Source organism: Pseudomonas sp. G7(2022) (assembly GCF_052660475.1).
This window is the reverse complement of sequence record NZ_CP109659.1, coordinates 2,008,872-2,470,244: the sequence shown is the minus strand read 5'-3', so window position 1 is coordinate 2,470,244 and position 461,373 is coordinate 2,008,872. Positions and strand designations below refer to the sequence as shown.

Annotated in this window: 392 protein-coding genes, 10 tRNA genes, 1 other RNA gene and 8 pseudogenes (2 of these 411 running past the window's edge); 189 read left to right on the top strand and 222 right to left on the bottom strand. The window is 61.0% G+C overall.

The genetic code is table 11. The features are described from left to right. Together NE357_RS11195 and fabI are read left to right on the top strand one after the other, a co-directional pair. Positions 1-357, top strand: the final stretch of a protein-coding gene (locus tag NE357_RS11195) for an ABC transporter ATP-binding protein (RefSeq protein WP_169429898.1). It extends 1,254 nt beyond the left edge of the window; only the last 357 of its 1,611 coding nucleotides appear in the window; its start codon lies beyond the left edge, outside the window; its stop codon occupies positions 355-357. A 19-nt stretch (positions 358-376) separates the two neighbouring features. Beyond that, the gene (gene fabI, locus NE357_RS11190; protein ID WP_003202751.1) at positions 377-1,171 is read left to right on the top strand and encodes an enoyl-ACP reductase FabI; all 795 of its coding nucleotides are present in this window, start codon (positions 377-379) and stop codon (positions 1,169-1,171) included. Between the two features lie 43 nt (positions 1,172-1,214). Here the strand turns inward: fabI and NE357_RS11185 are convergent, their stop codons facing one another. Beyond that, positions 1,215-2,078: a LysR family transcriptional regulator gene (locus NE357_RS11185; RefSeq protein ID WP_169429897.1), complete on the bottom strand. Its 864-nt coding sequence runs from the start codon at positions 2,076-2,078 to the stop codon at positions 1,215-1,217. A gap of 113 nt (positions 2,079-2,191) precedes the next feature. Here NE357_RS11185 and NE357_RS11180 point away from each other — a divergent pair, with 113 nt between their 5' ends. Continuing rightward, on the top strand, positions 2,192-2,617 hold the full coding sequence (locus tag NE357_RS11180; RefSeq protein WP_169429896.1) for a VOC family protein: 426 nt from the start codon (positions 2,192-2,194) through the stop codon (positions 2,615-2,617). Between the two features lie 6 nt (positions 2,618-2,623). On the opposite strand, the pseudogene NE357_RS11175 reads toward NE357_RS11180, so the two are convergent. The 4 genes and pseudogenes from NE357_RS11175 to NE357_RS11160 form a co-directional block, all read right to left on the bottom strand. After that, positions 2,624-2,806: pseudogene (locus NE357_RS11175) on the bottom strand (GGDEF domain-containing protein); the annotation flags it as partial. A 59-nt stretch (positions 2,807-2,865) separates the two neighbouring features. Next, positions 2,866-3,444, bottom strand: coding sequence for a hypothetical protein (locus tag NE357_RS11170; protein WP_169429895.1), 579 nt, complete (start codon positions 3,442-3,444; stop codon positions 2,866-2,868). A 1-nt stretch (position 3,445) separates the two neighbouring features. Continuing rightward, a complete protein-coding gene (locus tag NE357_RS11165) occupies positions 3,446-5,608 on the bottom strand; it encodes a xanthine dehydrogenase family protein molybdopterin-binding subunit (RefSeq protein WP_169429894.1) in 2,163 nt (720 codons plus the stop codon). Between the two features lie 18 nt (positions 5,609-5,626). Beyond that, positions 5,627-6,082: a (2Fe-2S)-binding protein gene (locus NE357_RS11160; RefSeq protein WP_007956954.1), complete on the bottom strand. Its 456-nt coding sequence runs from the start codon at positions 6,080-6,082 to the stop codon at positions 5,627-5,629. A 240-nt stretch (positions 6,083-6,322) separates the two neighbouring features. On the opposite strand from NE357_RS11160, the gene NE357_RS11155 reads away from it, so the two are divergent. The 3 genes from NE357_RS11155 (at position 6,323) to NE357_RS11145 (ending at position 9,267) form a co-directional block, all read left to right on the top strand. Further along, a complete protein-coding gene (locus NE357_RS11155; protein WP_085708611.1) occupies positions 6,323-7,153 on the top strand; it encodes an alpha/beta fold hydrolase in 831 nt (276 codons plus the stop codon). A 256-nt stretch (positions 7,154-7,409) separates the two neighbouring features. Then, the gene (locus tag NE357_RS11150; protein WP_169429893.1) at positions 7,410-8,558 is read left to right on the top strand and encodes a GGDEF domain-containing protein; all 1,149 of its coding nucleotides are present in this window, start codon (positions 7,410-7,412) and stop codon (positions 8,556-8,558) included. Positions 8,559-8,595: 37 nt separating this feature from the next. Next, on the top strand, positions 8,596-9,267 hold the full coding sequence (locus NE357_RS11145) for a class I SAM-dependent methyltransferase (protein WP_169429892.1): 672 nt from the start codon (positions 8,596-8,598) through the stop codon (positions 9,265-9,267). 4 nt (positions 9,268-9,271) lie between these two features. Here NE357_RS11145 and NE357_RS11140 read toward each other — a convergent pair whose 3' ends face one another. Beyond that, positions 9,272-10,426: an NnrS family protein gene (locus NE357_RS11140; RefSeq protein WP_169429891.1), complete on the bottom strand. Its 1,155-nt coding sequence runs from the start codon at positions 10,424-10,426 to the stop codon at positions 9,272-9,274. 1 nt (position 10,427) lies between these two features. Beyond that, the gene (locus tag NE357_RS11135; RefSeq protein ID WP_169429890.1) at positions 10,428-10,676 is read right to left on the bottom strand and encodes a transmembrane sensor/regulator PpyR; all 249 of its coding nucleotides are present in this window, start codon (positions 10,674-10,676) and stop codon (positions 10,428-10,430) included. 263 nt (positions 10,677-10,939) lie between these two features. On the opposite strand from NE357_RS11135, the gene NE357_RS11130 reads away from it, so the two are divergent. The 4 genes from NE357_RS11130 to NE357_RS11115 all read left to right on the top strand — a co-directional run bounded on the left by NE357_RS11130 (position 10,940) and on the right by NE357_RS11115 (position 17,103). Further along, a complete protein-coding gene (locus NE357_RS11130; RefSeq protein WP_169429889.1) occupies positions 10,940-11,443 on the top strand; it encodes a VOC family protein in 504 nt (167 codons plus the stop codon). Positions 11,444-11,560: 117 nt separating this feature from the next. Further along, positions 11,561-11,983: a hypothetical protein gene (locus NE357_RS11125; RefSeq protein WP_169429888.1), complete on the top strand. Its 423-nt coding sequence runs from the start codon at positions 11,561-11,563 to the stop codon at positions 11,981-11,983. A gap of 64 nt (positions 11,984-12,047) precedes the next feature. Next, a complete protein-coding gene (locus NE357_RS11120) occupies positions 12,048-12,881 on the top strand; it encodes an AraC family transcriptional regulator (protein WP_169429887.1) in 834 nt (277 codons plus the stop codon). Positions 12,882-13,437: 556 nt separating this feature from the next. Next, positions 13,438-17,103: a hypothetical protein gene (locus tag NE357_RS11115; RefSeq protein ID WP_169429886.1), complete on the top strand. Its 3,666-nt coding sequence runs from the start codon at positions 13,438-13,440 to the stop codon at positions 17,101-17,103. Positions 17,104-17,159: 56 nt separating this feature from the next. On the opposite strand, the gene NE357_RS11110 is transcribed toward NE357_RS11115, so the two are convergent. Next, positions 17,160-17,747, bottom strand: coding sequence for a LysE family translocator (locus NE357_RS11110; RefSeq protein ID WP_169429885.1), 588 nt, complete (start codon positions 17,745-17,747; stop codon positions 17,160-17,162). Between the two features lie 144 nt (positions 17,748-17,891). On the opposite strand from NE357_RS11110, the gene NE357_RS11105 reads away from it, so the two are divergent. Next, positions 17,892-18,677: a type 1 glutamine amidotransferase domain-containing protein gene (locus tag NE357_RS11105; RefSeq protein ID WP_169429884.1), complete on the top strand. Its 786-nt coding sequence runs from the start codon at positions 17,892-17,894 to the stop codon at positions 18,675-18,677. Here NE357_RS11105 and NE357_RS11100 read toward each other — a convergent pair. After that, the gene (locus NE357_RS11100) at positions 18,655-20,892 is read right to left on the bottom strand and encodes an ATP-binding protein (RefSeq protein ID WP_169429883.1); all 2,238 of its coding nucleotides are present in this window, start codon (positions 20,890-20,892) and stop codon (positions 18,655-18,657) included. The two genes, NE357_RS11105 and NE357_RS11100, sit on opposite strands and share 23 nt — an antisense overlap. Next, positions 20,889-21,494, bottom strand: coding sequence for a biliverdin-producing heme oxygenase (locus NE357_RS11095; RefSeq protein ID WP_169429882.1), 606 nt, complete (start codon positions 21,492-21,494; stop codon positions 20,889-20,891). Before NE357_RS11095 ends, NE357_RS11100 begins: the two co-directional genes overlap by 4 nt. A 272-nt stretch (positions 21,495-21,766) precedes the next feature. Here NE357_RS11095 and NE357_RS11090 point away from each other — a divergent pair, with 272 nt between their 5' ends. Further along, positions 21,767-22,387 (top strand): LysE family translocator, encoded by a 621-nt coding sequence (locus NE357_RS11090; RefSeq protein WP_169429881.1) that lies wholly within the window; start codon positions 21,767-21,769, stop codon positions 22,385-22,387. Here the strand turns inward: NE357_RS11090 and NE357_RS11085 are convergent. After that, a complete protein-coding gene (locus NE357_RS11085; protein ID WP_169429880.1) occupies positions 22,384-22,797 on the bottom strand; it encodes a VOC family protein in 414 nt (137 codons plus the stop codon). The genes NE357_RS11090 and NE357_RS11085 overlap by 4 nt on opposite strands. A gap of 109 nt (positions 22,798-22,906) precedes the next feature. Here NE357_RS11085 and NE357_RS11080 point away from each other — a divergent pair, with 109 nt between their 5' ends. Then, a complete protein-coding gene (locus tag NE357_RS11080) occupies positions 22,907-23,989 on the top strand; it encodes a bifunctional transcriptional activator/DNA repair enzyme AdaA (RefSeq protein ID WP_169429879.1) in 1,083 nt (360 codons plus the stop codon). 60 nt (positions 23,990-24,049) lie between these two features. Beyond that, positions 24,050-24,682 carry a DNA-3-methyladenine glycosylase family protein gene (locus tag NE357_RS11075; RefSeq protein ID WP_169429878.1) on the top strand — a complete coding sequence of 211 codons (633 nt, stop codon included), beginning with the start codon at positions 24,050-24,052 and terminating at the stop codon, positions 24,680-24,682. 219 nt (positions 24,683-24,901) lie between these two features. On the opposite strand, the gene NE357_RS11070 is transcribed toward NE357_RS11075, so the two are convergent. From NE357_RS11070 to NE357_RS11060, 3 genes are all read right to left on the bottom strand, one after another. Continuing rightward, positions 24,902-25,999 (bottom strand): extracellular solute-binding protein, encoded by a 1,098-nt coding sequence (locus NE357_RS11070; RefSeq protein ID WP_169429877.1) that lies wholly within the window; start codon positions 25,997-25,999, stop codon positions 24,902-24,904. A gap of 2 nt (positions 26,000-26,001) precedes the next feature. Continuing rightward, positions 26,002-27,117, bottom strand: a complete 1,116-nt coding sequence (aguA, locus tag NE357_RS11065; protein WP_169429876.1) for an agmatine deiminase — start codon at positions 27,115-27,117, stop codon at positions 26,002-26,004. A 99-nt stretch (positions 27,118-27,216) separates the two neighbouring features. Beyond that, positions 27,217-28,101, bottom strand: coding sequence for a LysR substrate-binding domain-containing protein (locus NE357_RS11060; protein WP_169429875.1), 885 nt, complete (start codon positions 28,099-28,101; stop codon positions 27,217-27,219). Positions 28,102-28,308: 207 nt separating this feature from the next. Here NE357_RS11060 and NE357_RS11055 point away from each other — a divergent pair, with 207 nt between their 5' ends. Further along, positions 28,309-28,797, top strand: coding sequence for a GFA family protein (locus NE357_RS11055; RefSeq protein WP_169429874.1), 489 nt, complete (start codon positions 28,309-28,311; stop codon positions 28,795-28,797). A gap of 57 nt (positions 28,798-28,854) precedes the next feature. Here the strand turns inward: NE357_RS11055 and NE357_RS11050 are convergent, their stop codons facing one another. Both NE357_RS11050 and moaB read right to left on the bottom strand, forming a co-directional pair. Then, positions 28,855-30,060, bottom strand: a complete 1,206-nt coding sequence (locus NE357_RS11050; protein WP_169429873.1) for a molybdopterin molybdotransferase MoeA — start codon at positions 30,058-30,060, stop codon at positions 28,855-28,857. Continuing rightward, a complete protein-coding gene (moaB, locus tag NE357_RS11045) occupies positions 30,057-30,596 on the bottom strand; it encodes a molybdenum cofactor biosynthesis protein B (protein ID WP_169429872.1) in 540 nt (179 codons plus the stop codon). The genes NE357_RS11050 and moaB overlap by 4 nt, the downstream gene beginning before the upstream one ends. Before the next feature lie 298 nt (positions 30,597-30,894). On the opposite strand from moaB, the gene NE357_RS11040 reads away from it, so the two are divergent. The 8 genes from NE357_RS11040 to NE357_RS11005 all read left to right on the top strand — a co-directional run bounded on the left by NE357_RS11040 (position 30,895) and on the right by NE357_RS11005 (position 38,628). Further along, complete coding sequence (locus tag NE357_RS11040) at positions 30,895-31,794, top strand: LysR family transcriptional regulator (RefSeq protein WP_169429871.1); 900 nt, start codon at positions 30,895-30,897, stop codon at positions 31,792-31,794. 161 nt (positions 31,795-31,955) lie between these two features. Then, positions 31,956-32,798 carry a formate dehydrogenase accessory sulfurtransferase FdhD gene (gene fdhD, locus NE357_RS11035; protein WP_169429870.1) on the top strand — a complete coding sequence of 281 codons (843 nt, stop codon included), beginning with the start codon at positions 31,956-31,958 and terminating at the stop codon, positions 32,796-32,798. Continuing rightward, entirely contained in the window at positions 32,795-33,280 is a 486-nt protein-coding gene (gene moaC, locus NE357_RS11030; RefSeq protein ID WP_169429869.1) for a cyclic pyranopterin monophosphate synthase MoaC, read from the top strand. Before fdhD ends, moaC begins: the two co-directional genes overlap by 4 nt. Next, complete coding sequence (locus tag NE357_RS11025; protein WP_169429868.1) at positions 33,277-33,528, top strand: MoaD/ThiS family protein; 252 nt, start codon at positions 33,277-33,279, stop codon at positions 33,526-33,528. Before moaC ends, NE357_RS11025 begins: the two co-directional genes overlap by 4 nt. A 3-nt stretch (positions 33,529-33,531) precedes the next feature. After that, positions 33,532-33,993 (top strand): molybdopterin synthase catalytic subunit MoaE, encoded by a 462-nt coding sequence (moaE, locus tag NE357_RS11020; RefSeq protein WP_169429867.1) that lies wholly within the window; start codon positions 33,532-33,534, stop codon positions 33,991-33,993. A gap of 70 nt (positions 33,994-34,063) precedes the next feature. After that, positions 34,064-35,410, top strand: a complete 1,347-nt coding sequence (chrA, locus tag NE357_RS11015) for a chromate efflux transporter (RefSeq protein ID WP_169429866.1) — start codon at positions 34,064-34,066, stop codon at positions 35,408-35,410. Positions 35,411-35,832: 422 nt separating this feature from the next. Further along, positions 35,833-37,197: a glutamine synthetase family protein gene (locus NE357_RS11010; RefSeq protein ID WP_169429865.1), complete on the top strand. Its 1,365-nt coding sequence runs from the start codon at positions 35,833-35,835 to the stop codon at positions 37,195-37,197. 147 nt (positions 37,198-37,344) lie between these two features. Continuing rightward, entirely contained in the window at positions 37,345-38,628 is a 1,284-nt protein-coding gene (locus NE357_RS11005) for an NAD(P)/FAD-dependent oxidoreductase (RefSeq protein WP_169429864.1), read from the top strand. Between the two features lie 162 nt (positions 38,629-38,790). Here the strand turns inward: NE357_RS11005 and NE357_RS11000 are convergent, their stop codons facing one another. Genes NE357_RS11000 through NE357_RS10990 form a run of 3 tightly spaced genes read right to left on the bottom strand, consistent with a single transcriptional unit; the run spans position 38,791 to position 40,714 of the window. Beyond that, positions 38,791-39,576, bottom strand: a complete 786-nt coding sequence (locus NE357_RS11000; RefSeq protein ID WP_169429863.1) for a DeoR/GlpR family DNA-binding transcription regulator — start codon at positions 39,574-39,576, stop codon at positions 38,791-38,793. Positions 39,577-39,618: 42 nt separating this feature from the next. Next, positions 39,619-39,801 (bottom strand): hypothetical protein, encoded by a 183-nt coding sequence (locus NE357_RS10995; RefSeq protein ID WP_169429862.1) that lies wholly within the window; start codon positions 39,799-39,801, stop codon positions 39,619-39,621. A gap of 19 nt (positions 39,802-39,820) precedes the next feature. Further along, positions 39,821-40,714: a LysR family transcriptional regulator gene (locus tag NE357_RS10990; protein ID WP_169429861.1), complete on the bottom strand. Its 894-nt coding sequence runs from the start codon at positions 40,712-40,714 to the stop codon at positions 39,821-39,823. An 84-nt stretch (positions 40,715-40,798) separates the two neighbouring features. On the opposite strand from NE357_RS10990, the gene NE357_RS10985 reads away from it, so the two are divergent. Continuing rightward, the gene (locus NE357_RS10985; protein WP_169429860.1) at positions 40,799-41,575 is read left to right on the top strand and encodes an NAD(P)H-dependent oxidoreductase; all 777 of its coding nucleotides are present in this window, start codon (positions 40,799-40,801) and stop codon (positions 41,573-41,575) included. A gap of 40 nt (positions 41,576-41,615) precedes the next feature. Here NE357_RS10985 and NE357_RS10980 read toward each other — a convergent pair whose 3' ends face one another. Further along, complete coding sequence (locus NE357_RS10980) at positions 41,616-42,131, bottom strand: transporter suffix domain-containing protein (protein ID WP_169429859.1); 516 nt, start codon at positions 42,129-42,131, stop codon at positions 41,616-41,618. A 131-nt stretch (positions 42,132-42,262) separates the two neighbouring features. Here NE357_RS10980 and NE357_RS10975 point away from each other — a divergent pair, with 131 nt between their 5' ends. The 3 genes from NE357_RS10975 to NE357_RS10965 are packed head-to-tail and all read left to right on the top strand — an operon-like array spanning position 42,263 to position 45,924. Then, positions 42,263-43,816 carry an efflux transporter outer membrane subunit gene (locus tag NE357_RS10975; RefSeq protein ID WP_169429858.1) on the top strand — a complete coding sequence of 518 codons (1,554 nt, stop codon included), beginning with the start codon at positions 42,263-42,265 and terminating at the stop codon, positions 43,814-43,816. After that, on the top strand, positions 43,809-44,906 hold the full coding sequence (locus NE357_RS10970; RefSeq protein ID WP_169429857.1) for an HlyD family secretion protein: 1,098 nt from the start codon (positions 43,809-43,811) through the stop codon (positions 44,904-44,906). Before NE357_RS10975 ends, NE357_RS10970 begins: the two co-directional genes overlap by 8 nt. Further along, positions 44,896-45,924: a DUF2955 domain-containing protein gene (locus tag NE357_RS10965; RefSeq protein WP_169429856.1), complete on the top strand. Its 1,029-nt coding sequence runs from the start codon at positions 44,896-44,898 to the stop codon at positions 45,922-45,924. The genes NE357_RS10970 and NE357_RS10965 overlap by 11 nt, the downstream gene beginning before the upstream one ends. Positions 45,925-46,420: 496 nt before the next feature. On the opposite strand, the gene NE357_RS10960 is transcribed toward NE357_RS10965, so the two are convergent. The 5 genes from NE357_RS10960 to NE357_RS10940 form a co-directional block, all read right to left on the bottom strand. Then, complete coding sequence (locus tag NE357_RS10960; protein WP_169429855.1) at positions 46,421-47,440, bottom strand: AbrB family transcriptional regulator; 1,020 nt, start codon at positions 47,438-47,440, stop codon at positions 46,421-46,423. Positions 47,441-47,479: 39 nt separating this feature from the next. Continuing rightward, positions 47,480-47,902 carry an HD domain-containing protein gene (locus tag NE357_RS10955; RefSeq protein ID WP_169429854.1) on the bottom strand — a complete coding sequence of 141 codons (423 nt, stop codon included), beginning with the start codon at positions 47,900-47,902 and terminating at the stop codon, positions 47,480-47,482. A 15-nt stretch (positions 47,903-47,917) separates the two neighbouring features. Further along, entirely contained in the window at positions 47,918-48,307 is a 390-nt protein-coding gene (locus NE357_RS10950; RefSeq protein WP_169429853.1) for a hypothetical protein, read from the bottom strand. Between the two features lie 201 nt (positions 48,308-48,508). Continuing rightward, complete coding sequence (locus NE357_RS10945) at positions 48,509-48,922, bottom strand: hypothetical protein (RefSeq protein ID WP_169429852.1); 414 nt, start codon at positions 48,920-48,922, stop codon at positions 48,509-48,511. 63 nt (positions 48,923-48,985) lie between these two features. Further along, positions 48,986-49,405 carry a hypothetical protein gene (locus tag NE357_RS10940; protein WP_169429851.1) on the bottom strand — a complete coding sequence of 140 codons (420 nt, stop codon included), beginning with the start codon at positions 49,403-49,405 and terminating at the stop codon, positions 48,986-48,988. 581 nt (positions 49,406-49,986) lie between these two features. On the opposite strand from NE357_RS10940, the gene NE357_RS10935 reads away from it, so the two are divergent. The 3 genes from NE357_RS10935 (at position 49,987) to NE357_RS10925 (ending at position 51,575) form a co-directional block, all read left to right on the top strand. Further along, the gene (locus tag NE357_RS10935; RefSeq protein WP_169429850.1) at positions 49,987-50,268 is read left to right on the top strand and encodes a fructose-bisphosphate aldolase; all 282 of its coding nucleotides are present in this window, start codon (positions 49,987-49,989) and stop codon (positions 50,266-50,268) included. Between the two features lie 256 nt (positions 50,269-50,524). After that, positions 50,525-50,887, top strand: a complete 363-nt coding sequence (locus NE357_RS10930) for a hypothetical protein (protein ID WP_169429849.1) — start codon at positions 50,525-50,527, stop codon at positions 50,885-50,887. Between the two features lie 154 nt (positions 50,888-51,041). Continuing rightward, the gene (locus NE357_RS10925) at positions 51,042-51,575 is read left to right on the top strand and encodes a hypothetical protein (RefSeq protein WP_169429848.1); all 534 of its coding nucleotides are present in this window, start codon (positions 51,042-51,044) and stop codon (positions 51,573-51,575) included. A 234-nt stretch (positions 51,576-51,809) separates the two neighbouring features. Here NE357_RS10925 and NE357_RS10920 read toward each other — a convergent pair whose 3' ends face one another. The 5 genes from NE357_RS10920 to NE357_RS10900 all read right to left on the bottom strand — a co-directional run bounded on the left by NE357_RS10920 (position 51,810) and on the right by NE357_RS10900 (position 58,437). Then, positions 51,810-52,829: a DUF4062 domain-containing protein gene (locus NE357_RS10920; RefSeq protein WP_169429847.1), complete on the bottom strand. Its 1,020-nt coding sequence runs from the start codon at positions 52,827-52,829 to the stop codon at positions 51,810-51,812. A gap of 324 nt (positions 52,830-53,153) precedes the next feature. Further along, positions 53,154-53,702 (bottom strand): cupin domain-containing protein, encoded by a 549-nt coding sequence (locus NE357_RS10915; RefSeq protein ID WP_011333561.1) that lies wholly within the window; start codon positions 53,700-53,702, stop codon positions 53,154-53,156. 346 nt (positions 53,703-54,048) lie between these two features. After that, complete coding sequence (locus NE357_RS10910) at positions 54,049-55,332, bottom strand: NAD(P)/FAD-dependent oxidoreductase (protein ID WP_064382334.1); 1,284 nt, start codon at positions 55,330-55,332, stop codon at positions 54,049-54,051. A 53-nt stretch (positions 55,333-55,385) separates the two neighbouring features. Further along, positions 55,386-56,876 (bottom strand): aldehyde dehydrogenase, encoded by a 1,491-nt coding sequence (locus NE357_RS10905; protein WP_169429846.1) that lies wholly within the window; start codon positions 56,874-56,876, stop codon positions 55,386-55,388. A 184-nt stretch (positions 56,877-57,060) separates the two neighbouring features. Beyond that, entirely contained in the window at positions 57,061-58,437 is a 1,377-nt protein-coding gene (locus NE357_RS10900) for a glutamine synthetase family protein (protein ID WP_169429845.1), read from the bottom strand. 282 nt (positions 58,438-58,719) lie between these two features. Between NE357_RS10900 and NE357_RS10895 the strand changes: the two genes are divergently transcribed. From NE357_RS10895 to NE357_RS10875, 5 genes are all read left to right on the top strand, one after another. Continuing rightward, complete coding sequence (locus NE357_RS10895; RefSeq protein WP_169429844.1) at positions 58,720-59,481, top strand: gamma-glutamyl-gamma-aminobutyrate hydrolase family protein; 762 nt, start codon at positions 58,720-58,722, stop codon at positions 59,479-59,481. A 371-nt stretch (positions 59,482-59,852) separates the two neighbouring features. Next, the gene (gene potA, locus NE357_RS10890) at positions 59,853-60,995 is read left to right on the top strand and encodes a polyamine ABC transporter ATP-binding protein (protein WP_169429843.1); all 1,143 of its coding nucleotides are present in this window, start codon (positions 59,853-59,855) and stop codon (positions 60,993-60,995) included. Between the two features lie 29 nt (positions 60,996-61,024). Then, positions 61,025-61,906 carry an ABC transporter permease subunit gene (locus tag NE357_RS10885; RefSeq protein WP_371807411.1) on the top strand — a complete coding sequence of 294 codons (882 nt, stop codon included), beginning with the start codon at positions 61,025-61,027 and terminating at the stop codon, positions 61,904-61,906. Continuing rightward, complete coding sequence (locus NE357_RS10880; RefSeq protein WP_169429842.1) at positions 61,903-62,781, top strand: ABC transporter permease subunit; 879 nt, start codon at positions 61,903-61,905, stop codon at positions 62,779-62,781. The genes NE357_RS10885 and NE357_RS10880 overlap by 4 nt, the downstream gene beginning before the upstream one ends. Before the next feature lie 69 nt (positions 62,782-62,850). Then, entirely contained in the window at positions 62,851-63,948 is a 1,098-nt protein-coding gene (locus tag NE357_RS10875) for a polyamine ABC transporter substrate-binding protein (protein ID WP_169429841.1), read from the top strand. Between the two features lie 243 nt (positions 63,949-64,191). Here the strand turns inward: NE357_RS10875 and thpR are convergent, their stop codons facing one another. Next, complete coding sequence (thpR, locus tag NE357_RS10870) at positions 64,192-64,731, bottom strand: RNA 2',3'-cyclic phosphodiesterase (RefSeq protein ID WP_169429840.1); 540 nt, start codon at positions 64,729-64,731, stop codon at positions 64,192-64,194. Between the two features lie 107 nt (positions 64,732-64,838). Between thpR and NE357_RS10865 the strand changes: the two genes are divergently transcribed. Beyond that, complete coding sequence (locus tag NE357_RS10865) at positions 64,839-65,033, top strand: hypothetical protein (protein ID WP_007957125.1); 195 nt, start codon at positions 64,839-64,841, stop codon at positions 65,031-65,033. 15 nt (positions 65,034-65,048) lie between these two features. Here NE357_RS10865 and NE357_RS10860 read toward each other — a convergent pair whose 3' ends face one another. Both NE357_RS10860 and NE357_RS10855 read right to left on the bottom strand, forming a co-directional pair. Continuing rightward, positions 65,049-65,402 (bottom strand): DUF1428 domain-containing protein, encoded by a 354-nt coding sequence (locus NE357_RS10860; protein ID WP_169429839.1) that lies wholly within the window; start codon positions 65,400-65,402, stop codon positions 65,049-65,051. A gap of 2 nt (positions 65,403-65,404) precedes the next feature. Further along, positions 65,405-66,484 carry a hypothetical protein gene (locus NE357_RS10855; protein WP_169429838.1) on the bottom strand — a complete coding sequence of 360 codons (1,080 nt, stop codon included), beginning with the start codon at positions 66,482-66,484 and terminating at the stop codon, positions 65,405-65,407. Positions 66,485-66,714: 230 nt separating this feature from the next. Between NE357_RS10855 and NE357_RS10850 the strand changes: the two genes are divergently transcribed. Further along, complete coding sequence (locus NE357_RS10850; RefSeq protein ID WP_169429837.1) at positions 66,715-66,987, top strand: hypothetical protein; 273 nt, start codon at positions 66,715-66,717, stop codon at positions 66,985-66,987. Positions 66,988-67,029: 42 nt separating this feature from the next. On the opposite strand, the gene NE357_RS10845 is transcribed toward NE357_RS10850, so the two are convergent. Beyond that, on the bottom strand, positions 67,030-67,239 hold the full coding sequence (locus NE357_RS10845; protein WP_169429836.1) for a hypothetical protein: 210 nt from the start codon (positions 67,237-67,239) through the stop codon (positions 67,030-67,032). Positions 67,240-67,541: 302 nt separating this feature from the next. On the opposite strand from NE357_RS10845, the gene paoA reads away from it, so the two are divergent. From paoA to paoC, 3 genes are read left to right on the top strand one after another with little or no spacing between them, the layout of a single operon-like run. Beyond that, a complete protein-coding gene (paoA, locus tag NE357_RS10840; RefSeq protein WP_169429835.1) occupies positions 67,542-68,183 on the top strand; it encodes an aldehyde dehydrogenase iron-sulfur subunit PaoA in 642 nt (213 codons plus the stop codon). Continuing rightward, positions 68,180-69,136, top strand: a complete 957-nt coding sequence (locus NE357_RS10835) for an FAD binding domain-containing protein (RefSeq protein ID WP_169429834.1) — start codon at positions 68,180-68,182, stop codon at positions 69,134-69,136. The genes paoA and NE357_RS10835 overlap by 4 nt, the downstream gene beginning before the upstream one ends. Beyond that, a complete protein-coding gene (gene paoC, locus NE357_RS10830) occupies positions 69,133-71,331 on the top strand; it encodes an aldehyde oxidoreductase molybdenum-binding subunit PaoC (protein WP_169429833.1) in 2,199 nt (732 codons plus the stop codon). The genes NE357_RS10835 and paoC overlap by 4 nt, the downstream gene beginning before the upstream one ends. A gap of 56 nt (positions 71,332-71,387) precedes the next feature. Here paoC and NE357_RS10825 read toward each other — a convergent pair whose 3' ends face one another. After that, on the bottom strand, positions 71,388-72,332 hold the full coding sequence (locus tag NE357_RS10825) for an aldo/keto reductase (RefSeq protein WP_169429832.1): 945 nt from the start codon (positions 72,330-72,332) through the stop codon (positions 71,388-71,390). 112 nt (positions 72,333-72,444) lie between these two features. On the opposite strand from NE357_RS10825, the gene NE357_RS10820 reads away from it, so the two are divergent. From NE357_RS10820 to NE357_RS10810, 3 genes are all read left to right on the top strand, one after another. After that, positions 72,445-73,215 carry an alpha/beta hydrolase gene (locus NE357_RS10820; protein ID WP_169429831.1) on the top strand — a complete coding sequence of 257 codons (771 nt, stop codon included), beginning with the start codon at positions 72,445-72,447 and terminating at the stop codon, positions 73,213-73,215. A 139-nt stretch (positions 73,216-73,354) separates the two neighbouring features. Then, complete coding sequence (locus NE357_RS10815) at positions 73,355-74,221, top strand: CAP domain-containing protein (protein WP_169429830.1); 867 nt, start codon at positions 73,355-73,357, stop codon at positions 74,219-74,221. A gap of 522 nt (positions 74,222-74,743) precedes the next feature. Then, positions 74,744-75,172 (top strand): nuclear transport factor 2 family protein, encoded by a 429-nt coding sequence (locus NE357_RS10810; protein WP_169429829.1) that lies wholly within the window; start codon positions 74,744-74,746, stop codon positions 75,170-75,172. Between the two features lie 66 nt (positions 75,173-75,238). Here the strand turns inward: NE357_RS10810 and mqo are convergent, their stop codons facing one another. From mqo to NE357_RS10795, 3 genes and pseudogenes are all read right to left on the bottom strand, one after another. Continuing rightward, a complete protein-coding gene (gene mqo / locus NE357_RS10805) occupies positions 75,239-76,888 on the bottom strand; it encodes a malate dehydrogenase (quinone) (RefSeq protein ID WP_169429828.1) in 1,650 nt (549 codons plus the stop codon). Between the two features lie 471 nt (positions 76,889-77,359). Then, a pseudogene (locus NE357_RS10800) lies at positions 77,360-77,953 on the bottom strand (methyl-accepting chemotaxis protein); the annotation flags it as partial. A 309-nt stretch (positions 77,954-78,262) separates the two neighbouring features. Further along, a pseudogene (locus NE357_RS10795) lies at positions 78,263-79,030 on the bottom strand (MCP four helix bundle domain-containing protein); the annotation flags it as partial. A 190-nt stretch (positions 79,031-79,220) separates the two neighbouring features. On the opposite strand from NE357_RS10795, the gene NE357_RS10790 reads away from it, so the two are divergent. After that, a complete protein-coding gene (locus NE357_RS10790; protein WP_169429826.1) occupies positions 79,221-79,535 on the top strand; it encodes a DUF2388 domain-containing protein in 315 nt (104 codons plus the stop codon). A gap of 114 nt (positions 79,536-79,649) precedes the next feature. Continuing rightward, positions 79,650-80,051, top strand: a complete 402-nt coding sequence (locus NE357_RS10785) for a hypothetical protein (RefSeq protein ID WP_169429825.1) — start codon at positions 79,650-79,652, stop codon at positions 80,049-80,051. On the opposite strand, the gene ligD is transcribed toward NE357_RS10785, so the two are convergent. From ligD to NE357_RS10765, 4 genes are all read right to left on the bottom strand, one after another. Next, entirely contained in the window at positions 80,052-82,616 is a 2,565-nt protein-coding gene (gene ligD, locus NE357_RS10780) for a DNA ligase D (RefSeq protein WP_169429824.1), read from the bottom strand. Between the two features lie 17 nt (positions 82,617-82,633). Continuing rightward, the gene (locus NE357_RS10775; RefSeq protein ID WP_169429823.1) at positions 82,634-83,587 is read right to left on the bottom strand and encodes a methyltransferase; all 954 of its coding nucleotides are present in this window, start codon (positions 83,585-83,587) and stop codon (positions 82,634-82,636) included. 11 nt (positions 83,588-83,598) lie between these two features. Beyond that, positions 83,599-84,975 (bottom strand): iron-containing redox enzyme family protein, encoded by a 1,377-nt coding sequence (locus NE357_RS10770; protein ID WP_169429822.1) that lies wholly within the window; start codon positions 84,973-84,975, stop codon positions 83,599-83,601. Between the two features lie 168 nt (positions 84,976-85,143). Further along, a complete protein-coding gene (locus NE357_RS10765; protein ID WP_169429821.1) occupies positions 85,144-85,866 on the bottom strand; it encodes a tellurite resistance TerB family protein in 723 nt (240 codons plus the stop codon). A 257-nt stretch (positions 85,867-86,123) separates the two neighbouring features. On the opposite strand from NE357_RS10765, the gene pcsA reads away from it, so the two are divergent. Then, complete coding sequence (gene pcsA / locus NE357_RS10760; RefSeq protein ID WP_169429820.1) at positions 86,124-86,846, top strand: phosphatidylcholine synthase; 723 nt, start codon at positions 86,124-86,126, stop codon at positions 86,844-86,846. 52 nt (positions 86,847-86,898) lie between these two features. Here the strand turns inward: pcsA and NE357_RS10755 are convergent, their stop codons facing one another. Together NE357_RS10755 and NE357_RS10750 are read right to left on the bottom strand one after the other, a co-directional pair. Further along, entirely contained in the window at positions 86,899-87,711 is an 813-nt protein-coding gene (locus NE357_RS10755) for a class I SAM-dependent methyltransferase (RefSeq protein ID WP_169429819.1), read from the bottom strand. Between the two features lie 33 nt (positions 87,712-87,744). Next, on the bottom strand, positions 87,745-88,017 hold the full coding sequence (locus tag NE357_RS10750; RefSeq protein ID WP_169429818.1) for a DUF4242 domain-containing protein: 273 nt from the start codon (positions 88,015-88,017) through the stop codon (positions 87,745-87,747). 230 nt (positions 88,018-88,247) lie between these two features. Here NE357_RS10750 and NE357_RS10745 point away from each other — a divergent pair, with 230 nt between their 5' ends. Beyond that, complete coding sequence (locus NE357_RS10745; protein ID WP_169429817.1) at positions 88,248-88,709, top strand: GNAT family N-acetyltransferase; 462 nt, start codon at positions 88,248-88,250, stop codon at positions 88,707-88,709. Positions 88,710-88,727: 18 nt separating this feature from the next. Here NE357_RS10745 and NE357_RS10740 read toward each other — a convergent pair whose 3' ends face one another. From NE357_RS10740 to NE357_RS10730, 3 genes are all read right to left on the bottom strand, one after another. Then, positions 88,728-89,942, bottom strand: coding sequence for a cytochrome c biogenesis protein DipZ (locus tag NE357_RS10740; RefSeq protein WP_169429816.1), 1,215 nt, complete (start codon positions 89,940-89,942; stop codon positions 88,728-88,730). 77 nt (positions 89,943-90,019) lie between these two features. After that, a complete protein-coding gene (locus NE357_RS10735; RefSeq protein ID WP_169429815.1) occupies positions 90,020-90,316 on the bottom strand; it encodes a hypothetical protein in 297 nt (98 codons plus the stop codon). A 28-nt stretch (positions 90,317-90,344) separates the two neighbouring features. Next, positions 90,345-90,605, bottom strand: a complete 261-nt coding sequence (locus NE357_RS10730; protein WP_169429814.1) for a DUF2790 domain-containing protein — start codon at positions 90,603-90,605, stop codon at positions 90,345-90,347. A gap of 307 nt (positions 90,606-90,912) precedes the next feature. Here NE357_RS10730 and NE357_RS10725 point away from each other — a divergent pair, with 307 nt between their 5' ends. Continuing rightward, a complete protein-coding gene (locus NE357_RS10725) occupies positions 90,913-91,653 on the top strand; it encodes a response regulator (RefSeq protein WP_085708690.1) in 741 nt (246 codons plus the stop codon). Further along, positions 91,650-92,957 (top strand): ATP-binding protein, encoded by a 1,308-nt coding sequence (locus NE357_RS10720; RefSeq protein ID WP_169429813.1) that lies wholly within the window; start codon positions 91,650-91,652, stop codon positions 92,955-92,957. Before NE357_RS10725 ends, NE357_RS10720 begins: the two co-directional genes overlap by 4 nt. 65 nt (positions 92,958-93,022) lie before the next feature. Here the strand turns inward: NE357_RS10720 and NE357_RS10715 are convergent, their stop codons facing one another. Continuing rightward, positions 93,023-93,772, bottom strand: coding sequence for an HvfC family RiPP maturation protein (locus tag NE357_RS10715; RefSeq protein ID WP_169429812.1), 750 nt, complete (start codon positions 93,770-93,772; stop codon positions 93,023-93,025). Then, positions 93,765-94,604 (bottom strand): HvfB family MNIO-type RiPP peptide maturase, encoded by an 840-nt coding sequence (locus NE357_RS10710; RefSeq protein WP_169429811.1) that lies wholly within the window; start codon positions 94,602-94,604, stop codon positions 93,765-93,767. Before NE357_RS10710 ends, NE357_RS10715 begins: the two co-directional genes overlap by 8 nt. A 1,239-nt stretch (positions 94,605-95,843) precedes the next feature. On the opposite strand from NE357_RS10710, the gene NE357_RS10705 reads away from it, so the two are divergent. Continuing rightward, positions 95,844-96,890 carry a class I SAM-dependent methyltransferase gene (locus NE357_RS10705; RefSeq protein ID WP_169429810.1) on the top strand — a complete coding sequence of 349 codons (1,047 nt, stop codon included), beginning with the start codon at positions 95,844-95,846 and terminating at the stop codon, positions 96,888-96,890. 81 nt (positions 96,891-96,971) lie between these two features. Continuing rightward, positions 96,972-97,811: an NAD-dependent protein deacetylase gene (locus tag NE357_RS10700; RefSeq protein WP_169429809.1), complete on the top strand. Its 840-nt coding sequence runs from the start codon at positions 96,972-96,974 to the stop codon at positions 97,809-97,811. Positions 97,812-97,824: 13 nt separating this feature from the next. Here NE357_RS10700 and NE357_RS10695 read toward each other — a convergent pair whose 3' ends face one another. Next, positions 97,825-98,703 carry a LysR family transcriptional regulator gene (locus NE357_RS10695; RefSeq protein WP_169429808.1) on the bottom strand — a complete coding sequence of 293 codons (879 nt, stop codon included), beginning with the start codon at positions 98,701-98,703 and terminating at the stop codon, positions 97,825-97,827. A 169-nt stretch (positions 98,704-98,872) separates the two neighbouring features. On the opposite strand from NE357_RS10695, the gene NE357_RS10690 reads away from it, so the two are divergent. From NE357_RS10690 to NE357_RS10680, 3 genes are read left to right on the top strand one after another with little or no spacing between them, the layout of a single operon-like run. After that, positions 98,873-99,571: a CoA transferase subunit A gene (locus NE357_RS10690; RefSeq protein WP_169429807.1), complete on the top strand. Its 699-nt coding sequence runs from the start codon at positions 98,873-98,875 to the stop codon at positions 99,569-99,571. A 24-nt stretch (positions 99,572-99,595) separates the two neighbouring features. Then, complete coding sequence (locus NE357_RS10685) at positions 99,596-100,261, top strand: CoA transferase subunit B (protein WP_169429806.1); 666 nt, start codon at positions 99,596-99,598, stop codon at positions 100,259-100,261. Positions 100,262-100,272: 11 nt separating this feature from the next. Next, positions 100,273-101,454, top strand: a complete 1,182-nt coding sequence (locus tag NE357_RS10680) for an acetyl-CoA C-acetyltransferase (RefSeq protein ID WP_169429805.1) — start codon at positions 100,273-100,275, stop codon at positions 101,452-101,454. A gap of 105 nt (positions 101,455-101,559) precedes the next feature. On the opposite strand, the gene NE357_RS10675 is transcribed toward NE357_RS10680, so the two are convergent. Further along, a complete protein-coding gene (locus NE357_RS10675) occupies positions 101,560-102,162 on the bottom strand; it encodes an NADPH-dependent F420 reductase (RefSeq protein ID WP_169429804.1) in 603 nt (200 codons plus the stop codon). A 114-nt stretch (positions 102,163-102,276) separates the two neighbouring features. Here NE357_RS10675 and NE357_RS10670 point away from each other — a divergent pair, with 114 nt between their 5' ends. Continuing rightward, positions 102,277-103,170 carry a LysR family transcriptional regulator gene (locus NE357_RS10670; RefSeq protein ID WP_169432620.1) on the top strand — a complete coding sequence of 298 codons (894 nt, stop codon included), beginning with the start codon at positions 102,277-102,279 and terminating at the stop codon, positions 103,168-103,170. Here NE357_RS10670 and NE357_RS10665 read toward each other — a convergent pair. Both NE357_RS10665 and NE357_RS10660 read right to left on the bottom strand, forming a co-directional pair. Further along, a complete protein-coding gene (locus NE357_RS10665; protein WP_432760326.1) occupies positions 103,167-104,435 on the bottom strand; it encodes an Nramp family divalent metal transporter in 1,269 nt (422 codons plus the stop codon). The genes NE357_RS10670 and NE357_RS10665 overlap by 4 nt on opposite strands. 127 nt (positions 104,436-104,562) lie before the next feature. Further along, the gene (locus NE357_RS10660) at positions 104,563-105,102 is read right to left on the bottom strand and encodes a chalcone isomerase family protein (protein WP_169429802.1); all 540 of its coding nucleotides are present in this window, start codon (positions 105,100-105,102) and stop codon (positions 104,563-104,565) included. Between the two features lie 147 nt (positions 105,103-105,249). On the opposite strand from NE357_RS10660, the gene NE357_RS10655 reads away from it, so the two are divergent. After that, on the top strand, positions 105,250-106,023 hold the full coding sequence (locus tag NE357_RS10655) for a hypothetical protein (RefSeq protein ID WP_169429801.1): 774 nt from the start codon (positions 105,250-105,252) through the stop codon (positions 106,021-106,023). Positions 106,024-106,109: 86 nt separating this feature from the next. Then, positions 106,110-106,676 carry a hypothetical protein gene (locus NE357_RS10650; RefSeq protein ID WP_169429800.1) on the top strand — a complete coding sequence of 189 codons (567 nt, stop codon included), beginning with the start codon at positions 106,110-106,112 and terminating at the stop codon, positions 106,674-106,676. Positions 106,677-106,679: 3 nt separating this feature from the next. Here the strand turns inward: NE357_RS10650 and NE357_RS10645 are convergent, their stop codons facing one another. The 4 genes from NE357_RS10645 to NE357_RS10630 form a co-directional block, all read right to left on the bottom strand. Beyond that, positions 106,680-107,396 (bottom strand): alpha/beta hydrolase, encoded by a 717-nt coding sequence (locus NE357_RS10645; protein ID WP_169429799.1) that lies wholly within the window; start codon positions 107,394-107,396, stop codon positions 106,680-106,682. A gap of 66 nt (positions 107,397-107,462) precedes the next feature. Further along, positions 107,463-108,575, bottom strand: coding sequence for a succinylglutamate desuccinylase/aspartoacylase family protein (locus NE357_RS10640; RefSeq protein ID WP_169429798.1), 1,113 nt, complete (start codon positions 108,573-108,575; stop codon positions 107,463-107,465). 127 nt (positions 108,576-108,702) lie between these two features. After that, positions 108,703-109,482, bottom strand: a complete 780-nt coding sequence (locus tag NE357_RS10635; RefSeq protein ID WP_039767817.1) for an ABC transporter substrate-binding protein — start codon at positions 109,480-109,482, stop codon at positions 108,703-108,705. A gap of 253 nt (positions 109,483-109,735) precedes the next feature. Further along, complete coding sequence (locus tag NE357_RS10630; RefSeq protein ID WP_169429797.1) at positions 109,736-110,170, bottom strand: rhodanese-like domain-containing protein; 435 nt, start codon at positions 110,168-110,170, stop codon at positions 109,736-109,738. Between the two features lie 102 nt (positions 110,171-110,272). On the opposite strand from NE357_RS10630, the gene ftrA reads away from it, so the two are divergent. Further along, on the top strand, positions 110,273-111,262 hold the full coding sequence (ftrA, locus tag NE357_RS10625) for a transcriptional regulator FtrA (RefSeq protein WP_169429796.1): 990 nt from the start codon (positions 110,273-110,275) through the stop codon (positions 111,260-111,262). On the opposite strand, the gene cobF is transcribed toward ftrA, so the two are convergent. Together cobF and NE357_RS10615 are read right to left on the bottom strand one after the other, a co-directional pair. Next, positions 111,231-111,986, bottom strand: coding sequence for a precorrin-6A synthase (deacetylating) (cobF, locus tag NE357_RS10620; RefSeq protein WP_169429795.1), 756 nt, complete (start codon positions 111,984-111,986; stop codon positions 111,231-111,233). The two genes, ftrA and cobF, sit on opposite strands and share 32 nt — an antisense overlap. After that, positions 111,983-112,555 carry a histidine phosphatase family protein gene (locus tag NE357_RS10615; RefSeq protein ID WP_169429794.1) on the bottom strand — a complete coding sequence of 191 codons (573 nt, stop codon included), beginning with the start codon at positions 112,553-112,555 and terminating at the stop codon, positions 111,983-111,985. The genes cobF and NE357_RS10615 overlap by 4 nt, the downstream gene beginning before the upstream one ends. A 317-nt stretch (positions 112,556-112,872) precedes the next feature. On the opposite strand from NE357_RS10615, the gene NE357_RS10610 reads away from it, so the two are divergent. From NE357_RS10610 to NE357_RS10575, 8 genes are all read left to right on the top strand, one after another. Next, positions 112,873-113,727, top strand: coding sequence for a MurR/RpiR family transcriptional regulator (locus NE357_RS10610; protein ID WP_169429793.1), 855 nt, complete (start codon positions 112,873-112,875; stop codon positions 113,725-113,727). Between the two features lie 2 nt (positions 113,728-113,729). Then, positions 113,730-114,374 carry an isochorismatase family cysteine hydrolase gene (locus NE357_RS10605; protein ID WP_169429792.1) on the top strand — a complete coding sequence of 215 codons (645 nt, stop codon included), beginning with the start codon at positions 113,730-113,732 and terminating at the stop codon, positions 114,372-114,374. Next, positions 114,371-115,702, top strand: a complete 1,332-nt coding sequence (locus NE357_RS10600; RefSeq protein WP_169429791.1) for a glutamine synthetase — start codon at positions 114,371-114,373, stop codon at positions 115,700-115,702. Before NE357_RS10605 ends, NE357_RS10600 begins: the two co-directional genes overlap by 4 nt. Further along, the gene (locus tag NE357_RS10595; RefSeq protein ID WP_169429790.1) at positions 115,686-116,438 is read left to right on the top strand and encodes an N-formylglutamate amidohydrolase; all 753 of its coding nucleotides are present in this window, start codon (positions 115,686-115,688) and stop codon (positions 116,436-116,438) included. The genes NE357_RS10600 and NE357_RS10595 overlap by 17 nt, the downstream gene beginning before the upstream one ends. A gap of 87 nt (positions 116,439-116,525) precedes the next feature. Continuing rightward, positions 116,526-117,875: an APC family permease gene (locus NE357_RS10590; protein ID WP_169429789.1), complete on the top strand. Its 1,350-nt coding sequence runs from the start codon at positions 116,526-116,528 to the stop codon at positions 117,873-117,875. Between the two features lie 118 nt (positions 117,876-117,993). After that, positions 117,994-119,010, top strand: coding sequence for an arginine N-succinyltransferase (locus NE357_RS10585; protein ID WP_169429788.1), 1,017 nt, complete (start codon positions 117,994-117,996; stop codon positions 119,008-119,010). A 55-nt stretch (positions 119,011-119,065) separates the two neighbouring features. Then, entirely contained in the window at positions 119,066-120,100 is a 1,035-nt protein-coding gene (gene astA, locus NE357_RS10580; protein WP_169429787.1) for an arginine N-succinyltransferase, read from the top strand. A 160-nt stretch (positions 120,101-120,260) separates the two neighbouring features. Next, positions 120,261-121,130, top strand: a complete 870-nt coding sequence (locus tag NE357_RS10575; protein ID WP_085733177.1) for an isocitrate lyase/PEP mutase family protein — start codon at positions 120,261-120,263, stop codon at positions 121,128-121,130. A gap of 88 nt (positions 121,131-121,218) precedes the next feature. Here NE357_RS10575 and NE357_RS10570 read toward each other — a convergent pair whose 3' ends face one another. Then, on the bottom strand, positions 121,219-122,454 hold the full coding sequence (locus NE357_RS10570; RefSeq protein WP_169429786.1) for a M20/M25/M40 family metallo-hydrolase: 1,236 nt from the start codon (positions 122,452-122,454) through the stop codon (positions 121,219-121,221). Between the two features lie 84 nt (positions 122,455-122,538). Next, positions 122,539-123,612, bottom strand: a complete 1,074-nt coding sequence (locus NE357_RS10565; RefSeq protein WP_169429785.1) for a diguanylate cyclase — start codon at positions 123,610-123,612, stop codon at positions 122,539-122,541. A 190-nt stretch (positions 123,613-123,802) separates the two neighbouring features. On the opposite strand from NE357_RS10565, the gene NE357_RS10560 reads away from it, so the two are divergent. The 13 genes and pseudogenes from NE357_RS10560 to NE357_RS10500 all read left to right on the top strand — a co-directional run bounded on the left by NE357_RS10560 (position 123,803) and on the right by NE357_RS10500 (position 138,531). Further along, entirely contained in the window at positions 123,803-125,257 is a 1,455-nt protein-coding gene (locus tag NE357_RS10560) for a flavin-containing monooxygenase (protein ID WP_169429784.1), read from the top strand. Positions 125,258-125,273: 16 nt separating this feature from the next. Further along, positions 125,274-126,212 (top strand): alpha/beta fold hydrolase, encoded by a 939-nt coding sequence (locus NE357_RS10555; RefSeq protein ID WP_169429783.1) that lies wholly within the window; start codon positions 125,274-125,276, stop codon positions 126,210-126,212. 111 nt (positions 126,213-126,323) lie between these two features. Further along, positions 126,324-127,694: a 2-oxoadipate dioxygenase/decarboxylase HglS gene (hglS, locus tag NE357_RS10550; RefSeq protein ID WP_169429782.1), complete on the top strand. Its 1,371-nt coding sequence runs from the start codon at positions 126,324-126,326 to the stop codon at positions 127,692-127,694. A gap of 320 nt (positions 127,695-128,014) precedes the next feature. Continuing rightward, on the top strand, positions 128,015-128,530 hold the full coding sequence (locus NE357_RS10545) for an Hcp family type VI secretion system effector (protein ID WP_003226246.1): 516 nt from the start codon (positions 128,015-128,017) through the stop codon (positions 128,528-128,530). 130 nt (positions 128,531-128,660) lie between these two features. After that, positions 128,661-130,703, top strand: a complete 2,043-nt coding sequence (tssI, locus tag NE357_RS10540) for a type VI secretion system Vgr family protein (protein WP_169429781.1) — start codon at positions 128,661-128,663, stop codon at positions 130,701-130,703. Then, positions 130,693-131,436, top strand: a complete 744-nt coding sequence (locus NE357_RS10535) for a DUF4123 domain-containing protein (protein ID WP_169432619.1) — start codon at positions 130,693-130,695, stop codon at positions 131,434-131,436. The genes tssI and NE357_RS10535 overlap by 11 nt, the downstream gene beginning before the upstream one ends. Further along, positions 131,433-136,253 carry an RHS repeat-associated core domain-containing protein gene (locus NE357_RS10530; RefSeq protein WP_249314390.1) on the top strand — a complete coding sequence of 1,607 codons (4,821 nt, stop codon included), beginning with the start codon at positions 131,433-131,435 and terminating at the stop codon, positions 136,251-136,253. The genes NE357_RS10535 and NE357_RS10530 overlap by 4 nt, the downstream gene beginning before the upstream one ends. Continuing rightward, positions 136,250-136,870 (top strand): hypothetical protein, encoded by a 621-nt coding sequence (locus NE357_RS10525; RefSeq protein WP_169429780.1) that lies wholly within the window; start codon positions 136,250-136,252, stop codon positions 136,868-136,870. Before NE357_RS10530 ends, NE357_RS10525 begins: the two co-directional genes overlap by 4 nt. 68 nt (positions 136,871-136,938) lie before the next feature. Then, a pseudogene (locus NE357_RS10520) lies at positions 136,939-137,004 on the top strand (RHS repeat-associated core domain-containing protein); the annotation flags it as partial. Further along, on the top strand, positions 137,003-137,212 hold the full coding sequence (locus NE357_RS10515; RefSeq protein WP_207866210.1) for a polymorphic toxin type 47 domain-containing protein: 210 nt from the start codon (positions 137,003-137,005) through the stop codon (positions 137,210-137,212). The pseudogene NE357_RS10520 and the gene NE357_RS10515, both read left to right, overlap by 2 nt. Then, on the top strand, positions 137,209-137,613 hold the full coding sequence (locus NE357_RS10510; protein ID WP_169429779.1) for a hypothetical protein: 405 nt from the start codon (positions 137,209-137,211) through the stop codon (positions 137,611-137,613). The genes NE357_RS10515 and NE357_RS10510 overlap by 4 nt, the downstream gene beginning before the upstream one ends. Further along, on the top strand, positions 137,570-138,142 hold the full coding sequence (locus tag NE357_RS10505) for an HNH/endonuclease VII fold putative polymorphic toxin (RefSeq protein WP_169429778.1): 573 nt from the start codon (positions 137,570-137,572) through the stop codon (positions 138,140-138,142). Before NE357_RS10510 ends, NE357_RS10505 begins: the two co-directional genes overlap by 44 nt. Further along, positions 138,139-138,531: an Imm50 family immunity protein gene (locus NE357_RS10500; RefSeq protein WP_102686526.1), complete on the top strand. Its 393-nt coding sequence runs from the start codon at positions 138,139-138,141 to the stop codon at positions 138,529-138,531. Before NE357_RS10505 ends, NE357_RS10500 begins: the two co-directional genes overlap by 4 nt. A gap of 1,198 nt (positions 138,532-139,729) precedes the next feature. Here the strand turns inward: NE357_RS10500 and NE357_RS10495 are convergent. Beyond that, complete coding sequence (locus NE357_RS10495) at positions 139,730-140,548, bottom strand: VanW family protein (protein WP_169432618.1); 819 nt, start codon at positions 140,546-140,548, stop codon at positions 139,730-139,732. Positions 140,549-140,792: 244 nt separating this feature from the next. Here NE357_RS10495 and NE357_RS10490 point away from each other — a divergent pair, with 244 nt between their 5' ends. Continuing rightward, positions 140,793-141,614, top strand: a complete 822-nt coding sequence (locus NE357_RS10490) for a glycosyltransferase family 2 protein (RefSeq protein ID WP_169429777.1) — start codon at positions 140,793-140,795, stop codon at positions 141,612-141,614. A gap of 326 nt (positions 141,615-141,940) precedes the next feature. Here NE357_RS10490 and NE357_RS10485 read toward each other — a convergent pair whose 3' ends face one another. The 5 genes from NE357_RS10485 to NE357_RS10465 form a co-directional block, all read right to left on the bottom strand. Beyond that, positions 141,941-142,525 (bottom strand): hypothetical protein, encoded by a 585-nt coding sequence (locus NE357_RS10485; RefSeq protein WP_169432617.1) that lies wholly within the window; start codon positions 142,523-142,525, stop codon positions 141,941-141,943. A 113-nt stretch (positions 142,526-142,638) separates the two neighbouring features. Continuing rightward, positions 142,639-143,706 (bottom strand): lipocalin-like domain-containing protein, encoded by a 1,068-nt coding sequence (locus NE357_RS10480; RefSeq protein WP_169429776.1) that lies wholly within the window; start codon positions 143,704-143,706, stop codon positions 142,639-142,641. Further along, on the bottom strand, positions 143,696-146,167 hold the full coding sequence (locus tag NE357_RS10475) for an ABC transporter permease (protein WP_169429775.1): 2,472 nt from the start codon (positions 146,165-146,167) through the stop codon (positions 143,696-143,698). The genes NE357_RS10480 and NE357_RS10475 overlap by 11 nt, the downstream gene beginning before the upstream one ends. Next, positions 146,164-146,817 (bottom strand): ABC transporter ATP-binding protein, encoded by a 654-nt coding sequence (locus tag NE357_RS10470; RefSeq protein ID WP_169429774.1) that lies wholly within the window; start codon positions 146,815-146,817, stop codon positions 146,164-146,166. Before NE357_RS10470 ends, NE357_RS10475 begins: the two co-directional genes overlap by 4 nt. Positions 146,818-146,874: 57 nt before the next feature. Further along, complete coding sequence (locus NE357_RS10465) at positions 146,875-148,572, bottom strand: sulfatase-like hydrolase/transferase (RefSeq protein WP_169429773.1); 1,698 nt, start codon at positions 148,570-148,572, stop codon at positions 146,875-146,877. 392 nt (positions 148,573-148,964) lie between these two features. Here NE357_RS10465 and NE357_RS10460 point away from each other — a divergent pair, with 392 nt between their 5' ends. The 17 genes from NE357_RS10460 (at position 148,965) to NE357_RS10380 (ending at position 167,730) form a co-directional block, all read left to right on the top strand. Next, a complete protein-coding gene (locus NE357_RS10460) occupies positions 148,965-150,317 on the top strand; it encodes a UDP-glucose dehydrogenase family protein (RefSeq protein WP_169429772.1) in 1,353 nt (450 codons plus the stop codon). Then, on the top strand, positions 150,314-151,351 hold the full coding sequence (locus NE357_RS10455; RefSeq protein WP_169429771.1) for an NAD-dependent epimerase/dehydratase family protein: 1,038 nt from the start codon (positions 150,314-150,316) through the stop codon (positions 151,349-151,351). The genes NE357_RS10460 and NE357_RS10455 overlap by 4 nt, the downstream gene beginning before the upstream one ends. 18 nt (positions 151,352-151,369) lie before the next feature. Further along, positions 151,370-152,116 carry a sugar transferase gene (locus tag NE357_RS10450; RefSeq protein WP_169429770.1) on the top strand — a complete coding sequence of 249 codons (747 nt, stop codon included), beginning with the start codon at positions 151,370-151,372 and terminating at the stop codon, positions 152,114-152,116. Then, positions 152,116-152,763, top strand: coding sequence for a CpsD/CapB family tyrosine-protein kinase (locus NE357_RS10445; RefSeq protein ID WP_169429769.1), 648 nt, complete (start codon positions 152,116-152,118; stop codon positions 152,761-152,763). Before NE357_RS10450 ends, NE357_RS10445 begins: the two co-directional genes overlap by 1 nt. A 20-nt stretch (positions 152,764-152,783) precedes the next feature. Next, the gene (locus tag NE357_RS10440) at positions 152,784-153,809 is read left to right on the top strand and encodes a polysaccharide biosynthesis/export family protein (RefSeq protein WP_169429768.1); all 1,026 of its coding nucleotides are present in this window, start codon (positions 152,784-152,786) and stop codon (positions 153,807-153,809) included. A gap of 17 nt (positions 153,810-153,826) precedes the next feature. Further along, a complete protein-coding gene (locus NE357_RS10435; protein WP_169429767.1) occupies positions 153,827-155,419 on the top strand; it encodes a GumC family protein in 1,593 nt (530 codons plus the stop codon). Beyond that, positions 155,404-156,510, top strand: a complete 1,107-nt coding sequence (locus tag NE357_RS10430; protein ID WP_432760325.1) for a glycosyltransferase family 4 protein — start codon at positions 155,404-155,406, stop codon at positions 156,508-156,510. Before NE357_RS10435 ends, NE357_RS10430 begins: the two co-directional genes overlap by 16 nt. Further along, positions 156,507-157,877 (top strand): O-antigen ligase family protein, encoded by a 1,371-nt coding sequence (locus NE357_RS10425; RefSeq protein ID WP_169429765.1) that lies wholly within the window; start codon positions 156,507-156,509, stop codon positions 157,875-157,877. Before NE357_RS10430 ends, NE357_RS10425 begins: the two co-directional genes overlap by 4 nt. Then, a complete protein-coding gene (locus NE357_RS10420; protein WP_169429764.1) occupies positions 157,874-158,842 on the top strand; it encodes a glycosyltransferase in 969 nt (322 codons plus the stop codon). The genes NE357_RS10425 and NE357_RS10420 overlap by 4 nt, the downstream gene beginning before the upstream one ends. Beyond that, entirely contained in the window at positions 158,835-159,971 is a 1,137-nt protein-coding gene (locus NE357_RS10415; protein ID WP_169429763.1) for a glycosyltransferase, read from the top strand. Before NE357_RS10420 ends, NE357_RS10415 begins: the two co-directional genes overlap by 8 nt. Before the next feature lie 13 nt (positions 159,972-159,984). Further along, positions 159,985-160,986, top strand: coding sequence for a polysaccharide deacetylase family protein (locus NE357_RS10410; protein WP_169429762.1), 1,002 nt, complete (start codon positions 159,985-159,987; stop codon positions 160,984-160,986). Continuing rightward, positions 160,983-162,290, top strand: a complete 1,308-nt coding sequence (locus tag NE357_RS10405) for a lipopolysaccharide biosynthesis protein (protein ID WP_169429761.1) — start codon at positions 160,983-160,985, stop codon at positions 162,288-162,290. The genes NE357_RS10410 and NE357_RS10405 overlap by 4 nt, the downstream gene beginning before the upstream one ends. Then, the gene (locus NE357_RS10400; protein ID WP_169429760.1) at positions 162,287-164,206 is read left to right on the top strand and encodes a hypothetical protein; all 1,920 of its coding nucleotides are present in this window, start codon (positions 162,287-162,289) and stop codon (positions 164,204-164,206) included. Before NE357_RS10405 ends, NE357_RS10400 begins: the two co-directional genes overlap by 4 nt. A 71-nt stretch (positions 164,207-164,277) precedes the next feature. After that, on the top strand, positions 164,278-164,967 hold the full coding sequence (locus NE357_RS10395; RefSeq protein ID WP_169429759.1) for an N-acetyltransferase: 690 nt from the start codon (positions 164,278-164,280) through the stop codon (positions 164,965-164,967). Between the two features lie 4 nt (positions 164,968-164,971). After that, positions 164,972-166,159 (top strand): GNAT family N-acetyltransferase, encoded by a 1,188-nt coding sequence (locus tag NE357_RS10390; RefSeq protein WP_169429758.1) that lies wholly within the window; start codon positions 164,972-164,974, stop codon positions 166,157-166,159. After that, complete coding sequence (locus NE357_RS10385; RefSeq protein ID WP_169429757.1) at positions 166,131-166,922, top strand: ChbG/HpnK family deacetylase; 792 nt, start codon at positions 166,131-166,133, stop codon at positions 166,920-166,922. The genes NE357_RS10390 and NE357_RS10385 overlap by 29 nt, the downstream gene beginning before the upstream one ends. Positions 166,923-167,037: 115 nt before the next feature. Beyond that, complete coding sequence (locus NE357_RS10380; RefSeq protein ID WP_169429756.1) at positions 167,038-167,730, top strand: GNAT family N-acetyltransferase; 693 nt, start codon at positions 167,038-167,040, stop codon at positions 167,728-167,730. A 49-nt stretch (positions 167,731-167,779) separates the two neighbouring features. On the opposite strand, the gene NE357_RS10375 is transcribed toward NE357_RS10380, so the two are convergent. Beyond that, positions 167,780-168,586: a class I SAM-dependent methyltransferase gene (locus NE357_RS10375; RefSeq protein WP_169429755.1), complete on the bottom strand. Its 807-nt coding sequence runs from the start codon at positions 168,584-168,586 to the stop codon at positions 167,780-167,782. A gap of 134 nt (positions 168,587-168,720) precedes the next feature. Between NE357_RS10375 and NE357_RS10370 the strand changes: the two genes are divergently transcribed. Continuing rightward, positions 168,721-169,089 carry a hypothetical protein gene (locus tag NE357_RS10370; protein WP_169429754.1) on the top strand — a complete coding sequence of 123 codons (369 nt, stop codon included), beginning with the start codon at positions 168,721-168,723 and terminating at the stop codon, positions 169,087-169,089. Here NE357_RS10370 and NE357_RS10365 read toward each other — a convergent pair. The 5 genes from NE357_RS10365 to NE357_RS10345 all read right to left on the bottom strand — a co-directional run bounded on the left by NE357_RS10365 (position 169,080) and on the right by NE357_RS10345 (position 177,576). Beyond that, entirely contained in the window at positions 169,080-170,510 is a 1,431-nt protein-coding gene (locus NE357_RS10365; RefSeq protein WP_169429753.1) for a sigma-54-dependent transcriptional regulator, read from the bottom strand. The genes NE357_RS10370 and NE357_RS10365 overlap by 10 nt on opposite strands. Continuing rightward, positions 170,479-171,972 (bottom strand): sensor histidine kinase, encoded by a 1,494-nt coding sequence (locus tag NE357_RS10360; RefSeq protein ID WP_169429752.1) that lies wholly within the window; start codon positions 171,970-171,972, stop codon positions 170,479-170,481. Before NE357_RS10360 ends, NE357_RS10365 begins: the two co-directional genes overlap by 32 nt. Before the next feature lie 102 nt (positions 171,973-172,074). Beyond that, a complete protein-coding gene (locus NE357_RS10355; RefSeq protein ID WP_169429751.1) occupies positions 172,075-173,145 on the bottom strand; it encodes an SCO family protein in 1,071 nt (356 codons plus the stop codon). A gap of 17 nt (positions 173,146-173,162) precedes the next feature. Then, positions 173,163-175,970, bottom strand: a complete 2,808-nt coding sequence (locus NE357_RS10350) for a multicopper oxidase domain-containing protein (protein WP_169429750.1) — start codon at positions 175,968-175,970, stop codon at positions 173,163-173,165. Between the two features lie 157 nt (positions 175,971-176,127). Further along, positions 176,128-177,576, bottom strand: a complete 1,449-nt coding sequence (locus tag NE357_RS10345; protein WP_169429749.1) for a sensor histidine kinase — start codon at positions 177,574-177,576, stop codon at positions 176,128-176,130. A 309-nt stretch (positions 177,577-177,885) separates the two neighbouring features. Here NE357_RS10345 and NE357_RS10340 point away from each other — a divergent pair, with 309 nt between their 5' ends. The 6 genes from NE357_RS10340 (at position 177,886) to NE357_RS10315 (ending at position 184,261) form a co-directional block, all read left to right on the top strand. Next, entirely contained in the window at positions 177,886-179,232 is a 1,347-nt protein-coding gene (locus NE357_RS10340; protein WP_169429748.1) for a hypothetical protein, read from the top strand. A gap of 35 nt (positions 179,233-179,267) precedes the next feature. Beyond that, positions 179,268-181,502, top strand: coding sequence for an Ig-like domain-containing protein (locus NE357_RS10335; RefSeq protein WP_169429747.1), 2,235 nt, complete (start codon positions 179,268-179,270; stop codon positions 181,500-181,502). A 69-nt stretch (positions 181,503-181,571) separates the two neighbouring features. Then, complete coding sequence (locus NE357_RS10330) at positions 181,572-182,036, top strand: curlin (RefSeq protein WP_169429746.1); 465 nt, start codon at positions 181,572-181,574, stop codon at positions 182,034-182,036. Between the two features lie 26 nt (positions 182,037-182,062). Then, on the top strand, positions 182,063-183,514 hold the full coding sequence (locus NE357_RS10325; protein WP_169429745.1) for a curlin: 1,452 nt from the start codon (positions 182,063-182,065) through the stop codon (positions 183,512-183,514). 266 nt (positions 183,515-183,780) lie between these two features. Then, positions 183,781-183,987 (top strand): type II toxin-antitoxin system RelB family antitoxin, encoded by a 207-nt coding sequence (gene relB, locus NE357_RS10320; protein ID WP_085712084.1) that lies wholly within the window; start codon positions 183,781-183,783, stop codon positions 183,985-183,987. Further along, positions 183,944-184,261 (top strand): type II toxin-antitoxin system RelE/ParE family toxin, encoded by a 318-nt coding sequence (locus NE357_RS10315; RefSeq protein WP_372239284.1) that lies wholly within the window; start codon positions 183,944-183,946, stop codon positions 184,259-184,261. The genes relB (NE357_RS10320) and NE357_RS10315 overlap by 44 nt, the downstream gene beginning before the upstream one ends. Before the next feature lie 80 nt (positions 184,262-184,341). On the opposite strand, the gene relB (NE357_RS10310) is transcribed toward NE357_RS10315, so the two are convergent. From relB (NE357_RS10310) to NE357_RS10205, 22 genes are all read right to left on the bottom strand, one after another. After that, entirely contained in the window at positions 184,342-184,533 is a 192-nt protein-coding gene (relB, locus tag NE357_RS10310; protein WP_169429744.1) for a type II toxin-antitoxin system RelB family antitoxin, read from the bottom strand. 72 nt (positions 184,534-184,605) lie between these two features. Further along, entirely contained in the window at positions 184,606-184,986 is a 381-nt protein-coding gene (locus tag NE357_RS10305) for a DUF6124 family protein (protein WP_169429743.1), read from the bottom strand. Between the two features lie 909 nt (positions 184,987-185,895). Further along, positions 185,896-186,756, bottom strand: a complete 861-nt coding sequence (locus NE357_RS10300) for a CsgG/HfaB family protein (protein ID WP_115077264.1) — start codon at positions 186,754-186,756, stop codon at positions 185,896-185,898. Between the two features lie 29 nt (positions 186,757-186,785). Then, positions 186,786-187,217, bottom strand: a complete 432-nt coding sequence (locus NE357_RS10295; RefSeq protein ID WP_007956141.1) for a curli assembly protein CsgF — start codon at positions 187,215-187,217, stop codon at positions 186,786-186,788. After that, positions 187,214-187,606 (bottom strand): curli production assembly/transport protein CsgE, encoded by a 393-nt coding sequence (csgE, locus tag NE357_RS10290; protein ID WP_169429742.1) that lies wholly within the window; start codon positions 187,604-187,606, stop codon positions 187,214-187,216. The genes NE357_RS10295 and csgE overlap by 4 nt, the downstream gene beginning before the upstream one ends. Further along, positions 187,603-188,142, bottom strand: coding sequence for a type II secretion system protein (locus NE357_RS10285; RefSeq protein ID WP_169429741.1), 540 nt, complete (start codon positions 188,140-188,142; stop codon positions 187,603-187,605). The genes csgE and NE357_RS10285 overlap by 4 nt, the downstream gene beginning before the upstream one ends. Further along, positions 188,117-188,491: a type II secretion system protein gene (locus NE357_RS10280; protein WP_169429740.1), complete on the bottom strand. Its 375-nt coding sequence runs from the start codon at positions 188,489-188,491 to the stop codon at positions 188,117-188,119. Before NE357_RS10280 ends, NE357_RS10285 begins: the two co-directional genes overlap by 26 nt. Before the next feature lie 5 nt (positions 188,492-188,496). Further along, a complete protein-coding gene (locus tag NE357_RS10275; RefSeq protein ID WP_169429739.1) occupies positions 188,497-188,970 on the bottom strand; it encodes a type II secretion system protein in 474 nt (157 codons plus the stop codon). Positions 188,971-188,972: 2 nt separating this feature from the next. Then, a complete protein-coding gene (locus NE357_RS10270; RefSeq protein ID WP_169429738.1) occupies positions 188,973-190,820 on the bottom strand; it encodes a secretin N-terminal domain-containing protein in 1,848 nt (615 codons plus the stop codon). Further along, complete coding sequence (locus NE357_RS10265; RefSeq protein ID WP_169429737.1) at positions 190,817-191,335, bottom strand: hypothetical protein; 519 nt, start codon at positions 191,333-191,335, stop codon at positions 190,817-190,819. The genes NE357_RS10270 and NE357_RS10265 overlap by 4 nt, the downstream gene beginning before the upstream one ends. Beyond that, a complete protein-coding gene (locus NE357_RS10260; protein ID WP_169429736.1) occupies positions 191,335-191,883 on the bottom strand; it encodes a GspMb/PilO family protein in 549 nt (182 codons plus the stop codon). The genes NE357_RS10265 and NE357_RS10260 overlap by 1 nt, the downstream gene beginning before the upstream one ends. Next, positions 191,870-192,415, bottom strand: a complete 546-nt coding sequence (locus tag NE357_RS10255; RefSeq protein WP_169429735.1) for a PilN domain-containing protein — start codon at positions 192,413-192,415, stop codon at positions 191,870-191,872. Before NE357_RS10255 ends, NE357_RS10260 begins: the two co-directional genes overlap by 14 nt. A 1-nt stretch (position 192,416) precedes the next feature. Continuing rightward, entirely contained in the window at positions 192,417-193,220 is an 804-nt protein-coding gene (locus NE357_RS10250) for a hypothetical protein (protein ID WP_169429734.1), read from the bottom strand. Continuing rightward, positions 193,201-194,907: a GspE/PulE family protein gene (locus NE357_RS10245; protein WP_169429733.1), complete on the bottom strand. Its 1,707-nt coding sequence runs from the start codon at positions 194,905-194,907 to the stop codon at positions 193,201-193,203. The genes NE357_RS10250 and NE357_RS10245 overlap by 20 nt, the downstream gene beginning before the upstream one ends. 80 nt (positions 194,908-194,987) lie before the next feature. Then, on the bottom strand, positions 194,988-195,521 hold the full coding sequence (locus tag NE357_RS10240) for a response regulator (protein ID WP_169429732.1): 534 nt from the start codon (positions 195,519-195,521) through the stop codon (positions 194,988-194,990). 235 nt (positions 195,522-195,756) lie between these two features. Next, positions 195,757-196,518 carry a SurA N-terminal domain-containing protein gene (locus NE357_RS10235; RefSeq protein WP_169429731.1) on the bottom strand — a complete coding sequence of 254 codons (762 nt, stop codon included), beginning with the start codon at positions 196,516-196,518 and terminating at the stop codon, positions 195,757-195,759. Between the two features lie 15 nt (positions 196,519-196,533). Then, the gene (locus tag NE357_RS10230; RefSeq protein WP_169429730.1) at positions 196,534-198,084 is read right to left on the bottom strand and encodes an ABC transporter substrate-binding protein; all 1,551 of its coding nucleotides are present in this window, start codon (positions 198,082-198,084) and stop codon (positions 196,534-196,536) included. Positions 198,085-198,093: 9 nt separating this feature from the next. After that, the gene (locus NE357_RS10225) at positions 198,094-198,714 is read right to left on the bottom strand and encodes an SCO family protein (RefSeq protein WP_169429729.1); all 621 of its coding nucleotides are present in this window, start codon (positions 198,712-198,714) and stop codon (positions 198,094-198,096) included. Beyond that, positions 198,711-199,361: an SCO family protein gene (locus tag NE357_RS10220; RefSeq protein WP_169429728.1), complete on the bottom strand. Its 651-nt coding sequence runs from the start codon at positions 199,359-199,361 to the stop codon at positions 198,711-198,713. The genes NE357_RS10225 and NE357_RS10220 overlap by 4 nt, the downstream gene beginning before the upstream one ends. 13 nt (positions 199,362-199,374) lie before the next feature. Continuing rightward, positions 199,375-201,297 (bottom strand): YVTN family beta-propeller repeat protein, encoded by a 1,923-nt coding sequence (locus NE357_RS10215; protein ID WP_169429727.1) that lies wholly within the window; start codon positions 201,295-201,297, stop codon positions 199,375-199,377. 146 nt (positions 201,298-201,443) lie between these two features. Further along, positions 201,444-207,269, bottom strand: a complete 5,826-nt coding sequence (gene mnxG / locus NE357_RS10210) for a manganese-oxidizing multicopper oxidase MnxG (protein WP_169429726.1) — start codon at positions 207,267-207,269, stop codon at positions 201,444-201,446. Positions 207,270-207,471: 202 nt separating this feature from the next. Continuing rightward, the gene (locus NE357_RS10205; RefSeq protein ID WP_169429725.1) at positions 207,472-208,083 is read right to left on the bottom strand and encodes a lytic transglycosylase domain-containing protein; all 612 of its coding nucleotides are present in this window, start codon (positions 208,081-208,083) and stop codon (positions 207,472-207,474) included. Positions 208,084-208,285: 202 nt separating this feature from the next. Here NE357_RS10205 and gspG point away from each other — a divergent pair, with 202 nt between their 5' ends. The 3 genes from gspG to NE357_RS10190 all read left to right on the top strand — a co-directional run bounded on the left by gspG (position 208,286) and on the right by NE357_RS10190 (position 210,515). Beyond that, entirely contained in the window at positions 208,286-208,714 is a 429-nt protein-coding gene (gspG, locus tag NE357_RS10200; protein ID WP_169429724.1) for a type II secretion system major pseudopilin GspG, read from the top strand. Between the two features lie 14 nt (positions 208,715-208,728). Further along, positions 208,729-209,916 carry a type II secretion system F family protein gene (locus NE357_RS10195; protein ID WP_169429723.1) on the top strand — a complete coding sequence of 396 codons (1,188 nt, stop codon included), beginning with the start codon at positions 208,729-208,731 and terminating at the stop codon, positions 209,914-209,916. Between the two features lie 95 nt (positions 209,917-210,011). Next, complete coding sequence (locus NE357_RS10190; protein ID WP_169429722.1) at positions 210,012-210,515, top strand: hypothetical protein; 504 nt, start codon at positions 210,012-210,014, stop codon at positions 210,513-210,515. Positions 210,516-210,641: 126 nt separating this feature from the next. Here the strand turns inward: NE357_RS10190 and NE357_RS10185 are convergent, their stop codons facing one another. Next, complete coding sequence (locus NE357_RS10185) at positions 210,642-211,541, bottom strand: LysR family transcriptional regulator (RefSeq protein WP_169429721.1); 900 nt, start codon at positions 211,539-211,541, stop codon at positions 210,642-210,644. A gap of 162 nt (positions 211,542-211,703) precedes the next feature. Between NE357_RS10185 and NE357_RS10180 the strand changes: the two genes are divergently transcribed. After that, on the top strand, positions 211,704-212,720 hold the full coding sequence (locus tag NE357_RS10180) for an alpha/beta hydrolase (protein ID WP_169429720.1): 1,017 nt from the start codon (positions 211,704-211,706) through the stop codon (positions 212,718-212,720). Between the two features lie 63 nt (positions 212,721-212,783). Next, complete coding sequence (locus NE357_RS10175) at positions 212,784-214,211, top strand: mechanosensitive ion channel family protein (protein WP_169429719.1); 1,428 nt, start codon at positions 212,784-212,786, stop codon at positions 214,209-214,211. A 283-nt stretch (positions 214,212-214,494) separates the two neighbouring features. On the opposite strand, the gene ycaC is transcribed toward NE357_RS10175, so the two are convergent. The 5 genes from ycaC to NE357_RS10150 form a co-directional block, all read right to left on the bottom strand. After that, positions 214,495-215,121: an isochorismate family cysteine hydrolase YcaC gene (gene ycaC, locus NE357_RS10170; protein ID WP_011333417.1), complete on the bottom strand. Its 627-nt coding sequence runs from the start codon at positions 215,119-215,121 to the stop codon at positions 214,495-214,497. A 69-nt stretch (positions 215,122-215,190) separates the two neighbouring features. Continuing rightward, the gene (locus NE357_RS10165; RefSeq protein ID WP_169429718.1) at positions 215,191-217,029 is read right to left on the bottom strand and encodes an amidohydrolase; all 1,839 of its coding nucleotides are present in this window, start codon (positions 217,027-217,029) and stop codon (positions 215,191-215,193) included. 45 nt (positions 217,030-217,074) lie between these two features. Then, positions 217,075-217,701 (bottom strand): antibiotic biosynthesis monooxygenase, encoded by a 627-nt coding sequence (locus NE357_RS10160; RefSeq protein ID WP_169429717.1) that lies wholly within the window; start codon positions 217,699-217,701, stop codon positions 217,075-217,077. Beyond that, a complete protein-coding gene (locus NE357_RS10155; RefSeq protein WP_169429716.1) occupies positions 217,694-218,110 on the bottom strand; it encodes a DoxX family protein in 417 nt (138 codons plus the stop codon). The genes NE357_RS10160 and NE357_RS10155 overlap by 8 nt, the downstream gene beginning before the upstream one ends. 184 nt (positions 218,111-218,294) lie before the next feature. Further along, a complete protein-coding gene (locus NE357_RS10150) occupies positions 218,295-219,215 on the bottom strand; it encodes a LysR family transcriptional regulator (protein ID WP_169429715.1) in 921 nt (306 codons plus the stop codon). Between the two features lie 210 nt (positions 219,216-219,425). Here NE357_RS10150 and NE357_RS10145 point away from each other — a divergent pair, with 210 nt between their 5' ends. Then, positions 219,426-219,827 (top strand): helix-turn-helix domain-containing protein, encoded by a 402-nt coding sequence (locus NE357_RS10145; RefSeq protein WP_169429714.1) that lies wholly within the window; start codon positions 219,426-219,428, stop codon positions 219,825-219,827. Positions 219,828-219,834: 7 nt separating this feature from the next. Here the strand turns inward: NE357_RS10145 and NE357_RS10140 are convergent, their stop codons facing one another. Beyond that, positions 219,835-220,404 carry a flavodoxin family protein gene (locus NE357_RS10140; protein WP_169429713.1) on the bottom strand — a complete coding sequence of 190 codons (570 nt, stop codon included), beginning with the start codon at positions 220,402-220,404 and terminating at the stop codon, positions 219,835-219,837. A 333-nt stretch (positions 220,405-220,737) separates the two neighbouring features. On the opposite strand from NE357_RS10140, the gene NE357_RS10135 reads away from it, so the two are divergent. Further along, positions 220,738-223,524 carry an ATP-binding protein gene (locus NE357_RS10135; RefSeq protein WP_169429712.1) on the top strand — a complete coding sequence of 929 codons (2,787 nt, stop codon included), beginning with the start codon at positions 220,738-220,740 and terminating at the stop codon, positions 223,522-223,524. On the opposite strand, the gene NE357_RS10130 is transcribed toward NE357_RS10135, so the two are convergent. Further along, positions 223,486-224,958, bottom strand: a complete 1,473-nt coding sequence (locus NE357_RS10130) for an ATP-binding protein (RefSeq protein WP_169429711.1) — start codon at positions 224,956-224,958, stop codon at positions 223,486-223,488. The two genes, NE357_RS10135 and NE357_RS10130, sit on opposite strands and share 39 nt — an antisense overlap. A gap of 90 nt (positions 224,959-225,048) precedes the next feature. Beyond that, positions 225,049-225,999, bottom strand: coding sequence for a GlxA family transcriptional regulator (locus NE357_RS10125; protein WP_169429710.1), 951 nt, complete (start codon positions 225,997-225,999; stop codon positions 225,049-225,051). 213 nt (positions 226,000-226,212) lie between these two features. Between NE357_RS10125 and NE357_RS10120 the strand changes: the two genes are divergently transcribed. Then, positions 226,213-226,935 carry a pirin family protein gene (locus tag NE357_RS10120; RefSeq protein ID WP_169429709.1) on the top strand — a complete coding sequence of 241 codons (723 nt, stop codon included), beginning with the start codon at positions 226,213-226,215 and terminating at the stop codon, positions 226,933-226,935. A gap of 67 nt (positions 226,936-227,002) precedes the next feature. On the opposite strand, the gene NE357_RS10115 is transcribed toward NE357_RS10120, so the two are convergent. After that, positions 227,003-227,878 carry a LysR family transcriptional regulator gene (locus tag NE357_RS10115; protein WP_169429708.1) on the bottom strand — a complete coding sequence of 292 codons (876 nt, stop codon included), beginning with the start codon at positions 227,876-227,878 and terminating at the stop codon, positions 227,003-227,005. 112 nt (positions 227,879-227,990) lie between these two features. Between NE357_RS10115 and NE357_RS10110 the strand changes: the two genes are divergently transcribed. The 4 genes from NE357_RS10110 (at position 227,991) to NE357_RS10095 (ending at position 231,903) form a co-directional block, all read left to right on the top strand. After that, entirely contained in the window at positions 227,991-229,211 is a 1,221-nt protein-coding gene (locus NE357_RS10110; RefSeq protein ID WP_169429707.1) for a YbfB/YjiJ family MFS transporter, read from the top strand. 63 nt (positions 229,212-229,274) lie between these two features. Beyond that, positions 229,275-230,273 carry an NAD(P)H-quinone oxidoreductase gene (locus tag NE357_RS10105; RefSeq protein WP_169429706.1) on the top strand — a complete coding sequence of 333 codons (999 nt, stop codon included), beginning with the start codon at positions 229,275-229,277 and terminating at the stop codon, positions 230,271-230,273. Positions 230,274-230,385: 112 nt separating this feature from the next. Beyond that, a complete protein-coding gene (locus tag NE357_RS10100; protein WP_169429705.1) occupies positions 230,386-231,330 on the top strand; it encodes an alpha/beta hydrolase in 945 nt (314 codons plus the stop codon). 159 nt (positions 231,331-231,489) lie between these two features. Next, the gene (locus NE357_RS10095) at positions 231,490-231,903 is read left to right on the top strand and encodes a VOC family protein (RefSeq protein ID WP_169429704.1); all 414 of its coding nucleotides are present in this window, start codon (positions 231,490-231,492) and stop codon (positions 231,901-231,903) included. A gap of 56 nt (positions 231,904-231,959) precedes the next feature. Here NE357_RS10095 and NE357_RS10090 read toward each other — a convergent pair whose 3' ends face one another. Next, positions 231,960-232,289 (bottom strand): hypothetical protein, encoded by a 330-nt coding sequence (locus NE357_RS10090; RefSeq protein WP_169429703.1) that lies wholly within the window; start codon positions 232,287-232,289, stop codon positions 231,960-231,962. Positions 232,290-232,514: 225 nt separating this feature from the next. Between NE357_RS10090 and NE357_RS10085 the strand changes: the two genes are divergently transcribed. Continuing rightward, on the top strand, positions 232,515-232,772 hold the full coding sequence (locus tag NE357_RS10085; protein ID WP_169429702.1) for a hypothetical protein: 258 nt from the start codon (positions 232,515-232,517) through the stop codon (positions 232,770-232,772). Positions 232,773-232,881: 109 nt separating this feature from the next. Here NE357_RS10085 and NE357_RS10080 read toward each other — a convergent pair whose 3' ends face one another. The 11 genes from NE357_RS10080 to NE357_RS10030 form a co-directional block, all read right to left on the bottom strand. Further along, the gene (locus NE357_RS10080) at positions 232,882-233,904 is read right to left on the bottom strand and encodes an ABC transporter permease (RefSeq protein ID WP_007956055.1); all 1,023 of its coding nucleotides are present in this window, start codon (positions 233,902-233,904) and stop codon (positions 232,882-232,884) included. A 57-nt stretch (positions 233,905-233,961) separates the two neighbouring features. Further along, entirely contained in the window at positions 233,962-235,527 is a 1,566-nt protein-coding gene (locus NE357_RS10075; protein WP_169429701.1) for a sugar ABC transporter ATP-binding protein, read from the bottom strand. A gap of 70 nt (positions 235,528-235,597) precedes the next feature. Next, on the bottom strand, positions 235,598-236,524 hold the full coding sequence (locus NE357_RS10070) for a sugar ABC transporter substrate-binding protein (protein ID WP_169429700.1): 927 nt from the start codon (positions 236,522-236,524) through the stop codon (positions 235,598-235,600). Positions 236,525-236,681: 157 nt separating this feature from the next. Then, a complete protein-coding gene (locus tag NE357_RS10065; protein ID WP_169429699.1) occupies positions 236,682-237,734 on the bottom strand; it encodes a Gfo/Idh/MocA family protein in 1,053 nt (350 codons plus the stop codon). A 131-nt stretch (positions 237,735-237,865) separates the two neighbouring features. Next, positions 237,866-238,891 (bottom strand): Gfo/Idh/MocA family protein, encoded by a 1,026-nt coding sequence (locus NE357_RS10060; RefSeq protein WP_169429698.1) that lies wholly within the window; start codon positions 238,889-238,891, stop codon positions 237,866-237,868. A gap of 35 nt (positions 238,892-238,926) precedes the next feature. Next, complete coding sequence (gene iolD, locus NE357_RS10055) at positions 238,927-240,858, bottom strand: 3D-(3,5/4)-trihydroxycyclohexane-1,2-dione acylhydrolase (decyclizing) (RefSeq protein WP_169429697.1); 1,932 nt, start codon at positions 240,856-240,858, stop codon at positions 238,927-238,929. A 45-nt stretch (positions 240,859-240,903) separates the two neighbouring features. Continuing rightward, entirely contained in the window at positions 240,904-241,725 is an 822-nt protein-coding gene (locus NE357_RS10050) for a TIM barrel protein (protein ID WP_169429696.1), read from the bottom strand. 25 nt (positions 241,726-241,750) lie between these two features. Beyond that, the gene (locus NE357_RS10045; protein WP_169429695.1) at positions 241,751-243,253 is read right to left on the bottom strand and encodes a CoA-acylating methylmalonate-semialdehyde dehydrogenase; all 1,503 of its coding nucleotides are present in this window, start codon (positions 243,251-243,253) and stop codon (positions 241,751-241,753) included. 30 nt (positions 243,254-243,283) lie between these two features. Beyond that, positions 243,284-244,093 (bottom strand): 5-deoxy-glucuronate isomerase, encoded by an 810-nt coding sequence (gene iolB, locus NE357_RS10040; protein ID WP_169429694.1) that lies wholly within the window; start codon positions 244,091-244,093, stop codon positions 243,284-243,286. Next, positions 244,090-244,983 carry a myo-inosose-2 dehydratase gene (gene iolE, locus NE357_RS10035; RefSeq protein ID WP_007956043.1) on the bottom strand — a complete coding sequence of 298 codons (894 nt, stop codon included), beginning with the start codon at positions 244,981-244,983 and terminating at the stop codon, positions 244,090-244,092. Before iolE ends, iolB begins: the two co-directional genes overlap by 4 nt. Positions 244,984-245,026: 43 nt before the next feature. After that, positions 245,027-246,964, bottom strand: a complete 1,938-nt coding sequence (locus NE357_RS10030; RefSeq protein ID WP_169429693.1) for a bifunctional 5-dehydro-2-deoxygluconokinase/5-dehydro-2-deoxyphosphogluconate aldolase — start codon at positions 246,962-246,964, stop codon at positions 245,027-245,029. Between the two features lie 310 nt (positions 246,965-247,274). Between NE357_RS10030 and NE357_RS10025 the strand changes: the two genes are divergently transcribed. From NE357_RS10025 to NE357_RS09995, 7 genes and pseudogenes are all read left to right on the top strand, one after another. Then, a complete protein-coding gene (locus NE357_RS10025; protein ID WP_102621554.1) occupies positions 247,275-248,195 on the top strand; it encodes a MurR/RpiR family transcriptional regulator in 921 nt (306 codons plus the stop codon). A gap of 120 nt (positions 248,196-248,315) precedes the next feature. Continuing rightward, positions 248,316-249,437: a Gfo/Idh/MocA family protein gene (locus NE357_RS10020; protein WP_169429692.1), complete on the top strand. Its 1,122-nt coding sequence runs from the start codon at positions 248,316-248,318 to the stop codon at positions 249,435-249,437. 146 nt (positions 249,438-249,583) lie between these two features. Further along, positions 249,584-249,691: pseudogene (locus NE357_RS10015) on the top strand (transcriptional regulator); the annotation flags it as partial. After that, on the top strand, positions 249,688-250,122 hold the full coding sequence (locus tag NE357_RS10010) for a YeeE/YedE family protein (RefSeq protein ID WP_169429691.1): 435 nt from the start codon (positions 249,688-249,690) through the stop codon (positions 250,120-250,122). The pseudogene NE357_RS10015 and the gene NE357_RS10010, both read left to right, overlap by 4 nt. Before the next feature lie 2 nt (positions 250,123-250,124). Beyond that, positions 250,125-250,544 (top strand): DUF6691 family protein, encoded by a 420-nt coding sequence (locus tag NE357_RS10005; protein ID WP_169429690.1) that lies wholly within the window; start codon positions 250,125-250,127, stop codon positions 250,542-250,544. A 14-nt stretch (positions 250,545-250,558) separates the two neighbouring features. Next, positions 250,559-250,686: pseudogene (locus NE357_RS10000) on the top strand (DUF2892 domain-containing protein); the annotation flags it as partial. 125 nt (positions 250,687-250,811) lie between these two features. Next, positions 250,812-251,891: an ArsO family NAD(P)H-dependent flavin-containing monooxygenase gene (locus tag NE357_RS09995; RefSeq protein WP_169429689.1), complete on the top strand. Its 1,080-nt coding sequence runs from the start codon at positions 250,812-250,814 to the stop codon at positions 251,889-251,891. A gap of 125 nt (positions 251,892-252,016) precedes the next feature. Here the strand turns inward: NE357_RS09995 and NE357_RS09990 are convergent, their stop codons facing one another. Beyond that, positions 252,017-253,345: a sensor histidine kinase gene (locus tag NE357_RS09990; protein WP_169429688.1), complete on the bottom strand. Its 1,329-nt coding sequence runs from the start codon at positions 253,343-253,345 to the stop codon at positions 252,017-252,019. Continuing rightward, entirely contained in the window at positions 253,342-254,001 is a 660-nt protein-coding gene (locus tag NE357_RS09985) for a response regulator transcription factor (protein ID WP_169429687.1), read from the bottom strand. Before NE357_RS09985 ends, NE357_RS09990 begins: the two co-directional genes overlap by 4 nt. A 132-nt stretch (positions 254,002-254,133) precedes the next feature. Here NE357_RS09985 and NE357_RS09980 point away from each other — a divergent pair, with 132 nt between their 5' ends. The 5 genes from NE357_RS09980 (at position 254,134) to NE357_RS09960 (ending at position 258,952) form a co-directional block, all read left to right on the top strand. Further along, a complete protein-coding gene (locus tag NE357_RS09980; RefSeq protein ID WP_169429686.1) occupies positions 254,134-254,457 on the top strand; it encodes a PepSY domain-containing protein in 324 nt (107 codons plus the stop codon). Between the two features lie 92 nt (positions 254,458-254,549). Further along, positions 254,550-255,020, top strand: a complete 471-nt coding sequence (locus NE357_RS09975; protein WP_169429685.1) for a DUF2271 domain-containing protein — start codon at positions 254,550-254,552, stop codon at positions 255,018-255,020. Between the two features lie 25 nt (positions 255,021-255,045). After that, positions 255,046-257,226: a PepSY domain-containing protein gene (locus NE357_RS09970; RefSeq protein WP_169429684.1), complete on the top strand. Its 2,181-nt coding sequence runs from the start codon at positions 255,046-255,048 to the stop codon at positions 257,224-257,226. After that, entirely contained in the window at positions 257,210-258,181 is a 972-nt protein-coding gene (locus tag NE357_RS09965; RefSeq protein WP_249314388.1) for an FAD:protein FMN transferase, read from the top strand. The genes NE357_RS09970 and NE357_RS09965 overlap by 17 nt, the downstream gene beginning before the upstream one ends. Before the next feature lie 69 nt (positions 258,182-258,250). Beyond that, on the top strand, positions 258,251-258,952 hold the full coding sequence (locus tag NE357_RS09960; RefSeq protein WP_084317898.1) for a VIT1/CCC1 transporter family protein: 702 nt from the start codon (positions 258,251-258,253) through the stop codon (positions 258,950-258,952). A gap of 197 nt (positions 258,953-259,149) precedes the next feature. Here the strand turns inward: NE357_RS09960 and NE357_RS09955 are convergent. From NE357_RS09955 to thrS, 9 genes are all read right to left on the bottom strand, one after another. After that, positions 259,150-259,226: transfer RNA gene (locus tag NE357_RS09955), tRNA-Pro, on the bottom strand. A gap of 89 nt (positions 259,227-259,315) precedes the next feature. After that, a complete protein-coding gene (locus NE357_RS09950; RefSeq protein ID WP_003179985.1) occupies positions 259,316-259,672 on the bottom strand; it encodes a MerR family transcriptional regulator in 357 nt (118 codons plus the stop codon). Further along, complete coding sequence (gene ihfA, locus NE357_RS09945; RefSeq protein WP_002553164.1) at positions 259,653-259,955, bottom strand: integration host factor subunit alpha; 303 nt, start codon at positions 259,953-259,955, stop codon at positions 259,653-259,655. The genes NE357_RS09950 and ihfA overlap by 20 nt, the downstream gene beginning before the upstream one ends. Positions 259,956-259,958: 3 nt before the next feature. Further along, positions 259,959-262,337 (bottom strand): phenylalanine--tRNA ligase subunit beta, encoded by a 2,379-nt coding sequence (gene pheT / locus NE357_RS09940; protein ID WP_169429683.1) that lies wholly within the window; start codon positions 262,335-262,337, stop codon positions 259,959-259,961. 26 nt (positions 262,338-262,363) lie between these two features. After that, positions 262,364-263,380, bottom strand: a complete 1,017-nt coding sequence (gene pheS / locus NE357_RS09935; RefSeq protein WP_065261418.1) for a phenylalanine--tRNA ligase subunit alpha — start codon at positions 263,378-263,380, stop codon at positions 262,364-262,366. Positions 263,381-263,489: 109 nt separating this feature from the next. Beyond that, positions 263,490-263,846, bottom strand: a complete 357-nt coding sequence (rplT, locus tag NE357_RS09930) for a 50S ribosomal protein L20 (protein WP_002553161.1) — start codon at positions 263,844-263,846, stop codon at positions 263,490-263,492. 30 nt (positions 263,847-263,876) lie between these two features. Further along, a complete protein-coding gene (gene rpmI, locus NE357_RS09925) occupies positions 263,877-264,071 on the bottom strand; it encodes a 50S ribosomal protein L35 (protein WP_002553160.1) in 195 nt (64 codons plus the stop codon). 60 nt (positions 264,072-264,131) lie between these two features. Next, entirely contained in the window at positions 264,132-264,683 is a 552-nt protein-coding gene (gene infC / locus NE357_RS09920) for a translation initiation factor IF-3 (RefSeq protein ID WP_169432615.1), read from the bottom strand. Then, positions 264,683-266,605: a threonine--tRNA ligase gene (gene thrS / locus NE357_RS09915; protein WP_039771550.1), complete on the bottom strand. Its 1,923-nt coding sequence runs from the start codon at positions 266,603-266,605 to the stop codon at positions 264,683-264,685. Before thrS ends, infC begins: the two co-directional genes overlap by 1 nt. 372 nt (positions 266,606-266,977) lie before the next feature. Between thrS and NE357_RS09910 the strand changes: the two genes are divergently transcribed. Together NE357_RS09910 and NE357_RS09905 are read left to right on the top strand one after the other, a co-directional pair. Next, positions 266,978-267,277 (top strand): hypothetical protein, encoded by a 300-nt coding sequence (locus NE357_RS09910; protein WP_169429682.1) that lies wholly within the window; start codon positions 266,978-266,980, stop codon positions 267,275-267,277. 291 nt (positions 267,278-267,568) lie between these two features. After that, positions 267,569-267,781, top strand: a complete 213-nt coding sequence (locus NE357_RS09905; RefSeq protein WP_003179963.1) for a cold-shock protein — start codon at positions 267,569-267,571, stop codon at positions 267,779-267,781. 72 nt (positions 267,782-267,853) lie between these two features. Here NE357_RS09905 and NE357_RS09900 read toward each other — a convergent pair whose 3' ends face one another. Together NE357_RS09900 and NE357_RS09895 are read right to left on the bottom strand one after the other, a co-directional pair. Then, entirely contained in the window at positions 267,854-268,171 is a 318-nt protein-coding gene (locus NE357_RS09900) for an I78 family peptidase inhibitor (protein ID WP_169429681.1), read from the bottom strand. Between the two features lie 168 nt (positions 268,172-268,339). Next, positions 268,340-268,645, bottom strand: a complete 306-nt coding sequence (locus NE357_RS09895) for a hypothetical protein (protein WP_169429680.1) — start codon at positions 268,643-268,645, stop codon at positions 268,340-268,342. 131 nt (positions 268,646-268,776) lie between these two features. Between NE357_RS09895 and NE357_RS09890 the strand changes: the two genes are divergently transcribed. Continuing rightward, positions 268,777-268,989 (top strand): hypothetical protein, encoded by a 213-nt coding sequence (locus NE357_RS09890; RefSeq protein WP_169429679.1) that lies wholly within the window; start codon positions 268,777-268,779, stop codon positions 268,987-268,989. Between the two features lie 32 nt (positions 268,990-269,021). On the opposite strand, the gene NE357_RS09885 is transcribed toward NE357_RS09890, so the two are convergent. The 8 genes from NE357_RS09885 to NE357_RS09850 all read right to left on the bottom strand — a co-directional run bounded on the left by NE357_RS09885 (position 269,022) and on the right by NE357_RS09850 (position 276,647). Next, positions 269,022-270,050 carry a nucleoside hydrolase gene (locus tag NE357_RS09885; protein WP_169429678.1) on the bottom strand — a complete coding sequence of 343 codons (1,029 nt, stop codon included), beginning with the start codon at positions 270,048-270,050 and terminating at the stop codon, positions 269,022-269,024. A 44-nt stretch (positions 270,051-270,094) separates the two neighbouring features. Then, positions 270,095-270,499: a D-ribose pyranase gene (gene rbsD, locus NE357_RS09880; RefSeq protein ID WP_169429677.1), complete on the bottom strand. Its 405-nt coding sequence runs from the start codon at positions 270,497-270,499 to the stop codon at positions 270,095-270,097. Continuing rightward, positions 270,496-271,413 (bottom strand): ribokinase, encoded by a 918-nt coding sequence (rbsK, locus tag NE357_RS09875; RefSeq protein WP_169429676.1) that lies wholly within the window; start codon positions 271,411-271,413, stop codon positions 270,496-270,498. The genes rbsD and rbsK overlap by 4 nt, the downstream gene beginning before the upstream one ends. Before the next feature lie 24 nt (positions 271,414-271,437). Next, on the bottom strand, positions 271,438-272,457 hold the full coding sequence (locus NE357_RS09870) for a LacI family DNA-binding transcriptional regulator (protein ID WP_169429675.1): 1,020 nt from the start codon (positions 272,455-272,457) through the stop codon (positions 271,438-271,440). 3 nt (positions 272,458-272,460) lie between these two features. Beyond that, positions 272,461-273,438 (bottom strand): ABC transporter permease, encoded by a 978-nt coding sequence (locus NE357_RS09865; protein WP_169429674.1) that lies wholly within the window; start codon positions 273,436-273,438, stop codon positions 272,461-272,463. After that, positions 273,435-274,988, bottom strand: coding sequence for a sugar ABC transporter ATP-binding protein (locus NE357_RS09860; protein ID WP_169429673.1), 1,554 nt, complete (start codon positions 274,986-274,988; stop codon positions 273,435-273,437). Before NE357_RS09860 ends, NE357_RS09865 begins: the two co-directional genes overlap by 4 nt. 55 nt (positions 274,989-275,043) lie before the next feature. Next, complete coding sequence (locus NE357_RS09855) at positions 275,044-276,000, bottom strand: sugar ABC transporter substrate-binding protein (protein ID WP_169429672.1); 957 nt, start codon at positions 275,998-276,000, stop codon at positions 275,044-275,046. Between the two features lie 200 nt (positions 276,001-276,200). After that, positions 276,201-276,647, bottom strand: a complete 447-nt coding sequence (locus tag NE357_RS09850) for a hypothetical protein (RefSeq protein WP_169429671.1) — start codon at positions 276,645-276,647, stop codon at positions 276,201-276,203. Between the two features lie 339 nt (positions 276,648-276,986). On the opposite strand from NE357_RS09850, the gene NE357_RS09845 reads away from it, so the two are divergent. The 3 genes from NE357_RS09845 (at position 276,987) to NE357_RS09835 (ending at position 279,239) form a co-directional block, all read left to right on the top strand. Beyond that, positions 276,987-278,075: an asparaginase gene (locus tag NE357_RS09845; protein WP_085712019.1), complete on the top strand. Its 1,089-nt coding sequence runs from the start codon at positions 276,987-276,989 to the stop codon at positions 278,073-278,075. A gap of 179 nt (positions 278,076-278,254) precedes the next feature. Continuing rightward, on the top strand, positions 278,255-278,545 hold the full coding sequence (locus tag NE357_RS09840) for a DUF1654 domain-containing protein (RefSeq protein WP_169429670.1): 291 nt from the start codon (positions 278,255-278,257) through the stop codon (positions 278,543-278,545). Positions 278,546-278,549: 4 nt separating this feature from the next. Next, positions 278,550-279,239, top strand: a complete 690-nt coding sequence (locus NE357_RS09835; RefSeq protein WP_169429669.1) for an endonuclease — start codon at positions 278,550-278,552, stop codon at positions 279,237-279,239. 55 nt (positions 279,240-279,294) lie between these two features. On the opposite strand, the gene NE357_RS09830 is transcribed toward NE357_RS09835, so the two are convergent. Together NE357_RS09830 and NE357_RS09825 are read right to left on the bottom strand one after the other, a co-directional pair. After that, positions 279,295-280,206: a siderophore-interacting protein gene (locus tag NE357_RS09830; RefSeq protein ID WP_169429668.1), complete on the bottom strand. Its 912-nt coding sequence runs from the start codon at positions 280,204-280,206 to the stop codon at positions 279,295-279,297. An 87-nt stretch (positions 280,207-280,293) separates the two neighbouring features. Further along, a complete protein-coding gene (locus tag NE357_RS09825) occupies positions 280,294-280,662 on the bottom strand; it encodes an SPOR domain-containing protein (RefSeq protein WP_169429667.1) in 369 nt (122 codons plus the stop codon). 250 nt (positions 280,663-280,912) lie between these two features. Between NE357_RS09825 and csrA the strand changes: the two genes are divergently transcribed. After that, on the top strand, positions 280,913-281,107 hold the full coding sequence (csrA, locus tag NE357_RS09820) for a carbon storage regulator CsrA (protein WP_003179932.1): 195 nt from the start codon (positions 280,913-280,915) through the stop codon (positions 281,105-281,107). A gap of 212 nt (positions 281,108-281,319) precedes the next feature. On the opposite strand, the gene NE357_RS09815 is transcribed toward csrA, so the two are convergent. After that, the gene (locus tag NE357_RS09815) at positions 281,320-281,775 is read right to left on the bottom strand and encodes a DUF2214 family protein (RefSeq protein WP_169432614.1); all 456 of its coding nucleotides are present in this window, start codon (positions 281,773-281,775) and stop codon (positions 281,320-281,322) included. A gap of 441 nt (positions 281,776-282,216) precedes the next feature. Here NE357_RS09815 and NE357_RS09810 point away from each other — a divergent pair, with 441 nt between their 5' ends. Then, complete coding sequence (locus NE357_RS09810) at positions 282,217-282,510, top strand: hypothetical protein (RefSeq protein ID WP_169429666.1); 294 nt, start codon at positions 282,217-282,219, stop codon at positions 282,508-282,510. Between the two features lie 303 nt (positions 282,511-282,813). Here the strand turns inward: NE357_RS09810 and NE357_RS09805 are convergent. Next, a tRNA-Val gene (locus NE357_RS09805) sits at positions 282,814-282,890 on the bottom strand. Between the two features lie 184 nt (positions 282,891-283,074). On the opposite strand from NE357_RS09805, the gene NE357_RS09800 reads away from it, so the two are divergent. Continuing rightward, a complete protein-coding gene (locus tag NE357_RS09800; RefSeq protein ID WP_169429665.1) occupies positions 283,075-284,358 on the top strand; it encodes an NAD(P)/FAD-dependent oxidoreductase in 1,284 nt (427 codons plus the stop codon). 51 nt (positions 284,359-284,409) lie between these two features. Here the strand turns inward: NE357_RS09800 and NE357_RS09795 are convergent, their stop codons facing one another. The 23 genes from NE357_RS09795 to leuC form a co-directional block, all read right to left on the bottom strand. Further along, entirely contained in the window at positions 284,410-285,381 is a 972-nt protein-coding gene (locus NE357_RS09795) for an XdhC family protein (protein WP_169429664.1), read from the bottom strand. A 2-nt stretch (positions 285,382-285,383) separates the two neighbouring features. Next, positions 285,384-286,619 (bottom strand): cytochrome c, encoded by a 1,236-nt coding sequence (locus NE357_RS09790; RefSeq protein WP_169429663.1) that lies wholly within the window; start codon positions 286,617-286,619, stop codon positions 285,384-285,386. A 2-nt stretch (positions 286,620-286,621) separates the two neighbouring features. Then, on the bottom strand, positions 286,622-287,161 hold the full coding sequence (locus tag NE357_RS09785) for a (2Fe-2S)-binding protein (RefSeq protein WP_039771584.1): 540 nt from the start codon (positions 287,159-287,161) through the stop codon (positions 286,622-286,624). Next, the gene (locus NE357_RS09780; protein ID WP_169429662.1) at positions 287,154-289,985 is read right to left on the bottom strand and encodes a xanthine dehydrogenase family protein molybdopterin-binding subunit; all 2,832 of its coding nucleotides are present in this window, start codon (positions 289,983-289,985) and stop codon (positions 287,154-287,156) included. Before NE357_RS09780 ends, NE357_RS09785 begins: the two co-directional genes overlap by 8 nt. A gap of 422 nt (positions 289,986-290,407) precedes the next feature. Further along, positions 290,408-290,484 (bottom strand) — tRNA-Asp (locus NE357_RS09775). 93 nt (positions 290,485-290,577) lie between these two features. Beyond that, positions 290,578-290,654 (bottom strand) — tRNA-Asp (locus NE357_RS09770). 55 nt (positions 290,655-290,709) lie between these two features. Further along, positions 290,710-290,785 (bottom strand) — tRNA-Val (locus NE357_RS09765). Positions 290,786-290,875: 90 nt separating this feature from the next. Then, positions 290,876-291,652, bottom strand: a complete 777-nt coding sequence (locus tag NE357_RS09760; protein ID WP_169429661.1) for an SDR family oxidoreductase — start codon at positions 291,650-291,652, stop codon at positions 290,876-290,878. Then, positions 291,649-292,860 (bottom strand): O-succinylhomoserine sulfhydrylase, encoded by a 1,212-nt coding sequence (locus NE357_RS09755; RefSeq protein WP_169429660.1) that lies wholly within the window; start codon positions 292,858-292,860, stop codon positions 291,649-291,651. Before NE357_RS09755 ends, NE357_RS09760 begins: the two co-directional genes overlap by 4 nt. Positions 292,861-292,940: 80 nt before the next feature. After that, positions 292,941-294,446 carry an amidophosphoribosyltransferase gene (gene purF, locus NE357_RS09750; RefSeq protein WP_007956466.1) on the bottom strand — a complete coding sequence of 502 codons (1,506 nt, stop codon included), beginning with the start codon at positions 294,444-294,446 and terminating at the stop codon, positions 292,941-292,943. A 41-nt stretch (positions 294,447-294,487) separates the two neighbouring features. After that, positions 294,488-295,048 (bottom strand): CvpA family protein, encoded by a 561-nt coding sequence (locus tag NE357_RS09745; RefSeq protein WP_169429659.1) that lies wholly within the window; start codon positions 295,046-295,048, stop codon positions 294,488-294,490. A gap of 98 nt (positions 295,049-295,146) precedes the next feature. Further along, a complete protein-coding gene (locus NE357_RS09740) occupies positions 295,147-295,827 on the bottom strand; it encodes an SPOR domain-containing protein (RefSeq protein WP_169429658.1) in 681 nt (226 codons plus the stop codon). Then, a complete protein-coding gene (gene folC, locus NE357_RS09735; RefSeq protein WP_169429657.1) occupies positions 295,811-297,118 on the bottom strand; it encodes a bifunctional tetrahydrofolate synthase/dihydrofolate synthase in 1,308 nt (435 codons plus the stop codon). Before folC ends, NE357_RS09740 begins: the two co-directional genes overlap by 17 nt. Continuing rightward, positions 297,115-298,035 (bottom strand): acetyl-CoA carboxylase, carboxyltransferase subunit beta, encoded by a 921-nt coding sequence (gene accD / locus NE357_RS09730; protein WP_169429656.1) that lies wholly within the window; start codon positions 298,033-298,035, stop codon positions 297,115-297,117. The genes folC and accD overlap by 4 nt, the downstream gene beginning before the upstream one ends. 191 nt (positions 298,036-298,226) lie before the next feature. Then, positions 298,227-298,841, bottom strand: a complete 615-nt coding sequence (locus NE357_RS09725) for a phosphoribosylanthranilate isomerase (RefSeq protein ID WP_169429655.1) — start codon at positions 298,839-298,841, stop codon at positions 298,227-298,229. A gap of 64 nt (positions 298,842-298,905) precedes the next feature. Continuing rightward, complete coding sequence (gene truA, locus NE357_RS09720) at positions 298,906-299,730, bottom strand: tRNA pseudouridine(38-40) synthase TruA (RefSeq protein ID WP_169432613.1); 825 nt, start codon at positions 299,728-299,730, stop codon at positions 298,906-298,908. Positions 299,731-299,880: 150 nt separating this feature from the next. Beyond that, a complete protein-coding gene (locus NE357_RS09715) occupies positions 299,881-302,520 on the bottom strand; it encodes a FimV family protein (protein WP_169429654.1) in 2,640 nt (879 codons plus the stop codon). Between the two features lie 209 nt (positions 302,521-302,729). Continuing rightward, positions 302,730-303,740 carry an aspartate-semialdehyde dehydrogenase gene (locus NE357_RS09710; protein WP_169429653.1) on the bottom strand — a complete coding sequence of 337 codons (1,011 nt, stop codon included), beginning with the start codon at positions 303,738-303,740 and terminating at the stop codon, positions 302,730-302,732. A gap of 113 nt (positions 303,741-303,853) precedes the next feature. Beyond that, the gene (gene asd / locus NE357_RS09705; RefSeq protein WP_007956451.1) at positions 303,854-304,966 is read right to left on the bottom strand and encodes an aspartate-semialdehyde dehydrogenase; all 1,113 of its coding nucleotides are present in this window, start codon (positions 304,964-304,966) and stop codon (positions 303,854-303,856) included. 66 nt (positions 304,967-305,032) lie between these two features. Next, positions 305,033-306,115 (bottom strand): 3-isopropylmalate dehydrogenase, encoded by a 1,083-nt coding sequence (leuB, locus tag NE357_RS09700; RefSeq protein ID WP_039770158.1) that lies wholly within the window; start codon positions 306,113-306,115, stop codon positions 305,033-305,035. A gap of 69 nt (positions 306,116-306,184) precedes the next feature. Continuing rightward, positions 306,185-306,949 (bottom strand): class I SAM-dependent methyltransferase, encoded by a 765-nt coding sequence (locus NE357_RS09695; RefSeq protein ID WP_169429652.1) that lies wholly within the window; start codon positions 306,947-306,949, stop codon positions 306,185-306,187. 138 nt (positions 306,950-307,087) lie between these two features. Further along, complete coding sequence (gene leuD / locus NE357_RS09690; RefSeq protein ID WP_169429651.1) at positions 307,088-307,732, bottom strand: 3-isopropylmalate dehydratase small subunit; 645 nt, start codon at positions 307,730-307,732, stop codon at positions 307,088-307,090. An 11-nt stretch (positions 307,733-307,743) separates the two neighbouring features. Next, positions 307,744-309,162 carry a 3-isopropylmalate dehydratase large subunit gene (leuC, locus tag NE357_RS09685; RefSeq protein ID WP_169429650.1) on the bottom strand — a complete coding sequence of 473 codons (1,419 nt, stop codon included), beginning with the start codon at positions 309,160-309,162 and terminating at the stop codon, positions 307,744-307,746. Between the two features lie 140 nt (positions 309,163-309,302). Between leuC and NE357_RS09680 the strand changes: the two genes are divergently transcribed. From NE357_RS09680 to NE357_RS09670, 3 genes are all read left to right on the top strand, one after another. Then, positions 309,303-310,193: a LysR family transcriptional regulator gene (locus tag NE357_RS09680; RefSeq protein WP_169429649.1), complete on the top strand. Its 891-nt coding sequence runs from the start codon at positions 309,303-309,305 to the stop codon at positions 310,191-310,193. 69 nt (positions 310,194-310,262) lie between these two features. After that, positions 310,263-313,541, top strand: a complete 3,279-nt coding sequence (locus tag NE357_RS09675) for a PAS domain S-box protein (RefSeq protein ID WP_169429648.1) — start codon at positions 310,263-310,265, stop codon at positions 313,539-313,541. 108 nt (positions 313,542-313,649) lie between these two features. Then, complete coding sequence (locus NE357_RS09670; RefSeq protein WP_169429647.1) at positions 313,650-315,341, top strand: molecular chaperone HscC; 1,692 nt, start codon at positions 313,650-313,652, stop codon at positions 315,339-315,341. On the opposite strand, the gene NE357_RS09665 is transcribed toward NE357_RS09670, so the two are convergent. The 12 genes from NE357_RS09665 to gltX all read right to left on the bottom strand — a co-directional run bounded on the left by NE357_RS09665 (position 315,338) and on the right by gltX (position 324,746). After that, a complete protein-coding gene (locus NE357_RS09665; protein WP_169429646.1) occupies positions 315,338-318,016 on the bottom strand; it encodes a DUF805 domain-containing protein in 2,679 nt (892 codons plus the stop codon). The genes NE357_RS09670 and NE357_RS09665 overlap by 4 nt on opposite strands. After that, entirely contained in the window at positions 318,013-318,708 is a 696-nt protein-coding gene (locus NE357_RS09660; RefSeq protein WP_169429645.1) for a DUF1266 domain-containing protein, read from the bottom strand. The genes NE357_RS09665 and NE357_RS09660 overlap by 4 nt, the downstream gene beginning before the upstream one ends. Before the next feature lie 186 nt (positions 318,709-318,894). Continuing rightward, the gene (locus tag NE357_RS09655; protein WP_169429644.1) at positions 318,895-319,341 is read right to left on the bottom strand and encodes an Hsp20 family protein; all 447 of its coding nucleotides are present in this window, start codon (positions 319,339-319,341) and stop codon (positions 318,895-318,897) included. A 120-nt stretch (positions 319,342-319,461) separates the two neighbouring features. Then, on the bottom strand, positions 319,462-320,421 hold the full coding sequence (locus NE357_RS09650; RefSeq protein WP_169429643.1) for a tRNA dihydrouridine synthase: 960 nt from the start codon (positions 320,419-320,421) through the stop codon (positions 319,462-319,464). A gap of 34 nt (positions 320,422-320,455) precedes the next feature. Further along, a complete protein-coding gene (locus NE357_RS09645; protein ID WP_169429642.1) occupies positions 320,456-320,917 on the bottom strand; it encodes an acyl-CoA thioesterase in 462 nt (153 codons plus the stop codon). Between the two features lie 47 nt (positions 320,918-320,964). After that, positions 320,965-321,798, bottom strand: coding sequence for an alpha/beta fold hydrolase (locus NE357_RS09640; RefSeq protein WP_169429641.1), 834 nt, complete (start codon positions 321,796-321,798; stop codon positions 320,965-320,967). A 30-nt stretch (positions 321,799-321,828) separates the two neighbouring features. After that, entirely contained in the window at positions 321,829-322,368 is a 540-nt protein-coding gene (locus tag NE357_RS09635) for a TetR/AcrR family transcriptional regulator (protein WP_169429640.1), read from the bottom strand. A gap of 181 nt (positions 322,369-322,549) precedes the next feature. Beyond that, a tRNA-Glu gene (locus NE357_RS09630) sits at positions 322,550-322,625 on the bottom strand. Positions 322,626-322,703: 78 nt separating this feature from the next. Then, a tRNA-Ala gene (locus NE357_RS09625) sits at positions 322,704-322,779 on the bottom strand. 53 nt (positions 322,780-322,832) lie between these two features. Beyond that, a tRNA-Glu gene (locus NE357_RS09620) sits at positions 322,833-322,908 on the bottom strand. A 79-nt stretch (positions 322,909-322,987) separates the two neighbouring features. After that, positions 322,988-323,063: transfer RNA gene (locus NE357_RS09615), tRNA-Ala, on the bottom strand. Positions 323,064-323,264: 201 nt separating this feature from the next. Then, positions 323,265-324,746: a glutamate--tRNA ligase gene (gene gltX / locus NE357_RS09610; RefSeq protein WP_085711989.1), complete on the bottom strand. Its 1,482-nt coding sequence runs from the start codon at positions 324,744-324,746 to the stop codon at positions 323,265-323,267. Positions 324,747-324,976: 230 nt separating this feature from the next. Here gltX and NE357_RS09605 point away from each other — a divergent pair, with 230 nt between their 5' ends. Together NE357_RS09605 and NE357_RS09600 are read left to right on the top strand one after the other, a co-directional pair. Continuing rightward, complete coding sequence (locus NE357_RS09605; RefSeq protein WP_169429639.1) at positions 324,977-326,026, top strand: HlyD family secretion protein; 1,050 nt, start codon at positions 324,977-324,979, stop codon at positions 326,024-326,026. After that, complete coding sequence (locus tag NE357_RS09600) at positions 326,016-327,566, top strand: MDR family MFS transporter (protein WP_169429638.1); 1,551 nt, start codon at positions 326,016-326,018, stop codon at positions 327,564-327,566. Before NE357_RS09605 ends, NE357_RS09600 begins: the two co-directional genes overlap by 11 nt. 60 nt (positions 327,567-327,626) lie before the next feature. Here NE357_RS09600 and uvrB read toward each other — a convergent pair whose 3' ends face one another. After that, entirely contained in the window at positions 327,627-329,642 is a 2,016-nt protein-coding gene (gene uvrB / locus NE357_RS09595) for an excinuclease ABC subunit UvrB (RefSeq protein WP_169429637.1), read from the bottom strand. A gap of 336 nt (positions 329,643-329,978) precedes the next feature. Between uvrB and NE357_RS09590 the strand changes: the two genes are divergently transcribed. Then, on the top strand, positions 329,979-331,175 hold the full coding sequence (locus tag NE357_RS09590; RefSeq protein ID WP_169429636.1) for an amino acid aminotransferase: 1,197 nt from the start codon (positions 329,979-329,981) through the stop codon (positions 331,173-331,175). Between the two features lie 111 nt (positions 331,176-331,286). Next, on the top strand, positions 331,287-331,487 hold the full coding sequence (locus tag NE357_RS09585) for a hypothetical protein (RefSeq protein WP_169429635.1): 201 nt from the start codon (positions 331,287-331,289) through the stop codon (positions 331,485-331,487). Here NE357_RS09585 and NE357_RS09580 read toward each other — a convergent pair. Continuing rightward, positions 331,484-331,714, bottom strand: coding sequence for a hypothetical protein (locus tag NE357_RS09580; protein ID WP_169429634.1), 231 nt, complete (start codon positions 331,712-331,714; stop codon positions 331,484-331,486). The two genes, NE357_RS09585 and NE357_RS09580, sit on opposite strands and share 4 nt — an antisense overlap. A gap of 228 nt (positions 331,715-331,942) precedes the next feature. On the opposite strand from NE357_RS09580, the gene NE357_RS09575 reads away from it, so the two are divergent. Further along, positions 331,943-332,018, top strand: a tRNA-Asn gene (locus tag NE357_RS09575). Between the two features lie 121 nt (positions 332,019-332,139). Here the strand turns inward: NE357_RS09575 and NE357_RS09570 are convergent. Beyond that, positions 332,140-333,660: a nucleobase:cation symporter-2 family protein gene (locus tag NE357_RS09570; RefSeq protein ID WP_169429633.1), complete on the bottom strand. Its 1,521-nt coding sequence runs from the start codon at positions 333,658-333,660 to the stop codon at positions 332,140-332,142. Between the two features lie 256 nt (positions 333,661-333,916). Between NE357_RS09570 and NE357_RS09565 the strand changes: the two genes are divergently transcribed. After that, positions 333,917-334,207, top strand: a complete 291-nt coding sequence (locus tag NE357_RS09565) for a BrnT family toxin (RefSeq protein ID WP_169429632.1) — start codon at positions 333,917-333,919, stop codon at positions 334,205-334,207. Beyond that, entirely contained in the window at positions 334,204-334,533 is a 330-nt protein-coding gene (locus NE357_RS09560; RefSeq protein ID WP_169429631.1) for a BrnA antitoxin family protein, read from the top strand. The genes NE357_RS09565 and NE357_RS09560 overlap by 4 nt, the downstream gene beginning before the upstream one ends. 3 nt (positions 334,534-334,536) lie before the next feature. Here the strand turns inward: NE357_RS09560 and NE357_RS09555 are convergent, their stop codons facing one another. The 4 genes from NE357_RS09555 to NE357_RS09540 form a co-directional block, all read right to left on the bottom strand. Continuing rightward, the gene (locus NE357_RS09555; protein ID WP_169429630.1) at positions 334,537-335,364 is read right to left on the bottom strand and encodes an arylamine N-acetyltransferase family protein; all 828 of its coding nucleotides are present in this window, start codon (positions 335,362-335,364) and stop codon (positions 334,537-334,539) included. Between the two features lie 101 nt (positions 335,365-335,465). Beyond that, on the bottom strand, positions 335,466-336,260 hold the full coding sequence (locus NE357_RS09550; protein ID WP_169429629.1) for an exodeoxyribonuclease III: 795 nt from the start codon (positions 336,258-336,260) through the stop codon (positions 335,466-335,468). Between the two features lie 114 nt (positions 336,261-336,374). Next, on the bottom strand, positions 336,375-337,817 hold the full coding sequence (locus NE357_RS09545; RefSeq protein WP_169429628.1) for a mechanosensitive ion channel family protein: 1,443 nt from the start codon (positions 337,815-337,817) through the stop codon (positions 336,375-336,377). A 151-nt stretch (positions 337,818-337,968) separates the two neighbouring features. Continuing rightward, positions 337,969-338,835: a pirin family protein gene (locus tag NE357_RS09540; protein ID WP_169432612.1), complete on the bottom strand. Its 867-nt coding sequence runs from the start codon at positions 338,833-338,835 to the stop codon at positions 337,969-337,971. A 221-nt stretch (positions 338,836-339,056) separates the two neighbouring features. On the opposite strand from NE357_RS09540, the gene dkgB reads away from it, so the two are divergent. Beyond that, a complete protein-coding gene (dkgB, locus tag NE357_RS09535; protein WP_169429627.1) occupies positions 339,057-339,860 on the top strand; it encodes a 2,5-didehydrogluconate reductase DkgB in 804 nt (267 codons plus the stop codon). Between the two features lie 4 nt (positions 339,861-339,864). Here dkgB and NE357_RS09530 read toward each other — a convergent pair whose 3' ends face one another. The 7 genes from NE357_RS09530 to NE357_RS09500 form a co-directional block, all read right to left on the bottom strand. After that, positions 339,865-343,086, bottom strand: coding sequence for an ATP-binding protein (locus tag NE357_RS09530; RefSeq protein ID WP_169429626.1), 3,222 nt, complete (start codon positions 343,084-343,086; stop codon positions 339,865-339,867). Between the two features lie 11 nt (positions 343,087-343,097). Then, positions 343,098-343,724 carry a response regulator transcription factor gene (locus NE357_RS09525; protein ID WP_169429625.1) on the bottom strand — a complete coding sequence of 209 codons (627 nt, stop codon included), beginning with the start codon at positions 343,722-343,724 and terminating at the stop codon, positions 343,098-343,100. Positions 343,725-343,867: 143 nt separating this feature from the next. After that, a complete protein-coding gene (locus tag NE357_RS09520; protein ID WP_169429624.1) occupies positions 343,868-344,299 on the bottom strand; it encodes a chemotaxis protein CheY in 432 nt (143 codons plus the stop codon). A 144-nt stretch (positions 344,300-344,443) separates the two neighbouring features. Beyond that, positions 344,444-345,160, bottom strand: coding sequence for an MgtC/SapB family protein (locus NE357_RS09515; RefSeq protein WP_085711975.1), 717 nt, complete (start codon positions 345,158-345,160; stop codon positions 344,444-344,446). 54 nt (positions 345,161-345,214) lie between these two features. Next, a complete protein-coding gene (gene mgtA, locus NE357_RS09510; protein WP_169429623.1) occupies positions 345,215-347,914 on the bottom strand; it encodes a magnesium-translocating P-type ATPase in 2,700 nt (899 codons plus the stop codon). Positions 347,915-348,410: 496 nt separating this feature from the next. Further along, positions 348,411-349,748, bottom strand: coding sequence for a lysine N(6)-hydroxylase/L-ornithine N(5)-oxygenase family protein (locus NE357_RS09505; protein WP_169429622.1), 1,338 nt, complete (start codon positions 349,746-349,748; stop codon positions 348,411-348,413). 134 nt (positions 349,749-349,882) lie between these two features. Next, entirely contained in the window at positions 349,883-350,365 is a 483-nt protein-coding gene (locus NE357_RS09500) for a sigma-70 family RNA polymerase sigma factor (protein ID WP_169429621.1), read from the bottom strand. A gap of 334 nt (positions 350,366-350,699) precedes the next feature. Here NE357_RS09500 and NE357_RS09495 point away from each other — a divergent pair, with 334 nt between their 5' ends. Genes NE357_RS09495 through NE357_RS09485 form a run of 3 tightly spaced genes read left to right on the top strand, consistent with a single transcriptional unit; the run spans position 350,700 to position 355,248 of the window. Beyond that, the gene (locus tag NE357_RS09495; RefSeq protein WP_169429620.1) at positions 350,700-351,872 is read left to right on the top strand and encodes an efflux RND transporter periplasmic adaptor subunit; all 1,173 of its coding nucleotides are present in this window, start codon (positions 350,700-350,702) and stop codon (positions 351,870-351,872) included. Beyond that, positions 351,873-353,846 carry a MacB family efflux pump subunit gene (locus tag NE357_RS09490; RefSeq protein ID WP_169429619.1) on the top strand — a complete coding sequence of 658 codons (1,974 nt, stop codon included), beginning with the start codon at positions 351,873-351,875 and terminating at the stop codon, positions 353,844-353,846. It begins immediately after the preceding gene. A gap of 7 nt (positions 353,847-353,853) precedes the next feature. Next, positions 353,854-355,248, top strand: coding sequence for an efflux transporter outer membrane subunit (locus NE357_RS09485; protein WP_169429618.1), 1,395 nt, complete (start codon positions 353,854-353,856; stop codon positions 355,246-355,248). 59 nt (positions 355,249-355,307) lie between these two features. Here NE357_RS09485 and pvdP read toward each other — a convergent pair whose 3' ends face one another. Continuing rightward, a complete protein-coding gene (gene pvdP / locus NE357_RS09480) occupies positions 355,308-356,927 on the bottom strand; it encodes a pyoverdine maturation tyrosinase PvdP (RefSeq protein ID WP_169429617.1) in 1,620 nt (539 codons plus the stop codon). A 174-nt stretch (positions 356,928-357,101) separates the two neighbouring features. On the opposite strand from pvdP, the gene pvdM reads away from it, so the two are divergent. The 5 genes from pvdM to NE357_RS09455 all read left to right on the top strand — a co-directional run bounded on the left by pvdM (position 357,102) and on the right by NE357_RS09455 (position 365,063). Then, positions 357,102-358,472, top strand: coding sequence for a pyoverdine-tailoring dipeptidase-like protein PvdM (pvdM, locus tag NE357_RS09475; RefSeq protein WP_169429616.1), 1,371 nt, complete (start codon positions 357,102-357,104; stop codon positions 358,470-358,472). Next, positions 358,469-359,749: a pyoverdine-tailoring periplasmic protein PvdN gene (gene pvdN / locus NE357_RS09470; RefSeq protein ID WP_169429615.1), complete on the top strand. Its 1,281-nt coding sequence runs from the start codon at positions 358,469-358,471 to the stop codon at positions 359,747-359,749. The genes pvdM and pvdN overlap by 4 nt, the downstream gene beginning before the upstream one ends. A 32-nt stretch (positions 359,750-359,781) precedes the next feature. Continuing rightward, complete coding sequence (gene pvdO / locus NE357_RS09465) at positions 359,782-360,690, top strand: dihydropyoverdine dehydrogenase (protein WP_169429614.1); 909 nt, start codon at positions 359,782-359,784, stop codon at positions 360,688-360,690. A gap of 147 nt (positions 360,691-360,837) precedes the next feature. Then, positions 360,838-362,487, top strand: a complete 1,650-nt coding sequence (locus NE357_RS09460) for a cyclic peptide export ABC transporter (protein WP_169429613.1) — start codon at positions 360,838-360,840, stop codon at positions 362,485-362,487. A gap of 116 nt (positions 362,488-362,603) precedes the next feature. After that, positions 362,604-365,063 carry a TonB-dependent siderophore receptor gene (locus NE357_RS09455; protein WP_169429612.1) on the top strand — a complete coding sequence of 820 codons (2,460 nt, stop codon included), beginning with the start codon at positions 362,604-362,606 and terminating at the stop codon, positions 365,061-365,063. 119 nt (positions 365,064-365,182) lie between these two features. Here the strand turns inward: NE357_RS09455 and NE357_RS09450 are convergent, their stop codons facing one another. The 5 genes and pseudogenes from NE357_RS09450 to NE357_RS09430 form a co-directional block, all read right to left on the bottom strand. Further along, positions 365,183-366,142, bottom strand: a complete 960-nt coding sequence (locus NE357_RS09450; RefSeq protein WP_169429611.1) for an alpha/beta hydrolase — start codon at positions 366,140-366,142, stop codon at positions 365,183-365,185. A gap of 65 nt (positions 366,143-366,207) precedes the next feature. Then, positions 366,208-381,267, bottom strand: a complete 15,060-nt coding sequence (locus NE357_RS09445) for a non-ribosomal peptide synthase/polyketide synthase (RefSeq protein ID WP_169429610.1) — start codon at positions 381,265-381,267, stop codon at positions 366,208-366,210. Continuing rightward, positions 381,267-383,000, bottom strand: a pseudogene (locus NE357_RS09440) (amino acid adenylation domain-containing protein); the annotation flags it as partial. The pseudogene NE357_RS09440 and the gene NE357_RS09445, both read right to left, overlap by 1 nt. Positions 383,001-383,123: 123 nt before the next feature. Continuing rightward, positions 383,124-393,503 (bottom strand): annotated as a pseudogene (locus NE357_RS09435) (amino acid adenylation domain-containing protein); the annotation flags it as partial. A gap of 418 nt (positions 393,504-393,921) precedes the next feature. After that, positions 393,922-394,659: a thioesterase II family protein gene (locus NE357_RS09430; RefSeq protein ID WP_169429608.1), complete on the bottom strand. Its 738-nt coding sequence runs from the start codon at positions 394,657-394,659 to the stop codon at positions 393,922-393,924. Positions 394,660-394,787: 128 nt separating this feature from the next. Here NE357_RS09430 and NE357_RS09425 point away from each other — a divergent pair, with 128 nt between their 5' ends. Next, positions 394,788-395,921: a cupin-like domain-containing protein gene (locus NE357_RS09425; protein ID WP_169429607.1), complete on the top strand. Its 1,134-nt coding sequence runs from the start codon at positions 394,788-394,790 to the stop codon at positions 395,919-395,921. A gap of 6 nt (positions 395,922-395,927) precedes the next feature. On the opposite strand, the gene NE357_RS09420 is transcribed toward NE357_RS09425, so the two are convergent. Continuing rightward, positions 395,928-397,100 (bottom strand): MFS transporter, encoded by a 1,173-nt coding sequence (locus tag NE357_RS09420; protein ID WP_169429606.1) that lies wholly within the window; start codon positions 397,098-397,100, stop codon positions 395,928-395,930. 208 nt (positions 397,101-397,308) lie between these two features. Between NE357_RS09420 and NE357_RS09415 the strand changes: the two genes are divergently transcribed. From NE357_RS09415 to NE357_RS09400, 4 genes are all read left to right on the top strand, one after another. Further along, positions 397,309-398,109, top strand: a complete 801-nt coding sequence (locus NE357_RS09415) for a glucose 1-dehydrogenase (RefSeq protein ID WP_169429605.1) — start codon at positions 397,309-397,311, stop codon at positions 398,107-398,109. Next, complete coding sequence (locus NE357_RS09410; protein ID WP_169429604.1) at positions 398,102-399,928, top strand: glycoside hydrolase family 15 protein; 1,827 nt, start codon at positions 398,102-398,104, stop codon at positions 399,926-399,928. Before NE357_RS09415 ends, NE357_RS09410 begins: the two co-directional genes overlap by 8 nt. 308 nt (positions 399,929-400,236) lie before the next feature. Next, the gene (locus NE357_RS09405; protein WP_169429603.1) at positions 400,237-400,626 is read left to right on the top strand and encodes a hypothetical protein; all 390 of its coding nucleotides are present in this window, start codon (positions 400,237-400,239) and stop codon (positions 400,624-400,626) included. 10 nt (positions 400,627-400,636) lie between these two features. Continuing rightward, positions 400,637-401,536, top strand: a complete 900-nt coding sequence (locus NE357_RS09400) for an alpha/beta fold hydrolase (RefSeq protein WP_169429602.1) — start codon at positions 400,637-400,639, stop codon at positions 401,534-401,536. Here the strand turns inward: NE357_RS09400 and NE357_RS09395 are convergent. After that, positions 401,505-402,488 (bottom strand): GlxA family transcriptional regulator, encoded by a 984-nt coding sequence (locus tag NE357_RS09395; RefSeq protein WP_169429601.1) that lies wholly within the window; start codon positions 402,486-402,488, stop codon positions 401,505-401,507. The two genes, NE357_RS09400 and NE357_RS09395, sit on opposite strands and share 32 nt — an antisense overlap. Before the next feature lie 89 nt (positions 402,489-402,577). Here NE357_RS09395 and inhA point away from each other — a divergent pair, with 89 nt between their 5' ends. The 3 genes from inhA (at position 402,578) to NE357_RS09380 (ending at position 405,966) form a co-directional block, all read left to right on the top strand. Then, positions 402,578-403,264, top strand: a complete 687-nt coding sequence (gene inhA, locus NE357_RS09390; protein WP_169429600.1) for an isonitrile hydratase — start codon at positions 402,578-402,580, stop codon at positions 403,262-403,264. Positions 403,265-403,506: 242 nt separating this feature from the next. Then, a complete protein-coding gene (locus NE357_RS09385) occupies positions 403,507-404,298 on the top strand; it encodes a CPBP family intramembrane glutamic endopeptidase (RefSeq protein WP_169429599.1) in 792 nt (263 codons plus the stop codon). A 102-nt stretch (positions 404,299-404,400) separates the two neighbouring features. Next, positions 404,401-405,966, top strand: a complete 1,566-nt coding sequence (locus NE357_RS09380; RefSeq protein WP_169429598.1) for a methyl-accepting chemotaxis protein — start codon at positions 404,401-404,403, stop codon at positions 405,964-405,966. A gap of 62 nt (positions 405,967-406,028) precedes the next feature. Here NE357_RS09380 and NE357_RS09375 read toward each other — a convergent pair whose 3' ends face one another. The 3 genes from NE357_RS09375 to NE357_RS09365 all read right to left on the bottom strand — a co-directional run bounded on the left by NE357_RS09375 (position 406,029) and on the right by NE357_RS09365 (position 408,403). Further along, positions 406,029-406,388 carry a DUF6124 family protein gene (locus tag NE357_RS09375; RefSeq protein ID WP_169429597.1) on the bottom strand — a complete coding sequence of 120 codons (360 nt, stop codon included), beginning with the start codon at positions 406,386-406,388 and terminating at the stop codon, positions 406,029-406,031. An 87-nt stretch (positions 406,389-406,475) separates the two neighbouring features. Then, positions 406,476-406,841: a DUF6124 family protein gene (locus NE357_RS09370; RefSeq protein ID WP_169429596.1), complete on the bottom strand. Its 366-nt coding sequence runs from the start codon at positions 406,839-406,841 to the stop codon at positions 406,476-406,478. Between the two features lie 884 nt (positions 406,842-407,725). Continuing rightward, complete coding sequence (locus NE357_RS09365; protein ID WP_445576629.1) at positions 407,726-408,403, bottom strand: alpha/beta family hydrolase; 678 nt, start codon at positions 408,401-408,403, stop codon at positions 407,726-407,728. An 86-nt stretch (positions 408,404-408,489) separates the two neighbouring features. On the opposite strand from NE357_RS09365, the gene ccoN (NE357_RS09360) reads away from it, so the two are divergent. The 8 genes from ccoN (NE357_RS09360) to ccoP (NE357_RS09325) all read left to right on the top strand — a co-directional run bounded on the left by ccoN (NE357_RS09360) (position 408,490) and on the right by ccoP (NE357_RS09325) (position 415,388). Continuing rightward, positions 408,490-409,914 (top strand): cytochrome-c oxidase, cbb3-type subunit I, encoded by a 1,425-nt coding sequence (gene ccoN, locus NE357_RS09360; protein ID WP_011333291.1) that lies wholly within the window; start codon positions 408,490-408,492, stop codon positions 409,912-409,914. A gap of 10 nt (positions 409,915-409,924) precedes the next feature. Further along, entirely contained in the window at positions 409,925-410,533 is a 609-nt protein-coding gene (gene ccoO, locus NE357_RS09355; protein ID WP_169429595.1) for a cytochrome-c oxidase, cbb3-type subunit II, read from the top strand. Positions 410,534-410,536: 3 nt separating this feature from the next. Then, complete coding sequence (locus NE357_RS09350) at positions 410,537-410,734, top strand: cbb3-type cytochrome oxidase subunit 3 (RefSeq protein WP_085609010.1); 198 nt, start codon at positions 410,537-410,539, stop codon at positions 410,732-410,734. Continuing rightward, a complete protein-coding gene (gene ccoP, locus NE357_RS09345; protein ID WP_169429594.1) occupies positions 410,731-411,684 on the top strand; it encodes a cytochrome-c oxidase, cbb3-type subunit III in 954 nt (317 codons plus the stop codon). Before NE357_RS09350 ends, ccoP (NE357_RS09345) begins: the two co-directional genes overlap by 4 nt. A gap of 481 nt (positions 411,685-412,165) precedes the next feature. Continuing rightward, positions 412,166-413,608 (top strand): cytochrome-c oxidase, cbb3-type subunit I, encoded by a 1,443-nt coding sequence (ccoN, locus tag NE357_RS09340; protein WP_085690137.1) that lies wholly within the window; start codon positions 412,166-412,168, stop codon positions 413,606-413,608. Then, a complete protein-coding gene (ccoO, locus tag NE357_RS09335; protein ID WP_011333287.1) occupies positions 413,608-414,216 on the top strand; it encodes a cytochrome-c oxidase, cbb3-type subunit II in 609 nt (202 codons plus the stop codon). The genes ccoN (NE357_RS09340) and ccoO (NE357_RS09335) overlap by 1 nt, the downstream gene beginning before the upstream one ends. Positions 414,217-414,222: 6 nt before the next feature. Further along, entirely contained in the window at positions 414,223-414,408 is a 186-nt protein-coding gene (locus NE357_RS09330) for a CcoQ/FixQ family Cbb3-type cytochrome c oxidase assembly chaperone (RefSeq protein WP_003175465.1), read from the top strand. Beyond that, positions 414,405-415,388 carry a cytochrome-c oxidase, cbb3-type subunit III gene (gene ccoP, locus NE357_RS09325; protein ID WP_169429593.1) on the top strand — a complete coding sequence of 328 codons (984 nt, stop codon included), beginning with the start codon at positions 414,405-414,407 and terminating at the stop codon, positions 415,386-415,388. Before NE357_RS09330 ends, ccoP (NE357_RS09325) begins: the two co-directional genes overlap by 4 nt. Before the next feature lie 73 nt (positions 415,389-415,461). On the opposite strand, the gene NE357_RS09320 is transcribed toward ccoP (NE357_RS09325), so the two are convergent. Both NE357_RS09320 and NE357_RS09315 read right to left on the bottom strand, forming a co-directional pair. Further along, positions 415,462-415,686 carry a hypothetical protein gene (locus NE357_RS09320; protein WP_169429592.1) on the bottom strand — a complete coding sequence of 75 codons (225 nt, stop codon included), beginning with the start codon at positions 415,684-415,686 and terminating at the stop codon, positions 415,462-415,464. 65 nt (positions 415,687-415,751) lie between these two features. Further along, positions 415,752-416,759, bottom strand: coding sequence for a metallophosphoesterase family protein (locus NE357_RS09315; protein WP_169429591.1), 1,008 nt, complete (start codon positions 416,757-416,759; stop codon positions 415,752-415,754). Between the two features lie 463 nt (positions 416,760-417,222). Here NE357_RS09315 and ccoG point away from each other — a divergent pair, with 463 nt between their 5' ends. The 6 genes from ccoG (at position 417,223) to hemN (ending at position 424,333) form a co-directional block, all read left to right on the top strand. Further along, complete coding sequence (gene ccoG / locus NE357_RS09310) at positions 417,223-418,638, top strand: cytochrome c oxidase accessory protein CcoG (RefSeq protein ID WP_169429590.1); 1,416 nt, start codon at positions 417,223-417,225, stop codon at positions 418,636-418,638. Positions 418,639-418,649: 11 nt separating this feature from the next. Further along, positions 418,650-419,189 carry a FixH family protein gene (locus tag NE357_RS09305; RefSeq protein ID WP_169429589.1) on the top strand — a complete coding sequence of 180 codons (540 nt, stop codon included), beginning with the start codon at positions 418,650-418,652 and terminating at the stop codon, positions 419,187-419,189. A 201-nt stretch (positions 419,190-419,390) separates the two neighbouring features. Next, positions 419,391-421,841, top strand: coding sequence for a heavy metal translocating P-type ATPase (locus NE357_RS09300; RefSeq protein WP_169429588.1), 2,451 nt, complete (start codon positions 419,391-419,393; stop codon positions 421,839-421,841). A gap of 22 nt (positions 421,842-421,863) precedes the next feature. Beyond that, positions 421,864-422,076, top strand: coding sequence for a cbb3-type cytochrome oxidase assembly protein CcoS (gene ccoS / locus NE357_RS09295; RefSeq protein WP_007951659.1), 213 nt, complete (start codon positions 421,864-421,866; stop codon positions 422,074-422,076). Further along, complete coding sequence (locus NE357_RS09290) at positions 422,069-422,752, top strand: sulfite exporter TauE/SafE family protein (protein WP_169429587.1); 684 nt, start codon at positions 422,069-422,071, stop codon at positions 422,750-422,752. The genes ccoS and NE357_RS09290 overlap by 8 nt, the downstream gene beginning before the upstream one ends. 198 nt (positions 422,753-422,950) lie before the next feature. Continuing rightward, complete coding sequence (gene hemN / locus NE357_RS09285; RefSeq protein WP_011333280.1) at positions 422,951-424,333, top strand: oxygen-independent coproporphyrinogen III oxidase; 1,383 nt, start codon at positions 422,951-422,953, stop codon at positions 424,331-424,333. On the opposite strand, the gene NE357_RS09280 is transcribed toward hemN, so the two are convergent. Then, the gene (locus NE357_RS09280) at positions 424,330-424,812 is read right to left on the bottom strand and encodes a hypothetical protein (protein WP_169429586.1); all 483 of its coding nucleotides are present in this window, start codon (positions 424,810-424,812) and stop codon (positions 424,330-424,332) included. The genes hemN and NE357_RS09280 overlap by 4 nt on opposite strands. A gap of 146 nt (positions 424,813-424,958) precedes the next feature. Here NE357_RS09280 and fnr point away from each other — a divergent pair, with 146 nt between their 5' ends. After that, on the top strand, positions 424,959-425,693 hold the full coding sequence (gene fnr, locus NE357_RS09275; protein ID WP_007951654.1) for a fumarate/nitrate reduction transcriptional regulator Fnr: 735 nt from the start codon (positions 424,959-424,961) through the stop codon (positions 425,691-425,693). A 78-nt stretch (positions 425,694-425,771) separates the two neighbouring features. Continuing rightward, positions 425,772-426,320: an adenine phosphoribosyltransferase gene (locus NE357_RS09270; RefSeq protein WP_169429585.1), complete on the top strand. Its 549-nt coding sequence runs from the start codon at positions 425,772-425,774 to the stop codon at positions 426,318-426,320. Between the two features lie 108 nt (positions 426,321-426,428). Here the strand turns inward: NE357_RS09270 and NE357_RS09265 are convergent, their stop codons facing one another. From NE357_RS09265 to dnaX, 5 genes are all read right to left on the bottom strand, one after another. Then, positions 426,429-427,577 carry an acyl-CoA dehydrogenase family protein gene (locus NE357_RS09265; RefSeq protein ID WP_169429584.1) on the bottom strand — a complete coding sequence of 383 codons (1,149 nt, stop codon included), beginning with the start codon at positions 427,575-427,577 and terminating at the stop codon, positions 426,429-426,431. Positions 427,578-427,648: 71 nt separating this feature from the next. Next, positions 427,649-428,251 carry a recombination mediator RecR gene (gene recR, locus NE357_RS09260; RefSeq protein WP_085711931.1) on the bottom strand — a complete coding sequence of 201 codons (603 nt, stop codon included), beginning with the start codon at positions 428,249-428,251 and terminating at the stop codon, positions 427,649-427,651. A 66-nt stretch (positions 428,252-428,317) separates the two neighbouring features. After that, the gene (locus NE357_RS09255; RefSeq protein ID WP_169429583.1) at positions 428,318-429,352 is read right to left on the bottom strand and encodes an NADP-dependent oxidoreductase; all 1,035 of its coding nucleotides are present in this window, start codon (positions 429,350-429,352) and stop codon (positions 428,318-428,320) included. Positions 429,353-429,613: 261 nt separating this feature from the next. After that, positions 429,614-429,952, bottom strand: coding sequence for a YbaB/EbfC family nucleoid-associated protein (locus tag NE357_RS09250; protein ID WP_007951650.1), 339 nt, complete (start codon positions 429,950-429,952; stop codon positions 429,614-429,616). Between the two features lie 67 nt (positions 429,953-430,019). Continuing rightward, on the bottom strand, positions 430,020-432,104 hold the full coding sequence (gene dnaX, locus NE357_RS09245) for a DNA polymerase III subunit gamma/tau (protein ID WP_169429582.1): 2,085 nt from the start codon (positions 432,102-432,104) through the stop codon (positions 430,020-430,022). Positions 432,105-432,249: 145 nt separating this feature from the next. Here dnaX and NE357_RS09240 point away from each other — a divergent pair, with 145 nt between their 5' ends. Further along, positions 432,250-432,999 carry a substrate-binding periplasmic protein gene (locus tag NE357_RS09240; protein WP_169429581.1) on the top strand — a complete coding sequence of 250 codons (750 nt, stop codon included), beginning with the start codon at positions 432,250-432,252 and terminating at the stop codon, positions 432,997-432,999. A 9-nt stretch (positions 433,000-433,008) separates the two neighbouring features. Here the strand turns inward: NE357_RS09240 and NE357_RS09235 are convergent, their stop codons facing one another. The 7 genes from NE357_RS09235 to NE357_RS09205 all read right to left on the bottom strand — a co-directional run bounded on the left by NE357_RS09235 (position 433,009) and on the right by NE357_RS09205 (position 444,362). After that, complete coding sequence (locus NE357_RS09235; protein WP_169429580.1) at positions 433,009-434,967, bottom strand: hypothetical protein; 1,959 nt, start codon at positions 434,965-434,967, stop codon at positions 433,009-433,011. Between the two features lie 231 nt (positions 434,968-435,198). Next, positions 435,199-435,295: signal recognition particle sRNA small type (ffs, locus tag NE357_RS09230), an RNA gene on the bottom strand. 111 nt (positions 435,296-435,406) lie between these two features. Continuing rightward, entirely contained in the window at positions 435,407-436,573 is a 1,167-nt protein-coding gene (locus NE357_RS09225) for a zinc-binding metallopeptidase family protein (RefSeq protein WP_169429579.1), read from the bottom strand. A gap of 68 nt (positions 436,574-436,641) precedes the next feature. Next, entirely contained in the window at positions 436,642-438,999 is a 2,358-nt protein-coding gene (gene ligA, locus NE357_RS09220) for an NAD-dependent DNA ligase LigA (RefSeq protein ID WP_169429578.1), read from the bottom strand. Positions 439,000-439,086: 87 nt separating this feature from the next. After that, positions 439,087-439,953 (bottom strand): cell division protein ZipA, encoded by an 867-nt coding sequence (zipA, locus tag NE357_RS09215; protein ID WP_169429577.1) that lies wholly within the window; start codon positions 439,951-439,953, stop codon positions 439,087-439,089. Between the two features lie 258 nt (positions 439,954-440,211). Beyond that, positions 440,212-443,700, bottom strand: a complete 3,489-nt coding sequence (gene smc / locus NE357_RS09210; protein WP_169429576.1) for a chromosome segregation protein SMC — start codon at positions 443,698-443,700, stop codon at positions 440,212-440,214. Between the two features lie 2 nt (positions 443,701-443,702). Next, complete coding sequence (locus NE357_RS09205) at positions 443,703-444,362, bottom strand: GntR family transcriptional regulator (protein WP_065259722.1); 660 nt, start codon at positions 444,360-444,362, stop codon at positions 443,703-443,705. Between the two features lie 266 nt (positions 444,363-444,628). Between NE357_RS09205 and xdhA the strand changes: the two genes are divergently transcribed. The 4 genes from xdhA (at position 444,629) to guaD (ending at position 450,788) form a co-directional block, all read left to right on the top strand. Next, entirely contained in the window at positions 444,629-446,083 is a 1,455-nt protein-coding gene (gene xdhA / locus NE357_RS09200) for a xanthine dehydrogenase small subunit (RefSeq protein ID WP_169429575.1), read from the top strand. Further along, positions 446,076-448,475: a xanthine dehydrogenase molybdopterin binding subunit gene (xdhB, locus tag NE357_RS09195; RefSeq protein ID WP_169429574.1), complete on the top strand. Its 2,400-nt coding sequence runs from the start codon at positions 446,076-446,078 to the stop codon at positions 448,473-448,475. Before xdhA ends, xdhB begins: the two co-directional genes overlap by 8 nt. Before the next feature lie 137 nt (positions 448,476-448,612). After that, on the top strand, positions 448,613-449,470 hold the full coding sequence (gene xdhC / locus NE357_RS09190; protein ID WP_169429573.1) for a xanthine dehydrogenase accessory protein XdhC: 858 nt from the start codon (positions 448,613-448,615) through the stop codon (positions 449,468-449,470). Between the two features lie 13 nt (positions 449,471-449,483). Next, on the top strand, positions 449,484-450,788 hold the full coding sequence (guaD, locus tag NE357_RS09185) for a guanine deaminase (RefSeq protein ID WP_169429572.1): 1,305 nt from the start codon (positions 449,484-449,486) through the stop codon (positions 450,786-450,788). 89 nt (positions 450,789-450,877) lie between these two features. On the opposite strand, the gene NE357_RS09180 is transcribed toward guaD, so the two are convergent. Then, the gene (locus NE357_RS09180; RefSeq protein ID WP_065259727.1) at positions 450,878-451,642 is read right to left on the bottom strand and encodes a GntR family transcriptional regulator; all 765 of its coding nucleotides are present in this window, start codon (positions 451,640-451,642) and stop codon (positions 450,878-450,880) included. Positions 451,643-451,866: 224 nt separating this feature from the next. On the opposite strand from NE357_RS09180, the gene NE357_RS09175 reads away from it, so the two are divergent. Continuing rightward, positions 451,867-453,057, top strand: a complete 1,191-nt coding sequence (locus NE357_RS09175) for a benzoate/H(+) symporter BenE family transporter (RefSeq protein WP_169429571.1) — start codon at positions 451,867-451,869, stop codon at positions 453,055-453,057. A 59-nt stretch (positions 453,058-453,116) separates the two neighbouring features. Here the strand turns inward: NE357_RS09175 and NE357_RS09170 are convergent, their stop codons facing one another. Beyond that, on the bottom strand, positions 453,117-453,461 hold the full coding sequence (locus tag NE357_RS09170) for a YggL family protein (RefSeq protein ID WP_085711916.1): 345 nt from the start codon (positions 453,459-453,461) through the stop codon (positions 453,117-453,119). 233 nt (positions 453,462-453,694) lie between these two features. Between NE357_RS09170 and dacB the strand changes: the two genes are divergently transcribed. Further along, a complete protein-coding gene (gene dacB / locus NE357_RS09165; RefSeq protein WP_169429570.1) occupies positions 453,695-455,155 on the top strand; it encodes a D-alanyl-D-alanine carboxypeptidase/D-alanyl-D-alanine endopeptidase in 1,461 nt (486 codons plus the stop codon). Between the two features lie 115 nt (positions 455,156-455,270). Here dacB and NE357_RS09160 read toward each other — a convergent pair whose 3' ends face one another. After that, entirely contained in the window at positions 455,271-457,655 is a 2,385-nt protein-coding gene (locus tag NE357_RS09160; protein ID WP_169429569.1) for a sensor domain-containing diguanylate cyclase, read from the bottom strand. Between the two features lie 144 nt (positions 457,656-457,799). Next, positions 457,800-460,070 (bottom strand): bifunctional 23S rRNA (guanine(2069)-N(7))-methyltransferase RlmK/23S rRNA (guanine(2445)-N(2))-methyltransferase RlmL, encoded by a 2,271-nt coding sequence (gene rlmKL / locus NE357_RS09155; RefSeq protein WP_169429568.1) that lies wholly within the window; start codon positions 460,068-460,070, stop codon positions 457,800-457,802. Positions 460,071-460,600: 530 nt separating this feature from the next. Between rlmKL and rmf the strand changes: the two genes are divergently transcribed. Then, entirely contained in the window at positions 460,601-460,816 is a 216-nt protein-coding gene (rmf, locus tag NE357_RS09150) for a ribosome modulation factor (protein ID WP_003223300.1), read from the top strand. A 138-nt stretch (positions 460,817-460,954) separates the two neighbouring features. On the opposite strand, the gene NE357_RS09145 is transcribed toward rmf, so the two are convergent. Beyond that, positions 460,955-461,373, bottom strand: partial view of a quinone-dependent dihydroorotate dehydrogenase gene (locus tag NE357_RS09145; RefSeq protein WP_169429567.1) — the end only. 601 nt of this gene lie beyond the right edge of the window; only the last 419 of its 1,020 coding nucleotides appear in the window; the start codon falls outside the window, past its right edge — the gene reads right to left on this strand; it ends in the stop codon at positions 460,955-460,957.

The following is a 461,373-nucleotide window of genomic DNA, read 5'->3' as shown; positions in this document are numbered from 1 at the left end:
CACCGCTACCCCCACGAATTTTCCGGTGGGCAGCGGCAGCGTATCGCCATTGCCCGGGCCTTGGTGCTCAAACCGGCGCTGATCCTGCTGGACGAGCCGACTTCGGCCCTCGACCGGACGGTGCAGCGGCAAGTGGTGGAGCTGTTGCGTTCACTGCAAGCCAAGTACAACCTGACGTATTTGTTCATCAGCCATGACCTGGCTGTTGTGAAAGCGCTGAGCCACCAGTTGATGGTGGTCAAGCATGGCCAAGTGGTCGAACAGGGAGACGCGCAAAGTATCTTTGCCGCCCCCCAACATCCGTATACACAGCAGTTGCTGGAGGCCGCTTTCCTGGCACCAGCCACTGCGCAATAACCTGAAAGAGGAGCAACACATGGGTTTTCTCGCCGGTAAGCGCGTACTGATCGTCGGTGTCGCCAGCAAGCTGTCCATCGCATCCGGCATCGCTGCCGCCATGCATCGCGAGGGCGCTGAGCTTGCCTTCACTTATCAGAACGACAAACTGAAAGGTCGCGTTGAAGAGTTCGCACAGGGCTGGGGTTCGAGCCCTGAGCTGTGCTTCCCGTGCGACGTGGCCAGCGATGAAGAAATCGCCAAGGTCTTCGAAGAACTGAGCAAGAAGTGGGACGGCCTGGACTGCATCGTGCACTCCGTCGGCTTCGCCCCGGGCGACCAACTGGACGGCGACTTCACCGAAGCCACCACCCGTGAAGGCTTCCGCATCGCTCACGACATCAGCGCCTACAGCTTCGTGGCTCTGGCCAAGGCCGGTCGCGAAATGATGAAAGGCCGCAACGGCAGCCTGCTGACCCTGTCCTACCTGGGCGCCGAGCGCACCATGCCGAACTACAACGTCATGGGCATGGCCAAGGCTTCGCTGGAAGCCGGCGTACGTTACCTGGCCGGTTCCCTGGGCCCGGACGGCACCCGCGTCAACTGCGTATCGGCTGGCCCGATCCGCACCCTGGCCGCTTCCGGCATCAAGAACTTCCGCAAGATGCTGGCCGCCAACGAAGCGCAAACTCCGCTGCGCCGCAACGTCACCATCGAAGAAGTCGGCAACGCCGGCGCCTTCCTGTGTTCCGACCTGGCGTCGGGCATCAGCGGTGAAATCATGTACGTGGACGGCGGCTTCAACACCACCGCCATGGGCAACATCGAAGAGTAATCTTCGCGCTGCCGATAAAAAGCCCGCCTAATGGCGGGCTTTTTCATGCCTGCGATTCCAGGCAACGGGCGAACAACCGTTGAATCGGCTGACTGCGCTGGCTGTAGCGCTGCAAAACCACCATCTCCCGATAGAACGTCAGTTCTCCCAGTTCGATCACCCTCACCCTCAGCGGATGCTCCAGCCACAGCCCGGCCCTGGGCAGCAATGAAACCCCGAGCCCGCACTCGACCATCTTCACGATCGCTTCCAGCTCATCCAGCTCAAGCGCTACGTGGGCGTCAATCCGCTGCTCGCGCAGAAACTGCGTCACCAGCCGTCCACCAAACGAGTTGCGGTCATAACGCACGTGAGGATGCTCGGCCAGCAGTGGCAGCGGATCATCGCCCCCGACCGTTGTCGGCACGATCAGCACGAACGGTTCGCGGCGGATCACCTGTGCCGACAGCTCCTTGGGCAATTCGAATGGTGGTTTGATCATGATCGCCAGATCAACTTCCCCGGCATCCACTTGGCTCAGCAGGTTCAGCGACACACCGGGCACCAGTTTCGGCTCCACGCCCGGCGCCAATTGCCGCAAACGCAATAACGCCTGAGGCAACAGCCCGGTTTGCGCGGTGGCGACGGCGCCGATTCTCAGCTCGCCGCGAAACTCTCCGACATCCTCGCTGATCGCCATGCGGTTGAAAATCGCGAGCATTTCCTGCGCCATCGGCACTGCGCGCTGCCCGGCCGGATTAAGGATCGCCTGTCGCCCGGTGCGATCGAACAGACGCACGCCCAAGGCCTGCTCCAGATTACGGATCTGCGCGCTGACCGCCGATTGCGTGAGGCCGATGTGCAGACCGGCGGCGGCAAACGTGCCATGCCGAGCCACTGCCAGTAAGGTTTTCAGTTCACGCAGCATAGGCGCCTCGATTGATCGAAATAATTTGAGCTCGGCGCAAAAACTATCGTCTTTCAATCGAAAAGCACAGCGCTAGACTCAGTCCACCCCAACCGTTGATAGAGATCGCGCCTATGTCACTCAGCCCTTTCCACCTGGCCATTCCCGTGTACGACCTCGCCGCCGCCCGGCATTTCTATCGTGAAGTGTTCGGACTCGAGGAAGGTCGCTCCAGCGATCACTGGGTCGACTTCAATTTCTTCGGCCACCAACTGGTGATTCACCTTGCGCCGAAGAATGCCTCGCAGGAAGCGGCACACACCAACGCCGTGGACGGGCACGACGTACCGGTGCCGCATTTCGGCGTGGTGCTGGGGATGGAGGAATGGCAGGCCCTGGCCGAGCGTTTGAAGTCACTGGGCACTCGATTCGTGATCGAGCCGGGGATCCGTTTTCAGGGGCTGGTGGGCGAACAGGCGACGATGTTTCTGTTTGACCCGTGCGGCAATGCGCTGGAGTTCAAGGCATTCAAGGATATCGGGCAGTTGTTTGCCAAATAGCAGCGGGGACTTGAACCACTGCCGATCCTTGTCCACCAGCGTGACCCGTGCGATCGGCACGTTGAACAGGCGCTTGGCCAGTCGCGTCAGCCGGTCGAAGCGCTCTTGCGGTGCGGTGTCGAGCAGCTTCAGGTCATGCAGCGCTTGAATGCAAACAGCTTCATTGGCGAGTTTGCCGGGTACCAGCATCACACACGCCTTTGCCGTCGATGCCGTTGAACGTAGCCCGAATCAGCGATGACACAACCTCATCCGCCGACCACCGGACACGGCCCGCCTGCATCGGCCCAAAGCTTGAACTGGGTTACGAAGATGTCGTGCGGCACCGGCACCGGTTGCCGCCCTGCCCCGGGATTCCAGCCCCAGAGCACCAGCTTGTCCTCGCTGACGTGCTTGATCAGCGCGGCGAAGTCGCGGTCGCCGTTGCTGGCGCGGTCCTTGATCATGGCGCACAAACGATCCGGCGGCAGGCCGATCCAGGCCATTTTGTGGGCGGCCGGCGGCAGGCTCCAGTGCGGCGCGCCGGGTGGCGCGTGGGGGCCGTAACTGGCCGGTGGATTGCTTTCGGCGTGGCAGGTGGCGCAAGGCAAACCGGCGGCGCCCTTGCCGTCCATGCCGCGCACCACGTTCATTGCGTGGGGCGTGCCAGCGTCGAACTGCAACGGCGAATCGCCGGGAATGTGGCAGTTCTGGCAGCGCGGGCTCTGGAACACTTTCTGCACCGTGCCGAAGGCCTTCAAGGCTTCCTGATCGTCGGCAAACAGATCCGACGCATAGCCGCCCAGCCCGATCAGCATCACCGTGCCCAACAACAGATGTCGTTTCATCTCACACCCCCGACAGTTGCAGCGGCAGTTCCCGCAGGCGCTGCCCGGTCAGGGCGAACAGCGCGTTGGCCACCGCCGGCGCCGTGGGCGGCACACCGGCCTCGCCGATGCCGCCTGGTTTGTCGGTGCTCGGCACGATGTGCACCTCGACCACCGGCATTTCGTTGAGCCGCAACACTTGATAGTCGTGATAGTTGGACTGCACGACCTGACCGTCCTTGAGCGTCAGCTTGCTGTGCAGCGCCATGCTCAGGCCGAAGGTGATGCATGACTCCATCTGCGCCGCGATGCTCTGCGGGTTGACCGCAATCCCGCAATCCACCGCGCAGACCACGCGGTGCACGCGGATCTTCAGATTGTCCTGGGATACCTCGGCGACTTGCGCCACGTAGCTGCCGAACGATTCGTGCACCGCCACACCCAATGCGTGTCCGTCCGGCAGCGGGGCTTTCCAGTTGGCCTTCTCCACCGCCAGGTTCAGCACGCCGAGATGCCGGGCATGCTCCTTGAGCAGCGTTCGTCGGTACTCCACCGGATCCTTGCCCGCCGCTGTGGCCATTTCATCGATCAGCGATTCCATGACAAACGCGGTGTGGCTATGACCCACCGAGCGCAGCCACAGCACGTTGATCCCGGTGGCCGGCGAATGCAGATCGACCTGATGGTCCGCCAGCCCCTGGATGTATGGACTGTCCGCCACGCCCTCGACCGAGGTTTGATCGACGCCGTTCTTGACCATGGTTTTTTCCAGCATGGTGCCGGCCATGATCGACTGGCCCACGAGCGCATGCTGCCAGGCCAGCGGCAAACCATCGGCACCGAGACCGATCCGCGCCTGATGCAGAAACATCGAACGGTAATACCCGCCGCGAATGTCATCCTCCCGCGACCACACGGTTTTCACCGGCATCGCGGCAGCCTTCGCGACTTGCACCGCTTCGGCCACAAAGTCGGAAGTCGGGTTGGCCCGCCGGCCGAAACCACCGCCGAGGAATTCGGTGTGGATTTCCACCTGCTCCGGTTTCAGCCCGGTGATCTTGCCGGCGATCATTTGGTCCAGCGTCTGAAACTGGGTGCCGGTCCAGATCTCGCATTTTTCGGCGCTGATTTTCACCGTGCAGTTCAGCGGCTCCATCGGCGCATGAGCCAGGTACGGCACGCTGTACTCGACATCGATTTTCTTCGCCGCTTTACCAAAGCTGCCTTTGGCATCCCCGGCCTTACTGGCGGAAATGCCCGGTGTGGCCGCGAGTTTGCGAAAACTCTCCAGCAGCTTTTCGCTGCTCAGATCGGCGTGCGGCCCCAGATCCCAATCGACTTTCAATGCATCACGACCGAGCTTCGCCGCCCAGTAATGATCGGCAATCACCGCCACGCCAGTGGGCACCTGCACCACTTTGTGCACACCGGGAACGGCCAGCGCCTGGGCGCCTTCGAAGGATTTGACGCTGGCGCCGAACACCGGCGCCCGGGCGACCATGGCGGTCATCAATCCGTCGAACTGCACGTCCATGCCGAACTTGGCGCGGCCGGTGATTTTCTCCGGGGTGTCGAGGCGCTTGGTGGGTTTGCCGATGACTTTCCAGTCCTTCGCTTCTTTAAAGGTGATCGACTTCGGATCCGGCACCGGCAGCTGTCCGGCGGCGTCCGCCAGTTCGCCATAAGTGGCGCGATTGTCGCCGGCAATCACCACGCCGGACTCAGTGCGGATCGTCGAGGGTGCCACGTTGAAACGCTTGGCAGCCGCTTCGATCAACATCTGCCGTGCCATAGCGCCCGCAAGCCGGTAACGGTCGAACTCCATCCAGGTCGAGGTCGAACCCCCGGTGATCTGCATCCCGCCAAACGCCGGCATGCCGTAGTCGGCAGCCGAGGCCGGCGAGTGCTCGACGCGGATCTTCGACCAGTCGGCGTCCAGTTCCTCGGCAATCAGCATGGTCAGCCCGGTCCAGATGCCCTGGCCCATTTCCGAATGGCCGAGCAGCACGGTGACGCTGTTGTCCGGCGCAATGCGCAGGAACGCGTTCGGCGCAAACACTTTGCCTTCATTTTCCGCCGCCGTGGCAAAGCGGTTGCCGCCGGGCACCACGAACGCCACGACGAGACCACCGCCAAGTACAGCGCTGCCCTTGAGAAATCCGCGACGGGATACAGGACTGTTCATCACTCACCTCCCCCTCGCTTAACCGATGTCGGCAGCACGTTTGACCGCCGCACGGATTCTTGGATAGGTGCCGCAGCGGCAGATGTTGCCGGAGAGCGCCTGATCGATGTCGCTGTCGGTGGGTTTGGGGATTTTCGCCAGCAATGCGGCGGCGGACATGATCTGCCCGGACTGGCAGTAGCCGCACTGCACCACGTCCAACTCCGCCCAGGCCTGTTGCACCGGGTGCGAACCGTCGCTCGACAGGCCTTCGATGGTCAGGATTTTCTGCCCATGGGCGACAGCCGTGGCCGGTGTGATGCAGGATCGCAGCGGCGCGCCATCGACATGCACGGTGCAGGCACCGCACTGGGCCATGCCGCAGCCGAATTTGGTACCGGTCAGGTGCGCGACATCGCGCAGGACCCAGAGCAACGGCATGTCCGCGGGGACATCGAGCTCCTGATCCTTGCCATTGATGTTCAAGGTCAGCATCGGGGATTTCCTCAGACTCACGGTGTTCTGAAGGGGCGTTGCGACAGCATTCGATGCCGTGCACGCCTCGGCTTATCCCTTTCAGCTAAGCGCATTTTGCCCCGACGACCAGCCGCCGCGACCACCGGTCATGCCGCTCCGTTCGGGAATTCATCGACCAAAGTGCCGACTTTGCTCCTACAGTTGATTCCGGCTATCACCGCAAGACGTGCCTTTTCACATTTTCCAGGAGTCGCGAACATGGGCTATGTCACAACCAAAGACGGCGTCGAAATCTTCTACAAGGACTGGGGCCCGAAAGACGCCCCGGTGATCCACTTCCATCACGGCTGGCCACTGAGCTCGGACGACTGGGATGCGCAGATGCTGTTCTTCCTTGCACAAGGCTTTCGCGTGGTGGCCCACGACCGACGGGGTCACGGGCGTTCGAGCCAGGTCTGGGACGGCCACGACATGGATCACTACGCCGACGATGTGGCGGCAGTGGTCAATCATCTGGGGACCCAGAAAGCCGTGCATGTCGGCCACTCCACCGGTGGCGGCGAAGTGATTCATTACATCGCCCGGCATGGCGAGGATCGGGTGTCGAAAGCCGCAATCATCAGCGCCGTGCCGCCGCTGATGGTAAAAACCGAGAGCAATCCGGGTGGTCTGCCAAAGTCGGTGTTCGACGATCTTCAGGCGCAATTGGCAGCCAATCGTGCGCAGTTCTATCACGATGTGCCGGCCGGTCCGTTCTATGGCTACAACCGGCCGGGCGCCAAGCCTTCGGAACCCGTCGTGCTCAACTGGTGGCGTCAGGGCATGATGGGCGGCGCCAAGGCTCACTATGACGGCATCGTCGCGTTCTCGCAGACCGACTTCACCGAAGACCTGAAAGGCATTTCGATTCCGGTGCTGGTGATGCACGGCGATGACGACCAGATCGTGCCGTATGAAGACTCCGGTGTGCTCTCGGCCAAACTGCTGAAAAACAGCACGCTGAAGATTTATCCGGGCTTCCCCCACGGCATGCCGACCACCGAGGCGCCAACGATCAACGCGGATCTGCTGGCCTTCATTCGCGGCTGACCCTATTGGCCGGGCTCAGGCACCAGGCCTGACCCCGGCTATTCTTCGGTTCGTGACGTTCCCTCGCGTTCACGCACGTAATGTCTGGCCAATGGAAAGGCCGGCAGCCACGACGCGCCGCACAAGCAACCGCCAGTCAGTCGATCCATGGCACACCTCCCGCAAAATGGAATATCCGGTGAGTGAAATAGCAGCGCCATGGGGGAACGCTTACAATCGTGGCCCATTACCACCATTCAGACAGACCACTCCCTTCATGGCGCTCGACCCCCTTACGATGTTGACCATTTCCACCGCACTGGCAGCGGCGGCCGCCCTTTACCTGGCGGTCGAATGGCGCAGCATCCGCGAATCCTCGTTGCTGTTCTGGAGCGCCGGTTTCGCCACCATCACCGTCGGTTCGAGCCTGGCCCTGCTGCGCGCCAACGGTTATCCATTGATTGGCATCTGGTTCGCCAACGGCTTGCTGGTCGTTGCGCACTGGCTGTTCCTGCTGGGCGTCGCGCGGTTTACCCAGCGGTCGCTATCGCGAGCCTGGTACTTGATGTTCCTCGCGTGGCTGGCGTTGCTGCTGTTACCGGAAGATCCCTCGTGGTCGAAGATCATGCTGGTGGCCAACTCGCTGCTGGTAGCCGCGTTGATGCTGCGAGCCAGTCTGTTGCTGCGCCCGCACGGCAAGTCGCTGAGCATCGGTGCCGTGCAACTGCGTTATGTGCTGTTGATCCACGGCGTGTTCTATTTCACCAAGGCGATCATCGCGGTGATTCCGGGCACGCTGATCGATCTGGCGTCGCTGCGCGGCGAGATCATTCAGATCTCTCTGGTCGAAGGCGCGATGGCAATCATGCTGATTGCGCTGTCGATGACCGGCACCGAGCGCTACCGCCGGGAGAAACAGATCGCCGAACTGGCCGCCCGGGATCCGCTGACCGCACTGTACAACCGCCGCGCCCTCGAAGTCAGCGCGCCGCGCCTGCTCAGGGAAGTCTCCAGCGCCCGCCCCGGCGCCCTGCTGCTGATCGACATCGACAACTTCAAACTGATCAACGACTTGTATGGCCACACCGCCGGTGACCGCCTGCTGATCTCGCTCAGCGAAATGATCCGCTCGCAACTGCCTCAGGGTGCGCTGGCGGCAAGGCTGGGCGGTGATGAATTCGTCATGTTGCTGGGCGATGCTTCCCACGAACAGATCATGGTGCTGGGCAGTGAGCTGCGTGAGCAGTTTCAGGCGCTGACTTCGCAGGCCTACATCACCCCTGAAGCCGTTACCTTGAGCATTGGCGCCAAGGTGTTCGACCAGCCACCGACCAGCCTCGCGGCATTGATCGAACAGGGCGACAGCGCGCTCTACGAATCCAAGCGCGGCGGACGCAACCGGATTCGTCTGGTCGACTGCACCTGACCTATCCTTGCCTGCACCCGCATCCTCGGAGTTCGCCATGTCCTCGCCTGAATCCACCCTCCTCCAGAGCTGGCACCACAATGCCCGGGCCTGGACCGAAGCCATCCGCAGCGGCGCCATCGAGAGCCGCCGGCAAGTCACCGATCAGGCGATTCTGCTGGCGTTGATGGGGCGCCAACCTGAACGTGTGCTCGATCTGGGGTGCGGCGAAGGCTGGCTGTTGCGGGCGCTGGCAGAGCGCGGGATCGAAGTGGTCGGAGTGGACGGCGATGCCACGCTGGTCGAGGCGGCACAAGCGGCGGGATCGTCTCCCGTGCACGTCGCCAGCTATGAAGATCTGGCGGAAACGAAAGTCGACATCGGCCACGGCTACGACATTATCTGCGCCAATTTTTCCCTGCTGCATCAGGACATCATCCCGCTGCTCGCCGCCCTGAATGCCCTGCTCGTGCCCGGCGGTGCGCTGGTCATCCAGACGCTGCACCCGTGGTCGGTGGCCGCAGGTGATTATCAGGATGGCTGGCGCGAGGAAACCTTCGACGGCTTCAAGGGGCAGTGGCAGCCGATGCCATGGTATTTCCGCACCTTGTCCAGCTGGCTGAATGCGCTGGACATGGCCGGGTTTCAGTTGACCAGCCTGCGGGAGCCGCAACATCCGCAAAGTCCCGTGCCGCAGTCGTTGTTGATGATTGCAGAGCGTCGCGGATAAAAAACTACAGCCTCGGTTTGAGCAGGATCCCGGTGTAATGCCGCAAAAACAGCGCGAACCCCGCGCACCAGAGCACCACGGACAACCCCAGCCCAAGACTGGAAAACGGCACCAGCAACACCCGGCAACCCGCCGCGATCAACACCGATGCAAACCCCAGCACCACGGCCTTCGGTGGCTGCAACAGCCGCCCGGTGTGACCGAGGCTGACCCGAGCAATCATCGCCAGAATCAACCCGCCCACGCCGCCAACCGCCAGCGCATGGGTTGCCAGGCTTTGCTGGCCGAGCAGTCCCAGATGCCACGCCGCCATGGCCCAGATCGCCAGCGCCATCCAGCTGTAAGCCAGGTACAGCGACCAGAGCAGCGGCACCCGCCACATCCCGCGATCATGCCAGCGGATCAGCCGCAGTATCTGCAAACTGCCGGTGAGCACGAACAGCGCTGCCAGCCACGGCCGGGGCGAATCGTCAAGACCCGCCGCAAACGTGATCGCCGTCAGCAGACTGCCGATCAACAGCAGCCGTGTGGGTAACGGATGGGCGCTCGGTGCCGGTGGACGGTTCAAGCCACGCTGGATGAAGAACGGAATCACCCGCCCGCCGATCACGGTCATCAGCGCCGCCATCAGCCACAAAGCACCCAGTACGCCTTGACGCTGCAAACCAGCGTCGTCCCTGAAGATGCCGATCAGAGTCAGCGCCTGACAACCCGCCATCAACCCGAGTACCAGCACAATCGGGTAATTGTCGCGCTTGCCCGCAGCGATCAGATCCCGTGCCAGCGCCACCGCCAGCAGGGGCAGAAATGCCCATTGCAGCGCGAGGATCAATGCAACGGGCAACGGCAACCACCACGCCATACGTCCGAGCAGCCAGACCGAAACCAACGCAATCAGCGCCCCGCCGCGCACGCCTGGAATCCCGGTCCAGTTGGGCACCGCCGTCAGCAGAAACCCGGCAACGATCGCCACCGCGAAACCGAACGGCATTTCATGCCGATGCCAAGCGAGCATGCCGCCCGCCGGTTGCAGGTCGAACCAGTGGCCGTAAAGCCACAAGCCCCAAATCAGAATCGCCAGAGCCGCAAATCCGGCGCCGGCCAGAAACAGCGGCCGAAAGCCCAGGCTGAACACCGGTGCGGTTGCGAGTCTGCGCATCTCAGGCCACCGCCCCTGCCGGGGACTGGCCCAACCGGTAATGTGAAAGCAGGCGCATCACATAGCCGATCTTGATCAGCGTCGGACCGACAATGGTCATGGCGTGCATCGCTACCAGCAACGCAATGGGCATGTGGCCCTGATACAAATAAGCGCCGTAAATCCCGGCCAGCAACATGACCAGGCCGGCGACGAGCACTTTGCTCGACAGATACAGAACGTTCAGCGGACTCTCGAAGAGAGTGAACATGTTTCGTACTCCTGAGCGGATCAGTTTGTACGGAAGGTGTATCAACACTCGTGCCAGACTTTTAGCCCAGCAATATCAGGCAGTTGCGAAAATACGAGTCAATTTGACATAAATATAAAAGAGTCTTTTTGACACCCATCAAAGTCAATACGACTACACTCGATCCTCACAACAGCCAACCACTCGATCCACGGCACCGCCTGCTGATCACAGACTGACTACGCTATTAATCCAGCGTATCCAACCTGCCGAGGATGACTGCCATGCAACGCTTTCAAAAGCTGACTCCGTGCCTGTGGTTCGACGATCAGGCCGAAGCGGCGGCGAAGTTTTACTGCTCGATCTTCGATCACTCGAAAATCACCGCCCTCACCCATTACAGCAAGGTTGGCCAGGAATTCCACGGTCGCCCGGAAGGCTCGGTAATGACCGTCAGCTTCGAACTCGACGGCCAGACCTTCACCGGGCTCAATGGCGGGCCAATGTTCAAGTTCAATGAGGCGATTTCGTTTCAGGTCAATTGCCAGAACCAGGAAGAGATCGACCATTTCTGGGGCAACCTGTCGGCCGGCGGGCCGGTGGAAGCGCAGCAATGCGGCTGGCTCAAGGACAAGTTCGGCGTGTCGTGGCAGATCGTGCCGGTGGCGTTCATGCACATGATGACCGACCCCGACCAGACCAAGGCCCAACGGGCGATGCAGGCCATGTTCGGGATGAAAAAACTCGACATCGCCGAACTGGAGCGAGCTTTCGCCGGCCAGAGTTGAGCCTGCGGATTCAGTCAACCGTGCATCGGGAATCGTTGTCACCTGTCAGATCTGACAGGTGTCATTGTTCTGTCGTTGTTTGACACTGGTTATTCCTCCATTTGAAGGTATACCGTCATGAACAACCTCATTACAGTGGATTTCGAAGATCAGACCTCACAGGATTTTGCTCCCGGACAGACTTTCACCAGCAACGGGGTACGCTTTCACCTTCTGCCGGCATCTACAGTCCCGATGTCCATTAAGAAAGCAGGCGGTACGCATGTTAACGGACAAGTCTTGATCATTCGCACAGGTATCGTGGACATTGACCTGGACGAGCTGCGAATCAGCTTGAGCTTTTGGTTGTCAAACGCCGCAAAAGGAATGACTGTGCGTTTTTTTGCGCAGGATGGTTCAAAGATTGTCGAGTTCAATGAACCTGCGCATGGTGCTGGCGAGAAGTCATTCGGATACACCATCCAACGTGCGTTTACAAAGGCTCAGATCGAAGTCCCCGGTGATAGTGTGATCATCGATGAGCTGCGATTTACGAAATAGCGATGACTGGCTAACGGCAGTCAGCACTCGCTAAACTCAAGCCCGACTGCCGGGAACCTCAACAATGAAACACACTGCCGCCAAAAACCCTGAACAAGCCCCGCGCTTCTGGCGCCACGACGCCCTGCCCTTCATCGAGGCCCGGGCCATCGCCGATGGGCGCGAGGTCTGTTATTCCCGACATTCACACGCGCATTTTTCCATCGGCGCAATCACCGCCGGGCGTAGCACCTATGTGCATGAGCAATCAACGTTCGAAGTGGCAGCCGGCACCGTGGTGCTGATGAATCCGGGGGACGTACACGCGTGCAACCCGATCGATGATCAGCCGTGGTCGTATCTTATGCTGTATGTGGAAACGCCGTGGCTGACGGACTTGCAGCATCAGTTGGGTTTCAGTGTAGAACTTGAGTTTCGGCGGTTTTCCGATACCCATTTGAATGACGCTCGCCTGTTTCGCGACTTGAATGCGTTGTACGCGGTATTGGTCGACGATCAGCAAGACGTGCTGCGCAAACATAGCGCAGCGGTGGAATTCTTCAGCGATCTGCAACTGCGCCTGAACCCCATCGAACAACCGTTGCGCGAACCAAACTTCAAACTCGAACGCGCCGCCGACTTCATCCGCCAACACTGCACCGACCTGCTCAGCCTCGACGACATCTGCGCCGCTGCCGAGCTGTCACCGTCCTACCTGATCCGCGCCTTCAAACAACACTTCGGCATGACGCCCCATGCGTTTTTGGTCAACCAGCGCATTCAGTTTGCCCGCGAGCGACTGAGGCGCGGGCAGTTGATTGCGGATGTTGCGCTGGAGGCGGGGTTTGCCGATCAGGCCCATTTTCAGCGGGCGTTCAAGCAGCATCTGGCGGTGACGCCGGGGCAGTATCGGGGTTGAATCTGAAGGTATCGGGTATCAAACTTGCGGCCACATCACCTGACTTGATCAGTTCGACTTCAGCCTTGTGACATCTCGCCCCGAAAAGAACAAATCATGGGGACCTGCAGGGGACTCATCGAACAGCCGCACCTCAAGAAGCTCCTCCTTAGAGTCGTACGTCCGAAAGATAAATTTAGCGGTAATTAACGAAACGCCCGAGTGTGCTCCAACACGAAATGAAGAGCAGGCTGACTTGAAGTCTAAACGCGTTGTGCCTGTACGATTCATCACGGCATAGAGCATCTTGCCGCTAACAACCGGTGAGCGATCTCCTCTCGAATACCGTTGCGTAACATCAATCATGTTTCAAACAATATGAAACAAGAGAATCCAGCCCCCACCCAAACATCACCAACCATCAGCATATTTACGACATCCAGAATAGATTTACTTCAACCCTCACACCCCCCTCATTCAAAAAAACACTTCCATACACAACTTCAACAACACTTTTTTGATCATTCGCTTAATCTCGGCACCTGCCCATCAACACTTACAAAGCCGAACTTATTCAATGCAAACAGACATTTCAAAACTTGACGCCGATTTAGATGAACAACAAAAGCAGAGCATTATCGACACTCTCACTCACTTTATTGAAAGTCCATACGCTGTAGAGCAACTTGCCTGGGATTGGGATCGTATCCAGGCCCCCATGGTGGAAGGTTCTCTGTTTTCCAGGGCCCATCGAAGCGCCAGTGTTTCCTTGTCGATTCTGCTTCGGCGCGCCGGTTTTTCCGAGATTCGCGAACGGCGCTCGATTCCCGCACACGCCATCTTTCTGGTAGACGAAACAGGCCGTCTTTACTATTCCTTTCCAAATCTCGTCGGCAACGCAAACGAGCCTGCCACACCCTATGTGTCGCCTCGGGACATTACCGCGGACGTCACCGGCCTGGCGGGTTTCAGCGAAGATCTGGCCGCGCTGGCCCGTATCGCCAGCCTGTGTGGAGGCTGGATAACGACGGGGGGAACCCTGCTCATTGGCCAATGGTTGCGCTTCCAGCAGCTGCACATTCCCGCCGGCGAAGAAGAAACTCGTTTACTGCTCGATCTGTTGCGTTTCTCCCGACTGCCTGACGCCCCTCGACATGCAAATTACTGGCAAGTGCTGGACGCTCCTGCCGACTCCCCTTACAGGCTCGATGAAAATAGCCGTGCCATCATCGGGCAAGTCACCGAACGCTACACGGGCGGGGAAATGTCCCTGGTCGCGGACTTCGGCAACCACCTGTTGCTGGAAAACACGTCGTCGGACAACCTGAAAACCAGCCAGAACTACCGTTTGCAGCGACTGACGGACATTGCCGTCTGGGCTTCTGCCGAGGCTCGAGAGTACATCAATGCACTGGGCTGGTTTCCCGACTCGGGAACACCTCCACCGACGGCGCTCATCGAGCAATTGCTGATTGCCGCCATGCTGCTGGACCTGGATCCGGAACTGGATATCGCATCCACCCACTTCGCCGGCTTCGATCTTTATGCCAAGGAGTTTCTGCACCTGCATCCAGCCCAGGTGCGAACGCGACTGGAAAAGCACCTGATCGAAGCGCTGCAATTGAATGGGCAGCTTGCCCCACTGGTCGCACAATGGGTTCTGGGCGGCATGGCTCCCGAATATCAGTTTGCGCACTGGCCGAGCGAGATGCGCCTGGGAACACCGGCCTGGGTGGTTGGCTGTCAGACGCTCCATCTGGTCGAGTCGCTGATTCCGGGCTGCACCCGCGACATGACCTATCAACATTTGATGGGGTTTGGCCAGTCCGTCAAGGCGATGCCGCAACTGGCAGCGATGCAGGCTCCCTTCTCGGTCGATCCGGTGGTGACCTGGGCACTGATGAACGGGGTCATCGCCCGCGACAGCGACAATACCGTAAACGAAGCGGCCATCACGCATGCCTGCGATGAATATGCCCGCTACACGGACAAGATGCTGAGTGCCATCAAGGCCCTGAGCAGCCCTCTCCCTGACCGCAAACAACTGGCGCTGAACGAATTGAAAGCCCGGTTTCCCGACTGCGATCCGGATGAGCAGTTGGTCAAGCACCGGGGCAGTGGCGGCGGTGGCGGACGCAGGGTTTCCGTACTTGATCTGTATATGGGCGATGAACTCCACACACGTGACTGGGATCGTGTCAGAGGTCAGAGTATCTATGAGTCATTTCCCGATCTGGAATATCTGTTCCCTGTTTCCGAACTTTACGACCCTGCCGTCCAGACCTACTTCGACAACATCACCGGCGCACTGGCGAGCAATATCGAGTTTGCACTTTCGCAACTTTCTTCCCGACTTGTACCCGAGATCGAATATGGAGCCATCGGTATATACAGCGTGCAGAAAATAGACTATCGACCAGAGTCTCCGTCCGCTCGTCCGGGGGTCACCATTCCCGCAGCAGAGTTGCCCGGAGAAACCGGGCGTTACGGCGTCATTCTCTGTGCCCAGTACCTGCAAAACAAAATTGCGTGCTTTGAGTTGTTTCCCATGCGGATGGAGTGTCGTGAAAATCCTGAACTCGAGGCGTTCCTGGCACCTCTCGTATCAGGCGACTACTTCAATCTCGACACACAATTCGCCAATAAGAAGAAACTGGAAAAAGCTCCCGTTGACCTCCAGGCCTATCTGCAGAATGTGGCACCGAGAAATGGCATCCAATCCCGGCTGTACCTGCGCAAGATCGGTCAGTTGCGCACGCCCACCGGAGATGCGGATGCGGACGCTCCGACGACACTCCTGCGTTCGCCACGCAAAGAGGCCCTGGGCAGGCTCGTGGCCGAAAAAAACCCACATTTAACACAAAGCGAAATACATCGGCTGGGCCTGCATCAAAGTGACCGGGAACGAGCGATTGAAAAGACCGATGCCATTTTCCAAGTCATTCTCAACATGATCATTCCATTCAAGAGTTGTGTTGAGGGACTCTCCTCGGGGGACCCCAAAAAGCAAGGCCCGGCCATTCTCGACTGCATCGTGGACGCCGCAGTACTGCTGATGACCTTTGCAGCCTTGCCCGCGGGGGTCGCACTGAGCGCCAGCAAAGCCTCGTCCCTGACCACCCGACTGCTTGCCGGATCTCGAGTGCTTGCGAGCACGACATTGAGTCTGTTCAACCCTTTGAGCGGGCTCCCCGATTTGATCAAGGGCGGCGGAAAACTGATCGGCCGCGGCATTTCGAAACTCGGCGGTCACACCGCCACTGCCCTGCGCAAGACCCATCAGCATCTGCGCTATCTGACGGGTGCCAACACCTACGACCTGATCAAGGCCATCGATCACACAGGCTCGGCTGCCCAAGTGCGGATGTCCTTGGACACACTGTCCCACGGGCGAGCACTGCTGAAAAACGACACTCTGGAGACCGTCCAACAGGTTGTCTCGCACTTGAGCGACAAACACTTCAAATTACCCGGAAATGTGGCCGAAACAGAATGGCGGCATCTGGTGAATAACGCGGTCAAGGAAACAGCGTTTCAATCAAAACAGGCAGGCAATCTGGAGTCTCTGATCGGGCGACAGGCACTGGATGAACTGACACAAGCATTCATAAAGGGCCATCCGGTCCCGCTCAACAACGTACACGGCACGGCACAAAGTTACACCGAAACACTGGCTGTCCTTTATGAGCTTGAAAGCAAAAAAGCCCGGTACATGCAGGGCTATCAGCAGGACATACTGAAACTGGATCTGGGCAGGGCGCCCTACAGCGACGTGATGCCGGAAGCCCTCTTCAATCGCCTGGGCTATACCGATCCATCACAAAGAGCGACCGCGTGGATGTTGAACGGCTCGACCTCCAGCGGCAATGACTTCGACAATATTCTTGGCGTGCTGCGCGAATACACCAGCAACAAGGCCTCCTTGACCGATCCGAATGTGATCAGGGAAATCCATCGCAAACTTGTACCGGATGCCGTTGGCCGAGTGCGCGATGCGGGGGCCCCGACCAAATATGGAAGCAGCCCGACCGGCTTCGCCTTGCTGGAGCAGCATTTGAAGCATCTGGACGTAAACCATCAGCACTTTGACAAACACCTGCTCGCGGCAGTCGTCGGTTTCCAGGGCTTTGGGGATGGCAACGGTCGCACCGCCAGTGCGTTGTACTCGATCAGCCAACTGCGCAATAACAGATTCACGCCGATGCCGCCCCATGTATTCCGGGAGCTTAACGGCATATTCTGATGACGCTCGATTGAATGGATTCCAACGCGCCCGTACCCCGTTCGCCGGGGTACGGGTCAGGGCAGCAACAGATACACAGCACTCATCACCAGCAATGCCGCCATTACCCGGTTGAACAACCGCATCCCTGTCGGGTTGCCCAGGTACCCACGCAAGAACGTCCCGACATACACCCAGCACCCCACCGACAGATAACAGATCACCAGATACACCGCCGCAAACTGCCAGACCAGCCGCGCCTCGCCATCGGCGACAAACGCGCCCATGCCCGCCACACAGGCCAGCCAGGCCTTGGGGTTGAGCCACTGCATCACTGCGCCGTAGAGCATCGACGGCGCCCTGCCCGACTCTCCCGTATTCAGCTGACCGTTATCGGTGGCCAGTTTCCAGGCCATGAACAGCAGAAACGCCACCCCGGCCAGTTGCACCACACGGGTCAGCGACGGCCACAGCGTCAGCACTTCGTGCAGCCCCAGCCCCATCAACACCAGCAACAGCACAAACCCCAGCGTCGCTCCGGCCACATGCCGCTGACTGGCGCGAAAGCCGAACTGCGCGCCGGAGCTCAACGCCACGATATTCACCGGCCCCGGGGTAATGGACGCTGCCAGGGCAAACGCCGCCATCGACACAATCAGACTCATCGCACACCTGCTTCAAATCGAGAGGAACAAGGCGCTCACGGTAACCAGCGCCCTGCCCTTGGGTATTGAACGAAATTACCCTCGCGCCTGCAGACCCACTACGCTCTACCTCAGTGACCACTCTCGACCAGGAAGTCGCCCTCCATGATTCTGATTCTGCTGCCCTGCGCCGATTACGACCCTACCGAAAGCAGCGTGCCGTGGCAGGCAATGCGCGACGCGGGCATCGACGTACGTTTTGCCACACCGCAAGGCTTGCCCGCCCACGCCGATCCACGGTTGGTGAACATCGGTTTCGGCCTGCTGAATTCGATGCTGATGACACGCAAGGCCGATCTGGACAGCTACAAGCAGATGATCGAGTCCGATGCGTTCAAGCAGCCGCTGGCGTATGCCGATGTCGACACGAACCGATTTGACGGTTTGCTGATTCCCGGCGGTCATGCCGAAGGCATGCGCACATTGCTGGAATCCAAGCAGGCCCAACAGATCGCCCTGCAATTTTTCAAAGCCGAAAAACCCGTGGCGGCGGTGTGTCATGGCGTGCTGTTGCTGGCCCGCACGCTTGATCCCGACACCGGGCGTTCGGTGTTGTTCGGGCGCAAGGTCACAGCATTGCTGGCGGCAACCATGGAGCTGCCGGCGTGGCTGATGACCGCCGCGTGGCTGGGGCGCTACTACCGCACCTACAGACAGACAGTCGAGGCAGAAGTGAAAACCGCACTGGCCAGCAAGGCCGATTTCATACGCGGGCCATTCATGGCCAAACGCGACAAGGCAGAGAACTCGCAAATCGGTTTTGTGGTGCGCGACGGCAACCTGCTCACGGCCCGCTGGCCCGGCGACTGCCATCGATTCGCCGGCGAATGGGTGACCCTGCTGCAGGCCACCCGACGTGAACCGGTACTCAGTCCAGACGTGGCACGGTGAAGCGGAACTCGCTGCCCTGCCCCGGCTCGCTCTCGGCCACGATCTGCCCGCCATGGGCCTCGACGATGCCCTGCGTGATGTACAGCCCCAGCCCGGTGCCGGTCGGATTTCCCTCCTTCACCGTCCAGTAACGGTCGAACACGTGCGGCAAGTGATCCTTGGGAATGCCTTCGCCGCTGTCGCGTACCGTGAAGACGATCTCATCACCTACCGACTTGGCATACACGTCGACCGTGCCCAGACGAGGAGTGAATTTGATCGCATTGCCCACCAGATTCGACAGCACCTGGAACAGCCGTTCGGGGTCGGCATGAATACTCAGATCCGGATCGGCCTCGAACGAGATGCTGATGTCCTTGTCCAGCGCCAGCGGCGCGAGCAGTGACTGCGCCTCTTCGAACATCTGCGCGACATCGAGTTTCTGCGGCGCGATGGTGTAGCGCCCGGCGTCGATTTTCGAGGTATCGAGCAAATCCTCCAGCAGCGTGTTCATGCGTCCTGCGGCTTGCTGCATGGTGTCGATGGCAGTGGAGATGCGCCGCGAAGTGTGCGGGCCGTCGGAGCTGAAAGCCTTTTGCATCATGCCGCACAGCATCGAAATAACGGTCATCGGGTTGCGCAGGTCGTGGGACACCACGGCCACCAGCTCATCGCGGGCACGCACTGCTTCCTGCTCGCGGCGCACCTGACGGGCCAGGTCGTTTTCCAGGGCCGAACGACGCAAGTCGTTGGCGGCGAACAGGTCGCCGTGGCTCCACTTGGTGGAGATTCCGGCCATTTCGACCTTCCAGATTTCGAACGAAGTACGGGGCCGCAGGCGCAGGCCGGCGTCGGAGTTCTCCAGATCCAGCGGCTTGCGCGGGTCGCCACTCCAGTTGATGTTCTCTTTGACTTCGGGGCGGAACCACAGCACGCCGTTGTCCACGGGTTTTGGCAGGCTCATGGCGAGCACGCCGCTGGCAACTTGCTGATAGTGCGCGGCCGGCGGATAGACGCTGGCCAGATGATGACTGGCAAATACCGGCTCGCCGCGCTCCTGCAACCATTTGTGCAAAGCGCGAATCTCTTCCGGCTCCGGGCAATTGCCGTAACGGTGCAATTGCTTGTCTTCGATGATCGCGATGCCGCCGGCATTGGCCAGCGCCATCAGGACCTGCGGCTGATTGGCCAGGCCATCGAAGACGTTCTGTGGCGAATCGATCATTGCCTGATTGAGCAACGCCAGCGCCTCGACCTTTTCCTCGCGTTGGCGGCTGACTTCCAGCGCTTCCATCGCGCTGATCTGCAGCGACAGCACCTGGCCGATGGTCTGGCATGCGGTGCGCAACTCGTGCGGCACGTGCAGCGGCTGACGGTTGCCGCAACTGATCAGACCCCAGAGCCGGTCGCCCTTGAGCAGGGAAATGCTCATCGAGGACAGCACGCCCATGTTCTTCATGTACTGGCAGTGGATCGGCGACACGCTGCGCAACGTCGCGAAGCTCAGGTCCAGCGGGGTCTGGGTGTCCGGGCGCAGCTTGGGCACCAGTGGCACCGGCTGGTAATCGGCATTCGGGATGATCCGCAGCCAGTTGGTGCGGTACAGCTCGCGGGCCTGCTCGGGAATGTCGGAAGCCGGGAAAAACAAACCGTTGAAGACTTCCATCGACGGATCGGACGCTTCGGCGATGACCTGACCGTGGCCCTCCTCTTCGAAGCGATAGATCAGCACCCGGTCGTAACCGGTCATGGCCTGAATTTCCTTGACGCTGATGTCGTACAGCGCCTGCAGGCTCTTGGCCTTCTGCAGGCGCGCGAGCATCCGCCCCAAGTGGGTTTCGGTGCCGGCGACGTTGCGGGGCTGGAAGTTCTCGACGTGGATTTCCAGCTCCAGGATCAGCACATCCTGATGTCGGTGCAGCAAGCCTTCGAACGCGGTGCCGTTGAGACGAAAGTGCAGCGGTGGCGCGTCGGACAAGGCCGGTTGTTGCAGGGCCTCGCGAACCTGTGCAGCGTGGGCATCGCCGATCAGGCTTTGCAGTGGCTGGCCGATCAGCTCTTGCGCCGGACGGGCGAGCAACGTTTCGACGTTGGCACTGATCTGGATGATCGAAAGGTCCGGCTCGCTCAGGGTCAGCAGCAAACCGTGGGGCTGGATCGCGCCGGGAAAGCGGATCGGCTCGTCGGCGCAGTTGGCCAGCAACTCTTCAAAGGCTTCTTTGTCTTGCGGGGTCATACCAGAACCTCCTGGCTTTCGAGCCAGCGCTCGAAACAGCTGAATGTGGTGTGGGCGGCCGTCACGACGATTTCGCGCTCGTCGGCGTGCATCGGGCGGCTGCCAAGGTATTCGATGAAATCGCGCCAGCGCCGGCCGGTGGCAGCGCCGTAAATGTCCAGAAACGCTGCTCCGTTGTCCGCGCCCAGGCCCAGTCGCGCGGCGATTTCCCGGCGCAGGATCTGCCCGCCGAGGGTCGCGCCTTCCAGAACGTATAAAACGCCTAGACACGCAGCAGCGGAGTCGATGGCGGGCAACTGGCAGCAGAGCGAAAAGTCCCCGCCATTTGCGCCCAGCGCTTGCAGATCGCGTTGCAGGGTCGGGGTCTTGAGGCGCGAAACCAGATCGAAATCGGCGGGGATCGCGCCGCTGTCCTGCAATGCGTTTTCCAGTGGCTGATAGAAGCCGTAATAGGCGCGCATCAGTCGCTCGAAAGCCTGCAGATCAAGGGTGTCGGAGAAGAAAGGAAGGCGTTTTTCCAGTGCAATGTGCAGTTCGGCGGTGCCGGCGCGCAGATCCTGCAACACAGGTGGTACATGAACCTCGCGGGCCTTTGCTTGCATGTAGGTCGCTCGTACTGTGGGCCGCCTGGGGCCATGGGTGATGGAAAAGCTTGGCGCGAAATCTTACACGGCAATTGTCCTTTCTGACCCGGCAGATGGTTTTTTCTGGCGGATTCATCACCCTGTGACGGTTTCAGAGTTGACAGGGCGGCGGAAAGTTCGAACGGATTACGCCCGAAAATCGCTGTACCGTGACTCCGCAGCCTGACTGTACGGTTCCGGCCTGCCGCCAGCATGATAAAAATAGCCGTCCCGCCACCGGAGCCCGCGCAATGGATCTCGCCACCCTTTCCCTGTTTCTGCCCGCCTGTTTTGCCTTGAACATGGCGCCCGGCCCGAACAACCTGCTGTCGGTCAGCAACGCCACCCGTTACGGCTATCGTCGCGCCTGCGTGGCCGGGATCGGTCGGTTGCTGGCGTTCGCCGGGATGATCGCCCTCGCAGCGGCGGGGCTGGCGGTGGTGCTGCAAACGTCCGAGTTGCTGTTTTATGGAATCAAGATTGTCGGCGCGGGGTATCTGTTGTATCTGGCGTGGCAGCTGTGGCGGGCCAACCCTGCCGCCGAAGATGCCGTTGCAGCGCCGGCGAACGGGCTTCTGGCCCTGGCGCGTCAGGAGTTTTTAGTGGCTGCGGGGAATCCCAAGGCAATCCTGATCTTCACCGCATTCCTGCCGCAATTCGTCGACCCGAACCGCGCCATCACCCCGCAGTTCATGCTGCTGGGGGGGCTTTTCCTGTTGCTGGAATGGATCGCCATCAGCGCCTACGCCTACATGGGCCTGCACATGCGCCGCTGGTTCGCCGAGCCCCGCGGCAAACGGATTTTCAACCGTTGCTGCGCGGGGCTGCTGTCGGCGGCGGCTTCGGTGTTGCTGATGGCCAAACGGGCCTAGGCTTCGGACGGGCCTTTGAGTTCGACCTGATTGCCGTCCGGGTCCAAGCAATACAACGACGGGCCGTTGCCCTCGGCGCCAAAACGAGTGGCGGCCTTGTCGACGGTCAGGCCGCAGGATTGCAAATGACTGATCAAAGCCTCTTCATCGAACGGCTCGATGCGCAGGCAGAAATGATCGACATTGCGCCGCTCGCTGCCGGCCGCGGCGCCGCCCTTGCGGCCGATTTCCCCTTCGAGGTCGACCAGATCGATCATCGACGTACCGGCGCGCAGGTGCACCAGACCGAACTTTTCGTTGCACTTGACCACTTCGGCGCCGAAGACCCGGTCGTAGAAATCAATGCTGCGTTGCAGATCGGCGACGCGCAGCACGATGTGATCGATGTGGTGAATCGTGAACGGTGGCATACCTTTATTTCCCAAGTTGTAGCGACCCGATCACTGTAGTGCAGCGGCCCGAAAATTCACTGTCGATTTTTCGGTGGAGCCATCGAATAACTGGTTTTATCCTCGGCCCATGAACATACAGACCGCTGTCCTGCCGCCCCACGCCGAAATGGTTCGCGCCATGCTCGAACGCGACACTGCCTACGAAGGCGTGTTCTTCACGGCCGTGAAAACCACCGGGATCTTCTGCCGCCCAAGCTGCACGGCGCGCAAGCCGAAACCGCAGAACGTCGAGTTCTTTGCCCACGCTGACGAATGCCTGTCCGCCGGTTATCGCGCCTGTTTGCGCTGCAAACCGCTGGACGCCGCAGCCATCGCCCCGGACTGGGTGCAACGACTGCTCAAGGCCGTGGACGCCGAGCCGGAGCTGCGCTGGAGCGATGCGCAATTGCTCGCCGAAGGCATCGAACCACTGAAGTTGCGGCGCTGGTTCAAGCAGCATTTCGGCATGACTTTTCATGCATGGCTGCGCACCCGTCGGCTCGGCGTGGCGCTGGGCGGGATCAAACAAGGCACGTCCATCGACCACGCGGCGTTCGATTCCGGCTATGAATCTCTCAGCGGTTTTCGCGATGCATTCCAGAAGTCATTCCACATCACACCAGGACGCGCAGTGACCAGCGAACCGCTGCTGTTCACCCGGCTGACAACGCCGCTGGGGCCGATGATCGCCATGGCCGAGCAACGCGGACTGGTGTTGCTGGAGTTTCTCGACCGCCCGGCGCTGACCCGGGAAGTCGAAGAACTGCAGAACCGCTACGGCTATGCAGTCGCACCGGGGCACAACGCGCATTTGCAGCAGATCGAAAACGAACTGGCGCTGTATTTCGCCGGCAAGCTGAGCGAGTTCAGCGTGCCGCTGCACCTGCCCGGCAGCGAGTTTGCCCGGCAAGTCTGGGCCGAACTGCGGCAAATCCCCTACGGCCACACCAGCACTTACGGCAGCATCGCCGCACGTGTGGGCAGACCCGGCGCCAGTCGCGCCGTGGGGCTGGCCAACGGGCACAATCGCTTGTCGATCGTGGTGCCGTGCCATCGGGTGATCGGTGCGGACGGCTCGCTGACCGGCTATGGTGGAGGACAACCGCGCAAGGCGTTTTTGCTCAGGCTGGAAAGCGCTGCCGTGCAACTGACGCAACCGCTGGTTTTCTGAGAAATCAACACTCGCGCCCTCAAGGCTTTCAACCATGGCGAAATCAACGGATCACTGAAGTTGCCGAAACCCGACCCCTATCAACCGGCCAGCGAATTTCTGGCCAGCCTCGACGCCGACTGGCAGCGCCACATTGCGGCCATCGGCCCCTGCCTGCATCAGCCGCATCCGACGCGTGATCCCTATGAATCGCTGGTGCGGGCGATTGCCTATCAACAACTGCATGCCAAGGCGGGCGATGCGATCGTCGGGCGGTTGGTGGGGTTGTTTCCCGGGCAGACGTTTCCGCGTCCCGAACAGATCCTTGCCACGGATTTTGATCGACTGCGCGGTTGCGGGTTTTCGGCGGGCAAGATTGCGACGATTCAGGGGATTGCCCAAGCGACTCTGGACGGCGTTGTGCCGGATTACTCGACTGCGCTGGCGATGGAGGATGAGGCGCTGATCGAGCGGTTGGTCAGCCTGCGCGGGGTTGGGCGCTGGACTGTGGAGATGTTGCTGATCTACAGCCTGGAGCGGCCGGATATCTTGCCGGCCGATGACTTTGGGGTTCGCGAGGGATATCGGCGCTTGAAGGGGTTTGAGGTGCAGCCGACGCGCAAGCGGATGATTGAGATCGGGTTGGATTGGAAGCCGTTTCGGACGGTGGCGGCCTGGTATTTGTGGCGGGTGCCAAAAGCGCCCTCACCCTAGCCCTCTCCCGGGGGAGAGGGAACCGATTCGGAGATGCTTTAGAAGTACGCCGACCTGAAATAGCAACTGTGAATCCATAGGCGCCAAGACGTTTGCGAACCCATAGTTGCCAAAACTTTGGCGAATCCATAGTCGACTCGGTGTTTCAGGTCGATGTATAGCGTAAGACACCTCGGTCGGCTCCCTCTCCCTCCGGGAGAGGGCTGGGGTGAGGGGGAGCTACAGACCCGATTTCAATTTGCTGAACGCCCGAATCAAAGCCCGGTTGAACGCCTTGCCATTGTCATTCTTGCTGTACAGCGAAGCCCTCACCGCCTCAGGCGGATAAGTCCCCGGATCATTGCGAATCGCCGGATCAATCAACCCGTCCGCCGCCGTGATCGCATTGGCGTAGTGAATGGTGTCGGTGATCGGCGCGATCACTTCAGGTGTCATCAGGTAATCCATCAATGCCAATCCGGCCTCGGGATGCGGTGCATCCTTGGGGATGACCATGGCGTCGAACCAGATCAGCGTGCCCTCCTTCGGAATCCGGTAATTCAACCTGAACGGTTTTTTCGCCGCTTCGGCCTGACCGGCCGCAATGGCGACGTTGCCGTTCCACGACATCGCCACGCAAGTGTTGCCATTGGCCAGGTCGCTGATGTTCAGGTCGTTATCGAAGTAGCGGATGTACGGGCGGATCTTCGCCAGTTGCTGCTCGGCGAGTTTCAGGTCATCCAGGCTCTGGCGGTTGATGTCCAGGCCCATGTACTTCATGACCGCCGCGAACACTTCGTTCGGATCGTTGAGCAGGCTCACCCCGCAATCGGCGAATTTCGACACCACTTGCGGATCGAACAGCATCGCCCAACTGTCCCGTGGCGCCTCCGGCAGGCGCTGCTTCACGGCCTCTTCCTGATAGCCGACACCGGTGGTGCCCCAGGCGTAGATCCCGGCGTAGCGGTTGCCCGGATCGAACACCGCCATATGCTGACGGAATTCGTCTCCGACCCCGGCAAAGTGCGGGAGCTGTTGTTTGTTCAGCGTCTGGATCGCGCCGCTCTCGATAGCCCGCGACAGGTGCTGGCCGGCGGTCAGCACCAGGTCGTAGCCGCTGCGGCCGGTGAGCAGTTTGGTCTCGACGGTCTCCAGCGAGTCGAAGTGATCGGCGACCACCTGAATCCCGGTTTTCGCCTCGAAATTCTTCAGGGTATCCGGGGCCAGGTACTCGCCCCAGATGTACAGATTGACCACCGGTTTCGCCGTTTCGGCAGCCTGCACACACAAGGGTGCAAGCACCAGCAATAACGCTTTACTCAGTTTGTGCAGGCCCATGGTCAGGCTCCTTTTTTCTGGCCGGCGTATTGCGGCATGGTGATGCATGCGACGTTGCCGCCACCGAGCAGGATTTCCCGGGAGTTTTCGATGCCGACGATCCTGTGCTGCGGGAACAGTTCGGCGAGGGTCGCCAGCGCCACCTGATCGTTGCGATCACCGAACAGCGGCACCACGATCGAACTGTTGCCGGCGTAGTAGTTGATGTACGAGGCACAGATTTTGGTGCCGGCCTGGCGTGTGTGGGTGCTGTCCTGCTGATCGAGGCCTTCGGCTTCTTCGGCGGTCCACTCCAGCACATCCGGTTGCGGCAGTTTGTGCACGATCAGCTCGCGGCCACGGCTGTCGCGGGTGCTGCGCAGGATGTCGTAAGCCTCCTGATAGATTTCCCACTGTGGATCGTCGCGGTTGTCGGTCCATTGCAGCACCACTTCGCCGGGCCGGACGAAGCACGCGAGGTCGTCGACATGGCCATCGGTTTCGTCGAACTTGCAACCGCGTGGCAGCCAGATTACTTGCTCGGCGCCAAGGTAATCGGTCAATCGCCGGGTCACTTCGTCCTTGCCCAGGTGCTGGTTGCGATTGCGGTTGAGCAGGCATTGCTCGGTGGTGAGGATGCTGCCCTGGCCGTCGCTCTGGATGCCGCCGAGTTCGGCAATCAACGGCGCGCGATAACGGTCGAAGCGTTCGATTTCGAGGATCTTGCTGGCGATCTGGTCGTCCTTGTCCCATGGGTAGTAGAGCCCGCCATCGAGGCCGCCGTAGGCGTTGAACTCAAAGTCGACACCACGCACTTCACCGCTCTGATCGTTGACCACAAAGCACGGGCCGCTGTCGCGGAACCAGGTGTCGTTGCAGCTCATCTCGACCACGCGCACTTGCGGCGGTAACTGGCGGCGGGCGGTGGCGAACTGGGCAGCGGAGGCGCAGACCGTCACCGGTTCGCTGCGGGAGATCGCGGTGACGATCCGCACCCAGACTTTCTGCGCAGGCTTGGCGCCGTTGCGCCAGACATCGGTACGCTCAGGCCAGCCGAGCCAGCAACCGGACTTCGCTTCGAATTCGCCGGGCAGACGGAAGCCGTCCTGTTTCGGGGTGGTGTCGAGCAAACGTGCCATGGTCAAACCTCGTCATCGGGATGGGAATGACCTCAGGCTACGGTCGCGGGCGGTCGACCCGCCAACGATGATTATTTCGGAACAGTTGAATTCAACTCATCAATCCGCCAGTTGATCGTTGAACCACTCCAGCATCTGCGCCACCGCCGGACGCTCCAGACGCACACGCTCGCAGACCAGCGCGTATTGGCCCAACGCGGTCATGCTGGAGGTGAACGGCCGCACCAGTCGCCCGTTCTGCAAGTCTTCCTGCGCCGTGAGGTTGTCGCCCATCGCCACGCCCTGCCCTTGTGCCGCCGCTTCCAACGCCAGTCCGGCGTGGGCGAAATACAACTGACGCTCCGGGCGCAGGTCGCCAGCATGGCCGGTCAGCCAGGCGGTCCAGGTCTTGCCGTCCTGATCATCGTGCAGCAGACAATGCCGGGCCAGGTCCTTGGGATTTTTCAGAGTGCCCTGATTGAACAGGCCGGGGCTGCACACCGGGAAGAACTGCAACGCCGGCAATGGGCGAACGAAATACGCGCTGCTGTCCACCGGGCCGGTGCCGTAGGTGATCGCCAGGTCGATGTCTTCGCCGGGCGCCGTGGCGTCGATCGGTTGTTCGTAGAGATGCAAGGTGATGTGCGGATAACGCGCATAGAAATCGGTGAGACGGTTCATCAACCACTTCTGCGCCAGCTCCGCCGTGACCGCCAGCCGCAACACGGCGAGCGAGGATGGATCGCGCAACTCGTCGCAGGCATCACCGATCAGCTCGAAGGCCTGTTGCAGGCTTTGCATCAAGCGCCCGGCGGCGATGGTCGGGCGAATCTGCCGGCCTTCGCGGATGAACAGCGACACGCCCAGTTGCTCTTCGAGCTGGCGGATCTGATGGCTGACGGCGCTGTCGGTGACGCACAGCTCGGCGGCGGCCCGACCGAAATGCGCGTGACGGGCAGCGCATTCAAAGGTTCGCAGGGCGGCCAGGGAAGGTAGTCGGCGCATGGGTTGGGGTCCCTTTTTTTGCGGACATGCTGACCGGGCTTTTCGTAGGCGTCCAGTTGCACCGCGTTATCGTTCTTCGCGAGCAAGCCCGCTCCCACACTTGAAATGAGTTCCAACTGTGGGAGCGAGCTTGCTCGCGATAGCGGCGGCACAGCCGCGACATCTCTTCTAGGCTGAACCGCATCGACAAAAACATCGGAGGCCACCATGCACCTCGAAGGTTCCTGCCACTGCGGCGCGGTTTCATTCACTCTCCACAGCGCCCACCCCTACCCTTATCAACGCTGCTATTGCTCGATCTGCCGCAAGACCCAGGGCGGAGGCGGCTATGCGATCAATCTCGGCGGCGACGCGGCCAGCCTCAAGGTGCGCGGTCGCAAGAACATCACGATCTACCACGCGAAGATGAAAGACGAAGGCGATACCCGCGCCCACCGCAGCACCGCCGAGCGGCACTTCTGCTCGCAGTGCGGCAGCGGCCTGTGGCTGTTCAGCCCGGAATGGCCGGAGCTGATCCACCCGTTCGCCTCGGCCATCGACACGCCGTTACCGGTGCCGCCGGAACACACCCATCTGATGCTCGGTTCGAAAGCGCCGTGGGTCGAAGTGCAGGCGAGCGCGAAGGATCAGCAATTCGAGGTCTACCCCGAAGAATCCATCGCCCAATGGCACGAGCGGCTGGGATTGACCCGATAGCCGTCTTCACAGTCTTCGACAGTTTCCCGGCAAGCGGTCTGCACCTTTTAATCGCGCTCAGAACAACTCGCTGAACGGAATGAAACGCAGCGGATCACCCATCTGCAAGGTGCTGTTCTCGGGGATTTCCACCAGCCCGTCGGCCCAGGTCGCGCCGAGCAGAACCCCGGAACTCTGGTTCGGATAGAGCGCCGCCTGCCCGCCCTCCAGGCGCACCCGCAGGTATTCGCGACGGCTGCCGGGTTTCGGCCAGTCGAACCCGGCGTTGACCGTGAACCTCAACGGCATTACCTCTTCCACGCCTTGAATGCGCAGCAGGTACGGGCGTGCCAGCAGGCCGAACGTCACCAGCGCCGAGGTCGGATTGCCCGGCAGACCGATCACCGGCACTGTACCGAAATGGCCGACCGTCAGCGGTTTGCCGGGTTTGATCGCGAGTTTCCACAGCAGCGGTTTGCCGTTGTCGCGCAGTACCTGGCCGAGGCAATCGGCGTCACCGGCAGACACGCCGCCGGTGGTCAGAATCAGATCGGCCGCCACTTGCAGTTGCTCGAGTTTGAGCCGGGTCTGCGCCGGGCGATCGGGAAGAATCCCGGCGTCGATCACCTCGCAACCCAGTTCGCGCAACCAGTGGTCGAGCAAAGTGCGGTTGCTGTTGTAGATGCTGCCGGGACGCAGCGGCTGCCCCGGTTCCACCAGCTCATCACCGGTCGACAGCAACGCCACCCGCGGACGACGCACCACCGGCAAATGGGTCATACCCTGCCCCGCAGCCACCGCCAGTTCGAACGGGCCGAGGCGTTTGCCGGCGCGCAGCAGGGTGTCGCCGACACGGTTCTCCTGCCCTTGGGCGCGGATGTTCTGGCCGGCTTTCAGCGGTTGCAGAAACCGTACGCGACCGTCCTCCAGCACCTCGACGTTTTCCTGCATCTCCACGCAATTGGCGCCGTGGGGCAACGGCGCACCAGTGAAAATCCGGGCGCAGGTGCCGGGCAGCAAGGCGTCCGGCGCCAGCCCGGCGTAGACCCGCTGCGACACCCTCAACGGCTGGCGATGCAGGTCCGAAAGATTGAGTGCGTAGCCGTCCATGGCACTGTTTGGCCATGGCGGCAGGTCGAGGGTGGCGACCAGATCGCTGGCCAGCACACGACCGCGCGCCTCATTGAGCGGCACCCGTTCGCTGTCCGGCAGACGTTGTTCGTTGGCCATCGTCAACAGTTGGTCGAGCGCTTCCTCGACCGGCATCAGTCCGAGCGTACTCATCCCCGTGGCCCGCAGGCTTGCACCGGTTTGAGGTGCGGGACGAAGTTGCACGGGCGGTGACGGTTATCCAGTTGCTCGGCAAGGATGCCTTCCCACGCCGTGCGGCACGCGCCGGTGGAACCCGGCAGGCAGCACACCAGCGTGCCGTTGGACAGGCCCGCCAGCGCGCGGCTTTGTACGGTGGAGGTGCCGATGTCGAGAATCGAGATGGCGCGGAACAGCTCGCCAAAGCCGTCGATCTGCTTGTCCAGCAGGCAAGCCACCGCTTCCGGGGTGCTGTCACGTCCGGTGAAGCCGGTACCGCCAGTGATCAGCACCACTTGAATGCCGTCGTCGGCGATCCACTGCGCGACCTGGGCACGGATCCTGTACAGGTCGTCCTTGAGCAGGTTGCGTTCACTCAAGGTGTGGCCCGCCTCCAGCAAGCGGCTGACCAGCAACTGGCCGGAGGTATCGCTGGCGTAATCGCGGGTATCGCTGACCGTCAGCACGGCAATATTCAAGGGAACAAACAAGGCATCCGCTTTAACACTCATGGCACTCTCCGGCATTCGCCAATTCAATTGGACCAGAGCCTAAGTGCCACTTATCAAGACTGTCTAATCACTCTAACCAACCGCACTATCGACCCGCTCTATCGGTCGTTTTTCCAAGAACTTCGACTACCGTCGGCGCCAATGGAACCGGCCGTCATCGAAACCCTCGATAGCCTCTTAAACGCTTCCGATTGGACGTAAAACGCGATCAGTGGGATCGTCACCCCCTGCGCTTTCCGTGCGCCGTACGCATCTGCGTCAATACTCAATCAAAATTCTCAATCGAGCAGGTGCCATCGTGGACATCAAACAACTCAAGTTCCTGATCGCGCTGGACGAAACCCGTCACTTTGGCCAGGCCGCCGCGCGCTGCCACATCACCCAGCCGACCCTGTCGATGCGCCTGCGCAATCTGGAAGACGAGCTGGATCTGGTGCTGGTCAATCGCGGCCAGCGCTTCGAAGGTTTCACCCAGGCTGGCGAGCGCGTACTGGCCTGGGCCCGCACGCTGCTGGCGGCCCACGACGGGTTGTTCGCCGAAGCGGCTGCCTGCCGGGGGCAACTGGTCGGCAGCCTGCGCCTGGGGCTGGTGCCGCTGAGCAACTTCAATCCGGTCAATTACATTCAGGGTTTGTCCGCGATCTATCCGGAGCTGAAATACAGCCTGTCGTCACTGAGTTCGGACGAAATCATCGAAGGTCTGGGCAACAATCAGCTCGACCTGGGCGTGTGTTATCTGGACCACGTCAACCCGAATTATTTCGATTTCTTCGAGATCGGCGAAACCCGCGTCGGCCTGCTCTACGACACCCGCCACTTCCATTTCGAAGGCCCGGAAATGAGCTGGGAAGACGCCGCCGAACTGCCGCTGGGGATGATCACTACCGGCATGCACTACCGAAAATCCATCGACCTGAGTTTCCGCAGTCGCGGCCTCAATCCGCAGCCGATCATGGAAAGCGATTCGACCTATCAGCTGCTGCAGGCGATTCACCAGGGCTTCTGCTGCTCGATCATGCCGCTGGACAGCGGCCTGGAAGAACCGATCGAACATCTGGCCTTCATCAACCTGCCGGATGCCAGCGTGCTCGCGCCGCTGGGGCTGGTGATGCGCAAGACCGAACCGCGCTCGGCGATTGCCGAGAAGTGTTTTGCCGAGGCGCGCAAGATGTTCGGGATCGAGATGCCTGCCGTTTAACACCCCCTCAAGCAACCCTGAAAAGTTGCACTTCGGTGCAACGTCTTCAGGTTCACCCGCAGTGATCGACCAATCCAATCACTGCATCGGAACAAGCGATTGGACGCACTTTTCCCTGCCCCGTAGCCTGAACCCACTTCAGCGCTTCGGGGACTTTCAAGATGCTGTGCCAAGTTGAACAACTCATCGAGCCGGGCGACGCCAACGCCCCCGCGCCACAACCGGCGCAAGTGGCCTACCGCGAATACCTCGACGACGCGCCGGTGTCCCACGCAGCCCTCGCGGCGGAAATTGCCTTGGCCATCAGCTACAACGGTTTGAATCAAGCCGTGATGATGGTCTCGCCGGGCAACATCGAAGACTTCATTCGCGGCTTCAGCCTGAGCAACGCCATTGTCGACAGCCTCGACGATATCCATGACATCCGCCTGACCCATTTCGACCAGGCCTGCCAGGCCGACGTGCAGATTTCCAGTCGTGCATTCTGGGCTCTGAAAGATCATCGGCGGCAGATGGCGGGCACCAGCGGTTGCGGCCTCTGCGGCGTGGAAGCCCTTGAGCAGGCGTTGCCGCAACTGGAAATCCTGACCCCGACACCGCTGCCACCGGCCGCGCACTTCGACGGTATCCGCCAGCGCATCGAACAGGCCCAGCAACTGGCCCGCAGCAGCGGCGCCCTGCACGCGGCGTTGTACTTCGACGCAGACGGCGAAGCGCTGCTGTGCCGCGAAGACATCGGCCGCCACAACGCCCTCGACAAGCTGATTGGCGCCCTTCAGTTCGAAGGCCTCGATGCGCGTCAGGGCTTCGTCGTGGTCACCAGCCGTTGCAGCCTCGAACTGATCCACAAAGCCGTGCGCGCCCGCTTCGGCACCCTGGTCAGCCTGTCCGCCCCCACCGCGTTGACCGTGCGCTGGGCGCTCAAGCACCGCTTGAACCTGATCCACGTCCCGCACCGCAACGCCCCGCGAATCTACAGCCCGATCCAGGAGCCCAGCGCATGATCGACACCCTCACCCACCTCGACGATCAGGGTCGCGCCAACATGGTCGACGTCAGCGACAAAGCCGCGACCCGCCGCGAAGCCACCGCGCAAGCCTGGGTGCAGATGCGCCCGGAAACCCTGCAAATGATCCAGTCCAACGGCCACCCCAAGGGCGATGTGTTCGCCGTGGCGCGGATCGCCGGGATTCAAGCGGCCAAGCGCACCCACGAGTTGATTCCGCTGTGTCATGCGCTGTTGCTCAGTTCGATCCACGTCGAGCTCAAGGCCTGCGAGCCGGACCGCGTGCAGATCACCAGCACCTGCCGCCTCACCGGCCAGACCGGCGTCGAACTCGAAGCCCTGACCGCCGCCAGCGTCGCCGCGCTAACCATCTACGACATGTGCAAAGCGGTGGACCGGGCAATGGTCATCGGCGACATCCGTGTGCTGAGCAAACAGGGCGGCCGCTCTGGCCACTTTCAATGGGAGAACCCGCAATGATTCTGATCAACTACTTTGCCAGCTACCGTGACCGGCTCAATCTGGGCGGTGAAAAGATTCCGGCCAGCGACACCCTCGCCTGTGTCGAGGACGTGCGGCAGATGCTGATGCAGCGCGGCGATATCTGGCGTGAAGTGCTCGGCGCCGGCAACCTGATGTGTGCGGTGAATCAGGAGCTGTGCCAGCCGGATCAGGCGATCGAGGATTTCGACGAGATTGCGTTTTTTCCGCCGGTCACGGGGGGTTGAGGCGTGAGTGTTCGAGTCCAGCGTAAAGGCTTCGATGCCGGTCAGTTGATTGCCGACCTGCATGCGCGCAATCCACGGGTAGGCGCGGTGGTGAATTTCATTGGCTACGTGCGGGATCTGAACGTCGGGCAGTCGGTGACCGAGCTGTTTCTGGAGCACTATCCGGGCATGACCGAGAAGGCTCTGGAACAGATCGCCGAACAGGCCCGCGAACGCTGGCCGCTGCTGGCGGTGGAGATCGTGCATCGGGTCGGCGCGCTGTCGGTGAGCGAGCCCATCGTATTTGTTGGCGTCAGCAGCAAGCATCGGCATGCGGCGTTCGAGGCCTGTGCGTTCATCATGGATGTGCTCAAGACCCGTGCGCCGTTCTGGAAGCGTGAGACCACGCCCGAGGGTTCGCATTGGGTCGAGGCGCGGAAGAGTGATCAGAATGCGGCGTTTCGCTGGAGTCTGGCGCATGCCTGACCGGGTACTGTCGAATGCAACAAAAACCTGATTTGATAGCGGCTCGCACCAATCGAACGTGGAGTCGCACTTGAGCACAACGCCCCCTGAGGATTTGCCCCGGCCCGAGCCTGTCAGCCTGCGCCAGGCCTGGCCCTTCTGGCTGAAACTAGGCTGCATCGGCTTCGGCGGCCCCGCCGGGCAGATCGCGATCATGCATCAGGAACTGGTGGAGCGCCGGCGCTGGATTTCCGAGCGGCGCTTCCTGCACGCGCTCAATTACTGCATGTTGCTGCCCGGCCCCGAGGCCCAGCAACTGGCGACCTACATCGGCTGGCTGCTGCACCGCACCCGTGGCGGCGTGCTGGCCGGGGCGCTGTTTGTGCTGCCGTCGCTGTTGGTCCTGATTGCCCTGTCGTGGGTGTACATCGCGTTTGGCGACGTGCCGGCGGTGGCCGGGGTGTTTTACGGGATCAAACCGGCGGTGACCGCGATTGTGCTGCACGCAGCCCATCGCATCGGCTCCCGGGCCTTGAAAAATGGCTGGCTGTGGGCGATTGCCGGGGCGGCGTTCGTGGCGATCTTCGCCTTCAACGTGCCGTTTCCGCTGATCGTGCTCGGCGCGGCACTGATCGGCTATTTCGGCGGACGCTGGGCGCCTCATCGGTTCAACAATGGCGGCCATCGCGGCAGCGAAAAGTCCTTCGGCCCGGCACTGATCGATGACGACACTCCGCCAGCTGAACATGCACGGTTCAGCCTGCCGAGGCTGCTGCGTCTGGTGCTGGGCGGTGGGTTGTTGTGGTGTCTGCCAATGGCGTTGCTGACGGCGCTGTTCGGCTGGGGCGGCACCTTCACCCAGATGGGCTGGTTCTTCACCAAAGCAGCGTTGCTCACGTTCGGTGGCGCTTATGCCGTGCTGCCCTACGTGTACCAAGGCGCGGTCGGGCATTACGGCTGGCTGACGCCGACGCAGATGATCGATGGACTGGCTCTGGGCGAAACCACGCCGGGGCCGCTGATCATGGTCGTGGCATTCGTCGGATTCGTCGGGGCTTATGTCCAACCGACGTTCGGCCCGGAGCACGCGTTTGCCGCTGGTGCGCTGGCGGCGACACTGGTGACCTGGTTCACCTTTCTGCCCTCGTTTCTGTTCATCCTCGCCGGCGGGCCGCTGGTGGAGTCGACGCACAACGAACTGAAGTTCACCGCACCGCTAACGGCGATTACCGCAGCCGTGGTCGGGGTGATCCTGAATCTGGCGTGCTTCTTCGCCTGGCATGTGTTCTGGCCCAACGGTTTTGCCGGACAGCCTGACTTTTTTGCGCTGTTGCTCGCCCTCGCCGCCACCCTCGGGCTGTTTATCTTCAAGCGCGGGGTGATCGAGGTGTTGATCGTTTGCGCCCTCGTCGGGCTGGGGTTTCATCTGTTGCGCTGAACCGGTGGCTTGCCGCGCGCATCGGAATCAGGCGTTTACTTATCCCGGACTTCCCCCTTACTATCCCGCCACACCGGCATGGCGGGACGCTCCCGCCGCCGACGTTTTCCGCCAACGGAAACACGCGTCATGAGCACGTCACTCCAACAATCAGAATCGTTGAACGTCTCTGCACTGTGCGCCCACCTTCACGGGGGCCGCGCATGAATCGCATCGTCAATCTCCCCATGGCCCTGAGCCGTTCCAAGCTGCGTCACTCCGCACGCCCGCCGGATATCTGCCTGCCCGTCTGATCGCGCCGGTAAAAATCGCGACAGCTCCTTCTCTTTTTCGATATCCCTGCCAGGACGCCCGCGCCTTTTGCCGAGCTGCGTCCAGGCCGAATCTGCGCGCCTGTGCGGCGCCATCGTGAGTGATTGATTATGAAATTCGCAGCCATTGAAGACGCCCGTAGCTTTCTCGAGCAGAACCCCGACATCGACATGATCGAGCTGTTCATCCTCGATGCCAACGGCGTTCCCCGCGGCAAGCTGTTGCACCGCGAAGAACTGCTCGCCGTGTACGAAAGCGGTCGCCCGCTGCCGAGCACCATCCTCGGCCTGACCGTGCAGGGCGAAGACGTGGAAAACTCTGGGCTGGTGTGGGACGTCGGCGACATCGACTGCCGCGCCTATCCGCTGGATGGCAGTCTGGTGCGCCTGCCGTGGCGGCAGATTCCGACCGCTGCGGTGCAGGTCAGCATGCACCCGGAACAAGGCATGCCGGCAAGCATTGCCGACCCGCGTCACCTGTTGATCAAGGTCATCGACCGTTTGAAAGCCGAGGGTTACCACCCGGTGATGGCCTGCGAGCTGGAGTTCTATCTGCTCGACGCCAAACGCGATCACAACGGCCGCCCGCAACCGGCGCTGGATGCCGACGGCGGTCGACCGCGACACACCCAGGTCTACGGTTTGCGTGAGCTGGAACAGATCGAACCGTTCCTCGCCGACCTCTACAGCGCCTGCAAACTGCACGGCATTCCGGCGCGCACGGCGATCTCGGAATACGCGCCGGGCCAGGTGGAAATCACCCTCGAACACGGCGATGCGCTGGAGGCGATGGACCAGGCCGTGCGCTACAAACGGCTGGTCAAAGCCGTAGCACACAAGCACGGGATGCAGGCGACGTTCATGGCCAAGCCGTTCGATCACCTGGCCGGCACCGGCATGCACATGCACGTCAGCCTCGCGGATGCCGAGGGGCGCAATCTGTTTGCCTCCGAGGACCCGGCGGGCACCCCGCTGCTGCGCACGGCGATTGGCGGGATGCTCGCCTCCCTGCTCGATTCGCTGCTGCTGTTCTGCCCGAACGCCAACTCCTACCGCCGTTTCCAGGCCAACAGTTATGCACCACTGGCGCCGACCTGGGGTGTCGATAACCGTACCGTCAGCCTGCGCGTACCCGGCGGCCCGGCCAACACCCGGCACATCGAACACCGCATCTGCGGCGCCGATGCCAACCCGTATCTGGCAGCGGCGGCGATCCTGGCGGGCATTCATCGCGGCATAAAAGAACACATCGATCCGGGTGAACCGGTGGAAGGCAACGGTTACGCGCAGGCGAAAGAATTGCTGCCGACCGATTGGCTGACTTCGCTCACGGCACTGGAAAACTCGGTGTGGGCGCGGGATGCGCTGGGGCAGGAATTCCTCGGGGTGTATCTGGCAGTGAAACGTGCGGAATACCGGCAGTTCATGGCCGAAGTGGGCGAGCAAGACTGGCGCTGGTACCTGACCGAAGCCTGACGCCTCCCACTGAACCCTGTGGGAGCCAGCCTGCTGGCGATAGCGGTGCGTCCTTCACCATCCATGTGTCTGACAGGCCCTCATCGCCAGCAGGCTGGCTCCCACAAGGACTGCACTTTGCCTCCCGAATTTTGTGTGGAACTTAAAATGACCGAACGCAGCAATTCCTACTACACCGCAACCCTCAACCGCGACACCGACTACCCGACCCTGCAAGGCCGGCACCAGGTCGATGTGGTGATCATCGGCGGCGGTTTCACCGGCGTCGCCACCGCCGTGGAACTGGCCGAAAAAGGCCTGAAAGTCGCCATCGTCGAAAGCCACAAGATCGGCTGGGGCGCCACCGGGCGCAATGGCGGCCAAGTCACAGGCAGCCTGTCCGGCGACGGCGCGATGCGCAAACAGATGCGCAACACCCTGGGCGATGAGGTCGATGATTTCATCTGGCACCTGCGCTGGCGCGGCCACGAAATCATCCAGCAACGGGTCGAGAAATACGCGATCGATTGCGACCTCAAGCACGGCCATTTGCACGCGGCGTACAAGCCGAGCCACATGGCCGGTTTGCGCAGCGACTATGACGAAGCCGTGCGTCGCGGCATGGGTGATGACGTCAGCCTGCTCGACCGCAGCCAGGTGCGCGACCTGCTGCAAAGCGACCTCTATCACGGCGCGATCAAGAACACTCGCAACATGCACCTGCACCCGCTCAACCTGTGTATCGGCGAGGCGCGGGCGGCGGAAAGCCTCGGCGCGCTGATCTTCGAAAACAGCGAAGTGCTGGAGATCATTCATGGCGACAGCCCGGGCGTGCGCACCGCCCACGGACAGGTCGACGCCAATCAGGTGCTGCTGGCCGGCGACGTCTACCACAAGCTCGAACCGGGCCAGCTCAAGGGCAAGATCTTCCCGGCCATGGGCGGCATTGTCACCACCGAACCGCTGGGCGATCTGGCCAAGCAGATCAACCCTGAAGACCTTGCCGTTTACGACTGCCGCTTCGTCCTCGACTACTACCGGCTCACGGCTGACGGCCGCCTGCTGTTCGGTGGCGGCGCCAACTACAGCGGCAAGGATTCACGGGACATCGCCGGCGAACTGCGGCCGTGCATCGAACAGACCTTCCCGGCGCTCAAAGGGGTGAAGATCGATTACCAGTGGAGCTGCGCGATGGGCATCGTCATCAACCGCATCCCGCAACTGGGCAAGCTCTCGGACAACGTCTGGTATTGCCAGGGCTATTCCGGCCACGGCATCGCCACGACCCACATCATGGGCGAGATCATGAGCCAGGCGATCACCGGGCAGATGCAGCAGTTCGACACGTTTGCCGCGTGCTCGCACATTCGCGTGCCAATGGGCGATCTGCTGGGGAATCCGATGCTGGCGGCCGGCATGTGGTACTACCAGATGCTGGAAAAACTGCGCTGATTGATTCCTCGACCGCGTGCCAGTTTATGCATTGGATCGACTGGCCTCTTCGCGGGCAAGCCCGCTCCCACAAAGTTTGGGGCATACCTGAGTTTTGAGTACGCCTCGGACACTGTGGGAGCGAGCTTGCTCGCGATGGGGCCTTTAAATTCACCACAAAACTCAATCCTGCAGTTGCTCAACCTCAATCCCCAACCGCCGATAGTCCTCAATATTCCCCGACGCCACATGCCGTTCGGTGATCAGCGTGTGCAAGCGCTCGCACGGCGCCACCACAAACGGTTCCACCGCCCCGAGCTTGTCCGCCGTGGTCACGGCAATTACCCGCGTCGCACAGTCGAGCAGCGCCTGCTTGACCGGCACTTCATCGAAGTGCAACGAGGTGATGCCCACCTCCGGATGAATCGCGCAGACCCCGGTGATCGCCAGATCCGCCTTGATCCCCGACAACAGCCGCAGCGCCTCATGACCGCCAGCCGACATGGTTTTCGGATTCAATTGCCCGCCCGCCAGAATCACCTTGATGCCCGGATATTCGGACAACGCAATCGCCGTCATCGGCGACGCTGTCACCGCCGTGAGGCTGATGTCCCTGGGCAAGGAGCGCGCCACCTGCAACGAGGTGGAACCGGAGTCGAACATCACCGTCTGCCCGTTCCGCACCTGCTGCGCCGCCAATTGCGCCAGACGAATCTTCACCTCGTCGATCTCGTCCAGCCGGGTGAAGTAGTCCTTGCCGGTGTCCTTGGGCCTCGGCAGCGCCCCGCCATGCACCCGCTGCACCAGCCCGGCGTTGTCCAGCTCGGCGAGATCGCGGCGGATGGTGTCTTCGGACACCGCAAAATGCTGGCTCAACTCGGAAGCCATGACCTTGCCGTCACGTTCGAGGATCAGAAGGATTTTCTGCCGACGCAGGGAAGGAAGCTCGGAAGCGGAATGATCGTGCATGGTTTTGCCTGTTTGTGCTTTTAATTGCAGGTTTGTGCGAGCTTAGCCAGGCAAACCGGCAAACACAACGCTGGTATCAATGGCTTCGATCATTGGAATCACGAAGCCGAATTTTTTCTTTTGACCCGAGCCCGGCAGAATGGCCCCACTTTCAAAAGGACCAGGATGAATACCGATGAACCTCAATTTCGCTTTTGCCTGCATGGTCGTCGTGTCGTTTGCCATTGCGCTTGGGCACGCCTGATCAGACCGACGCCGCCAGATGCTCGCGAAACCATTTGTGCGCCGGGTCGCGATGCGAACGCTCGGCCCAGAGCATGGCCATTTCGTAGCCCGGCACTTCCAGCGGTGGCTCGACCACTTGCAGCGCGGCATTGCCGCGCGCCAGCCGTGACGGCAGCATTGCCACCAGATCGGTGCTGGCCAGCACCGACATCAGCAACAGAAAGTGCGGCACCGACAGCACCACGTTTCGCGTAAGCCCCACCTCCGCCAGCGCCTTGTCCGTCACCCCGAAAAAACCTCCGCCTTCCGGCGACACCAGCACATGCTCCAGCTCGCAGAACTGCGCGCGGGTCGGCTTGCGTTGCAGTTTCGGGTGCCCGGCGCGACCGGCCAGTACATAACGTTCGGTGAACAGCGCACGCCGGTGCAGCTCCAGCGGCGCATCCTCGCTGGTGTGCAGCGCCAGGTCGATCACGCCCTGCTCCGCCTGCTTGACCAGTTGCCGGGGCGACAGGTCCAGCACCGCCAGTCGCGTGCCCGGCGCCTGGGTGCGCAGCCCGCCGAGGGCCGGCAGCAGAATGGTCGATTCGCCATAGTCAGAGGCCGCGACTTTCCAGGTGTGGGTCGCCTGCGCCGGGTCGAACGGACTGGCCGGCGCCACCGCCCGCTCCAACGCTTCCAGCGCCTCGCGCAACGGTTCGCGCAATTCATCGGCCCGCGCCGTCGGGCGCATGCCACGGGGTCCTGGCAGCAACAGTGGATCGCCAAAAATCTCCCGTAACCGGGCCAGATGCACGCTCACCGAAGGCTGCGACAGGTGCAGCCTCTTCGCGGCGCGGGTGACGTTGTGCTCGGACAACAGCACATCAAGGGTCAGCAGCAGGTTGACATCCAGCCGTCTCAAATTATTCATGGCTATACCAGACATATCAGACATTCATTTCCAATATACCTGCCGGGCGCCGATCCTGCTGTCACTCAGCAACGGAGCCTCACCATGAATGTGCTACTGGTCTACGCCCACCCCGAACCGCAATCGCTCAACGGCGCGCTCAAGGACTTCACCGTCCAGCGCCTGGAAGCCGCCGGCCATACCGTGCAGGTTTCCGATCTCTACGCCATGAACTGGAAAGCCAGCCTCGACGCCGATGACAGCCCGGGTCGCGACAGCACTCGCCCGTTCGACGCGTCCCTCGATTCGAAACTCGCCTTCGAACAAGGACGGCAAGCCACCGACATCACCGCCGAGCAGGCCAAACTGCTGTGGGCCGACACCCTGATCCTGCAGTTTCCGCTGTGGTGGTTTTCCATGCCGGCGATTCTCAAGGGCTGGGTCGAGCGCGTGTACGCCTACGGATTTGCTTACGGTGTCGGCGAGCATTCGGATTCTCGTTGGGGCGACCGCTACGGCGAAGGCACCTTGAAAGGCAAACGGGCGATGCTGATGGTGACCGCCGGTGGTTGGGAATCGCACTACAGCCCGCGCGGAATCAACGGCCCGATCGATGATCTGCTGTTCCCGATTCATCACGGGATTCTGTATTACCCGGGCTTCGAGGTGCTGCCGCCGTTCGTGGTCTATCGCACCGGAAAAATGGATGAGGCGCGGTTTACCCAAACGTGCAAGGAGCTGGGTGCGCGGCTGGATGAGTTGTGGAGTACGCGGCCGATCGGATTTCGGCGGCAGAATGCCGGCGATTACGAGATTCCGGCGTTGACCTTGAAGGATGATATTGCGCCGGGCAGCGAAGGCTTCGCCGCCCACCTCAAATAACCTCCCACCTCAAAAAACAGGGGCTTGGCCCCTGTTTTTTTTACTCCACCACCACCCGCGCCTTGCGCACGAACAGCGCATGCACCTTGTCCCAGAAATTGCCGCCCAGCACGAAAAAGCTGCCGACGAACATCAAGTCGCCCAGCGCCTGCATCTGCCAGAGGTTGGGCCGCACACCCGGGAAGAAATTGTCGAAATACGGTTCCAGGAAGGACGACAGCAGCGGCAGGCAGAACATCACCACGCCGATCTTGTGGCGCATCGGGTTGACTTCGGCCACCGGGGTCGGAATCACGCCGGAAATATAGTGGCCGATCGTGCGCTTGAGTTCGGCGAACCCGGCCTTGCCCATCACCGCGATCACCAGCAGCAACAGCACTTTATTGCTGATGAACAACACCCCGGTCAGCGCCGCGACTTTCGAGCCCGGCACATCGAGGGCGGCGGCAATCGGCACCATCAGCCACGAACCGAGCATCAGGCAGATGATTGCCACGCCGACCTTGAAACGCCAGTTGGCGCTGGTGGGGGCAAGCGGTTCTTGAGCAGTGTCCATGGCTTCCTACCTTTTTATCCGGGGCGGGGTTCGGTGGTGTTCGCCTGAAAAAGCGTAGCAGTTGATTGCTTCGATCAACCGGCAATCTGCGGTCTATGCTCCAGTGACATTTCCCGCTGGGGCCTCCCGGTATGCCTGCAACGCCAGCCCTGCTGATCCGTCCCGGCCACCTGCTGCTGCTCGGTGCCCTGAGCCTTGGCGGCTGCCTGCGGCTGGGCCCGGATTTCCAGCCGCCGGCCGAGGTCTGGAGCAAGCAGTGGCAAAGCCCGGCGCTGGAACAGGCCAGCGAACGCGGCACGTTGCCGGATCTGCGCCAGTGGTGGCAGGTGTTTGCCGATCCGGTACTCGACCGTTTGATCAGCGACGCCGAAGCCCGCAACAGCAGCCTGAAAATCGCCGGCCTGCGGGTGCTCGAAGCCCGGGCGCAACTGGGCATCGCCGACAGCGGTCGCTACCCGCAACTGCAACAGGCCAGCGCCGACAGCCTGTACATCGACCGCCACCAGTCCGGCGGCAGCAATCCGCAGGACTTGCACTTCTGGCAGCACAGCGCCGCGTTCGATGTCGGCTGGGAACTGGATTTCTGGGGCCGCTTCAGCCGCGCCATCGAATCCGCCGACGCCAGCTACTTCGCCGCCCAGGCCAACTATGAAGACGCCCTCGTGCTGCTGCGCGCTCAAGTGGCCGACACCTACTTTGCCCTGCGCACCACAGAAGCCCGGCTGCGAGTCGCTCGGGAAAACGCCGCCCAGCAAAAGCGTAACTTCGAGATCACCGAAAAACTCTTTCGCAGCGGCCAGACCGCCGAACTCGACCTGCAACAGGCCAGGACTCAATACCTGGGCACCCTGAGCAGCATTCCGGCGTTCGAAGATCAATTGCTGCGTACCCGCAATGCGCTGGCGGTGCTGGTCGGCCAGCCGCCCGGTGGCGCGGCGTTTCTGGCGGAACAACCGGGGCTGATTCCGCTGGTGGATCGCGCCGTGTTGCAGGACGTTCCGGCGAACCTGCTGCTGCGCCGCCCCGATGTGCGCGCAGCGGAACTGAACGTTGCCGCGCAATCGGCGCTGGTTGGCGTGGCCGAGACCGATCTGTATCCGTCGCTGACCTTGCTCGGCAGCATCGTCTGGTCCAGCGACACCCTCGGCGCCACGCCGCGCAGTCTCGACCTGATCGGCGGCCCGAGCCTGCGCTGGAACCTGTTCGACTACGGCCGCATCCACAACAACATCCGCGTGCAGGATGCGCGCTTGCAGCAACTGATCGAAGCCTATCGCGACAAAGTCCGTCAGGCCGCCCGCGAGGCCGACGATGCCGCGAGCGGCCTGACCAAAGCGCTGGAACGCGAGCGCATTCTCGGCGAGGCCGAAGGTGCGGCGCGGCGTTCGCTGGTGCTGGCCAACACTCAATATCGTGAAGGCTATTCGGACTTTCAGCGGGTGCTCGATGCCCAGCGGGCGTTGCTGGAGCTACAGGACAACTATCTGGTCAGCCGCAGCAACGCCGTGAGCAACCTGATCGCCCTGTACCGCGCCGTCGGTGGCGGCTGGCAAAGCGCCGGGCCGCAGATTGATTCAGCGACCCGGCAGCAAATGCAGCAACGCACCGACTGGGGCGATCTGCTGAGCGCCCCGCCGCCCCAACCGACCTATCCGATTCCCTCGCAGGTAGACCGCCATGAGTGATGAAGCGCCGCCGGATCCGGCGAAAAAAGGCATCCGCTGGGTGCTGCTGGTGATTGTGCTGAGCCTGGTCTGGTATCTGCTGGCCGACCGTTTTACGCCCTACACCCAGCAGGCGCGGGTCGGTGCGTTTGTGATCCCGGTGGCGGCGGAAGTCGCGGGGCGGGTGATCAAGGTCAACGTGCGCAACAATCAGGACGTGCAGGCTGGCGACATCCTCTTCGAGCTTGATCCGCAACCACTGCAAATCGCCGTCGACCGGGCCCGCGCCGACCTGGAAAACACCCGGCGCACGGTCGGCGCCAGCACCGCCGGCATCGCTTCGGCCCAGGCATCGTTGCGAGCGGCGCAGGCCAATGAACTTAAAACGCGCCAGGACAATCGGCGGCTGGAGGGTTTGTACAAGGAGGATCCGGGTACGGTTTCGGTTCGGCTTTTGGAAGTGTCACGGGCCAACCACGAAGCGGCGGTCAGCCAGGTTGCCGCCGCCCGGGCCGAAGTGCTGCGCGCCCAGGAGCAGGAAGGCGGCAACACCGACACCAACGCCAAACTGCTCAGCGCCGCCGCCACGCTGGCCAAGGCTGAACTGGATCTGGCCAACACCCGCATCGGCGCGCGCTCGGCGGGACTGATCACCGACCTGCGCACCGACGTCGGCCAGTTCGCCGCTGCCGGCAGTCCGGTGATGACGCTGATCACGATCCAGGACGTGTGGGTCAGCGCCGACCTCACCGAGAACAACCTCGGCCGGATCAAGCCCGGCACGCCAGTATCGATCATCCTCGACGCCCTGCCCGGCGAAGTGCTCGACGGCCGGGTGCGCAGCGTCGGTTATGGCGTCAGCGTCGGCCAGACGCCGCCGCCCGGCACCCTGCCGACGATCCAGAACAGCCGCGACTGGCTGCGCCCGGCGCAGCGCTTTCCGGTGATCATCGAGTTCAGCGAAGAGGCGAAAAAGCGTCTGTTCGAAAGCCGTTCGATTCGCGCTGGCGGCCAGGCGGAAGTCATGGCATTTCCCAGCGAGGGCAATCTGCTCAATCCACTCGGGCGGATGTTTGTCTGGTCGATGAGCTGGCTATCGTATGCCTACTGAGCGCAGCGTTCCGGCGCAACGGGCCCTGCGTCTGGCTTGCGGCACGGCGTTGTGCACCGCTGCGAGTTACGGCCTCGCCTTGCCGCTGTCGTTTTTGTCGCCGGTGCTCGCGGTGTTGCTGCTGGCGAGCATGCCCCGGCCATTGCCCGCCAAAACCGCGCTGGTGCTGACGTTCGTTGCCGCGCTCACCACCAGTCTCGGCCTGTTGCTGGTGCCGTTGCTGCGTTATTACCCGGTGTGCGGCGTGCTGCTGATCGGTGTCGGTCTGTTTCGAGTATTCACCTACGGTTTGCGCGGCGGCAACGTGCTGATCATGACATTCCTGGTGATCGGCATGACCATGATCTCCGCCGCCGGCTTCGCCTCATTCGAGCTGGCCATGGCGGTGATCGGCGCGCTGGTCAAAGGCCTGTTGCTGGCCGTCGTCATCGTTGGGCTGAGCCACGTCCTGTTCCCGGAACCGGCCAACAGCCCCGCGCCACCACCCACGCCCGCCCTGCCCGCCGAAGACGTGCCCCGCGTAGCGATGCGCGCAACATTGATCGTGCTGCCGACCTTCCTGCTGGTGCTGATCGACCCCGCCAGCTACCTGCCGATCATCCTCAAAGCCGTCAGCCTCGGCCAGCAGAGCACCACCACCCGCACCCACCACGCCGGGCGCGAACTGCTCGGCTCAACCTTGCTCGGCGGACTGCTGGCGGTGCTGTTCTGGTGTGCATTGAGCCTGTTCGTGCACCTGTGGATGTTCTTTCTGTGGATGCTGCTGTTCGGGCTGTTTCTGGCGCGCAAACTCTATCGACTGCACCCGACGCAGCTCACGCCGGGGTTCTGGCTCAACACCCTGATCACCATGATCATCCTGCTCGGCCAGTCCGTTGAGGACAGCGCGGCGGGCAAGGACGTCTACACCGCGTTCGCGGTGCGCATGGGGTTGTTCATTCTGGTGACGCTTTACAGTGGTGTGATGATGCATTTGCTTGTCGCGCACCGGGACAACCGTCAGGGCGTGACGTTGTAACCAGATTGGAGTTGTCACCCAACCCTGGCGCATTGATTTTTTCGCCTTGGATCCAAACCTTTAAAAAGATATGGAATGATATCAAAGTGATGGCTTATAGTTTCCATGACACACATTGAGTAGGGGTAAACACATGGAAATTGGTGACAAAACAGTAGCAGGCTCCGCCATTGCAACTGGTGCAGCAGCAGGTATAGCTAACGCTTCGATGGTGTATGGCGGAGCAGTCGCGGTCGCTAACGCGGCTGGCTTAAGTGGCGCCGCTGCAACGACTTCCGCCTTAGCCACTCTCGGAGGTGGCGCAGTTGCTGCAGGAGGAGGCGGAATGGCTGCAGGTGTGATGGCAGTCGCCACCGCAGCAGCTTGGCCAGCGGCTGCAATCGCGGTGGCAGGCTATGGCGGCTATCGCTTGTACAAGTGGTTGAAGTAACCATTGATGCTATTTAACCAATGCCCATTTGAAAAATGGGCATTTTGCTAAACGCCAAAAAGCTGTTCAGGTTTCCTCTCTAACCCGCCGAACCTGCACCAGCAACGCCGGCGCAAAGTGCAGCACCACCATCCGCGCCAGATGGTGAGTCAGGATAAACACCACATTTAACCCGCCGGCGAACGCCACAATCGCGATGGTTTCAATCGCCCCCGGCATGTACGCCAGCCACAGTGACAACGCATCGCTGCCCAGCAACCGTGCCGCCGCCAATGCAAAAACCGCCGCGACCAGAATCATCAAACCGACCGACACCAGCGCCGTGCGGCCATGACGTCCCAGTTCCGCGAGGCCCAATCCCTGAAAACGGGAGCCGATCCGCACACCGAGAATCAGCGCCGCCAGATTCAAACTCCAGTCCGGCATGTGAAAGCGCTGCAGCCACCCTGATTTCACAAACACGGCGGTGACGATGATTGCCGTCAACATGAACGGCGCCGGCACGCCAACGGCGAGCAGCAAACGCCCGACCACCACGCTCAAGCCGATCACTGCCAGCACGGTCAACGCCATGCCCGTGGACAGGGGATCAACTTCGGCCGCCGGAGCCGGTGCAGTTCCGGGAATCAGCAAACTCACCAGCACCGTGATCAGCAGCAGCCGCATCAAGTGCACGATGATCACCTTGCTCGACGCCTGATGCGATTCCAGCAAATCGAACACCGCCGCCAGCGCCCCGGGATACACTGCCAGCAACGCATCCGTGCGATTCCACCCCGCACCGCGCGACAGCCACCAGGCGGCCAGCGCCACTTGCACTGCCAGGCACAGCAGCAACACGCCGAGGCTCGGCAACATCGTCGAGACGGTCGCGCTGTCCCACGCTTCGAACATCAGCCCGGTAGCGATACCCAGCGTGACCTGGATGTAGCCCAGACCATAAGGCGTCGCCGGTGCGATGCCAAATTTAGTCACGACAAGTGCGGTGACAAGAATCGAGCCCAGCAGTAAACCGTGGGGCACGCCTTCGAACTGCAACAGTGCGCCGAACCCGGCAGCAATCAACAAACACAGAATGGATTTCATGGTCGCCTTCCTGGCTATTCAAGGTGCTTTTCAGTTAAGTCAGGCGCGCAGCCGTCCAATCGCCCGCCGGTATTTTTCGATCCGCTCGAGATCCTCCCAACTCGGCAAGGCAATCCGCGACAGGTCGCTGTTTTCCTCCAGATCCGCCAGTTTCACCACCCGCCCGATCGGGTTCTGCGCCGCCCGCTCGACGAAGTCCTCATAGGATTCGCCGGGCACTTTGGTCACCGATTCGATGGCGGACAAAACGGCTTCGCTGAAACCTTCCTTGCGCAAATCCTCCAGGCTGATGCCGCAGTCCTCGACCACATCATGCAGCACCGCGACGATGCGTTCTTCCAGGCTGCTCATGCGCAACATGACCTTCAGCGGATGCAAAATGTACGGCGCACCACCCTTGTCCACCTGCCCCGCGTGGGCTGTGGCGGCAATCGCGATGGCGCGTTCTAGAGTCTGAGTCATGGGTATTTCCTCGGGTCAGACGCCGTACCGGCCGCCAATATAGAAGTGGCGCTTGAACCAGCGCCCAATCGCCTGCAAACGCCCGGTTGGCTGTGCCGGCTCGGCATAGCGCTGGAGGATCAGCGAGACCAGATCAGCCTGACTCTCCCCCGAATGCGCGTCCATCAATTCGGCCACCCAGGCACAACCGGACTTCTTCAAATGCTCCCGCGATTCGCCGGGCCAGCCATCCAGCTCATCCAACGCCAACCACCGTGCACCGCCCTGCTCGACATGTCCGCCGCCAATCGATTGCTCGAAGCAGAACGGCGTCGCCGGTCGGGACAGGTCGATACTGAAGATGTAAATGTCTTGGGTTTTGTGCTGCGCGGTGGGGGCGTTGTTGCGGCTGCCGATTTGAATCATGCGCGGTTCCGTCCGTGGGAGAGGCGTTACAACTTGTTTCGCAGTCTACGACGTGGGGTGGATGGGGGGAACCTTTGGCGATGAGCCGGTGCGTGGCAAGTGAAAAGTTTGACTGGGTAGTCCGGGAATTGCGTTTCAGTCGCCCGTAAAAAAGGGACACCGTTGAGTGTCCCTTTTTGCGTTTGGAATGAGGCCGATGGATCAGCGTTTCATGGCTTCGCACTGATTGCGCAGGTCCGAATCATGGATGCTCGAACAAGTGCTGCCCTTCTTCGCCTCACAAAATGCACGCTGATCGCTGTCATGGATGCTGGAGCAGGTACTGCCTTTCTCAGCCTCACATGTTGCGCGTAAATCCGAATCATGAATGCTCGAACAAGTGCTGCCTTTTTTCGCCTCGCAGTAAGCGCGCTGGTCGCTGTCGCGAATGCTCGAACAAGTACTGCCCTTCTCCGCTTCGCAAGACGCACGCAAATCACTATCCCGAATCGAGGAGCAAGTACTGCCTTCCTGCGTGGCCTGGCAATAGCTGCGTTGATCGCTGTCGTTGATGCTAGAACAACCGGCAAATGCGTAACCGCTGAACATCAACAACATCGCAAGAATCAGTTTCATCTCACACTTCCTTGGGTTTGCCGGGAAACAGCCTGGCACTGGGTGATCCAGGTCACACACAAATCATCGCTTCATGGCTTCGCACTGGTTGCGCAGATCCATGTTGTTGATACTTCCGCAGCTACCACCCTTCCTAGCCTCGCACAGTGCGCGTTGGTCCATGTCATTGATAGTTCCGCAGGTGCCGCCGTGCGTCTCCGCATCGCATGCCGCACGCATATCCATGTTGTTGATCGTCCCGCAACTGCCACCCCGGGCTCTGGCTTCGCAATAAGCGCGCATGTCCATATCGTTAATGGTGCCGCAGCTGCCACCGCTCCTCTGCGATTCGCAGGACGCACGCAGATCCATATTGCTGATCCGCCCACAAGTACCGCCGTTCGTACCCTCGCAATAGGCCCGCTGATCAGGGTCACTGATGCTGCCGCAACCGGCGAACGCATAACCGCTGAACATCAACAACATCGCAAGAATCAGTTTCATCTCACACTTCCTTGGCTTGCCAGGAAACAGGTTTATCCGTTTCAAATGAGCGTCGCGACACGCCATCAAATTGACATCGGTTTTGGGGAAAGTTCCGGGGCAGGAATATGTGATGAATTTCGGGATCTGAAAACAGCGTAGGAAATGACTGCTCGTGGTGAGGGAGCTTGTTCTTACGGGGCTGCGAAGCGGTTCCAAACTCGGCGAGTCATTTTCCCCTGACACTCCGTAGCCCTTGATTTACGCCGGTTGCGTCGCTTACCGGGAGCTAAAGCGCTGGCCACTCGTGGTGATTTCACGTCCTACAGGCTGATTGCGACGGTGGGGATCGATGCCTAGAGTGGGTCTGTCGCTGAACGAATTTGGCGATAGGGTTTCGCAGCCCTTAAGATTGACACCCTGTTCCGCCTGGCACGGCCGACTCTCGGCTGCGCAATCTTTATGGCGGTTGTGCGTGGGAGACCTTCGGGTCTGCCGGGTCTTGGTGTTAATCCTCCGGTCTGCGAACCCGCGCATAGCTGCCACCCATTTTGTTTCGCAGCAGGACGGTGGCAATTCTTCTCATTAAAAGGATTAGCACCATGACGAACAAAAAACCGCTCTACCACTGCGTTGACATGTCCTATCCGGCTTCGGATCACCCTGTCCTGCTGATTAATGCCGAAGCCCCCTTAAGTGACCTACATGCCTGCGCATCCGAACGCCTCGAGGCAGTCCTCAAGTATTTAGATCTCATGGCGTGCACCAGCCTCCCCGACCATTCCGAACACGACATCAGCACCATCACCACGATCGCGAGAATCCTGGTGCAGGACGTGAGGGATGTATTTCGGGTAATTGGGCAACGAGCAATTGAATCCTGACCCAAGCGTTCTCCCCTCCCTTTGAAACCATAAAAAACCGCGATATCGCGGTTTTTTAGTCCTTTGGATGGGGCGGAGTAGAAACTCAGTCGCAAAATCGGCTGCGGCTCCGCCGGCTAGCGACTTTGGTCTGAACGTCTTCCACTGACAAAAACTTAGTGGCACTCTGACATCCGGCAATTGATCGGTGTACTGAGGATCTTCGATCCTGATCAGCGACGATCACGGCAACAGTAGACGAGGAAAGGATATCTCCATGAAAAAATTGCTCTGCATTCTCACATTCTTCAGCTCATTTTCTTGTTCCGCCGCGACCATTCTCAATCCGATGGATTTCGACGGGTCAGAAGCACAGAAACAACAGGTCATTGATTCCATCACCGCAACGGTGAGGAAGGACTACTGCGAAAAAATCGACATGTGTCAGGAAAGTACTCTTCGCATGATGGAAAAGAAGAATCTTGACTCCTTCAAAGAAGCGACTAAAGCCACTGATCGGAAAATAATGAACGCAGTGATTCATGACTACTGCGAGAAAATTGACATGTGTAATTACAGCACTATATGGATGATGTATAAGAAAAATTTTGAAGCTAAGAACAAAAGCCTTACATGGTAGTTAAAGTACGAAACTTAAAGGTGACAGATCTATAAAACACCACACAAATAAATCTTTCACCTTTTGGTCTTTTTTGATCATATAGTGGCCAGCTGAGCGACATTATGGTCATAAAGTACCCGTCCAGACAAAAAAACAACTGAGGAGAACTGCTATGCAAGCACGCCACACAATAATCAAAAGCTACGCAGAATGGACTGTACTTTCAGCACTTCGAAGCGGCTCTCCCATAAAAAGCCGAGTTGATGTATATGGCATTCTCAAGAGAATTGACTTCTCCGACATCCTCGACAAATCCCGCGGCCCAATAACGCGTGAAGAATTCGAAAACTGGCACGAAGAAACATTACTCACTCTGACAACGACTTGCGAAAAACTCAAACATCAATTTGGGTGGGCGGCAAAAATAATAAACATTTACTTGAAAACCTATTGCTACATTGGAGACGGAGGACGCATTAATGTTCGCGAGTGCTTACACCCACCAATCGACTCAGGATTGTGGAAAGGTATAAAGAAAAAATATAAAAACACCCACCACATATTCGAAGACACTCACTCAAAAGAAACGATAAAAGAAATAACCACACACGAATCGTATCTGAGAATAATTACTGGCCTACGAAAAATATCGCTCGATCGCAAGTGCAGCCTTATTGAGGTCGAAGAACTATGGGAAAACAATTAACCCCACTCTCCCCCATAAAACCAACTCCTGAAATCACGCCCAGCAAAAAATAAATCTACCACCTGTTCTTGTCGTCACCTTTTCATGCCATGTTTTTGGCTAGCAGTAAAATAGATCTGTCACCTTTTAGACTTAAGGTGACATATTAAAAAATAAATCTGTCACCTTTTTTATTTAGTTACCTTTTTATTTTTTTAAAAACAGGAATGAATTTTGCCAATCCATTACCGTGAGTCAAACATCATCAGCCACAGCAAGCTCCAACTGCGCCCGCCTTATTGCACCAAGTATACTTTTACCCTGCTCAGCCAACGTCCAGTACTCATTGGTATTCTTTATAGGCTTCTTCTTTTCGGAGGGCTTAACCAGCCCCAAAGTTGCAAAATCAGCCATCCACTCCTTGACTGCGTTCGTCGGTACCGGAAACTCATCTCGCAAGTCCTTCTCCGGAATGCCACAAAGAACAACAGCAGCGTGCTCTGCAATTTCCGAGGTAGATATTTCGACAAGCATTTCTGGAGCCAAACACAGAAACAAACTTAACAAATCTGCCTCTGTTGCCAGTTCCCAATCAGCGCCACCTTTTTTGAATACGAAAATCTCTCTTTTATTCGACTTTAGAATCTGAATATTCTTTTTTTCCTCCCTGGCTCGGCTTTCATCCTTACTACCGGAAACTTTTTCCAGTTGCTCGCGAAGTTTTGCATTCTCAGAACTCAGCCGGGTTAATTCGTTCGTCAGTAGAGTATCTGTATGCTGCGAAGCTCTTATCCACCCTTCGCGCGGATATGCCGTAAATGCCTTCATCAGTGCGATTGAACACTTACCATACAAGTCATCGTTATTTTTCCAAAAAGAAACAGGTCTAGACTTAACCTTGTTTCGGAATTGGCCTAAAGATAAAACCTGCGCTGCTTCAGTTTCGGTGTGCTTGGCTGGCCACATTGCACCAGAATCCAAGACAAAACCTAATATTGGTATACCTTTAGAAACCGCATAATCATATTCCTTTTCTGTATAACTTATGCCTTCCCCTGTAACAGACCCGTATCTATGAGCAAGAATGACAACATAATAATCACTCTGATCTATTTGCCGCTTAATGATACTCCACTGCTGCTCATCCGCCGCACTAAACATCTCCATCCCGACGGGGATATGCCCCATCTCAAGAACAGCTTTTATTACTAAGTCTCTTGGACTTTTCAAATCAACATAGGTGGAGCTGATAAATATTTGATATTTACTACTCACTTAGCCTCCTCAGACTTTAAAACTCCATCAGAAAAAATATCGCATACAAAAAACAGCTTTAAACTCAACAACATTAGCCAGAATCAAAACCCATCCGAACCCGCAAGCGTAAATATCGAGATCTGACACTTCAAAATTCTAGTTTTTTGATCATTCACACTCGAAGCACGTACAACTTTTGAATCAAAATAATAATATATAAATATCACATAAAATCACAAACAAAAAGTCCAAACCCTGAAGAAATTTACCGCATAAAAAACCGCATTTCTGCGGTTCTTTAGCTATCGAAGTCGAACAAACTGAGGAGCTTCAGAATCCGTCTCAAAAATTCGCCGGCGTATTCGCACTGATAATCTCCGCCTCATCCGCCCCGATATTCCGGAACTTGTGCGGCAGCGTCGTCGGAAAATAATACCCATCCCCCGCACTCAACACGCTCACCTGCCCATCCACCGTCAACTCCACGGTGCCGCGCGTCACCAACCCACACTCCTCGCCTTCCGCGTGAACAATCGGCTCTTCCCCCGAACTCGCGCCCGGTGCGTATTGCTCGCGCAGCAAGCGCATCTGGCGGCTTGGGACAGAGGCGCCGATCAGCAGCAGGCGCAGGCCGTGGCGGCCGAGGTCGGGTTGTTCGTTGGCGCGGAAGACATATTGGTGTTCGCGAGGGGGCTGGTCGAAGGTAAAGAAGTCGGCCAGGGACATCGGGATGCCTTCGAGCAGCTTTTTCAGTGAGCTGACGGAAGGACTGACACGATTCTGTTCGATCAGGGAGATGGTGGCATTGGTCACGCCGCTACGCCGGGCCAGCTCGCGCTGGGAGAGTTTGTAGCTTTCGCGTACTAGTTTGAGTCGAGAACCCGTATCCATGACAGCCTTATGTGAGAACGACTTAAGGGCAATGGGGGTGGGTGGCGGGTGCCGCGCAGGTCGCGCGGATCACGTTGCTCCCGTGTCCCGGAACCGTGAAAGGCGGCTATTAAATCACGTTTGTCGGTGTTGCTCAGCAGGTTCGATGGACGGTGGGTGAAAAGTCCTTCTTGCCTTGGTAATACGGCAACTGTGGGAGCGGGCTTGCTCGCGAAAGCGGTGTGTCAGCCGACATGAGTGTTGGCTGACACACCGCTTTCGCGAGCAAGCCCGCTCCCACAGTTTGAGCTTGGGGTGTCAGAAAAAACCGGCGGCGCCTGTGCGGGGCCACCGCCGGGGAGGTAAATCAGATGCCGAAACGGTCGCGCAGCGAGTAGTACACGGCGCCGAGGGCGGTCAGTGGCGCGGAGAAGGTACGGCCGCCAATCATCGGCATGTGCGGCAGGGAGGCGAAAGCGTCGAAGCGTTCGGCGTCGCCGCGGATCATTTCCGAGATCAGTTTGCCGGCCAGGTGCGAGCAGGTGACGCCGTGGCCGCTGTAGCCCTGCATGTAGTAGGCGTTTTTCTCGATGCGGCCGAATTGCGGCATGCGTGACATGGTCAGCAGGAAGTTGCCGGTCCAGCGGTAGTCGATTTTCACGTCCTTGAGCTGCGGGAAGGTCTTGAGGATCTTCGGGCGGATCAGGGTTTCGATGTCGTCCGGTTCACGGGCGCCGTAGACCACGCCGCCGCCGTAGAGCAGACGGTTGTCGGCGGTGAGGCGGTAGTAGTCGAGCAGGTAGTTGCAGTCTTCGACGCAATAGTTGTTGGTGATCAGGCTGCGGGCCTGTTTTTCGGTCAACGGTTCGGTGACGCAGATCTGCGAGCCGCACGGCATGCTCTTGGCCGTCACGCGGTTGTCGAGGCCTTGCGGCAGGTAGGCGTTGCCGGCGATCAGCAGGTACTTGGCGCGGACTTGACCTTTGGCGGTGCGCACGACGTTGGGCTCGCCGTATTTGATTTCCACGGCAGCGGATTGCTCGTAGATCTTGCCGCCCAGACGCACGATGGCCGCGGCTTCACCGAGGGCCAGGTTCAGCGGGTGGATGTGGCCGCCCTGCATGTCCAGCAAACCGCCAACGTAGGCGTCGGAGCCGACTTCGCGGCGGATGTCCGCAGCGTCGAGCATCTTCAGGTTTTTATTGCCGTAACGCTCCCAACTGCGCTTCTGTTCGGCGAGCCCCTTGAGCTGTTTGTTGTTCATCGCTGCGAAAATGCCGCCCGGGCGGTAGTCGCATTTGATGTCGTATTCCTTGATGCGCGAACGGATGATGTCGGCGCCTTCGAAGATCATGCTGCCGAGGATTTCGGCGGTCTTGTCGCCGTAGCGCTCTTCGATCACGTCGACGTCGCGGCTGTAGGAGTTGACCAGTTGACCGCCGTTGCGACCGCTGGCGCCGTAGCCGACTTTCGCCGCTTCCAGCACCGTCACCTTGTAGCCGGCTTCGGTCAGGAACAACGCCGAGGACAGGCCGGTGTAGCCGGCGCCGATGATGCAGACATCGCACTCCACCGACTCTTCAAGCGTCGGGAAGTCGATGACTTCGTTGCGGGTGGCGGCGTAATAACTGTTGACGTGTTGTTGTTTCATTATTGTTCTCCGAGGGACGCCGGAAAAACCGGCGCCCACCGTTGTAAATAGAATTAGAGCTTGATCCAGGTCGCTTTCAGCTCGGTGTACTTGTCGAACGCGTGCAGCGATTTGTCGCGACCGTTGCCCGACTGTTTGAAGCCACCGAACGGTGCGGTCATGTCGCCGCCGTCGTACTGGTTGACCCACACGCTGCCGGCGCGCAGGCCACGGGCGAAGGTGTGGGCCTTGCTCAGGTTGCTGGTCCAGACCCCGGCGGCGAGGCCGAAGATGCTGTCGTTGGCGATGTGCAGCGCTTCCTCGACGGTGTCGAAGGTGATCAGCGACAGCACCGGGCCGAAGATTTCTTCCTTGGCGATGGTCATCGCGTTGGTCACACCGTCGAAAATCGTCGGCTCGATGTAGGTGCCGCCGGTTTCCTCGAGGGTGCGTCGGCCGCCGGCGATCACTTCGGCGCCCTGCTCGCGGCCGATGCTGATGTAGCGCAGCACGTTGTCCAGTTGACGCTGATCGACCACGGCGCCGACAGTGGTGGCAGGATCCAGGGCGTGCCCCGGTTTCCACGCTTGCAGCGCTTCCACCAGCAGCGGGATGAATTGCTCGCGGATCGAACGCTCCACCAGCAGGCGCGAGCCGGCGGTGCAGACTTCGCCCTGGTTGAACGCAATGGCGCCGGCCGCCGCTTGTGCTGCCGCGCGCAAGTCCGGTGCGTCGGCAAACACCACGTTCGGGCTCTTGCCCCCTGCTTCGAGCCAGACGCGTTTCATGTTGCTTTGGCCGGCATAAATCATCAGTTGCTTGGCAATTGCGGTGGAGCCGGTGAAGGCCAGCACGTCGACGTCCATGTGCAACGCCAACGCCTTGCCGACGGTGTGGCCGAAGCCTGGAAGGACGTTGAACACGCCTTTCGGAATGCCGGCGTCCAGCGCCAGTTGCGCGATGCGGATCGCGGTCAGCGGCGATTTTTCCGAAGGCTTGAGGATGAACGAGTTACCCGCCGCCAGCGCCGGGGCGAATTTCCAGCTGGCCATGATCAGCGGGAAGTTCCACGGCACGATGGCCGCGACCACGCCGGACGGCTCGCGAGTCACCAGACCGAGTTGGTCGTGCGGGGTGGCGGCGACTTCGTCGTAGATCTTGTCGATCGCTTCGGCGCTCCAACGGATCGCGTTGGCGGTCGCCGGGATGTCGATGCTCATCGAGTCGCTGATCGGTTTGCCCATGTCGAGGGTTTCGAGCAGCGCCAGTTCTTCCTGGTGTTGCAGGATCAGATCGGCGAAGCGAATCAGGATGCGCTTGCGCTCGGCCGGGGCCTTGTTGGCCCACACGCCGTCGTTGAAGGATTGGCGCGCGGCTTCAACGGCCAGGTTGGCGTCGGCTTCATCGGTGCTGGCGACGGAGGCCAGGAAACGGCCGTCGACGGGGCTCAGGCATTCGAAGGTTTCGCCGCTGATGGCCGGGCGATATTCGCCATTGATGAAGGCACGGGATTCGAGGGTCAGGGACTGGAAGCGTTGTTCCCAGTCGTTGCGGGTCATGGTCATGGGGGTGACTCACACAGAATAATTGGTGAAAGGCGAGCAGATGCCCGCCCATCAAAACTTTGGTAATACGACCCCCCTGTGGGAGCGAGCCTGCTCGCGATAGCGGTGCGTCAGATAACAACGATGTCGGCTGACACTCCGTAATCGCGAGCAGGCTCGCTCCCACAAGGTTTTCAATTAGCCCTTAGACGGTATGCAGATACCAGTTGTACTCAAGGTCAGAGATCGAGTTTTCGAACTCGGCCAGCTCGCTTTCCTTGCACGCGACGAACACGTCGATGTACATCGGGTCGATGTAGCGGGCCATGACTTCGCTGTCGTCCAGCTCACGCAGGGCGTCGCGCAGGTTGTTCGGCAGGCTCTGTTCGTTCTGCTCGTAGCTGTTGCCTTCGACCGGGGCGCCCGGTTCGATCTGGTTGGTCAGGCCGTGGTGAATACCGGCCAGAACGGAAGCCATCAGCAGGTACGGGTTGGCGTCGGCACCGGCAACACGGTGCTCGATGCGCACGGCGTCTGCCGAACCGGTCGGTACGCGTACCGCCACGGTGCGGTTGTCGATGCCCCAGCTAGGCGAGTTCGGCACGTAGAACTGTGCACCGAAGCGGCGGTACGAGTTGACGTTCGGGCACAGGAAAGCCATTTGCGCAGGCAGGGTCTCCAGCACACCGCCGATCGCGTGGCGTAGCGCGGCGTTCTGCTCGGGATCCTCGCTGGCGAAGATGTTGTTTCCTTCTTTATCCAGAATCGAAATGTGCACATGCAGACCGTTGCCCGCCTGGCCCGGATACGGCTTGGCCATGAAGGTGGTGTCCATCTCGTGGTCGTAGGCGATGTTCTTCACCAGACGCTTGAGCAGGACGGCGTAGTCGCACGCCTTGATCGGGTCGGACACGTGGTGCAGGTTGACTTCGAACTGCGCCGGGGCGCTTTCCTTGACGATGGCGTCGGCCGGAATGCCCTGCTCTTTCGCGCCTTCGAGGATGTCCTGCAGGCAGTCGACGTACTCGTCGAGGTCGTCGATCAGATAAACCTGAGTCGACACCGGACGCTTGCCCGAAACCGGCGAGCGTGGCGATTGCGGACGGCCGTTCACGTTGTCCTGGTCGATCAGGTAGAACTCGAGTTCGAACGCGGCGCAGATGGTCAGGCCCAGGTCGTCGAATTTGCGCACCACGTTGGCCAGCACTTCACGCGGGTCGGCGAAGAACGGCTCGCCTTCCAGTTCGTGCATGGTCATCAGCAGTTGCGCGGTCGGGCGCTTCTGCCAGGGCTCGATGCTCAGGGTGCCGGGGATTGGGTAGCAGATGCGGTCGGCGTCGCCGATGTCCAGGCCAAGGCCAGTGCTTTCCACTGTGGAGCCATTGATGTCGAGGGCGAAGAGCGAGGCCGGCAAGTTGATGCCTTTTTCGTACACCTTATGAAGACTGGTGCGCTCGATGCGCTTGCCGCGCACCACACCGTTCATGTCTGCAATCAGAAGGTCGACGTACAAAACCTCAGGATGTTTCTTAAGGAATGCGTTTGCTTCGTTGAGTTGAACGGCACGCAGAGGGACCGACATGATGCACCTATTTAGCTGTTAATTATTATGTTCACTGCTGTTTCGCCGAGCCAGTCAACCCGAACGGCAAAGTGAAGTCAATAGCGAACACAGGGCCGCTCAGCGTTTATTTTTCGGGCTTTTTTTAACACTCTTGTGCCAATGCAGGCGCCAGAGGCCCGCGAATCATGAAGATTTGATGAACGGCGTTTAGAATTTTTTACATGGGAGTTGTTAATTAAAATCAACGAGGCTAAGCTCCGGAAAAGCTCGTTCAAGTGTCAAACTTCGAGGTGAATAAAAATGGCATTCAAGCCATTGATCGGCGTTACTGCGTGCGTCAAACAGATTGGCCTGCACCCCTATCACATCAGCGGCGACAAGTACGTTCGCGCTGTCAGCGTTGCGGCGCTGGGGTTGCCCGTCGTCATTCCTTCCCTTGGCCAACTGACTGAAATCGAAGACCTGCTGGGTCAGCTCGACGGTCTGTTGCTGACTGGCTCGCCGTCCAACGTGGAACCCTTCCACTATCAGGGCCCGGACAGCGCTCCCGGCACGGATCACGATCCGGCGCGGGATGCCACCACCCTTCCTCTATTGCGTGCGGCCATTGCGGCGGGCGTTCCGGTACTCGGCATCTGCCGCGGTTTCCAGGAAATGAACGTGGCGTTCGGCGGCAGCCTGCACCAGAAGGTGCACGAGCTGCCGGGCATGCTCGATCACCGCGAAGCCGACAGCCCGGATGTCGCCGTGCAGTACGCCCCGGCCCATGCCGTGACGGTGCTGGCCGGTGGCGTGTTCGAAGCGCTGGTGCTGCCGGGTGAATTCCAGGTCAACTCGATTCACAGTCAGGGCATCGACCGCCTCGCTCCCGGCCTGCGCGCCGAAGCCGTGGCACCGGACGGCCTGATCGAGGCGGTCTCGGTGGAGCACAGCCCGACCTTCGCCCTCGGCGTGCAATGGCACCCGGAATGGCAGGTGCTGGACAACCCGAACTACCTGCGGATTTTCCAGGCATTCGGCGAGGCTTGCCGCCAGCGTGCGGCGCGACGCAACCAGCGCTGACACAACCCAGAATTTCATCACTGTTTACTGCCCCCACGGGGTCGGCGGCTGCGCGTGTGCGCACCCGTCATCCGTGAAAACAACAAACCGTAATAACAACAAGTACTACCCAGGCAGCCAGGACGGCGGCGCCGACCAAGCCGGATCGGCAAGCGCAGTGCCCATCAGGACAACGCAAAACTCTGTGGGAGCGGGCTTGCTCGCGAAAGCGGAGTGTCAGGCAATAACCATGTCGACTGACACGACGTATTCGCGAGCAAGCCCGCTCCCACAGGGGATGCGATCCGACAGGAAATGCTCTTGCAAGTCTGCAATCCACTCTTAAGCCAGGCCGCGTTGGCCCGGCGACTGAAACCTGTTGGGAGTTTCACATGGCAAACGCCTCCAGCACTTACAGGAAGGCTCTTGAAGGTCATCAGCAACCGAAAAAGGTTCTGGTGAAGGTCGATCGAGTCACCAAGAAGTTCGACGAAACCACGGCGGTGGACGACGTGTCCCTGGAGATCCATCAGGGCGAAATCTTTGCCCTGCTCGGCGGCTCCGGTTCGGGCAAATCGACCCTGCTGCGCATGCTCGCCGGTTTCGAACGGCCGACTGAAGGACGCATTCTGCTCGACGGTGTCGACATCACCGACATGCCGCCGTACGAGCGGCCGATCAACATGATGTTCCAGTCCTACGCGCTGTTCCCGCACATGACTGTTGCGCAGAACATCGCCTTCGGCCTCAAGCAGGACCGTTTGCCGGCCAGCGAAATCGACGCCCGCGTCGAAGAAATGCTGCGCCTCGTCCACATGACCCAATACGCCAAGCGCCGCCCGCATCAACTGTCCGGCGGTCAGCGTCAGCGCGTGGCCCTCGCCCGCTCACTGGCCAAACGTCCGAAGCTGTTGCTGCTCGACGAACCTATGGGTGCGCTGGATAAAAAGCTGCGTTCGCAAATGCAGCTGGAACTGGTGGAAATCATCGAACGCGTCGGCGTGACCTGCGTGATGGTGACCCACGACCAGGAAGAGGCCATGACCATGGCCGAGCGCATCGCGATCATGCACCTGGGCTGGATCGCCCAGATCGGTAGCCCGGTCGACATCTATGAAGCACCGGTCAGCCGCATGGTCTGCGAATTCATCGGCAACGTGAACGCCTTCGACGGCACCGTGGTCGAGGACCTTGAAGGTCACGCGATCATTCACAGCCCGCACTTGCAGCAAAAGATCTACGTCGGTCATGGCGTCAGCACGTCGGTGCAGGACAAGTCGATCACCTACGCAATCCGCCCGGAAAAAATGCTCGTCAGCACCCTCAAGCCGGAGACCCGCTACAACTGGTCCGAAGGCAAGGTGCATGACATCGCCTACCTCGGCGGCCACTCGGTGTTCTACGTCGAATTGCCGAGCGGCAAAATCGTCCAGTCGTTCATGGCCAACGCCGAACGCCGTGGCGCGCGTCCGACCTGGGATGACAAGGTCTACGTCTGGTGGGAAGACGACAGCGGCGTGGTACTGCGCTCATGAGAACCTTCAATCAGCAATTCCTGCGCCTGGTGCCCAGCGGGCGAAAGTTCGTCATCGGCATTCCGTTCATCTGGCTGTTCCTGTTCTTCATGCTGCCGTTCTTCCTGGTGATGAAAATCAGCTTCTCGGAAGCCGCGCTGTCGATCCCGCCGTACTCGGAGATCTACACCTACGCCGAACAGAAATTCCAGCTGCTGCTGAACATCGGCAACTACACCATGCTCGGCGAAGACGAGCTGTACCTGTCGGCCTACCTCGGCTCGCTGAAGGTCGCGGCACTGAGCACGATGATGTGCCTGGTGATCGGTTTCCCGATGGCTTACGCGATCACCAAGGCCAGCAAGGAAGCGCAAAACGTCCTGCTGCTGTTGATCATGATGCCGACCTGGACCGCGATCCTGATCCGTGTTTACGCGTGGATGGGCATCCTCAGCAACAACGGTCTGCTTAACGCATTCCTGATGTGGACCGGGCTCACCGATCACCCGATCGAGATCCTCAACACCAACACGGCCGTGTATATCGGCGTGGTCTACGCCTACCTGCCGTTCATGGTGCTGCCGCTCTACGCCAACCTGGTGAAGCACGACGGCAGCCTGCTGGAAGCCGCGCAGGATCTGGGTTCGAGCAACTTCAACAACTTCTGGAAAATCACCGTGCCGCTGGCCAAGAACGGGATCATCGCCGGCTGCATGCTGGTGTTCATTCCGGTGGTGGGCGAGTTCGTGATTCCGGAACTGCTGGGCGGCCCGGAGACCCTGATGATCGGTCGCGTGCTGTGGCAAGAGTTCTTCAATAACCGCGACTGGCCGGTGGCGTCCGCGCTGGCGGTGGTGATGCTGTTGATCCTGATTGTGCCGATTCTGCTGTTCAACCGCAGCCAGGCCAAAGAGATGGAGGCACGGGGATGAAACGCTTCGGTTTTGCAAAGTTCATGCTGATCTTCGGCCTGATGTTCATCTATCTGCCGATGCTGATCCTGGTGATCTACTCGTTCAACGCCTCGAAACTGGTGACGGTCTGGGGCGGCTGGTCGGTGAAGTGGTACGTCGGCCTGCTCGACAACACCCAACTGATGGGCTCCGTGGTGCGCTCGCTGGAAATCGCCTGCTACACCGCGATCGCCGCCGTGGCGCTGGGCACCCTCGCCGCGTTCGTGCTGACCCGCGTGACCCGCTTCAAGGGTCGTACGCTGTTCGGTGGTCTGGTGACCGCGCCGCTGGTCATGCCTGAGGTGATCACCGGTCTGTCGCTGTTGCTGCTGTTCGTGGCGATGGCGCAACTGATCGGCTGGCCGCAGGAGCGAGGCATCGTCACCATCTGGATTGCCCACACCACGTTTTGTGCCGCTTATGTGGCGGTGGTAGTCTCCGCCCGCTTGCGTGAGCTGGACCTGTCGATCGAAGAAGCGGCGATGGATCTGGGCGCGAAACCTTTCAAGGTGTTTTTCCTGATCACCATTCCGATGATCGCGCCGTCGCTGGCGGCGGGCGGCATGATGTCGTTCGCCCTGTCGCTGGACGATCTGGTGTTGGCGAGCTTCGTCTCCGGTCCGGGTTCCACCACTCTGCCGATGGAAGTCTTCTCGGCGGTGCGTCTGGGTGTGAAGCCCGAGATCAACGCTGTGGCCAGCCTGATTCTGTTGGCGGTGTCGCTGGTGACCTTCCTGGTCTGGTACTTCGGTCGCAAGGCAGAAGCCAACCGCAAGCGTGCGATTCAGGAAGCGATGGATCAGACCGCCAACGAATCATGGCAGCAACCTCAACGAGTGACAGCGACGGCCTGAGGCCGTCGCGTTTTACGGCTTTGCGCTTTGGCTTAAAAGCTTTTGAATAAAAAGAATGGAGTTTCACCGATGAAAATGTTTGGCAGGACTCTGCTGACACTGTCCTTATTGGGCGCAATCGCCACGGGCGCCCAGGCCAACGACAAGGTGCTGCGCGTTTACAACTGGTCGGACTACATCGCCCCGGACACGGTCAAGAAGTTCGAAGACGAGACCGGCATCCGCGTGACCTACGACGTGTTCGACAGCAATGAAACCCTCGAAGCGCGTTTGCTCGCGGGTAAATCCGGCTACGACATCGTGGTGCCGTCCAACAGTTTCCTGGCCAAGCAGATCAAGGCCGGGGTCTACCAGACCCTGGACAAGTCGAAGCTGCCAAACTGGAAAAACCTCAACCCGGTGCTGCTGAAAAACGCCTCCGCCAGTGATCCGGACAACGCCCACGCGTTCCCGTACATGTGGGGCTCGATCGGCATCGGTTTCAACCCGGCCAAGGTCAAGGAAGTACTCGGCAAGAACGCGCCGACCAATTCCTGGGACCTGTTGTTCAAACCGGAGAACGCCGAGAAGCTCAAGGCTTGCGGCATCAGTTTTCTCGACTCGCCGACCGAAATGATCCCCGCTGCCCTGCACTATCTGGGCTATCCGGTGAACGACAAGGACACCGCGCACATCAAGGAAGCCGAGGCGCTGTTCATGAAGATTCGCCCGAACGTGGCGTACTTCCACTCTTCGAAATACATTTCGGACCTGGCCAACGGCAACATCTGCGTGGCCGTCGGTTATTCCGGTGACGTGTTGCAGGCCAAGGCCCGCGCGGTGGAATCGGGCAACAACGTAGTGATCGACTACAGCATTCCCAAGGAAGGTGCCGGCAGCTTCTACGACATGGTCGCCATCCCGCGCGATGCAGCGAACGTCGAGAACGCCTACCTGTTCATGGACTTCCTGATGCGTCCGGACATCATTGCCGAGATCACCAACAGCAACGGCTACAGCAACGCCAACGCGGCGGCGACGCCCCTGGTGGACGAAGCGATCCGCAACGACCCGGGCTCGTACCCGTCGCAGGAAGTGATGGCCACGCTGTATGCGGTGCCGGATCAACCGATTGCCACGCAACGGATCATGACCCGGGGCTGGACCCGCGTAAAACTCGGCAAATAATTGAAATCCTGTGGGAGCGAGCCTGCTCGCGATAGCGGAGTTTCAGGCGACATTGATATTGAATGTGCCAACGTCATCGCGAGCAGGCTCGCTCCCACAGGGGTTGTGTTTCTAACTCAAGACTCAATCGATTTCCGTTCACGCAGCGCCCTACCACCGCTGCACCCTCGCTCTGAACGGCCTCACCTGGCTTTCCTCGGTTCAGGTGAATTCAGGCGCCCTCGGGCGCCTTTTTTTGTGGGCTCAGATCAGTGGCCAGTCGGCCAGCGAGCGGTAGCGGCCCTTGTGGGATTCGAACAATGCAAAACGCTCGGCCCGCAGGAAGAACTCCGGCGACGTAGCGGATTCCGGTTCCGGCGCCCGATAGTCCCGGGCCAGCGTCAGATGCGGGCGATACTCACGGGTCGCCTCTTCAAACCCGAACGGCAACATCGCCTGCTCCAGCGCATACACCAATCGCAGCAATGCCTGCGGTGCCTGCTCCGGCGCCAGCGACAAGACCCCGGCACGCCGCCAGACCTGCAACCGATCCAGCGAAATCTTCAGCGCCTCCCCCGGCGTACGCACTTTCGCCGCGGCTTCGCAGACTTCGCCGATCTGCGCCAATGGCACCGCGCCGAGAAACAGCAGTGTCAGGTGAAAGTTGTCCGCCGGTACCGGTTTGCCGGTACGCAAACCCAGTTCGCTGCGCCACTGGGCAATCGCCTTGCGTTGTGCCGGTGGGCAGTCGAGGGCGAAGAACAGCCGCTTGAACGGTTGATCCCCGCGTGTTTCGTCCGTCATGGCCACGCTCCTTCGTTCGTCGAGATCCCTGGATTCTACACGCCCGTTTCTGGCGACTCTCGGCAAGGGGTTTATAGTTCAACGATTGCCATCAACCGGAGGACGTCATGCGCGAGATCCTCAGCAAAGAACCCTGGTGGGCCCGTCCGCCGAATCCCGGGCAGGATGAGAGCGAACTGGAATGGGGCTGGCTGGTGCATTACAGCGAGGGAGAACCACGTTTCGAATTCGTCCGCGAGCGGCCGACAGACGAGCAGATTCGCAACCGCAAAGGCTGCCGGATCACCCCGTCAGCGGAGTGATCCGGCGGCGCGGCATCAAGGCTCGAGAATGTCTTTGAAGCCACCAAAGATCATCCGCTGCCCATCGAACGGCATCGGATTGACGTCCGGCTGCATGCGCGGGTCTTCCATCATTTTCGCCATGCCGGTGTCGCGGGTGGCCTTGTCCGGCCAGACCAGCCAGCCCGCCGATACGGTTTCGCCTTCCTTGAGTTTTACCGCCATCGGGAATGAGGTGACCTTGCCGTCCGGCACGTCATCGCCCCAGCCCTGAATCACCTCGAGAGCGCCGTATTCCTTGAACAGCTTGGCGGCGATTTCACAGTGTTTTTTGTACTGCTCGCGGTTGGCATTCGGCACGGGCGCCACGAACACATCGATGTAAGCCATGATCATTCTCCTTGCAGGGTGGGTTCGGTCTGCTGAGTAGTCGACTCAGGTGGCCGCCATTCGACACGGTCGACGCCCAACCCGACCGACGGTTCATCCCGCCCGCCCAGACTGCCCTCGACCTGCGCCGCCATGTGCAGCGTGCCGGCCATCACACCGGTGGTCGGGTTCTGCACCAATTTCAGCCAGGCCTTGTCGAAGGTGTTGCCCAGGCTGCTGCGGATCAGCGCTTCGCTGTCGGGTCGGTCGTTGGCCTGGAGGATGGCGCGGATGCCTGCCACCCCCGCCGAGATCAGTCCGCCAACGAGTTTGCCGGCCGCCGCTGCCACCGCACTGGCAGCGCCCCGGGGCGCCATCTCTGCCTCCATGCGCTGGCTGGCACGCTTGGCCACCGGGGCCATGCCGGCATCGGTCGAGGCGATGCCCTTGGCCCCGCCTTCGGTGTGGATCTTGTCGATCAGCGCGGCATAGGCCGGCAAGGTATTCAACGGTTCAGTGCTGACAACCTGATACAGCGAGGCATCGCGGGTCGGCGGCGGGCCGAGGGCGATGGCGGGGATTTTCTGCAAGTGCCCGTTGAGCTGCGCGAGGGGTACGCCGTAACGCTGGGCGATGACCGGCATCTGCTGCGCCATCAGTTGCGCGTAGAACGCGGTGGCTTGGCCGAGGATCGCGTCCGGATCGATCTCCAGAGCCACCGGCGCCAGCACCCGCTCCTGATATTGCTCCAGCAAATACGCTGCCAAGCGTTTGGACGAAGCATCCTGCTCGCCACCGGCGCTGATGGTGTACCAACTGACCTTCATCGACAGCCATTCCTGGGTCCAGTAGCTGCTGAACCACGGGATGAATTTTTCTTCAGTTTGCTCGTAGACCCGAATGCGCCAATGTTCCATCGAACCGCGGGCGAACGCCTTGACCTGTTCGGTGGACTGCCGGGAAGCCACAACGATATCCCGGTCGATCTGCTGCCAGGTGGCCGGTGAAACCACCACCGGCGGCGCGCTCGCCGGGCCCCGCGCCGAAGTCGCGCAACCGGCCAGCAACATCAGTGCCGCGACGATCAGCGCACGCAGGTTCACGGTGGCGGTGTCCTTTGATGGGTCAGATCTGGAGGTAACGACTTGAGTATAGGTGCGGGTTTCAGCCGTTTGTCCGGTTGTATCGATCCTCGATCCGGGCGCGGGATTTCAGCTTTTGTTCCAACCATCACTGACGTCGATGATCACCATTACGACGATTGCCTTCCGCAGCAGACGCGTCCGGCGCAGGATTCACCCATCCGAGACACACACCACGAGGAGTTCACATCATGAGTCATACCGTCACCCTCGCCGTGAGCTTCCCGGTCTTCGGCAACAACTATTACGACCAGCACCCGGTGTCATTGAAGACACAAGCGCTGGTGTTCAACGAAGATTTCGAAGATCTGCTGATGCCCGCCGCAACCAATCACTTCAGCAATGAAGTGGTGGGCCTCAACGATCAGTTCCGTTTTCTGAGCGACATACTCGCCACCCATTTGCTGGACATCGAGGCTAACGTGCCTGCGCGATCCAGCGTCCGGGCGAACGCTCATTTTTAATGCCAAGGGGCGTTCCGGTCAGGAACGCCCCTTTTTTGCTCATTACTGGTCGTCGTTGTCGTCGCGATGATGGCGACGCCCGTCGCGCCGGTCATAGTCGCGATCATCCCAGCGTCGATCGTGGTCGTAATAACGGCCATGATCGCGATCGTAATGCCGGCCATGGCGGTAGTCATCATCAAAGTCCGCCACGCAGCCGCCCAGCAAAACGGCGGCAGAAACAGTCAGCAGCAGGGTTGTTGCACGCATCATTCAGGATTTCCCTAAAACCAAGGTCTTGACGACGGAACGGTCAGCGCTGCCCTCACCTTCAGGGTGCGGTGCGCGCAGCCGCAGCTTCGACCGGGTAAAACACCGATGATTCACTGACAGCCCATGACCGTTGATCGCCCCGTCTGCCTCTGTGAGGGAGGTCTGGTGCCAGGGTAAAAATCCGACAAAACCTTTTCCTCTCCCCTGCGGTCACTCCTAGAACAGACCAAGACTGGCGACCACGCCGGCGTGCATGTGCGGGTTATTTGCAATCCGCCGACCTGATCAGAGGAAGCCCAGCCATGAACGACCATCCGCCATCGGAGATGTCCCGACGCCGGTTCCTGATTCTCGGCGCCGTGACCGCAACCGCGTTTGCGCTACCGCCCTTCATCAGCCTCAAGGCCTACGCGGCCAATCTGGAGCAACCGGCCATGACCAAAGTGACGCTTGAGGTCAACGGCAAGCCGCAGACCCTTGATATCGATACCCGCACCACGCTGCTCGACGCCTTGCGCGAACACCTGCACCTGACCGGCAGCAAAAAAGGCTGCGACCACGGCCAGTGCGGTGCCTGCACGGTGATTGTCGATGGCCGGCGGATCAACTCGTGCCTGACCCTGGCCGTTATGCAGGACGGCGCCAAGGTCACCACCATCGAAGGCCTCGGCATGCCGGACCGGTTGCATCCGATGCAAGCCGCGTTCATCAAGCATGACGGTTATCAGTGCGGTTATTGCACACCGGGGCAGATCTGCTCGGCGGTGGCGGTGCTCAAGGAAATCCGCGACGGCATTCCCAGCCACGCCAGCCCCAGCCTGACCGAGCCGCCGCAACTGATCGCCAGCGAGTTGCAGGAACGCATGAGCGGCAACCTCTGCCGTTGCGGCGCCTACTCCAACATCATCGAAGCCATCAGCGAAGTCGCGGAGGTATCGGCATGAGAGCGTTCAATTACAGTCGCGCCGACTCCCCCGCCGCAGCCGCAGCACAAGCGGCGCAAACGCAAGGCGCGCGGTTCATCGCCGGCGGCACCAACCTGCTGGACTTGATGAAACTCGACATCGAAACGCCGCAGCACCTGATCGACGTCAACCACCTGGGACTCGACGGGATCGAAGCCACCCCCGAGGGCGGTTTGCGCATCGGCGCACTCGTGCGCAACACCGATCTGGCCGCCGACTCGCGCGTGCGCAAAGACTACGCCCTGCTCTCCCGGGCCTTGCTGGCCGGGGCCTCGGGGCAGTTGCGCAACATGGCAACCACCGCTGGCAACCTGCTGCAACGCACGCGCTGCCCGTATTTCTACGACACCAACCAGGCCTGCAACAAACGCAATCCCGGCAGTGGCTGCGCGGCGATTGGCGGGGTCACCCGGCAACTGGGGATCATCGGCGTCAGCGACGCCTGCATCGCCACGCACCCGAGCGACATGGCAGTTGCCCTGCGTGCGCTGGATGCGCAGATCGAAACCCTCAAACCCGACGGCAGCACCCGACGCATCGCCATGGCCGATTTCCACGCTTTGCCCGGCGATACCCCGCATATCGAAACCGCACTCACGGCCGGCGAATTGATCACCGGCGTTACCCTGCCCGCCCCGGTTGGCGGCACCCATGTCTATCACAAGGTGCGGGACCGTTCGTCCTATGCCTTCGCGCTGGTCTCTGTCGGGTTGATTCTGCAAAAGGACGGCAGCGGCCGCATCGCCGTCGGCGGCATCGCCCCGAAACCCTGGCGTGTCGAGGCCGCAGAAGCGCTGCTGCCCCAAGGCGCGAAAGCCGTCAGTGCGCGCCTGCTCGACGGCGCCACACCCACCCATGACAACCGGTTCAAGCTGACGCTGGTGGAGCGCACGCTCGCCTCGGTGCTGGCCCAAGCGAGGGACGAAGCATGAAATTCGACACGCCCGCCGCCACCAATCCGATTGACCAATTGAAAGTCATCGGCAAACCCACCGACCGCATCGAAGGCCCGCTGAAAACCAGCGGTCAGGCGCCCTACGCTTACGAACAACACGAAGCGGCAAAAAATCAGGCTTACGGCGTCATGGTCGGTGCAGCCATCGCCAAGGGTCGTATCACGCGCATGGATCTGGACAAGGCCCAGGCTGCCCCCGGGGTTCTGGCCATCGTGACCTCTGCCAATGCCGGCAAACTCGGCAAGGGCAAATACAACGCCGCGCACCTGCTGGCCGGCCCCGAGGTGCAGCACTATCACCAGGCGGTGGCACTGGTGATCGCCGAAACCTTCGAACAGGCCCGCGCTGCCGCGCAGCTTGTGCATGTCGAGTACGCGACAGACAAAGGCCAGTTCGATCTGGCCACTGTGCGGGATCAGGGTGTGGAGCCGAAGGAAGAATTGCCGGACGTCAGACACGGCGATTTCGCCACCGCTTTTGCCGCCGCCCCGGTGCAGTTCGACCAGACCTACAGCACCCCGGACCAGTCCCACGCGATGATGGAACCCCACTCGACCCTCGCTGCATGGCAAGGCGATCAACTGACCCTGTGGACCTCGAACCAGATGATCGCCTGGAGCGTCGGTGACATCGCCACCACCCTCGGCCTGCCCAAGGACAAGGTGCGATTGATCTCGCCCTACATTGGCGGTGGATTCGGCGGCAAGCTGTTCATCCGCGCCGACACGATCCTCGCCGCACTCGGCGCACGCCTGGCCAACCGACCCGTGAAGGTCGCCCTCGCCCGCCCGCAGATCGCCAACAACACCACTCACCGCCCCGCCACCATCCAGCGCATCCGCCTGGGCGCCACGGCGGACGGCAAACTCACCGCCATCGCCCACGAAGGCTGGTCGGGCAACCTGGCCGAGGGCAAGGTCGAAGTCGCCGCGCAGCCGAGTCAGTTGCTCTACGCCGGGGAAAATCGTCTGGTGAGCATGCGCCTGGCGCCGTTGGATCTGCCGGAAGGCAACGCCATGCGTGCCCCCGGAGAAACTCCGGGGCTGATGGTGCTGGAGATCGCCATGGACGAGATGGCGGAAAAACTCAAACTCGATCCGATCCAGTTCCGCATCCTCAACGACACCCAGGTCGATCCGGTAAAAACCGAGCGACCGTTCTCCCAACGACGCCTGATCGAATGCCTGCAGACCGGCGCCGAACACTTCGGCTGGGACAAACGCAATGCAACGCCCGGCACACGTCGCGAAGGTCGCTGGCTGATCGGCATGGGCGTGGCCGCGGCGATTCGCAATAACCTGCTGGTGAAATCCGGCGCAAGAGTTCGGCTGGAGCGTGACGGCAAGATCACCGTGGAAACCGACATGACCGATATCGGCACGGGCAGCTACACCATCATCGCCCAGACCGCCGCCGAGATGATGGGTGTGGGCCTGGATGATGTGGTGGTGCATCTGGGGGATTCGAGTTTTCCGGTGTCGTCCGGCTCCGGCGGCCAGTTCGGCGCCAATTGCTCGACCGCCGGGGTCTACGCCGCGTGCATGAAGCTGCGCGAAGCGGTGACGACGAAACTGGGCATGACCGAGGCGGACGCGGTGTTCGCCGATGGCCAGGTGCAGCTCGGCAACAAACACGTGCCGTTACGCGATGCCGCGCAAAACGGTGCGATCGAAGCCGAGGACAGCATCGAATTCGCCGACCTCGCCAAGCAGTATCAGCAATCGACGTTCGGTGCGCATTTCGTCGAAGTCGCGGTCGATGCCGCTACCGGCGAAGTGCGTGTACGGCGGATGCTCGCGGTCTGTGCTGCCGGGCGGATTCTCAACCCGAAATCCGCCCGCAGCCAGGTGATCGGCGCGATGACCATGGGCGTCGGGGCGGCGCTGATGGAGGAGCTGTCGGTGGACAAGCGCCTGGGCTTTTTCGTCAATCACGACCTGGCCGGCTACGAAGTGCCGGTGCATGCGGACATCCCGCATCAGGAGGTGATCTTCCTCGATGAAACCGACCCGATCTCTTCGCCGATGAAGGCCAAAGGCGTGGGCGAACTGGGCATCTGCGGGGTCAGCGCGGCGGTGGCGAATGCAATCTACAACTCCACCGGGGCGCGGGTGCGGGAGTATCCGATTACCCTGGACAAGATTCTCGATTCGCTGCCGCCGATGATCTGAATTCGCTAGCGCGCTAGCATGGGGTGCTGGTGCGCTATTCACTCCTGCGATGGAAATTACCCCACCAGAGCAATCAACTGCTGCCGCTGCGCATCAGTCAGCATCGACCCGAACCCGGCGCCGGCATTGTCGGCCATGTAACGCGGGTTGCCGGTGCCCGGGATGACACAAGTCACCGCCGTGTTCGAGAGCAAAAACTTCAGCGCCAGTTGCGGCCAACTACTCACCTGCACGTCCGACACCCAGCCCGGCAGGGGCTTGCCCTTGAGCCGGGCCAGCAGCCCGCCGCCGCCAAACGGCCGGTTGCAGATCACTGCCACCCCGCGTTCGCGGCACAACGGCAGGATGCGTTTTTCCACGCCACGGTCATCGAGGGCGTAGTTGATCTGCAGGAAGTCGAGCGGCTCGGCCTTCAACACCGCTTCCACTTCCTCGTAGGCCGAGGGCGTGTAATGGGTGATGCCGATGTAACGGATGCGGCCCTGTTCCTTCCATTCGCGCAGCGTCGGCAGATGAGTTTGCCAGTCCAGCAGGTTATGGATCTGCATCAGGTCGATGCGATCGGTGCGCAGCAGGCGGAAGGAGTTCTCCATCTGCGCGATGCCCTCCTCGCGTCCCCGGGTCCACACCTTGGTTGCCAGAAACGCCGGTGAACGGGGTTCGTGAATCGACAACAGCTCGCCGGTGGTTTCTTCGGCGCGGCCATACATCGGTGAGCTGTCAATCAGCGTGCCGCCCTTTCTGAACAACTCGTCGAGCACCGCCGGTAATTGTTTATAGGCCGGTTCGCCGGGCGCGACGTCGAAGCCGCGATAAGTGCCCAGCCCTACCAGGGGCAGTAGCTCGGAGCTGGAAGGAATGGCGCGGGTCTGCATGGTCTGGCCTCCAGGGGCACTCGACGACGTGGCGGCAGCCAACGCCCGGTCAACAGTGAATAGCGCGGTGACCCCGGCTGCCAGTTTGAGCAGGCGGCGACGGGAACAACCCTCAGTGTGGCTCATGCTCGCACCTCTGTTGCGCGGATCTGTTGCACCTTGTGTGCGGCGGCGGTCACCGGGGAAGGCTCAACTACACTGCATGGGCGACCCCTCACGTCCCGTTAAAGTTAGTCGAATGTCCAGAATCCTGATGTCACTCGTCGCTTTGCTGCTGGCCCTGTACCTGATCCTGTGTGCAGCACTGTTCGTGTTCCAGCGCTCGCTGATCTATTTTCCGCCGTCAGGTTCAATGGATTCGGCGGAATCGCGGATGACCCTGACAATGCCCGACGCGAACATTCGCGTCAGTGTCCGCGAGCATTCCGGAGCACGGGCGTTGATCTATTTCGGTGGCAATGCCGAGGACGTCTCGCGCAATCTGCCGGCATTTTCCGAGGCGTTTCCCGACCACGCGATCTACCTGCTGCACTATCGCGGTTTTGGTGGCAGTGACGGTTCGCCGTCCGAAGAAGCGATTGCCCGGGATGCTGTGGGGCTTTTCGATCAGGTGTTTGCCAGGCATCCGCAGATTGCGCTGATCGGGCGCAGCCTCGGTTCCGGCGTCGCGGTGCGGCTGGCCAGTCAGCGGCCGGTAACGCGGCTGATTCTGGTCACGCCCTTCAACAGCCTCCAGGAACTCGCCGTCCGGCATTACCCGTGGGTGCCGGTGAAATGGCTGCTCAAGGAGCGTTACGAATCGGGCAAGTACGCCGAGCATATCCGTGCGCCAACCCTGCTGCTGGCAGCGAGCGATGATGAGGTGGTGCCACGGGGCAGTAGCGAACGCCTGCTGCGCAATTTCCCGGATGGTGTGGCGACCCTGAAAGTGGTGACGGAGGCGACGCACAATTCAATTTCCGAGCGCCCGCAATACCTGCAATGGATGAAGGATGTGCTGAACCGCTGAGTGCCCCTTGCGCAGTTCGTCGGCGTCCTGACAAAGCCCTGGGCGTCCCGTGAACCAAGTGCAGAAAGGCCAGTCCTACGCGCGCCGCATTCGCGGTTAACTCCCTGTCAGCGCTGTATTTTTCAGAGTCTTGCGTCCCATGCGCCACGCCGCTCGTTCGTCTCGCTTCGTATCGCTGTGCCTGTTGCTCCTCTCCCCTCTGCTAGCCCCCACCGCCCATGCCGGCGCGGAACGACAACTGGCGGCCGCCATCAATGACCTGCGCGCCCATCCGCAACGCTGTGACCGACGCCCGGCACAACGCCTGGCGCCGCTGGCGCTCAAGCAGAACATTGCGTTGCCCATCGGCTATGGCTACGGCGGCGGGTTGCGCGAGCAGTTGAAGTCTTCCGGTTATGCGGCAGTGGCCGTGCGCAGCATCCGCATTGTCGGGGCCGAGGATGCCGAAGAGGCGTTCGATCAGTTGCAGGACGAACATTGCAGCGCGCTGCTGGATGCGCAGTATGCCGACATCGGTATCAGCCACGCCCGCAGCGAATGGCAAGTGGTGCTGGCCCGTCCGCTGATCGACAGTCGCATGGGTGACAACCGCAGCGTCGGCAAGGCCCTGCTGGCGCAAGTCAACGCTGCCCGCGCCCGGCCGCGCCTGTGCGGACGCCAGCGTTTCGCCGCTGCCCGGCCTCTGAGCTGGAACCCGTCCCTCGGCGCCGCGGCTCAGGGCCACAGCAAGGCCATGGCCTACGGCAACTACTTCGCTCACCAGGACCCGGACGGCGACATGCCGGCGGATCGTGCCCGATCCGCCGGTTACCGTGGGCGGCAGATCGGCGAGAACATCGCCGCCGGGCAAAGCTCACCGGGCAGTGCGATGGCCGGCTGGCTCGCCAGCCCCGGACACTGCGCCAACCTGATGAACCCGATGTTCACCCAGGTCGGCGCCGGTTTTGCCAGTGATGCCCGCAGTGACAACGGTGTGTACTGGACGATGTTGTTCGGCGCGCCTTGACACCTCACTTCGGTCGACGCATCGCCCGCTCGCCGCCATCGGCACCCACCCTGATCGTGCGCAGAGTCCATGACTTGGGCGCCACGATGGGTACCCCAGTGAAGGGATACCCCGGTTTAGTCCGGATCCTGTGCCGACACCCGTCCGGGCCTGCGGAAACCGACTGGCGAGGGACGGCTCAGACCGGTGAAATCGTGGCCAGGACGCCGATCATGATGGTCAACACGAGAAAGCCGCCGAGGAAAAACGCCATCTTAGCCATGAAGGCCTCCTGAATACTGAATGTCCGGCGCACCGGGCGCTTCGGAATGAAGCGCGTGCCATGTGGCCGAACCGCAGGGCTATTCTGGGCGCTTGGCTGAGACGGTTACAGATGCAGATTCAACAGGAAAAAGCGGATCAGATGGATTTGGCGCACTCATGTGTCGACATTCAGATCGATACAGAGGGTTTCCATTGCGCCGCTTTGATCTAGAGTCATGGGCGCCACGCAAAGAACAACAAAAATACAGGAGTGAAACCATGTCCAAGCTGAACCTGCACCCCAACGCCGCCGAATCCCTGAACCGCTGGCATGACATGATCCGTACCGGCAACCTGAAAGCCCTGCCCGACCTGCTCGATCCACAAGCCGTGTTTCGCTCGCCGATGGCCCACACGCCTTACCCCGGCGCACCGGTGGTCTCGATGATCCTCAACACTGTGTTCAACGTATTCGAAGACTTCAAATACCACCGTGAACTGGCGACGGCGGATGGCTTGAACGTAGTGCTGGAGTTCAGCGCAAAGGTTGGGTCGAAGGAGCTCAAGGGTATCGACATGATCCGCTTCGATGAACAGGGGAAGATCGTCGAGTTCGAAGTGATGGTGCGGCCGTTGAGCGGGTTGCAGGCGCTGGGGGAGGAAATGGGCCGGCGCCTGGGGGCTTATCTGGCAAACGCCAAAGCCTGAAGTCCGGGCACAAAAAAGCCCACTGACCGTCACCGGTTCAGTGGGCTTTGTGTGTCAGGCGTCTAATTACAGAGCCATGTCACGTGCAGCACTTTCTTTCGGAGCCTGTGGCTTTTCAGCCGAAGCAGGTGCCGCCGCAGGTGCAGCCTGGCCAATCGCCGGTGGCGTTGGCAGTTGCAGGATCTTGGCGGTGTAAGCCCACTCTTCGGCCACTTTGGCCGGATCGTTGTTCAGCTGGGTTCCGTAGCTTGGAACGATCTGGTGCAGCTTGGCCTGCCACTCAGGGGTAGCGACCTTGTCCTTGAAGACTTTCTGCAGCACGCTCAGCATGATCGGTGCAGCGGTCGATGCGCCTGGCGATGCGCCCAGCAGACCGGCGATGGAGCCGTCTTTCGAAGCAACGATCTCGGTGCCCAGTTTCAGCACGCCGCCAGCGGCTTCATCACGCTTGATGATCTGCACGCGCTGGCCGGCTTGCCACAGGCGCCAGTCTTCGGCTTTCGCGTTCGGGAAGTATTCCTTCAGCGCGTTCAGACGGTCTTCATCCGACAGCATCAGTTGACCGGCCAGGTACTCGACCAGCGGGTATTCCTTGATGCCGACCCTGGTCATAGGCCAGATGTTGTGGGTGGTGGTGCTGGTCAGCAGGTCCAGGTACGAACCTTCCTTCAGGAACTTGGTGCTGAAGGTTGCGAACGGGCCAAACAGGATGACGCGCTTGCCGTCCAGGACGCGGGTGTCCAGGTGCGGAACGGACATCGGAGGCGCACCAACCGAAGCCTTACCGTAAGCCTTGGCCAGGTGCTGTTCGGCGATGGCCGGGTTATCGGTCACCAGGAACGAGCCGCCTACCGGGAAGCCAGCGTATTCCTTGGCTTCTTCGATACCGGACTTCTGCAGCAGGTGCAGGGCACCGCCACCGGCGCCGATGAACACGAACTTGGCGTCGGTTTCAGTCTTGGTGCCGTCTTTCAGGTTCTTGTAGCTGACGCGCCAGGTACCATCGGCATTCTTGGTGATGTCCTGTACTTCGCTCGACAGTTTCAGATCGAAGTTAGGCTTGGTCTGCAGGTAACTGGCGAACTGGCGGGTGATTTCGCCAAAGTTCATGTCGGTGCCCAGCGGGCTCCAGGTGGCCGCGATTTTCTGGTTCGGGTCACGCCCTTCCATCATCAGCGGAACCCACTTCTTGATCACGGCCGGGTCTTCGGAGTACTGCATGCCGGCGAACAGCGGGCTCGCCTGCAGGGCTTCGTAGCGCTTTTTCAGGAACTTGATGTTGTCATCGCCCCACACGAAGCTCATGTGCGGAGTGGTGTTGATGAACGAGCGAGGGTTCTTCAGAACGCCTTGCTGAACCTGCCAGGCCCAGAACTGACGGGAGACCTGGAACGCTTCGTTGATCTCGACGGCTTTCGGGATCGTTACGTTGCCCTTATCGTCTTCCGGGGTGTAGTTCAGCTCGGCCAGCGCCGAGTGACCGGTACCGGCGTTGTTCCAGCCGTTGGAGCTTTCCAGGGCGACGCCGTCGAGGCGCTCGACCATTTCCATCGACCAGCTTGGCTCCAGCTCATTGATCCACACACCAAGGGTGGTGCTCATGATGCCGCCGCCGATCAGCAGGACGTCGACTTTTTTTGCTTCGTCAGCATTGGCGGATGTCATCCCCATCGCCAAAGCCAGACCCAGCAGGGCTGTGTTCACTTTTTTAAACATCCGTTGCACCTATGATAAAACGCCTTCCGCCCGCCGCTGTTGTACGTATGCATTCCCCCTCTTTTCGCGACACTCAGGCCAGCGTCGCGGGTTCCGGCACACTTCAATTTTGACGGGTGGGCACACAAGGCCGACAGGCTGCGTCGACCTCAGTTATATGTCCCTTCTGAACTGACTTCTTATCATTATTGGCTTCAGCTACTTGAGCGACAGGGGTTCGGTCGGCCCGCCGAAAAGCGCGCCAGACTGAATTAGGTCAAACCAAGTGGCGCGAAGAATATCACGTCAGGGCAAACCCGCGCGTCTGTTCCCGACTTGATGGTCTTTATCCGCCTGATGACTTATCGGCTGATGCCCACCGAACATGACCCCGACAATGCCTCTGGCTGAAGCCATTCAGCCATTTGACCGTCCTTTCCCCACCCGCCTGCGGCCTTGCACTGGTTACAAATGAGGTTGACGGCGCCCGGGTCACAACCGGAATCGATCCACCGACTGCGCCAGCCGCCCCGCCAGATTCGACAACTCGTCCGTCGTATTCGCTGTCTCGCCGATCACCTTGCTGTTGCCTTCCGACATGCCGGCGATCATCTCCACCTGATGGGCGATTTCGTTGCTGGCCTGGCTCTGTTCGCCGATGGTGCGGGTAATGTCGTTGACCAGTTGCGTGGTGTTGAGGGTGGCGTCGAGGATTTCGCGGATGGCCCGTTCGACGTCGGCGGTGACGGCCATCCCCTTGTCGACTTGAGCCACACCCGCCTCCATGCTGCTGACCGCCTCACGGGTACTGTTCTGGATGCGGGCGACCATCGCAGCGATTTCCTGGGTCGAGGCGCTGGTGCGGGCAGCCAGGCTGCGCACTTCATCGGCGACCACGGCAAAACCTCTGCCCTGCTCACCCGCCCGGGCCGCTTCAATGGCCGCATTGAGCGCCAGCAGGTTGGTCTGGTCGGCGATGCTCTTGATCACCTGAATGATGTTGAAGATGCCTTCGGACTCATGATCCAGGGTGCGGATCACCTGCGCCGACTGCTGGGCGGAGCGGGCGATGTCGTCCATGTCGCTGACCACTTGATGGATCACCTGCCCGCCGTTCTTGGCCAGTGATTCGGCCTGACTGGCCATGCTCAGGGCCCGTTCGGCGTGGCGGGTGATTTCTTCGATGCTGGCGGTCATCTGGCTCGCGGCAGCGGCCATGGTGCCGGCGGCGGTGCTTTGTTGCTGGCTGCTGTCCGCCACCCGATGGCAGCCGTGGCTCAGTTGCTCGCTCATGCCACTGACGCCGTGGGCATTGCGCCGCACCACATCGATCATTTCCCGCAGATCCCGCTGCATGGTGGCCAGCGTGCGGATCAGCGCGCTGGCTTCGTCCTTGCCGGACGGCTCGGCGATCGGCTCGCTGAGGTTGCCATGAGCAATGCTCTCGGCAATGCGGCTGGCGGTTTTCAGCGGGCCGGTGATGCTCAGGATCACCCAGCGTCCCTGAACCAACAGCAGCAACAGGCTGGCGATCAGCACAATGCCGAGGGCGATGTTGGCGTTGCGGATCGCCGCCTCGGTGCCCTGGCTGGTCTGCCGGGTACTGGTTTCGATCAGTTCGCTCAAGGACGCCATCTGTTCTTCAAGCTGGCTGAACGCGGCGCTGAACGTACCGAGTTCGTGCTGCGCCGTGTCGGGGTTGGCCAGCGCCAGCCCGACAATCCGCTCGCCCGCGTCGATATAAGTGTCGAGGCTTGGCTTGATCTGCTCCAGCGCAGCCCGGATCGTGGCGTCCAGGGGCAGTTTGAGGTTCTCGCCGAGGACATCGCGAAAATGCGCGGCATGCTCCTCTACGGATCGGCGCACCTCGTCCGCCGTGCCGTTGCTCTTGCCCAGCCCCACCAGCATGGCCGAATAGACGTCGGCGCGCAGGGCGTCATGCATCATGTCGGCTTCCATGTGATTGCGCAGCGCACTCATGCTGACGGCGTTGTCACTGACTGCCGACGCCATCCGCTGGTTGCCGACATAACTGACCAGACTCACGATCAGCGCTGTCAGCAGGCTGGTCGCAATCAGCAGCACCAAACGCAGTTTGATCGACACGGTGGATCCTCCGGGAGCGCCCTGAAATGAGCCTTTCAGCGTTTCAGTTAAGCTCATTTCCACCCGCCTGCCGCGCCAGAGCGTCGCAATGTGTGTCAGCACCCGCCCCGCGCCCTCGAAGACTGTGCACCAGGTCTCACTTTGTGCGGCGACCACCCGCCATCTTGCACGGAACTACCGGTCACGCCGCACCTCTCACATTATGTGGTACTTCCTTTTCGCTTTACGCTGCTGGAGGAACACCGTCATGCGTCGTTTATTACTTGTTTCGTCTCTCATGCTCTGCCTGCCTTTTGGCTCAGCCTTCGCCCGTGTGGATGCAGGGGATGTCGCCACCTCGGCCGGTGTTTCCGCGTCGCTGTATTCCACCTTCAAGGATCACAAAATGGTGATTCCGGCCCGTGACGACCTGTCCGCATTCGTCGCCAGCGGCGGTGCCATCCGTGGCGTGTATCTGGAATCGGTGCTGCAACAGGTTCGTCAGGAAAACCCGGGCTTGAACGCCAGCGATGAAGAGCTGGCCAATGCGATCCTGGTCCACTACGAAGGTCTGTCGCAGTAACAGCCACGCGCTCGACGACGGTGGCTGACGGATTTGCCACCTCTGCGTTCTGCCGATGGACGGCAGCCGGGCGACCATGGGCAAAACCGTCGAACGGCCTCTATGATGGAGGCCATGACGATTGCCGCCCCGATCCGCTCCCCCTGCCCGCCCGGCGCCTGCATTTGCGGGCGCGATCCGTTGCTGGAAATGCCCGGCGCGGATCTGCGCATACTTTTGCTCACGCGGCAGGAAGAAAAGCGCCTGCTCGAACGCCTGGAAAACCTGCAAAGCCTGGCTGACCTCGAACGCCTGCGACAGCGGATGTTCGATCAGTTGGGCATTCGCATGGACATCGCTCCGGGTTCCAACGAAGTGCGGACCATGCGCGGTATCGCCATCGAAATCGCTGAACTGCCGGGCCTGTGTCGCAAGACTCGCCAGGCGATCCCGGCCGCCATTCGCCGGGGGCTGGAAAGACACCCGGAAATCGCCTTCGAACTGCTCAACGCCCATGACTTGCTGCGCGACGCCTGATCACTTTTTCAGGCCGACCCGTTTGCGCATCTCGGCGGTAATGCTCTGTCGGGTTTTCTTCATGTTCGCCCAGGGCTCATCGCCGACGTCCGCCAGGCGCTCATGAACGTTGTGCACATTCCACCGGTCAGCGCCTTTGATCTCGCCGACTTCCTCACGGAACAGCGGCACCGATACCGGCAGCCCTTCCCGGGTGCGGGCGGCGTAGGCACAAATGGTCGTGGCGCCCAGGCCGTTGCGCAGGTAATCGATGAAAATCCGCCCCACACGGTTCTTCGGCCCCGACACCGCTGAAAACCGCTCCGGCAACAGCCGAGCCATATGATTGACGATGGCATGGCTGAAATCCTTCACCTCGTCCCAGCCATGCTTGCGCGTCAGCGGCACCACCAGGTGAATACCCTTGCCTCCACTGGTCTTCAGGAAAGCCTTGAGGCCCAGTTCATCCAGCACGGTCAGAGTCAGGGCGGTGGCTTCAACCATGCTTTTCCACGGCAGTGCCGGATCCGGGTCCAGATCGAGAACAAAGCGGTCAGGCTTTTCCAGATCCACCGTGGTGGCGTTCCAGGTGTGCAGTTCGACGGTGCTCATCTGCACCGCACCGATCAGCGCTTCGACGTTGTTGATCAGCATCACCGGTTGTCCGGTGACGTGCTTGTCCAGCAAGCGGATGCCGGGAATCGCCAGGTTTTCGGCGTTTTTCTGGAAGAACAGTTCGCCGGCAATGCCTTCCGGTGCCCGCACCAGCGCCACGGGCCGATCCTTGAGTTGAGGCAGGATCCACTCGGCGACGCTGGCATAGTACTCGGCCAGTTGCATCTTGGTGGTGCCGCTGCTGGCGTCGATCACGCGGTCCGAGTGAGTGATTCTGACCTTGCCGCTGACCATCCCTGTCTGAGAGGGTGCCTTGGCGGCAGGTGCCTGCTTTTTCACAGGGGGGGTCGCGGCTGAAGTTTTCATCGGTTTCGCTTGCTCCTGCGTAATCTCCAGCGCCGGTTTGTCATCGCGCAGACCATGGAACACGGCATGGCGAACCGAACCCTCCCGGGTCATTTCCGCAAACGCCACCTCCGCCAGCAGGTGCGGCTTGAGCCAGTGCACCCCCTTGGCCTCGAATCCACTGGGCGGGTTGGCCAGCGCAGTCTTTTTCGTGCGCAACGGCTTGAGCCGGGCAAGCACGGTTTTCAAGGTGGCCTCGTTAAAGCCAGTGCCGACCTTGCCGGCATAACGTAACTCGCCGCTGTCGCGATCATGCAGACCGAGCAGCAGTGCACCAAAGGCACTGCGCGATCCCTTTGGATCGGTGTAGCCGACAATCACGAATTCCTGGCGATGTTTGCACTTGAGCTTGATCCAGTCGCTGCTGCGCCGCGACACGTAGGGCGAGCCGCGACGTTTGCCGATCAAGCCTTCCATCTGCATCTGGCAGGCGCTGTTGAGCAACGCCTGCGGCGTTTCGTCGAACGCTTCGGAAAAACGCAGCAACGGATGTTCGTGAGCCTTCAATACCGTGGCCAGCGCTGCCCGCCGTTCTTCCAGCGGAACTTCGCGCAGGTCGACACCATTGAGGTAAGGCACATCGAACAGGTAATAAAGGATGTCGCTGCTGCGGCGGGTGTCGAAGGCGTTCTGCAGCGCTTGAAAATCCGGAATGCCGTTTTCGTTGGCGACCACTACTTCACCGTCAAGCCACGCCGACTCCAGCCCCAGCGCCGCCAGTGCCTGAGCCTGCTCCGGCAGTTTGTGCGTCCAGTCATGGCCGTTACGGGTGAACAGCTGCACCGTTTGATGATCGATGCGCGCCATGACCCGGTAGCCGTCGAATTTGATTTCGTAACTCCAGTCCCCTGCCGGAGCGCTGTCCACCAGCGTGGCCAGCTGCGGTTTCAACCGGGCGGGGATTCGCGCCTTGTGCGCGCCGACAAGCTTGGCCGAGTCAGGTTTGCGCGCTGGCTGTTTCAGCGGTTTGACTTGCCTGGCGTCGAGCCTCGGTTTATCGACAAGGGTGCGCTCGCTGAGCACGCTATCCGGCTCGGCGACCAGCACGTCGTAATCGCTTTGCGGCCGGGCGGCGCTGTCCTGATGCTTGATCAGGAACCACTGCTCCTTTTTGCCCGGCATGTGGGTGCGCACCAGATTCCACACGCCGCCAAGCTTCTCGCCCTGCAGCTCGAACTTGAGTTTGCCCTTGGCATAGGCCTCCTGCGGATCCTCCAGCGGGATCCACACGCCACGATCCCAGACGATCACGTCCCCGGCACCGTAATGCCCCTGCGGAATGGTGCCTTCGAATGTCGCGTAATCCAGAGGGTGGTCCTCGACATGCACCGCCAGGCGCTTGACCTTGGGATCCAGTGACGGGCCTTTGGGCACTGCCCAGCTTTTGAGCGCACCGTCCAACTCCAGGCGAAAGTCGTAATGCAGGTGCGAAGCGTCGTGCTTCTGGATGCAGAACTGCAACGCGTGACCGGCGCCAGCCTTTTTGCCCCGACGCTTGACCGCTGCCGGTTCCGAGGTCGCCGAGAAGTCGCGCATGCGGTTGTAGTCGTCGAGGTTCCTGTTCATGGCGCACCTGCCTTGTTTCATCCAGTTCGGGTCACGGTCAGCGCCACCACGGCGATCCGCTCGACCCGTTGATAGCCGACATTCAGCAACTCCTCGCCGAAGACATCGGGATCGAGTTCACGATAAGTCCAGTCGAACCTCGTTGCATCCAGCCGCGACACCACGGTGTCAATAAACGGATCACGGCCATCGACCATCGCCACACCGGTGTAGAGCAACAGCGAGCCTCCGGGCGTCAGGCGATTGAGCGCCTGCTCGACAATGCGCAACGACAACCCGGCTCCCAGCGTTCCCCCTCCGTGGCGGTAAGCGCGCCCCGCCGGATCCGCCATGTAGGGCGGATTGGCAACAATCAGGTCGAACTCGCCCTCCACGCCTTGCAACACGTCACTGGCCAGCACTTCGACGTTGGCCACTTCTGCCAGCGCCGCGTTGATCGTGGTCAGGCGCAACGCCGCGGGATTGATGTCAAGTGCCAGCACCTGTGCCTGGCGACGGGCGCGGGCGATCAGAATCGCACCGACACCAGCGCCGCAACCGATGTCCACGGCGCGCTGGATCGGGGCAAAGCTCTGTTGCAAATGGCTGTGAATCAATTGGGCGAAGCGGTAGGTATCCGGGCCGAAGAACACCGAATCGGCCGCCTCGGTGGGAAACCCCGAATGTACGAACAGCAAATCGTCCAGACTCGACCAGCGCACCCGACTCTTCAGACGCCCATCGCAGGCCTCCAGAATTTGCGCATCCTGCCATTGCCGCTCCTCATCGGCCGAAAGCAATCCGGGTTCGAAGGAACGCGACCAGCCGAAAATATCGCGCAGACAGTCGACCGCCTGCCCTTCGTCGCGCTGATTGACCCGCTGATGGGTCAGCGGCGTCGGTGTGACGAATCGATAGCCGTCCGCCTGCAAGCGCCGGCCCAGTTGCAACAGCGCAAGATCGTCGGCGGACAGCAACGCTTCCTGACTCATGGGCGACTCCCTCAGTCCAGACCGGATTTAAGCTCGATGAAGCGGCGGGTCGCGAGCAAACCGGCCGGAAGAGCATGACGGGCCGGCGCCAGCCAAGGGATCAGCGCCGCCATCTGTCCGTGACCATCCAGCCCGTGCAGTGCCGCGTTCAATTGCCGGACATCGGGATCCTGCGCGGACACCGTGACTGCCGGTGCCGCTCGACTCCGACGTCGCGCCGGAACCGGTCCGGTCGCAGGCGCCCGGTCACCGGCAATCCAGTCATGCAGCAGCTGTTTTTCGTAGTCATTGAACACGCCGAACATCGACGCGCCATCGCCCTCGATCAATTGCCAGAAGCGGCTGGCCTGAGGGTCTTGATGACGCTTTATCCAGCCTTTGTCTTGCAGCGCCTGGAGAAATCCTGACAGTTGCTCTGGCGCGGCCAGCCATTGATTGACGGTCTTGCCTTCGAACCGGCAATAGTCCGAATGCATGTCCTGGCCGAAGACGCGCTTGCGTTCGACCATGGCCAGCAACTCACGCGTCAAGTCGAAACCCTCGATGATGGCGCGACTGCCCTGCCCCAAATCGTTGAGCCGGTAGCCCCGCGAAACCCGGCGCAGGAAATCGGCGCGATCAGCCTCCCGCGGCATCAGATCCAGTGCAGCCTGCACAGCTTTCTGCGCATGGCCGGTGCTGGCGTTATCGATGGTCACATGCAGGGTGAAGTAATACGGATCGATGCCCAGCTCGCTCAACTCATAACTGCTGATCAACAGGTGCAAGGGCAGTTGTTCATAGCCAAGATTGTAGCCAATGACTTCCGGCAGAAAGTCATCGCCGCAGGCACCCAGTGCGAGCTGCAACGCACCTTGCAGATAACGCTCGTCGGGCAAGGCATCTGCGTGTTCCAGACCATGCTCGGCCAGTAGTTTGCGGTAGATCACCACGTGGTTTTGCGCAGGGTTGCCTTCACCAAGCTCTTCCAGATAGGTGCAGATCAGGCCGCAGAAGCGTGGATCGCGCCACTGCTGCAACAAGCCGTAAAGCCAGGCGCCGTCCACCCGTTTGGTCGGGGCTACCGCTTGCAGGAAATACAGCGCATGGGCCTTGCCGCTGAAAAACTGCCGTGAACCACCGTCCTTGCGATGTTGCAGATAATCGGCGTATTGCCGGCCGACTTCGGCGCAATGCTCGGCCACCCAGTCGTGCCATACCGAAGGATCCGGCGGCAACACCTCTGGCAATTGCGCAGCCTGCAGCAGTTGCTCTTCGAGAAACGGACGCGCCAGGGCACGGGGATTTTCCCCCGAGAGCAATGCTTCATACAGGCTGCGCAAGCCTCCAGGGGGATGGATCGATTGCGCGTGGGCAGGTGTTGAAAGCAGACGTGTCAGGACAGTCATGGCAGATTCCCGGTCAATTGGCAGGACGCTGGTTCACGCGCCTCTAAAGCAGCAGAGAGGCAGCGCGCTGCAAAAATTCAATCGACGTGAAATTTGCCCGGACGGACGGAGCCCCCCGGCAACTTTATTTCCTGAACAGAAGTTGCCGAAGGCTGTGAGCGGTGGGTTTCAGGCCGTCCCTTTGGCCTGCTGCTCCAGATGCACCTGCAACTCTGGATCGATCTGCAAGGCCGCCGCCAGCTCATCCAGGTAATTGCGTTCGGCATCCTGCTGGTCGTCCACCAGCATCACACTGGCGATATACATTTCGGCGGCCACGGCCGGATCGCTGTTCGCCGCCTGCGCGACTTCGCGGGCATCGAGGGGTTTGGCGACTTCAGCGTCCAGCCATTGCTGCAGGTCCGGGTCATCGGTGTGGCGGCCGATTTCGCTGCTGATCAGCTGTTTCTCCGACTCGTCGATCCGCCCGTCGGCCTTGGCCGCCGCGATCAATGCGCGCAATACCGCGTGGCTGTGCTCCTCGACCTGCGGGCCGGCCAGCAGGTCCGCCGTCTGCGGTGTCTGTTGCGGCGCGGCTGACGCCTGACTGCGTTGCCAGGCTTGATACGCCTGGAACGCCATCATGCCCAGCGAGGCCAGGGCCGCGTAGTTAGTGCCGCCGGAACGACGTTGCGTCCCACCGCCAAGTGCTCCACCCCCCAATCCTGTGCCCCCAAGCAAACCGCCCAACAGCCCGCCCAGTCCGCCGGCAGTCGCACCGCCGCCACCGAGCAGACCACCCAGCAAGCCGCCGAGTCCGCCCAGGCCATCACCGGACGCAGCGCCGCTTTGTTGTTGTCCCGCCGAGGCCTGGCCTCGCAGCAATTGTTCGAGCAAATCACTGGTGTTCATGACGTCGTCCTCAGGCAAAGGCGTAACCGCGTCAGGCAACGATAGACCTGCGCACCGGTTGTGCCAGCACCGTTTGGCTGACACTGGGAGGGCGAATGATTTCTGCGTCGAAAAAATTCCGTTGCCAGCTAACATTCATGAATGGGTGAACCTTATCCCGGCCCGGCCGGTCGATAGCTGCAACCCCGACCCGGTTGGCCGCACGCTTGTTGCTCAAGACGTTTCCCGGCCTGCTTCACTTTCTGGAGACCGCCTCCGTGATATCGACCGTTCACATCGCCAGGCTCAAGGCCTGGGGCGCCCATGGTTTCACCGCGACCGGCGTGGTCACAGCCTTCCTCGCCACCCTCGCCCTGCTGGAAAACCAGCCAATCCACTGCCTGATGTGGCTGGGCGTGGCGCTGATCGTCGACGGCCTCGACGGGGCGCTGGCGCGCAAGGTCAACGTGCAGTCAGTGTTGCCGAGTTTCGACGGCTCGATCCTCGATCTGGTGATCGATTACCTGACCTACGTGTTCATTCCGGCACTGTTCATCTATCGCTACATTCCCCTGCCCGACTACACCCTGCTGCTGACCGTGTCGCTGATTCTGGTGTCGTCGCTGTTCTGCTTCTGCAACGTCAACATGAAGAGCAAGGACAACTACTTCGTCGGTTTCCCCGCTGCGTGGAACGTGGTTGCGCTGTGCCTGTACATCATCGCCCCGGGGCCGTGGATCACCTTCCTGACCGTGATCGCTCTGGCGCTGCTGACCGTGACCCGAATGAAATTCCTCCATCCGTTCCGTGTGCGCCGGTTCATGCCGATCAATATTGCGGTGACGGCGATCTGGCTGCTGTGCAGCCTGTCGCTGGTGCTCAACCACCCGGTCATCAACCCGCTGGTGATGGGTTTGTGGTTACTGGCGTCGGCGTATTTTCTGGGCATCTGCATCTGGCGTACGGCGCTGGAGTGGTTTGATGCTTCGCACCTGAAATAGAAGAATTTGTGGGAGCGAGCCTGCTCGCTCCCACACTTGTTTTGCATGACGCTTAGCGTTTGGTAATCACCACCTCCAGATACTCGCTCGGCACTACCATCGAATCCGGCCCCGCCCGGTTCAGCCCGTCGATCAGCTGTGTCAGATCTCCTTCCAGTGCCTGCCCGCTTTCCGGTGGCAATGCCGCGAACGCCTTGTGCACCGGCCCGTACCAGTGGCGGAAGATGTCGATGAAGTGTGCCGCCGAGCGATAACGGAAATTGAAGTGGCGGCGAGTCACTTGCATCAGGAACTGGCGCTCATCGAAGTGCGAATGCAGCCAGGCTTCCGAACCCCAGTTCGACGGTGGTTGCGCGCCCGCCGGGGGTGACAGGTGGCGACCGAGGGTCTTGAACATCTGGCCGACGAAGCCTTCCGGCGTCCAGTTGGCCAGGCCGATCCGCCCGCCACGGCGACAGACCCGCGCCAGTTCCTGCGCAGCCTTGGCCTGATCCGGGGCGAACATCACACCGAAAGTCGACAGCACCGCATCGAAACTGGAATCGGCGAACGGCAGCGCTTCGGCGTCAGCGACCTGGAAGGTCACGTCCAGATGCTCGGCACGCGCCCGGTCCTGGCCGCGCTCCAGCAACGCCGCGACATAATCGGTGGACAGCACCCGACAGCCCCGGCGCGCCGCCGCCAGCGTGGCATTGCCATTGCCGGCGGCGACGTCCAGCACCTCTTCATCGCAGCGTAAATCGCAGGCTTCGGCGAGGTCTTCCCCGACGATCTGCAAGGTGGTGCCGATCACGGCATAGTCGCCGCTGGCCCAGGCGACTTTCTGGCGTTCCTTCAGGGCAGTGAGATCAATGGGGGTGCTCATCGATGGGTGCTCCACGACAGGTTGAATCAGGCGTTACTCGGCGGTCGTCGGGTCAATGATGTTCATCACCCGGGACACACTGTTGGCGGGAAACCCGCCCAGCCTGGCATGCTCGCGCACCAGCTCTTCGTTGGGGGCGATGTACACGCAATACACCTTGTCGGCGGTGACATAACTCTGCAGCCACTGCACCTGCGGTCCGAGTTCACGCAACGCCTGGCAGGACGTTTGCGACACGGCTTTGAGTTCTTGCTCCGACAGCTTTCCGGCCCCTGGAATCTCGCGTTCAATCACGAATTTCGGCATGGCAACCTCGCTTTCTTTTTATCAGTGACAGGGCGGGTACAGCCCTGCTCTTCCACTATCGCCCCGAGGCCGTACGGCGTCCCCTCCAATCGTCTAAAGAGCCTTTAAAACCGGGCTTTCGCCGATGAATGGCGGGATTTTGTAAAGGCCCCGAAACACTCTCATGGGGGTTGCCAAGGTGTCGTCGGATCGGCTCTGATGCAGACCCGAACCGCGAACGGAATCCGACCATGTCCTTGCGCCTCGAATGGCTCGCCGACCACATGCAGCACAGCGACACTTACGCCGAGTGGATCCACCGCCAGTTTCACTACGAATATGCCCATCAACCGTTGGCCGAGTGGCAGCGGGAATTTGCCGAAGGGCAAACCAATGGTGACTGGCGCTGCCTGATCGCGCTGGACGGCGAACGTTTGCTCGGTGGCGCGGCACTGGCTCGTGCAGATCTTGCGCAACGACCGGATCTGGAGCCTTGGCTGGCCTGCGTGCTGGTCAGTCCCGAATCTCGCGGTCAGGGGCTGGCAGAAAAATTGATCGAAGGAATTGCCGAGCAAGCAAAGAAACAAGGCCTACCGCGTTTCTACCTGCATACGCAAAACAAACAGGACTACTACGCCAAACGCGGCTGGACAGTGCTGGAGCGTTTTCAGGCCTGGGACAACGAACAATGGCTCATGGTGCGCGACCTGTGAGCCATTGACGTTCGCGGTTCAGGCTGCAGGTGCCTTGGCCTCTTTGAGCAGTTGCTGAATCATCTGCTCCTGAGCTTCATAGCGACCCTCGCCAAAGTGGGTGTAACGCACCTGCCCCTTGGCATCGATCAGGTAGTGCGCCGGCCAGTACTGGTTGTCGAAGTTGCGCCAGATCGCGTAGTTGTTGTCGATGGCCACCGGGTAGGTGATACCGAGTTTCTTCACCTGATCCTTGACGTTGTCGATGATTCGCTCGTAGGCGTATTCCGGGGTATGCACGCCGATCACCACCAGGCCGTCCTTGCCGTACTTCTTCTCCCACTCTTTCACGTACGGCAGCGTGTGCTGGCAGTTGATGCAGTCGTAGGTCCAGAAGTCCACCAGCACCACTTTGCCGCGCAGGGATTCGGCGTTCAGCTCCGGGGAGTTCAGCCATTGCACTGCGCCGGCCAGTGACGGCATCGCGCCTTTGCCCTGCTCGTCCGACGTCGAATCCGCCCGCACTTTGCTGATGAAGTAATCGATCACTTTCGGCGCGTTTTCCAACACGTTTTTCTCGACGCTGGCGACGCCTTCGGACGACGTGCCGGCCAGCAGGGTTTTATCAGCGCCGGTGGAGATCACGGCGGCTGCCGCCAACACCGCAACGCCCGCCCCGCGCCGCAACCAGCCGGTGAACGGGATCGACGGTTTCAACCGGTTGACCAAGCCGCGACCGGCGAAGATCAGCGTCCCCAGCGACAGCGCACTGCCCGCGCCGTAAGCCAGCAGCAACAGGCTGGTCTGGGCATTGGCACCTTGCAACATGGCGCCAGTGAGGATCACGCCGAGGATTGGACCGGCACACGGTGCCCACAGCAGACCGGTGGCCACGCCGATCATGATCGAGCCCATGGGGCCGGCCTTCTTGCGGGTGTCCGGATCCAGGCGATTACCCAGCAACACGAATGGCCGCGCCAGCCAGTCACCGATGCGTGCGGAAATCAGCGACAGCGCAAACAGCACCATCACGATCAGCGCGATGTGTCGGCCGGTGTTGTTGGCCTGGATCACCCACTCGCTGCTGACTACCGCGAGGCTGGAGATCAGGGCGAAGGTCAGGGCCATGCCGCCGAGGGTCAGCAGGATCGAGGAACGGCTGCGGTCGACTCCGGCAAACAGGAACGGCACCACCGGCAGAATGCAGGGGCTGAGGACAGTCAACAGACCGCCCAGGAAAGCGATGAGGAACATAGGGTTCACCTTTTGAAATGTGGGCGGTCTGCCGATCAAACAGGTGCCTGCCGTTCACCGACAGGCACCCGGGTAGCTCAAGCGGTCTGGCTGTCCAGCCATTGGCTTTGCGGTGTGCGGCTGGCGCCGTTTTCCGCCACCATCTGTCCTTGCGGCGTGCGGCTGGAGCCGTCGGCCGCCACCATCTGCCCTTGCGGCGTGCGGCTGGCGCCGTCGGCGGCGATCAAGGCATCGCTGCCCTGTTTGGCCACCGGGCTCAGTTGAAAGCAGGTGCTGCCGGCGCAGCTATTCTGTTCGACGGCGCTGTTGGCATGCGCCGCGACACCGGCAAACGAGAAGGCAATGGCGGTCAAGAAACGCGAAACGTTGTTCATGGCAATCTTCCTTTAAATGGGTGGCGGATCAGTTCTGGTTGTCACAGCCGTCAGCGAATTTGCTGTAGTCGAGAACGCGGGTCTGACCGGCCGAATCGAGGTAGGTCATGCGGGCGTCGACGATGCCGCAGGTCATCGATTGGTCTTCTTTCATCGAGAGCACTTTCTGGATGTCCAGATGGGTGCCGTAGGTGTAGGTTTGCGGGGCAACCGCTTCGGCGCGGGCCGACAGGGTGCAGATGTTCAGGGCGGCAAACAGGCAGGCGGCGATTACGGATTTGTTGGTCATGGCGATTTCCTCAAGGCTTCAATGGGTAGGTCGTTGATTGAGCCGAGGCGTTGCGGTGTGCCTCGATGGAGCTCATTTAAAGCTCGCGAGGTATCCCGTCTGTGTCGGAAAACAGCCGGTATAAATCGCTACGTATCTCGCCCGCAGGGGGATACACAGCGATACAAAACCCTGAAAAAATCGCGATTTTGCGTCCACATGTATCCACCGTTGCGCCGGATACACTGCAATACAAAGGCAGGCAGGCGAGCCCGCGCGGGCTCTATAGACTGCGAGACATTCCCCCACTTGATAGAGGTTTGGCTCCATGGATCATGTCGATCACATTCTCATCGTCGATGACGACCGCGAGATTCGCGAACTGGTTGGCAACTACCTGAAAAAGAACGGCCTGCGCACCACGGTGGTCGCTGATGGCCGGCAGATGCGCAGTTTTCTGGAAGCCAACACTGTCGACCTGATCGTGCTCGACATCATGATGCCGGGCGATGACGGCCTCCTGCTGTGCCGCGAATTGCGCGCCGGCAAACACAAGGCCACGCCAGTCTTGATGCTGACGGCCCGCAACGACGAAACCGACCGCATCATCGGCCTGGAAATGGGTGCCGACGATTACCTGACCAAACCCTTCGCCGCACGCGAGCTGCTGGCGCGAATCAATGCCGTGCTGCGACGCACGCGGATGCTGCCACCCAATCTGGTGGTCACCGAAAGCGGCCGTTTGCTGGCCTTCGGGCGCTGGCAACTCGACACTTCGGCCCGCCATCTGCTCGACACCGACGGCACCATGGTCGCCCTGAGCGGCGCGGAATACCGTTTGCTGCGGGTGTTCCTCGACCATCCGCAACGAGTGTTGAGCCGCGATCAACTGCTCAACCTGACCCAGGGCCGCGACGCCGATCTGTTCGATCGTTCCATCGATCTGTTGGTCAGCCGTTTGCGCCAGCGCCTGCTGGACGACGCCCGGGAACCTGCCTACATCAAGACCGTGCGCAGTGAAGGTTATGTGTTCTCGCTACCGGTCGAAATCCTCGGAGCGCCCGCATGACGTTCTCCCTGCACTGGCCGCGCACGCTGGCCTCACGGTTGTCGCTGATTTTCCTGATCGGCTTGCTGCTGGCCCAGGCGTTGTCGTTCGGTGCGCAGTATTACGAGCGATATGAAAGTGCGAAAAACACCATGCTCGGCAACCTGGAAACCGACGTTTCGACCTCGATTGCGATCCTCGATCGCTTGCCGGCCGAAGAGCGTCCGATGTGGCTCGAACGCCTGGCCCGGAACAACTACGGTTACCTGCTCAGCGAGGGCGAACCGGGTACACCGATCGGCGCCGGCGAAGTGCCGATCGCGGTCACCTCGATCACCGACGCCATTGGCGAGAAGTACCCGCTGACCTTCACCGACATTCCGGGGCCGAAAAAGCACTTTCAGGGCCACCTGCGCCTGAGCGACGGCAGCCCGGTGACCATCGACGTTCGCCCGTCGATGGTGCCGCTGTCGCCGTGGCTGCCGGTGGTGCTGCTGGGGCAACTGGCGCTGATGATTGCCTGCACCTGGCTGGCGGTACGCATCGCCATCCGTCCCCTGACCCGTCTGGCCAACGCAGTGGAAACCCTTGACCCTAATGCTCACCCGATCAATCTGGACGAAAAGGGTCCGAGCGAAGTGGCCTACGCCGCCCGTGCGTTCAACACCATGCAGGCGCGGATCGCCGCGTACCTTAAAGAACGCATGCAATTGCTGGCAGCGATTTCCCATGACCTGCAAACCCCGATCACACGGATGAAACTGCGCGCGGAGTTCATGGACGATTCGACGGAAAAGGACAAGCTGTGGAACGACCTCGGCGAGATGGAGCATCTGGTGCGTGAAGGCGTGGCCTACGCGCGCAGCATCCACGGCGCGACCGAGGAAAGCCGCCGCACCAACCTCGATTCGTTCCTCGACAGCCTGGTGTTCGATTATCAGGACATGGGCAAGGAGGTGCAGTTGAGCGGCAAGAGCGAAGCGGTCATCGACACCCGACCTCATGCCTTGCGCCGGGTGTTGGTCAACCTGACCGACAACGCGCTGAAATTTGCCGGTGCTGCCGAACTATTGGTCGAACGCCAAAGCAACGGCCTCTCGATCAAAGTCATGGATCGCGGACCGGGCATCGCCGAAGAGGAACTGGCGCAGGTGATGGAGCCGTTCTACCGCGTGGAAAACTCGCGCAACCGCAGCACCGGCGGTACGGGACTGGGCCTGGCGATTGCCCAGCAACTGGCGATGGCGCTGGGGGGTTCGCTGAATCTGAGCAATCGTGACGGTGGCGGGTTGTGTGCTGAACTGAAGCTGCCCATGCATTCCTGAGTCAAACATAATTCCCTGTGGGAGCGGGCTTGCCCGCTCCCACAGGATTTGCGGTGTTTGCGAAATCAGGTAATGCCTAACACACCGTCCTCATGCATCTGCTGCAACAACGCCAGACCACTGTCCATGAACGATGCTGTTACTGGCATCCCCGCTTCCATCGCCAACCCTTCCAGTTGTTCACGACCGTTCAGCGCAGGGAACTCGCCAATTCGCTGCAACAACCGCCACGCCAACGGGCTCAGCTCGGAAAACTTCACACTGAAATCCATTGTGCGCCGCACCAGCAACAACGTCGGCTGGGCCGGTGGCGCAGACGGCTGATGATCCGGCCCGAGCATCTGTACCGGCCATGCGTACGCCAATGGCCACGCCAGCGCCGAAACCTGCAGTGGCCGCTCCAGCAGCAGCGCGGGATCACTTGCCGGCAGCGGCTGGGCATCGGACTGCTGCAACACCATTTCCACCCATTCGTAATGCGCCAGCTCCACCAGAAATGCCGGCCACTCGCCCATGCTCAACACTGCGGGTTCCGAGGCGAGGTAATCGACAAACGCCTCGGCGATCTCACCGAATTTCGGCGTCTGAGCCCGGTAGTCCCGCAGGAAGCCGCGAATCAATGTGCGCCAGCGCTCCTGACCGATGATCCGGATCAGCACCGGAAACGTCCCGCCCAACAGTTGCGAGACATTGTTGAACACCAGATCGCGATAGACGTTGACCCGCGCCGCATTCATGTCGGCCGGGGGCGTCTCGTTCTCGGGATCGCGCAAGTAGCGAGTCAGCGCCAGTTGTTGCTGCTCAAGGTTATCCACGTTGGCCTCCCTGATTCTGCAAGCGGCGAATGGTCTGCAACTCGGCCACCAGTTCCGAGAAGGCCGGAAAGTTGAAGTCGCGCTCGAGCAAGGTCGGCTGTGCGCCAAAGCGTGCATAGGCATCTGCCAGCAGCGACCAGACCACTGGCTTCACCGAAGCGCCGTGGGTATCGATCTTCAGCGTGTCGGACTCGTCGAAATGCCCGGCCACGTGCATCCCGACCACCCGGCCCGACTCGATCCCGACCAGAAATGTCTGCGGGTCGAACCCGTGGTTGATCGAGTTGACGTAGACGTTGTTGACGTCCAGCAGCAGGTCGCAATCGGCCTCGCGCAGCACGGCGTTAGTGAAGGTCACCTCGTCCATGTCCTGCCGGGGGGCGGCGTAATAGGAAACGTTTTCCACTGCCAGGCGCCGGCCGAGAATGTCCTGGGCCTGACGGATCCGCGCGGCAACGTGGTGCACCGCCTCTTCGGTGAATGGCAGCGGCAGCAGGTCATAGAGGTGACCGTCGTCGCTGCAATAGCTCAAGTGCTCGCTGTACAGCGGCACGTTGTAATGATCGAGAAACACCCGGACTTCCCGAAGGAAATCGACGTCCAGCGGCGCCGATCCACCGAGCGACAACGACAGGCCGTGGCAGGACAACGGATAACGCTCGGCCAGTTCACACAGCGCGGCACCGTGGGCACCGCCGACGCCGATCCAGTTTTCCGGGGCGACTTCGAGAAAGTCGAAATCGCCGATGCGGGCGGCTTGAAGATCCTTCATCAAGCCGCGACGCAGGCCGAGCCCGACGCTGGCCTGCAAGGTGGGGTGGGGAGTCTGCATGGGCAAGACCTCTGCTGAAGAGCCGCCGGGCGTGGCGACTGACAGACTCAGTTAAACCGGCGGGTGTATCGCGGCTGTGTGGGCAATGCGCGGGAAGTGGCGGGTTTTGTATCGGCGGCTGGTCTGTACACAATGGGATACAGAACCCGCTGACTTCTTCGTGAACGGCATGCCTACTACCAAACAGGCGATGCTCGAAGCTCGCCCCGGTTCCTGACAGTCCGAAGAGTTCAGAGCTTACGGATGACACTTACAGATGCCGACGAAATTCCCTACCTCCGCACGAGAATTAGCTGATTGAACTATTATTTTTGACAGATTAACGAGTCAAAAAAAACCCGCATCAGCCGAAACTGACACGGGCTTTTCCCCACATCAACGACCGTTACTTCAGGTCGTCAAAGTGGTCTCGCAGGAACTCGTAAAAGCGAAACGCTTTCAACAATCTCCATACGAGGCTCAACGTACGCAACAAAAGCTTCATACGTTTTGGCCTCCAAGGTTGGGGGCCAAACCTCCAGCGCACTTACCGGATCACGCGTGCCTTCGGAAGAACACGCCAGTACTTCCGGTGAGGTGGCCGGTTGAAATCCCTCCGAAACATCATTCCGGCACGGATGCAAAACCGTGTCAGAGGGCGTGAAACCGTTAGGCCACCAGCCAAACCCCTCCGTTGCACCAGGGTGTGAGCGCGCGCATATTAACCTAGAATCGCAGGTGGTAAGTCTCGGCTCAGTGATTCTCAAATGAAAGAAGCGCGTCTTTTGTAAACTGTTATTTCTGTCAGCATCTCTCTCCGGCATCAGGTACTGAAAACACTGCCTAGGATCTCTGATACACCTACTCATGGTGGGTAAAAATCACGTTGCAAGGATAGGAAAAGCTCAATAACATGGCCTCCACGCCAGTGCTTCCGGTGAGACGCACTAAGCCTCAGCCGCAATCTGAGGCTTGCTAGAAAACCGCCCCGCAAGGCGGTTTTTTTTCGTCCGCCGTTTGCTCCTGGCGGACATGGGCCGGCGCTCTGTCTTGGCCCTCGCGATACACAACGATTCACGGCCTCGAAATCTACGCAGCCCGCTCCCACCGGCACCAACAGCGACTAGACTCAATCATTACCCAGTCGAGGGGGACGCAGGACAGCAGTGTCGCCCTGCCCGTTTCCACGACCACCGCCCGGTGGTGAATGCCTCGACCCCCATCACCACCGGACTGTGATCCTTGACAGGAGCACATGACATGGACGAGGCCAGACTCAACGAGTTCATGGGCAAACTGGTCAACGACATGGGCGGTGCGGCGATGCTGGCCAATGTCATCGTCGGCGAAGAACTTGGTTTGTACAAAGCCATGGCCGACAGCCAGCCGATATCCCCGGAAACCCTCGCCGAAAAAACCGCCTGCAACACTCGCCTGGTGCGCGAATGGCTTAGCGCCCACGCCGCCTCAGGCTACATGGAACACCTGGACGGCAAGTTCCGTCTGCCGGAGGAACAGGCCATGGCCTTGGCCAAGGAAGATTCGCCGGTCTACGTGGCCGGCGGGCTTGGCGTGGTGGCGTCGTTTTTCCACGACAAGGACAAGCTGGTCAAAGCCATGCGCGGCAATGGCGCCCTGCCCTGGGGCGATCACCATCCGTGCATGTTCACCGGCACAGAACGGTTCTTCCGTCCCGGCTACAAAGGGCACTTGATCGCCGAATGGCTGCCGGCACTGGAGGGCGTGGTGGCCAAACTCGAAGACGGCGCCAAGGTCGCCGATGTCGGCTGCGGTCATGGCGCCTCCACGGTGATCATGGCCCAGGCCTATCCCAACTCGCGTTTCGTCGGTTTCGACTACCATGCGCCCTCGGTGAGCGTCGCCACCCAGCGGGCCGAAGAAGGCGGAGTGAGCAGCCGGGCGCGGTTTTTCCAGGGAACGGCGAAGAGCTTTCCCGGCGATGACTACGACCTGATCTGCTATTTCGACTGCCTGCACGACATGGGCGACCCGGTCGGTGCCGCACGGCATGCTTACGATTGCCTGAAAGACGACGGCACCGTGCTGTTGGTCGAACCCTTTGCCAACGACACACTGGACGACAACATCAATCCGGTTGGGCGCTTGTTCTATGCAGCCTCGACGTTCATTTGCACGCCGAACTCGCTGTCTCAGGAAGTGGGCCTGGGGCTCGGTGCGCAAGCCGGCGAGATGCGCTTGCGCAAAGTGTTCAGTGAAGCCGGATTCAAGCAGTTCCGGCGGGCGACGCAGACGCCGTTCAACCTGATCCTGGAGGCTCGCAAGTAAACGTCGGCAGCGGGCGCCTCTGAAAAGAGGCGCCCGGCAGTGCTAACCTGCAAGGCACTTACAGCCTGCGGAGCGCTGACCATGCTCGACCGCCCCTTCCACGAACACCTCGATTACCTGCAACAGGCCATGGCCGACGGCGATTTCATGGTGCTGACCGGCGCCGGTATCAGCACGCCGTCGGGCATCCCCGATTACCGCGACATCAACGGTGTGCGCCGGGGCCGGCAGCCGATGATGTATCAGGAATTTCTGTCGGCACCCGAGTCGCGCCGTCGCTACTGGGCCCGGGCGATGCTCGGTTGGCCACGCGTACGTCAGGCGCAACCGAATGCCGCGCACGAGGCGCTGGCCAGCCTGCAAAACCTTGGTCGGATCGGCGGATTGATCACCCAGAATGTCGATACCTTGCACGATCAGGCCGGCAGTCACGATGTCATCGAACTGCACGGCAGCCTGCATCGGGTGCTGTGCCTGGATTGCGGCCAGCGCAGCGAGCGGGATTCGATTCAGCAACTGATGGAAACGCAGAATCCATATCTGGCGGGTGTCGATGCTGTGCAGGCGCCGGACGGCGATACCCTGCTTGATCCGGCTTTCGAGGCACGTTTCCAGGTGCCGCATTGTCCGCATTGTGAAGGTGAGCGGATGAAGCCGGACGTGGTGTTTTTTGGTGAGAACGTCGCGCAACCGACGGCGGCGCGGGCCATGGCGGCGGCAGAGAACGCAGCCGGGATGCTGGTGGTGGGTTCGTCGTTGATGGCGTATTCGGCGTTTCGCCTGTGCCGGGTGATTGCGGATCGGGGCAAGCCGTTGATTGCGATCAATCTCGGCAAGACGCGGGCGGACGAGTTGCTGGATTTGAAGATTGAGGAGTCGTGCGAACAGCTGCTGCCGCTACTGGCAGAACGCCTGACTTAGCGGCCTCCCAAAGTCAGTGTTCAACCCTGAGAATGTCAAAAAGCGCCTGCGCCGCCGCCGACAATTCATTCCCCGGATCCGTCAGCACGCCAATCGCCCGCTCCACCACCGGCTCGTGCAAGGTCAGGCAATGCGCGCCCAGTTCGCGCATCTGCCCGGCACACAAGGCTGGCACCGCACTGACGCCCAACCCGCTAGCCACCATCCGCCCGACCGTTGCCAGTTGATGGCTTTCAAACTCCACCGGCAGTTTCATGCCCCGGGCTTGCAAATGTTCCTCCAGCATCACCCGTACCGTGGACGGTCGTTGCAGGGTGATGAACGGTTCCTGCAGCAAGGTCTGCCAGTCGATGTCAGTGCGCTGGGCGAGCGGTGAATCCTGCGGCACCACCGCGACAAAGCGATCCTTGTATAGAGGTGTGAAGGTCAGCGAAGTGTTTTGCATCGGCTCGAACGCCACGCCGAGTTCGACCTGACGATCGCGGACCATTTCCAGCACTTGCTCGTTGATCACGTCGTTGACCGTGACGTTGACGTTCGGATAGCGCGCGCGGAAGGTTTTGAGGATCGGCGGCAGCAGATTGCCGGCAAACGACGGCATCGCCGCCAGCGTCACCCGCCCCCGTTGCAGGCTGAAGCGCTGGCGCATTTCGTCTTCGGCGTTGTCCCAGTCGGCGATCAGGCGCCGGGCCAGCGGCAGCAGCGATTCCCCTTCCGGGGTCAGCGCCACGTTGCGCGTATTTCGGCTGAACAGGCGCCCGCCCAACCCTTCTTCCAGCGCCTTGATGGTCAGGCTCAGCGCCGACTGCGACAGGTGCAGGCGCTCGCAGGCCACGGCAAAGCTCAGGCTCTGGGCCACGGCGAGAAAGGCGCGCATCTGCTTGATGGTCATGAACGATTCACTCAAGGGACTAAGCTGAACGATCAGCACGGAGAACAGTGATTTGATGAGCTTTATCAATCAATCAACCTTAAAAATCAACTTAACAAATATATCCTTCAGCGCGACACTCCAGTCATTCGGCTAGCCAGCCGCCCGACAAACAATAAAAGAGGTGCATATGGCAGGTTTCGACAAGCGCGTGTACTCCTACGAGGAAGCCATGGCAGGTCTTGAAGACGGCATGACCGTAATCGCCGGCGGCTTCGGCCTGTGCGGCATCCCGGAAAACCTGATCGCCGAGATCAAGCGCAAGGGCACCCGCGACCTCACCGTCGTCTCCAACAACTGCGGCGTTGATGGCTTCGGCCTCGGCGTGCTGCTGACCGACCGCCAGATCCGCAAGGTGGTCGCCTCCTACGTCGGCGAAAACAAACTGTTCGAAGAGCAACTGCTCAAAGGCGACATCGAAGTCGTCCTTACCCCGCAAGGCACCCTCGCCGAAAAAATGCGCGCAGGCGGTGCCGGCATCCCGGCGTTCTTCACCGCCACCGGCGTCGGCACCCCGGTCGCCGAAGGCAAGGAAGTGCGTGAATTCCACGGTCGCAAGTACCTGATGGAAGAATCCATCACCGGCGACTTTGCCATCGTCAAAGGCTGGAAAGCCGACCACTTCGGCAACGTCATCTACCGTCACACCGCGCAGAACTTCAACCCGCTGGCCGCCACCGCCGGCAAGATCACCGTGGTCGAAGTCGAAGAAATCGTCGAACCCGGCGAGCTGGATCCGTCGCAGATCCACACCCCCGGCATCTACGTCGACCGGGTCATTTGCGGCACGTTCGAAAAACGCATCGAACAACGCACCATCCGCAAATAATCCAGGCTGACGGAGAACAAGAACATGGCACTTACCCGCGAACAAATGGCTCAACGCGTCGCCCGCGAAATGCAGGACGGCTACTACGTGAACCTCGGTATCGGCATTCCGACCCTGGTCGCCAACTACATCCCCGAAGGCATGGAAGTCATGCTGCAATCGGAAAACGGCCTGCTCGGCATGGGGCCTTTCCCGACTGAAGAGACTATTGATGCCGACATGATCAACGCCGGCAAACAGACTGTGACTGCGCGCATCGGCGCTTCGATCTTCAACTCCGCCGAGTCCTTCGCGATGATCCGCGGCGGTCATGTCGACCTGACCGTGCTGGGCGCCTTCGAAGTGGACGTACAAGGCAACATCGCCTCGTGGATGATTCCCGGCAAACTGGTCAAGGGCATGGGCGGTGCGATGGACCTGGTGGCCGGCGCCGACAACATCATCGTCATCATGACCCACGCGTCCAAGGACGGTGAGTCCAAGTTGCTGAGCCAGTGCAGCCTGCCGCTGACCGGTGCCGGTTGCATCAAGCGCGTGCTGACTGACCTGGCGTACCTGGAAATCGAAAATGGCGCTTTTGTCCTCAAGGAACGCGCACCTGGCGTCAGCGTCGAGGAAATCGTCGCCAAAACCGCTGGTAAACTGATCATCCCGGATCACGTACCGGAAATGCAGTTCGCTGCCGAGTGAGGAATTCGAAAATGCAAGACGTCGTCATTGTTGCCGCCACGCGTACCGCGATCGGCAGTTTCCAGGGTTCGCTGGCCACCGTCTCCGCCGTGGATCTGGGTGCGGCGGTCATCCGCCAGTTGCTTGAGCAGACCGGTCTGGACGGTGCTCAGGTCGATGAAGTGATCATGGGCCAGGTGCTGACCGCCGGCGCCGGCCAGAACCCGGCGCGCCAGTCGGCGATCAAGGCCGGCCTGCCCCACGCCGTGCCGGCCATGACCCTGAACAAGGTCTGCGGCTCGGGCCTCAAGGCCCTGCACCTCGGCGCCCAGGCGATCCGTTGCGGCGACGCGGACGTGATCATCGCCGGTGGCCAGGAAAACATGAGCCTGGCCAACTATGTAATGCCGGGCGCGCGCACCGGTCTGCGCATGGGTCACGCACAAATCGTCGACACCATGATCAGCGACGGCCTGTGGGATGCGTTCAACGATTACCACATGGGCATCACCGCCGAGAATCTGGTCGAGAAATACGAGATCAGCCGCGAGCAGCAAGACGCCTTCGCTGCAGCCTCGCAACGGAAAGCCGCCGCAGCCATCGAGGCCGGCCGATTTGTCGATGAAATCACCCCGATCCTGATCCCGCAGCGCAAGGGCGATCCGGTGGCGTTCAAGGTCGACGAGCAGCCACGGGGCGACACCACCGCCGAATCCCTGGCCAAACTGCGCCCGGCCTTCAAAAAGGACGGCAGCGTCACCGCCGGCAACGCTTCGTCGCTGAACGACGGCGCGGCGGCCGTCATTCTGATGAGCGCCGAAAAAGCCAAGGCCCTGGGCCTGCCGGTCCTGGCGAAAATCGCCGCCTACGCCAACGCCGGCGTCGACCCGGCGATCATGGGCATCGGCCCGGTGTCGGCCACTCGCCGCTGCCTGGACAAGGCGGGCTGGAGCATCGGCCAACTCGACCTGATCGAAGCCAACGAAGCCTTCGCCGCGCAATCGCTGGCGGTGGCCAAGGATCTGCAATGGGATCTGGACAAGGTCAACGTCAACGGCGGCGCCATCGCTCTCGGTCACCCGATCGGTGCATCGGGCTGCCGTGTGCTGGTGACCCTGCTGCATGAAATGATCAAGCGTGATGCGAAAAAGGGTCTGGCGACCCTGTGCATCGGCGGCGGTCAGGGCGTGGCCCTGGCGCTGGAACGCGCGTAAGCGCAAAAGAAGTTCAACAGCGGACGGCGGATCCACGACATCCAATATCCGTTGGCAACAAACCCGGTACGACTCACGTCGCACCGGGTATTTTTTTGTCCGTTGTCAGGCGAACTTCACCAGATTCAGCACCGGCAACGGCCCGCCCGGGAACTGCACCAGCCGCGCACCCACACTCAACTCGCCCAGATCGATACCAAAGAAGCCGAGCTGATCGATCAGCGCGCCGACTTCAGCCTTGGCCTGCGCATCATCCCCGGACAGGAACAACACGCGCTTGCCACCCTCCGACGCCGGATCCGCCTCCAGCAAACGCGCCAGCAAATGGTTGAATGCCTTGACCACCCGCGCACCCGGCACCCACTCAGCGAACACTTCGCTGGACGGCCGCCCCTGCAAATCCACCGGTTTGAACGACGGCGCTTCAATCGAGTTGTTGGCGTCGATGACGATTCGCCCGCCAAAGTCCGGCAGCCCGGCCAGCGCCGTCGGCAGTTTCGACCAGTTCACCGCGACCAGCACGATGTCCTGGGCAGCGGCTTCTTCACGGGTAACGGCGCGGGCGGTCGGACCGAGTTCTGCCACCAGTTCGGCCAAGGTCTCCGGCCCGCGACTGTTGGCGATGACCAACGGGATATCCTGACGCGACAAGGCTTTGGCAAACGCTGAACCGATGGCGCCAGCGCCGATGATTCCGATAGTGCTCATGGTGTTCTCCAGAAAGTGGGGTAAGACTCGAAACCAATCTTGCACTTGCCATTCCCACTTGATTAGCCGGTAATACCTTGAATGATCTTCAAGCATCGCTATCAGGTCGAAACTATGGAAACCCTCGCCAATCTTGAATCCTTCGTCCGCAGCGCCGAGACCGGCAGTTTCTCCGCCGCAGCACGGCTACTCGCACTGACCCCGGCGGCGGTCAGCCGTAACGTGGCGATTCTGGAACGCAACCTCGGCGTGCGACTGTTCCAGCGCTCGACCCGCAAGCTGTCGCTGACCGAGGCCGGCGAAGGTTTTCTGGCGAGTATCGGCGGCAACCTCGATGCCTTGCAGGCCGCGATTGCGACGGTGGCGACCGAGCGCGGCGAGCCGGCGGGTGTCCTCAAGATCAGCCTGCCGCCAACGTTCGGCATCGATCACATGCTGCCGCTGTTGCCGGAGTTTCTGGCGCGCTATCCGCTGATTCGCCCGGAGTGGCACTTCGAGAATCGCCAGGTGGATTTGATCGCCGAGGGCTACGACGTGGCGATTGGCGGCGGATTCGAGCTGACGCCCGGGGTGGTTTCCCGGCGACTGGCGTCTGCTGAAATATTGGCAGTGGCCTCACCGGCCTATCTGGCCGGACGCGCCCTGCCCCGACATCCGACAGACCTCGCCGATCACCAAGGCATCGTCATGCGCGGCCTGCGCACCGGGCGCATTCGCCAATGGCAGATGCACAACGACGCTGGCGAACAGGCCAGCGCCCTGCTCAATCCGAATATTGTGCTGAACGATCCAATGGCCATGCGCAAGGCTGCGCTGCTGGGCCTCGGGGTGACGATGCTGGTGTTGCCCGATGTCAGCGCGCAGATCGAGCGCGGTGAACTGGTGCGGCTGTTGCCCGACTGGCAGTGCGATGCCGGGGCGATATCGCTGTACTACCCGAGCCGCACCTTGATGCCGGCCAAGACTCGGGTGTTCATTGATTTTGTGGTGGATGCTTTCGGCCGTTAGGCGGCCAACTGCAGAATCAGCCAGGCATTGGCGCCGCTGATCACCACAAACAACCCCCACGCCAGCACCCGCGTCGGCCAGCGATTCACAAACGGCCCCATCAGCTGTTTGTCGTTGGTCATGCGAATCAGCGGATACAGCGCAAACGGCAATTGCAGGCTCAGCACCACCTGACTCAACACCAGCAACTTGCCCACCGCGCCGTCGCCCATCAGCCACACGCCGATGAACGCCGGAATCAGCGCCAGCCCGCGGGTAATCAAGCGGCGCTGCCAGCAGGGAATCCGCAGATTCAAATAGCCTTCCATGATCACCTGCCCGGCGATGGTGCCGGTGAAGGTCGAACTCTGCCCCGACGCCAGCAGCGCCACACCGAACAGCACGCTGGCCAGCGCGCCGCCCACCAGCGGATCGAGCAAGTGATAGGCGTCCTGGATGTCCACCACGTCGGTGTGCCCGGACTGATGAAAGGCTGCCGCCGCAAGGATCAGGATCGCCGCGTTGACCAGCAACGCCAGCGCCAGCGAGCCGATGGTGTCGATGCGTGCCAGATTCACTGCATCCTGTTTGCTCGCGAGGTCCCGGCCGATCAGTCGCGTTTGTACGATCGAGGTGTGCAGGTACAAGTTGTGCGGCATCACCGTGGCGCCGAGGATGCCGATGGCCAGGTACAGCGGCGCCGCCTCGCTGATCGCCGACAGTGACGGTTTGAAGCCTTGGGCGACGTCCGGCCAGTACGGTTTGATCAGCAACAATTCAACGAAGAAGCACACGCCGATGGTGCCCACCAGCACCAGCATGATCGCTTCCAGCCGCCGGAAACCGCGGTTTTGCAGGGCCAACACCAGTAACGTATCGAATGCGGTCAGGGCGATGCCAAATGTCAGCGAACAACCCAGCAACAAGTGAAACGCCAGTGCGCAACCAAGCACTTCTGCCAGGTCAGTGGCAATGATCGAGATTTCCGCCAGCACCCATTGCAGCCGTGCCGTAGGAGTGCTGTAACGCTCGCGGGACAGCTGCGCCAGATCACGCCCGGTGGCGATGCCCAGCCGCGAACACAGGCATTGCACGACCATGCCCGCCAGGCTCGCCAGCAACACCACGAACAATAGGCTGTAACCAAAGCGCGAACCGGCCTCGATTGCGGTGGCCCAGTTGCCCGGGTCCATGTAGCCGATCGACACCAGCAAACCGGGGCCGGCAAAACGCAGCACGCGTTTGAAGAACGAGGCATTCGGATCCACCGGGACACTGCCGGCCACTTCCGGCGGGCAGAACGGCGCGGTGGCGATTTTGGGCAAACTGAATTTCACGCACACATCCAGAAACAAGTCGAAAGGCGCAGCTTAGACGTTTCAGTCGGCGTGCCCAAGAGCAGACGTGCTGCGCTCAGGGTTTGGCAGTGCCGAGCAATTGCTGACGCAACTCGGGACTGCGTGTGCGCGGGTCGAGCCAGATGTCGAAAAACGCCCGGGCGAACTGCGGATCATCGATTTCATGCTGCAACTGTTGACCGACAAAGAACCGCGCGCCCTGCCCCGGCAGATACACCCCGGTAATCCGCGTGCCGGCCTGGACGTCGACGAACGATTGCTGCATCTGGACCTGCCACACCGCCAATTGCGCCGGGCTGATGGAGGAACCCGCCAGGCGCTTGATCTCATCAACACTGGCCTTGACCAGATCATCGCGGGACACGTTGCGTCGGTAGATCAGTTCCAGGGCAAAAGGCTGACCGTCAGCCAATGGACGCGCGGCGCTCCACAACCGGGCGTTATAAATGTCGAAACCGAACACGCTGAAATCGCCGGTGCCGATGATCTGCGCACCGGGCACCGCGTCCTGCCAACTGGCCCAGGTGGGCGTCAGCAGCAAGGCCCACAAGCCGATACCGCAGCATCCACGCAACACCTTCGGTGTTCTGCTCATTGCGGCATCGACTCCGGTAAACCCTGATAGTCAGAGCATAGTCGGCGATCACGCCCGGCACTTTGTATACATTTTTTGCATGCATCTTCAGCAATCCATTCACGACAATGCTAACGTGGCCACCTCTGACCCGATGGAGAGACCTGCGTGCTGATCCTCAAACTGCTGCTGATTCCCGGTTTCCTGCTGCTGATTTCCCTCGCCGGCAAGCGTTGGGGCCCCAGCGTCGCCGGGTGGCTGTCGGGGTTGCCGGTGGTGGTCGGGCCGATTCTGTTTTTCCTCGCCATCGAACAAGGCCCGGCGTTTGCCGCGCAATCGGCGGTCGCGGCGCTGTCGGCCATGTTTGCGATGATCGCGTTTTGCGTCACTTATGCGCAGGTGGCGCAGCGGGCGAACTGGCTGTTGGCGCTGGTGGTTTCTCTTTCGGTCTGGGCCGTGCTGGCGCTGATCCTGTCGCTGATTCCGGCGTCGTTGCCCTTCTCCATCGTCGCCGCTGCGACCGCCCTCCTTGCCGCGCCGTACTTGTTTCCCAAGGTTCAACCGGTGGTCAGCGGCCCGGCGCCGAAGTCGGACAAACTGGTGTGGCGGATGATCGCCGGGGCGGCGTTGACGTTGGTGGTGACGATGCTGGCCAGCACGGTGGGCGAGCGCTGGAGCGGATTGCTCGCGGTGTTCCCGGTGCTCGGCAGTGTGATGGCGGTGTTTTCCCAGCAGACCCGTGGCCCGGCGTTTACCGCCGCGCTGTTGCGGGCGACGGCGACAGGGATGTATTCGTTCTCGGCGTTTTGTCTGGTCTTGGCGCTGACCGTTCCAGGTCTTGGTTTCGGTGGCTTCGTGGTGGCGGTGGCCGTTTCGGTGGCGATGCTCGGGGTCACCCGGCAGTTGCTGGCCAAACCGGCGCCTGCGCCGTCGCCGAACTGACCTCGCCCGGACAAACCGCTCTGGAGTGCCGGGTGTTCTCCGTGGGATGATCGCCGCCCAAGCGCGACCATCCCTCGGAGATTCGAATGTCATTGCTTAGCAAGAAAGCCGTCGTCCTGTTGCTGGCGGCGGTGGCCGGTTTCGGCGCCATCAATGCTCAGGCAGCCAAGGCCAAAGAGAAGGCTGTCACCGAGAACGTCTCGATGCTCGACGGCAAATTCAGTTTCGTCCTGCCCAAGGGCTTCGTCGGCGACCCGCTGCCGGCCGGTCCGACCGGCGCCAAAGGCATGATGTACACCAACGATGCCACCAAGACGGTGGTCATCACCGCCGAAAACCAGATTCCCGAAGGCAACAACGTCAAGGACAACGACAGTGCGTTCCTCGACGGCACCGTGTCCGATTTCATCGACGCTCAGCGCAAGGCCCTGCCGGACTTCAACAAGCTCAGCGAAAAGAGCCTGACCCAGAAAGGCAATGGCCTGGGCCTGCGTCAGGTCGACAGCACCGCCACCCAGGGCGGCGGCCAGACCCTCAACACCACGTTGCTGGCCGGCTCCGGCACGCGCATGGCGCTGGTCCAGGTGATTTCCCGGGCCAGCGACAAGAGCGGTCACGAGGCGCTGGTGAAAACCATCCTCAAGGAAAAGTGATGCTCAGGGGTTGAGTCGCTGCAACCAGTCGTTCAGATCCCGAAGCTCGGCCGCGCTGATGCTGTGGCCGACGCCGGGATAGGCATGGAACGCCGGTGTGTAGTCCAGCTTCTCGAGCAACTCTTTGGCCGCAGTGGCGCCCGTGTAGGGGACCCGGTCATCCGCCGTGCCATGGCCGATGAAGATCTCCAGCGGCGGATGTTGTTGCGCTGATGTCAGCTCGCTCTTGAGCACCGGCAACACCCGCCCGCTCAACGCGGCGATGCCACCGACCGCCGCCGGCTGCCTCAACCCCACCTCGTAGGTCATCATCGCGCCCTGGCTGAAACCGACCAGGTACACCTTATCCGGTCGCGCGTGATATTTCTGCGCCGCCGCCGCGATAAAAGCCCGCAGTTTCTGGCTGGCAACCTTCAGATCATCAGTCTCGCCGTTGTAGGCACCGTCGCCTTTCTTGCGAAACCATTGGAAGCGCCCTTCCCCCAACGCCATCGGCGCCTGCACCGACAGGTAGTTGTACTGCTTGGGCAGCTGAAATTTCATGCCGATCAGATCGGCTTCATTACTGCCGTAGCCATGCAGGAAAACCACCAGCGGACGCGGTTCGGCGTCCGGGTGCACCTGGGCCAGGTAGTTGAGTGGCAGATCGGTTTGCAGCGAGGTTTGAGCATGGACGGCGCTGGACGCCAGGAGAGTCAGCAGAGCAAACACCTTCAACATAAGCCTTCCTTCACACAGTGCAGGGTTCGCGACAGAGCCTAACACTGCGATCCAGAAGATGGGCTGTCAGTCGTTGATCAGCTTGCCCGCCCGAATCGGCTCGCGCCCCGCCACCTTCGCCTGCCAGATCCCCGGCTGGGTGTAGCGACCGCGATCTATGGCGAACAACACGCCGCTGGTGCCGGCGCGCACGGTGGTCACGCGATCCTTGAGCGGATCGACCACTTCAAACAGCGCATCACCGCGCTCGACCCACTCACCGGCATCGCGCAGGAAACTCACCACGCCATGATGCGGGGCGAACAGGTATTCGGTGCCTTCGAACGGCATGCCTTCGCAGCACTCCTCCGGCGCTTTCGGCCATTCGCCGCTGATGAAGCCCTGTTCGGCCAAAAAGCCCAGGATCGCCTCGCCATTGGCCTGAGCCTGATCGACGCGGGTGTCGCCCATGCTGCCCAGCTCCAGGGTGGTGGCGAGGTTGGCCGGCGGAATCGCCGCCTCCGGGAACATCCGCGCCAGGCGCAACCACGGCGTGGAGCAGGATTCGTCAAAAGAACTGCCGCCAGAGTCCTCACACAACAGCGCCACGCCAGCCTTCAGGCGTGCGGCGAGGGATTGCCACTGCGGCCAGTGCTGCGGCAAGGCGTAGAGATGAATTGCGGCATCGAAGTCGCAGTGCAGATCGAGGGTGATGTCGGCCTCGCAGGCGTGGCGCAGCAAGAGACGGTGCAGCGCTTCCAGTTGCGAGGCCGGGGCCGGCAATCCGTCGAGCACTTGGCCCATGGTCTGGCGGATCAACGCAATGTTGGCTTCGGCATCGCTGCCCAGCAGATTCCCGATGCGCTCGGCCACTGGCGCACTGAGTTCGACAAAGGAGCGGTTGAAGTTCTTGCCGCTGCCCAGCTCGAAGCGGCCCATGTGACTGCCTTGCAGGTGTTGATCGAGACCGATCGGGTTGGCCACCGGTACCAGTTCGATCACGCCTTGCAACTGACCGTTGCTCTCCAGCTCGGCCAGGCGTTTTTTCAGTTCCCACGCAGTGCGCATGCCCGGCAGCTCATCGGCGTGCAGACTCGCCTGGATATAAACCTTGCGTGGGCCGACGCCGTAACGGAAGACGCTGAGGGAGCGTTCGCTGCCCAGATGGCTCCAGGGCAGAACATGGTCGATGCGTTGCATGGGGAACTCCGGAAATTCTGCAGTCGCTGCTACCCAGTGACTGCATTGGAAATGTGCTGACAGGATAAATCACGGGCGAAAAAAAAGTGGCCACCGCGTCAACGGGGCCACTTTTTTCTACGGCGTATTAATGGCCGTACACGTCAAAGTCGAAGTACTTGTCCTGCACTTGCTTGTACTTGCCGTTGGCGCGGATTTCGTTGATGGCGGCGTTGAATTTCTCCGCCAGCTCGGTATCGCCTTTTCGCACGGCGATACCGGCGCCGCCGCCGAAGTATTTGGCGTCTTCGTAGGTCGGGCCAACGAATTCGAAGCCTTTGCCGGCGTCGGTTTTCAGGAAGCCGTCGCTCAGGTTGACCGAGTCGGCCAGCATCGCATCGATACGACCGGACACCATATCCAGGTTGGCTTCCTGCTGCGAGCCGTAACGCACCAGTTCGATCCCGGCCGGTACCAGCACTTCGGTGGCGTAGCGGTCGTGGGTACTGGCGCGCAGCACGCCGACTTTCTTGCCTTTGAGCTCAACCAGCGGGTCTTTCACGCCGGAGCCGGCCTTCATCACGAAGCGCGCCGGGGTGTGGTAGTACTTGATGGTGAAATCGACGTTTTTCTTGCGGTCGTCCGTGATGGTCATCGAGGACAGGATCGCGTCGATCTTCTTCACTTTCAGCGCCGGGATCAGGCCGTCAAACTCTTGCTCGACCCAGGTGCATTTGACTTTCATCTGCTCACACAGCGCATCGCCGATGTCCACGTCGAAACCGGCCAGTTTGCCGTCAGGGGTTTTCATCGAGAATGGCGGGTAACCGGCTTCGATACCGATCCGAATCGGTTTGGCGTCTTCGGCCACGGCGGTCAGGGACAACATCGACAGTGCCAGGGCACCGAACATAACCAGCTTTTTCATTTATTACTCCCGTGTGCGGAGGCTTTTATTGGCAGCTTTCGATTGTCAGGTTCGGCCTTGGGCTATGGAGCGCAAAGAAACCGAAGTGGCCGGCAGTCTATGGCGGCGCGCACGGGGCAAATTGTGTTTAAGCGACAAATACTTGCAGAAAATCGGCGAGTGCCATCACATGGGAAAAGTGTGCGCCGGAGCGGTGCAAGGGTTGTAGGACAAAGCGGACAAAGGTGCCGCCGAAGCGGCAACTTTCCGGTTATCAGCAATCGCAAGCGATCGGGGCAGTGGCGACGCGCGGTGTCGTAACACTCAACTGAAAGCCTTCATCCAGCCAGCCGGTCACCCCGCCGATCATCTCCTTGACCGGATAGCCCAACGCCGCCAGCTTCACCGCCGCCTTGTTGGCGCCGTTGCAGTGGGGCCCGGCGCAATAGACCACGAACAGTGTGGAGGTCGGGTAGTCCGCCAGCGCTTCGGCCGTCAGCAGACGCCCCGGAACGTTGATCGCCCCCGGCACATGGCCGCGCTCGAAGGCCAGGGGTCCGCGCACGTCCACCAGCACGAAATCGACCTCGCCCGCCTCCTGGCTGCTGAAGACGTCGGAACAATCGGTTTCGAAGGTCAGACGGTTGCTGAAGTGCATCAGGGCAATGGCCGAAGGGGCTGCGGGAATTTGGCGAACCAGGCTAGGCATGTTGTGTTGCTCCTGCATCGGTGAAGGGATGAACAGACTTTATCGAGCCGCCGCTTGCCGCTACAGTGGCGCACAAGACACTCACCGGGAAATTTCCGCCAAATGCCTGATTCACCTGGATTGGTCGCGATTCTGGCCTACGACGGCCTCTGTACCTTCGAGTTCGGCATCGCCGTGGAGATCTTCGGCCTGGCCCGGCCGGAATTCGATTTTCCGTGGTACGCGCACTGCATCGCAGCGGTGGATCAAGGCCCGATGCGCGCCATGGGCGGGATTCAGGTGCTGGCCGATGGTGGTCTGGAATTGTTGGCGGATGCGCGCACCATCATCATTCCCGGCTGGCGCGACCGCAGCGCGCCGGTGCCCGAGGCATTGCTCGAAGCATTGCGTGATGCGCACTCGCGCGGCGCCCGGTTGCTCTCGATCTGCTCGGGCGTCTTTGTTTTGGCGGCCAGCGGGCTGCTTGACGGGCATGGCGCCACCACCCACTGGCGCTATACCTCGGAACTGGCCGAGCGCTTCCCGACCATCGATGTCGACCCGGACGTGCTCTACGTCGATTCCGGCCAACTGATCACTTCGGCCGGCAGCGCAGCCGGGATCGACGCCTGCCTGCACCTGGTGACGCGGGACTTCGGCACTCAGGTGGCCAACTCGGTGGCGCGCCGACTGGTGATGTCGCCGCAACGCACCGGCGGTCAGGCGCAATTCATTCCGACACCGGTCAGCCCGACTCCGCGCAGTGACTTGTCGCGCGTGATGCAGTGGGCCCGCGAGCGCCTGCACGAGCCACTGGAGGTGCGCGACCTGGCCAGCGAAGCGGCGATGAGCGAACGCACCTTCCTGCGCAAATTCACCGAAGCCAGCGGCCAGTCACCCAAAACCTGGTTGCAACACGAACGCTTGGCCCGGGCCCGGGAGTTGCTGGAAAGCACACCGCAGAACACCGAGCAGATCGCCCTGCGCTGCGGCTATCGTTCGGTGGAAAGCTTTCGTGTGGCATTTCGCAGCGTGGTCGGCGTCCCGCCGTCGGTGTATCGCGAGCGCTTTGGTCGTGAGGTCAAGGCTTGCGCAACAGATAGGTGTCCATGATCCAACCATGCTCGGCCCGCGCCGCCTTGCGCACCCGCTCGATTTCCTCGGCGACATCCTTGAGCTTGCCGCTGAGGAGGATTTCATCCGGCGTGCCAAGGTAGGCCCCCCAGTAAATCTCGGTCTCCTGATCCGCCACTCGATGGTAGGCATCTTCGGCATCGAGCATCACCACCAGACTGTCGGCATCACTCACCTGCCCCGCCGCCAGGCGCCGGCCGGTGGTGATTTCGATCGAGCGGCCGATGGTGTTAAGCGGCACTTTGTGCTGCGCCGCCAGGGCCTGAACGCTGGTGATGCCGGGGATCACCTCGAACTCAAACGCGCATCGACCTGAGGTGAGAATCGCCTGCAGGATACGAATAGTGCTGTCGTACAACGCCGGATCGCCCCACACCAGAAAACCGCCGCACTGCCCGTCAGCCAATTCGTCATTGATCAGGCGTTCGAAGGTTTGCTGCTTGGCTTGATTCAGATTTTCGACGCTGGCGCTGTAGTCCACCTCGCCGCGCTCGCGCTCCGGGCTGTGAGCTTCGGCGAAGCGGTACGTACGATCAGTGATGTAGCGCTCGCAGATTTCTCGACGCAGGTCGATCAGCTTGTCCTTGCTCTGGCCCTTGTCCATGAGGAAAAACACGTCCACCCGATTAAGCGCCTTCACCGCCTGCATCGTGATGTAGTCGGGGTTGCCGGCGCCAATGCCGATGACCAGCAATTGCTTCATGTGCGGTCTCCTTCAAGATCAATGCCGGGCAAGCGAAGCCGCCAGCGTCCGAAGAAACTCAACTCGACCAGCGCCAGCGGCTCGACATCGATGCTGTGGAAGGCTTCGCTTTGCAAGACCTGCGTCAGCGCTGCCCGGATGACGAACGGATGCGTCACGGCCACCACGTGCCCCGGCGTGGTTTGCAGCGCTGCCAGCCATGCGGCCACCCGTTCACCGAGTTGTGCCACCGATTCTCCGCCATGGGGCGCGGCGCCAGGATCTTCGAGCCAGGCTTGCAACGCGTCGGGCTCATTTCGCTGCAAGTCCTTGATCGATTGCCCTTGCCAGCGACCCCAGTCGCAATCGCGCAAGGCTTCATCAACCTGCGCATCCTCGCCGAACCATTGAGCAGTCTGGCAGGTACGCAGCTCAGGGCCGCAGATCAGACGACGCGGCAACTCGAACCGGGCGACCCACAAGTCAGACGCTACAGCGCTTTCTTCAACGGACTCGTTCGTAGGAAAACGCGCCAATTTTTGTGAGACGGTTCTGGCGTGACAAATCAAGGTCAAACGGGTGGCTTGCACGTTGAGTCACTCGGTCAGAAGGTAAACAACCACCGGCGGAATGCCGACAGGACGGCAATTGTGCCGTAAACCGGGTGGTTCCGGGCAAGCCTGGTAAAACGGTCCGTCAAAAGAAACCGGAAATGTCTGACACCACAATAGGCAATGGACTACACACTACAGGGAAACCATGAAGCCCTTGCTACACGGGCATTTCGCCCCATTTTGGGGCTCCACGGAAGGCGCAGAAAATTCACTAGACATGTAACGTCAGTTACATAAATACTGTTTTAACGGATTGTGAAGCGAATCCAACACCTCATCCAGCAGGAGCCCGGATGCCCCCTCTAAGAGACCTGATTACCGATCCCGGCCTGGACCTTACGCCATCAGAGCGCAAAGTCGTCCGGGCCTTGCTCGATCAGTACCCGCGCAACGGCCTCGGGCCCATGGCGCGACTGGCCGAGCACGCCGGCGTCAGCGATCCGACTATCGTGCGTCTGGTAAAAAAACTCGGCTTTGGCGGATACGCCGAATTCCAGGACGCTCTGCTGAGCGACATGGATCATCGCCTGCGCTCGCCACGCACGCTGTTGCAACCGCGTTCGAACCTGAACCAGGACGATGCCTGGAGCCATTATCTGGCCCACAGCCACAGTCTGCTGGCGGAAACCCAGGCGCTGACCCAACCCGAAGACGTGCGGATCCTGGCGCAATGGCTGCTCGATACGCGCCATCAGGTCTACTGCTTCGGCGGGCGTTTCAGCAGCCTGATGGCCACTTACCTGCTCAATCATTTGCGTCTGCTGCGCCCCGGTTGTTTTGCGCTGGAGGACAACGCGCAACTGCCGGATCGTCTGTTCGACCTGCAACGCCAGGACGTCGTGCTGGTGTTCGACTATCGCCGCTACCAGACCCAGGCCCTGCGCGTGGCCACGGCGGCCAAGAACAACAACGCTCGTGTCGTGCTGTTCACCGACATTTATGCTTCGCCGCTGCGGGAACTGGCCGACATGATCATCAGCGCTCCGGTGGAGTCGGCTTCACCGTTCGACACCATGGTCCCGGCGCTGGCTCAGGTTGAAGCGCTGATCGCTTGCCTGACCCTGCGCAGCCCGGACCTGGCCGATCGCCTGGAAGGTATCGATGCCCTGCGCAACGACTTCGACACCCACCTGCTGGAGGATAAATAAGGATGTTCAGCCTTCCCCACCGCTCGCCGCGGGACCTGCCGTTTGTCACCGACCACACTGCGCTGTTGCTGGTGGACATGCAGCGTGCCTGGCTCGAGCCGCAGTTCGACCCGCACCTGGAAGGCCCGGACGCCGCCTACTTCCTCAATCGCGCGCGCTCGCAAGTGGTGCCCAATCAGGTGCGCCTGCTAAACGCCTTTCGTGACACACGGCAGAACGTGCTGCACACCCTGATCGAAAGCCTGACCGCCGACGGCCGCGACCGCTCGCTGGATCACAAACTGTCGGACATGCACCTGCCCAAGGGCAGCCCGCAGGCACAGGTCATCGCTGAACTGACCCCGGCAGAAAACGAAATCGTGCTGCCCAAGACCTCTTCCGGGGTCTTCAACTCGACCAACATCGACTACGTGCTGCGCAATCTGGAAACCCGTCACCTGATCATTGCCGGCATCGTCACCGATCAATGCGTGGACATGGCCGTGCGCGATGCCGCCGACCGGGGTTACCTCGTCACACTGGTGGCGGACGCCTGCGCGACCTACACCGAAGCACGTCACGATGCCTGCCTGAACGCGATCAAGGGCTATTGCTGGATCACCGATACCGACACCGTACTCGGTCGTCTGCGGGAGATGCAGCCATGAGCGAACGCCTGTTGCCGCTGCCGATGACCACCATCGTCACCACCGACCTGATCGGCATTACCCGGGGCCGTTCGTTTCCCAGCGATGAGCTGGAACACTATCAAGCCGCCGGCTGCGGCTGGGTGCCGGCCAACAGCGCGCTGACGCCGCAGGACATCATTGCCTCGACCAACCCGTGGGGCGCTTATGGCGATCTGCGGCTGATTCCCGATCTGGCCAGCCGCGTCACCGTCGGCAATGGCCCGGACGCCGCCGCACCGGCGCTGGACTTCATCCACGGCGACATCCGCGAAACCGACGGGCGCCCGTGGGGCGCCTGCCCGCGCACGCTGCTGCGCGATGAAATCGAGCGCTATCGCGATCAACTCGGGTTGCAGGTCAACGCCGCGTTCGAACACGAATTCAACCTGCACGCCGGGTTTGCCGAACACCTGGCCTTCTCCCTCGAATCCCAGCGCCAGGGCGCGGAATTCGGTGGCTGGCTGCTCAGCGCCCTGCGCGCCGGCGGCGTCGAGCCGGAAATGTTCCTGCCCGAATATGGCAAGCATCAATACGAAATCACCTGCCGTCCGACCCTCGGCGTGGCAGCGGCAGATCGCGCGGTAAACGTGCGCGAGATCACCCGCGAAATCGCCCGGCAGATGGGCCTGGATCTGAGCTTCTCACCAAAGACCGCCGCCGACGCGGTGTGCAACGGTGTACACCTGCACGTCAGCCTGCTTGATCTGGCCGGCCAGCCGATGTTGTACGACGCCGGCACCAGCAATGGCCTGTCGACCCTCGGCCAGCACTGGGCGGCGGGCGTGCTGCATTACTTGCCGGCGCTGTGTGCGTTCACCGCGCCGACGCCGGTGTCGTACGAGCGCCTGCAGCCGCACCATTGGAGCGCGTCCTACGCCTGTCTCGGCCAGCAGAACCGCGAAGCGGCGCTGCGCATCTGCCCGACCGTAAGCCTGGGCAACAAACCCGTGGCGAAGCAGTACAACCTGGAATTCCGCGCCATGGACGCCACCGCCTCGCCGCACCTGGCAATGGCTGCGCTGCTGATCGCCGGACGTTTGGGCATCGAGCAGCGCCTGGCGCTGAACGCCATCACCGATGAAATCCCCGATGCACTCAACGACGAACAACGCGAGGCGCGGGGCATTGTTGCCCTGCCCGCCTCTTTGGCTCAGGCACTGGATTGCCTGCGTCGCAGCGAAGCGCTGATGGCAGCGCTGCCGGCACCGTTGCTCGACACGTATTTCGCCCTTAAAACCGAGGAACTGGCGCTGACGGAACAGCTCTCACCCGCCGACCTGTGTGAGCACTATGCACGCCTGTACTGAATCCGCCGAACTTGGGTTGTACACCCGACCGGTCTACAACCTGATCCGTGAAGATTCGATGCACCCACTGATTCTGGTGTGCGAGCACGCCAGCCGCTACATCCCCGACGCCCTGAACAATCTGGGTCTGGATGAAAAGGCTGCGCATGAACACATTGCCTGGGACATCGGTGCGCTGGAGCTGGCCGAACAACTGTCGGAAAAGATCGGCGCCACGCTGCTGAGCGCCAATTATTCGCGACTGCTGATCGACCTCAACCGGCCCCGCCACGCCCCGGACAGCATTCCGGCGCAGAGCGAGATCTATCAGGTGCCGGGCAATCGCGGACTCGACGAAGCCACACGCGAATACCGTCGCCAGTGCCTGTTCAAGCCGTTTCACACGCGGCTGCAACAGCTGATCGACGAACGTTTGGCAGAAGGCCGGCCGGTGCGGGTGGTGGGGATTCACAGTTTCACGTCAGTTTATTACGGCCAGCCGCGTGAGCTGGAAGTCGGCGTGCTGTTCGGTCAGGCCAAGGGATACGCCCAGCGCCTGCTCGAAGGTCTCGGCCAGCATCCGCTGAAAGTCGCGGGCAACCAGCCGTACAAGATTGATCCGTTGGGCGACATGACCGTCCCGGTTCACGGTGATGCCCGAGGCCTGGAGTCGGTTTTGATTGAAGTGCGCAACGACCTGCTGCGCAGCCCGGAAGCGGTGAACCGCTGGGCAAATTATCTGGCACCCCTGCTTTGAACATTGCTGTAACCACTGCTGACGCTGTAAACGACGGACCGACATAACGACTAAAACGACCGATTGGCTGACAAGGAGTTGCGCTTCATGGAAATAGAAGAGTTCGGCTACAAACAGGAGTTGAAACGTAGCCTGACACTGACCGACTTGGTGGTGTACGGGATGATCTTCATGATCCCCATCGCCCCGTTCGGGGTGTATGGCTACGTCAACGCCGAGGCACCGGGGATGGTGCCTTTGGCGTACATCATCGGCATGGTGGCGATGGTCTTCACCGCGCTGAGCTACGGCAGCATGGCCCGGGCCTTTCCGATTGCCGGATCGGTCTATTCCTACGCGCAACGGGGCCTGAATCAACACGTCGGCTTCATCGCCGGCTGGCTGATGCTGCTGGACTACCTGCTGATTCCGCCACTGCTTTACGTTTACGCGGCAATGGCGCTCAACCATTTGTACCCGGATATCCCGAAAGTCGGCTTCATTCTGGCGTTCCTGGTCAGCGCAACCTTCGTCAACCTGCGCGGCATTACTTTCACCGCCCGCATGAACATCCTGTTCCTGCTGGCGCAGCTCGTGGTGCTGGGGATTTTCCTGTTCTACGCCTGGAACGCCCTGCACAACGGTGGCGGCAACGGCCAGCTGACCCTGGCGCCGCTGTATCACCCGCAAACCTTCAACTTCGCCCTGCTGATGCAAGCGGTGTCGATTGCGGTGCTGTCGTTCCTCGGCTTCGATGCGATCTCCACCCTTGCCGAAGAGATCAAGGGCGATCCGGGCCGCAGCGTCGGCAAAGCGGCGTTGATCACCCTGGTGGTGATGGGCGCGATCTTCGTCGTACAGACCTGGATCGCCACCGATCTGGCAGCGGGCATGGGCTTCAAGTCCGCCGACACCGCGTTCTATGAAATCGCCGAAATCGCCGCCGGCAGCTGGTTGGCGACCCTGACCGGCGTGGCCACGGCCCTGGCCTGGGGTGTGGCGGTGGCGATCACTTCGCAAGCGGCGGTCTCACGCCTGCTGTTCGGCATGGCCCGCGACGGCAAGCTGCCGAAAATGCTGGCCAGGGTGCACCCGAAACACAACACGCCCTACCTGAGCATTTATCTGGTGGCCGTGCTTTCGCTGGTGATCTGCTACGTGTTCATCAACTCGGTGGACACCCTGACTTCGCTGGTCAACTTCGGTGCCCTGAGCGGCTTCATGCTGCTGCACCTGACCGTGATCAACTACTACTGGCGCCGGCAGAAGTCCGGCCAGGTGATCCGTCACCTGATCTGCCCGGTGATCGGCTTCATCATCGTCGCGGCCATCATGTACAACATGGGCGTCGATGCACAGAAGCTCGGCCTGATCTGGATCGCATTGGGTCTGGTGTACCTGTTCTTCCTGAACAAGCTCGGCGCCAGTACCGCGCTGCCTGACCCGAGCAATGGCTGACAAGAAAAAAAGCGGCGTCTGACAACAAATCAGGCGACCGCCGCTTTAACGCGTGGAAACCGACAGTGATAGTCAGGTTCGGCGAATGGGCCGAACCTTTTGATACAGGAGTGCATCCATGCTGGTCTTACGTCCAGTCGAGCCAACCGACCTGCCTCAATTGCAACAATTGGCTCGCGACAGCCTGGTGGGCGTCACCTCCCTGCCGGATGACCGCGAACACCTGAGCGGGAAAATCGCCGCGTCCTGCGCGTCGTTCGACAGCCAAGCCTCGGGCCAAGGCCCGGAGAATTATTTCTTCGTACTGGAAGACCTGGACAAGCGTCGTCTGGTGGGCTGCTCGGAGATTCTCGCCACTGCCGGCTACAACGAACCGTTCTACAGCCTGCGCAACCGCCACTTCACCAGTGCCTCGCGGGAGCTGAACATTGAACACGGCGTGCCGGCGCTGTCGCTGTGCCACGACCTGAGCGGCCACACGCTGCTGCGCGGTTTCCACATCGACGCGGCACTGGTGCGCACGCCGTTTTCCGAATTGCTGTCACGGGCCCGCCTGCTGTTCATCGCCGCCCATGCACAGCGGTTTGCCGAAGCGGTGATCACCGAAATCGTCGGCTACAGCGACGAAAACGGCCATTCGCCCTTCTGGGACGCGCTGGGCAAACATTTCTTCGACCTGCCCTACGTCGAGGCCGAGCGCTTGTGCGGCTTGCAGAGCCGCACGTTTCTCGCCGAACTGATGCCGCAATACCCGATCTACGTGCCCATGCTGCCGCAGGCGGCGCAGGACTGCATCGGCCGCATCCACCCCGACGGCCAGGAAGCCTTCGACATCCTCGAACGCGAGGGTTTTGAAACCAACAGCTACATCGATCTGTTCGACGCCGGTCCGACCTTGTACGCCCGCACCGCCAACGTCCGTTCGATTGCCAGCAGTCGGATCGCCACGGTCCGGGAGGAACCACTGATCGACGCCCGCGGTCGCTATCTGGTGAGTAACGATGCACTGCATGGCTACCGGGCAATGGTCGCCGAGCTGGATTACCAGCCCGGTCAGCCCCTGGCGCTCACCCCGTCGCTGTGTGCGGCACTGAACGTCAGCCATGGCGGCACGGTGCGGGTGATTGCCCTGTGAACTGCGCCCGTACCCAACGACAGTGCCCGAGCAGGCGCGCAAAAGGAGTTGCAGCATGATTGTCCGTCCGGTCCAAGTCAGCGACCTGCCAGCGTTGATGACCCTGGTGCAACAGGCCGGGCCCGGTTTCACCACCCTGCCGGCCAATGAAGATCGCCTGACCCATCGGGTACGCTGGGCGCAGCGCGCCTTCGCCGAGCAGGTCGAACGGGCCGATGCCGACTATCTTTTTGTCCTCGAGGATGATGACCAGCGCGTGGTCGGGGTCAGTGCCCTGGCCGGCGCCGTCGGCCTGCGCGAACCCTGGTACAACTACCGGGTCGGGCTGACCGTCAGCTCGGCACCGGATCTGGGTATTCAGCGGCAGATTCCGACCCTGTTTCTGAATAATGAACTGACCGGCCAATCGGAACTGTGCTCGCTGTTCCTGCGCCACGACCAGCGCCACGGCAGCAATGGACGTCTGCTGTCGTTGGGGCGCCTGCTGTTCGTCGCCGAATTCCCGCACCTGTTCGGCGAGAAGATGATCGCCGAACTGCGCGGCAGCGCTGACGAACAAGGCTGTTCGCCGTTCTGGGACAGCCTGGGCCGGCACTTCTTCCAGATGGACTTCAGCCACGCCGACCACTTGTCAGGGTTAGGCAACAAATCGTTCATTGCCGAACTGATGCCGCGTCAGCCGCTGTACACCTGCCTGCTCACCGAACAGGCCCAGGCCGTGATCGGTCAGGCTCACCCCAACACCGAAGCGGCACTGAAGATCCTCCAGGCCGAAGGTTTTGCCCACAAGGGCTACATCGATATCTTCGATGGCGGCCCGGTCATCGAGGCGCCGATCCACAACATCCGCACCGTGCGCGACAGCCTGGAACTGAGCCTGAGCATCGGCACGCCGGACGATCAGGCGCCGCTGTGGCTGATCCACAACCGGCGCCTGGAAAACTGCCGCATCACCGTCGCTCCGGGCCGCCGGGTCGGCAGCAGCCTGGTGATCGACCGCCTCACCGCCAAACGCCTGCAATTGCAGCCGGGCAACTCGGTACGGGCGGTGCCGTTGCCCAATCAACAGCAGCAGGCGGTGGCGGCCTGAGCGCCTCAGCCTGCTGCAAGAAAGCCTGAACAGGTTTTTCCTGGTTAACTTCCTCGTTAATTCGTCATGATCCTTGACCCATTGGCGTGATAGCCTTTTCACCTTCGGCGTTGACACCTTTGCTCAAGCCTTTCCATTCCTTTGTATTGGTGGAACTCGTATGACCAGGCTTTCTCATCAAGATTTGCGCCGTAACTTCCGTCAGCTGCTGGCTTCCGACACCTGCTATCACACCGCCTCGGTGTTCGATCCGATGTCCGCCCGCATTGCCGCTGACCTGGGATTTGAAGTAGGGATTCTCGGCGGCTCGGTCGCTTCGTTGCAGGTCCTGGGCGCTCCGGACTTTGCCCTGATCACCCTCAGCGAATTCGCCGAGCAGGCCACTCGCATTGGCCGCGTCGCCCAATTGCCGGTGATCGCCGACGCCGACCACGGCTACGGCAACGCACTCAACGTGATGCGCACCATCGTCGAACTGGAACGCGCCGGCGTCGCCGCGCTGACCATCGAAGACACCCTGCTGCCGGCCCAGTTCGGCCGCAAATCCACCGACCTGATCACCGTCGCCGAAGGCGTCGGCAAGATCCGTGCGGCGCTGGAAGCCCGGGTTGATTCGGAAATGGCGATCATCGCCCGGACCAACGCCGGCATCCTGCCGAACCAGGAAATCATCAGCCGCACCAGGCAATACCAGGCCGCCGGCGCCGACGGTATCTGCATGGTCGGTATTCAGGACTTCGACCAGCTTGAGCAGATCGCCGAACACCTGACCGTCCCGCTGATGCTGGTGACCTACGGCAACCCGGCGCTGCGCGACGACAAACGCCTGGCTGAACTGGGTGTGCGCGTGACCATCGACGGCCACGGTGCCTACTTCGCCGCGATCAAGGCGACCTACGACAGCCTGCGCGAACAACGCCAGATCTTCACCCAGGCCTCGGACCTGAGCGCCACCGAACTGACCCACACCTACACCCAGCCTGAGGAATACATCCTCTGGGCCAAGGAATACATGAGCGTCAAAGAGTAACCTCGCACCACGCGACAAAGAGGCAGAGCGGCCCGACGCCATTACGAGTCCACTCGCGTGGCGCCCGCCGCGAAACCGCTGCCTGCCATTACCGTTTCGCCAACTCCATGATCATCCGCGACAACAGATAAATCCGCGGCGCCACGCTCTCCACTTCCGCGTATTCCTCTGGCGTATGAATGTTGCCGCCGACAATCCCGAACCCGTCCAGCGTCGGCGTCCCAACCCCGGCCGACAGACTCGCATCCGCCGCCCCACCGCTGCCTTCTTCAGTCAACTTGCGACCAATTTCGCCGTAAATCCCCTGAGCCATCGCCATCAAACGGTCTGACTCCGCCGTCTGCGGCATTGGCGGCAAGCCCCGTTGCAATGAAGTCTTCACTTCGGTGTCAGGAATCAGTTTGTCCTGCGACACCCGCGCCAGATCCTTCTCGATCCGGTCGAACTCCTCCGGCACCGCCGCCCGTACATCAGCCTTGGCTGTGGCCTGATCCGGAATGACGTTGGTGCGGTCGCCAGCCTTGAGCACAGTGAAATTGATCGTGGTTTTCTTCGCTTCGTCGCCGAGCTTGCCCAGTTGCAGGATCTGGTGCGCCGCCTCCATCGCCGCGTTGCGCCCCAGTTCCGGCGCGACGCCGGCGTGAGCAGCCTTGCCCTTGACCTCGACCAGCGCGGTGGCGCTGCCCTTGCGCCACACCACCAGACCATCGGCCGGACGGCCCGGTTCGAGGTTGAGGGTGACGTCGTGGAGCTTGGCGGTTTTCTTGATCAGGTCGGTGGCAACGTCCGAGCCGGTTTCTTCGCTGGCATCGAGCAGGAACGTGATTTGCGCGTAGTCCTTGAAGTCGAGGTTCTTCAGGATTTTCAGCGCATAGATGCCGGCGACGATCCCGCCCTTGTCGTCCATCACCCCCGGCCCGTAGGCGCGGCCGTCCTTGATGTGGAACGGTCGCTCAGCAGCGGAGCCTTCCTTGAACACCGTGTCCATGTGCGCCATCAGCAGGATTTTCGCCTTGCCGGTGCCTTTGAGCGTGGCGAGCACGTGGTTGGTTTTTTCCGGCGTATTGGGCACCAGTTCGATGGTGGCACCGAGCTTTTTCAACTCATCGATGGCGATTTCGCTGACTTGCTTGAGCCCCGGCTCATAGCCGGAACCGGAATCGATATTGACCAGGCGCTCGAGCAGTTTCAGGGCTTCGGGTTTGTATTGCTCGGCGTCGGCCAGCACCTGCTTGTGCGGTTCAGCGAACGCGCCAGCGGTGGCGAAAGAGAGGCTCAGGCCGAGACCGGCGGCCAGCAGGGAACGAGGGAAATTGAACGTCATGAATCAATCCTTGTTTCGTGTCGGGTACTGAACCGTACCTGACATCGCCCCAAGGCTCTATCCCGGATGCGACACCCATTCCGTTCAAACCGAATCGAATACCTCGCGCCGCGGCTTGTCATCGTTGCAGCAGATCACCCGGTTGCGCCCGCTGGCCTTGGCTTCGTAGAGTGCCTCATCAGCGTCATTGAGCCAGCGCATTGCATCACCGTGAGCCGGATCGAGCGCCGCCAGGCCAATGCTCAGGCTGACTTTCAGCGCCGGGTTCTGTTCGTACACCAGAAAGGAAAAACGCTCACGCAACGCCTCCATCGCCTGCGCGGCATTGAACAGCGGCAGGTCCGGCAGGATCACGCAAAACTCGTCGCCGCCATAACGCCCCGCCACATCCGCCATGCGCAGGTTCTGCTTGAGCATTTTGCTCAACTGCCGCAGGACGATATCGCCCGCCACATGGCCGTAGGTGTCGTTGATCGCCTTGAAGTGGTCGATGTCGATCAGCGCAATCGCTGCGCCTGTCTGCTGGCGTTTGCAGCGCTGGAATTCGATTTCCAGTTGATCCTTCCAGGCGCCGTGGTTGAGCAGTCCGGTGAGGCTGTCGGTGCGGCTCAGGGCCAGGAGTTCACGTTTATGCAAGCCGAGGGTGTAGGCCTGGCGAAAGCAGATCCAGCCGAGCGCCAACGGATACAGCATCAACAGTGGCAGACAGGCATAAAGCTGTGCCGACGTGGTCATCGGGATGAACGCGGGGGCAAATACCACCAGCCCGACGCCAACCCCGAGCAACTGCGCCGCCGCCCCGGCCAGCAGAAAGCGCAGGCCGCCGATGGCGACGTTGTTCATCGCCATCATCGAAATGGTCGTGGCACTGGGCAAGGGATTGAAGTGCATGGCGGCGACCCAGAAGCCACCGAGAAAGGCGTCTATCAGCAAATTGCGGTGCTCGGCGTGATAAGGCACCCGCGCCCGTCGGGCCCATTGAAACGCCAGATGCGGCCAGACCAGTCCGTTGAACAGCATCACCGCCCAGACCCAGGCCGGCGGATCGAGTGGATACATCGCGACGCTCACGCACAAAAGCCCCAGAACCAGCCCGAGGATTCGCGATGTATAGAGCCTCCTGGCCAGTGAAAGTCCCTTTCCTCCCGTTCTTCCCATAGGGGCCTCGACCACTCGACGGCACTGCGCAGACCGCAGACCCGATGTATTGGGAGTCTATCAGGGCAACGTCAAATAGCCATCACCGGCCAGCGGGCCGAATACCCCGTCATCAGCACCACACGGCGAGCAAATGATTGGCTATACATGAAAGGAAGAAAATGGAAAAAAGACTCTAAGAAGGAGGCCCATGCAGACCTATCAAGTGCTGATCATCGGCAGCGGGTTTGGCGGCCAGTGCGCGGCGGTCAATTTGCTCAAGGCCGGCATCGACGATTTTCGCTTGCTGGAGCGGCGGGACTTTTTCGGCGGCACCTGGTGCCAGAACACCTACCCTGGCGCGGCGGTGGATGTGCCGTCGCCCCTCTATTCCCTTTCGTTTGCGCCCTACCCCTGGACGCAGATGTTCGCCGAACAGGCCGAACTGCAACGCTACACCGAACACGTCATCGAGCGTTTCGGCCTGCGCGATCGGGTGGAACTGGAGGCCAACGTCGAGCGGGTCGAGTGGGATGACACCGAAAAACGCTGGGCTGTACACACTGGCACCAAAGGCATTTTTTATGCGCAGTTCCTGATCAATGCCACCGGGCCGTTGAGCCAACCGGTTATCCCAGACTTCCCCGGTCAGGATCGCTTCAAGGGCAAGACTTTTCATACAAACAATTGGGATCACAGTTACGACTATCACGCTAAACGCGTGGCAATTGTCGGCAGCGGCGCCAGTGCGGCTCAGGTGATTCCCGCGATTGCACCCGAGGTCGCCGAATTGCACGTATTTCAGCGCACCGCGCACTGGGTGCTGCCCCGGGCCGACCGTACTTTCGGGCGGTTCCAGCGCTGGTTGCTGGGTCTGAAACCGGCCTACAAACTGCTGCGCTGGATGATCTACTGGCAATTCGAAACCCGGGTCATCGCCTTCAAATACTCGAAACCGGCGATTCACATGGTGCAGCGACACGCCCTGAAGTTTCTCAAACGCCAGGTGGCTGACCCCGAGTTGCGGAAAAAACTCACACCGGACTTCACCATCGGCTGCAAAAGGGTATTGGTCTCCAGCACCTATTATCCGGCGCTTACCCGGCCCAATGTCACCTTGCACAGCCGCGAACAAGGTATCGCCACCCTCGACGAAACCGGCATCGTCACCACGGAGGGCCAGCACATCGACGTCGATCTGATCGTCTGGTCGACCGGTTACGACGCCACCGACGGCGTGATTTCCTACCCGGCCAGCGGAAAAAACGGCGTAAAACTGCGCGATGTCTGGGCGCAGTATCCACGCGCCTACCTCGGCACCAGCCTGCCGGACTTTCCCAATCTGTTTATCGTCACCGGGCCGAACACCGGCATCGGTCACACCTCGGCATTGTTCATCATCGAATCGCAGATGAACTACATCCTCGACTGTATCCGCACCGTGCAGGCCAAAGGTCTGCGCAGCATCGAAGTTCGCCCCGAAGCAGAACGTACCTACACTCAGATGATTCACCGGGAGATGGAGCGCACGGTCTGGAAAACCGGCGGCTGCCACAGTTGGTATCAAAGCAAGAGCGGTCATGTGATCGCGATGTTTCCCGGCTTCAGTTTCAGCTACCACCGCTTGACCCGGGCGCTGAAACCGGCCGACCACATTCTGTCTTGAACAAGGAAGACCCACGATGCTTTTGCTGTTTGTCGCCCTCGCAGTTTTCGTGGCCTGGAGCTGGTTGAGTTACCCGGCGGTCGGTCACTGGCTCTACGACCTGAGCGCGGCCCTGGAGGCCAGGCTTTACCGGTTGCACAAGATCGAAGTGCCCATCGCCGAAATGACCGTGTCGACCTGGCAAGGCGGGCCCTATGAAGCGTCGAGCAGCATTCTGATGCTGCACGGCTACAGCGCCGAAAAGAACCTGTGGCTGCGTTTTGCCCGGCACTTTGTCAGCCAGTATCGGGTGATCATCCCGGACCTGGCCGGTCACGGCGAAACCGGCTTCAAGGCCGGTGGCGGCTACGACATTCCGGTACAGGCCAAACGCATGATTCAGCTGCTCGACGTCTGCGGGGTAGAGAAAGTCCACGTTATCGGCAACTCCATGGGCGGTTACATCGCCGCGTGGCTGGCGGCGACCTATCCGGATCGCATCGCTTCGGTGGCGCTGCTCGACCCGGCCGGCGTCACCGCACCAGAAGCCAGCGACATGGAGCGTCACCTGGCTCGTGGGCACAATCCGTTCCTGATCAATTCCCGGGAAGAATTCCGACACTTCTATGCGATGACCATGGCCTCACCGCCCTGGGTACCCGGACTGGTGCTCGATGCCATTGCCCAACGCTATGAACAGCAACGGGACGAACTGGAAGAGATCTTCCGGGACTTCCGCGCCAGCCCGCCGATGGAACCAAAGCTGCCGGACATCAAATGCCCGGCGCTGTTGCTCTGGGGTCGCAAGGATCGGTTGATCGATGTCAGCAGCGTGCCGGTGTGGAGCAAGGGCATCGCCAATCTGCGGGTGGATGTGTGGGACGGTGTCGGGCACATGCCGATGGTCGAGCAGCCGTCGAACACGGCACGTTTGTATCGGGAGTTCCTGGGAGAAAACTCACGCGCGGACAGGTAAACGGTCAGTCGTTGGCAGAATGAAGTTCGTAGGATTCTTCGTTTGCCCGCGTCGGCGAAGGCTGCGATCTTTTCCTCCATCCTTTACGTGACCGTGCCAGGAATTTTTTTCATGACCGTGCAGCCGTTCGTCAGCCCCGACCTGATCCGCCAACGCTTCTCCAAAGCGATGTCCGATATGTACCGCGAAGAAGTGCCGCTGTATGGCGCACTGATGGAACTGGTGGAGCAGACCAACCGCGAAGTGCTGGCACGCGAGCCGCAGATCGCCAGTCAGTTGCACAGCACCGGCGAAATCCAACGGCTGGACATGGAACGCCACGGTGCAATCCGCGTCGGCACTGCCACCGAACTGGCCACCCTCGCCCGCCTGTTCGCCGTGATGGGCATGCAGCCTGTGGGTTATTACGACCTGACACCCGCCGGCGTGCCGGTGCATTCCACGGCGTTCCGTGCGGTGCATGAAAATGCGCTGCAGGTCAGCCCGTTCCGGGTGTTCACTTCGTTGCTGCGACTGGAATTGATTGAAGACCCCGAACTGCGAGCCTTCGCTCAATCAGTGTTGGATCAGCGTTCGATCTTCACCCCGACAGCGTTGCGCCTGATCGAGCAGGCCGAAGCCGCTGGCGGACTGACTGAGTCCGAAGCCGGGGAATTTGTCCTGCAAGCGCTGGAGACTTTTCGCTGGCACCACAGCGCCACCGTCACCGCCGCGCAATACCAGACCCTCAGCGCTCAGCATCGTCTGATCGCCGATGTCGTGGCCTTCAAGGGCCCGCACATCAACCACCTGACCCCGCGCACGCTGGACATCGACATCGTTCAGGCGCAGATGCCGCTGCATGGCATCACGCCAAAAGCGGTGATCGAAGGGCCGCCGCGTCGGCAACACCCGATCCTGTTGCGTCAGACCAGTTTCAAGGCGCTGGACGAGTCGATCGCCTTCACTGACCAGACAGAAACCCGAGGCAGCCACAGTGCTCGCTTCGGCGAGATCGAACAACGAGGTGCGGCGCTGACACCCAAGGGCCGGGCGTTATACGACCGTCTGCTGAATGCTGCGCGAGATGAATTGGGTGACTTCCCCAACGAAGCCAATGCCTCACGCTATAACGCGCTGATGACCCAGCACTTCAGCGAATTCCCTGACAGCCTCGATGGCATGCGCGAGCAGGAATTGGCGTATTTCCGCTATTTCCTGACAGGCAAAGGAAGTCGTCCCGCTGATGTAACGCTGCAAGGGTTATTACGCGACGGCTATGTGAAAGCCCAACCGCTGGTGTACGAAGATTTCCTGCCGGTCAGTGCGGCAGGGATTTTTCAGTCGAACCTGGGGGATGCGGCGCAGACGCACTATGGCGAGCATTCCAATCGACAGGCGTTCGAGTTGGCCTTGGGGCGTTCGACCATTGATGAGTTGGGGCTCTATGCCGAAACACAGCGTCGTTCGATTGAAGAATGCCTCACGGCGCTGACTCGATAAGCGGCGATGCGGCCTTTGGCCATACTGCGCAAGAAGTTGCGCAGTTGCTGGTAATAAAAAGGCCTCTCGAACTGCTGTAGGCCTTGTTTATCAAGGCCTACAGCCAAGTGCGCAAGAAGTTGCGCAGTACTGCGCAACTTCTTGCGCACTTCGAGCTACCGAACTGATCAAAAAACGCTCAAAGCCGCGATCCAGAGCGGTCAAGTCCCCGGCTCCCGGGGACGTGGCAAAAGCTGGCACGCTCCTTGATAACAGTCAGGCACCCACCGGGCGATTTCGCCTCCCGGGCACCCTAACTTTATCCGCAAGGAGAGCATCCCATGGCAACACCAGCGTACATGTCGGTTACCGGCGAAAAACAAGGCCTGATCACTGCCGGCGCCTTCACCGCCGACTCCGTTGGCAACACCTACCAGGAAGGTCACGAAGACCAGGTCATGGTTCAGGCGTTCAGCCACGACGTGATCATCCCGCGTGACCCGCAATCCGGTCAGCCAACCGGTCAGCGCGTTCACAAGCCAGTGATCATCACCAAGGTCTACGACAAGGCTTCGCCACTGCTGCAAGCTGCTCTGACCTCCGGCGAGCGCATGAGCGAAATCGTTATCCAGTGGTACCGCACTTCGGCTCAAGGTACCCAGGAGCACTACTACACCACCAAACTGGAAGACGCGATCATCGTCGCCATCAACAACAAAATGCACAACTGCCAGGATCCAGGCAACTCGCACTTCACCCACCTGGAAGAAGTGCAGTTCACCTACCGCAAAATCACCTGGACCCACGAAGTATCCGGTACTTCGGGTTCCGATGACTGGCGTGCTCCAGTCGTTTAATTACGGCTGATCGTTGCAAGCATCGGCCAGCTCTGCTGGTCGATGTTGTTTACGCCCTCCAGAATTTCGCGTGCGTTGATCCGCCTGGCGGTCATCGACGAACGCCGCTGTACAGCACGAGGAACAAGGGATGTTCGCGCCGGCCAATGAAACCCACTTTGCCCTGACCATCGAAGGTCTTTCCGCCGACTTTCAGGTGTTTACCCTGACCGGCCGGGAAGCCATCAGCCAGCCTTTTGTGTTCGAGGTGGAGCTGGTCAGTGAGCAGCCGTCGCTGGACCTCGAAACCCTGCTGCACAAACCGGCCTTTTTGCAGCTGTCGCCCGACGGCAGCGGCATCCACGGTCTGATCTACCGCGCCGCGCAAGGCGATTCCGGCAAGCGCCTGACGCGCTACTCCGTGACCCTGCGCCCGCAACTGGCGTACCTCGCGCACCGAATCAACCAGCGGATCTTCCAGAACCTCAGCGTGCCGAAAATCATCGGCAAGGTCCTCGAAGAACACGGCATTCAGGGCAACGCCTACACCTTCCAGACCGGCTCGATCTACCCCGAGCGCATCTACTGCGTGCAGTACGACGAATCGGATCTGCATTTCATCCAGCGCCTGTGCGAAGAAGAAGGCATTCACTACCACTTCCAGCACACCGCGACGGCGCACAAACTGGTGTTCGGCGATGACCAGACGGTGTTTAAGAAACTGGCGCCGGTGGCCTATCAGCAGGACTCCGGCATGGTCGCCAGCGACCCGGTGATCAAGCGCTTCGACCTGCGCCTGGAAACCCGCACCAGCCGCACCAGCCGCCGCGATTACGACTTCGAAAAACCGCGCATCACCCTCGAAAGCGAAAACCGTGGTGACGCCCTGCCCGACCTCGAGGACTACGATTACCCGGGCCGTTTCGTCGACCGAGAACGCGGCAAGCACCTGGCCAAACGCGCCCTCGAACGCCACCGCAGCGACTTCCAGCTCGCCGAAGGCAAGAGCGATCAGCCGCTGTTGGTCAGCGGCCATTTCCTCGCGCTGAAAGAACACCCTAAGCCCAAGTGGAATGACCTGTGGCTGCTCACCGAAGTCCTGCACGAAGGCAAGCAGCCGCAAGTGCTGGAAGAGTCGGTCACCAGTGACACCACCGCGCTGAAAGACGATTTCCATCAGGGCTACCGCAACCGCTTCCAGGCCACCCCGTGGGACGTGCCGAACCGCCCACCCCTGCGCCACCCGAAACCGCGCATCCTCGGCAGCCAGAGCGCCGTGGTCACCGGCCCGAAAGGTGAAGAAATCCACTGCGACGAATACGGCCGCGTCAAAGTCCAGTTCCACTGGGACCGCGACGGTCAGGCCGACGACAAGACCAGCTGCTGGCTGCGCGTCTCCAGCGCCTGGGCCGGCGCCCAGTACGGCGGCATCGCCATCCCGCGCATCGGCATGGAAGTGCTGGTCACCTTCCTCGAAGGCGACCCCGACCAGCCGCTGATCAGCGGCTGCCTGTACCACAAGGAAAACACCGTCCCCTACGCCCTGCCGGCGAACAAGACCCGCACCACCTTCAAAACCCTGAGTTCCATGGGCGGCGGTGGCTTCAACGAACTGCGCATCGAAGACAAGAAAGGTCAGGAACAGATCTTCCTCCACGCCCAACGCGACTGGGACGAGAACATCGAACACGACCAGAAAATCCGCGTCGGCAACGAACGCCACGACGTCGTGGAAAAAAACAGCTACACGGAATTCAAGGCCGAAGAACACCACACCGTTTACGCAGACCGCAAAGTCGAAGCACGGGCCAACGACCACCTGACCGTGGGCGTGAACCAGCACATCAAGATTGGCACCGGGCAATTCATCGACGCCGGCCAGGAAATTCACCTGAGCAGCGGAATGAAAGTGGTGCTGGAGGCTGGGGCCGAACTGACGCTGGTCGGCGGTGGCAGCTTCATCAAGATCGATGGCGGCGGCGTGACCATGAGCGGGCCGGCAATCAACATCAACTCCGGTGGTGGGCCGGGAAGCGGCACGGGGGCGGCGCCGTTGATGCCGGGCGTGCTGAAGCAGGCGGATGCCGACAAGGCTGGCGCCGTACTGACCCCGGCGCAAATCAACACCCTCAAGCGTAATGCGCCGTTTTGTGAAGAGTGTGAAAAATGCAAGGCAGGTGCTTGTGCCATCTAATCGACTGACACCCAAGGATTGGCTGGCACAACAGCCGCTGCAAAAAGATGAGCGTCTGTATTTGATCGTCAGCGCCGCCAGTGATGCCGAAGCGCTCAAGGCTTTGTATCAGAGTGAACCGTCCGTGCAGGCCATTCCCGTCTGGGGCGGGACGCCCTACTCCACCTGGCAACCGGTGATGCCTTACGTCGCCGAACTCAAGGCCAACTCGGCCTTCCTGCCCTGGATCACCGAAACCGACGCCCTCGACTGGGGCTGGCTGGCGATCTCCCGCTCGGAACCCAACGAAGTCTTCGAACACCTGCGCAGCCTGACCCAAGTGAAAATGCCGGACGGGACCGAGGTGTTTTTCCGGTTCTGGGATGGGCGGCATATCCATCCGATTCTTGAAGGGTTGGGTGAGACGGCTGGGGAAGTGCTGCCGGTGTTTGAGCGGTATCTGATTAATGGACGGAGCCTGGAAGTCGGGCCGAGGGTGGTGCCGAAGGTGAGGGATTGGCCGTGGTGGGAGGTGCCGAAAGACCTGCTGGACAGCTTGATGGCCGAAAATCCGTCAACCGTGATCGGCAACATGATGCAGTGGCTGCAGGAAGAGCATGCCGACCTGTACTTCTCGTTTCCGGAATCGAACCTGCAAAAGAAAGTGGCGCGCTTCGTAAAACGCACGCCACTCACGGAAGAAAATTTTACCGGCCTGCTGAAGGCCCATCTGGAAAGTGAGGTGGCTGTATGAGCATTTTGATGGGTGAGATTGTTGCCAATCTCAATGCAAAACAACCTGACGCTCAGGCCATCATCAGCGACTTCAAGAAGTGTCTGAAGGATTATCGCGAGCATGCCGAAGCCTGGTACGGCGGCATTCTGGACGCTGAGCAGCAGTTCAAGGTCGGTGACGAAGTCGGTACAGCGGACAAGGACAGCAAAAAGGAAAATACCCTTTATGCCAACTGCCCTGCCAACGGCAAACTGAAGCTGGTTCACAGTTTTGAATCAGCGCGTTTTGTCCCTATCGGCAATACGCCGGTGCGACTGGTGCCGGTGGAGGATGGCAAGCTCTATGGCAAGAACGAAGTCGGTCAAGCGATCAACGTCAAAATCGGCCCAAGCGGCATTCTGGAGGTCACAGGCCTCAAACCGCATCAGCAATATGAAATCACTTTTTTCCCGAATCCCACCAAGGCTCAGATCGATAGCCTGTTCAACTCCTATCAAGGCGTAATCGGGGACCTGAGCGGCTGGCTGCAAACAGAGTGGACCACCGATTTTCTGCCACTCTGGCAAGCACATACCAATGCATCCATGGGTGGACGGGCATTACAACAGCTGGAATCGGCCTGGAAGGGATTCCTCAAGGCAATCATGGGGCTGTGGGGGGACATCAAGAGCCTCTACGACCTGGTTGCGCACCCTCGGGAAAACTACGAGAAGCTCAAAAAGTTCTTCACCGAAGAACAGATAAAGAAGATCTATAACGCTTCGAAAGAAGCCATCCAAACAGCACTGCTGATCGCCAGTGACGAACCACTCATGTGGATCTACGTCGCGGCGATCGTCGCGTGGGTCAAGATGCTGCCTCCGCAGACCTGCACTGAAGTGCTGGCAGAACTGACTACGGAAGTACTGCTGAACATCCTGATCGGTATTGTTTTGACGGGCGGGATCGGTTTGGCCGTCCGTATTGGCACCAAGGGCCTTAATGCTGCAAGGAACAGCGGCAAGGTCATGACACTGATTGAAGACTTCACGTCGATGCTGATGAAGATCAGCAAGAAGAATGCGACGGCGCACGCCGATACGGCGAAACCGTTAATGCTCAACGGCAATTCGCCACTGAATCAGGCGCGAAAGGCAAGCGTAGAAATTGCGCCTCCAAAACCCGCAGAGACCGCCACACCACCCAAGAAAAAACCACCCGTTTCCGGAGGTGCTGTAGAGACGGATGCGCAGATTCATGCACGCGGCAAGAAGGAAAACAGTACCCGCGCCCAACAACAGGAAAAAGTAGACAACGCGCCCGACCAGTCCAAAAACCCGGCGGATCAACCTGCTCAGTGCGCCGATAAGACCTGCACTAACGGTGAACCGGTATCGATGGTGACCGGCGAGGAATTGCTGACACTCACAGACGGCATATTGGGTGGGCTGCTACCCGTTGAATGGACACGTCTCTACCGCAGCAGCGCGGTCGAAATCGACGGGCGTCTCGGCCATGGCTGGAGCCACTCCCTGTCCCATCGCCTGCAAATCAACGATGAAGGCGTGTTGTGGACTGATAACGAAAACCGTCAGACCCGCTTCCCGATGCCGACCGAACAACGGCCAGCCATCACCAACAGTCTGGCTCAGGCGGCGATTTATCTGGGCAGCGCGCCTGGTGAACTGATCCTCACCCAAGCAGGGGCAAAACCACGCTTTTATCATTTCCGCGCAGACCGCCTGACGACGGTCAGTGACTCGTACGGAAATCAGGTGCATATCAGCTATGACCTGGTGGGGCGGATCCAGCGCATCGATAACGGTGCTGGCCGCGCGTTGCTGTTGCGCTACGACGATCGCCATATCGTTGCCGTGGATCAGCAACAACAGCGTTCCGAGTATGACGAGCGTGGTGAGCGCCAGGATCCGTGGCTGACCATTCAGACCCTCGTCACCTATCGCTACAACGCTCGCAATCAATTGGTCTCGGCCTCCAACGCTGCAGGCGAAACCGAGCATTACCGCTATAACGATCAGCACGTCATTCTTGAGCGGCAACTGGCCGGTGGCGCCAGTTTCTTCTGGGAATGGGAACGTGAAGGCAAGCTCTCCCGCTGCGTACGTCATTGGGCCAACTACTCCCAACTGGAAGCTCGCTACGAGTGGGATGACAAGGGCACGGTAACGGTTCACAACGCCGATGGCAGTGAACAGGTTTACGTGCATGACGAAAATGCACGTCTGATCAGTGAAACCGCTGCCGATGGTGCTGAAACGCAAAACGCCTATGACGCTGAGGGGCGTCTTGTTGCTGTAAAAGATCCAATGGGGGCCATCACCGAGTATCAATACAGCGATGCCGGACGATTGATGGCTGTCATCCCGCCGGAAGAAGAACCGACCCACTACAACTATTTCGATGGTCAACTGATTGAAGTCAAACGTGGCAAGGCCCGTTGGCAGTACGACCGCAATCAACAAGGCGACATCACCCAGCAAATAGACCCACAGGGCAACGAAACCCGCTACAGCTACGACCGCCAGGGCCGCTTGCTGGAAATTCACCATCCTGATGGCAGCCGCCATCAACTGGGCTGGAACAACCTCGGCCAATTACTGGAGGAGCGCCTTCCGGACGGTGGTCAGCGCAAGTATCGCTATGACGCACTCGGACGCCAGATCACCCGGCAGGACGAATTCGGCGCCATTACCCATTACCAATGGGACGCCGTCGATCGCCTGACCCAGATCACCCTCCCCGGCGGTGCCACCCGGGCTTTCACCTACAATCCCTACGGACGCGTCACCGCCGAACGCGATGAGCTCGGCCGCATCACCCGCTACGAATACGCCGACAACCTGCATCTGGTCAGCCGCCGCATCAATCCCGACGGCAGCCAGTTGCGCTATCGCTACGACAACGCGGGCCTACTGCTCACTGAAATCGAAAACGAACGCGGCGAGCATTACAAGCTCGACTACTACGCCAACGGCCTGATCCAGCAGGAAACCGGTTTCGACGGCCGCCGTACCGCGTACGAATACGACCTCAACGGCCAGTTGCTGAAGAAAACCGAATTCGGCGACGACGGCAGCGAATTGGTCACCGAATATCAGCGCGATGCTGCCGGTCGACTGCTGGTGAAAACCCTCGCCGATGGCGAAGAGATTCACTACAGCTACGACGCTCTGGGCCGTCTGGTGAATGTCGACGACGGTCACTGGCCGCTTGCCTACGAATATGACGTGCAGGATCGCCTGATCACCGAGCATCAGGGCTGGGGCACCACACGTTACGAATACGACAGCGTCGGGCAACTGAGTCACTGCCGCCTCCCCGACGGCAGCACACTCGACTACCGCCATTTGTCAGGCGGACGTCTGAGCAGCATCGACCTCAACGGCTCACGCCTGACCAGCCACCAATTCAATGCCGGTCGCGAGCAGCAGCGCCAGCAAGGCCTGCTGCTCAGCCAGTACCAGTACGACGAACAAGGTCGCCTGCAAGCGCACAGCGTCAGCCAACGCGAGAAAAACCTGTTCCAGCGTCGCTATAACTACGACGCAAACGGCAACCTCGCCGGCATCGACGACAGCCGAAAAGGCAACCGCAGCTTCCACTACGACCCGCTGGACCGCTTGACCAGCGTACGTGGCGCGACACCTGAAACCTTCGCCCACGATCCGGCCGGCAACCTGCTCGGCCAGAACAACGAAGGCACAGCCAACTTCGCCAACGTCAAAGGCAACCGTCTGCTGATGCAAGGCGACCGCCACTACGACTACGACGCCTATGGCAACCTGATCCGCGAACGTCGCGGCACCGGACAGAAGCTCGTCACCGAATACCGCTACGACTGCCAGCATCGTCTGGTCGGTGTCAGCCTGCCGGGCGGTAGCACTGCATCCTATAAGTACGACGCCTTCGGTCGTCGCATCGAGAAAACTGTCGATGGCCAGACCACCGAATTCTTGTGGCAAGGCGAACGCCTGATCGCCGAAAGCGGTGAAACCCGTTATCGCACCTATATCTACGAACCCGGCAGCTTCCGCCCGCTGGCGATGCTCGACGGCGAAGGCCCGCTTAAGGCGACGCCGTTCTACTATCAACTCGATCATCTGGGCACACCGCAGGAACTCACCGACTACAGTGGCGAGATCATGTGGTCCGCGAAGTACCGTGCATACGGCAACCTCGCTGCGCTGGATGTCAGCGAAATCGACAACCCTTTGCGGTTCCAAGGTCAGTATTTTGATGCCGAGACGGGCCTACACTACAACCGTCATCGCTACTACAATCCGGGTACTGGACGTTTTCTGACTCCGGATCCGATTAAGCTTGCGGGTGGGTTGAATAACTACCAGTACGTAACAAATCCTACTGGCTGGGTTGATCCTCTGGGGCTCCAACAGTGTCCAGATAATCTAGGTAGATACTTAGACAAACCAGCGAATGCTGATGGGTCTCTTAATATTGGTGCGGGTTCAAATCCAATTGAAGGTTATTACAACATTGACATTGATCCCAAAACGCCCGGAGTACATGCAGGTAATGCGACAGATTTGTCAGGCATAAAATCTGGTTCGCAGAGCTACATCAACATGGATAACCCCTATGGCTTTGACCCTTTAAATCCGGAGATCCTAAGAGTGCTATCTGAAAATGGACAGATAACCATCACCGGCAGTGCTTACGCCAACAAATATATAAAAAAATCACTCAAAAGAATTGAAGAGCTTGGGCTTAAAATCGTTTCACAAACAAAAGTTGACCCAACGGGGTTCAAGACCATTGAAGGCGAGCAGATCGGGTCCAAATCACTTGATCGGTTCATTATCGAGAGAGCAAAATGATTTTTTCAATTGATATCACAGAGTGCTTTGGCGCGATCGACTCCGATAACGCAGGCGGGATCATAAGCTATATCAGCATCCCCCCCATCGAAAACCCTCGGGAAAAATTTCACCTTAATCTATCAAACTTCGTACTTAACTTAATCGACAAGCCCGTCATCGCCTCGATCAACAGGCAGAGCTCAAACTTTTTGGAGAACATGACCGAAGACGGCTTCCTTGTAATAAGACGAGCCAGTATTTCCTTTGAGTCAATAAAAGGCTACGAAAAATTATTACGACTATTAAACCAAGACCACGGATATTTGACCCACGAACGCTACGGCCAAAAATTGAACACCGGAGACAAGATCTACGACATCAGCGGAAGACTCTTTTCGAACCCGGAGCTTTTAATTAACTTCGCATTCATTTCACCCAGCACTATAACACTTGAATTTAACTCATCAGACCACACCTACATAGAAAGCTACCCCGAGCTTCAAAAATCTTTAGAAAAACTAAATTCAAGAGAAAAACCTACTCAACCACCTCTCACAGGCCTATTCGACCCCACATATAGCAACACTCATACAATTAGCAACTTTGACGCTGGCTATCGAATTTACAATAAATAATTACCACGCGATCACAACGGGGAGCAGATTCATTTTTTGTTTAAGAAGCCAAAGGGGACAAGCCAAAGGGGACTGGGCGTTTTCTGACTCCGGATCCGATCAAGCTTGCTGGTGGGTTGAACAGCTATCAGTATGAAAGTCAAAGAGTCAAAGGGGACAGATTTATTTTTTGCTGATGAAAATAAATCTGTCCCCTTTCAACGCACTTCCACTGACGGCCCTGCAGACCCCCATGTTGGATACCAAACACCGGGGAAACGCGGTACTGGTGGCGCAGTTAGAGGACATATCTTATTAGAATCAGTGCCTGTATCACGCGCGAGAATTGGAGACCCGCAATGAACTACCTAGAAAAAGAAATCGACTCTGTCTTAGAAGAGCAGAACATAGCAAATAAAAAACTAAACGAAATTGAACTTGCCAACCTAATCAGAGATTTAACGATCGCATTCTTCTCCTCTCCCTCCAAGAATCTGGATCCATATTTTTTGATACACACCGAAAAAAAGCATGATCCTGAATTCTGGAAAAAAGTTGACACAATTGACGACCTTGAATATCCCACTCTAATAGTTCACGACGACAAAACTCACGCTTGGAAACTAGAGTCTTCTACTGATCTCAAAGCGTTACTATTCGAAACGACTGGCTTCCCATTCTGGATAATAGGAAAAAATTTTAAAACCTTGACATACATGGATGACCACGACTGCGTACACACCAGCAAAAAACCTAACAAATAACGCACCTCCCAAAAAACATAATCCAAACAAATTAAAGCGGATACAAAATAAAGGGAGCAGATTTATTACCATTGAAAAAAATAAATCTATTCCCTTTCCACTCCGTCTCATTTTCACCCCGCATGATTTTCACAACATTTCAAAACCAACAGGCAAAATAAAAATCTTTCTCAAAACTAAAGGCAAAACTAAAGGGGACAAAACTAAAGAACTAAAGGGGACAGATTTATTTTTCGCTAAAGAAAATAAATCTGTCCCCTTTTCAGTCCCCTTTTCATTAATGACGGACAAGTCTGGAGAGAGCATCTTAAACAGTGATGGGAAACCAGTTCTTACTAGAGAATATCAATTCACACGTGCTGATGGCTCCAAAGTAGTCATCCAAGATCACTCAGCAGGGCATCAGTATAATGAGCCGGGAAATAAAGGTGACCAAACAGCACACTTCAATCTCAGGCCAATTGAAAATACGAGAACAGGCAAGGTTCCTGGTGCAAGAGATCACTATTATTTCAAGGAAAAAAAATGAATTCCTGGAACGAATTAGACGGAAGCAATTTTTTTAACAAGGTATTCACCTCACCCATCCCAATCGGGGAGATAGAACTGTTCTCCATAAATATTGACAACAGTAGACCAGTTATAATAATGGAGTTTGATATTCCAGATTACCCAGATGCACCGCCAGCCAAATGGAAGCAGTCTGGATTTAACACCTGCCGCATAGGTTTAAATTGCAGCAACATCGAAGACCTTTTAATAAAAAACATTCCCACCCATGAAAAAATGACAATCAAAATCACATCCAACGAACAAAAATTCAGAGTAATTGCATCCAGTGAAAATTCATTAATTGAATTCACTACTAAACATCCGCTACTTTGCGGCCCATCCGCTTACTTGAACGCCCCAGAATAACCAAAAAACCAAAGGGGACGAATAAATATCAAAACGGGGGCAGACTTATTTTCTTTGAAAAATGAATCCGCGCCCTTCCCAGTTAACTTGAAGAACAAAAATGAGCTTCCAGAAGACAATCCTTAGAAAAACATGGTGGGGTTTGGACCAAAGGGGGACCAAAGAAGGGGACAAGAAGGGGACAAGAAGGGGACAGATTTATTTTTCTTCGGACAAAATACGTCCGCCCCCCTTTCAATATGTAACACACGGATTTCCGGCATCTCCAGATCAAGTTCAAAAACACATGAAAAATACCAAACAATATGAGAAGAAAACTTAAATACGAACTCCAACCCCTCCGAGTACCCAGCGGATGGACAATCACAATCAACAACCTTTACGAGGTTGATCTCACCCCCGAAACTGCAGATTGGTTTAGTAGCTCAGTTTTACTAGGTGGTGCACGACAAACTACGGGACACTGCTTTGACTCCAGAGTTGAACCAGAAGGAGATCCATCGGGAGAGTTTGTAATTGAATTCCTAACAATCAAGTACGACAACAAAGGGAACCCTTTAAAAAACTCCGAGACATTCCTAGGGGAATTCAAAACAAAAAACAAGATGGAATTTATTAAAAAAATCGAAGATTTTATGCTTGAAGCATAACAAACCAAAATTTTTTTCGCTGAAGAAAATAAATCTGCTCCCTTTTCAACCTCTTTCATACATTATGTTCTTGAAGACAATCCCACCACATACCTCAGAGCTTGGAGATTCCATCAAATGAAGGTCGTATGTATATTCAATAACCTCAATCAAGCACCAAATCCAGAAACCGTATCAAGATTAAAAAAACACATATCACTTCCTGATGGCGAATTAGACCTGCAAATAGGAAAAGAATACATTGTCTACGGAATAGCATTCCGGGACAACTGCCCTTTGTACTAAATATGCTCAGAAACCCATGATGAATATCCCATTCCTGTCGCAGCTGACTTTTTCGAAGTCATCGACAGAAAACTTTCGTGCTATTGGAAACTTTGCTTTCTCGCCTTAAAATCAAAGCCAGAAAGCAAGTTAGTATTCGCTGAGTGAGCTTCAGATATTAATTTTTATGAAAACCTGATTAATGGCGACAGACAAGCCATCGCTATATTTTCCAAATACAGAAAACTCATGGATGCAGAAGAATAGTAATTCCAGAACCATGATTACTTCGTATCGATCAACGCGTCCAACACCTCATACTTAACCACCACCCGATTCCCATACAACCGCTCCCTCTCCACCAACACCCCCACCTGCCCCTTCTCCCTCACCTCCCGCCAAATCTCATTCTCCCGATACACCCGCTCCCCCTCCCGCACAAACCGATGCCCCACCTCGAACACGTGATACCGATAAGCCCGCTCCCGATCACACAACAATTCCCCCTCCAGTTGCGTCTCCCCCACCCTCAGCTTCAGCTGAAAGCTGCGATCCGTCGGGTTGTGCAGTACCAGGTCGATGTAGTTGTAGAAGATCGCTGCGCCGGAGCCGAATGGCAGGACGCGGCCGTCGTCCGGGAAGGGGTCGAAGCTGTGGTTGGCGCGTTCGATGACGACCAGGGGTGAGTGAATGGCCATCCAGTGGATGAGGTTGCTGAGTTGGCAGATGCCGCCGCCGATGCCGGTGCGGGCCTGGCCGAAGGACAGTTCCATGCCTTCGACGTAGCCGCGTTGGCGGGTCGGGCGGCCTACGAGGCGGCAGAAGGAGAAATATTCGCCGGGGGCGATGGTGACGCCGTCGATGGCAGCGACGGCGAGTTTGAGGTTGATGACTTTGTTGTGTTGCAGCGCCAGGTCCGAGTCGCCGAGTTTGCGGATCAGTTTTGAGGTGTGTTTGAGGTAGCGATACGGCAAGCGCTCGGACGTCGTGGCCGGCCGTGCGTAGCGTTTGCTCGAGCAGTGCCAGGCGATGTGGCGAAACAGTCTTTTTTGCCACACGCGCAGCCAGTAAAGGGCCGGGTGGTAGAGGGAAAGTGGTTTCATCCGTGGCGAACGGCGCGGGCCGTTGTCTTCCTTGAACTTGAAATGGCGGCGCATCTTACCGTGGAACCGCGCTTGATCGCCAAGCGCCTCGCCGGTGTCGCAAGCCGTAACAAGTCGCCCGGTCCGGACGCTCGAAAATTAAGCTTGAACTAAGGTTGCGTCCCTACCATCCGGGCCACAAAGCAGCGGTTCTGTGGGCTGATTGCCGTCAGCAGAACCCTTCAACTTGAAGTGAGCCCAGACCATGAGTGCGATCGATTCCACCTCAAAACAACTGCCCGCCTTCAGTCTTGTATTGGTCAATTACAAGACGCCGGAAATAACCCGGATGTGCCTGGAGTTTCTCGAGCAATACGTCAAGGAGCATCAAATTCCGGTGTGGGTGGTGGACAACGATTCCGCCGATGAAAGCCTGATCTACTTGCGGTCCCTGGACTGGATCAACTTGATCGAGCGCCCTTCACCCGGCAAGGAAGCGGGGCATATTGCTCATGGCAAGGCACTTGATCTGGCACTTGCGAAAGTTGAAACCGATTACCTGTTTTTGCTGCACACCGACACTTTCGTTTTTGACAGTACTGTCTTTTCGATGATGATGAATGAGTGCATGCAATCTTTGGATACAGCGGCGGTCGGTTGCGTCGAGCAATTAGATCGCGGCGTCCTTAGAGACACCTGGCGTTTGTCTTCACGTTACTTCAAACACTATTTCCGCAGGGCAAAACAGCATTTTGGGTTGCCCTCCAGAGATCCAAAACCCTACCGGGAAACTCACCTGAAAAGCTTCTGCACCTTGTGGAACGCTCAGTTGATCAAGGCTCACGGGCTGCATTTTTCGATGGATGACCGGGTCCCGGGATACACGCTGCAGGATCGTTTAAGCAACCTTGGCTACGGCATCAAATGCCTCTCGCCGCGAACGATCTTCCGCTACCTGGATCACATCCAGGCCGGCACCGTGGCTGCTATCGGTGGATATGGCACGCGACACCGCCGTACCACCATGTACCAGGAAACGCTCAAGCGCCTTCAGTTACAACAAGGCATGCGACCCGCCAAATCGTAAGACAATAAAAAAAGGGCGACTTCACAGTCGCCCTTTTTGCATCTGAATTCTTTGGCCTCCACTCCGAGGAGGTGTTCGCCCAGTGTAATGGCCTGGCAATCCATGCACCGGTAAAGAGCCCTGACACTGGGCGAACGCGAAGGATTTTAATGGAAATTGGCGGATATGTCGTCCTGCTTCAACATGAAATTTATGTACTGAAAAGTTAAAGAAAATATTCGTCGATATTTCCCGACAAACTTTCTGAATTCATCACCTTGAACACTTTATATGACTGCTCTCATACAATTACTTGTACAAGAACAGCCGTTATGTAGAGTCAATACTCAACTTTCATGCTGACTGGTCACTTTTAATACATCGGTGTATGTGACCACCACACTCTGCCCGACTTTCAAATCTTTCAGTTTGGCCTGAATCTCAGGCTTCTCGACGTTGAGGGTTTTCGACTGGCCTGAAGGATTTTCCAGGGTGACCTGGTTTGTCGCCAAATCAATTTTGGTGATTTTCAGTTGCACCTGAACCTGGCGGAAAGCCTCGCCCCCCGGGTTGCTGCTGCCCACGGCATTGCGCAGTTCACCGGTGCGCTCGGTGGAACCTGGCAGACCTTTATCCACATCGGTGTCCAGATAAGCGGCGACCGAACGAGTCACCTCGATCTTGACCAGATCCCCCACCTTCAGATTTCCGAGGTTTTTGGCCTTGTCGCTGAGCTGGATATGTACCTGGCGACCTTCCGCACCCTCAAGAACAACCTGATGATTGGCCGGGTCAACCGCCAGCACTTTGGTGGTTACCCGGTCGGCCTCGACCGTGGCCGACAGCGGGATATCGTTGGCCATCGCCGAAAGGCTGGCAGCAGAAAGGGCGGCGGCGAGTGCAATGGCGTGCGTCAGTGCTTTGAGCTTCATAAGCGGTACTTTCCCTGTGATGGATGACAGCACCCGGCGCCGAATCGGTCTCGGCACCGCGCGTGCCAAGGAGCATAGACGCTGATCGGCCGTTGCTCCCCGAACCGGGTCAATCAGTACCCGGTCATCTCCAGATAGCCCTGCCCGCCCCGATTGCCGCTCAAGCGCACCGGCCCTTCCCAATACGGAATGCGCAGGTTCATCCAGGCATCGGGGTTGATCGCATCGAGGGTGATTTGCAGGTTTTTTTGCGCAATGTCGATCGACCAGCGCACCGGCATCGAACGGCCGGCCACTTTCGCAGTGCCCTGCGGGGTCAGCTTGATCTGCTCGGCGTGCAGGGTTTCGGTCTGGCCATCGGCGCCAATCCACGTGCCGGTGAGGTACGGCGCCCCTTGCTTCTGGCGCATGCGGTAGAGCATGACGTGTTCGCCGCCATCCAGATGCAGGGAGAACCAGTCCCAACCGGTCTGGTTGGCGGTCAGCGGTTGGCTGCTCCATTCGCGGTCGAGCCAGGCCGGGCCGTTGACGGTGTAGGTCTGGCCGTCGATCTGCAGGGTGCCGCTGGCCTGAAAAAACGGCTGGCTGTAGTAATACGACGCCTGTCCCTGTTCGGATTTCTGACTGAAACCGTGATCACCTTGCAGCACCAGCGGACGGCTGGAAGTCAGCCTCAACTGATAGCTGAAGTTTTTGTCCTTTGCGCTGAGCTGCATGTCGCCCAGCGGATCACTCGCCTGACTGACGAAACGCCAGTCATCGATCCACGCCTCGAACGGCGCGGCACGCACCCCGGCCTGGCCGACACCACCCCGGGCATAACGCTCGGCGGCGTGATGGACGCTGGCCGAGGTCACCGCCGCATGACCGAGCCAGATCGTTTGATTGGCCCACCCCGGTTGTTCCGGCAAGGCGTTCAGGGCGCTGCGAAACAACGTCCACTGAACGCCGAAATCATTGCCCTGAGCATCCTTGAGATTGGCCGTGACATACCACCATTCGATGCGAAAACCGTCATGGGCGCCGTGATCCGCCGGGAAACTGAACACCCGCCCCGGCACCACCGGCGTGAAGGCCTGCGCCTGAGCGCCCATCCCGGCAAAACCTTTCTGTTCCGGTGCCGGGTTGTCGCAGCCAGTGAGCAACAGCGCCAGGCACACCGCAGCGAAGTTAATCCTCATGGGCAAACGTCCTCAACAAGTCCGCCGGCTGCGTGCGGTACAACGAATACAGCGGCCACGCCGAGGCCAGTAGCGTCGCCAGCAGCGCCAGCCCGGTCAGTTGCAGCAACTGCAACGGAAACACCCGCAACGGCAGGCGCCAGCCAAAGGCCTGCACGTTGATCACCGCATCCAGACACCACGCCAGCCCGATGCCCAATGGCAATGCCAACACCAGCGTCAGTACCGCCAGCAACCAGGTCTGACCGAGGTTGAGCAGCATCAATTGCCGTCGCGTCACCCCCAAGGCCCACAACGGCGCGAGTTGGCCGAGACGGCTCTGGCTCTGGGTCAGCAGGCTGATGAACAACGCCACACCGGCGACCGCCAGCGTCAGGCTGTTGAGCGCGGCCGTCGCGGCAAAGGTCCGCTCAAAAACCTGCACCGACCAGCCCTTGAGCCGCGCCTGATCGACGATGCGGCTGTCGTCGAGCTGGAAGCGTGCCTGCAAGGCACTGAGCAGTGCCGGGATCTTTGCCGGTTCGATCCGCAGGTTGAACCGGTTCGGTGTCAGTTGCGGCCAACTGCGCAACAGGTGATTGCTGTTGACCAGCACATGGCCCTTGGGATTGCCGTAGTCGGCGTAGATCCCGACGATGCGCGGCGACCACGACAGGCCCGGCGTCGGAATCGTCAGGTGATCGCCCGGCCGCACCTTGAGCCGGCGCGCGAGTTGTTCGCTGAGCATCACCGCGTCATCGGTGGCCAGCAAAGCCCATGGGTCGTTGCCCCGGGCTTCGAGCAGCGGCCAGTGCTGACGATAGTGCGGATGGTCGATGATGCCGAACACTTCCGTCGGCCAGCCTTGCAGCGTCACCGAAACCTGCCAGTTGGGCAGGATCGCCGTGACACTCGGCTGTTGTTTGAGCCAGCTGTACAGCTCGCGCGCCTGAGCCGGATTGCTCGGGTTCAGATAGAGCTCGGCAGTGAGCCGTTGTTCGAGCCAGTCGTTGAAGGTCTGGCGGAAACCGGTGGTCATGCTGCCGGCGCCGATGTTCGCCGCCAGCGCCAGCAGCAACGCCATCAGCGCCAGACTCAGCGCCGGCAATTGCTGTCGGCAGTCGGCGAGAAACCACTGCCCCAGCACCGAACGACTGCGCCCGAGCAAGCCGTTCAACAGCGCACTGAGCACCACCGGCAGCGCCAACGCGGCCCCGAGCAACAACCCCGCCATCAACACGAAACCACTGGCCAGACTGTTACCCGACACCAGCGCAATCAAAGCAATCGCCGCAAACACCCCGGCCACCCAGCCCTGTCGGCGCAACCAGCGCGCATGCTGTTCATGCCAGGCTTGCGGATCGGCCACCGCCAACAACGGCAGCCGCGCCGCTCGCAACAGGCTGTTGGCCCCGGCCAGCAACGCGCCGAGCAGACTCAAGCCAATGCCGCTGAACCACCACCACGAACTCAGGCGCAACTGCCCCGCCACCTCCGCGCCGTACAACCCGCGCAGGCTGGCGGCGACATCCGGTAGCAGCACACTGGCCAGCCAGTAGCCGCTGACGACACCAAACAGTCCGCCGATCAACGCCAGCGCACCGAGTTCGACGATCAGACAAGCAATCAGCATTCGCGCACTGACACCGCAGGCGCGCAACGTACGCAACAGCCCACGACGCTGTTCCAGCGCCAGACCGATAGCCGCATGCACGATGAACAGGCCGACGACAAACGAGAGAAAACCAAGTGCATCGAGATTGAGATGAAAACTCTCGGTCAGCCGCGCCAGATTGCTTTCTTCGCCGCTGCTCTTGAGCTGCAACCGGCCCTTGAACGCGGCCGGTACGTCGGCGTGAAAATCGTTGGGCAACGTCAGCCGCGACAGTTGACCGGGTTGTTCGAGCACACGTTGAGCAACACCGACGTCCACCAGCAAGACACCGGGAGCCATGTCCTTCTGCGCCAGTAACGGTGGCAACGTCTGACCGGTTCCGGTTTGCGGTGTGTCACCTTCTGACAGGTTCAACGTTTGCAAGGTGTCGGGGGAAATCCAGGTGCTGCCCGGCGGGCTGAAGAACTCGACGATGCGCTCGATCGGCATCGCCTGCCCCGCCACAGCACTATCGGCCGGCAGCGACACCGGCTCGATACCCATCAATTGCAGGCGTTGAGATTCATGGTCCTTGAGGATCAAACGGCCCTGCAAAACCGGCGAAACCGGCCAGCCCTGACGGCGCAGATCGACAAACCACTGCTGCGAAAACGTCGCGCCACCTGGCGCACTCAGGCTGGCTTGGGGTTCGCCGCCGATCATCCGGCTGGCTCGCGCGTAACTGTCCCGCGCCTGGCTGTTGAGCGCTTCGACGCCGGTCAACAGACTGGTGGCCAGCCATAACCCGGTGAGCACGCTGAAAAACTGCACCGGATGTCGCCGCCAGTGACTGAGCAAGGCGATCAGGGCCAGCCGGAAAACCCTCACGTCAGTCGACCGCTGGACAACACCACCCGCTCCGCCAGTCGCGCGGCCACGCGCTGACTGTGAGTGACCATCAGCAAGGTGGTCGGCGTGTTCTCGAGCAGTTCCAGCAACAGCCGCAGCACCTCGTCACTGGTTGACTCGTCGAGGCTGCCGGTGGGTTCGTCGGCCAGCAACAACTTGGGCCGCGATGCCAACGCCCGGCCGAGCGCGACCCGTTGCTGCTGGCCACCAGAGAGTTGTTCGGGATAACGCTTGAGCAGATCCTCCAGGCCCAGACGCTGCACCAGATGGTTCTGCCAGCGCGGATCATGGCGTCCGGCGAGTCGTGCCTGAAACGCCAGGTTGTCTTCGATGCGCAGGCTGCCGATCAGGTTGTACTGCTGGAACACCAGACCGATTTCCGTGCGGCGCCAGTGGGCCAGTTGCGCTTCGCTCATTTCGTCGAGTCGATGTTCGCCGCTGCGGATGCTGCCGCTGTCGACTTTATCCAGACCGGCAATCAGGTGCAGCAGCGTGCTTTTGCCGCTGCCCGACTCGCCCATCAGCGCCAGACTGCTTCCCGGTTTGAGTGTCAGGTCGATGCCTTGCAACACGGGCAACGGGCCTTGAGGGGTGAGATAGCTCTTGAAGACGTTTTGAACCTGCAGCATGCCGCCATCCGATCGAACCGTGTGGGGCAAGGATAGCGGATAGCGGATGGCGCAGGGTTACTGTCCTGCTGCAATGCTGGTGGGCGACTCACCCGGCGTGACGATGCTGTTCAGGTCGATATGTTTCCACTCGGGCCTGGCCCCCAACCGCGCATTGAAGCGGTAGTTGAAGGTGAAATCGTCCGCTGTCGGCACGCTCAGCGGTTTGCCGTAGACCGATTCGATCCCCGCCAGGTCGTAGCCCATCAACTGCAGCAGGGTCGGAAAGATGTTGTAGTGACTGGAGCGATCCTTGTTGGCCGCCAGTTGTGCCGACCAGTCGAGGGAGTGCAACTGATCGCCCTGAATCAGCACCAGCGGCACCAGCCCCTCCTCTTCCACCGGGTCGCCACCGCAATGGGTGTTGAGCCCCGGGTTACCGCGCTCGTGCAGGTCCTGGCCGTGGTCCGAGGTGTAGATCAGCAGTGCGTTGTTCAGATTGGCCTGGGCAAACACCCGCGAGAAAAATTCGCCGACATTCCACAACAAGGTGTTCTTGTAGGCGTTACGGTACAGCACCCAGTCATCCGGCTGGCCGTTGAAACCGTCGCGCTTGCCGGTGTCGGCGACTTCGGTGAACTGCCCTCGCGGCAACGTCGGGCGGTAGGCCATGAAGGCGTCCGGGTATTTGTCGTGCACCGGGAAATGCGCGCCGACCTTGTTGATCACCACCAGCTCCGGTTTGTCGTCGTTGAGCAGTTCGATCAGCTTGGCAGCGGCGGCCATGTCGCGATCGCGGACGCTGGTCTGGTCAAATTGCACGAACTCGTCGATGTCCTTTTTCTCGGTGTCGGTCATCAGGTTCTGCAGATTGCCGCCGGTACGCTGGGCATCGATGTAGACCGTGCGCAGGCCGGCTTTTTTCGCGTACTGCCAGATCGACGGCAGCGTGGTGTTGATGCGCATGTAATCGGCGCGAGTGCCGCCGTAGCGCAGGGTGACGTTGGTGTCGGCGCTGCAATTGGCGATGGACGCCGCGTAGCCGTAGTTGAAGATCTCGACACCCGGATGCGCTTGCTTGAGGTTGCTGTGCACGCCAAACGGCGCGTTGATGTCCAGGTAATTGCCGGAAATGCTTTCGTCGATGATCAGCACGATGTCGTGACTCACCGCCGGGCCGTTGCGCGTCAGGGTCACTGGCTCACGGGGGCCGACAGTGTTGTGCAGCGCCTCGTAGCCAAACAGGTTGAGGTAGGCCAGCGGCGTGTACATGATCGGCAAGCCCCGCGCCCCTTCCCCGGCCCGCACGAACAGTACGGCGCTGAGCAGCAACACCCCCAGCACCGGCGCCGCGACTCTCAGTGCATTGGGAACCGGAATCGAATGACGCGGCCGCAGGCCGATGCCGATCAACAGCAAAAGACCGTTGAGCACCCCGTGGGCGATCGCGTCCCGGTACTGGTACGCCGCTTCCTGGATGAAGCCGCCCGAATAAACCAGTGAGACAAAACTGCTGTACGTCAGGTAATCGGCAGTGACCCGGGTATAGACATCAAAGAACACCGCCGAAATAAACATCGCCAATGCGAACAAGTGCCGAATGAAAGTCTGCCTTATATAGGCCGTTAGCAATAATGCGAACGTCAGCGCCAAAAACATCGCGCCAAAAAGTAGTACTGCCGGACCGATACCCATGGCGTTTAAACGTTCAAGGTAATAATCGGAATAAAGCAGTAGATAAATAATTAAAAGCAGTTCTTTCAAATATCGAAACATGGCGATTCCGGGACGCTTGCGACGGGGCATGGTCAATCGCTTGTCGGTCATTTTCTGACACTAGCAGCGGGCCATCAAAGCGCAAGAATTGTCCGACTTTTGCCAAAAGCGTCAAAAAAACATTGACTCAAAACTGACACACCCAAGTCGTTACAGGCCTTGTATTTTGTGGCCTACGACCGTTTATCGTTTTCTTTGAAATGTGAAAAGCATGTCAAGGACGGGACAAATCCAGATACAGCAAGTACTTGATGGCCAATCGCCCCCAAAAACGGGGGTGTTATACACATGCAACATGTCATTTTGCTGACACGCTTTCCCCACCCTGCGCTATACCCCTTTTGACAGTTCCAATTCGATCTTCTTTCCACCGTCTTACGAGGCACGCCAATATGGACGTGAGCGTATTTGGTACGGGCTATGTTGGCCTGATTCAAGCTGCGGCACTCGCCGATGTCGGACATCGAGTGTTGTGCGTCGATATTGACCCGAACAAGATTAAACAACTGCAACAGGCAGTTCCGCCGATCAGTGAACCGGGACTGTCGGCAACTTTGGAAGAAAACATCAAGGCCGGGCGCTTGCTGTTTACCACCCAGGCCAGCGATGCCGTTGAACACGCCGAACTGATCTTCATCGCCGTGGGTACGCCGGCTGACGAGGACGGTTCCGCCGACCTCAGCCATGTGCTCAGCGTGGCACGGCAAATCGCAAGCTTCATGGAGGCCGATCGCACCCTGATCATCAAATCCACGGTGCCGGTCGGCACGGCGGATCAGGTACTCGACACCGCCAACAACGAATTGCACCGGCGCGGCAAAAGCGGCCTGAACGTGCGAATCGTGTCCAACCCCGAATTCCTCAAAGAAGGCAGCGCCCTCGCCGACTGCATGCGTCCGGACCGGATCATTGTCGGCACCCTGGACCCTGACGCCCGGGAGCAGTTGAGCGAGCTGTATGCACCGTTCTGCCGCAACCACGAAAAACTGATGTTCATGGACAACCGCAGCGCCGAGCTGACCAAGTACGCGGCCAACGCGATGCTCGCCACTCGCATCAGCTTCATGAACGAACTGGCCAACCTCACCGAACTGCTGGGCGCCGACATCGAAGCCGTGCGCAAGGGCATCGGCTCCGACCCGCGCATCGGCTATCACTTCATCTACCCCGGCTGCGGCTTCGGTGGTTCGTGCTTTCCCAAGGATCTGCGCGCCCTGTTGCACACTGCCGAGCTCAACGGCATGCCGCTGAAATTGCTGCGCAGTGTCACCGACGTCAACGACACCCAGCGGCACATCCTGTTCAGCAAGCTGAAGGCGCGGTTCCCGCAAGGCCTGGCTGGCAAGTCCATCGCCATCTGGGGCCTGGCCTTCAAGCCGAACACCGATGACATGCGCGAAGCCCCCAGCCGTTATCTGATGGATGCCCTGTGGGCCGAAGGCGCCAGTGTGCAGGCCTACGATCCCGAGGCCATGTCCGAATGCCGGCGCATTTACGGCTACCGCGATGACCTGCACCTGTGCGCCACCCGCGACGACACCCTGGAGGATGCCGACGCACTGGTGATCTGCACCGAGTGGAAGAATTTCCGCGTGGTGGATTTCGAGCTGCTGGCCAGCAAGCTGCGCTCGAAAGTCATCATCGACGGTCGCAACCTCTACAACCCTGAACAAGTGGCAGCCGCCGGCCTGCACTACAGCGGCATCGGCCTGCGGCATATCGCGCCTGACGGGCTGCGGTCATGAAAATCCTCGTCACCGGTGCGGCCGGGTTCATTGGCGCTCATTGCGTGCTGCGGCTGATGCGCGACGGGCATCAGGTCGTCGGCCTGGACAATTTCAACGCCTATTACGACCCGCAGCTCAAGCATGATCGTGTGCGCTGGGTACGCGGTCAGGTCGGCGATTTCCAGATTGCCAGAGTCGATCTGGCCGACGCCGCCGCCGTCGATGCGCTGTATGTCCGCGAGTGCCCGCAAGTGGTGATCCACCTCGCGGCGCAGGCCGGGGTGCGTTACTCGCTGGAAAATCCACGGGCCTACATGGACAGCAACCTCAGTGGCTTCCTGAACATTCTGGAGTGCTGCCGGCATCACCCGGTTGAACACTTGATCTATGCCTCGTCGAGCTCGGTATACGGCGCCAACCAGCACACGCCGTACACGGTGCATGACGACGTCAATCACCCGCTGTCGCTGTACGCCGCGACCAAAAAAGCCAACGAACTGATGGCCCACAGCTACAGCTATCTGTTCGGCATTCCCTGCACCGGGCTGCGCTTTTTCACGGTGTACGGGCCCTGGGGGCGGCCGGACATGTCGCCGATCCAGTTCGCCCGGGCCATCACCGAAGGCCTGCCGTTGAAGCTGTTCAACTACGGCCTGCACCAGCGCGATTTCACCTACATCGACGACATCGTCGAAAGCATTGCCCGCCTCACGGTCCATCCGCCGCATACCCATCCAGAATGGGATCGCGAGCACCCCGATGCGGGCAGCAGCATGGCGCCGTGGTGCTTGTTCAACATCGGCGGCCACCATCCGGTGGAGCTGAAAACCTACCTGGCCCTGATGGAAAAACACCTCGGCCAAAAAGCCATTGTCGAGCTGCTGCCCCTGCAACCGGGCGACGTGCTCAACACCTGTGCCGACACCGACGATCTGGCCCAGGCCACCGGGTTCCAGCCCCGGATAGAGCTGGATGAAGGCCTCGGGCGTTTCATCGCCTGGTACCGCGATTATTACCCGACTGCCTGTCGCCCACGCGCCGTTCGCGGCTGAACACCAGCGGAGGACTCCATGACTGGACATGAAAAAGGTGTACCGATCCAACATTTGGTTCGTGACAAACGCATGGATCCGGAACATCGAATGCGCCTCGACGCGGCCATCCACCGCCAGGGGCAAGGCTGGGTAACCGGACGCGAGGGTGGCCGTCCCTGGCAGCTGTCGCGCACCAACAGGGTGGTGGCCTGCTTCGGCGCGCTGGTCATTCTGGTGATGATTTCGCCGCTGCTGATCGGTCTGGCACTCGCCATCAAGCTCACCAGCAAAGGCCCGGTGATGTTCGTGCAGAAACGCACCGGCTATCGCGGCCGCAAGTTCGGCATGTACAAATTCCGCACCATGGTCGCCAACGCGGAAGAACTCAAAGAGTCGCTGCGCCACCTCAATAAACACGGTGCCGATGCGATCGACTTCAAGATTGATCAGGACCCGCGCATCACCCGGATCGGCGGTTTCCTTCGGCGCACCAGCCTCGACGAACTGCCCAACCTGATCAATGTGGTGACCGGCGACATGCGCCTGGTCGGCCCTCGTCCGACCTCGTTCAACGCCTACCGCTACAAGGACAAGCACCTCGCCCGTCTGGCGATCTACCCCGGCATGACCGGCCTGTGGCAGATCTCCGGGCGCAGCAATATCGACTTCGACCAGCGCGTTGAGTTGGACCTCAGCTACATCGCCGAGCAGAGCCTGTTGCTTGATTTGAAGATCCTGTTGAAAACCCCTTTCAAAGTATTCAGCGGCCACGGAGCAAGCTAATGGACGGTTCAACCAACAAAAGCCTGAGCATCGCCAGCCCCAGCGAGTCGAACCTGACGTCGACCGTGCTGGACCTGGATCTGCGGATCCTTTTCCTGACCGCCGCCAACCCCGGCGCCGGCACTACCACCAGCGCGCTGGCCATGGCCAGCCAACTGGCACAGATGAGCAGCGGACTGGTGCTGTACGTCGATGCCAGTCAGTCGGCGAACAACCTCACCCAGCAACTGAACCTGGGCAAGGAGCGCGGCCTGCGCGACCTGCTGTTCAACCCGGACAACCCGCCGCTGTTGCAGGACTGCGTGGTGCAGGTCTCAAGCCTGCCCTTCCACGTGCTGCCCAACGGCCGGCCGATCCGCACCCTGGAACACCTGACCGCCGAGCGCCTGAGCCCGTTGCTCGATCAACTGGGCGCTCAGTACCGCTTTGTGGTGATCGACGGCGACGCGGTGTATTCAGCCGCCGACACGCTGGTCATCAGCACTCAGGTCGACGGCGTGGTGTTCGTGGTCCGCGCCGAAGACACCCGCTGGGAAGTCGCGCAAGCAGCCGTGCAGCGCTTGACCCAGGCCGGGGCGAAAGTGGTCGGCAGCGTGTTCAACCGGCGCAAGTACTACATGCCCAAATGGCTGTACAAAAACCTGTAAGCAACGCGAGGGATGACGCAATGAACGCCAAGATACTGGTTCTGCTGATGCTGCCGCTTGCAGGTTGCTCCAGCAACTCCGAAACCCAGACCATGCCGGTGAATATCCTCACCGCCACCCCGGCCAACGCCCAGGCCACCGACATGCCCAAGGTCGAACAGACCCTGCGCCCGCAGGATGTGCTGGACGTGATCTTCCACATCAGCACCAGCGGCTCGGACGCTTACCGCGTGCAGGCCGGTGACCAGATCGGCCTGAACTTCACCGCCGCCAGCCAGCTCAACGGCAACCAGTTGGTATTGCCGGACGGCACTATCAACCTGCCGGGCGCCAACACCTCGGTGAAGATCGTCGGGTTGACCAGTGACGAGGCTCGCGAAGAAATCCAGCGCGCCTACCAGCGCAAACAGTTGTTCCAGCCCAATCGCAATCAGCTGACCGTGCAGATCATCAGTCCGCTGACCAACGAGCAAAACCTGAAAAGCGCCCTCAACCACCCCGCCACCGGCATGAGCCGCGAGATCACCGTGGGCACTGACGGCTACGCGAGCTTCCCGGAAATCGGCGCCGTGCCGCTGCAAGGCATGACCGTCAATCAACTGGAAACCTTCCTCAACAAACGCTATGCGCAACTGCCGGGAAGGATGACCGTGGATGTGCTGCTCAAGTCCACCGCCGGCAACGAGATCTACGTGCTGGGTGAAGTCGGCCAGCCCGGTTCCTACCCGATCCGGCGGCCAGTCTCGGTACTTGAAGCGCTGACCCTGGCCCGTGGTACCAACGTCAAGGCGCGGCTGGATTCAGTGGTGATCATGCGGCGCAACGGCAATCAGGTGCAGGCCGTGCATTACGACGTCGAGAAGGCGCTGGCCGGCGACGCCTCGCAGATCGCCTACCTGCAACCGGACGACATGCTTTTCGTGCCGAAGACCAAACTGGCGAGTGCCGGCGATCTGGCCCGGCAACTGGCCGACGTGGTGCTGTTCCAGGGCGTGGGGTTCAGCTTCGGCTACCGCGTCGACAACAAAGGCAGCAACAACAACTGACTCTCGGGTGACCTGACATGAATCCAAAGGAAAACTACCTGCATGAGTTCTTCAGGATCTTCTTCGCCAACAAGCGACTGGTGAAGCGTGTCTTCCTGATCTTTGCAGTGATCGCGCTGGTGCTGCCGCTGGTGCTCAAACAGAGCTTCGATATCACCGCCCAGGTGATCGTGCAGTCAAAAAAACTCTCTCAGGGCGACGCCACCACGTCGCTGACCGTGGACAACGCCACATTCATTCCGCCGTCACTGGCGGACATGGAAACCGAGAGCAACATCCTGCGTTCGCCGGCGCTGATCCGTCAGACCATCAGCGAACTGCGGGACAAGGGTGAATACACCCCGCCTCCCGCGATGTTCGCCCGGCTGATCGGCGATCCGTTCAAGCGCTACATCACCTCGCCCCTGCGCCAGTACCTGATCAACCCGCTGCGCAACTTGCTGGGACTGGAAACCGACCCGGTGCGAGACACCGTGCTCGACGGGCTGACGCAACAGGCCATCGACAGCCTGAAGATCGAGACCCTGCCCGGTTCCAACGTGATCTCGATCGTCTACAGCTTCCCGGATCCGCATCAAGGCACGACCTTCGTCGCCGCCCTGCTGCAAAACTATCTGGTCAGCCGTCAGGCGCTGCAATCGATCGACCTGCCGCAGTCGTTCTACGAGACCAAGAAACACCTGTATCAGGTGCGCCTCGATGGTCTGGAAGGAAACCGCCAGGCGTTGCTGGAAAGTGTCGGTGCGGCGGATCCGAAGGAGGAAATCACCTTCCGCCTGAACGCGATCAACACCGAAGAACAGGCACTGAACCTGTATCAGGATCGCCTGCTGCAAAGCCAGCGCTGGCTGGAATACCTGAAAACCAGCCTGGCCGCCGCCAGCAACAACAAGCTCAATGACTACACCTTCCCCTACACCTTCACCACCACCGTCGACAATGTGGCGTTCGAAGACCGGGAGATCAAACAGCTGGGCGAGCAACTGACCACCCAGGTCAGCCGCTACATGAATGATCTGGCGGTGTTCCAGCCCGGCAGCGAGCCGATGCTGCTGACCCGTGAGCAGATCGCCCGTACCCGCCAGCAATTTCTCAAAGTGGTGAGCAACCGCATTCAGGAACGCACCAACGATCTGGCCGTGGTGCAACAGGTGATCGATCAGAAGACGGCGCGCATCGCCGAATTCAAGGCGCGCATCCATGATCTGCAGCAAACCCAAAGCAAACTGCGGCAGATGGACACCGAAATCGATGCCCTGCACGCCGCGTTCTCGACCTACGCCCAACGCTTTGCCGAAAGCAGCACCACCCGCGCGCTGAACGACGACCTGTCCAACGCCCGGGTCCTGAGCCCACCGTTTGAACCGACCGAAGCGGCGTTCCCCAAACCGCTGCTGATCATTCCGTTCGGTCTGTTCACCGGCCTGCTGCTGGCGATTGCCCTGGTCTACGTGCGTGAGTTCTTCGATCACCGCTTCAAACACCCGGCGCAAATCAGCCACGAGCTGGGCGTACCGGTGCTGCTGGTGATCAACGATCAGAGCACCGAACCCGGCAATCCGCACAAGAACTGGACCGTGCCAAGCTTCGTGCACTGGGTGCGCAATTGAACACGCCGTCCTCCCCGAACGCCGCGCTGCCGATCATTCATTTGCTCAGCAGCGGCGGCTTCTATGGGGCCGAGCGGATGTTGCTGGATCATTGCCTGGCGACACCGGGGCAGCATCAGGTGCTGTTTCTCGATGCGCCAGCGGAGCTGATCGAGCGCTTTCGCGAGGCCGGCGTCGATGCGCAAGGGTGCGCCGGGCTCGGCGCACTGCTCGGGCATCTGCGCCAGCGCCGGGCAGAACGTCCGTTGATCAACACCCATAATTTCAAGGGCCTGTTGTTCGGCTGGGTGGGCGCCTCGTTGCTGCGTCTGCCGCTGGTGATCACACAACACGGTTTCACCCCGCGCAGCCGCAAGCAGAAGTTCTACACCTGGCTCAGCCTGCAACTGTGCCGCACCGCCTCGGTGGATCGGGTGGTGTGCGTGGCCGAAAGCATCGCGGTGCTGCATCGCCAGGCCAGCGTGCGGGCGGAGAAGCTGCAAGTGATCCCCAACGGCCTGCCGGCGGCGATCGTCCAGCGGACTCTGCAAGTCGAAAATCCGCGCTGGCTCGCCGGATACGTCGGCCGCTTGAGCAGCGAGAAAGGCCCGGACCTGTTCCTCGATGCCCTGATCCCGTTGTGTCATCAGCACCCGCAGCTCGACGCGGTGATGCTCGGTGACGGCCCGGAACGCGAGGCATTGCAGGCACGAATCGAAGCCGCCGGGTTGCAGCAACGCATTCGCCTGCCGGGTTATCAGACCGACATGCGCCACTGGTGGCAGCGACTCGACGCGCTGGTGATCAGCTCGCGCACCGAAGGCACACCGATGATTTTGCTCGAGGCCATGCAGACCGGGGTGCCGGTGGTGGCCTTTGCTGTCGGCGGGATTCCCGATGTGCTGGAACACCGGCACAACGGCCTGCTCGCCACGCCGACCGACAGCAACGCCCTGGCCCGTCAGCTCGATACCCTGCTGAGCGACAGCGGGCTGGCGCGCAGACTGCGGGACAACGCAAAACGCACGCAACAGGACCGCTACGACCTCAAGGCCCTGGCCGAACGCTGGTCGCAGCTGTACATCCGCACGGCACGGGAGGCACGCGCATGATTTTCCCGCTCTCGATCGTCAGCTTGCTGGGTCTGGTCTGCATCGCCTTGCTGGCCAGCCCCTGGCCCTATCTTGCGCCAGGAGCGGTGCTGGGTCTGGTGGGGTTCACCGTGCTCTACCGCAAGCCGACCTGGGGCCTGCTCGGCATTGCTGCGCTGGTGCCGTTCGAGGGTTTCTTCAAGGACAGCTCACTGTCAGGCAGCAAGCTGATCGGTGCGTCGCTGGCAGTGATCCTGATGCTGCAGCTGGCGATGCATCAGATCCCGTCCGAACGCCTGCGCAGCAATATCTGGCGTTACCTGGTCTGGTTCATGGTTCTGTACTTTCTGAGCCTGCTCAACACCGATGACATGGGCATGTCTCTGGGTCATCTGCGCGAACTCAGTGTCGGTCTGATTCTGTTCGTCATCACTTTGCTGATCGGTCGAGAACTGAATCTCGACCTGTTCGCCCGGCTGGTGACGCTGGCCGTCAGCACCACCTGCGCAATGGCGATGTTCTCGAGCAAATTCCAGGATCAGGGCCGCGCCGCCGGCCTGCTCGAAGACCCGAATGCCTTTGCCATGCTGATCGCCTTCGCCGTACCGCTGGGCCTGCTGCTGATCATTCGCAGCCCGAACCTGTTGCACCGTTTGTTCTGGGGCGGTTGCTGCCTGCTGCTGCTCGGCGGCATGACCAAGACCGAATCCCGCTCCGGGCTGGTGGTGCTGGCGTTGAGTCTGGTGATCGGTTGCTGGCACTACCGCGCGCAACTGACACGCATCCGCCCACGGCACCTGGGCTTCGCCATGCTCGGCATGGCGATCGTAATTCCGCTGGCGATCTATGCGATGCCCGCCGGCTATCTGGCACGTATCCAGTCGCTGAGCGTGCTCAGTGCCGGCGCCCGTGGCCACGATGACGAATCCCTTGGTCGCCGTGCGTCGTACATCGTGGTCGGCAGCCAGATGATCCGCGAGAACCCGTTGCTCGGTTCCGGCCCCGGCACCTTTCCCCTGCATTACGCCACCACCGGGTACGCCAAGGCGTTTTCCGCCAACCGCAAGATCGGCGACCTGTACCGCCGGGCGCACAACACCTACCTGGAAATCTTCAGCGAACTGGGGGTTCCTGCCGGTCTGCTGTTCGTCGGCATGCTCGGACTGGGCCTGTACAACCTGATCCGCGCACGCCGCGTCTGGATGCAGCGCCGCGACTGGGAACAGGCTGACATGATGACCCACCTGGGCGTGAGTTTCCTGTCGCTGACCCTGTTTCTGATGTTCCTCAGTGCACCGAATCAGAAGTACGTGTGGATCATGCTCGCGCTCACCAGCGTCCTGCGCCTGAAGGCCGAGCAAGCACCGTTGGAAGAGGCCAGGACATGAGCCGGATCAGTGTCGTCATCCCGATGTACAACGAGGGCCGCCACATCGGCCGCACCCTGCTGGCGGCGCGAAAAGCCGCCCACGCGGCCAATGTCGAGTGCGAACTGATCGTGGTCGATAACGGCTCCAGCGATAACGGCCCGCAGATCGCCCGCCAGTTCGGCGCGCACGTGCTGGTGGTGCCGGGCGTGCTGATCGGCGCCCTGCGCAATCGCGGCGCCGCCATCGCCACCGGTGACTGGCTGGCATTCATCGACGCCGACATCGAAATGCCCGAAGACTGGCTCACCCGGCTGTTCGCCCTCGAGGCCGAGGGCCACGCCGATGTGTTCGGACTGGACCTGCACACCCCTGCTTCTGCACCGTGGTACGCCGTGGCCTGGCAACGCCGCACCCAGCGCCCGATCAGCCACACGGCTCATGCCGTGGACTGGTTGCCCAGCTCCAACCTGCTGATGCACCGGCGCTGGTTCGACAAGGTCGGCGGGTTCAACGAAACCCTGCGCACCGGTGAAGACAAAGAGTTCACCCTGCGTCAGAGCGAACAGGGCGCACGGCTGTTGTCGGTCAACGAAACCGTGGCCCTGCACTGGGGCTACGAAATGAACTGGCGCGAATGGATGGGCAAGGAAATATGGCGCCAGGGCAGTCATCTGCAACTGCTGCGCACCCATGGTTTCAGCCTGCGCCTGCTGCGTTTTCCGCTGTTGTCACTGGCGGCGTGGCTGCTGGATCTGCTGGCGATCTCCGCACTGCTTAACGGTTTTCCCCATCACGCCGCGGTCATGGTGATCGTAACCACGATCCCGGCGCTGGTACTGAGCATTCGTCAGAGTCTCCGCCAGCACGATATCGGCCTGACCCTGCAACTGTGGGGCCTGCACTGGATGCGTCTGCACCTGGCCGGTGCGGCGTTCATTCTCAGTCTGTGTCATTGGAATGCCAGGAGGCCTGCCCGTGGCTGAATTCATTTTCTGGATGTGCCTGCTGCTGCCGGTGTACGCCTATGTCGGCTACCCGCTGCTGCTGACGCTGCTCGCGCCGTTGTTCCCGGCGTGGCGCCACAGCCCGGCACCGCCGCTGAACATCAGCATCGTGATCGCCGCGCACAACGAAGCGCGGCATATCGAACACAAGCTGCGCTCGCTGCTGTCCCAGGATTATCAGCCGGCCACCCTGCAAATCATTCTGGCCAGCGACGGCTCCACTGACGACACCGTGGCTTGCGCGCACAAAGTCGTCGACCCACGGATTACCGTGCTTGACCTGCCCCGCCAGGGCAAGGCTGCCACGCTGAATGCCGGTGCAGCGCTGGCCACGGGCGACATTCTGGTGTTCACCGATGCTGACAACCAATGGTCGCGGGAAACCCTCGGCTATCTGCTCGCGCCTCTGAGCGATCCGCAGGTCGGCGCCTGCGCCGGGCACATGGTGATCCCGGTCACCGGCGGCGGACTGAGCGTCGGCGACAGCCTCTATCGGCATTACGAAGGCTGGCTGCGCCGGGTCGAGAATCGCACCGGTTGCATGGTCTCCGCCGACGGCGCCCTGCTCGCCTTGCGCCGGGAACTGTTCGAAAACGTGCCGGCGGAGGTCAACGACGACTTCTTCATCAGCACCTGCGCCCCGGTGAAATTCAAACGCATCGTCTACGTGCCTGAAGCGCAAGTGATCGACCACGGCGTCGATGAAGCGGACAAACAGTTCCGCCGCCGCCAGCGGGTCACCGTCGGCGGCCTGCAAAGCCTCGCCCAGCGCAGCGAGCTGCTCAATCCGCTCAAGCACGGGCTGTATTCGATTGCGCTGATCAGCCACAAACTGATCCGGCGGCTGGCGCCGATCCTGTTGCTGCCGTTGCTGCTGAGCAATTTCTGGCTGTGGGATGACCACGGTTTCTATCGCCTGAGCCTGATCGCGCAACTGCTCGGCTACGCCATCGCGATTGCCGGCCTGCTGGATTCGCAACACCGCTTGCCCAAACCGTTCCGCCTTGCGGCATTCCTTCTGGTGACACTGGCGGGCATGAGCATCGGCCTGTGGCAGTTCCTGCGCGGCCAGCGTTACGCCCAGTGGAACCCTGACCAAAACCGTTGAGAGGGCTCAAGCCATGGCGATCAAACAACTGATTAAACGCACCAGCGGCTGGCTCTATCTCAACTCGTCCGTGGGACGAAACCAGTTGCACGGCGCCGGGGTGATCCTGATGTTGCACCGGGTGCTGTCCAACGACCGCGCCGCCGACCTGGCGCACCGCAACGAACTGTGTGTCGGCCCGAAAGCCTTCGAGCATTTGCTGGTGTGGCTGCGCAAGCATTTCGATTGCGTGCCGCTGATGGAGATCCTGCAGCCCAACGCCCTGCGCCGCGAGCGCCCGCAAGTGGCGCTGACCTTCGATGACGGCTGGCGCGACAATGCCGCCAACGCCTTCCCGCTGCTGCAGAAGCATCAGGTGCCGGCGAGCATTTTCCTCTCCACCGACTTCATCGGCAGCCGTCAGCGCTTCTGGTGGGAAAGCCTCGGTGAAACCCTGTGGGGCAGCCACGGCGAAAAACCGCGCATGCACCTGATCGAATGTTTGCAGTCGCTCCATCATCCCGTGCCGGTTTTGTTGGACGACATCGACGTGGATCGGCGCAGTCTGACCCTGTTGCATTACCTGCAAAGGCTTAAAGCACTTGACCCGATGATGCTCGAACGCCTGACCGACGAGTGCCCGCAAGAGTCGCAACCTCAGGCACTGGACTGGCATCAGGTGCGGGCGATGGAGGCTTCGGGGCTGGTGCGTTTCGGTCCTCACGGTGCCAGTCACGCGATCCTGACCCAACTCGACGATGTGCGTCTGAGCGAAGAAATCAGCCGCAGCCGCAACGCCCTGAACAACGGCTGCAATCGGCCATTGCCGGTGTACTGCTACCCCAACGGCGACAACGACGCTCGAGTCCGCGAACAGATTGCCAGCCACGATTACCCGTTCGCCCTCGGCACCGGCACCGGGATCTATCGCGGCGCCGGTGATCCGCTGAACCTGCCGCGCTTTGGCGTCAGTCAACGTACGGCGCGCAACCCCGAGCTGCTGTCGTGGCGGATCTTTCGCGGAGCGCGACCATGAGTCGAAGCAGTTACCTCAAGCACCTGGCGCTGAGCATGGGCACCAAACTGGCAATGATCTCCCTGCGCCTGCTGAGGAACGTGTTGCTGGCGCGAATCCTCGGCCCCAGTGAGCGAGGTTTGTTCGCCCTGCTCAGCACCCTGCCCGACCTGATCAGCGCCGCCACCAGCGGCGGTTTGAATTCCGCCGTCGGTTACCAGGCCGCCAAGCAGCGGCCGATGGGGTTGCTGCTGGCTCAGGTGCTGGTGTTCGGTTGCTTGCTGGCAGGATTGTTGACCTTGCTGGTGGTGGCGCTGGTGCGTGAGTTCGGCAGTGAGCTGGACGTGACCGTGCAACTCGGCCTGCTGGCGTGGCTGTTGCTGCTGGCGGTGCCGTTGACCGTGCTCAAGAGCGGCTTGCTGACGCTGCACAATGCGTCCGGCGGCGTGGTCGCGTTCAATGCCTTGCGCCTGGTGGAATCCCTGGCGCCGCTGTTGCTGTTTCTCGCGTTGTTCTGGATGTGGAAAGAAGCGGCACTGGAAGCGGCGCTGATCAGTTGGCTGGCCGGGATCAGTCTGGTGGTGCTGGCCGGTTGGGTCTGGCTCAAGCGCGCGCAGCCGCTGCAACTGCAATGGGACCGCGCCAGCCAGAACGAACTGCTGCGCTACAGCGCCCGCAGCCATCCGGATCTGCTGTTCCAACAAGTGATTCTACGCTCCGACTACCTGTTCATCGGCGCCCTGCTCGGCAGTACCGCGCTCGGTCATTACGCGATGGCCAGCGCCGCCGCCGAACTGCTGCTGATCGTCCCGGAAGCGGTGACCACACCGCTGATGAAACGCCTGCTGCAACAGGACGAAGGCATGGACAAGGTCACCCCGCTGGCCCTGCGCCTGACGGCGACGGTGATGCTCGGCGCTTGCCTGACCATGGCCGTGATCGGCGAATGGCTGATCGTCACCCTGTTCGGCGCCGCCTACCAACCGGCGTATCCGGCGCTGCTGGCGTTGCTGCCGGGGCTGTTGGGTCTGTGCTACGCGAGCATTCTGCGGCTGGACCTGCTGGGCAAGAATCGCCCGGGCACGGTGTCGCTGCTGATGGGCCTCGGCGCCCTGCTCAACCTGGCCCTGAACGTGTTGCTGATCCCGACTTACGGGATTGTCGGCGCCGCAGCGGCGTCATCGATTGCCTATCTGGCGGTGACCGTGGCGATGCTGGTGTTGTATTGCCGTCTGAGCCGCGTGCCGTTCTGGCAAACCCTGATCATCCTGCCCGGCGACATAGCGCCAATGTGGCTGATGTTGCAGCGCAGGAAAGCCGCATGAAACACCTGGCCCTGCTGCTCGGACTAGGCCTCTCGCTGGACGCCTTCGCGGCGTCGATGCGCTGGGGCGACATTCGCGACGGCAGCCTGTACCTGCAAGCGGATCGCCCCGACACCGTGACCGTGCGCTGGGCGCCGGCATGGCAGGCAGATGCCAACGAAGAGCATCTGTACCTGCTCGACGGCCGGGGCAAATTGCAGGGCGAGCGCTTCATCAAGGCCAGCGAAACCCGTGGCAGCCAGAGCTGGTCATTGGCGCCGGGCGCCGCGAGTTATCAGCTGGAAATCCCCGGCTACAGCTTTCGCAATTACCGGGTCGAGCACGACGAAAACACGGTCGCATTGTTCGCCCCGGCCAAGGTGCATTTCAGCGCGGAAACCCGCGACGGCGATGAGCTGTATTTCAGGATTGCGCCGGGCGAACACGCGGTGCTGGCGGGCAAGTTCCACGGTGGCGTCAGCGCCCTGCAAGCGCAGCGGGTCGGCGACGGCCAACAACTGTCGCTGGGGCTCAAACCGTATCGCGCCTATTGGCAATTCGATCAGCTCGCGCTGCCGGTCAGCGATCGCGAACAAGTCTGGCGCCTGCGTCTGCAAGGCAGCGGCAAAGCGGCGTTCTGGCTCGACGGTACGGCCAATCTGTTTGCGCAGAATCCGCAGCAGCTCAAACCGCTGCGCGCAGACGACGGCCAGACCCGCCTGACCCTGCACGACAAAGTCCTCGGCCGCACGCCGGACCTGGGCATCGCCCTGCCCTACGTGATGCCGCCGCCCGCCAGCCATGCCGCCCTCGATGCGCTGAAACCGACGGCCGCCAGTTACTACAGCTTCGTCGATGTGACGGCGAAAAAACCGCAGTTCGAAGACGCGTTTCGCCAGGTTTATCAGGACCGTTTCGGCATTCGCCAGGACATCACCCTGCTCGCCGGCAGTCAGCGTCAGGCTGATTTGCGCGCCGACCTGCAAAGCAACGGCGGCCTCGACGCCTGGCTCGCGAGCACCCGGCTGCTTGGCGGCAAAGGCACGCACTACATCGGGTTTGCCGACGAGCCCAATCTCAACTATTCGAGTTACGAACAATACCGTTCGATCTTCACCAGCATGGCCCGCCAGGTGCACAGCGATCCGGCCAACGCCCGGGCCGGTGTGCGCATCGCGATGCCGGCCAGTTCGCGGCTGGTCAACGGCCCGTTCGCCGACAACGCGGCAAACAAGCGCGGCATCGACTGGGCCCGGCGACTGCTGGGCGAATCCGCCGATGAGGTCGATGCGCTGGCCTGGCATGAATGGATGATCCGCGACCTGCTCGCCACTCGCGTCTACCGCGACAGCGTGCGCCGCGCCGCCGATCTGGTGGGCCTTGATGCCAGGGGGCAGCCACGCAAGGCCTTGCTGCTGGATCAGACCAATCTGTCCAGCGGCTCAAGCCTGAGCCCCTACGATCAGGAAACCCATTACACCTCGCTGTGGTGGGCCTCGGTGGTGATCAACGCCTCCCAGGACGGCTTGCTGACCATGCTCAACTGGTTCCAGGCCGCCGATGAGCCGGAGTATCCCAAAGGCATGTTGCACGTCTCGCCGGATGAACAACACTTCGAACTCAAACCCGTGGGCCTGGCCCAGCAGTTCATCCAGCAACACTGGCTGCACAATGTGTTGTGGCTGGAGAACGATGCCTTCGAAGTCGATGTGCTGGCCATGGCCGGCGACGATCAGCGCGGGTTGCTGGGTGTAAACAAAGGCACGCGATTGCAGCATGTCGATCTGGCGGGGGTCACGTGCCCGTTGAACAACGGTGCCCTGCGCTACTTCGGCGCCGACAACCGCAGCCGCGACGCGCCCTTTCGCTGTCAGGACGGTCGCGTGCGTTTCGAACTGCCGGGGCAGACCCTGTTTTCCCTGAGCTGGAGCGCTTGATGAACCGCCCGTTGATGTCCTGCCGCGCAGGCCACTTGCCGCGCGATGCCACGTCATCAGGAGTACCGACCATGAACGTTGTGAAAAAAATCAGCGAACACCTCAAACAAAGAGGCCTGCGGGCCACGCTGGCCAAGGTGTGGAAGCACTACGTCTTTTCCCATCAGGAGCTGCTGTGGATGGAGCGCGACCTCGTCAGCCCGGTGCCGCCCCACAGCCTCAAACCGTATTCGCCGCTGCGGGTGGTGAAGATCACCCCGGACAACGCCAGCGCCTTCGCCCGCTATTTCGGTGACCGCGTCGGCACCATGGCCGAACTGGCCAATGAAGGTCACACCGGACACATGCACCTCGACGATCACGGCGATGCGGTGGCCTTCATCTGGGGCAGCGCCCGGGACTATTTCGACCGCCACTATTACGGCTGCCTGTTCCCGGTGAACCCCGGCGAGTTCTTCGAATTCGGCGGTGAACTCACCCGTTCCTACTGGGGCACCGAACTGTCGGTGGACCTGCAACTGGAACTGTGGAAAGCCATGGCCGCCCAGGGTTGCGACAAGGTGGTGGACGTCTGCGAGTTCCACAACATCCCGGCGCTCAAGCTGCACCTGCGCATGGGCTACACCGAACAGGGCCGGATCATGAACGTGTACACCCTGTTCGCCCGCTGGCGCTTCTACCGCGAAACCCGCTACAGCGGCTCGCGCCTGGATGCGTTGCGCAAACCTTCCCGTCCCTCCGTCACAGCAACGGCGACCTGAGCCTATGGCGCGATTCGAATGGCGCACCTCGTTGTGCGCCCCTGACTTCCCGGCAGCGGCTTATGAAGCACTGCGCCTGCGGGTGACGGATCACACGCCGTTCAACAGCCTCGGCTGGTTGATCGCGGCAGAGCAGACACTCGATGCGAGTGAGCATCTGCACATTCTGCTGGGCTGGGAAGCGGACGAATTGCGCCTGTGCCTGCCGCTGGTGTCCGGTCGTGAACGCTTTGGCGGGATACCGTTTGGCGTGGTGCATCACCTCGGGTATCCGCTGGCGGATCGTCTGGCATTGCTGTCTGTGCTGGCGGCCGAAGACATGCGCCAGGCACTGCGGCTGATCCGCCATCGCATCCCCCACGCCTTGCTGCAATTCAACGAACTGTCGGAGCCTGCGGGCGAGGAAAGTGTCCTCACCGAATGGATGGCGCACAGCTCGACCGGCGAACGGCGCTTGAGCTGTCGGGTACCGGTGCATCTGATCAGTGACGCCGATCTTCAGGAGGTCTCCGGTGATCCGCGCTACAAACTGCGCCGTGCACGCAAACGCATTGCTGCGTGTGGCGCACGAGTACGGCGGATCATTCCCGATGCCCTGACCATGGGCCCGTTGCTGCAAGCCATCAGCGAAGTCGAAGCCGTCAGTTGGAAAGGCGACGAAGGCGTCGGCATCTTCGCCACCGAACGCAGCCGACGCTGCATCGAAAGCGCCTTCACCGCCCTCGCCGCCCAAGGCCTGGTGCGCGTGGTCACGCTGGAGCTGGACGGTCGCTGCATCAGCTACCGCCTCGGCCTGCTCGAACAGGGCCGGCTCTACGATTACAACCTCGCCTTCCTGCCGCAGTACGCCGATCTGGGCAGCGGCCGAGTGTTGCTGGAGGAATGGATTCGCTGGGGCCTTGAGGATCACTGGCGCTGGATCGATGCCTCGCGGGTCAGCCTGGAGAACTCCAGCCATCAACTGCACGAACGCATGACCGGGCAACTGGAACACTGGCGCTGGAGCTTCTACTCCTGGCGCCCGAGCGGACTGTTGCTGGGGCTTGGGCTGCGTGTCTGGCAGCGGCTCAAACCGAAAATGCAGCAGTGGCGCGCACGGCAGGCAACGACAAAACCGGCGGCCCTCGCGAAATCGGCCACCCACCCCACCACGGAGGGCGAACATGCCTCGCCAAGTCATAGTCAACGCTGACGATTTCGGCCTGAGCCCGAACGAAAATGCGGTGATCTTCAATGCGTTCCAGGCCGGGGTCATCAGCTCCGCGACAGCCATGGCCAACATGCCGGCATTCGAAGCGGCCTGCGCGATGGCTCGTCATCACTTGCTGGAGGGGCGGGTCGGCCTGCACTTCAACCTGACGTACGGCCGGCCATTGAGTCAGGCGATTCTCGCCCGCCCCACTTTCTGCGACAGCCACGGGGTGTTCGATCTGAGCCTTGCGCGGCACAGCCTGTGGCTGAGTCGTGAAGATCGCGAAGCGGTACAGGAGGAATTGCAGACGCAGTGGCAGCGTTGTGTGGATCACGGCGTACGCCCCAGTCACCTCGATTCACATCAGCACGTGCACAACATCTGGCCGATCGGCGAGATCGTCGCGCGCTTCGCCGCCCACCAGGGTGTGCCGGTGCGACTGGCACGTAACCTGGGACAGAACCTCAGCCTGCCGAAGCGCCTGTTCAAGGGTTTGCTCAACCGTCGTTTGCAAGGGCTGGCCGGTGCGACGGCGGACTATGTCTGCACCCCGGTGGACCTGCGCAGCGAGCCTGCACCGACCGACGGTGTGTTGGAAATCGTCGCCCATCCGAATCAGCTCGGGGCTGATTTCGGTGATGCCTATCTCGAACCCGGAGAGTCCCTGAGTCGCCTGCTAGAGCGCCGGCTGCTGGGCGTTCCACGGGTTTCCTACGCTGACTTGAACAAGGAATTCCTAAGCGGTGCCGCGGCACTCGATTGAGTTACACAACTGGCAATAATTTCGAAGATGGCACTTTGAAATGAACTTGCCAGCTTGATCTATACCCACAAAAGCCACATCCAAAAACACCCGGGCTTCGGCCACGGAGGGCATCATGAGCGTCATCGAAAAGCTGCGCGAACGCATCAAGCAAAAAGGCCTGGGCCGCACCATCGGCACCTTGTGGAAACGCTACGTGTTCTTCCATTGGGAACTGCTGTGGATGGAGCGCGACCTGATCAGCCCGGTGCCGCCGCACAAGCTGCGCCCTTATGAAGGCCTACGCAAAGTCGACATCACGCCGCAGAATGCCGGCGCCTTCGCCAAACACTTCGGTGACCGCGTGCAGACCATGGCCGAACTCGCCAGCGAAGGCCACACCGGGCACATGTACCTGGACGCCGACGGTCACGCCGTAGCCTTCATCTGGGGGAGCACCCGGGATTATCACGACCGTCACTATTACGGCTGCAACTTCCCGGTCAAACCGGGCGAGTTCTTCGAATTCGGCGGCGAAATGACCCGCGCCTACTTCGGCAGCAGCCTGTCGGTGGACGTGCAAGTCACCCTCTGGCAAGCCATGGCCGCCCAGGGTTGCCACAAGGTGGTGGACGTCTGCGAAACCCACAACATCCCGGCGCTGAAGCTGCACATTCGCATGGGCTATCAGGAACAGGGCCGTGTGACCCACGTCTATGGGCTGTTTGGAAAGTGGCGGTTCTTCCGCGAGACTCGGTATGAAGGCTCGCGACTGGAACCGCTGCGCAAACCGGGGCGGCCGGTGGTGACGGCGGCTGCGCAGGCTTGAAATGACGAAGGCGGCCATTCGGCCGCCTTCGTGACGCTCAATTCGGACTTCAGTTTTTCACCCCCACCCACGTAAAACACATCGGCATCTGCGCCTCGCGGTTCAGGTATTGGTCATACGCCTCTTCCCGGTTCGAATGCGGGTATTCCTTGAAATGCGCGATGTTCAGCCCGGCGTCGAGGGCGGCGGTGAAGATGGCGCCGAGGTTGTGCACGAACCAGTACGACGGTGCGGCCTGTTGTTCGACCTTGCCGACGTAGACGATCGGTTCCTGCTGCACGAACGGCTCGCGGCGAAAGTACGAGGTCGCCAGGCGAAACGGATCTTCGGCCTCGGGATCGACCATTTCCAGGAACGGGTGGGTTTCGTAGATCACCAGCCGCCCGCCCGGTTTGAGGGTCGAGGCGACGTGGCGGAAAAATTCACCGATGTCAGGCATCCAGTTGAGGACGCCGATGGTGATCAGCGCCACATCGAAGCGATTACACAGTGATTCGGGCAGGTGGTGAATGTCGGCTTCGATGAATTGGGCCTGGTGTGGCGAACGGCTGTTCAACGCCCGGGCCTGTTCGAGAAACGCCGCCGACTGATCGACACCGACGACGCTTCGCGCCCCCAGCGCGAACAGCGAGAGGCTCTCGCGGCCATTGTTGCAGCCCAGTTGCACGACATCCTTGCCAGCGACACCGACCTGCTCCAGCAGCCCGCGCAGGGTGTCGTCGAGGCAGGAAAAACCGACCTGGGTGACCTCGGTCAGCAAAACCTGCCAGTCAGGCGAATCCTGGTGATGGCGGGCCGAATCGTTCCACGCCTGACGATTGCTTTCGATGGCGTTCTTGTTGTTTGGCACTTCCATGGCGCACTCCGCACGCTCTTGATTGAGCGGCCCGAGTCTAGTGGAGCCTGCCGATCCAGGTTGTTGCGAACTTGTAAGCCAATGGCCGGCTATAGTTAATAGCCTTGGGGAAAACCGCTTCCACAGGTGCCGCCATGCAAACGTTCAACCGGCTGCTGTTATCCGCCTGTCTGCTCGCCGCCGCCCAGGCGCAAGCCCTCGACAGCAATTTCAATTACTACGGGGCCGACCAGCCCTTCGCCCACCCCGCTCCACCCTCGCTGTACGCACAGCCGCCGCGAGCGTTCGATGACACGTCGCCGCAGGATTTCATCGTCATCCCGGATCGCCACGTGTTCCATGACTCACAGTTGCCGACCGTGGCCGATGCAACGGTGCGGGTGTTTATCCGCACGTACGACGCCGAGCGCGGCATCTACGTCAATGACGAGGTGCTGGACCCGACGTGCCTGCTGGAATGCCTGAGCCCGCCGAATCCACGCAGCAACGCCGTTTACCACTGACGCTTGTCCGGGCGCGCCAGGCCGAGCTTCTCGATGCGATAGCGCAGCATGTCGCGGCTCAAGCCCAGCAAGCGGGCGGATTTGGTGACGTTCCAGTCGGTCTTGTCGAGCATCTTGCGCACCATGTCGCGCTCGACCTCCGGCAGATTCATCGACTCGGTGTTGCTCGCCGGGCGCGGTTCGAAGTGCGGCACCTCGCGATGTTGATGCAGCGAAGGCTCGTCCACCAGGCTCATGCACACGTTCAACTGGTGCGCGGCGATGGTGTCGCCCGGCGCCAGCAGCACGGTCTGTTCAAGCATGTTGCGCAGTTCGCGCACGTTGCCCGGCCAGGTGTAATTGAGCAGCAACTCTTCAGCCTGCTGACTGAAATGCAGATTCGGCTTGCCGTAGCGTTTGCCGTGGCTGGCGAGAAAATGCCGGGCCAGCAACAGGGCATCGTCGCCGCGCGCATAAAGGCGCGGCACCTTGATCGAGATGATCCGCAGGCGGAAGAACAGGTCTCGGCGGAACTTGCCTTGCTGCACCATTTGTTCGAGGTTGCAGTTGGTGGCGCTGATCACCCGCAGGTTGACCTTGCGCTCCTTCACCGAGCCGACCCGGCGAATGGTACGGTCCTCCAGCAACTTCAGCAGTTTGGCCTGCAGGACCAGATCCATCTCGCCGATTTCGTCGAGAAACAACGTACCGCCGTCAGCCGCTTCCACCAGCCCGACGCGGCGATCCTTGGCGTCGGTGAACGCACCTTTCTCGTGACCGAACAGCTCCGACTCCACCAGATTGGCGGGGATCGACGCGCAGTTGAACTCAATGAACGGGCCCTTGCTGCGCGCGCCGTCGAAATGCAGCGCACGGGCCACCAGTTCCTTGCCGGTGCCGGTCTCGCCTTCCACCAGCACGGGCGGCAGGTCGCCACCGGTCATGCGCCGCTCGGCTTCGAGCAACTGGCCGATGGTGTTCTTCAGATGCTGCATCGGCGCCGATTCACCGATCAGCGCCTGCAAACCGGATTTCTGTGCCTCGCGCTCCTGATAGAACGACAGCGTGCGCTCCATCCGCTCGGTGGCCAGGGCCTTGTCCAGCAGCAGTTTGAGCTCCGGCAATGCCACCGGTTTGGTGACGTAATGAAAGGCGCCCTCCTTCATCGCGACCACCGCATCTTCGACGTTGCCGTAACCGGTCATCATGATCACTTTCAGCTCCGGCGCGCTGATGCGCAGCTTCTGGATCAGATCGTGCCCGCTCATGCCCGGCAGTGAGTTATCGGTCAGTACGACGTCCGGCATGAAGCGGCCCAATTGCTCCAGCGCGTCTTCGGCCGAATGGCAGACCGTCACCTCGAAGTCCTTGCGCTCCAGGTAGGTCTGAATATTGTCGGCCAACAGTTCGTCATCCTCGACCAGCAGAATGCTGTGTTCCATATTCCCCTCCCGATGCCACTTTAAAGTTGAGACTGACGCGGGTTCCCTCCTGCTCGCGGCTGGTCAGCACGACCGAACCCTGAAAACGCTCCATGATTCTTTTGACCAGTGCCAGGCCAACCCCGAGGCCGCCCTGCTTGGTGGTGAAAAACGGTTTGAACACCAGTTGTTGCTGCTGCGCGTTCATGCCTCTGCCGGTGTCACCCACGGTCATACACACCTGGCCGGCGTGAGGGGCTTCGATGTCGACACTCAGCACGCCGCACTTGGGCATCGCTTCCAGAGCGTTGGCAAACAGACTATTGAGGATCTGCGTCAGCAGCACTTTGTGGCTGAGGACCGGCGGGCAGTCCCTCAGGTTGAGTCGCACTTCGACGCCATTGCGCCGGATCAGCGCGTCGAACGCGCCGAGCGAGTCTTCCACGGCGGCCTGCAGATCCAGCGCTTCGCCGTCGTCACTCATCGGCCGCAGCGAAACAAGCAACTCCCGGACCCAGCGCGACATGCGATCCACCTGACTGATGATGTCGCCGATATTGCGCTGGGCGCTCTGGCTGGCCACTTCCTGGGCCAGTTCGGCACTGGAACGAATGGTTGCCAGCGGATTACGCAGGCTGTGAGCCACCGCCGATGACATCTCCCCCAGTGCGACAAAGGTTTCGTTGCTGATCAGTTGCTGCTGCTGGCTTTGCAGCAGTGTCGAGGCGCGTCGCACGATCCAGAACAGCCCCAGGTAAATCGCCGCCCCGCCGAGGATCGTCGCCGCCCAGATCGAGGCAAACCCGCGATCGATGCGATCTACCAGATCCTCCGGTTCCTTGTAGATCTCGACCATGGCGACGACTTTGCTTTTGTCGGTGTTGAACATCGGGATGTAGTTCTCGATGAACAGGTATTTGGGTTCGCGCGACAGTTTCTGTTCGGGTTTCTCGTCGTCGATCTTGTGATAGCTGGAGGACACCGGGACTTTCATTTCGAACGATTCGTCCAGTTCGTCATCATCCTCGAATTTAACCCCGATCAGTTCCGGGTTGGTCGACCAGATCACCGTGCGATCCAGGGCATAGACCGTCGCCAGCAGCACATCCGGCATGTGTTGGACGTGATCGAGAAACTCGGCCCGCGCCGCGCCATGGGCCAGCGGATCGACGTCGGGGAAGTTTTCGTCCTGGCGCGGGTCAAGCATTTCACCCATGGTGCGCAGCGGCGTAATGCCGGCGTGACGCATTTCCGCGTCACCGATGGCCTGGACGAATTGCGCCGTGAGCAACGCATCGCGCTCCACGCTTTCGGTGACCACGAACCGCGTGGAGACATAGCCCAGGCCCAGCGCCACCGCCGCGATGATGAAAAAACTCGCCAGCGAGAACCAGCGCAGCAGGTTGAACTGCCCGCCCCAACTCTTGATGGCTGCTACCGCGACATTCGGTGCAGGTGTTTTTTGTTCTTCCAGTCGTTGCATGGGGGTGTCCTGGCGTTTTGTATCGAACCGGTTACAGCCACCTCACGACTGAGTGTAGGTGGCAATGACCGTGATACAGGACTCAATGATGCTATTTAGCCGCTAGCGCATGCGGCTCACCGTTTCGCTGCTCGCGGCCGGACTTATTGGCGTCAACGCCCCGTCAGCCAAGGGCTGCGTGGTCGGTTGCCGGCGCTCGGTTTCATCGCGCAAAAAGTCGATGATCGACTGCGCCGACAGCTCGTCCAGACGAAGGTTGGGCATCGGGATCCGCTCGTATCGTTCGAACAGTTGCAGCGCAATCGGGTCTTTTTCCGCCAGTACCCGATCCGGCTCGCGAATCCAGCGGTTGAGCCAGGCCGGGTCACGCTGGCGGGTCACGCCGATCAGATCCGGGCCGATGTTGCGCATACCGATGCCTTCGCCGTCCTGCGGGCCGAGGCTGTGGCACGAAGCACAGCGGGTGCGGAACAGTTCTTCGCCGTTGCTCGGCGGGCGGATTTCCGGCGCATTGGCGTAGCTTTGCTCGACGCTCGGCTGCTTCCAGTTCTGCAAGGTGTTGGCCAGTTGATCGGCGAGAATCCACGGGTTCTCGAACGGCGACGCTTTCATCCAGCGCCCGGTGCTCTGGTTGCCGACGATCAGGCTCAGGTTGTGATCCTTGGTGCGGCCGTTGTCGACGCCCTCGATGAACAGCCCGAGTTTCTTGCGCAGGTCGGTGATGTCTTCGAATTCGCCGGTGAGGAATTTCCAGCCGGGTCCGACCTTGAAGCGTTGCGCATAGGCCTTGAGCACTTCGGGGGTGTCGCTCAGCGGATCGATGCTGATCGAGTAGAAAAAGATGTCCTGCCCCACCCGATCCCCCAGCAGTTTCTGCACCTGGCGCAGGCGTGCGGTTTCCAGTGGGCAGGAGTCGCTGCAGGAGGTGAAGATGAAGTTGATCACCACCACCTTGTCTTTGATCAGGTCATCGAAAAACCGCACCTGCCGACCGTCCTGATCGGTCAGCAGGGTGTTGGGGAAATAGTCGCCACCCCACGGGGTGGCGGATTCACTGGCGCCTTCGGGCTGCGCCTGATGGGCGATGAGCACCTGACTGCCAAGCAGGCAGGTGACCAGCACCAGCATCAAGTGCATGCCCAGGGCGCGGGAGCGCGGCGTTGGCTGTTTCATGTCGGCTCCCTCCCTTTTCATGGTTTCACGGTCACTTGCGGGCCGAAGCCGTCGCCGGTGCGGAAGGTTGGCAGCGCGGCGGAGTTGACGTAGCGCACGCCATCCCAACTCGGCAGCGGTGTCGGCATCAACTGCAGTTGCCCAGGTTTCTCGAGGTCCCAACGCAGCAGCATCGAGTTGTCCTCATGCTGGGTATTGTGACAGTGCTCCATGTAAGTCCCGGCAAACTCGCGGAAGTTGATCGCCATCTCGACGTTGTCCAGCCCGTCGGCTTCCGAACCGATCCGGTAAACGTCCTTGCGCGCCCATTTTTCCCATTCAGGCGGGGCCTTGCCGCCACGGCTGAGGATGATCCCCTCCTCGAAGTGCACGTGCACCGGATGACTCCAGCCCGTGCCGCCGGCCTTGATGTTCCACACCTCCAGGGTGCCGATGCCGTTGACCCCGGCGTCCGTCGGGCCGCTGGCCAGTTTGGTCGAGGCATTCAACCGGCGTGGGTCCATGTGGAAGCCGAAACCGCTATCGGTCTTGATCGTCCACGGCGCTTCATCAGTACCGTCGGCGCGACCGAAGGTGAAGGTCCGGTGCAGCGCCTTGGCGAGCAAGGCTTTGTCGGCAGCGTTGTCGCGGTGGATCTTCAGCGGAATCATCACCATGCCTTCGGCCTTGCCCGGTTTGGCAGGCTCGTAGGCGGCCGGGTTCATCGACAGATCCTGGCCGGTATAGGCCTTGACGTTCAGTTGCAGGACCTTGCCCACCACCGGGTCGCCCCGGTCCCATTGCGGGCCTTTGCTGGTCTGCTTGATGACCGCCAGGTATTTTTCCGACAGCACGTCGGCCAGCGGGATCACTTCTTTCGGGCCCTTGCCGTCGTCCTGGGCCTGCAGGTTGACGAAGAACAGCTTGTCGCCCGGCTTGATGCCGTTTTTCGCGAAGTTGACGATGATATCGAACCGCTCGGCGATGCCCTGGGTCGGCAGAATCGCGTTGTGGTTCTGTTTGTCGCCGTCGGCATCCAGATCCATCGAACCGTCGAACGGCACGCTGTGTTCCATGATGTTGCCGTCGTTGGCGATCATGTGGAACGGCACGCGGCTGTAGGACACACCGGAGTTTCTCGGTCCCTGGAACTCACCACTGGTGCCTTTGACTTCACGCACCAGCGCGAGCTTGAAGTAGCGCGACACCGAACCATTGAGGAGCCGGAAGCGATAACTGCGGGCCCGCACGTCGAGGCTCGGTTTCCATTGCCAGTTGACCAGCACCTGATCGCCGATGAAGCCGTCGGTGTTGAACGGGTTGAACCACAACTGGCCCTGCTGATCCCAGGCCTTGTCGGCGAACACCAGGTTGACGTCATAGTCGCGGTTGCCCCACGGCAAGGCGCTGCCGCTGGGGAAACGCAGGTTGACGCCGTCGTTCACCGATTCGTTGCCGCGGTCCAGGGCGCTGTAGTAGTTCATCATCGCCGCGTTGCCCTTGTAGACATTCTGCGCGGTGAAATCGAGCATGTGGTCGTGGAACCAGTGGGTGCTCATGGTTTCGCGCCAGTCGCCACGGATCTTGATGGTGCCGTGGTCGCAGGTCTTTTTCGCAGGTTGCATGTCGTTGACCCAGAGGGTTTCCCCCGGCGCGCACGGGAACGCTGCACGTGGATCTTCAGCCTTGGTGTTGATGCTGTCGTAACCGGCGAGCTGGATGGGCCAGCGATAGTCGTAGTACTGGCCGGGGAAGAAAAACGCGTTGGCATAGCCGTCGCTTTCCGCCGGCGCATGGCCGTTGTGCTCGTGGGTGGTGATGGTGTGCAGGCCGAAGCCACGGTTGGCCGATGGATCGATCGGCAAGCCATTGTAGTGACGCATCATCACCGGTTGGCCGTAGCGCACCATCAGCAGTTTCGGCGGCAGCGTGCCGTCGAAGGTCCACACCGAATTGTGGTCCTGCACCGGCATCGCCGGGTGGAACCGTGGGTCGACACCCTTGGCCGTGCCATCCGTCGCCGGCACGCCAGCGACGTTGTGGTACAGACCACCGGGGCCGAATTCGCCAACGGCATAACCGTGCATCTGCCGACTGTCACGCAGGCCACCGTTCAGACGCGCGCCGGTCTGCACGGTCTTGTAGGCGACTTGTGGGTAAAACTCGTTCCAGCGCTGGTGAGCCCAGCCTTTTCCCGGTGGCCGGCCTTCGGCGGACGAGCCGATATGCCGGTTGAGGAACAGTTCGATCTGCGCCTGCCACGGGTTGCGGTCAACCACGTTGGCAAACTGACTCGGGAATGGCGTGAGCCCCGGTTGACGCAGGAATGCGTCCAGCGCGGTGCCGGGTGGCGCACTGCGGGCGACGCTGTTCGGGTCCTGGGCCGGCGCCGGGCCGATGGCGGCTGGCGGAAAGCCCAACGGCGCGGCCGGGGTGGTCGGGTCGAGTTTTTCCGGGCCGAACTCTTCGAACAGCACCAGTTGCTGAGTGAACGGCTGAGCACCATACAGCGGGCTCGGCTTGCCGTTGGTGGGGTAATTGAAACTGGTCTGGACGGTGGGCGGCAGAATGTTTTCCGTGCGCGTCGTATTGCGCGTGCCTGTGACCCCGTTGGGCAGATCGAAGGAGTATTCGTTGGCCTCGGGCATCGTCAGGATGGCGTTGAGCGCACCGGCACGGTCTGCGGGCTCGTCGTAATACGCCGACGGGTCGGACGCTTCCGGCTGATTCTCGTCGTCGATCGGGCTCGCTCGAACCCCGGCCATCTGGCCGAGGGTCAACATCAGAAAGACGCTCAGTGGCGTCAAAAGAAACAGCTTTTGGGGGTCACGCATTGCTCTGTCCATCACCAGCCGCCTCATTTAAGGAAGGGGTGATGGTGTTTTGCAATTACCTCGCCAAAGTATTAATCCCCGTTGAAACAAGCTGTTACAGACGCTGTTGCATTCCCCACTCCCCGGTGACCGGGGCCTGACACCCGCTCCTGGGGGAAGTTCACCCCCATTACTGGATGAGTTGAAACGCAAGACGAACGGTGGTGCCCTCGCCTTCGCGACTGTCCAGGGACACACCGCCGCCGAAGCGTTCCATGATCCGTTTGACCAGCACCAGCCCCACACCGAGCCCACCCTGCTTGGTGGTGAAAAACGGCCGGAACGCCATGCTGCGCTGTTCCTCGTTCATGCCTTTGCCGGTGTCGCTGAGCATGACGCTCACGCCACGGCTGTCGCTCGGTTCGAGGGTGATGGTCAACGTGCCGCCCTTGTCCATGGCCTCCAGTGCGTTGGCCAGCAGGCTGTTGAGGATTTGCGTCAGTTGCACCGGTTGGCTCAGCACCATCGGCGTTTGTTGCGGATGAAACACCACGTGCACCGCGTTTTTTGCGATCTGCTGTTCGAACGCGACCAGACTCTCGTGCAGCGCCGCCACCAGATTCACCGGTTCCGGCTCATCGTTGAGCGGTCGCAGCGATTGCAGCAGTTCGCGCACCCACTTCGACATGCGGTCGACCTGACCGATGATGTCCTTGATGTTTTTCTGCGCCGGGCCGGCGTCGAACTCCAGGGCCAGCTCGGCGCTGGAACGGATGGTCGCCAGCGGGTTGCGCAGACTGTGGGCCACCGCCGAAGACATCTCACCCAGCGCGACAAAGGTTTCATTGGCGATCAGTTGTTTTTGCTGGGCCGTCAGCAAAATCGCCGCCCGTCGCACGATCCAGTACAGCCCCAGGTAAATCAGCCCGCCGCCCAGTGCGGTGGCCAGCCAGATCAGCGTCAGGCCGCGCTCCATGCGCGCAATCAGGTCTTTGGGCTCTTTATAGATCTCGACCATCGCCGTGACGTTCTTGCCCTCGGCGTCGAACAGCGGGATGTAGTTCTCGATGAAGATGTATTCCGGCGGCACCACGAACTTTTGTTCTTCACGCGCCTTGTCGACGTCGTGATAGCTGGCCGATACCGGGATCTTTTCATCGAAGGCCCGGTCGAGGTCTTCGTCGGCGTGAATGCGGGTGTTGACCAGCGCGGGATTGGTCGACCAGATCACGGTACGGTCCGGCGCATAAATGTTGGCGAGGATCACGTCCGGCAAATGTTCGATGTGATCGAGAAATTCGCCTCGTGCATTGGCACGGGCCTCCGGGTCGACATCGGGAAAGTCGTTATCCTGACGAGGGTCGAGCAACTCTCCCATGGTGCGGATATTGGGGATCGAGACGTGGCGCACTTCCGCCGACGCGATGGCCTGTATGAACTGCGCGGTCAGCAAGGCATCGCGCTGCACACTTTCTTCGATCACGAACCGTGTCGACACCGCTCCGAGCGCCACCGCTACGGTGCCGATCACTGCCATGCTGACCAATGAAAACCAGCGCAACAGATTGAACGGCTGCTTGCGCGAGTTCAGCCGCAGGCTGCTCTCCTGGACCGGTAGTGATTTTGACTGCATGTTCATGGCGGCGACTTCCCGATACGTCCCTATAGGGTTATAGCCCACGGTTGGGTGATTGCCCGGATGCGGGGGGTGAACGGTCCTGCGATCCCCCTCCGCCAATCGGCGCTGTCGATTGATCCCCACCTCCCCCCCAATGCTGGGGACTGTCGCCCGATGTCCGCGCCGCGAAAAAGCCCTCCTCCTCACTCGCCAACCCTTGCCCCACGGGCCTCTCGCGCCAGTTGCGCAGCCGTTGGTATGGAAGTTGAAACGCCCCTCTGCAACTGACCCACCCCCAAGGGGCAGGCACTTCGATAGAGGGATTAACTCATGCACCCTTTACTGTCCAAAACCGCGACCGTCCTGGTCGTGAGCGCTTTGGCCCAGGGCATTGCCCAGGCCGCTCTGTTCGCCGTCGACCCCGGCCCCTACACGCCGGCCAATGGCGGTTTCGCCAGCTGGTATCAGGACAGCCACGGGCGCACCCTGGATCTGTGCCTGTCCAAAGCACTCAGTTCCCGCGTGCCGAGCACGCCGGGCGCCCCGTCCTACATGTGCTCGCTGCTGCCGACCCCCGGCGTGTTCGATGACACGCAACCGCTCGTATTCCCCACCAACTTCCCCGATGAAGCCTTCTGGTTCACTGGCGATACCTCCATCGTCGATGCGGCTCGCGGCATCAATCTGACTTACGTCAGCGCCGTTGAAGCCGCGTTCGGTGGCGGCGATCCGCTGGAAGGCGACCAGATCAGCTTCGCGCGGATCCGCATCCGGGTTGATGTGCCCACCGCCGGCACCTACGTCATCACCCACCCGTACGGTGTCGATGTGTTCAACGTCGACACCCCCGGTCGCCGCGCCATCAACATGACCCGCGACATCGGCATCGGCACCCCGAAAACCTACGACGGCGCGCTCAAGGGTGACATCGGTCCGTTCCTGCGCAGCGTCAACGGGCCGTACACCGAGACCAATCCGGTGACCGGCGCGGCCGAGCAGTTTGTCGGCGACCCGAACCTCAACGAAGCCGTGACCGGCAGCCCGTTCAACACCAACTTCGTGCGCATCGAAGGCCCCGGTGGCATAGACCTGCGCAGCACGACCTTCGCCGTGTCCGGCAAGTTGTCGACAGTCGTGCGGCCGACTCCGCTGATTCCTCAGCGCAGCACTTACTCGCGCAAACCGGGCGACAGTGCGCCGGTGGCCCAGCAAGACGTGTTCGTCCAGGCGCCGCCCGCGCCGGGCACCGCCGCGATCACCAGCAGCACGCCCGTGGTGAACATGACAGAAGCCGACAGCACCGGCAGCTGGTATGCGCAATCAGCGGTCAACCCGACCTTGCCGACCGTGCTGCAAGTGACCGCCGACAACCACTTGGCGATCGCCACCAGCTCACCGACGACCCTGCCCATGAACCTGACCGACCTGGTGGTGATCCAGCGCGCCGAGTACAGCCTCACTTCCGGGCAACTGACCGTGGTGGCCTCGACCAGTGACGAAACCTCGCCACCGGTGCTCACCGCCACCTCCGGCACCGGCGCCACCATCGGTGCGCTGGGCGGTGATGGCGCGGTGAAAACCCTGGCCACCGGGATCACGCCGATTCCACCGGCCAGGGTTCGAGTGACGTCGTCCAACGGCGGCAGCGATACCGAAGAAGTGGTCATCGTGCAATGAACGCTCACATGCCCAGATCCGCATCAGGAGGCATCATGAACAAGTGGCCACGCTTCGCGCTCAACGCGCTCGGGCTGACAATCTCGCTGACCGGCAGTGCGTTCGCGCAACTGGCCGCCGTCGATCCCGGCCCCTACACCTTCGCCACCGGGAAATTCCCGATGTGGTACCAGGACAACAATCAACTGTCGATGGAGCTCTGCCAGTCGCGCGCCGCCAGTTCGCGGGTGCCGGTCAGCACCCCGCCGGCGTACATGTGCACCCTGCTGCCGGAACCGGGCGTGTTCGACGACACTCTGCCGATGGTGTTCCCCGACAACTGGCCGCCGGAGGCCTTCTGGTTCCTGGCGGAAACCAACATCGCGAACAACGGCGCCGGTTTCGGCGTGGATGCCTACGTGGCCGGGATCGAAGCGGCGTTCGCTTCAGGAAATCCGGTGGATGGCGATCAGCAAAGCTTCGCGCGGATCCGTATTCGGGTGAATGTCCCGGTGGCCGGCACCTACACCATCACCCACCCCTATGGTGTCGAAACCGTCAACGTCACCACGCCGGGCAGGCGGGCGATCAACATCACCAAAGACATCGGCATCGGCGCGCCAGGCAACTTCAGCGGTGCGCTCAACGGCGCCATCGGCCCGTTCCTGCGCAGCATCAACGGCCCGTACACCGAAGTGAACCCGGACACCGGCAACATCGAAACCTTCGTCGGCGACCCGAACCTCACCGAAGCGGTGACCGGCAGCCCGTTCAACACCAACTTCCTGCGGATCGACGGTCCGTCGGGTGTTGGCTCGATTCAGACCAACCTGTTCACCGTCGCCGGCAAGGTGCTCGACAACCGTCAGCAGACCCATGTCGCCATCGACCGCGCCACCTATCGCCGGACTTCGGCCGGTGTGCGCGCCGAGGTGTTCGCCAAGGCTGACAGCAGCACGACCCTGTGCTTCCGCGAAACCCTGGCGTTACTGCCCGGCCCACCGCCGACGCCGTGCCAGACCAGTCTGCTGGGTGACAACAACGGGCTGTTCTTCGGCCAGCGCCTGGGCACCGGCACCCTGCCGTCGGTGGTGGTCGTGACCGCGACCAACCCGGCCGGCACTACCCGTCCGACGGCCGTCTCGGCCAAGCTCACCGACGTGGTGAAAATCCAGACCGCCCGCTACAGCTGGGCCAATCACAGCCTGCTGATCGAGGCCACGTCGACCGATGAAGTCGCGGTGCCGGACATGGTTGCCCAAGGCTACGGACGTTTGTCGAAAACGGGGACTCTGCAAAAAATCACCGTCGCCGACCTGACCCAGCCACCTGCCACCGTCACGGTCAAATCCGCCGCCGGCGGCAGCGACACCGAGCCGGTTGTGGTGGTCGGTGCAGCACCGGACACCGGTGAAAACCAGGCGCCACTGTCCGTCGCCGACACCGGCAGTACCAGCTTCGGCGTGCCCATCACCCTCAGCCTGTTGACCAACGACAGCGACCCAGACAACAACGTGCCGCTGACCATCACCGCGTTGACTCAACCGGCCGCCGGCCAAGGCACCGTAGCCCTGAACGGCACCACGTCGGTGGTCTACACCCCGCCAGCCGTGGTGACGACACCGTTGACCACGACCTTCACCTACAAGGCGCAAGACAGCAAAGGTCTGGCCTCGGCCAACCCGGCGACCGTGACGGTTACCGTCGCGCCCAACCGACCACCGACCGCCGTCGCCGACAGCGTCGCCACCCTCGGTGTCGCGATCCCGATCAACGTCCTGGCCAACGACACCGATCCGGAAGGCAACACACCGCTGGGCGTCGCCAGCCTGACCCAACCGCCGGCAGGACGCGGCACGGTCAGCACCGACGGCACGGTGATCACCTACACCCCACCGGCCACCGTGACCACGGCCTTCACCACGACTTTCACCTACATCGCCCGGGACAGCTTCGGCGCCCAGTCGACGCCGGCGACCGTCACGGTGCAAGTGTCGCCACGGCCTGCGGCGGAGACTTTCACCGTTACCGCTTCAACGGTGCAGGCGCGGGCAGGTGGACGCTTCAACTGGGACTTTACCGGTACCTCGTCGGTGACCACCGGCAACACCATCACCGTGCAGGTCACCACCCCGACCGGGCTGGTAACGCTGGGTACAACCACGGTACCGGTGACCGGACGCTGGCGGCTGACGCTGAACAACACGCTGGTCGTGCCGTCGGCTAACCCGACCGCCACCATCCGTTCCTCCCAGGGCACCGTGCGCACGGTGTCGGTGACCACGCTGTAAGGCTGCGCCCCGCCTGCTTTCGGGCTGGCGGGGCAACGCTCGACGCTTAACCCCAGACAGGATCACGCCATGAACACGCCGACCGCCGCCCTGCTTTGCCTGCTCGCCCTGTGCGTCAGTGCGGGCGTGCGCGCCGACGACCTGATGGAAAATGATGACCTGGCGCCCAACAGCGCCGATCTCGGCGAACTGCCGCCCCCCGTGGGCCAGCAAGCCCTGATCGACCAGAACGGCCAGGTCAACCTCGCCCTGCTCTCGCAAAACGGTCAGTCGCTGCTGGGCAAGATCGTGCAGTCGGGCAGCAATCAGGAGGCGTACATCCTGCAACAAGGCAGCGACCTGATGGCCTTGATCACGCAAAACGGCTCCGGCAACGCCGCGTCCATCACGCAAACCGGCAGCCACAACCGTGCGCAGATTTCGCAAAACGGCAACAACAACGACGCCAGCATCGAGCAGGCCGGCACGGGGCTGCAAAGCGCCGTGACCCAGTCGGGCAACGGCATGAGCGTTTCGGTCAGGCAATACCGCTAAGCACTGCAATCATCGGAGAGTTCATCATGTTCAAACTGACGCCCCTCACCGCCGCCATCCTGGTCATGATCAGTGCCCAGGCCATGGCCGACGACAGCCTTTCCACCCAGAGCCAGCTCGGCACCGCCAACATCGCCAACGTCAAGCAGACCCAGGCCCCGTTCAGCAGCGCCACCCAGACCCAAATGGGCCAGGGCAACGACGCCGCCGCCGTGCAAGACACCGCCAGCAGCGTCATCACCCAGGACGCGGTCGGTGACTACAACGCCGGTTACGCTGAGCAACTCTATGAAGACAACGGCACCATCACCCAGCAACAGGTCGGCGCCTTCAACACCACCCACGCCAGCCAGTCGCTGGGTTTCGGCGCCCCCAACACAGCCCTGCAACAGCAGCAAGGCACCGGCAACTTCTCGTTCGTCTACCAGGACTCGCAGAACGGCAGCGAAGGCAAAACCTTCCAGTACGGCGACAGCAACGAAGCCAACATCGAGCAATTGTATGAAGGCAGCGGCAACAACTCGGTGATCACCCAATACGGCACCGCCAACTACGGCACCGCCGAACAGGTCACCTACAACGGCGGCCAGATCGGCATCAACCAGGCCGGCGAAAACAACTACGGCTACGCCGACCAGCGCAACGGCACCGGCGGCAACATCACCATCAACCAGTTCGGCAACCTCAACGGCAGCGAAATCTGGCAAGACTCGCAACTGGCCAGCCAGGCCACCGTCAACCAGTACGGCGACAGCAACGAAACCGTGGTCGACCAGAGCTTCGGCGAAAACAACACCGCCGCCATCACCCAGGTCGGCAACACCAACGCCATCTACGCCGATCAATTCGAGTCGGTCAACTCGACCCTGGCGCTCTATCAAGTCGGCAACGGCAACGTGCACTTCACCTACCAGAGCGGCGACGGTCACACACTCAACGCCACCTCCGTGGGCAACGACAACAAGGTCTACGCCAGCAACTGGAAAGGCCCGCAACACGGCGGCCAGTTCGGCAGCAATCAGCGTGCGACGGTCAATCAGGCCGGCAACGGCAACATCGCCAGCTTCACCCAGGACGGCGTCGGCCACATCATGACCACCAATCAGACCGGAACCGGCAACAAGACTACGGTCAGCCAGGCTGATTCCTACAACGAGCTGTACTTCGACCAGAACGGCAGCGACAACATCCTGATCTCCGATCAACGCGGCACCACCAACCTGGTTCAAGGCTCGTCGAACGGCACCGGCAACAGTGCCGAATTCGATCAATCCGGCACCGGCAACCAGGCGTACACCGCGCAGCTGTATGGCAGCGACAACATGATCACCGTGAAACAGGCTGACACCATGAACGTGGCGTACGTGACCCAGGGCGGGACGGGGAACATTGCCAACGTGGATCAGAGCGGGATGACGCAGACCGCGAATATCCAGCAGTTCGGGTCGGCTAACCAGGCGACGGTTTTGCAGCAGTAAGTGTTGAGTGTTGGAAAACCGCGATCTTGAGGTCGCGGTTTTTTTGCGCTGACGCTTGAGTGGCGTCCTACGGAAAACGGAACGTTTTCAGAAAATCGAGGAGTTTTCTGACGAATTCTGGCGGTTGGCCGTCGGAAGTGCAGGCTCTAGGATTTGCCGGGACAACTTGATCCCCATGGAGCTTGGCCTACATGCAATTCATCCAGACAGCGACGACAGCGATACCGTTACCGAATAGACTTCCCGGCACCCAACCCGGAGGTTCCATGATCGACCCGTCTTTGATCGACCCACTGTGCCCGGTTGTTTCGGATCTTGGTCCTGAAGAACAGGCTGCGAGTTATGACCGTTGGTTTCGCGCCGAAGTACAGGCCTCTCTTGATGATCCGCGTCCGAATATTTCGCATGACCAGGTGATGGCTGAGATACATGCCTTGCTCAAGGCAAAAGACAATGGTTTCGAGGTCGATTGAGTGGAGGCCCGAAGCACGGGCCAAGCTGATGCTAATTATCGACTTCATAACAGAAAGACATCCCAGAGCAGCCAGAGAGCTCGTCAGGGCGATTGGAAAAGCTGCATCCAACCTTCTGGAACATCCTCGCCTCTATCGAACCGGTCGGATCCCCGGCACTCGAGAAGCTGTTGTACATTCGAGTTATCTGATCATCTATCGGGTTACTGATCGAATAGAAATCGTGAACGTACTGCACACGCGTCAGGAGTACCCGCGACGTCGTTTTTTCTAGTACGTTGCTCACTCCGTTCCAAACAAAAACCGCGCTCCTGTCAGGGATCGCGGTTTTTTCGTATTGCCGCTGTGAGAGCCTCACCCCGCCTCATGCTTTCTTCGTTTGTCCTCCATCAGGGCCGACATTTCAGCCATCACCTGCTCATTCGGAATGCTGGGTCGTGGGTCATCGATTGAAGCCTGTACTTTGGCAATCAACCAGCGGTCGTAGCTGGCGGCCTGCTCTTCGCTTTCGAAGTCTGAAACGATCGTGGAGATAAGGGGATCCATGGTGACTCCAGTTTGAATGTGAAAAACGCGACCCATTGCTGGGTCGCGTTTTTTTATTGGGGATGTGCTGGATCAGTCCTTCAGCTCGACGTGATCCAAGGCCTGATTTACGGCCAGTTCACCTAGCATGAGGATCTGTGCGATGCCCAGGGCGGTCTTGCGGTGGGCGGGGTCGAGGGCGGCGGCGAAGTTGTTGAGCATTTCGCTGGCGGAGCCCAGGGACTCGCAGGCGTTCGCGAGCAGGGATTCGGTGTTGTAGGCCGGGTTGGCGAGGTACATCGGGGCGGGTTCGTTGACGCTGCCCATGATGTGGGCGCCGGGGCAGAGGTAATGATCGAGGGCGCGTTCGGCGGCTTCGTGGAGTTTTCTGGAGTGGGCGGAGGTGTATGGGGAGGTTGGGTCGGTTTCGGGGTTGGCTTGGGTTTCGGGTGGGTTGGGCGTTGGTTTTTTCATGGTCATTTCGTCCTCATTGATGGTTGCAGCCGGCCCAATCGACTTCCAGGAAGAATGGGTGGCAGCTGTACGCGGGCTGGAAATCCGGGGAGAACGCGACCCGGCAGACATAAATGTCTCCCGCGCACAGCCGCCATAACAGCGTGCACACAATGAAGGTGCGCAAGCATACGTTATGAATAGCGATTTCGCTTTCTCACACATCCGGGTTTCCAGACCCGATCGCTGAATTGGCAGCGACCGAAACAGGCTAGAGCCCGCACTTCCGACGGACAACCTGAAAACTTTGTGGGAAGGTTCGGCGTATTCAGACACGTTTTTAAACAGACTTTAGGACGCTGGCCCTCACCCCAGCCCTCTCCCGGAGGGAGAGGGAGCCGATCGAGTTGTTTGGGAGAGGTACGCCGACGTGAAATACCGAGTTGCGCTCAGGTTTTAAGAACAAGTGAATCTGCCATTGCCATTGCAACCACCAACAGCAACAGCAACAGCAACAGCAACAGCAACAGCAACTACCACCATCCACCTACCACAACACGCGGCGCAGCCGCCCCACTCAACACAATGAGCGTTAGCTCGAGTAAAGCTTTTGACGTGCCGGCCCCTTCGGAAGGCTGAGTGGAGGGATTTATCCGGGGGTGGGAGCGCAGCGACCGTTCGACGAAGTCGAACACATCGAGAGGAGGTGCAGCGAAGCAAACCGGAGGCGATGCCCCCGGATGAATCCCGGAGCGAAGGAACCCCGAGCCCCAGCGAGGGGCCGAACGCCGGGGCCCAGCGTTTTGGTTCCTTTTGGGCGTTTGCAAAAGGGACTCGCCGTAAGGGCGAAACCGCCAGCCGCAACACCCGAAGAAACGGATATTCACCCAGACCACCCAGAGAACCTGGTCGGCCCAAAGGCCGCCACGTTCACTCAGCCTCCGGATCCACCTTGTTCTGAGTCAGGTACCGATTCAAAACATCATCCTGACCCGGGGTAGAAGCATCCCCCGCCACCTGCCAAAGATGCCGCTCAATCCCCTGCGCCACCATATGCCCCACCGCCGCCTCAATCGCCGACAACACACACAACTGCGCCGGCTCATTCGTCGTATACCCGACCTCAGCCTCAAGCAACTTCTTGAACTCGATAAACTTGAAAATCCCCGCACTGCGCGCCACCGAATAAATCGTCTTGCTGGTCATCACGTTCGCCAACACCTGCCCGCTACGCACATCCACCGCGCGCAAATTCACAGTCACCTGATCCACCCGGTACTCACGGGACAGATCGATCCCCAGATACCGCGCCCCTTCCCCACCGCTGCGCACGTTGGTGTCGTAAGCGATGATCCCGCCCTCGAGCATCATGTTCGCCGCCTGCAACGGTGGCAGCTCGCCCTGAATGTTCACCGGCGTATTCGGTTTCTTCTGCGACGCGCGAATGATCTTGCGTTCAGTCAGCAGGTTCTGCAGCCCTTCCCGCTCAAGCACCACAAACCAGCCGCTGGCCTGCATCGCGTCCATCAACATCGACGCTGCGCCCTGGGTGACGCTGGTGGAAAACGAACTGGCCGGCGTAGGTTTGTACTGCCCGGTCTGGTCACGGAAGCCGTACACCACCGCCATCAGCCGGCCCTTGGGTCGCGGCATTTTCAGCAAGTCGTAATAGGTCGAGGCCCTGGGGGTCAGGGTCGGGGTATCGGTGTCCTGCTCGGCCGGCATCGGCTCGCGCAGACTGCACCCTTGTAATGCTGCCAACATCAGCCCTAGTGCTATTATTTTTTTCATGTCCATCACTCCCCGGAACCGTCATCCCGTCATGGGTTGAGGCCGTTCACCTGAATTTCGGAAACTTCGCCGCTCGCTCGGTCGGTCACTTCAATCGTCAGCGCCCCCGAGTCGTCGACCACGTTGACGATGAAGGCGTCGGTGGACAGGCTCCCCGTGTTGCCGGTGGAGATGTTGTCCAGCAGTTGCCCCAGCAACCGTGACTGCAATTGACTGGTGAAGCGTTCGAGCGCCGAAGTGCCGGCCACCGTCGAGCGTTTCTTGAGATCCGGATCGTCGTGGTCGTTTTGCGCCTGGGCGTTGTTGAGCAGCCAGGTGCCGTTGAGCGGGTTGCCGCCGAACGACGGGTTGACCGGTGTGTAGACCAGTTCGGTGGCCTGGACGGCAGCGGCGCTGGCAAGCCCGATCAACAACCCCGAGATCCAGAATCCGCTGCGCCGTGAGAACGTTGTCGTGTTCATAGTTCGTCCTTCTCAAGGTCGGTGGTGTCCTGCAACAAGGCTTCCAGCTTGCGCCGGACCACTTCCAGTCGAACCGAGTCGGCGGCCTCGTAGGCCTCGTCCTTCAGTTCCACGGTGTTCGGCGGCAGGAAGCGCCGATACACCAGGCGTTGTTGATACTCGACGGTCACAAGGCTCCCCCAGCGTGCGTCGGGGCGCTCGCGCACCACCAGGTTGAAATCCATGCGGCTGGTGTCGCGCAGGCGTTCGCTGAACGAGTAGTAAAAGTCGTGGCCGATGTGCGAGATCGTGTCGTCGACGATGAAGCCCATCATTTCGTCTTCTTCGCCGGCGCTGGCGGAAGACGCCACGGCCGCGAGGATCAACGCGCACCACCATGTCCGGCTCATGGCTGCAATGCCTGCGGCAGGGCCGACTGGCCTTTGGCAGGGCCGTTTGTGCCATCGAGAAAGGCTTTCTCGGCCACGAACTGCCAGTCCGAATAACGCTGCATGCCTTCGAAATCCGACCACTGCGACGGGAAGTCCGCCTGCTTCAACGGCAACTCGGTGGACGGACTGTTGATCCCGGTGATGCGTCCGTCGAAGCCCCGTTGCAACGCCCATTCCCCGCCGCCGATCGGATCGGGATAGAGCTGGCGCAGGTGATGTCGGGGCTCCGGAAAACGTTCGTCCTGCAGCAGGTCAGCCAGGTCTTTCGGGTACTGCGCCAGCCCCGGCGAACTGCGGCAGTAGCTGCGCAGCGCCTGGGCGTACTGGGTGCCGACCCACAGCAGTTGCTTCTCGCGATCGCGGCGCGACACGGTCGACCACAACTCGCCGGCGCTGGCCAGGCCCATGCCCATGATCACGATCAGAAACAGCACGCCCAGGTAGGTGAACCCACCCTGCTCCACGCGCTTACCACTCGGAATACTGGCTGCCATCACGCGCCCTCCCGGTAGCTCCGCTCTTGATGTCGGCGACGCCGCCCGCCACGCCGTCCGGCGGCGCGATCAGCACCCATTGGTCATTGCGTTCGGTGATCGGGTCCAGCGGCGCATTGCGCAAGTAGCGGGTTTCCACCAGTTGCTCGATGGAGTCGGGATAGCGCCCGGTGTCGCCGTAGTAGTGATCCAGCGCCTCGCGCATGGCCGACAGGCTCTGGTGCAACGTGGTCTCTTTCGAGGCCTCGAGGCTGTTGAAGTAGCGCGGCAAGGCGATGGTCATCAGGGTCGCGATGATCGCCATCACCACCATCAGCTCGAGCAAGGTAAAACCCTTTTGCCGGCGCATGAGAATCACCACTCACGGTACGCGATGCCGTTGAGGCCTTTACCCCGGGCGTGGGAGTAGACGTCGAACACGTCCTCGCCATCGCGGGGGTTCTGGGCCGAACTGTCGTAGGCCCGCAGGCCCCAACCGCCGTTGTCGTCACGCTTGGCCGGCACCAGCGGATCCCGCGGTATCCGGCGCAGAAAGTAGAACTTCGCACCCTTGGCGCTGCGCACGTCGCGCACGCCTTCGACCAGCACTTTCAGGTTCGGCGGGTAACCGCTGCTGTTCAGCGACTTCTCGATGTAGCCGGCATCGAAGGCCCGCTTGTAGGCGTCGATGCCATCGCGAATCTGATACAGCGCGGTGCGCAGTTCCTGCTCCTTGCCACGCCGTACCAGGGTCTCCGTCAGCGGCGCGGCCATGCCGGCCAGCAGGCCGATCAGGGCCAGCGTCACCACGACTTCGATCAAGGTAAAACCGCGTTGGGAGGCGTTCATGATCAAGGCTTCTCGACGGTTACACGGGTGGTGGCCACGGCCGCTTCACCGACTGCACGAGGCTGCGCGGCAGGCGCTGGCATCGAGTAGCTCTGCGAACGGTCCGGCGCCTGGATGTGCATGCTGGTTTCGGTGCCGGTGGGGAATTCCATGTCCGACGGGCTCTGGTACGGCAGGTTGCGCACGATCCGTGGGGTGATCGACAGCACCAGTTCCGATTTGCCGATGGTGTCCTTGTTGCTGCCGAACAAACGGCCCAGTCCTGGAATGTCGCCGAGGCCCGGAATCTTGTTGCCGGTGGCGCCGTGGTCGTTGCGCATCAGGCCGGCGAGGATCTGGGTTTCGCCGTCATGCAGACGCAGCGAAGTCTGGGCGTTGCGGGTGTCGACCTGCACCGGGATCGTCCCCTGGCGGGTCGGTTCCAGCGGCGTGGCGTTACTCACTTCCAGGGCGATCTTGATCGCCACTTCGTTGTTCAGGTGCACGGTCGGTTGCACTTCGAGCTTCAGACCGACGTCGAGATAAGTGACGCTTTCGGTGATCACCGGGCCTTGAGTCGACGGTACTGAGGTGGCGCTGATGATCGGCACCCGCTGGCCGATGTGGATGCGCGCCTGTTCGCGGTTGCTGACGCGGATCACCGGGCTGGCCAGGGTGTTGATGTCGTTGTCCTGCGCATTGATCTTGGCTTGCGGCGACGGCGAGATCGAAATCCGGCTGGAGTTGATGCCTTTCAGTTGATCGAGGATGCTCACCGCCGAACCGTCGCTGTTGACCACACCGAAGGTGTTTGGCCATTGCAGACCGAGGTCGAGAATGCGCTGGGTGGCGACTTCCATCACTTCCACTTCCAGCACTACTTCGGGGTTGGACTGGTCTTGCGATTGCAGGAGTTTCTCGGCCATGCGCACGGCGTCTTCGGTGTCGCGCATGGTCAGGGTGTTCAGGCGTTCGTCGACGAACACGTCGCGGGTCTTGAGCATGGTCTTGATCATGTTCAGCGCGGTGTTGGCGTCGATGCTGGTCAGGTAGAAGGTGCGCATCACCAGCTCCTGATAGTCCTTCAACTTCTGCGGCGAGTCCGGAAAGATCAGCAAGGTGTTTTCGTTCACCACTTTCTGGTGCAGCTGGTTCTGTTGCAGCAGCAGTTGCACGGCGTCTTCGATGCGTACGTCTCGCACGAAGATCGTGGCTTTCATGTCCGGGCGCAGGTCCTTGTCGAAGATGAAATTCAGGCCGGCGACCTGCGACAGCACTTCGAAAATGGTCTTGAGGTTGGCGTCGCGAAATTCCAGAGTCACCGGGCGATCGAGCCGGGTGCGCAGTTGCGGGTACTGGATCACGTTGCGGCTCTGCACCAGACGGATGTTTCCTTGCAGCTCCAGTGCGCCGTCGTTTTTCGGGTCGAGTTCGAGGATCTGTTTGACCTGGCGGTCGGCGCCGTAGATGTCGCCCCGGCGCAGGTCGCCACGGGCCAGCTCCAGTTTCTCGTCCATGCTGCGCAGGTAGTCGAGCTGGCGCAGGGCATCCTGGGCGCGGCGGTTGTTCGGCTCGATGGTCAGCACCCGGCTGTAGGCGGTGCGGGCCGAGGCGAAATCGCGGCGGGCGCGGTCGGTGTCACCGGAGGTCAGCAGCGCGGTGATCGCCTTGGCGCGGCCACTGTTGAGCAGCAGGTGCAGCTCGGTGTCCCGCGGATTTTCCCGCAAGCCTTCCTCGATCCGGGCCAGGCCCGCCTCGTACTGCCCCTGCTCGATCAGGTCGGCGGCCTCTTTGTTGGCGACCTGCGCGGAGCTGCACGCGGCCAGCCCGGCGCACAGGCCAAGGCTCATCAGCAAACGGGATCTGTTCATTGCGTACTCCCCACAGACAAGGTCTGCGACAAATGCAGAGGCAGGTAGACCAGGCTCAGTTCCGCGTCGGAAATCGCCGCAATCTTCCAGGTGTCGTCGATCACATCCCCGTTGCGCACGACGTAGATTTTTTCGCCGTCCTGCAAAAACACCTGCAGGTCGCTGCGGTCATGCAGGCGGCCGACGAACTGGAACGGCACCGGTGGCAGGCTCGGGGCTTGCACCATCGGGGTCGGGTTGATCGCTTGTTCGGTGACCGTCGCCAGGGTCGGTGCGGCCTTCCAGGATTTGCTCGCAAACAGGTCGCCGGCCGGGCTCAGGTCCTTGATCGGCGCTGCATTCGCCTTGGCGCTGCTGGCGGGCAAGGCGCCACGGGCGGTGGCTTTTGCCGGGCTGCTCACCGCGACCTCGGTCGAATCCGCCTCGTCGCTCGGCGAGAAATATTCCGGCAACCAGGCCAGCGCCGCCGCCACGCCGAAGAACGCCACCCACCCTGTTATGCGCTTGGTGTTCATCACGACCTCGACAGGTAAAGGGTCATACGGATCCGGCCGCTGAGGTCGGTGTCGGCAATCTTCTTGCGTTGAAACTCGACGTCTTCCACCACCACCGCCGGCAACTGGCCGAGCAAGGCGTGCAGGAAACGGCGCAGTTGCGGGTAGCTGCCACGCACCGGCAACAGGATCTGGTAGCGCGCCAGATGGGTCTTGGGATCGACGCCGAGGGCGTATTCGCCGCGTGCCAGGGTGATGTGCTCCTGCGCGGCCAGGGCGTAGATGCGGTCGATGGCGACGGTGGCCTGCGGCTGGGCCGGCAGCTTGTTACGGAAATCATCGAGCTGACGCTGCGGCACCACGGGCGGCGCGATGCTGCCGTCCTCAACCTTGGCCAGGTATTCGCTGGCTTCCTGGGTTTGCTGGCTGAGCTGTTGCAGCGATTGCCAGCCCGGCAGCAAACCGCCGAGTGCCCAGGCAACCGTGACCAGCAGCAGCGCGAGACCGGCCAGGCCCGGTACGCCGAGGCCTTGCAGGTATTCGTGAACGATCAGTCTAGGGATTCGCATCGCCCATCTCCCAGGTCGCCGACAGGTTGAATTGCACCGGTTGTTCCGGCGATTTGACGACGATTTCGTGGCTCAGCAGCGACACGTCGGACAGCTCGTCACTGGCCTCCAGCCGTTTGTGGAAATCCAGCATCGCTTGCAGATCCCGCGCTTCGGCGCTGATCCGCACCTGGCCTTTGCGTGCATCCGGGGTCAGGGTCAGCAAGGCGATGTCATCGCGCGGCATGGCTTCGAGCATGGCGAACAGGCGCTCCCAGGGGCGGCGCAACTGCTGCGAGACCTTGCGCATTTCCGCGAGGTTCTGCGCCTGTTCGCGGGTTTCCGCCGGGCTCAGCGTTGTCTTGCTGCCGCTGTCGCCAGTGAGCTGGCGCTGGGTGTGTTGCAGGTGACCTTGCTGTTGTTCGGCCTGATCGCCGAGGTGCTGCTGCAGGCCGAAGCACATCAGCGCAAGCAACACGCCGCCGCCGAGCAGGCTCCAGCCCAACGGGCCGGAACGCGGGCGGGGCTGGAAGTCCAGGTTCAGGGCGCGCATGTCAGGCCACCGCCCGGGACATGACGTACAAGGCGTCACGCACGGTCATCGAGTTGTCTTCGAGAGTGCGCAGGTGCACCCCCGCCACCTCCGGTTGCGCATCGAGGCGCGCCGGGGCGTGCAGATAAACGTTGAAGGCCCGTTCGCTGGTGGAGGCTTGCAGTTGCCGTTCGCGACCGATCAGCGCGCTGAGTGCCGCGTCACTGTCGCTGCCGCCCACCGAACGCACCGACGACCAGCGCCCTTCCCTTGCCAGCAACAGCACGCTGCGTTGTGGCTCGGCGACCACGAACAGGAAGTCGCCGGCATCGAGGCTTTTGTCGAAGCGGTTGAACGCGGTCATCAGGTACGGCTGTACCGAGCGCAGGCGCAGGCCGCGACCCGTGACCTGCGTGCGCAGGCGTTCCAGCAAATCCTGCGGCAAGGCACTGGCAATCCGGTCATGCCCCGCAGGCTCCACGGACAGCACCAGCGTCCAGGGTTGGGTCGGCGCGCCGAACAGGTCTTCGAAGCACAGTTGAGCGAAGCCGCGCAGTTCCTCTGGCGTGCTGATCTGCTCGCTCCACGGCACCAGGCAGAAGCGGCTGAAGTGCCCGGAGATCACCACGCTCAGCTCGGCACCGGCGCGGGCGTGTTCGCCGAGCAAGCGATCGAGGGTGTCCAGCGCCACCGCGTAACTGTGGAAGCCTTCGTCGATGTAGCCGACGCTGCCCAGCCACAGGGTGTCGCTGCCCCGGCGCTGGCCGAGGCCGACACCGCTGGCGCCAAGCACGGCGATAAAGTGATCACGCGATAAAAGTGACACGATTGATCTCCTCCAGCGTGGTCCGACCGTGCTCCACCAGCTCCAGCGCCGATTCGCGCAACAGGCGCAAACCACGGGCGCAGGCCAGGGCTTTGATCCGGGTGATGGGTTGACGCTCGACGATCATCTGCCGCAGTTCGTCGTCCAGGTGCAGCAGCTCGGCAATCGCTGTGCGTCCGCGATAGCCGCTGCCCCGGCAGTGGCCGCAGCCCTTGCCGTGGACAAAGTGGTAATGGCCGACCTTGTGCGGGTCGAGGCCGGAGGCGCGCAGTTCCTCGTCGCTCGGGGTGGCCGGTGCGCTGCAACTGCTGCACACCAGCCGGATCAGGCGTTGGGCGAGAATCGCGTTGAGTGCCGAGACCAGGCTGTAGGGGTCGATTTCCATTTGAGTGAAACGACCGATCACGTCGAACACGTTGTTGGCGTGGATGGTGGTGAACACCAGGTGCCCGGTGAGCGCCGATTGCACGGCGATCTGTGCGGTGTCCGGGTCGCGGATCTCGCCGACCATGATCTTGTCCGGGTCGTGGCGCAGGATCGAGCGCAAGCCGCGGGCGAAGGTCAGGCCTTTTTTCTCGTTGACCGGGATCTGCAGCACGCCGGGCAACTGATATTCCACCGGGTCTTCGATGGTGATGATCTTGTCCACCCCGTGGTTGATCTCGGTGATCATCGCGTACAGCGTGGTGGTCTTGCCGCTGCCGGTGGGGCCGGTCACCAGCACCATGCCGTAGGGTTCAGCGGCCAGACGCCGCAGCTGGCGCAGGGTTTCGTCTTCAAAGCCCAGAGCTTGCAGCTGTACGCCGCAGACCTTGTCGGCCAGGTCCTGTTTGTCGAGCACCCGCAACACCGCGTCTTCGCCGAAGATGCTCGGCATGATCGACACCCGGAAGTCGATCTGCCGGCCGCTGATGCCGATCTTGAAGCGACCGTCCTGGGGCACGCGTTTTTCGCCGATGTCCAGTTCGGCCATGACCTTGACCCGGGAAATCACCTGCTCGGCGAACTCGCTGCCCTGGATCTTGCTGATGTTGTTGAGCACGCCGTCGATCCGGTACTTGATCACCAGACCGTTGCCGGTGGTGCCGAGGTGGATGTCGCTGGCGTGCATTTTCAGCGCGTCGTACAGGGTCGAGTTGACCAGTTTCACCACCACGCTCGAGTCTTCGCTGATGCTGGTCAGCGACAGGCTTTGCAGGGTGTCGGTTTCGCTGCCGGCGTCAGCCTGGGCGTTGAGCGATTCGACGGCGTGGAAACTTTCTTCGTGGCGGGCCAGATAAGCCTTGAGGTCGTCGGCATGCACCAGATACAGCGGTGCGCCATGCAGGCATTCATCGATCCAGGCCAGGCGCGCGGTGTCGAAGGGGTCGGCGAACACACCGATGACTTCGTCGTTGTGTCGCAGCAGGATGAATTCACGTTTGAGGCATTGCGCCAAGGTGACCCGATCGAACACCGGCGTCGCCTGGAACAGGGCGTCGGTGTCGAGCACCGGGTAATGCAGGGTAGCGCCGAGGCTGGCAATGAACGGCATCGGCGCCAGTTCGCAGAGCACACAAAGAGCGTCTAGGACGCGTTCTCCGCAGGTGCCGGCCCGAGCCCGGGCCTGGGCCAGTTGTTCACTGGAAAAGCGTGCCGGAGCACACGCAGGCTGCAACGCTTCGACGACAACGGACAAACGTTCCATGGCTTGCTCTCCCACCGGGGCCTGGGGCCCTGACGGCGCGGGAGGCCATTGCGGCGAGTGCCGGAACGTCTATCGCGCCATTACTCCCCGGTGAGCATTTGATCGTCGTCCGGTGCCATGGCCTCCGACCTGTTTCGTCGGCGATCCGCCAGCACCCAACTGCCATCGTACAACTGCAACGGGAAGCTCTCGGTCCTGCTCTGGCGTCGTTCGACGAAGCCTTCGGATGGGCTCGCACCGGGTTTCGCTTCGCGCTGGATCCCCAGAAGGTCGCAGACAGCTCGGGCCAGTTCCGCCAGTGGAAACGGTTTGAACAGGATGTGACTGACCCCCAGTTGCCGCGCCCGCTCACAGACTTCGGCGGTCGGGTGACCCGTTATCAGCACGAAATGACACGTCCTGTTCTGGCGGATAGCGTCGAGCACCTCAAAGCCTTCCATATCGGGCAAGCGGTAATCGAACACCACCACATCGGGAGCAAAGGTTGCGGCCTGGCCGATCCCGTCTGCGCCGTCATGTGCAATCCGGACGTCCAGCCCTTGCGCCGACAGATAATCCTGAAGGTTCTGTGCAAGCAGCAGTTCGTCTTCGACAACCAGTACTTTGTTAACCAAGGTGAACTCCTTGCAGCTACAAATCCGGCCTCTTCACATCAACTGCCCGAACCTGCTGGAGTGCGCCTCACAAGAGGTAACGCACACTTCATGCCAGGCCGAGTGCCGGTAAATTTATGTCTTCATGTCCTTGAATTTGATGACAATGCCCGCTCGTCCCGGCACCCCGTTCCCCAGAAACGGGGAAGCACCTGAATGGGCATCGAAGCCATTCCCCACTATTGGGGGGGAACCTTCAATCGTCGTCAATTCGTTCGATCCTGTTCTGCGCCCGCAATTGCGCGAGCACCTGGCGACGAGCCTGGGCCTGTTGCTGTCGGGCACGCTGCACCCGAACCGTTCCGGATCCCTGCAAATCTGGGACATCGACCGCCTCCAAGTGGTTCGGCAAGTAAATCAAATGCCAGCCGAATGGCGAGCGAACGGCATCGCTGGCGAACGATGCGCCGTCGACCACCGCGGCGCGCATCTGCATCAAGCGTAGACGCGCCGCCGCGTCTGTGGCGGCATCCGCATCCGGCGCCACCCGAACCAGCAGATGCCGCGCCTGCAAGGTGTTGGCCCGGATCAACGCGGCGAACATCTGCTGCGCTGCCAGTTCACGACGGGTGTATTCGGTGAACGAGACCTCGTCGAAGCCCGCGTCCTGCAAACGCCGCACGAACCTTTCGCTACCGCCGATGGCGACACGAATCTGCTCGACCTGTCGCTGCACCGCTTGATCGTCAACCTTCAAGCCACGTTTTTGCGCCTCCTGCCACAGCAGTTCCTTGTCGATCAGCACATCCAGAGCCGCCTGGCGCAACTGTCTGTAAGCCTTGGGACTGCGGATGCTCGCCACGGCGCGGCCCCGGTCTTCCAGGTATTCAACGAAAAACCGCTCCAGGCGAAGCTCGGAAATCACCTCGCCATTGACCCGCGCCGCCACCGGTTCGGTATTGGCAAACGCCATTGGCAACCAGAACGCCAGCAGCCACCACAGGTTTTTGAGCTTCATGATCAGCGCCTCCGTTCAGGGGCTCGCGAGAATCGATTTGTAAGGCGCGACCAGATAGAAGCGCTGATCGGGTAAATCGACGGTGACCACATGCGCCCCACTCAAGCCCGATCGTCGTCCGGGGCCGAAGTTGAGGCGCGGGGTCAGGCCGGTATCGAAGTCGTGCAGGCCTTCGAGGGCCGCCACCATCTTTTCGCGGCTGGCGTCGCGCCCGGCCTGTTTCATGGCTTCGCTCAAAAGCAGCATCGAAGCGTAAGCGCCGACTTGCAGCACCGCATGTTGCGCGCCGAGGCCCTGATGTTCGCGCAGTAAAGTCATGGCCATGCGCCCGGTCTGGGTCCAGTCGCTGGGCACGAAGGGATAGGCCAGGAAGACGCGCCGGGAAAAGCCCTCGGGCACTTGCAGCAGGTCGCCCGCCACCTGGCCTGATGTCGCGAAAAGGTACGGCAGCTGCCCGGCATGCTGCAGCCCCGCCGCCAGTTGACTGAAACCGCTGCCGCTGCCCAGGTAGAAGACTGAACGCGAGCCCAGCGGCAAGCTGTCCGCTGCCGGGTCGTAGGCCTGTAGCCGGACCTTTTGCCAGCCGTGATCCTGCAAATACTGTCCCAACCCCTGCGCGGCCTGCACTTGAGTCGGATCGTCGGGATAGGCGATCAAGGTCGGCCCTTGCAGCACTTTCAGGCTGGCGGTGGCGTAATCGGCCAGGGCGATCAACTGCTCGCGCAATCCCGGCAGCGGTTCAAAGATCTGCGCACTGGCCTGCACCGAACCCATCAAGGACAACGGCCCGATCAGCGGCAGCCCGGCCTGCTCCAGACGTGGCGCCAGTTCACTGTCCAGCGCCGGGGCCAGCGGCGCGATCAGCGCAAAGACCTTTTCCTCGTCAATCAGCCGTTGCAAAGCCTGCTCGGCGCTGGTGCGATCCGGGCCGGGATCGACCACTGTCAGGCGCAGTTGCCGGCCATGAATGCCGCCCGCCTGATTGATCCGCGCCACACTGCCGTTGAGCACCGCCGCCACCGTGGCGCCCTCCTCGGCCAGCGGTCCCTGGCTCGGCAGCAAAGTGCCCAGGTGCAAGGTCTGGTCATCGAGCCCGGGATCGCGATCATCGGCCAGGCGTTTGAGATAGGCAGTGAGGTTGCGCTGATCCTTCATCGACAACAGGAACCGCGGCATGCTCGGGTCGAGCCGGTTGTTGCCGGGGTCGCGGCCCTGCTGGATCACCTGCGCCAGGCTGCTGTCGGTGTATGCCGGGTAGCTACGTCCGTTGACCCGCTGCTGACCATGAACACTGGTCAGTCGCGACCAGTTCAGTTCTGGCGGCCGCACCCCGCCTTCGGGCCGGCCCAGGCCGTCGGTGCCGTGACAGTTGGCGCACGGCAGGCTGGTGGCCGGCAGCAACACATCCGCCGCGCCGACCCGCGCCATGATCGGCTCGCCGCTGGACGACAGGCCTTCGCGGTACAGGCGCTTGCCGGCGCTTTCTTCATCGGTCAGCGGCAACGCGGCCGCGCCGAGGCTGACGCCAGCGAGCAGGATCAGGGCGAGGACACGGCGCAGGTTCATGGCGCGGACTCAGCGGCCGGCCACGGGCATTGTCAGCAGTTGCAAGCGCTGGGCAATGGCGGCGGCCGGGGCATCGGGACGGATCTTGCTCCAGCGTTTGTTGGCGACATCGCCAACGATCAACTGGGTCGAGTGCTGCTCCGGCGTCGGCACGATCTGGCCGATGCGACCGAGCACCAGATCCATCTGCGCCTTGTCGCCAGTAAGGAAAAGCCAGTGAGGGTCATCGGCGCCCTGCTTCAAGGTGTAAGCCTTGAGGACCGCCGGCGTGTCGCGCAGCGGATCACTGGTAAGGGAAATGAAGGTGATGCCATCGGCCTTGTCGCCCAGCAGCTCGCGGACTTCCTTGAGCTTGCGGGTGATCAGCGGGCAGGCGTCGTTGCAACTGGTGAAGATCACGTTGAGCAGCACCACGCGGTTGTGCAGCGCATCGCTGTAGAAACGCTGGACGTCGCCGTGCTGGTCGAGCAACGGCGTATCGGTGAACCAGGTTTTCGCGTCATGAGTGCCTTTGGCCGGCGCGGCAGCAACCATCGCCGGGGGCTCGGGCGCATGGCCTTCGTGGGCAAACGCCACGTTGCCGAGAATCAGGAAACAGATCGTCAGGGAGATCCAGTCGAGCATTCTCATGGCTGTTGCTCCATGGCAATCGCGGTGTGTTTGGCGTGGGTGCGCAGGCCGCTGAGTTTCTCGACTTCCTTGGCCAGCAGTGCCGGATCGGTGAAGCCGTAGTAGCGCATCCAGTGACGGCTGTTGCCGTCACCGACGAGGATCAGCGGCTGGTGATTCTTGAAGTCGCCGCTGAAACTGCCGAGACCCTTGAGGGTGGCGGTGATCGATTGCGGCGAACCGGTGAGCCAACTCCAGCCCGGGCCTTTCTGGAAGGTGCGGGCGTAATCCTGCAAGCGTTTCGGGTCGTCGCGCTGCGGGTCGATGCTGATCGACACCAGCTGCACTTCACCCCCGACCCGCGAGCCCAGCTGTTTCTGAACCTTGCCCATGATCGACGAGACCACCGGGCAGACCGTGGTGCAACTGGTGTAGATGAAACTCATGACGACGATCTTGTTGTGCACCAGATCCTGTTCCAGGTGCACGGTCTTGCCGTTCTGGTCGAGCAGCGGCACGTCGGCGAATTTGACCTGGGCGTGCTCCTGGCTGTTGGCGGCCGGGGCGGTGTGGCCGGCATGCTCGTCCGCCGAGTGGGCGCTGGCCTGCTGGATACCGACGGCCAACAGGCACAGGGTCAGCAAGCCACGGGATGCAAATCGGTTCATGGTCGTTTCCTCGTCACTGAGTCTGGCCGGGCAGCACCCGGACACTGGCAAAGGTCTTGTCGTCGAAACCGGCGCCCAGCGAGGCCGCGCGCACGTGCAGGTACCAGGCGCCGCTGCGGTCGAGGGTCACCGGCGCTTCGTACACGCCGTCGGCGACTTCCCGTGCGGCCACTTCACGGGGCCGTGAGGTCGGCGCGAGGAAGTAGCGCAACTGCACGTCGGTCACGCCGCTGCGCTGGATCTTCTGTTTGCCCTGGACGATGCGAAAGCGCACCACGTAAGGGTCGTTGAGGGCCACGGCGGTCTTGTCCAGCAGGAACTCGACTTTTGCCGCCCCCAGGTGTTTTTCCGGCGCGCCGTCGGACGCCACCTGGGCGGTGAAGCAATGAATGATGTTCGGCTGGTTGAGCAGGAACGCCACGTCGAAGCGCCCCGCCGCCGGCAGTTTCACCCGGGCGCTGTACAGCCCCGGCGACACTTCGCGCAGGCTGCGGTCGATGACCAGCGCGGCGCGGGCGATTTGCCCCCGGTTGGGGTAACCGGACATCGGCGCGTTCATGCCTTCGGCGTAGAAATAGGTGGTGTTGTCCACCGGGTTGACCACAAACACCGCGTTGTCATCGCGCGATACCGCGAGGCTCGACGCCAGCGGCAGATCCCCGGCCAGCCGTGGCGGCTGCGGCCCGGCCTCGAAACCTTGAGTAATCGGCTGACGCCCTTCGCCCAGCGAAGACAGGTTGATCATGGTGACTTTCGGCGAGGCCAGTCCGCGCACGTAGGCGTAGGCCTGGGTGAACACCACTTGATAGGGTTCGGCTGAAACCTCCAGGTCATGGATCGCCGAATCGTTGGCCGCATCGATCACCGTGGCGCGGTTTTCCACGGTGTTCAGCACCACGCCAAAACGGCCATCGGCGCTGAAGCCCATCGGGCCGAGCCCCTGTTGCAGCTGGATCACCCGGCGTACGGCGCGGCTGTTGGCGTCGATCACCGTAACGGTACCGTCCTTGCCGTCGGCCACATACACCGCGCCGGACAGCGGCGAGTACGCCACCGACAACGGACTGGAACCGGTCTTGACCTGTTGCAGCAGGCTCAGGCTGGCGATCTCGATGACGCTGAGGGTGCCGTCGTCGCGGTTGCTGACGAAGGCGAAACGGCTGTCCTTGCTGAACGTGATTTCGTGGTGGCCGCGCCCGGTCACCAGGTGTTTCAGCGGTTTGAGGCTTTGGGTGTCGATCACCGTGACCCCGGATTCTTCAGCCTTGGCCGCGTTGTTGCCGACCCACAGCAGGCGCTCGTCCGGTTGCAGCGCGACCCGCACCGGTTGGCTGCCGGCGGCCACCGAGTCGATGACCTTGAATTGCTCGCTGTCGATCACCGCCACTTCCCCCGCCGTCGGCATCGACACGAAGACCTTTTTGTTGTCCTTGGGCGTGACCCAGTCCATCGGCGATTGCTTGAGTTCGATCCGCGCCAGGGTGCTGGTGATACCGCCGACCGAGACTGACGGATCGACCACCGAAACGCTGGCATCGCGGTTCATCACCAGCAGGAAATAGCTGTTGAGGTCGAGCAGCGGCCGCGCGCCGATATTGGATTTGAGGAACGTGCCGACCCGCGACTTGCAGCTCTGGTCACGGCCCTGGGCCTGATCAGCAGCAAGGGTTTGCGGATCGATCCACGCCCCCGGTGCCACACCGGACAACGGCTGGCCGGACGCGCCGTCGGTGACGCGGAATTGCACGTCGGCGAACTCCCCCTCACGCAACTGGCCGTCGCTGGCCAGCGGCTTCAGGTTGAAGGCGATCGACACGCCGTCGCGGGTCAGCACCTGCCCGGCGCCGGTTTGCGCCAGGGCAATCTCGCTCAGCGTGAGCAGCGCGCCGGCCATTGCCAGCAGGCAGACGCCGATGATGTTGATGATCCTGTTCATGTCGCTCTCCCCTGACACGTTGTCCGAAACACCACCGCCCCTGTGGGAGCGAGCCTGCTCGCGATGGCGTTCGGCGCTACACCATCCAAAACCGCATCGATCCCAATCGCCAGCAGGCTGGCTCCCACAAGGGAACTGCATTCCAGCTACTGAGCAGGCGGCGCCGGCTCCGGCTCATTGGTCACCCGCAGTAATCCCCACAGCCCCGAGGTGTTGCCATAGGCGGCGTAATCGCGGAACAGGTAGTCCCCCGGTATCGCGTTGCTGCCCCCGGCGCTCGGGATCATGAAGCTGAAGTGCGCCGCCGGCAGGATGCTTTCGTGAGCGCCGATGTACATCGACATCGGGTTGTAGCCGAAGCGCACCGAACCCACGCCCGGCGCACCCATCGGGTAGCCGCCGGTGTCGCTCTTCTCGGCCTGGAACGGGTTGAGCGACCAGACGTGTCCGTCGAGCTGGAACGTGGTGCCGCGACTGCCGCCGCTCGGCATCAGAATGTGCGTACGGAACGGCTGACCCGGTTTGGCATACAGCACCGGTGTCTGCGGATCGCCCCCCACCAGCGCATTGCTGTAGGCCATGTGCGCGTTGCTCATGTCGCCGTAACCCGCGCCATCGGCATGGCCGAACGGCGCATCCGGGGCGAGGCCGAAGCGGTACCACAAAGGTTCAGTCTTGTAGTTGATCGCCATGCTCGAGTTGTCCTGCGGATCGGTCGGCACACCGAAGCCCTCGGCAGCGATGCCTTCGACCGGCCGGCCATTGGCCCAGCGGGTGTTCAGCGCCTTGTGCCAGACCATGGCGAAGTCGCGGTAGGTCGTCTGCCCCGGTGCGGTGACCGTGGCGTTGACCTTGCGCGCATCGTCGACCCAGGTCGCGCCGATCGGCAGGATGCTCATCGCCCCACCCAGGCCTTTTTGCGGTTGCTTGATCACATCCGCCGGGGTGAAGTTCAGGCCACCGAACTCCACGGCCGTGGCGTTGATGTTGTCGACACTGCGGCCCAGTTGCGTGACCGGTTTGCCTTCACGCTCCAGGTGCCCGGCGTAGTACTGATAGGTCCGGGTCGGGTAGGCGCCGCTGCTGCCAACCCGTGGTGGCACGGTCTGGGTCGGGTTGGCGCCGACGTTGGTGCCGTCGGATTTGGTGATGTCGTAGGCCAGCAGTTGGGCGTGCAGCCCCACGTGGCTGGACGGCCGCATCAGGTTGTTGCTGAAGGTGGTCGAGCCCAGGCCGCTGTTGCGGTAGCGCTTGACCATGCCTAGCATCACTGCGGTCTGGGTCAGGTCCGGCATCACGCTCGGCAGACGGTTTTCCAGGGTGATGTTGATGCAATCCCCGGCCGCTGCGCGCAGCACCAGCGGTTCGACCGCAATGCCGGGTTTGAGCTTGCCGCTGACCGGATCGAGGTCGGATTTACGCACGTACAGGATCGCCGTCGGATCATGCAGCGGCCCGCTCTGGCCACCGATGGTGATGGTCGCGCCGTCCTCCGGATCAGTCACCGTGACTTGCGGGATGCTCACCGTGCGCGAGTTCAGCACCAGGGTGCCGCCCGCCGGATTCAGCGGCCCGCCGACATGCTGACCGAGCCCGGCCGAATCGCCGATGCTCAGGCCCAGCGGATTGCCGAGGATGTCGTTGGCCAGCGCCGCCACCACTTCATAGTTGCGCTGCACCGTCGGCCGGGTGCCGATGCCGTTGGGGTTGGCGCTGATCCGTGGGCAACTGCCTTCGAACGCCACGGTGTTGCGCATGCCGGCCGGACTCGGGTTGTTGGGGATGGCGAACAGGTCATTGCGTTTGGCCGTGTAGTTGCGCATCACCCCCCAGATCCCGCTCCAGTAGCCTTCGATCGAAGCGTCCATCGAGTACAGATAGTCACCGGTGGTCGCAGCGGAGCTGGACAGCATCGAAACAGGTGCGATGAAGCCCATCTGTTCGGAGATGCCGATCATCTGCGAGGCGCGCCAGCCAGAGTTGGAGCTGTTGCCGAAACCGGAACCGCTCTGCAGCCATTTCACGCCGTGCAGGGTGACGTTGTGCTCTTCCTCGTGGCCGCCGGCATGCACCCGCAGACGCACGTTGTCGCCGGTGTAGGTGCGCAGCATCGGGGTGAACGGATCGCCCGGCTCACTGCCGCCCTTGTTGATGTGCGGCGGGAACAGGGTGGTGCCGCCGGTCGGGCCGGTGGCGGCCGTCACCAGGTTCGGTGCCAGGTTCATCGCCGGGATCGCCCGGTCGGTACGGCTTTGCATGGCGTACGCCAGATCGCCGCCGAGGCCGTCGGCCTGCATGCCGCGCTTACCGTCCGGGCCAACCTTGTTCGGATCGTAGACCCGCAGGGCCAGCGGCTCGTTGCGATAGTTGACGACGAACATGCCGGGGTCATCCACGGAGATCGCTTGCGGGCACGGACGGCTCGGGCAGCCCGGCACCTGACCGCCCTGCACTTCCAGCACGCCTTCGAGCAGGGTGCTGGCGTTGTTGCGCACCGGCGGGTTGATCGCGTAGCGGAAGCTGTCGGCGGTAGCCGGGAACGCTTGCGGATTGGGCACGCCGTTGGGGCCGGCGCCCACGTACACCCCGGCTTCATAGGCGTGCTGGAAGTCGCTGTATTCCAGGAAGAACTCACGGAAGCTGTCGTTCTTGCCGTCGCCGTCGAGGTCGCCGGTGTTGATCACCGCCTGCCATGAAGTCGGCCCGCCGTCCTGCCGCGCGCCGCTGTACAGAGGCTCGCCGGTTTCGGCGTGGAACCAGGTGGAACCGGCCGGTTCCGCCAGCACCGTGGCATACAGGCCGATCTGCTGGTGAGTCGATGGGCCGAGGTGGTCGTGGGTGAAGATGGTGCCCAGCCCTCGATCCACGCCCTTGGCGTTGACCACCGGGTCGACGAACCAGCGTTGCATGGCCGTGCGCGCGCCCATCCAGTCACTGCGCCCGAACTGGCCGAAGAACGGATGCGCCTTGGCTTTCGGGCAGGCCTGGGTGCCGTCGCGCGGGTCGGTGCCTTCGCACTGGTTGAATTCGCGGATCGCGTGAATGCGTTCCTGAACGGCGCCCGGAGAGAGCACGCCGTCCTCGTAGTTCCAGCCGTTGGAAGAACCGTCGGCGGAGGTCAGGTCCCACTTCGGCAGGTGAATGTGCTGGCCGATCACGTCGGTCGGCGTGCGCACCTGATAGTCGTCCATCTCGTAGGTGGCGGGCACCAGGTTGGTTTGCTGGTATTGCACGCAGTCGAAGGTGTTCATGCGCATTACCAGCGGCTCTGGCGGACGCTGCTTGGTGATCACCGGCCAGGCGTCTTCCCACAGCGCCAGAATCCGGGCTTGCGGGAAGTGATAGCCGACCTTGTTGTAGACCGCATCGAACTGGATGTTGGCGGCCTTGTAGATCCGCGGCCGGTCGGCGGTGAAGGTCGAGGCGCCGACGAAGGACATGCCGTCCAGCCGGTCGCCGCTGGCGAATTCACCGCTGCCGGCGCTGCTGGTCAGGCGTTTTTGCCGGTCGTCCATGCACGGTTCGTAGTACGGCGCGCCGGCCATCGGCAAGGCGCCGTTGGTGCGAAAGGCCTTGGCCACGATCTGATTGCCGGGCAGCAAGGCAAAGCTTGGGTGATCCTTTTTCGCGTGGAATGCCATCGCGGCCTGTTCCACTTCAGTGCCCTCTTCGGGCAGGTAGATCGGTTTGGCGCGGGTGACTTCCTTGGAGAAGTCCAGCGAGGTGGTCACGGTGTGCGCCGCGCCTCCGGCTGATACACCATCGAGGGTGTGACGCTGCAAGCCGCCGTCCCAGCCGCCGGACTGATTCGGGTCAAGGTTGGCCCACAGCGCTTTGCCGCTGGCTTTCAACAATTGCGCGGTGGCGGCGTCGAGCATGTCCAGCGGTGGGGTGGGTGGACGCTGCCCCACCGAACTTTCCATGCCGCCGATCCAGAACGGATAGCCAGGGTTTTTCAGGCTGCCGTCGGCGTTGCGGTTGGCTTCACTGCGATCGACCAGTGCCAGTGAGCCAATGGCTTGCGAACCACCGTTACCGCCATGCTGTTCGCCGTCGTCATCGCCCACTTCTTCCTCATCGTGGCCGGCGACCAGGGTTTCACCGATTTTCGGCACCACCACCACTTTGCCCGGCATCGGGGCCATGGCTTTGCCGGGCAGCGGCACGACGGCAGGAATCGGCGTGCCGGCGATGATCTCGCCATCCGGCAAGGCGCGGGCACCGGCGGCCGGTTTACCGCTGCGCAGTGCGTAAGGTTCGCTGTGATAACCATCGGCGCCCTGTTGCGAGACTTCCAGCCGGGTGCCTTCTTCGAATACATCGTGCACCCGCCACATGGACCACATGCCCTGGGCGAAATGCGGGTAGAAGTGGCAGTGATAGATCGCATCGCCGGCCACCCGGTTGCGGTTGCCGGAGCCGCCGTTGGCGATTTCGTAGGTATAGCCGGCGCCTGGGCCGATGCCTTGGGCATCGACGTAGTCGGAGTTGTCGTCGTTGGGGTTGAACAGCCACTGATGGCCGTGCAGGTGGAAGATGTGCTGCTCGTGGCCGTTGTGGGTGTTGCGGAATTTGACGAAGTCACCGATGTAGCTGTGGTTGACGTTCGATGGCTCCGACGGATACAGGGCCATGGTGGCCTTGACGCCGACCTGATCGGCGCTGGGTGTCTGGCCGGGGGCGATGTTCTCAAGCCCGGTATTGGCCGGCACGTCCACCAGCATCGCCACGTCACCGACGGTGTGCGAGCTGAGGAAGAATTCTTCGTAGGCGCACGACAGGCAATCGTGCATCGGCCCCACGCCGAGGCGGTTGGCGACCACTTCAGCGCCCATACCGCCGGAACCGTAGTTGATCATGAACGAGTCGCGGGTCGGCTCCAGCACATGGGCCATGACCGGATCGGCCCAGTAGGCGGGGAAGGCCTGGGTGGCGGCGGTTTCGTCCTGGAACTGCGAGGCGAAATCGCGAAACGGCTCGAGGCGGTTGGGGATCGCCGGGTTGCGTTTGCCCATCGATTCCAGCGGATAGGTGCTGGGTGCAAAACTGCCATCGGCGTTGCTGCCCATGACAATTGCATCGCTTTCGCTGGAGATGATTTCGTTGCCGTCGACCATGCTGATGATCGGTGTACCGGCCTTGCCTTCGCGCAGCCACGGTTCACGCTGCGGGTAGCGGGCCTGGTAATCGACGATGGGGTGACCCGCTGGTGTGCGGCCGGTGGTGGCCAGACGCATTTCTTCTTCGGTGAGGGTGTTGCGATAGGTGCGTCCCGACTTCGGCACCACCACGACCTGGCCGAACAGGCCATTGGCGACGTTGCCGGCCGCGCCCTCCCCGCCGAATGTCGCGCCACGGCTGCTGACGGCGAACGCCCCTTCCCGCTCGGCGTACAGAACATAAGAACGGCTCGCCCCCGGCGGCACCAGGGTGTTGGCGTTACGCCCGGTGTAGGAGGAAATGTCGTCGATGCTGTTCACCGCTTGCAGGCCGTTGACCTGGAAACCGACATGGCGGTCGGCGACCTGTTCGTCGACCTTGAAGGCATCGGCGCCACCGGGGTTCACGGTGCCCTCCTCGCCTTCAGGCCCTTCGAAATGCTTGTTCGGATTGGCCTGGTAATCGAGCAGATTCTGCAGATTGATCGTCAGGCAATCACCGGCGGCCACCCGCAGCACCAGCGGCCGTGGACGCTTGTCCGCACGCAGCGACACCTTGCCCGGCAGCGCGCTGCCGCCATAGGCCAGCGAGACGTCATGGTCATCGACCACATCGCGGCGCAACGCGAACATCATCCCGTTGACGTTCTGCGCACCGAGGCGGTTGAACATCAGCGGTTGATCGAAGGCGACCACATTGGCCACCAGATTGCGCTCGCAGCGCACGGTGGCGCTGGCCAGTTCGACACTGAGCATCGACGCCAGCAACAGCAGCCAGTTCAACAGAGACGGTGCGTGGTGAATGCCAACCATGATCGGAAACCTCGCAGTGGGTGCTCACAGGGAATGATTCTCGACAAACCCGCTGGAGCAATCCGCATGCCACAAAATTTTGTATTACGGATCAATCAGTTACAGAAACCATTTGAGAGTCCGGGGGATTTTCCCCACCCGATTCCCCGTTTTTCCGACCCGGCGGATTTGCCCCGAAAGTGGGGAAAACCGGGTTGAAGGTTTACAACGGCGCGTCCGCCGCCAGCCCCTGCAAACGCCGGTACTGGCGCAGGACGCTGGGCACATAACGCTGGGTTTCAGCGAACGGCGGGATCACCCGCCCACGGCTCAACACCGCGTCGGGGCCGGCGTTGTAGGCCGCCACGGCCAAAGTGATGTCGTTGTCGAACAGGGTCATCAGGCGCTTCAGATACCGGGCCCCGCCCTGAATATTGGCCCGGGGGTCGTAGACATCGGTCACCCCCAGTTCCCGGGCGGTGTCGGGCATCAGTTGCATCAACCCGCCGGCCCCTTTGGGCGATGTCGCGCCGGGGTTGTAGTTCGACTCGGCGTTGATCACCGCGTGCAGCAGTGCTTCGGGCAAGTGATTGGCTGCAGCGGCAGCCGACACCAGCTCGGCGTAAGGCTGGTTGGCGATCAACTGCGGTTGTTGATCGAGGCTGACCACGGGCATTTGCGCCTCGTGAATCACCCGTTCGTAGGTGCGTCCGGGACGGTGAACGTTGGACAGTACATAACCGCCCCGGGTGTCCACGGAGACAAACACATCAGCTTCGGCGATGCCGGTCAGCAGCATGCAGCCAAGCAGTCCTGCGCAGATTGGATTGAGCATTGGGCCTCCCCTGACAGGCCCGGAAAATTGGGGGAAATGCCCCACTGACCTGTCGTGATTCAGCCGTACGCAAGCACTGTGCCGACTCTTGAAAAGCCCGTAATACAAGGGCTTCAGCCCGACCACAGAATTTATCGGGGGCTGAGCATGGCAATTGCATAAGCCCTTTCGGCGACACGGCTGCCACTCACGGGAGGTCATCATGAAGCTGCAATTTCGTCCGCGTGCCCAACGGGGTTTCACCCTGCTCGAATTGCTCGTGGTGCTGGTGGTGCTCGGCCTGTTGGCCGGGATCGTCGCGCCCAAATATTTCGCCCAGCTGGGGCGCTCCGAAGTGAAAGTCGCCAAGGCGCAGATCGAAGGCCTGGGCAAGGCGCTGGACTTGTATCGGCTGGAAGTCGGCCACTACCCGTCCACCGAACAAGGTTTGCAGGCGCTGGTCACCGCGCCGAGCGACGAGGCGAAATGGACCGGCCCGTACTTGCAGAAAAAGCTCCCGCAGGACCCGTGGGGCCGTAATTACACCTACCGCTATCCCGGCGAAAACGCCGAGTACGACTTGCTCTCGATGGGCAAGGACGGCCAGCCCGGCGGCGAAGGCGAAAACGCCGAAGTCACCAACTGGCAATGAGCGGAGCACACGGCATGCGTTTTCATCTGAAGGCAGTGGGCAAGGCAGGCGTGGTGTCGCTGAACATCGAGGCGCCCGGTCACAGCGAAGCGCGCCGCATCGCCGAGGATCAGGGTTTGCGCGTGGTCAGCCTGCATGCCGAGCGCCACTGGCGTTCGTTGCGCCTGAGCAAGCGTGAAACCTTCAATCTGGTGCTGTTCAGCCAGGAACTGACCACGCTGCTCAACGCCGGCCTGCCATTGATCGATGCACTGGAAAGCCTGGCAGAAAAAGAATCCGCCCCCGCTGCCCGCAAAACCCTGACTGAACTGGTGCGGTTGCTGTACGAGGGCAAATCGTTCTCCCAGGCGTTGGCTCAGTTGTCGGGGGTTTTTCCGCCGCTGTACGTGGCGCTGGTGCAGTCCAGCGAGAAGACCGGCGCGGTCGGCGATGCGCTGGGGCGTTATGTCAGCTATCGCCAGCGCATGGACGAGGTGCGGCAGAAGATCGTCAGTGCCTCGATCTACCCGTTGCTGTTGTTGGTGGTCGGCGGTGGCGTGGTGCTGTTTCTGATGGGTTATGTGGTGCCGCGCTTCAGTCTGGTGTTCGAAGGGCTGGGCTCGAACCTGCCATGGCTGTCACAGATGCTCATGAGCAGCGGCATGTTTTTGCACGCCCACCAGGCTGAGTTCTTCGGGATTCTGGCGGCGATCATTACCGCCCTCGCCGTGTTGCAGAAACAACCGGCGTTTCGCCGTGGGCTGGATCGGCTGGTGGAGAAACTGCCCGCCGTGCACCAGCGGATCTTCATGTATGAGCTGGCGCGGTTTTATCGCTCGCTGGGAATTCTGCTGCAAGGCGGGATTCCGCTGGTGACCGCCATGGGCATGGTGCGCGGTCTGCTCACCGTGGCCTCGCGGGCACGTCTGGACCAGGCCTGCGAGCGGGTGCGCGAGGGGCAGTCGCTGTCCACTGCGCTGGAGCTCAATCGACTGGTGACACCGGTGTCCCTGCGCCTGCTGCGCGCCGGCGAACAGTCCGGCAACCTGGGGCAGATGATGGAGCGCAGCGCCGATTTCTACGACGAGGAAATCAGCCGCTGGATCGAGTGGTTCGTGCGCCTGTTCGAACCGCTGCTCATGACCTTCATCGGCCTGTTGATCGGGGTGATCGTGATCCTGATGTACATCCCCATCTTCGAACTGGCTTCGAGTATCCACTGACCTCGGGAACGGGTCGGTTCACACACAAACAAGACACATCCACGTTCCCAACCAAGACAACAAAGACAACAAAGACAACAAAGACGGAGAACGATATGCACATTCAAAAGCTCATGCTCGCAATGGCCATCGGCGCAGTCCTGTCGGCGTCCACCGTATTGATCCCGGACAACCTGTCCGGGGTGTCCAGCGTTCAGGCCAAGGAAGGTGGAAGTGGGGGTGGAGGAAGCGGTGGTGGCGGCGGCGGAGGTAGTGGCGGTGGTGGCGGCGGAAATGGGGGCGGTGGTGGAGGCGGTGGCGGTGGCAGTGGCGGCGGCGGCAATGGCGGTAGCCACGGTGGCGGCGGCAGTGGTGGCAACAGTGGCAGTGGCGGCGGTGGAAACAGCGGCCACAGCGGTAGCGACCATGGCTCGGGCCATTCCGGTGACAGCGCTTCTTCAGGACGCAACGGCACCCACGCCGAAGCGGGCGACGATCATGGCGTTCATCGGGCCGGTGAAATCGGCGATGACCATGGCGTACACCGCGCAGGCGAGGCCGGCGATGACCATGGTGTACACGTTGGCGGCGAGCCGGGTGATGACAAGCGCGCCAACTAAATCACCTTGAAACGCCCTACCCCTGTGGGAGCGGGCTTGCTCGCGAAAGCGGTGGATCAGTCAATACAGGAATGACAGACCTGACGTTTTCGCGAGCAAGCCCGCTCCCACAATGTTTTGTAGCGCCTACAAAACGCCTTTTGTCTGATCCAGCCGCTCGCGCAAAAACTCGATCAACGCCTGCACCGGCCGCGATGCCTGACGATGTTGCGGGTACACCGCAGACAGAATCAGCGGCTCCGGACGCAAATCATCAAGCACCGGCACCAGCCGCCCATCCTTCAGCGCCGCGCCGACAATGAACGTCGGCAGATAAGTAATCCCCATCCCCGCCACCGCCGCATCCCTGAGCAACTCACCATTGTTGACCCGCATCCGCCCGGTGACATTCACCAGTTGCGGCTTGCCCTGCCCCGCGTTGAACCGCCATTGCACCGAACGTCCGTGGCCGTATGGCAGGCAGTCGTGACTGAGCAGGTCTTCCGGTTTGAGCGGTGTGCCACGCTCGGCCAGATACCCAGGACTGGCGCAATACACCCGCTCGATGGCGGCAATGCGACGGGCAATCAGGGTCGAATCTTCCAGCACGCCGATGCGCAGCGCCAGGTCGTAACCCTCGCCCAGCAGATCCACCGGCCGGTCGCTCAGGTCCACCTCCACCGTGACCTCGCGATAACGCTGCAAAAACGGTGGCAGCAAACAGCCCAGATGCGCCAGCGCAAACGACAGCGGCGCACTCACGCGAATCGCCCCCCGCGGCTCGGCGGTCTGCCCGGCGATGCCCTGCTCCACCGATTCCACTTCACCGAGCAAACGCAGCGCCGATTCGTAATAGCTCTGGCCCAGCGGCGTCACGTCCAGGCGCCGGGTCGAGCGGTTGAGCAAACGCACGCCAAGGCGCTCCTCCAGCTGCATCAACCGGCGGCTGACGAACTGCTTGGACAGGCCCAACTGATCGGCCGCCGCCGTGAAGCTGCCGGAGTCCATGACCTGGCAAAAAATACGCATGTCTTCGAACGGGTTCATTGTCACTCTCTGGTTGACAGTTAAACGCTTTATAGCCGCTTTTTCACTTTCCGGCACCTCATTAATCTGTGCTCACGGTGTTGCTGAGGCCTGAAGCCCAGCGCCACAGCAGCCCGATCCCAAGGCATACAAAAACTCAAACGACTTAAAAAGGAATTGCACATGAACATCAAGAAAACCCTCGCCGCTTCCCTCCTCGCCCTGTCCATCGGCAACGCCTTCGCCGCCGAAGGCACTGGGGTCGAACACACCACCCAGGCCTTCCTCGATGCCCTCGCCGCCGGCGGCGGCAAACCGCTGGAGCAACTGAGCCCGAAAGACGCCCGTGCGGTGCTGACCGGCGCCCAGGCTTCGGTGAAGGTTGACCTGTCCGGTGTTGAAGTCAGCGACAAGGCGATCAAGGTCGACGGCCAGACGATCAACCTGAAAGTGGTGCGTCCGGCCAAGGTCAAAGGCGATCTGCCGGTGTTCATGTTCTTTCACGGTGGCGGCTGGGTACTGGGCGACTACCCGACGCACCAACGCTTGATTCGTGATCTGGTGGTGGGTTCTGGCGCGGTCGCGGTGTATGTCGATTACACGCCGTCGCCGGAAGCACAGTACCCGACGGCGATCAATCAGGCTTACGCCGCGACGAAGTGGGTGGCGGAGCACGGCAAGGAGATCGGTGTCGACGGCAAGCGTCTGGCGGTGGCCGGCAACAGCGTCGGCGGCAACATGGCGGCGGTCGTGGCGCTGATGGCCAAGGAACAGAAATCCCCGGCCCTGCGCTTCCAGTTGCTGATGTGGCCGGTGACCAACGCCGGGTTCGATAACGGCTCGTACCAGCAATTTGCCGAGGGCCACTTCCTGACCAAGGGCATGATGCAGTGGTTCTGGGACAACTACACCACCAACCCGGCCGAGCGCGCGCAGATCCACGCCTCGCCGCTCAACGCCAGCGCCGAACAGCTCAAGGGCCTGCCCGCCGCGCTGGTGCAGACCGCCGAGTTCGACGTGCTGCGTGACGAAGGCGAAGGCTACGCCCGTCATCTCGACGCGGCGGGTGTGCCGGTGACCTCGGTGCGCTACAACGGGATGATTCACGACTTCGGCCTGCTCAACCCGCTGAACGGCATACCTGAAGTGAAGGCCGCCGTGCGTCAGGCCGCGGCAGAACTGAAGACCCATCTGAACTGAGTCCAGCCACTCGCCACACCTTCGGGTGTGGCGTTTTCTTTGGTGCCCGCCGGAGTTCATCCCATGAGCCTTTTTTCTGCCCACCTGCTGTCCTGGAGCGCCCTGTTGCTGGTGCTCGACGCCCTGCTCTGGCACCTCGCGCCGTTCAAGCATCGTGCGCAACGGGTCGGTGTGCGGCTGGTGCTGTTTCTGGCCTTCAGCGCGCTGATCATCAATGCCGGCGTCAGCCCGTTGCAGGCGCCGTTGTTTGCCGATGACCCGGTTGCCCAGCTTGGCGCAACGGCCTTGGGGATTTTCTGGTGGCTGTACGCCGCGCGGGCGCTGACCGAAGTGATCGGCCTGATCCTGATGCGCCGCATCGGCCACAGCGGCCGGCTGTTGCAGGACGTGATCGGTGCGCTGGTGTTTCTGGCGGCCATCGTCGCAGCGGCCGGTTATGTGCTGGAGCTGCCGGTGAAAGGCCTGCTCGCCACCTCCGGGGTGTTCGCCATCGTGGTCGGTCTGGCGCTGCAAAGCACCTTGAGCGACGTGTTCTCGGGCATCGTGCTCAACACCACCAAGCCGTATCAGGTGGACGATTTTGTGGTGATCGACGGCGTCGAAGGCAAGGTGCTCGACATCGACTGGCGCGCCACACATCTGCTGACCGGCGCCGGAACCCTGGCCGTAGTGCCGAACTCGGTGGCGGCCAAGGCCAAAATCGTCAACCTCAGCCGCCCGAACAACCTGCATGGCGTGTCGATCAGCATCAAGGTGCCGAACCACATCCGTCCGCGCCGCGTGCTGGACGCCCTCGACCGCACGCTGCAAGGCAGCAGCAGCCTGCTGCTGACGCCGGCGCCGAAAGCAGTACTGAAAGAGGCCGGCGAAGAAATGTCGGAATACGTGGCCAGCGGTTTTATCGCTGAACTGGGCAAGAAAGGTGAGGTGCGCAATCAACTGTTCGACCTCGCCCACCGTCATCTCGAAGCGGCCGGCATTTCGCGCCACCCCGATGGCGTGATCGAACCTTCGACCCGCGCCCGTGCCTTGCTCGATGAAGTGAAAATCTTCCGCTCGCTCAGCCATGAAGAACGCGATCGCCTCGCCGAATCGATGGTCGCGCAGCAGTACAGCGCCGGGCAGGTGGTGCTTGATCTTGAGGAAGTGCCGGACAGCCTGTTCGTGATCGCCACCGGCGTGGTCAGCGCCAGCGTGCCGGATGGCAACGGTTTCACCGAGGCTGGGCGCATGGGGCCAAGCGAGGTCATGGGCGAGCAAAGCATCCTCGCGGATACGCCTTCGCAGGCGACGTTTACCGCACTGACGTCCTCGATCATTTATCGCCTCGACAAGAACCTGACTCGCCAGTGCATGGAGCAGCGCAGTGAAGTGGGCCAGGCGTTGAACAAGTTGCAGGCGGTGCGGCAGCAGAACAGTCGGCTGGCGTTGATGGCCAAGCCTGTGCCGGTTCGCAAGGGCGGGTTTTTGGGGTGGTTGCAGAAGCGATAATGTTTGCGGGTTCAGAATCGTTGCCACCTTCAAGATCTACCCCCTCACCCCAGCCCTCTCCCCCAGGGGGGCGAGGGGGAAAGGGGGCGGATCTCCATGCTGTTCGGGTCCTGAGTACGACTCAAAACTTCCAGGTCGATGTATTTCTCCCAAACACCTCAATCGGCCCCCTCTCCCTCCGGGAGAGGGCTGGGGTGAGGGCTGGTTCTCAAATTGAAATACCCCCCTATCAACACCGCAAAAAAATGCCCGCTCTTCAGCGGGCATTTTTTTCTTCTACCGATTACTTGGCAGTGAACTTGGTGTAGCTGTTGATCAGGTTGCGGTAGTTAGGCAGACGCTGGGACAGCAGGTTCGCCAGGCCTTCCATGTCGTTGCGCCAGTCGCCCTGCAGCTCGCAGGCTACAGCGAACCAGTTCAGCAGGTGCGCGCCGGCAGCCGACATGCGCGCCCACGCCGCTTGTTGCACGGTGGTGTTGAAGGTGCCGGAAGCGTCGGTGACCACGAACACTTCGAAGCCTTCAGCGATGGCCGACAGGGTCGGGAACGCCACGCACACGTCAGTCACCACACCGGCGATGATCAGTTGCTTGCGGCCGGTGGCCTTGATGGCCTTGACGAAGTCTTCGTTGTCCCAGGCGTTGATCTGGCCAGGACGGGCAATGAATGGCGCGTCCGGGAATTGCTCTTTCAGTTCAGGCACGATCGGGCCGTTCGGGCCGCTGTCGAAACTGGTGGTGAGGATGGTCGGCAGGTTGAAGAACTTGGCGATGTCACCCAGTGCCAGCACGTTGTTCTTGAACTCGTTCGGCGAGAAATCCTGCACCAGCGAGATCAGGCCGGTCTGGTGGTCGACCAGCAGAACCACGGCGTCGTCTTTGTTCAAGCGTTTGTAAGGAACGTTGCTCATGTGAAACTCCTCGATGGATGGTTGTTGCGGGGAGCGCCGCTCACGCAGAACGGCGCTTTTTCAAAAGGATCAGAAAGCGAAGCAGGAGCAACCGAACGCGCCCCAGAAACCGGCGAAATCGCTGACCGGCGCATTCGACATCCGCGCTTTTTCATGGCTGTGGGTATGCACCGCGCACGGGCCGCTGCATTGATGCACCTGCGCCTGCAATGGCGAATTCGGGCGCCAGTGGCCCGGCACCTTCACCACCGGCGACCAGTCCGGCAGCACCGGCAGCGAACGTGGGCCGAGGTCTTCGAAGTCGCCAGCGGCGTACACGATCTTGCCGCCGACCACGGTCAGCACCGACTCGATCCACTTGATCGCTTCTTCTTCGACGTGGAAGAAGTCCGCGCTCAGCGCTGCCAGATCCGCCAGTTGCCCGACCTTGATCTGGCCTTTCTTGCCCTGCTCGGACGAGAACCAGGCGCTGCCGTGGGTGAACAGTTCCAGCGCGGTGGTGCGTGGCAAACCTTCTTCGTACAGTGCCAGACCGCCAACGGTGCGACCGCTGACCATCCAGTACAGCGAAGTCCACGGGTTGTAGCTGGAAACACGAGTGGCATCGGTGCCCGCGCCGACCGGCACGCCTTCGGCGAGCATGCGTTTGATCGGTGGCGTGGCTTCGGCAGCCTGTTTGCCATAGCGATCAACGAAGTATTCGCCCTGGAACGCCATGCGATCCTGAATCGCGATACCACCGCCCAGCGCCCTCACCCGTTCGATGTTCTGCGGGGTGATGGTTTCGGCGTGGTCGAAGAACCACGGCAAGCCGTTGAACGGAATGTCGCGGTTGACCTTCTCGAACACATCGAGCATGCGGCTGATGGATTCGTTGTAGGTGGCGTGCAGACGGAACGGCCAGCGCTGTTCGACCAGATGGCGTACCACCGGCTCCAGCTCCTGTTCCATGGTCTGCGGCAGGTCCGGGCGCGGTTCGAGGAAGTCTTCGAAGTCCGCCGCCGAGAACACCAGCATCTCGCCAGCGCCGTTGTGGCGCAGGAAGTCATCGCCCTGATGCAACTTGACGCTGCCGGTCCAGTTCTGGAAATCGGTCAGCTCTTCCTTCGGCTTCTGGGTGAACAGGTTGTAGGCGATGCGCACGGTCAACTGGTCGTCTTTGGCCAGTTGTTCGATCACCTGATAATCGTCCGGGTAGTTCTGGAAACCGCCGCCGGCATCGATGGCGCTGGTCAGACCGAGGCGATTGAGCTCGCGCATGAACTGACGAGTCGAGTTGACCTGATATTCCAGCGGCAGCTTGGGCCCCTTGGCCAGCGTCGAGTACAGAATCATCGCGTTCGGCCGCGCCACCAGCATGCCGGTCGGGTTGCCGTTGGCATCACGCACGATCTCGCCACCCGGCGGGTTCGGCGTGTCGCGGGTGTAGCCAGCCACGCGCAACGCGGCGCGGTTGAGCAGCGCGCGGTCATACAGGTGCAGAATGAACACCGGGGTGTCCGGCGCCGCCTGGTTGATTTCTTCAAGGGTCGGCATGCGTTTTTCGGCGAACTGGAATTCGTTCCAGCCACCCACCACGCGCACCCATTGCGGGGTCGGCGTGCGATCGGCCTGATCCTTGAGCATGCGCAGCGCATCGGCCAGCGACGGCACGCCCTCCCAACGCAATTCGAGGTTGTAGTTCAGGCCGCCACGGATCAGGTGCAAGTGCGAGTCGTTGAGCCCGGGAATCACACAGCGACCCTTGAGATCGACCACTTGCGTACCTGCGCCGCGCAGGGCCATGGCCTGCGTATCGTTACCGACGACGACAAAGCGTCCGTCCTTGATCGCCACCGCACTGGCGAGAGGTTTTTCGCGGTCTACCGTATGAAATTGGCCATTGAACAGAATCAGATCGGCGTTCATCGCAGTTCCTTCGAGATAAGTGAAACGAAGCCCGGACCCACCGCTTCAGCGCGGCGGGTTGGCGTTGGATTCCAGGTGTTCATGGGGCTGACTGGCGGTCAGCCATGGCGCGAACAATCGGGTGGCGGCCGGCATGCACACGTAGACCACCGACACCACGATGGTCAGGGTGATCAGGAACGTGGCGACCACGTAGTTGGACAGGAACGCATTGAGTTGCAGCAGCGGCCCCCAGATCAGCGGCACCAGCAAGGTGTGCGGCAGGATCACCAGCAGCGTCACCACGGCCTGCTTCCAGCGCGGTGGCGGCGACCCGGCCTCGGCCAGCGGCGTGAACCAGAATTCGTTGGCTGCGTTGACTTCGGTCTGGTCGCCGTCGGCGAGCATGGGCGCGGCTTCATCGATCAGCTTCTGACGTTGCGGCGAGTCGAGCCAGCGCTGCATCGCGTCGGTCGAGCAGTAACGCAGCACGCAGGTGAACAGCGCGAGCCCGCCCTGCTGGCTGCGCATAACATCCACGCCAAGATGCCCTTCTTCGCGCCCCGCCACGCTGACGATATTGCGCAGCCACGCTTCGTACGGCTGTTCGAAACCGGCCTTGACCCGGTGCTTGACGATCAGCGTCACGGTTTCTTCGGGTCCCGGTTTTTTCGGGTTCTGGGCATCAGGCATAACGGAGCACTCCGGGCAAACGAACATTGAGCGCCAGCCGTCCCGGCCCGGCGATCAGAACAGTGGTGAAGAGGATCAGCAGCAACCAGCCGAACTGCCCTTCGGCCACACTCCATTGCGGATGCACGACCAGCAACGCCACCAGCAGCACAAACAGAATAGGCAAGCACGCCAGACGCGCCAGCACCCCGGCGACGATCAGCAGTGGGCAGAGGACTTCGGCGAAGATCGCCAGAATCAAAGTGAGGTGGGAACCGAGGTGGAACGGGTCCTCGATCTGTTGCAGTTGCGCAGTGAAATCCAGCAGCTTGGGCAAGCCATGGACGAACAGCAGAAACAAGCCGCCGGTGACCCGCAGGAACAGCAGGCCGAGGTTTTGCGCCTGGTCATTGCGTTGTATAGCGTTCATGGGCCCACCCTTGATCAATCATTGCAGGCCATGGTGCAACGATTGATCGGGGGGGAAATTGGATGGGTGTGCTCTCTTTGCGAAAACACACAGAACGCAAGAACGACACAAAATCATTGTGGGAGCGAGCAAGCTCGCTCCCACAGGGTTACAAGGCGACAAACGAATTGTGTTTCAGGTCTTGTTACACCGGAATATCCAGCGATACCGACATGAACTGACTGATCCGCGACCGCAGCCATTTCTCCGCCGGATCGTTGTCATGCACCCCGCTCCAGGCCATCGACAGCTGCGCCGCATCGATGGGGAACGGAGGATCCTCAGCCCGCAACGAACATCCTTCGACCAACGCACATGCCGCGTAATCCGGCACGGTGGCGATCATCTCGGTGCCGGCGAGCAAGGCGCGCAAACCGCTGAACTGTGGCACGCCGAGCACCACGCGGCGGCTGCGGCCGACCTTGGCCAGGTCCACGTCGATGTTGCCGCTCAGATCACCCGAGAACGACACCATCGCGTGGGGTCGCTCGCAGTATTCATCGAGGGTCAGCGGCCCCGGGCGGTCATCGCCGCGCAGAACCTTGCAGGGAATGTCGCGCAGTTTCTTGCGCTTGGCGTTGGCCGGCAGATCGGTGGTGTAGCTCACACCAACGGAGATTTCCCCAGACGCCAACAGCGTCGGCATCAGCAGGTAGTTGGCGCGACGCACCACGACCACAATCCCCGGCGCCTCTTCCTGCAACTGGCGCAGCAATGGCGGAAACAGACCGAACTCGGCGTCATCCGACAGGCCGATGCGGAAGACGTCGCAACTGGTGGCCGGATCGAATTCCTTGGCCCGGCTGACCGCGCCGGAAATCACGTCCATCGCCGGTTGCAGCTCCTGAAGAATCGCCAGCGCCCGCGCCGTCGGTTCCATGCCGCGACCGTTGCGCAACAGCAATGGGTCGTCGAACAGATCGCGCAGGCGTCCCAGCGCCGCGCTCACTGCCGGTTGGCCCATGAACAGTTTTTCGGCGACGCGGGTCAGGTTCTTTTCGAACATCAGTGCTTCGAAGATCACCAGCAGGTTCATGTCGACGCGGCGCAGATCGTTTCGGTTCATGGGCGTGTTTTCCTTTTTGGCCAGGCGCAAGTGCTACGCACTTTACTAGATCGGCGGCCATTCGAAATCAGGTCCGGCCGCGGAATTAACAACGTTTAACTCGTCAGTCTTTGCCCTGCGCCAAACAATGAAACCCTCTGCACAGCGTTGTTTCATTGACCTGTGGGAACGCACCGACCGTGTACTCCCGCCCCCGATAGGTACTTGGCCATGGCTCCTTCTCAGCAAACCGTCGCCCGCGTCCCTGCCAGCGAATCCCGCAAAATCGGCACCGGGGGCCTCAGCCCGCAGCGGGAACGACTGGTGAAACAATTGATCCTGGAACGATTGGGCGAACCCCTGGAGGTCACTGAGCTGGCCAGTGCCTGTGCGTTGTCACGCAGTCATTTTTCCCGGGCGTTCAAATGCAGCACCGGGCTCTCGCCACAGGACTGGATCCGCACCCAGCGGATCGCCCGGGCCAAACTGTTGATCCAGCACACCGATCACAGCCTGACGCAGATCAGCCTGGAGTGCGGCTTCTGCGATCAGTCGCACTTCTGTCATATTTTCACTCGCAGTGAAGGGATCAACCCGTTTGCCTGGCGCTGTCAGGTCATGAAAAAACGTTGAGCCGCTTTCATCCCCGGGCCATGCGCTGAGCCAGTCGCGCCACCCGCTCCCCCAGATGCACAGCGGTCAGGCGGTCCTCCAGCGGAGGGGCGTGCTCGGGCGGTTTCTCGACAGACGATTGGGACATGGCCCCAAGGGAGCTGCCAAGGCGATTCAACTGGCCGTCGAAGCCACTGGCGCCAGCACGGGCCGGCAGCAGATCAAGCCCGACCCAGATCATCGAATGCTGGGCCGCGAACACCGCCATTTGCAGCAGGGTATTGAGTTTGTCGCCGCACAGACTGCCGGAGTTGGTGAATCCTGCGGCGAGTTTGTCGCGCCACGGCCGAACCAGATAGAACGACGCCGTGGCTTCCATGAATTGCTTGAACGCCGCCGACGCACTGCCCATATAAGTCGGCGCGCCGAAAATGATCGCATCGGCACGGTGCAATTCGTCCCAATGGGCCTCCACATCCTCCACCGCCAACAGCAGGCAGGTACTGCCCAAGTGGCGCTGCACACCTTCGGCCACAGCCTGGGCCATGACGCGGGTGTGCCCGTAGCCACTGTGATAGACCACTACTACCTTGCTCATCGCAGCGTCCTCTAGACGTATGCACTCCATTGCCTTGGAGTTTTGGCTCTGGAGCAGGCGTGGACGAGTTAATCGTTGTTAATTTTCCTCCTCTGTCGGGCAGGCAGGCACAGGTTCGAGCCTTTAAATACGGTAGTGATGACGCCGCATACCGATAGATGCTCCAGCAGCAAACCTTTGTGCGCATTGCGCTGACACCCAATCCTGAGGAATATGCTCGGAAACGGCGGACCAGACGGCTTGCATGACCTTCAAGTCGCCATCCGCCCTGCCCGTCACGGTTTTTTCACCTACGCCGGGGCAGGATCACAAGAACAATGAAGGAGTGAGCGGTTGAGTCTTTCCCCGAATCAGGCCATCGGTTTCGGCCCCTATCGGATCCACACTGACCAGCGCCTGGTGCTCGAGGGCGACCAGCCTTTGCGCCTGGGACGCCGTGCCATGGACATTCTGCTGATCTTGCTGGCCAACGCCGGCGAGGTGGTGAGCAAGCAGCAATTGATCGCCGAAGTCTGGCCGGACAGCGTGGTGGAAGACATCAACTTGCGCGTGCACATGGCAGCCTTGCGCAAGGCGCTCGGCGACGGTCAGGCCGGGCAGCGCTACATCGTCACGGTGGCGCAGCGCGGTTACAGTTTCGTCGCGCCGATCCTGTTGCAGTCCATCGAACAGCGCCCCGCCGCCGCCCCTATCGGCCGACATAACCTGCCATTGCGGCGCACACGGATGATCGGCCGCCAGACCGTGATCGACAACCTGATGGCGCAATTGCCGAAAAAGCGCTGCATCACCCTGGTCGGCCCCGGCGGCATCGGCAAGACCACCGTGGCCTTGCGCGTCGCCGAGCAACTGATCGGTCGTTATCGCGACGGGATTCGTCTGCTGGATCTGGCGCCACTCAACGATCCGGGCTCGATCTGCTCTCACCTCGCCGCCCTGCTGGATCTTTCATTGCACGACAATGAACCGATGGCCTGCCTGATCAACAGCCTGCGCGAACGGCAGATGCTGCTGGTGATCGACAACTGCGAGCACCTGATCGACGCCGTGGCGCTGCTTGGCGAGAGTCTCCTGCGTGGCGCGCCGCAGGTGCATATCCTGGCCACCAGCCGCGAAAGCCTGCGCGCCGAGGGCGAGTATGTGCAGCGCCTGGAATCCCTCGACTGCCCGCCACCGATTGCGGTGCTCGACCGAGATCAGGCAATGGAATTCTCCGCACTGCAACTGTTCGTCGAGCGGACGATGGCCGCCCACGAGCACTTTGAGCCGGACAATGCCGACCTGCCCGTGATCATCGAAATCTGTCGCCGGCTGGATGGCATCCCGCTGGCGTTGGAATTGGCTGCCGCGCAAGTAGCGAACCTCGGCCTGGGCGGTTTGCTGAGCCAGTTGCAGGGGCGTCTGCCGGCAGGCAATCAGACCAGTCTCGGACGCCATGAAACCTTGCGCGCCACGCTGGACTGGAGCTTTAACCTGCTCAACGCCTGCGAGCAGACCGGTCTGCGTCGCCTGGGTGTATTTCGTGGCGCCTTCACGCTGGAGTCTGCTGCCGCGGTGATCGTGGGCCAGCATATCGAGCCTGGCGAAGTGTTCGCCTCGATCACGCAATTGGTCGCCAAATCGCTGCTCAATGTCGAGGTCGGCGATGAAGAAGTGTTCTATCGCCTGCTCGACACCACTCGCCGCTATGCCCTGGAAAAACTCGAGCAGGCTGCCGAACTCGGCGAATCCCGTGAGCGTCATGCCGAACGCTGCCTGGCACTGATGCATCAGGCCCAGGCCGAATGGGAAAACACGCCGACCGGGGTGTGGATCGAGCGCTACGCCCGAGGATTGGAAGATCTGCGGGCAGCGCTTGAGTGGACACTGAACGATGAAGGCTCGCGTCATCTTGGCGTGCGCCTGACGGCCACTTCGGCGCCGTTGTGGCAGGAGCTGTCCTTGCTCAAGGAGTACGGCGTTCATGTGCGTCGGGCACTCGCGTTGCTCGCGTCATCGGAAGAACCCTGTCCGCGCCTGGAAATCGCCTTGAAACTGGCCCTCGGCAGCGCCTGTTACCACACCTGGGGCGGCACGCCGGAGACTATCGAAGCGTTCGTCAGCGCCCGTCTGCTGGCACAGAAGCACGACGACATGGCCGGCCAGTTGCGTGCCGTGTCAGGGCACATGGCGGTCAATCTCAGTTGCGGCCATTACCGCATGGCGCTGGAGCAGAGCGAGCAATTTGAAACCCTCGGCCTGCACGGCGACGCGCAATTGTCCTTGAGCACCCACCGTTTGCGGGTGCTCGCCCTGCACTACGCCGGCGATCAGCACCAGGCACGGATCCACGCCGAGCAGGTGATCCAGCGCATGGCTCAAAGCGGCCACCTCAACCGCTTCACCCACGGTTTCGGCGTGCAATACGATCAGAGCGTCGCCTCACTGACCGTCCTCGCCCGGGTGCTGTGGCTGCAAGGTTTTCCCGAACAGGCGTGGCGTACGGCGCGGCAGGCGCTGGACATCGCAATGCAGATCAACCACGGCACCTCGATCTGCTACACCCTGGCACTCGCCTCGTGCCTGATCGCCCATTACAACGGAGATACACAGAACGCCCGGGCGCTGCTGCAACTGTTGCTCGAACAGGCGCAGAAGCATTCGGTGCTGCTGTTCTACACGTGGGCGCGGCACTACGCGCAGGTGATTGACGCCGACAAATCCCCCGCCATCCCGCCCGCCGACAGCGGTCTGGTCAGGGAAATCATGGTCACGCTGGATCCGGGTTTCGTTGACGATGCACTGCTTGAACGAGCACAAAGCGGCGCGGCCGGCTGGAGTACTGCGGAGATTTTGCGGGCCCGGGCCGAGCGATTGCTGGCCGCTGAATCGCCCTGTCACCACACGGTCGAAAGCGCCTTGCAGCAATCGCTCGAGATTGCCCGGACCCAAGGTGCCCTGGCCTGGGAACTGCGCAGCGCAACGTCGCTGGCGCAGGTGTGGCAGCGTCAGTCGCGCTATCGTGAGGCACTCGATTTGCTGACGCCGGTCTACCAGCGCTTCACCGAAGGCTATGCCACCCCGGACTTGCGCAAGGTGCGCTTACTGCTCGACGAACTGCGCGGTCAGTCGGCCGCTTGAGCTCAGGCGCGTGCGGCACAGATAACGCGCATGCCGACGCTCGACTTCATTCAGCTCGCCGCCCTGCTCCAGCTGTTCGCGGGCATAGCGACGCGTGGTGTTGAGCATTCGATAGCGCAATGTCCCACTGGATCGATCCATCGTCAGTAACGACATGGCCGCCAATTGCTCAACGACTGCCACCAGTGTCGAGGGTGGCAATTGCGCGCAACTGATCACACCGATTGCGGCATCCAGAGTGAACGCCATCCTGAACACCGACAACCGTTGCAGCACGCGCTGTTCCTGTTCGCTCAAGCGCTGATAACTCCAGTCCAGTGCGGCCTTCATCGACTGGTGGCGTGGCACGGCCGTCCGCCGACCGTGACTCAAGACCTGCAGACCGTGGTCCAGTTGAGACTGCAACCCGACCAACGCCAGCGCATCGATCTGCGCTGCTGCCAGTTCGATCGCCAGGGGCAGACCATCGAGTCGCCGACAGATATCGCGCACCGTTTCCAGATCCTGCTCACGCAGACAGAAGCCGTGCTGACGCGCACGGGCCCGACTGACAAACAGTTGCACCGCCGAATAGCCCATGACTTCATCGACACTGTTGAGCGCCGAGGCTTTGGGAAGGGTCAGGGGCGGCAGTGGCTGCAGAACTTCCAGACCGAGACGCAACGGTTCGCGGCTGGTGGCAAGGATCGACAGACGGGGCGCTGCGTCGAGCAGTGTTTCCAGCAGGCTGCGGCAGGCTTCAAGCAGGTGTTCGCAATTGTCCAGCACCAGCAACGCGTGGCGCCCCGCCAGTGTGGGGAAATCGATGTCGAGGGTTTGCAGCAGGTGATCGAGGAGCGGGGTGTCTTCGTCGATCAGCGACAGATCGACCTGCCACACGCCGTCACGAAAATGTTGCAGCAGCAGCTCCGCTGCACGCAGTGCTACCGTGCTTTTGCCGACGCCGGCAGCTCCCGTCACTGTCATGAGCCGGGACAAGGGCAGTTGCCGAACCAGACTGCCGACCAGCGAATCGCGACCTGTGACCGGCATCAACCGTGCAGGCAGATTGTGCTGCGGCACTTGCAGACTTTCGAACACCACTTGCGCAACAGCGTCGCTCTGTACCGGCGCGACGAAGCTGTACCCGCGTTGTGGCACATTGATGATATAGCGCTGACCGTTCTCGCCGTCGCCAAGCGCCCGACGCAACGCCGCGATGTGCACCCGCAGATTGATTTCCTCGACCACCGACGTCGGCCACACCAGCGCGATCAACTGCTCCTTGCCGACCACCTGACCGGCACGCTCGACCAGCACTTGCAGAATGTCCAGCGCACGACCGCCCATGCGCAGTTGCCGATCCCCCTCGAGGATCAACCGTTGCCGCAAATGGAATGCGTACGGGCCGAAACGCAGGACCGACGCCGAGCTCAATTCGTAAAGACTGTTCATGTCCGTTATCTTCGCAGGCATCGATGACGGCACAACCACCATGCGGGGCCCAGCACGGACATCCGGATGCCCGTAACGGACAGAACAGCTCTAGCTGAACTGCTCGCGATATTGAGCCGGGGTCAATCCGAGCTTTTCGCCGAACAGAAAACGCATGTGCCGCACGCTGCCGAAACCGCTTTTGTAGGCCACTGTCTTCAGCGGCAGATCGCTGGTCTCCAGCAGATTGCGCGCGCAGTCGATGCGTGCACTTTGCAGGAACTCCATGGGCGTCATGTTGACTTCGCGTGCAAACAGGCGGGCGAAATGGCGTGCACTCATGTTCGCCACACCGGCCATGCGCTCAACGGTGAAGGTTTCCTCAAGATGCTCCAGAACGTAGTTCTGTACACGGGTGACGGGGGTTTCCTGTGGCGCAACCGCTGCCATCAGCGGACTGAATTGCGCCTGTCCGCCCTGGCGCTTCATCACCACCAGCAGCACTTTGGCCACATCCTGAGCGAGTTTTTTGCCGTGATCGCGGGCCACCACCGCCAGTGCCAGATCGATTCCGGCTGTCACGCCCCCCGAGGTGATCAGGTTGCGGTCTTCGACAAAGATCTGGTCGGTCGCGACATCTGCCTTGGGAAAGCCCTTGATCAAGCGCTCGGTGTAGTTCCAGTGGGTGGTCACGCGATACCCATCCAGCAGCCCGGCGTAGCCAAGCACGAAGGCACCCGTGCAAATCGAACCGTAGCGCCCGGCACGACTGACCGCACCTTTGAGCCAGTCCAGCAGCGGCGGACATTTTTTGTTGTAGGCACCGGGTCCGCCTGGCACCAACAGCAAGTCATAGCGATCGCCGGCTTCGTCGATATGCCCGTCGGTATGCACCCGCACACCATTGGAGGCACGCAGCGGCCCGCGTTCAGTCCCCAGAAGCGTCAGTTGATAATGGTCGTCCGGCTTAAGGTATCGGTTGGCAACCGAGAACACTTCCAGCGGCCCGGCCATATCGAGCAGTAGAAACTCGGGAAACAACACCATTGCCACGGTTTTCATGAGCAGACATCACTGAAATCAATGAACAGTTATAAGTTGCCGCATTATGGCCAAGTACAGCGCAAACGTTGAAAAAGAATGCGTGAACTGACGCACATTACTGTCAACTCCAAGGGGACAGTATTTCAATTTTCACCTACTTATTGCACACCAGCGTAACCAGTAACCTTCTCCTCACTTGGACGAATCAACGTCCTGAAAGGAGATCTGATCATGCTGACCCTTCGCAAAGCTTCCGACCGTGGTCTGGCCAATCATGGCTGGTTGAAGTCATTCCACACCTTTTCCTTCGCCAGTTATCGCAACCCGCGTGAACAGGGTTTCTCCGACCTGCTGGTGATCAACGATGACCGCGTCGCCGCCGGCAAAGGCTTCGGCCAGCACCCGCACCGCGACATGGAGATTTTCTCCTACGTGCTCGAAGGCGCCCTGGAACACAAGGATACTCTCGGCACCGGTTCGGTGATCCGCCCCGGCGACGTGCAACTGATGAGTGCCGGCAGTGGCGTGGCCCACAGTGAGTTCAACCACTCGGCGACCAAGCCTGTGCACTTCCTGCAGATCTGGATCGTGCCGGACGTCAGCGGCGCCAAACCGCGCTACCAGCAAGAGCACTTCAACGAACAGAAAAAACGCGGTCGCCTGCAACTGATCATCTCGCCCGAAGGCAGTCACGGCTCGCTGAAAGTGCGCCAGGATGCACGAGTGTATGCCGGGCTGTTCGATGGCGAGGAAAGTGCCACCCTCAAGCTGCCTGCCAACCGTTACGCCTATGTCCACGTTGCTCGCGGCAGCGTTGAACTGAACGGCGTGCAGTTGAAGGAAGGCGATGGCGTACGGGTTCGTGAAGAACAGGCACTGACCCTGAGCAATGGCCAGGATGCCGAAGTGCTGGTGTTTGACCTGCGGCCTCAGGAGTTGCCTGAAATGCCATGAGGCACCGGTTTCAACGCTCACAAAAAAGCGGCCTTCAGTGAAGGCCGCTTTTTCATTGACAGAACGACTACTCGTTTTCCGGCACAAACGCTTCGACAATGTGCTCGATCACCGCCCTGACCCGCGCGCTGTGGCGTAAATCCGCATGGGTCACCAGCCACACCTCATAAGGCAACGGACGCGTGCGCTCCGGCCACAGCCTGACCAAACCATCACGCTCGCCCATGTAGAGCGGGATTTCTCCTACCCCCAACCCGGCGGCAATCGAGCGTCGGACCAATAGGCTGGAGCTCAGACCGGCGACGATCCGCCCGCGAGTCACAGGCTCCGACACGAGGGTCAGATCCTTGTTGCCCTGCAGATACGGCTGGTACACCACCAGGTCATGGCCCTCGAACGCACTGCCCGGCGACGGCACGCCATGGCTGTCGACATAGGCCTGCGAGGCGAACAAACCCACCGGCCAACGCGCGATGCGCCGGGCGATCAGGTCCGGGTTGTCCGGACGGGTATTGCGCACGGCGATGTCCGCTTCACGTTTGGCCAGGCTGAGGATCTGCGTAGAGGCGTCCAGTTGCACGCGCACGTCCGGATGCTGTTCGTGCAACTGCGCGATGGCCGGGATCAGGAAATCGATGGCCAGCGAATCGGTGGTGCTGACCCGCACGCTGCCGGTCAGACGATCGTCCAGGCCCTGGATACGCCGTTCCAGCTCCAGTGCCGAATGCTCCATTTTTTCCACGGATTTGAGCGCCGCTTCACCGACTGCCGTCAGCGCATAGCCCTCGGAGGTGCGCAGGAACAAGGTCGCGGCCAGCGACTTTTCCAGTGCCGTGATGCGGCGCCCGACCGTTGCCTGATCCACGCCCAGTACACGGGCGGCACCGCGCAATGTCGACTCGCGGCAGACCGCAAGAAACACCCGTGCATCATCCCAGTTCATACCGTTCTCCATTGATGCATAAACGCATCACTATCACGCAAACTCGCTGCATTAACGCAGCAACGATAGCCGATATGCTGGGCGCCATAAACCTTTCCACAGGATTGCCGTCATGCCCACTTCAATTGCTTCGCCCGAGCGTCCGGACGCGAGAGTCTGGCTGGCGATTTTCGCCGGACTCTGCGCCAGCCTGGTCAGCATCGGCCTGGCGCGTTTCGCCTACACGCCGCTGATCCCCTCGCTGATTCAGGCGCAGTGGTTTTCCGCCCATGATGTGGTCTATCTCGGCGCGGCCAACCTGGTCGGTTACCTGATCGGCGCCCTCCTCGGCCGCCCGCTGGCACGCCGGCTCACTCAGAGAAACGCTCTGCGCCTGATGATGCTGGCGGTGACCGTGGCGTTTTTCGCCTGTGCGTACCCGGTGTCGGTGAGCTGGTATTTCGGCTGGCGCCTGCTGTCGGGAATCGCGGGTGGCGCGATCATGGTGCTGGTGGCTGCGACTGTATTGCCCCATGTACCGGCCGAGCGCAAAGGCCTGGCCAGCGGGGCGATTTTCCTCGGCATCGGTCTGGGCATCGCCGGCTCGGGCACGATCGTTCCGCTGCTGTTGAGCCTGGGCTTGCAAGCAACATGGCTGGGATTGGGCGTGCTGTCGCTGGCACTGACGGCTTTGAGCTGGTTCGGCTGGCCCTCGGAGCAGCCCCATGCAACAACCGCAACGGCTCAGGTGGATCCGCTCGAGCCGACACCGCCTGCGGTTTATCTGCTGTTTGCCCAGTACGCGTTCATGGCCGCCGGGCTGGTGCCGGCCATGGTCTTTCTGGTGGATTATGTCGCCCGGGGTCTGGGCGCCGGGTCGCATGTCGGCGCGCTGATGTGGGTCATGTACGGTCTGGGCGCCATCGTCGGCCCGGTGAGTTACGGCTTCCTCGCCGATCATCTCGGCGCGCGAACCGGCATTCGTCTGGTGCTGGTGGTGCAGGCGATCACCCTTGGCTTGCTGGCCATTTCGCATTCGTTCCTGGCGTTGGCACTGCTGGCGGTGGTCCTCGGTTCATTCCCGCCGGGCATTGTGCCGCTGGCATTGGCCCGAGTGCATGAGCTGGTACCGGATCACCATCGCCAGCAGGTGGCGTGGAGCCGGGCCACGGTGTCGTTCGCCACGTTTCAGGCGCTGGCGGGCTTCGCCTATTCGGCGCTGTTCAACGCCACGGGCGGACAACATGTGCTGCTCTTCGTGATTGCCGGCGGTGCCATCGTGATCGCGCTGATACTTGAGCACGCCCTGAAACTGCTGCCCTCCTCCGTCGAGCAACGCTGCTGCGCCGAATGACGGGAATCATTGCGCCCTGACTGCGTTCCCATCTACTGATCACTTTTTCAAGAGGAATCGAACATGACGTTGCCCACTGATATGACCCGAATGGAAATCACCGAACCGGGCGGGCCCGAGGTTCTGCAATCCCGACGCGTCCCGCTGCCGGTCGCCGCAGAAGGCGAAGTACTGATCCGCGTGCACGCCGCCGGCGTCAATCGCCCGGACGCCCTGCAACGCGCCGGCAAGTACCCGATGAGGCCTGGCATGAACCCGATCCCGGGCCTTGAAGTGGCGGGTGAAGTCGTGGCGGTCGGCAATGGCGTCAGCACATTCGCGGTGGGTGACCGCGTGTGCGCGCTGACCAATGGCGGCGGTTACGCCGAATATTGCGCGGTTCCGGCGGGCCAGGTCTTGCCAATCCCCGATGGGCTGGACTGGATCCAGGCAGCGGCCATTCCGGAAACCTTTTTCACCGTGTGGGCCAACCTGTTCGGTCTCGGCGGCGCCAGCCGTGGCCAGCGCGCCTTGATCCACGGCGGCACCAGCGGCATCGGCACCACCGCGTTGATGCTGTGCCGCGAGTTTGGCATCGAAGCCTTCGCCACCGCCGGCAGCGCCGACAAATGCACAGCGATCCGCAATCTGGGCGGTGAAGCGATCAACTACCGGGAACAGGATTTCGCGACTGTCATCGCCGAGCAAACTGCCGGCCAGGGCGTCAATGTGATCCTCGACATCATGGGCGGCTCGTACCTCAACGGGAACATCAGCGCCTTGGGGATGGATGGGCGGTTGGTAATGATCGGCTTCCTCGGCGGCGCGCGGGCCAACGACATCGATCTGCTGGCCATCCTCGGCAAGCGTGCGGTGGTCACCGGTTCGCTCCTGCGCGCCCGTACCTCGGCGGAAAAAGCCGCCATCGCAGATCAATTGCGCGAACACGTCTGGCCGGTGCTGGCCGCCGGACGCTGCCTGCCGATCATCGACAAGGTTTACCCGCTCGCCGACGCAGCCAAGGCCCATGCGCACATGGAAGCGGGCGATCACATCGGCAAGATCGTGCTGAAGATCGACTGAGTCGCTGCAGCATTTTGTAATCGTTGCAGGCGTGCGGTGGTCGAAAATGTCACGCGCAGGTCAAGGCATCTGGTAAAAAGCGTTCTTTGTCCGCGCCGTGGTGAAACGTTTAATGTTCCTTGCCTTCATGACCCGACTTCGACGCCGCCGTCTGGCGTTCGCCTGCATGGCCGCCCTGATCATCGGCGTGCCGGCGAGTTGTGCCGTGCTGGAACACACCGAACGCAAGCTGCTGTTTCGCATCGAGCCGGGCACGGCCGGCTGGTATCACGGATTGCCCGGCAGCGTGCAGGAACTCGACCTGCAACCGAAAAGCTTCAAGGCCGGGCAGAACATTCACGCCTGGTGGTGGCCGGCAGAGCGCGCCGATGCTCCGGCCATCCTTTATCTGCATGGCGTGCGCTGGAACCTCACCGGGCAACTGTTCCGTATCGAGCAACTGCGTGCGGCAGGTTATTCGGTGCTGGCCATCGACTATCGCGGCTTCGGCCAGAGCCATGGCGACCTGCCGTCGGAGAGCACGGTGTACGAGGATGCGCGGGTGGCCTGGGAACGCTTCCAGCTGTTGCAGCCCGACCCGAACAAACGCCTGATTTACGGACATTCGCTGGGAGGTGCGGTCGCCATCGACCTGGCTGCCGAACTCGGCCGCGATGCTGCCAGAAATCACACCCCTCTGCCGGTGCGCGGACTGGTCATCGAATCCACGTTCACCTCATTGGCGGATGTGGCGGCTGCGGTGGCCAACACCTCTCTTCCCGTGCGCTGGCTGTTGTCGCAGAAGTTCGACTCCATCGACAAGATCGCCGAGATCCACATGCCGCTGCTGGTGGTGCACGGTCTGGCCGACGCATTCGTGCCGTCGCGCTTCAGCGAGCAACTGTTCGCCGCCGCCCGGCAACCGAAACGCCTGCTGCTGGTGCCCGGCGCAACGCACAACAACAGCATGGCGCTAGGCGGACAGAACTATCGCAAGGCGATCGATGCGCTGATGCAAACCCGACCTGCCGCCCGGGTGGCGGGCGCTACGGTGCAGAAAAACCCGCGAGACTCCTGACATCCCTCCCCGCAGACCATCGGTCACCCCGAAAGGAAATTCTTGCAGCATCGGCTGGCAATCCGGCGTTCTAACGCTTTGCTGGATGGAGTCAATCCATGACGCTGCTTCGGCACACCCGGCCGCGCAGCGTTCCACTGCCTATTCGGGAGCACCACCATGAAAATCAACCCGTACCTGATCTTCAACGGCGACTGCCGCGCAGCCTTCACGTTTTACGAGCAATGCCTGCAAGGCAAGCTCGAAGCGATGATGACCTTCGGCGAAACCCCAGCCGCCGAACATGTCCCCAAAGAGCACCACAACCTGATCATCCACACCTGCCTGAAAGTCGGCGATCAGATGCTCATGGCTTCGGACACCACACCCGACCGCCCGACCCCAGGCATGAGCGGCTGCTCGATCTCCCTGAATGTCGACAGCATCGCCGAGGCCGAACGGGTGTTTAACGCCCTGGCCAGGGACGGTCGTGTCGACATGCCGCTGGAATCCACCTTCTGGGCCGCACGCTTCGGCATGCTGGTGGATCGTTTTGGCGTGTCATGGATGGTCAATTGCGAAAGCGACAAATAGCGCTGCATTTGCGCAAGACAATAAAAAGCCCAACCTCTTGAGGTTGGGCTTCACTTTTATCGCTGAGCCAGTTCATGTCTCACGCATTGTTCGTAATAGGTCTGCTTGACGGCTGCGGGCTTGAGACGCGAGGTACTGTTATAGGTTTGCTCCGTGATGCCCATCGCGGTCATGCGCATCCACGGCTGCTGAAATTTACGTACCTGCAAGCGCTTGCGGGCGCCGTACAGGGAAATCCCTGACAACTTCGACTGTTGCGCGCCGGCAGCGATGTCCGAGCCCCAAGTGCACGCAAAACGATGGCTCTTGCTCAGTTCCCTGGCCTGGGCCTGCACCGCGAACAGAGCGAGGGAAAGCGTTGCTACGGTGATGACAATCGTCCGCATATAGCCCACCTAACCTTTTGAAAAAAGGCGAGTTTGCCGGGACTTCAAACATTCGGGGGCCAGCAATTTGCCGCCTGTTGCAGCCATGTTCGGCCGAAGGCTCTCTACAAAGATGCTCGACTACACAGCCACCCGCCTCCCAGCTCTCCCGCCCGTCAGCCGCCCGGCACTTTGTTTCGCTTCTGATTTTCCAACGTCAATCCACCTGACGCGGAAGCCCCGACGATGAACAAAACCATTGCAGCCCTCATGCTTGGAAGTCTTTTATCCGCCACTGCACCGCTTGCGACGGCGGGAAGCAGCGTCCCGCCTACCGGTATTCCCGGAGTCAACCAGGGAGGCACCGAATCCAAGGAAGACAGGGCCGACAAAAAGGGCGAAGAAGCCTCGGGGTCGAATTCCGGTGCAGAGACCCACGAAACAGATAAGGATGCGCAAACGTCCAGCGGCTCAAAAGATGGGATGGAAGAAAAGAAACCCTGAACGACTTGGCCGCCTCAGCAGTCTTTGCGCAGGAACAAAAAAGCCGATCTTTCCGATCGGCTTTACTGTGTGACGTTCATCCCGCGTTACCAAGCCAGGACAATGAACTTCAGCGTTTGAGCTTGCGCTTGTTGCGGTATTGGTCGATCACCACGGCAACCACGATGATCAGCCCCTTGATGATGTCCTGAATGTAGGCATCGACCCCGACAAACGTAAAACCGCTGGCCATCACCCCTAGAATCAGAGCGCCAATCACCGTGCCAGTGATGCGCCCCACCCCACCCGCCAGACTGGTACCACCGATGACTGCGGCGGCAATCGCATCCAGCTCATAAGACATGCCCATCCCGGCCTGACCGGTAGCGGCGCGGGCCGAAGCCACCACGCCTGCCAGCCCCGCCAGCAACCCGGCGATGCTGTAGACGATGACCAGATGGCGTTTGACGTTGATACCGGAGGTGCGCGCCGCCTGCATGTTGCCGCCGATGGCGTAGGTGTATTTGCCGTATTTGGTGTAGCGCAGCGCGATGTGGAAGATCACCGCCACCACCAGAAAAATGATCACCGGCATCGCCCCGTGGCCAATGGCCGTGTAGGAATCCGAGAGCATGCTCACCGGCTGGCCTTCGGTGTAATAACGCGCCAGACCACGGGCTGAAACCATCATCCCCAGTGTGGCAATGAACGGTGGAATCCCGGTGATGGCGATGATGCTGCCGTTGATCGCCCCCGCCAGCAACCCGACACCAAGCCCGGCAATCACGGGAATCCAGACCGGCAAATCGGTCAGTGACGGAAACACTGCCCGAGCGAAATCCGAAGTCTGCGCCAGACTGGCCGCGATCATCGCCGACAAGGCGAGTACCGAACCCGACGACAGGTCGATACCGGTGGTGATGATCACCTGGGTCACGCCAATCGCCAGCAGGCCGATGATCGACACTTGCAGGATCATCAACACCAGCCGCTGGGAGTTCATCAGAAAGCTCTGGTCGCGCACGATCCAGCCGAACAGTTCGAACACCAGGCCAATGCCGATCAGCACCAGGAAAATGCTCAGCTCCGTCGGAAAGCGCCGGCGACTCTTGACCGGTGCCGTGGCCGGTTTGTTTTCCAGTATCGCGTTCATAACCACTCACCTTTCTATCGCATCATCGACGGCGGCCTCAGCCACCAGCGGTATCCGTTAATGAACCGAGGACAGGCCCGAAGCCAGTTGCATCACCCGCTCCTGAGTCGCCTCGCTGCAGTCGAGGGTGCCCATCAGGTCGCCCTCGTGCATGACCATCACCCGGTCGCTCATGCCGAGCACTTCCGGCAGCTCCGAAGAAATCATGATCACCGCCATGCCTTCGCTGGCGAGGTAGGCGATGAGCCGGTAAATCTCGGCCTTGGCGCCGACGTCGATGCCGCGGGTCGGCTCGTCGAGAATCAGGATTCGCGGGTTGGTCATCAACCAGCGCGCCAGCAAGGCTTTCTGCTGATTGCCACCCGACAAGGTGTCGATGCACTGCTCCAGCGACGGTGTTTTCACCCGCAGCTTCTTGCACATGTCTTCGCACAAGGCGCGCAAGGCTTTTTGCTGGATGAAACCGTGGCCGGCGTAGTGCGGCAGGACGGCCATTTCCATGTTCTCCAGCACCGAGAGGCACGGGAACAGACCACTGAGCTTGCGATCCTCGGTCAACAGTGCGAAGCCCTTCTCGATCGCCATGTGCGGATCGCGGATGCGCACCACCTCGCCATCGAGACGGATCTCGCCACCGTCGCTGGGCGTGATGCCGAAGATCGCCTCAGCCACGTTGGTCCGGCCGGAGCCCATCAAGCCGGCGATGCCCAGGATTTCCCCGGCATGCAGGTCGAAGGAAACACCCTTGAAAATACCGTCGAGCTTGAGGTCGCGCACCGACAGCAACAGATCGCCAATCGGCTTTTCACGCACCGGAAACAACTGGCTCAATTCACGACCGACCATCATCGAAATCAGGCTGTCGCTGTCCATGGAATCGGCTCGCTGCAGCCCGATGTAGGCACCGTCACGGAACACCGCCACTTCATCGGCGATCGCGAACACTTCGTTCATTTTGTGGGTGATGTAGATAATGCCTTTGCCCTGACGTTTCAGGTCGGCAATGATCGAGAACAGGTGGCCGACTTCCTTGTCGGTGATGGCCGACGTCGGTTCGTCCATGATCAGGATGTCGGAGTCGTAGGACACGGCTTTGGCGATCTCGACCATCTGCCGCTCGGCAATACTCAGATTGCCGACCAGCTCTTCGGGATCAAGGTTGATCCGCAGGCGCTCCAGCAGTTTCGCCGTGCAGCGGTGCATTTCCCGATGGTCGATCATGTGAAAGCCGTTGAGCTGCTCGCGGCCGATCCAGATGTTTTCGGCGATGCTCATGTGCGGCATCAGGTTGAGTTCCTGATGAATCATTGCTATCCCGGCCTGAAGCGCCGCCAGTGGCGTTTCGAACACCACCGGTTTGCCCCGCAGGCGCAGTTCGCCGGCGTCTGGCTGATAGATGCCGGCGATGATTTTCATCAGGGTGGATTTGCCCGCGCCATTCTCGCCCATGAGCGCCAGCACGGAACCGGGGCGTACCCGCAGTTGCACATCGGACAACGCCACCACACCGGGGAAACCCTTGCTGACGTTGAGGATCTCCAGCAGGTACGGCTCTTCGACAGGTATTGCAGTGGGCGGGCTCCCCGTCAAAGGGGTGCTCGAAGCAGTCGCTGAAGCGAACATGATCAGGTACTCCATCGGCAAGGTCGCGATCGCCACCTTGCGGGCTTATTGTTGTTATTGAACGGACGGACTATTTGAACTGGTCAACGTTTTGCGGCGTGATCAGGCGGAACGGCACCCAGACGGCCGGCTCGACCGGCTCGTTCTTCGCCATTCTCACCGCGGTATCGATGGAACCGTCGGCCTGGCCCTTGGCGTCCTGGAACACGGAAGCGGCCAGCGAGCCCTTCTTCACGGCGTTCAAGCCGTCCGGCGTGCCGTCGACACCCGCAATCAGCACGCTGCCTTTGGCGACGCCGGCCTGTTGCAGCGCCATCGCGGCACCGATGGCCATTTCGTCGTTGTTGGAGACGACCGCGTCGAATTTGCGGCCCTGTGTCAGCCAGTCGTTGACCAGGGTCATGCCCTTGTCCCGCAGCCAGACGCCGCTCTGCTCCTGCTCGACCTTGATGTCCGGGTATTTGGCCAGCACCTCTTTGACGCCCTTGGTGCGGTTAGTGGTGGAGTTGTTCGCGAGGTCACCCAGCAAGATCACGATGTTGCCCTTGCCGCCCATCTTGTCGGCCAGGTACTGCATCTGCATCTCGCCGGCCTCCAGGTCGTTGGAGGCGACGGTCACGACGCCTTTAGGCAGGTTCAGGTCATCGGGGCGGCGGTTGACATAGACCAGTGGAATGCCGGCCTTCACTGCCGCTTCAGTAATCTTCTTGGTGGCGGCGGTATCCACCGGATTAACCACGATGGCGTCGACCTTCTGGCTGATGAAGCTTTCGACCTGGCTCAGTTGCTTGACCACGTCGCTGCGGGCGTCTTCGAACTGCAGCTTGACGCCGTCGGGATAGGACCTGGCTTTCTTGTCCATGGATTCACGCAGGTAGGTCAGCCAGGTGTCATCGAACTGGGACATGCTGACGCCGATCTTCATATCGGCCAGCACAGCGCCGCTGGCGAACATCAGGGACAAGGCCAGTGAGGCAAAACGGGTCTTGGTCTTCATGAAAAGTCTTTCTCCACATTCTTGTTGGTTTTATGGATGAGGCGTGACGATTTCAGTAAGCGGACAAGCAGTCGAGGCGTTGGAACGTATGGCGAGACAGAGAATCTGAAATCGACTCTATTGGAAATTATTTTCTATATCAACCTGTTTTAGAATTTTATTGTGATTTTATTCCATGGCTTGCGAACTCGCTCAGCTCCACTACCTGATGACGTTTGGAACTCAGTCGCGCAGCGTCTAGCACGCGGGTTGTCGCCAGTGCATCGCGGGCATCCACGGGCAGCGGGCCACCGTTTTGCAAGGCGATTTGTAGCTGCAAATAGAACTGACTCCAGCAGCCGCGCTCGGACGGAACCCGTTCGCGCTCTTCTCCGTGTTCGAACCAGCCCCAACGTCGGTGCTCCTCGACGCCCCAGCGCTCGCCTTCGGTCTTCGGCGAAAGCCCGGCCAGCGCCTGGACCTCCTGCCCGTCCAGCCCCTCGACGCTGTAACAACCCAGCGTACCGCTCACCCGAAAGCGCGGGCCGGGGCTGTTCTGCAGGCAACTGCCGCCCAGGTGCGAGGTCACGCCGTTGACGTGGGTCAGGGACATGAAGAAGCCGTGATCGAAGGTCTGGTCTTTTTCCAGGTAGTCCAGTTCGGCGTAGACCCGTGTCACCGGGCCGAACAGCAACAACGCCTGATCGACCAGATGACTGCCCAGATCGCGCAGGAAACCACCGCCGCTGCTGTTGTGAACCGATGACGGCGAGTAACGCTCGATCCGCGACTCGAACCGGCTGACCTGGCCCAGCGCGCCGGATTCGATGAGTTTGCGCACGGTTAGAAAGTCTGAGTCCCAGCGCCGGTTTTGATACACGCTGAGCGGAACATTCTGGCGCTCGGCCATGGTGATCAGGGTTTGCGCCTGCTGCCAGTCGGCGGCGAACGGCTTGTCGCTGACTACCGCCACGCCGTGTTCGATGCCGTCGAGCACCAGTGCCGGCCGCCCCTTGAGGGGCGTCGATACCACTAGCACATCGATCCCGGCTTCCACCAAGTGGCCGATGCTGTCGAAGGCCGGCACACCCGGATGCTCCGCCGCCAGCAACTGTCGGCGCTCCGCTGAACGAGTAACCACGCCGACAAACGTCGCCGCCGGCAGGCTGCTGATCAGCGGAGCATGAAAAAACCGGCCGCCGTGGCCGTAACCGACAAGTCCGATGCGCATACAAGTATTTCCCTGAATAAAACGCGGACCCTGTGGGAGCGGGCTTGCCCGCGATGGCGGCGGCACATTCCACATTGATGTGCCCTGATAGACCGCAATCGCGAACAAGCTCGCTCCCACAGGGATTTGCGTCAGCTGTAGAAATGGGGACGGTCTGGCAGTGCGACCTTGACGATCGCCCCGCTGTGCTGCGCTTCGATGCACGCATCGGCGGCAACGGCGGCGGCGAAGCCGTCCCACGCCGACGGCCCGCCGACCTGCCCTGCCCGCACGCCATCGATGAACGCCTGCAACTCGACGTCATAGGCCGCGATAAAGCGATCCTTCCAGTCCATCAGAATCGCGTTGGACAGCTTGGCCCCGCTGCGCAATTGCACCTGAGACGGCTCCGGCAATTTGGCGATGCCGGTCTCCCCCACCACTTCGCACTGGATGTCATAGCCGTACTGGCAATTGACGAAAACCTCCACGTCGATCCGTGTGCCCTTTGCGGTTTCCAGCAGCACGATCTGCGGATCTTTCAAATGCGCGAGGGCTTTGCTGCTCTTGCGCGGGAACACCACCTGCACCGAGACGTAATCGTCGTCGAGCAACCAGCGCAGCACGTCCAGTTCATGGATCAACGTGTCGGTGATTGCCATGTCGGTCTTGTAGTTTTCGCCCACGCTCGGGTTGCGGTGCGCGCAATGCAGCATCAAAGGCTCGCCGATCTGGCCACTGTCGATCACCGACTTCAGCGCGCGATAACCTTCATCGTACGGACGCATGAAACCGACCTGCACCAGCCGTTTGCCGTGGGCCACTTCGGCCTCGACGATCTTGCGGCAGCCTTCGGCGGTCACCGCCAACGGTTTCTCGCAGAACACCGGTTTGCCCGCCGCAATCGCGGCCAGCACAAACTCTTCGTGGCTCGGGCCCCAGGAGGTGACGAGGATCGCCTCGACGTCCGGCGCCTGGATCAGCGCGTGGCCGTCGGGATAGACCTCGGCGGTCAGATTCAGGTCAGCCACGACCTTGGCCGCCTGCTGCAAATTGATGTCGGTAACCGCGACGACCTGACTGTTGAGCAAGGTCTGGCTGCAACGACGGATGTGATCCTGACCGATAGCCCCGGTGCCGATGACGCCTAGCCGCAACGCTTGGGAAAGCAATGACATAAAAGGATTCCTTGTAGTTGTTCGATTCAGAGCAATCAGTACTGACGGGCCTTGGCCAGTCGTTCGTTCAGGGTTTTGGCCACTGCATCGGTGCGGGCGCTGGTGGAGACTTGCGCCACGCCGACCCGCCACCACGACAGGTAACCGTGAATCATGGTCTTGGGCAGAACCTTGATGTCGATCAGGGTCGAGACCGTCTGCAAGCGCGCATCGGCCAGCGCCGCCTGCAACTCTTCAACGGTGTTCACCTTGTAGGTCTTGCAGCCGTAGGCCGCCGCGCTCATGGCGAAATCCACCGGCACGAAAGCACCGTCGAGCTTGCCGCTCTGCGGGTTGCGGAAACGGAACTCGGTGGCAAAGCTGTCCATGCCGTTGCCCATCTGCAGATTGTTGATGCAACCGAAGGTCATGTTGTCGAACAGCACCACGTTGATCTTGCGCCGCTCCTGAATCGAGGTGGCAAGCTCCGAGTGCAGCATCATGTAAGAGCCGTCGCCCACCAGCGCATAAACCTCGTGCTCGGGCTCGGCAAGCTTCACGCCCAGCGCGGCGTTCACCTCATAGCCCATGCACGAATATCCGTATTCGACGTGATAAGTGTTCACCCCCTTGCTACGCCAGCTGCGCTGCAAGTCACCGGGCAGGCTGCCGGCGGCAGCGACGATGACCGCGTCATCGGCAAGGGTTTCATTGAGCACGCCTAGCACACGGCTCTGGGTCAGGCAGGAACCGGTCAGCTCGATGAATTCGCGCAACACCGCCGGATCGAGGTGGTCGTTGATTTCCGGGACGAAGTCCCGAGCCTGGTAGTCGATCTGATAAAGGCGATCCACTTCCTCGTCCAGTTGCGCCCGGGCCTGACGGGGCTGGTCGCCCCAGCCGGAACGGTAGTCCCCCAGCGCTTCGGCCAGCGCCGACAAACCTGTTCGGGCGTCCGCCAACAGTTGCACGCCGTCGAGTTTCAGGGCATCGCAGGGGCTGATATTGAGGTTGAGAAATTGCACGTCAGGGTGCTGGAACAAGGATTTCGACGCGGTGGTGAAATCGCTGTAGCGAGTGCCAACCCCGATGATCAGATCCGCCTCTTTGGCCAGCAGGTTCGCCGCCAGGCAACCGGTTTCGCCAATGCCACCGACGTTCAGCGGATGGCTGGACACCACCGCGCTTTTGCCGGCCTGGGTTTCGGCGAAGGGAATATCGAAGCGCTCGGCAAACGCCTGCAACGCCGCGCTGGCACCCGAGTATTTGACGCCGCCACCACAGATGATCAGCGGTTTGCGTTTGCCTTTGAACAACGCCAAGGCATCGCCGAGCATCGCTTCAGTGGCCGGACGACGCTCGATCCGGTGCACGCGTTTTTGCAGGAAGTAATCGGGATAGTCGTAGGCTTCGGCCTGCACATCCTGCGGCAGGGCCAGGGTCACGGCGCCGGTTTCGGCGGGATCCGTGAGCACGCGCATGGCGTGGATCGCCGCAGTCATCAATTGCTCGGGGCGGTTGATGCGATCCCAGTATTTGCTCACGGCCTTGAACGCATCGTTGGTACTGATGCTCAGGTCGTGGAACTGTTCGATCTGTTGTAACACCGGATCCGGTTGACGGCAGGCATAGACGTCACCCGGCAACAACAGCAAGGGAATCCGGTTGGCGGTCGCGGTGGCGGCAGCGGTCAGCATGTTCGCCGCGCCCGGCCCCACGGACGAGGTGCAGGCGTAGATCTTGCGTCGCAGATGCTGCTTGGCGAAACCGATCGCCGCATGGGCCATGCCTTGTTCGTTGCGGCCCTGATGGACGATCAGGTCACCGCTGTCCTGCTCCAGCGCCTGCCCCAGACCCAGCACGTTGCCGTGGCCGAAAATGGTAAAGATCCCGGCGACGAACTTGCTCTGAACGCCATCGACCTCGATGTACTGGTTATCGAGGAATTTCACCAGGGCCTGGGCCATGGTCAGTCTTGTTGTGGTCATAACCGCACCTTTCAAATTCAGATCCGATCCCTGCGAGGGGCACTGTCAACTCAGGGATTGGCTCAGGTGGTCCATGCTCGCGCCGATCGCCGTCTGAATATCCGCCAGGCCATGGACGCTGTCGGCAAACGGCTCAAACGACAGGTAGCCGCTGTAGCCGCCAGCGAGCAGGCTGTTGATTTGTGCCGCGTTGCCGAGAATGTCGTCCGCGCCCACCAGCACCCGGTGACCATCGCCAAGGGTCGCCAGCGGCGCCTCGGTCTCCTCGACACCGGAGATGTGCACCAGCCCGGTCAGCTCAGGGAAAAACTCTTGCTCACCGCCCAGGTGGTGGTGAAAGGTGTCATGCACCAGACGGAACACATCCAGCCCGCCGCCCGCCCTGATCGCCTCCACCGCCGTGCGTTTGCGACGCAGCGAGCAGGCTTTGAAACCCAGCGGCTCGATGAAACCCAGCAGGCCATGATCGCGCAGGATCGGCGCCAGCTCGCTCAACGCGGTGCGCAGGCCCGACGCACGTTCGGCGACGCTGCGCGGATCGGCGCGATCGTTCAACGGGCACATCACCAGCCCCCGCGCACCACAATCGCGGGCATAGGCAGCCAGCTTCAAGGCCTGCGCGCGGCGCTCGTCATTCCAAACGTCGAACGGATACAGCGCGTTGATCGACAGCACGCTGATGCCGTGGGCCGTGCACAACTCACGCACGTGTTCGGGTGCGGTGCCGTCCTCGATCTCGATGCCTTTGAGGTCGTTGCGGATCTCGATGGCGTCGGCCTTGAGGGTCACCGCCAATTCGATGAACGCCAGCAGGGACAAACGTGGAGCGACCATTCGGTTGAGGGCAAAACGCAGGGGAGTACTCATTCTTGTTGTTCTCCGCGCAGAGGAATTATTTGGCCGTCGGCATGCTGAATTCCGGCCCCTTGGCAATGCTGTCGGGCCAGCGCTGCATCACGCTTTTGTAACGGCTGTAGAAACGAATGCCTTCTTCTCCGTAGGCATGGTGATCGCCGAACAGCGAGCGCTTCCAGCCACCGAACGAATGCCAGGCCATGGGCACCGGAATCGGCACGTTGATGCCGACCATCCCGACCTTGATGCTGCGGGCGAAGGCGCGGGCGATCCCGCCATCGCTGGTGAAGCACGACACGCCATTGCCGAATTCATGGGCGTTGATCAGCGCCACGGCACTGGCGAAATCCGGCACGCGAACGATGCCCAGCACCGGGCCGAAGATTTCCTGCTGATAGATGCTCATGTCGGTGGTGACGTGATCGAACAGCGTCGCGCCGACGAAAAAGCCCGTCTCGGCCCCCGGCACCTTGAAGTGACGGCCGTCGACAATCAGCTGCGCGCCCTGGGCCACGCCCTGATCGATAAAGCCTTCCACCCTGGCCTTGTGTTCGGCGGTGACCAGCGGGCCCATGTCGTTGTCGCCTTGCAGACCGTTGCCGACTTTCAACTGATCGATGCGCGGCAACAGTTTGGCGATCAGTTGATCGCCGACTTCGCCCACCGCGACCGCAATCGAAATCGCCATGCAGCGCTCACCGGCCGATCCGTAAGCGGCGCCGATCAAGGCATCCGCCGCCTGATCCAGATCCGCGTCGGGCATGACGATCATGTGATTCTTCGCGCCGCCCAGCGCCTGCACCCGCTTGCCGCGCGCGGTGGCCTGTTGGTGGATGTATTCGGCAATCGGCGTCGAACCGACAAACGAAATCGCCTCGATGTCCGGGTGCTGCAGCAAGGCGTCGACCGCCGTCTTGTCGCCCTGAACCACGTTGAACACACCGTCCGGCAAACCGGCTTCGGTCAACAGGCGAGCCATCAGCAAACTGGCGGACGGGTCGCGCTCGGACGGTTTGAGGATGAAGCAGTTGCCGGTGACCAGCGCCAGCGGAATCATCCACAGCGGCACCATCACCGGGAAGTTGAACGGCGTGACCCCGGCGCAGACGCCGAGCGGCTGACGCAGGTTCCAGTTGTCGATACCGCCGCCGATGTTATCGCTGAACTCGGTCTTCAACAGGTTCGGTGCACCGCAGGCGTACTCGACGATTTCAATGCCTCGGGTGACTTCGCCCTTGGCGTCGGAAAACACCTTGCCGTGTTCCCGGCTGATGATTTCGGCCAGTTCGTCGTGGTGACGATCGAGCAATTCCTTGAACTTGAACATCACCCGCGAACGGCGCAGGGACGATTGCTCGGACCAGGCCGGAAAGGCCTTCAGCGCCGAAGCGACGGCAGCGTCCACGGTCTTCTGGCTGGCCAGCCCGACCCGCGCCTGAACGCCGCCGGTGGCCGGATTGAAGACATCGCTGAATCGTTCGCTACCACTGTCCTGCACCTGACCGTCGAGGTAATGGCCTATGACCGGGGTGTCGCTCATTGTTCTTGTTCTCCGTGCGAAAGTTGGAATTCAGAGATCCAGCAGCCAGCTGTGCTGCGGGTCGTTATGGAACTGCCAGACGCGTTTCGGCCCGGCCATCACGTTCAGGTAGTAGGACTCGTAGCCATACGGCACGCTGACCGGGTGATAGCCCTTGGGCACGACGACGAGGTCGCTGTTTTCCACGGCCATGGCCTGATCGATGCTGCGGTCGTCGGTGTAGACCCGCTGGAACACGAAGCCCTGGGGCGGGTTGATCTGGTGGTAGTAGGTTTCTTCGAGAAAGCTCTGGTGCGGCAGGTCGTCGGTGTCGTGCTTGTGCGGCGGGTAGCTCGAGGAGTGCCCCGACGGCGTGCGCACTTCCACCACCAGCAGCGAATGGGCCGGTTCACTGTCCGGCAGAATGTCGCAGACATAGCGGGTGTTGGCGCCCTTGCCGCGCACGCTGCGCTTCATGGCTTCAGGCCTGATCAGGCGCGGGCCGAGGTCCGTAGTGGTCGAGCCGGGAGCGGCACAAACCGCCACTTGCGCATCACTCAATGCCACCACCTGCGCCTGACTGCCGGGTGGCAGGTACGCGGCGAACGGGGATTTGTCTTCGAACACCGACTGGCGATCACCGAGGTTGTCCCAGTTGAAGGCGCCCTGCCCCGGTGCTTCGCCGTGGATGCCGATCCGGCCGCTGAGCAGCACCAGGCACAGCTCCTTGTCGCCTGCGGCAACAGGCAAGGTTTCACCCAGGCTCAACCGATAGGCGGCAAAACCGACGTATTGCAGTTCACCTTCAGCCAGCTCGACCATGGTACGGCCACGGGCATTGCTTTTGACCAGCAGGCTCATCGTGCAGTCCTCTCGTCGAGCAACGCGCGCAAGGTGTCGAAGCCTTTTTTTGCGTAGACATAACTCGGCGCCACTGCCGGATCCTGCTCGGCCTCGACCACCAGCCAGCCGTGGTAATCGGCCGCCAGCAGCACGTCCAGCAGTTCGGCGAAGTCGATGTCACCATCCCCCGGCACGGTGAAGGTGCCGTTGATGATGCAGTCGGGGAAGCTCCACAGGTTGTTACGCGCCAGTTGCACCACCGGTTTGCGCACATCCTTGAAGTGCACGTGGCAGATGCGCGACAGGTGCTTGCGCAGCACCTGCAAGGGTTCACCGCCGCCCATGTAGCAATGGCCCGAATCGAACAGCAGCCCGACTTCATTGCCGGTCAGCGCCATCAGGGTATCGATGTCCGACGGGGATTCGACGTAGGCGCCCATATGGTGGTGATACGCCAGACGCACGCCTTGTGACAGGGTGAAGCGCGCCAGTTCGGTCAGCTTGTCGGCGTATTGTTGCCACGCCTGTTCGGTGTGAAAACGCGGGCGCTCGACCAAGGGAATTCGCTGGCCCTGAATCGAGTCGGCCACCTCACCGTAAACCAGCACGTTCGCGCCGTTCTTCGCCAGCAGCTCGACATGGCTGGCAATCGCGTCGATTTCCTCGGCCACCGAACGACGTGCGAGGCGACTGGAATACCAGCCGGACACCAGCGCCAGGTCATACGGGCGCAGCACGTCGCCAACGCCTTTGGCGTCCTTGGGAAACTTGCCGTTGAGTTCGAAGCCTTCATAACCGATGGCCTTGCCTTCGCTGAGGGCGGTGCTCAGCGGTGTTTCACCGCCGAGGGACGGCAGGTCGTCGTTGCTCCAGGAAATCGGGTTGATGCCAATTCGGATAGCGGGCATGGCTGCACCTTTTATTGTTATTTCTAGAATGTTCAACCGCGGCTCAGGCCCGGGCCGTGCGCCAGGCATCGATCAGCTCGACGAAGGTGCCCTGTACCTGGCGGATCAGCGTTTCGTCGTCGATTTCCCCGGCCAGCCAGGAGCGGCTCGGCGCCTGGAAAATCGTCCGGCCCACGGCGAACCCACGGCAGGTCTGACTCTGACTGGCCTGTTGAAAGCCTTCGGCCAACGCTGATGCAGGGGCATTCAGGCCCAGCAGCACTACGCCTCGGCAATAGGGATCGCGCGCCTGGATCAGTTCGTCGAGCTGTCGCCATTCCTCGGCGCTTTGCGCTTCTATCTTCCACCACGCCGGGTAGATGCCCAGGTTGTAGAGGCGTTTGAGCGCGCGATACAACACATCGGGATGAGGTGAGGGGTGATCCTTGGGCGGGATGATTTCCAGCAGCAGTTCATGACCGCTGACTTGTGACGCCTGATACAGCGCCTTGATCTGCGCCTCCTGCTCCAGGCGCAGCATCGGTTCGTCGTCCGGGTGAAATTGCACCAGGCATTTGATGATTTGCTCTTGCGGCCAGACGATCAGGTTGCTGCCGATCGAGCGCCCATGCTCGAAGGCCAGCGGCCGCGAGCCCTGCACCTCGACCGGCCGCGCCACCCACCAGCCTCGACCGGTGGCGGCGTTCAGCGAGTCCTGGCCGAAACGCTGATCCGCCAGCAGCCCGACATCGGCTTCGATGCCCTGCTCGCGCAGATCTTTTTCGACACGCTCTACGGCCTTGATGAACAGTTGCTTGAGTTCGCCGATGGCGCCGAGGTCGCGTCCGCCCTTCTGGGCCAATTCAACCAATTGCCCGCGATGGTCGAAGGCAAAGATGAACAGTTGCTTCCACTGTTTGCGCGGCACACTGACCTGATGCAGACGTTGCAGGATGGCGTCCTGATCAGGCCGGGTAATCGGCACCGGGCTGCTGAACAGGTAATCGAGCTCGGCACGGGTTGGCATCGCCGGTGCGCAGGCATGGCGCGATACCACCAGACCACCGCAGGCATTGGCCAACTGGCAGCAACGCTCGTCGCTGGCATCCTCCAGCCAACCGCTGAGGAAACCCGACATGAACGCATCGCCGGCGCCCAGTACGTTCAGCACTTCGACCCGCACCCCGGGATAAATCGCGCCGTCTTCAAGACGCGCCGGAATCTCTCCGTGAATCACCGTGCAACCTTGTGGGCCGAGTTTGACCACCAGGGTCGCTGCACTCAGCCGCCGGACATTGCGCAGCGCAGTGAGCAAATCCTCGGAACCACCGGCCATCAGAAACTCTTCTTCGGTCCCGACCACAAGGTCGAAGCGCGGGAGGATTTGTTGCACATGTTGAGTGACGTTCTGATCGGCAACGAAACGGGTTTCGCCGTCCGCCTTGCCGGCGAGCCCCCACAGGACCGGGCGGTAGTCGATGTCCAGCACCCGTTTGACGTTGTGCTTTTCGGCGTAGTCCAGCGCCTGGGTGCTCGCCTTGTAGACGCCGTCGGTGGAGAAATGGGTGCCGGTGATCAGCAAGGCTTTGCTGGAGGCGATAAAGGCTTCGCTGATGTCTTCGGCCCGCAGCGCCATGTCGGCGCAATTCTCACGGTAGAAGACCAGGGGAAAGGTTTCCCGATCCTTGAGACCGAGCAGCACCATGGCGGTCAGTCGCTCCGGATCGACCTTGATGCCGCTGACATCGCAACCTTCACGGGCCAGGGATTCGATCAGGAAACGCCCCATGTGATCGTCGCCGGTGCGGCTCAGCATCGCCGATCTGAGCCCCAACCGGGCGGTGCCGAACGCGATGTTGGCGGAGGAGCCTCCAAGGTATTTGGCGAAGCTGCTCACATCCTCCAGCCTTGCCCCGACTTGCTGCGCATAGAGGTCGACGCCAAGGCGTCCGAGGCAAATCAGATCCAATTGACGTCCACTGGCAAAACGAGTCTGGCCCATGCTGGCTCCTGTTATTTTTATCAGCCTGTGCCCGACGCGGTGACCGCGCCGGGCACTCTTGGTGGATGCAGACTAAAACGAGCCGGATCGAACAATCAATAAATATTCCAATTATTTTTCACGTGGAATATTTTTTCCAATAAACTTCAGTGCAGGCGCTCCAGACACAGTGCATCGTTTCAGCAGGGATCCTGCTGGCGCAAGCTCAAGATTTTGTCCGGGCCGAGCCTGTAGACTGCGCACAGCCAACCTATTGTCAGGGGACGATACGTACAACCGTCCCTATAAGAACAAGCCAGAAGGATTATTTATGTCCCGCACCGATCAGCCGGCTACCGCCGAGAGCACGCCCGAGAGCGATCTTGCCAGCCCCCCGATCAATGCCGAGCGTCTGCTGCAGCTCATTACCCGTGAATACGAAAGCCTGCCGCGCCAGCTCAAACGCATCGCCAGTTACATGAGCCAGCAAAGCGACCGGATCATGGTCGACCGCATCAGCGACATCGCCCGCGAATGCGAAGTGCATCCGTCGGCCATCGTGCGGTTCTCCCAGCGTTTCGGTTTCAGCGGTTTCAGCGAAATGCAGGCGCTGTTCCGCGAGGCGTATACCCACAAAGCCACGCCGGTGCAGAACTACCAGCAGCGCATTCGCAGCATGATCGCCAACAAGTCGCAGAAAGCCAGCGGCGGCGACCTCGCCCGCGAGTGCATCGACGCCACCCTGTCGGGCATCGAACGCCTGGGGCAGGAGCTCGATGACCAGGCCTTCGAAAAGGCTGTGGACCTGGTGGTCAATGCCGACAATATCTACGTGGTCGGCGTGCGCCGCTCGTTCGCCGTGGCCGACTATCTGGTCTACAACCTGCAACACACCAACAAGCGCATCCACCTGGTCTCGGGCCTCGGCGGCAGCTACCGCGAGCAAATGCGCAGCGTGCGCGCCAATGACCTGGTGATCGCCATCAGCTTCACGCCGTACGGCAAGGAAACCCAGCACTGCCTGCGCATCGCCCAGCACCATCAGGCGAAAACCTTGATCATCACTGACAGCAATCTCTCGCCATTGGCCAAGCGCGCCAACACTTTGCTGCTGGTCAACGAAGGCAGTTCGTTCGCGTTCCGCTCCTTGAGTGCGACTTTGTGCCTGTGCCAGGCGCTGTTTATCGCGGTGGCCTATCGACTGGAGTTGAAGGTGGACGAGATTCACGAGCAGGTCGGGTTCGAGGACTGACCGGAGCTCCGTCATCCCAGCTGACACGCCAACTCAAAATATTTATTCCATTATTTGAGTGTAGGGAATATTTATTCTATAAACAGGACCTCTGAAAACAAGAACTCAAAGGATCCTGTCATGCGTGAACTCGGAATCGGCCTGATCGGCACGGGCTTCATGGGGCGCGCCCACGCCCTGGCCTTTCGCAATGTCAGCGGGGCATTCGAACTGCCCTTCACCCTTCGTCTGGCCGCTCTGGCTGACGCCGATCCCGCACGCGCAAAAGCCTGCGCCACCGCCTGGGGCTTCGAGCAGGCCCATGGCGACTGGCAGAGATTGATTGACGACCCCAAGGTCAACCTGATCGACATCACCACACCCAATCACCTGCACTATCCGATGGCCATGGCCGCCCTTGCCGCTGGCAAGCCGGTGTACTGCGAAAAGCCGCTGGCGGTGAATCTTGAGCAAGCTCATGCGATGCACGTGGCAGCGAAGCATGCCGGCGTCGTCACCCGGGTCGGCTACAACTATCAGCACAACCCGATTATTGGCCTGGCACGCGAGCTGATCCTGAGTGGCGAACTCGGCGAGATCATCAGTTTTCAAGGTGAATTCAGCGAAGATTTCATGGCCGATCCAGCTTCGCCCTGGTCGTGGCGTTGCGAACCCGAACATGCCGGTGGAGCCCTGGCAGATCTGGGCAGCCACCTGCTCGCCATGGCGCGCTACCTGCTGGGCGATGTCGAAGCGGTGTGCGCCGACTCCCACACCGTCCATCGCCAACGCCCAACCACAACCGGCAGCCAGGAACAACGCCGCATTGCGGTCGACGATCAGGCCCATGCGTTGCTGCGCTTTGCCAGCGGCGCGCGCGGCACCTTCAGCAGCAGCTGGCTCAAGCATGGCTACAAGAATCATCTGAGCTTCGAAGTCAGCGGCACCCTAGGCACCCTGGCGTTCGATCAGGAGCGCCTGAACGAGCTACGCCTGTGTCGCGCCGGCCAAGGCGGCTTCCAGCGTTTACTGGCCGGACCGGACTTGCCCGGCTACGCCGCATTCAGCCCGGCGCCTGGGCATCAGCTGGGCTACAACGAGCTGAAGACGCTGGAAGTGCATGAACTGATCATGGCTCTGGCCGGGAATGGACAAACGGGGACTGATTTCGCGGAGGCGTTTGAAGTGGAACGACTGGCGACGGCGATTCGGATCGCGGCTGAGGAGCGGCGCTGGGTGTCTGTCTATGAAATCACTGGCTAGTTTTGTGGGGGCAAAAAAAAGCCGATCCAGGTGATCGGCTTGAGTGTCGGATTTTGATGAGGAGGGAAACTGGTGGACCTGTCCCGTGACAACGGACGCCAAGAAGCGATACTTAAATCGCTATCTTGGAGGTTGCCATGTACCCAAGCACTCGCCGTGACGCAAAGCAGGTGTTCTATTGCATCAGCAGTCCCGCAGCATTGGCAGTCATCCAAACCCTGTATCAACACTTTTGCGTAGGAGAAAGCTCGTGAATGTCGACTGGCTCAACTTCACTCCCTGGTCATCCCTTGCCGGTGGCGCATTGATTGGCCTGGCGACCAGTCTATTCGTCGTCGCCAACGGGCGCATCGCCGGGATCAGCGGCTTGCTCGGCAGTCTTTTACAGCGTGGGAGCGAGGGCGTGAGTGAGAAAGCACTTTTTCTCCTGGGCCTGCTCATCGCGCCGCTTCTATGGGGTTTGTTCGCCGCGCTGCCGCAGATTGAGTTCAAAAGTGGCGGGGGCGGACTGATCGTCGCCGGTGTATTGGTCGGCATCGGCACCCGATACGGATCAGGTTGCACCAGTGGCCATGGGGTCTGCGGCATATCGCGCCTTTCGCCGCGATCGATGGTCGCCACTGTGTGCTTCATGTTCAGCGGTTTCGTCACGGTGTTTGTCTTGCGTCATCTGCTGGGGGGTTGAACATGACCAAACTGACTGCGTTCATTGCTGGCCTGCTTTTCGGCCTGGGCCTGCTTCTGGCAGGCATGGCCAACCCGAGCAAAGTACTCGCTTTCCTGGATTTAACCGGTGCCTGGGACCCTTCCCTGGGGTTGGTCATGGTCGGGGCCATTGGCGTGGCCATTGGCCCGCTTACCTGGGCCCGCCGACAATCCAGTTCGCTGTTGGGAAGGCCAATGCAGCTACCGGTCAAACGTGAGTTGGACCCGCGCTTGATTGGCGGGAGCCTGTTGTTCGGCATCGGCTGGGGAATAGCGGGCATCTGTCCTGGCCCCGCAGTGGCCATTCTACTGACAGGGCACTGGCAAGTGATCGTGTTCATGTTGGCCATGCTGGCCGGCATGTTGTTGTTTACTGCACTGGAGCGCCGGCGCAGCCATTGATTGGAAGATCCGCCATGAAAGCGGACATTCGAACCATTGACCGTAGCCTGTGCATTGTCGCTGGCCTGCTTCTCATTGGCCTCAGTCTGTCCGGTGTGATCGGCGCGGGGGTCGGATCAGTTTAGTGCCGCTGGCCACTGGTAGTGAGCACTCCATTTCCTGAACGATCCACGCGTGTTCTTTGCATCCTCAAACTCTGAGCCAGATCAGTTGGATTCAAACGTGGGTCGCTATACTGGCCACCGGCATCGACTTTAGGTTTCCACCATGACTCCTTCGCCCAGCGAGCAACGAGATGTAGTGATTATCGGTGGAGGTCAGTCAGCCTTGGCGGTAGCGTATTTCCTGCGCCGAACTCAACTTTCGTTCGTCATCCTCGACGCAGAGGAAGAGCCCGGTGGTGCCTGGCGGCATGGCTGGAACTCGCTGCGCTTATTCTCTCCGGCCACCTGGAGTTCAATACCCGGCTGGATGATGCCGCCCGCGCAAGAAGGCTATCCCACACGAAATCATGTAATCGACTATCTCAACCAATATGAGCAGCGCTACCAATTTCCGGTGGAACGCCCGGTTCGGGTCGTTTCCGTGGAACGCTTAGAGTCTGGCTTACGAGTACGTTCTGACGGCAAGTATTGGGATGCCAAGGTAGTAATCAGCGCTACCGGCACCTGGAGCAATCCGTATATCCCCCACTACCCTGGTGCCGAATTATTCGCCGGTCGGCAATTGCATTCCGCGAACTATGTCGATGCACAAGCGTTTGCTGGCAAGAAGGTTTTGGTGGTGGGTGGTGGCAATTCAGGAGCGCAGATTCTGGCAGAAATATCCAAGGTCGCCGAGACCACTTGGGTAACCGCTACTGAACCGGTCTTTTTGCCTGACGATGTGGATGGACGGGTGCTGTTCGAGCGCGCCACTCAGCGCTTGAAGGCCCAGCAAGAGGGGCGTGTCATTGACCAGCCGGTCGGCGGGTTGGGAGACATCGTCATGGTGCCACCCGTTGTAGAAGCCCGTGAGCGTGATGCTCTCAAGTCTGTACGCCCATTTGAACGTTTCACTCGCGATGGCGTGATGTGGGCCGATGGATCTGAATCTGCAGTGGACGCGGTCATTTGGTGTACCGGGTTCAGGCCCGCACTTCAGCATCTGGATACGTTGGGGGTAATCGACACTGAAGGTCGCGTTAAGGTCGACGGCACTCACTCGATCCAGGAACCAAGACTATGGCTGGTGGGTTATGGCGAGTGGACAGGTTCGGCTTCCGCCACGCTGATCGGTGTAACACGCACAGCACGCAGCACAGTGAATGAGATCGCGGCCTGTCTTGGCGATCCGTCCGTGCACTAGTGCGCCTGCATCCCAGGAGTAGAGGACATGAATGAAATGAGCCTGTGGACGCGCCGAACTCAACTTTCGCTCGTTATTCTCGACGCTGAGAAAAAGCCAAGTGGCGCCTGACAACCTGATTGGAACTAGGCAAGCGGTAACCAGACGCACACTTCGAACCCCTCCTGTCGACCTGTTGCAGGGGAAAACAATTTCATTCTCGCGTTGACCCCCTGCACGATGGTTTTAGTAATCGCCAACCCCAGCCCTGAACCACTGATTTCACTGTGACCGCGCACAAAGCGCTCTGTCAGGTGCTGCAATACCGACTGCGGCACCGCCGGGCCGCTATTGACCACCCGTAGCTGTGCCTGTTCGGTGAGACTGACATCGATCGGTTGATCCGCTGCCCCGTACTTCAGCGCATTTTCGATCAGGTTGCGCAACAGGATGCCAAAGGCGTCCGGATCAATGGTCGAGTACACGCAGGTCTGGTTTGGCAGCTGCAACCTGATCCGGTGCCCACTGCGGTTGTTCCACTCATCAACCACATGGGCGAGCAACGGAATGAGGTCCTGAGGCGTTTCGGACAACAGGCCACCACCTTCGGCCTTGGCCAGTTGCATGAGTTTTTCCGAAAGCCGCGCCAGCTCGCGTAACGCGTTTTCGATTTTCGCCGCACGTACTCGCAACGGGCCCTCGGGCGCCTCTTGGTGGAGTCGCTGGATTTGCGCCAGGGTTGCCGCCAGTGGCGTACGCAGTTCATGGGCGCTGTTGGCAGTAAAGCTGCGTTCGCTCTCCAAAGCCTTGCGCAAGCGCTCCAGCAGGTGATTGACCGCCTCCGCCAATGGTGCGATTTCCGCCGGCAATCGCGCCCCGCTGATCGGCGACAGATCACCCACCCCACGAGTCTCCACGGCACGACGATAGGCCAATACACTGCGCAAGCTGATGCGCACAAACAACCACGTGCCCAACAGACTGATGGGAATCAGCGCCAATAATGGCAACAACAGGGCAAGCAACGCTTCACGTGCCGCTTCACGGCGGTGTTCCAGAGGTTCGGCAATCTCGATAAACACTGTTTCACGTAGCGCACTGGCGCCGTACAGACGGTATTTTTTTGTGGTTGAAAAGCCTTCGGCCGGTTGTTGGTTGAAGATCTTCGGGTTGGCGTCGTGGGACTGCATCAGGATCTCGCCCTTGGCATCGCGCACCAGGTACGTCAGGTATTCCTTGTGCATTTTCAGGGTGGCGACATGTTGTGCCTCACTGGGGTTTTCCCGGTTGCTGATTTCCAGCACGGCTAGGGGCAGAATGCGCTGCGCAGTCTCTTCCAGTGCACTGTCGAACGCCTCGTTCAATTCATGCTGCACCACCAGCCAGGCGCCAACGGTCGCCGCCAGCCACAGTAAGGTCGTGCCCAGCGTCAGCCCCAGGCCGAGGCGTTTTTGAAGGCTTGACGACGGCTTCATGCGGACATCAACCGGTAGCCCATGCCCCGCACGGTTTCAATCAGATCGCGCCCGAGTTTTTTACGCAACCGACTGATGTAGACCTCGATGGTGTTGCTCTCGATTTCGGCGCCGAAGGCATACAACCGCTCTTCTAGCTGCGACTTGGACAGCAGCGCGCTGGGACGCTGCACAAACGCTTCGAACAGCGCCCACTCCCGCGCGGTCAGGTCCACCGTCGCACCGGCCCGCAACACCGTGCGGGCACTCATGTCGACCTGCAAGTCGCCGAGTCTGATCTGTGGATTGGGGTTGCCGCTGCAACGCCGGGCCACCGCCGCCACACGGGCCGACAGCTCGAACAGGTCGAACGGTTTGACCAGGTAGTCGTCGGCGCCCGCGTTGAGGCCAGCGATACGATCGGAAATCTGATCCTGGGCGGTCAGGATAATCACCGGGGTCACGTCCCCTGCCGAACGTTGCTGACGCAAAAAATCCAGCCCGCGACCGTCCGGGAGCATCAGGTCCAGCAGGATCAGGTCGTAAGACGTGGTGCGCACGCTGTTGCGCGCGTGGTCCAGGCGCTGCACCCAATCGACGGCGTGGCCGTCATCGGCAATCTGCTCGCGCACCGCTTCCCCCAGGCCTGGAGCGTCCTCGACCACTAGAACCCGCATCTGGCACCTCCTGTGATGGTTGTCATGCAGCACCTTAATCGCCTTACCTGACGTGAATCTGAAGATTCAGCTGGTTGTCAGGAATGCACCTTAGGGTATGCCACAGACACCGACCTCGGCAGGAGACAGATCATGAAAACAGGTTCTATTGCCAATGCCACGCTGTTGAGCCTGCTGCTCAGTGGTTACGCCCTGGCCGATGACGATTGCAGCGACCCGGTGAGCGACTGGCAACCGCGCGAAACCTTGCGTCAGCAGGTCGAGCGGCAATACGGCTGGAGCGTGCAACGCATCAAGGTCGACGACGGTTGTTACGAGCTCAAGGGGCTGGATCGAAAAGGCAACGCCATCGAAGCCAGCTACTCACCGGCCTCGCTGCGTTTGCGCACACTCGAGATCCATTTCCGCGACGACGGCGATGCCAGGGATTACCTCGGCAGCCCGCTCACCGAATGACGCCTTACCTGTCGATGAGTTTTCCCTGCGCGTCAGGTTGCTGTCAGCAAGCAGGTCCAGGCTCTCGACCTAACGATCAAAAGGACACCCTCATGAAAAAGATCATCGCAACCACCTGCCTTGCCGGCGCCATTGCCCTGCCGGGTCTGGCTCAGGCTCGTGAAGTGACCTTGACCACACAGCTCAAGGACTACAGCGGCAATGATGCCTACCTGGCGATCTATGTCACCGACGCCAACGGCCAATACCAGAAAACCCTTTGGGTGGCCGGCAAGAAAGCCAAGTACTACAAGCACCTGAGCGACTGGGCCCGTGGCAGCGGGATGAACCCGAGCGAGTTTGACGGGGTCAGCGGCGCCAGTGTCGGCAGTGGGCGCACGCTAAAAGTCAGCGTCGAACTGGCAGACACCCTGATTGATGCCGGGTATCAGATCCGCATCGACAGTGCCGTCGAGGACAAACGCGACGCTCGCGCCGATGTCAGCGCGCCGCTCACGTCCAAGGGCGCGGGCCAGCCGGCGACCGGCAGCACCTATGTCGAGTCCTTTACTTACGATCTGTAGCACTTGCCCTTTCTGGAGGCTGAACATGCTTCGCCAGTCCCATTCCCTGCCCGGCCTGATCGCCGCCCTGTTGGTCATGCTGTTGGCCATAAGCGGTGCGATCCTGTCGGTCGACCCGGCGCTGGAACGCTTGCACAACACCGCCACCGCCGCCGGGCAACTCAACGTCGGACAACTGGCCGGACGTGTGGCCAATCACTTCCCGGGCGTGGAGCAGATCCAGCGCACGGCGTCCGGGACGGTCATCGTCTACTACAACAAGAACGGTCAGGCCGGGGCTGAAACGGTCGATCCACTGACCGGCGAAGGCCTGGCGCCTTATGCACCCTCCGCGTTTACGCGTTGGGTGAAAGAGCTGCACCGCTCGATGTTCCTTGGCACGCCAGGCCACGGAGCGTCGGGTGTCGGCGCGCTGTTCATGCTGATGTTGTCGGTGTCCGGCGCGCTATTGCTGGCCCGGCGCCTGGGTGGCTGGCGCAACTTGCTGCGGCCACTGCGGGGCACCTTCAGCCAGCGCTGGCATGCTGAAGTTGGGCGACTGGCGTTGCTCGGGCTGCTGCTGTCGACATTGAGCGGGCTCTACATGTCCGCCACCACGTTCGGTTTTATCGCCGACGGCAGTCAGAGTGAACCCGCCTTCCCCGCCCACGTCAGTACCGGTCCGACCTTGCCGGTGGCGACACTGCAAGCCTTGCAGGCCACCGACCTCAACGACCTGCGCGAGCTGGTTTACCCGAGCCCTGGCAACCCGCACGATGTGTTTTCCCTGCGCACGGCCCAGGGCGACGGCTACGTGGACCAGGCCAGCGGCGCCTTGTTGTCCTATCAAGCCCATGACTCGATGCACAACCTCTACGAATGGATCTATCAGTTGCACACCGGCGAAGGCCTCTGGTGGCTGGGCCTGCCGCTTGGACTCTGCGCCCTCTGCGTGCCGTTGATGAGCGTGACCGGCATCCTGTTGTGGTGGCGCCGCCGCAAGGCTGGCCCGAATATCCGCCACAACAGCCCTGCCCACTCCGCCGACAGCGTAATTCTGGTGGGCAGTGAAAATAACAGCACCTGGGGCTTTGCCAAAACCTTGCACGACGCCTTGCACCAGAGTGGTCATCAGGTGCACAGCGCGGCGATGAATGATTGGGTGGGTGATTACCGCAAAGCCCAACGGGTGTTCATCCTCACCGCGACACACGGTGACGGCGATGCGCCGGCCTCGGCTTCGCAGTTCCTGGCGCGGCTGGCCAAAACCGGCCTCAAGCCCGGTCTGCCTTTTGCGGTGCTGGGCCTGGGCGACCGTCAGTTTGCACAGTTCTGTCAGTACGCCCATCAGGTGCAGGACGCGATGTTGCAGGCCGGCGGCTCGCCATTGCTGGGGTTGGAAACCGTCAACCGCCAGTCCTCTCAGGAGTTTGCCCGCTGGGGGCATGCGTTGGGCGAAGTGTTGGGGCAGGATCTGGTGCTGGTTCACACCCCGCAGCAGCCGCGTACCCATCAATTGCAGCTGACAGAGCGGATTGCCTATGGCGAACAGGTGAATGCGCCGACCCACATCCTGCGCTTCAAAGCCTGCGGCGAGCTGCCGGGTTTTCTGGCCGGTGACCTGGTCGGGATTGTGCCCCCCGGCAGCACGATCCCGCGTTTCTACTCGCTGGCCAGCGGCTCCCGGGACGGCGTGCTGGAGATCTGTGTGCGTAAACACAACGGTGGCATGTGCTCGCAATTCCTTCATGGCCTGAACATCGGCGCGCAGATCGAAGCCTTTATCCAGCCCAACCCGCAATTTCGTCCGGCGTCGGGCGCGCACCCGGTGATCCTGATCGGCGCCGGTACCGGCATCGGTCCTCTGGCCGGTTTTATCCGAAACAATAAGGCCAGGCACCCGATGCACTTGTATTGGGGCGGGCGCAACCCGACCTCGGACTTTCTCTATGAGCCGGAGCTCAATCAATACTTGTCAGACCGTCGCCTCACGGCACTGCGCGCGGCCTTCTCTCAGGTTCAGGACCGCTGCTACGTTCAAGACCGGCTGATCGGCGATGCCTTGACCTTGCGCCGGCTGATTGAAAAAGGTGCCCAAGTGCTGGTGTGTGGCAGCCGCGAAATGGCCAAAGGCGTGATACAGGCCCTCGATGAAGTGTTGGCGCCTCTCAACCTGAGTGTGCTGACCCTCAAGGCACAAGGACGCTACCGTGAAGACGTCTACTGAGTTGCAGCGCTATAGCCTGAACGGCGAAACCATGGGCACTCGCTACACCGCCCTGTTTTATGCAGGGGCCGGTATCGATGCCGACGACGTTGGCCATCGCCTGGCGCGCGCCGTGGCCCGAGTGGACCAGCAAATGTCCACCTGGAAACCCGACTCGGACATCAACCGCCTCAACGCCGCCCCCGAGCAGGAATGGGTGTCCGTGCCCAAGGAACTGGCCACGGTGCTGTCGGCTGCGCTGCGCGTCAGTCAGCAATCGGGCGGCGCCTTCGACATCGCTGTCGGTGACCTGGTGAACGCCTGGGGGTTCGGCCCCGGGGAACAGACAGTCACAGAGCAGACGATCGGCACGATGCCGCTGCGCGCACGGCTGTTGGCCAGCGCCGCATTAGTGGTTGACCCGCAACACAATCAGGCACGCAAGCGCCTACCGCTGAACCTTGACTTGAGTGGCATCGCCAAAGGTTTTGGCGTGGATGAACTGGCCCGCTGCCTGGAGGGTTTGGGCATCACCCGCTACCTGGTCGGCATCGATGGCGAAATGCGCGCCCGGGGCGTCAAACCTGACGGCCAATGCTGGGTCGTGGCCCTGGAAAAGCCCAACCGGGGCGTGCGGGAAGTCATGGGCGTGATGGAACTTGGCGATGCCGCTATCGCGACCTCCGGGGACTATCGACATTGGGTAGACGTGGGCGGTCAGTCCTATGCTCATACCATGAACCCGGCCACCGGCGCGCCGCTGTGCAACCCGCTCGCCGCCGTCACCGTGGTGGCGGCCTCGTGCATGCTCGCCGATGCCTGGGCCACGGCGTTGATGGTCCTGGGCGAAACCGAGGGCCCACGTCTGGCTCAGGAACGCGGGATGGACGCGTTGTTCGTGCTGCGCGAGGGTGAACAATTCAAAGAAATATCCATTGTCGGCGGCCAGTTGCAGGCGCAAATTGAAACCCGCTGACGCAGATTGCCGGGCCGCTCGGAACCCATCCGACGTGAACCGCCTAATGTCAGGGAGCCCCGTTCTACAATGAAGTTCATGCACAGGCACACCGAGGCACACCGAAGCGATCGTATCGGCTGGCTGCGCGCCGCCGTCCTGGGCGCCAACGACGGGATTGTCTCTACCGCCAGCCTGTTGATGGGCGTCGCGGCCGCCAATGCCAGCCACGCCACATTGCTGGTCACCGGAATGGCGGGCCTGATGGCCGGAGCCATGTCCATGGCCGCTGGCGAGTACATCTCCGTACATTCCCAGGCCGATACCGAGCGGGCCGATCTGTCCCGCGAACGGGCAGAACTGTCGAGCGACCCGAAAGCCGAGCACATCGAGCTCGCCAACATCTACATGCATCGCGGCGTATCACCCGAACTGGCCCATCAAGTGGCCGATCAATTGATGGCCCATGACGCATTGGGCTCCCACGCCCGGGACGAGTTGGGCATCAGCGCCACCCTCACCGCCAAACCCTTGCAGGCAGCTTTGGCCTCCGCCGCCAGTTTCGTGGTGGGCGCCGCCTTGCCGCTGGCGGTGACGTTTGTCGCGCCGGAGCACAGCGTGGTGCCCTGGATATCAGGCATGTCCTTGGTGTTTCTCGGGACACTAGGCGCCATCGCCGCCAAGGCCGGCGGAGCCAAGGTCATCACCGGGGCCTGGCGGGTGACATTCTGGGGTGCGCTGGCTATGGGCATTACGGCAATGGTGGGATCGCTTTTCGGAGCGGTGGTTTAGTAAGGCGTACGCTCTCGAAAACGCAAAGGGGGAGGCGGAGGTTGTTGGTTCTTGCCGATCAGCACCCCCCTTGTACAGCCTTTCCAAAAACAACGCGCGACCTAAGATTCCACCCAGAGCCAGCCGTTTTGTGAGGGTAAAAACAACAAAAATAAAAAAGGGTCGCGAGATAAAATCTCGCAACCCTTTGATTTATATGGTCGGGACGGAGTGATTCGAACACTCGACCCCTAGCACCCCATGCTAGTGCGCTACCGGACTGCGCTACGCCCCGACTAGGTTTGAAACTCGTTCTCCATCTCGAAGAACGCTCAAGAATATATCGCAAGCTTTTGAAAACTGGAAGTATTTAAAAGCAGGAAATTATTTCTTGAGTACCACCAGAACATCTTCGAGCTCAGCGATCATCTGGCGGATCATTTGCTTGTATTGGGTTGTGTCGTCTTTGGCCTCATCACCGGACAGCCGCAGGCGCGCGCCGCCGATGGTGAACCCTTGATCATAAAGGAGCGCGCGGATCTGCCGGATCATCAGCACATCCTGGCGCTGATAATACCGGCGATTTCCGCGGCGTTTGACGGGGTTGAGCTGAGGAAACTCCTGCTCCCAGTAGCGCAGCACGTGTGGTTTTACCGCACACAGCTCGCTGACTTCACCGATGGTGAAGTAGCGTTTTCCCGGGATGACGGGTAGTTCGTCGTTATGACTTGGTTCCAGCATAAGCCTCAACTCGGGCTTTCAACTTCTGCCCTGGACGAAAGGTGACCACACGGCGAGCCGTGATCGGGATTTCTTCCCCCGTTTTCGGGTTGCGGCCAGGCCGCTGGCGCTTGTCCCGAAGGTCGAAATTGCCGAAACCCGACAATTTGACCTGCTCGTTGTCTTCAAGAGCGTGCCTGATTTCCTCGAAAAACAGTTCGACCAATTCCTTGGCTTCCCGCTTGTTCAGGCCCAGCTCTTCATACAGACGTTCCGCCATCTCAGCTTTCGTCAAAGCCCCCATACGTCACTTCCTTAACGTGGCGTTCAACCTTTGTTCGAGCGAGGTGAGGATATTTTGCGTCGTCGAATTCACCTCATCGTCATTAAGAGTGCGCGATGGATGCTGCCAGGTCAAGCCGACTGCAAGGCTTTTTCTATCAGGATCAATACCTTTACCCTGATACACGTCAAACAGCCTGAGATCCGTGAGCCATTCGCCTGCATTTTCACGGATTACGCTCAATACAGCCGAGGCCGCAACGTCTTTGTGCGCAATCAGTGCCAAGTCACGACGCACTTCAGGAAAGCGCGACAACTCGTGGAATTCAGGCATTTTGCCCAACGCCACTTCAGCCAGAACCAGCTCGAAAACGAAGACCGGGCGGTCGAGACCGAGGGACTTCGACAGCTCAGGGTGAATCGCACCGATAAAGCCGACTTCACGCCCTTCCCGCTCGATGCGCGCGGTTTGACCCGGGTGCAGCGCTGGGTGTTTACCCGGAACGAAGGTGAACGAATCCAGCGCACCGGCGAAGCCCAGAACAGCTTCCACATCCGCCTTGACATCGAAGAAGTCAACGGTGTCGCGACCTTGCGCCCAACCTTCCGGCAGACGGCTACCGCAGACAACACCGGCCAGCATCGGCTCTTGCTTCAGACCATCCAGTTGACCAACGAAGCGCAGACCGCTCTCGAACAGACGAACACGATCCTGCTGACGGTTGAGGTTGTGCTGCAACGCCTTGACCAGACCTGGCCACAGCGACGAACGCATGGCAGCCATGTCGTTGGAAATCGGGTTCGCCAGCAGCAGTGGCTCGACGCCCGGGTTGAACAGTTCGAACTGCTTCGGATCGATGAAGCTGTAAGTGATCGCTTCCTGATAACCACGAGCAACCAGCAGACGACGCAGTTCCGGCAGATCGCTGCGCGCTTCGGCTTTGGCCTGCGGCGCCAGACGAGCTTGCGGGTAACGAACCGGCAGGCGGTTGTAACCGTACAGACGTGCCAACTCTTCGATCAGATCGACTTCCAGACTGATATCGAAGCGATGGCTCGGCACTTCTACACGCCATTGCCCTGCTCCGTCGTCGGAAACTTTCAGACCCAAAGCGTTGAGCAGACGCTCGACTTCGGCCGAATCCATTTCCATGCCCAGCATCTGGGTGATGCGCTGCGCACGCAGGGTGATCGGCGCGATCGACGGCAGATGCTGCTCGCTGACGGTTTCGATGATCGGGCCGGCTTCGCCACCGGTGATTTCCAGCAGCAGGCCAGTGGCGCGCTCCATGGCTTCACGGGCCAGTTGCCAGTCCACGCCACGCTCGTAGCGGTGCGAAGCGTCAGTGTGCAGACCGTAGGATCGAGCCTTGCCCGCCACAGCGATCTGGTCGAAGAACGCACTTTCAAGGAATACGTCGCGAGTGGTCGCGGATACACCGCTGTGTTCGCCACCCATCACGCCGGCAATCGCCAGAGCCCGAGTGTGGTCGGCGATCACCAGCGTATCGCTACGCAGGCTGACTTCCTGACCGTCGAGCAATACCAGTTTCTCGCCCTCTTCCGCCATGCGCACACGGATGCCGCCATTGATTTCGGCGAGATCGAAAGCATGCAGCGGCTGACCCAGCTCCAGCATCACGTAGTTAGTGATGTCGACGGCGGCGTCGATGCTGCGGACTTCTGCGCGACGCAGGCGCTCAACCATCCACAGCGGCGTCGGCTTGGACAGATCAACGTTGCGGATGACACGGCCCAGGTAACGCGGGCAGGCAGCAGGTGCCAGGACTTCTACCGAACGCACTTCGTCGTGCACCGCAGGAACGGTCATCACCACCGGGCGAGTGACCGGAACGTCGTACAGCGCGCCGACTTCACGGGCCAGACCGGCGAGGGACAGGCAGTCGCCACGGTTCGGAGTCAGATCGACTTCGATGCTGGCGTCTTCCAGGTCCAGATAAACACGGAAGTCTTCGCCCACCGGCGCATCGGCCGGCAGCTCCATCAGACCGTCATTGCCTTCACCGACCTGCAGCTCGGATTGCGAGCACAGCATGCCGTTGGACTCGACGCCACGCAGCTTGGCCTTCTTGATCTTGAAGTCACCCGGCAGCTCGGCACCGATCATCGCAAACGGAATCTTCAGGCCCGGACGCACGTTTGGCGCACCACACACAACCTGGAAAGTTTCCGCGCCATTGCTGACCTGGCAAACGCGCAATTTGTCGGCATCGGGGTGCTGCTCGGTGCTCAGCACCTCGCCCACCACCACGCCACTGAAAACACCGGCGGCCGGCGTAACGCTATCGACCTCAAGACCGGCCATCGACAGACGAGCAACCAGCGCGTCGCGATCTACCTGCGGGCTGACCCAGCCACGCAGCCATTGTTCACTGAATTTCATCCTGCTCTCCTAAGAATTCGTTACGACTAGCGAAATTGCGCGAGGAACCGCAAGTCGTTGTCGAAGAACAGACGCAAGTCGTTCACGCCGTAACGCAGCATGGCCAGACGCTCGACACCCATGCCGAAAGCAAAGCCGGAGAACTCTTCCGGATCGATGCCGGACATGCGCAGCACATTCGGATGAACCATGCCGCAGCCCATCACTTCCAGCCAGCCGGTCTGTTTGCAGACACGGCAGCCCTTACCGCTGCACATCACGCATTCCATGTCGACTTCTGCGGATGGCTCGGTGAACGGGAAGTACGAAGGACGGAAACGTACGGCCAGTTCTTTCTCGAAGAACACCCGCAGGAACTCTTCGATCGTGCCTTTGAGATCGGCAAAATTGATATCGCGATCAACCAGCAGGCCTTCGACCTGGTGGAACATCGGCGAGTGGGTGATATCGGAGTCGCTACGGTACACACGGCCTGGGCAGACAATGCGGATCGGCGGCTTTTTCGATTCCATGGTGCGGACCTGTACCGGCGAGGTATGGGTGCGCAACAACATGTTCGCATTGAAATAGAAGGTGTCATGCATCGACCGGGCCGGGTGATGGCCTGGGATGTTGAGCGCCTCGAAGTTGTGATAGTCGTCTTCAACCTCAGGGCCTTCGGCAATGCCGTAGCCGATTCGGGTGAAGAACTGTTCGACTCGTTCCAGAGTCCGGGTAACCGGATGCAGACCACCGGAGGTCTGACCGCGGCCCGGCAACGTCACGTCAATGGATTCGGCAGACAGTTTGGCAGCCAGCTCGGCCTCTTCAAACAGAGCCATGCGCGCATTGAGAACGCCTGTTACACGTTCCTTGGCAACGTTAATCAGGGCGCCGACTTGCGGACGCTCCTCTGCCGGCAAATTCCCCAGGGTCTTCATCACCTGAGTCAATTCACCCTTCTTGCCAAGGTATTGAACCCGGATTTGCTCCAGGGCATTGATATCTTCAGCGCTTTGCACAGCCTCTAGTGCTTGAGAGACCAGCGCATCCAGGTTTTCCATGTACAGACTCCAGATACAAAATAGGGGAAGAGCTTGAAGGCTCTTCCCCTATTTATGACGTTTAACACCAGACCCCACAAAGGTGAGGCCGGGTGACTGTCGGGGGTACTTAAGCCAAGGTGGCTTTAGCTTTCTCGACAATCGCAGCAAACGCCGCTTTTTCGTTCACTGCCAGATCAGCCAGAACCTTACGGTCGATCTCGATGGACGCTTTTTTCAGGCCAGCAATGAAACGGCTGTAGGACAGACCGTTAACACGAGCACCAGCGTTGATACGAGCGATCCACAGAGCGCGGAACTGACGTTTTTTCTGACGACGGTCACGGTAGGCGTATTGGCCTGCCTTGATTACCGCTTGCTTGGCAACACGGAATACGCGGGAGCGTGCGCCGTAGTAGCCTTTAGCAAGTTTCAGAATTTTTTTGTGACGTTTACGGGCAATGACGCCACGCTTTACACGAGCCATGAGTTACTTCCTCTATTCTTGATCCAAAAATTAACGAAGGCGCAGCATGCGCTCGACTTTTGCCACGTCAGACGGATGCAGCAAGCTGCTACCGCGCAGTTGACGCTTACGCTTGGTCGACATTTTGGTCAGGATGTGGCTCTTGAAAGCGTGCTTGTGCTTGATACCGTTAGCAGTTTTCAGAAACCGCTTAGCAGCACCACTTTTGGTTTTCATCTTTGGCATGTTCGGATACTCCGCATTCAGTTGATAAACATAATCAGAAGGCCTGCCGTGCCCTGTTGATTACTTCTTCTTTTTCGGGGCGATGACCATGATCAGCTGGCGTCCTTCCATCTTAGGATGCTGTTCGACCGAACCGTACTCGAGCAGGTCTTGTTCAACCCGCTTGAGGAGTTCCATCCCCAGCTCCTGGTGGGCCATCTCACGGCCGCGGAATCGCAAGGATACCTTGGCCCTGTCCCCGTCACTCAGGAAACGTACCAGGTTGCGCAGTTTTACCTGGTAATCCCCTTCCTCCGTCCCTGGACGAAACTTGATTTCTTTTACCTGAATCTGCTTCTGGTTCTTCTTCGCCGCAGCAATCTGCTTCTTCTTTTCGAAGATCGATTTGCCGTAGTCCATCACCCGGCAAACCGGTGGGACTGCGTCGGCAGAGATTTCTACCAGATCAAGCTTTGCTTCTTCAGCAATACGAAGCGCTTCATCAATCGAGACGATGCCAATCTGCTCGCCATCAGCGCCAATTAACCGAACCTCGCGTGCCGAGATATTCTCGTTGATCGGGGCTTTCGGTGCAGCTCGTTTATCTTGTCTCATTTCACGCTTAATAATAATTACTCCGAATCTGGGCGACCACGCCGGGAAACCGCTTGCGCGAGAAACTCAGCGAACTGGGCGACGGGCATCGAGCCCAGGTCAGCACCTTCACGAGTACGCACAGCGACAGTCTGCATCTCGACTTCCTTATCCCCAATAACCAAGAGATATGGAACCTTGAGCAAAGTATGCTCGCGGATTTTAAAGCCGATCTTTTCATTTCTCAAGTCAGACTTGGCACGAAACCCGCTTTCGTTGAGAGTTTTTTCCACTTGGGCGACAAAATCTGCCTGTTTATCAGTGATATTCATGATCACTGCCTGGGTTGGCGCCAGCCACGCAGGGAATGCACCTTCGTAGTGTTCGATCAGAATCCCGACGAAACGCTCGAACGAACCGAGGATCGCACGGTGCAACATCACCGGATGTTTGCGGCTGTTGTCTTCGGAGACGTATTCGGCTCCCAGACGCACAGGCAGGTTGAAATCGAGCTGCAAGGTACCACACTGCCACACGCGGCCGAGGCAATCTTTCAGCGAGAATTCGATCTTCGGACCGTAGAACGCTCCCTCACCCGGCTGCAGATCGTACGGCAGACCAGCACTGTCAAGGGCAGCAGCCAGTGCCGCTTCGGCGCGATCCCACAGCTCGTCGGAGCCAACGCGTTTTTCCGGACGAGTGGACAGTTTCATCTCGACGTCGGTGAAGCCGAAGTCGCGGTAAACATCCATGGTCAGCTTGATGAACGCAGCAGATTCAGCCTGCATCTGCTCTTCGGTGCAGAAGATGTGGGCGTCGTCCTGAGTGAACGCACGCACACGCATGATGCCGTGCAGCGCACCCGATGGTTCGTTACGGTGGCAGGCACCGAACTCGGCCAGGCGCATCGGCAGCTCGCGGTAGCTCTTCAGCCCCTGGTTGAACACCTGCACGTGGCAAGGGCAGTTCATCGGTTTGATGGCGTAGTCGCGGCTTTCCGACTCAGTGGTGAACATGTTGTCGGCGTAGTTGGCCCAGTGCCCGGATTTCTCCCACAGGCTGCGGTCAACGACTTGCGGCGTCTTGATTTCGAGATAGCCGTTGTCGCGCTGCACCTTGCGCATGTACTGCTCGAGTACCTGGTACAACGTCCAGCCATTCGGGTGCCAGAACACCATGCCCGGCGCTTCTTCCTGGGTGTGGAACAGGCCCAGGCGCTTGCCGATCTTGCGGTGATCGCGCTTTTCAGCTTCTTCGATACGCTGGATGTAAGCAGCCAGCTGCTTCTTGTCAGCCCAGGCGGTGCCGTAAACGCGCTGCAATTGCTCGTTCTTGGCATCACCGCGCCAGTAGGCGCCGGACAGCTTGGTCAACTTGAAGGATTTCAGGAAGCGAGTGTTCGGCACGTGCGGACCGCGGCACATGTCAACGTATTCTTCGTGATAGTACAGGCCCATGGCCTGCTCGTTCGGCATGTCTTCGACCAGACGCAGCTTGTAGTCTTCGCCACGGGCCTTGAACACTTCGATCACTTCGGCACGCGGAGTGACTTTCTTGATGACGTCGTATTCGGTATCGATCAGCTGTTGCATGCGCTGTTCGATGGCCGCCATGTCGTCCGGAGTAAAAGGACGCTCGAAGGCGATGTCGTAATAGAAGCCTTCGTCAATGACCGGACCGATGACCATTTTGGCCGTCGGGTACAGCTGCTTGACCGCGTGGCCAACCAGGTGGGCGCAAGAGTGGCGAATGATCTCCAGCCCCTCTTCATCCTTTGGCGTGATGATTTGCAGCGTTGCGTCGCTGTCGATGATGTCGCTGGCGTCGACCAGCTTGCCGTTCACCTTGCCGGCCAGGGTGGCCTTGGCCAGGCCTGCACCAATGGACGCGGCGACCTCGGCTACGGAAACCGGGTGATCGAATGAACGTTGACTGCCGTCGGGAAGAGTAATAGTTGGCATGGCGCCTCCTCTCCTAGTGGTGACCCCTACCAAAGGTCACGTGGGTTGGGATGAGCCAGTACAAGATCCGATCCAGGCCATTCAATGACGAACGCCTGCCTTACAGCGGCAGGAGCCTTGCGGCCAACCGGAAAACCGAACCAGAGTGACTGGGATTCAAATCAGAGTATTCGTACGCCGCCGCTACCGGGACTGAAGGTCATCCGGTGCCTGCGAAACGCTCGAGTCGGCCATGCTAGCACAGATGAACGGTCGCGCACGCACGCTGGTTTTACCGGCAGGCAAATCGTCTGTTTTATGCCAAAGTGATGAACTTGATCGGCCCCTCAGCCATCAGATAACAAGACATCGACCCACAAGGAGCATCTTCGCATGCGTCTGAACACCCTATTTGCCGCAGTCGTCCCTTTAGTTCTGCTGTTGCCGCTCAGCGCGCAGGCCGCCTGGCCGAAAGGCGTAAAAGAGCAATACATGAATGACTGCACCAAGGCGGCCAGCCAAAGCGTCAACCCGACCGTAGCCAAACAACACTGCACCTGCGGCGCTGATGTCCTGGAGAAGAAATTCACCACGCAGGAAATCGCTCAACTGATGGACAAGAACACCCCGCCGAGTGGCGAATTGGGTCAGCGCGCACTGAAAGAAATCTCGGTTTGCCGAGTGCAAAAATAGTCCCGATGAACGGATTTGTGGGCATTCGATAAGCGCAAAACAGCCGAAATGCACCTGAATTCGATATTTTATGCAGGTTTTATAGCTTTTTTTACACCCCTTCGAATTGGCTGAAAGCCTCTGAAACCGGGGGTTACAGACATTCAAACTGTCGAAGCGTCTGCAATATGAAAGCAAACAGCACGTCCGGGGGGCTACCAAACCGAACATTTCGACTATGATACCCGGGTGTGCCCAGTTGGCCTGAGCAGCACAGTACTACTGAAAATATATGTTTCTTGGAGATACACCATGTCTAATCGCCAAACCGGCACCGTTAAATGGTTCAACGATGAAAAAGGCTTCGGCTTCATCACTCCTCAAGGTGGCGGTGACGACCTGTTCGTACACTTCAAAGCTATCGAATCCGACGGTTTCAAAAGCCTGAAAGAAGGCCAGACCGTTTCCTTCGTGGCTGAGAAAGGCCAAAAGGGTATGCAAGCTGCACAAGTTCGCCCAGAGTAATTTCCCGGCGCACTAAAAAAACCCCGTCCATGTGACGGGGTTTTTTATGCCTGTGACAAAAACGACCCGGGATCAGCCACAGTTGGCGCGGATGACCACCAGATTGTTGTCGGTGTTCAGATTCAGGCGATCGGAGCGGTATTCCAGGGTGATCATGTCCGTAGGTTTGAGGAAGCGGGCATTTTGCGCGCCAGACTTGGCACGAGCCTGCTCTAGCAGCTCCGGGGAAGCCCTTTTACCGATGGCAAATTCCGCAGCCTTTGCTTCACAGCGGCCATGACCGGCATCGGACGCCACAGGATCCTTTGCCGACTCGCTGGAGGTCGTGCTGCATCCGGCCAACATGGCAGCGGCCATAAGTGCACCCAGTGATGCGAACTTCAAAGGCATGAAGCCTCCTTCTTTCTAATGGTTAAGCTGAGATCGTGCGACCGCCATTCCGGCGTTTGGTTTCACAACACCTGTGGACACCCTGCCCCACGACCCGGAAAAAACGCTGAGTCTGCCTGAAGCGCGCGCAATGCATCTCCATACAATCGTCACCGAATATTAACGAGCTCAGTAGATGTCGATGTAGTCGAGCGGCGGATTCGGCCAATTGTCTTTGAGGGCATTGAAAATCTGCATGACCCAGACTTCATCACTGGCTGCGACGTTTCCCACATAGCCTGATCCCTTTGCCCAGGTTTCCAGACGAAACGACAGCCCATCGATATCCTGACCGCCAGTGACCCCCGCCGAAATATAGGCAATCCCGCCCTTGGTCACACGCAACTGGGTGTGCTCATCATCACTGGCGGAGGCCAGCAACCGGCGCACAGCGTCAAGTGTCAGGCCATCGGGAGAATTCAAATCGATCTGCACGGCTCGGTACCTGGTTTCTTGAAGACGACCAAGTGTCGCATAGCCCCGCGTTCATGCCTAAGTCGCAGTGCCAAACGCCGGACAACATGGTTAACTCGAAACTCCGACCCAGCGATCTCCCGAGCCCCGACATGACGACCGTAAGCATCTCCGCCGACATCAAGGCCCAATGGCCACAAGGGCATAGTTCCTACAGTCCGGGCAGTCCTGAGGAGTTGGCGCTGATCAGCATCGACCTGCTGGTCAAGACGCTGGGAACACAAGCTGCGCAATCATTCATCGCCCAGCTGTTCGAGAAATATCCGGACGACTTCAAAGGCACACCGGATACAGGGAATGAGTAAAGCCCGCAGGCCGGCACCTGCGGGCATGACGCTTACTTCAAACGTTTCAGACGCTCGGTCAACAGATCGAAGAAGCCCTGAGCATCGCCGTTTTCTACCCAGAATGCATTTTTCGGTGCCTTGAGCCCGTCATACCAGTCGACGATGGTCTGCCCGAATGTCGGACCTTCGCGACTGTCGATCACCACGTTCACCGAACGACCGGTAAACAGCTCCGGCTTGAGCAGATAAGCGATAACCGTGGCGTCATGCACCGGGCCACCCGGGATGCCGTAGTGTTCCATGTCACCCTTGATGTACTCGTTGAGGATGTCGCCGACAATTTTGCTCGCATTGTTGTTCAGCGCTGCGATCTGCTTCAGACGTGCATCGCTGGTTAGCACCTTGTGGGTCACGTCCAGCGGCAGGTAAGTCAGTTTCACCCCGCTCTTGAGAACGACCTCAGCCGCCTGTGGATCGGCAAACAAGTTGAATTCGGCCACCGGCGTGATGTTGCCACCGTTGAAGTGAGCGCCACCCATGATGACCACTTCCTTGATGCCCTGAACGATCTCCGGCTCCTGGATCAGCGCCAGCGCCAGGTTGGTTTGCGGGCCAAGCATGGCGATAGTGATGCTGTGCGGCTTGGCGTTCTTCAGCGTATCGATCAAGTAGTTGACCGCGTTGCCCTTGGCCAGACCTTTTTTCGGCTCATGCACAGTGACACCCGACAGGCCTTCCTTGCCATGGATGTTCTCGGCGTAGATCGGCGTGCGCATCAACGGTTTTGGCGCGCCCGCATAGACCGGAACCTCTTCGCGCCCTGCCCACTCACGGGCCAGTCGCGCATTGCGAGAAGTCTTGTCGAGACGCACGTTGCCGGCCACGGTGGTCAGCGCGCGAATATTCAGCTCCTCCGGCGATGCCAGAGCAAACAACAGGGCCACCACATCATCGGCCCCCGGATCGGTGTCGATGATCAGATCGATCTTTTCCGCCGCTTGGGCGCCGGTCGCGGTTATCACGGACAAAAGCAGCAGACTCCGGATCAGTTGGTGCAGTTTTTGAGCATAGCGGTGCATGGCGCATTCCTTGTGCTTATGAAATCGAAAGGGTCTGAACCCGGTTAAAACGTCACCCCGGCGACCAGCACGATGTTGCAATACGGCTGACATTCGCCTGTACGGACAATCGCTCGCGCCTGTCGGCTGAGAACCTTGAATTGCTCATGAGTGAGCAGATCGCGCCGCCCCAGTGCGCCTTCGTCATTCAATGCGTCCAGCGAAGCCAGCGCACCGGGTTGTTTGTCGAAGACTTCCCGGGCGAGCACATGACTCTCGACCTGCATTTCGCTGAGGACGACGTTCAGGGTGCTGACGAAATCCGGAACACCGTGCGTCAACGCAAGGTCGATCAACTCGACGCCCGGCGGTACAGGCAAGCCGGCGTCACCGATCACGACCATGTCGCCATGACCAAGGGAGGCAATCAGCCGAGACAGCGCGATGTTGAGCAATGGAGTCTTTTTCATACGGGTTTGAATGCCTGGACTTCGGTTGATGTGGGAATGGACGGCTGGGCACCCGCCCGAGTAACAGACAGCGCCGCGGCTATCTGACCAAAACGAATGGCCTCGACCTCGGTATTGCCAGCGGCCAGCGCCGCTGCAAAACCGCCGACGAAGGTATCCCCGGCAGCCGTGGTATCAACCGCCTTCACTTTGGGTGCAGGAAAATGCTGGTAACCCGCGCCATTGGAGAACAAAGCCCCCTGAGCGCCCAGCGTGACGATCACATTGCCGGCACCCATCGAAATCAGCCGGGCAGCCGCTTTTTCAGCGCTCTCCAGCGAGTCCACCGGCAAACCGCTGAGGGCGGCGGCTTCACTTTCATTGGGAATCAGGTAGTCGATGGAGGCAAACCAGTCTGATGGCAACGGACGGCTGGCCGGAGCCGGGTTCAAGATGACTGTTTTGCCCAGTTCGCGACCGCGCTTGAGCGCATGCCCGACGGTGGCATCGGGAATTTCCAGCTGACAAATGATCACATCCGCCGCCTGCAGCACCGCGTCGAAACGGTCGACCACCCCAGGCGTCATCGAACCGTTGGCCCCGGCAACAATGACGATTGCGTTCTGACTGTTGTCATCGACCACAATCAGCGCTACGCCACTGGAATCCTCGACCACACTGACGGCCTGGCAATTGATCTGCTCGGCCAACAATGCGTCGCGCAACTGCACGCCGTAGTCGTCATTGCCGACACAACCCACCATCGACACCTGTGCCCCCAACCGGGCGGCGGCCACCGCCTGGTTGGCACCCTTGCCACCTGACACAGTGGCGAACGAATGACCGATCAGTGTTTCGCCACCCCGAGGCAAGCGAGGCGCCCGGGTGACCAGGTCCATGTTCAGGCTGCCTATTACCACTACATTTGCGGGCATACATCACTACTCATCAATTCGGTTTCAGCGATATTCGGTAAACACGCCAGCCAGTGGCGCGGTCGACTCTCGCAGGACAATACTCGGGGTCACGATCCGCTGATCAGTGGCCAGATCCGGGGTGGCAATTCTTCGCAGCAACACTTCCGCTGCCATTTCGCCCAACTGCAGGATCGACTGCCCCACAGTCGTCAGCGCCGGATACACGTAACGGCTCATCTGGATATCGTCGAAACCGATCACCGACAACTCGGCAGGCACACGCACATTGCGTTCGGCGGCGGCTCGCAGTACACCGATGCCGATCATGTCGTTGCCGGCGAAGATTGCACTGGGAGGATTGCTCTCAAGCAACACCGCCGCCGCGTTGTAACCGCCAGTGCTGGTGAAATCGCTTTCCAGCATCCGCGATGGCGGCACTTCAATACCCGCCTCTTTCAAGGCGCGGCAAAAACCTGCCTGACGCATTTGCGCAACACTGGTGCTCGCAGGACCGCCAACCGTGGCGATATCACGATGTCCAAGTTCAATCAGGTGTCTTGTCGCCAGATAGGCGCCATATTCATGGTCGATGCGCACGAGATCGGCGTCCACACCTTCCAGCCCCCGGTCAACGATCACCATCGGCGTCTTGACCCCGGCCAGCCCCTGCGCCAGACCACTGTCACCGCCAGCAGAGGCGACGATCAAGCCATCGATACGCTTCTCCAGCAACACTCGCAGATAACTGCGCTGTTTTTCCGGATTGTCGTCGGAGTTGCAGAGAATCACGCAGTAGCCATTGCGCTCACAATAATCCTCGATGCCCCGCGCCAGTTCGGCGAAGTACGGGTTGAGACTGTTGGGCACCAGCAAACCAATGGTGGCAGTGGTCTTGGCCTTCAGCGATCGGGCGACGGCGCTCGGTACATAGTCGAGGCTCTTGATCGCCGCCTCGACTTTCAGCCGCACCTCCTGACTCACCGGCCGGGTGTTGTTCACAACATGAGAGACGGTCGTGTAGGAAATACCCGCAAGTGCCGCCACATCCTTGATCGTTGCCATGTCTCAGCCCCGCCGGTTTGCGCGGTGGCTGCGATACGTATCGAGCACCACAGCGATAACGATTACCGCGCCGGTGATGATGCGCTTGGTCGGTTCCGTTGCACCAATCTGCGCAAGGCCGGCTGCCAGCACCGAAATGATCAACACGCCGAAGAAAGTGCTGATGACCGAACCCCGGCCGCCCATCAGGCTGGTACCACCGATCACCACGGCAGCGATCACCTGCAGCTCAAGGCCTGAACCGGCGTTTGGATCGGCCGCTTCCAGACGGGAAATCTGGAACAGCGCGGCGATGCCGGCCAGCAAACCCATCAGACTGAACACCAGGACCTTGTAGGGCTTGGGATTGATGCCCGCGAGTCGCACCGCTTCCTCATTGGTACCGATGCCGATCAGGTAACGACCGAACACGGTTCGGGTCAACACTGCCTGAGCGATGAAAATCACCAGCAAGGCAATGATGAACGAGGGCGAGATACCGAAAGCGATAGGGTTCGACAACCAGGCGAAGGAATCGCCGATGTAGGCCGTGCGGGAACCGGTCATCTGATAGGCCAGCCCCCGGGCCATCTCGAGCACGCCGAGCGAGACGATAAATGACGGAATTCTCCAGGCAACCGTGATCGAACCGGTAACCGTCCCTGCCAAAGCCGCCACTGCCATGCCGAGCAGTGCAGATGGCAAAACACTCCAGCCCCAGCCAAGGATTGCCACGCTGACGGTGGAGGCCGCAAGCGCCAGTACAGAACCCACCGAAAGATCGATGCCACCGATGATCAGGACAAAGGTCATGCCCACCGCCAACACCATCAGGTCGGGAATCTGATTGGCCAAAGTACTGAAGGTGTTGTACGACAGAAAGTGGCTGCTCATGACCGAGAACAGCGCGACCATCGCCAGCAATGCACCGGCCAGGCCCAGATAGGTACCCAGTCCATAGAAGTTGCCACTACGTTTGCCGGCAGAAGATGCAGTTTTCATGGGAGATCCCTAGGCGCTGCTTCGTTGAGCAACGCATCACGTTTTTGGTAGCCGGCGAACGCCGCGGCAAGCAAGTCATCCTGGGTCCAGCTGTCACGCTCGAAGGTATCGATCAGGCGCCCCGCCGACAGCACACCGATACGGTCGCAAATCAACATCAACTCACGCAGGTCGCTGGACACCACCACCAGCGCCTTGCCCTGCCGGGTCAGTTCGCCGAGCAGGTTATAAATGTCAAACTTGGCACCGACATCGATACCGCGAGTTGGCTCATCGAACAGCAACACCGAACAGTCGCGCTCCAGCCAGCGGCCGATCACGACTTTTTGCTGGTTGCCGCCGGACAATTCGGATACGAGTTGAGTCGGGCTGGAACTGCGGATTCGCATGGCATCGATCTGCCGCTTGGCCAGAGAGATCTCATCGCCATTGTTGACGAAACCACCGCTGGAAATCTCCGGCATATTGCCCAGAGCAATATTGGCGCTGATCGACTGACTCAGCAGCAGGCCTTCACCTTTTCGATCTTCCGTGATCAGGGCGATACCGTTGCGCACCGCGTCGACCGGCGAGCGAATACTCACCACCTGCGCCGGCGAGCCGAGAGCAACGCTGCCGCTGTCGGCGAGATCGGCGCCGAAAATCAGGCGCAGCAGTTCCGTGCGCCCTGCCCCGATCAAACCGGAAATGCCAAAAATCTCACCGGCACGCACTTCGAAGGACACGTCACGGACCTTGTCGGAACGAGTGAGGCCTTTGACCGTCAGCGCAGGGGCACCGATATTGCGCGGGCCCATGTCCATGTGTTCGCCCAGCTCGCGACCGACCATCAGCGTGACCAGTTGCTCGCTGTTGTAGTTGGCCATCGGCTCGACACACACCAGATTACCGTCACGCAACACGGCAATGCGTTGTGCGACTCGGGCCAGCTCTTCGAGACGATGAGAGATATAGATGATCGCAACGCCGCGCGCCTGCAGCCGAGTGATCTGCTCAAAGAGCATTTCGACTTCGCGAGCGGTGAGCATCGCGGTCGGCTCGTCGAGGATCAACACATGGCAATCGCCGATCAGGTTACGCGCGATTTCGACCATTTGCTGGTGACCGATGCCCAGCTCGCCGACCAGGGTGTCCGGATCGATGGCATCCAGACCGACTTGAGCCATGGCCTCGATGGCAGCGTTACGCAGTTGCTTGCGACTGATCCAGCCGCCGTTGCTTGGCAAGTTGTCGAGAAACAGGTTCTCCGCCACCGACAAGGTCGGCAGCAGATTGAGTTCTTGCATGACCATACGAACGCCAAGCTCTTCTGCCTGGGTACGACTGCCGGGGCGATACTCCTTGCCCTGGAACTGCATCTGCCCGGCGGTCGGTGTAACCAGGCCACCAATGATCTTCGACAGGGTACTTTTACCGGCACCGTTCTCGCCGGTCAGCGCCAGCACTTCACCGCGCATCAGCGTCAGGTCGATACCGGTGAGTACCGGTTGCGCATAGGTCTTGCCGATACCGCTGACCGAGAGGACAGCGTTCGGGGCGGAAACTGACATAAAAACTCTCCGTGCGCCCGCCCGGACGGGCGAGCGCCATTGTGTCGCCGAAGGACTACTTGGTAACCAGTTCGACCGGCGTTTCGATCACACCATTGGCACCGCTGTCGACTTTCTCGCCCTTGAGAATCTTCAACGCAGTCTCGATACCGAATACGGCCTGTTTGGCAGCGAACTGGTCGGCGGTCGCCAGAACGCGACCGTCCTTGAGCATTGGCTTGATCGCATTGATGTTGTCGTAGCCGACCACTTGCACCTGCCCGGCCTTGCCCGCAGCACGCACAGCGGAAACAGCGCCTACAGCCATGCTGTCGTTACCGGCCAGCAGCGCCTTGACGTCCGGATATTCGCTGAGGATCGACGCGGCGACCTTGTTGCCCTTGTCGATTTCCCAATCACCGGACTGCAGGGAAACCACCTTGATCTGTGCGGCCTCCATCGCATCCTTGAAGCCAGCGGTGCGCTGCTGGGCGTTAGTCGTCGTGGAAACGCCCTCGATGATGCCGACTTCGTCACCGGCCTTCAGTTGCTTGGCAAGGTACTCGCCTACCAGACGAGCGCCCTTGCGGTTGTCCGGCCCCACGAACGGTACGCTGATGTTCTTGCTCTTGATGACGGCCGGATCAAGCTGATTGTCGATGTTGATCACAGTGATGCCGGCATCGACGGCCTTCTTGATCACCGGCACCATGGCCTTGGAGTCGGACGGCGCAATGACCAGCGCATTGACCTTCGCCAGAATCATCTGCTCGACGATACGGGTCTGGCCGGCGGTATCGGTTTCGTCCTTGATCCCGTTGGAGATCAGGTCGAAATCGGCGGAGTGTTCTTTCTGGTAAGCCTTGGCGCCGTCTTCCATGGTCAGGAAGAATTCGTTGGCCAAAGACTTCATGACCAGTGCGACCTTGGGTTTTTCCGGAGATTCGGCGAATGCCGAAGAGACAGGCAGTGCAGCGGATGCGGCAGCCAGCACGGCGACAGCGAGAAGACGTCCAGCGAATGGCAGCTTCATGGGTTCACTCCGATCTTATGATTATTGTGAGCAACGCTTGCGCTGGCGTAAGCTTCGTCGGCATCTTCCAGACAACAGGGTCTCGGAGAAGCCGCGCAAACGTTTGCGTAGACCGAACTATGCGAATCCCGCCAACGTTTGTCAACAATCGGAATCGGTATTGACTGCAGGGCGAATTTGCAGATTCGCCCTTTGAGTGCTTAAGCCGTGGTGTTGACCAGGTTACCGCCGGATGAGCCCTTGGACATTTCCTTGACCAGCGCAGCGGAGACTTCCAGCAGCGCGCCGCTGGTTTCAGCGATCTCCCCCTGAACAGACATGACTGCCTGCGACTTCGCCTCGGGAGTCGGGTAGCTCGCAGCTTGCGCCGCAGCCAGGCGTTGCTGCTGCTCCTGCAGTTGCTTCTGCAATTCCTGCATCCGTTTCAGCAACATCTTGACGGTGACACTCAGGTTGTCGCCGCTTTCCGCCTTGCTGTCTTCTTGCGCGGCACCGCCGGTTCTGACTTGGTTGCTTTCGGTTTTTTCAACGCCCAGCGCTTCGGCGGAAGCATCCGCTTGCGCATCATTCATGGCATTGATCGTCGCTGCGGTTTTACCGCCGATGGTAACAGCGCCCGGATTTGTAAAACCGATGGTCAGTGACATGTGAACTCCCTAATTTCAAGTTTCCTTCAACAACCATCGGCCTGCGGGACGCTTTCTTTAGCAGAGAATCCAAAACCTGCAATTTGCATCGTTCGACAACGGCCGTAGTCCCTTTCGGAGAGCCGAACACGAAAGCGCCCACCGTTCGGAATACCGGATAGGCGATTCTCGCCAATCAAAAAAATATTGATATAAATCATAAGGTTAAACATTTCCCTAAAGCACAGTACGGCTGGTACAGATCCTGCTCCCCTACTGCACCCCTGGCATTCAGATCGGCCCGGGGCGCATCTAGATGAACCTGCAATCAGCACCGTCTCACTACTAGAGAGAAAAATAATGAAATCTGCTTTCAACACATTGGTTCCGGGCGCTTTGGCCCTGTTGCTGCTCCTGCCCTCCGCCCTTCAGGCAAAAGAAGTCGAAACCCAGACCAAACTGGCCAACGTGGTGGTTCTCGCTACAGGCGGCACCATTGCCGGCGCCGGCGCCAGTGCGGCCAACAGCGCTACCTATCAGGCAGCCAAGGTGGGTATCGAACAATTGATCGCCGGCATCCCCGAGCTGAGCAAACTGGCGAATGTGCGTGGCGAGCAAGTCATGCAGATCGCCTCGGAAAGCATCACCAATGAAAACCTGCTGCAACTGGGTCGCCGCGTATCCGAGCTGGCCGACAGCAAAGACGTCGATGGCATCGTCATCACCCACGGCACCGACACCCTGGAAGAAACCGCCTACTTCCTGAACCTGGTAGAGAAAACCGACAAGCCGATCATCGTTGTCGGCTCGATGCGCCCCGGCACCGCCATGTCGGCGGACGGCATGCTCAACCTGTACAACGCCGTCGCCGTCGCCAGCAGCAAGGAAGCCCACGGCAAAGGTGTACTGGTCACCATGAACGATGAAATCCAGTCCGGCCGCGATGTCAGCAAAATGATCAACATCAAGACCGAAGCATTCAAAAGCCCATGGGGCCCGCTGGGCATGGTGGTCGAAGGAAAATCCTACTGGTTCCGCCTGCCAGCCAAGCGCCACACCATGGATTCGGAATTTGATATCAAGAACATCAAGAGCCTGCCTGACGTAGAAATCGCCTACTCCTACGGCAATGTCGGCGATACAGCCTACAAGGCCCTGGCCCAGTCCGGCGCCAAAGCGATCATCCATGCTGGCACCGGCAACGGCTCGGTGTCTTCCCGTGTCGTCCCGGCCCTGCAGGCCCTGCGCAAGGATGGCGTTCAGATCATTCGATCTTCCCACGTCAACGCCGGAGGTTTCGTTCTGCGCAACGCCGAACAGCCTGACGACAAGTACGACTGGGTCGTCGCTCACGACCTGAACCCTCAGAAGGCTCGCATCCTGGCGATGGTCGCCCTGACCAAAACCAACGACAGCAAAGAACTGCAGCGGATGTTCTGGGAGTACTGATTCAGCCTCGCCCGGCCGAGTCTCGGCCGGGCAACTCTTTCACCACTCGCCACCCTGGCGGGTGGTGCAATTACCTACACCGCCCTCGCTCCCTTCCTGCACAAATATTTCGGATGAGCCACATCAAAACCGGAAAACCGCTGTCAGAGGATTTTCTTGATTTTTAAGCAGTTGCGAAAATGCTTACAGTTAAATACTGTATGCACGTACAGCTTAATAAGGATAACCTCGTGGCCACTTCCTCTGACGCTCCCGATGCTTACGAACGCATGGGTATGCGCGTTCAAAAGATCATCAACTCCCCCACCGCACAAAAAGCCAAAGCCGCTCTGATCTTCCGCCTCCCGGATGAACCGATGGATGCATGGGAACGCCTGCTGGAAGAGATCGACGAGAACGACAACGTCACCCTCGCTTATCGCGACGATGGTGGCGTGCAGATTTTCTGGGTTGTACCGAAGGAAGATTGACTCAATGATTGTCCGTTTGCTTGCTGTGCTTTTGCTGTTCATCTCACTTGGCGCCCAGGCCGGCGCACCCCGCACGTTTACCGAAGCCAAGAAGGTCGCCTGGAAGTTGTACGCCCCACAATCCACCGAGTTCTATTGCGGCTGCAAATACACGGGCAATAAGGTCGACCTGGCGGCTTGCGGTTACGTTCCGCGCAAAAATGCCAAGCGTGCCTCCCGGATTGAATGGGAACACATCGTCCCGGCCTGGGAGTTCGGCCATCAGCGCCAATGCTGGCAGGAAGGCGGACGCAAGAATTGCACACGCTACGACCCTGGCTACCAGAAAGCCGAAGCCGACCTGCACAACCTGGTACCGAGCATTGGCGAGGTCAATGGTGATCGCAGCAACTTCAGCTACGGCTGGCTACCGGTCGAAAAAGGTCAATATGGCTCATGCCTGACCCAAGTCGATTTCAAGGCGAAAAAGGTCATGCCCCGTCCTTCGATTCGCGGCATGATCGCCCGCACTTACTTCTATATGAGCAAGCAATATGGCTTGCGACTGTCGAAGCAGGATCGGCAGTTGTATGAAGCCTGGGACAAGACGTACCCAGTGCAGGATTGGGAACGCCAGCGCAATCAGAGCGTGGCGTGCGTGATGGGACGCGGCAACGAGTTCGTCGGACCGGTCAACCTGAAAGCCTGCGGCTGATTGTTCGCACATAATGAAAAGGCCTCGCGCTTCACGCTCGAGGCCTTTTTTGTGGTCAGCTGCCGGGCTTGTTGTAACGCCAGTAACCCATCAGATTGAGTGATTCACGAGGAATACCGCGCTCCTTGATCAGGTATCTGCGCAAATTCATGACTGCAGCCGATTCACCGGCGATCCAGCCATAGAATCCTTCCGTGGCGGCTTCAGCGATTTCCCAGAGGATCTCCTGATCGACATCAACGTCGGCCAACTCCACCGCCTTGGCGACGAGTGATGTGTCGACGGGCAATGCAGCCTTTCGCACCGCCTCTACCATCAGCGCCCCGGCCACTGTGGTGCCGGCCTGCTCGCGAATCAGCCACTGCACCGACAGACCTGGCCAGTCAGGCACCGCAAGCATGTCCGCCGCGCTGTCGACCTCCAGAAACACTTGGGCCGGAGGTGGATCCGCAAGTACCGCCAATTCATCGAGAATCCCCATCGCCGCAGGCAACGCAGTCGAGTCGGCAACCAGTAAAAGGTGCCTGAGCAACTGCGGAGGCTTCCATTCAAAACCACCCGCCTCGCTCGCCGAGTACCGGCTATCAGGCGCCAGGATCTGCATCGGCTCACCCGGTTGCGCTCGCAAGGCCCAGCGAGAAGCAGGGCCGGTTTCGCCATGCAGAACAAAGTCGATGTCGACCTCACCCTGATCGGCTCGCAAGTGGCGGATGGTGTAGGTACGCATCGCCGGGCGTCGGTCTGCCAGCATCGAGCGCAAACGAGCGTACCATCCCTCATCCTGAGAGAGCCTGGCGAGAGAGCCATCCGGCGCCGGGAAGAACAGTTTGACTCGCTGATCAGGAGCCCAGGTAGCCATTTCGCTGACTGCCGAGCCGGCGAGAGTGATCCGCATGAGGTGCGGACTGAGCTGCTGCTTGTGTCGCAATACAACGTCGAACAACTTGTAAGGACTGGCGGAGGCCATGCGGAGCTCCTTCTGAGCATCGTCGGTGACTCCAGTAAAAACGAATCACACCGGACACCCTTTAGTCAGCTCCGCCGAAAGGAACGTTTACTGCGCTGCGCTGCGCTCGATCACAAGTGTCTCGATGTTCTGCTTTTTCGCCTTGACCAGTGCAGCGTTCACATCGGCCTGTTTCGCTTCGGCTTCGGCTTTGGAATTGAATGGCCCCAGCAGGATCCGGGTCTTTCCGCTGGGATCCTTGATGACATTGGCGATAAACGCATGCTCGATCAACCAGCCGCTCAGATCACTTACGGCTTGAGGTGTTTCGCCGCGCACCTCCAGATCCCACTGCGGTCCGGATACTGTCGCAGGCGTTGTCACCGCTACCGTTTTTGATTTTTGCGTTTCCACGCTCTTGCCTTCACCACATCCTGCCAATGCCAGTGCTGCGACCACACAGACCAATTTGCGCACAACGCTTCCCTCTGTTTTTTTGAAACGGCGATCTTAGCATTCACGAATACTTTCAGAGCCCCGCAAAATGGGCACAAAACTACGAGATTGATGGTTGCCGCACCTGTATAGTTACGCGCTGGGAATTAATGCCACGTCTGCGCGTCAGAAAGAGGCACCCAAACCGTGAGACTTCGCACTAATCTATACGTACCACCGACCTCTGCACTGTCTGAATCAGGTGCCCTACAAAGCAATCAAGGAGAAGACCATGCTGATACTCACCCGCAAAGTCGGTGAAAGCATAAACATCGGTGATGACATTACCATCACCATTCTCGGCGTAAGCGGCCAGCAGGTTCGCATCGGCATCAACGCGCCAAAGAACGTTGCCGTACACCGTGAAGAAATTTACCAGCGCATTCAGGCCGGCCTGACCGCTCCGGACAAGCCACAAACCCCCTGAGCCCCGTCGTAGTCAGTAGCCAGTTCGTTCACCTTCGCGTAATGACTGGCTAAAGAACCGAGCGCCGTTTTGCCACCCCCACCTCCCTGGTGACGGCGCAGGCCATACAGACTCCCTTGCTGCACGTCTTCTTTTTTCGCTACCGATACTAACCATGATCACAATGGTTGGCTGTCGGACGTTTCCGAATAGAAGCCAGGAATCGTGCCAACCTAGCCGAATGTCACTCCCCGTGCCATCCCGGTGGCTGCCATCACCATCAGCACCAGCAACAGCGCTTCAGCATGACTGATCCGCGCAAAGACTTTTGCACGCCCGCTATCGAACGAGGTGCCGCGGCCCCTGGCTATGCGCCATTTGATCAGCGTAATCATCGGAGCCAATTCCAGAACCAGAATCAGCACAAGCAGTGTCATCTTCACGTGGAACAGCGGTTGGTGCAGATAATAGTCGGCACCCTTTTCATACCCGCCAAAGGCTCGCATGCCACCGCTCACCAGCAGCACCAATGCCGATATCCCCCACAGATTATCCGCGAGCAATACCCGCCCGACATCACCACCCCCGGCAGCCAGACGACTGAATGCCGTGCCGCGGGTCAATACAGCCCAGAATCCCAGGGCGAACGCCAGTAGATGAACCGCTGCAAGAAACCAATGAACGAGCATTGTAGAACTCCCGTCAGACTGAGATTGAAATCGGCCAGACAGTAGTAGTCGATAATGTATGGTTTTGCCCGGCAGCGCCCATGGCGGGCAATGCATGCCAGGAGCAAGGGCAGGATGGCGATTGAAGGAGGCAAATCGCAGGCAAAAAAAATCCCAAGCAGCTGATGGAAGCTTGGGATTTAAAAATGCATAAACCGTGGTGGTGAACGCGGGGCGGATACTACTGATTTTTTCAGTATGTAACAACGTATTTTTGATAACCGGTTGGTTCAATAAAATCGTAAGCCTTTCAATATCCACACTATTTTTATGGTCGTCGAGATCTCGAAGATCAAAAAGTCATTTCAGGAAAGACCCCTCATACAAAACAGAAAAGGCCTACATTCTCATCAGGTGATCTGACGTAAAAAGCCCGAATTCTTATTTCCAATGGAGTTTTGGGTGACTCAACCATTCGATGGCATGAACAGAAAGGCCATAACCAATACGCACCACACGATACGATATGTCAGGAAGCTAGCTAGAGCGCTGAAGCGGATTGCAGGGCTGGAAAGCGCCAAACCATGCGCAACGCCTGTTCGAATGTATCGGGAAGAGTTTGAACACAGCCTGAAAAATCTGAACGGCTTGATGAGCCTCCCTCGATTACCGAGCGGGGAATACGCCGATCCACACACTCAAGCGTCATGGATTCAATGGAAAAACGACGAACAACAAAAAGACCTCAATTTATAAACCTCTGAAAATCCATCGCCAGTTCGCAGATCAATCTCACCATCCGCCGCCAGGATCGCCCTCCACCACGCGTCCAAGTAACTTCCCGCAGGAATACATCCAGGCATTGCCGAGGCACGCGGACGAGAAGATGACGACGCACTACCAGGAGGGCACGGCGACAGGACGATCGAGTACGTGAGGTGGGCGCCGAATTGGCGCTCCGAGATGGGGTTTTGCAAAAGTTTTGCAAATCGCAGGCAACAAAAAAGGGCCCACCTTTCGGTGGCCCCTTCCAGACCGCCCAGCAGAGCGGATTTTGTTTGGTAGGCGCGATTGGACTCGAACCAACGACCCCCACCATGTCAAGGTGGTGCTCTAACCAACTGAGCTACGTGCCTGCTGTGAGGCGGCATTCTACGGAATTCCGGAGGGGTGTCAACACCTTTTTTTCACCTAACCCTATGAATATGCAAAATATTTAATTTCGACCCGCCGCAAGAAGATTTCCCGGTGGCTGGCGGAGGTTTTTCAACTGGGGTAGGATCGCCGCACTCGTAAAATATATTAAACAGAGGCTGCAGGATGGCGAACACCCCTTACCCAGAGTCTTATTACGCTGCGTCGGCCAATGCCGTACCACCACGTCCAGCCTTGCAGGATGATGTGGAGACGGATGTCTGTGTGATCGGCGCTGGTTATACGGGACTTTCCTCGGCCCTTTTCCTGCTGGAAAACGGTTTTCGCGTGACCGTGCTGGAAGCCGCCAAGGTCGGTTTCGGCGCTTCGGGACGCAACGGCGGGCAAATCGTTAACAGCTACAGCCGTGACATCGATGTGATCGAACGCAGCGTCGGCCCGAAGCAAGCTCAGTTGCTCGGGCAGATGGCGTTCGAGGGCGGCCGGATCATTCGCGAGCGAGTCGCCAAATACGATATCCAGTGTGACTTGAAGGACGGCGGCGTATTCGCCGCCCTCACTGCCAAGCAGATGGGCCACCTGGAATCACAGAAGCGCCTGTGGGAGCGTTTCGGACACACCCAGCTCGAGCTGCTGGATCAGCGCCGTATCCGTGAAGTGGTCGCCTGCGATCAATACGTCGGCGGCATGCTCGACATGAGCGGCGGTCACATCCACCCGCTGAATCTGGCACTCGGCGAAGCCGCTGCCGTGGAGTCTCTGGGCGGCACCATCTATGAACAGTCACCGGCCGTGCGCATCGAACGTGGCTCCAACCCGGTCGTGCATACACCAAAGGGCAAGGTCAGGGCCAAATTCATTATCGTCGCCGGCAACGCCTATCTCGGCAATCTGGTGCCGGAACTGGCAGCCAAGTCGATGCCGTGCGGCACCCAGGTCATCACCACCGAGCCACTGGGCGATGACCTGGCGAAATCTTTGCTGCCGCAGGATTACTGCGTCGAAGACTGCAACTACCTGCTCGACTACTACCGCCTCAGCGGCGACAAACGCCTGATCTTCGGCGGCGGCGTGGTGTATGGCGCGCGGGATCCGGCGAACATCGAAGCGATCATCCGCCCGAAAATGCTCAAGGCATTCCCGCAGCTCAAGGACGTGAAGATCGACTACGCCTGGACCGGCAATTTCCTGCTGACCCTGTCGCGTCTGCCTCAGGTCGGGCGCCTGGGTGACAACATCTATTATTCCCAGGGCTGCAGCGGCCACGGCGTGACCTACACGCACCTGGCCGGCAAAGTACTGGCCGAGGCGCTACGTGGACAAGCCGAGCGCTTCGATGCGTTTGCCGACCTGCCGCACTATCCATTCCCCGGTGGGCAACTGCTGCGCACACCGTTTGCCGCACTCGGCGCGTGGTACTACGGATTACGCGACAAACTCGGTTTCTGACGCGCAAAAAAAGGGCCGCTGAAAAGCGGCCCTTTTTACATTCAGCACGGATTACAACTGATCCCGCGCAATCCCGCTACGAATCCGCAGGATATCCGCGAGCACTGCCAAAGCAATTTCCGACGGTGTCTTGCTGCCAAGGTTAAGACCGATCGGCGCATGAATCCGCGCCAGCTCACCCTCCCCCAGACCGCCAATCCGCCGCAAACGCTCGAAACGCTTCTGTGACGTCTGCAGCGAACCCATCACGCCAATGTAGAACGCTTCGGTACGCACAGCTTCCATCATCGCCAGATCATCGATGCGCGGATCGTGGGTCAACGCCACCACCGCCGTATCACGGTGACAGCCACCATCGGCGATGAACACCGACGGCAATTGCCGGCGGATCTCCACGCCATTGAGCACCACGCCCTCCAGCACCTCCTCACGCGGGTCGCAGAGAATCACTTCGAAGCCCAGACCAACCGCGAACTCCGCACAGGCCTGCGCCACGCTGGAATAGCCAGCCAGCAGCAAACGCTGGGCAGCCCCGATACGGATCCGCACCCGGTCGATTTCACGCTCGATCCGCGCCCCCTGCTCACGATCCGTAAACAGGCTACGCACGCCCGTGGTCAGATCGACCTCGCGAATCAACCGGCGCTGCCCCAGCAACGCCGATTCGAGTTCACGCAGATACGCCTGCACATCGCAGTCGGCGTCAAATTTCTCTACCAGCACGTCGAGAATGCCGCCGCACGGCAGGCTGACCCGCGAACGCGGTTCATCACCTTCGCCATAACGCACGACATTGATTGCATCAAGAAATGCACCTTCGGCGACGCGCTCGAGAAAGTCTTCCTCGACACAGCCACCGGACAGCGACCCGATCCACTGCCCGCCGTCGTTCACCGCCAGCATCGAACCCGGCGCGCGAGGCGCCGAACCGTAGGTCGTCAGCACGGTGCAGAGCCAGATGCGTTGCCCCGCCGTCGACCATTCCAGCGCCCGGCGCACAACCTGCAGATCGAGATGCTGCATGATCAGTGCGCCTTGTACTCGATGGATGGCGCATCAGCCCGAAGCTTCTGCACATCGCTGACCGCCAGCTCGGCCGACTGACCACCCCACCCCTGACGCAGGTAGTTCAGCAGATCGGTCAGTTGTTCAGCACCGAGCTTGTCGGCAAAACCGGGCATCGGCTGCATGCGTTCGAATCCGGCGAATTTCTGCTCGCCGATACCGTCTTCGATCACTCGAACCAGATTGCGTGGATCTTCCAGACGCAGCGTGGTGTTGCCGCGCATGGCCACCGCAATATGCGGCTTGCCTTCACCACCGACCGCGTGACAGCCGGCGCAGACGTTCAAGTATTCCTGACGACCGCGTTGAGCGCTGACACTGAGTTTTTCCACCGGCATTTCGGTCAGCTCTTTCGCCGCCGGAGGCTTGTCGCCGAGCAGGAAGGTTGCCATTGCTGCCAGATCCGGATCATTCAGGCCCTGAGTGCTGTTGTGGAACACCGTAAACATCTCGTTGAACATCGTGCCCTGGGCACTCATGCCGTGCTTGAGGAACGTGCTCAGGTCCTGATGATTCCAGCCGCGCGCCGCCAGATCCGTCGCCAGCAGACTCGGCGCCAGGTAACCGTTGAGGATGCCGCCGGTCAGGCGCTTGTCCAACTGCATCGCGCCAGGCAGGCCACGTGGCGTATGGCATTCGCCGCAATGGCCGAGCACTTCGACCATGTACTGGCCGCGCTTCCAGGCGTCGCTTTTGCCTTCGGCCGGCTCCAGCTTCAAGGCTTTGCCGTACATCATGTTCCAGCCCATCAGACCCGGACGCACGTTGAACGGAAAGCTCAGGCTCGTCACCGGGGCTGCACGCTCGATCGGCTCGATGGTTTTCAGATACGCGTGAATCGCATCCGAATCCTCACGCGGCATCAAGTGATACGAGGTGTACGGCATCGCCGGATACAGGTTGGCGCCGTCACGACGCTTGCCTTCGGTGAGTGCCGCGAAAAACTCGTCATCGCTGTACAGGCCGATGCCGTGCTCCTTGCTCGGCGTGATATTGGTGCCGTAGATCGTGCCGAACGGCGACACGATTGGCAGGCCGCCAGCAAACGGCGCGCCCCCGGGCGCCGTGTGGCACGCCATGCAGTCGGCCGCGCGGGCGAGGTATTCGCCGCGCTTGACCTGATCATCCGCATGGGCCGCGAGCACAGGCACGGCAAAACCGACCGCCAGGGTCAGGCGGGTCAATAAACGCTTCATGCTTAACCCTCCTTGACCAGGCCGAGATCGGTCAGCACGTTGCGGGTGGCGTTGTAGTAACGCACGTACCCGGTGCAACGGCAGATGTGATGGCCGAGGCTGTCCTCGATGACTTGTTCCAGCTTGCTTTTGACGATCGGCTGGCGCTGCAGCTTTTCCACCAGCACGGTCGCGGCGTTGACGAAGCCCGGTGCGCAGTAGCTGCACTGGAAGGCGAATTCATCAACGAAACGCTGCTGGATCGGGTTCAGCTCGGTGACCTGGCCTTGCTCGTCACGCTTGGCATGGCCTTCGATGGTGCGGACCTTCTTGCCCTCAAAGTAATGCGCGCCGGTGATGCAGGTGCGCACTTCTTCGCTGGTGCCGTCCGGGTTGTCGACGATCACCACGCAGGCGTGGCAGATGCCTTGGCCGCAGCCCAGGCGCGAACCGGTGAGGTTCTTGTATTCGTGCAGGTAATCGATCATCGGCAGGTCATCAGGGATGTCCACCGGACCGACGGATTGACCGTTGAGGGTCAGTTGAAGCGGACGGTTAGCCATTGAGGGCCTCCTTGATGCGCGCAGCAGTGATTGGAAGATCGCGGACACGTTTGCCGATGGCGTGGGCCACGGCGTTACCGATGGCGCCGACCACCGGGATCATCACCACTTCGGCGATGCCTTTGGACGGGTCGCTTGGCGACAGCGGCGGCAGGATTTCCGACGTCTGCTTCCACACCGCCACATGGCGCGCCATCGGCAGGCGATAACGGTTGAAGTTCCAGTCACCCTCCCCCGGGCCGCCCTCGTACAGCGGCATCTCTTCCATCAAGGCGTGACCGATGCCCATGGCGATCCCGCCTTCGAGCTGGCCACGAACCAGTTCCTCGACCAGCACCCGGCCGCATTCCAGCCACGAGTGATGGTTGAGCACTTCGACTTCTGCCGACCCTTTGTTGACCTTCAACTCGACCAGCGTTGCGACCGGGCTGTAATAGGTCACGGCGGCGTTGTTCAACTGAACCACCGGATAGGCGATGTTCTGCCGATCCAGCAAATGGAAACCGGCGCTGGTCATCTGTGCCTTTTTCGCTTTTGGCGCACCATCACCGTATTTCACCGCCAGACCGTCGAGCGGAAGACGCTCGCGCACGCCGTCGATGCTGTATTCGGCTTCGGCCCAGCTCCAGCGGTTGAAACCGTGAACCGTGGCGCCGGTGACCAGACCGCGCTCGTGGGCACGCTTGGCCAGCTCTTCAAAGCTCAGTGGCTGCATGCCGTTGGCGGTCAGTTTGCCGTCGACCCAATGCGCGTCTTCGCGGCGCACCACGTAGGGGTTGGCCTGGCCGCCGTACGGGCCCTGACGCCAGATCTCCAGCGCCGCCGGCCACAGACCGTGATTGAACAGCACGCGCGCCGCTTCACGGGTGGCGTGGCTGAAGTAGTAGGCGGAGTTGGTCGCGGACGAGGCCGACGCCAGTTTGCCGACCCAGCGCGGGTTACGCAGGAAGTTGTCCTGCTCGGCCTGGCTCATGATGTAAGGGTTGCCGGCGGTGACCAGTTGCATTTCCTTCCATTCGGTTTCGCCGGTCTTCACATCATGCGCCGGGCTGCCGAGGAAATCGGCGACCACCAGGGCTTGCGAAGTGGACATGCCGGTGCCGATCTCGATGCCGATATGACGCAGGGAAATGCGCCCTTCAGCGGTGAATTCGATGCTGGCCATCGGTGCTTCGGAACCGGTGCCAAAATCTTTCTGGCAAATGGCGAAACCCACGCCATACCAGTTGTCCGGATCCGCCGCTTCACGCTGTTTCTTGATAGCGTCGCGGTTTTTCCAGACTTCGTGCAGCGAAGCCTTGTCGAGAATCTCGTGCAGGCGCAACGCACCGGCCGGGATCGCGCCCTGGGTATTTTTCATCCCGGAACGCAGCGCGTTCTTGCGACGTAGATCGATGGCATCGACACCGAGGCGGTCGGCGATTTCGTCGACCATCATTTCGGTGGAGGCCATGCTCTGCAGCGTGCCGTAGCCGCGCATCGAACCCGCTTCAACGGCGCGAGAGTGGTAAGCGGTAACCTGCAAGTCGTTCTGCGGCATGTAGTAGATCGACTGCGCCGCCGTAGCGCCAACGGCCGCTACCGACGGGCTGTAGTTGATCCGACCGCCACCGTCGACGCTCATCTCGGCGCGGAAAATCTTGAAGCTGTGATCGGTCTTGTCTACTGCCAACTGATAGCGAATATCGAACGGGTGGCGCTTGATACCGCTCTGGAACTGCTCGTAACGGTCGTTGGCCAGGCGAATCGGCACACCTGCGCCGTACAACGCCGCCAGGGCCGCGTAGTAGACGAAAATGTTGTGGTCCTTGGAGCCGTAGCCGACGGTGTAACCCGGATGCATGTTCAGGTTGGCCAGGCCGAAACGCGACGGCGAGATCATCTTCGCGGTCTCGGTTGCCGCTTCCAGCGGGCACTGGGTGGCGACGACGAAATGCAGGGTCTTGGTGGCTGGGTCGTACCAGCCGTTGCCGTTGTCCGGCTCCATCGCGGCCGGTTCGATCGACGGGGTCTTGTAACGCTCGTCGAACACCAGCCAGTTGTCCGGCGGGGTGTCGATCTCTTTCTTCATGCGGTCAGCGTAGAACAGGCCGCGCTCGGTCAGGTTGCCATGCAGGTTCGGCTGGGAATTCCACACCGGGCGACGGTTTTTGAGCATCGGGAACAGGATCGAATCCTTGAGGCTGGCGAACTCGTCTTCGTCCGCCGAGGTCGGGCCACCGACGCGCACGTAGCGGAAGCTGCCATAGGGATCGCCTTCGTAGAACGGCACTTTTGCACCGTAACGAATCGCTTTTTCATTGAATTTGAGCTTGTTCTTGGCCTGACGGAAACGCTCGAAGTCGTTCCAGATAAGGATCGCAACCGGGTGGCCGATGAACATCGGCACCTTGCCTTCCGGCAGCAGGGGATCCGGCGCGTGCTCTTCGGGGAACACGATGCCGTCCTTGTCCAGGTCGGCAGCGGTGACGATGCAGTCAGGCTGCAGATCGGCGCCGAGCCACGACAGATCATAGCCTTCGTAAATGCGGTCGGCCTTGATGGTTTTCAGCAGCATGGCGTGACCTTGCTGCTGGGGCCAGCCCGGCATGTCCTTGGAGCGGATGTCGCGGGCAAACACCTTGCTGCCGCAGACCTTGGACAAGGCATCGTTACGCTGGCGCGCCTTGCCGTTGTTGCCGAGCCACTGCTCGGACGGCACGGTCACGCTGTTTTCCATCAAGGCAGCCAGCGCCTGACTGCTGAGCGGCGTGAGCGTAACGCTCACACCCGCCACCAGCCCGCCCTGAAGGAACGAGCGCCGGGATATTTCACGGTTGGACATGGATCATCCTCTGGACGGTTATGGATCCGCCCTTCTGGTTATCTACTGGGAATCTCGAGTCTTGCAGAAGCCCTTTTTGACGAAGCAAAGGGCGTGATGACAGTGCAAAGCTGACCGAAAGGTTAACTTTATAGGTTTCTGAGCTCGCAGCAAACAACCAGTTACAAAAATTTGACCAAAGAATCAAAAATCAATGCGACATCGCATCGCAGCAACCCATGGACGCAGGGGAGATTGCCGGGCGGTATAAAACGAGCCAAGGCTTACGCTCGTTGCTGGACAACAAAGGAGGAATGTGGGGGAGGTCAAATTTCAGACACAAAAAACCCCGGTCTTTCGACCAGGGTCTTTGCTATCGATGCCGAATCAACCAGAGGTTGCTTTCGGTGTTTCAAGGCGTTCAGTGGTCCTTGAAACAGATATGGCGCAGCGGACGGGACTCGAACCCGCGACCCCCGGCGTGACAGGCCGGTATTCTAACCGACTGAACTACCGCTGCGTATCGCTTTGAGCTGATGCTCAAGTAACTCGTTTGACTGAAAGCTTCGGTGCTTTTCAATCACGAACCAGACAGTGTCTGACTCGTTGAATATGGCGCAGCGGACGGGACTCGAACCCGCGACCCCCGGCGTGACAGGCCGGTATTCTAACCGACTGAACTACCGCTGCGCGTCGGTGCAGGCACTTTCAGCCTACGCTCTTGTTTACACAAGTATCTCGGGAGTGGTGGGTGATGACGGGATCGAACCGCCGACATTCTGCTTGTAAGGCAGACGCTCTCCCAGCTGAGCTAATCACCCGTTTGCATCTCCGAGGCCGCGAAATTTACGCAGGTAGCGAACCTAAGTCAATAGCAGGATTGAAGTTTTTCTCAAAAAGACAAAAACATGTCATTCCGAGTAAATCATCTTCTTGGTCATGCCGCCGTCGACCACGAATTCCTGCCCCGTCACAAACCCTGCATTTTTCGACAGCAGCCAGGCCACCATCGCCGCCACATCCTCGACCGTCCCTACCCGGCCCGCCGGATGCTGAGCATGGTCGATATCGGTCAGCGGCTCCGCACGCCGCGCAGAGGGATCCCGCGCGTCGATCCAGCCCGGACTGACCGCGTTGACCCGAATCTCGGGCCCGAGGCTGATTGCCAGCGCATGAGTCAACGCCAGCAAGCCGCCCTTGCTCGCCGCATAGGCTTCGGTATCGGGTTCCGATTGCGCCGCACGGGTCGAGGCCAGATTGACGATCGCCCCGTTGTGCGCCCGCAGATACGGCGCGCAGTGCTTGGCCAGCAACATCGGCCCACTGAGATTCACCGCCAGCACCCGATTCCAGTAGGCCAGATCAAGGCTTTCCAGGGTGATGTTGTGCGGATCGGCCACCGCCGCGTTGCACACCAACGCATCCAGACGACCGAACTGCCCCAGCACTTCGGCAACGCCAAGCGCCACCTGACTTTCATCCGCCACATCCATGGCGATAAACCAGGCGTTTTCGCCGAGCACCTTCGCCACCTTGGAGCCCCGCGCCCGATCCAGGTCCGTCAGCACCACTTGCCAGCCTTCGCTGATCAGCCACGCCGCGATCCCCAGACCGATACCGCGAGCGGCACCCGTGACCAGCGCAACGCGGCCATGAGTGCCCGTCTTGGGAGTGGACAATTCGATCACAACGCCGCCAGACCGCGCGCCAGGTCGGCTTGCAGGTCAGCGACGTCTTCCAGACCGACCGCAATGCGGATCAGGCTGTCACGAATCCCCGCCGCTTCACGCTCCTGTGGCGCCAGACGCCCGTGGGAAGTAGTGCTCGGGTGAGTGATGGTGGTTTTGCTGTCACCCAGGTTGGCGGTGATCGAGATCAAACGGGTCGCATCGATAAAGCGCCAGGCGCCCTCTTTGCCGCCCCTGACCTCGAAGCTGACGACCGCACCAAAACCTTTCTGCTGACGCTGGGCCAGTTCGTGCTGCGGATGACTCTTGAGACCGGCGTAATGCACTTTCTCGATGCCGTCCTGCTGCTCCAGCCACTCGGCCAGTTGCTGTGCGTTGGCACAGTGCGCCTTCATCCGCAGGTTCAGGGTTTCCAGGCCTTTGAGGAAGATCCAGGCGTTGAACGGGCTCAGGGTTGGCCCGGCGGTACGCAGGAAGCCTACGATTTCCTTCATCTGCTCGCTGCGACCGGCCACCACGCCTCCCATGCAACGGCCCTGGCCATCGATGAACTTGGTGGCCGAGTGCACAACAATGTCTGCACCAAGCTTCAGCGGTTGCTGCAAGGCAGGCGTGCAGAAGCAGTTGTCGACCACCAGCATCGCACCCTTGGCGTGCGCGATTTCCGACAGCGCGGCGATATCCACCAGCTCAGCCAGCGGATTGGACGGCGACTCGACAAACAGCAATTTGGTGTTGGATTTGATCGCTGCGTCCCATGCCGACAGATCGGCCAGCGGCACGTAATCGACTTCCACGCCAAAACGCTTGAAATACTTCTCGAACAGGCTGATGGTCGAACCGAACACACTGCGCGACACCAGCACATGATCGCCAGCACTGCACAGGCTCATCACCACCGCCATGATCGCGGCCATGCCAGTCGCCGTGGCAACTGCTTGCTCGGCGCCTTCCAGCGCAGCAATGCGCTCTTCGAACGAGCGAACGGTCGGGTTGGTATAACGCGAGTAAACGTTGCCTGGCACTTCCCCGGCAAACCGTGCTGCGGCGTCGGCGGCGGTACGGAACACGTAGCTGGAAGTGAAGAACATCGGATCACCGTGCTCGCCTTCCGGCGTACGGTGCTGACCGGCACGTACGGCCAGGGTATCGAACGCTACGCCTTCGAGGTCGCTGTCCAGCCGACCGGCATCCCATTCCTGACTCATGCTGTCACTCCTTGCCCTGTTCTCGATAAATAAAAGTCTTTTGCCAGATACAAAACCGGCCCCTAAGGGCCGGTTGAAACTCAGTTGTTGTACAGATCGATGATCGCACTGACCGCCTGGGTCTTGACCTTCGAGGCATCGTTGCGTGCCTGTTCGATCTTGTTCAGGTAAGCCTCGTCGACGTCGCCGGTGACGTATTTGCCATCGAACACCGCGCAGTCGAAGTTTTCGATCTTGATCTTGCCGCCACCGACCGCTTCGATCAAGTCAGGCAGGTCCTGATAGATCAGCCAGTCTGCACCGATCAGATCGGCGACATCCTGGGTCGAACGGTTGTGGGCGATCAGTTCGTGAGCGCTCGGCATGTCGATGCCGTACACGTTCGGGAAGCGCACAGCCGGAGCCGCCGAGCAGAAGTAGACGTTTTTCGCGCCGGCTTCGCGGGCCATCTGGATGATCTGCTTGCAGGTGGTGCCGCGAACGATCGAGTCGTCCACCAGCATCACGTTCTTGCCGCGGAATTCCAGCTCGATGGCGTTGAGCTTCTGGCGTACCGATTTCTTGCGCGCGGCCTGGCCGGGCATGATGAAGGTACGGCCGATGTAACGGTTCTTGACGAAGCCTTCGCGGAATTTCACGCCCAGGTGGTTCGCCAGTTCCAGCGCGGCAGTGCGGCTGGTGTCCGGGATCGGGATGACCACGTCGATGTCGTGCTCAGGACGCTCGCGCAGGATCTTCTCGGCCAGTTTCTCACCCATGCGCAGACGGGCCTTGTAGACCGACACGCCGTCGATGATCGAATCCGGACGCGCCAGGTAGACGTGTTCGAAGATGCACGGGGTCAGGGACGGATTGGTCGCGCACTGACGGGTGTGCAGCTTGCCGTCTTCAGTGATGTAAACCGCTTCGCCTGGCGCCAGGTCGCGGATCAGGGTGAAGCCGAGCACGTCCAGCGAAACGCTTTCGGACGCGATCATGTATTCGACGCCTTCGTCGGTGTGACGCTGGCCGAACACGATCGGGCGGATGCCGTGCGGGTCACGGAAACCGACGATGCCGTAACCGGTCACCATCGCCACGACGGCGTAACCACCGACGCAACGGTTGTGCACGTCGGTCACGGCGGCAAACACGTCCTCTTCGGTCGGTTGCAGCTTGCCGCGCTGGGCCAGCTCATGGGCGAACACGTTGAGCAACACTTCCGAGTCGGAGCTGGTGTTGACGTGACGCAGATCGGATTCGTAGATCTCTTTGGCCAACTGTTCAACGTTGGTCAGGTTGCCGTTGTGCGCCAGGGTAATGCCGTAAGGCGAGTTGACGTAGAACGGCTGCGCCTCGGCCGATGTCGAGCTGCCAGCAGTCGGGTAACGGACGTGGCCGATACCCATGTGGCCGACCAGGCGCTGCATGTGACGCTGTTGAAACACGTCACGCACCAGGCCATTGTCCTTGCGCAAGAACAACCGGCCATCATGGCTGGTCACGATACCGGCAGCGTCCTGGCCGCGGTGCTGGAGCACGGTTAGCGCGTCATACAGCGCCTGATTGACGTTCGACTTACCGACGATACCGACGATGCCACACATGCGACGCAACCCCTACTTAATGGATCTGAACTGAACAACACTCACTGAGGCGTTTTGGCCGACGGCAAGAGTTGCTCCTTGAACGGAATATCAGCGGGTACGCTGATTCCGCTGGCAAGCCACTGACTGCTCCACCCGAGAATCAGGTTTTTGGACCAGTCTGCGACCAATAGAAACTTTGGCACGAGCTGTGATTCTTTCCACCACCCGTCCTGCTGTACCGGCCCCAGGCTCAACAGCCCGACCGCCACGACCACCAGCAACACGCCACGCGCAGCGCCGAAGGCCATGCCGAGGAATCGATCGGTCCCGGACAACCCGGTGACGCGAACCAACTCGCCGATAAGATAATTGATCATTGCGCCCACGATCAGTGTGGCGACAAACATGATGGCACAGCCCGTGATCACACGAGCCGATGGAGTTTGAATGTATCCGGCGAGGTACTCGGACAGTGAGCCACCGAACATCCAGGCAACAGCTCCTGCGATGATCCAGGTCACGAGCGACAACGCTTCTTTGACGAAGCCGCGGCTCAAACTGATCAATGCGGAGATGGCGATGATTACAACGATCGCCCAGTCAACCCAGGTAAATGGCACAGTGCAGCCTACAGACGGATAAGGCGGCGCATTTTAGCAGAGCGCATGGCTGTCGGTAAGCTGCGATTGTCAGTGCATTTCAATCGGGGCGATAGATTTCAGCCACGCTCGGGCTGGAAGCGCACCACAAACCCCTTGAGGTTTTGCTGGCGGCTCAACAGATCACGCAAACGATCGGCTTCGGCGCGCTCGATCAGCGGACCGACGAACACCCGATTCTTGCCATCGGCCGAACGGATGTAGGCGTTGTAGCCCTGACTGCGCAACGTTTTCTGCAGGCTTTCGGCGCTGGCGCGGCTCGACAGACTGGCCAGTTGCACCGACCAGCTCACCGAAAGGCCGTTGGCGTCGACGCGACTTTGAGTGGTATCCGGTTTGGCAGACAGTGCAGCGATTGGCTGCGTCGGCGCTGCGGCAGGTTTGACCACGGGAGCCGGCGCAGGTGCAGGTGCAGGTGCAGGTGCAACTGCGACTGGCTTGGCTACCGGCGCTGGAGCCGGCGCCGCTGGCGCAATCGGCGCCGCTGGCGCAGTCTGCTGGGCAACTTCGTCATCGCTCGGCACAGGCTCTTGCGGCAGAACCTGAGGCTCAGGCACGGCCACTGTCTCCATCTGGATCTGCGCCACAGCGGGCGCCTGCGGTGCAGCCGGCGCTTCGACGATCACCTGACGCTGTTCATCCTGACGGGAAAACAGCATCGGCAGGAAAATCACCGCCAGCGCTACCAACACCAGGGCACCGACCATGCGCTGCTTGTACGCTTTATCCAGCAAAGCCATTTGCCGCTTCCTCCGTGGAGCACCGAGACAGCCATTCAAGGGCCTCGGCGACACAATAAAATGATCCGAACAGCAAGATCTCGTCGTCGCTGGTGGCCACTGCGCACTGCCCTTCCAGAGCGGCCGCCACGCTGTCATAAGACGTGACCGACGCGCCAAGGTTCTGCAATGCAACATTCAATTCAGCCACCGGACGCGCACGCGGCGAATCCAGTGGCGCCACCGCCCAATGCTGGACGCTGGCATTCAATTCACCGATGACGCCGTCCAGATCCTTGTCCGCCAACAGGCCGAACACAGCCAGGCGTTTGCCGACCGGCGGGTGAGCGGCCAGTCGCCGCGCCAGATACTCCGCTGCATGCGGGTTATGACCAACATCCAGCAGCAGATTCAGACGCTTGCCGTTCCATTCGAACGAACGACGATCCAGGCGACCGACGACGCGAGTCGCCTGCAAGGCCGCAACAATCTGCCCTGCATCCCATGGCAAACCGAGCAGCAGATAAGCCTGCAACGCCAACGCAGCGTTTTCCATCGGCAGGTCGAGCAAAGGCAAATCACGCAGCTCTACGACCTGACCCTCAGCATCGGTACCACGCCACTGCCAGAACTGATCCGTGATACCCAGATCGAAATCGCGCCCGCGCAGAAAGAACGGGCAAGCAAGCTCGCGCGCCTTGTCCAGCAGGGGTTGCGGAGGATTCAGATCACCGCACAGCGCAGGTTTGCCCTGGCGGAAAATCCCGGCCTTCTCGAAGGCCACGGATTCGCGGGTATTGCCCAGGTAATCGGCATGATCGACACCAATACTGGTGACCAGTGCGATGTCGGCATCGACCACGTTGACCGTGTCCAGACGCCCGCCCAGCCCGACTTCCAGCACCACCGCATCGAGTCCGGCCTGCTGAAACAGCCAGAACGCCGCCAGCGTGCCCATTTCGAAGTAGGTCAGAGACGTCTCGCCACGCCCGGCCTCGACCGCCGCGAAGGCTTCGCACAGCTGCGCATCAGTGGCTTCGACGCCATTGAGCTGCACCCGCTCGTTATAACGCAGCAGGTGCGGAGAATTGTAGACACCAACGCTCAGGCCCTGCGCCCGCAGCAGCGAAGCCACGAAAGCGCAGGTCGAACCCTTGCCGTTGGTGCCGGTGACCGTAATCACCCGAGGCGCCGGCTGGCCCAGCCCCATGCGGGACGCTACCTGTTGCGAACGCTCCAGCCCCATGTCGATGGCCGAGGGATGCAACTGCTCAAGGTAGGCGAGCCACTCGCCAAGGGTGCGCTCGGTCATACGTTGGCAGGCACCGGCGGAACGACGATCGGCTCGATCGGCGCAGCAACGTAGGTTGGCGTCGGCTTGCCGGTCAGTTGTGCCAGCAGGTTACCCAGACGCGGACGCAGCTCGCGACGGTCGATGATCAGGTCGATTGCGCCGTGCTCCAGCAGGAATTCGCTGCGCTGGAAGCCTTCCGGCAGTTTTTCACGCACTGTCTGTTCAATCACCCGCGGACCGGCGAAGCCGATCAGAGCCTTAGGCTCGCCGACGATCACGTCGCCCAGCATCGCCAGACTGGCGGAAACGCCGCCGTAGACCGGGTCGGTCAGAACGGAGATGAACGGAATGCCTTCTTCACGCAGGCGCGCCAGCACGGCCGAGGTCTTGGCCATCTGCATCAGCGAGATCAGGGCTTCCTGCATGCGCGCGCCACCGGAAGCGGAGAAGCAGACCATCGGGCAACGGTTTTCCAGGGCGTAGTTGGCGGCGCGCACGAAGCGCTCACCGACGATGGCGCCCATGGAACCGCCCATGAAGCTGAATTCGAACGCCGAAACCACGACAGGCATGCCCAGCAGGGTGCCGCTCATGGAAACCAGTGCGTCTTTCTCACCGGTCTGCTTCTGGGCAGCGACCAGACGGTCCTTGTACTTCTTGCCGTCGCGGAATTTCAGACGGTCAACCGGCTCCAGATCGGCGCCCAGTTCGGCACGGCCTTCGGCGTCAAGGAAGATATCGATACGCGCACGTGCGCCGATGCGCATGTGGTGGTTGCATTTAGGGCAAACGTCCAGGGTCTTTTCCAGCTCCGGACGATACAGCACGGCCTCGCAGGACGGGCATTTGTGCCACAGGCCTTCAGGCACCGAGCTCTTCTTGACCTCCGAACGCATGATCGAAGGGATCAGCTTGTCTACCAACCAGTTGCTCATGCTTTCTTTCTCCAGTACCGGCGGCCCGAACGCTCTGGTTCGCGGCCCCGCGTATGCCCTTCAGCTAAATTCATGTGTGGCGATGATCGATGGATTGCCGGGTCAGCGGAACTGACCTGCGTACAACCCGAAAAGACCCTCAGCCTCTTTTCTACAGAGCTGTGGACGGCGGCAGTCTGCCAGCCGTCACATCAACGTACGGCGTTGATGAACGCCCGAATCTTTGCGTGATCCTTGATGCCCTTGCTCGCCTCTACTCCGCCGCTGACGTCCACGGCATATGGCCGCACTCGGGCGATGGCCTCAGCGACGTTCTCCGGCGTCAGGCCGCCGGCCAGAATCAACGGTTTGCTCAAGCCTTGCGGAATCAATGACCAGTCAAACGCCTCGCCGGTTCCGCCTGGCACGCCTTCGACATAAGTGTCGAGCAACACGCCACTGGCGCTCGGGTAGGCATCGCAGGCAGCGGCAATGTCATCGCCCGCCTTGACCCGCAAGGCCTTGATGTACGGCCGGTGCCAGCCTTCACACTCGGCGGCGGTCTCGTCGCCGTGGAACTGCAGCAGATCCAGCGGCACGGCATCGAGGATTTCCCCGAGCTCGCAGCGGCTGGCATTGACGAACAGCCCGACCGTGGTCACGAACGGCGGCAATGCGGCGATGATCGCCCGCGCCTGCTGCACGGTCACCGCCCGGGGACTTTTAGCGTAGAACACAAAACCGATGGCATCGGCCCCTGCCTCGACGGCTGCCAACGCATCTTCCATGCGGGTAATCCCGCAAATCTTGCTGCGAACGGCCGACATGTCGATAAGAACCTCAAGGCAAATCCGGGAAAGTCCCGGATGGTAACAAATGCACTCGAGGGCGTCAGCCGTCAAGTTCCGAGAAACCCGTAAGGAAATGTGGCCCGATGAAGCGCTCGGGCAACGGGAACTCGTCGTGGTACTCGACCTGTACCAGATACAGCCCGAACGGATGCGCCGTAACCCCGCCGGAACGCCGCTCGCGGCTCTCCAGCACTTCTTTCATCCACTCCGGCGGCCGCTCCCCGGCGCCGATCGTCATCAACACCCCGGCGATGTTGCGCACCATGTGGTGCAGGAAGGCATTGGCGCGGATGTCCAGCACGATCATTTTGCCGTGACGGGTCACGCGCAAGTGATGCATCTGCTTGATCGGCGACTTGGCCTGGCACTGGCCGGCACGGAAAGCGCTGAAATCATGGGTGCCGATCAGGTACTTCGCGGCCTCGGCCATGCGCTCGACATCCAGCGGGCGGTGATTCCAGGTGATTTCTTCGTTGAGATGCGCCGGGCGGATCTGATCGTTGTAGATCACGTAGCGATAGCGTCGGGCAATCGCCTTGAATCGCGCATGGAAATGCGCCGGCATGACCTTCGCCCAACTGACGCTGATGTCGTGGGGCAGATTGATATTGGCGCCCATGACCCAGGCTTTCAGCGAACGGTCGACCTGAGTGTCGAAATGCACGACCTGCCCGCAGGCATGAACGCCGGCATCGGTGCGTCCGGCGCATTGCAGCGATATCGGCGAATTGGCGACCTTCGACAAGGCTTTTTCCAGGGTTTCCTGCACGGTGAGCACACCGGTGGACTGACGCTGCCAGCCGCTGTAGCGCGAGCCCTTGTATTCAACGCCCAGGGCGACGCGGAAAAAGCCTTCGGGGGCCATTTCGGCGGCCGGATTATCTATGTTTGCCAAGTCGGTACAGCCTGCTGATCTACAAAGGCGGGCATTATAAGGCGGCGGGACGGGGAAACCAGACCCAAACAAAAACGGCAGCCTCATGGGCTGCCGTTCTGTTTACCGCTGAACGCCGACTCAGACCAGATGCGAAAGCATTTCGCTCGCTTCGCTCTTCTGCTTGTCGTTGCCCTCGCTGATGACTTCATTGAGGATGTCGCGCGCGCCATCGTTGTCGCCCATGTCGATGTAGGCCTGCGCCAGATCGAGCTTGGTAGCGGCTTCGTCGGTGCCGGACAGGAAGTCGAAGTCATCCTCACCCAGATCATCACCCAACGCAGCATCAGCTTCGGTGAAGCTTGGCTCGTTGATGCTGCTCGACAGGCGATCCAGCTCGGCATTGACGTCGTCCAGCTCGGCGGCGAACGCATCCGGCTCGGCTGGCGCAGCGTCCATTTCGTCTGCCAGGGACAGGTCGAAGTCGGCTGGCAGCTCCAGATCGTCTTGCGGCACGTCGGCCACGGTTGGAGTTTCGACCAGCGGCAGATCCTTCACGCCTTCGTCCAGATCCAGCAGGAAATCATCGTCTGCCAGCTCGACCGGTGCAGGCGCAGGGTCTGCACCGAGGTCCAGATCCAGGTCGAAGTCGGAGAGGTCGTCGAGGTTTTCCTTGATGTCGGTTTGCTGCTGCAGCACCGATTCGAAGCTCAGATCGTCGTCCGATGGAAATTCGTCGAGTTCGACCGGCGCTTCCGGCTCGACAGCCGCCACAGGTTCTACTGGCGTGATGTTGTCGAGATCGTCGAGGCTCAGGTCGAAAGCGCTGTCCAGATTGTCATCTGCCGCAGCAGAAGCAGCTGGCGCCTCAGGCTCGTCCAGCAGCAGCTCCTTGACATATTCCGCGTCCAGCTCGGCGGCAATGGCTGCTGCCGCCAGACCGCTGGCCGCGACGACCGCCATGGCCGGGAAGCGGCTTTTCAGCTCTTCGACCTTGGCGAAGTTGTCGCCATTGGCAACCAGTTGGCGTTCCTGAGCGACGAACGCATCGCGATCACCCTGGCGACCGTAGACTTCCATCAGCTTCAGACGCAGATCACTGCGCTGCGGCTCCAGGCTCACGCCCTCCTCCAGCAACGCGGCGGCTTGATTCAGACGACCGCCGTCGATGTGCGACTGCGCCTTGTCCAGGACGTCGTCGGAACGCTCGGCAGCCGGCGCCACCAGCGGCGCGGCGATTGGCTCGGCCATCACCACCGGAGCCACCACAGGAGCAGGTGCCGGGGCTGGAGCCGCTGCGGGTGTGAGTTTGACGCTTGCCGCCGGCACTTCCAGGCCCTCGAAGCTGTCTTCAGGCAGATCGAGTTCAGGCGAGAACGACTGCTCCTCCAGGGCGCGGGCCATGCGCAGGTGTTTCTCGGCTTCCTGTTGCGCCTTGCGGCGACGGGCCAGCAGCAACAGCAGAAGCAGGAACACCACCGCACCACCACCGACCAGACCCAGCAGGATCGGGTTGGTCAGCAGTTCGTTGAAGGTTTTGTCTTCGTCGGCAGCAGGCTTCGGCTCGACCACTGGCTCAACCGGTGCCGGTGCGGCGGCTTCAGGCGCAGGTGCCGCCTGGGCCGGAGTCGCCGGCGGAGTCGCAGCCAGTTCTGCAGTAATGGCCGGAACCGGCGCAACGGCTGGCGCAGCCGCATCAGCTGCCGGCGCCGGGGTTGCGCCCGGACCTTCAGCCTGCATTTTCGCCAGTTGATTGTTCTTCAGCTCAATCAGGCGTTGCAGTTTGTCCAACTGGCTTTGCAGATCAGCCATTCGGCTTTTCAGTTCCGCATTGTCACGACGGGTCGTGTCGAGGCTTTCCTGAGTCACGGCCAGTTTGTTGCTCAGAGCCTTGGCATCGCCGGCCGGGCCCTTGCCGCGCGCCTTTGCGCTTTCGGCGGACACCAGGCTCAGGTTGTCCTTGGCGTTTTGCGCAGCACCAGTATTGGCGCGGCCACGATTGGTCGCATCGAGCTGCTGCTGACCGGTGCCAGGCTTGGCCACGTAACGACGGCCCTGACGCCAGGCTTCGTTCTGCGCGGCCACTTCGGCAATCGCTTTGGACTGTGGCAGCGCGGTGCTTTGCACTTGATCCGGCAGACGCAGCACCTGACCGGTTTTCAGGCGGTTGATGTTGCCGTCGATGAATGCGTCAGGGTTCAGCGCCTGAATCGCCAGCATGGTCTGCTGGATCGATCCGCCAGTGCGCGCCTTCGCCGCGATTTCCCACAGGGTGTCACGGGGCGTGGTGGTGTGGGTCGAATGCGTTGCACCCGTGGTCGGCGCGGTGATGGTTTGCGCTGGCGCGGATTGAGCGGCGGCATCAGCGGTCTGCGGCGAGAACTTCGACGGATCCAACAGCACGCTGTAATCACGCAGCAGACGGCCGTTCGGCCACATCACCTGCACCAGGAATTTCACCATCGGTTCCGACAGCGGCTTGCTCGAGGTTACGCGCAGCACGCTTTTGCCGCTGGCGTTGAGCACCGGGGTGAAGGTCAGATCATTGAGGAAGGCCTGGCGATCGACGCCGGCCTTGGCGAAATCTTCCGGCGAGGCCAGGCTCGGCACCACTTCGGCAGCGGTGAGATCCTTGACATCGAGCAGCTCGATTTCCGCCACCAGCGGCTGGTTCAGGGTCGACTTCAGGGTCAGCTCCCCGAGCCCGAGGGCATGCGCCATACCGGAGGACAGCGCCGAGGCGGCCGCTATTGCTAACACCAGTTTGCGAACTTGAACCATAGCCTCTTCCTTTGTTTGAACGTTCCTCGGCCAGCGAGAAGATGTTGATTGTCGCTGCCGTAAGGCATTGCGCGCGACGACGACAGCATGCCGCGCGCGATCATTTCTTTGATGCCCCGGAAAGTCCCGGAGGGTATTACGTCATCAAGCGGTCTGGCCAAGCATAGCGCCCGGCTAGAATCAGTCGACAAATTGTTGCCAAGTATCTTTTACAGCAGGTCTTTTATCAACAACTCGGCCACTTGCACCGCGTTGAGCGCCGCACCTTTGCGTACGTTATCTGACGTCAGCCACAGATTAAGTTCCGACGGCTCGTCGACACCGGTGCGCACCCGCCCGACATAGACCACATCCTGCCCCACTGCGTCACCGACGGCAGTCGGATAATCGCCGGCCTCGACCAGCTCGATCCCCTCGGCATCTTCAAGCGCGGCATTGACCTTTTCCAGGTCGACAGCGTTCGCTGACTGCAAGGTCACGCTAAAGCTATCGCCAAAAAACACCGGGGCTTGAACGCAAGTTGCCGAAATCTTCAATGAAGGTTTGACCAGCACCTGACGCAGCTCGCGCACCAGACGCTTTTCCAGCATCGTGTGGCCTTGCGCGTCGGGCGTGCCGACCTGAGCCAGCAGGTTGAAAGCCATCTGCCGGTCGAAGAATGTCGGCTCCAGCGGACGCATGTTCAGCAGCTCGGCGGTCTGGCGCGCGAGCTCGGTCACGGCTTCGCGGCCTTGGGTGGAAACCGCCAGATTGGCGGTGACATGCACATATTGCAGCTCGATCAGATCGAGCAGCGGCGCCAGCACCACGGCCAATGTGGTGGCAGACGGGCTCGGGCTGCTGACCTGGAACGGCACTTTCAAACTCGCCAGCACAGCGGCATTGGCCTCCGGCACCACTTGCGGCGCCTGATCCGCCGGCAAGGCGCCGGACAGATCGACCAGCGAGCAACCCGCCGCATGGGCGCGAGCCGCGTAACTCAGGGTGATGGCCGGGCCGGCGGCAAAGAACGCCAGTTTGACCTTGCTGAAATCAAACTCGTCGACTTCGCGCACTCGCACGTTCTTGTTGCGAAACAGCACCGAGCTGCCAGCGGATTCACTGCTGGCCAACAGGTGCAGATTGCCGACCGGGAAGTCGCGCTCCTCGAGAATCTGCACAAGGGTTTCGCCGACAATACCGGTGGCGCCGATTACGGCAATATCAATGGGCTGGCTCATGGTGCGACCTCTGGTGGAACGGGGGGGAGCGGCACTTTACCGGGTGGCTGCCACGCAGGCAAAAAAAACCCGCGCCTCTTGCAAGGCGCGGGTTCTTTCATTGCGTCAAGCGATCAACGCTCCAGCAGGATCCGCAGCATGCGACGCAGCGGCTCGGCAGCGCCCCACAGCAACTGGTCGCCGACGGTGAACGCGCCAACGAACTGCGAACCCATGTTCAGCTTGCGCAGACGACCGACCGGTACGTTCAGGGTGCCGGTGACTTTCGTCGGGCTCAGCTCCTGCATGCTGATTTCACGCTGGTTAGGCACCAGTTTGACCCATGGGTTGTGCTGGCTGATCAGCCCTTCGATATCGGCGATCGGCACATCCTTGTTCAGCTTGATGGTCAGCGCCTGGCTGTGGCAACGCATGGCGCCGATGCGCACGCAGATGCCGTCGACCGGGATCGGGCTCTTGAAGCGGCCGAGGATCTTGTTGGTCTCGGCCTGGGCCTTCCACTCTTCGCGGCTCTGGCCGTTCGGCAGTTCCTTGTCGATCCACGGGATCAGGCTGCCGGCCAGCGGCACACCGAAGTTTTCGGTCGGGTACGCATCGCTGCGCATGGCTTCAGCCACACGACGGTCGATGTCGAGGATCGCGCTGGCAGGATCGGCCAGTTGATCGGCGACAGCGGCGTGGGTCGCGCCCATCTGCTTGATCAGTTCACGCATGTTCTGCGCGCCGGCGCCGGAGGCCGCCTGATAGGTCATGGCGCTCATCCACTCGACCAGACCGGCCTCGAACAGACCGCCCAGGCCCATCAGCATCAGGCTGACGGTGCAGTTGCCGCCGATGTAGTTCTTGGTGCCCGCATCGAGCTGCTGGTCGATGACCTTGCGGTTGACCGGGTCGAGAATGATGACGGCGTCGTCGTTCATCCGCAGGCTCGAGGCCGCGTCGATCCAGTAACCCTGCCAGCCGGCTTCGCGCAGCTTCGGGAACACTTCGCTGGTGTAGTCGCCGCCCTGGCAGGTCAGGATCACGTCGAGGGTCTTCAGCTCTTCAATGCTGTAAGCGTCCTTGAGCGGAGCAATGTCCTTGCCCACGGACGGGCCTTGGCCACCGACATTGGAAGTGGTGAAAAACACCGGCTCGATAAGATCGAAGTCCTGCTCTTCCAGCATCCGCTGCATGAGCACGGAACCGACCATGCCGCGCCAACCGATCAGACCTACACGTTTCATCGCAACTACACCTTCTTGAAAAGTGGGCCGCTGCTTTGTATTGAATTTCGCAGCGGGCCCGAGAGATTACAGATTCCGCAGCGCGGCGACTACTGCGTCACCCATTTCCTGCGTACCGACTTTAGTGCAACCGGTCGAAAAGATATCGCCGGTGCGCAGACCTTGATCCAGCACCACGCTGACCGCTTTCTCGATGGCATCCGCCGCTTCGTGCAGATTGAAGCTGTAACGCAGCATCATCGACACCGACAGAATGGTCGCCAGCGGGTTGGCGATGCCTTTGCCCGCGATGTCCGGCGCCGAACCGTGGCAAGGCTCGTACATACCCTTGTTATTGGCGTCCAGCGAGGCCGAGGGCAGCATGCCGATGGAGCCGGTGAGCATCGACGCTTCGTCGGACAGGATGTCGCCGAACATGTTGTCGGTGACGATCACGTCGAACTGCTTCGGTGCACGCACCAGTTGCATGGCGGCGTTGTCGACGTACATGTGGCTCAGTTCGACGTCCGGATAATCCTTGGCGACCTGCTCGACCACTTCCCGCCACAATTGGCTGGACGCCAGCACGTTGGCCTTGTCCACCGAGCACAGCTTCTTGCCACGCACGCGGGCCATGTCGAAACCGACGCGGGCGATGCGGCGGATTTCGCTTTCGCTATACGGCAGCGTGTCGTAGGACTGACGCTCGCCGTTTTCCAGGGTGCGGGTGCCGCGCGGTGCGCCGAAGTAGATACCACCGGTCAGCTCACGGACGATCAGGATGTCCAGACCGGCGACGATTTCCGGCTTCAGGCTCGAAGCCTCAGCCAGTTGCGGGTACAGGATTGCCGGACGCAGGTTGCCGAACAGGCCCAGTTGCGCACGGATTTTCAACAGACCGCGCTCAGGGCGGATGTCACGCTCGATGGTGTCCCATTTCGGGCCGCCCACGGCGCCCAGCAGCACGGCATCGGCTGCGCGGGCGCGGTCCAGGGTTTCGTCGGCCAGCGGCACGCCGTGCTTGTCGATGGCGGCGCCACCGATCACGTCATGGCTCAGTTCGAAGCCCAGGCTGTACTTGTCGTTGGCCAGCTCCAGCACCTTGACCGCTTCGGCCATGATTTCCGGACCAATACCGTCGCCTGGGAGAATCAGAATCTGCTTGCTCATGCTTTCCTCGTGTCTTCAGTCGGTGCGCCATCGACTGGCGCGCCCGGAAAAATACTTATCGTTCCAAGATTACTTTTCAGCCCAGAGCACCAGTACATCTGTACTGAACGAACCATCGGCCTCAATTTCAAAATAATCGCGTACTTCGTTGCCCATTGATTGCTGCAACTGGCGGATCGCGGCGCGCATCACTTCAGGCGTGCGCATGCGCTCGACCCAGCTGTTGTACTCCAGACGCAGGCGCTGACGCGTGGTGCTGCGGGTGTGCAGACCGGCCTCGCTGACCTGGCGCAGCCACTCACCGGCCGAATAATCGCGCACATGACTGGTGTCGCGCAGCACTTCGACGCTCTGCAAATAGGTGTCGAACAGCGGACTGCCCGGCGACAGCACATCGATGAACGCCGCCACGCCACCCGGTTTCAGCACCCGGCGCACTTCGCGCAAGGCCACGCCGAGGTCACTCCAATGGTGCGCCGAATAGCGGCTGAACACGAAGTCAAATTCGCCATCGGCGAACGGCAAACGTTCGGCGGCACCGTTGACCGTGGACACATTGCTCAAACCGCGATCCACGGCAGCGGCGGCCACCACATCGAGCATCTGCTGCGACAGGTCGTAGGCCACCACTTCCTTCACCAAAGGAGCGACGTGAAAACTCACGTGCCCGGCGCCGCAACCCAAGTCCAGCACTCGAGCCTCGCCCTTCCCCGCCAGCTCGGCCTGCAGCAGCGCAAATTCAGTGCCTTTAGCGTGAACGGCGCTGCTCAGGTAGGCGGCGGCCTGTTCACCGAATTGCTTTTGTACAACCTGACTGTGGGCGGTGCTGGTCATGGTCACATCCTGATAGCTGTGTTGTTTGGGCTGCCGCCTTCGCGAGCAGGCTCGCCCCCACATTTGAAATGCATTCCCCCTGTGGGAGCGAGCCTGCTCGCGATGAGGGCGGTACTGCCTACATCTTTTTCAGATCGATCACGCGTCGCGGAACAACCACGGCTGGCTCGCGCGATGTTTGGCTTCGAACGCCGCAATCGCATCGCCGTCCTGCAAGGTCAGGCCGATGTCGTCCAGACCGTTGAGCAGGCAGTGCTTGCGGAATGCGTCGATCTCGAAGCGATAGACCTTGCCGCTCGGGCTGGTCACGGTCTGTTCGCGCAGATCGATCTGCAACTGATAGCCCGGCTCGGCCTCGACCTGCTTGAACAGCTCGTCGACTTCGGCGTCGCTCAGGATGATCGGCAACAAGCCGTTCTTGAAGCTGTTGTTGAAGAAGATGTCGGCATAGCTCGGCGCGATGATGCTGCGGAAACCGTATTCTTCCAGCGCCCATGGCGCGTGCTCACGGCTGGAACCGCAACCGAAGTTTTCGCGGGCCAGCAACACGCTGGCGCCTTGATAACGCTCGGCGTTGAGTACGAACTCCTTGTTCAGCGGGCGCTTGGAGTTGTCCTGATACGGCTGCCCCACATCGAGGTAACGCCACTCGTCAAACAGGTTCGGACCAAAACCGGTGCGCTTGATCGACTTCAAGAATTGCTTCGGAATGATCTGATCGGTATCGACGTTGGCACGATCCAGAGGCGCGACAAGACCAGTGTGCTGGGTAAAAGCTTTCATGCTGCGCTCCTTTAGATCAATTCACGAACGTCGATGAAACGACCGTTCACCGCCGCCGCAGCGGCCATGGCCGGGCTGACGAGGTGCGTACGGCCACCGGCGCCCTGACGGCCTTCGAAGTTACGGTTGGAGGTCGAGGCGCAATGCTCACCGGACTCCAAACGATCCGGGTTCATCGCCAGACACATCGAGCAACCCGGCTCACGCCATTCGAAACCGGCTTCAAGGAAGATCTTGTCCAGACCTTCCGCCTCGGCCTGAGCCTTCACCAGACCCGAGCCTGGCACCACGATGGCCTGTTTGATGGTCGAGGCAACCTTGCGGCCCTTGGCGATCACAGCGGCAGCGCGCAAGTCTTCGATCCGCGAGTTGGTGCAGGAACCGATGAATACGCGGTCGAGCTGGATGTCGGTGATCGCCTGATTGGCGGTCAGCCCCATGTATTTCAAGGCGCGGACGATCGAGTCGCGTTTGACCAGATCCATTTCCTTGGCCGGGTCCGGCACGTTCTGATCAACGGCCAGGACCATTTCCGGCGAAGTGCCCCAGCTGACTTGCGGCTTGATCTGCGCGGCGTCGAGTTCGACCACGGTGTCGAAATGCGCGTCGGCGTCGGATACCAGGTCTTTCCAGGATTCGACCGCCAGATCCCACTCGGCGCCTTTCGGTGCGAACGGACGACCCTTGACGTAATCCACAGTCTTCTGGTCCGCCGCCACCAGGCCCACACGGGCGCCGGCTTCGATGGACATGTTGCAAATGGTCATGCGGCCTTCGATGGACAGGTCGCGAATCGCGCTGCCGGCAAATTCGATGGCGTGGCCGTTACCGCCGGCGGTGCCGATCTTGCCGATCACGGCCAGAACGATGTCCTTGGCGGTTACGCCGAACGGCAACCGGCCTTCGACGCGCACCAGCATGTTCTTCATTTTCTTGGCGACCAGGCACTGGGTGGCGAGCACGTGCTCGACCTCGGAAGTGCCGATACCGTGGGCCAATGCGCCGAAGGCGCCATGGGTCGAGGTGTGCGAGTCACCGCAGACCACGGTCATGCCCGGCAAGGTCGCGCCCTGCTCCGGACTGATGACGTGGACGATGCCCTGGCGCACGTCGTTCATCTTGAATTCGACGATGCCGTATTCATCGCAGTTGTCGTCGAGGGTCTGGACCTGCAAACGCGAAACCTGGTCGGCAATGGCGCTGATGCCGCCCTTGCGCTCCGGGGTGGTCGGTACGTTGTGGTCCGGGGTCGCGATGTTGGCATCGATGCGCCAAGGCTTGCGCCCGGCCAGACGCAGGCCTTCGAAGGCTTGCGGCGAGGTCACTTCGTGGATGATGTGACGATCGATATAGATCAGCGCCGAACCATCGTCGCGCTGCTTGACCAAATGCGAATCCCAGAGCTTGTCGTAGAGCGTTTTGCCGGCCATCAGACGTTTCCTCATCAGCTTGTTTCTATGCCCTGGGCTTATCAATAACCCTTTGGCTTGTGAGGCCGATCCTATGGGGTTAAATTGAATAACTCAAATTCATATTTTTTATGCTTTGGATAACCAACCGGAATACAACCATGGATCTGGCCAACCTCAATGCTTTTATCGCGATTGCCGAGTCCGGGAGCTTCTCCGGTGCCGGTGAACGCCTGCACCTGACGCAACCGGCGATCAGCAAACGCATCGCCGGACTGGAGCAGCAATTGAATGTGCGGCTGTTCGACCGACTGGGCCGTGAAGTGGGCCTGACCGAAGCCGGCCGGGCGTTGCTGCCACGGGCCTATCAGATTCTCAACGTGCTGGACGACACGCGCCGCGCCCTGACCAACCTGACCGGTGAAGTCACAGGGCGCCTGACCCTGGCCACCAGTCACCACATCGGCCTGCACCGTTTGCCCCCCTTATTAAGGGAGTACACCCGCCGCTACCCACAGGTTGCGCTGGATATTCAGTTCCTCGATTCGGAAGTGGCCTACGAGGAGATTCTCCATGGCCGCGCAGAACTGGCGGTCATCACCCTGGCGCCGGAGCCGCACACGCTGGTCAAGGCCACACCGGTCTGGGATGACCCGCTGGATTTTGTGGTCGCCCCGGAACACACATTGATCAGCAACGGCGCTGTCACATTGGCCGACATTGCCGGCCATCCGGCAGTTTTTCCCGGCGGCAACACCTTTACCCACCACATCGTTCAAAAGCTGTTCGAGGCTCAGGGCCTGACGCCGAACATCGCCATGAGCACCAACTATCTGGAAACCATCAAGATGATGGTGTCGATCGGCCTGGCCTGGAGCGTTTTGCCACGCACCATGCTCGACGATCAGGTGGCGCGCATACCTTTACCGGGCATACAACTCAGTCGCCAGCTAGGCTATATCCTGCACACCGAACGGACGCTGTCGAATGCTGCTCGGGCGTTTATGGCCCTGCTGGACGCGCAAATCGATCTGCCAGGGACTCTCGGCTGACTTGTGCTACTCCTATAGAGCTGCCGTTCCCTGTGCCTAATGCCCAAATCAGCTCAAGGCCCCTTAACAATGCCGAAATCTGTTGACCGTATTCCGCCGATGCCGCGTATTCAGGCCATTGACCCACGGCGTTCCGAACAGAGCTGGGAGAGCGCGCCGCAATTGCTCGCGGCGCTCAACGGCGCCCGCCTCGGCGCCTGGTATTGGGACATCGAGCGCGGGCAGATCAGTTGGTCGCGGGGCACTCAGGCCTTGTTCGGCTTCGATCCACGGCAACCACTGCCCGAAGATCTTGAATACCTCGACCTGCTGCCGCCAGAGGACCGGGCAAAAACCATTCGCGCCTTCCACGCGGTGATTGCCGGCGCGCCACTGGAACAGGCGATGCACCATCGCATCCGCTGGCCCGATGGCAGCCTGCACTGGCTGGAGATCAATGGCAGCCTGCTGCCGGACAAGCATGGCCGCCCCCGAATGATCGGGGTGATCCGTGAAATCACCCATCAGCGGCAACGGGAACAGGCCCTCAGCAGCTCGGAGAAACGTTTTGCGACACTGTTTCACCTGTGCCCGAACATGGTGCTGCTGACCCGCCAGGAAGACGGCCTGATCAGCGAGGCCAATCAGTATTTCGAAAGCCTCTTCGGCTGGCCGGTGCAGAGCGCCATCGGTCGCACCACCCTTGAACTGGGCCTGTGGGTGCACCCCGAGCAGCGGGCGGAGCTGGTCAAGAAGACCAAGGCCAAGGGTGAACTGATCAGCATGGAGGTGCAGTTTCGTGCCAGCAACGGCCAGGTCCACGACGGTATTCTCAGCGCACAGAAAGTCGAGCTTGAGGGCCAGCCTTACCTTTTGAGCACGTTTCTCGACACCACCGAACGCAAAGCCGCCGAACATGCGCTCAAGGACAGCCAGGAACGCCTCGATCTGGCGCTGGACTCGGCGCAACTCGGCACCTGGGACTGGCACATCCCCAGCGGTATGCTTTACGGCTCGGCGCGGGCCGCGCAATTGCACGGACTGGAACCGATTCCGTTTCACGAATCGTTCGATGAATTCTTTGAAGGCGTGCCCGGCGAAGAGCGCGACAGCATGCGCGACGCCTACCGCAGCCTGCGCGAGGGCCCGGCGGGCAACTATCAGCTGACGTATCGCGTGCAGTTGCCGGACGGCAGCTCGCGCTACCTGGAAAGCCGCGCCCGCCTCTATCGCGACGAAAACGGCGCGCCGCTGCGCATGGCGGGCACCTTGCTCGACATCACCGATCAGGTCGAACGCGAACAACGCCTGGTGGCTTCCGAAGAGAAATTCGCCACCCTGTTTCAGGTCAGCCCCGACCCGATCTGCGTCACGCGCCAGGAAACCGGGGAATTCATCGAAATCAACTCCAGTTTCACCCAGACCTTCGGCTGGAGCGCCACTGACGTGATCGGCCACACCGCCGAAGAAATCGGTCTATGGGACGCCTCGGCGAAAAGCCTGCAACGCATCGAACGGGTGATCCGCGAACAGGGCCTGAGCAATGTCGCGATCATCGTGCAGCACAAGGACGGCCAATCGTTGACCTGCGTGATTTCCAGCCGCCAGATCAGCGTCGGCAACCAGCCGTGCATTGTCACCACGCTGCGCGACATCACCCAGCAACAGCGCTCGGAAGCGGCGCTGAAGGCCAGTGAAGAGAAGTTCGCAAAGGCGTTTCACTCCAGCCCCGACGCCATCACCATCACTGAACGCGACACCGGACGCTATCTGGAGGTCAATGACGGTTTCTGCCGCCTCACCGGCTATCGCGCTGACGAAGTGGTGGGCAAAACCGTGTATCAGGTGGGTATCTGGGCCGAGGAAAAGCAGCGTTCGGCACTGCTCGCCGAGCTACAGATCAAGGGCCGCGTGCACCATCAGGAAATGCTCGGGCGCAACAAGCGCGGCGAGATCCTGACGGTGGAAGTCTCGGTAGAGCCGATCACCCTCAACGAAACCGCGTGCCTGCTGCTCACCGCCCGGGACGTCAGCCTGCTGAAGAACGCCGAAGCACAGATCCGCCATCTGGCCTATCACGATCCGCTGACCAACCTGCCCAACCGCGCCCTACTGATGGATCGCCTGAGCCAGCAGATCGCCCTGCTCAAGCGCCACAACCTGCGCGGCGCTTTGCTGTTTCTCGATCTGGATCACTTCAAGCACATCAACGACTCGCTCGGCCATCCGGTCGGCGACACGGTGCTGAAAATCATCACCGCGCGGCTTGAGGCCAGCGTGCGCATGGAAGACACCGTGGCGCGGCTCGGTGGCGATGAATTCGTAGTGTTGCTCAGCGGTCTGGAAGGCACGCGCAACGAAGTCAGCGCTCAGGTACGCGAGCTGGCCGACACCATTCGCGAGTTGCTGTCGGAGCCGATGTTCCTCGACGGCCAGCGCCTGCAAGTGACGCCGAGCATCGGCGTGGCGCTGATTCCCGATCACGGCTCGACCCCGACCGATCTGCTCAAACGCGCCGACATTGCGCTGTACCGGGCCAAGGATTCGGGGCGCAACACCACGCAGATGTATCACAACACCATGCAGAAAGCGGCCAGCGAACGGCTGCGCATGGAGACCGACCTGCGTCTGGCGCTGTCCCGGGGCGAATTCAGCATGCATTTCCAGCCACAAGTGGACGCCCGGGACAACCGCATCATCGGCGCCGAAGCATTGGTGCGCTGGAATCACCCGGAGCTTGGCGCGCAATCGCCCACCGAATTCATCAAGGTGCTGGAGGACAGCGGGCTGATTCTGGAGGTTGGCACCTGGATCCTCGATGAGGCCTGCGAAGCCTTCAAGCAATTGATCGCCGAAAAGCTGATCGATCCTCTGGCCTTCAGCCTGTGCGTGAACATCAGCCCCCGGCAGTTCCGCCAGAACGACTTCGTCGAGCGCATCGAGCGCAGCATGAGCAGCCATGGGCTGCCCTGCTCGCTGCTGAAACTGGAGATCACCGAAGGCATCGTCATCCAGAACCTGGAAGACACCATCAGCAAAATGCGTCGCCTGAAAAAACTCGGTGTGAGCTTTGCCATGGACGATTTCGGCACCGGCTATTCATCGTTGACCTATCTGAAGCGATTGCCGGTGGACACGCTGAAGATCGATCAGTCGTTTATCCGCGACGCCACCAGCGATCCCAACGACGCCGAAATCATCCGCGCCATCGTCGCCATGGCCCGCAGCCTGGAACTGGAAGTGATCGCCGAAGGCGTGGAAACACCCGAGCAGTTGGAGTTCCTTCAAGGGCTGGGCTGCCATTTGTATCAGGGCTATCTGCACAGTCGGCCGGTGGCGCTGGAAGTGTTGAAAACCTTGCTGGAGTGAGCAGACACCTGCAGTTGCATTGCGCCGGTGTTGATGCCAGACCGGTAATTGCCAGGGTTGGCGACAACCTGTAGGGTCGCGTTTTTTCGCGCTGTTTCGAGATCGATCATGCAGGATGCAACCCTCTCCCGCCCGGCCCTGCTGGGCATTGACCTTGGCACCACCAACAGTTTGATCGCCGTCTGGCAGAACGGTCAGGCCCGGTTGATCCCCAACGCACTCGGCGACGTGCTCACACCTTCGGTCGTCAGCCTCGATGAGGATGACACCATTCTCGTCGGCAAAGCCGCCCGCGCCCGACTGACCACACATCCGGAACGCACTGCCGCCGCGTTCAAGCGCTTCATGGGCAGTGAAAAGCGTCTGGAACTGGGAGGACGCTCATTCAGCCCGGAAGAACTCTCGGCGCTGGTGATCGGCTCACTCAAACAGGATGCCGAGGCTTTTCTCGGCCACCCGGTTTCTGAAGCGGTGATTTCCGTGCCGGCGTATTTCAGTGACGAGCAACGCAAACGCACGCTGTTCGCTGCCGAACTGGCGGGCCTGAAAGTTTCTCGGCTGATCAACGAACCGACCGCCGCCGCGATGGCGTACGGTCTGCACGAACAGAAATTCGAACGCACGCTGATCTTCGATCTGGGCGGCGGGACTTTCGATGTCACGGTGCTGGAATATGCGTTGCCACTGATTGAAGTGCATGCGTCCACCGGTGACAACTTTTTGGGTGGTGAAGACTTTACTGCGGCCTTACTGCAGGACTGCCTCAAGACGTGGCAGCTCAACCCCGCGCACATTGAAGCCCAGAATCTGGCCAGCCTTTGCGACGCCCTTGAACAACTCAAGTGCAAGCTCGCCGAGGGCACTCAAACCCTGAACTGGCGCAATGGCGACAGCTCGTATGAATGGACGCTGGACGAAGCGACAGCGCTAAAGGCCTGGGAACCGTTTCTGACCCGATTGCGCGCCCCCATCGAACAGGCCTTGCGCGACGCCCGGCTCAAGCCCCGAGACCTCGACAGCCTGGTGCTGGTGGGCGGTGCCACACGGATGCCGGCGGTGCAGCAGATGGTGGCCACACTGTTCGGACGCCTGCCTTACCGACACCTCGACCCGGACACGATCGTCGCACTGGGTGCGGCGACGCAAGCGGCGTGCAAGGCGCGCGATGGTGCGGTTGAGGAACTGATCCTGACCGACGTCTGCCCCTACACCCTGGGAATTTCGACCAGCCGCGGAGAAGGCATCAGCGGTGCTTTTTCACCGATCATCGAGCGCAATACCGTTATTCCGACATCCAGGGTGCAGCGCTTTTACACCACGCATCCGAAACAGGAGAGCATTCGCATCGCGGTCTACCAAGGCGAACGTCCTTGGGTGCGCGATAACATTTTCATTGATGCCTTTGATGTACCGGTGACTGCAAGCGAGCAGATCCAGGCTCTGGACGTGCGTTTCAGCTACGACATCAACGGCTTGCTCGAGGTCGACGTCAACCTGCTGGACAGCGGCGAACGTCACAGCCACAGCATCGACCGAAGCCCGACCGGGCTCGACGAACAATCGCGACAAAACAGTCACGACCGGCTCGCCGCCCTGAAAATCCACCCCCGCGACGCCCTGCCCAACCGGACGCTGCTGGCAAGGCTGGAGCGCGCGTGGACGCAAAGCCTGGGAGACGATCGCGAACGCATTGCCGACTGGCTGGACACGTTCACCACCGTGCTCGGCAGCCAGCAATCGGAGGAAATTGCCAGTCACCGGTCACAACTCAACAAAGCACTGGATCAACTTCGCCTCTAACCAATCAGCCGTCGCAGCGTGGCCTGCAAACCGCCGGGCAGTGTGTCGTCCCCCACACTGTCCGGTGGCATGCCATACCGATTGGGTAACGTGTCACCGGGAAATCCGAACAATATCAGCGGCAAGAAAGGCAGTACCGGCGACAACACCGCGATGATCAGCAAGGTGGGAATCCCTCGCCCCATGTCATGCAAGCGACGCAAAATCGCGCCGAGCAGAAACGCTGCGCCCAACAACATCACGACGATACCGGCCACGGGCGTACCACTGAGCAACGCCGCCAAAGGTGTGATCAGCACAGCGCCAATCACCTGCCAGATGAATGCGCCTCGACCCAACCGCGAGCCCAAACGCCAGAACGCTGAAGCCGGCGTCGGTCGGGTGTCGCTCTTGGCCTGCAACAAACGTTCACTCCACGACAACAGCGCGCTGAAGGCAAAACGCAGACCGAGGCCATTCTCGGGATTGTCCTTGGCTCGCTGCATGCGCAGCAGCATTTTCTGCCGTGGCACACCGGCACTGCCGTAACGCACCAATCCCTTGAGCGCATCCACAGCCAGCCCAAAAGCATCACTGCTGATCCCTTCTTCTTCCAGAGGCGCTGAAGGTGGATGCGGCGGCTCACCCTTGATCAAACCATGGCGGAAGCCATCGAACCAGTCCTGTGGATTGACGACCTCGGTAATCCTGTCGAGCAGGTATTTTCGCTGCTGGGCATCCAGCAGAGGATCGTGATACAGCACGCCCCCCAGCAACATGCGCCCGAGCAAATCGTCATCGAACGCCCTGATATCGCTGCGCATGCACTCGAACAAGCGGTCGTTGCCCAGCAACCGTGCACTGTCGAGCGCCTCCTGAGCGCTCAACAGCTGACGGGCAAGCATGGCATGCACAGGATCTGCCGCTTGCAGCCACCCGAGCAGACCGCTGGCACTGCCCTGTTCGCGATTCAACCGACAGAGCAACGGTTGTAAACGCGCCAGAGGATGCTCCCGCACTACATTCATCGAGTCGACGCAATGCGCCGACTGCGCGCCCAGCCAGCGCACCGGCTGGTCGAGCGTCGCCAGCAGATACAGGGCCTGACGATGCCATTCCCACACATCGCAACAACCATCGAGGGCGGGAAGCAACATGCCTTGTCCGGCGAGTTGTGCCTGCAACTTCAGTCCGTCGAGCAGCGTGTCTTGCTTGCCGAGGCCGAATGCCTCATCCAGTCGGGCCAACGAACGGGCGTCGTAGGCTCGCAAGCGACGCATCCACAGCAGACAAAGCGCCAGCGGTTCGCCCGTTTTCAACACCGACTCAAGTTCAGGTTGCGCCGAGTTGCTGGCCAGAAATGCTTTCAGTGCCAGCGGAATCGGCGCCTGAGTCAACCAACAGATTTGCTGATCGGCCTGATACTTGAAACCCTCCAGCACCAGTTGATCAAGGATGTCCGAAGCCTGCGGCGCCTTCATGATTCGTTGCAGCAAGGGCACATCACCCCGGTGCAGCGCCCAGGCGTGCTGGTACAGCGTCTGTAATGGCGGATCATCGCTGGCGACGATGAGCGATGCCAGCAACGGCAATTCATCACCACTGATACGCCATTCGACGAAGGCACCGGCAATGTCATCCAACTCAAGCTGTCGGGCGCGAAACCAGCGACCCAGTGTTTCCGGGCGTTGCGATGGGCTGCCATATTCCTGGGTGACATCACTCAGGTCATCGGACCAGTCACGGAAATTCTCGAGACGATCAAACGCCTGAATCAACAGCGGCAAACGCTGGGGTTGATGACGGGCACACAGTGCCAACAGCCAGTCGGCGGCCTTTGGGTGCTGATGTTCTCTCCAGAGCTGTACCCAGGCCTGAAGCGCCAACTCTTCCATTCCCAAGGCGCTGCGCTGGCACGCCAGCAGATAGAGCCAGTCGACATCCTGCGGCGCAAGCCGATGCCGTTCGTTGATAACGTCGAGAAGACTTTTGCTGGCGATGCCGGCCTGACTGAACTCAATGGCCAGACGCTGCAACAGGTCGTCGTCCGCCGGTAGCGGCACACAGGTGTGAAGGTTGGCGAAAAAGCGGTAATCATCCAGTGACGCATTACGGTAGAGATGATTCAGCGTGCGCAAATACCAGAGCGTTTCCAGTTGCGCGACGGCCGGCCATTCGCTCATCCGCGACGTATCGAACGGGTCCGACGCCTCAATACGCTGCAAGAACTCATCGACATGCCGGGCATTTTCGAAATCAAGATCGAGTACCCGGCTTGCCCATCCCATGCGCTGGGCGAGCAAGCGTGCGCAGACGTGGGAAATGGGACCTGCGTCGAGCAACTCGCGCAGCAAAGGCCAGCAGACCTCATCCAATACTTCCAGCGGCACTTGATCAAGCTCAAGATTGAAGGCCTGCCACGCCGCCGGAGTGAATCGACGCGCAGGATCATTGAGCAACGCATCGAAGTCACTCAACAACTGATCGCTGGCACTCAACTCGTTGTCGGCTGGCGCATCGGCATCGGCCTCGTCTTCACGGGCAAAGCGCAAGGCGATTTCATAAGCTTCGCGCAAGGCCTGGAAACCTTCCGGATCGGTTTCAGGATGGTGCTGAGGCAAACGCGCGCGATAGGCGCCACGAATGGCTTCATTGTCTTTGGTGGGCTCGATACCCAAGCGAATCCAGCAGCTCATGACCAGTCGAACTCCCCCAGAGACTCAGGGCGTTCCGGCAGATGCAGGGGCATGTCCCAAGGCAATTGTGCAAATAGGTCGCGAGCGTCGCGATCCAGCTTCGTGATGACCACTGTCGTGCCGATGTAGTCGCCCTGCCGGTCATACTCGTGGGCCAGTTCCTCATCCTTGTTGCCGAGGCAATGCCAGAAGGCCTTGCCAATGACAAAAGCGTTCAGATAACTGGCCCAACTGTCGTAGTAATACCGCGCACGCGCCGCCATGCGACCGTGTAACCAGAGGCTTTCGGTAAGGTCGATCCAGCCGTGCAGCACTGCGGAGCGCAGCAGAAATCCCATGCGCCCGATATCCCAGGCGCGGATGCCACCGACGCCACACTCTCCGAACGTACGGCTGGCCAATTCGTAAAACGCCCGTTGCCGACTGTCCAGCGTTTCGATCAGCGCTTGCCACTCGGAAGGCAGGCAGCGCTCCCATTGACGGTAGGCTTCGTTCAATCGCGTGGCGTGGCCGTTGTCAGCCGTGCGCAACATGTCCAGCAGCTGCGGGCGAGTGGTAATGCCCCACCCACCTTCGACATCGACATGCTTGAGGTCGAAACAATAGGTGGGTGCGGTGTAATCGGCATCGGGATTCAGGGCGACCAAAGGCGCAGAAAGCGCATACAGCCAGCGCTGTTCCATTTCGTCCATGAGAAAGGCTCCGGGACCGGCGGAAAATAGGGAGTGCCGGCCTTGTTGGCGCGGATTGTAAAGAGCCGGCAAAGCAGCGGCAAACCCTGAGATCGTTTTCTTGCGCCCACAAAAAAGGCCCCGACGTATCGGGGCCTTCATTCAGCGGCTTATCGCCTGTTCAGACGATTTGTTTCTGCAAGTGAATCAGTGTTGCAGCGCCGGCTTCTCCGTCCCGTTGATCGGGATGCGCTTGGCTTTCGCTTCTTCCGGGATCACACGCAGCAGATCGATGCTCAGCAGGCCGTTGCTCAGGCCGGCGGCCTTGATCTCGATGTGATCGGCCAGGCGGAAGGACAGCTTGAATGCACGCTGGGCGATGCCCTGGTGCAGGAACGTGACGCCTTCGTTGGCATCACGCTTGCCGCCACTGATGGTCAGCACGCCTTTCTCGACTTGCAGCTCCAGGTCTTCTTCCTGGAAACCGGCCGCCGCCACGACGATGCGGTATTGGTCGTCACCGTGTTTTTCCACGTTGTAAGGCGGATAGGTGCTGCCTGGCTCGTTGCGCAGGGCGGTTTCAAACAGGTCGTTGAAACGGTCGAAACCAACCGAGGAACGGAACAGTGGAGCGAGGGAAAATGCAGTACTCATGGTTCAAATCTCCTGAAAACAATCAGCAAGTTTTTTTGTCTCCGCGACCCGAATTCGGCATCGCGTAACCCTTAAATAGGGACCTGCGTTTTGTTTTCAAGAGCGTATTTGAAGATTTTTTCAGGCCGCTTCGACGACCGGCAAACCCAGTAAACGCGAGACTTGATCCGGCTCGGTCTCCCGGCGCAGCACGGTAAACAGCTCGGTGGCCTCGGGGTAATTACGGGTCAGCATGGCCAGCCACTGCTTCAAACGGCCCGGTGATTGACGAGCGGTCATTTGCGCTTTGGCTTGCAGCCAGAAGTCCTGGATCAGCGGCAGCAACTCGTCCCAGGTCATCTCGACGACGTCCTCGCCGGCACGGGCGGCAGCAATCTGTTTGGCCAGATCCGGGCGCGATACCAGACCACGACCGAGCATGATGTCTTCGACACCGCTGATTTCCCGGCAGCGACGCCAGTCTTCAACGCTCCAGATGTCACCGTTGGCGAACACCGGCACCTTGACCACGTCCTGCACGCGCGGAATCCACTCCCAATGCGCTGGCGGCTTGTAACCGTCGACCTTGGTCCGGGCGTGAACCACGATGTGTTCGGCGCCGCCCTCGGCCAGCGCCGTGGCGCACACCAGCGAGCCGTCAGGGCTGTCGAAACCCAGGCGCATCTTGGCGGTGACAGGAATGTGTGCGGGCACGGCACGACGGACGTGTTCGACAATCTGGTTGAGCAGTTCCGGCTCCTTGAGCAGCACCGCGCCGCCACGGGACTTGTTGACGGTCTTGGCCGGGCAGCCGAAGTTCAGGTCGATCACTTCAGAACCGAGTTCACAGGCCAGCGCGGCGTTTTCCGCCAAGCACACCGGATCCGACCCCAGCAGTTGCACGCGCAGCGGTACGCCGGATGCGGTACGGGCACCGTTGAGCAGTTCAGGGCCGAACTTGTGGAAATAGGCCGGGGTCAGCAACTGGTCGTTGACGCGGATGAACTCGGTCACGCACCAGTCAATACCGCCGACACGGGTCAGGACATCGCGCAGGATGTCGTCGACCAACCCTTCCATCGGCGCCAGAGCAATTTGCATGGAAACACACACTCAAGGAAAAACGTGCGGCAGTTTACTGGGTTTCGCGGGTTAAACCCATGTCCGCTGTCCGGATGGCCGGACCGTAACCTTCAATGAACTCGGCGGGCATGCGCTTGGGCTTGCCGGTGGACAGCTCGATGCAGACAAACGTGGTCTGGGCGCGCAGCAGCGTGGTGTTGTCGCTGGGGCGGATCAACTGGAAGTGACGGGTCATTTTCAGGCGCTGATCCCAATCGACGATCCAGGTCGCCAATTGCAGTTCGTCACCTTCGTAGGCGGCGGCCAGATAATCGATTTCGTGCCGTACCACCGCCATCGCCCGATCCAGGCGACGGTACTCGACCAGATCCAGGCCCAGCCGCTGCGAGTGGCGCCAGGCGCAACGTTCAAGCCAGGAGACGTACACCGCGTTGTTCGCGTGCCCCAGCCCGTCGATGTCCTCGGCGCCTACTTGCAGATCAATGGTAAACGGCGTTGCCCGATCCCAGCCCATGCCCTACTCCCGGTCAAATGATTCAACCGAGGCAGTGTAACGGATGACTACGCCGATTGCCGCGCCTGAAGGCTGCGCCCGGCGAGCAGTGATAACACGCCATCAATCACCCGAGGGTCGGCCAGTACACGCTGATGGCCGCCGGATTCCAGACGCAGCAGTCGGCTGTCGAACCAGGATTCGTGGATCAATCGGGATTCCTTGACCGAAACGAAGGTGTCGTCTTCGGCATGCACGATCAGCCCCGGCATATCCAATTGATAGTGGGCGACGTCGAGGGTCGCGGCGCGCATGCCGACGTCCTGTTCGACCTGGCGGATGAAAGCAGAACGCGCTCTGGGCGGCATGCCGACGTAGCGGGCAAATCCGCGCAACACGCCCAGAATTCGGGCCGGCGCGGCAATGCTGACCAGGGTTTCGGTGCGCAGCCCCAGTTGCACCGCGAGCATGGCGCTGGCGCCGCCCATGGAGTGACCGATGACAGCCTGCAACGGAGGCAATTCGGCGGCGGCTTCGAGCATCGCCCGGGCGAACAGCACCACGTTGGCTTCACGCCCCGGCGAGCGACCGTGGGCCGGGCCATCAAGCGCGACCACGGTGTAGCCCGCTTCGACCAGCGCCGTGATCAACGCGGCAAACTGGGTAGGCCGCCCTTCCCAGCCGTGCATCAGCAAGACGGTCGGGCCTTGCCCCCAACGCAGGGCCGAAAGACCGAAGCGCAAGGTGATGCGTTCGGATTTGGCCAGCAGCGGCAATTCCCAGTCCCGCGGTTTATTCGCGCGGGGCGTCATGAACGCCAACCGCATTTTGCTCGCCACCAGTTTCGGTGCGAACCAGCCCAAGGTGCCATTAACGCCGCGAACCCACTTCAACGTGCTCATCGCTCTCTCCCCGGGCTTGTAGCCTTCAGGTCAACGCACCGCCGACTTGGCAGCGCGCAGCAATCGATCGGATAAATCCCCAGGGCCCAACGCCCTTGCGAGCGCCAGGCCACCTACCATCAGGGCCACGTCGGCCAATGCTTTGTCGGTGTCTTCAGGGCTTGAAGCCAACTGCGCGATCATCAGTTCCAAGTGTTCGTTCAGTGCTATGCGAAATGCCTCCGGTAGCCGCCCCAGCTCACCGATAGACGCCGGGATCGGGCAGGCCGAATCGCTGGAATCACGATGTTTGCGCGACAGGTAGAACGCCGCCACCAGAGCGCGGCGTTCTTCACCGGTCAGCTCGCTGTCCATGTCGGCAATCAGGTCGCGACGACGACCAAGCAATTGCTTGAACGCCTCAAGCATCATGGCGTCCTTGCTTTCGAAGTGCGCATAGAAGCCACCGACAGTCAGACCGGCCGCCCCCATCACTTCACCCACGCTCGGCTCGGCCGGGCCACGCTGGATCAGCGCGGCGCTGGCAGCCTTGAGAATGCGTTCGCGGGTTTGAGCTTTTTTGTCGTTCATCGTTGCCTCCGAATATTACGATTAGAATATTATTCTCATAATAATATTCTGCAAGTCGAAAATATGACCGCTGGTCTGAAGCACAGTTTAAGGAAAAAGGAGATTTGGCCAAACGCCAGACAAACAAAAGGGCCATTCAATAATTGAATGACCCTTATAAATCCCGCAGAGCGGGTAATCGTGGCGTCCCCTAGGGGACTCGAACCCCTGTTACCGCCGTGAAAGGGCGGTGTCCTAGGCCACTAGACGAAGGGGACACAAACCTTCTATACAACTGATCAGTGCTGAGTGCTGATCGCTTCAAGGCCGGTGTGGCCAGACCTTGAAGTGTAAATTGGTGGAGCTAAGCGGGATCGAACCGCTGACCTCCTGCATGCCATGCAGGCGCTCTCCCAGCTGAGCTATAGCCCCGGATTTTTCGCCTCGCGGCGGAGCGACATTTTGCAACATCGCTTCTGTAAAACTGGCGTCCCCTAGGGGACTCGAACCCCTGTTACCGCCGTGAAAGGGCGGTGTCCTAGGCCACTAGACGAAGGGGACGCAAACCCTTCTATACAACTGATCAACGCTGAGTGTTGATCGCTTCGAAGCCGGTGTGGCCAGGCTTCGAAGTGTAAATTGGTGGAGCTAGACGGGATCGAACCGTCGACCTCTTGCATGCCATGCAAGCGCTCTCCCAGCTGAGCTATAGCCCCTCATCGTTGATGTCATCGCTGAGGACGGGGCGAATCTTAAGGGCGTATCGAAAGGCTGTCAAACTTATTTTTGAAAAATTTCAAAATTTTTTGTCGGCATTACAATCACTTACCGCCCTCCCCCCGTAAATTCGGGGAAAACGCCGAAGGACGGGATCAAAAGATCCTGGCCTTCGGCGCGTCCTGCAGAGTCAAACGCAATCAGGCGATAGCGCCCAACAGCTTTTCCCACTCTTTGTTTTCTTTCTTCGACACGCCGCCCAGCAGGTCAATCGCCTGGCGCAGACGGAAACGGGTCAGGTCCGGCCCGAGGATTTCCATCGCATCGAGCACCGACACCGAACTCGCCTGCCCTGTGATCGCGGCAAACATCAGCGGCATCGCATCACGCAGCTTGAGCTCAAGGGATTCGACCACCGCCTGAATCGTTGCGGTGATGCTGTCCTTCTCCCACTGACGCAGGCTTTCCAGCTTCCACAGGATCAGTTGCATCAGTTGACGAACCTGATCGCCCGAAAGTTTTTTCGACTCGAACAGCTTGGCATCCGGATTCACGCCACCGGCAAAGAAGAACCCGGCCAGCGGTGCAACCTGGCTGAAGGTTTCGACGCGGCCCTGAACATGCGGCGCGATCTTCATCATGTATTCGGAGTTGAACGCCCACTTCTGCACACGAGCGGCAAACTCTTCCACCGGCAGATCACGCAGCCACTGGCCGTTGAGCCACGACAGTTTCTCGATATCGAAGATCGGCCCGCCCAGCGACACACGCTTGAGGTCGAAATTGTCGACCATTTCCTGCAGCGAGAACTTCTCGCGCTCGTCCGGCATCGACCAGCCCATGCGTCCCAAGTAGTTGAGCATCGCTTCAGGCATGAAGCCCATGCGCTCGTAGAACGTCACCGAGGTCGGGTTCTTGCGCTTGGACAGCTTGCTCTTGTCCGGGTTACGCAGCAGCGGCATGTAGCACAGCTCCGGTTGTTCCCAGCCGAAGTATTCGTAGAGCAGGATCAGTTTCGGCGCCGACGGCAGCCATTCTTCACCACGCAGGACGTGGGTGATGCCCATCAGGTGGTCGTCGACCACGTTGGCCAGGAAGTACGTCGGCAAGCCGTCGGTTTTCATCAGTACTTGCATGTCCATGCGATCCCACGGGATCTCGACGTCGCCGCGCAGCATGTCCGGCACCACGCAGACGCCTTCGGTCGGCACCTTCATGCGGATCACATGGGGTTCGCCGGCAGCCAGGCGACGCGCGACCTCTTCCTTGGACAGCAACAGTGCCCGACCGTCGTAACGCGGGGTTTCGCCGCGAGCCATTTGCTCGGCACGCATCTGATCCAGCTCTTCGGCGGTGCAGAAGCACGGGAAGGCGTGGCCCATGTCGACCAGTTGCTGGCAGTACTTCTGGTAGATGTCACCGCGCTCGCTCTGACGGTACGGGCCGTGCGGGCCGCCGACGTCCGGACCTTCGCTCCAGTCGATACCCAGCCAGCGCAGGGCGTCGAAGATCTGCTGTTCGGACTCGCGGGTCGAACGCAACTGATCGGTGTCTTCGATCCGCAGGATGAACTCACCGCCGTGCTGCTTGGCAAAGCAGTAGTTGAACAGTGCGATGTAAGCGGTACCTACGTGAGGATCCCCGGTAGGCGATGGCGCGATGCGAGTGCGGACGGTGGTCATGGCATGTCTCGAAAAGAATGAAAAGCAAAGAACAATCAAGCGGCGAATGGTAACAGGCGACACCCGCCCCGCTCCAGCGGGCAGGGCATTTAAGCCAATTTTGCGTCTGCAACGCCCGTAGGCCGTGATGAATGGCCAAATATCAACAGACGGCATTTACCGCTCATCGGCTGTATGCCAGATTCGCCCGCTGATAACTTTTCTTACAATTCCTCGACTACAGTTTGCCCATGCCTGCCCAACTCAAGCGTCGCCTGTTCATTTTCCTGCTGCTCGTCCTGCTGATTGCCGGGGGCTTTTTCGCTCATTGGTTTTTCAAGGGACGCTTTTATGAAAGCACCGACAACGCCTATGTCCAGGGTGAAATCACCCGCGTGTCGAGTCAGTTGAGCGCACGCATCGACGAAGTCCTGGTGCAGGACAACCAGCACGTGGAAAAAGGCCAGTTGCTGGTGCGTCTCGAAGGCGACGACTTCCGCCTCGCCGTCGATCGCGCCAACGCCGCCCTCGCCACCCGTGAAGCCGAGCGCCTGCAAGCCCAGAGCAAACTGACCCAACAGGCCAGCCTGATCGCCGCCAGCGAAGCGCAAGTGGCAACCACGCAAGCGACACTGGGCCGCTCGCAGATCGATCTGTCCCGCGCAGAAGCACTGCGCAAACCCGGTTTCGTTTCCGAGGAACGGGTCACCACCCTCTCCGCCGACGCCCACATCGCCCGCTCGCAAGTGGCCAAGGCCCAGGCCGATGCGCAGAGCCAGCGCCAGCAGGTCAGCGCACTGAGCGCCGAAATCAAACGCCTCGATGCGCAGATCGCCAATGCCCGCGCCGACCTCGCCCAGGCCGAGCTGAACCTGACCCGCAGCGAAATCCACGCACCGATCAGCGGCCTGGTCGGCCAGCGCGCCGCACGCAATGGGCAGATTGTTCAGGCCGGCGCGTATCTGCTGTCGATCGTTCCGGACGAAGACATCTGGGTGCAGGCCAACTTCAAGGAAACCCAGATCGGCCACATGCAACCGGGGCAGAAGGCCGAGCTGATCTTCGATGCCTACGGCGATACGCCGATCGAAGCACGGGTCGACAGTCTGTTCGCAGCTTCCGGTGCGCAGTTCAGCCTGTTGCCGCCGGACAACGCCACCGGCAACTTCACCAAGGTCGTGCAGCGGATTCCGGTCAAGCTGACCTTCAAGGCCGATAACCCGCTGCACGGCAAAATCCGTCCGGGCATGTCGGTCACCGCCACCGTGAATATCAAAGACGCCCCGGATAATGGCCGGTGATCAACTGATCCGCCCGGTCGGCGAACCGACCCGGCGGGACTGGATCGCGGTCATGAGCGTCATGCTCGGCGCGTTCATGGCGGTGCTCGATATCCAGATCACCAACTCGTCGCTCAAGGACATTCAGGGCGCACTGTCGGCGACGCTGGAAGAAGGCTCGTGGATTTCCACCTCCTATCTGGTGGCGGAAATCATCATGATCCCGCTGACCGCGTGGCTGGTGCAGTTGCTTTCGGCGCGGCGGCTGGCGGTGTGGGTATCGCTGGGGTTTCTGATTTCGTCGTTGCTGTGCTCGATGGCCTGGAGCCTCGACAGCATGATCGTGTTCCGCGCCATGCAGGGCTTCACCGGTGGCGCGCTGATTCCGCTGGCCTTCACCCTGACCCTGATCAAACTCCCCGAACACCACCGCGCAAAAGGCATGGCGATGTTCGCCATGACCGCTACCTTCGCCCCGTCCATCGGCCCGACCCTCGGCGGCTGGCTCACGGAGAACTGGGGCTGGGAATACATCTTCTACATCAACATTCCGCCGGGGCTGATCATGATCGCCGGGCTGATGTACGGCCTGGAGAAGAAAGAAGCGCACTGGGAACTGCTCAAAAGCACCGATTACACCGGCATTCTCACGCTGGGCATCGGCCTCGGTTGTTTGCAGGTCTTCCTTGAAGAAGGCCATCGCAAGGACTGGCTGGAATCGAGCCTGATCGTGACGCTGGGCAGCATCGCCCTGCTGAGTCTGATCACCTTCGTGATCGTGCAGATTTCCAAGCCCAACCCGCTGATCAACCTCGGCATCCTGCGCAATCGCAACTTCGGGCTGTCGAGTATTTCCAGCCTGGGCATGGGCGTCGGGCTGTACGGTTCGATCTATCTGCTGCCGCTGTATCTGGCGCAGATCCAGAATTACAACGCCTTGCAGATCGGCGAAGTGATCATGTGGATGGGCGTGCCGCAGCTGTTTCTGATTCCGCTGGTTCCGAAACTGATGAAATTCGTGTCGCCGAAATGGCTGTGCACCTTGGGGTTCGGTCTGTTTGGTCTGGCGAGCTTCTCATCCGGCGTACTTAACCCGGACTTTGCCGGGCCGCAGTTCAATCAGATCCAGATCATCCGCGCCCTCGGCCAGCCGCTGATCATGGTCACCATTTCATTGATCGCCACGGCCTATATCCTGCCGCAGGACGCGGGCTCGGCGTCGAGCCTGTTCAACATCCTGCGCAACCTCGGTGGCGCCATCGGCATCGCCCTGCTCGCCACCCTGCTGGATGCGCGCACCAAAACCTACTTCGATTACTTGCGCGAAGCCGTGGTGCCGACCAATCCCCAGGTGGCCGAACGCCTGGCGTCGATGACCGATCGGTTCGGCAGTGACACGGCGGCTTTGGGCAAGTTGAGCGAGATCGTTCATCAGCAGGCGCTGATCATGGCCTACAACGATGCGTTTCATTTTGTCGGGATTGCGCTGGGGATCAGCATGCTGGCGATCTTGCTGACCAAGAAACTGCCCGCCGGCCTGAAGGCCGGCGAGGCACATTAACCTTGAGCGGACGCAGAGCGTCCAGGGCTGCATTCCCACACAGAGCGTGGGAACGATCAGTCAGACGGCCAACAACCGCTCGCGCATTTTGGCAATCTCGTCGCGCATCTGCGCCGCCGCTTCGAACTCCAGGTCGCGGGCCAACTGGTACATTTTCTCTTCCAGTTGACGGATGCGCTTGGTGATCTCGCTCGGCGAACGCAGTTCGGCTTCGTACTTGGCGTTCTCCTCGGCGGCCTTGGCCATGCCTTTGCGCTTCTTGCTGCGCGAACCGGGTACGGTGGCGCCTTCCATGATGTCGGCGACGTCCTTGAACACGCCCTTCGGTGTGATGCCGTTGGCCAGGTTGAAGGCGATCTGTTTGTCACGACGGCGTTCGGTTTCGCCGATGGCGCGCTCCATCGAACCGGTAATGCGATCCGCGTAGAGAATCGCCCGGCCATTGAGGTTACGTGCCGCACGGCCGATGGTCTGGATCAATGAGCGTTCGGAACGCAGAAAGCCTTCCTTGTCCGCATCGAGAATCGCCACCAGCGACACTTCCGGCATGTCCAGGCCTTCACGCAGCAGGTTGATCCCCACCAGCACGTCAAAGGTGCCGAGGCGCAGGTCGCGGATGATTTCGACCCGCTCGACGGTGTCGATGTCCGAGTGCAGATAACGCACACGCACGCCGTGATCGGCCAGGTAATCGGTCAGGTCTTCGGCCATGCGCTTGGTCAGCGTGGTGACCAGCACCCGCTCCTCCACCGCCACACGCTTGGTGATTTCCGAAAGCAAATCGTCGACCTGGGTCAGTGCCGGGCGCACTTCGACTTGCGGGTCGACCAGCCCCGTCGGGCGCACAACCTGTTCGATCACCCGCCCGGCGTGCTCGGCTTCGTAGTTGCCGGGCGTGGCCGAGACGAAAATCGTCTGCGGGCTCACCCCTTCCCACTCGTCGAAACGCATCGGCCGGTTGTCCAGCGCCGATGGCAGACGGAAACCGTATTCCACCAGCGTCTCTTTACGCGAACGGTCGCCCTTATACATCGCGCCGACCTGCGGCACGCTGACGTGGGATTCGTCGATCACCAGCAAGGCGTCGGCCGGCAGGTAATCGTAGAGCGTCGGCGGCGCCGCGCCGGCCGGACGTCCGGACAGGTAGCGCGAGTAGTTTTCGATGCCGTTGCAGTAGCCGAGTTCGAGGATCATCTCCAGGTCGAACCGGGTGCGCTGCTCCAGACGCTGAGCCTCGACCAGCTTGTTGTTGCTGCGCAGGTATTCCAGACGTTCCTGCAGCTCGACCTTGATCCCCTCGATGGCGTCGAGCAGGGTTTCCCGGGGCGTCACGTAGTGGCTTTTGGGGTAGAAGGTGAAGCGCGGCAGCTTGCGGATGACCTCGCCGGTCAGCGGGTCGAACGCGGAAATGCTCTCCACCTCATCATCGAACAGCTCGATGCGGATCGCTTCGAGGTCGGATTCCGCCGGGTAGATGTCGATCACATCACCGCGCACACGGAAGGTCGCACGGGCGAAATCCATGTCGTTGCGGGTGTATTGCAGGTCGGCCAGGCGCCGAACCAGCGCGCGCTGATCGAGCTTGTCGCCGCGATCGACGTGCAACACCATTTTCAGATAGGTTTCCGGGCTGCCCAGACCGTAGATGCACGACACCGTGGTGACGATGATTGCGTCCTTGCGCTCCAGCAATGCCTTGGTCGCCGACAGACGCATCTGCTCGATGTGGTCGTTGATCGACGCATCCTTCTCGATGAAGGTGTCGGATGACGGCACATAGGCTTCGGGCTGGTAGTAGTCGTAGTAGGAAACGAAGTATTCGACGGCGTTATTCGGAAAGAACGACTTGAACTCGCCATACAACTGCGCGGCCAGGGTCTTGTTCGGTGCCAGCACCAGGGTCGGGCGCTGCACCTGGGCGATCACGTTGGCGATGCTGAAGGTCTTGCCCGACCCGGTCACACCGAGCAGGGTCTGGTGCGCCAGTCCGGCTTCGATGCCCTCGACCATCTGGCGAATGGCTTCAGGCTGATCGCCGGCTGGGTCGAATCGGGTGACGAGCTGGAATTCAGACATAAACACCTCTGGAATCGCGACGCTGGCGACCAATCGCCGCACCACGAGAAAGACCGCTAACGACCGATGTCGCGCAAGGAAAAACGAAGATTGTGCTGAATGTGGAGCCGATTGCCTCACCTTTCAAGGCAAACGTCCTACACCCGGTAAAGTCTCCGACAAGCCCATTCGACTAACGGTCGAGAAATAATCGGAAAAACTTACCTTAAAAGCCGAATCGCCTGTCGCCATTGATCGATGATGGCCTCTATACTAGCTCCCCGTTTGTGCACCGCTCTAGTGCATTCGGCTGGAGCGCCACACGTCCCTCCACTCTCCAATAGAGCTGCCGTAAAAATGAGCCTGTTCTCCGCTGTCGAAATGGCACCCCGCGATCCAATCCTGGGCCTCAACGAAGCATTCAACGCCGATACCCGGACCAACAAGGTCAACCTCGGGGTGGGTGTGTACTGCAACGAAGAGGGGCGAATTCCACTCCTGCGCGCCGTCATTGAAGCCGAAACCATTCGCGCCGCTCAGCACGCCTCGCGCGGCTACCTGCCGATCGACGGCATTGCGGCCTACGACCAGGCCGTGCAAAAGCTGCTGTTCGGCAATGATTCGCCGTTGCTGGCTGCTGGCCGCGTTGTCACCACTCAGGCCGTCGGCGGGACCGGCGCACTGAAAATCGGTGCCGACTTCCTCAAGCAACTGCTGCCCAATGCCGTTGTGGCGATCAGCGACCCAAGCTGGGAAAACCACCGCGCCCTGTTCGAAACCGCCGGTTTCCCGGTGCAGAACTACCGCTACTACGACGCCGCCACCCACGACGTGAACCGTGCCGGCCTGCTGGAGGACCTCAACGCCCTGCCGAACGGCTCGATCGTCGTGCTGCACGCCTGCTGCCACAACCCGACCGGCGTCGACCTGAGCCCGGCGGACTGGAACAACGTCCTGGAAGCGATCAAGGCCAAAGGTCACGTACCGTTCCTCGACATGGCCTATCAGGGTTTCGGTGACGGTATCGCCGAAGACGCCGCTGCCGTGCGTCTGTTCGCCGAGTCGGGCCTGACCTTCTTCGTGTCGAGCTCGTTCTCCAAGTCGTTCTCGCTGTATGGCGAGCGCGTCGGTGCACTGTCGATCGTCAGCGAATCGAAAGAAGAAAGCGCCCGCGTACTGTCGCAGGTCAAACGCGTGATCCGCACCAACTACTCCAACCCGCCGACTCACGGTGCAAGCGTTGTGGCCGCTGTATTGAACAGCCCGGAACTGCGTGCCCAGTGGGAAGCCGAACTGGCCGAAATGCGCCTGCGCATTCGCGGCATGCGCGAGCAGATGGTTGCTCTGCTGGGGAAAAAAGCCCCGCAGCGCGACTTCAGCTTCGTCGGTCGTCAGCGTGGCATGTTCTCCTACTCCGGCCTGACCACCGAGCAGGTTCACCGCCTGCGCAACGAGTTCGGCATCTACGCCCTGGACACCGGCCGCATCTGCGTGGCCGCGCTGAACCAGAGCAACATCGAAGTCGTGACGGACGCTATCGTTCAGGTCATCTGATCTGACGCGGCACTGAAAACGGGAAGCTTTCGGGCTTCCCGTTTTTATTTGTCTGAAGAAAAGCCGCAACACCCTCTAGACTGCACACAGACGATATTTCAGAGAACCAACATGAAAAACGATGACCTGCGCGCCGACCGTGATGATCTGGATGACTTCATCCCCCGCGTCCCGGCCAAGCGCGGCAACAACCTGGTGCTGCAAGTCGCGGCCGGGGTGTTTCTCGGTGGGCTGGCGCTGTGGCTGGTACAACTGGGCGCAACGATGCTGTACGCCAAACTGATGCTCGGCACCTTCACGTTCGGCGGTTAAGCCAGTTCCGTTGCACGCTGAGTCGCCGCATCGTCATAAACGACGTAAAGCGATTCGGCGACCTGGCTCTTGATAGCCTTGGTGCTTTCCAGGCCGAGAACAAAACCTTCGGCCTTGCCGCCTGCGCGATTCAGCTCTTCAGCCGTAGCGGCCTGAACGATCGCGTCGAAAAGCTTTTCCGCGTGAAGGCCAACGCCTTTGGGCAGGCTGATTTGTGCGGTGCTCATGCGAACACCTCGACAGGACAATGGGTGAGGATGGGACTATTCATGGCGCATACCTTTTCGGCGAATGGCCGGCAGCGCATGTGACCACTTCCGGGCGGCCATGGTAGACCTCTGCTACGGTTCTGGTAACCGCCAATCGCCGATAAACCGCCGCCCGTCCTGACCTTTCCAACAAATTTACATCTCGCGCTTGACTAGTCTTTTTAAATCAGTAACATACGCACCAATTCCGCAATAGCTCAGTTGGTAGAGCAAGTGACTGTTAATCACTGGGTCCCTGGTTCGAGTCCAGGTTGTGGAGCCAAATACAGAGCCCCTGAATCGAAAGATTCAGGGGCTTTTTTGTGGGCATTGAAAAAGTCAGCGCCATAAAAAGGGCCGATCAGTTTCGCAACTGATCGGCCCTTTTCATTCAACTACAACGGTCAGACGTGCTCGCTGCTCTTGGCATGTGCCTTCGGCGCGCCGTGACCGTGATCCGCATCCGGATCGATCACCGGCACTTCATTGCCGTCGCAGTCATGCAGCTTGCCGTCGCTGAAGTAGTCGCCTTCACGCAGCGCTGCCAGATCGCGATAACGCAGGGTCCGCTCTTCTGCCGCCGCGAACACCGACTGCTGATCCGAGTTACCCGCCGTAAAGTGGTTGAACGCCAGGTTCAGCAGGATCGCCATGATCGCCGAAGAGCTGATGCCCGAATGGAAAATGGTCGCGAACCAGCTCGGGAAGTGATCGTAGAAGTTCGGCGCGGCAATCGGGATCATGCCGAAACCGATCGAGGTGGCGACGATGATCAGGTTGACATTGTTGCGGTAATCGACCTTGGACAGCGTGCGGATACCACTCGCCGCCACGGTGCCGAACAGCACGATGCCAGCGCCGCCGAGTACCGAAGTCGGCACAGCCGCAATGACCCGGCCCATGAACGGCAGCAGGCCGAGGATCACCAGGAAGATGCCGCCGGTGGCCACCACATAGCGGCTCTTGATCCCGGTCACCGCCACCAGACCGACGTTCTGGGCAAAGGCGCTTTGGGTGAACGAGCCGAAGATCGGTGCAAACATGCTCGACAGCATGTCCGCCCGCAGGCCGTTGCCCAGACGTTTGGAGTCGACCTTGGTGTCGATGATTTCACCGACCGCCAGGATGTCCGCCGAGGTTTCCACCAGGGTCACCATGACCACGATGCACATCGACAGAATCGCAGCGAAGTGGAAGGTCGGCATGCCGAAATGGAACGGTGTCGGGAAGCCGAACATCGGCCCTTGAGTGACGCTGGAGAAGTCCGCCATGCCGAGGAACACCGCCAGCACCGTGCCGATCACCATGGCCAACAGGATCGACAGACGCGAGATGGTGGAGCTGCCGACCTTGCTCAGCAGCAACACCAGCACCAGCGTGACCGCCGCCAGACCAATGTTCTGCATGCTGCCGAAGTCAGGGGCATGGCTATTGCCGCCCATGGCCCAGCGTGCGGCCACCGGCATCAGCGTCAGGCCGATGGTGGTGATCACGATGCCGGTGACCAGCGGCGGGAAGAACTTGGTGATTCGCGAGAACACCGGCGTGATCAGCAAACCGATCAACGACGCGGCAATCACCGCGCCGAGCACCGACTGGAAGCCGCCCTCCCCGCCACTGCTGACAATCGCCACCATGGTGGCAACGCCAGAGAACGACACGCCCTGCACCAGCGGCAACTGACAGCCGAAAAACGGTAGACCCAGGGTTTGCAGCAACGTGGCCAGCCCCCCCGCAAACAATGAAGCAGCAATCAACAGACCAATGTCCGCCGGCGACAACCCGGCAGCCTGACCGATGATCAGTGGCACCGCGACGATACCGCCATACATGGTCAGAACGTGTTGCAGGCCGTAAGCCATATTCGCGCCGACCCCGAGATTCTCGTCCTCGGGCCGTTGGTGTGAAACATGGGGCGTTTTCATGATGGGGGGAGTTCCCTGGTTTTTGTTATGCACACACTGTATTCAAGAGTCGGGACAAATGTCCATATACTTGTATACAACTTGTCAGTCACATAATGGTTAGCCAGCCACTCAACCTTCTATCCCGCTGCTTTCATCACCCACAAATCCGGCAACACATCCCCAATCGAGTTCACGTTTTATCCGCCTAGGCTGAAGTGTTCACGGCGACCGACGGCGCGGTCGCACCCTTTTTTATACATATAAAGTATGCATAATGAAGTCATTCAAGATTCAGTTCGACAAAAGCAAGAATGCTGCCAACAAACTCAAGCACAGAGGGATCAGCCTCGCCGAGGCCGAACCGGTCTTCTACGACGACCGAGCACTGACCATTGAAGACAACGACCATGACGAGCAACGCTGGATCACACTCGGCAACGACGGCAAAGGACGTTTGTTGGTGGTTGCGTACAGTTACCGCGAACCGAATTTCGTTCGAATCATTTCCGCACGTGTCGCTACACCGAGTGAACGTCGCGAATATTTTCTGGAGGCTGACCTATGAAAGACGAGTACGACTTCTCTCAGGGCAAACGCGGCGCATTGGCGCCCAACAAGGGCAAGACCCGCATCACCATCATGCTCGATGACGCGGTCATCGAAGCCGCGCGCGAGGTCGCTGAAAGCGAGGGCTATGGCTATCAGACGGTAATCAACAACACCCTTCGCCATGCACTGCTCGACAGCCGGGGTGCAGCCGATGAAGTCGAGCATGCCGGCGGGCAATTCAAGAAAGGCATCACCGCCACCGACCTCAAGAGCCTTGAGAAAAAACTGTCAGCGGCCGTGAATGAAATCCGGCGGGTACTGGAGCCGGAAGCAAAACCATAGGTTTCAGGTTGGCTGAATCAAGCGCGCCAGCGCCTCCCGCGCACCAGGCTGGTGCGGCAAGCGCAGGCCGAATTCCCGTTCCAGCAATTCGATCAGCTCATCGACATCCGTCACCTCACGCCGCTCGCTCTCCATACCGATGCGATGGATGGCAAAACTGCCGTTGTTCAACGTGCGCCGCCAGCCGTCGCCGGTACGCGCGACCATCAGACGCTGGGCAAATGGCGAGTCCGGGTGAGTCGATACGTACCAGTTGCCGAGGGTGTAATCGATGTCTTCCTGGCGTTGCAGGTCGAACAGGTACATCGGCCGCCATTCGCCGGCGACCCTGGCCCGCAACATGTAGCCATCGGCCTGCACTTCGATGCGATACGGCTCGTGGGGTGTGGACTGCTCGGCTTCGGTATCCAGAATCAGCGGCGCGGTCGGGACCATGCCGCCAAAACCCACGTCGGTGATGTAACGCACGCCGTCGAGGGTCACCAGACTCAAACGGTGAGTCCGTGCCGTCCAGCTGCCTTCGGGCTGATTCATGACCACACGGCCACTGATGCCCCGCGCCTCGAACCCCAGTTCCAGCAACAAGGCCAGAAACAGATTGTTGAGTTCGTAGCAGTAACCGCCACGGGCATCGTTCAAGACCTTGCGCTGGATCGACACCAGATCGATCAGCACGGGCTCGCCCGAGAGGGTCGACAGATTCTCGAAAGGAAAGGCGCCGGTATGACGCAACTGCAACAGCCGCAGGGTTTCAAGGGTCGGTGCCGGGGGCGTGTCGAACCCCAGCCGTTGCAGATACTGTTTCAGATTCGCCAGGCGTGGCTCGCTCATTGCTCAGTCCTTATGCATGAAGACGCGGATCGCTGCGCCGATGGTCGCCATGTATACGGGATCCGGGCATCGAATCGACAATTGAATTAACCAATCACCGGCTAGCGTCTTTTACGCGAATCGATACGAATCCATGTCGGCGCGTGGTCGCTGGCATGCGGTTCGTTACGTACCCAGGCATCCACACCGGCCTCGTGCAGATAAGGGCTCAACGCCGGATTGAGCAGCAAATGGTCGATCCGCAGCCCGGAATTCTTCTGCCAGTGCTGACGGAAATAATCCCAGAACGTGTACAGCCGATCTTCGGGATACAGGTGCCGCAACGAATCCGTCCAGCCCTGATCCAGCAGGCGCTGATAGCACTCGCGGCTCTCCGGTTGCAACAACGCATCCTTGAGCCACGAACGGGTGTTGTAGATATCCAGATCGGTAGGCACCACGTTGTAATCGCCGGCCAGCACCACCGGGTGATCGCTGCTTTGCAGATCCCGGGCATATTTGATCAGACGCTCGAACCAGGCCAGTTTGTAGTCGAACTTCGGCCCCGGTTGCGGATTGCCGTTGGGCAGGTACAGACACCCCACCAACACCCCGTGCACCGCCGCTTCGAGGTACCGGCTGTGTTTATCGTCAGGATCACCCGGCAGACCGCGACGACTCTCCAGCGGTTGCGCATCGCGGGCAAGAATCGCCACGCCGTTCCATGAGGCCTGGCCATGCCAGATGGCGCCATAACCAGCGGCCTCCAGATCCGTGGCTGGAAACGCGCCGTCCACCATTTTGAGCTCCTGCAAACAGACGATGTCCGGCTGCTCGCGCCTGAGCCACTCCAGAAGATTCGGCAGACGGGCACGCAGGCCGTTGACGTTGAACGTGGCAATCCGCATTTTTTTCATCGTCCGTGTTCCTGCCATTGACCGATAAAAACTGTGACATCAGGCCCCCGCGACGCGCAGGTGCGCCAGAACCTCGAACAGAAACTCGCCGGATACGAACGCCGCTGAACCGTCTCAGGCGCGATGGCGCAGCCACTGCAGGAAGCCTCTTTTCGGTGCGGCTACCGGCGTTTCCTGAGTCAGCGCCTGCGCCTTGAGCAGGCGGAAATCGAGCAGCGCCTTCATCGCATCGTTGATGTCGTGACGGGCATCCAGGCAAGGCTTGAGATACGACTTCTCGATGCGATACAGGGCGCAGAACGTCTTGGCGGAAAAGTCGGCCGGCAACGAAGTATCGGAAAGAATCCCTGCCTCGCCGATCACTTCCCCCGGCCCCATGCGCCCTGATTCGAACGGAACGCCATGCCGGTTCAAAGTCACCGAGACCACACCGGACTCGATGATGAACAGATGGTCACTGACCTCGCCGCCCTCCAGTATGATCTCGCCGGCACGGAAAGTTTGCAGGGTCATGTTCTGGCTGAAGGTCTCTTTTTCTTCCTGACGCAGGGTCGAGAAGATCGGCGAGCTGTCGAGCAGCGCCCGTGGCCGCGAGAGATGGGCCGGGGCGGCAGGTTCATCACTCGACAACAGATTGACCCCGGACGCCTGCAAGTGTCGGTAAGCCAGATCGAACAACTGATTGCGCACCGCACGCTTCTCGCTCATCGAAGCCACGAAGCCGCTGATTTCGTACTCCGCGCCGGCACTGCTCGAGCTCTTCAACGCTACGCTTGGCGCCGGGTTGTCCAGCAACGGGCGACAGCCCTGCATCGCCCGCTCCAGTGCATCGATCACCGAATTCGGCCGAGCATGGGGGCTGACCTGCACGCTGACCGCAACACCGAACATGTTGCTCGGACGGCTGAAGTTGATGATCTTGGCCTTGGCCGCCAACGAGTTGGGAATCACCGCCATGCTTCCCTGGGAGGTTTGCAGGCGTGTGGCGCGCCAGTCGATGTCGGTCACCCGCCCTTCCGTGCCGTCGATGGAGATCCAGTCATCGAGTTGGTAGGGCTTGGTGGTGTTCAGGACGATGCCGGAAAACACGTCACTCAATGTGCTCTGCAACGCCAGACCGACGATGATCGCCAAGGCCCCGGACGTGGCCAGCACGCCTTTGACCGGCAGATCCAGCACATAGGCCAGCGCGGCAATGATGGCGATCAGGAAAATCACCGCGCCGAGCAGATCCTGCAACAGCCGTCCGGTGTGGCCGACCCGCTGCATCATCACCGCCCCGATCAACACCGTCAGGGTCCGTGCACCAAACAGCCACCAGCCGATCTGCAACCCGGTCGCCGCCAGATGCAACGGCACGTTGTCGGCCCACGGCGCCGGCTCCATCGGATTGAGGCCTTCGTTGAACAGCAGCACGCTGAACAGGCTGAAAATCAGCACCCGCACCAGCAGTTTCCACGCGCTGCCGTGGGAACTGATCAGGCGCCACAGACCAAGGTCGAGCAGGATCAGGATCAACGCGCAAAACAACGGATGATCGGTGAGCAGAGACAGCATCAAACAACTCCGACAGGGGCCAGTCGCGAGAAGATCGCACAGATTGGGCTTAGTGTAGGAGCAATTGATTTGGCGCGATGAGTGCTATTTGGCAGGTACTGAAAAAACCGTGGGAGCAGAGCGTCTCCCACGGCAACAAGTGAAACCCGGATCAGGCCGGCATGCGACCGAAACGACCCGACTGAAAGTCGACAAAGGCCTGGTGAATTTCCTGCTCGGTGTTCATCACGAACGGACCATGACCGACAATCGGTTCATCGATCGGCTCGCCACTGAGCAGCAACACCACAGCATCCTCGCTGGCTGCCAGAGTCAATTGGTCGCCATCACGCTCGAACAACGCCAACTGTCCTGCTCCCGCCGACTCCTGATCATTGATCCGGACCGAGCCACGCAGGACCACCAGCGCGGTGTTCCGGCCCTCGTGCAGATCAAGCGTCAGCAACTTGCCGGCATTGAGGCGCAGGTCCCAGACGTCGATGGGTGTGAAGGTCCGGGAAGGCCCCTTGTGACCGTCGAACTCACCCGCGATCAGGCGCAGGTTGCCGGCACCGTCCCGGAGCGCAACGTTCGGGATGTCGCTATCAAGAATCGTCTGGTAACCCGGTTCAGCCATCTTGTCTTTGGCCGGCAGGTTGACCCAAAGCTGCACCATTTCCAGGTTGCCACCCGTTCTGGCGAAATCTGAGGAATGAAACTCCTCGTGCAGGATCCCTGAAGCAGCGGTCATCCACTGCACGTCGCCCGGGCCGATCTTGCCGCCGCTGCCCGTGGAGTCGCGGTGCTCCACTTCACCGTCGTAGACGATGGTCACGGTCTCAAACCCGCGGTGCGGATGCTGACCGACCCCACGTCGTTCGGTGGTCGGGGTGAACTGCGCAGGCCCTGCGTGATCGAGCAGCAGGAACGGGCTGATGTGCTGGCCCAGGTTGTCGTAGGAAAACAGGGTACGCACCGGAAACCCATCGCCGACCCAATGGCCGCGAGGGCTGGTGTAGATACCGATGAGGTTTTTCATGGTGGTCTCCGAAATCAGGTTGTTCATGGACTGATCATAAATTCGCCATGTATTTAGCACTAGTCAGCCAAAACCGTTCTCATCGTTCTACGGGTAGAACAATGGCCTGTCACTGTGATTCGTGACTTTCAGTCAACAGTACTTTGCCCCGACAGCGGTTTTTCTCAAGGAAGCAGCAGCGGATACTCCCGCCCATTCCCACTGCAACCCTGGAGTCCTGTATGTCTGTTCCCGCTTTCGGTCTTGGTACGTTTCGCCTGCAAGGTCAGGTGGTCATCGATTCGGTGAGCACCGCCCTTGAGCTCGGCTACCGGGTCATCGACACCGCGCAAATCTATGAGAACGAAGCCGAGGTCGGCCAGGCCATTGCCGCCAGCGGTATTGCCCGCGACAAACTCTTCATCACCAGCAAGATCTGGATCGCCAACTTCACCAAAGACCGTCTGATCGAGAGCCTCAAGGAGAGCCTGCAAAAGCTGCAGACCGACTATCTCGACCTGACGCTGATCCACTGGCCGTCGCCGGAAGATCAGGTGCCGGTGGAGGAGTTCATGGGCGCCCTGCTGCAAGCCAAGCGTCTGGGCCTGACCCGGCAGATCGGTGTGTCCAACTTCACCATCGACTTGATGAAACAAGCCATCGCAGCGGTTGGCGCAGACAACATCGCCACCAACCAGATCGAGCTGCACCCGTACCTTCAGAACCGCAAAGTCGTGGAGTTCGCACAGAGTCAGGGCATTCAGATCACCTCGTACATGACCCTGGCCTATGGCGAAGTGCTGAAGGATCCGCTGATCGTACAGATCGCCGAGCGTCTGCAAGCCACCCCGGCGCAGGTCACCCTGGCGTGGGCGATGCAATCGGGTTACGCGGTGATTCCGTCATCGACCAAACGCGCCAACCTGCAAGGCAATCTCGGCGCCACCGCGTTGACCCTGAGCGAGGCCGACATGACGCTGATCGCCACCCTGGATCGCGGTCATCGCCTGACCAGCCCCAAAGGCATCGCGCCGCAGTGGGACTGACCGCTCAGGCCTGAAGTTGCTGCGCGAGGTCGTGCATGGCCACGCGCAGCGATTCGATTGCAACTTCCAGTGCAGCCTCGGGCTCACCGTCCCGACAGGCCTGTTCCAGTACCCGGCACGCCGAGACCACACGCTCGGCACCGATCATGTGCGCGCCACCCGTGACGTGATGAGCCAGATCCTTCAGACCCGCACGATCGCCTTCCCGACCGGCCTCATCCAGGCGTTCCAGGTCGGTGCGCAAACTGCTCAATACTTCCTCACGCAATTGCCCGATGAGCGGATTGTCTGCACCCGCCAGCCGCAACAGCGAAGTCAGATCGAAACCGGGCGATAGCTGATCCTCCGCTCCTGCGGCCTGTATTTCGCCGGAATCTGCGGCCATCAGCGCCCGGCTCAGTTCCCGCAGCAAAACAGGTTTGAACAGACAATCATCCATTCCGCAAGCCAGACATCGCTGTTTCTCTTCCATCTGCGCATTGGCGGTAAACCCCAGAATCAGACAAGGCGCCCTGCCCGTCGCCGCCTCTTCTTCGCGAATTGTTCGCGCCAGTTCATAACCGTTGAGTCCGGGCATGTTGATGTCGGTGATCAGTGCATCGAACGTTTGGCCGCGCCACAGATCCAGCCCCTGCTCACCACTCCCGATGTCGACAAAGCGATGCCCGAGTTCGCTCAACTGCCGACACAACAGCAAACGATTAACCGGGTGATCGTCCACCACCAGCACGTCCAGCGGCTTTACTGCCGTGACCGACGGCGTCGTGGCGTCCTTCTGAACCAGCGACTCGAGCACGGTCAGCTCCAGGCGCAGCATGACTTGTGTGCCACGTCCGAGTTCGCTGGTCATCCACAGATCGCCGCCCATCATCCGGCACAGGCTGCGGCTGATGACCAGCCCCAGGCCGGAGCCGCTGCGGGCCGTCGCCGGATGGCTGCCAACTTGCACAAACGGGCTGAACAAGCGTTGCTGATCTTCGGCGCTGATGCCCCGGCCGCTGTCTTCGATGACCACTCCCACGTCCACCCGCCCGTCCTGTTCGGTAAAAACCTGGCAGCGCAGACTGACCTTGCCTTGATCGGTAAACTTGATCGCGTTACTCAGCAGGTTCCACAACATCTGCTTGAAACGCAGGGCATCGAGCATCACCTCGACATTGCTGCGTTCATCCAGGTTTACGTGCCATGACAACTGCTTCTCCCGTGCCAGCCCTTCGAAAACCTGGCACACCGACAACACCACGTCACGCAGATTGACGCGTTCGGGAGTCAGCGACAGATGACCGGATTCGATACGTGCGATGTCGAGAATATCGCCGATCAATGCCAGCAGTTGCTGCCCCGCAGAGGAAGCCACCTGAATCGCCGGACGATCGATCACACCTTCATCGGCATGTTTAAGCGCCAGTTCCAGCATGCCCAGCAAGGCATTCATCGGTGTACGGATTTCGTGACTCATGACTGCCAGAAATGTGCTCTTGGCCCGATTGGCGTCGTCCGCCGCGTCCTTGGCTTCCTGCAGTTGAAGCAGCCATTGCTGGCGCTGGCGAATCTGCCGGCGCTGAAAAGCGATCCAGCCCAACGCCAACAGCAATAATCCCGAAGCACCGGCGAATCCAAGCAGGATTTCCCGTCGATGGCGCTGCCAGTAACTGTCATCGGCAACGGCATCACGCCCCCAGCGCTCGACCAGAGCGTCGATTTCCTTCGGCGCAATGCTCAACAGCGCCTTGTTCAGAATCGAGTGCAGTGCCACCGCATCCGGCGCGGTGGCCAGCGCGATCCGGGCAGGCTGATCCCCCACCGTGCCGACAATCCGGGCTCGACCCCGGTACTGACGGGAAATCAGATAGCGAGCCACCATCAATGAGCTCAGCGTGGCGTCGGCTCGCCCGCTGACAATCGCTTCCATTCCGGCAGCCGGACTTTGTACTTCGACCATTCCGAGCTGCGGTACTCTTTCCCGCAGATAATCGCGCAACGGGTGACCGCGATAGATCGCCAGACGCTTGCCGGCCATGTCGTCCAGCGTTCTCACGTCTTGCGCCGACACGCCGCCGACCAATACGAACGGATTGTTCAGGTAAGCCCGGGAGAAACGCATTTCGAGTTCACGCTCGCTGCTCGGTGTCACCACAGGCAGCAGATCGAGTTTCCCGCTCTTCAATTGTTCGATCTGTCGATCCAGTGACTGCCCCCGTACGATCTCGAACTTCAAACCGCTGCGCAGACTGATCAGACTCAACAACTGCGCCGTAAGCCCCTGAAATTTTCCTTCGCCATCAAAGAACGTCAGTGGGGCGAAATCCTCGATCGCACCGACCCGCACGCTCGGATGCCGGTCGAGCCACGCCTGTTCACTGCTGCTGAGACTTACCCGCGCTTGTCCCGTCATGTCCGCACGCCCGGCACTCCAGCGCAGCTCCATGGCCAGGCGCTGCTCCATGGGAATCGCCAACAAGGCCTTGTCGACCAGACGTTTCAAGTGTGGACTGCTGCGAGTCAGGGCAAAAGCGAAAGGGTTGGCGTCGAGGCCCGAAGGGCCGGCCAGTTGCAGGTCGTTGTGGAAGTTGATGTTGATCAGATAGCTGGCGCTGATGAAATCGCCGAGGTACAGGTCATCCCGCCCGAATGCCACGGCGCCGAGGGCATCGAGAATCGAGCGATAACGCTGCAAGGTGGCTTGCGGGTAAACCTTTTCGATGGTCGAAGCCGGCAGGTAGTCTTCCACCATGGCAATGCGCTTGCCTGCCAGATCATCGGGCAACGGCTCGTCCAGCCGGGTCACCCACATCGGCTGATCTTCGGCGTAGGCACGGGACAGCATCAGGTCGGGATCGGCAATCTCATAGTTGTTCGAGGTCCCCAGCAAGTCCAGTTCCCCGGACTTGAGCGCGGCCATGGCGGCTTCGCGATCGGGGTAGCACCAGACCTCGATCCGGACATTCAGCACCTGTGCGATCGCGTCGGCGTATTCGGCCGTGAGGCCTTCCAGTTCGTGTCTGTTGCGGGTCAGTTCAAAGGGAGGATAGTCCGGCCCGGAGGCGCCGATGCGCAAAACCGGGTGTGCCCGGAGCCACTGCCGATCCTGCTCGTCGAGACGTAACTGCACACCCTCCAGCCGGGTGCGGGAGATGATTTCCAGTTTTTGCGCAGTCCCGGCTGCCTGCACTGCGTTTGCCAAAATGAAGATCAACAGAAGAATGAATCGCAGCGGCCTCATCATGGGGCAGCCTCTCACAGCAGATGGTTGCGTCTGGCAAACTCTCGCAACAACACCAGTGAGCCGATCCCGAGCTTCAGCATCAGGCGAGTCTTGTAAGTACTGATGGTTTTGTAGCTCAGGTTCATCTCCAGGGCGATGTCCTTGTTGGGCTTGCCAAGCGCCAATTGCACGAGAATGTGTAATTCGCGATTGGATAATCGTTCGATCTGCTCTCGCTCGTCACTGTGCACACCGCAATGACCTGCGCTGACCTGAGGCAATTCCTGAAAATAGCTGTAACCCGAACGGACAGCCTTGATCGCACTCTGCAACTGTTGCAACTCGGCAGACTTGGCCACAAAAGCCATCGCACCTGCACGTCGGCAACGCGCCAGGTAGCTGTCGGGGTCGGCCGATGAAAAAATCACGATTTTGCAGACCAGCCCGAGCGCATTGATCCTCTCCAGCACTTCAAGACCGCCCATGCCCTTGAGCTTCAAATCGAGCACGATCAGTTTCGGCGCGTGTGCACGGATCATCGGCACCACTTCAACGCCACTCGAAGCGACATGAATCGATTTATAGCCCAGTGATTCCAGAACCATTCTGACGGCGCCGACGACCACCGGATGGTCGTCGACGATCAATGCTGAATCCATGACCACTCCCGGGCGAATACATGACGATGACGCCACCGATCTTGCATGAACGGGACTACTGGTAGCTGCGCTACGACTGTTACACGGAACGCATGGCGAAACACCTGTCAGACCTGACAGTTGCGCCATCGAGCGATTTGTGATCAAGCGTGCAATTGCGCGAGGGATTTTGCCGGGCACCTGCACGATGAATGCTCACGTGAAGCATCGACGGATGCCATCAATTGTGAGATGGCACTCATTGAGGGCAGCGCGGCGTTGCAGGTGGTGATCTTTGGCCGAAAATATCCGGGAACATCCGACGCGTTCACCGCTTCGCCATAGACCAGTGCATGCCGGACCTGCGCCAGATCGAACAGGAATCCGTGCAGATCCGGCATTCCACCTGCCAGTTGAGAGTCAGTCACCAATACATCGAACGGCTCGCAGCCGTAATCGATCAGCGACAGCAGTTCGGAGAAGTTCTGCACCGGTGCAATGCGGTAGTAATCGAGGGCATTGAACATCCGCTCGATCTTCATCCGGTGAAAATGCCGGGTGTCGGCGATCAAAATACGCAAGGTTTTGTCGGCCATCGTGGAAGTCTCGTCAGTCGCTTCAAGTGGCGGCAAGACTACCCAAGCATCGAGGCATGCTCTGTAGGACTATTCCGAAAATGACCGTCACTCATCCGGCTGACGGTCACCCTTGCCATTGCCCGACGACGGGCGTTCGCTTGGTTATTCCGTGGTACTCGGACTCCAGAACGCCTGCACCACCAGGTTCGAAGTTGAAATCCGCTTCACCAGCGCGTCCAGTTCATCGCCGTCCACCGAGGTGGTCGCCAGAGTCGCTTCGATCTCGATTTCATCGGCACCGAAGGCATGTACATCGACATCGCTGGCCGGGTAGTTGCTGCGCTCGAGCTCGGCCTCAAGCAAGGCGAACACGGCCGTCTGCTGCGAGCGCCGGGCTATCACGTAGACGATGTTGGTGACTTCCGCCGAGACTACATCCAGCGGCTGACGGTTGATGTTGTTGACGATCGGCCGCAGCAAGGTATTCGCGGCGAGCACGAACAAGGTGCCGAGCACGGCTTCGGCCAGCAGGTCGGCGCCGGCACAGGCGCCTACCGCTGCCGATGTCCAGAGTGTGGCGGCGGTGTTGAGGCCGCGTACGTTGCCTTCTTCGCGCATGATCACACCGGCGCCAAGGAAACCGATGCCGGACACCACGTAGGCGACCACCCGGACCGCACCTTCCGCCCCGCCGAGCCGGTTGGCCATGTCGACGAAAATCGCCGCGCCGACTGCCACCAGCACGTTGGTGCGCAAACCCGCCGTGCGTTGCCGGTACTGGCGCTCGAAACCGATCAGGCCACCGAGGATGAAGGCTGCGCTGAGGCTGACCAGGGTGTCGAGCAGCGAATCGAGGTTGATGTTGTTGATGGCTTGCATGTTGAACTCCTTGAAACCGCCCCCCTTGCTCCCACAAGGGGGGAATCTTTCCTGTTACTGCCAGCCGAAGCGACGGATGTAGAAGCCTTTCACGGCTTGGGTCAGTGCCATGTACGCCAGCAGGATCACCGGCAGGAACACGAAGTACATCGACGGCAGCGCCTGCAGTTTGAAGTAGTGCGCCAGCGGCCCCATCGGCAGGAAGATGCCCACGGCCATGATGATTGCGGTCATCACCAGCAACGGCATGGCCGCGCGGCTTTGCAGGAACGGAATCTTCGGCGTGCGGATCATGTGCACGATCAGCGTCTGGGTCAGCAGCCCGACCACGAACCAGCCGGACTGGAACAGGGTCTGGTGATCCGGGGTGTTGGCATCGAACACGTACCACATCAAGGCGAACGTTGTGATGTCGAAGATCGAACTGATCGGGCCGAAGAACAGCATGAAGCGCCCGACATCCCCTGGCTGCCAGCGCTGCGGCTGTTTCAGCATCTCGTCATCGACGTTGTCGAACGGGATCGCGATCTGCGAAATGTCATACAGCAGGTTCTGCACCAGCAGGTGCATCGGCAGCATCGGCAGAAACGGAATGAACGCACTGGCCACCAGTACCGAGAACACGTTGCCGAAGTTCGAGCTGGCGGTCATCTTGATGTACTTGAGCATGTTGGCGAAGGTCCGACGCCCTTCCAGTACGCCCTCCTCCAGCACCATCAGGCTCTTTTCCAGCAGGATGATGTCGGCCGCTTCCTTGGCGATGTCCACCGCGCTGTCCACGGAAATACCGATGTCCGCAGTGCGCAAGGCCGGTGCGTCGTTGATGCCGTCGCCCATGAACCCGACCACGTGGCCGTTGCCCTTGAGGATGCGCACGATGCGTTCCTTGTGGGTCGGTGTCAGCTTGGCGAACACGTTGGTGGTTTCCACCGCCACTGCCAGTTGCGCGTCGCTCATGCGCTCGATGTCGTTGCCCATCAACAGGCCTTGCTGGGCAAGACCCACTTCGCGGCAGATCTTGGCGGTCACCAGTTCGTTGTCGCCGGTCAGCACTTTCACGGCCACGCCGTGTTCGGCCAGGGCCTTGAGCGCCGGTGCGGTGCTTTCCTTCGGAGGATCGAGGAATGCCACGTAACCGATCAGCGTCAATTCCTGCTCGTCGCCCAGGCTGTAAGTGTCGCGACCTTCAGGCATCGACCGTGCCGCCACCGCTACCACGCGCAAGCCTTCAGCGTTGAATGCTGCTGTTACCTGACGAATTCTCGCCAGCAATTCATCGCTCAAGGCTTCGTCGACTTCACCGTGACGAACCCGGGTGCACACCGACAACACTTCTTCCACCGCGCCTTTGCAGATCAACTGATGCGGTTGGCCGTGTCCTTCCACCACGACCGACATGCGCCGGCGATTGAAGTCGAACGGGATCTCGTCGACCTTGCGATATGCCGTGCCGACCTTCAGCTCACGGTGGATCTCCACGTGTTCCAGCACCGCCACATCGAGCAGGTTTTTCAGGCCGGTCTGGTAGTAGCTGTTCAGATAGGCCATTTCCAGCACGTCGTCGGAGTCTTCGCCCCAGACGTCGACATTGCGCGCCAGGAAAATCTTGTCCTGGGTCAACGTGCCGGTCTTGTCGGTGCACAGGACGTCCATGGCGCCGAAGTTCTGGATCGCGTCCAGGCGTTTGACGATGACTTTCTTGCGCGACAGGAACACCGCACCTTTGGCCAGGGTCGAGGTGACGATCATCGGCAGCATTTCCGGGGTCAGGCCCACGGCAATCGACAGCGCGAACAGCAGCGCTTCGGTCCAGTCACCCTTGGTGAAACCGTTGATGAACAACACCAGCGGCGCCATGACGAACATGAAGCGGATCAACAGCCAGCTGACTTTGTTCACGCCTTGCTGGAACGAAGTCACCGCGCGATCAGTCGCCCCGACCCGCAGGGCCAGCGCACCGAAGTAGGTGTTGTTGCCGGTGGTGAGAATCACCGCCACCGCCGTGCCGGACACCACGTTGGTGCCCATGAACAGGATGTTGTGGAGTTCCAGCGGGTTGCGCGTATCGCGATCCGCCTGACGGGGGAATTTCTCTACCGGCATCGATTCACCGGTCATCGCCGCCTGGCTGACGAACAGATCCTTGGCGCTCAGCACCCGGCAATCGGCAGGAATCATGTCACCGGCCGAGAGCACGATCAGATCACCCGGCACCAGTTGCTTGATCGGCAGTTCGATACGCGGTTCGTCCCGGCGCATCACCGTGGCGGTGTTGCTCACCATGGCCTTGAGCGCATCGGCGGCCTGGTTGGATTTGCTTTCCTGCCAGAAGCGCAGCAGAGTCGAGAGCACCACCATGGAGAAGATCACGGTGGCGGCTTTCAGGTCATCGGTCAGCCACGAGATCACCGCCAACAAAGTCAGCAGCAGGTTGAACGGATTTTTGTAGCAATGCCACAGGTGGGTCCACCACGGCAGCGGTTGCTCGTGCTCGACTTCGTTGAGGCCGTGCTGCGCCCGCAGCGCATCGACTTCAAAATCCGTGAGGCCGTCGGTGTGCGTGCCGAGGTTCGACAGCAGCACGCCGCTGTCGCAATGGGCGGCGTCCACCAGCGTATTGGCCAGGGTGGGTGGCACTTCACGGCTGACCGTGGTGTCTTTGAGGGTTTCCAGCAACGCCAGGCGACGGAAGTGCCGGGCGATGTGGCGTGTACGCAGGAAGCCTGCGAAAAATTCCTTGAGCGTAAGTTTCATGGCTGTTGCCCCTATGGTCAGCCGGGAAACCGTCGAGCAGGTACGTCCAGCCCTCTTGCACCGAAAAACCGGCACGGCAAGGGTTGGCGCGCCAGTCAAAAAAGACAGGCGTGTCGATAGGGCTGCGATTGCGACGAAAAAGTCGAAACCACGCTCTTTTCAGCGTCGATGAGAAGGACTTCGGGACAGGGTCTCAACTGACCATGATCGGGATGCCGCTGCTCGCTGTTCGGCGAGACAACGGCACAAAGGAATGCGCGTTATCTTGCCGAGAATCTGCCGGTTACAAGGACCGGCCGACAACTGTCACTCGAACAAGTACCCACTGTGGGTCTCCGCTATTGATGAAAACGCGCGAAGCTTACGCCCCGATGTCTGGAGAGTAAACCCGCAAAAAGAAGTGTGTCGGGGAATGTGGCGGGTGTTCAGGAAGGGTTCAGGATTGCCTTCAGGATCGTTCCCACGCAGCGTGGGAACGATCAGGCTGAAAGGACGATCAGCTGGCGGTGGCCAGCAACAGATCCATCACCGAACGGCTGTGCCCACGGTTTTTTCCGTGCTCATACAGCGAGCCGGCAATTTCGTCCGCGCGGATCGGCAGGATCGACAACAGCGTATCGCTCAGACCATGGCTGGCCTGGCAGAAGCCCTGCATGTACAGACCGGCCTTGCAGCGCTCGTCGGTGATCAGTTTGTAGTTGCGATCGACCTCGAAGTCACCCAGGTACTCTTCCAGCGGCGCCAGCAGTTTGCGGTGCATCTGACGCTCGTAACCGGTGGCCAGCACCACGGCGTCGTAGACACGCACGGTGACTTCACCGGTGGCGTTGTTGCGCACCGCCAGTTCGATGCCGCGTTCGGTGGCGGTGGCTTTCTCGACGGTGGTCAGGGTGCGGAACGCATGACGCGCAACACCGGAGACTTTCTGACGATAGAAGATGCCGTAGATGCGCTCGATCAGGTCAATGTCCACCACCGAGTAGTTGGTGTTGTGGTACTCGTTGACCAGACGCTCACGCTCGCTGCTCTTCTGCTGGAAGATCAGGTCGGTGAATTCCGGCGAGAACACTTCGTTGACGAACGGGCTGTCGTCCGCCGGTTTCAGGGCCGAGCCGCGCAGGATCATGTCGACCTGCACCGACGGGAACGAATCGTTCAGGTCGATGAAGGCTTCCGCCGCGCTCTGACCACCGCCGATGATCGCAATGCTCATCGGTTTGTTGTTCACGCACGGCTGCCTGGCCATCTCGGCCAGGTACTGCGAATGGTGGAATACCCGGGCATCGCCCTTGAGCGCCTTGAAGGATTCAGGAATGCGCGGCGTACCGCCGGCGCTGACCACCACCGAACGCGCAGTGCGGACGAATTGCTGGCCGTCCGTCCCACGGGAAATCACCCGCAGCGCTTCGACCTGATGGTTGTGCAGCACGGGCTCGATGGTCAGCACTTCTTCGCCATAACGGCTCTGTTCGGTGAACTGCGCGGCGACCCAGCGCAGATAGTCGTTGTACTCCATGCGGCATGGGTAAAAGGTGCCGAGGTTGATGAAGTCCACCAGACGACCGTGATGCTTGAGGTAATTGACGAACGAATACGGGCTCGTCGGATTGCGCAGGGTCACCAGATCCTTGAGGAAGGAAATCTGCAACTCGCTCTGAGTCGACAGGGTGTTGCCGTGCCAGCTGTAGGTCGGTTGCTTGTCGAGAAACAGCACATCCAGCTCGCCCAGGGTCGGGGCTCGCTCCTGCAGAGCGATGGCCAGCGCCAGGTTCGAAGGGCCGAAACCGACGCCGATCAGGTCGTGAACGATGGGCGATGCAATTGCCTGTGTCATTTCCAGTGTCCTCTGGATGAACCCCCCGAACAGCGCGGAGGAAGAGCTTGGGTGACCGGCCGGCCCGGAGCAGGACAGCAGGTCGTCTGTTGAGTAGGAACGAGGACAGTGAAATAAAATTTAACGACGACGGCTCAATGGGCATCCCATTGTTTGATTCGCAGGCGGCAATGCTTCATGGCGTTGACGATGTGCTTTTCCACCAGCGCCTTGGAAATGCCAAGGCGTTCGGCGATCTCGGGGTGCGACAGGCCCTCGATCTTGCGCAGCAGAAAACTTTCGCGACACAGCGGCGCAAGCTCGGCCAGTGCACGCTGCATCATGTCCAGGCGCTGGCCATGGTCGAGGGTGCTGTGGGGGGACGGGGTGAAAAAACGCTCCTCGCTGTCGAGCACTTCCAGGGATTCGACCTGACGCAGGGCGTTGCGCCGATGGTCGTCGATCACCAGATTCAGCGCGGTGCGATAAAGGAAGGCCCGGGGTTGTTCGATGGGCGTGTCGCTGGAACGCTCCAGCACCCGCACATAAGCGTCATGCACCACATCTTCGGCCACCTGTCGGTTGCCGAGCCTGGCGTTCAGGAAACACACCAGCTCACGATAGTAGTTTTCCAACATGACTCCCGGCCGCTTGAGTGCGGGTTCTGTCCTTGAGCACACCGTTCTGCTGAGCCGCACGAGGCAGTAGCAAGATAGTGGCAACTTGAGGTGCGTAATTTATAGTAATTCTCATATAGATTTAAAGTAGTGTTTGTCGTTGCCCGACAAATTGTGTCCGGCTATACCTTCAGATTGCTGTAACAACCTGTGTCGCCGCTTAAATTCCGTTCCGCTTTCATCGTTAACAGGACAGCTCCCCGTGTCTGCCGCGCCCTGCGGCAGCGTTCAACGGTGCCCGATCCTGTGCATGCGTGCTGAACGACGGGCCGATTTCCACTGGCCGGAACCCTGCATGAAACGTCCCCGCCCCGCCCGACGCGCCCTGCTCGCAGCCCTTTGTCTGATCCCCGTCGCGGCCTACGCCGCCTGGCAGATCCTGCCGCCCGGCCGGGACAAATTCGCCACGGTGCAAGTGACCCGTGGCGATATCGAAAGCAGCGTCACCGCACTCGGCACCCTGCAACCTCGGCGTTATGTGGACGTCGGCGCTCAGGCGTCGGGGCAGATCCAGAAGATCCACGTGGAAGTCGGCGATGTGGTCAAGGAAGGCCAACTGTTGGTGGAGATCGACCCCTCGACCCAGAAAGCCAAACTCGACGCCGGACGTTTTTCCATCGAAAACCTCAAGGCCCAGTTGCAGGAACAGAAGGCACAGCACGAACTGGCACAGCAGAAATACCAGCGCCAGCAGCATCTCGCCGCCGGTGGTGCCACCCGTGAGGAGGATGTGCAGACCGCCCGCGCCGAACTGAAAGCCACCCAGGCGCGCATCGACATGTTCCAGGCGCAGATCCGTCAGGCCGAAGCCAGCCTGCGCAGCGATCAGGCCGAACTCGGCTACACCCGCATTTATGCGCCGATGGCCGGCACCGTGGTTGCTCTCGATGCGCGCGAAGGCCAGACCCTCAACGCGCAACAGCAGACACCGCTGATCCTGCGCATCGCCAAGCTGTCGCCGATGACCGTGTGGGCGGAGGTTTCCGAAGCCGACATCGGCCACGTCAAACCGGGCATGACCGCCTACTTCACCACCCTCAGTGGCGGCCACCGGCGCTGGAGCAGCACCGTGCGGCAAATTCTGCCAGTGCCGCCCAAGCCGCTGGACCAGACCAGCCAGGGCGGCGGCAGTCCCGCCAGTTCCAGCAAAAGTGGCAGCGCCCGGGTGGTGCTGTACACCGTGCTGCTGGATGTCGACAACTCCGACAATGCCTTGATGGCGGAAATGACCACCCAGGTGTTCTTCGTCGCCAGTCAGGCAAAAGACGTCCTCACCGCACCGGTCGCCGCCCTGCAAGGCACTGCCACGGCAAACCGGCAGACCGCCCAGGTGATCGCCGCCAATGGCGAGATTCAGTTTCGCGAAGTGCACACCGGCATCAGCGATCGCTTGAAAGTCCAGGTACTGGAAGGCTTGAGTGAAGGCGATCACCTGTTGGTCGGCCCGGCCGATGGCAGCGGAGGCTGAATGCAGACGCCCCTGATCGACCTGCAGGACATCCGCAAATCCTACGGCGGCGGCGACGCACCTGAAGTGCATGTGTTGCGCGGGATCGACCTGTCGATCCACGCCGGAGAATTCGTGGCGATTGTCGGCGCGTCCGGCTCCGGCAAATCGACCCTGATGAACATCCTCGGCTGCCTCGACCGCCCCACTTGCGGCGAATACCGCTTTGCCGGGGAAGACGTCGCCGGCCTCGACACCGATGAACTGGCCTGGCTGCGCCGCGAAGCCTTTGGATTCGTGTTCCAGGGTTATCACCTGATTCCGTCCGGTTCAGCCCAGGAAAACGTCGAGATGCCAGCAATCTATGCCGGCACACCCGCCGCCGAACGCCACGCCCGCGCCGCCGCCCTGCTCGACCGCCTCGGGCTGGCCTCGCGCACCGGCAACCGCCCACACCAGTTGTCCGGCGGTCAGCAACAACGGGTGTCGATTGCCCGGGCGTTGATGAACGGCGGCCACATCATTCTTGCCGACGAACCCACTGGCGCCCTCGACAGCCACAGCGGCAAAGAGGTCATGGCACTGCTCGACGAACTGGCGAGTCAGGGCCACGTGGTCATCCTGATCACCCACGACCGCGAAGTGGCAGCCCGGGCCAAGCGCATCATCGAGATCCGCGACGGCCTGATCATCAGCGACAGCGCCCGGGACAATCCCGAAGCCCAGACCACGGCCCGCCCCGGCGCCTTGCAAGCCGTCGACCTGCGCAAGCGCCTGAGCGAAGGCGCGCAAGCCTCAGGCGCCTGGAAAGGCGAGCTGGTGGACGCCCTGCATGCCGCCTGGCGGGTGATGTGGATCAACCGCTTCCGCACGGCGCTGACCCTGCTCGGGATCATCATCGGCGTAGCCTCGGTGGTGGTCATGCTTGGCGTCGGCGAAGGCAGCAAGCGCCAGGTCATGGCACAGATGGGCGCGTTCGGCTCGAACATCATTTACCTCAGCGGCTCGGCACCCAACCCGCGCACGCCACCGGGCATCGTCACCCTCGATGACGTGGCGGCGCTGGCCAGCCTGCCGCAGGTCAAGCGGATCATGCCGGTGAACGGCGCCGAGGCCGGCGTGCGTTTCGGCAACGTCGACCACCTGAGCTACGTCGGCGGCAATGACACCAACTTCCCGGCGATCTTCAACTGGCCGGTGGTCGAAGGCAGTTACTTCACCGACGCTGACGAACGCAACGCCAGCGCCGTGGCGGTGATCGGCAAGAAGGTCCGGGACAAACTGCTCAAGGATGTGCCGAACCCCATCGGCCAGTACATCCTGATCGAGAACGTGCCCTTCCAGGTAGTCGGTGTGCTTCAGGAAAAAGGCGCGAGTTCCGGCGATCAGGACAGCGATGACCGCATCGCCATCCCCTACTCCGCCGCCAGCGTCCGGCTGTTCGGCACGCGCAATCCGGAATACGTGGCCATTGCCGCGGCCGATGCGCGCAAGGTCAAGGAAACCGAACACGCCATCGAACAATTGATGCTGCGCCTGCACAACGGCAAGAAGGATTTCGAGCTGACCAACAACGCCGCGATGATCCAGGCCGAGGCGCGCACGCAAAACACCCTGTCGCTGATGCTCGGTTCGATTGCTGCCATTTCGCTGCTGGTGGGCGGGATCGGCGTGATGAACATCATGCTCATGACCGTGCGCGAACGCACCCGCGAGATCGGCATCCGCATGGCCACCGGCGCCCGGCAACGGGACATCCTGCGCCAGTTCCTCACCGAAGCGGTGATGCTCTCGGTGGTCGGCGGGATCGCCGGGATCGCCCTGGCGCTGATCGTCGGCGGCGTGCTGATGCTCAGCGAAGTCGCCGTGGCGTTTTCCTTGATGGCGGTGTTCGGCGCCTTCGGCTGCGCCCTCGTGACCGGTGTTGTCTTCGGCTTCATGCCTGCCCGCAAAGCCGCCCGGCTCGACCCGGTCACGGCCCTTACCAGTGAATGATCGCTCTATGAAACCGCGCCTCAGCCTGTTGACCGTGTGCCTGTTGCTCAGCGCCTGCGGCAGTCCCGCCCAGCGTCCCGACAGCGGCTTGCAACCGCCCACGACCTGGCAATCTCCCCACGGTGCCAGCGTCGCCCGCATCGATCCGCACTGGTGGAAACAGTTCGGCAGTCCCGAGCTCGACCGCCTGATCGAACAGGCCCGCCTCGGCAACTTCGACCTCGCGGCCGCCGTCGCCCGGGTGCGCCAGGCCCAGGCCGGCACGGTGATCGCCGGCGGCTCGCAGTTGCCGGAAATCAAGGCCGGGGCCAACGCCAATCGACAGAAACTGCTGCGCGGCAATGGCTACTCCCAGCTCGACGCGGACAGCAGCAACAAGGCTGTGGATTATTTCGATGCCAACCTGAGCGCGTCCTACGAAATCGACTTCTGGGGCGGCAAACGCGCCTCCCGCGACAGCGCGCAGTTTGCCCTGCAAGCCAGCGAGTTCGACCGGGCGACTGTGGAACTGACCTTGCTCGGCAGCGTGGCCAATACCTATGCGCAAGCCTTGTCGCTGCGTGAGCAAAGTCGCATCGCCGAACTGAACCTGACCAACGCGCAGAACGTGCTGAAACTGGTGCAGACCCGCTACGACTCAGGCTCGGCCACCGCGCTGGAACTGGCCCAGCAGAAAAGTCTGGTGGCCGCGCAACAACGGCAACTGCCGCTGGTGCAACAACAGGCCCGTGACGCCTTGATCAGCCTCGCCGCCCTGCTCGGCCGGTCGGTGCAGGAGCTGCAGACCGGCGCCGAACCGTTCGAGCGCCTGCAATGGCCGACCATCGCCGCCGGCGTGCCCAGTGACCTGCTCAGCCGTCGCCCGGACATCGCCCGCGCCGAAGCGCAACTGGCGGCGGCCGAAGCCGACGTCAAAGTCGCCCGCGCCGCCATGCTGCCGACCGTCACCCTCACCGCCCAACTGGGCTCCGGGGCCAACCAGTTCGACGACATGATTCGCAGCCCCTTCTACAACCTCACCGCCGGGCTGGTCGCACCGATCTTCAACAACGGTCGCCTGAGCGCCGAGCGCGACAAGGCCACCGCACGCCAGGAAGAACTGCTGGAAACCTATCGCGGGGCGATCATCAACGGTTTCGCCGACGTCGAAAAAGCCCTCAACGGGATTCGCGGGCTCGATGAACAGCGGCAATGGCAAAGTGAAGAACTGAATCAGGCGCAGACGGCGTTCGATATCGCCCAGCGCCGCTATCAGGCCGGCGCCGAGGATTGGCTGACGGTGCTGGAAACCCAGCGCACGCTGTACGCGGCGCAGGATCTGAATGTGCAACTGCGCCTGTCGCGCCTGCAGGCGAGCGTGGCGTTGTACAAGGCACTGGGTGGAGGCTGGCGGACGCCCTGACGGCGTCGCCTTCGCATTGCATTCGCGGGCGAGCCCGCGAATGCGCGACAACACAGTCCTCAGAACGGACTGTTCTTCGCCGTCAGATGACGCGCATACCACGGCCGTTTCGGCACTCGCCGGAACAGGCTCTCGAGCTTCTTTTCGTCCTCGCCGAAGGTGATGCGCAGCGCCAGCTTCATTGTTTCCGGGTCCATCTCCACCGACTTGCCGACCTGCAAACCCGGCACCGTGCTGCAACCGTGAGTGGTCGGACCGAGCCATGGATCCGCCACTTCGACCCAGCGGCCCGGGGCAAACCATTTCACACCGTTGACCTCGAGTCGCGTGACCTGGCCCGGATGGAAACGCTCGTGAGCGAGGAACCAGTCCTCCACCCGGTCATCGATCCAGCCATGGAACGCCCAGAACACCGGGTTCACATGAGACGAAAACGGGTCGCCGAGAAAGTCGTTTTCCGGGGCGAACCAGCGTGCGGCGAAGTCATCCAGATCCCGGGCAAACGGCACCGGTTGACCGTTGGAGGGATCGCGCGGCACCGAGGCCCAGCGCATGTGCAGCCAGTCGTGCAGGCCCAGCTCCACCTCGGAGCCGAACTGGCCCAGAGTCAGCTTCGACAGATATTGCGGATCGCGGTACTGCGACTCCCAGACCTCAAAGTTGCTCTGGTAGGTCTCGGCGGTCTTGATGTCGCTGACCCATTGCGCGTACTCGTCGTCGCCTTCGGCCAGCCAGGTCGGCGGCAGCGAGGTGCCGTCGTGGTTATCGAAGTAACGGGCGAACCCGACACGGTCGCGAATCAGTTCCGGCTGCGGCAACGGGAAGAACTGCCAGGACGGCAGATCCTGCATCGAACGCGCCGTGCCGAGCATGTGTCGGTGCATGAAGAAGAAGTCGATGCCCGAACCGTTGCGATCCTTGCGCGGACCACGGGCATCACGTTCCAGGTCGCGTGGGCCGGGCTGCCAGCCGAGGCCGCGCAAGGCATTGCGCTTGTCTTCCGACAAGGTGTGCCACTTGTCCCGCGTCGCATGCCAGACCTGGTGAAACAGCCGGTGCTCGGGCGACACCAGCCACGCCAGCAACGTCGGGTTCAACGGCGTACGCTGCCGCGCTTCCGGGAACAGGCACTTGACCGCAACGAAACGGTGATCCTGGGCCGGCAGGGCCAGCGAGCGGTCGAGACGTTGCACCGTGCCGCTGAGGGTGCCGCTGCCGGCATTGCCGAAATCGGCCCAGACCTCATCCAGAATCATGTTCAATTCGTAGTCCACACTGCCGTCGGCACCCAACAGTCGCCAACTCAGTTTTGATGCCTCGGCCCCGGCCAGATCGCCGAGAATCCGGTAACGGGGGGTGTCGGCAGAGCGCAGACGCTCCGGCGTGTCGAGAAAGCCACACACGCCCCGGCCTTTCTGGCCGATGTCGATGAATACTTCCAGGCCCTGGGTCGGCAAGCCGTCCAGGCCGGCATCCCGGCCCGTGAAGTGGATCGTCCAGACCCCGCGCAACGCGTTCGCCAGACGTTGCCCGGCCACGTCGGCGACATCGAAAGACGCCTCGCCGGGCGTGATCGTCGGGTCGGGCTTCGTCCATTCACGATGCCCGAAATAAGCTGCAGGTACGGCAGCGCCGGTCAACGCCAGGCCTGCCATGAACCATCGTCGAGAAATCCTCATTGCCCTACCTGTGTTCAGCCCTGAAGCAGGCTTTATCCAAGCTAGAACGTTTGCTGACCGAACAAATTTAAGCGCCATCAGGGCGGACTAATTTTCTGCCGCGCCCGCTCGTTCTTCCCAGATAGCAAAGGCCTCTGCGCCTGTACCTCGACGGCGAACCTGACTGAGATGGCAATGACAAAACCACGTTCGAAAAAGGCTCTATTCATCGGCCTGCCGCTGGCCCTGGCGATCAGCGCCGGTGCCGGTTTCGCGGTCTGGGATATCGGGTTCAAGGACAATCCGGGCTACCCGGTCAAAATCATGCAGCAAGCCGAAGAACTGCACGAGCACATGCTCTCGTTCGACAGCCACATCACCATCACCCAGAACTTCGGCACCACCGGCAACGAGATCGACAAGGACGGCAGCGAGCAGTTCGACCTGGTCAAGGCCAATCGCGGACGATTGTCCGGCGCGGCGCTGACGATTTTCGGCTGGCCGGAAATCTGGAACGGCCCGAACGCCCCGCACAAGCCCACCGCCGGTTTTGTCGAAGAGGCGCGCAACCAGCAGGAGATCCGCTACAAGATCCTGTCCGGCATGGTCCGCGACTTCCCCAACCAGGTCGGCATCGCCTATACCGCCAACGATTTCCGGCGCCTGCACGGCGAAGGCAAGTTCGCGATCTTCATCAGCATGCTCAACGCCTACCCGCTAGGCCATGACCTGAGCCAGCTGGACCTGTGGACGGCACGCGGCATGCGCATGTTCGGCTTCAGCTACATCGGCAACAACGACTGGGCCGACTCGTCGCGCCCGCTGCCGTTCTTCAATGACTCGCCGGACGCCCTCGACGGTCTTTCCGATATCGGCAAGCAAGCGGTCAAGCGCCTGAATGACCTGGGCGTGATCATCGACGTCTCGCAAATGTCGACCAAGGCTCTGGAGCAAGTCGCACAACTGAGCCGTACGCCGCTGGTGGCCTCGCACTCGGCACCGCGGGCCATGGTCGATATCCCGCGCAACCTCAGCGACAAGGAAATGCAGCTGATCAAAAACAGCGGCGGCGTGGTGCAGATCGTCGGCTTCTCGCAGTACCTGCGACCGCTGACCCAAGGCACTCAGGACAAGCTCAATGAGCTGCGCAAGCGCTTCGACCTGCCGCCGCTGCCGAACCTGGCCGTGGCTCTGATGCCAGGCGATCCGATCATCTCCGCCTGGTCCGAACAGAAGTTCGGCGAGTATGCCGGCCAGCTCTACGCGATCCTCGAAGAAGAGCCCAAAGCCAGCCTCAAGGACCTGGGCGACGCCATCGATTACACCGTGCGCAAGATCGGCATCGACCACGTCGGCATCAGCTCGGACTTCAACGAAGGTGGCGGCGTCAAAGGCTGGGAGAACGTCGGCGAGATCCGCAACGTCACCGCTGAACTGCTGTCGCGCGGCTATTCCGAAGCGGACATCGCCAAGCTCTGGGGCGGCAATTTCCTGCGGGTCTGGGATCAGGTCGAGAAATCCGCCAGACCGGCGATCGCTTCGAACCGGGAAGTCGCCAGGCCATGAGCAACCGTCGTGACTTTCTGAAGCAGGCCGGGCTTCTCGCCGCGGCCTTGCCGCTGGGCGCGAGCCTGCCGAACATCGCCAGTGCTTCGACCGCCGCCGCGCTGCCACGCAACAAGTGGGCGCAGTTGCAGCAGTTGTTCGATCAGGATCCGGCCTGGCTGCACTTTTCCAACTTCCTCGTCACCAGCCACCCGCGCCCGGTGCGCGAAGCAATCGAGATGCACCGCGCCGCCCTCGACAAAAACCCGGGGCTGGCGATGGACTGGGACCACGGCGTCACCGAAAAACGGGAAGAGGACGTGCGCGCCTGGGCCGGCAAATACGTGCAGGCCGATGCCCGGCAGATTGCCCTGACCGGCAGCACCACCGAAGGGCTGGCGATGATTTACGGCGGTGTCCAGGTACGCGCCGATCAGGAAATCCTCACCACCGAACACGAACACTACGCGACCCACACCATCCTCGAACTGCGCACCCAGCGTGACGGCACCAAGGTGCGCAAGATCCGTCTGTTCAACGATCCGTACCCGATCAGCAAGCAAGAGCTGCTGGCGAATATCGACCGCAGCATCCGCCCGCAGACCCGCGTGCTCGGCATGTGCTGGGTGCATTCGGGCAGCGGCGTGAAACTGCCGCTGGCCGACATCGGTGCGCTGGTCGACAAACACAACCGTGGCCGCAGCGAAGCCGACCGCATCGTGTATGTCGTCGACGGCGTGCACGGTTTCGGTGTGGAAGACGTGAACTTCCCGGCGATGAACTGCGATTTCTTCATCGCCGGCACCCACAAATGGATGTTCGGCCCCCGCGGCACCGGGATCGTGGTCAGCCGCACGGCGGACGTGAAATACGTCACACCGATCATCCCGACCTTTTCCGAGGCCGAACACTTCTCCACCACCATGACGCCGGGCGGCTACCACTCGTTCGAGCATCGCTGGGCGCTGACCGAGGCGTTCAAGTTGCACCTGCAACTGGGCAAGGCCGACGTGCAGGCGCGCATTCATGAGCTCAACAGCTACCTGAAAAAACGCCTGTTGCAGCGTCCACAGATCGAACTGGTCACGCCGTTGAGCCCGGAATTTTCCGCCGGGTTCACCTTCTTCCGGGTCAAGGGCAAGGACTGCGACAAGATCGCCGCGCACCTGATGGCCAACAAGGTGGTAGCCGATGCCGTGGAGCGCGATGTCGGCCCGGTGATCCGCACTGCACCGGGCCTGCTCAACGACGAGGCCCAGATCGATCGCCTGCTGGCCGTACTGGATCAGGCGCTGTGAGCCGAACCTTTTTCCTTTTGACGAGACTCGAAATGAACAGTGAACTGCCTCGTTCTGCCCTGAAAACCCTGCCGGCGCTGATGTTCGCCGCCCTCGCCGCCAGCCTGCTGCCGAACGCTGTGCAGGCCGCCACCCCGCCAGCACCGGGCAAAGTGTTCAAGGACTGCAAGGACTGCCCGGAAATGGTCGTGCTGCCCACCGGCACGTTCACCATGGGCACGCCGGAAGACGAAGTCGGCCGTGAGCCCGACGAAGGCCCGATGCACCCGGTAACGTTCGCCAAACCGCTGGCGATCAGCCGCTTCCAGGTACTCAAGGGCGAATGGTTCGCCTACCTCAAGGACACCGGCTACCCAATGCCCGACGGCGATGATCGCCCGGGGCGCGCATGCAAGGCCGGGGTTCCGGACTACGCCGGCAGCGACCCGCGCAAGCAGTACACCGACAGGCACCCGGCGGTGTGCATGGACTTCGCCGAGGCCAACGCCTACGTGGCCTGGCTGTCGAAAAAAACCGGCAAGCCATATCGACTGGTCAGTGAATCCCTGCGTGAATACGCCGCCCGCGGCGGCACCACTGGCCCGTTCCCCTTCCCGTTCGATGAGGGCAAGGAATACAGCATCGCCAAACATGCCAACACCTACGGCGCAGCCGACGGCTACAACTTCACCGCGCCGGCCGGCAGCTTCCCGCCCAACGCCTTCGGTGTGTACGACATGCACGGCAACGTCTACGAATGGACCGCCGATTGCTACAACGACAACTACGAAGGCGCTCCGAGCGATGGCAGCGCCTGGCTGACCGGCAAATGCGAATTCAAGCGCATCCGCGGCAACGACTGGGGCGAAGCGCCGGTGTTCTCGCGCTCCGGCAACCGCAATGCGCTGGTGCCGACCGAGCGCGGCGACTGGATCGGTTTCCGGGTCGCGCGGGATCTGTAACGCCCCGTCGCCACGCTAAATTAACCCTCCCGCCAGTCGTTCTAAAGATGGCGCGATCCATTGCGACGCGCCACTGCCCTCTACGTCACCCAGGCGACGCCCGCAGCCGATGCCGGCCTTCGCCGCTCTTTCACGCAGGGAACCTCCATGAGCAAACCAACACGCGGGGTGATCAATGAATTGTTCGCCCTGCTCAAACCCTTTCGGCTGATCGTTGCCGGGTCGATCCTGCTCGGCATGGTCGGCGGCCTGAGCGTCACGGCGCTGCTGGCGACGATCAACACCGCACTGCACTCCGAAGCCGGCCTGACCAGCAACGTGGTCGCGGTGTTCGCCGGGCTGTGCCTGCTGGCCCTGGCCAGTTCGATCTTTTCCGACATCGGCACCAACTTCGTCGGCCAGCACATCATCGCCAGGCTGCGCAAAGAGCTGGGCGAAAAAGTGTTGTCGGCACCCATCGAGCAGATCGAGCGCTACCGCAGTCATCGGCTGATCCCGGTGCTGACCCACGACGTCGACACCATCAGCGACTTTGCTTTCGCCTTCTCGCCGCTGGCCATTTCCATGACCGTCACCCTCGGCTGCATGGGTTACCTGGCGATGCTGTCGTGGCCGATGTTCCTGATGATGGTGGTGGCGGTCCTGATCGGCACAATCATCCAGTACATCGCTCAGGGCCGTGGCATGCAGGGTTTCATGAAAGCCCGCGACCATGAAGACGACCTGCAAAAGCACTACAACGCGATTGCCGAAGGCGCCAAGGAACTGCGCATCCACCGTCCGCGTCGCCACCGCATGTTCGTTTCGGGCATCCAGACCACCGCCGACCAGATCTGCGACACCCAGGTGCGCTCGGTGAACATCTATGTGGTCGCCAAGACCCTCGGCTCGATGTTGTTCTTTGTGGTGATCGGCCTGGCGCTGGCCCTGCAATCGCTGTGGCCGAGCGCCGACAAAGCGGTGATGAGCGGCTTCGTGCTGGTGCTGCTGTACATGAAAGGTCCGCTGGAACATGTCATGGCGGCTTTGCCGATTGTGGGCCGCGCGCAGATCGCGTTCCGGCGGATCGCCGAGTTGTCCGAGCAATTCTCCTCACCCGAGCCGCACTTGCTGCTCAGCGATCAGGGCAATAAAAAAACACCCGTGCACAGCCTGGAACTGGCCGATGTCTCGTACAGCTTCCCGACCGTGGAAGGCGCTGCGCCGTTCCGTCTGGGCCCGGTGAACCTGAAGATCGATCAGGGCGACATCATTTTCATCGTCGGTGAAAACGGCTGCGGCAAGACCACCCTGATCAAACTGCTGCTGGGCCTGTATGCGCCACAGCAGGGTGAAATCCGCCTCAACGACCAGGTCGTGACCGCCCTCACCCGCGACGACTATCGCCAGTTGTTTACCACGATCTTCGCCGACTATTACCTGTTCGATGACGTGGTGCAGGGCGACACGCCTATTCCGAGAGACGCCAACCAATACCTCGAGCGCCTGGAAATCGCGCACAAGGTCAGCGTGCGCGACGGTGCATTCACCACCACCGATCTGTCGACCGGCCAGCGCAAGCGTCTGGCGTTGATCAATGCGTGGCTGGAAGAGCGTCCGGTGCTGGTGTTCGACGAATGGGCCGCCGACCAGGACCCGACGTTCCGGCGGATTTTCTACACCGAACTGCTGCCGGACCTGAAGCGTCTGGGCAAGACCATCATCGTCATTTCCCACGACGATCGTTACTTCGACGTCGCCGACCAACTGGTGCGCATGAACGCCGGCAAAGTGGTCACCGAGCTGCAACCCGCCTGATTGTGAAAAATCTGTAAAAAAGTGCGTTGAGCCTTTCCGGTTTTCGGAGGGCTCAACGTCTTACTAACAGTTAATAGAAATAGTTCTCAGTCAACACTTTGAAGAGTAGAAGAACAATGCCCGCACCGCACGGACTCCACCCGCTCGCCAAGGCTCTGCTGATCCGCCGCTCCTTGCGCACCACCCTTCCAGCCCTTTGCGCCATGGCATTGACCCTGCCGGTGATCGGTCAGGCGCAGGCCGCAGCGGTGACGATCAATATTGCGGCACAGTCGCTGGGGAGCGCGCTGCAGGAATTCGGCCGCCAGACCAATCTACAAGTGCTGTACAGCCCGGACGACGTCAGCGGCCTGCGCAGCACCGCTGTCAGTGGCAACCTGGAGCCGACCGCCGCCATCGCGCAATTGCTTCAGGGCACCGACATCGCCTACAGCGTGCAGGGCAACAATGTTTCCTTGCGTGCCCGCAGCAGCGGCGCGAGCCTTGACCTGGCGCCGACCAGCATCACCGCCGCCCAGGAGTCAGCGTGGGGCCCGGTTGACGGCATTGTTGCAAAACGCAGCGCCACCGGCTCCAAGACCGATACCGCGCTGAAGGAAATCCCGCAGACCATCAACGTCGTCACGCAAGACGAAATCAAGATGCGCGGTTCGCAGTCGGTCACCGAAGCCCTGCGCTACACCGCGGGCATGACCGGCGGCGGCTTCTCCGACCGGGTGAAGATCTTCGACGAACCGACCTCCCGGGGTTTCTCGCCAACGCCGCTGTACCTCGACGGCCTGCACCTGCCTTACGGCGGCGGCAGCACCGGCGGCTCGTTGCAGATCGACCCATACAGCCTGGAGCGCATCGAAGTGCTCAAGGGCCCGGCGTCGGTGCTCTACGGCCAGAACCAGCCAGGCGGCATCGTCAACATGGTCGGCAAGCGTCCGACGGCCACGCCTCTGCACGAAGTGATCATTGGTGGCGGCAGCTATGACCGCAAATACGGCGCCTTCGACCTCGGCGGCCCGCTCGACGATCAGGGTGAGTTTCTCTATCGCCTGACCGGTGTGGTCAACGACAGCAACTCGCAGATCGACTACGCCGACCAGAAACGCATGATGCTCGCGCCCAGCCTGACCTGGCTGCCGAACGACCGCACCAGCATCACCCTGTACGGCCAGTACCAGAAAGACCACGACACCCCGGAAGCCCAGGGCCTGCCGGCCAACGGCACCGTGTACCGCACCGCCAACGGTCGCATCAGCCGCAGCCTGTTCCTCGGCGAGCCGAATGTGAACAAGTACGACCGCGAGCAGTTCGTGCTCGGTTACGAGATTTCCCACGAACTCAACGACGTCTGGACCCTCAAGCAGAACGCCCGTTACGCGCAACTCAACGACCGTTACATCGCGCCGCTGCACGGCTACTCCTTCGAACCGAATCCGGTCACCGGCGCCGACGACGAACGTCGCCAGACCCGCTTCGGTGTGGACTGGGCCCAGGACAACAAGGTCTACGGCATCGATAACATCGCCCAGGCCAAGTTCAAGACCGGCGAGCTGGATCACACCCTGCTGCTGGGTGTCGACTACTACCAGTACAATTCCAAGTTCCTCGGCCGTTATGACCGTCAGGGCCCGGCCATCGACCTGTACAACCCGGTCTACGGCAGCCAGTTCAACTTCCGCCAGCCTTACCGTTGGGACAACACGGTCAAGCAGACCGGCCTGTACACCCAGGACCAGATGCGCTGGAACCAGTGGTTCCTGACCGTCGGCGGTCGCTACGACTTCGCCGAAACCATCAACAAGGAACCGCTGGGCGGCAACCGCTCGAACATCAAGGACGAGAAGTTCACCGGTCGTGCAGGCCTTGGCTACGAGTTCGAAAACGGCCTGACACCGTACGTGAGCTACGCCGAATCGTTCCTGCCACAGACCGGTGCCGACATGAACGGCCGTCCGTTCGAGCCGACCGAGGGCAAACAGTACGAAGTCGGCGTCAAGTACGAGCCAGGCTTCGTCGACGGTTTCATCCAGCTGTCGGCCTATCAGATCGATCAGAGCAACATGCTGACCAACGACCTGAACAACCCGGGCTTCAGCAGCCAGAGCGGTTCGGTGCGTTCGCGCGGCGTGGAACTGGAAGGCAAGGTCAACGTGACCCAGAACCTGCGTGTGCTGGCCTCGGTGTCGCGCAACCAGATCAAGTGGCGCAGCGTCAACGACGGTCGCGAAGGTCGCACCCTGGCCATGAGCCCACCACTGACCGCGTCGGCGTGGATCAACTACGACTTCGACCAGTCGACTTCGCTGGCCGGTCTGGGCATGGGCCTGGGCACACGCTACGTGCGCAGCAGCTATGGCTCGGACTACGAGGAAGACTCCTTCCAGATCCCGTCCTACACCGTGTATGACGCCATGATTTCCTACGACCTGGAAAAATCGCCACTGCACGTCAAAGGCGTGAAAGTGAAGATGAACCTGGAAAACCTCGCCGACAAAAAGTACGTCGCCAGCTGCAACAGCACCCTGGACTGCTACTACGGCGAAGGCCGGACCATGACCGCCGACGTGACCTACAACTGGTAACACGTTCAGCACCCGACAAGACGCCGGCATTTGCCGGCGTTTTGCTGCCTGCCCTTTTTTCCCCGGGCAATAGAAAAGGGCCGCAGACAGCGACCCTTTCAGTCCCTCGATCACCTCTGTCACCGTGCTGCAAACACCTCCAGCAGCCGCTCGGCAATGTGCTGCTGCGCCTCTTCGGCCTCATCGATGATCGCACCCATGCGCATGAAGTCATGGGTCATGCCCTCGTACACTTTCAACTCGACCTCGACACCCGCTGCCTGCAAATGCCGGGCATACGCCACGCCTTCGTCGTGCAGTGGATCGCACTCGGCCAACACCAGCAGTGTTGGCGCCACACCGGCTGAGACCTCCCCCAGCAACGGCGAGAAACGCGGATCGAGACGGTCACCCGCCTCACGCTGATAGTGGTTGTAGAACCAGTTCAGCGATGCCTTCTCCAGCAGATAACCCTCGGCGTAACGCTCGATGGAGGACGTGCTGCGGCTGGCGTCGGTGACCGGGTAGATCAGCACCTGCAAACGCGGCTGCACCGGGGCGCCCACCAATTGTGCGGCGAGCACGGTGGCCAGGCTGCCGCCGACGCTGTCACCGGCAATCGCCAGGCGCGTGCTGTCCAGCCCCAGATCCTGAGCATTTGCCACCAGCCAGTTCCAGGCGTCCTGTGCATCGTTGGCGGCGGTCGGAAAACGGAATTCCGGCGCCCGTCGATAAGCCACCGACAGCACCACGCAATCGGCCATCGACGCCAGCGCCCGGCACAGTGAGTCATGGGAATCGAGGCTGCCGACCACATAACCGCCACCATGGAAATACAACAGCGCCGGACGTCCGGCCCCGGCTTTCAAGGGCTGATGGCTGTAGACCCGCGCCTCCAGCAGCGAGCCGTCACGCACCGGCAGTTGCAGTTCATCGACCAGCGCAAGGTCTTCGCCGCCGGCGTCCATCAGCAGCGACGACTGATCGAACTGTTCACGGGCCTGTTCCGGGCTCAGCTCATGCATGCCCACGCGTTTGCCGCTGGCCCGGCCGTTGCCGACCAATTGCAGAAATGCGGCGATATCAGGATTCAACGACATTCAATTCTCCAGACCACTCGGGCGCCTTAGGCGCCCGAGTGGTGTTTGCGGTTACGAAGCAGGTTTCAGGACATGACTACTGACTCAACGAACTCGCCGAGCATTTCTTCAGCCTCGGACAGGAAAGTTTCATCCCGCGGGATCTGGAAATGCCCGCAGTCCAGCCATTCGCCGCCCATGCCCGGCTGTTCGAGTTGCGCCGCCAGTTCGACCGCCTCCTCTTCCCGGCCCAGTGTCCACCAGCAAACCGGGTGCACCGCCAGCGGCGGACAGCGGTCGAGCTGCAGCGACAGCTGTTTGAGCCGGCGCGCCACACTGAACACATGGGCCAGTTCATCGGCCCCCAGCGCGACGTAGGTCGAAGCCCCACTTTCGGCGCCCATGGCGGCGTTGAACACTGCGCGCAGGTTCTGCGTAGTTTCCTCGCCGTCGATGGCCACGTTCGCGGCGTCCGGCAAAGTGACCCGCAGGAAGTCACGCAGATCGGCTCGCCAGTCATCCACGGCCCCGGCATTGATGGCCGCCGATGCCACGAAGCTGTCCACCAGACCGACGAACTTCACTGGCTGCCCTTCCCGCTCAAGCTGCGCCGCCATCAGCATCGCCAGCGTACCGCCAAGCGACCAGCCCAACAGGTGATACGGCCCCTGCGGCTGTTTCTCGCGAATCTGCGCCACGTAATCACTCGCCATGCTTTGCAGCGACGTATCGCTGAAGGCCGGGTCGAGCAACATCCGCGACTGGATCGCCAACACCTGGCGCTGACCACTCAAGCGACGGGCCAGCGGCTCGTAGTCGAACACCGTGCCGAAACCGGCATGGATGCAGAACAACGGCGCCCGGCCCTTGACCTCGGCGTTCATTGCCAGCAGCCCGGAGGCCTTCTCGGCAGCCCCCTGAACACTGGCCACCAGTTCGGCGATGCTCGGTTTCTGCATCAGGTCGCGCAGTTTCAGGCTCAGGCCCTGGGACTTGAGCACACGGCTGCGGGCGACCACCTGCAGGCTGAGGATCGAGTCGCCGCCCAGTTCGAAGAAGTTGTCGGTCAAGCCGACGCGTTCGATCTTCAGCACCTCCTGCCAGATCTTCGCCAGGGCTTTTTCCAGTTCGGTGCGCGGGGCCACGTAATCCTGACGCTGTTCGGCGTCCGGATCCGGCAAGGCCTTGCGGTCGAGTTTGCCGTTCGGCGTCAGCGGCATGCGCTCGAGCAACATCAGGTGCGCAGGCACCATGTAGTCCGGCAGGCTGGCCTTGAGCTGTTCGCGCAAGCGTTCGCACAGACCGTCCACCGACGCATCGGCACCGGCCAGCACATAGCCGAGCAGTTGTTTGCCGCTGACGCCCTCGCGAGCGACCACGGCGGCATCGCGCACACCCGGCTGCTGTTTGAGGCGTGCTTCGACTTCGCCCAACTCGATTCGGAAACCGCGGATCTTCACCTGATGGTCGATCCGGCCGAGGTAGTCGACCGTGCCATCGGCGCGCTGGCGCACCAGGTCACCGGTGCGATATAGACGGCTGCCATCGGCGCTGAACGGGTTCGCCACGAAGCGCTCGGCGGTGCCGCCGGCGCGTCCCAGATAACCACGGGCCAGCGCGCCACCGAGGTACAACTCGCCGGCAATGCCGACCGGCAGACGGTTGAGATCGCTGTCGAGCACGTAACCGCAACGCTCGCCGACCACGCTGCCGATCGGCGCGTAGGCAGCGCCGCAGGCATCCTCGGCACCGGCCTTCCAGATCAGCGGCGTGACCACGGTTTCGGTCGGGCCGTAGCCGTTGATGATGTAGCGCGGTTTGAGCGCACGCTTGGCCAGTTCGAAACTCGCCACCGGCACCGCATCGCCACCGAAGCAGTAGATCCGCACCGGCGGTGGGTTGCCGTGTTGCTCGGCGTGTTCGGCCAGTTGTTGCAGGTACACAGGCGGGAATGCCGCCACGGTCACGCCGTGCTGATGCATGGCGTTGCAGGTCTGCTCGGCCGTCCACAGGCTGTCGTCACGGATCAGCAGGCGCGCGCCGTGGGTCAGGGTGGTCAGCCAGCGCTCGTGAGCGCCGTCGAACGCGAACGACATGAAGTGCAATTCGCAATCAGCCGCGCTCATTTCATAACGCTGACCGATCGCCTCGCAGTGCATCGCCAGCGGCCCGTGAGCCACACCGACGCCTTTCGGCAGCCCGGTGGATCCGGAGGTGTAGATCACGTAAGCGAGGTTGCCCGGTTCGACCGAAACCTGCGGCGCAGTCTCCGGCCGGGCGCTGAGGTCCAGTCGATCCAGTTCCAGCACATGCAGGTTGTCCTGAGGCGGCATCACCTGACGCAGGCTCGAATCGCTGAGCAGCAGCGCGATACCGGAATCGCGCATCAGATAACTCAAACGCTCGCGAGGATAAGTCGCGTCCAGCGGCACGTAGGCACCGCCGGCCTTGAGCACCGCCAGCAGCGCGACAATCATGTTCTCGCTGCGCGGCAACGCCACGCCGACCCGCACTTCCGGACCGACGCCCTCGGCGATCAGCGCATGGGCCAGACGATTGGCCCGAGCCTCGATCTGGCCGTAGCTGAACGCCTGATCATTGAAAACCACGGCAGTCTGCTCGCTGCGCTGCGCGGCCCACTGAGCAATGCGCTGATGCACCGCCACCGCTGGCGGCTGCACGGCAACCGCCGTCGAATCCGCGACATTCGCAGTCGGCAGACCGATGCGGCCCAGCGGTTGCGCAGCGTCCTCGGTGAGTGCGGTCAGCAGCCCTTCCATATTGCTGCGGATGCCTTCGACGGTCGCCCGGTCGAAATGCTCGCGCAGGAACATGTACTCGATCACCAGGCCATCTTCGAGCGTGACCATCAGGTCCATCGGGAAGTTGGTCAGGCCGGCGCTGGCGCTCTCGCCAAACTTCAGCGAGTCGTCGCGCCACTCGCGCAACGCCTGATCGATCGGGTGGTTCTCGAACACGATGATGCTGTCGAACAGCGACTGCCCGGTCCGCCCGGCCCAGCGCTGAACGTCGGACAGCGGCGTGTATTCGCGCTCGCGCATTTCCAGGTTGAAGTCCTGCAAGTCGCGCAGCCACTGGCCGACCGCCTGTTCGGCCGGCACGTCCTTGATCACCGGCAAGGTGTTGATGAACAGACCGAGGATCGACTCCGACGCCAGCAGACTTGCCGGACGCCCCGCCACCGTGGCGCCGAACGCCACGCAGCGCTGGCCGCTGTAACGGCTCAGCAGCATCAGCCACGCCCCCTGCACCAGCGTGTTGAGGGTGATCTGCTGGGACTGGGCGAAGGCTTTGAGCTGTTCGGTGCGGGTTTCGCCCAGACGGCTGTACAGCGCTTCGTGACCGCGACCTTCGCCGGTGCGCGCCACGGCGTCGGCAAGATAAGTCGGCTCGTCGAGCAGGCTCAAATGTTCACGCCAGAAACCTTCGCTGGCATTGACATCCTGCTGTTGCAGCCAGTTGATGTAGCGACGGTACGGCATCGCTTCGGCGACCGGCTGGCCGGAATACTGGCTCAGCACTTCGCCGATCAGCTGCGAACTGCTCCAGCCGTCGATCAGGATGTGGTGATAGGTCCAGATCAGCTGATAGCTGCCCTCGCCCACTTGCACCAGCGTCAGGCGTTGCAGCGGCGGACGGTCGAGGTCGAAACCCTTGGCCCGTTCGCTGGCGGCCAGTGCCTGCAAGGCTTGTTCCGAGTGATCCTGATCGCGCCAGTCGAGCAGGCTCACCGGCAGTTGCGGATCGGCGAGCACGAATTGCAGCGGCTCTGCCATGTCCTGCCAGAGGAAACCGGTGCGCAGAATGTCGTGACGGCGGCTCGCCGCTTCCCACGCCGCCTTGAAGCGCGCCGGCTCCAGGCCCTGCACCGGAATGCTCACCTGGTTGATGTAGAGGTCGGCCTCCGGCGAGTTCAGGCCGAGGAACAGCATGCCCTGCTGCATCGGCGACAAGCGGTACAACCCGTCCAGTTGCCCTTCCGGCAGTGGCAGCTCGGCAATCTGCGCCTCGCTCAGACCGTGCAACGGCATGTCGACCAAAACGGCCACCGGCGCCTGAGTGCCTTCGGTGGCTTGGGCACGCACGGCCAGTTGCTGGATGGTCGGCTGCTGGAACAGGTCTTTCGGGCTCAGCTCGATGCCTTGTTGACGGGCGCGGCTGACCACCTGAATCGAGATGATCGAATCGCCGCCCAACGCAAAGAAACTGTCGGTGGTGCTGATCCGCTCAAGGCCCAGCACGTCTTTCCAGATGTCCACCAGCGTCTGTTCGATGGCACTGGCCGGTTCGACGTGTTGCTGCGCAGCCGAGAACGCCAGCGCCGGCAAACGCTTGCGGTCGAGTTTGCCGTTGGGGCTCAGCGGCATCTGCGCCAGCCACATCCGGTGCGCCGGCACCATATAGTCCGGCAGACTCGCGCCCAGCCAGGTCGACAGGCTGTCGTGCAGTTCATTGCGCACGGCGTCCGGAGCATCGACGGTCGCCGGATCACTCGGCACCAGGTACGCCACCAGTTGCTGGCTGCCCAGCACATCACGGGCAACCACCACCGCTTCCCGCACGGCGGCGTGCTCCATCAGCCGCGCTTCGATTTCACCCAGCTCGATCCGCAAACCGCGCAGTTTGACCTGATGGTCGATGCGCCCGACGTACTCGATCACGCCGTCGGCGCGGTAGCGTGCCAGGTCACCGGTGCGGTACATCCGCTCGCCGGCCGCGAACGGATTGGCGACAAAACGCTCGGCGCTCAGCCCCGGACGACGGTGATAACCACGGGCCAGACCGATGCCACCGAGGTACAGCTCGCCGGCCACACCCACCGGCAGCGGATTGAGGCCGCTGTCGAGAATGAAGGTCGACAAGTTGGCAATCGGCTGACCGATCGGCACGCCGTCGCGGCCTTCGTCGCGGCAGGTCCAGTGGGTCACGTCGATGGCCGCTTCGGTCGGGCCGTACAGGTTGAACAGACCGGCCTGCGGCAGTCTGGCGAACACCTGCACCTGCGCATCCACCGGCAGCGCTTCACCGCTGCAGACAATGCGTTTCAGACCGACGCAGCTCGCCACATTGGCGTCCTGCAGGAAGGCCTGCAGCATCGACGGCACAAAGTGCAGCGTGGTGACGCGTTCGGCGTTGATCAGCGCGATCAGTTTCGCCGGATCGCGGTGGTCGCCCGGTGCCGCGACGACCAGCCGGGCGCCGGTCATAAGCGGCCAGAAGAACTCCCACACCGACACGTCGAAGCTGAACGGGGTTTTCTGCAACACGGTGTCACTGGCGTCCAGACCATAGGCCTGCTGCATCCACATCAGGCGGTTGGTCAGGGCGCGATGGGCGTTGCCCGCGCCTTTCGGCAGACCGGTGGAACCGGAGGTGTAGATCACGTAGGCCAGGTTGCTGGCGTCGTATTCGACCTGCGGATTGTGCGTCGGCCACTCGGCGAAGTCCGCACCGGACGGCTCCAGGCACAGGGTCTGTACGCCGTCGGGAATCGGCAGGCTGGCCAGCAGGTGCGGCTGGGTCAGCAACTGGTCGATGCCGCTGTCGGCGATCATGTAGCTCAGGCGATCACGCGGGTACTCCGGGTCCAACGGCACATAGGCGCCGCCGGCCTTGAGAATCGCCAGCAGGCCGATGACCATTTCCAGGCTGCGCTCGACCGCAATCCCGACCAGCCCATCCGGGCCGACGCCACGGGCGATCAAGCCATGGGCCAACTGGTTGGCGCGGGCGTTGAGCTGCGCGTAGCTCAGCGTCTGACCGGCGAACACCAGCGCCGGCGCGTCCGGGGTGCGCAGGGCCTGGGCTTCGATCAGCGTGTGCACACCCTGCTCCAGCGGATAGTCGATGCCGGTGGCGTTCCACTGCTCGACCATCAAACGGCGGTCGGCGGTGTCGAGCAAGTCCAGCGCGCCGAGCATGGCATCGCCCGACTGCACCATTTGCTGCAACAGGTTGTGCAGTTGCGCACTCAATTGCTCGATCACCGAATCGGTGAACTGCCCGCGCTGGTAGCTGTAGTGCAGCGACAGTTCATCGCTGACATTCACCGCCAGAGTCAGCGGGTAGTTGGTCTGCTCGTGGTTGTTGACCTCGCCAAAGCGCAACGCCTGTGGCGCGCCCTCTTCCAGGGCCTGGGACACGGGATAGTTCTCGAACACCAGAATGTTGTCGAACAGCGCTTCACCGCTCTGCCCGGCCCAGCGCTGGATGTCGAACAGCGGCGTGTGTTCATGTTCACGCAGGCCGATGTTCTGCGCCTGCACGTTCTGCAACCACTGGCCGACGCTGTAGTCCGAACGCGGGCTGGCGATCACCGGCAAGGTGTTGATGAACAGGCCGATCTGCTGCTCGACGCCCTTGAGCTCGGTCGGACGACCGGCCACGGTGGCGCCGAACGCCACGCTTTCCTGCCCGGTCAGGCGCTGCAACAGCAGCAGCCATGCAGCCTGGATCAGGGTGTTGAGCGTGACCTTCTGCTGGCGAGCGAATTCCCCCAGACGCCGGGTCTGTTCGGCGTTGATGAACACGTAACGCTCGCCGTGACCTTCACGGGACTCGTCGCTGCGCTGGGCCTGAATCGCCTGGGCCAGACGGGTCGGCTCCTGCAGGTTGGCCAGTTGCGCGGTCCAGTAGTGTTCGCTGACCTTGACGTCCTGGCGTTGCAGCCATTCGATGTAGTCGCGATAACGCCCGGCCAGTGCCGGCAGGGTTTCCCCGGCATAGCGCTGGAGGACTTCGCCGAGCAACTGCGAATTGCTCCAGCCGTCCATCAGGATGTGGTGGTTGGTGTAGATCAGGTGGCAGCGCTGATCGTCCAGACGCACCACGACCATGCGCAGCAGCGGGCCGTGGCTCAGGTCGAAACCTTGCGCCTGCTCGCTGGCGGCCAACTGATCCAGGGCTGCCGGATCGGCATTACGGTCACGCCAATCGAGCACGTTGAACGGCATCTCCAGCTGCTTGTGCACCACTTGCACCGGACGCGCCACCTGGCCTTGCCAGACGAAGCTGGTGCGCAGGATGTCGTGGTTGTCCACCGCGGCCTGCCAGGCCTGCTGGAAGCGCTGCGGGTCGAGGCCTTCGACATCCAGGCGAACCTGGTTGATGTAGTCGCCGGACGTCTGCTCGTACAGGCTGTGGAACAGCATGCCCTGCTGCATCGCCGACAGCGGATAGATGTCGGCAATCTGCGAGGACGGCAGCGGCAGACTGTCGAGCTGTGCCTGGGTCAGGCCGGCCAGCGGGAAGTCCGACGGGGTCAGGCCTTCCACGTCCGGGGTCAGGCAGTGGCCAATCAGCGCGGCGAGTTCATCGGCGTAGTCGCGAGCCAGCGCCTCAATGGTGGCGCTGTCGAAGCGTTCTTCGCTGAAGGTCCAGCCGACACTCAGTTCACCGCCGTAGACCTGACCGTTGAGGGTCAGCCAGTTACCCAGCGGCGCATCCGGGCTTTGTTCCAGGCCGGCATTGTCCGGCGCAGGGGCAAACAGCGCGCCGTCATCGGCTTCGAAACTGCCGTCGAACTGGCCGAGGTAGTTGAAGGTGATACGCGGGGTCGGCAACGCCTTCAAGCTGCGCTGCACATCGGCATCACCAAGGTGACGCAGCGTACCGAAACCGATGCCCTTGTTCGGGATCGAGCGCAGTTGCTCCTTGATCTGCTTGATCGACTCCCCCGCGCCTTCGGCCGGGGTCAGGCGCACCGGGAACAGGCTGGTGAACCAGCCCACGGTGCGGGTCAGGTCGACGCCGTCGAACAGCTCTTCGCGACCGTGACCTTCCAGTTGAATCAGCGTCGACGGCTGCCCGCTCCAGCGCCCGATCACTCGGGCCAGCGCGGTCAGCAGCAGGTCGTTGACCTGGGTGCGATAGGCCGCCGGGGCTTCTTGCAACAGCTGCCGGGTCAGCTCCGCGCTGAGGCGGGTCTGCACGGTCTGCGCCAGACGATTCTGCTGGCCGGCGTCGAGACGCTTGCACGGCAGATCGGTGCTGACATCGCTCAGGCAGGCCTGCCAGTACGCCCGTTCTTCCTGCAACGCCGGGCTGTTGGCGTAACGCTGCAAGTGTTCGCTCCAGTCCTTGAAGGCACTGGTCTTGGCCGGCAGGTCCAGGGTCTGACCGCTGTTGGCTTGTTGATACGCGGTTTGCAGGTCTTCCAGCAGAATCCGCCACGACACGCCGTCCACCGCCAGGTGATGGATCACCAGCAACAGGCGTTGCGTGCCGTCAGCCAGATTCGCCAGCACCGCACGCAGCAACGGGCCGTTCTGCAGGTCGAGGCTGCGCTGGGCGCGATTGCCCAAGGCTTCAAGATCCGCGATGTCGGCAATGTCTTCCTGCCAGAGCAGGTCTTGCGGCAACGCATCGACCGACAGGTGTTCGGCCTGCCAGACACTGCCCTGCTGGCTGAAACTCAGGCGCAAGGCATCGTGATGGATGACCAGCGCACGCACCGCTTGCTCGACCTTTTCGGCCGCCAGCGGCTGACGTGGCTTGAGCAGCACCGACTGGTTCCAATGGTGACGCTCGGGGATGTCGTCCTCGAAGAACTGCTGCTGAATCGGCAACAGCAACGCCGGGCCGGTAACCGGCTGCTGATCGATGGTCGATTCGCTGTCACCAATGTGCGCAACCAGCGCCAGACGCTGGATAGTCTGGTGCTGGAACAGGTCTTTGGGGTTCAGATGGATGCCGGCCTGACGGGCGCGGCTGACCACTTGAATCGAGATGATCGAATCGCCGCCCAGCTCGAAGAAGTTGTCGGTCAGACCCACGCGTTCCAGCTTCAGCACGTCCTGCCAGATCTCGGCCAGACGCTGTTCCAGTTCGCTTTGCGGTGCTTGATAGGCCTGCTGCGCCTGACTCGCATCCGCAGACGGCAAGGCACTGCGGTTGAGTTTGCCGTTGGCGGTCAATGGCAGTTGCTCAAGCAGCAACAGGTGCGCCGGGATCATGTGATCCGGCAGGTTTTCCTTGAGCGCGGCACGCACGTTGTCACGCCACTGGCCCTGTTCGGCAGCGTCGGCGGCGAGCAAGGCGGCCTCACTCGGCACCAGGTACGCCACCAGTTGCTGACCACTGAGGCCCGGCTGCGCCAGCACCACGGCCTGACGCACGGCTGCTTGTTCGAGCAACTGCGCTTCGATCTCGCCGAGTTCGATGCGGAAGCCGCGAATCTTCACTTGATGGTCGATCCGGCCGACGTATTCGATCACACCGTCGGCGCGATAACGCGCCAGGTCACCGGTGCGGTACAGACGCCCGCCATCGGCGGCAAACGGATCGGGAATAAAGCGCAGCGTGGTCAAGTCAGGACGGTTCAGATACCCCCGGGCCAGACCGGCGCGGCCGACGTACAGCTCGCCGATGCAACCCTTGGCCACCGGGTTCAGGTCGCCGTCGAGCAAATACCAGGACAAGTCCGGAATCGGCTCGCCGATCGGGCTGCCGGCATCGCGTTGCAGGTCGGCCAGGGAGATCGGCCGGTAGGTCACGTGGACCGTGGTTTCGGTGATGCCGTACATGTTGATCAGTTGCGGGGCCCGGTCGCCGAAGCGCTCGAACCACGGCCGCAGGCTCTTGACCTCCAGCGCCTCGCCGCCGAACACCACGTAGCGCAGGGACGTTTGCGCCGCCGCGTGTGCCGGGGCACACGCCACTTGCATCAGTTGCTTGAACGCCGACGGCGTCTGGTTGAGAACCGTGATGCCTTCACGGCACAACAAGGTATAGAAATCTTCCGGCGAACGGCTGGTCTCGTATGGCACCACCACCAGTTTGCCGCCGTACAGCAGCGCACCGAAAATCTCCCAGACCGAGAAGTCGAACGCGTAGGAATGGAACAGGCTCCAGACATCCTGCGGGCCGAAATCGAACCAGGCATCGGTGGCCTTGAACAGACGCAGCACGTTGTGATGGGCGAGCAAGGTGCCTTTCGGCTGGCCGGTGGAACCGGAGGTGTAGATCACGTAAGCCAGGTTGTCCGGGCTCATGCGCACCTGCGGGTTGCTGTCGCTGTAGCGTTCGAGGCCGTCGCCTTCCTGATCGAGCATCACGCTGCGCACCGAGTCCGGCACTGGCAGACGGCCGAGCAGATGACTCTGGGTCAGCAGCAGGCTGATGCCGCTGTCACCGATCATGTAGGCCAGACGATCTTCCGGATACGTCGGGTCGAGCGGCACATAAGCACCGCCGGCCTTGAGAATCGCCAACAGCCCGACGAGCATTTCCAGGCTGCGCTCCACCGCCAGACCGACGCGCACGTCCGGCCCGACACCGCTGGCAATCAGCTTGTGGGCCAACGGGTTGGCGCGGCTGTTGAGCTCGCCATAGCTCAGAGTCTGTTCGCCATAGGTCACGGCCACCGCTTGCGGCGCACGCTCGGCCTGCGCTTCGATCAGTTGATGCAGGCACGCCTCGCTCGGGAAATCGGCCACGGCCGGGTTCCATTGCAACAGCGTGGCCTGACGTTCGGCCGCCTCATGCAATGGCAGTTCGGCGATGCGCTGGGCACAATCGGCGACGATGCCGTGCAGCAGATTCGTCCAGTGCTGCGCCAGTCGCTCCATGGTCACTGCGTCGAACAGGTCGGTGGCGTAAGTCAGTTCGGCCCAGACGTTGTCCGCCGACTCGAAGGTGTCGAGGGTCAGGTCGAACTGCGCGGTATGCGACACCCAGCTCAGGCCTTCGATCTCGATCTTCGGCAGACGCGTCGCGCCCTGCGCCTGACGGGTCTGACTCTGGTGGTTGTGCAGCACCTGGAACAGCGGACTGTGGCTCAGGCTGCGTTCCGGTTGCAGCGCATCGACCAGTTGCTCGAACGGCAGGTCCTGGTGGGCCTGGGCACCGAGTACGGTGTTCTTCACTTGCTGCAACAGGCTGCGGAAGGTCTGCTGGCTGTCGAACTCAGTCTTCAGCACCTGGGTGTTGACGAAGAAGCCGATCAGGCCTTCGGTCTCGACCCGGTTACGGTTGGCCACCGGCACACCGACGCGAATGTCGGCCTGGCCGCTGTAGCGATGCAGCAGGGTCTGGAACGACGCCAGCAGCAACGCGAACAGGGTGACGTTTTCCCGTTGTGCGACCTGTTTGAGGCCGGCGGCCAGTTCGGCGCTCAGCGGGATGTCCTGACGCGCGCCCCGGTAGCTTTGCTCCGGCGGACGCGGACGGTCGGTCGGCAGTTCCAGCAACGGCTGATCGCCGTCGCCCAGTTGCGCGGTCCAGTAACTCAGTTGACGTTCGCGCTCACCGGCGTCCATCCACTGGCGCTGCCACACCGCATAGTCGGCGTATTGCACCGGCAATCCCGGCAACTGCGCGGTCTTGCCTTCGCTGTGCGCGGCATACAACGCCACCAGCTCGTTGACCATGATCCCCATCGACCAGCCATCGGACACGATGTGGTGCAAGGTGATGATCAGCGCGTGGTCATCAGCCGCCAGACGCAGCAGTTTGACCCGCAGCAGCGGGCCTTTCTGCAAGTCGAACAGGTGCAGGGTTTCGGCAGCGACCAAGGCTTGCAACGCGGCATCATCCAGCTCGCCGTCGATGCTTTCGACCGCGATGTTCAGCGCTGCCTGAGCCTGGATCACTTGCAGGGTCTGGCCCTGCTCTTCGACAAAGCAGGTACGCAGGGATTCGTGGCGGGCAATCAGCGCATCGAAGCTGCGCTGCAACGCCGGCAGGTCCAGTTCACCGCGCAGGCGCAATGCGGCCGGCACATGGTAAGCGGTGCTGGTCGGTTCCAGCTGCCAGAGGAACCACTGACGCTCCTGAGCGTAGGACAGCGCCAGCGGTTGCTGACGCGGCAACGCAACAATCGGCGGCTCCTGCTGCGCCTGCTCGACGCCGAGGGCGGCGACGAAATCCACCAGCGTGCTGTGTTCGAACAGGGTGCGCAGCGGCACTTGCACGTTGAGCGCCTCACGCACCCGCGAAACGACCTGAGTCACCAGCAGCGAATGGCCGCCGAGCTCAAAGAAGTTGTCGCCCAGCCCCACCTGCTCCAGTTTCAACACGGTTTGCCAGATGTCGGCGACGGTGTGCTGGCTGGCGGTCTGCGGCGCAATGTAAGTCGATTGCAACTGGCTGGCGTCCGGCGCCGGCAAAGCCTTGCGGTCGACTTTGCCGTTGGGGGTCAGCGGCAGTTGCGTGAGAAACAGCAGGTGCGCCGGCACCATGTACTCCGGCAATTCAGCCTTGAGGCTGGTCTTGAGCGCAGCGCGCAACGCGGCTTCACCGCCTGCATCCAGCACCTCGCCGGACGTCGGCACCACGTAGCCCACCAGTTGCGGGCCGGTCGGGCCGTCCTGGGCGACGACCACGGTTTCGCGCACGCTGTCGAGCGCCAGCAGGCGCGCTTCGATTTCGCCCAGCTCGATCCGGAAACCACGGATTTTCACCTGATGGTCAATCCGCCCGATGTATTCGATCACGCCTTCGGCGCGGTAACGGGTCAGGTCACCGGTGCGATACAGACGCTCGCCGGTGCTTGAGAACGGGTCCGGCACAAAGCGTTCGGCGGTCAGCGCAGGACGCTGGAAATAACCCCGCGCCAGACCGTCGCCGCCGATCAGCAGCTCGCCCGGCGCGCCGAGCGGATTGAGTTCCAGATCACTGCCGAGAATGTACAGCGCGGTGTTGTCGATCGGTTTGCCGAGGAACGGACGGCTGTTGTCCACGCTCAACGGATGCAGCGCCGACCAGATCGTGGTTTCGGTCGGGCCGTAGAGGTTCCAGACCTTCGGCGAGCGCTCCAGCATGCGTTGCGCCAGCTCCTGAGGCAGCGCTTCACCGCCACACAGGAAAGTGCGGCCGTCGAGAATCCCGGCGTGTTCGTTGTCCAGCAGCATGCGCCAGGTCGAAGGCGTGGCTTGCAGCATGGTCACGCCGTGGCGGTCGATCAGTTCGAGCACTGCTTGCGGGTCCTGATGCACGTCCTTGCCGGTCAGCACCACGGCGGCGCCGGCCAGCAGCGGGCCGTAGATTTCCAGGCCGAAAATGTCGAACGAGAAGGTGGTCAGCGACAGCATGCGATCCGCCGCAGCGATGCCCGGTTGCCCGACCATGCTCGCGACGAAGTTGCTCAGGGCTGCGTGGCGGACCATCACGCCCTTAGGCTTGCCGGTCGAGCCCGAGGTGTAAATCGTGTAGGCCAGATGCTCGCCGTTCACTGCCACGTCAGGCACGGTGGTCGGGTACGCCGCCAGCCAGTCCTGCGGCTGATCCAGCAACACCGTGGCAAGACCGGCCGGGATTGGAAGCAACGTCTGCAAGTGCGCTTGGGTCAACAGCAATTCGATGCCACTGTCCTCGATCATGTAGGCCAGGCGGTCTTGCGGATACGCCGGGTCCAGCGGTACATAAGCGCCGCCGGCCTTGAGGATCGCCAGCAGGCCGACGATCATTTCGACGCTGCGCTCGACCGCAATGCCGACCAGTCGATCCGGACCGACGTCCAGTTCGATCAGCTTGTGCGCGAGCTGGTTGGCGCGGGCGTTCAACTGACCGTAAGTCAGTTGGTCTTCGCCGATGATCAACGCGGTAGCCTCAGGCGTCTGCGCGGCTTGCAGGGCAATGCGTTGCTGCACACAGGGCGCCGGCGCGGCGTGATCGACCACGCGTTTCCAGTCCTGCAACAGCACTTGATGTTCGGTGGTTTCCAGCAGCGGCAGTTCGCCGACACGCTGATTCGGCGCGGCGACGATGCCGTGCAGCAGGTTCAGCCAATGGCGCGCCAGACGCTCGATGGTTTGCGGCTTGAACAGGTCGGTGGCGTAGGTCAGTTCCGCCGCCACGCCTTCGCTGGATTCGTAGGTGCCGAGGGTCAGGTCGAACTGCGCGGTGCGGCCCTCCCAGACGATGTCCTCGACACTCAGTTGCGGCAGTTGCACCTGGCTTTGACGCTGGGTCTGGTCGTTGACCGCCTGGTGGTTGTACATCACCTGGAACACCGGGCTGTGGCTCAGGCTGCGTTCCGGTTGCAGGGCTTCAATCAGTTGCTCGAACGGCAGGTCCTGATGGGCCTGAGCGGCCATCGCCGACTGCTTGACCTGGGCCAGCAATTGATTGAACGGCAGTTGTCCGTGGACGTCCGCGCTCAGCACCTGGGTGTTGACGAAGAAGCCGATCAGGCCTTCGGTTTCCACCCGGTTGCGGTTGGCGGTCGGCACGCCGACGCGGATCTGCGATTGGCCGCTGTAGCGGTGCAGCAAGGCCTGGAACGACGCCAGCAGCACCATGAACAGACTCGCGCCTTCGCGCTGGGCCAGTTGTTTGAGGGCCTCGCCCAGTGCGGTCGGCAGGTTCAGATCGAGGCGCGCGCCACGGAACCTTTGCACCGCCGGGCGCGGGTGATCGATCGGCAATTCCAGCACCGGCTGTTCGCCGCCGAGGGTGTCGATCCAGTATTTCAGCTGCCGCTCACGCTCGCCGGCCTCCAGCCAGTGGCGCTGCCAGATCGCGTAGTCGGCGTATTGCACCTCCAGCGGCGGCAGGCTCAGGGACTGGCCGCCGGTGTCGGCGGCGTAATGCTTGATCAACTCGCCGACCAGCACTTGCATCGACCAGCCATCGGAGATGATGTGGTGCTGGATCAGCGCCAGCACATGATCATCTTCGCCGACCTTGAGCAACGACACCCGCAACAACGGCCCCTGTTGCAGGTTGAACGGGCGTGCGGTTTCGTTTTCGACGAAAGCCTTGATCGCGGTGTCAGCGTCCTGACCGGGCGCCAGCGTCTCGACCGTGATGTTCAACGGCATCTGCCCGTGAACCTTCTGACAGAAGGTTTCACCCTGCTCGACGAACGTGGTGCGCAGGCTTTCATGGCGGGCGACCACCGCGTTGAAACTGCGCTCCAGCGCCGCGACATCCAGTCGGCCCTTCAACCGCAGGGCGCTGGGAATGTGGTACGCGGTGCTGTGCGGGTCCATCTGCCACAGGAACAACTGGCGTTCCTGGGCGTAGGACAGCGGGATCGCCTCGAAGCTTGAGCGAGTTTCCGGAATCGGCAGGTTCGCCGGCGAGACGCCCTCTTCGAGCATCTTTTCCAGGTAGAGCTTACGTTTGTCCAGCGGCAGAGTGATAAAGCGCTTGGCAATCCTCAAAGCAACACTCGTGTCCATCAGAACTCCTCCATATCGTCAAGCAGGGCTTCCAGCTTGTTCAGTTTCTGTTCGTTGATTGCCCCGCCTCCTGTATCGAGTCGAGCGACAAAGTCGCCGAGGACGGGGTGCTGGAATAGCAGTTGCGGCGTCAGCGTCAGGCCCAGTTCCAGGGCGATGCGCGACACGACATTGACCGCCAGCAGCGAGTGCCCGCCGAGTTCGAAGAAGTGATCGTTCAGACCGATGCGTTCCACGGTGAGCACTTGCTGCCAGATTGCCGCGACCTGTTGCGCAAGCTCCGATTGCGGCGCGACATACGCGGCCTGCATCTGGCTGGCATCCACCGCCGGCAGCGCCTTGCGGTCGAGCTTGCCGTTGGGGGTCAGGGGCAACTGCTCAAGGAACAGCAGGTGCGCGGGAATCATGTAGTCAGGTAACGAAGACTTGAGGCCAGTCTTTAGTCCGTCACGCAGTTGTCGCTGCGCTTGCCCGTCGTACACGTCCAGTTGTGGGGCGACCACGTAAGCCACCAGTTGTGCGCCGCCCTCGGCCTCAATGGCCAGCACGGCCGCCTCGCTGATGCCCGGTTGCGCCAGCAGGCGCGCTTCGATTTCGCCGAGTTCGATCCGGAAACCACGGATTTTCACCTGATGGTCGATCCGGCCCATGTACTCCAGCTCGCCGTCCTCGCGCTGACGAATCAGGTCGCCGGTGCGGTAGAGACGCTCGCCATTACGGGCGAAAGGATTGGGCACAAACTTCTCGGCGGTCATCGCCGCTTTGCCCAGGTAACCACGCGTGACGCCGGCGCCCGACAAATACAACTCGGCCGACACGCCGTGCGGCACCGCTTGCAGATCGGCATCGAGCAAGTGGCTGGCGGAGTGAACCAGCGCCCGGCCGATCCGCGCCTGACCACCGGCGGTGCGGCGGGTCCAGGTCGAGTAAGTGGTGTCTTCCGACGGGCCATACAGATCGTAGACGTGTTCAATGTGCGGCTGCTGATACAGCGCGTCCACCAGCCCTTGCTTGAGCGGCTCGCCCGCCAGGTTGATGATCCGCACACCCGGTGGAATCTGCCCGGCGCGCTGCAATGCGTTGATCGCCGACGGCACGGTGTTGATCAGGCGCACCTGATCCCGCGCCGGCAGTTGCGGCAGTTCCAGCGCATTGCGGGCGATGATCAACGAGCCGCCGTTGGCCAACGTCACAAACAGCTCCCACACCGACAGGTCGAAGCACACCGAGGTCGAGGCCAGCACGCCTTGAATGTCTTCGCGGCGGTAGACCTTGGCCGACCAGTCGATCAGCGCCATGACGTTGCGATGCGCAATCGCCACGCCTTTCGGCTTGCCGGTGGAACCGGAGGTGTAGATCACGTAGGCGAGGTTGTCCGGCGTCACCGCCGTTTGCGGTGCCTGAGCCGGATAGCCATCCAGCGCGATCTGATCCAGCAGCAACACTTGCGTGTCGAACGGCACGCTCAGTGTTGCCGCCAGTTCTTGCTCAGTCAGCAGCACTCGCGCACGGCTGTCTTCGAGCATGTAGGCCACACGGTCGGCCGGGTAGTCCGGGTCCAGCGGTACGTAGGCGCCGCCGGCCTTGAGCACCGCCAGCAGTGCAACCAGCAACTGCTCGGAACGCGGCAACGCCACGCCCACCCGCACCTCCGGGCCGACGCCGAGTTCGATCAGTTTGTGCGCCAGGCGGTTGGCCCGGGCGTCCAGTTCAGCGTAGGTCAGCTGCGTGTCGGCGAAGGTCACGGCCAGCGCATCCGGGGTCGCGGCGACCTGAAGGGCGATGCTCTGATGGATGCACAGATCGGTGACGAAGTCGGTGGAAACCGGCGCCGTCTCGATCAGACGCAATTGGCTGAGCGAGCACTCACCCGCCTCGGTCATCTGCTCGAGCAAACGCTGCAAGTGCGCGCCCAGTTGTGCCACGCTGGCGTCGGCAAAACGGTCGCGCTGGTAGCTGAAGTGCACCGACAGCTCGGCGCCCAGATGCACCAGCAGGGTCAACGGATAGTTGGTCTGTTCGTGGTTCTGCACCGGACCGAATCGCAGGCCCTGCGGCGCGCCTTGCTCCAGCGCTTCGGCAATCGGGTAGTTCTCGAACACCATCAGGCTGTCGAACAGCGCGTCACCGCCCTGCCCGGCCCAGCGCTGGATCTGCGCCAGCGGTGTGTGCTCGAACTCGCGCAGCGCCAGGTTCTGCGCCTGTACGCCTTGCAGCCAACTGGCCAGGCTCTGCTGCGCTTGTGGCGCGGCGATCACCGGCAAGGTGTTGATGAACAGGCCGACCTGCTGCTCGGCCCCCGGCAGATCCGCCGGGCGCCCGGCAACGGTGGCGCCGAACGCCACGCACTCCTTGCCGGTGTAGCGCTGCAACAGCAGCAGCCATGCGGCTTGCATCAGGGTGTTGACGGTGACTTTCGAGGCTCGGGCAAACTCGCCCAGACGCTGGGTCAGGCTGGCATCGAGCACCTGGAAATGATCGCCATAACCGACGCTCGGCAGACCGGCACTCGGCCGCGCGATGGCATCGGCCAGACGCGTCGGCTCTTGCAGATTGCCCAGCGCCGCCAGCCAGTAGGCTTCGGCAGTCGCGGCGTCCTGACGCTGCAGCCAGGCGATGTAATCGCGGTAACGCCCGGTCGGACGCGGCACCGCTGCGCCGCTGTAATGCTGCAACACTTCGCCGAGCAACTGCGCACTGCTCCAGCCGTCCATCAGGATGTGATGGTTGGTGTAGATCAGGTGATGACGGTTTTCAGCGATGCGCACCAGCACCAGACGCAGCAACGGTGCGCAGCTCAGGTCGAGGCCTTGGGCACGTTCTTCATCGGCAAGTTTTTTCAGCGCGGCATCAACGTCGCTCTGACCGTTCCAGTCGAGTACCCGGAACGGCACTTCGAGCTGACGCTGCACCACTTGCACCGGCTGCTCCAGATCGCCCTGCCAGACGAAACCGGTGCGCAGGATGTCATGAGCATCCACCACCGCTTGCCACGCGGCGCGGAAACGCTGCGGGTCGACGCCATCGACGTCCAGACGCATCTGGTTGATGTAGTCGCCGTTGCCGTGTTCGAGCAAGGTGTGGAACAGCATGCCCTGCTGCATCGGCGACAGCGGGTAGATGTCGTCGATGGTCTGCGGCTGTGGCGCCAGTACGTCGAGTTGGGCCTGGGTCAGGGTCGCCAGCGGGAAGTCCGACGGGGTCACGCCACGGTTGGAGCTGTCGCAGCAATGGGCGATCAGCGCGGTCAGCTCTTGCAGGTAATCGTCGGCCAGACGCTGGATGGTCGCCGGCTCGAACATCTCGCGGCTGAAGGTCCAGCTCAGGTCCAGCTCGCCGTTGAACACCTTGCCGTCGAGGGCCAGCGGGCTGCCCAGCGGGCCTTGCAGGTTGACTTCTTCACCGCCGGATTCGCTGGTCGGCACGAACAGCGCTGCGTCGCCGGCCTCTAAACTGCCGTCGAACTGGCCCAGATAGTTGAAGGTCAGGCGCGGCGTCGGCAACGCCTGCAGGACGGCCCGGGCGTGGTCGTCACCCAAGTGCGCCAGCGCACCAAAACCGATGCCTTTGTTCGGAATCGCCCGCAGTTGCTCCTTGATCTGTTTCAGCGACGCGCCGAGGTCAGCGGTCGGGGTCAGTTTTGCCGGGAACAGACTGGTGAACCAGCCCACGGTGCGGGTCAGGTCGACGTGATCGAACAGGTCTTCACGACCGTGCCCTTCCAGTTGCACCAGCACATTGTCGTCACCGGTCCAGCGCACCATCACCCGCGCCAGCGCGGTCAGCAGCAGGTCGTTGACCTGGGTGCGGTAGGCCGCCGGGGCCTCTTGCAGCAGTTGGCGGGTCAGGGTTTTGTCCAGCGGCGTGCGGATCGACATGGCCTGGCAATGTTGCTGGCCACCCTGCGGGTTGTCGCACGGCAGAGTGTTCGATGCGCCTTGCAGATGCTGTTGCCAGAAGCCCAGCTCGGCTTGCAACGGCGCGCTGCCGGCGTAGTCCTGCAACGCTTCGGTCCAGGCTTTCACCGCACTGGTCTTGGCCGGCAGCTGCACGGCCGCCCCCGACTGGATTTGCCGGTAAGCGCTTTGCAGGTCTTCGAACAGAATCCGCCACGACACGCCATCCACCACCAGGTGATGGACCACCAGCAACAGACGATGGCTGCCATCGGCCAGGTCCGCCAGCACCGCACGGATCAGCGAACCGCCGCTCAGTTGCAGACTGCGCTGGGCCTGATTGCCCAGCACTTCAAGGGCCGCCAGATCGGCGACCTCGACTTGCCACAGCACGGTTTCGCCGGCCCGGGTTTCAACATCGCGGTACTGCGCCGTCCAGCCCTGCGGTTGCTCGGCAAAGTCCAGGCGCAGGCTGTCGTGATGCACGACCAGTGCATCCAGTGCCTGCTCCAGAACAGAAGCATCCAACAGCTGAGCGGTCTTGAGCATCACCGACTGGTTCCAGTGATGACGGTCGGGAATCGGCTGGGCGAAGAACCACTGATGAATCGGCAGCAACGCCGTTTCGCCGGTCACCGGTTGCTGATCGATCGGTTGCACCGGCTCGCCGGTCTGCACCACATTGGCCAGGGCCTGAATGGTCTGGTGCTGGAACAAATCTTTCGGGGTGAAGCGCAACCCGGCCTGACGGGCGCGGCTGACCACCTGGATCGAGATGATCGAATCGCCGCCCAGCTCGAAGAAGTTGTCGGTCAGGCCGACGCGTTCCAGCTTCAGCACGTCCTGCCAGATCGTCGCCAGTTGCTGCTCCAGCGCGCTTTGCGGCGCCACGTAAGACTGCTGCAATTGGCTGACGTCAGGCTTGGGCAGGTTCTTGCGATCGAGTTTGCCGTTCGGCGTCAGCGGCATGCGCTCGAGGGTCAGCACGTAGGCCGGGACCATGTGCGCTGGCAGCGTGGCCTTGAGTTGCGCCCGCAGTTGCTCGGCGAAATCCGCCTGTTGCGAATCGCCGACGACGTACGCCACCAGCCGTTTGCTGCCAGCGCTTTCCTGGGCCACGACCACCGCTTCGCGCACACCGTCGAGGGCTTGCAGACTGGCTTCGATTTCACCCAGTTCGATACGGAAACCACGGATCTTCACCTGGTTGTCGATGCGTTCCAGGTAGTCAAACGTGCCGTCGGCACGCTGGCGCACCAGATCGCCGGTGCGGTACAGCACGCCACCGCTTGCGCTGAACGGGTCCGCGACAAAGCGCTCGGCAGTCATCGCCGGGCGATTCAGGTAACCACGGGCCACGCCGCTGCCACCGAGGTACAGCTCGCCGGCCATGCCTTGCGGCAACAGATTCAGATCGGCGTCGAGCACGTACGCGCTGCGGTCGCCGATGCGGCTGCCGATTGGCGCGTAGGCGGCGCCGCACGGCACATCGCGACCAGCCTTCCAGATCAGTGGCGTGACCACGGTTTCGGTCGGGCCGTAGCCGTTGATGATGTACTCCGGGTTCAGCGCACGCTTGACCCGTTCGAAACTCGCATTCGGAACCGCATCACCGCCGAAGCAGTAGATGCGCACCTTTGGCGGATTGCCCACGCGCTCGGCGTGTTCGGCCAGTTGTTGCAGGTACACCGGCGGGAACGCGACCACGGTCACGCCGTGCTCGATCATCGCGTTGTAGGTCTGCTCCGGTGTCCACAAGCTGTCGTCGCGAATCAACAGCGAGCCGCCGTGGGTCAGGCTGGTCAGCCAGCGCTCATGGGCGCCGTCGAAGGCGAACGACATGAAGTGGAATTCGCAATCGCTGTCGCGCATTTCATAGCGCTCACCGATGGCCAGGCAGTGCATCGCCAGCGGCCCGTGGGTGACGCTGACGCCTTTCGGGTTGCCGGTGGAGCCGGAGGTGTAAATCACGTAGGCCAGATTGTCCGGATCGATCGTCACCACCGGCGCCTGCGCCGAATGGCCGCTGAGGTCGAGGCGATCCAGTTCCAGCACGCTCATGGCGTCGTCGATAGGCAGTTGCGCCGACACGCGGGAATCGCTCAGCAGCAGCGCCAGACCGCAATCCTGCATCAGGTACGCCAGACGCTCGCGCGGGTAGCTGGTGTCGAGCGGCACATAGGCGCCGCCGGCCTTGAGCACCGCCAGCAAGGCGACGATCAGACCTTCGCCGCGCGGCATCGCCACGCCGACCCGCACTTCGGCGCGCACGCCACGGGCCACCAGTTCATGGGCCAGACGGTTGGCCCGGGCATCCAGTTCGCCGTAGCTGTAATGCTTGCCATCGAAAATGACCGCCGTGCGATCAGGCTGCAGCGCCGCCAATCGGGCGTAGCGCTGGTGCACGGCGATATCGGTCGGGTACGCCTGCGGATGATTTTGCGCCTGTTGCCGCGCATGTTCGTCAGCCGTGGCCAAAGCGATTTCACCGAGACGACGCTCGGCGGATTCAGCGAACTGTTCCAGCAGATGCAGCAACTGCGCGCTCAGGCGCTCGACCGTGGCGACGCTGAAATGCGCCTGGTCGAAGCTCATGTGCAGCGCCAGGGTTTCGCCCAGCGTCACGCCGAGGGTCAGCGGATAGTGGGTCTGATCCTGGTTGGCGACTTCGCCGAACACCACGCCTTCGGCGGTGCCGTGTTGCAGCGCTTCGGAAATCGGGAAGTTCTCGAACACCAGCAGCGTGTCGAACAGCGACTCGCCGCCCTGCCCGGCCCAGCGCTGAATGCTCGCCAGCGGTGTGTGTTCGAACTCGCGCAGCGACAGGTTCTGCGCCTGCACCGCCGCCAGCCACGCGGCCACGGTCTGATCGGGACGACTGCCCGCAATCAACGGCAAGGTGTTGATGAACAGACCGACCTGCTGCTCGATGCCCACCAGTTCCGCCGGACGCCCGGCCACGGTGGTGCCGAACGCCACGCAGGCGCTGCCGGTGTAGCGCTGCAACAGCAGCAGCCACGCGGCTTGCACCAAGGTGTTGACGGTGACTTTCTGCTCCCGGGCAAACGCATTCAGACGACCGGTGCGCGACGCTTCGAGGTCGTAATGCTTGAGCAGATGACCGACCTCGCTGCGAACTTCGCCACCGCCGGCCGCAGCTTGCGCCAGCACCGTCGGCTCGTGGAAATCCGCCAGTTGTTGCAGCCAGAACGCTTCGCTGACCGCCGCGTCCTGACGTTGCAGCCACTGGATGTAATCCGAGTAACGGCTGATCGGACGCGGGGGTTGCTGGCCGGCATAACGCTGCAGGACTTCGCCGAGCATCTGCGCGCTGCTCCAGCCGTCCATCAGGATGTGGTGGTTGGTGAAGATCAGGTGATGTCGGTTATCGCTGACGCGGATCAGGGTCACGCGCAGCAGCCCGGCCTGAGTCAGGTCGAACCCTTCGGCCAGATCGGCGGCGGTGAAATCCTTGAGGGCCTGGGCGATGTCGCTGTGTTCACGCCAGTCGAGCAGCGTGTACGGCAGCGCCAGTTGGCGATGGATGATTTGCAGTTGCTCCTGCAATTCGCCCTGCCAGATGAAGCCGCTGCGCAGGATGTCGTGAGCGTCCATGGTCGCTTGCCACGCCGCACGGAAACGCTCGGGATCGAGGCCGTCGACATCGACGCACAACTGGTTGATGTAAGTGCCGGCGCCCTGTTCGTACAAGGTGTGGAACAGCATGCCCTGCTGCATCGGCGACAGCGGATAGATGTCTTCGATGCCCGCGGCCGGCACCGGGATCGCGTCCAGTTGCGCCTGATCGATGTGCGCCAGCGGGAAGTCCGACGGCGTCACGCCCATCGAATCCGCGTCGCAGCAATGGCTGATCAAGGCTTGCAGTTCGCGCTCGTAATCCTCGGCCAGACGGGCGATGGTCGCCTCGTTGAATTGCTCGCGGCTGAAGGTCCAGCGCAAGTCGAGTTCGCCGTCGTAGACCTGACCTTCGACGCCCAGCCAGTTGTCCAGCGGCGCGTCGAGGCTTTGCTCGAGCCCGGCGCTTTCACCGGCCGGGCTGAACAGTGCACCGTCCTCGGCATCGAAGCTGCCATCGAACTGGCCGAGGTAGTTGAAGGTGATGCGCGGCATCGCCAGCGCCTTGAGGCAGGCCTGGGTGGACGCCTCGCCCAGATGGCGCAGCACACCGAAACCGATGCCTTTGTTCGGAATGGCGCGCAGTTGTTCCTTGACCTGCTTGATCGCCGCCGCAACGGAATCCGCCGGTGTCAGACGTACCGGAAACAGACTGGTGAACCAGCCGACGGTGCGGGTCAGGTCGATGTCGTCGAACAGGTCTTCGCGGCCGTGGCCTTCCAGCTGAATCAGGGTGTCGGCGTGGCCGGTCCAGCGGCTGATGACTCGCGCCAGTGCGGTCAGCAGCAGATCGTTGACCTGTGTGCGGTAAGCGGCCGGGGCCTGTTGCAGCAATTGCTGGGTGAAGGTTTTGTCGAGGCGGCTGTGCAGCACCAGGGCGTGACGGCTTTGCAGGCTGCCCTGCGGGTTGTCGCAGGGCAGATCCAGTGCCGCGCCGTCGAGTTGTTGCTTCCAGAATCCCAGTTCGGCCTGCAACGACTCGGTCGCGGCATAAGCTTGCAGATGCTCGCCCCAGACCTTGTAGGCGCTGGTTTTCGCCGGCAGTTTGATTGCGTTTTTTTGCGCAGCCTGTTGATAAGCCAGTTGCAGGTCTTCCAGCAGAATCCGCCACGACACACCGTCCACCACCAGGTGATGCACCGCCAGCAGCAGACGCTGACTGCCATCGGCGACGGTCGCCAGCACCGCGCGCAGCAGCGGGCCGTTTTGCAGGTTCAGGCTTTGCTGGGCCTTGGCGTACAGCGCTTGCCGTTCGCTGTCGGCCAGCGTGTCGGCGGTCCACAACAGTTCCGGATCATAAGCCGTTGGCGCCACTTCGGCACGCCAGCCTTCGGTGCCTTCAACGAAGCGCGAACGCAGGCCGTCGTGATGGGCAAGCAATGCATTCAGCGCCTGCAACAGTGCTTCGGCGTTCAGGGCTTGGTGGCTGCGCAGCAGCACCGCCTGGTTCCAGTGGTGACGCTGGGGAATCGGGTCTTCGAAGAACACCTGCTGGATCGGCAGCAACGGCAGTTCGCCGGTCACCGGGCCCTGATCGATGCTCACGCTACCGCTGCCCTGCTGCGCCACGCTGGCCAGACCTTGTACGGTCTGATGCTGGAACAGATCGCGAGGGCTGAAATGAATCCCGGCCTGACGCGAGCGGCTGACCACCTGAATCGAGATGATCGAATCACCGCCCAGTTCGAAGAAGTTGTCGGTGAGGCCGACCCGTTCGAGCTTGAGCACGTCCTGCCAGATGCCGGCGATTTTCTGCTCCAGCTCGCTGCGCGGCGCGACGAACGCCTGCTGCATCTGGCTGGCGTCTGGCGCCGGCAAGGCCTTGCGGTCCAGTTTGCCGTTCGGGCTCAGGGGCAGTTCGGCGAGGAACAACAGCTGCGTCGGCACCATGTAATCCGGCAGGCTGTCCTTGAGCTGCGCCTTGATCGCTTCCCGCGCCGCGCCTTGTTCGTCGACCGTCGCTGCAACCACGGACGCATCTTTCGGCACCACATACGCCACCAGTTGCAGGCTGCTGCCGCCCTGCACTGCCAGCACCACGGCTTCGCTGACGTCGTTCAGTTCCAGCAGGCGCGCTTCGACTTCGCCCAGCTCGATACGGAAACCACGGATCTTCACTTGATGGTCAACCCGGCCGACGTATTCGAGCTGGCCGAGGGCGTTGTAACGCGCCAGGTCGCCGGTGCGATACAGGCGCGCCCCAGTGCTGGAAAACGGATCGGGAATGAAGCGTTCGGCAGTCAGATCGGCACGCTGGAAGTAACCGCGCGCGAGCAATTCACCCCCGATCAGCAGTTCACCGACCACACCGACCGGGGTCGGCTGGCCGTCAGCATCCAGCAGATAAGTGTGACGACCCGGCAGTGGTTGACCTATCGGCATTGTCAATTGCAACGGCTGGCGACCGAACACGTAGTCGCTGCAATCGAGGGTAGTCGCCGTAACGGTGGCCTCGGTCGGGCCGTAGGTGTTGAGCAGTTTGACGTGCTCGAGCCCGGCCTGACGCCAGGCCTGCACACCTTCCGGCGGCATCGCTTCACCGCCGCTGTGCACCTGACGCAGCGCCGCGTAGTCACGCGGGCCGGCGGCGGCGAATTCCTTGGCGATCATGTTCCAGTAAGCGGTGGTCAGGTCCATGACCGTGATGCGGTGTTCAACAATGTTCCGGTACAGGGTTTCGCTGTCCCACACTTCGTTGCCGCGCAGCACCACCGAGGCGCCACAGGTCAGCGGGCCGAACAGCTGCTCGCCGAATGCATCGAAGTTGAAGGTCGCAAATTGCAGCGCACAATCGGCAGCGCTCAGGCCGTAGTAATGCTGCGAGGCGAATGCGTGTTTGCTCAGGGCTCCGTGGCTGATGCCGACGCCTTTCGGGCGACCGGTGGAGCCGGAGGTGAACATCACGTAGGCGAGGTTGTCGGCCCACACGGTGCGTTGCGGATTGCTTTCATCGGTGTGGGCCCAGATTTCGGCCTGATCCAGACACAGGCTCTGGACGTTCTGCGGCACCGGCAAACGGTCGAGCAAATGGCTTTGAGTCAGCAGCAAGCGGCTGCCACTGTCTTCGATCATGCACAGCAGGCGATCGCGCGGGTATTGCGGATCCAGCGGCACATAAGCGCCGCCGGCCTTGAGCACGGCGAGAATCGCGACGATCAGTTCCAGTCCGCGATCCACCGCCACGCCCACCAGCACGTCCGGGCCGACACCTTGCGCCAGCAGCGTGCGCGCCAGGCGATTGGCCCGGGCGTTGAGCTGGGTGTAGGTCAGTCGCTGGCCGTCGAAAATCAGCGCGACGGCATCCGCTGTCAGTTCGGCCTGGGCTTCGAACAGTTGATGCACCGGGCGCTCGCTCGGCCATTGGGTGTCGTGACGGCCCCAGTCCTGAGTCAGTTGTTCGAGCTCGGTCGTTTCCAACAAAGCAATTTCACCGACGCGCTGCTGCGGATCGCTGACGATGCTGTGCAGCAAGTTCATCCAGTGACGCGCCATGCGCTCGATGGTTTCCGGCTCGAACAGATCCGTGGCGTAGGTGAACGCCGCGTGCAGCTGCCCGCCCTTCTCGTAGGTGTCCAGGCTCAGGTCGAACTGGGTGCTGCGGCTTTCCCACTCGATGACGCCCAGCTCCAGACCGCTGCCGACCTTGAGCGTGGTGACGTCGGCGACTTCCGGCTGGTGGTTGTACATCACCTGGAACAGCGGGTTGTAACTGAGACTGCGCTCCAGTTTCAGCGCCTCGACCAGACGCTCGAACGGCAAGTCCTGGTGGGCCTGGGCGCCGAGGGCGGTTTCCTTGAGGTCACGCAGCAGATCGGCGATGGAGGTCTGGCCGTCCAGTTCGACGCGCAGCACCTGAGTGTTGACGAAGAAACCGATCAGCCCTTCGATTTCCCGGCGGTTGCGGTTGGCAATCGGCACTCCGACGCGCAGGTCGGTCTGGCCGGTGTAACGGTGCAGCAGAATATTGAAGGTGCCGAGCAACAGCATGAACAGCGTCACGCCGTGCTGACGGGCGATGCCGCGCAATTGCTCGACCAGCGCAGCGTCCACCACGCGTTCCAGACGCCGACCCTGATTGCTCGGCAGCACCGGGCGCGGGTGATCCACCGGCAATTCCAGTACCGGATGTTCGTCGCCCATCTGCGCCAGCCAGTAGTCGAGTTGACGCTGCTGTTCGCCCGCCTCCAGCCAGCGGCGCTGCCACAGGGCGTAGTCGCTGTATTGCACCGTCAGCGGCGGCAGTTCGGCAGCGCGGCCCTGATCGTGGGCGTCATAGCAGCGGCAGAATTCGTCGATCAGCACGTTCATGGACCAGCCGTCGGAGACGATGTGGTGCAAGGTCAGCAACAGCACGTGTTCCTGCTCGGCCAGTTGCAACAGGCGCACCCGCAGCAGCGGGCCGTTGGCCAGATCGAACGGCAGCAGCGATTGCTCCTGCGCGGCGGCGGCCACACGGGCTTCACGTTCGGCGGCAGGCAAATCGCTGAGGTCGATGCGCTGGATGTCCAGCGGTTGTTGCAGCGGCACTTGCAGCAGGCTGTCGTCAGGCTGCTGCTGGAACACCGTGCGCAGGGTTTCGTGACGTTCGATCAGGCTGGCGAAGGCTTGCTCCAGCGCCGGCTGGTTCAGGCGACCGGTCAGGCGCACCGCCGCCGGCAGGTTGTAGGCGCCGCTTTGCGGGTCCAGATGCCAGAGAAACCACATGCGTTGCTGGGCATACGACAGCGCCTGCCGATCCTCGGCCTCGACGCCTGCGGGAATCGGGAACCGGGAAAAATCCACCCCTTCTTTCGCCAGGGCAGCCAGGAACATCTGGCGCTTTTCCAGGGGCAACCCGATAAACCGGCGAGCGAGTTTCAAGGAGTCTTCTGCATTCATTTCTTGGCATCCGGATCAGTAGGCACAGGCCGCACAAAGGCACGTCGTCCCTATAAAACGAATGCAGACCGGAAAAATTAGCGATTGAGAAGAAGTGTCAGGCGGGAGGTAAAGCGCGGATTTCAGTGGTAAACAAAATCCTGTGGGAGCGAGCCTGCTCGCGATGGCGGTTCGACAAACAACGCAGCATCGTCTGCAAAATAGCTATCGCGAGCAGGCTCGCTCCCACAGATCGTTTCGGTGCTCAGGCGGTTGCAGCCATGGCATGGCGACGGTGATGCACCTCCAGTTGATCCTTGATCACCTTGAGCACCCTGGCTTCGTGTTCATGAATGAAGAAGTGCCCGCCGGCCAGCATGTCCACCGAGAAGCTGCCGGAGGTTTCCTTGCTCCAGCCGATCAATTGTTCAGTGGTGGCCTTGTCGGCCTTGCCGCCCAACACATGCACCGGGCAATTGAGCAACGGGCGCTGCAACGGCTGGAATTTGCCGCAGAGCAGGAAATCCGCGCGCAGGATCGGCAGGGTCAGGCTCATCAACTCTGCGTTGGCCAGCACTTCCTCGCTAGTGCCGTTGAGCGTGCGCAGCTGGTCGATCAGTTCGGCGTCGGTCTTCGGGTCGGCAAAACCGCGGTCGTAATCGGCGCGCATGGTCGGCGCCGCAGTGCCCGAAGCGAACAGCGCCACCGGCTCCGGGCAACCCAGCGCGCGCAGTGCATGGGCGATTTCGCAGGCCATCAGCGCGCCCAGGCTATGGCCGAACAGCGCATAAGGGGTTTTGAGTGTCGGGCGCAATTCCCTGGCCAGTTGCATCGCCAGTACGCGCATGTCGGTGTGCAGCGGCTCGTCGAACCGTGCGCCGCGCCCCGGCAGTTCCACCGGTTGCAGTTGCAGCCATTGCGGCAGCTTCGGCCGCCAGCGGCTGTAGACCATGGCACTGGCGCCGGAGTACGGCAGGCACAGCAGGGTCAACTTGTTCACCACGTTTCCCTCGAAAAATGTCTCTTCATGAGGTTACGGATCAACGACCGGGCAAATTAGTCGGCGGTGACTAAATTCCCCCCACAAACCCTCGTTAACCGTTCAGGCCAAAACAACAACGAGGATTCACCGTGGACCTGCAGACCATCCTGGGCAAACTGTTCGCCAATGCCGGCGCCGTCGGCATCGAAGGCGTTTTCCAATTCGTGCTGGGTCCACAGCTGGCGTGCTGGTCCGAGGTCAAGGCCAGCACCCGCACCGAGGCCGGTCGACACCCGAGCCCGGACGTGACCATTGAGGTGACGCCCGACGATTTTGCCGGGATCATGTCCGGTACTGCCAACGTCGAAGAACTGTTCGCCAGCGGTCGGCTGAAGATCGGCGGCAACATGGGCCTGGCGACAATGCTGCCGCAGATCATCGACCACGCCCGCTACGGGGGGGCGCCGGCGCAGAAGGTCGACATGAACAAGCGCTACCCGACTCCGCCGCGCCGCAGTGAAACCATCACCGCCGCACGACCGGTGCAGACCGTCGTCGAACGCCGGCCGCGCAGCGAATTGTCACTTCAGGAGTTCAAGGAGCGCTATCTGCCCGCCGGCACGCCGGTGGTCATCAGCAATGCCTTGCACGACTGGCCGCTGTTCAAGCTCAGCCGCGAAGAGTCGCTGGTGCATTTCGCCGAACTGCAAGGCATCACCCGCCACGGCGATTACGTGAAGAAAACCTTCTCCACCGAACGGGATTTCCGTTCCACCTCGATGGCCGATTTCATCGCCTCACTGGACAGCCCGGCAGTCAAGGGCGCGGACGGCGAGCCGCCGGCGTACATGGGCAACAACATCCTGCCGGCCGCCCTGATGCAGCAGATTAAATACCCGCCCTACTTCGATGCGTCGCTGTTCATCCCGCCACGGATCTGGATCGGCCCCAAGGGCACGCTGACGCCGCTGCACCGCGACGACTCCGACAACCTGTTCGCCCAGGTCTGGGGCCAGAAGAAATTCACCCTCGCCGCGCCCCACCACCGTGAAGCGCTGGGCACCTGGTCCACTGCGCCCGAGGGTGGGCTGGACGGCTGCGATTTCAACCCGGACGCGCCGGATTATGAGCGCTTCCCCGCCGCCCGCGACGTGACATTCCTGCGCGTGACCCTGGAGGCCGGGGATCTGTTGTTCCTGCCCGAAGGCTGGTTCCATCAGGTGGAATCCGTCTCGACGTCGCTTTCCGTCAACTTCTGGGTGAACTCGGGCCGGGGCTGGTGACCGGCATTATTTGAGGTGACGAAAGCTCTGCACCGCCGAGCCCAGCACCACCGCCCCGGCGGCAATCGCCAGCCAGAAGCCGCTGCGCGCACCGAACGCATCCACCAATGCGCCGGAGCCAGCGGCGCCGATGGCCACGCCGATGCTCAAACCGGTCACCAGCCAGGTCAGGCCTTCGGTGAGTTTGGCCGGCGGCACAATGCGTTCGATCAACGCCATCGCCACGATCAGGGTCGGTGAGAAGAACAGCCCGGCGATGAACACCGCCACGGCCAACCCGAAAATGTTGCTCGCCAGCAGCAACGGCAGCGTAGTCACCGCCGTCGCAATCCCACCATACAGAAACAATCTGGGCAACGGCAGCTTCGAGCGCATCGCGCCGAAGGCGATACCGGCCAGACAGGAACCGATGGCATACACCGACAGCACAATGCTCGCCGCCGCCGGCTGGCCCTGCTGCTGAGCGAACGCGACACTGACCACATCCACCACGCCGACAATCACGCCCATGGCGAGCATCAACGCCAGCAGCCATTGCACGTCGGTCGAACGAATGATCGAGCCCTGATGCTGCGATTCGTGCGGATGCACCGGCGGCTCGGTGCTGCGCTGGGCAACAAACGCCGTCACGCCAATCGCCAGCATCAACAGCGCCGCCAGTGGCCCGGCCTCGGGAAACACGCCGACGCACAAGCCCACCGACAACGGCGGGCCGACAATGAAGCAGACTTCGTCGAGCACCGACTCCAGCGCATAGGCCGTCTGCAACTGCGGCTGGCCGCGATAGATTTCGGTCCAGCGCGCCCGCGCCATCGCCGACATGCTCGGCATGCAACCGGCCAGCGCGGCGCAGACAAACAGGGTCCAGGTCGGCGCCTGCAAACGGGTGCACAGCAGCAACATCAGCAGCGCGCCCCCGCCGATCAGCGCCGCCACCGGCAGCACCCGCCCCTGGCCAAAACGGTCCACCAGCCGTGACACCTGCGGCGCGCAAAACGCCGTGGCCAGGGCAAATGTCGCCGCCACCCCACCCGCCAGCGCGTAGCCGCCGGTCAATTGAGAGAGCATGGTGATCACGCCGATACCGGTCATGGAAATCGGCATGCGCGCGACCATCGCGGCAATGACAAAAGCCCGGGCGCCGGGGGCGTTGAACAGTTCGCGGTAAGGGTTTGCCATCGGATGCAGCCTCATCAGGGGCGGCCAAGTTGCCACAAAGCCTGACGGCCGGGGAAGCGAGGAATTGTTGGTGGAGTGTGAAGTCCCTGTGGCGTGCAGGGCCAATCGCTGCCGCATAACGCTGTCGATGATTTCATGTACGCGGATGAACTCTCGTCGCCGGCCATCAGTCAGCTAAATAAGCCCACAACCCAAGGCGCACCCCTGCATGCAGATTTCCCTCGCCCGTCAGGTGGCACTGGTCACCGGCGCCAGTTCCGGCATCGGCCACGGTGCCGCCAAGGCCCTGGCCGCCGCCGGTGCCGCCGTGGTCATCAACTACAACCGGCAGGCCGAGCCGGCCGAAGCGCTGGCCCGGCAGATCGTCGCCGACGGTGGTCAGGCCATCGCCATCGGCGCGGATGTGTCGAGGGAAGAGGACGTGGAGCGACTGTTCCAGCACACCCTCGATGCCTTCGGAACGCTGGACATTCTGGTGGCCAATTCCGGCCTGCAAAAAGACGCGGCGGCGGTGGATATGTCGCTGGCCGACTGGAACGCGGTGATTGGCGTCAACCTCACCGGCCAGTTCCTCTGCGCCCGCGCCGCGCTGCGGATCTTCAATCGCCAGGGCGTGCGCGAAGGCGTGTCCCGGGCTGCCGGCAAGATCATCCACATGAGCTCGGTGCACCAGCGCATTCCCTGGGCCGGGCACGTCAATTACGCAGCGTCCAAGGGCGGCGTCGATCAATTGATGCAGACCCTGGCCCAGGAAGTCAGCCACCAGCGAATCCGCATCAACGGCATCGCGCCAGGAGCGATCCGCACGGCCATCAATGAAGACGCCACCGAAGGCGACGCCGGGCAAGCGCTGCTCAAACTCATCCCCTACGGTCGCATCGGCGATGTCGAGGACGTGGCCAACGCGGTGGTGTTCCTCGCCTCCGATGCCTCGGACTACATCGTCGGCACCACCCTGTTCATCGACGGCGGCATGAGCCTCTATCCGGAGTTCCGCGGCAATGGCTGAGCATCCTTGCGAACGACAAAGCCCCATCGACGCCCACGGCATCATTGGCGACATGCGCAGCGCCGCGCTGGTCAATGACAAGGGCAGCGTGGATTTCTTCTGCTGGCCGGAGTTCGACAGCCCGTCGATCTTCTGCTCGCTGCTGGACACCCCCGAAGCGGGGATTTTTCAGCTCGCACCGGACCTGCCCGATGCCCGGCGCGAGCAGATTTACCTGCCGGACACCAACGTCCTGCAAACCCGCTGGCTCAGCGATCACGCCGTGGTGGAAATCACCGATCTGCTGCCCATCGGCGACAACGACGATGCACTGCCGCTGTTGATGCGCCGGGTGCGGGTGGTCAGCGGGCAGGCGACGTTTCATCTGCGCTGCGCCGTTCGGCATGACTATGCCCGTGCTGATACCCGCGCCGTCATCGATCAAAAGGATGTGCTGTTCAGCGCCAGCGGGCAGCCGACCCTGCGGCTGGCCTCGGATCAAACCTTGAGCGTCGATAACGCTGCAGCGGTCGGGCAATTCACCCTCAAGCAGGATGAAACGGCGGCGTTCATGCTCGGCGCCAGCGACGATCCGCGTTTTGCCGAAGGCGCCGCGCAGCTGTGCATCGAACGCACCCTGAAGTTCTGGCGCGACTGGATCGGCCAGTCCAACTATCGCGGTCGCTGGCGGGAAATGGTCAACCGCTCGGCCCTGGCCTTGAAGCTGCTGACCTCGCGCCAGCACGGCGCAATCCTCGCCGCCGCCACCTTCGGCCTGCCGGAAACACCCGGCGGCGAACGCAACTGGGACTATCGCTACACCTGGATCCGCGACGCCTCGTTCACTGTCTACGCCTTCATGCGCCTGGGCTTTGTCGACGAAGCCAACGCCTACATGCGCTGGCTGCGCGGTCGGGTCAGCGATTGCAGCGGCCGGCCGATGAAGCTGAACATCCTCTACGCCATCGACGGGCGCCAGGAACTGCCGGAAACCGAACTCACGCATTTGTCGGGACATGGCGGCGCAAAACCGGTGCGCATCGGCAATGGTGCCTACGACCAGATTCAACTGGATATCTTCGGCGAACTGATGGACGCCGTTTACCTGGTCAACAAATACGGCGACGCGATTTCCCACGAAGGCTGGAAACATGTGATGGAAGTGGTCGATCAGGTCTGTGAGACCTGGCAGACCAAGGACGTAGGCATTTGGGAAATGCGCGGTGAGCAACATCACTTCCTGCACTCGCGCCTGATGTGCTGGGTGGCGCTGGACCGGGCGATCCGCCTGGCCTCGAAACGCTCGCTGCCGGCGCCCTTCGCCCGCTGGGACCAGACCCGTCAGGCCATCCACGCCGACATCTGGGACAACTTCTGGAACGAAGAGCGCGGGCATTTCGTGCAATACCAGGGCGGCACCGCGCTGGATGGCTCGATGCTGCTGATGCCGTTGGTGCGCTTCGTCAGCGCCAAGGATCCGAAATGGCTGGCGACGCTGGAAGCGATCGAGAAGCATCTGGTGCGTGACGGCATGGTTTACCGCTATCGCAACGACGATGCCGGCATCGACGGTTTGTCGGGCACTGAAGGCGCTTTTGCCGCATGCTCGTTCTGGTACGTCGAGTGTCTGGCTCGGGCCGGGCAAGTGGAAAAGGCCCATCTGGAATTCGAGCAACTGCTGCGTTACGCCAATCCGCTGGGTCTGTACGCGGAGGAATTCGACAACCGTGGACGGCATCTGGGCAACACGCCTCAGGCGTTGACCCATCTGGCGCTGATCAGCGCGGCGAGTTTTCTCGATCGCAAGTTGAGCGGGGAGAAGAATTACTGGCAACCGTAGTCATCCTTCTTCGCCAGAGCCTGTAAGAAAGATCTCAACTCCAATTGCCGTTTGTAGGATGGCTACCTACGAACGGCAAACACCCCCAAGCCTTGCGGTTGAAGGGCTGGCCCACACAATCGATTCCTTTCGATACAACTTGTTGAAGGCGCGACCTGCAAAAACCTGCCAACCCCGTGTAACGCTTGGCCCTCGACTCGCACTTACACCCCGAAATACCTTGTTGCCAGCTGTTACATCCCCCCCTACCATCCACCGCAACGGGCACAGCGGAGCTGTCCAATAAAAACCCGATTCAAGGAACCAGAATGAGCCAACGCATCCACCGCCCCATCGATTCCCCGTTGAGGTCTGGCCTGACCCGCGACGAACTGTGGGAAGCCGCCGACAAGGGCCTGATCAAATGCTGGGAAATCGGCCGCCAGCGCGCCACCCGCTTCCCCGACCTCGCCCAACGCTGCAGCGCCGATGAGTTGCCGGTGCTGGGCTGGAAAGGTGGAGTCAGTCGCAGCCTGAAAAAGAATGAAAAATACGGATCACTGAAATACCTCGCCCAGTGGCAGGGGTTGCGTGGGGAAGATCTGGATATCGACCTGGGTTCCGAACGGGTCATGACCTGCTCGCGGACCAAGATGGTGGTGACGTTTACGCCGGATCGCAGCAAGTATTTCAATCAGGTGGCGGAAGCCGAAACTTGAGGAATCCCGTATGACCCAAGCCGTGATGCAGTTTTGCAAAACTGAAAGCCTGACCATCGGCTACGAGCATCACGGCCCGGAAAACGGCACGCCGGTCATCCTTCTTCACGGCTTCCCCTACTCCCCCCGCGCCTACGACGAAATCGCCTCGCCCCTCGCCGCCAAAGGTTATCGGGTGATCGTGCCGTACCTGCGCGGCTACGGGCCGACCCGTTTCAACAGCTCGGACACGTTGCGCTCCGGCCAGCAAGCGGCGCTGGCTCAGGATCTGCTGGATCTGATGGACGCACTGGGTATCGAACAAGCGACGTTGTGCGGTTACGACTGGGGCGGTCGGGCGGCGTGCATTGTGGCGGCGCTGTTCCCTGAGCGGGTGCGCGGGTTGGTGACGGGCGATGGCTACAACCTGCAGGACATTCCGAATTCGGTCCAGCCGCTGGATCCGCAGAGCGAGCATCGTTACTGGTATCAGTACTACTTCCACACACCCCGTGGCGTTGAAGGGCTGACGCAGAATCGACGGGCGCTGTGCGAGTTGCTGTGGCAATTGTGGTCACCGACCTGGGCGCGGAACGCCGAGCGTTTTCCGCTGAGCGCGCCGGCGTTCGACAACCCGGATTTCGTTGAGGTGGTGATTCACTCCTACCGCCATCGCTTCATGTATGCGCCGGGCGATCCGGCGCTGGAGTGGATGGAGCAAGCGCTGGAGAAACAACCGGCGATCGGCGTTCCGACGATTTCGCTGTGCGGTGCTGATGATGGTGTAGGCCCAGCACCGGCGGACGATGAAGATGACCATCACTTCACCGGACTTTATGAGCGGCGGGTGCTGGCCGGTGTCGGGCATAACATTCCCGAGGAAGCGCCGGGCGGAACACTCAAGGCATTACTGGATCTGCTCCAGCGCTAACCGAAAAACGCTCCCGATACGCTTGCGGCGTCACGCCCATGGCCCGCAGGAAACTGCGTCTTAACGTCTCTTCACTGCCAAACCCACAATTGGCCGCAACCCGTTTGATCGGCAATCCGGTATCGCTCAACAACCGGCGCGCGGTTTCAACGCGGATCAGTTCGATGGCCCGGGCCGGGGTCTGGCCGGTGTCGGCGCGGTAGTGGCGCACGAAGCTGCGTTCGCTCATGCCGGCCTGTTCGGCGAGGGTCGGGATGCCCAGGTCGCAGGTCAGGTGCTCGGCAATCCACGCGTGCAGATCGTCGAAGCGGTTGCCCTGTTTTTGCAGCGACAGCGTCACGCTGAATTGCGACTGCCCGCCCGGGCGTTTGAGGAACACCACCAGTTGCCGGGCGACGTCCAGGGCCATGTCGCGGCCGAGGTCGTCTTCGACCATGGCCAGCGCCAGGTCGATGCCGGCGGTAACGCCCGCCGAGGTCCAGACCGGGCCGTCGTTGATGAAGATCGGATTGGGTTCGACCTGCAAGCGCGGGTGCTGCTGCGCCAGTTGCTCACAGCGGGTCCAGTGGGTGACGACCCGGCGACCGTCGAGCCAGCCGCTGGCCGCCAGCAGAAAGGCGCCGGTGCAGACCGAAGCCACGCGTCGACAGCCGTTGGCGTGTTCACGCACCCAACTCACCAACCCGGTGTCTTCGGCAGCGGCGTAAACGCCCCAGCCGCCGGCGATGATCAGCGTATCACTGGGCTGTTTCGGCAGTGGTTCGGCCAGCATCGCCAACCCGGCGGAAGAACTCACCGCCCCGCCGCCACTGGCGATGACCGTTGGCGCATACGGCGCGGGCAAACCCTGCTGGCGGGCGATGTCGTTGGCCGAGGCGAAGACCTGCAACGGGCCGGTGACATCGAGCAGTTGCACATTGGCGAACGCGAGTACGTGGATGGTTTTCGGCATTTGGCGTAATTCGTGGGCTGATTGGCGTATGCGCCAAAACCTACGCGCCTACAGTGAAGCCGTCTACCCCCTTTTCACGGAGAAGAATCATGGCGTTGCAGATCGGTTTTCTGTTGTTTCCCCAGGTGCAGCAACTCGACCTGACCGGCCCGTACGACGTGCTGGCCTCATTGCCGGACGTGCAAGTGCATCTGGTCTGGAAAGATCTGGTGCCGGTGACTTCCAGCACCGGGCTGGTGCTGAAACCCACCACCACGTTCGAGGATTGCCCGGATCTGGACGTGATCTGCGTACCCGGCGGCGCCGGGGTCGGGCCGTTGATGGAGGATGAACAGACGCTGGCCTTTATCAAGGCGCAAGCCGCGCAGGCGCGTTACGTGACGTCGGTGTGCACCGGTTCGCTGGTGCTTGGCGCGGCGGGACTGTTGCAGGGCAAACGGGCGACCACGCACTGGGCTTATCACGATCTGCTGCCGACATTGGGCGCAATCCCGGTGAAGGATCGGGTGGTGCGCGACGGCAATCTGTTCACCGGGGGCGGCATCACGGCCGGGATCGATTTTGCCCTGACCCTGGCGCAGGAGCTGGTGGGCGTCGACACGGCGCAACTGGTGCAGTTGCAGCTGGAATATGCGCCGGCGCCGCCGTTTGATGCGGGTAGCCCGGAGACGGCGCCGGGTGCTGTTGTTGAAGAAGCCCGCAAGCGTGCAGCGCCTTCGCTGAAACTGCGCACTGAAATCACCGAGCGTGCGGCGGCGAAACTCAACCTGCGCTGACATTTCAGCCACACCCGAGAACTTGTGGGAGCTGGCTTGCCAGCGATAGCGGTGAGTCAGTTAATGAAGATGTCGACTGTGCAGACGCCATCGCTGGCAAGCCAGCTCCCACAGGTCTCTCACAGGTCTCAGTGTCAGCCACAGGTTTGCGAGTTGTCCCGGTTTCTCGCCACACCTTCACTTGTCCCCTCGCCCCCAGCCGTGTAGAAAGCCTGTCCACAAATCGTGCACAAGGACTTTCCATGACAGCTCTGCCATGGCTCTATCTCGGGCTTCTCAGCCTTGGTTACGGATTGGCGCTGAGCTTCGGCCAGCTCGGCTGGCTGGCGCTGATCTCCATTGCACTGCTGGTTTTCGCCGGTTACGCCGTGCGCCAGCAAACCGTGCCGGTGGGGCGTTTTCTCGGCCATGGCCTGTTTATCGTGCTGGCCGTGGCGCTGGCCATGCACTGGCTGCCGGGTTTCTACAACGGCCGGGCCATCCCCGCGCAACGTTTCACTGACAACGCCGTGCCGTTCTCGATGTTCGTGAATCTCGACAAACCGCTGATCGGCTTCTGGCTGTTGCTGGTTTGCCCGTGGATCGTCGCGCGGCGCTCGTTGCGCCTGACGGTCTACGCCACCGCGCTGGCACTGACGTTGAGTGTGATTCTGGCGCTGGGCGGCGCGGTGTTGCTGGGCATGATCACCTGGGCACCGAAATGGCCGGATCAGGCGTGGCTGTGGGTGCTGAACAATCTGCTGCTGGTGACGCTGGTCGAAGAGGCGCTGTTTCGCGGCTATATACAGGGTGGCCTCAGCCGGCGTTTCAAACACCTGCCCTACGGCGACAACCTCGCGCTGCTGCTCGCGTCCCTGCTGTTCGGCCTGGTGCATGTGGGCGCTGGCTGGCAATGGGTGTTGCTGGCGGGCCTGGCGGGTGTCGGCTATGGTCTGGCCTACCGATTTGGCGGGCTTGCTGCAGCGATCGCCACGCATTTTGGCCTGAACCTGCTGCATTTCGGCCTGTTCACTTATCCGATGCTCGCGGGTTGAAGCAAGGCCCGTTTTGCGACGCCGTACTGATAAATGAAAAAAAACTTCAATAAATGGCCGACCCCGCCGACAACCTTTCAAAGCCTTGCGGATTGAAAAACCATGCGTAACAACCAGCCCATTACACAACGCGAACGGACTTTCCCGGCTCAGCAACGGTTGATTTCCACAACCGACGCCAAGGGCGTGATCACCTACTGCAACGACGCTTTCGTCGAAATCAGCGGGTTCTCGCGTGAGGAACTGATCCGTGCGCCGCACAACCTGGTTCGTCACCCCGACGTCCCGGCGGCGGTGTTTTCGCATATGTGGGGCACACTGAAACAAGGCTTGCCATGGATGGGCATTGTCAAGAACCGCTGCAAATCCGGTGACCATTACTGGGTTAACGCCTATGTAACGCCGGTGTTCGATGGCAGTCAGGTGATCGGTTACGAGTCGGTGCGGGTCAAACCCACTGCCGAACAGATCCGCCGTGCCGAAGCGCTCTACCAACGCATCAACCAGGGCAAGTCGGCGATTCCTTCGAGCGACAAATGGCTGCCGATCGTGCAGGACTGGCTGCCGTTCATTCTGGTCAGCCAGTTGAGTTTCATGATCGGCGCCACCCTGAACTCGCATTGGGGCTTTGCCCTCGCCGCCGGTCTGTCGGTGCCGCTGGGTCTGTTGGGCCTGCAATGGCAGCAACGCGGGCTCAAGCGCCTGCTGCGTCTGGCCGAGCAGACCACGTCCGACCCGTTGATCGCGCAAATGTACACCGACAGCCGTGGCGCCCAGGCGCGTCTGGAAATGTCGATCCTCAGCCAGGAAGCCCGACTGAAAACCTGCCTGACCCGTCTGCAGGACACCGCCGAGCACCTGACCGATCAGGCCAAACAGTCCGACGCCCTGGCGCACAACAGTTCCAGCGGTCTGGAACGCCAGCGCGTGGAAACCGAACAGGTCGCCACCGCCGTCAACCAGATGGCCGCCACCACGCAAGAAGTGGCGAGCCACGTCCAACGCACCGCCGACGCCACCCAGGAAGCCAATCGCCTGACCGGTCGCGGCCGCGACATCGCCGGCGAAACCCGCGAAGCCATCCAGCGCCTGTCGGTGGTGGTCGGTGAAACCGGCCTGACCGTCACGCAACTGGCCAAGGACAGCGACGAAATCGGCGGCGTGGTCGACGTGATCAAAGGCATCGCCGACCAGACCAACCTGCTGGCCCTCAACGCCGCGATTGAAGCAGCACGTGCCGGTGAAATGGGCCGTGGTTTTGCGGTAGTTGCCGACGAAGTCCGCCAACTGGCACAACGCACCAGCGAATCCACCGGCCAGATCCACGCCCTGATCGCCAAGCTGCAACAGACTGCGTCCAGCGCCGTACAAACCATGGAAGCCGGCCATCGCCAGGCGGAAGAAGGCGTAGCGCGGGTGCTGGAAGCGGATCAGGCACTGGTGGGCATCAGCGAAGCGGTGGCCAACATCACGGACATGACCACCCAGATCGCCGCCGCGACCGAAGAGCAAAGTGCCGTGGCTGAAGAAATCAGCCGCAACATCAGCAACATTTCGGAACTGGCGGACCAGACCTCGGAACAGGCGCATAACTCGGCGTTGCTGAGTGAAGAGCTGACGAAGACTGCCAACACGCAATACTCGTTGGTGGAGCGGTTTAACCGCTGATTGTTCTGCAATACAAAAAAAACCGGATAGCGAGAGCTTCCGGTTTTTTTTTGCCTTGTTACTTACTCCTTTGGCACGAGGTTATCCAACGCCTGATTCACCGCCAACTCGCCCAACATCACCACTTGAGCAATGCCCAACAGGGTCTTGCGGTTCGGCCCTTCCAGCAGGCCGGCAAAGTCGCCGAGCATGACCGTGGCTGACGCGAGCGACTCGCAGGCGTTGGCCAGCAAGGACTCCGTGTCGGTTTGCGGGTTGACCATGAACATGTCGTTTGGGGTGTAGGGCGTGGCCATGATCCGGGCTGCGGGTGTCAGGTAATAGTCGAGGGCGCGTTCGGCGGCGTCGTGGAGCTTTCTTGAATCGGGAAATTCGTAGGGGGACACCGGATCTTCTACCGGTGGAATGACGGTCTTGGACATCAGCTGAAACTCCGGAAAGAGTCGCTTGAGGATTTTTATAGACGGCTGCCTGGCAGTGAGGGGACAAGCCCCTCACCGAGGCCGCAACTACCGCGAGACGTGATGGTTATTCAGCACGCGATTGACCAGCAGCTCACTCAGCATGATGACCTGCTGCAGTATCTGCATCGCCTTGCGCTGCGACGGATCGACGGTGTCGCCAATAACCCGGGCCATGTCACTGGCCGACGACAGCGTTTCGCACGCTTCGACCAGCAGCGTCTCGTCATCCACCGTTGGATTGACCAGATAAATCCTGCCCGGCTTGCGCGATGGCTTGGATGTCTTCTGCGCCCCAGGATCAAGGTAATGATTGATCGCCCGCTCGGTTGCCGTTTTTATGTTTTCGGCTTCGAGTGCGGCGTCGTAGGGGATTGAATCGGTTTCTGGTGGGTTGGGTGTGACTTTGAACATAGATGTAACTCCTATCCCAGACTTCAAGGAGCCATCACCCACGCTACCAAACGATGGGTGGCGGCCATACGCGGGTTGGTAGACCGGCTGCAATAGGAACCCGGCGCCCACGAATGAGCCCCACGCATGACCACCATAAAACCGAGCCCCAAGAAAGGGACTGCATACGGTGTTGCCACACAGCTATTACAGACGGGCTACCAAACCCGATCACTGTTTTTCAGTGACAGGGAAACGATATAGCCCACCCTATAGTCGCGTAAGCCGGCGGATTCTGGCGTACGCGTAGGCAACGACGCAAGGTGTTGTAGCCCTTATGGCGTAACGGTTCGTGTACTTTAAACGTGGTTACGCGATCGTGTTTATGCGCTGGAAATGCTGGGCTGGGGGAGCTTTCGGTTTTTGTGGTGTGTCAGTCAAACCCTCCCCCTCACCCTAGCCCTCTCCCCGTGGGAGAGGGGACTGACCGAGGTGTTTGGACGAGGTACGCCGACGTGGGATACCGAGTTGAACTCAGGTTTTGAACAGCACTTCAATCGGCCCTTAACCACTCAAAACGATGAGCGTTAGCTCGAGTACCGCTTTTGATCTTGATCCACGGGCGACGTCGGAAGGCTGAGTGGAGGGATTCATCCGGGGGGGGGGGAGCGCAGCGACCGTTTGGCGAAGCCAAACACATCGAGAGGAGGTGCAGCGAAGCAAACCGTAGGCGATGCCCCCCGGATGAATCCCGGAGCGAAGGGACCCCGAGCCCCAGCGAGCGGGCCGGACGTAGGAGCAAGACCTTTTGGTTACTTTTGGGGCGTTTGCCAAAAGTGACCCGCCGTAAGGGCGGAACCCTAAGCAGCCATAACCGCAGCAACGGATATGCCCCCAAAAAAGACTCAACGAAGAAACCCGGCAACCCTCTCCGCCGCCAAAGCCAAATGCTGCTCATGCGTAAATCCGGAAACCTTGAGCGGCTTAAAATCATGATCTCCCGCCGCCAGCCAAAACACTTCAATACTCGGCGATAAGGAATACCCTTCGACAGCGTCCCGATTGCCAAGCGCATCCCGCTCCCCCTGAACAATCAACGTCCGCGTCCGCAAAGCAGCCAAATGCTCAACCCGAGGTTTCTCCGGCTTCCCCACCGCATAAAACGGATACCCCAGACAAACCAACGCATCAGCGCCAAGCTCATCAGCCAGCAAACTCGCCATCCGCCCCCCCATGGACTTCCCGCCAATCGCGAGCAGACCAGCGACATGAAGTCGCACCAAACCATAAACCTCACGCCAGCACTCCTGCAATTTCCCCGCAGGATTCGGCGGTCGTTTGACCCCATCAACCCGCCGCTGCGCCATATAAGGAAACTCAAACCGCAACACGTTGATACCAAGCCCAGCAAGGCGCCCAGCCATATCGTTCATCCAGTCGCTATCCATCGGCGCCCCCGCCCCATGCGCCAAGATCAGCGTCGCCGAAGCCTCACCAACAGCCGCATCCCAAAGCCACCCGTGATCCCGCAGGCACTGCGCCCATTGATCCCCGTCAATACTGGCCTTGTGCTGTTTGTCCATGCTTGCCTCGCTTTTAGTCTGCCTATAACTCCAGGCGAAGGACGCGCTGTTGGCGCTCACTTCGGCTGAACCGTGGATGGGGAACCATGAACACTTCTATCAGTACCGCCTACAACTACAAGGTGGTCCGCCAATTCGCCATTATGACGGTGGTGTGGGGCATCGTCGGCATGGGGCTCGGGGTTTTTCTCGCGGCTCAATTGGTCTGGCCCGAACTCAACTTCAACCTGCCGTGGACCAGCTTCGGACGCCTGCGCCCGCTGCACACCAACGCGGTGATCTTCGCGTTCGGCGGCTGTGCCTTGTTCGCCAGTTCGTTCTACTCGGTACAGCGCACCTGCCAGACGCAATTGTTTGCGCCGAAAATCGCCGCGTTCTGCTTCTGGGGCTGGCAGCTTGTGATTCTATTGGCGGCCATCAGCCTGCCACTGGGTTACACCAGTTCCAAGGAATACGCCGAGCTGGAATGGCCGATCGACATCCTGATCACCATCGTCTGGGTCGCCTACGCCATCGTGTTCTTCGGCACGATCATGCAGCGCAAGACCAAGCACATTTACGTGGGCAACTGGTTCTTCGGCGCGTTCATCATCACCGTGGCGATCCTGCACATCGTCAACAACCTTGAGTTGCCGGTGAGCTTCACCAAGTCCTACTCGGTGTACGCCGGTGCAACCGACGCGATGGTGCAATGGTGGTACGGCCACAACGCCGTAGGCTTTTTCCTCACCGCCGGTTTCCTCGGGATGATGTACTACTTCGTGCCGAAACAGGCCGAACGTCCGGTGTATTCGTATCGCCTGTCGATCGTGCACTTCTGGGCGCTGATCACCCTGTACATCTGGGCCGGCCCGCACCACTTGCACTACACCGCGCTGCCGGACTGGGCGCAGTCGCTGGGCATGGTGATGTCGCTGGTACTGCTGGCGCCGAGCTGGGGCGGCATGATCAACGGCATGATGACCCTCTCGGGCGCCTGGCATAAGTTGCGCAGCGACCCGATCCTGCGCTTCCTGGTGGTGTCGCTGGCGTTCTACGGCATGTCGACCTTCGAAGGTCCGATGATGGCGATCAAGACGGTGAACGCCCTCTCCCACTACACCGACTGGACCATCGGCCACGTACACGCCGGTGCGCTCGGCTGGGTGGCGATGATTTCCATCGGCGCGCTGTACCACATGATCCCGAAAGTCTTCGGCAAAGAGCAGATGCACAGCATCGGCCTGATCAACGCGCACTTCTGGCTCGCAACCATCGGCACCGTGCTCTACATCGCCTCGATGTGGGTCAACGGCATCGCCCAGGGCCTGATGTGGCGCGCAGTCAACGAGGACGGCACGCTGACCTACTCCTTCGTCGAAACCCTGGTGGCCAGCCACCCAGGCTTCGTCGTGCGGCTGATTGGCGGGGCGATCTTCCTCAGCGGCATGTTCCTGATGGCTTACAACACCTGGCGCACCGTGCGGGCCTCGCAGCCTGCTGACGTCGTTGCTGCCGCGCAGATGGCCTGAGGAGTCCGCCATGAAACACGAAACGATTGAAAAGAACGTCGGCCTGCTGATGCTGCTGATGGTGTTCGCCGTGAGCATCGGCGGCCTGACCCAGATCGTCCCGCTGTTCTTCCAGGACGTGACCAACAAACCGGTGGAAGGCATGAAGCCCTACACCGCGCTGCAACTGGAAGGCCGCGACATCTACATCCGCGAAGGCTGCGTCGGTTGCCATTCGCAGATGATTCGTCCGTTCCGCGCCGAAACCGAACGCTACGGGCACTACTCGGTGGCCGGCGAGAGCGTGTGGGATCACCCGTTCCTGTGGGGTTCGAAACGTACCGGTCCGGACCTGGCCCGGGTCGGCGCACGTTACTCGGATGACTGGCACCGTGCGCACTTGTACAACCCGCGCAACGTCGTACCGGAATCGAAAATGCCGGCCTACCCATGGCTGGTCACGCAACCGGTCGACAGCAGCCACACCGAAACCAAGCTCAAGGCCATGCGCACCCTCGGCGTGCCGTACACCGACGACGACATCAGCGGCGCGGTGGCGAGCCTCAAGGGCAAGACCGAAATGGACGCCCTCGTCTCCTACCTGCAAGTGCTTGGCACTGCTATCAAGAGCAAGAGGTGAGAGATGGTCTTTGAAATGAGCGCGGGGCTGATTCGCGGCCTCGGCACGGTCGTGGTGTTCGTGGCCTTCGTCGGCCTGACCCTGTGGGTGTTCAACCGCAAGCGCACGCCGGAATTCGCCGAAGCGCGCCTGCTGCCGTTTGCCGACGAGCCGCAACCCGACCCAACCCAAGCATCTGAAACAAGGAGTACCCGGCCATGACCACCTTCTGGAGTACGTGGATCTGCGTACTGACCATCGGCAGCCTGATCGGCCTGACCTGGCTGCTGGTCGGCACCCGTCGGGGCGAGACCAAGGGCAGCGTCGACCAGACCATGGGCCACAGCTTCGACGGCATCGAGGAGTACGACAACCCGCTGCCGCAGTGGTGGTTCATGCTGTTCGCCGGCACGCTGGTGTTTTCCGTGGGTTATCTGATCCTTTATCCGGGCCTGGGCAACTGGAAAGGCATCCTGCCCGGCTACGAGGACGGCTGGACCGGCGTCCACGAATGGGAAAAGGAAATGAGCAAGGCTGACGCCAAATTCGGGCCGATCTTCGCCAAATTCGCCGCCATGCCGGTGGAAGAAGTGGCGAAGGATCCTCAGGCGCTGAAAATGGGCGGCCGCCTGTTTGCCTCCAACTGCTCGGTGTGCCACGGCTCGGACGCCAAGGGCGCGTTCGGTTTCCCTAACCTCGCCGACAAGGACTGGCGTTGGGGCGGCAGCGCCGAAACCATCAAGACCACCATCATGGGTGGCCGGATGGCGGCGATGCCGGCCTGGGGCGAATCCCTCGGCGAGGTTGGCGTGAAGAACGTCGCCGCCTATGTTCGTCACGAACTGGCCGGGCTGCCACTACCGACGGACAACAAGGCCGACCTGCAAGCCGGACAGCAGACGTTCAGCACCATGTGCGTAGCCTGTCATGGGGCAACCGGCCAGGGCACTGAAGCCATGGGTGCGCCGAATCTGACGCACCCGGCCGGATTTATCTATGGCACCAGCCTGACCCAGCTTGAGCAGACCATTCGCCATGGTCGTCAGGGTCACATGCCGGCTCAGAACGAGCTGCTGGGCAACGATAAAGTGCAATTGCTGGCCGCTTATGTGTACAGCTTGAGTCATGGACTGAATACAGAAAAACTTATTACTGAAGACAAAAAACAGTAATTATTGAGTACAACACTGCCGCACGTTTCCAGTGCGGCAGTTTCCAGCCTCTTTGCGACGCATTGTCGCACCCCTTCACACCCTCTCCTTTCGGTTACCCGGATTCGGGTCTACGCTTGCTCGATGCGGACTGGCCCGTGCCGGTTCCAGGTCGACCCTGAGCGAGGTGTTGAACGAATCGGCTGACTGACATGGCCGCAAAGGCCGGTAGATACCGGCTGTCGTGCCGATTACCGTCCGTCACCCGAACCGAGCGTTCGAACACACCCCGTTACATCCGACCGGAACCCCTCGCTTTTTTCGTCCGCTGCGACATTTTGCCCGAGGGCAATTTTGTCCTTACGCGGCGCATGGAAAGGCCGCAGAATCAGCGTTGGAAAGCATTGACCCAGGTCATGGCGCGTTGCATTGACCCCCTGCTTTCTACATACTTGCGGCCGATTTTAATCCTAATAAAACACCCAAACCGTGGAACCTTAGAATGAGCACAGCAATCAGTCCGACTGCTTATAACTATAAGGTAGTCCGCCAGTTCGCCATCATGACGGTGGTCTGGGGGATCCTTGGCATGGGGCTCGGTGTCTTCATTGCCTCGCAACTGGTCTGGCCGGAGTTGAACTTCGGTCTGCCGTGGACGAGCTTTGGACGCCTGCGCCCGTTGCACACAAACCTGGTGATTTTCGCCTTCGGTGGTTGTGCACTGTTTGCCACTTCCTACTATGTCGTGCAGCGAACCTGCCAGACGCGACTGATTTCCGACAGCCTCGCGGCCTTCACCTTCTGGGGCTGGCAAGCGGTGATCGTCGGCGCGATCATTACCTTGCCGCTGGGTTACACCACCACCAAGGAATACGCGGAACTGGAATGGCCTCTCGCCATTTTGCTGGCCATTGTCTGGGTCACCTACGGTCTGGTGTTCTTCGGCACCATCACCAAGCGCAAAACCAAGCACATCTATGTCGGTAACTGGTTCTACGGTGCGTTCATCGTCGTGACCGCGATGCTGCACATCGTCAACCACATGTCGCTGCCGGTCAGCCTGTTCAAGTCCTACTCGGCCTACTCGGGCGCGACCGACGCGATGATCCAGTGGTGGTACGGCCACAACGCCGTGGGCTTCTTCCTGACCACCGGCTTCCTGGGGATGATGTATTACTTCGTGCCGAAACAGGCCGAGCGTCCGATCTACTCCTATCGTCTGTCGATCGTGCACTTCTGGGCGCTGATCACTCTGTACATCTGGGCAGGTCCCCACCACCTGCACTACACCGCACTGCCGGACTGGGCGCAATCGCTGGGCATGGCGATGTCGATCATCCTGCTGGCGCCAAGCTGGGGCGGCATGATCAACGGCATGATGACCCTGTCGGGCGCCTGGCATAAGCTGCGCACCGACCCGATCCTGCGTTTCCTCGTGGTATCGCTGGCGTTCTACGGCATGTCGACCTTCGAAGGTCCGATGATGGCGATCAAGACCGTCAACTCGCTCTCGCACTACACCGACTGGACCATCGGCCACGTACACGCCGGCGCTCTGGGCTGGGTCGCGATGATCTCGATCGGCGCGATCTACCACATGATCCCGAAACTGTTCGGCCGCGCACAGATGCACAGCGTCGGTCTGATCAACGCGCACTTCTGGCTCGCGACCATCGGTACCGTGCTGTACATCGCATCGATGTGGGTCAACGGCATCACCCAAGGCCTGATGTGGCGTGCAATCAACGATGACGGCACCCTCACCTACTCGTTCGTCGAAGCGCTGCAGGCCAGCCACCCTGGCTACATCGTTCGCGCCCTGGGCGGTGCGTTCTTTGCCAGCGGCATGCTGTTGATGGCCTACAACGTGTGGCGCACCGTTCGCGCCTCGGACCCGGCTGAAGCTGAAGCCGCCGCCAAGATCGCCGTAGTTGGAGCTCACTGATGAAGCATGAAGCTGTCGAGAAGAATATTGGCCTGCTGGCTTTCTTCATGGTCATCGCCGTCAGCGTCGGTGGCCTGACCCAAATCGTTCCGCTGTTCTTCCAGGACGTCACCAACAAGCCGGTCGAAGGCATGAAGCCGCGCACTGCCCTTGAACTGGAAGGCCGCGACGTTTACATCGCCAACGGCTGTGTCGGCTGCCATTCGCAGATGATCCGTCCGTTCCGTGCCGAAACCGAACGCTACGGCCACTACTCGGTCGCCGGTGAAAGCGTCTGGGATCACCCGTTCCTGTGGGGTTCCAAGCGTACCGGCCCGGACCTGGCCCGCGTCGGCGGTCGTTACTCCGATGACTGGCAGCGTGCGCACTTGTACAACCCGCGCAACGTCGTCCCCGAGTCGAAAATGCCGGCCTACCCGTTCCTCGTAGAAAACAAGCTCGACGGCAAAGACACGGCCAAAAAAATGGAAGTGTTGCGCACGCTTGGCGTCCCTTACACCGACGAAGACATCGCCGGTGCAAGAGATGCCGTGAAGGGCAAAACCGAAATGGACGCGCTGGTGGCCTATCTGCAAGGCCTGGGCACCATCATCAAAAGCAAACGGTGATTCTTAATGGATATCGGGATGATTCGAGGCCTGGGCACCGTTGTCGTGATGGTTGCCTTCATCGGCCTGGCGTTGTGGGTGTTCAGCCCCAAGCGCAAGTCGGAGTTTGAAGACGCGACCTTGCTGCCCTTCGCGGATGATCCCGAAGCCATCAAGCACGTCGAGCAAGCTTCTAGGAGTAACAAAGAATGACTACATTCTGGAGTCTGTACGTCACAGTCCTCAGTCTCGGTACGATCTTTTCCCTGACCTGGCTGTTGCTGTCGACCCGCAAGGGCCAGCGCACCGAGCAGACCGACGAGACGGTCGGCCACTCCTTCGACGGTATCGAGGAGTACGACAACCCGCTGCCGAAATGGTGGTTCATGCTGTTCGTGGGCACCATCGTGTTTGCGCTGGGTTATCTGGTGCTGTACCCGGGCCTGGGCAACTGGAAAGGCCTGCTGCCGGGCTACAACTACCTCGATACCGAGAAGCAGACCGCGTTCGCCAACGGCCAGACCGGCTGGACCGGCGTTCACGAGTGGGAAAAGGAAATGGCGCGCTCGGACGCCAAGTTCGGTCCGATCTTCGCCAAGTTCGCCGCCATGCCGATTGAAGAAGTGGCGAAGGATCCGCAAGCCCTGAAGATGGGTGGCCGTCTGTTTGCCTCCAACTGCTCGGTCTGCCACGGTTCCGACGCCAAGGGCGCTTATGGTTTCCCGAACCTGACCGACGCCGACTGGCGCTGGGGCGGCGAGCCGGAAACCATCAAGACCACCATCATGGGCGGTCGTCACGCGGTGATGCCGGCCTGGGCTGAAGTGATCGGTGAGCAAGGCGTGGCCGACGTGGCCGCGTTCGTGCTGACCAATCTGGATGGCCGCAAGCTGCCGGAAGACACCAAGGCGGATCCGGCCAACGGCCAGAAGCTGTTCGCTGCCAACTGCGTGGCCTGCCACGGTCCGGAAGGTAAAGGTACGCCAGCCATGGGCGCCCCCAACCTGACCCACCCGGCCGCGTTCATCTACGGTTCGAGCTTCGCGCAACTGCAGCAGACCATTCGTTACGGCCGTCAGGGCCAGATGCCTGCCCAGGAACAATTGCAAGGCAACGACAAGGTTCACCTGCTGGCGGCTTATGTTTACAGCCTGTCTCACGGTGAAAAAGCACCGGAAGCAGAGGCTCAGTAAGGCCGACGCTTGAAGCGAAAAAAGGCCCCGCCCGTGAGAACTGGCGGGGCCTTTTTGTTTCCTCTCTATTGATTCAAAGAATATTGCCTGCGCCAAGACTGTCCAGGCCCGAAGGTTTGTGTTGTCTGGCCGGCTCCTTCGTCTGCTCTGCAGCGTCGGCCGACTCAAGCGCTGCCAGCGCCGCTTGCAAGTGCGCGGCGGCAACGGAGACGCCCGGAATGGCGCTATTGAGAACGACGTTCAGTGCATCAATTGCTTCCTGAGTAACGCCAAGTGCCTTGAGAGTGCTTTCGTTCATACATTGTCATCCCTGAATAAAGTCCGGTGCTCCGGATAAAACCAATGAAGGCGGTGAACCGGACATTACTCAGGCCGATTGGCCCAGATGGACTTCACCGGAACCGAGTGCACGAAACGCGGGTTTTTCCAGTCATTGTTCTCGATCAGGTTGACCTGCAACTGCTTGCGATCACCTGAGAAGCTGGCGGTCAGGTACGTCTGCTGGGACGTTGCGCCGCTGAGAAACATCGGCACCTGACCCATCCAGCGCTTGCCACCCCCTCGCCTATGGTAATGACCTGCAAAGATGGCGGTGACTTGATACTTTTCGACCATGTCCAGAAAGCGTTGCTCCTGTTGCCAGTCTCCCTGCCAGTCATCCCACTTGTGCATGTTGATGATGATCGCGTAACCCTGGGCTCTCGCCACCCTCAAATCGTTTTCCAGCCAGTCCAGTGCGCTGGTGATATTGAAGGTTGTCGGATTCAATGCATGAGCGATCTTCGTGGTGTAGGTGGGTTCATTATTAAGCTGCACAAGGTGAACTTCGCCGATGCTTTTCGAGTAGGCGAGACTGCCCGAATAGCGAACACCCAGAAAAGCACCCGTCACCTTGAGATCAAAGTTATCCACCTTCCCTTTATGATGTTCATTGAACTCGACAACACTGCCCGCCGCACAACTATTGCTGAAACAGTCGTCCACGTTATTCTCGTAATCATGATTACCCAAACCATACAGATAATCGTCCTTGAAGTACTTTTGCAGGGCCGACTTCATATACGAGCGCTGCCAACCGTGACCGAAAGCGGTCATGTCACCATTGATCATCAACGGGACTGCCGCCTGCCCCCCGTGGGCATTTCGAAACTCGGCAATACTGCCCAACTGGCTGTCCACCAGCCACTTGGCGCGTTTTTCGAAGTCCGCATCGGATTCCGGCTCTCCGCTGTCAGTCTTGTCGGTCCATGGATATTGCGTATCGGACGCGAACACCATATGCCGTGGCATGCCCTCAACGGCATGAGCCAAAGTAACAGAAGAAAACAAACAGACACCCAGCAGAAACCTTACAACTCCATTTAAAGCCATAACCTTGAAACTCCATTTAACTCGAATACGAACTGGCAACTGAATATCGCCAGCCGCAAACATATTCGATTAAACGAAACCTTTCAAAGCACACAACACAGACAATTAAATAAACTTGTTTCAGACATGCAACTAACAGAAACCAGAACTTCTTACTTCATCCCTGTTTCTCGAAGTCTGGACAACCGGACAGCAACGAGCCTATTTTCAGCCACGCAGATCACCAGGCAGCGCAACGGCGACGGATCGCCTAGACTCAGTCATAGCCGGGCAAAAAAGGGTAATCCCTTACAAGTCAATTGATTCAAGTCATTACACCATCAATTGATTTTGCCCAACGCGACCAAAGGTCGCACCCGTTCGTCGGCATCACAGGCGTATCATTGCGCCACCGCAACACCCTTTCTGACCCCGGCCGGCACGTATCGACCGAGGCATTTTTCCACTGCCGTGGGATGCAATGATGAGCAACCAGATTCCGGTACACGACGTCACGCCACCCAGCAAGAACGCGAACAACAGCGTCGACCTTTACGCCTCTCGAGAAAAAATCTACACCCGTGCTTTCACCGGCCTGTTCCGCAATCTGCGGATGATGGGTGGAACGGCGCTGTTCCTGTTGTACTTCGGTACGGTGTGGTTGAACTGGGGCGGCCACCAGGCCGTGTGGTGGAACCTGCCGGAGCGCAAGTTCTTCATCTTCGGCGCCACGTTCTGGCCGCAGGATTTCATTCTGCTTTCGGGCCTGCTGATCATTGCCGCGTTCGGCCTGTTCTTCATCACGGTGTACGCCGGCCGGGTCTGGTGCGGCTATACCTGTCCGCAAAGCGTGTGGACATGGATTTTCATGTGGTGCGAAAAGGTCACCGAAGGCGACCGCAACCAGCGCATCAAGCTCGACAAGGCACCCATGAGTGCCAACAAGTTCCTGCGCAAGTTCGCCAAGCACGCCATGTGGCTGCTGATCGGTTTCGTCACCGGCATGACCTTCGTCGGCTATTTCTCGCCGATCCGCGAACTGGTGTTCGACTTCTTCACAGGGCAAGCCGATGGCTGGTCGTATTTCTGGGTCGGCTTCTTCACCCTCGCCACCTACGGCAACGCCGGCTGGCTGCGTGAGCAGGTGTGCATCTACATGTGCCCGTATGCGCGCTTCCAGAGCGTGATGTTCGACAAGGACACCCTGATCGTCTCCTACGACCCGCGTCGCGGCGAAAGCCGTGGCCCGCGCAAGAAAGGCGTCGACTACAAGGCCCAGGGCCTGGGCGATTGCATCGATTGCACCATGTGCGTCCAGGTCTGCCCGACCGGCATCGACATCCGCGACGGCCTGCAGATCGAGTGCATTGGCTGCGCCGCGTGCATCGATGCCTGCGACAGCATCATGGACAAGATGGACTACCCGCGCGGGCTGATCAGCTACACCACCGAACACAACCTGTCCGGGCAGAAAACCCATAAACTGCGTCCGCGCCTGATCGGTTATGCCGTGGTGCTGCTGGCGATGATCAGCTTGCTGGTGACAGCATTCTTCATGCGTTCGCTGGTCGGTTTCGACGTCAGCAAGGACCGCGTGCTGTACCGCGAAAACGCCGAAGGCCGGATCGAAAACGTCTATAGCCTGAAGATCATGAACAAGGATCAGCGCGACCACACGTATGTGCTGGAAGCCGCCGGATTGCCGGATCTGCGCCTGCAAGGCAAGCGCGAGATCAAAGTGCCGGCCGGGGAAATCTTCAGCATGCCGGTCGAACTGTCGAGCGCGCCCGAACAACTGCCGTCGAGCACCAACGAGGTGAAATTCATCCTCAAGGATGCCGATGACGACAGCGTCCACGTAGAAGCCAAGAGCCGGTTCATCGGCCCACAGAATCGTTGAGAGAACTGAACATGCCCGCAGCAAACGCCGCAAGCCCCTGGTACAAGCATCTCTGGCCGTGGATCATCATCGGGATTCTGGCCTGCTCGGTGACCCTGACCCTGTCCATGGTGACCATCGCGGTGAACAACCCGGACAACCTGGTCAACGACAACTACTACGAGGCCGGCAAGGGCATCAACCGTTCGCTGGACCGTGAACTGCTGGCGCAGACCCTGAAGATGCGCGCTGCCGTGCACCTGGATGACGTCACCGGCGAAGTCGACCTGCGCCTGAGCGGCGACAGCCAGCCGAAAACCCTGGAACTGAACCTGATCTCGCCGACCCAGCCGGACAAGGATCGCAAGATCGTCCTGGCTCGCAGCGAGACTGAAACCGGTCGGTACATCGGCCAGTTGAGCGACAAGATCGAAGGCCGACGTTTTGTTGAGTTGCTGGGTACTCAGGACGATCACGTGTGGCGGATGTTCGAGGAAGAGCTGGTCAGTCATGACAAGGATTTGTTATTGGGCGACGAGCCGCTGCAGGGTGCTGAAGACCTGAAGAAGTAAGCAGCCTGCAAGTGCCCCCTCCCCCCCTGGAGAGGGAACTGATCTCGGGTGTTTGCAGACTTGATATTCGCCAGTGACGATTGCGCTGACTGAACCCATTTTTCCGGCTCACATCAATCGGCCCCCTCTCCCTCCGGGAGAGGGCTGGGGTGAGGGCAAGCGGACCACTCGATTCCAAGGGTTTATCCCCTCGACAATGCCATGACCACCCCCATCCCCTGCTACCACTGCGCCCTGCCCGTCCCGTCCGGCAGCCGCTTCACCGCCGTCGTGCTCGGGGAGTCCCGCGAGTTCTGCTGCCCCGGCTGTCAGGCCGTGGCCGAAGCCATCGTCGCCGGTGGACTGGAAAGCTATTACCAACACCGCAGCGAAGCCTCGGCCAACCCCGAGACGCTGCCGGTGCAACTGGTGGACGAGCTGGCGCTGTACGACCGCGCCGACGTGCAGCAACCTTTCGTGCGCCACGAAGGTGAGCTGGCGGAAACCACGCTGCTGATGGAAGGCATCAGTTGCGCCGCCTGCGGCTGGCTGATCGAGAAACACCTGCGCACCCTGCCCGCCGTGGCCGAGGCGCGGCTGAACCTGTCCAATCATCGCCTGCATGTGCGCTGGGCTGACGCTCAGTTGCCGCTGAGCCAGATCCTCGGCGAACTGCGCCACATCGGCTACGTCGCGCACCCGTATCAGGCCGACCGCGCCAGCGAACAACTGGCCAGTGAAAACCGCCTGGCCCTGCGTCAGCTCGGTGTTGCCGGGCTATTGTGGTTCCAGGCGATGATGGCGACCATGGCGACCTGGCCGGAATTCAACATCGACCTCAGCCCGGAGCTGCACACGATCCTGCGCTGGGTCGCGCTGTTCCTCACCACGCCGATTGTGTTCTACAGCTGCGCGCCGTTTTTCAAAGGGGCCATGCGCGATCTGCGCACTCGTCATCTGACCATGGACGTTTCGGTCTCGCTGGCGATCGGCGCGGCTTATATCGCCGGGATCTGGACCTCGATCACCGGGGTCGGCGAGCTGTATTTCGACGCAGTCGGGATGTTCGCGCTTTTCCTGCTCGCCGGACGCTACCTCGAACGCCGCGCCCGGGAACGCACCGCCGCTGCCACCGCGCAACTGGTCAATCTGTTGCCCGCCTCGTGCCTGCGCCTCGACGACACCGGCCACAGTGAACGCATCCTGCTCAGCGAGCTGCGTCTTGGCGACCGCGTACTCGTGCAGCCCGGCTCGGTGCTGCCGGCGGACGGCAAGATCCTCGACGGTCAGTCGAGCATCGATGAATCGCTGCTGACCGGCGAATACCTGCCGCAACCGCGCACACCGGGCGATGCCGTCACCGCCGGCACGCTGAACGTAGAAGGTGCGCTGACTGTTCAAGTGCAGGCGCTCGGCCAGGACACGCGGCTGTCGGCCATCGTGCGTTTGCTGGATCGCGCTCAGGCAGAGAAACCACGCCTGGCGGAAATCGCCGACCGCGCCGCTCAATGGTTTCTGTTGCTGTCGTTGATCGCGGCGGCCGCCATCGGCCTGCTGTGGTGGGAACTGGATTCTTCGCGAGCGTTCTGGATCGTTCTGGCGATGCTGGTTGCCACTTGCCCATGCGCATTGTCACTGGCAACGCCGACCGCACTCACCGCCGCCACCGGCACCCTGCACAAACTCGGCCTGCTGTTGACACGCGGCCATGTGCTGGAAGGCCTGAACCAGATCGACACGGTGATTTTCGACAAGACCGGCACCCTCACTGAGGGCCGACTGGTGCTGCGTTCGATCCGCCCGCTCGGCGCCCTCGACAGTGATCGGTGCCTGAGCCTGGCCGCTGCGCTGGAGAACCGTTCGGAACACCCGATTGCCCGGGCCTTCGGCCGGGCGCCGCTGGCCGCCGAAGAGGTTCACAGCACACCGGGGCTCGGGCTTGAAGGCCTGGTCGCAGAACAGCGTTTGCGCATTGGGCAGGCTGATTTTGTCTGTGATCTCAGCGGCGCGCCCGTACCATCAATGCCCGACGAACCGGGCCAATGGTTGTTGCTCGGTGACGCTCAGGGACCGTTGGCCTGGTTCGTCCTCGATGATCGTCTGCGCGCCGACGCCCCCGCGCTGCTCGCCGCGTGCAAGGCCCGCGGCTGGCACACGCTGCTGCTGTCGGGTGACAGTTCGCCGATGGTTGCCAGTGTCGCTGCCGAACTGGGCATCGATGAGGCCCGGGGCGGTTTGCGTCCGGACGACAAGCTGCAAGTGCTGCAACAACTGCACAAGGCCGGCCGCAAGGTGTTGATGCTCGGCGACGGGGTCAACGACGTGCCGGTATTGGCTGCCGCGGACATCAGCGTGGCCATGGGCTCGGCCACCGATCTGGCGAAAACCAGTGCCGATGCGGTGCTGCTGTCCAACCGGCTCGACGCGCTGGTACAGGCCTTCACGCTGGCCCGCCGCACCCGTCGGGTGATCATCGAGAACCTGTTGTGGGCCGCGCTGTACAATGGCCTCATGTTGCCGTTCGCCGCCCTCGGCTGGATCACGCCAGTGTGGGCCGCTGTCGGCATGTCGATCAGTTCGCTGACCGTGGTGCTCAACGCCCTGCGCCTGACTCGCCTGCCGAGTGCGCCGGCCGTCAACACCACGTCAGAAACCCGCCCGCTGCCGGCCTGAGCCGCACGGGCATGGAGTACAGATGCCAGCTCTCTACGTGATGATCCCGGCCGCGCTGCTGATCGTGGCCATCGCCGTCTACATCTTCTTCTGGGCGGTGGACAGCGGCCAGTACGATGACCTCGACGGTCCGGCCCACAGCATCCTGTTCGACGACCAGGACCCGAACCACACCGCCGCTGTGGACGAAGCCAACCCCGCCAAACCGGACGACAAGGCGCCACCCCATGCTTGAACTGGCGCCGCTGCTGGTGTCTGCGTTGATTCTCGGCCTGCTCGGTGGCGGCCATTGCCTGGGCATGTGCGGCGGCTTGATGGGCGCGCTGACCCTGGCGATTCCCAAGGAACAACGCAGCCGACGCTTTCGATTGCTGCTGGCCTACAACCTCGGACGAATCCTCAGCTATGCCACGGCCGGTCTGCTGATCGGGCTGGCCGGCTGGGCGGTGGCCAACAGTCCCGCCGCGCTGTTCATGCGGGTTTTGGCCGGGTTGCTGCTGATCGCCATGGGCCTGTATCTGGCGGGCTGGTGGAGCGGTCTGACCCGCATCGAAAGCCTGGGTCGCGGACTATGGCGTTACATTCAGCCTGTCGCCAATCGTCTGCTGCCGGTGTCGAGCCTGCCCCGCGCCCTGCTGCTTGGCGCACTGTGGGGCTGGCTGCCCTGCGGTCTGGTTTACAGCACATTGCTGTGGTCGGCCAGCCAGGGCAATGCGGTCGACAGCGCATTGTTGATGCTCGCCTTCGGGCTCGGTACCTGGCCGGTGTTGCTCGCCACCGGGCTGGCAGCCGAGCGGGTCACGGCGCTGTTGCGCAAACGCAGCGTGCGCATGGCCGGCGGTCTGCTGGTGATCCTGTTCGGCATCTGGACCCTGCCGGGGCCGCACCAGCACTGGTTGATGGGCCATTAAATCGGCGGTGCGACCTTCGCGAGCAGGCTCGCTCCCACATTGATCGAGTGAGCACCAGAAATCCCCCGTGGGAGCGAGCCTGCTCGCGATGGGGCCGCATGACTTATACAAATCCTCCCCGTTGATGCAAATCAAGATGCCTTTTCGCGCTCCCCCCTAGACTCGGCACACTGCCAGCCTATCCGGGGGAATGCCCGCATGCTCGACGCCATTCGTTGGGACACCGATTTGATCCGCCGCTACGACCTGGCGGGGCCGCGCTACACCTCGTACCCGACGGCCGTGCAATTTCACAGTCAGGTCGGCACCTTCGACCTGTTTCACGCCCTGCGCGACAGCCGCAAGGCCCTGCGCCCGCTGTCGCTGTACGTGCACGTGCCGTTCTGCGCGAACATTTGCTACTACTGCGCCTGCAACAAGGTCATCACCAAGGATCGCGGCCGAGCGTTGCCGTATCTGCAACGGCTCGAGCAGGAAATCCAGCTGATCGCCTGCCACCTCGACCCGGCGCAGAAAGTCGAGCAACTGCACTTCGGTGGCGGCACGCCGACCTTTCTCAGCCACGATGAATTGCGGCAACTGATGGCGCACCTGCGCAAGCATTTCAATCTGCTGGATGACGACTCCGGCGATTACGGCATCGAGATCGACCCGCGCGAAGCCGACTGGTCGACCATGGGCCTGCTGCGTGAGCTGGGCTTCAACCGGGTCAGCATCGGCCTGCAGGATCTCGACCCGGCGGTACAGCGGGCGGTCAATCGCCTGCAAAGCCTGGAAGAAACCCGCGCGGTGATCGACGCGGCGCGTACCCTGCAATTTCGCTCGATCAACATCGACCTGATCTACGGTTTGCCCAAACAGACGCCGGACAACTTCGCCCGCACCGTCGAGGAAGTCATCAGCCTGCAACCGGACCGGCTCTCGGTGTTCAACTACGCGCACCTGCCGGAACGCTTCATGCCGCAGCGGCGGATCAACGGCAACGAACTGCCGAGCCCGGCGCAAAAGCTGGAAATGCTGCAACGCACCATCGAACAACTGACTGCTGCCGGCTACCGCTACATCGGCATGGACCACTTCGCCCTGCCCGACGATGAGCTGGCGATTGCCCAGGAAGAATCGACCCTGCAACGCAACTTCCAGGGCTACACCACCCACGGTCATTGCGACCTGATCGGTCTTGGCGTGTCGGCGATCAGTCAGATCGGCGACCTGTACTGCCAGAACAGCAGCGATCTCAATCACTACCAGAACACCCTCGCGGGCGCACAACTGGCCACCAGTCGTGGCCTGGTGTGCAATGCCGACGACCGCCTGCGCCGCGCAGTGATTCAGCAACTGATCTGCAACTTCAGCCTGGATTTCGCCGAGATCGAGCGCAGTTTCAACATCGATTTTCAGGGTTACTTCGGCGCGCTCTGGCCGCAGTTGCAGGGCATGGCGCAGGACGGGCTGATCGAACTGGATCGCGAGCGCATCACCGTGCTGCCGGCCGGCCGATTGCTGGTGCGTTCGGTGTGTATGGTGTTCGATGCGTACCTGGAACAGCAGAACCGTCAGCGGTTCTCGCGGGTGATTTAACCTTTCATCAGCAAGGCGTTGGTTTTCAGGTTCTGGTCCGAGGTCAGACCCGACTGGCCGATGACCTTGGCCAGGGACAGGTTGGCGGTGATCAGGCCGTTGTTGAGGGCAGAGATGACGCCTTTGAGAGCTGAGATTTTGGCGAATCGCTCTTCGCTGGAGAGGGTCTTGCTGGCCATCAGCGCGTTGATCTGGGCGTTCTTCTCGGCGATCTGCTGGCGTAACTTGCGAATCATCTTCAGCAATTGCTGAACGTTTTCCGGCAAACCGCTTTCTTCGATATCACGGTTTTTCCCGCCGGCACCGGCGGATTTTTCAATGGCGGCACCGGACAGCGACACTTTGACGCCCTCGACCAAGGTCGGGGTTCCCAATGATGCTTCATCTGTGCCGGCCTTATGGCCGAGGGCGGTCTCTGCACTTTCCGGCAACGACGCAACGCCGTTGTTACCGGGGGGCAGCGTACCAATAGCAGTCATCGAAGCGGTTCCTTGCAAGCCGTCAGATACCTGTTTATCGGCCGTCGTCCCTGCAGCTTTATGCCGTGCAGGCAATCGCTGGCCTGAATGTCCTCCGCTGGGTTACCCTTACGCCTTATGTGTGTTTTCCCACAAGGATTTAAGAAATGTCCGAGCCAGTTAAACTGCGCGCTCATAACCAGGCTAATTGCAAGGATTGCAGCCTGGCCCCTCTCTGCCTGCCACTTTCGCTGAATCTGGAAGACATGGATGCGCTGGACGAAATCGTTAAACGTGGCCGCCCGTTGAAAAAGGGTGAGTTCCTGTTCCGCCAGGGCGACACCTTCGATTCCGTTTATGCAGTACGCTCCGGCGCCCTGAAGACCTTCAGCCTGAGCGACACCGGCGAAGAGCAACTGACCGGCTTCCACCTGCCGAGCGAACTGGTCGGCCTGTCCGGCATGGACACCGAGAAACACCCGGTTTCCGCCCAGGCGCTGGAAACCACTTCGGTTTGTGAAATTCCGTTCGAACGCCTCGACGAACTGGCCCTGCAATTGCCGCAACTGCGCCGTCAGTTGATGCGCGTAATGAGCCGGGAAATCCGCGATGATCAGCAAATGATGTTGCTGCTGTCGAAGAAAACCGCCGACGAGCGCATCGCCACGTTCCTGGTCAACCTGTCTGCACGCTTCCGCGCTCGCGGGTTCTCGGCCAACCAGTTCCGCCTGAGCATGTCGCGCAATGAAATCGGCAACTACCTGGGGCTGGCGGTGGAAACCGTGTCCCGGGTCTTCACCCGCTTCCAGCAGAACGAACTGATCGCCGCCGAGGGCAAGGAAATCCATATCCTCGACCCGATCCAGCTCTGCGCCCTGGCCGGCGGCTCGCTCGAAGTCTGATCTCGTCCCGCGGCCGAGCGTATCGTTTCAGCCGCGGGTATACTGCGCCGTTTGCAGCCCTGCCAGGACACCTCGACGATGGTCTTCGACTCCTTCGACATCAAATCCCTGATCCGCCCTGTGATCGATTTCCCGAAACCGGGCGTGATCTTTCGCGACATCACCCCGCTGTTCCAGTCGCCCAAGGCTTTGCGCCTGGTGATGGACAGTTTCGCCCACCGGTACGTGGAAGCCGACTTCACCCACATCGGCGCGATGGATGCGCGTGGTTTTCTGATCGGTTCGGTGCTGGCCTATCAGTTGAACAAGCCGCTGGTGCTGTTCCGCAAGCAAGGCAAGCTGCCGGCGGACGTGCTGGCCGAAGGTTACGCGACCGAGTACGGCGAAGCGTTTCTGGAAGTGCACGCCGACAGCCTGTGCGAAGGCGATTCGGTGGTGATGTTCGATGATCTGATCGCCACCGGCGGCACGCTGCTCGCAGCGGCCAACCTGATCCGTCGCATGGGCGCCCGCGTTCATGAAGCGGCGGCGATCATCGATCTGCCAGAGCTGGGTGGTTCGCAGCGTCTGGAGGACATGGGGATTCCTACTTTCTGCCTGACGCAGTTTGCGTTGACTGATAAATAAGTAGCGCCCTTTCGAACGCGATCGCTAGCAGGCTAGCTCCCACAAGGGAATGCATTCCAAATGTGGGAGCTAGCCTGCTAGCGATGGGGCCTCGATCCTCACAACAGATCAAAGTCCCATCTGCTTGCTGATGATCTCGTTCATCACTTCCCGCGTCCCGCCGCCAATCGACAGGATGCGGTTATCCCGATACAGCCGCTCCACCAGACTTTCGCGCATATAACCCAACCCGCCAAGAATCTGCACCGCTTCGGTGGTGATGCGGTCCGAGGTGTCCGTGGCGAAGTTTTTGGCCATGGAGATTTCCTTGATCACGCTCTGCCCCGCCGCCATCTTCGCCGCCTGCCGGTAGGTGAACTCCCGTGAGACCTCCAGCGCCGTGGCCATTTCCGCGAGGCGATGCTTGATCACCTGGAACTTGCCGATGGGTTTGCCGAACGCCTCACGCTCCTTCGCCCACTTCAAACTCTCTTCCAGTGCCAGTTGCGCGGTCATGTTGGCCATCAGCGCCAAGGCCAGACGCTCGCTCTGGAAGTTGCCCATGATGCACGCGAATCCCATGTTTTCAGCTCCGATCAGGTTTCCTACAGGCACCCGGCAATCGTCGAAGAACAATTCAGCCGTGTCCGACGCCCACCAGCCCATTTTCTTCAGCTGCCGGCCGACGGCGAAACCGGGTGTGCCCTTCTCGATCAACAACAGGCTGATGCCGCCAAAACCGGGCGCGCCGGTACGCACCGCGACGGTGTAGAAGTCGGCGCGCACGCCGCTGGTGATGAAGGTTTTGCTGCCGCTGACCCGGTAATGATCGCCATCGCGTACGGCGCGGGTCTGCAAGTTGGCGACATCGGAACCGCCGCCCGGCTCGGTCACCGCCAGGGCGCTGATCTTCTCGCCACTGAGTACCAGAGGCACGACGCGGTCACGCACTTCGGGCCGGGCCCATTTGACGATCGGCGGCAAACCGATGTCGAGCGAGCCGAGTCCGGCCACCAGCCCGCCGGAGCCACAGCGCATCAGTTCTTCGCTGGCGGCGATCTTGGCGAACAGGTCACCCTCGTGACTGCCGCCCAGTGCTTCGGGATAACCGATGCCGAGGATGCCGGCTGCACCGGCCTTTAGATACAGCTCACGGGGGAAGCTCTCGGCTTCCTCCCACGCATCGATGTCCGGCAGGATCTCGCGCTCGACGAAACGTCTGACGCTGTCGCGGACCATTTGGTGGCTGAGGTCGAAGTATTCCTGGAAGGCGGGCATCGGCGAACTCCATGGAAGGGTTCGCCGAACTTAACCGAGCGCTTGCTTGGTTTTCAACAGGATTGTGGGGTTCAGAGGGAAATCGGCTTGCGCCCGGCAAACGAGTGGGCCAGCGTGCCGCCGTCCACCAGCTCCAGTTCACCGCCCAGCGGCACGCCGTGAGCGATGCGCGAGGCGATCAAACCTTTGTTGTTGAGCAACTGGGCAATGTAGTGCGCAGTGGCTTCACCTTCCACGGTCGGGTTGGTGGCGAGGATGACTTCGGTAAAAGTGCCCGCCTCTTCGATCCGTGCCATCAACTGCGGAATACCGATGGCCTCCGGGCCGAGCCCGTCCAGCGGAGACAGATGCCCCTTGAGCACGAAGTAACGGCCACGGAATCCGGTCTGCTCGACCGCGTAGACATCCATCGGCCCTTCCACCACGCACAACAGCGTGTCGTCACGGCGCGTATCGGCGCATTGCGGGCACAGATCGTCTTCGGTCAGCGTACGGCACTGGCGGCAGTGTCCGACCCCTTCCATGGCCTGACTCAAGGCCTGGGCCAGGCGCGTGCCGCCGCTGCGGTCACGTTCGAGCAACTGCAACGCCATACGCTGGGCAGTTTTCTGACCCACGCCCGGCAGAATTCGCAGGGCGTCGATCAGTTGGCGAATCAAAGGGCTGAAGCTCATGGGGAAAAAGTCCGACAAAACAACGAGACGCGGTTTATACCCGCGCCTCCGGCCAGCGTCAAATCCTCAGTCCTGGGCGACCTTCACCACCAGTTTGCCGAAGTTGCGCCCCTCCAGCAGTCCGATAAACGCTTGCGGCGCCTGCTCCAGGCCCTCGACCACGTCTTCGCGGAATTTCACCTTGCCATCGCGCACCCACGGCACCATGGCGCTGATGAATTCCGGCTGACGGTCGCCGTAATCGTCGAACACAATAAAGCCCTGAATCCGTACGCGCTTGGTCAGCAAGGTGCGCTGCAAGGCAGGCAGGCGATCCGGGCCATTCGGCGCTTCCGTTGCGTTGTAACCGGCAATCAGGCCACACAGAGGGATCCGCGCCTTGGGATTGAGCAGCGGGACGACGGCATCGAAGACATGCCCGCCGACGTTTTCATAGTAGATATCGATGCCTTTCGGGCAGGCTTTGGCCAACTGCTCGGCGAAGTCCGGCGCCTTGTGATCGATACAGGCGTCGAAGCCCAGTTCCTCGACCACGTACTTGCATTTCTCGGCTCCACCGGCCACGCCAACGGCGCGCAGGCCTTTGATCTTCGCCACCTGGCCTACCACTGAACCCACCGCGCCGGACGCAGCGGCAACCACCAGGGTTTCCCCTTCTTTTGGCTGGCCGATGTCCATCAGTCCCATGTACGCGGTCATGCCGGGCATGCCCAGCACACCGAGCGCCATCGACGGGCTCGGCAGGCCGGACGGGATCGGGATGATGTTGCGGCCGTCGCTGATGCTGTGGCTTTGCCAGCCGGTGGCACCGACGACCAGATCGCCGGGGTGGAATTTCGGATGACGCGACTGTTCGACCCGGCTGACAGCCCCGCCGGTCATGACCTCGCCGATTTGTACCGGCGCCGCGTAGGACGGCGCGTCACTCATGCGTCCGCGCATGTAGGGATCGAGCGACAGGTACAGGGTCTTGAGCAACACCTGGCCGTCTTCAAGGTCAGGCAGCGCCTCACGCTCCAGACGGAAGTTCTCGGGCGTCGGCGCGCCCACCGGCCGCGAGGCCAGCACGAAGCGTTGATTGAGGGTCAGAGGGTCGGACATGTCAGCGTCTCCTGTGAAGGGTGAATTCGAGGGTATAGGAAGCAGACCCTTGGGGCGGTGGGGTGTTCGATGTTTATTCCGGCAAATCGTGTTGACGCTTTCGCGAGCAAGCCCGCTCCCACATTTGAAATGCAATCCCATGTGGGAGCGGGCTTGCTCGCGAAGGCGTCATTACAGCCAACACATCTCTACCGGCCGGAAACAAAAATGCCAGGCGCGATGCCTGGCATTTTTGTAGCTCATCCAACCCGCCAAGGCGAATCAGAACGGCAGTTTCATACCGGCCGGCAGGTTCATGCCAGCGGTCATGCTGCCCATTTTCGCCTGGCTGTTGGCTTCGATCTGACGCACGGCGGCGTTGACGGCAGCGGCCACCAGATCCTCGACCACTTCGCGGTCGTCTTCATCCAGGCCCGGCAGTACGCTCGGGTCGATGCTGACTTTCTTCACGTCATGACGACCGGTCATGACCACGGTGACCAGATCGCCACCGGCTTTGCCGGTGACTTCGGCGTTGGCCAGCTCTTCCTGCATCTTGGCCATTTTTTCCTGCATCTGCTGCGCCTGCTTCATCAGGCCGGCCATGCCACCTTTCATCATGGGAATCACCTCAAAAGTACTTGGATCAAAACAGCGCCCGGCCACACAGGCCGGACGCTCTCAGTTATTAGCCCTGACTGACCAGGGCGTCGACAGGTTCAATAGTATCGTGTCGCACGACCGCACCGAACTGCTGCACCATCTGCTGGATGAACGGATCGCCGTGGATCGATTCCTCCGCCTCGCGCTGACGGTTGGCACGGCGCCGGGACGCGGCCTGGGCCGGGGTTTCCTGCTCGGGCTTGATCAGCTCGATGGTCAGGGTCAGCGTGCGCCCGTGGAACTGGTTCAGCGCATCGTTCAGACGACGCTGCTGGGTGGCGTTGAACAAGGCGCTGTGGGCCGGGTCCAGGTGCATCAGCCAGTTGTCGCCATCGACCGCGATCAGCGTGCAGTTGGCGGCGATGCTGCCGGTCATGCCGGAGATCGGCAGTTGCGGGAACAGCTCCAGCCATTGCAGCGCCAGACCGGTGGCCGGCGCGGCGGCAGGTTCCGGCTCGGGCTCCGGCACCGGATCGGCCGCGTGTTCGCTGGCCAGATCGTCGAGGTAACTGTAGGCCGAATCCATGTCCGGCTCGATGTAGTCCTCGTCCAGCGGCGGCTCGTCATCCATGTCCATGCCCGGCGTGGCGGCATCGACGTCGGCTACCGATGGCTCGGGGATCGGCGCGGCGGCCCACTCCGGTGCGTCCGGCACGACGCTGTCCGGGGTCGGCAGCGGCATTGGCGGCAGGTCCGGCTGCTCGGCGGTGGTTTCCAGCACCGGCTCGACCGCTGGCTGCTGCACAGGCGCCGGCTCTACCGGGTCGTTCCACGGCAGATCGACGACTTCTTCGACGGCGACCGGCTCGGGCTCGGGCTCAGGAACGGGTTCAGGCGCAAGCACCGGGGCAACCGGTGCAGGCTCAGGAGCCGGCGCAGGTGCAACCACCGGCGCTGGCGCCGGCGCAACAGCCGCAGCAACTACCGGCGCAGGTTTAGGCGCGGCAGCCACTGAGTTTGCGGAATCAACTGTGGCCTGGCTGATCCCCACTGGCTTTAGCGGTTGCCTCGGGGCGTCCGCCGTATCTGCGGGTCGGAAGGCCAGCATCCGCAGCAGCACCATTTCGAAACCGCCTCGCGGGTCCGGCGCCAGCGGCAAGTCACGGCGACCGATCAGGCCCATCTGGTAGTAGAACTGCACGTCTTCGGCCGGCAGGGCCTGGGCCAGTGCCAGCACCCGGTCACGATCGCCGTGGCCATTGTCGACACCTTCCGGCAACGCCTGGGCGATGGCGACACGGTGCAGCACATTGAGAATTTCCGAGAGCACGCCGTTCCAGTCCGGCCCCTGTTCGGCCAGATGACGCACGGCTTCGAGCAACGCCCTGGCGTCACCCTCGATCAAGGAATGCAGTACGTCATAGACCTGACCATGGTCCAGCGTGCCGAGCATCGCCCGTACGTCGGTGGCCAGAACCTTGCCCTCACCGAAGGCGATGGCCTGGTCGGTCAGGCTCATGGCGTCGCGCATCGAACCATCGGCCGCGCGGCCGAGCAGCCACAGGGCGTCGTCTTCGAACGGTACGTTTTCGGCGGTCAGGACATGCGTCAAATGCTCGACCACACGCTCGGGCGTCATGTTCTTCAAGGAGAACTGCAGGCATCGCGACAAAATCGTTGCCGGAAGTTTCTGCGGGTCGGTGGTCGCCAGGATGAACTTGACGTAGGGCGGCGGCTCTTCGAGGGTTTTGAGCAGCGCATTGAAGGAATGGCTGGAGAGCATGTGCACTTCGTCGATCAGGTAGACCTTGAAGCGCCCGCGGCTCGGGGCGTACTGCACGTTGTCGAGCAGCTCGCGGGTGTCCTCGACCTTGGTCCGGCTCGCGGCGTCGATCTCGATCAGGTCGACGAAGCGGCCTTCATCGATCTCGCGGCACACCGAACACTCGCCGCAGGGGCTTGAAGTGATACCTGTTTCACAGTTCAGGCATTTGGCGATGATCCGCGCAATCGTGGTCTTGCCGACGCCCCGCGTCCCGGTGAACAGGTAGGCGTGGTGCAGACGCTGGCTGTCCAAGGCATTGATCAGAGCCTTGAGCACATGGGTCTGGCCGACCATTTCGCGGAACGAGCGCGGACGCCATTTACGTGCAAGAACCTGATAACTCATCGAAAACCGTCGCGGCAAAGGAAGCAGAAGCGGCTAATGCTAGCGGAGCAAGGGCAAAATTGCATCCGGTGTGCTCGTCTATTCTGGCTAAGCTGCATGGGCGAGGGCTTTTGTCGGCTCGGGATCGGGAATTACCGGAGCGTTTATGCGGTGGGCCGTGGGGGCATTACTGGGATTGAGCCTGAGCGCGATGGCGTCGCAACCGCCGCTGCGCTTCGTCGTTGCCGACAGCTGGGCGATGCCGATGGTGCAAATCGAACGCGGCCGTCCGACCCAGGGCATCCTCTACGACATGATGCTCAGCCTGGCGACCCAGGTCGGCGTGCCGGCGCAATTTCACGTCCTGCCCCGCGCCCGGGTGCAGAACGCCATGGAACACGGCGAAGTCGACGTGCGCTGCTATGCCGCACAATCCTGGTTGCCGAACCTGTCCGGCGATTACATCTGGAGCATCCCGCTGTTCTTCCAGCGCGACCTGCTGATCAGTCGTCAGGGATTGCCGACCCAGTCCGACCCGGCCGACCTTCCCCGTCAGTCGATCGGCACCGTGCTCGGTTACAGCTACCCCACGCTTCAGCCACTGTTCGACGCCGACCGGTTATGGCGCGAAGATGCGCGCAATCAGGAACAGGTCCTGGACAAACTGCTGGCTGGCCGTTACCGCTACGCCGTAAGCAATCAATGGACCCTGGACTGGTTCAACCAGCGCCTGCTGCCGGGGCAGCAACTGCAAGCGGTGGCGGTATTGCAGGAGCAGCAGGTCGGCTGCTATGTGCGCAATGATCCGAATGTGCCGGTGCAGCGGATATTGAGGACATTGCTGCGGATGAAAATGTCGGGGGAGATTGATGACATTATTCGGTTGTATACCGGCAGCGCGGGTGGCGAACCGTGAGCCAGACCATCAATGCCCCGCCGTATCGCGGAATTTCTGGTATTCGTGATACTCGACCCACGCAACCACATCGTACGGCACATAGAGCTTCAGCCTGGCGCGGGAGATGGCGATGTAAACGGCGCAGATCCGCTGATCGAACGCGTAGGCATCCTTGAATTTCTCGTTTGTCAGCAGGCCGGGAGTCAGCAGCACTTTGTCGAACTCCATGCCACCCGCCTCCTCCGCCAGCATCAGCAGGCAACTGTTGCCGGCGTTGTCGATCATTCGGTTCAGGCGCGTCAGATCGGCAATCATGAAGCCGTTTTCCAGCTTGGCCTTGACCCGCAAAAACGACTCGTCGAACTGATTGGCGTCGCACACGGCTTGCCAGTCGGGCAGGTCGCTGAAGTACGGGTGCACGCCATTTTCGCTGAATTCGGAGCGGTAGAACTCCGGCTTGAACCGTTCGATGGCCGTGGCCATGAAATGTTTCAGATCATCCTGAGTTCGCTTGTCGGAGAATCTGAACTTGCAATTGGAATCGTGCAGGTGGATGGCCCAGATCATGGTGTCCCAGGGCGATGCCGTCAGCACGACGCTACCTTCGGATGGCACGAAACCTTCCGGATATTCCTTGATGACGACGTCAGCATCACTGGCGCCTTCGAACGGAATCTTGCCCTTCTGCGAGTGCCGGGCGATCAGCGGATTGACCAGCCGTTCGACGTTGCGGCCCGAGCGCACGGAATAGCTGATATCGCTTTGGCGAACCTCACGCTGGCGTTTGACCGGCACGCCGCTGGCCTGTTGGTACTCGTCGCCGAGGGTGATCAACACTTGGCGGCCACGTTCGATGATCTGTAACAGTGACCCGGGAATGTCCTGACTCTCGTCGATCAGCACGTGCGTGTAGCGTGATGACACCGCGCAGCCGGCAATGCAGGCCCGCTTGATCATCAGTAGCGCTTCGAACCCGGTCTGACTGCCCCATGCCGGATTGAGCTCAAGGTAGCCCCACACCCGGCTCGAATACTCCAACAGAACCTGAGCATCCACGCTCGAGAGCGGCTGGTTGAAATGCGGTAGATGCTTAGCGGAAAAAGTGTGGTCGCGGAAACGGCAGTAGCGCTCGATCACTTTGAGGCAGAGCTCAAGGGTCGCCTGCCCGTCGTAGTGGCGAAAACCGTAGATGTTCAGTTCCTGTGCCAGTGCCTGCCGACTCGGGACTCGAGCTGCCCCCTCGGCCTGAGGCCTGCGACCGAGCATCAGCGACTGTGCAAATGCCAGAAAGGTTTTGCCGGCCTTCTTCTCGCTTGACCCCACCATGCGCTGGCGAAGGACTTCCAGCTTGGCCGGAGTGCGCGCCAGCAACAGGGTCTTTTCCGGGCGAAGATGTTCCAGCAGCGCCACCAGCAGATGGCTTTTGCCGATTCCTGCATAGCCTTGAACGTGCAGGTCTTCATCCAGGTTGGCGCGAAAGGTCCTGACCAGTTTGTCCTGGGCCGGGCTCAACCAGCGCTCACGGTGCCGGGGCGTCACTATCGGCTGGCTGAACGGGTCATGACGGCGATGGCGCCGAACCTTGTATTCGAAATCCCATTGACCATCGGGCAACAAATAATCGCGTGCGGACACTTCTTCGCAAAGCAGAAAACGCAGGTTCAGAGGTTTGAGAACCTTCAGGCCGAAATACAGTTTGCGCGGGTCGAACAGTCGCTGCGCCTCGGACAGCAGACCGGCAGTCGATGACTGACGTTTTTCGACAGCCCAGGACAAGAGCTTGGCCAGAATCTTCTCAGCCGCAGCTGCACCGAGATCCTGCTCTGACGTCTGCACCAGATTCTGGATGACCAGCACTGCCGCCAACTCGGGATCGGTCAGGGCTTCGAGGGCTTTGGTGCCACTCGCCTGCAACAGGTTCGCGCAGGTTTCATCCGTGACGGGCAAGAACACAGGGCTGGATAGATCGGAATGTTCCGGGAGCATAAAACCTCGCGGCCAGGGCGCAGACCTTGCTGGGTCGATCCTGGCCAGACTCTTCATTTATTTCGGTGGCTGCGAGTATGCGCGATTGAAGAGCAAATGATTACCCCGTGTCGGCGCCCTCACGAGCAGGGGGTTGGGTACGAACCGCCAAATCGCAGGCATAAAAAAACCGCAGTGGGCGAAACCCATGCAGTTCGGTGTCGATTCGTTCGATGTTCGTTAAGGTGGTAACCCTACCAGCCACACCCCGGCACACAATGTTCCCGCTGTGGCTGCTGCCTTCCGGCTCTGACCAGGTTCACGGGTAATCGTTGCGGGGGGACCGATAGGGTCACCATAACGACACTCACCTGTCGGCGAGCCGCGCCATTGTACCTATCTGAGACGAAGTTACAACCGCTGGTTGCAGATTAAAAATATGAAGGGCTTCAAGCACTTGCTATTGCGCCTGAAGCACCTCGTCCGCGCGGCCGCCCTCCTGCTGGATCACCAGATGAATGAAGTGCAGCTTGGCGATCGCCGCCGGCGGCAGGACGAAGGGATAGAAATCCGGCTGGCCCATGCTGCGCGACAGTTCGTTGAGCATGCCCGCCAGTTCGATCCACGCGTTGACGAACGACAGGAACGCCGTGCCGCCGGGATGTTCGGGGTCGTACAGCGTACTCGACGGAAACGGCTGGTAATCCAGGTCCATCTCCCGGGCGCTCATGCCGAAACCCAGCGCCGTGTCTACCGCGTCCATCATGTGCAGGTAATGCGCCCAGGTTTCCGCCCAGTCTTCCCACGGGTGCATGGTGGCGTAGGCGCTGACGTAATGCTGCGACCAGTCCGCCGGCGCGCCCTGTTGATAATGCCGCTCCAGCGCCTCGGCATAACTGGCGCGTTCATCGCCGAACAGGTTGCGGAACGAACCCAGCCACGGGCCGTTGTCGATCAGTCGATCCCAGTAGTAATGCCCGACCTCATGGCGAAAGTGCCCGAGCAACGTGCGATAAGGCTCGTGCATCTGCGCCCGGACCCGCTCGCGGTGGGCGTCGTCGGCTTCTGCGATGTCGAGGGTGATCAGGCCGTTGGCATGGCCGGTGATGGGCGCGTTGCCTTGCAGATCGACGCCGATGAAATCGAACGCCAGACCAGTGTCTTCATCGACGGTTTTCGGGATGACCTGCAGGCCGAGGCTGATCAGTTGCGCCACCAGTCGGCGTTTGGCGATTTCCACCTTGCGCCAGCGTTCGGGGTTTTCCGGGACGGAAAGATCGGGGATGGTGCGGTTCAGAGCGCAGGCCGCGCACAGTGTGTCGTGATCGTTGGCGGGCAGCAGCCAGTTGCAGGCCGCCGGGGTATCGAGGTTGGCGCAGCGCCGGAACAGCCCGGCCTCGGGATCGACGTCCAGCGTCCAGGTGCCTTCCTGTGGCCCCGGTTGCAGCGACGTCAGCCGACTGTGTTCCGGTTGATAACCCAGCGCCGCGTTGCAGGCCAGGCACTGGCTGTTGCGAAAGAACAGCGACTGGCCGCAACGACACGGCCAGACCTTGCTGTTGCGCGAGGATTCGCCCATGAACGGCGCGACAATGCGGGAACTGAGCTGCTCGAAAAAGCGGTACATGGCGATCTCTCCCTTGGGCTTGCCAAGACTAGATCATTCCCGCGAGTTGATCGTTCCCGCGCGTTGCGTCAGGCGGAAATACCGTGCCCTTTCAGGAACGCGATAAACGCCTCTTCATCCATCACTTTCACGCCCAGTTCGTTGGCCTTGGTCAGTTTCGACCCGGCACCCGGCCCGGCCACCACACAGTGGGTCTTGGCCGACACGGAGCCGGCGACCTTGGCGCCGAGGCTTTCCAGGTGTTCCTTGGCGACGTCGCGGCTCATCAGCTCGACCTTGCCGGTCAACACCCAGGTTTCCCCGGCCAGCGGCAGGCCTTCGACGACTTTCTTTTCGCTCTTCCAGTGCATGCCAAAAGCGCGCAGTTGCTTCTCGGCGTCTTCAGCCAGTTGACGATGCTCGGGCAAGGCGAAAAACTCGCGAACCGAGTTGGCCTGCTTCTCCGGCAATGCCTGGCGCATGTCCAGCCAGTCAGCGTTCATCACCCCTTCCAGCGACTCGAACTTGTCCGCCAGCTTCTGCGCCCCGCCCGGCCCGACCGAAGGAATGTGCAGCTTGTCGAGGAAGCCGCCCAGGGTGGTGCTGGCGGCAAACTCGGCGCCCAGCTCACCCTGATCCTGAATCTGCAAACCGTGACCCAGCAACTCGGTGATCACCTGCTGGTTGTGCGCATCCTCAAAGAAGCTGTGAATCTCGTGGGCCACTTCCAGGCCGATGTCCGGCAGGTACGTCAGCACTTGCGGCAAGGCTTGCTGAACACGCTCCAGCGACCCCAGCGAACGCGCCAGCACCTTGGCCGTCTCCTCGCCGACATCCGGAATGCCCAGCGCATAAATGAAGCGCGCCAACCCCGGTTTCTTGCTGTCTTCGATGGCGGCCAGCAACTTGTTGCTCGACACCTCTGCAAAGCCTTCCAGGTCGACGATGTCGTCGAACTTCAGGGCGTAGAGATCGGCCGGCGAACTGACCAGACCTTCGTCGACCAGTTGCTCGACACTCTTGTCGCCAAGTCCTTCGATGTCCATCGCCCGACGGGAGACGAAGTGAATGATCGCCTGCTTGAGTTGCGCACCGCAGGCCAGTCGGCCGACGCAGCGATACACCGCACCTTCGCTGATGGTTTCCTTGCCCTTGCTGCGCTTGACCAGTTGCGTGCGCTCGACGTGAGATCCGCACACCGGGCAGCTCTCGGGAATCTGCACCGGCCGCGCATCTTCGGGACGACGCTCGGTCACCACCTGTACCACTTGCGGAATCACGTCACCGGCGCGGCGAATGATCACTGTGTCGCCAATCATCAGTCCCAGCCGGGCGACTTCGTCCATGTTGTGCAGCGTGGCATTGGCCACGGTGACGCCGGCCACCTTGACCGGTTTCAACCGCGCCACAGGCGTGACAGCACCGGTACGACCGACCTGGAATTCCACGTCGAGCAATTCGGTGAGTTCTTCCATCGCCGGGAATTTGTGCGCAATGGCCCAGCGCGGTTCACGTGCGCGAAAGCCCAGTTCGCGCTGGTCGGCAATGCTGTTGACCTTGAACACCACGCCATCGATTTCATAAGCCAGCGCGTTCCGGCGCTCACCGATATCGCGGTAATAATCCAGGCATTCGCCGATGCCCTTGGCCAGTTTCAATTCGTGGCTGATCGGCAGGCCCCAGGCTTGCAGTTGCTTGAGGTTGCCGATGTGAGTGTCGGAAATATCGTGGGACACCTGTCCGATGCCGTAACAGCAGAATTCCAGCGGGCGGTTGGCGGTGATCTTCGAATCCAGCTGACGCAGGCTGCCGGCGGCAGCATTGCGCGGGTTGGCGAAGGTCTTGCCGCCGACTTCCAGTTGCGAGGCGTTGAGGCGTTCGAAACCGGCCTTGGACATGAACACTTCGCCGCGCACTTCCAGGGTCGCCGGCCAGCCTGTGCCGTGCAGCTTCAGAGGGATGTTGCGCACGGTGCGGACGTTGACGCTGATGTCTTCGCCGGTGGTGCCGTCGCCGCGGGTGGCGCCGCGCACCAGCAAGCCGTCCTGATACAACAGGCTGACCGCCAGGCCATCGAGCTTCGGCTCGCAGCTGTATTCCACCGCCGCGCCACCGCCGAACAGGTCGCCGGCCGGCAAGTCCAGACCTTCGGTCACCCGGCGATCGAACTCACGCATGTCGGTTTCTTCGAAGGCGTTGCCGAGGCTGAGCATCGGTACTTCGTGACGCACCTGGGTGAACGCGGTCAACGCCACGCTGCCGACGCGCTGGGTCGGCGAGTCGCTGGTGATCAGTTCCGGGTTGGCCGCTTCCAGCGCCTTGAGCTCGTGGAACAACCGGTCGTACTCGGCATCCGGAATGCTCGGTTCATCGAGGACGTGGTAACGGTAGTTGTGCTGATCGAGTTCAGCGCGCAGCTCTAGAATGCGGTCTTTGGCGGCAGTCATGGGTGTTCTCTCATAAAGCAAAAGAGCAGCCGAGGCTGCTCAATCTATTTTGCCGATTGCCTCTTTATCGCGAGGCAACCTTTTCAATCAACGCTTCTGGGTCAGGGCGCGACGTTCGAATTCGACGATGCGCTGACGGTAGTGCTCGATGGTCTGCGCGGTCAGGACGCTGCGCTGGTCATCTTTCAATTCGCCGTTCAGTTCCTGGGACAGCTTGCGCGCTGCCGCGACCATCACGTCGAAGGCCTGCTTCGGATGACGCGGGCCTGGCAGGCCGAGGAAGAAGCTCACCGCCGGAGTGCTGAAATGGTCGATGTCGTCCAGATCGAAGATACCCGGCTTGACCGCGTTGGCCATGGAGAACAGGACTTCACCGTTGCCGGCCATGCTTTCGTGACGGTGGAAAATGTCCATCTCGCCGAAACGCAGACCGCTTTCCAGAATGTTCTGCAGCAGTGCCGGGCCTTTGAAGCCGGCCGGATCGCGGCAGATCACGCTGATCACCAGCACTTCTTCGGCTTGCGGCTGATCTTTATCGGCCACTGCCGGCGACGCCTTGGCGGCAGGCTCGACGAAATCATCGTCGCGGCTGCTGAAGCTAGGGCCGCCGTCCAGATCCAGATCAAGGTTCAGGTCGCCCTGGGCCGGACCATTGCCGCCCCGCTTGCCGCGCTTGGAACCGGATTCGCGAGGCTCGCGTGGTTCGCGGGCCGGCATGCTTACCGATGGCAGGTCGTGTTCGTCCAGTTGCGGCTCTTTATGGGTATCCAGCACGCGGGCCGGGCCCAACAGCTCAGCGCTGGTGTCCTCGTCCGGCAGGTTGGACAGACTTCGGTCAAGACGGAATTTCAGTTTTCCCTTGCCGCCGCGCATACGGCGCCAGCCATCGAAAAGAATACCGGCTATCACAATGATGCCGATGACGATCAGCCACTCGCGCAGACCGATTTCCATGTAATCCCGTGCCTCTATAAAAAATGCTGAAAAATAAGGGGTTTACATTGTGCAAACCGCTTTAAAACGTGGCGCCAACTCTATGTTCTGACAGGCGTTTTGCCCACGTATACGAAAAATTGACATTAAACTAGCACGACCAAAGACAACTTTACACCGTCTGTCTCATTGGCTTGCGCGATTATGTCGATTGGCCAGCAAGTCGAAGCCGGTAAATATGTCCTACAGACTACAAATACCTTTTCCGACAGCGCCGGCTCAGGCATCCACCATTGCCATCGCCTCCTCGACATCCACGGCTACCAGTCGCGAACAACCCGGCTCGTGCATCGTCACGCCCATCAACTGGTCAGCCATTTCCATGGCGATCTTGTTGTGGGTGATATAGATGAACTGCACGGTCTGCGACATCTCTTTGACCAATCGTGCGTAGCGTCCAACGTTAGCGTCATCCAGTGGTGCGTCAACTTCATCGAGCATGCAGAACGGTGCCGGATTCAACTTGAAGATCGCAAAAACCAGCGCCAGTGCGGTCAGGGCTTTTTCGCCGCCGGACAGCAAATGGATGGTGCTGTTCTTCTTTCCGGGCGGCTGCGCCATGATCGTCACCCCTGTATCGAGTAGATCTTCGCCCGTCAGTTCCAAATAGGCGCGCCCTCCACCGAAAACTTTCGGGAAAAGAGCCTGTAAACCGCCATTGATCTGATCAAAGGTATCTTTGAAACGGTTACGGGTTTCCTTGTCGATCTTGCGGATGACGTTTTCCAGAGTCTCCAGCGCCTCGACCAGATCGGCGTCCTGAGCATCCAGATAACGTTTACGCTCGGATTGTTGCGTGTATTCGTCGATCGCCGCGAGGTTGATCGCGCCCAGGCGCTGAATGCGTGCGGCGATGCGTTCCAGTTCTTCTTCGGCCTCCTTCTCACTGGCCTCGGCGCTCAAGGTATTGAGCACGCCATGCAAATCGTAGCCGTCTTCCAGCAGTTGATCCTGCAGCGCCTTGCGGCGCACGGTCAGGGCCTGCCATTCCATGCGTTGCTGTTCGAGCTGGCCACGGATCAATTGCGATTGCTGCTCGGCCTGGGTCCGGCGCTTTTCCGCGTCGCGCAGTTCACGGTCGGCGTCTTCCAGGGCGATTTGAGCAGTCTTGAGTTCATCGTCGACGCTCATGCGCTTGTCGAGCAACTCTTCGAGTTTCAGGCGCAGCTCTTCCAGCGGTGCCTCGCCCTCCTCCAGATTAAGACTGAGCTGTTCACGTTTTTCAGTGAGGCGCTCGGCCTGCATTTCCAGACGTTCAAGGGCCTGACGGGTCGAATCATGCTGCGCCCGCAGCGAGCCGAGACGCACGGCCAATTGATGGGCGTGGTCCTTGTGCTGACGGGCTTCCTGACGCACGCGATCCAGCCGCTCGCGCAGGCTGTCGCGCTGGGCCAGCAGCAATTCGCGCTGCTCGGTGTCGAGGGCCATGGCGTCGAGGGCGTCCTGCAACTGGATCCGCGCTTCGCCGATGCTTTCGTGCTCCAGCGCACGCTGTTCAGCGAGTTCGACCAGTTCCTCATCGAGACGGGTGCGGCGCAGGTTCAACTGTTCGGCCTTGGCTTTGCCGGCGGACAGCTGGGCTTTCAATTCGCCTTGTTGGCGGGCCTCGTCTTGCAGCAAACGACGCAGATGTTCGCGGCCGTTTTCCTGCTGACGCTGTTGCGCGCGCAGGGTCTGCAAACGGGTTTCCATGGCCTCGACCGTGGCTTCGCGTTCTTCGCGTTCCAGATGCAGCGCTTCGATTTCCTGACCGCGCGCGAGCATGCCGCTTTCGGCCTCGCTGGCGCGGCGTACCCGCAGGAAGTGCCGGCCGACCCAATAACCGTCGCGACTGATCAGGCTCTGCCCGGCGGCCAATTGGCTGCGCAGGGCCAGCGCCTGTTCAAGGCTGTCGACCGGTTTGACCTGAGCGAGCCAGGGCGACAAATCGACCTGCGCCTCGACCTTGTCCAGCAGGCTGCCCGGCATGCGCACGCCGTCATTGCCGGGACTGAGCAAACGCAGATCGCCCTGGGCAAAACCGGACAGATCGAAACCATCGAAATCATCCACCAGCACCGCTTGCAGGTCGGCGCCGAGCACGGTTTCCACCGCCAGCTCCCAACCAGCCTCGACCTTGAGGCCTTCGGCCAGACGCGGACGCTCGGCGAGGTTGTGTTCCTTCAGCCATTCGGCGGTGCCGGTACCCGGATCGAGCGCGGCCTGCTGCAAGGCTTCCAACGATGCGAGGCGACCATTGAGGCGCTGCAAATCGCCCTGCGCCTGCTGCTGCGCAGTCAGTGCCTGCTGCAATTCCTGTCGCAGCTGCTCAAGCTTTTCGACCTGGGCTTCTTCGCTGGTCTGCAGATCTTCAAGGGTGGCCTCGGACTCGGCGAGCTGTTCGCTGAGTTCCATGATTGCCGCGTCTTCCGGATCGGCCGACAGCAGCGCCCGCTCTTCGCCCAGACGCTTTTGCCGATCAGCCAGACGCTCCATGCTGGTTTCCAGCTGCTGGATGCGCGACTGCTGTACTTCGGCCTGACGACGGGGTTCGGCGGCGGTCAGGTTGAAGGCGTCCCACTGCTCCTGCCAGCCGTGCATGACGGTTTCGGAATCTTCCAGCGCAGCGGCGGCTTCTTCGGCGGCGGCGTTGGTGATTTCCTGCTCGGGGGTCAGTTGATCGAGCTCTTCGCCGAGGGTCAGCAGCAACGTGCGGTCGTGGCCCAGGTGCGATTCGGTTTCGAGGCGCGCGCGTTCGGCTTCCTTCAAGTCGTCCTGCAACTGACGCAGACGCTGCTGACCGTGCTGGATGCTCTGCTCGACCCGGGCGATGTCGCCGCCGACCGAATAGAAGCGCCCCTGCACCAGATTGAAGCGCTCGGACAGGTCATGGTGACCGTCGCGCAGGCGTTCAATCGCCGCATCGGCGTTGCGTTGTTCTGCGACCAGCGCTTCGAAGCTGATTTCCTGGTTGCCGATGATCGATTCGCGCTGGCCCACCTGATCGTTCAGATCCTGCCAGCGCAAGGCCGACAGTTGCGCCTTGAGCTGGCGCTCTTCGGCCTTGAATTCCTGATACTTCCTGGCGGCCTCGGCCTGACGGTGCAAGCGTTCGAGCTGGCGTTCGAGTTCTTCGCGCAGGTCGGTCAGACGGGCAAGGTTTTCGTGGGTGCGGCGGATGCGGTTTTCGGTCTCGCGCCGGCGCTCCTTGTACTTGGAGATGCCGGCGGCTTCTTCGATGAAGTTACGCAGATCTTCGGGCTTGGACTCGATCAGCTTGGAGATCATCCCCTGCTCGATGATCGAGTAACTGCGCGGGCCGAGGCCGGTGCCAAGGAAGATGTCGGTGATGTCGCGACGACGGCATTTGGCGCCGTTGAGGTAATAAGTGGTCTGGCTGTCGCGGGTCACTTTGCGGCGGATCGAAATTTCCGCGTACGCCGCCCACTCGCCCAGCAGCGTGCCGTCGGAGTTGTCGAACACCAGTTCGATGCTCGCCTGGCTCACCGGTTTGCGGCTGGTCGAGCCGTTGAAGATGACGTCGGTCATCGACTCGCCGCGCAGGTTTTTCGCCGAACTTTCGCCCATCACCCAGCGTACGGCGTCGATGATGTTCGACTTGCCGCAACCGTTCGGCCCGACGACTGCCGCCATGTTGCTGGGGAAGTTCACCGTGGTCGGGTCGACGAAGGATTTGAACCCCGCCAGCTTGATGCACTTGAGGCGCAAGGTCAGGCAACCGTCAGGGCGGACACCACCAGATCGCAGCTGCGCTGGGCGTAAGCCGTCAGCACGATGCGGATCTGCGGCAGGTCACGGGCAAGGACGGCGGCCAGCAAGCGTTCGAACAGTTCGAGGAACTCGCTCATCTCGGCCTTGCGCTGCTCCAGCGCGAGGAAGTACGCACGGCTCATGGCCGGTTGCAGGTTTTCGACGGTTTCCTGCAGGTACGGGTTGTTGGCGAACGGATACGCGGCGCGCATCACGTTGAAGCTGTCGTCGACGAAGGTGCGGATGTCCTGACGCTCGTAGCTGGCGGTCAGGCGTTGCTGGATCTGCACGAACGGCGCCATGTCGGCCTGGACTTGCCAGCCATTGGCCACTGCATTGCCGAGCAGGATGTACAGCTCGCTCATCAACGTGCACAGGCTCTGCACCTTGTGCGCCGTCAGCTCTGTGACGTGGGCGCCGCGGCGCGGCAGGATCGCGATCAGGTGACGGCGCTCGAGGATCAGCAAGGCTTCGCGGACCGAGCCGCGGCTGACGTTCAGCGCCAGCGTGACCTTCTGTTCCTGGATACGCTCTCCCGGCTTCATTTCGCCGCGAATGATCCGTTCGGCGAGGTGGTGAGCGATTTGCTCGGCGAGGCTGTCCGGCGCCTTGAACGTCATGGTTGTCCTTCAAACTCTTCGATCTGCACAAGCGGCGCAGTGTAGCGCAATGCGCGGTCATGGCGGAGTGCCCGCACAGCGGTTTTTGGCACGAATCCCGCAAAAAAGCGCTTGATCCAATGAGGGTCAATACTGAAGAGACACGTGGTTGAGCGACAAAACGGCTTTTCCTGACCTTTAAGTCAGAAAACAATTGACCGAAAAGTCAGACCTGCTAAATTCGGCTCAAGTCGCTCAACAACAATAATGAGTCTGCGAGGCCTTCCGTGATCCAGTTTTTACTTAACCAGGAACTCCGTAGCGAGCACGCCCTGGACCCGAACCTGACTGTGCTCAACTACCTGCGCGAACATGTGGGTAAATCCGGCACCAAAGAAGGCTGCGCCAGCGGTGACTGCGGCGCCTGTACGGTGGTGGTCGGCGAGTTGCAGACGGATGACGATGGCCGCGAGCACATTCGCTATCGCAGCCTCAATTCGTGCCTGACGTTCGTTTCGTCGCTGCACGGCAAACAATTGATCAGTGTCGAAGACCTCAAGCACAAGGGCGAACTGCACAGCGTGCAGAAAGCCATGGTCGAGTGCCACGGTTCGCAATGCGGTTTCTGCACCCCCGGTTTCGTGATGTCACTGTTCGCCCTGCAAAAGAACAGCGATGCACCGGATCAGGCCAAGGCCCACGAAGCGCTGGCTGGCAACCTCTGCCGGTGCACCGGCTACCGGCCGATCCTGGCCGCTGCCGAACAATCCTGCTGCGGCAAGCAACCGGACCAGTTCGACGCCCGTGAAGCGCAAACCATCGCCCGCCTCAAAGCCATTGCCCCGACATCGATCGGCGAACTCAACAGCGGCGACAAACGCTGCCTGGTGCCGCTGACCGTGGCCGACCTGGCCGATCTCTACGACGCTTATCCACAGGCTCGGCTGCTGGCCGGCGGTACCGATCTGGCGCTGGAAGTCACGCAGTTCCACCGCACCCTGCCGGTGATGATCTACGTCGGCAACGTCGCCGAAATGAAGCGCATCGAGCACTTCGAGGATCGCATTGAAATCGGCGCCGCCACCGCCCTCTCCGACTGCTACGAAGCGTTGAACGCCGAGTACGCGGACTTCGGCGAGCTGCTGCACCGCTTTGCCTCCCTGCAAATCCGCAACCAGGGCACGTTGGGCGGCAACATCGGCAACGCTTCGCCGATCGGTGACTCGCCACCCCTGCTGATCGCCCTCGGCGCGCAGATCGTGCTGTGCAAGGGTGAGACCCGCCGCACGCTGGCCCTTGAGGATTACTTCATCGATTACCGGGTCACCGCGCGTCAGGAAAGCGAGTTCATCGAGAAAATCATCGTCCCTCGCGCCACGACTGAGCAGCGCTTCCGCGCCTACAAAGTCTCCAAACGTCTGGACGACGACATCTCTGCCGTCTGCGCCGCGTTCAACCTGCGGGTCGAGAACGGCGTGATCACCGACGCCCGCGTCGCCTTCGGCGGCATGGCCGCGATCCCGAAACGCGCCGCGCACTGTGAAGCCGTGCTGCTCGGCCAGCCGTTCAACAACGCTGTCATCGAGCGCGCCTGCACCGCGCTGGGCGAGGATTTCACCCCGCTCTCGGACTTCCGCGCCAGCAAGGAATACCGCCTGCTCAGCGCGCAGAACCTGCTGCGCAAATACTTCATCGAACTGCAAACACCGCACATCGAGACTCGGGTGACCGCTTATGTCTAACCATCACGGCGTAGAGAAAACGCAAGCTGAACTGGCTGAACTGTTCGCCAAAGACCTGACCACCGGCGTCGGCCGCAGCGTCAAGCACGACAGCGCCGCCAAGCATGTGTCCGGTGAAGCGCAGTACATCGATGACCGGCTCGAATTCCCGAATCAGTTGCACGTTTACGCACGGTTGTCGGATCGCGCCCACGCGAAAATCATCAGCATCGACACCAAACCCTGCTACGCCTTCGAAGGCGTGCGCATCGCCATCACCCACGAAGACGTACCGGGCCTGAAAGACATCGGCCCGCTGCTGCCAGGCGATCCGCTGCTGGCCATCGATGATGTGCAGTTCGTCGGTCAACCGGTGCTGGCCGTGGCCGCCAAGGATCTGGAAACCGCACGCAAGGCCGCCATGGCCGCGATCATCGAATACGAAGATCTGGAACCGGTGCTGGACGTGGTCGAAGCCCTGCGCAAACGCCACTTCGTGCTCGACAGCCACACCCATCAGCGCGGCGATTCGGCCAACGCGTTGGCCACGGCTGAACATCGCATCCAGGGCACGCTGCACATCGGCGGCCAGGAACACTTCTATCTGGAGACGCAGATCTCCTCGGTGATGCCGACCGAAGATGGCGGCATGATCGTCTACTGCTCGACCCAGAACCCCACCGAAGTGCAGAAACTGGTGGCCGAAGTCCTCGACGTGTCGATGAATAAAATCGTGGTCGACATGCGCCGCATGGGCGGTGGTTTCGGCGGCAAGGAAACCCAGGCTGCGAGCCCGGCTTGCCTGTGTGCGGTAATCGCGCACCTCACCGGCCAGCCGACCAAGATGCGCCTGCCACGGGTTGAAGACATGCTGATGACCGGCAAGCGCCACCCGTTCTACGTCGAGTATGACGTCGGCTTCGACGGCACCGGGCGCCTGCACGGGATCGCGATGGATCTGGCCGGCAACTGCGGCTGCTCGCCTGATCTGTCGGCCTCAATCGTTGACCGTGCGATGTTCCACTCGGACAACTCGTACTACCTGGGCGATGCCACCATCAATGGTCACCGCTGCAAGACCAACACTGCGTCGAACACCGCCTACCGTGGTTTCGGCGGCCCGCAAGGGATGGTCGCGATCGAAGAAGTGATGGACGCCATCGCCCGTCACTTGAACCTCGATCCGCTGGCCGTGCGCAAGGCCAACTACTACGGCAAGACCGAGCGCAACGTCACCCATTATTACCAGACCGTCGAGCACAACATGCTCGAAGAGATGACCGCCGAACTTGAAGAAAGCAGCCAGTACGCCGAGCGCCGCGAAGCGATCCGTCGCTACAACGCCAACAGCCCGATCCTGAAAAAAGGCCTGGCGCTGACCCCGGTGAAATTCGGCATTTCCTTCACCGCCAGCTTCCTCAATCAGGCCGGTGCCTTGGTGCACGTCTACACCGACGGCAGCATCCACTTGAACCACGGCGGCACGGAAATGGGCCAGGGCCTGAACACCAAGGTTGCGCAGGTCGTGGCCGAAGTGTTCCAGGTGGAAATGGACCGGGTACAGATCACTGCAACCAACACTGACAAGGTGCCGAACACCTCGCCAACCGCAGCGTCCAGCGGTGCTGACCTGAACGGTAAAGCGGCGCAGAACGCAGCAGAAATCATCAAGCAGCGACTCGTCGAATTCGCCGCGCGGCACTACAAAGTCAGCGAAGAGGACGTGGAATTCCACAACGGCCACGTACGGGTGCGTGACCACATCATGACCTTCGAGGCGCTGATCCAGTTGGCGTATTTCAATCAGGTGTCGCTGTCGAGCACCGGGTTCTACAAGACCCCAAAAATCTACTACGACCGCAGCCAGGCTCGTGGCCGACCGTTCTACTACTTCGCCTTCGGCGCGGCGTGCTGCGAAGTAATCGTCGACACCCTGACCGGCGAGTACAAGATGCTCCGTACCGATATCCTCCACGACGTCGGCGCCTCGCTGAACCCGGCCATCGACATCGGTCAGGTCGAGGGCGGCTTCGTCCAGGGCATGGGCTGGCTGACCATGGAAGAACTGGTCTGGAACAATAAAGGCAAGCTGATGACCAACGGCCCGGCCAGCTACAAGATCCCGGCCGTGGCGGACATGCCGCTGGACCTGCGGGTGAAACTGGTGGAAAACCGCAAGAACCCGGAAGACACCGTGTTCCACTCCAAGGCTGTGGGTGAGCCGCCGTTCATGCTCGGCATCGCCGCGTGGTGCGCAATCAAGGATGCGGTGGCCAGTCTGGGCGACTACAAGTATCAGCCGAAGATCGACGCGCCGGCGACCCCGGAGCGGGTGTTGTGGGGTTGCGAGCAGATGCGTCAGCTCAAGGCAGTGAAAGCCGTCGAAGCTGAAACCGAGCTGGCTCCGCTCTAGGACCGAGGCGCGGCCATCGCGGGCAAGCCCGCTCCCACAGGGATATGTGCTGACTGTTGGACTTGTGCAAATCCAATGTGGGAGCGGGCTTGCTCGCGAAGAGGCCCGAACAGACAACGATGTTGTAGGGGTGAACTATGTACAACTGGATCGACGCCCTCGCCGACCTGCAGAACCAGGGCGAACCCTGCGTTCTGGTGACGATCATCGAAGAGCTCGGCTCGACGCCGCGCAATGCCGGCTCGAAAATGGTCGTCAGCGCTCGCCAGACGTTCGACACCATCGGTGGCGGGCACCTGGAATACAAAGCCATGCAGATCGCCCGCGAGATGCTCGCCAGCGGCAAGCAAGACACCCATCTGGAGCGCTTCAGCCTCGGCGCCAGCCTCGGTCAGTGCTGCGGCGGCGCTACGGTGCTGTTGTTCGAACCGATGGGCCAGGTGCAGGCGCAGATCGCTGTGTTCGGCGCCGGTCATGTGGGTCGCGCACTGGTTCCCTTGCTCGCCAGCCTGCCCTGCCGGGTGCGCTGGATCGACTCCCGGGAAGAGGAATTCCCCGAGCAGATTCCCCACGGCGTGCGCAAAATCGTCGCCGAAGAGCCTGTGGATGAAATCGACGACCTGCCGGCGGGCAGCTACTGCATCGTCATGACCCACAACCATCAGCTGGATCTGGAACTCACCGCCGCGATTCTCAAGCGCAACGATTTCACCTGGTTCGGCCTGATCGGCTCGAAAACCAAACGGGCCAAGTTCGAACACCGCTTGCGTGACCGTGGCTTCGACGCCAGTGTCGTGCAACGCATGCGCTGCCCGATGGGCATCAGCGAAGTCAAAGGCAAATTGCCTGTGGAAATCGCCATCTCCATCGCCGGCGAAATCATCGCCACCTATAACGCCAATTTCGGCCAGCACACCGCCAGCGCCGAACCGATTGCCAAACTGCTGCCGGTTTCGCGCCGCAGTCAGGCCGCCACACTCAAAGCCTCAAACTGATTAGAGAACCCTCATGCCTCTGACTCGCAAAGCCTACCGCGCCGCCATCCTGCACAGCATCGCCGACCCTGCCGAGGTCGGCACCGAAGCCTCCTACGAGTATTTCGAGGACGGCCTGCTGGTGGTCGATGGCGGCAAGATCAGCGCCCTCGGCCACGCCAGCGAGCTGCTGCCGACGCTGCCGGCGGATATCGAGATCACGCATCACCAGGATGCGCTGATCACCCCGGGCTTCATCGACACCCACATCCACCTGCCGCAGACCGGCATGGTCGGCGCCTACGGCGAACAGCTGCTGGACTGGCTGAACACCTACACCTTCCCGTGCGAAAGCCAGTTCGCCGACAAGGCCCACGCCGATGAGGTCGCGGACATCTTCATCAAGGAACTGCTGCGCAACGGCACCACCACGGCCCTGGTGTTCGGCAGCGTGCACCCGCAGTCGGTGAACTCGTTCTTCGAAGCGGCCGAGAAGCTCGACCTGCGAATGATCGCCGGCAAGGTGATGATGGACCGCAACGCGCCGGACTACCTGACTGACACCGCTGAATCCAGCTACACCGAGAGCAAGGCGCTGATCGAGCGCTGGCACGGCAAGGGTCGCCTGCATTACGCCGTGACCCCGCGCTTCGCCCCGACCAGCACTCCGGAACAACTGACCCTCGCCGGGCAGTTGCTGACTGAATACCCGGATCTGTACATGCAGACCCACATCAGCGAGAACCTCAAGGAAATCGAGTGGGTCAAGGCGCTGTTCCCGGAGCGCAAAGGCTATCTGGACGTCTACGATCACTATCAGTTGCTCGGCGAGCGCTCGGTGTTCGCCCACGGCGTGCACCTGTGCGACGAAGAATGCGCGCGCCTGGCGCAAACCGGTTCGGCGATCTCGTTCTGCCCGACGTCGAACTTCTTCCTTGGCAGCGGCCTGTTCAACCTGCCGATGGCCGAGAAGCACAAGCTGAACGTCGGGCTCGGCACTGACGTCGGCGGTGGCACCAGTTTCTCGCTGCTGCAGACCCTGAACGAAGCCTACAAAGTGATGCAGCTGCAAGGTGCGCGCCTGAGCCCGTTCAAGTCGCTGTACCTCGCCACCCTCGGCGGCGCGCGAGCCCTGCGCCTGGAAGACAGGATCGGCAACCTGCAACCGGGCTCCGACGCCGACTTCCTGGTGCTGGACTACAACGCCACGCCGCTGCTGAGCTATCGCTTGAAGCAGTCAAACAACATTGCCGAGACGTTGTTCGTGCTGATGACGCTGGGCGATGACCGCACTGTGGCCCAGACCTATGCGGCGGGTGCGCTGGTACACCAGCGCTAGTTTTTCCAAGGTATAAAAAATCCCCCGACAGCGTTCAGCTCCGGGGGATTTTTATTGCCTGTCAGGACGCCTTCGCGACTCGGTGCCGGTCAGAGCTTGGCCGCCGGACGCCCCGGCTTCCTGGTCTGCAACAGATGCGAGAACACCGCATGCAGATCGTCCGAAGCACTTTCCTCGTCGAGGTTGAGTTTGCTGTCGATGTGATCCATGTGATGCATCATCAAATCTACGGCGAGCTCACCGTTGCGCGCTTCGATGGCGTCGATCAACTGAGTGTGCTCGTCGTAGGAACAGTGCGAACGGTTGCCGCTTTCATATTGCGCAATGATCAGCGACGTCTGTGAAACCAGGCTGCGCTGAAAGCTGATCAACGGCGCATTTTTCGCCGCTTCGGCCAGTTTCAGGTGGAATTCGCCGGAGAGACGGATACCCGCGCCGCGGTCGCCACGGGAGAAGCTGTCGCGTTCGTCGTTGACCATCTGGCGCAGTTCGGCGATCTGCTCGGCGGTGGCGTGCTGCACCGCCAGCTCGGTGATTGCGCGCTCCACCAGACGCCGGGCGAGGAACACCTGACGCGCTTCTTCAACGCTCGGGCTCGCCACCACCGCGCCACGGTTCGGCCGCAACAGCACCACGCCTTCATGGGCCAGACGCGAGAGCGCGCGGCGAATGATGGTGCGGCTGACCCCGAAAATTTCCCCCAGCGCTTCTTCGCTCAACTTTGTACCGGGCGCCAGGCGTTGTTCGAGGATGGCCTCGAAGATATGCGCATAGACGATATCGTCCTGGGTTCCGCTGCGGCCGGCTTTGCCTGCTCGCGGTTGTTTCTTGAGGGGTTGCAACTGTTCGTTCATGGGCACTCGAGTCGGGAAGAACGGCGGCGAATTGACCGTGACTGTAATACGGCACAGTGGGTCGCTGGCAAGTATCGCGTAAAAAACAGCGCGATTGTACACAATGGAAGGTGGCAACACGACTGTACGGCTGTTTGTGACTTCGGCTGTATTGCAACGCATCGTTACGTTTGAGTTTAGGCTTAAACCCGAAATCCGTGGCTTGAACAAGGAACGCCGCTGTCATGAACGAAATCACCCACACCCGACTGCGCCCCTTTGCGGACACATCGCCCTCTGCCATCGTCGCCGGATTCATCGCGATGATGACCGGCTACACCAGTTCGTTGGTGCTGATGTTCCAGGCCGGGCAGGCCGCGGGCCTGAGCAGCGGGCAGATTTCCTCGTGGATCTGGGCGATCTCCATCGGCATGGCGGTGTGTTCGATCGGCCTGTCGCTGCGCTATCGCACGCCGATCACCATCGCCTGGTCGACACCCGGCGCAGCCCTTCTGATCACCAGCCTCGGCGGCGTCACCTACGGCGAAGCCATCGGCGCCTACATCACCTGCGCGGTGCTGGTGACGATCTGCGGTCTGACCGGCAGCTTCGAACGCCTGGTGAAAAAAATCCCCGCCTCCCTTGCCGCCGCATTGCTGGCGGGGATTCTGTTCAAGATCGGCAGCGAAATCTTCGTCGCTGCGCAGCACCGTACCGGCCTGGTGCTGGGGATGTTCTTCACTTATCTGGTGGTCAAGCGCCTGACGCCGCGTTATGCGGTACTCGCTGCGCTGCTGATCGGCACCGCGCTGTCGGGCTTCATGGGGCTGCTGGATTTCAGCGGCTTTCATCTGGAAGTGGCAACGCCGGTCTGGACCACGCCGCACTTTTCTCTCGCCGCGACCATCAGCATCGGCATTCCGTTGTTTGTCGTAGCGATGACCTCGCAGAACATGCCCGGCGTCGCCGTGCTGCGCGCCGACGGCTATAACGTCCCGGCCTCGCCGTTGATCACCACCACAGGCATTGCCTCGCTGCTGCTGGCGCCATTCGGTTCTCATGGCATCAACCTGGCGGCCATCAGCGCGGCGATCTGCACCGGGCCCCATGCCCATGAGGATCGCAACAAGCGTTACACCGCGGCGGTGTGGTGCGGGATTTTCTACGGGATTGCCGGGGTGTTCGGCGCCACGCTGGCGGCGTTGTTTGCCGCGCTGCCCAAGGAACTGGTGCTGTCGATTGCCGCGCTGGCGCTGTTCGGTTCGATCATCAACGGCTTGAGCATTGCCATGACCGAAGTGAAGGAACGGGAAGCGGCGCTGATCACTTTCATGGTCACGGCGTCGGGGCTGACGCTGTTTTCCATCGGTTCGGCCTTCTGGGGGATTGTCGCGGGAGTGTTGACCTTGCTGATCCTCAACTGGCGCAAGGCCTGATGCCTGATTAAAAAGCAGGCATAAAAAAACGGCGACCCCAGGGTCGCCGTTTTTTTGCATCACTTGGCCGCGTTGATCGGCTTTTCCGGATACCAGACGTCCAGCAGCGGACTGATTTCAGTAGTGGTCAGCTCGGAGCGGGTTTTCAGCCAGGCTTCAACGGCAGCGCGCTGCTCTTCGGAAACCGAGCCACGCTTCTGCAGGCAAACCAGACCGAAGTCTTCGCCGCCGACATAGCCCAGACCGTTGGCTTCCATGGCTTCTTTGATGAATGCTTCGAGGAAAGCGTCAATGGCTTCTTCGGACAGGTCTTCTTTGAAGCCCAGGTTCAGTTCGAAACCCAGCTCTTGAAATTCATCGACGCACAGTTTTTTGCGCAGACGCTGGGAACGGTTAGTCGCCATTGGAACAATCCTCTTAAGTAATAACGGCCGGCACTTTACCAGTTTAAGGCGGCGATTGCCCGCCTATCCGGGACGTGCGTACGACCGCCCGTAAAAAAATAACCCATCGGGCCCCTTAGGAAAGGCACAAGCTGTTACACCTTGGGGCATAATGCCGACACTTTCATGACCACTGAGGGCCTTTTCATCCATGTCCTCGTCTTTTTCCCCTCGGCTGTAGGGTTTTATTTCATATGATCAAATCGTTGCGTCCTCTGCTCCTGGCCGGCCTTTTTCTCCCCCTGGCCCTGCCGGTCTGCGCTGCCACCATCAACACGTCCCTGACACCCAACGTCGAAAAAGCCCTCAAGGCCAGCAAGCTGCAGCCAAGCGCCCTGTCGCTGGTGATGGTACCGCTGGAGGGTCCGGGCACGCCGACCGTGTACAACGCCGACGTGTCGGTCAACCCGGCCTCGACCATGAAACTGGTGACCACCTACGCCGCACTGGAAATGCTCGGCCCCAACCACCAGTGGAAAACCGAGTTCTACACCGACGGCGACCTGAGCGGCGGCATCCTCAACGGCAACCTCTACCTCAAGGGTGGCGGCGATCCAAAGCTGAACATGGAAAAACTCTGGCTGCTGATGCGCGACCTGCGCGCCAACGGCGTGACCCAGGTTACCGGCGACCTGGTGCTGGACCGCAGCTTCTTCATACAACCGCAGCTACCGGAATTCAATGATGACGGCAATGACGAGAACAAGCCGTTCCTGGTCAAGCCGGACTCGTTGCTGGTCAACCTCAAGGCCCTGCGTTTCGTGGCCCGCAATGACGGCGGCCGGGTGCTGGTTTCAGTAGAACCGCCGATTGCCAGCATCAAGATCGAGAACACCGTCAAGGCCCTCAACTCCAAGCAATGCACCGGTGGCGTGCGCTACAACCCGGTGACACAGGCCGATGGCAGCGTGACCGTGACCGTTGCCGGTCAGTTGGGTGAAGGCTGCAGCTCGCAGACTTATCTGTCGCTGCTCGACCACGCGACCTACACCGCCGGTGCCGTGCGGGCGATCTGGAAGGAACTGGGCGGCAGCATCCAGGGCAAGGATCGTCTGGCGCCGACGCCAAGCAGCGCCAAAGTGCTGGCCCGCGCCTTCTCGCCGGATCTGGCGGAAATCATCCGCGACATCAACAAATACAGTAACAACACCATGGCTCAGCAGCTGTTCCTGAGCCTGGGCCAGAAATTCCGCAACGAAGCCGATGGCGATGATGCCAAGGCCGGGCAACGGGTGGTGCGCCAGTGGCTCGCGAGAAAAGGCATCACCGCGCCGCATCTGGTCATGGAGAACGGTTCCGGCCTGTCCCGTGCCGAGCGGGTCAGCGCCCGGGAAATGGCCGCGATGCTGCAGGCTGCGTGGCACAGCCCTTACGCTGCCGAGTACATCAGCTCGCTGCCGATTGCCGGCATGGACGGCACCATGCGTAAACGCCTGAAGACCACCGCCGTGCGCGGTGAAGCCCACGTCAAGACCGGCACCCTGAATACTGTGCGCGCAATCGCCGGTTTCAGCCGCGACGTCAATGGCAACACATGGGCCGTGGTGGCGATCCTCAACGACAAGGCGCCTTTCGGTGCATCGTCGGTGCTGGATCAGGTGCTGCTGGATCTCTACAAACAGCCGCGAGCGACGCAAACCGCTTCGGTCTTGTAAGCACACCACAAAACACTGTGGGAGCCAGCCTGCTGGCGATGGCGGAGTGTCAGTCACTGGATCATTGACTGAACTGAAGCGATCGCCAGCAGGCTGGCTCCCACACGTTTAGTGCCTAGTTCATCTGCCGCTCGACCCGATCCCGCCCGCCCTGCTTCGCCGCATAAACCCCTGAATCCGCCCGCAACAACAGCGAATCAGCGCCCTCCCCCGGCCGCCAGCTGGCAATCCCGAAACTCGCCGTTACCACACCGACCACATCCACCGGCGCCCCGCGCAGGCCTTGCCACAACTCCACGGCCAGCATGTACGCATGATCACCGTCGATGTCCGGGCACAGCACCATGAACTCTTCGCCGCCCAAGCGACAGAACACGTCGGTACGCCGCAGCCGATGGCCGATGCGCTCGCACACCGCCTGTAACACCCGGTCGCCGACTGCATGGCCGTACTGATCGTTGATCCGTTTGAAATGATCGATATCGAGCATGATCACCGACAGTTCGCCACCTCCACGCTCGACCCGGGCCATTTCGGTCGTCAGACGTTCCTGGAAATAGCGCCGGTTGTGGATGCCGGTCAGTGAATCGGTCACCGACAGTGCGCGCAGTTCTTCCTCCACGCGCTTCAGGTCGGAGATGTCCGAGATGTAGCCATGCCAGAGCACGCCACCGCCCGGCAGTTCCTCCGGGGTCGCTTCGCCGCGCACCCAGCGCAGGCCACGCTCTGGCAATTGCACGCGGTACTCCTCGCGCCACGGGCTGAGGTTATCCGCCGAGGCACGGATCGACTTGCGCACGCGGCTGACATCCTGCGGATGAATCCGGGTAAAGATGGATTCGGCATTGAGCAGCAGCACGTCAGGTTCCAGCTCGTAGATCTCACGGATGCCCTCGCTGGCGTAGATCACGCTGAAGCTCCCGTCGAATTCCATCTTGAACTGATAGATGCCGCCGGGAACGTGAGCACTGAGTTTCTTCAACAGCAGGTCCCGCGCCGCCAGCGCTTCGTGTACGCGCTTGCGTTCGGTGATGTCGATGCAGATCGCCAGGTGCCCGACCCACAGCCCCTGCTCGTCCAGGACTGGGGTGGCCAGCATGTTCACCGGCAGATGACTGCCATCCTTGCGCACCAGCGTCCACTCGCGCGCCTCATGCCCGCCGACTTCGCCGCCCTCCACCAGCATCGCCTGGCAGGTCGGGATGGCCTTGCCATAGCGGGCGCTCAGCTCCGCCGCACGGGTGACCAGCTCCCGGGGGAAATGCAGGTTTTCCAGCGTCATGTGGCCGATGACCTCGGCGCTGCCGTAGCCCAGCATCTGCTCCGCACCGGGATTGAATGTGTTGATTACACCGCGCAGGTCGGTGGCGATGATCGCCACTTGCGTCGCCGCGTTAAGCACCCCGCGCAGCTGGCCGTGGGTGCCCCGCAGTTCCTGCTCGCGCTCATGCAGCTCCTGAGTGCGCAACTCGACCATGCGCAAGGCCCGCTGACGCTGACTGACCAGCACATACAGCAGCGCACTGAGCAGCAGACTGAGCAAGCCACCCAGAATGACCACACTGCCGACCGACGAATGGTTAGCCTGCAAAAAAGCCTCGCTGGGCGAGATATCGACCTGATAGTCATGGTCGGCCATGCGCACCAGCCGCGTGGTCGACAGATCGCTGGGCGCCGGATCATTGGTCGACTCGAACAGCACCTCATGCTGGTCGTTGGTGGACAGATCGAGGATGCGCACCGAAAGGTAGTCATGAGGGGGATCCGGCAAACCGTCCGCCAGCAGCTGACGCATACTGATGACGGCCATCACGTAGCCGTATGATCTGGGTTCGCCTTCGCGCAGCACCGGCGCCACCAACAATACGCCGCGGGCGTAAGCCGGCTCGATACCCACCAGATGCATTGGCTGCGACACTGCCAGGCCGCGAAGCTGGTCGGCGCGCTCCAGAGTGGTGCGGCGCAACGGTTGTGCCAGCAGGTCGTAACCCAACGGCGAGCCGAGCCGGCTCTGGGTCTGGCTGTACAACACCACCACGTATTCATCCCGGGCCGCGGCCAGTTGCAGCTCGCCGCGGGCATTGAGTTCGCGCACGCTGAAGGTGCTCAGGCCTTCGTCACGCACCCGCTGCTCGAACGCGGCGCGCTCGGCACCGCTCACCCGCAAGGCGAACGAATAGGCCTGGGTGCGCAGCAATAAAGGATGGGTGTAGCCGTCGAATTCGGCGCGGGACACCGATTCAGAGTTGGCGAAGAACCGGCGCAGGCCGTCGAGGCGTTGCTCCTGATCCTGAAAACGTTCTTCGATGCGGCTGTAGCGCTCATTGGCCAGCAATTGAAAACGCTGGCGCAACTGGCTGTGAAACTGATTGAGGGTGGCCCAGGCCAGCAGCCCCGTGAGAATCCCGCCGGCGAGCAATACCAGCAGCGCGACCAGCCAGGCCGAGACTTCTTCGCTGATGAAACCCAGGATCTTTGGGCGCACGGGGTGCAACGACATATGGGCCACTCACTACGCCAGTACTTGCGGGATAACCCCGTTGGCCGTGAGTGAGTTATAGCTATTAGCCACTAATTTGGCTAGCTCTGATGGGATCCAAGAGCCTTAAAAATCAAGGCTCTGTGGATCCAACTGCTCAGAGTGTCAACGGGCCGTGATTTTCCAGGCGCGGTGGATCTTGCCGTTGCGGGCGAAATCCGGGTCGATGGTGCTGGCGGTGATTTCCTCGACCGCATAACGTTCGGCCAGGTTGTCTTCCAGCTGGAACTTGCGGAAGTTGTTGGAGAAGTACAACACGCCGCCGCTGGCCAGTCGGGCCATGGCCAGGTCGATCAGTTGTACCTGGTCACGCTGCACGTCGAAGATCCCTTCCATGCGCTTGGAGTTGGAGAAGGTCGGCGGATCGATGAAGATCAGGTCGTACTCTTCCCGGCAGTTTTCCAGCCACGCCATCACATCGCCCTGCTCCAGACGGTTCTTGTCGGAGAAGCCATTGAGCGACAGGTTGCGGCGCGCCCAGTCGAGGTAGGTTTTCGACAAGTCGACACTGGTGGTGCTGCGCGCGCCGCCCTTGGCTGCGTGCACACTGGCGGTCGCGGTGTAGCAGAACAGGTTGAGGAAGCGCTTGCCGGCGGCCTCTTTCTGAATCCGCATGCGCATCGGCCGGTGATCGAGGAACAGCCCGGTGTCGAGGTAGTCGGTGAGGTTGACCAGCAACTTCACGCCACCCTCGGTCACTTCATTGAATTTGCCTTGGGCAGCCTGACGCTCGTACTGCTTGGTGCCGCTCTGCCGCTCGCGGCGCTTGACCACCACGCGGCTTTTGTCGATGTTCAGCGCCTGCGGAATGGCCGCCAGGGCGTCGAACATGCGGATCGAGGCTTTTTCCGGGTCGATCGACTTCGGCGCGGCGTATTCCTGGACGTGCACCCAGTCGTGATAGAGGTCGATGGCCATGGCGTATTCCGGCATGTCCGCATCGTAGACGCGGTAGCAGTCGATGCCTTCGCGCTTGACCCACTTGCCCATCGCCTTGAGATTCTTCTGCAGGCGGTTGGCAAACATCTGCCCGCCTTCACTCAGGCGCGGCTGCTCGATCACAGGCGCCGGGGCCGGCGTCGGTTTGATCGGGTTGCCGTTCTTGTTGAACTTGCGCTCTTGCGGCTCGTTCGGCGCCTGATCATAAGCGGCTTGCTCGCGTTCGGCCTGACGTTGCTCCGGGGTACGACGCTCGCCGGTGACGAACTGGTCCGGCAGCACTTTGATCAACAGCAGCTTGCATGGCAGCGCGCCGTTCCAGAACGAATACTGTTTGTGGCTGCGGATACCCATGCGCTTGCCCAGGTCCGGCGCGCCGGTAAACACCGCCGCTTCCCAGTTCAGGCAGGCCTGACGCAGACGCTCGCCGAGGTTCTGGTAGAGGTACAACAGACTGGCTTCATCACCCAGACGCTCGCCGTACGGCGGGTTGCAGATGACCAGACCTTTCTGGTTCTGGTCCGGGCGCGGTTCGAAGGTGGCGACTTCGCCCTGATAGATCTTGATCCATTCGCTCAGGCCGGCGCGCTCGACGTTGTTGCGGCCCGGCTGAATCAGCCGTGGGTCGGCTTCATAACCACGGATCCACAGCGGCGGCTTGGCCAGACCGGCGGCGGCGCGTTCGACGGCTTCTTCATGCAGTTTTTTCCACAGCGCCGGTACGTGACCGAGCCAGGCGGTGAAGCCCCACTGTTCGCGACGCAGGTTCGGCGCCATGTCGGCGGCGATCATGCCGGCTTCGACCAGGAACGTGCCGACACCGCACATCGGGTCAGCCAGCGCGCCACCTTCGGCGGCAATGCGTGGCCAGCCGGAACGGATCAGGATCGCGGCCGCGAGGTTTTCCTTCAGCGGCGCAGCGCCCTGCTGCAAGCGATAACCGCGCTGGTGCAGGCTGTGACCGGAGAGGTCGAGGGACAGAATCGCTTCGCCGCGATCCAGGCGCAGATGAATGCGCAGGTCCGGGTTGAGCTTGTCGATGCTTGGACGGTCGCCCTGCGGGGTGCGCAGCTTGTCGACGATGGCGTCCTTGACCTTCAAGGCGCCGAAGTGGGTGTTGTCGATGCCCGAACCATGGCCGCTGAATTCCACGGCCAGGGTACCGTCGGCCAGCATGTGATCCTGCCAGTCGACGTCGAGTACGCCGTGGTACAGGTCTTCGGCGTCTTTCATCGGGAAGCGTTTGAGCACCAGCAGCACCCGGTTGGCCAGACGCGACCAGAGGCACAGGCGATAAGCGGTTTCCATGGTCGCCATGCCACGCACGGCGGAAGTGTGCTCGCGAGCTTCTTCAAGGCCAAGCCCGACGGCTTCCTCGATGAGCAGGCCTTCAAGGCCTTTGGGGCAAGTGAGGAAGAGTTCGAAACGGTCGGACATGGTTTTTCCAGAGCCTTTGGCTGATGAACCGGCAACGCATTGCCGATCCGGTTTTCAATCAGGCGCTTTTCTACAAGAGCGCCCGCGTGGCACGAAGGTGTGCCGTTCCATCCCCGCTGCTCGGGTTAAAAGAGCTTAGATGCCGGGACAGATAAAAAAGTTGATGCAACAAAATGACTCAAAGCAACCCTTCGTCGAATAGTACCCCAGCGTAAACGTGGGTCATTCTCACTAAAGGATTAACCTCATCATCTAGCGCGGGGCCGATCATACCGGGGTTTGGCCAATGAACACTGGATAAATACGCGGTTACTTATGGCAATAGCATCTTTTTCGTTACGTCCTTATGACAAAACGGTCATTCCATCGATGTGACTCATTGGTTAGAACTGGACACAGGTTGACGTCGCAACGGCGTCAACACCTTGGCTCGCCACGCCGGCAGCGAGCCGCCAACGGCAGAGTTTTTCTGCCAGACCTCAATTGAGGTCGACGCGACAAAAACAGTCAACAAGTGAGGGAAACACCCTATGAGAAGACTTAAGCGTGATCCGTTGGAAAGAGCATTTTTGCGCGGATATCAATATGGCGTTGGTGGCAAATCCCGTGAGCTTTGCCCATTTACTCTACCGTCGGTACGTCAAGCCTGGATCAACGGCTGGCGAGAAGGACGCGGCGACAACTGGGACGGTATGACCGGCACTGCGGGAATCCACAGACTCAACGAACTTCACGCCGTCGGCTGACACAGGGCACTTATTGCGACACGACAATCTGATTTCGTAACAACCTGATCACCATGCACGTCCTTCCCGGACGGCGGGCTACGGCCCAGGGGCTCCTTCGAGGAGCCCTTTTTTATGCCTGCCTTTCATGTCCGCCGATCAGCGTTTGGCGGCGATGGCGTCCACGGATTCGCGGATCAGCGCCGGGCCCTTGTAGATGAAGCCCGAGTAGATCTGCACCAGACTCGCGCCAGCAGCGATCTTCTCGGCCGCATGCTTGCCTTCGGTGATACCGCCCGCCGCGATGATCGGCAGTTTGCCACCCAGCTCGGACGCCAGCACTTTCACGGTGTGGGTGCTCTTTTCACGCACCGGCGCGCCGGAAAGGCCACCCGCCTCGTCGCCGTGTTCCATGCCTTCGACGCCCACGCGGCTGAGGGTGGTGTTGGTGGCGATCACCGCGTCCATCCCGGTTTCGATCAGCGCCTGGGCGACTTGCGCGGTTTCCTCGTCGGTCATGTCCGGCGCGATCTTGATCGCCAGTGGTACATGTTTGCCGTGACGCAGGGCCAGTTCGG

Coding starts and splice junctions, on each gene's coding strand:
- NE357_RS10470 (WP_169429774.1), bottom strand. CDS start 146,817: ATGCTGCAGGTTCAAAACGTCTTCAAGAGCTATCTCACCCCTCAAGGC.
- iolD (WP_169429697.1), bottom strand. CDS start 240,858: ATGACCACAACAAGACTGACCATGGCCCAGGCCCTGGTGAAATTCCTC.
- NE357_RS11050 (WP_169429873.1), bottom strand. CDS start 30,060: ATGAGTACGCTCGGACTGATGCCGGTCGAGGAAGCGCTCGACCAACTG.
- leuC (WP_169429650.1), bottom strand. CDS start 309,162: ATGGCCGGCAAAACGCTCTACGACAAGCTCTGGGATTCGCATTTGGTC.
- NE357_RS10495 (WP_169432618.1), bottom strand. CDS start 140,548: ATGAAACCACTTTCCCTCTACCACCCGGCCCTTTACTGGCTGCGCGTG.
- NE357_RS10140 (WP_169429713.1), bottom strand. CDS start 220,404: ATGAGCAAGGTAGTAGTGGTCTATCACAGTGGCTACGGGCACACCCGC.
- NE357_RS10680 (WP_169429805.1), top strand. CDS start 100,273: ATGCAAGACGTCGTCATTGTTGCCGCCACGCGTACCGCGATCGGCAGT.
- guaD (WP_169429572.1), top strand. CDS start 449,484: ATGCCTCTGACTCGCAAAGCCTACCGCGCCGCCATCCTGCACAGCATC.
- NE357_RS10690 (WP_169429807.1), top strand. CDS start 98,873: ATGGCAGGTTTCGACAAGCGCGTGTACTCCTACGAGGAAGCCATGGCA.
- NE357_RS10380 (WP_169429756.1), top strand. CDS start 167,038: ATGAGCGTCATCGAAAAGCTGCGCGAACGCATCAAGCAAAAAGGCCTG.
- NE357_RS09855 (WP_169429672.1), bottom strand. CDS start 276,000: ATGAAGCTGCCATTCGCTGGACGTCTTCTCGCTGTCGCCGTGCTGGCT.
- NE357_RS09665 (WP_169429646.1), bottom strand. CDS start 318,016: ATGAGCTGCTGGATTCGCTTGGGTATCGAGCCCACCAAAGACAATGAA.
- NE357_RS11145 (WP_169429892.1), top strand. CDS start 8,596: ATGTCCTCGCCTGAATCCACCCTCCTCCAGAGCTGGCACCACAATGCC.
- NE357_RS09450 (WP_169429611.1), bottom strand. CDS start 366,142: ATGTCGTTGAATCCTGATATCGCCGCATTTCTGCAATTGGTCGGCAAC.
- NE357_RS10220 (WP_169429728.1), bottom strand. CDS start 199,361: ATGAACCGATTTGCATCCCGTGGCTTGCTGACCCTGTGCCTGTTGGCC.
- rpmI (WP_002553160.1), bottom strand. CDS start 264,071: ATGCCAAAGATGAAAACCAAAAGTGGTGCTGCTAAGCGGTTTCTGAAA.
- NE357_RS09400 (WP_169429602.1), top strand. CDS start 400,637: ATGACCCAAGCCGTGATGCAGTTTTGCAAAACTGAAAGCCTGACCATC.
- NE357_RS10735 (WP_169429815.1), bottom strand. CDS start 90,316: ATGAACAACGTTTCGCGTTTCTTGACCGCCATTGCCTTCTCGTTTGCC.
- NE357_RS10845 (WP_169429836.1), bottom strand. CDS start 67,239: ATGATGCGTGCAACAACCCTGCTGCTGACTGTTTCTGCCGCCGTTTTG.
- NE357_RS11110 (WP_169429885.1), bottom strand. CDS start 17,747: ATGAGTCTGATTGTGTCGATGGCGGCGTTTGCCCTGGCAGCGTCCATT.
- NE357_RS09460 (WP_169429613.1), top strand. CDS start 360,838: ATGAGCAAACCAACACGCGGGGTGATCAATGAATTGTTCGCCCTGCTC.
- relB (WP_085712084.1), top strand. CDS start 183,781: ATGATCGACCCGTCTTTGATCGACCCACTGTGCCCGGTTGTTTCGGAT.
- NE357_RS10165 (WP_169429718.1), bottom strand. CDS start 217,029: ATGAACGCCGATCTGATTCTGTTCAATGGCCAATTTCATACGGTAGAC.
- NE357_RS10025 (WP_102621554.1), top strand. CDS start 247,275: ATGTCCCGCACCGATCAGCCGGCTACCGCCGAGAGCACGCCCGAGAGC.
- truA (WP_169432613.1), bottom strand. CDS start 299,730: ATGGCCCCCGAAGGCTTTTTCCGCGTCGCCCTGGGCGTTGAATACAAG.
- rbsD (WP_169429677.1), bottom strand. CDS start 270,499: ATGAAAAAGACTCCATTGCTCAACATCGCGCTGTCTCGGCTGATTGCC.
- NE357_RS09585 (WP_169429635.1), top strand. CDS start 331,287: ATGAAAAACGATGACCTGCGCGCCGACCGTGATGATCTGGATGACTTC.
- NE357_RS09280 (WP_169429586.1), bottom strand. CDS start 424,812: ATGACTGCTATTGGTACGCTGCCCCCCGGTAACAACGGCGTTGCGTCG.
- NE357_RS09740 (WP_169429658.1), bottom strand. CDS start 295,827: ATGGCTTTGCTGGATAAAGCGTACAAGCAGCGCATGGTCGGTGCCCTG.
- NE357_RS10280 (WP_169429740.1), bottom strand. CDS start 188,491: ATGCGCCGGCAAAAGGGTTTTACCTTGCTCGAGCTGATGGTGGTGATG.
- NE357_RS09660 (WP_169429645.1), bottom strand. CDS start 318,708: ATGGACGAAATGGAACAGCGCTGGCTGTATGCGCTTTCTGCGCCTTTG.
- NE357_RS09900 (WP_169429681.1), bottom strand. CDS start 268,171: ATGCCTTTGAAGTTCGCATCACTGGGTGCACTTATGGCCGCTGCCATG.
- NE357_RS09170 (WP_085711916.1), bottom strand. CDS start 453,461: ATGGCGACTAACCGTTCCCAGCGTCTGCGCAAAAAACTGTGCGTCGAT.
- NE357_RS11100 (WP_169429883.1), bottom strand. CDS start 20,892: ATGACCCCGCAAGACAAAGAAGCCTTTGAAGAGTTGCTGGCCAACTGC.
- pheT (WP_169429683.1), bottom strand. CDS start 262,337: ATGAAATTCAGTGAACAATGGCTGCGTGGCTGGGTCAGCCCGCAGGTA.
- NE357_RS10190 (WP_169429722.1), top strand. CDS start 210,012: ATGCACATTCAAAAGCTCATGCTCGCAATGGCCATCGGCGCAGTCCTG.
- folC (WP_169429657.1), bottom strand. CDS start 297,118: ATGACCGAGCGCACCCTTGGCGAGTGGCTCGCCTACCTTGAGCAGTTG.
- NE357_RS10945 (WP_169429852.1), bottom strand. CDS start 48,922: ATGAAACTGATTCTTGCGATGTTGTTGATGTTCAGCGGTTACGCATTT.
- NE357_RS10505 (WP_169429778.1), top strand. CDS start 137,570: ATGACCACGACTGCGTACACACCAGCAAAAAACCTAACAAATAACGCA.
- NE357_RS10575 (WP_085733177.1), top strand. CDS start 120,261: ATGACCAGGCTTTCTCATCAAGATTTGCGCCGTAACTTCCGTCAGCTG.
- NE357_RS10705 (WP_169429810.1), top strand. CDS start 95,844: ATGGACGAGGCCAGACTCAACGAGTTCATGGGCAAACTGGTCAACGAC.
- NE357_RS09225 (WP_169429579.1), bottom strand. CDS start 436,573: ATGTACCGCTTTTTCGAGCAGCTCAGTTCCCGCATTGTCGCGCCGTTC.
- iolE (WP_007956043.1), bottom strand. CDS start 244,983: ATGCCCGCTATCCGAATTGGCATCAACCCGATTTCCTGGAGCAACGAC.
- NE357_RS11085 (WP_169429880.1), bottom strand. CDS start 22,797: ATGCCACCGTTCACGATTCACCACATCGATCACATCGTGCTGCGCGTC.
- NE357_RS10020 (WP_169429692.1), top strand. CDS start 248,316: ATGCGTGAACTCGGAATCGGCCTGATCGGCACGGGCTTCATGGGGCGC.
- NE357_RS11060 (WP_169429875.1), bottom strand. CDS start 28,101: ATGCGCCGACTACCTTCCCTGGCCGCCCTGCGAACCTTTGAATGCGCT.
- NE357_RS10515 (WP_207866210.1), top strand. CDS start 137,003: ATGAAAGTCAAAGAGTCAAAGGGGACAGATTTATTTTTTGCTGATGAA.
- NE357_RS09490 (WP_169429619.1), top strand. CDS start 351,873: ATGCAGACGCCCCTGATCGACCTGCAGGACATCCGCAAATCCTACGGC.
- rplT (WP_002553161.1), bottom strand. CDS start 263,846: ATGGCTCGTGTAAAGCGTGGCGTCATTGCCCGTAAACGTCACAAAAAA.
- NE357_RS09455 (WP_169429612.1), top strand. CDS start 362,604: ATGCCCGCACCGCACGGACTCCACCCGCTCGCCAAGGCTCTGCTGATC.
- NE357_RS11140 (WP_169429891.1), bottom strand. CDS start 10,426: ATGCGCAGACTCGCAACCGCACCGGTGTTCAGCCTGGGCTTTCGGCCG.
- NE357_RS10065 (WP_169429699.1), bottom strand. CDS start 237,734: ATGCGCATCGGACTTGTCGGTTACGGCCACGGCGGCCGGTTTTTTCAT.
- leuB (WP_039770158.1), bottom strand. CDS start 306,115: ATGAGCAAGCAGATTCTGATTCTCCCAGGCGACGGTATTGGTCCGGAA.
- moaC (WP_169429869.1), top strand. CDS start 32,795: ATGATCGACACCCTCACCCACCTCGACGATCAGGGTCGCGCCAACATG.
- csgE (WP_169429742.1), bottom strand. CDS start 187,606: ATGAGCCGGACATGGTGGTGCGCGTTGATCCTCGCGGCCGTGGCGTCT.
- astA (WP_169429787.1), top strand. CDS start 119,066: ATGATTGTCCGTCCGGTCCAAGTCAGCGACCTGCCAGCGTTGATGACC.
- NE357_RS10600 (WP_169429791.1), top strand. CDS start 114,371: ATGAGCGAACGCCTGTTGCCGCTGCCGATGACCACCATCGTCACCACC.
- NE357_RS10350 (WP_169429750.1), bottom strand. CDS start 175,970: ATGGACAGAGCAATGCGTGACCCCCAAAAGCTGTTTCTTTTGACGCCA.
- NE357_RS11150 (WP_169429893.1), top strand. CDS start 7,410: ATGGCGCTCGACCCCCTTACGATGTTGACCATTTCCACCGCACTGGCA.
- NE357_RS10335 (WP_169429747.1), top strand. CDS start 179,268: ATGAACAAGTGGCCACGCTTCGCGCTCAACGCGCTCGGGCTGACAATC.
- NE357_RS11120 (WP_169429887.1), top strand. CDS start 12,048: ATGAAACACACTGCCGCCAAAAACCCTGAACAAGCCCCGCGCTTCTGG.
- NE357_RS10110 (WP_169429707.1), top strand. CDS start 227,991: ATGCCCACTTCAATTGCTTCGCCCGAGCGTCCGGACGCGAGAGTCTGG.
- NE357_RS10880 (WP_169429842.1), top strand. CDS start 61,903: ATGAAACGCTTCGGTTTTGCAAAGTTCATGCTGATCTTCGGCCTGATG.
- aguA (WP_169429876.1), bottom strand. CDS start 27,117: ATGGCACGTTTGCTCGACACCACCCCGAAACAGGACGGCTTCCGTCTG.
- NE357_RS09680 (WP_169429649.1), top strand. CDS start 309,303: ATGGATCTGGCCAACCTCAATGCTTTTATCGCGATTGCCGAGTCCGGG.
- NE357_RS10635 (WP_039767817.1), bottom strand. CDS start 109,482: ATGAAAAAGCTGGTTATGTTCGGTGCCCTGGCACTGTCGATGTTGTCC.
- NE357_RS10300 (WP_115077264.1), bottom strand. CDS start 186,756: ATGAAAAAAATAATAGCACTAGGGCTGATGTTGGCAGCATTACAAGGG.
- NE357_RS10555 (WP_169429783.1), top strand. CDS start 125,274: ATGCTTTTGCTGTTTGTCGCCCTCGCAGTTTTCGTGGCCTGGAGCTGG.
- NE357_RS10095 (WP_169429704.1), top strand. CDS start 231,490: ATGAAAATCAACCCGTACCTGATCTTCAACGGCGACTGCCGCGCAGCC.
- NE357_RS10270 (WP_169429738.1), bottom strand. CDS start 190,820: ATGAACAGATCCCGTTTGCTGATGAGCCTTGGCCTGTGCGCCGGGCTG.
- NE357_RS10970 (WP_169429857.1), top strand. CDS start 43,809: ATGAGTGATGAAGCGCCGCCGGATCCGGCGAAAAAAGGCATCCGCTGG.
- NE357_RS10450 (WP_169429770.1), top strand. CDS start 151,370: ATGACTGGACATGAAAAAGGTGTACCGATCCAACATTTGGTTCGTGAC.
- inhA (WP_169429600.1), top strand. CDS start 402,578: ATGGCGTTGCAGATCGGTTTTCTGTTGTTTCCCCAGGTGCAGCAACTC.
- NE357_RS10950 (WP_169429853.1), bottom strand. CDS start 48,307: ATGATTCAAATCGGCAGCCGCAACAACGCCCCCACCGCGCAGCACAAA.
- NE357_RS10745 (WP_169429817.1), top strand. CDS start 88,248: ATGTCCTTGCGCCTCGAATGGCTCGCCGACCACATGCAGCACAGCGAC.
- NE357_RS10235 (WP_169429731.1), bottom strand. CDS start 196,518: ATGAAGCTCAAAAACCTGTGGTGGCTGCTGGCGTTCTGGTTGCCAATG.
- NE357_RS10105 (WP_169429706.1), top strand. CDS start 229,275: ATGACGTTGCCCACTGATATGACCCGAATGGAAATCACCGAACCGGGC.
- NE357_RS09835 (WP_169429669.1), top strand. CDS start 278,550: ATGATTGTCCGTTTGCTTGCTGTGCTTTTGCTGTTCATCTCACTTGGC.
- NE357_RS09255 (WP_169429583.1), bottom strand. CDS start 429,352: ATGTCCGACCCTCTGACCCTCAATCAACGCTTCGTGCTGGCCTCGCGG.
- NE357_RS09830 (WP_169429668.1), bottom strand. CDS start 280,206: ATGGCCTCCGCCAGTCCTTACAAGTTGTTCGACGTTGTATTGCGACAC.
- NE357_RS09870 (WP_169429675.1), bottom strand. CDS start 272,457: ATGGCAACGATCAAGGATGTGGCGGCACTTGCGGGTATTTCCTACACG.
- NE357_RS10050 (WP_169429696.1), bottom strand. CDS start 241,725: ATGAGTACTCCCCTGCGTTTTGCCCTCAACCGAATGGTCGCTCCACGT.
- ligA (WP_169429578.1), bottom strand. CDS start 438,999: ATGACTGCCGCCAAAGACCGCATTCTAGAGCTGCGCGCTGAACTCGAT.
- NE357_RS11135 (WP_169429890.1), bottom strand. CDS start 10,676: ATGTTCACTCTCTTCGAGAGTCCGCTGAACGTTCTGTATCTGTCGAGC.
- NE357_RS09305 (WP_169429589.1), top strand. CDS start 418,650: ATGCCCGCAGCAAACGCCGCAAGCCCCTGGTACAAGCATCTCTGGCCG.
- zipA (WP_169429577.1), bottom strand. CDS start 439,953: ATGGAAATCGGTCTGCGCGAGTGGCTGATCGTCATCGGCATCATTGTG.
- NE357_RS09605 (WP_169429639.1), top strand. CDS start 324,977: ATGCCTGCCCAACTCAAGCGTCGCCTGTTCATTTTCCTGCTGCTCGTC.
- NE357_RS10710 (WP_169429811.1), bottom strand. CDS start 94,604: ATGCAGACTCCCCACCCCACCTTGCAGGCCAGCGTCGGGCTCGGCCTG.
- xdhB (WP_169429574.1), top strand. CDS start 446,076: ATGTCTAACCATCACGGCGTAGAGAAAACGCAAGCTGAACTGGCTGAA.
- NE357_RS10630 (WP_169429797.1), bottom strand. CDS start 110,170: ATGCCTAGCCTGGTTCGCCAAATTCCCGCAGCCCCTTCGGCCATTGCC.
- NE357_RS10640 (WP_169429798.1), bottom strand. CDS start 108,575: ATGCAACGCATCGACCATGTTCTGCCCTGGAGCCATCTGGGCAGCGAA.
- NE357_RS09550 (WP_169429629.1), bottom strand. CDS start 336,260: ATGAAAAAAATGCGGATTGCCACGTTCAACGTCAACGGCCTGCGTGCC.
- fabI (WP_003202751.1), top strand. CDS start 377: ATGGGTTTTCTCGCCGGTAAGCGCGTACTGATCGTCGGTGTCGCCAGC.
- NE357_RS10730 (WP_169429814.1), bottom strand. CDS start 90,605: ATGACCAACAAATCCGTAATCGCCGCCTGCCTGTTTGCCGCCCTGAAC.
- NE357_RS11055 (WP_169429874.1), top strand. CDS start 28,309: ATGCACCTCGAAGGTTCCTGCCACTGCGGCGCGGTTTCATTCACTCTC.
- NE357_RS10610 (WP_169429793.1), top strand. CDS start 112,873: ATGCCCCCTCTAAGAGACCTGATTACCGATCCCGGCCTGGACCTTACG.
- NE357_RS10490 (WP_169429777.1), top strand. CDS start 140,793: ATGAGTGCGATCGATTCCACCTCAAAACAACTGCCCGCCTTCAGTCTT.
- NE357_RS10325 (WP_169429745.1), top strand. CDS start 182,063: ATGTTCAAACTGACGCCCCTCACCGCCGCCATCCTGGTCATGATCAGT.
- NE357_RS11185 (WP_169429897.1), bottom strand. CDS start 2,078: ATGCTGCGTGAACTGAAAACCTTACTGGCAGTGGCTCGGCATGGCACG.
- NE357_RS11170 (WP_169429895.1), bottom strand. CDS start 3,444: ATGAAACGACATCTGTTGTTGGGCACGGTGATGCTGATCGGGCTGGGC.
- pvdN (WP_169429615.1), top strand. CDS start 358,469: ATGAGCAACCGTCGTGACTTTCTGAAGCAGGCCGGGCTTCTCGCCGCG.
- NE357_RS10295 (WP_007956141.1), bottom strand. CDS start 187,217: ATGAACACGACAACGTTCTCACGGCGCAGCGGATTCTGGATCTCGGGG.
- NE357_RS09175 (WP_169429571.1), top strand. CDS start 451,867: ATGAACGAAATCACCCACACCCGACTGCGCCCCTTTGCGGACACATCG.
- NE357_RS10785 (WP_169429825.1), top strand. CDS start 79,650: ATGACGATTGCCGCCCCGATCCGCTCCCCCTGCCCGCCCGGCGCCTGC.
- potA (WP_169429843.1), top strand. CDS start 59,853: ATGGCAAACGCCTCCAGCACTTACAGGAAGGCTCTTGAAGGTCATCAG.
- NE357_RS11090 (WP_169429881.1), top strand. CDS start 21,767: ATGGATCTCGCCACCCTTTCCCTGTTTCTGCCCGCCTGTTTTGCCTTG.
- NE357_RS09885 (WP_169429678.1), bottom strand. CDS start 270,050: ATGCACCGCTATGCTCAAAAACTGCACCAACTGATCCGGAGTCTGCTG.
- NE357_RS11180 (WP_169429896.1), top strand. CDS start 2,192: ATGTCACTCAGCCCTTTCCACCTGGCCATTCCCGTGTACGACCTCGCC.
- ccoP (WP_169429594.1), top strand. CDS start 410,731: ATGACCACCTTCTGGAGTACGTGGATCTGCGTACTGACCATCGGCAGC.
- NE357_RS10175 (WP_169429719.1), top strand. CDS start 212,784: ATGAGCCTTTTTTCTGCCCACCTGCTGTCCTGGAGCGCCCTGTTGCTG.
- NE357_RS10195 (WP_169429723.1), top strand. CDS start 208,729: ATGCGTTTTCATCTGAAGGCAGTGGGCAAGGCAGGCGTGGTGTCGCTG.
- NE357_RS11080 (WP_169429879.1), top strand. CDS start 22,907: ATGAACATACAGACCGCTGTCCTGCCGCCCCACGCCGAAATGGTTCGC.
- NE357_RS10900 (WP_169429845.1), bottom strand. CDS start 58,437: ATGTCGGTCCCTCTGCGTGCCGTTCAACTCAACGAAGCAAACGCATTC.
- NE357_RS10245 (WP_169429733.1), bottom strand. CDS start 194,907: ATGGAACGTTTGTCCGTTGTCGTCGAAGCGTTGCAGCCTGCGTGTGCT.
- NE357_RS09910 (WP_169429682.1), top strand. CDS start 266,978: ATGCGTCTGAACACCCTATTTGCCGCAGTCGTCCCTTTAGTTCTGCTG.
- NE357_RS09365 (WP_445576629.1), bottom strand. CDS start 408,403: ATGGACAAACAGCACAAGGCCAGTATTGACGGGGATCAATGGGCGCAG.
- NE357_RS10375 (WP_169429755.1), bottom strand. CDS start 168,586: ATGGAAGTGCCAAACAACAAGAACGCCATCGAAAGCAATCGTCAGGCG.
- NE357_RS09555 (WP_169429630.1), bottom strand. CDS start 335,364: ATGAGCGAGCCACGCCTGGCGAATCTGAAACAGTATCTGCAACGGCTG.
- NE357_RS09580 (WP_169429634.1), bottom strand. CDS start 331,714: ATGAGCACCGCACAAATCAGCCTGCCCAAAGGCGTTGGCCTTCACGCG.
- NE357_RS09990 (WP_169429688.1), bottom strand. CDS start 253,345: ATGAAGCCGTCGTCAAGCCTTCAAAAACGCCTCGGCCTGGGGCTGACG.
- NE357_RS10925 (WP_169429848.1), top strand. CDS start 51,042: ATGCAAGCACGCCACACAATAATCAAAAGCTACGCAGAATGGACTGTA.
- NE357_RS10355 (WP_169429751.1), bottom strand. CDS start 173,145: ATGAAACAGCCAACGCCGCGCTCCCGCGCCCTGGGCATGCACTTGATG.
- paoC (WP_169429833.1), top strand. CDS start 69,133: ATGAAATTCGACACGCCCGCCGCCACCAATCCGATTGACCAATTGAAA.
- NE357_RS10205 (WP_169429725.1), bottom strand. CDS start 208,083: ATGCTCAATCCAATCTGCGCAGGACTGCTTGGCTGCATGCTGCTGACC.
- NE357_RS10995 (WP_169429862.1), bottom strand. CDS start 39,801: ATGGCAAACGACACGACGACCATGCAGGCAAAAGCGAAATTGAGGTTC.
- NE357_RS10765 (WP_169429821.1), bottom strand. CDS start 85,866: ATGAACACCAGTGATTTGCTCGAACAATTGCTGCGAGGCCAGGCCTCG.
- thpR (WP_169429840.1), bottom strand. CDS start 64,731: ATGACGGACGAAACACGCGGGGATCAACCGTTCAAGCGGCTGTTCTTC.
- NE357_RS10560 (WP_169429784.1), top strand. CDS start 123,803: ATGCAGACCTATCAAGTGCTGATCATCGGCAGCGGGTTTGGCGGCCAG.
- NE357_RS10755 (WP_169429819.1), bottom strand. CDS start 87,711: ATGAGCACCCCCATTGATCTCACTGCCCTGAAGGAACGCCAGAAAGTC.
- NE357_RS10150 (WP_169429715.1), bottom strand. CDS start 219,215: ATGAACCGAAACGATCTGCGCCGCGTCGACATGAACCTGCTGGTGATC.
- NE357_RS10370 (WP_169429754.1), top strand. CDS start 168,721: ATGCAAACGTTCAACCGGCTGCTGTTATCCGCCTGTCTGCTCGCCGCC.
- NE357_RS10525 (WP_169429780.1), top strand. CDS start 136,250: ATGATTTTTTCAATTGATATCACAGAGTGCTTTGGCGCGATCGACTCC.
- NE357_RS11130 (WP_169429889.1), top strand. CDS start 10,940: ATGCAACGCTTTCAAAAGCTGACTCCGTGCCTGTGGTTCGACGATCAG.
- NE357_RS10030 (WP_169429693.1), bottom strand. CDS start 246,964: ATGGGCCAGACTCGTTTTGCCAGTGGACGTCAATTGGATCTGATTTGC.
- NE357_RS10815 (WP_169429830.1), top strand. CDS start 73,355: ATGCGCCACGCCGCTCGTTCGTCTCGCTTCGTATCGCTGTGCCTGTTG.
- NE357_RS10570 (WP_169429786.1), bottom strand. CDS start 122,454: ATGACGTTCAATTTCCCTCGTTCCCTGCTGGCCGCCGGTCTCGGCCTG.
- NE357_RS10895 (WP_169429844.1), top strand. CDS start 58,720: ATGGCATTCAAGCCATTGATCGGCGTTACTGCGTGCGTCAAACAGATT.
- NE357_RS10365 (WP_169429753.1), bottom strand. CDS start 170,510: ATGGAACACAGCATTCTGCTGGTCGAGGATGACGAACTGTTGGCCGAC.
- NE357_RS10935 (WP_169429850.1), top strand. CDS start 49,987: ATGACGAACAAAAAACCGCTCTACCACTGCGTTGACATGTCCTATCCG.
- NE357_RS10410 (WP_169429762.1), top strand. CDS start 159,985: ATGGCGATCAAACAACTGATTAAACGCACCAGCGGCTGGCTCTATCTC.
- NE357_RS10075 (WP_169429701.1), bottom strand. CDS start 235,527: ATGTTCGCTTCAGCGACTGCTTCGAGCACCCCTTTGACGGGGAGCCCG.
- NE357_RS10605 (WP_169429792.1), top strand. CDS start 113,730: ATGTTCAGCCTTCCCCACCGCTCGCCGCGGGACCTGCCGTTTGTCACC.
- NE357_RS10660 (WP_169429802.1), bottom strand. CDS start 105,102: ATGAGCAGAACACCGAAGGTGTTGCGTGGATGCTGCGGTATCGGCTTG.
- NE357_RS10180 (WP_169429720.1), top strand. CDS start 211,704: ATGAACATCAAGAAAACCCTCGCCGCTTCCCTCCTCGCCCTGTCCATC.
- NE357_RS09640 (WP_169429641.1), bottom strand. CDS start 321,798: ATGAGCACGTTGAAGTGGGTTCGCGGCGTTAATGGCACCTTGGGCTGG.
- NE357_RS11025 (WP_169429868.1), top strand. CDS start 33,277: ATGATTCTGATCAACTACTTTGCCAGCTACCGTGACCGGCTCAATCTG.
- NE357_RS09520 (WP_169429624.1), bottom strand. CDS start 344,299: ATGGCCGACAAAACCTTGCGTATTTTGATCGCCGACACCCGGCATTTT.
- gltX (WP_085711989.1), bottom strand. CDS start 324,746: ATGACCACCGTCCGCACTCGCATCGCGCCATCGCCTACCGGGGATCCT.
- NE357_RS10530 (WP_249314390.1), top strand. CDS start 131,433: ATGAGCATTTTGATGGGTGAGATTGTTGCCAATCTCAATGCAAAACAA.
- NE357_RS10230 (WP_169429730.1), bottom strand. CDS start 198,084: ATGAACCTGCGCCGTGTCCTCGCCCTGATCCTGCTCGCTGGCGTCAGC.
- NE357_RS10080 (WP_007956055.1), bottom strand. CDS start 233,904: ATGAACGCGATACTGGAAAACAAACCGGCCACGGCACCGGTCAAGAGT.
- ligD (WP_169429824.1), bottom strand. CDS start 82,616: ATGAACAGGAACCTCGACGACTACAACCGCATGCGCGACTTCTCGGCG.
- moaB (WP_169429872.1), bottom strand. CDS start 30,596: ATGAGTGTTAAAGCGGATGCCTTGTTTGTTCCCTTGAATATTGCCGTG.
- NE357_RS10965 (WP_169429856.1), top strand. CDS start 44,896: ATGCCTACTGAGCGCAGCGTTCCGGCGCAACGGGCCCTGCGTCTGGCT.
- NE357_RS10130 (WP_169429711.1), bottom strand. CDS start 224,958: ATGAACAGTCTTTACGAATTGAGCTCGGCGTCGGTCCTGCGTTTCGGC.
- NE357_RS10465 (WP_169429773.1), bottom strand. CDS start 148,572: ATGTTTCGATATTTGAAAGAACTGCTTTTAATTATTTATCTACTGCTT.
- NE357_RS09970 (WP_169429684.1), top strand. CDS start 255,046: ATGCTTCGCCAGTCCCATTCCCTGCCCGGCCTGATCGCCGCCCTGTTG.
- NE357_RS09405 (WP_169429603.1), top strand. CDS start 400,237: ATGAGCCAACGCATCCACCGCCCCATCGATTCCCCGTTGAGGTCTGGC.
- ccoO (WP_169429595.1), top strand. CDS start 409,925: ATGAAACACGAAACGATTGAAAAGAACGTCGGCCTGCTGATGCTGCTG.
- NE357_RS10125 (WP_169429710.1), bottom strand. CDS start 225,999: ATGAAAACCGTGGCAATGGTGTTGTTTCCCGAGTTTCTACTGCTCGAT.
- NE357_RS09845 (WP_085712019.1), top strand. CDS start 276,987: ATGAAATCTGCTTTCAACACATTGGTTCCGGGCGCTTTGGCCCTGTTG.
- rbsK (WP_169429676.1), bottom strand. CDS start 271,413: ATGCCCGCAAATGTAGTGGTAATAGGCAGCCTGAACATGGACCTGGTC.
- hglS (WP_169429782.1), top strand. CDS start 126,324: ATGACCGTGCAGCCGTTCGTCAGCCCCGACCTGATCCGCCAACGCTTC.
- hemN (WP_011333280.1), top strand. CDS start 422,951: ATGCTCGACGCCATTCGTTGGGACACCGATTTGATCCGCCGCTACGAC.
- NE357_RS10720 (WP_169429813.1), top strand. CDS start 91,650: ATGACGTTCTCCCTGCACTGGCCGCGCACGCTGGCCTCACGGTTGTCG.
- NE357_RS10670 (WP_169432620.1), top strand. CDS start 102,277: ATGGAAACCCTCGCCAATCTTGAATCCTTCGTCCGCAGCGCCGAGACC.
- NE357_RS10155 (WP_169429716.1), bottom strand. CDS start 218,110: ATGAACGCTATACAACGCAATGACCAGGCGCAAAACCTCGGCCTGCTG.
- purF (WP_007956466.1), bottom strand. CDS start 294,446: ATGTGTGGCATCGTCGGTATCGTCGGTAAGTCGAACGTCAATCAGGCG.
- NE357_RS09650 (WP_169429643.1), bottom strand. CDS start 320,421: ATGCAAATTGCTCTGGCGCCGATGGAAGGGTTGGTCGACGACATCCTG.
- NE357_RS10725 (WP_085708690.1), top strand. CDS start 90,913: ATGGATCATGTCGATCACATTCTCATCGTCGATGACGACCGCGAGATT.
- dkgB (WP_169429627.1), top strand. CDS start 339,057: ATGTCTGTTCCCGCTTTCGGTCTTGGTACGTTTCGCCTGCAAGGTCAG.
- NE357_RS10975 (WP_169429858.1), top strand. CDS start 42,263: ATGCCTGCAACGCCAGCCCTGCTGATCCGTCCCGGCCACCTGCTGCTG.
- NE357_RS11010 (WP_169429865.1), top strand. CDS start 35,833: ATGAAATTCGCAGCCATTGAAGACGCCCGTAGCTTTCTCGAGCAGAAC.
- NE357_RS10440 (WP_169429768.1), top strand. CDS start 152,784: ATGAACGCCAAGATACTGGTTCTGCTGATGCTGCCGCTTGCAGGTTGC.
- NE357_RS10115 (WP_169429708.1), bottom strand. CDS start 227,878: ATGAACTGGGATGATGCACGGGTGTTTCTTGCGGTCTGCCGCGAGTCG.
- NE357_RS10090 (WP_169429703.1), bottom strand. CDS start 232,289: ATGCGGACGATTGTCATCACCGTAGCAACGCTTTCCCTCGCTCTGTTC.
- ccoP (WP_169429593.1), top strand. CDS start 414,405: ATGACTACATTCTGGAGTCTGTACGTCACAGTCCTCAGTCTCGGTACG.
- accD (WP_169429656.1), bottom strand. CDS start 298,035: ATGAGCAACTGGTTGGTAGACAAGCTGATCCCTTCGATCATGCGTTCG.
- NE357_RS10345 (WP_169429749.1), bottom strand. CDS start 177,576: ATGAACATGCAGTCAAAATCACTACCGGTCCAGGAGAGCAGCCTGCGG.
- NE357_RS09710 (WP_169429653.1), bottom strand. CDS start 303,740: ATGAGCCAGCCCATTGATATTGCCGTAATCGGCGCCACCGGTATTGTC.
- NE357_RS10315 (WP_372239284.1), top strand. CDS start 183,944: ATGCCTTGCTCAAGGCAAAAGACAATGGTTTCGAGGTCGATTGAGTGG.
- NE357_RS10770 (WP_169429822.1), bottom strand. CDS start 84,975: ATGACTGTCCTGACACGTCTGCTTTCAACACCTGCCCACGCGCAATCG.
- NE357_RS10955 (WP_169429854.1), bottom strand. CDS start 47,902: ATGACTCAGACTCTAGAACGCGCCATCGCGATTGCCGCCACAGCCCAC.
- relB (WP_169429744.1), bottom strand. CDS start 184,533: ATGGATCCCCTTATCTCCACGATCGTTTCAGACTTCGAAAGCGAAGAG.
- NE357_RS10255 (WP_169429735.1), bottom strand. CDS start 192,415: ATGCGCGCCCTGAACCTGGACTTCCAGCCCCGCCCGCGTTCCGGCCCG.
- ycaC (WP_011333417.1), bottom strand. CDS start 215,121: ATGAGCAACGTTCCTTACAAACGCTTGAACAAAGACGACGCCGTGGTT.
- NE357_RS10985 (WP_169429860.1), top strand. CDS start 40,799: ATGAATGTGCTACTGGTCTACGCCCACCCCGAACCGCAATCGCTCAAC.
- xdhC (WP_169429573.1), top strand. CDS start 448,613: ATGTACAACTGGATCGACGCCCTCGCCGACCTGCAGAACCAGGGCGAA.
- NE357_RS10005 (WP_169429690.1), top strand. CDS start 250,125: ATGACCAAACTGACTGCGTTCATTGCTGGCCTGCTTTTCGGCCTGGGC.
- NE357_RS10810 (WP_169429829.1), top strand. CDS start 74,744: ATGTCCAAGCTGAACCTGCACCCCAACGCCGCCGAATCCCTGAACCGC.
- uvrB (WP_169429637.1), bottom strand. CDS start 329,642: ATGTCTGAATTCCAGCTCGTCACCCGATTCGACCCAGCCGGCGATCAG.
- NE357_RS10980 (WP_169429859.1), bottom strand. CDS start 42,131: ATGGACACTGCTCAAGAACCGCTTGCCCCCACCAGCGCCAACTGGCGT.
- NE357_RS09800 (WP_169429665.1), top strand. CDS start 283,075: ATGGCGAACACCCCTTACCCAGAGTCTTATTACGCTGCGTCGGCCAAT.
- pvdM (WP_169429616.1), top strand. CDS start 357,102: ATGACAAAACCACGTTCGAAAAAGGCTCTATTCATCGGCCTGCCGCTG.
- NE357_RS09840 (WP_169429670.1), top strand. CDS start 278,255: ATGCTTACAGTTAAATACTGTATGCACGTACAGCTTAATAAGGATAAC.
- mqo (WP_169429828.1), bottom strand. CDS start 76,888: ATGTTTAAAAAAGTGAACACAGCCCTGCTGGGTCTGGCTTTGGCGATG.
- NE357_RS09300 (WP_169429588.1), top strand. CDS start 419,391: ATGACCACCCCCATCCCCTGCTACCACTGCGCCCTGCCCGTCCCGTCC.
- NE357_RS09675 (WP_169429648.1), top strand. CDS start 310,263: ATGCCGAAATCTGTTGACCGTATTCCGCCGATGCCGCGTATTCAGGCC.
- cobF (WP_169429795.1), bottom strand. CDS start 111,986: ATGAAGCAATTGCTGGTCATCGGCATTGGCGCCGGCAACCCCGACTAC.
- NE357_RS09790 (WP_169429663.1), bottom strand. CDS start 286,619: ATGAAGCGTTTATTGACCCGCCTGACCCTGGCGGTCGGTTTTGCCGTG.
- NE357_RS10085 (WP_169429702.1), top strand. CDS start 232,515: ATGAACAAAACCATTGCAGCCCTCATGCTTGGAAGTCTTTTATCCGCC.
- NE357_RS10330 (WP_169429746.1), top strand. CDS start 181,572: ATGAACACGCCGACCGCCGCCCTGCTTTGCCTGCTCGCCCTGTGCGTC.
- NE357_RS09715 (WP_169429654.1), bottom strand. CDS start 302,520: ATGGTTCAAGTTCGCAAACTGGTGTTAGCAATAGCGGCCGCCTCGGCG.
- NE357_RS09540 (WP_169432612.1), bottom strand. CDS start 338,835: ATGAAAAACCTCATCGGTATCTACACCAGCCCTCGCGGCCATTGGGTC.
- NE357_RS09515 (WP_085711975.1), bottom strand. CDS start 345,160: ATGCAAGCCATCAACAACATCAACCTCGATTCGCTGCTCGACACCCTG.
- NE357_RS10875 (WP_169429841.1), top strand. CDS start 62,851: ATGAAAATGTTTGGCAGGACTCTGCTGACACTGTCCTTATTGGGCGCA.
- NE357_RS10360 (WP_169429752.1), bottom strand. CDS start 171,972: ATGCAACGACTGGAAGAACAAAAAACACCTGCACCGAATGTCGCGGTA.
- NE357_RS10865 (WP_007957125.1), top strand. CDS start 64,839: ATGCGCGAGATCCTCAGCAAAGAACCCTGGTGGGCCCGTCCGCCGAAT.
- NE357_RS10185 (WP_169429721.1), bottom strand. CDS start 211,541: ATGAACCCGTTCGAAGACATGCGTATTTTTTGCCAGGTCATGGACTCC.
- iolB (WP_169429694.1), bottom strand. CDS start 244,093: ATGAGCCTGCTGGTCAAAAGCAATGCCCGTGGCCGTACCATGGTCGAG.
- NE357_RS10260 (WP_169429736.1), bottom strand. CDS start 191,883: ATGCGAATCCCTAGACTGATCGTTCACGAATACCTGCAAGGCCTCGGC.
- NE357_RS09860 (WP_169429673.1), bottom strand. CDS start 274,988: ATGTCAGTTTCCGCCCCGAACGCTGTCCTCTCGGTCAGCGGTATCGGC.
- NE357_RS09380 (WP_169429598.1), top strand. CDS start 404,401: ATGCGTAACAACCAGCCCATTACACAACGCGAACGGACTTTCCCGGCT.
- pvdO (WP_169429614.1), top strand. CDS start 359,782: ATGAACAGTGAACTGCCTCGTTCTGCCCTGAAAACCCTGCCGGCGCTG.
- NE357_RS09570 (WP_169429633.1), bottom strand. CDS start 333,660: ATGAAAACGCCCCATGTTTCACACCAACGGCCCGAGGACGAGAATCTC.
- NE357_RS10835 (WP_169429834.1), top strand. CDS start 68,180: ATGAGAGCGTTCAATTACAGTCGCGCCGACTCCCCCGCCGCAGCCGCA.
- NE357_RS10215 (WP_169429727.1), bottom strand. CDS start 201,297: ATGAACAGGATCATCAACATCATCGGCGTCTGCCTGCTGGCAATGGCC.
- gspG (WP_169429724.1), top strand. CDS start 208,286: ATGAAGCTGCAATTTCGTCCGCGTGCCCAACGGGGTTTCACCCTGCTC.
- NE357_RS10455 (WP_169429771.1), top strand. CDS start 150,314: ATGAAAATCCTCGTCACCGGTGCGGCCGGGTTCATTGGCGCTCATTGC.
- NE357_RS10940 (WP_169429851.1), bottom strand. CDS start 49,405: ATGAAACTGATTCTTGCGATGTTGTTGATGTTCAGCGGTTATGCGTTC.
- NE357_RS11000 (WP_169429863.1), bottom strand. CDS start 39,576: ATGCACGATCATTCCGCTTCCGAGCTTCCTTCCCTGCGTCGGCAGAAA.
- NE357_RS09530 (WP_169429626.1), bottom strand. CDS start 343,086: ATGATGAGGCCGCTGCGATTCATTCTTCTGTTGATCTTCATTTTGGCA.
- NE357_RS10070 (WP_169429700.1), bottom strand. CDS start 236,524: ATGAAGACCAAGACCCGTTTTGCCTCACTGGCCTTGTCCCTGATGTTC.
- NE357_RS10905 (WP_169429846.1), bottom strand. CDS start 56,876: ATGACCATGACCCGCAACGACTGGGAACAACGCTTCCAGTCCCTGACC.
- rmf (WP_003223300.1), top strand. CDS start 460,601: ATGAGAAGACTTAAGCGTGATCCGTTGGAAAGAGCATTTTTGCGCGGA.
- NE357_RS10685 (WP_169429806.1), top strand. CDS start 99,596: ATGGCACTTACCCGCGAACAAATGGCTCAACGCGTCGCCCGCGAAATG.
- NE357_RS09725 (WP_169429655.1), bottom strand. CDS start 298,841: ATGTCGGCCGTTCGCAGCAAGATTTGCGGGATTACCCGCATGGAAGAT.
- recR (WP_085711931.1), bottom strand. CDS start 428,251: ATGAGCTTCAGCCCTTTGATTCGCCAACTGATCGACGCCCTGCGAATT.
- NE357_RS09545 (WP_169429628.1), bottom strand. CDS start 337,817: ATGCTGTCTCTGCTCACCGATCATCCGTTGTTTTGCGCGTTGATCCTG.
- NE357_RS10285 (WP_169429741.1), bottom strand. CDS start 188,142: ATGGCAGCCAGTATTCCGAGTGGTAAGCGCGTGGAGCAGGGTGGGTTC.
- ccoN (WP_085690137.1), top strand. CDS start 412,166: ATGAGCACAGCAATCAGTCCGACTGCTTATAACTATAAGGTAGTCCGC.
- NE357_RS09815 (WP_169432614.1), bottom strand. CDS start 281,775: ATGCTCGTTCATTGGTTTCTTGCAGCGGTTCATCTACTGGCGTTCGCC.
- NE357_RS10160 (WP_169429717.1), bottom strand. CDS start 217,701: ATGCCTGATGCCCAGAACCCGAAAAAACCGGGACCCGAAGAAACCGTG.
- NE357_RS10390 (WP_169429758.1), top strand. CDS start 164,972: ATGGCGCGATTCGAATGGCGCACCTCGTTGTGCGCCCCTGACTTCCCG.
- NE357_RS09270 (WP_169429585.1), top strand. CDS start 425,772: ATGGTCTTCGACTCCTTCGACATCAAATCCCTGATCCGCCCTGTGATC.
- NE357_RS09420 (WP_169429606.1), bottom strand. CDS start 397,100: ATGGCAAACCCTTACCGCGAACTGTTCAACGCCCCCGGCGCCCGGGCT.
- NE357_RS09655 (WP_169429644.1), bottom strand. CDS start 319,341: ATGAGTACTGCATTTTCCCTCGCTCCACTGTTCCGTTCCTCGGTTGGT.
- NE357_RS10695 (WP_169429808.1), bottom strand. CDS start 98,703: ATGACCATCAAGCAGATGCGCGCCTTTCTCGCCGTGGCCCAGAGCCTG.
- NE357_RS10750 (WP_169429818.1), bottom strand. CDS start 88,017: ATGCCGAAATTCGTGATTGAACGCGAGATTCCAGGGGCCGGAAAGCTG.
- NE357_RS09590 (WP_169429636.1), top strand. CDS start 329,979: ATGAGCCTGTTCTCCGCTGTCGAAATGGCACCCCGCGATCCAATCCTG.
- NE357_RS09865 (WP_169429674.1), bottom strand. CDS start 273,438: ATGAAAACTGCATCTTCTGCCGGCAAACGTAGTGGCAACTTCTATGGA.
- dacB (WP_169429570.1), top strand. CDS start 453,695: ATGATCAAATCGTTGCGTCCTCTGCTCCTGGCCGGCCTTTTTCTCCCC.
- NE357_RS09795 (WP_169429664.1), bottom strand. CDS start 285,381: ATGCAGCATCTCGATCTGCAGGTTGTGCGCCGGGCGCTGGAATGGTCG.
- NE357_RS10265 (WP_169429737.1), bottom strand. CDS start 191,335: ATGAACACCAAGCGCATAACAGGGTGGGTGGCGTTCTTCGGCGTGGCG.
- NE357_RS10480 (WP_169429776.1), bottom strand. CDS start 143,706: ATGAGGATTAACTTCGCTGCGGTGTGCCTGGCGCTGTTGCTCACTGGC.
- NE357_RS09695 (WP_169429652.1), bottom strand. CDS start 306,949: ATGACCAGCACCGCCCACAGTCAGGTTGTACAAAAGCAATTCGGTGAA.
- NE357_RS10915 (WP_011333561.1), bottom strand. CDS start 53,702: ATGGATACGGGTTCTCGACTCAAACTAGTACGCGAAAGCTACAAACTC.
- fnr (WP_007951654.1), top strand. CDS start 424,959: ATGTCCGAGCCAGTTAAACTGCGCGCTCATAACCAGGCTAATTGCAAG.
- NE357_RS10340 (WP_169429748.1), top strand. CDS start 177,886: ATGCACCCTTTACTGTCCAAAACCGCGACCGTCCTGGTCGTGAGCGCT.
- NE357_RS11105 (WP_169429884.1), top strand. CDS start 17,892: ATGATTCTGATTCTGCTGCCCTGCGCCGATTACGACCCTACCGAAAGC.
- NE357_RS10790 (WP_169429826.1), top strand. CDS start 79,221: ATGCGTCGTTTATTACTTGTTTCGTCTCTCATGCTCTGCCTGCCTTTT.
- fdhD (WP_169429870.1), top strand. CDS start 31,956: ATGCTGTGCCAAGTTGAACAACTCATCGAGCCGGGCGACGCCAACGCC.
- NE357_RS10990 (WP_169429861.1), bottom strand. CDS start 40,714: ATGAATAATTTGAGACGGCTGGATGTCAACCTGCTGCTGACCCTTGAT.
- NE357_RS09780 (WP_169429662.1), bottom strand. CDS start 289,985: ATGTCCAACCGTGAAATATCCCGGCGCTCGTTCCTTCAGGGCGGGCTG.
- NE357_RS10385 (WP_169429757.1), top strand. CDS start 166,131: ATGCCTCGCCAAGTCATAGTCAACGCTGACGATTTCGGCCTGAGCCCG.
- NE357_RS10910 (WP_064382334.1), bottom strand. CDS start 55,332: ATGAAACAACAACACGTCAACAGTTATTACGCCGCCACCCGCAACGAA.
- NE357_RS10590 (WP_169429789.1), top strand. CDS start 116,526: ATGGAAATAGAAGAGTTCGGCTACAAACAGGAGTTGAAACGTAGCCTG.
- NE357_RS10585 (WP_169429788.1), top strand. CDS start 117,994: ATGCTGGTCTTACGTCCAGTCGAGCCAACCGACCTGCCTCAATTGCAA.
- NE357_RS10420 (WP_169429764.1), top strand. CDS start 157,874: ATGAGCCGGATCAGTGTCGTCATCCCGATGTACAACGAGGGCCGCCAC.
- pheS (WP_065261418.1), bottom strand. CDS start 263,380: ATGGAAAACCTGGATGCGCTGGTCTCTCAAGCACTAGAGGCTGTGCAA.
- NE357_RS10740 (WP_169429816.1), bottom strand. CDS start 89,942: ATGTTCCTCATCGCTTTCCTGGGCGGTCTGTTGACTGTCCTCAGCCCC.
- NE357_RS10595 (WP_169429790.1), top strand. CDS start 115,686: ATGCACGCCTGTACTGAATCCGCCGAACTTGGGTTGTACACCCGACCG.
- NE357_RS09525 (WP_169429625.1), bottom strand. CDS start 343,724: ATGGATTCAGCATTGATCGTCGACGACCATCCGGTGGTCGTCGGCGCC.
- NE357_RS09205 (WP_065259722.1), bottom strand. CDS start 444,362: ATGACGTTCAAGGCGCCGGACAGCCTCGCCGAGCAAATCGCTCACCAC.
- NE357_RS09635 (WP_169429640.1), bottom strand. CDS start 322,368: ATGAACGACAAAAAAGCTCAAACCCGCGAACGCATTCTCAAGGCTGCC.
- NE357_RS09645 (WP_169429642.1), bottom strand. CDS start 320,917: ATGGGCTGGGATCGGGCAACGCCGTTTACCATTGATCTGCAAGTAGGC.
- NE357_RS09670 (WP_169429647.1), top strand. CDS start 313,650: ATGCAGGATGCAACCCTCTCCCGCCCGGCCCTGCTGGGCATTGACCTT.
- ccoS (WP_007951659.1), top strand. CDS start 421,864: ATGCCAGCTCTCTACGTGATGATCCCGGCCGCGCTGCTGATCGTGGCC.
- ihfA (WP_002553164.1), bottom strand. CDS start 259,955: ATGGGGGCTTTGACGAAAGCTGAGATGGCGGAACGTCTGTATGAAGAG.
- NE357_RS10500 (WP_102686526.1), top strand. CDS start 138,139: ATGAATTCCTGGAACGAATTAGACGGAAGCAATTTTTTTAACAAGGTA.
- mnxG (WP_169429726.1), bottom strand. CDS start 207,269: ATGGTTGGCATTCACCACGCACCGTCTCTGTTGAACTGGCTGCTGTTG.
- NE357_RS10120 (WP_169429709.1), top strand. CDS start 226,213: ATGCTGACCCTTCGCAAAGCTTCCGACCGTGGTCTGGCCAATCATGGC.
- NE357_RS09370 (WP_169429596.1), bottom strand. CDS start 406,841: ATGTTCAAAGTCACACCCAACCCACCAGAAACCGATTCAATCCCCTAC.
- NE357_RS09315 (WP_169429591.1), bottom strand. CDS start 416,759: ATGGCTTTAAATGGAGTTGTAAGGTTTCTGCTGGGTGTCTGTTTGTTT.
- thrS (WP_039771550.1), bottom strand. CDS start 266,605: ATGCCAACTATTACTCTTCCCGACGGCAGTCAACGTTCATTCGATCAC.
- NE357_RS10425 (WP_169429765.1), top strand. CDS start 156,507: ATGATTTTCCCGCTCTCGATCGTCAGCTTGCTGGGTCTGGTCTGCATC.
- NE357_RS09350 (WP_085609010.1), top strand. CDS start 410,537: ATGGTCTTTGAAATGAGCGCGGGGCTGATTCGCGGCCTCGGCACGGTC.
- NE357_RS09395 (WP_169429601.1), bottom strand. CDS start 402,488: ATGCCGAAAACCATCCACGTACTCGCGTTCGCCAATGTGCAACTGCTC.
- NE357_RS11165 (WP_169429894.1), bottom strand. CDS start 5,608: ATGAACAGTCCTGTATCCCGTCGCGGATTTCTCAAGGGCAGCGCTGTA.
- NE357_RS11160 (WP_007956954.1), bottom strand. CDS start 6,082: ATGCTGACCTTGAACATCAATGGCAAGGATCAGGAGCTCGATGTCCCC.
- NE357_RS10850 (WP_169429837.1), top strand. CDS start 66,715: ATGAGTCATACCGTCACCCTCGCCGTGAGCTTCCCGGTCTTCGGCAAC.
- NE357_RS10400 (WP_169429760.1), top strand. CDS start 162,287: ATGAAACACCTGGCCCTGCTGCTCGGACTAGGCCTCTCGCTGGACGCC.
- ccoN (WP_011333291.1), top strand. CDS start 408,490: ATGAACACTTCTATCAGTACCGCCTACAACTACAAGGTGGTCCGCCAA.
- NE357_RS09495 (WP_169429620.1), top strand. CDS start 350,700: ATGAAACGTCCCCGCCCCGCCCGACGCGCCCTGCTCGCAGCCCTTTGT.
- NE357_RS10045 (WP_169429695.1), bottom strand. CDS start 243,253: ATGAGCGACACCCCGGTCATAGGCCATTACCTCGACGGTCAGGTGCAG.
- NE357_RS10100 (WP_169429705.1), top strand. CDS start 230,386: ATGTTCCTTGCCTTCATGACCCGACTTCGACGCCGCCGTCTGGCGTTC.
- NE357_RS10960 (WP_169429855.1), bottom strand. CDS start 47,440: ATGAAATCCATTCTGTGTTTGTTGATTGCTGCCGGGTTCGGCGCACTG.
- NE357_RS10930 (WP_169429849.1), top strand. CDS start 50,525: ATGAAAAAATTGCTCTGCATTCTCACATTCTTCAGCTCATTTTCTTGT.
- NE357_RS09755 (WP_169429660.1), bottom strand. CDS start 292,860: ATGAGTCAGGAATGGGATGCCGGTCGGCTGGACAGCGACCTCGAAGGC.
- NE357_RS11005 (WP_169429864.1), top strand. CDS start 37,345: ATGACCGAACGCAGCAATTCCTACTACACCGCAACCCTCAACCGCGAC.
- NE357_RS10510 (WP_169429779.1), top strand. CDS start 137,209: ATGAACTACCTAGAAAAAGAAATCGACTCTGTCTTAGAAGAGCAGAAC.
- NE357_RS09415 (WP_169429605.1), top strand. CDS start 397,309: ATGCAGATTTCCCTCGCCCGTCAGGTGGCACTGGTCACCGGCGCCAGT.
- NE357_RS09500 (WP_169429621.1), bottom strand. CDS start 350,365: ATGTTGGAAAACTACTATCGTGAGCTGGTGTGTTTCCTGAACGCCAGG.
- NE357_RS10545 (WP_003226246.1), top strand. CDS start 128,015: ATGGCAACACCAGCGTACATGTCGGTTACCGGCGAAAAACAAGGCCTG.
- NE357_RS09385 (WP_169429599.1), top strand. CDS start 403,507: ATGACAGCTCTGCCATGGCTCTATCTCGGGCTTCTCAGCCTTGGTTAC.
- dnaX (WP_169429582.1), bottom strand. CDS start 432,104: ATGAGTTATCAGGTTCTTGCACGTAAATGGCGTCCGCGCTCGTTCCGC.
- NE357_RS09850 (WP_169429671.1), bottom strand. CDS start 276,647: ATGTCACTGACCATCGGTTTTACAAATCCGGGCGCTGTTACCATCGGC.
- NE357_RS10650 (WP_169429800.1), top strand. CDS start 106,110: ATGTCATTGCTTAGCAAGAAAGCCGTCGTCCTGTTGCTGGCGGCGGTG.
- NE357_RS10775 (WP_169429823.1), bottom strand. CDS start 83,587: ATGAGTCAGGAAGCGTTGCTGTCCGCCGACGATCTTGCGCTGTTGCAA.
- NE357_RS09320 (WP_169429592.1), bottom strand. CDS start 415,686: ATGAACGAAAGCACTCTCAAGGCACTTGGCGTTACTCAGGAAGCAATT.
- NE357_RS10225 (WP_169429729.1), bottom strand. CDS start 198,714: ATGAGAATGCTCGACTGGATCTCCCTGACGATCTGTTTCCTGATTCTC.
- NE357_RS10060 (WP_169429698.1), bottom strand. CDS start 238,891: ATGTCATTGCTTTCCCAAGCGTTGCGGCTAGGCGTCATCGGCACCGGG.
- NE357_RS09505 (WP_169429622.1), bottom strand. CDS start 349,748: ATGACACAGGCAATTGCATCGCCCATCGTTCACGACCTGATCGGCGTC.
- NE357_RS10565 (WP_169429785.1), bottom strand. CDS start 123,612: ATGGGAAGAACGGGAGGAAAGGGACTTTCACTGGCCAGGAGGCTCTAT.
- asd (WP_007956451.1), bottom strand. CDS start 304,966: ATGAAACGTGTAGGTCTGATCGGTTGGCGCGGCATGGTCGGTTCCGTG.
- NE357_RS09960 (WP_084317898.1), top strand. CDS start 258,251: ATGAAGTTCATGCACAGGCACACCGAGGCACACCGAAGCGATCGTATC.
- NE357_RS09785 (WP_039771584.1), bottom strand. CDS start 287,161: ATGGCTAACCGTCCGCTTCAACTGACCCTCAACGGTCAATCCGTCGGT.
- NE357_RS09560 (WP_169429631.1), top strand. CDS start 334,204: ATGAAAGACGAGTACGACTTCTCTCAGGGCAAACGCGGCGCATTGGCG.
- NE357_RS09250 (WP_007951650.1), bottom strand. CDS start 429,952: ATGATGAAAGGTGGCATGGCCGGCCTGATGAAGCAGGCGCAGCAGATG.
- NE357_RS09565 (WP_169429632.1), top strand. CDS start 333,917: ATGAAGTCATTCAAGATTCAGTTCGACAAAAGCAAGAATGCTGCCAAC.
- NE357_RS10675 (WP_169429804.1), bottom strand. CDS start 102,162: ATGAGCACTATCGGAATCATCGGCGCTGGCGCCATCGGTTCAGCGTTT.
- NE357_RS10460 (WP_169429772.1), top strand. CDS start 148,965: ATGGACGTGAGCGTATTTGGTACGGGCTATGTTGGCCTGATTCAAGCT.
- paoA (WP_169429835.1), top strand. CDS start 67,542: ATGAACGACCATCCGCCATCGGAGATGTCCCGACGCCGGTTCCTGATT.
- NE357_RS10445 (WP_169429769.1), top strand. CDS start 152,116: ATGGACGGTTCAACCAACAAAAGCCTGAGCATCGCCAGCCCCAGCGAG.
- rlmKL (WP_169429568.1), bottom strand. CDS start 460,070: ATGTCCGACCGTTTCGAACTCTTCCTCACTTGCCCCAAAGGCCTTGAA.
- NE357_RS09240 (WP_169429581.1), top strand. CDS start 432,250: ATGCGGTGGGCCGTGGGGGCATTACTGGGATTGAGCCTGAGCGCGATG.
- NE357_RS09265 (WP_169429584.1), bottom strand. CDS start 427,577: ATGCCCGCCTTCCAGGAATACTTCGACCTCAGCCACCAAATGGTCCGC.
- NE357_RS10645 (WP_169429799.1), bottom strand. CDS start 107,396: ATGTTGAAGGTGTTTGCTCTGCTGACTCTCCTGGCGTCCAGCGCCGTC.
- NE357_RS09445 (WP_169429610.1), bottom strand. CDS start 381,267: ATGGACACGAGTGTTGCTTTGAGGATTGCCAAGCGCTTTATCACTCTG.
- NE357_RS10485 (WP_169432617.1), bottom strand. CDS start 142,525: ATGAAGCTCAAAGCACTGACGCACGCCATTGCACTCGCCGCCGCCCTT.
- csrA (WP_003179932.1), top strand. CDS start 280,913: ATGCTGATACTCACCCGCAAAGTCGGTGAAAGCATAAACATCGGTGAT.
- NE357_RS09330 (WP_003175465.1), top strand. CDS start 414,223: ATGGATATCGGGATGATTCGAGGCCTGGGCACCGTTGTCGTGATGGTT.
- tssI (WP_169429781.1), top strand. CDS start 128,661: ATGTTCGCGCCGGCCAATGAAACCCACTTTGCCCTGACCATCGAAGGT.
- NE357_RS10305 (WP_169429743.1), bottom strand. CDS start 184,986: ATGAAAAAACCAACGCCCAACCCACCCGAAACCCAAGCCAACCCCGAA.
- NE357_RS10145 (WP_169429714.1), top strand. CDS start 219,426: ATGGCTCCTTCTCAGCAAACCGTCGCCCGCGTCCCTGCCAGCGAATCC.
- NE357_RS10275 (WP_169429739.1), bottom strand. CDS start 188,970: ATGAACGCCTCCCAACGCGGTTTTACCTTGATCGAAGTCGTGGTGACG.
- NE357_RS09485 (WP_169429618.1), top strand. CDS start 353,854: ATGAAACCGCGCCTCAGCCTGTTGACCGTGTGCCTGTTGCTCAGCGCC.
- NE357_RS10860 (WP_169429839.1), bottom strand. CDS start 65,402: ATGGCTTACATCGATGTGTTCGTGGCGCCCGTGCCGAATGCCAACCGC.
- pvdP (WP_169429617.1), bottom strand. CDS start 356,927: ATGAGGATTTCTCGACGATGGTTCATGGCAGGCCTGGCGTTGACCGGC.
- NE357_RS09180 (WP_065259727.1), bottom strand. CDS start 451,642: ATGAACGAACAGTTGCAACCCCTCAAGAAACAACCGCGAGCAGGCAAA.
- NE357_RS09995 (WP_169429689.1), top strand. CDS start 250,812: ATGACTCCTTCGCCCAGCGAGCAACGAGATGTAGTGATTATCGGTGGA.
- NE357_RS11155 (WP_085708611.1), top strand. CDS start 6,323: ATGGGCTATGTCACAACCAAAGACGGCGTCGAAATCTTCTACAAGGAC.
- NE357_RS11125 (WP_169429888.1), top strand. CDS start 11,561: ATGAACAACCTCATTACAGTGGATTTCGAAGATCAGACCTCACAGGAT.
- NE357_RS09975 (WP_169429685.1), top strand. CDS start 254,550: ATGAAAAAGATCATCGCAACCACCTGCCTTGCCGGCGCCATTGCCCTG.
- NE357_RS09905 (WP_003179963.1), top strand. CDS start 267,569: ATGTCTAATCGCCAAACCGGCACCGTTAAATGGTTCAACGATGAAAAA.
- NE357_RS09890 (WP_169429679.1), top strand. CDS start 268,777: ATGACGACCGTAAGCATCTCCGCCGACATCAAGGCCCAATGGCCACAA.
- NE357_RS09980 (WP_169429686.1), top strand. CDS start 254,134: ATGAAAACAGGTTCTATTGCCAATGCCACGCTGTTGAGCCTGCTGCTC.
- NE357_RS09290 (WP_169429587.1), top strand. CDS start 422,069: ATGCTTGAACTGGCGCCGCTGCTGGTGTCTGCGTTGATTCTCGGCCTG.
- ftrA (WP_169429796.1), top strand. CDS start 110,273: ATGCCTGATTCACCTGGATTGGTCGCGATTCTGGCCTACGACGGCCTC.
- ccoG (WP_169429590.1), top strand. CDS start 417,223: ATGAGCAACCAGATTCCGGTACACGACGTCACGCCACCCAGCAAGAAC.
- NE357_RS10700 (WP_169429809.1), top strand. CDS start 96,972: ATGCTCGACCGCCCCTTCCACGAACACCTCGATTACCTGCAACAGGCC.
- NE357_RS11095 (WP_169429882.1), bottom strand. CDS start 21,494: ATGCAAGCAAAGGCCCGCGAGGTTCATGTACCACCTGTGTTGCAGGAT.
- NE357_RS11115 (WP_169429886.1), top strand. CDS start 13,438: ATGCAAACAGACATTTCAAAACTTGACGCCGATTTAGATGAACAACAA.
- NE357_RS09375 (WP_169429597.1), bottom strand. CDS start 406,388: ATGTCCAAGACCGTCATTCCACCGGTAGAAGATCCGGTGTCCCCCTAC.
- NE357_RS10825 (WP_169429832.1), bottom strand. CDS start 72,332: ATGAGCCACACTGAGGGTTGTTCCCGTCGCCGCCTGCTCAAACTGGCA.
- NE357_RS09985 (WP_169429687.1), bottom strand. CDS start 254,001: ATGCGGGTTCTAGTGGTCGAGGACGCTCCAGGCCTGGGGGAAGCGGTG.
- NE357_RS11070 (WP_169429877.1), bottom strand. CDS start 25,999: ATGGGCCTGCACAAACTGAGTAAAGCGTTATTGCTGGTGCTTGCACCC.
- NE357_RS09235 (WP_169429580.1), bottom strand. CDS start 434,967: ATGCTCCCGGAACATTCCGATCTATCCAGCCCTGTGTTCTTGCCCGTC.
- NE357_RS10435 (WP_169429767.1), top strand. CDS start 153,827: ATGAATCCAAAGGAAAACTACCTGCATGAGTTCTTCAGGATCTTCTTC.
- NE357_RS09950 (WP_003179985.1), bottom strand. CDS start 259,672: ATGCTGGAACCAAGTCATAACGACGAACTACCCGTCATCCCGGGAAAA.
- ccoO (WP_011333287.1), top strand. CDS start 413,608: ATGAAGCATGAAGCTGTCGAGAAGAATATTGGCCTGCTGGCTTTCTTC.
- NE357_RS10820 (WP_169429831.1), top strand. CDS start 72,445: ATGTCCAGAATCCTGATGTCACTCGTCGCTTTGCTGCTGGCCCTGTAC.
- NE357_RS09600 (WP_169429638.1), top strand. CDS start 326,016: ATGGCCGGTGATCAACTGATCCGCCCGGTCGGCGAACCGACCCGGCGG.
- NE357_RS09410 (WP_169429604.1), top strand. CDS start 398,102: ATGGCTGAGCATCCTTGCGAACGACAAAGCCCCATCGACGCCCACGGC.
- NE357_RS10395 (WP_169429759.1), top strand. CDS start 164,278: ATGAACGTTGTGAAAAAAATCAGCGAACACCTCAAACAAAGAGGCCTG.
- NE357_RS10405 (WP_169429761.1), top strand. CDS start 160,983: ATGAGTCGAAGCAGTTACCTCAAGCACCTGGCGCTGAGCATGGGCACC.
- leuD (WP_169429651.1), bottom strand. CDS start 307,732: ATGAAAGCTTTTACCCAGCACACTGGTCTTGTCGCGCCTCTGGATCGT.
- NE357_RS09160 (WP_169429569.1), bottom strand. CDS start 457,655: ATGTCGTTGCACCCCGTGCGCCCAAAGATCCTGGGTTTCATCAGCGAA.
- mgtA (WP_169429623.1), bottom strand. CDS start 347,914: ATGAAACTTACGCTCAAGGAATTTTTCGCAGGCTTCCTGCGTACACGC.